The sequence below is a fragment of the Achromobacter sp. ES-001 genome, assembly GCF_019448355.1.
GTDB classification, from domain to species: domain Bacteria; phylum Pseudomonadota; class Gammaproteobacteria; order Burkholderiales; family Burkholderiaceae_B; genus Achromobacter; species Achromobacter spanius_B.
Window position 1 is genome coordinate 627,877 of the sequence record NZ_CP079940.1, and the last position, 459,862, is coordinate 1,087,738.

Below are 459,862 nucleotides of genomic sequence, written 5' to 3' on the forward strand. Positions count from 1 at the left end.
CCCTCGGGCACCTTGGTCGACGTGCTGTGCGGACAGCCCGAACAAAAATACGGCCGGCGGCGCATGCCGTCGGCGTCGTTCGACAGCGCCGACTGGCAATCGAACGCGGCCAGGTCCGTGCCCAGCGGCAGGCCGGCGCTGCGCGACAGCCACGCCGCCAGCGGCCGCGCCAGCAGCGACGGGCGCAACTGGCCCGCCGACGGCACCACCGTTTCGCCGTCCAGGCCTTTCTTGCCGATGACGCTCGGGCGGTCCGGCAGGTTGAACAGCAGATCCTTGATCTGGCTTTCGACCACGGCGCCTTTTTCTTCGATCACCAGGATGTGCGACAGCCCGCGTGCAAACTCCAGCAGCCGTTCACCGTCCATCGGCCAGGTCAGGCCCGGCTTGTAGATGCGCACGGGCGCGTTGGCGGTGACGGTGTCCACGCCCAGGCGCGCCAGCGCTTCCATGGTGTCCAGATGCGCCTTGCCGACGGTGACGATGCCCACGGTGGCGCGCGGCGCCGGACAGGTCAGGCGGTCAATGCTGTGGCGGCGCGCGAAGGCGGCCACCGCTTTCATGCGCAGATTCATGCGCGCTTCCACGGCCAGCGACAGGAAGTCGCGCGCGGAATACTCCAGCGACTCGGGCGGCATGTCGGGGTTGGACGGCATGTCGTAGTGCTGCACGGCGGCGGGGGTGAACGAGTGCCCGCTTTCGATGGTTTCGGACACCGCCTTGAATGCGACCCACGTGCCGGAATAGCGCGACAGCGCCCAGCCCCATAGCGCAAAGGTCTCGTACTCGTCGATCGACGTCGGATGCACGATCGGCATTTGCCAGCCGATCAACGACGCTTCGCTGGCGTGCGGAATCGAGGACGACACGGCGGTGTGGTCATCGCCCACCACCACCAGCACGCCGCCGTTGCGCGATGCGCCGGCCGCATTGCCGTGATGCAGCGCATCGCCCGCGCGGTCCACGCCCGGGCCTTTGCCGTACCACATGGCGAATACGCCATCGACGTTGCGGTCGGCGCGTACGCCGGCCTGCTGCGTCCCCATGACGGCGGTGGCGGCCATGTCTTCGTTGATGCCGGGCAGGAACGAGATCTTGCTGGCGTCCAGCGCCTTCTTCGCCTTCCACATGGCCATGTCCACACCGCCCAATGGCGATCCGCGGTAGCCCGACACAAAGCCCGCCGTGTTCAGCCCGCGTTCACGGTCGACCCGTGCCTGCGTCAGCATGATTCGCACCAGCGCCTGCGTTCCCGTCAGGAAGATGCGGCCGGACTCCCGCGTAAGGTTGTCGGCAAGCTGGTAATCAAGGTCCAGCTGGGGTTCGGGGGCGGGAGTGCCGTCCATAGTGAATGCTCCTGGTATTTCGCACCATGATAGGTTCGCGAGGCATCCGATTTATTGCGTTTTTGGATCGTGCTATCCCTATAATTCGCAATGAACATTTCGTGTTCGACAAAAACCAGGAGACAAAGCGATGGACAAGACCGATATCGGCATCCTCAAGGCCTTGCAGGAGGACGGCCGGGCTTCGGCGCAGCAGCTGTCCGACAAGGTAGGGCTATCGGCCGCGCCGGTGTGGCGGCGGGTCAAGGCGATGGAAGCCAGCGGGGTGATCCAGGGCTATAGCGCGCAGGTGGACCGCAGCAAGGTGGGCCTGGGCTGCATGTTTGCGCAGATCAGCCTGGAGCGGCATTCGTCGAACACGGTTGAACACTTCGAACGCTCGGTGCGCGACGCGCCCGAAATCCTGGAGTGCTACGCGGTCACCGGCGATTCGGACTTCCTGTTGAAAATCCTGGTGGAAAGCCCCGAGGCCTACGACCGTTTCCTGCATCGCTTCCTGTTCAACATGCCGGGCATTCGCCAGACGCGCACCATCGTGGCGCTGCGCGAGATCAAGCACGAACAGCGGCTGCCGTTGTGACCCAGGCCGATCGCAGCGCCCTCTATATATAGAGAGCGTGGAAAGAGCAGCCGTGGACACGCGCGCGGTGTCGCTTGAAACCAACGCATTCGTGCGCGTTCCATGGCTAAACCAGCGGCTTTGCGACGCCGACTGTTGCGCAATTGCACACCGCGCGGATCGTCGTTGATTCTTCCCCAGCGGCTCTTTAGAGTGCGTGATGTTTGCTGCGCGAGGGACGTGCCGGTGTGATCGGCGCGGCGCGTCGACAGACGTGTTGAGGAAGTCATGAGCAGTGTGTATTTGCGTTCGGCCGGCATCGCCTGCGCCGTTCTTATCCTGGCCGGGTGCGTCGCCAGGAAGCCCGCCGTCATTACCGAGGCGCAGCCCGCGGACCCGCCCAAGGCGGTGGCCTGTGTGCCGGCCAAAAGCGGCGACCCCATGATTGGGACCTGGCTGTCGAACACGCGCCCGCGCGATGTCAGCGGCGAATTGCAATCGCTGATCGTGTTGTCCGCCGATGGCTCGATGGCCTATGAGTCTTTGCTCAAGATCGGGCGCAAGTCGCGCCCGGCCCTGCGCGAGACCGGTTGCTGGACGGTGGCCGACAACGTCTACACGATGCAGACCACCAAGTCCGCCGGCGAGCCCGTGGATGCCAACGACCCCATTTACCTGAACCGCTATCGCGTCGAAAAAGTCGAGCACGCCAAATTGACGCTGCGCGAACTCAAGAGCGGCGGCCAGGTGGTCACCGCGCGCCGCATGCCGCAGGGCTATCGCCTGCCGTATTGAGCGTTGCGCGGGGAGGGCGCGTGCCGGCGCTGCGCCAGAACAAGGCCGCGCCTGACGCACCGTTGCGCGGGGCGGACACTGCGTTCGCCCACCGCGCCAAGATGGCCGGGCTGCGGTAAGGTGCGGGCTTCGACTTTTGCCTAGCCGCCGGTTCCCCATGCCCGCCATGTCCTCTGAAGCACGCGCCATCGCACTGCTTGCCCTGGCCGCCTTTGTCAGCGCCAGCGCCTTTCGCATCTGTGATCCCATGCTGCCGCAGCTGGCGGCGGAATTCGGCACGACCACCGGCCAGGCCGCGCGCGCCGTGACGGCGTTTGCGGTGGCCTACGGCGTGTTGCAGATGTTCTTCGGTCCCGTGGGCGACCGCTACGGCAAGTACCGCGTGGTCAGCGTGGCCACCGTGGCCTGTGCGCTGGGCAGCGCGGGCGCCATCATGGCCGAATCCCTGGATGTGCTGGTGCTTTGCCGCGCGCTGTCCGGCGCGGCGGGGGCGGGCATCGTGCCGTTGTCGATGGCCTGGATTGGCGACAACGTACCCTACGAGCGTCGCCAGGCGACGCTGGCCCGCTTTTTGACCGGCACCATCCTGGGCATGTCCGCGGGCCAGTTGGCCGGCGGCATTTTCGCGGACACCGTGGGCTGGCGCTGGGCCTTCGCGGCCCTGGTGGTGGGCTACCTGATCGTGGGCGTGCTGCTGCACCTGGAGGTGCGGCGCCAGCGCGCGGCGGGCTTTGCGCAGGTGGACCCCAACGCCGTTCGCCAGGGTTTTATCGGGCAGGCGCGGCTGGTGCTGGGCACGCCGTGGGCGCGCATTGTGTTGGCCACGGTGTTCGTTGAGGGCCTGCTGGTCTTTGGCGCGCTGGCATTCGCGCCGTCTTACCTGCACGAACGATTCAACATTTCGTTGACGGCCGCCGGCGCGCTGGTGGCGGTGTACGCGGTGGGCGGGTTGATCTACACGGTCGTGGCCGGCCGCATACTCAAGCGTCTGGGCGAACGCGGCCTGGCGGTTGCGGGCGGTCTGGTGCTGGGCGTCGCCTTCCTGTCGTATCTGCTGGGTCCGGTCTGGATGTGGAGCCTGCTTGCCAGCGTGCTGGCGGGCTTTGGCTATTACCTGCTGCATGCCACGTTGCAAACCAACGCGACGCAGATGGTGCCTTCCGCGCGTGGCACGGCGGTGGCGTGGTTTGCGTCGTGCCTGTTCATGGGGCAGGCGGCGGGCGTGGCGTTGGCGGGGGCGGTGGTGGACGAGATTGGCGCTGCGGCGCTGTTTGGCGGCTCGGCGGTGCTGCTGCCCCTGCTGGGCGCGTTCTTCGCCCGGGCGTTGAAGGCGCGCGCGGCGATCACGAACGCGTAGGGCGGGGGGGGGCAGGGCCAATGGCAAGGCAATCGCCCGCCAATAGCCCGCCAACGGCCCGCCAATAGCAAGCCGATAGCAAGCCGATAGCAAAACGAAAAAACGGCGTTCCGAAAACTCGGAACGCCGTCTTGGGGTCAACATATCGGATTCGACCCGGATCGCCTTGGCTAAGCCGATCCGGGTTCAGCAGGTCTGTGCCGAGTCGGGCCAGCCTTGCCCGGCCCGGCTTGAAGTCCGTCCTGCTTAGATCGCAGCCAAGCGGGCCAGCACCGTCTGCTTGCCCAGCAGGGCCAGCACGGCGTCGACGGCCGGGGTTTGCGTTTGACCCGTCACCGCCACGCGCAGCGGGATCGCCAGTTGCGGCATCTTCATGCCACGGTCGGCCAGCACGGCCTTGATCAGCGCCGACAGGGCCTCGCGGGTCCAGTCGGTGTCTTGCGCGCGCTGGGCAAAGTCCGCCAACGCTTCGCGCGCGGGGGCGGTCAGGTGCTGCTCGACCAGTTCCGGCGCGGCCGGTGCGAACGGCGCGCAGAACAGCATCGCGCCATCGGCCAATTGTTCCAGCGTTTCAGCGCGGTCTTTCAGCAGGCCCATCACGCCGGGCAGGTCGATTTTTTCAGGGTGGCCGCCCCGGTTCGCCACGCGCGGCGCCACGCGTTCTGCCAGTTCCGCGTTGTCCATCTGCTTGATGTAGTGCGCGTTGACCCAGTTCAGCTTCTTCGGGTCCCATTGCGACGCGGACTTCGACAGGTGCTTGGTGTCGAACCAGGACACCAGCTGCTCGCGCGAGAACAGCTCGTCGTCGCCGTGGCTCCAGCCCAGGCGGGCCAGGTAGTTGATCATGGCCTCGGGCAGGTAGCCGTCGTTGTCATATTCCATGACGTTGACCGCGCCGTGGCGCTTGGACAGCTTTTCGCCGTCCGGGCCCAGGATCATGGGCACGTGGCCGTATTCGGGCAGCGTGGCGCCCAGCGCGCGCAGGATGTTGATCTGGCGCGGCGTGTTGTTGACGTGATCGTCACCGCGCAACACGTGCGTGATGCCCATGTCCCAGTCATCGACCACGACGCAGAAGTTGTACGTGGGCGTGCCGTCCGGGCGCGCAATGATCAGGTCGTCAAGTTCGGTGTTGTCGAAGCTGATGGTGCCTTTGACCATGTCGTTCCAGGACGTGGCGCCTTCTTGCGGGTTCTTGAAGCGCACCACCGGCTTGCGGCCTTCGGGGATGGCGGGCAGCGTCTTTCCCGGCTCGGGGCGCCACGTGCCGTCATAGCGCGGCTTGTCGCCGCGTGCGCGGGCGGCTTCGCGCATGGCTTCCACTTCTTCGGGCGAGCTGTAGCAGTGGTAGGCAGTGCCGGCGGCCAGCATCTGCGCGACCACTTCGCGATAGCGGTCCATGCGCTGCATTTGATAGAAGGGGCCTTCATCGGGCTGCATGCCCAACCACTGCATGCTGTCCAGAATGGCCTCGACCGCTTCCGGCGTGGACCGCTCGACGTCCGTGTCTTCGATGCGCAGCACGAACGTGCCTTGATGGTGGCGCGCGAACGCCCAGGAGAACAGCGCGGTGCGCGCGCCGCCCAAATGCAGAAAGCCCGTGGGCGAAGGCGCGAAGCGCGTACGAATGGGGGAGGTGGCGTTGGAAGTCATAGGTGGCAATGATAGCGGCTGCGGCGCCACAAAAGCGGCGTCAGGCTGGGTCCACATCAAGCGGACGGCGGGCTTGTCTTGTTACGATGAACGGTATTTTAGATTAGGGCGTACCCCCTATGCTGCGACACGCGCTTGCCCCCATGTTCGAACCCAGTTCGCTGGTGATCGTTGCCGACCGGCCACTGCCGGCGGCGGGCTCTCTGTCGCCCGCGCTCAAGGCGAAGACCACGGTGGTCGATTGCCAGGCGGGCGCCGCGCCGGAATTGCCCGCCGCCCTGGAAGGCCTGGCGGCGGGAGCGCGGCCTGATCTGGCCCTGGTTTGCGTGTCGCCCGCCGTGCTGCCGGAAACACTGCGCCGCCTGTCGCCGCTGGCGCCGCGCGCCGTGATCCTGTTGCCGCACGAACTGCCCGATCCGTATCCGCGCGGCACCTGGGCGTTGTGCCGCGCGTGGGCGGAAGAGAACCGCTGCGAACTGCTGGGGCCGCGCTCGTTTGGCGCGCAGCGGCCGCACGCCGGGTTGAACTTCAGCCAGCACCCGGTGCTGGCACGCGCGGGGCGCGTGGCGCTGGTGGCGCAGTCGCGCTCCATCATGGCCGCCGTCATGGACTGGGCCGAAGACGTGCACATCGGCTTTTCCACCGCCGTGTCGCTGGGCGACGAAGCGGTGGTGGGGCTGTCGAAAGTGCTGGATTACCTGGCCAGCGATCCGCGCACCGACAGCATCGTGCTGTACCTGGAAGACGTGGGGCCGGCGCGCGAATTCATGAGCGCGCTGCGCGCCGCGGCCAGCGTAAAGCCCGTCATCGTGCTCAAGGCGGGTCGGTCCGATGCCGACAGCGCCGACGCCATTTTCGACGCCGCCCTGCGCCGCGCGGGCGCGGTGCGCGTGCGCTACTTCGTGCAGCTGTTCTCGGCCGTGAAAGTGCTGGGCTATACGCGCCGCCCCAAGGGCCGGCGCGTGGCGCTGATCTCGAACGGCAGCGGGCCTCCGCAATTGGCCATGGACCTGATCGGCCCCGACGCCGCCGTGCTGCGCGCCGACCTGGCGCCCACCACCCGCCGCGCGCTGGAAGCCATGCTGGAGCCCGACGCCGCCTGCGACAACCCCGTCATTACCTACACGCCGCTGACGCCCGAACGCATCCGCGCCATTCTGGAAACGGTGCTGGACGACACGGGCGTGGATGGCGTGCTGGTGCTGCTGGCGCCTGACGCGCTGGCCGACATGCCCGCCGTGGCGCGCGAGCTGGCGCAGATTGCGCCCAGCGCGAAGAAGCCCGTCGTCACCTGCTTCATGGGCGACGCCGGCATGCGACCGCTGCGCCGCATGCTGGACGATGCGGGCACGTCGGCGTTTCGTACGCCGGAATCGGCCGCCGACGCCTTCGGCGTGCTGGCCTCGCACCACTACAACCAGCAGCTGCTGCTGCAAACGCAACCGCAAGAACCCCCCACCCACGTGCCCGACCTGGCCGCCGCGCGCGAACTCATCGCGCGCGTGCGGGCGGATTGCCGCCGTGAATTGAATACGTCCGAAATCCGGACCTTGCTTGGCCTGTTCTACGTGCCGCTGCGCGACATGCCGGTGGAGGTGGCGTCCGCCGAACCCGAATCCCGCCCCATGGCGATCCGAGTGCGGCGCGATCCGCAATTTGGCCCTGTCATCCGCTTTGGCGCGGGCGGGCCCGACGCGGTGCTGTCCGTGGCCGATCGCGGCATGGATCTGCCGCCGCTCAACGGCTTCCTGGCCCGTCAGCTGATCGAACGCAGCCGGCTGTGGCGCCGTGTGCTGGCGCCGCGTGTGGGCCACATGGCGGCCGAGTCGCTGCAACAGGCCGTGGTGCTGGTGTCTGAAATGGTGTCGGAATTGCCCGACATCGAAACGCTGGATATCGACCCCCTCTACGCCGGTGAAACCCATCTGCGCGCGGGCGGGCTGCGCATGATGCTGACCGAAACGCCGGGCTGTGAAACGCCGCAGACGTCCGGTTATCCGCATATGGCGATCCATCCGTATCCCACGCGGCTGGTGCACGTGCGCCGATTCAATGACGGCATTCCGTGGGTGTTGCGCCCCATCCGCCCGGAAGACGGCGAGGCCTTGCAGGAGTTCATTCGCGGCTTGTCCGAACGGTCGCGCTATATGCGCTTTGTGTCGATGATGCGTGAGCTGACGCCGCGCATGGTGTCGCGTTATACGCAGGTGGATTACCACCGCGAACTGGCGCTGGTGGCGGCCACGCAGGTGCCCAACCCGGCCAACCGCGGCCATCCGCGCGAAGTGATCGTGGGCTTTGCCCACTATCTGCGCAACCCGGACGGGCGCGGTGCGGAATACGCGCTGGTGATCGGCGATGATTGGCAGCGGCGCGGCCTGGGCCGCCAGCTGATGACGGCGCTGATCGACGCCGCGCGCGAGCAGGGGCTGGAATACATTGATGGCCTGGTGCTGTCGACCAACCGGCCCATGCTGGCGCTGATGACCAGCCTGGGCTTTACCAACGACGCCGACCCGGAAGACCCGACGATGCGGCGCGTGTGGCTAAGCCTGGCCTAGGCGCCGACACGGCAGCGCATCGGGTTGGCCCAGCTTGGCCCGGCTCGGCCCGGCCCGGCCTGGCTTGGTCGGGCCTGGCCGGGCCGGGCCGCCCATGATGCACCGCCTGTTGCCGGGCGTAGCCCGACGCGCCGTCGCCGTCAGGGGGTTTTTCGCACCGCCTCGGCCGGCGTCAGCCGCGCCGTTACCTCGTCCACCGACAGCACATCCCCAAAGAACAGCATCCAGCCCTGCAAGGCATGTTCGTGTTCGGCCGGCGTGACCGCCGCCAGCGCGTCGTCGACCATGATGGTGCGAAAGTCGCGCATCATCGCGTCGCGCGCGGTGGATTCGCAGCACACGTTGGTGACGGTGCCGGTGATCAGCAGCGTATCCACGCCCAGCCCGCGCAGCAGCGGTTCAAGCTCTGACGAGCCCGTCGCCATGGCGCTGTAGAAGCGCTTGACGACGCGCGGGTCGGCATCGTCCACGTGCAGGTCGGGGTGCAATTGAAACCCCGGCGAATCGCGGCGCAGCGTTTCCAGGCGCCGCTTGCTGCGTTCGGGCGTCAGCATCACCCCGTGGTGATGCGACCAGAACGCATCGGCGTTGTCCGACGCCGTCTGCACCCACACTACCGTCCCGCCCGCCGCGCGCACCGTGTCGCACAGCCGGTTGATCGGCGCGATGATGTCACGCGCCGGGGCGCATTCGCCTTGATAGCCGGGCAGGGTGAAGTACTGCTGCATGTCGATCACGACCACCGCACAGCGCGCTGCGGGCAGGGTGTCGTAGGGATGCAGGCAACCTTGCCGGGCCACGACGCGGTCTTGTACCCATTGCGGAAATTCCATGACGCCTCCTTAGCCGTAGCGCCGCGCCACGGCGGCTTCGACGCGATAGATGATCAGGTACATCACGCTGGAGATCAGCGCCAGCATGGCAATTGCCGTCATGACGATGTTCAGCTTGAACACCTGGCTGCCGTTCATGATGAGAAAACCCAGGCCGGAATCGGCCGACTGGAATTCGCCCACGATCACGCCCACCAGCGCCAGGCCGATGTTCATCTTCACGGCCGCGATCAACGTGGGCACGCTGCCCGGCAGCACTACCTTGGTCAGCACCTGCCAGCGGCTGGCGCCAAAGGTGTGGGCAAGCTTGACCTTGTTCTGGTCGATGCCGCGAAAGCCCGCGTACACGACCATGATGGTGACGAACACCGCGATAGCGACGGCCATGCCGTACACGGCGTAGTCAGACCCCAGCCACAGATAGAAGATCGGCACGAAGGCAATCTTGGGCATGGCATTGGCCACCACCAGGAAAGGGTCCAGCACCTTGTACAGGAAGTCCGACCACCACAGCGCGGCCGCCACCACGATGCCGATCGCCATGCTCAGGGTGAAGCCGACCAGCGTGGCCGACAGCGTGGTCATGATGTGCTTGGCCAGATGGCCGTTGTTCCACAGGTCGATAAAGGTGGGCCACAGCGCGCTGGGGTAGCTGGTCAGCAGCGGGTTCACGATGTGCATGCGCGGCAGGATTTCCCAGGCGCACAGGAACACGATCAGCAACAACGCCTGGCTTAGCCGGATATTGCGTTTCTTGGCGCGGTCCCGGCGCAGGTAGTCCAGGTATTTGGCGCTGGGCGCGGGTACGGCGCGCAGGGGAACGGTGTTGGCAACGGGGGAATTCATCGGTCAACCCTCCACGTGGACGTCCAGCTCATCCCAGAGCTGTTTGAAATAGGCGTTGAATTCCGGCCGCGAGCGCGCCTGGAAGGGCGTGGGACGCGCACCGTCGCCGTAGTGGATGCGGTACTGGCTTTTCAGCCGGCCGGGGCGGCGCGACAGCACGATGACGCGATCCGTCATGGCGATGGCTTCACCGATATCGTGGGTGACCAGCACCACCGTCTTGCCCTCGCGCCGCAGGATGTCCACGACTTCGTCCGAGATGGCCAGGCGTGTCTGCGAATCCAGCGCCGAGAACGGCTCGTCCAGCAAAATCACGTCCGGTTCGGTGACCAGCGTGCGCGCCAGCGCGGCGCGTTGTCGCATGCCGCCCGACAGCTGTCGCGGCGTGTGCGTCAGGAAAGCGCCCAGCCCGCACTTTTCAAGAATGTGCACGGCGCGCGCCTCGCTGCGCGCGTCGCGCCGGCCTTGGATCTCGGCGCCCAGCATCACGTTGTCCAGGATGGTGCGCCATTCAAACAGATAGTCCTGCTGCAACATGTAGCCGATGCGCGGGTTCGGCTTGGTCACGCTTTGGCCATCGACCATGACGGCGCCCGATGTGGGCGGAATCAGGCCCGCAATCAACGACAGCAAGGTGCTTTTGCCGCATCCGCTTTGGCCGATCAGGCTGACGAATTCGCCCGGCGCCAGCGAGAACGACACGTTCGACAGCGCCTCGGTTTCGCCATCGGTCGTGAAGTACGACAGGCAGACGTCGCGCAGCTCGATTTTTGCCGGGGCGGTGGCCGGCTTCAGGCTATGGATGGCGGCTCCCATTACTGCACCTTGTTGGCAAAGTCGGCCACCACCACGTCCTCGTATTTCACGCGGGCGGAGTCCTTCATGACGGCGCTGGCGATCAGCATGTCCTGCAACTTGTTCATGGCCTCGGCGGTGACCAGTGGCGACGTCTTCCAGATCTGGTATTGCTTGTAGCGCTCGATGGCTTCCGTGACGGCGCCCTGGTCCATGCCCGGGAAGAACGTCATGATCTGCGGCGCCAGCGTTGCGGCCGGCGTGTCCTTCACGTACTTCTCGGCGCGCGCCACCACATTGGTCCAGGCCTGGATGACCTTGGGGTGGTCGCGGATGTATTTGTCGGTAGCGGTGAAGACGGTGTAGTCCACCTGGCCGACTTCATGGCCCACCGACGCGACGATGTACCCCTTGCCGTTGCGCACCAGCTCGCCGGCCTCGGGCTCCAGGAAGATGCCGTATTCACCCTGGCCCGCCATCCAGGCGCCCGCACGCGCCGGGATGCCGATGTTGTTCAGCAGCTTGACGTCTTTTTGCGGATCCAGGCCATGCTTGCGCAACGCGGTTTCCAGGAACACGATGGGGTTCGAGCCGGGTCGAAACCCGATGACTTCCTTGCCCTTGAGCATCGACCAGTCAAACTTGTCGACCGGCTTGCGCGCCAGCAGGAAGAAGCCATCGGTGGCGGTCAGCCCGGCAAAGATCTTCGGTTTGACCGGCGATTCGCTGTTCTGCACATAGATGGAAGCCTCGGGCCCGATCAGCACAATGTCCGCGCTGCCCGACAGCAAGGCGGTCATGCCCTTGTCGGTTCCCTGCGAGGTTTTCATGGACACGTCCAGTCCGGCGTCCTTGAAGTATCCCTGTGACAGGGCCACGTACTTGGGCACGTAAAGCACGGATCGCACCACTTCTTCGTAGCGCACCTTCACGGGGGGATTCAGGGCTTGGGCCTGGGCGGCCAAGGGAGCAAACAGCGCAAGCAGCGCCGCGCCCGCCAGGCGGGGAAGTGGCATGGATTTCACGGGACTTTCTCCTGCGTCTTATATGGCACGCCGAAACCCGGCGCAGCATGGCCAATGGGGTTGAATCGACAGCAACAACAGGGAAGCCCGAACACCAGCAGCCCGGGCCGATAAGGCATGGATCGAATACTATATTCAAGCAGCGAGCGTAGACAAGCTTTTTGGGATTGGCGTTTTTCTCTATGGACGAGCGCCGGCGAAGCCCGGAAAATTCAGGGCTTGAATACCACTTGGTATACCGAAGGGGTTTTTGCCGGATTGTCGGCAGGGGGCTGGAGCCGGCTTGCCTGGGGCAATGCCCAGGCCACGGCGGCGTGCCGCAAGCGGGTCCCGGCAGCCGGCAAGATCAGGCGCGGCGGGGCGGCAAGCCCGGCGCGCGCCTGAACATCACCGCTGCTTCAGGCAAGCACGCTATTCAAGAACGCCGAGATATCGCGGACTTCTTCGGCGCATACCGAATGCGGCATTGGGTACGTGTGCCAGCGCACGTCATAGCCCAGGCGCTTCAATTCCGTCACCGACGCCTCGGCGCGCGCCAGCGACACAACCGGGTCGTGCAGGCCATGCGCCATGAAGATCGGCGTGGCGTGGTTGGCGCTGTGGCGTTCGGCTTCGGCGGTGTTCAGCAGCGGCAGATAGCCCGACAGCGCCATCATGCCCGCCAGCTTTTCGGTCAGCCGCAAGCCGGTGTGCAAGGTCATCGCGCTGCCTTGCGAGAAGCCCGCCAGCACGATGTTCGACGTCGGGATGCCGCGCGCGTTTTCACGCGCGATCAGCTTGTGGATGGCGGCTTCGGAAGCGCGGATGCCCTTGGCGTCTTCCACACGGACCAGGTCCATGACCAAAATGTCATACCAGGACCGCATCGACATGCCGTTGTTGATCGTCACGCGCTGCACCGGCGCGTTCGGAAACACAAAGCGCACGCCCAGCCCTGCGGGCAGGTCCAGTTCCGGCACGATGGGGGCGAAGTCGTTGCCATCCGCGCCCAAGCCGTGCAGCCAGATGACGGCGTGCGTGGGGTTGGGGGCGGTTTCGATCTCGATGCAGTCGAGCAGGTCGTTGGAAGCGTTCATGGACGGCCGAAAAAAATCAAAAGGGGGAATCAGAGCGTCAAGGTCTTCAAGGCCTGGAACAGCGCGCGATAGTGCTTCTTTTGCGGCTCCTGGCCTTGCAGCAGCGAGGCATTGCCCAGCTTTTCCTTGCGCGCGGCGCGGATCAGCGTGCGCAATTGCTGCGCATCCGCTTGTGGGTTGTTCGCCAGCAGCTTGGTCAACGTGTCGTCGTCGTCCAGCAGGCGGTCGCGCAGGGCTTCCAGCCGGTGCATGGCGGCGGTTTCTTCGCGCGAGCCGTTTTCCCACACATCCAGCTGGGCGCGGATCTCGTCGGCGGGCGCGTCGCGCATCAGCTTGCCCACAAAGTGGATCTGCCGGCGGCGGCCTTCGCGGCCCGTCGTGCGCTGCGCCGTGCGGATTGCCTCATAGAGGCGCTCGGCCAGCGGCAATTGCTTGAGGCGGTCGGGGGACAGTTCGATCAGCTGTTTGCCCAGGTCCAGCAAGGCGTGCATTTCACGCTTGACCTGGGACTTGCTGGGACGGTCGTAGCCGTTCTCGTCGTAACCGTCGTCGACGGATTCTTCTTCAGTATGGGAATTCATGGAAAACTGCGCAATGACAGACTTGGCTATGATAACCGTCTCTGCAAATTGGACAGCAATGGTTAAAACCTCCTCATCCTTGCCGCTGGCGGCGAATCACGCGCGTTTTTCCGAACTCGTTGAGCAAACCCTCGCCTACGCGCGCCAGATTGGCGCTTCGGACGCGGCGGCGGAAGTCTCGGAAAGCCTGGGGCTGTCGGTCTCGGTCCGCAAGAACGACATCGAAACCGTTGAGCAGACACGCGATCGCTCGCTGGACCTGACGGTCTACGCCGGCCAAAGCCGCGGGTCGGCCTCGACGTCCGACTTCTCTGAAGCCGCCCTGCGCCAGACGGTCGAAGCCGCCTGGCACATCGCCCGCCACACCGCCGCCGATCCGGCCGCCGGCCTGCCCGACGCCGACCAACTGGCCACGGAATTCCCCGATCTGGACCTGCACCACGCCTGGACGGTGTCCACCGAGGAAGCCGCCGAACTCGCCTTGCGCGCCGAACGCGCGGCGCGTGACGTCGATCCGCGCATCACGAATACCGATGGCGCCACCGTGGGCACCTACGAAGGCCAGTTCGTCATGGGCAACAGCCGTGGCTTTATGGGCGGCTACCCGTATTCGCGCCACAGCCTGTCCGTGGCGCCTATCGCCGGCCGGGGCAACGGCATGCAGCGCGACTACTGGTACACGTCCGAACGCGATCCGGCCAACCTGGCATCGCCCGAAGCCATCGGCCGCTACGCCGCCGAACGCACGTTGTCGCGCCTGTCGGCCCGCCGCATTCGCACCGGCAAGTTCCCGGTCCTGTTCGAAGCGCCCCTGGCGCTGGGCCTGGTCGGCGCGCTGACGCAAGCCGTCAACGGCGGGGCGCTGTATCGCAAGGCCAGCTTTCTGCTGGACGCGCTGGGCAAGCCCATTTTCCCCAAGCACATCAACCTGACCGAAGATCCGCACATTCCCGGCGCGATGGGCAGTTCGCCGTTTGACGACGAAGGCGTGCGCACCCGCCGCCGCAACGTCGTGTCGGCCGGCGTGCTGGAAGGCTACTTCCTGTCCAGCTACACCGCGCGCAAGTTGGGCATGGCCACCACCGGCAACGCCGGCGGCTCGCACAACCTGGTGTTCAGTTCCACGCTGACCAAGCGCGGCGACGATTTCGAAGCCATGCTCAAGAAGATGGGCACGGGCTTCCTGGTCACCGAGCTGATCGGTCAGGGCGTCAACTACGTCACCGGCGATTACTCGCGCGGTGCGTTTGGCTACTGGGTGGAAAACGGCAAGATCCAGCACGCGGTGCAGGAAATCACCATCGCCGGCAATCTGGCCGACATGTTCCAGCAGATCGTTGCGGTGGGCGCGGACACCATTTCGCGGGGCACGAAGACTACCGGCTCGATCCTGATCGAGCAAATGGCCATCGCCGGCACCTGAGCCATGAGCGCGCTCGCGGGCGCGCTCATCCATCCTGCCGAATGCATTGGGATGGGGGCCGCGCGGCTGGGGAATTCCTCTAGCGCCCGGCACGGCCTCACCGTGTAATATCCGGCGGGTATTGCTCGACGTACCCCGAAGCTGCTGAGGAGCATTGCGATGCAACGACGTTCATTCTTGAAGCATGCCGGACTGGGCGCCGTTGCAACCGGCGCCGCCGTCAGCGCGCCTGCGTTCGCGCAAGACATGCCGTCCTTGAGCTGGCGCCTTGCCTCTGCATTTCCCAGCGCGCTGGACTTGCGCATCGGCGCGGGCGAACAGTTTTGCAAGTTCGTCACGGAATCCACCGGCGGCAAGTTCAATATCCGTCATTTCCCGGAAGGGGAAATCGTACCGGCTGCCGACCTGCTTGAAGCCGTCTCCACCAACAAGGTGGAATGCGGACACGGCTCGTCGCGCGCCTATCACGCCAAGAACCCCGCCTTTTGCTTCGATGCCGCCGTGCCCTTCGGGCTGACCGCGCGCCAGATGAACGCGTGGATGAGCGAGGGCGACGGCCTGCGCCTGACCCGCGAACTGTTCAAACCCGAAAAGATCATCAACTTCCCGCTGGGCAATACCGGCGCCCAGATGGGCGGCTGGTACACGCGGGAAATCAAGCGCCAGGCTGACCTGAAAGACCTGAAGATGCGCGTCTCCGGCCTTGGCGCCGACGTGCTGGCCCGGCTGGGCGTAGCGCCGCAGCCGGTCACCCAGGTGCCGCTTGCCGAGGCCTTCGACAAAGAAGGGCTGCAAGCCATCGCGGGGGCGGGCGCCTATGACGACGCCAAGCTGGGCTTCAATAAAGTAGCTAAGTATTACTACGGACCCGGCTGGTGGGTGCCCGGCGAGCAGCTGTCGCTATATATCAATGACGACGCCTGGAACAAGCTGCCCAAGCATTACCAGTCCATCGTGCAGGCTGCCGCCTTGGCCGCTCATGTGTCGCTGACCGCCCGCTACGACGCGCGCAACCCCTCAGCGCTGGCGCAACTGGCGGCAAGCGGCGTGCAAGTGCGCGCTTTTCCGCGATCCATCATGGACGTGGCATTCGAGGCCACGCAGCAGGTCTACAAGGACTTGTCGGCCAAAGACCCGAAATTCAAGGCAATACACGACAGTTACATGGGCTTTCGCGACAGCGAAATGCCGTGGTTCCGCCTGACCGAAAACGCTTACGGCCAGTACGTGGCCGTGGCGTTGTCGGGACGGTAGAAGGAGGGCGCCGGACGCCGAATGGCATTCGGTGCAAAGTAGGGTTTTTGCTAGTAATAGCGCATTTTTTACAAAAAAATGGGCGGTTTTCGGGCTTTTCTCGAACCACATTCGAGTTTCGGCCTGATACAAAGGAGTAATATCCCGGGTCTTGACGCGCAATCATGGCGCCTTTAGGCGGCATATGACGTCAATCCGGCGGGATTACACCAGCCCGGATTACCAATATTCCGAGACAGACTTTAAGGTGGTATCAACCATGCAATCCAAGACCAAGAAGCTGCTGGCTGCGCTGATCGCCGCTGGTATCGTCCCGGCTGCGCACGCGGCTGACATCAAGCTGGGCGTGGCAGAAGCCCTGTCCGGCGGCGCCGCCCAGTACGGCGTGTCGATCCGTAATGGTTTCCAGCTTGCCGCTGATGAAATCAACGCTGCGGGTGGCATCAACGGCAACAAGCTGGTGCTGGTTGTCGAAGACGAACAAGGCAAGAAAGAAGAAGCCATCAACGTCTTCAAGAAACTGATTTTCAAAGACAACGTCCTGATGGTCTTTGGCCCGACGCTGTCCAACTCGGCCCAAGCCGCTGACCCGATCGCGCAAGCGGCCAAGACGGTCGCCTTCGGCACGTCCAACACCGCCGATGGCATCACCTCCATCGGCAACTACGTGTTCCGCAACTCGGTCACCGAAGCCGACGTGCTGCCGGCCACGATTTCCACCGTCAAGGCAAAGACCGGCCTGAAGAACGTGGCCGTGCTTTACGGTAACGACGACGTCTTCACCAAGAGCGGCTACGACAACTTCAAGAAGGCGCTGGAAGACCAGAAGATCCCGGTCACCACGACCGAAACGTTCGCCAAGGGCGACGTGGACTTCAAGGCCCAGCTGACCAAGATCAAGGGCACCAACCCCGACGCCATCGTGCTGTCCGCACTGCTGGCCGAAGGCGCCCCTATCATGGTGCAGGCGCGCCAACTGGGCCTGAACGTGCCCGTCATCGGCGGCAACGGCATGAACTCGGTCAAGATTTTCGACCTGGCCCCTGGCGGCGCATCGAACAATCTGTGGATCGGCAGCCCGTGGTCGATCGAGAACAAGGCCCCCGAGAACGTTAAGTTCATCGACGCCTACAAGGCCAAGTTCAACGGTTCGCCGGACCAGTTCGCGGCTCAGTCGTATGACGCCATGTACATCGTGGCCCAGGCACTGAAGAACACCAAGATCACCGGCGAATTGCCCAAGGACCGTGCCGCGCTGCGCGACGCGCTGCCGTCCGTGACCTGGACCGGCGCCACCGGCGCGTTCAAGTTCCGCCAAGCCAACGACCGCGCCGGCAAGCCCGCCGGCTACGACGCCGACCAGGCGCCGATCGTCAGCGTGACCAAGGACGGCAAGTACGTCATCGAAAAGTAAGCGCTACGCATCCCCGCGCGGGGGGATGCGCCTTGCGGCCAGCCCACAGGCTGGCCGCAAGGCGCTTTTTATCGCAGGGCCGTCCCAATAAAAGCCATGCCGTCTTCGCGGGCGGCGTCAGGCCATGCAGTGGGCGCTGCATGGGGCCCTCATAGATCTGGAAAGTCCCATCATGTTCGAACAACAATTCGTCAATGCCTTGTCGCTGGGCTGTGTGTATGCACTGTTCGCGCTGGGCTTCACGCTGATCTTCGGCGTGCTCGGGGTGATCAACCTGGCGCATGGCGCCGTCTTCATGGTTGGCGCCTACGCGGCACTGTTCGTGGTTCAGCAATTCGGCCTGCCCTTGTGGGCGGCGCTGATGGTCGCGTTCTTTGTGGCCGGCTTCACCGGGGTCATCATCGATTACCTGGTCCTCAAGCCGCTGCGCAAGCGCAACGCACCCCACTTGATCCCCATGATCGCCACGATTGGCGTGGGCATCATCCTGAATAACGGCGCCCAGAGCATCTTTGGCGCCAGCAACCTGCGCTTTCCGCACGGTACCGTGCCCGAGGAAGTGATCGAGGTCGCCGGCCTGCATCTGACCGTGATCGAGCTGGGCATCATCTTCCTGTCGTTCGCGTTGATGGCCGTGCTGATGTACGTCATGCGCCGCACGCAGTTCGGCCGCGCGCTGCGCGCCATCGCCGAATCGCCCAAGGCCGCGTGGCTGCTTGGCATCAACGTTGAAAAGCTGTTCGTCACGACCTCGTTCGCCGCCGCCGCCCTGGGTGGCGTGGCCGGCGTGCTGATCGGCCTGTATTCGAACGCGCTGTTCCCGCTGATGGGCCAGCCGATGCTGCACAAGGGCATCGCGGTCATCATCCTGGGCGGCATGGGCGACATACGCGGCGCCATGCTGGGCGGTCTGTTCCTGGGATTCGCCGAGGTGCTGTCGGTGGCCTACATCGGCTCCACCATGCGCGACGCGGTGGCTTTCGGCCTGCTGTTCCTGATCCTGCTGGTGCGCCCGCAAGGTCTGTTCGGCAAAGTGGTTCAACGCAAGGCTTAAAGAATGAGCGGATTCGAAAACTTCTGGGCCATTTACGGCAACCTGGTGCTTACGCTGGGCACCAACGCATTGCTGGCCCTCTCCATCTGGCTGACCCTGGCCTGCGGCATGCTGGCCATGGCCAACGCCGCCTTCATGGGCATCGGGGCGTACACCGCCGCGCTGCTCACCATGAACTACGACGCGCCGTTCTCGGTTGCGCTGGCCGGGGGCATGGCCGCGCCCGCGCTGGTGGCGGCGTTGATCGGTTTGCCAACCTTGCGCCTGTCCGGGGTCTACCTGGCCATGGCCACGCTGGGCTTTGGCGAAGTGGTGCGCGTCACCATCCTGAACACCGAATCCATCACGGGCGGCGCGCTGGGGCTGAACGGCATCCCGCAGCTGACGCAGTGGTGGCATGTGGTGCTGGCGGTCGTCATCGTGCTGTTCGTGCTGTGGCGCGTGCGCGCCTCCAAGATCGGACGCTCGTTCGACGCCATTCGTGGCGACGAAACGGCGGCCGGCTTGATGGGCATCGACGTGCGCGCCAACAAGATGCTGGCCTTCGTGGCCGGCGCGATGATCGCGGGTCTGGCCGGCGCCCTGAACGCGCACCTGACCTTCTTCATCGGTCCCAATGAATACGGTTTCGACCGTGGCGTTGAAATCCTGACCATGGCCATCCTGGGCGGCATCGGCGGTTTGGCCGGTCCCGTGCTGGGCAGCTTCATCATTACCGTGTTGCCCGAGCTGCTGCGCGGTTTTGCGGATCTGCGCCTGGTCGCCAACGGAGTGATTCTGGTGGTGATTGTGTTGTTCCTGCCGCAAGGCATCTGGGATCCGGCGCGCTTCAAGCGCTGGATGCGTCAAGGCCGGGGCGGCCAGGGGGGCAAGCGCCATGCTTGAGCTTTCTTCCGTCTCCAAGAGCTTCGGCGGCCTGCATGTGCTGCATGACGTCAACCTGTCGGTGCCCGAGGGTTCCATCTTCGGTTTGATCGGCCCGAACGGCGCCGGCAAGACCACGGTGTTCAACCTGATCACCGGCCTGTTGCCGCCCAGCGGCGGCACCATCACGTTCAACGGCCAAAGCGTCCTGTCCAAGAAGCCGCACAGCATCACGCGCATGGGCATCGCCCGCACGTTCCAGAATATTCGTCTCTTCAAAGAGATGACGCTGCTGGAAAACGTGGTGGTGGGCGCCTATCGGCACATGAACTACGGCTTTCCCAGCCTGCTGCTGGGCCTGCCGGGTTACCGCGAGCACGAAAAACGTGCCCGCGAGCGCGCGCACGAATTGCTGACGTGGATGCGCCTGGATCACAAGGCAAACGATCTGGCCGACAACCTGTCCTACGGCGAACAGCGCCGCCTGGAGCTGGCGCGCGCGCTGGCCACCGAGCCCAAGCTGTTGCTGCTGGACGAGCCGGTCGCCGGCATGAATACCGGCGAACGCGCCGAGCTCATGCGCGAGATCCTGGCCATTCGGGATCGCGGCTACACCATCCTGATGATCGAACACGACATGCGCTTCGTCATGGGCCTGTGCGAACGCATCGCGGTGCTGAACTTTGGCAAGATCATCGCTTGCGGCGGCCCCGACGAAATCCGCAACAACGAGCAGGTCATCGAGGCCTATCTGGGCCGCGAAGACGACGAAGACACCGAACAAGTGGAGGCCGCCAAATGAGTCGCCGGGCTGCTCCCAAGATGAATACCGTAGCGCGTTGCGCGGAGGCTGCACAATGAGCGCAATGCTTGAAGTCCGCGGACTCGAAGTCAACTACGGCCACATCGAAGCCGTGCGCGGCATCGACCTGGACCTGAACGCCAACGAGATCACCGCCCTGGTCGGCGCCAACGGCGCCGGCAAGTCCACCACGCTGCTGGCGCTGTCGGGCCTGTTGCCCAAGGCGCGCGGCCGCGTCCTGTTCGAAGGCGAAGACATCACCAACCTGGCGCCGCACCAACTGGTGGCGCGCGGGATCGTGCAGGTCCCGGAAGGCCGCGCCATCCTGACCACCATGACGGTGCTGGAAAACCTGGAGTTGGGCGCGTATCGCCGTGGCCTGAAGAACGTGGCTTCCGACCTGGAATACGTGTTCAACCTGTTTCCGCGCCTGAAGGAACGGATCACGGGCATCGCCGGCAACCTGTCGGGTGGCGAACAACAGATGCTGGCGATTGGCCGGGCCCTGATGGCCAAGCCGCGCCTGCTGCTGCTGGACGAGCCGTCCATGGGCCTGGCGCCGATCGTCGTGCAGGAAATTTTCCGTTCGCTGCGCGCCATCAACGCCGATGGGCTGACCCTGTTCCTGGTGGAGCAGAACGTGCGTCAGGCGCTGAAGATCGCGCAAAGCGGGTATGTGCTGGAAAACGGCGCCATGGCGCTGACCGGCACGGGCCGCGAACTGCTGGGCCACCCGCGCGTGCTGGAAGCCTACCTGGGCGCCTGATCGCGCCGGGCTCTGGCCGGCCCGGGTGCTAGCGATTTGTCCCCGGATTTGTCTGTGCGCTGGCTGCAACGTTGCTTGCGGCCAGCCGCCACCTGACTTCTTTTCGCTTGCCCAATCTTTGAGCAGCCGTGTTAGAATTTCAGGCTTTCCCTCATTTTGACTATTGCACGGGCGGGTAATAACGCTTAGGCGGGACGTCGATAAAGGCAAAACCCCGAACCGAATCCTTGGGTTGCGGTTCATCAGGTTTTTGGTTTTTGCCCAGTTGGGGAAAGAACACTGGCTAGACGTTCTAGTCAGCAAGAACTTTTTATTCTTAGGAACCATCATGAAGACCTTTGTGGCCAAGCCGCATGAAGTCCAACGTGACTGGTTTGTGATCGACGCCAAGGGCAAAGTCCTCGGTCGTGTGGCCAGCGAAGTCGCACGTCGTCTGCGTGGCAAGCACAAACCTGAATTCACGCCGCACGTTGATACTGGCGATTACATCGTCATCATCAACGCTTCCGATATCGTCGTTACCGGTACCAAGGCGAAGGACAAGAAGTACTTCCGCCACACCACGTACCCGGGCGGTATCCGCGAAACGAACTTCGAGAAAATGCAAGAGCGTTTTCCCGGTCGCGCCATTCAGAAGGCCGTCAAGGGCATGCTGCCCAAGGGTCCTCTGGGCTACGCCATGATCAAGAAGCTGAAGGTCTATGCTGGTGCCGAGCACCCGCACACCGCCCAGCAGCCCAAGACGCTGGATATCTAAGGAAACGCCATGATCGGTAACTGGAATTACGGAACCGGCCGTCGCAAAACTTCGGTGGCTCGCGTTTTCATCAAGAAGGGCACGGGTAAGATCGTTGTCAACGGCAAGCCCGTTGACGATTTCTTCGCCCGCGAAACTGGTCGCATGATCGTGCGCCAACCGCTGGAACTGACCGGCCACCTGGAATCGTTTGACATCAAAGTCAACGTCCACGGCGGCGGCGAAACCGGCCAGGCTGGCGCAGTCCGTCACGGCATCACGCGTGCCCTGATCGACTACGACGCGACCCTGAAGCCCGCACTGTCGCAAGCTGGCTTTGTGACCCGCGATGCCCGTGAAGTCGAACGTAAGAAGGTCGGCTTCCGCAAGGCACGTCGTCGCAAGCAGTTCAGCAAGCGTTAATGTTGCTGCAAAAAACCCGCTTCGGCGGGTTTTTTGTTTTTGGGCATTGATGGCGGGTGGGTGTCCGATTTGTCCCGCCCGCCTTCTGCAACGCGGAACTCCGCGCCGCCTTTTTCGGTCGGATGAGTCCAGATCGTTCCACGCGATGCTCGCGTCGGCGCAACCCTGTATTCTCCGGGCGATACAATCTGTTTTCGTCCTACGAAGAGTTCATACCTATCATGGCCCAAGCATCGAATACCCGTATCAAGGTTGGTATTGTCGGCGGCACCGGATACACCGGCGTCGAGCTGCTGCGCTTGCTGTCGCAGCATCCCAATGTGGAATTGACCGCCATCACGTCCCGCAAGGAAGACGGCTTGCCGGTCGCTGATATGTATCCGAACCTGCGCGGTCGCGTGAATCTGGCCTTCTCCGCACCGGAAAAGGCGTCGCTGACCGAATGCGACGTGGTGTTTTTCGCGACCCCGCACGGGGTGGCGATGGCGCAAGCGCAAGAGCTGCTGGCCGCCGGAACCCGCATCATCGATCTGGCAGCGGACTTCCGCCTGCAGGACATCCCGACGTTCGAACGTTGGTACAAAATCCCCCACACGTGCCCCGAAATTCTGGCTGAAGCCCAGTACGGCCTGGTTGAGCTGAACCGCGAAGCCATCGCCAAGGCGCGCGTGATCGGCAACCCCGGCTGCTACCCGACCACCGTGCTGCTGGGTCTGGCCCCGTTGCTGGAAGGCGGCAAGGCCCTGGTCGACACGCAATCCCTGATCGCCGACTGCAAGTCGGGCGTGTCGGGCGCCGGGCGCAAGGCCGAGGTTGGCTCGCTGTTTTCCGAAGCGTCCGACAACTTCAAGGCGTACGGCGTGTCGGGCCACCGTCACCACCCGGAAATTTCGTCGCAGCTGGAAAAGATCTCCGGTGGCAAGGTCGGTCTGACTTTCGTGCCGCATCTGGTGCCGATGATCCGTGGCATGTTCTCGACGTTGTACGCGCGCATCCTGCCCGAAGCGCGCGACACGGACTTCCAGGCCCTGTTCGAAGAGCGTTACGCCAACGAGCCTTTTGTTGACGTCATGCCCGCCGGCAGCCTGCCCGAGACCCGGTCGGTGCGCGCGTCCAACAACCTGCGCATCGCCCTTAGCCGCCCCGACAACGGTGACCTGCTGATCGTCATGGTCGTGCAGGACAACCTGGTCAAGGGCGCTGCCGGCCAGGCCGTGCAGAACATGAACCTGATGTTCGGGTTTACCGAATCCACGGGCCTGGATCAGGTGGCAATCCTGCCTTGAGGCTTTGCACGGGCCGGCGGCGCAAGTGGCCGGCCCTGCGCGCTTTATGCCCGTCGACGCCCCGTCCTCCCACTCGCCATCCCGCCCAGCAGGCGGGATGCTGCGCATCGTTGCCGGGCTGCTGATCGGCGTGCTGCTGGGAGGCGCCGTCGGTTACGGCTATGCGCTGCGGCAGGCTCGTCCGCCGGACGCCTTGGTGATCAGTACACAACAGGCCGAGGCGCAGGCAGAGGCCATGCGCCAGCAAAACGCGCAGCTGCGCTACACGCAAAGCCAGCTGGATACGGCGGACGGCGAACTCGTCATCGAGCGGTCGGCCCGTCAAGAGCTTGAAACGCAGTTGCGCGTCGCCCAGGCCGAGGTCGGGCGGGTGCGCGACCAGTTGGCGTTCTACGAACAATTATTGCCTGCGGGCCCGGAAGGGTCGGTGGATATCCGGGGCGTGCAGATCGACCGTGAAGGCGGCGGCCTGCGCTACAAAGTGTTGTTGATGCGCAGCGGCCGCAATGGCGGCACGCCGTTTGCGGGCGCGTTGCGGTTTCAAGCCACGGGCGTGCTCAAGGGCGAAACCGTTACTGTCGACCTGGCGCCGATGCAGGTCAAGGCCGAGACCGGCCCGGTAACTACTACAGGCGAAACCACCACGGCCGCCTCGCTGGCATTGCAGTTCGATCAGTACCAACGCAGCCAGGGCATCCTGGCCGTACCCGAGGGATTTGTCCCCGAAAGCGTGACCGTCAGCGTCCTGGAAGGCGAAACCGTCCGCGCGTCGCGAAGTGTCAAACTGGAACTTTGAGTCTAGTCAAGCCCTGCGCTATAGTGACACTATGCGAGCGCCGTTGCCGCTCACCGAAATATGGCCGACCCGGCCAGGAGTGAACCATGAATGCAGTAACCGAAACCGTCGATCTTCAGGCCGCCCCGCCTGTGCCCTTGGTCTTTACCGACTCGGCTGCCGCCAAAGTGAAGGATTTGTTGGCCGAAGAAGGCAACCCTGACCTGAAGCTGCGCGTCTTTGTCCAAGGTGGCGGCTGTTCGGGTTTCCAGTACGGCTTCACGTTTGACGAAGTCGTCAACGAAGACGACACCGTGCTGGACAAGGCCGGCGTCCAACTGCTGGTTGACCCGATGAGCTTCCAATACCTGGTCGGTGCCGAAATCGACTACAAGGAAGACTTGGAAGGCGCGCAATTCGTCATCCGCAATCCCAACGCCAGCACCACGTGCGGCTGCGGTTCCTCGTTCTCGGTGTAATAACCCTGGCAGGAAAGTAAAAGCCCTTCGGCACGCCGAAGGGCTTTTTGCATTGCAGTGATTGGGCGATCAGGCCGGATACAGCGCCCCCAGAATACGCGGCCCGCGTGCACCTGTCACGGCGGGATGCCCGGCCGGCCGCCGCTGCACGAACGCCTGCGCCAGCCACGCAAAGGCCAATGCCTCGACCTGTTGTGCCGGCACGCCCAGCGCGTCGGTTGGCTGTACGGGCCGTTGCAGGCAGTACGCCAGCTCTTGCATCAGGCCCGCGTTGCGCGCGCCTCCTCCGCATACGAAGACGTCCTGCGTGCCCGCCGCCGCGGCATCGATGGCGTTTGCCACGGTGCGGGCGGTCAAGCGTTGCAGCGTGGCCTGCACGTCCTGGGGCGCGGGCTTTGGGCCGTCAAAGGCCGCCAGACGATCATCAAGCCATTGCAGGTTGAACAGGTCGCGCCCGGTGGACTTGGGCGCGGGCAGCGCAAACCACGGTTCGCTGGCGATCAACTGTTCCAGCAGCGGCGCCACCACCTGGCCGGTGGCGGCCCAGCGGCCGTCTGCGTCGTACGGCTGGCCCAGGTGACGCTGGCACCAGGCGTCCAGGAACACGTTCGCGGGGCCGGTATCGAAGCCACGCACGGGCTGGCCCGGAACAAGCAGGGTGACGTTGGCGATACCGCCCAGGTTGAGGACGGCACGGCCATGCGGCGCGCCGAAGATCGCCGCGTGAAAGGGCGGCACCAACGGCGCGCCCTGGCCCCCGGCGGCCACATCGCGGCTGCGAAAATCCGCTACGACGTCGATCCCGGTCAGTTCAGCAAGCAGCGCGGGCGCATTCAATTGCACCGTATATCCGCTATCGGGTCGGTGCCTGACGGTCTGGCCGTGCGCGCCGATGGCGATCACGTCGGTGGCATCCGCTGCGGCGTCCTGAAGCAGGGCGGAAACCGCTTGCGCATACAAGCGGGCAAGCGCGTTGGCGGCCAAGGCGGCGCGAGCCAGCTCATCGTTGCCGGAAACGTTCAGCGCCAAGAGCTCGCGCCGCAGGTTTTCCGGCATGGGCAGGCTGGCGCTGGCCAGCACCTGCGGGGCCTGGGAGTCGCCCAGGCGCACCAGCACGCCGTCCACGCCGTCGACGCTTGTGCCGGACATCAAGCCGATATAAAGCCCCTGGTGTGCGGGCGATGCGGTTGAAGTGGAGTTCACGGGCGCCTCGATAAAAAGAAAAAGGCGGCCGGCAGAGTTTGCGCGGGCCGCCTTTCTGGACGTTTGCGGATCTGGCCGCCTAGCGGCTGGCCACGTTGGTCAGCGCGTCGGGCAGTGTCTGCTGGAATTGCGTCAGCAGTTGGATCTGTTGCTTGTAGGGCGCCACGGCATTGTTGAATGCACGGACTTCCGCCGGTTCCAGGGCACGAGCAACGGGCAGGTCCACCGCCAGTGGGTCGATCGGCTGGTTGTCCACGCGGAACTCGTAGTGCAGGTGCGGGCCGGTGGCCCAGCCGGTGGAACCGACATAGCCCAGCAGTTGCCCCTGCGAGATCTTGGCGCCCTTGGTAATGCCTTCGGCGATGCGGCTCTGGTGCGCGTACAGCGTCGAATACTTGCCGTGGTGCTTCACGATGACGACGTTGCCGTAACCGTTCTGCCAGCCCGAGAACTCGACCGTGCCATCCGCCGTGGAGTGGATCGGCGTGCCCGAAGGCGCCGCGTAGTCCACGCCCTTGTGACCCGTCCACGTTTTGTGGATGGGATGCATGCGCATGCCGAAGGTCGAGCTGATACGGCTGAACTTCAACGCGGTGCGCAGGAACGCACCACGCAGGCTGGTGCCGTCGAAGTCGTAGTACGAACCGGATTTTTCGTCAGGGCTGAACCAGACGGCGTTGTAGGTCTTGCCGCCGTTGATGAATTCCAGAGCCAGCACGCGGCCCGCGCCGGCATAGCGGCCGTCGTGCGAGCGGACTTCGTAGACCACACGGAACTGGTCGCCTTGGCGCAGGTCTCGCAGGAAGTCGATCTTGGCGCTGAGGATGTCGGCCATCTGCATGGTGACCGAGTCCGGAATGCCGGCGGAGTCGGTCGCGCCAAAGAGCGACGACTTGATCGTGCCCACGGCAACGCGCGTCTGGCGCTCGGTGCTTTCGGTGACTTCCTCGGCCTTGTAGGTGTCGCCGGCAGGGGCGACGTGCAGCATGCGCGTGACGACCTGGCCGTCGGTCTCGTTGCCCGGCGTGTGGATGTAACGCAGCCAGATCAGGTTGCCCTGTTCGTCTGTGGCGGCTTGCACCGAGCGGCCCGGGTACAGCTTGTAGATGCTGCGGGCGCTGGGGTCATGCGTCAGGAACGTTTGCAGGCTGGGCGCGTCCAGCTCCAGGCGCTGCAACACCGCGGCCAGCGTGTCGCCGGAGCGAATGCGGGTTTCGCTGATGTACGGCGCGGCGCTGGGCGTGCTGACTTCGACCTGCTCGGCTGTCAGCGGCAGAACGCTCTGGATGATGCGGGACGGGGGGAGTTCGGAGCGGTCGGGTTGCTGCACCATGCCCAGGGCGGCGGCGCCGGCAAACAGACCAATAGCGGTGACGAGAACAGTGCGACGGAAAAGTCCCGAGCGATGCGGCTTGGGCTCAACGGGCGCAAACAGGGCAGCAACTTTGCGCTTGATGCTACTCGCCAGTTCGTGGAGGCCACGATTCATCGTGAAGATACCCTCTCAGGTGGCATGAGCTCGCAGGGTGCGTGACACGAACGGCCCCCGCGCGCCACGATATCCGGGGCAAGGGCTGGCGCGGGGCGCATCTTGTGAACAACGGGTGGTAGACCGAACCACAACTGCGTATATATGGCAGTTGCGTATGATTGGGCGGTATCCTAGCTGATTCGGCTAGAATTTTCGATAGTTTTCGTCACTTTTTACACCTTTTTGTCGGCTGAAGCCGCTTTGGTCCCCCTGCCATGTCTCCCTCTGAAGCCCCTATCACTCCTGAAGTCGAAGCTGATCTGCGTATAGCCAAGCGCGGTTGCGACGAACTGCTGGTTGAATCCGAATTCGCGCGCAAGCTGGCAAAGAGCCGCGCCACCGGTGTGCCGCTGCGCATCAAATTGGGGCTGGACCCCACCGCGCCCGACATCCATCTGGGCCACACGGTGGTGCTGAACAAGATGCGCCAGTTGCAGGACCTTGGCCACAACGTCATCTTCCTGATCGGCGATTTCACCTCGACCATCGGCGACCCCAGCGGCCGCAACAGCACCCGCCCGCCGCTCACGCGCGAGCAGATCGAGTCCAACGCCAAGACGTATTACGCGCAGGCCAGCCTGGTGCTGGACCCGGCGCGTACCGAGATCCGCTACAACTCCGAATGGTGCGATCCGCTGGGTGCTCGGGGCATGATCCAGCTGGCGTCCCGTTATACGGTTGCCCGCATGATGGAACGCGAGGATTTCACCAAGCGCTTCAAGGGTGGCATCCCGATTTCGGTGCACGAATTCCTGTATCCGTTGATGCAGGGCTATGACTCCGTGGCGCTGAAGTCCGATCTGGAGCTGGGGGGCACCGATCAGAAATTCAACTTGCTGGTCGGGCGCGAGCTGCAAAAGGAATACGGCCAGGAGCCCCAGTGCATTTTGACGATGCCGCTGCTGGTCGGTACCGACGGCGTCGAGAAAATGTCCAAGTCCAAGGGCAACTACATCGGTATTTCAGAGTCGCCCGATTCGATGTTCGGCAAGCTGATGTCCATTTCGGACACGCTGATGTGGCGCTACTTCGAACTGCTGTCGTTCCGCTCGCTGGAAGACATCGCTGCCCTCAAGCAAGAGACGGATGGCGGCCGCAACCCGCGTGATGCCAAAGTCATGCTGGCTCAGGAAATCATCACGCGCTTTCATTCGGCCAAGGCGGCGGACGACGCGCTGGCCTCGTTCGAGGCGCGCTTCCGTGACGGCGCCATCCCCGAAGACATGCCCGAAGTGAATATCGGCGGCGCGCCCGTCGGCATCCTGAAGCTGCTGCGCGAGGCCGGCCTGGTCGCATCCGGTTCCGAGGCGCAGCGCAATGTCGAGCAGGGCGGGGTGCGTGTCAATGGCGATCGGGTGGAAGATAAATCGTTGCAATTGCCGGCGGGCACCTACGTGGTGCAAGTGGGCAAGCGCAAGTTCGCGCGTGTTAACTTGAACCCATGATTGCGAAGTTTTGATACGCTGAGGGTACGGACGAAGGCTGGTACGCCTTTGCGGCATTTCAAGGAGCACGACATGAAACTTTCGAGTTTGTCTTTTTCCGATCACGAGTCGATTCCCGAGCGTTATGCGTTCGGCAAAGTCGATGCGCAATCGCACGTCGCGCTGGCAGACAACCACAACCCGCAGTTTTCGTGGGACGACGTCCCAGCGGGAACGCAGTCGTTTGCGTTGATCTGCCATGATCCGGACGTGCCGTCGCAGCCCGATGACGTCAACCAGGAAGGCCGCGAAGTGCCCGCCGACCTGCCCCGCGTTGATTTCTTCCATTGGGTGCTGGTGGACCTGCCGGCGGATCTTCGCGAAATCGACGAAGGCGCGTTCTCCAATGGGATCACGCCGCGCGGAAAAGGCGGCCCGCTGGCGCCGATGGACGCCCGCCAGGGCATCAACTCGTATTCGTCCTGGTTTGCCAACGACCACGACATGAGCGGTGACTACTTCGGCTACGACGGCCCGTGCCCGCCCTGGAACGATTCCATCGTCCACCGCTACGTGTTCACGCTGTATGCGCTGGACGTCCAGAGCCTGAACCTGAACGGTTCATTCACTGGCGAAGACGCGCTGCGCGCCATGCAAAAGCACGTGCTGGCGCAGGCTTCGGTCACGGGCACCTACACGCTGAACCCGCGGCTGGCGCCTAAACAGATCGGCGCAACGTCAGCGACCTGACGCCGTTGCAAAAACCAAAAGGGCCGCCGTTGAGTGCGGCCCTTTTTTTATGCGGCGCCTTGCATGAATCTTGTTCAAGTCGGTATGAGCGCGATTTCCCGCCGTCAGCCTGTGCCGTGGTTTTCGCGCCCGTCGGCCGAAAATTGCCTGCCTTCGGCGCATTTTGGCGGCAATTGATTCTGGTTGACGCGGTAAACTACGCAAATTCTTCGGGTTTACCCACCCGACACTGCTTTCTCCTCTCTTACCGCCTCAGGAATCCCCCGTCATGTTTGACCGCAACCTTACCTTGTCCAAGGCTGACCCGGACGTTTGGGCCGCCATCCAGAAGGAAGACGTTCGCCAAGAGCAGCACATCGAGCTGATCGCTTCGGAGAACTACGCCAGCCCGGCCGTCATGGAAGCCCAAGGCACGCAGCTCACGAACAAGTACGCCGAAGGCTACCCGGGCAAGCGTTACTACGGCGGTTGCGAATACGTGGATGTGGTCGAGCAACTGGCTATCGACCGCCTGAAGCAGATTTTTGGCGCTGAAGCCGCCAACGTACAACCGAACTCGGGCTCGCAAGCGAACCAGGGCGTGTACATGGCCGTGCTCAAGCCGGGCGACACCGTGCTGGGCATGAGCCTGGCTGAAGGCGGCCACCTGACGCACGGCGCCTCGGTCAACGCTTCCGGCAAGCTGTACAACTTCATCTCGTACGGCCTGGACGAAAACGAAGTCCTGAACTACGCGCAAGTCGAGCAGCTGGCCAAGGAACACAAGCCCAAGCTGATCGTGGCTGGCGCGTCGGCATACGCCCTGCACATCGACTTCGAACGCATGGCCCGCATCGCCCGCGAAAACGGCGCGCTGTTCATGGTCGACATCGCCCACTACGCGGGTCTGGTCGCCGGCGGCGCCTATCCCAATCCGGTTCCCCATGCCGACTTCGTCACGTCGACCACGCACAAGTCGCTGCGCGGCCCGCGCGGTGGCGTCATCATGATGAAGGCCGAGCACGAGAAGATCATCAATTCGGCCATCTTCCCCGGCATTCAAGGCGGCCCGCTGATGCACGTCATCGCCGGCAAGGCAGTGGCCTTCAAGGAAGCGCTGGAACCCGGCTTCAAGGACTACGCGCAACAAGTGGTCAAGAACGCCAAGGTGCTGGCCGACACGCTGGTCAAGCGCGGATTGCGCATCGTGTCCGGCCGTACGGAAAGCCACGTCATGTTGGTTGACCTGCGCTCCAAAGGCATCACCGGCAAGGAAGCGGAAGCCGTGCTGGGCCAGGCCCACATCACGGTCAACAAGAACGCCATCCCGAACGACCCGGAAAAGCCCTTCGTGACCAGCGGCATCCGCCTGGGCACCCCGGCCATGACCACGCGCGGTTTCACTGAAGCCGACGCCGAACTCACCGCCAACCTGATCGCCGACGTGCTGGACAACCCGCGCGACGAAGCCAACATCGCCGCCGTGCGTGCCCGGGTCAACGAGTTGACCTCGCGCCTGCCCGTGTACGGCAAGCGTTAAGCCATACGCGGTAAGCAATCAGCCTGCGCGGTTCGCCGCGCGGGCGACGGATAAAGGGACGGCCCCGCAAGGCGCCGTCCCTTTGCTTTGCGCGGCACTGCGGTATCCTCGCGCCATTCAGCGAAAATATTAGGGACAAATTAATCCCTGTCGGCGCTTCCCATGGGCGCGTCGTTACAATATGCTCAAATTTTGCCATTCGTGCCTATAGGGAACACACATGCGGTGTCCATTTTGCGGCAATGCCGAAACGCAGGTCGTCGACAGCCGGGTGTCGGAAGAGGGCGACGCCATCCGTCGCCGCCGCCGTTGCCTGTCCTGTGACAAGCGATTCACCACCTACGAACGGGTGGAACTTGCCATGCCTTCCATCGTGAAGCGCAATGGCAGCCGCAGCGACTACGATCCCGTCAAGCTGCGCGCCAGCCTGAGCCTGGCCCTGCGCAAGCGACCCGTCAGTACTGAAGACGTGGACGCCGCGGTCGCACGCATCGAAGAGCAATTGCTGGCCAGCGGGCTACGCGAAGTGCCGTCGGAACATATCGGCGAGCTGGTCATGAACGAGCTGCGCAAGCTGGATAAGGTGGCGTACGTTCGCTTTGCCTCGGTCTACAAAAGCTTCGAGGACATCGGCGAATTCGTCGAGGCCATCCGTGAAATGCAGGGGCCACTGCTGCCAGGCAAGTTGCGCAAGGAATAAGTCGACGCTGGCAGAGGCCGGCGTTGTCGGGCGGTGGCGATATGACGGTGAAATAGCGGCGCTTCGGCGCCGCTATTTCATGGGCGCCGAACGCGCCAGGCTGGGGGATTGGGGCTGAAACTTGCGCCAGACGCGGCGCATGTGCTGGGCAGATCCGAACCCGGATTTTTCGGCCACGCGCTCCAGGTCCAGCCGGGTTTCACGCAGCAAGTCGCGCGCCAGCGCCACCCGGATCTGGTACAGGTAGTCCATCGGCGTGCAACCGGCGTGCTCACGGAACAGCCGAGTAAGGTGCCGAGGGCTGGTGTGCGCCTGGTCCGCCAACGATTGCGCGGACCATGGCGCGGCGGGATCGCGAACCACCGCGTCCTGCACGCGATGCACGGTGGGGTGCATGTGGCTGCGGTGTTCCAGCCATGGCGACAGCGCGGTATCGGTGCCCGCGCGGCGCTGGTAGACGACCATCTCGCGCGCGACTTCGCTGGCCACGCGCGGCCCGCAGTGACGCGCGACCATATGCAGCGCCAGGTCGATGCCGGCGGTGATGCCCGCGCTGCTGACCAGGTTGCCGTCTTCGATGAAGATGCGGTTGTCATGCACGCGGGCGCTGGGATCAATACTGCTCAGTTGCGCCAGGCATGAGTGGTGGGTGGTGCAGTCGCGCTGGCGGGTCAGCCCCGCCGAGGCCGCAAACAGCGCGCCCGCGCACACCGTCATCAGCGTGAAGCCGTCGGCGGGATGGCGAACGGCCAGCCATTTGATGATGGCGTGCGCGTCGGGGTCCTCCAGGCGGGTGTGTTGGCCGACCACGCCCGAAATAATGACCAGCGCATTGGCCGGCAGCGCCGCCGGCAGTGGCCGGATGCGGGCCAGATGCAAGCCTGCAATCCCGCTTTCCACTTCCGGTGAGGGTCCGCAAAAGTGCTGTTCGAACGTACCCGGGCACAGCTTGTTGGCCACGCGGAACGCTTCCGCCGGCCCCGCCAGGTCCAGGAGAACAATGCCGCGCGGTAGAACGAAATACACCGGAATCATGGGTGCCCGGCCTCGTTTCAGCCCGCCAGCGCGTCCGCTGCCCGCGCAATGCGCGCGAAGCGGACGTTCAGTACCAGTTCGGTATGGTCGCGAATCTCGGCCGGGCTGTAATGCTTGCCCGAAGGGCTTTGCATCGCGAAGGTCAGCGTGGCGTCCGTCGGAAACACCACTTTGAAACCCGCATCGCTGGCATGGCGCGAGGTGGTTTCGCAGCATTGTTCAGTGCGGATGCCGCTGACGATGACGCCTCCCACCCCGTTTTCACGCAACCAATCGTGCAGCGTTGCGCCGTTGGCATCAACCGCAAACAGCGACGAATGCACAGTTTTGTGGAAAACGGCCGTGGGCGAAATGCGGAGCTCGGCAAGCGTTTTGACTTGTCCCGAAGCCAGCGAGAAGGGGTTGGACGCGTCGTCCGACGGGCTTTTGTGAAACACCTGCAGCACCGGAATGTCTTTGGCGCGCGCCGAATCGATCAGGCCCTGGAGCTGCGTCACGAACGCGGGGTACTCGGTTTCGTCCCAAAACGGACGTTGCCGAAAAGACTCTTGGACGTCGATGACGATCAGTGCTTGTTTCATGGTCCGGCCTCCAGGCCTAGGGTTTTTGAGGGGGTAGCGGTATTATGCGACGCCTTGCAGCGCCCGGCGAGCCATTCCCGGGCCAGTTATCGGCCCAAAACGGACATTCCTGTTGCGAGGTCCCTGGCAGCAGCTTACCCCTATCCGCGGCCTGCCGGAACGACCGCATGCGCGTCGCCGGACATACAATTCCGCCATGACACACCCAAGCGAATCCGACGATATTTCCTGGATGCGCCGCGCCCTGGCGCTGGCCGAAAGCGTGCTTTACACCACCGCGCCGAACCCGCGCGTAGGCTGCGTCATCGTGCGCGATGGGCAAGTGCTGGGAGAGGGCGCCACACAGCCTCCAGGCGGCCCTCATGCCGAAATCGGCGCGTTGCGTGACGCCAAGGCGCGTGGCCACGACGTAACAGGCGCCACGATCTACGTCACGCTTGAGCCCTGCAGCCATTTCGGGCGCACACCGCCTTGTGTTGACGCCGTGCTGGCGGCCCGGCCGGCGCGCGTGGTCGTCGCCATCGGCGACCCCAACCCGCTGGTCAACGGACAGGGGCTGGCGCGCTTGCGCGCCGCCGGCATCCAGGTGACGACGGGCGTGTGCGTTCAAGAAGCGCTTGCGTTGAATGCCGGTTTTATTTCGCGCATGAGCCACGGCTTGCCCTGGGTGTGGATGAAGATGGCGGCGTCGCTGGATGGGCGCAGCGCGCTGCATAACGGGATGTCGCAATGGATTACCGGGCCGCAAGCCCGGGCGGATGGCCACCGGTGGCGCGCACGCAGCTGCGTCGTGCTGACCGGGATGGGCACCGTGTTGAAAGACAATCCGCTGCTGAACGTGCGCGACGTCGACACACCGCGCCAGCCGCGCAAAGCCGTCGTTGATGGCCAATTTGCCATTCCCGAAGATGCCCGCCTGTTCGATGGGGGGCCAGTGATTCTGTTCACCGCGCGCGAAGATGCCGCCAAGGCCTCACGGCTGGCCGACAAGAACGCGCGCGTCATCCACATGCCGGGGGCCGTGCCGGGTCGCGTGGACCTTGGCGGCATGATGCGCTGGTTCGCGCAAGCAGAGTTCAACGAAGTGCACGTCGAGGCCGGTGCCGGCCTGAGCGGCGCGTTGGTCGGCGCGGGCTGCGTCGACGAATTGCTGTTGTATCTGGCGCCTGTCCTGCTTGGCGACGCGGCGGGCATGGTCCGTTTGCCCATGCTTGAGCACTTGGATGCCGCGCACCGCTACGAATTTATCGACAGCGTCATGGTGGGCGCGGACCTGCGTTTGCGTGCTCGCGTGCAAGCCACTTGGCGCGAGCTGATGCAGCGCGTGGCGTTGCCGACGTCGGTTTGATGCGGTCTTGGTTTGAACATCGTCGCACGTTCAAGGCAAGGTGCTAGCACTCGTCACAGGCGGCTGCCAATCGCGTTTTTCACGACGCATTGACGATGCTTTGCGTCGTGTCCGGCACGGCAATTGCGGCAAAGTTTGCGACTGTTTGCTCGCTCCTTTGCTTGCTGAAAACCCGCATTACGATTTTGATCATTACGCCAAATGAATTGCCACAAAACCGTCAATTGGCTTTAGCATAGACACATGACTTGGCGCTTCCTGCCTGCGGCCATCACCGCAAAGTGCTATGCGCCCACGTCACCACGGATTCCCGTGCCGCAGTATCGGCGCTGTTTCATAACCGACCGGCACGCTGCTGAATGAAGCGCAACGCGCTCTTCAGAACGTTCGCCGCCATCGCATGGCGGACGCATCGAGCTACTGCTCGAATCATAAGAATCCACCGGGATATCGCTCATCCCTTCAAATCATTGCCGTCCATTTCATGTGCGGTCGCACCACGCATGGCTGCCATAGCAATATGCTGAAGATGAGCGAGTTAACTTATTCACGTAAGTTGCATTCCCTGACGGAACTTGTGTCAGGCGCTTGCAGCCTAACTGGAAAGGGTCCGACCGTGCTTCATGGTTGATGTGTGGCGAAAGCAACATAACAACTGGCCGAAAACGCCAAACGCGAGATTGACTGGTAAAGCGTCGGCACTTAGGCACAATGGGGACACGTAGGCGTAGTGAATTTTTCGCGTGTTGTAGGAGGTTTCCGTGCAAAACATCGTCGAAGGCTTCAAGTCGCAGTATGCAAGAGAGCAGGAGTCAGAGCTTTCTCTTGAGGAGTATCTGAACCTCGCCAAACGTGATCCCATGGCGTATGCCAGCCCCGCTGAGCGCATGCTGGCGGCGATCGGCGAACCCGAAGTCGTGGATACGCGCAACGACCCACGTCTTTCCCGTTTGTTTTCCAACCGGACCATCCGGCGCTATCCGGCGTTTCAGGAGTTCTACGGCATGGAGGACGTGATCGGTCAGATCGTCGCGTTCTTCAAACACGCCGCGCAAGGGCTGGAAGAGCGCAAGCAAATCCTCTATCTGCTGGGCCCCGTCGGTGGCGGTAAGTCGTCCATCGCCGAACGTCTGAAGGCCCTGATGGAAAGCTATCCCATCTATGCCCTGAAGGGTTCCCCCGTCAATGAATCGCCGCTGGGCTTGTTCCATCCGGAACGCTTTGGCGACACGCTTGAAAAGGAATACGGCATTCCGCGCCGGTACCTGACGGGCATCATGTCGCCGTGGGCGGTCAAGCGGCTGAAGGAGTTCGACGGCGACATCTCGCAATTCCGTGTCGTGCGCTTGAACCCGTCGGTGTTGCGTCAAGTGGCCATCGCCAAGACCGAACCGGGCGACGAAAACAACCAGGACATTTCCTCGCTGGTCGGCAAGGTCGACATCCGCAAGCTGGATCGACATTCGCAAGACGACCCGGACGCTTACAGCTACTCCGGCGGCTTGTGCCTGGCGAACCAGGGGCTGTTGGAATTCGTGGAAATGTTCAAGGCCCCGATCAAGATGCTGCACCCGCTGCTGACGGCCACGCAGGAAGGCAACTTCAAGGGCACCGAAGGCTTTTCCGCGATTCCGTTCAACGGCACGATCCTGGCGCACTCGAACGAATCGGAATGGCAGACCTTCCGCAACAACAAGCACAACGAAGCGTTCCTTGATCGTATCTATATCGTCAAGGTGCCGTACTGCTTGCAGGTGTCTGAAGAAGTCCGCATCTACGAAAAGCTGTTGCATCACAGCTCGTTGTCGGCCGCACCGTGCGCGCCGGGAACGCTGGATATGATGGCCCAGTTCTCGGTGCTGACGCGTCTGAAGGAACCTGAAAACTCCAGCATCTATTCCAAGTTGCGCGTCTATGACGGCGAAAGCCTGAAAGACGTGGACCCCAAGGCCAAGGCGCTGCAAGAGTACAAGGACTACGCGGGCACCGATGAAGGCATGAATGGCGTGTCGACGCGTTTCGCGTACAAGATCCTGTCCAGCGTCTTCAACTACGACCAGACCGAGGTAGCGGCCAACCCCGTGCATCTGATGTATGTGCTTGAGCAACGCATCGGGCGCGAAGACTATCCGGAAGAAATTCGCCGTCGCTATCTTGAATTCATCAAGGGGTTCCTGGCGCCGCGTTATGCGGAATTCATCGGCAAGGAAATTCAGACCGCCTATCTTGAGTCGTATTCGGAGTATGGCCAGAACATCTTTGACCGCTACGTCACGTTTGCCGACTGCTGGATTCAGGACGAAGAATTCCGTGATCCGGAAACGGGCGAAAGCTTCGATCGCAGCGCGTTGAACGACGAGCTGGAAAAGATCGAGAAGCCGGCAGGTATTGCGAACCCGAAGGACTTCCGCAACGAGATCGTGAACTTCGTGCTGCGGGCGCGCGCCAATAACAATGGCCGCAACCCGACCTGGACCAGCTATGAAAAGCTGCGCGAAGTGATCGAGAAGAAGATGTTCTCGAATACGGAAGATCTGCTGCCGGTGATTTCGTTCAACGCCAAGGCTTCGGCCGAGGACAAAACGAAACACCAGAGCTTTGTGGATCGCATGGTGGAAAAGGGCTACACGGAAAAGCAGGTCAGGCTGCTGTGCGAGTGGTACCTCCGAGTGAGGAAGTCTTCCTGAGCGAGGTGAATCATGAATTCACTGATCGATCGCCGTCTTAACGGGCGCAATAAAAGCGCCGTCAACCGCGAGCGTTTTTTGCGGCGCTACAAGGACCAGATCCGCAAGGCGGTTCACGGGATGATCCGTGACCGCTCCATTCAGGATATGGATCAAGGCGGAGAGATCAACCTGCCCGCCCGGGATATTTCCGAGCCGACTTTCCGGCACGGATCGGGCGGTGACCGCGAAATGGTCCACCCTGGCAATCGCGAGTTTGCCAAGGGTGACACCATCGACCGGCCGCAGGGAGGCCAAGGCGAGGGCGGGTCCGAGCCGGGCGAAGGGGAATCGGTCGACCAATTCACCTTCAGCCTGTCACGGGCCGAGTTTCTGAATCTGTTCTTCGAGGACCTGGAACTGCCGCATCTGGCGCGCAACCAGTTGGGCGAAGTCAGCCAAAAGAAGTGGCAGCGCGCGGGCTACACCACGACCGGTTCGCCCAGCATGTTGAGCATCAGCCGTACGCTCAAGTCATCGCTGGCCCGCCGGGTTTCACTGAACGTAAAGGCCCGCGCCGATCTCGAAGACGCGGAAAAGGCCTTGGCCGATGCACGCGCGGCGGGTGCGCCCGCCGCGACGATCCGCACGCTGGAGCAGGACGTCGAAGATTGCCGCGAGCGCCTCGCCCGTGTGCCGTTCCTGGATGACCTTGACCTGCGCTACCGCAATCGCGTGTCCGTGGCCATCCCGATGGCGCGCGCGGTCATGTTCTGCCTGATGGACGTGTCCGGTTCCATGGACGAAGGCAAGAAGGACCTGGCCAAGCGCTTCTTCACCCTGCTGTATCTGTTCCTGTCGCGCAAGTACGAACACGTGGACCTGGTTTTCATCCGCCACACCGACAACGCCGAGGAAGTCGATGAGCAGACTTTCTTCTACGACCCCAAGAGCGGCGGCACCATTGTGTTGTCGGCATTGGAGCTGATGCGCGAGATTCTGGAAAAGCGCTATCCGCCTTCGGCGTGGAACGTGTACGCGGCGCAAGCCAGTGACGGCGATTCGTTTGGCGCCGACGCGGGTAAAAGCGCGCGCTTCCTGGCGGAACACTTGCTGCCGTCGACACGGTATTTCGCCTATATCGAAATTCCCGACTCGCAAGAGGCTCGCAAGAGCAGCCTGTGGGCCGAGTATGAACAGAAGCTGGAGCCGCATTTCGTTATGCGGCGCATCTGCGATCGCGGCGAAATCTTTCCCGTGTTCCATGACCTGTTCAAGAAGGAAACCGCATGAATGCCATCGTGGGTGCTCTCGTGGAGCCGAAATCGGCCGGCGGGGCTCGGCCGATTTCCCAAGGTTCCGAATGGACGTTCGAACTGATCCAGTCCTATGACGACGCGATTTCCAAGGTCGCGGCCGAGTACGGCCTGGATACGTATCCGAACCAGATCGAGGTGATTACCTCGGAACAAATGCTGGACGCCTATGCGTCGGCCGGCCTGCCCATCGGCTATCCGCACTGGTCGTACGGCAAGGAATTCATCCGCAACGAGCAATACTATCGGCGCGGCATGCAGGGCCTGGCTTACGAAATCGTCATCAACTCCAACCCCTGCATCTCGTACCTCATGGAAGAAAACTCCATGACGATGCAGGCGCTGGTGATTGCGCACGCCTGCTACGGCCACAACTCGTTCTTCAAGGGCAATTACCTGTTCCGGCAATGGACCGACGCCGATGGCGTGCTGGACTATCTGGTGTTCGCGCGCAAGTATGTGATGTCGTGTGAAGACCGCTACGGCATTGACGCCGTCGAGGCGCTGCTGGATTCCTGCCACGCGCTGTCCCACCACGGGGTTGATCGCTACAAGCGTCCGGCGCCCATGTCGCTGAAGGAAGAGGCCGCGCGCCAAGCCGAGCGCAAGGAACATGCGCGGCTGCAATACAACGACCTGTGGCGCACCTTGCCTCGCTTGGAAACGGACAAGGACACGCGCACGGAAACGCCCGCGTTCCCCCCCGAGCCCGAAGAGAACTTGCTGTACTTCATTGAGAAGTACTCGCCCAAGCTGGCGCCGTGGCAGAAAGAGCTGGTGCGTATCGTGCGCAAGATCGCCCAGTACTTCTACCCGCAGACGCAGACCAAGGTCATGAACGAAGGGTGGGCCACGTTCTGGCACTACACCATCCTGAACCGCTTGCATGAAAAAGGACTGGTCAACGACGGCTTCATGATGGAGTTTCTGCAAAGCCATACCAACGTGGTCAGCCAGCGCGGCTTTGATGAGCGCGGTTATGGCGGCATCAACCCGTACGCGCTGGGCTTTGCCATGATGACGGACATCCGCCGCATCTGCGAAGCCCCTACCGATGAGGACCGCCGGTGGTTCCCCGACATCGCGGGCGGCGACTGGCAAAAAACGTTGGACTTCGCCATGCGCAACTTCAAGGACGAGTCCTTCATTTCGCAATACCTGTCGCCGCGCCTGATCCGGGAGTTCCGCTTCTTTGCCATCTCGGATCATCAAGCCAACCCGAAGCTGGAAGTGGCTGCCATCCACAACGACGAAGGCTATCGCGACATCCGCCGGCTGTTGGCCGCGCAGCACAATCGCGACAACCAGGTGCCCGATATCCAGGTGGTTCGCTTCAATCGCGATTCGGACCGTTCCTTGGTGCTGCGGCATTTGAAAAGCCGTGGCCGTCCCTTGGCCGGGGATGACGCCGAGCAGGTGATGAAGCATCTGGCGCGCCTGTGGGGCTTCAAGGTCCGCCTTGAAGAGACCGAGCCGGACGGCACCGTCAGCTCATATCGCGAACAGGAACCGCCCGCCGCGCACTAAGGGCCGGGACGCACCACGGCGAACGTGTGGTGCGTCCCTGTTTCCTCCCTGGCTTGCCTCGTTACTTCGAAACCTGCTAGAATCGCGGATTCGCAATTTTCGCAGCGTCTTTTTGGCTGCCGAAAAGTGTCGATTAGGACAGGTGGCCGAGCGGTTGAAGGCGCACGCCTGGAAAGCGTGTATACGTCAAAAGCGTATCGGGGGTTCGAATCCCCCTCTGTCCGCCAAGAATACTGATGGCAAGGCAATTGCCCTCCACGTTGTACCGATCCGATCGGTGCGCATGAAATACATAAGGCCCTCGACTTCGATGAAGTCGGGGGCCTTTTTGTATTGCGGGCGGCTGTGCGGCTACAGGTAGCGCAACGTGAACGTCACCGAACCATCAAGCGGGATTTCCTTGGACGTCGGCAAAGCTGCGGTTCTGTTCAGCACGGGTATCACCGCCAGGCTCACGGACGCGGTCGTGATTGGCATGACGGAGGCGTCTTTGCCGAATGAGTACTCATCCGTGGGATTTAAGTTGATGGTGTCCACGGCCGATTGAACCGGCCAGCTTGGCGCCCCACTTGGACGGGATAGAACCATGGACGTGCTCAGGAAGGGCGGAACGCCATCAACAACAGTGGCCTGGGGGCGCACCAGCAGTACGACGGCGCCGATCTTGACATCATCGATACGGCCCAGCCCCCAAGCATGGGGTGCGCCGTTCACCGGGTTTTGATAAGGCCAGGGCATGCCGGCGGCGCTGGCTTCCTGATGCGTGATAGCACTGTCCGGACGGTTTTCATGGACCGTGAACGCGACGCGCGTCGGGCCGCCACAAACGATTTCCAAGCGGGGGCGTTCTTCGGGCAGCAACGTGCCGTTGTGGTTCAGGCTTTGGAACGGCAACGTCCCGAAATCGATGGCACCCCCTCCGCCAACCCCCAGATTGCAAGCTGGCGGAGTGAGTTGACCGGCGATGACCAGGTTCGCTTGGCCGGTCGCGGCATGCGTGCTGCTTGCAGCGGCCAGGGCCAAGCAGGCGAAAAGACGTGGCGCGGTTGTCATCCTGTCAGCAAACATGGTCAGGATCGTGCGTATGCCACCGGAACGTACTCACAGGTAACGCAAAGTGAACGTGATCGACCCATCCAACGGAATTTCGTTCGCGGACGGCAAGGTCGCCGGTTGGGCGATCATGGGCGTGAGCCCCATTGTCAATTGCGCGTTCGTGATCGGTACGGCGGGGCCGCCAATCGGGCCGAACGAGTATTCGAGGTCAGGGCTGAGGTTCAGGGAGTAATGCGACGACGCCAACGACCAGCTACTGCTGCCCGTGGGGCGTGCAAGGACCTTCTGCGCACCGGCCGTGGTCAGCAGCACGCCATCGACCGTGGTGGTAGCGGGGGTGATCAGTCCGATCAAGGCGCCGGTCTTGATTTTTTGGCCGTCCGCAAAGCCCAGGCCCCAGGAATACTTGCTGCCGTTTTCGGGGTTTTGGTACGGCCAGTTCAGGTTGGGGGCCTCCTGGATCGTGATGCCCGAGCCTGCCCGGTTATCCAGCGCGACAACGCTGACGCGCGTGGGCCCGCCGCAGTTGATCTGCAGGGCGGTGTCTTTGCTGCCCAGGTTCGTGCCATTGTTGTCCAAGGCGTTGAACGCGATGACGTCAAAGTCCAGCGTTGCGTTGCCGCCGAAATGAGCATTGCATGCCGGTGGCATGAGTTTGCCCGTCACATTGAGGTCACTATTGCCAGCAGCGTGCGATGCGGCAGCCAGCGTGGCAAAGGCCACGCCGACGAAGAATTGGTTTTTCATGATGAACGTTCCTGATGTGAACAAATGCCGTCCACGGAAGACAGCGAGCGAGCTGGCCCTGGCGTTATGCAACGGCAGCGGCGCTGTGCGGCCGTTGAAGGCCGCACAGCCAGACGCCGCGCTTGTTATAAGGGCTTGTTCGATTGCGACAGGGCGCCACAGCGCGCCCTATGCAATGCGTTTACAGGTAGACCAGCGAGATCGTGGCGCTGCCATTCAGGTCAATGGCAGTGCTGGTCGGCAGAGCGGCAGCGCGGTTGATCGTCGGGGTGACGGTAAGCGAGCCGGTTACCGAAGCGACCGCTGCCGGCGTGGCGCCGGCGCCCGGCGAACCCAGGAAGAACGCATAGGTGTAATTGGGGCTGATGAACTGCCGCTGTATGGCTTCGGCAAGCCAAGTGCGCTTGTCCGCGCTGTAGAGGACGGTGGCCTTGGTGTCGTCGGCTTGGACGTCGCCTTCCTTGAAACCGAACATGTAGCCGCCGATAGGAATCTGCGTGTCGTCGGCGCCGGCAACGGAACCAAGGCCGAAGATGAACGGGTCGTTGATGGTGGCGTTGGTTGAGCCCCACGCATTGACGTTCAACGAGGCCTTCAGAACTTTGCTGCTGGCGCGGTTGTCTACAACGTGCAGGCCCACGCGCGTCTTGCCGTTGCAGGTGATGTTCAGGCCGATGGTCTTGGAATCCAGTTTGGTGCCGTCGTGAGCGAGTGAGTTGAACGCGTGCTCACCGAAGTTCAGTATTCCCCCGCCAGCCAGTTCAAGGTTGCACGAAGGCGGGGTGATGCGGCCGATGATTGTCAGGTCCGCGGTGGGAGCAGCTTGAGCCGAGGCGGCGATCAAAAAGCTTGCGGCGAGAAGGCAACGCAGGGCGGGCAGAGGGCGTACCGAGTGATTCATGACTATCCAATTTCTGGTGGGACAAAGGAATCACTCTAGGAGACAGATGCCTTTTAGGATATAGGCATGAGCCTAATCTTCATTACAGTTGCGTAAACGGCTGCGTTACTATTTGTCCACGTTGGTTTTTCGCTCAACGAGAATCAGTGGAAAATCTGGGCTCTACCGGGGAATTCCATATTGTCTGCCTCCCATTTCTATCCGTTGCGCATCGCAATCCTGGATGATCATCCGGTAGTGCGGGCTGGCATGTCCGCCTACCTCTCGCAGAACCGGGACATTTTTGTCATCGGTGAGTTCGAGACCAGTCGCGACATGATTCGGGCGCTTGCGGCCCAGCCCGTCGACGTGCTGTTGATCGACTATTCGCTGGGCCCGGCCGAGGTCGACGGCATTTCGCTGATCAAGATGCTGCGCATCAAGTTTCCCGACGCGCGCATCTTGGTGTTTTCCGCGCTCTACGACCCCGCAACCGTTGCGTTGGCCTTGCGTTCCGGTGCGCACGGCTTTGTGGGCAAGGGCGGACGCGAAGAGGAAATCGTGCTGGCGCTGCGCAAGGTGGCGGCGGGCGGCATCTACTGCGATCCCCAGATGACGTATCTGCTGTCTGGCGCAAGCACCGAACAGACCGAGCCCTTGGCGGGCGCCACGCCTTCGGACGACACAAGCTTGTCCGCATCGACGAGCGGCCTGCTGGATGGCGCATCGTTGTCGGGTCGCGAACGTGAGGTGATTCGCTGCTTGCTCGCGGGCATGACCATTTCCGACATTGCGATCAAGTTTGGGCGCAGCCCCAAAACCATCAGCGCGCAAAAAGGCACGGCCTATCGCAAACTGGGCGTCACCACGGACAACGGCTTGTTCAAGCTGTGCGGGCTTTTGTAAGTCCAACGCTCACCGCCATGGACGGCGAACGGCCCCTGCTATCGATCCACCAATTCAAGCTGTAAGGTCGCCGACCATTCCGTCTGGTCCGCGACGCGTATGTCGGCATCGCTTACTTCCGGGTTCAACGCGATCTGGGCGGTAAGACTGCGTCCGGCGCGGCCGTTCTCCAGCATCACGATGTCGCCGGGCCGCAGGGCGATGCGGGGCTGAGCGCCATGGAGCGCGTCGGGGTTGATGACACGAGTTTCGTCGCCGTCAATGCGGACGTGGCTGAGCGTGACGTGCAAAGCACCGCTGCCCGCGAACTTGGCGGCGCCCTGATGTCCGGGGGCGGCGTTCAGGCGCAGTGCGATGGGGCGCTCGGTAGGGCAGTTGACGGTCAGGGGCACCACACGCGGCTCAAGCTGGTAGCGCTGGTTTCCATCCAGACTTAGCTGCCCAGCCGTGAAGCTGCCGTAGTCGACGATGGCTTGGCCGAATGACACCATGCAGCCCGCTGTCGGCGCTGCGGTTGCCCCGCGCGTCATGGACGGTGAGGGCGACGCTTGCGCCATGGCAGACGGGGCCCAGGCACCGGTCGCCAGCATCGTTGCCAGCGCCAGCGCGAGCCGGCACGATCGAATGAGACGAGTGTGGGCGGGAGTCATGGGGTCCTTTTGCGATAGGTAAGGTTGGAGGCTTTTACGGGGCGCATGTCGCACTGGCACGTTCGTACAAGGCGTTCAGGTCCGGCGTATCGGCGATGTCGAACTCGAGCGTGCATGACGCCTCTTCCGATGGCGCCACGCTGAACGGCGTAGCGCCCGCCAGCATGTCGGGCAGGAATATCTGGCCGCCGCTGCCCACCAGCGTGACGAACACGCCGTTGGCATCCAGCACGGCTGCGCCCTTGGGTACCGGCGTGCCGTCAGCGTAGGCGGCGGTCACAAGCGCGCGGCGCACCTTGACTACCGTGAAGTCCACCGCCGACACCGACCCGCGCGCCGGATCCAGGCTGTAGCGTCCGTTGATCAAGTCCACATTGCGCGCGAGCGATGCCGTGGCGACCTGGATCTGCCCGTTACGGTAGGCCGACAGCGACGGGATGACGGCCCGGCCCCAGGGGTCGGTCCACACGTTGCCGGCCGGCGTGCTCAGGCGCACGCCCGACAGGCCTCCCACGGACGCGATGGCGAACGTGTCCTGCACGCGGTAGGGCGAAAAGCTCAAGCCATGCGCGTGGCCGACCAGCCCGCCGCGAACGCGCGCGGAGTGGCTGTATCCGCCCTTGAAGCTGCTGGCCGCCAGGCTCAGTTGTGTATAGGCTGAATTGACGCCGACCGAGCCGGAATAACTCGTCTGGCCGTGCGAGCCGGAACTGGCCGCCAGGGTATAGCTGCTTTGCTCGCTGATGGCGCCACCGGTATTGACGCCGTAGCTCATGCCGTTGTCTTGCCGCTGCATCGATGCGCTGACGCTTTGCTTGCCCAAGGGCAAGCTCACGTTCAGGTACATCAGGTCGCCCTGGTTGCGGTGGCTGGAACCCATGTCACGCTCGAATGACAGCGAAACGCTGGCCCGACCGAAGCTCTTGCCCCAGCTGAAAATGCCGCGACGGGACGAATGGCCGCGCGTGCTTTGGGATTCGCTGACGTTCATGCTGAAGCCGCCCAGCTTGGATCCGCTCCAGCCCAATCCCGCGCTGAACTGCTGCTTGATGCGGTCTTCGCGAAGGTTCGGGTACCACTGCGTGCCGTTCACCGGCCTGTTGGCGTAGTCCAGCACTTCGCTGTAGCCGTCCGTGCGACGCAGCAGCGACAGGTTCGAGGACACGCCCGGCAGCACTTGCGCCGCGACCGAAATGATGTGCTGCGCGCCACTGCGTCCCGTATGGGAATTTTGCGAGAAAGTGCTCTGTACGCCGGTCTGGATGTTGCCGGGCAGCGCCAGATCCGTGCGGGCGCCGACCGAGCGATAGTCCTGCGTCAACAACAAGCCGGCCGCGACGTTGGCGCGCCTGCCCAATGCGATGCCGTATTCCGCCGCCACGACCGGCCGGGAGTCGCCACCTGCCGAGTCCGTTTGCCGCAGCATGCCCAGGCCGCCGGTGAATCCGGTGGCTGCGCCAACGCGGTCCACCTGCAACGCCGCCGCCGGCACGTAAAACACGCGCTCTTCGCCCGAGGCTTCGTGGACGACGACCTCAAGGTCTTGCGTCAACGACCGGGGCAGTACATCGGTCATGGTGAACGGGCCGGGGGGCACGATGGCGGAGGCTAGTGAAATACCGTTCTGCCGAACTTCGACGCGCGCCTGCGTGTGGGCGATGCCGCTAATGGGGGGGCCTGCGCGATCGCTGCTTTGTAGTGCGGTTTCCGGGAACAGCTGCATGCCGTTGACGGGAAGGCCGGCAAACAGCGAGCCGCGCAGATTGATTTGCCCCGCCTGAAAGGTGGTGTGCCACGTGGAAAACGTGCGTTGCGCGTAAGCATCTACGTGATTCCACGTCGACTTCCCGCCGCTATTGGAATAGCTGCTGTTGCTGCGCAGGATCCAGTCGTTCACGTTCAGGCCCAGTTCGGTATAAGCCTGCAGGTAGTTCGACCTTCCGCCGATATGGCGTGTCTGGCTGGAAAGCACGTCGTAGTTCAGGATGGCTGCGCGGCCGCCGGATTGATAGATCGTGGCGGTGTGTGATCGATTTATTGCGCCCGGGGGCGCGACGATGTCCACGGTCATGCGCTCGGGCTGTAGCGCGATGGTCGTAGTGGGCCAGGCTTGAAGAAATGAGTCCGGACAGGCGTGAGAGTCGCCGCCTTGCGCTGCGGGCACCTTCAGTTCGGCCAAGGTCAGCAATTCCGGCGTCAGGCAGAGCTTGCCGCCGGCATCGAAGGTGGCCAAGGCACGCCCGACGCCGCGCCCGTTGACGCTCAGGTGCACGGTGTGCTGCCCCGGCAGGAATTGCGGTCCGTTCTTGAAGTGCGATGCGATGGCCGGATTCAAGCCGCGCGTTTTCAGGGTTTCAAGGTCGAACCCGCCCGTACCGGATTGCGCGATGGCAGCCCGGTGCAGGCACAGCAGGAGGCTTGCGGCGACGAAGGCGCCACCGCGAGCATTGCGTAAGCGGTTGCAGAACATGAAAACCATGAGTGAGCCTGGCGCGCAACGCCCGCCAGACCCCGGTCATGGAGTCTGGCGAGCAAGGCCAAGCGGGTTGATGCCCCGTGGGGGCACGATGCGGTCAGTTCTTGATAGGCGCGTCGAAGGACGAGACTTGATAGCCGTAGACGCTGGCGGGGTACAGGCGAACGCTTGACTGCCCTGCTTGCAGGGGCGCGTCCGTGCCGACCAGTTGTAGCGTTTCACCCGGCAAGATGTAGGTCTTGGGCAGGATCAGCGCCTGGTCGGACGGCTGCACATTGACGCGTTGGTCCATGCGCACGATGTAGGGGCTGGGGTTGTGCACCGTCAGCTTGCCGTCGTGAGCGGCCCACTGCAGCGAGCGCCACGGGGCGTTGTCGTTGGGGACTTTCTTGGGCAGCGCAATCAGCGGGAGATCCTGCCGGATGGTCAGGTGGAGCTTGTTGCCCTGTTCGCCGGTTTGCGGAATGCCTTCGAAAATGGCGCGCTTCATGCGCTGCGTGTCCAGCGGCTTGTCGTGGGTAAGCAGAAAGCGAACCAGCTGCGTTTTGCCAGGAGCCACCACGGCAGCGGGCGGCGAGACCATGACCCAGTTGTCCTGGTCTTCGGCAATGTGTTCGATCATGGAGATCAGCAGCACGGGCTCGTCGCCCGTGTTCTTGATGCCGATCGTGCCTTCGCCGGTTGCTTCGTGCACCAGCACGACCGAGGTTTCAGGCTGTATGCCCATGGCAAGGGCTTGGCTGGCGGGAAAAAGGACTGCAAAAAGGGTTGCCGCGACGATTCGCGGAAAGGAATTCTTGAACATGGGGATATCGCTAAGGCATCGGCCGGAAGGGCCTGGGAAGCATTGCAGTGTAGGAACCTGATTCCTGGCTTGATATAGGCGAGCGCCTATTTCCGGATGTTCAAGTGCAGTGGGCCGGACCATTGTCGGTCCGGCCCACTTGCGCGCCGCGTGTGGCGGGCTGGCGTATCATCGGCCGCTTTGCGGCGTCACCCTTTTTGGCGTCACCCTTTCGGCGTCACCCTTTCGGCGTCACGTTTTGCGGTTCTCGTAGGACGTTTCCAGGATGTCGTCCTCAGGCGTGATGACGCCGGGTTCGCCCGGTTGCGCGACGGCGCGTCCGTCGCGCGGCATGCCCGCCACGGTCTTGCTCTGTTTCGGCATGGGCAGCGTCTCCGTGCCTTTGCGCGGGTCCGTGGGCGGACGCGGGTCTACGTCTTTGGTGTTGGTGGCGGCGTTCGGGTCAGGGGCAGTTTTCAACATGGCTCATGCTCCGCTTGCGGGCGTCCCAGGATGGCGACGCGCCTGGTTTTCTGAGTTTTATCTTAGTCGCTGCGCGCCCCGACGCGGCCGTTGAGCCTGTCACGTTTGCAAGGGGCTGTTGCAGGAGCAGAACCTTATAATTTCCGGCGATCGGGCAGTCCGCCACTTTGTACCGCTGCTTCACCGTCACCTTTTCATTGCGCGCCTTTGCACCGCGCCGGCATTTCATCGCAGTCCCGCCGGCCCGGCCCTACACGCTTAACGACCTTCACCGCCGCCCTCCTTGACCGACTCCATCGAACGCTCCGTCCATACCGAACTTGTCGCCGTGCTTGTCGCCGTGACGCATGGCGAGCCGCGTGTGTTGACGACGGATGACGCCAGCGCCTTGCCGGCCGGCCCTTTCGAGCTGTCGCATCGGTCGTTGCAGGCGGGGCTGCGCGCGTGGGTGGAAACGCAGACCCACCACCCCCTGGGTTACGTCGAGCAGCTCTACACCTTTGCCGATGGCGACCGCTCCGACGAATCCGGCGCGCGCGTCATGTCGGTCAGCTATCTGGGGCTGACGCGTGAAGCCGGCGAAACCGGCGTGGCGCAGGTGGGCTGGCAAGACTGGTATCGCTACTTTCCGTGGGAAGACCGGCGCACCGGCACGCCCGCCCTGGTCGACGAGCTGATCGTGCCGCGCCTGGCGCAGTGGTGCGCCGCCAGTGACGACGACGCCGTGCGTACACGCCGCCAGCAGCGCGTGGCCATCACCTTCGGACTGGACGGGGCCGCCTGGAACGAAGACATGGTGCTGCAGCGCTACGAATTGCTGTTCGAAGCCGGCTTGGTGCCCGAGGCCGCGCGGCGCGGCGACGGCGACTTTGCAGCCGCCATACCCGGTCAATCGATGCGCCACGATCACCGCCGCATTCTGGCGACGGGCATCGCCCGTTTGCGGGCCAAGATCAAATACCGCCCCGTGGTGTTTGAATTGATGCCGGCCGAGTTCACCCTGCTACAGCTGCAAATGGCCGTCGAGGCCCTGGCTGGGCGCGCCTTGCATAAACAGAATTTCCGTCGGCTGATCGAGCAACAGGCGCTGGTCGAAGAGACCGGCGACATGGCGACCGGTACGGCGGGCCGTCCCGCCAAGCTGTTTCGGTTCCGTCGCGACGTGCTGCTTGAACGCGCCATCGCCGGCAGCAAATTGCCTTTGTCTCGCGCGTTATGACGCTTGACAAGGGTTATGCTCGTCTCTAGCATAAGTACTGCGCATTCACTGCGCTCCTTTTTTTTAACTCACAAATACTCAAAATGAGCATTAAAGCCGAAGCGCCCTTGACCGCCTCTCGCCTGGCGGTGCCTCCCCTGCCGGATGTCATGCTTGAGCCCCTGGTGCGCGCCGCCTTGCTGGAAGACCTGGGCCGTGCCGGCGACCTGACCACCGACGCCATCGTGCCGCACGACGCCGTGGCAGAAACGCGGCTGGTATCGCGGCAAGCCGGCGTGCTGGCCGGCCTGGATCTGGCGCGTCTGGCGTTTCGCGCCATGGACCCGACCATCGAATTTCACGTTTCGCAGCGCGACGGCAGCGACCTGGCGCCAGGTACCGAAATTGCGCGCTTGCGCGGCAACGCCCGCGCCATGCTGACTGCCGAGCGCGTGGCGCTGAACTTCCTTTGCCACCTGAGCGGCGTGGCCAGCGCCACCGCCTCCATCGCGCGTGCCATTTCGGGCTACGGCGCACGCGTCACCTGCACCCGCAAGACCATGCCCGGCCTGCGCGCCGTGCAAAAGTACGCGGTGCGCGTGGGGGGCGGCAGCAATCACCGGTTCGGGCTGGACGACGCGGTGCTGATCAAGGACAACCACATCGCCCTGGCAGGCGGCGTGGCCACGGCGGTGCAGCGGGCGCGCGCGGGCGTGGGACACATGGTCAAGATCGAGCTTGAAGTCGACACGCTGGCGCAGTTGGAAGTTGCGTTGTCGCTGGGTGTGGACGTGGTGCTGCTGGACAACATGAGCCTGGATGATTTGCGGCGCGCCGTCGCCATGGCGCGTGGGCGTGCGATCACGGAAGCCTCGGGCCGCATCACGCCCGAGACCGCCGCTGCCGTAGCCGCCACGGGCGTGGACCAGATCGCCGTTGGTTGGTTGACCCACAGCGCCAAGGTGCTGGACATTGGCCTGGACGCCTGAGAGCCCGTCATGAAACGCCTGCTTCAAGCTAGCCTTGCTTTGTTGATCCTGCCGCTGGCGTCATGCGGCAATTCGCCGTCGGGCGAGGCGCCAATGGACGCGGCGTATCCCGCGCATCCGATCACCATCGTGGTTACCTTCCCGCCGGGCGGCGGCACGGACCTGCTGGCACGCCGCATCGGCGCCAGCCTGCAAACGCAGCTGGGCCAGGCCGTGGTGGTTGAAAACCGCCCAGGCGCCAGCGGCAACATCGGCGCGCGTCTCGTGGCGGAAGCACCACCCGACGGCTACACGCTGCTGATGGTGAACAGTTCGTTCGCCATCAACCCGGGCGTGTATCGCAATCTGGGCTTTTCGCCCAAGCAGGATTTCGCCGCCGTGATCAATGTGGCGTTCGTGCCATCGGTGTTTGTGGTGCCAGCGGGCTCGCCGCTGCACACGCTGGATGATGCGCTGGCAGCGGCGTTGCCGGGCAAGCCGCTACCGTTTGCCTCGTGCGGCAACGGCACGCCGCAACACCTGGCGGGCGAAATGCTGGCCCGCGCCACGGGTGCTGTGTTGCAGCAGGTACCGTACAAGGGATGCGGTCCGGCGTTGACCGACGTGGCGGCGGGGCAGGTGGCGATGGGTGTCGTTACAGCGTCCAGCGCGGCGCCCTTGATTGCCGCCGGCAAGCTGCGCGCATTGGCGGTGACCTCTCCCAAGCGTTCACGGCTGATGCCGACGGTGCCGACGGTTGCCGAGCAGGGCGTTGCGGGCTACGCGCTGGATCAGTGGCATGGTCTGTTGGCCCCGGCGGCCACGCCGCGTGCCGTCATCGAAAAGTTGAACGCAGCGGTGGCAAAAATCGTCAGCCAGCCCGATACCCAGGCTTCGCTGCGGGAACAGGGCTTCACGCCCGCCAGCAGCACGTCGCGCGAATTCCAGTCGATGATCCATGCGGATATCGACCGGTACACGGCGCTGACGGCATCAATCGGCTTGCGGGCGGACTGAGGGAGCACTGACGGTGGACTGAGCGGCGCATTAAGCCCGCTCAGGCCACCGCGCTCTTGGCGTGCTGTTCCAGCTTTTCCTTCAAGCCGGGTTCCAGCTTGAGCTGCCGCGCCAGCTCGTCCAGATAGGCGCGTTCCATATAGCTTTCTTCATCGACGACAAGCAGGCTGGCCAGATACATTTCGGCGGCCATCTCGGGTGTTTTGGCTGACTGGGCCACAGCCGCGGGGTCCAGCGGCCGCGACAATTCCGTTTCCAGCCACTGGCGGTCTTGCGCGTCGGATGACAGCTTGGCCAGCTCCGTTTCCAGCAGGCCGCGCTCTTCGGGCCCGATGTGGCCGTCGGCCTTGGCGGCGCCGATCATGGCAGTCAAAACGGCGTTGCTGTGCTGCTCGGCCTCGGGCGCGGGCAGACGGTCCAGGGTTTGAGGCGGCGCGGCCTGGGCGCCACCGGCCTGGTTACGCTGCCAGTCGCCATAAGCGCGGTAGGCCAGCGCGCCCAGCGCCGCCATGCCGCCGTACATCGCGACCTTGCCGCCGATCTTGCGTGCCTTCTTGCTACCCATCAACAGTCCCAACGCGCCAGCGCCCAGCGCGCCGCCGCCCAGGCCGGTCAGGAACGAGCCCTTGCCGCCGGCGGCGCCGCCCGTCGCGCCTTGCACGCGATTGGTGGCATCAGCCAGCAGGCCTTGGCCCGATTGCAGCAGTTGATCAAGAAGTTGTCTGGCGCTCATGCGGCCCCCTTTTATGTCGATACAGTCGGTGCGTTCAGTTCGTGAACGCGGATAGGGATATCCGACCGCCGCATGGGCAATAAGTTCAGCTTGTTGTCAGCCGTCAAAATCTGTCGTCGGATGCTACAACGTCAGCTTCAGGCGCCCACCACGGGCGCCTATCCCAAGAGACCCTAGCCATGAGCATCCGCGTCCATCAGAATGCGCCCGACATCCTGCAATTCACCGCCACGGCCGAAGGCCACGCCCTGCCGGTGGCGATGCCCAAGCCGCAGGGCGATGGACCTGATCCGCATGATTATTTCGACACCGCGCTGGGCGGCTGCAAGGCGTTGACGCTGATGGTCTACGCGCAGCGCAAGGGCTTGCCGCTGACGTCGGTGGATGTGGAAGTGGTGCGTGATGCCAGCGAAGAGCGCAAGGGCGTCTATCGCTTGACGGCAAAGCTGACGCTCAATGGCGAGCTGTCGGACGCCCACATCGATGAATTGCTGGCAGTGGCCGAAAAGTGCCCGATTCACAAGCTGATGACAGCGGTGGACGTGCAGGTGTCCACGCTGGTGGTGCGCGCGGCCTGATACGGCGGGTTGATACGGCGTCCTGATACTGCGGGCCGATACGGCGGCCGAGCGGCCATCTTGCCGCCCGCCCGCCCGCCGCAAGATCAGTCTTCCATGCCCGGAACGACGGTCGAGAAGCCGGCGTCCACGTGGGTGATCTCGCCCGTGACGCCCGCCGCCAGATCCGACAGCATGAATGCCGCCACGTTGCCCACGTCGTCGATGGTGACGTTGCGGCGCAGCGGCGCTTGCGCTTCCACGAACTTGAGGATGGCCGAGAAGTCCTTGATGCCACTGGCGGCCAGCGTCTTGATGGGGCCGGCCGAAATGCCGTTGGCGCGGATGCCGCGCGGGCCCAGCGCCGTGGCCAGGTAGCGCACGCTGGCTTCCAGCGACGCCTTGGCCAGGCCCATGGTGTTGTAGTTGGGGACCACGCGTTCGGCGCCCAGGTAAGTCAGGGTCAGCACCGAGCCGTTGCGGCCTTCCATCAGGGGCAGGGCGGCCTTGGCCATGGCGGCGAAGCTGTAGGCCGAAATGTCATGGGCGATGCGAAAGCCCTCGCGCGACAGGCCGTCCAGGAAGTTGCCGGCGATGGCTTCGCGCGGGGCAAAGCCGATCGAGTGCACCAAGCCGTCCAGGCCGTCCCAGTGCTTGCCCAGTTCGGCGAAGGCGCCTTCGATCTGGCTGTCTTCGGCCACGTCGCAAGGCAGCACGATCTTGCTGCCGAATTCGGCGGCAAATTCAACGACGCGTTCCTTGAAGCGGTCGCCCACATAGGTGAACGCCAGCTCGGCGCCTTGCTGATGACAGGCGCGCGCAATGCCGTAGGCGATGGATCGGTTTGATAGCACCCCGGTGACGAGAATGCGCTTGCCGGCGAGAAAGCCCATGATGGTTCCTTTGATTTTTTCCTGCTGAAAGACCGCCCATTTTAAGGAGTTTGGCGGCGTCGCGTACTTGTAAAAACGGCGCCGTTACCGGGCGCCGTTTTTGGGGGCTGCAAGCTGGGATCAGCCGCGGGCGTTCGTGCCCGGCACGCGCAAGGCGGTACCGACCTTGAGCGCGCTGCCCTTCAGGTTGTTCAGCGCACGCAGGGCGTCCACCGATGTGCCGTACTGCTTGGCCAGCGAGAACAGCGTGTCGCCCGGGCGGACCTTGTGCGTGCGCACATTGGGCCGGGCGCTGGCTACGCGGGCGGCGGGTGCCGGGGCGGCACGGCCACGCGGCGCGGCGGCCTTGGTGTCGGTGGGGGCCTGTTCCAGCGCGCCCACGGGGGCGGCCAGGGATGCCAGTTGCACGCCACCGGTGCCGGGCTCGCCGGGCACCAGCAGCGCCTGGCCCGAGGCCGACTTCTGGCGCGAGCCGATGTCGTTGGTTTCACGCAGCTTGGCCTCGGTCACGCCGAAACGCTTGGCGATGGACGCGTAGGACTCACCACGGCGCGAATGGTAGATCTTCCAGGCGGACAGGTCGCCCTTGTAGTTCGTCAGGTTCGCGTTGAAGATTTCGACGCGGTCGGCCGGCAGCAACAGCGTGGGGCCGTGGTCGCCACGGATGACCGGGCGGTTGAACGACGGATTCAATGCCTTGAATTCGTCCAGCGGCATTTCGGCCAGCTTGGCGGCGATTTCAAGATCGATGTCGCTGTTCTTTTGCACCGTCACGAAGTAGGGCGTGTTGCCCACCGGGGGCAGCGCCACCGCGTAGCGTTGCGGGTCGGCAATGATGTTCTTGATGGCCTGCAACTTGGGCACGTAGTTGCGGGTTTCGTCGGGCATGTTCAGGGACAGGTAGTCCGTGTTCAGGCCGGCCGCTTCGTTCTTGGCCATGGCGCGTTGCACCGAGCCTTCGCCCCAGTTGTAGGACGCCAGGGCCAGATACCAGTCGCCCTGCATCTCGAACAGCTTTTCAAGATAGTCCAGCGCGGCGTTGGTCGACGCGATGGGGTCGCGGCGTTCGTCGCGCCACCAATCCTGCTTCAAGTTGAAGTGCGTGCCGGTGGCCGGCACGAACTGCCACAGGCCGGAAGCCTGGGCGCGCGACAGGGCAGTGGGGTTGTAGGCGCTTTCCACGAAGGGCAGCAGCGCCAGTTCGGTGGGCAGGCCACGGCGGTTGATTTCGTCGACGATGAAGTACAGGTACTTGCCCGCGCGCTCGGCCATGCGCTGAACCGCCTCGGGGTGGGACGCGTAATAGTCGGTCCACTGCTGCGAGAGGTCGGTATTCAGGTTGGGGATGGCGAAACCGCGGCGGATGCGGTCCCAGGCGTCGCTGGGCGGGTTGGTCAGGTCAACCGTTCTGGACGTATCCCGGGCGATGTAACGCCCTTGGGAATTGGTGGTGAGGTTCTTGCTATCGGGGGCTTTCGTTCCTGCGCAACCGGCGAGGACTGCCAACATGAGCGGCAGAAGGAGTCGGGATAGATTCATCAGGCGGTCACTTGAAATCGTTCTTCCATTCACGCAGGGAGGCAAACACCTCTACCGGCGTAGGTTGATTGTTTCCGGCCCAGTTGGATGCGGCACGGATCACGTCCACTTGCTGCGTACGCAAAAACGGGTTCGTCGCGCGTTCCTGACCGATTGTCGACGGAAGCGTGGGAAGACCTTCTGCTCGTAATTGCTGGGCTCGCTGATACCACTGATGCAGGGTGCGATTGGCGGGATCCACAGCCAATGCCCAGCGCAAGTTGGCTAGAGTGTACTCGTGCGCGCAAAAAACCTGTGTATCTGGCGGTAAAACGGAAAATTTTTCCAAGGAATCATGCATTTGCGCGGGAGTTCCCTCGAAAAGCCGGCCGCAGCCGCCCGCAAACAGGGTGTCGCCACAGAACAGGACCGGTTCTATCCCGGCTGCCCGGCCCGTGTACGCGATGTGCCCGGCGGTGTGTCCCGGCACATCCAGCACCGTCAGATCCAGGTCCAGTTCGGGCAGCGTCACCCGGTCACCCTCGGCCAGGGGAACATCGCAGCGCGGCAATGTTTCGCGGGCCGGACCGTATACGGTAAGGTCCGCCATGCGTGACAATTCAAGTACACCGCCCACATGGTCGCCATGATGGTGCGTGAGTAGAATGGCGCGCAGCCTCAAGCCTTCCTGCTCAAGCCATCGCAGCACCGGACCCGCTTCGCCCGGGTCCACCACGGCGGCATTTTCGCCATGGACGATGGCCCAGATGTAGTTGTCGGTGAAGGCGGGTAGAGGCAAGACCGCGGCATGTTGCTCGCGGCCGCCTGCGGGGGCGGTCAAGGCTTGCATGAGATTCGAAGGAATAGAACGTGGCAGAAGAAACACCGCCGATTGTAGAACTGGCCGAATGGTTCCAGACGCCACCGGGGCAGTACGCCCTGGCCTGGGAACGGGCCCAGTTCGACGCGGCTGTCGCGGATGTGTTTGGCTATTATGCCTGGCAGGTCGGCCTGGCCGACATGAACCTGCTGCGCGCCAACCGCATGCCCTTCAAGGGCTATGTGGGCACCGAGACCCCGTCGCCCGAAAGTACCGCCGCCTGGCAGTCGCGCGTGGTGCTGGCCGAACCCGAGGCCTTGCCGTTCGAATCGCAAAGCGTCGATCTTCTGATCCTGCCGCATGCGTTTGAATGTACACAGGACCCGCACAACGTGCTGCGCGAAGTGGAACGCGTGCTGGTGCCGGAAGGCCGGGTCGTCATTTCGGGCTTTAACCCCTGGAGCATGTGGGGCGCGCGCACGCGCATGCCCGGCATGGAGCCCTGGCTGCCGCAGCCGCCGTCGGCCCAGGTGTCGCTGGCGCGTTTGAAAGACTGGTTCAAGCTGTTGTCCCTGGAAGTCGACGACAGCCATTTCGGCTGCTATGCACCGGCTTGCCGCAGCGAAAAGTGGCTGCAACGCTGGGGCTTTCTGGAATCCGCGGGCGCACGCTGGTGGAGCCTGGGCGGCGCGGTGTATATGGTGTCGGCCGTGAAACGCGTGGCCGGCATGCGTATCATCGGCCCGGCCTGGAAAACCAAGCCCAAGCGGGCGCGCGCCGCCTCGGTGGTGGTCAACCGCCAGGCGGACGACGGCTTCGACCCTTCCTGAGAGCGGGCGGCGGCCGTTTTACATTGCACGAACAAGGATTTCAAAGCAGCACCATGCAGGACAACAAAGCGATCGATCAGAAAGTGGACATGTGGACGGACGGGGCCTGCAAGGGCAACCCCGGCCCGGGCGGTTGGGGCGTATTGCTGCGCGCCGGCGGCCACGAAAAAACCCTGCATGGCGGCGAGCTGCAAACCACCAATAACCGCATGGAACTGATGGCGGTCATCGAGGGCCTGCGGGCGCTCAAGCGCACCTGCGTCGTCACCATCCACACGGACTCGCAGTACGTGATGAAGGGCATGACGGAATGGCTGGTGAACTGGAAGCGGCGCGGCTGGATGACGGCCGAGAAAAAGCCGGTCAAGAACGCCGAGCTCTGGCAGGCGCTGGATGAGCAGGTGCAGCGGCATCAGGTGTCGTGGCGCTGGGTGCGTGGCCACAACGGCGACGAAGGCAACGAACGCGCCGACCAATTGGCCAATCTGGGCGTGGATCTGGCCCGCCGGGCCTGACCGCGTCCGCTGACGGCATCGGGATATACCCTGAAATCCGCCTTGTGAGGCGGATTTAGTCGTTTCATCCGGCGTCTGGATTGTTCCAGTATGTAAATTCGGGTGCTACAGTGCCTTCCCCCATTCCAGTTCCCGCGGCGCCGTCCAGGTGGGGAATACGGTGCGCGCCGCACCACCGCCACATACGCGCATGAAAAAAGCTGTACTGCTGACCGCCGTCGCGGCCGGGTTGGCCGCGGGGGCCGCATTGGGCGTGTTCGTGCCGCGCTGGCTCCCGCCCGGCGCCTCGCCCACCGTCCAGGCGACCGCCAAGCCGGCCGCTGCGCCGGCCGCGCCCGTTCGGGTCGAGGTCGCTTCCGTTAAAGAAATTCCGTTTGCCCGGGGCCTGTCCGCCGTGGGCAGCCTGCGTTCGGACGAGTCCGTCGTGCTGCGGCCCGAGGTGGTGGGCCGGATCCAGGCGATTGAATTCAAGGAAGGCCAGCCGGTGGCCCGGGGCCAGGTGCTGATCCGGCTGGATGATTCCGTGCCGCGCGCCGAGCTGGCGCAGGCCCGAGCCAACTTGACGCTGGCGCAAAGCCATTACCGGCGCGCCGTGGAATTGCAGGGCAAGGGCTTCGTCAGCCAGCAGGCGCGCGACGAGTCCGCCAGCACGCTGAAGGTGCAGGAAGCCGCCGTGGCGCTGGCGCAGGCAAGGCTGGACAAGATGACGATATCGGCGCCGTTCGCCGGCATCGTCGGGCTGCGCAGCGTGTCCGTGGGCGACTACGTCAACCAGGGGCAGGACCTGGCGCCGCTGGAAGCCATCGACCCCTTGAAGGTGGACTTTCGCGTGCCCGAAATGTACTTGAGCAAAGTGGGCGTGGGCCAGCAACTGACGCTGCGCCTGGACGCGCTGCCCGGCCAGGAACGGCAAGGGCAGGTGTATGCCGTCAGCCCGCTGGTCGACGCGGGCGGCCGGTCCATCCTGCTGCGCGCCACCGTCGCCAACAAAGACGCCTTGCTGCGGCCAGGCATGTTCGCCCGCGTGCAGCTGCTGTTCAACCAGGACAAGGCGCTGGTCGCACCGGAAGCGGCGTTGTCGCCATCGGGCGAAACACAGTACGTTTACCGGGTCAAGGATGGCCGCGCCGAGAAGCGCGAAGTGACCATCGGCGAGCGCCGCGAAGGCCGCGTCGAAATCCTGACCGGCGTTGCGGTGGGCGATCAACTGGTGGTGGCGGGCATACAGCGCGTCACGGACGGCGGCGCGGTGAACGTCGTGGGCAGCGGCTCGTGAGCCCGGCCACCTACTCTTTTTAGCGGTGACGCAATGCGTATCTCGGAAACCTGCATCAAGCGGCCGGTGTTTGCGTCGGTTCTGTCGCTGATCATCGTCCTGATCGGCCTGATCTCTTATTCGCGGCTGACGGTGCGCGAATATCCCAAGATCGACGAGCCGATCGTGTCGGTGGACACCACCTACAAGGGCGCCTCGCCCGAGGTGATTGAATCGCAGGTGACCAAGCCGCTGGAGGACCAGCTGGCGGGCATCGAAGGCGTGGACGTGATGACTTCGCGCAGCCGGTCCGAGCGCAGCCTGATCAACATCAAGTTCAACCTGTCGCGCAACCCGGATGCGGCGGCGGCCGAAGTGCGCGACAAGGTATCGCGCGCGCGCCGCTTCCTGCCGGATGAAATCGACGAGCCCATCATCGGCAAGGTCGAGGCCGATTCGCAGCCCATCATCTATATCGCGGTGGAATCGGGTTCGTACTCGGCGATCCAGACGTCCGACTACATCAACCGCTACATCAAGACGCGCCTGTCCGTGCTGCCCGGCGCGGCCGAGGTGCGGGTGTTTGGCGAACGCCTGCCGTCCATGCGCATCTATGTGGACCGTGACAAGCTCGCCGCCTACGGCCTGACCGTGCAAGAGGTGGAGGCCGCGCTGCGCAGCCAGAACGTCGAGATCCCGGCCGGCCGCATCGAGTCGCGCGCGCGTGAATTCTCGGTGGTGTCGTCCACCGACCTGCAAACGCCCGCGCAGTTCGAAGACGTGATCGTGGCCAACGTGAAAGGCTATCCGGTCCGGTTGCGCGACGTCTCCAAGGTCGAGATCGGCGCGGCCAGTGACCGGGTGCTGTCGCGCTTTAACGGCAAGCCGGCCATCAACATCGGCGTGACGCGGCAATCCACGGCCAACCCGCTGGAACTGTCCAAGGCGGCGCGCCACGAGGTCGAACGCCTGAACGAAACCTTGCCGGCGGGCATGAAGCTGACCATCGCGTACGACTCGTCGGTGTTCATCGAACGGTCGATCGATTCGGTTTTCCACACCATCGGCGAAGCCATCATCCTGGTGGTGCTGGTGATCTTCTTTTTCCTGCGCAATCTGCGCGCCAGCATCATTCCCATCGTCACCATCCCCGTGTCGCTGGTGGGCGCCTGCGCCCTGATGTATTTCTTCGGGTTTTCGATCAACACGCTGACCTTGCTGGCCATGGTGCTGGCCATCGGCCTGGTGGTGGACGACGCCATCGTGGTGCTGGAGAACATTTATCGGCACATCGAAGAAGGCATGCCGCGCAAGGAAGCGGCGTTGCGGGGCTCCAAGGAAATCGGCTTCGCGGTGGTGGCCATGACGATGACGCTGGTCACCGTGTACGCGCCGCTGGCCTTTGCCACGGGCCGCACGGGGCGCCTGTTCATTGAGTTCGCGCTGGCCCTGGCCGGTGCGGTGCTGGTGTCGGGCTTCGTGGCGCTGACGCTGACGCCGATGATGTGCTCGGTGCTGCTGCGCCATCAAAGCAGCCACAGCCGCTGGTACAACCTGATCGAAGGCTGGCTCAACGGCATGAGCAACGGCTACCGCCGCCTGTTGGGGGCGTCGTTGCGTCACCGCTGGCTGGTGGTGATGATCGGCGTGGCGGTGGCGTTGGGCAGCGGCGTGTTGTTCAAGGTGGTCAAAAGCGAATTGGCGCCCATCGAGGATCGCGGCGTGGTGTTCGGCATCGTAAGCTCGCCGGAAGGCGCCACGTTGAACTACACGCTGGACAGCATGCTGGGCATCGAAAAATTCTATTCAGAAATTTCGGAAGCCAGCGGCAGCCAGGTCACGGTGGGCTTTCCAACCGTGACGGACGGCACGGCAATCCTGCGCCTGAAACCTTGGGAAGAGCGCGACCGCAAGCAGCAGGCCATCACGCAGCAGTTGCAGCCGCAATTCGCCTCGCTGCCCGGCGTGCGGGCGTTTCCGACGAACCCCCCATCGCTGGGGCAGTCCGCGCGCTCGAAGCCGGTGGAATTCATCATCATGAGCCAGGCGTCGTACGCCGAGCTGGCCCGCCTGACCGATGTCTTCCTGACGGAACTGCGCAAGTATCCGGGCCTGTTGAACCTGGACACGGACCTGCGCCTGAACACGCCCGAACTGCGTGTGCGCGTTGACCGCGACAAGATGGCGGACGTGGGCGCCAACGTGGACACCGTGGGGCGCACGCTGGAAACGATGCTGGGCGGGCGTCAGGTCACGCGTTACAAGGATGAGGGCGAGCAGTACGACGTGATCGTGCAGGTCACCCCGCGCGACCGCGCCACGCCCACGGATATTTCCGGCATCTATGTGCGTGCCCGCGATGGCAGCATGGTGCAGCTGGACAATTTGCTGGGCGTGCACGAAGGCGTGTCGCCGCAATCGCTGAACCACTTCAACCGCTTGCGCGCCGTCAAGATCGACGCGGCGGTCGCGCCCGGCTATGCGCTGGGCGAGGTCCTGACGCACATGCATCAGGTGGCGCGAGACGTCCTGCCCAATACGACCATCACCGATCTGGACGGGCAATCGCGCGAATTCCGCGATTCGTCCGGCAGCATCTATCTGGTGTTCGGCATGGCGCTGGCCTTCATCTACCTGGTGCTGGCGGCGCAGTTCGAAAGCTGGCGTAACCCGTTCATCATCATGCTGTCGGTGCCGCTGTCGATGACGGGCGCGTTGCTGGCGCTGTGGCTGACGGGGGGCACGTTGTCCATCTACAGCCAGATCGGCCTGATCACGCTGGTGGGGCTGATTACCAAGCACGGCATCCTGATCGTGGAATTTACCAACCAGCTGCGCGACGAGGGCCGCGAACTGTTCGCCGCCGTGACCGAGGCCAGCGTGCTGCGCTTGCGCCCCATTTTGATGACGACGGGCGCGATGGTGCTGGGCACGGTGCCGCTGGCCCTGTCCACCGGCGCGGGGGCGGAATCCCGCCAGCAGATCGGCTGGGTGCTGGTGGGCGGCCTGTTGCTGGGTACACTACTGACCTTGTTCGTCGTGCCGGTGGCCTACACGCTGATTGCCACCGCACGCAAGAAACCCGGCCATGCCGGCAGCGCAGAGCACCCTCCGGCCCATCCGCCGGGCGGTCAGACGCCGCCGGCCTCGGCCAATGCAGCGTCGGAATAAGTCATGCGCCAGATCATCTTTGACACGGAAACCACCGGACTGGACCCTGCCCAGGGTCATCGCATCGTTGAAATCGGTTGTGTGGAAATGGTCAACCGGATGTCCACCGGCAACAACCTGCACATCTACCTGAACCCGGATCGCGACAGCGACCCCGAGGCCTTGGCCGTGCACGGACTGACGACGGAATTCCTGTCCGACAAGCCGCGCTTTGCCGACGTGGCGGACGAATTCGTCAAATTCATCCAGGGCGCGGAGCTGATCGCGCACAACGCCGCGTTCGACGTGAAGTTCTTCAACGCCGAGCTGGCCAAGACGGGCCGCGGCCCGATCACCGATTACTGCGAGACGGTCACCGATTCCCTGCTGCACGCCCGGTCGCTGTTCCCCGGCAAGCGCAATTCGCTGGACGCCTTGTGCGACCGCTTCGGCATTTCCAACGCGCACCGTACGCTGCACGGCGCATTGCTTGACTCGCAGTTGCTGGCCGAAGTCTGGCTGGCCATGACGCGCGGGCAGGATGCGTTGCTGATCGACGTGGACGACAACGACGGCGCGGGCAGCGATGGGATCGTGCTGGCCAAATTCGATGCGTCGGGGCTGGTGGTCATCAAGGCTAGCGACGAAGAGCTGGCCGAACACGAGGCCTATCTGGCGGCGTTGGACAAGTCGGTGAACGGCGAATGCGTCTGGCGCAAGCTGGATGCGCCGGTGGCGGCATAAAGGCTATTGCCGACCCGGCTTGCGGCGTGCGAACTTCGACTTGCGCACGTTTTAAAAAACATGCTATTATTTCGCCTCTTTCAGGGTGGTTAGCTCAGTGGTAGAGCACTGCCTTCACACGGCAGGGGTCACAAGTTCGAAACTTGTACCACCCACCAAAGACCCTTGGAAGGCGACACGAAGGCTTGTAGATAGCATTTAGTTGTTGCTGACCTGCCAGGCGTCTTTGGCATAAAGACTGAAAGAGAAAAAAGAAAAAAGAAAGCAAAACAGGCCAACCTTAATCGGTTGGCTTTTTTGTGCCCGTCAGCTTTGTGTGTGCAGGGGTGGGTGCCGGGGCGCGCGCCGGGGTTGGACGCAGGGGTTGGACGCAGGGGGGCACGCCGGGTTTGTGGATCGTCTTTGCGGATCGCGTTTGGGGATCAAAGCTTGTTGATCTGGCGCAAAAATGCCTTTCAGCCTTGCGTGCCGATGCGTTAGCAGGCGCTTATGATGGCTTCACGGTGCCGCCTGCAAAAGAAATGCCTTTTGACGGCCTGCCGGATGCCCGAGCATAGGAGACGTCCATGCCGCCGAACACCAATACCATGTTGATCATCATCGTCACGGGCGTGGCGCTGATGCTGATCGGTTTCGGGATGCGCGATCGCAATATCGGGATGGGCTTGATGGGCCTGGGCTTGATCACCGCCATAGGCACCATCATTTACAAGGCCTACGTCACGTTTTATTAAGGCCTTCCCTGTTCAGGCCTTTACTGTTCAGGCGCTTTCTTGTTTAACCGTGCCAGCAAGGTGTCCAGCTGGTTAGCGAACGCCTTGCGGTCGGCTTGGCTGAATGACGACGGGCCTCCCGTGTCGATCCCGCTTGCCCGCAATTCTTCCATCATGTCGCGCACCGCCAGCCGTTCCCGGATGGTTTCGGGTGAATAGCGTTCGCCTCGCGGGTTCAGCGCCATCGCCCCTTTGGCCAGCACGTCGGCGGCCAGCGGGATGTCAGCGGTGATGACGAGATCGCCCGGCTCGGCGCGTTCAACGATGTGCGCGTCCGCCACGTCAAAACCGCGCGGCACCTGCACTGCGCGGATCAGCGGCGAAGGCGGCGTGGACAGTGGCTGGTTGGCGACCAGGGTCACCGGCACCTGCCAGCGCTGCGCGGCGCGGAACAAGATGTCCTTGATGACCACGGGACACGCGTCCGCATCGACCCAGATGTGCATAAACGCTTATTCGCCCAGCGCTTTTTGCAGGATTTCGGCCACGATGTCGTTCGCGGACACGCCACGTTCGGCAGCCAGCGCGCGCAGCTTGTCGGCGTGCGCCTGCGACAGCTTCAACGGAAACGGCACCAGGCCGGCCGCCTGATCCAGCTTGCGCTGCTCGCGGCGGTCGGGCGCTTGAGAAGCGACGCCGAAGCGGTCGGGGGTGGCGGATGCCTTGAGCTGGCCGGCCAGCTTCAGGGCCTGGGTTTTTTGAAGATCAAATTTATTCATGGAAATTCCTGATTAGGAGCGCAATCATAAGCGCATCCGGATCAGCGCGGTTTGGCGAGTTCCAACGCGGCCAGGCCTTCTTCGGCCCCGTCGTGCAACGGGACGGTCAGGCCGCGTCGCGCATTGGCGATCGACACCTGCGCGCCCTGCGCCGAGCCGGCCGCCAGCAAGTCCTGGCCGGTCTGGTAGACGGCGCGAACCACCATCAAGGCTTCATCCCGGGTCAGGTTTGCCGTGGTCAGCATCAGTGCGGCGGTGCCCACCGTGGCAACCGGAGCGGTTTGGTTGGGATAGGTGTCCGCGGCAATCTCCAGGGGCATCAGGGCGCTGTCGTTGCCGGTCAAGGACTTGATGGCGGCCGGGTCCAGCGGCAGCAGCTTCAAGCGCGCCTCGGTCAGCGCGTCGCGCAGTGGCGTGGCGGGCACGCCGATGACCTGTGCGGCGGCATCGACCGTCCCGGCGTTCAGCGCGGGCAAGGACGCCGCGAAAGGCGTGTCGATGACCGTGTAGTCGCGCCCCGGCTCCAGGCCATGGGCGGACAGCACCGCTTGCAACGTGGCGCGCACCGCCGAGCCCTCGGGGCCCAGCGCAATCTTCTTGCCCTTCAAGTCGCGCACGCTGCGCAACGCCGGATCATCACGCACCACGATGTGGACAAGTTCGGGATACAAGCTGCCCAGCGCGCGCAGGCCGCTGAACGGCCCCTGGTCGGCGAATGGGCCGCGACCCTCGTAAGCCAGGCGCGCGGTGTCGGCCTGCGCCAGGCCGACCACGGCGTCGCCGCTGCGCAGCAGGGCGATGTTCTCGGCGCCGCCACCGGTGATCAGCGGGGTGACGCGGATCTGCCGGGCGCGCGCCACGGCGCTCAGCGCGCGGGCAAACGCCACATATTCGCCGCGGTCTGGCCCACCCGCCAGCGGATAGCCTTGTTGCAACCGCGCCAGCCGGCCGTTGATGCGCGCCACCGAGCGTTCCAGCTCTTGCTGCACCACGTTCTGCGCGGTGCTCGATGCGCTGTAGGCCACGGAATGGGTGATCTGGTCGAGCGTGTCCAGCAACTGCCGCGTAACGGGCGGGGGCGCGCCCGTATCCAGCGACGGCGCCTCGGCGGCTTTGAAACCGGCGGGCGTAATGAGCTTCCAGGTATCGCCTTCTTTACGGTAGATAGCGCTGGCGTGCGCGACGATGCGGTCCCCGGCCTGGTTGCCGCCGGACTTCACGCCGATGATGCTGCGCGGGCCCGCGCCCAGCAATGTCACCAGCGAGGCCGCGCCGGGCTGGTCCCAGGCGCCCAGGGTCATATCCCGGCCCAAGGTCAATTCCACGTCGTAATACACCACGCGTCGGCTTTCACCGGCGGGGGCCGTGCTGTCGCTGGCTGAACCCCTGCGCTTGAGATCGGTGATGCGGAACAGGCCCTGGCCGTACGTGGTGGCCAGGGCGGTGTCGACGTCCGTGCGCAGCGCGTCGGCGTCGGGGGCGCGGCCGCAGGCGGCCAGCAGCAGGCAGAACGCGATCAGTACCAGGCGTTTGAACATGGTCACATCCCCCCTACGAAGGGCAAGGAGATCAGCGACGTCAGCACGATCACGTTCAGGATGTCGACCAGGAACGCGCCGGTGACCGGCACCACGATGAAGGCTTCCGGCGCGGGTCCGTGACGGCGCGTCAGCGCCTGCATGTTGGCGATGGCGGTGGCGGTGGCGCCCAGGCCAAAGCCGCAGAACGCCGCCGACATGATGGCCGCCTCGTAGTCGCGCTTGAGCAACCGGAACACCACCCAGGCAGCGTACAGCGCGCAGAACAGGGTTTGCACGACCAGCATCAAGGCCAGCGGGCCGGCCAGGCGGGCCACGCTGGACAGGTCCAGCGTCATCATCGTCATGCCCAGGAACAGCGACAAGGAAATCGTTCCGATGATTTCGGTGGCCCGGTCGTCCAGCTTCAGCCCCAGGCGCGCGCCGCCGTTGCGGATCAGCACACCGGTGGCCAGGCACCACAAGAAATTGGGCAGGCTCACGGGCGCGCCCTCGACCAGCATGGCCAGGTAGCCGCCGACGACCAGGCAGACGAAGGCGGCGGTCATCGACACAATGAACGAACCGGCGGTGGGCGGTTCGGCGGGTTCGGCAAGGTCGGGCGCGACCTGGCCGTCGCCGGCCTTGTGGTCCAGACTGCCTTGCAGTTTGTGCCGGCGCATGAGCCATTCCGCGACGGGGCCGCCGACCACGCCGCCCAGCACCAGGCCCAAGGTGGCGGATGTCATGGCCAACGCCATGACATCCTGGATGTTGTTGAAGTCGGCAAAGCGCGTGGCATAGGCCGCGCCGGTTCCGTGCCCGCCCACCAGCGTGATGGTGCCGCCCAGCAGGCCCATCAGCGGGTGCATATCAAGCAGCCAGGCCATGCCCAGCCCGACGGCGTTTTGCAGAATCAAGAAGGGAATCAGCGCCAACAGGAACGCGATCAGCCGGGGGCCGCCCTTGGCCAGCAGTTTCAGATTGGCGGTCAGCCCGATAGAGCCGAAGAACAGCAGCAGCAGCGTCGGCCGGATGCTGGTTTCCAGCGAGACCGAGACGCCGCCCCAGTTCGCCAGCGCATACGCCAGGATCGCGAACAACAGGCCGCCAACAATAGGGTCGGGGATGCTGTATCGGCGCAGGATGCCGATACGGGTGGTAAGCACGCGGCCGATGACCAGCACCAGGCAGCAGGCAAGCAAAGATTGAACGGGCGAAAGGGAAATCATAAGAACCTTCGCGCCCCGGCAGGGCGCAGCAAGTCGGACTATCGGAACCGTTGCCGCCACATCGTTCGGGATTGCGGCCCTATATTACGACCGCGAATTGGCGATGTATAGGAAAGCGGCAACTCGCGGGGCCAGTCGTGCAAGGCCCTCGCAAATAAGGGGCTACAGCAAGGGGCTACAGCAAGGGGCTACAGCGGGAAGTCGCGCGTCATGTAGCGGGCGTCGGGGCCGTAGCCCGCCAACTTGTCGGCCAGATCGCGCGTGCCGTCCATGGCGGACACCGGCCGATAGCCGTGGCGCAGCCAATAGCCCACCGCGGACTGCAATGAAACCAGACTGGCGCGACGCAAGCCGCTTTGCATTGCGCGCGCAGCGCCCGTTTGCAGCAGGGACTGGGCCACGCCATGCCCTTGCGCGCGCGGGACCACGGCGCAGTCGTGCACGAACCAGTGTTTGGCCGGCGAAGGCAATGCTGTCAACGCCACGCCCAGCGCCGGGGGCAGCCCGGCATCCCAGGGATACGAAACCAGGTAACCCAGCAGGGTGCTGCTGTCAGGCGCGGACGCCACCCAGCAATGATCAGGCGCAAGCTGCAAGCGGTTTAAGAAGAACTCCGCGCTTTCAAGCAGGAAGTCGGGGTAGGCCAGGGTCTGGGCATCCAAGATGCCGTCCACGTCGCTGGCCAGCATAGGGCGGACTCGGTATTGCATGACTACCTGTAGGGACAAAACAGCCGCGCATTTTACCGATGCGGGAAGAAACGTCGGTTCAATGGGGTCAGGAAATAGGGGTCGGATAAAGACCGGTTGGTCAAAAACCGGTGCGCGCGAAGTGACGGAAGAGGGAACTGCGGGGGCGTTCCTGCCTCGGCGCCGTGTCGCAGGCATTTCATGAAAATTCGACGAGACGCTACGCATACTGCCGGTCATAGCATTCCCGTATTCCCAGCCCTTTCGTCTTATGCACATCCAATACCGGCCCGATCCGATTCCTTCGCAAGTGCTGGCCAAAACGTATCCTCTGGAAGCGCTTTGGTCCGGCAAGGCTGCCGTGGTGCCTTACGACGCCTGCGTGACGTGCGTCATCCCGTGCCTGAACGAAGCCGAAAACCTGCGCGTCTTGTTGCCGCTGTTGCGCAGCCGTTTGCAGGCGCTGTGCACGCGCTGGGAAATCATCGTGGCCGACGATGGCAGCACGGACGGCACGGAATCATTGATGGGCGAATGGACTCAGCACGAGGGTTTTCGCTACGTCCAGCTATCCCGCAATTTCGGCAAGGAAGCCGCGCTTAGCGCAGGGCTGGAAGCGGCCACCGGCGACGCGGTGATCTGCCTGGACGCCGACCTGCAACACCCGCCGGCGTTGATCGAACAGATGCTGGCACGCTGGGCGGCAGGCGCCGAAATGGTTTATGCCGTGCGCGAAACGCGTCAAGACGAATCGTGGTTGAAGCGATCTGGCGCACGGTGGTTCTACAAGCTGCTGAGCAGCGCGCGCGGCGTGGATGTGCCGGCGCATGCAGGCGACTTCCGCCTGATGGACCGTGGCGTGGTCGATGCGCTGAACGCATTGCCCGAGCGCACGCGCTTCATGAAGGGTTTGTACGCCTGGGTCGGTTTCAAGGGCGAAGCGTTGCCCTACACGCCGGACGAACGCATGCATGGCAATAGCCGCTTCAGCGGGCTGCGCCTGTTCCGTCTGGCCTTGGATGGTTTGACCGCCTTCACGACCTGGCCGCTGCGTTTGGTCAGCCTGGTTGGCGTGGCGTTCGCGTTGGTGGCGATGTCTTACGCCGCTTATCTGGTGGGCGATTATCTGCTGTCGGGCAATCCCGTGTCTGGCTGGACCACCATCGTCACCGCCGTGCTGTTCTTTGCCGGCGTGAACCTGATTTCGTTGGGTGTGGTGGGCGAATACGTTGCCCGCATCTTTGACGAAGTCAAAGGCCGGCCGCTGTACGTGGTGCGCCGCCGCCAAGGGCGGCCCGCCGACAGCGGCGCGCGGCCCCTCTGATTCTTGCGCCGCCGCGCAGCGCGCGGGCACCCGCCAATGCCTTGCATTGCATCGCAACCATTACGCGGTGGGCTTGCGAAACGCCCACAGACGGCTCGCGATGAACGTGGCGAACGCCAGCCCGATCAAGATCAATGCCAGCAACACGTCGTAGCGGATGCTGGTGGTGTGCAGCAGCAGCGCGTAGGCCGATTCGTTGATGAAAAAGCCCGCCGCTGAAATGAAAAAGAAACGGCGGATCGCTATGGTCCAGGGTATTTGGGCATGTCTGAACGTAAGCCGATAGTGGCCGGCAAAAGATACAACGAAGGCGACCAGCCAGCCGATCAGGTTGGCGGCCAGCGGGGGCAGGGCGAAGGCTTCGACGCAGCCGACAGCCACCGCCCAATGGGTGGCGGCAGCCGCGCATCCGACGGCGACAAACAGGCTGATCTGACGAAGCAAGGCGCGCATGAGTGCCCAAGTGGAATGGAACTGCGAGGAAATGCAATGAGCAAACGAGTCATAGTCTGCGGCGACGATTTTGGCATGAATGCCGACATCGATGAAGGCATGATTGCGTTGGCCGACATGGGGCGCATCAGCGCTGTCAGCTGCTTGTCGCTTGGCCCGACGTTTGCCGCCAACGCTCGCCGGCTTGGCGCGCGCAACGTGGATATCGGCTTGCATGTGAACCTGTCCGAGTCGCTGGGCGCGGATGCCGAACCGATGCCGTCCTTGAGCAAGCTCATCATCAGCGCGTACACAGGGCGACTGGACGCGGCCTGGGTGCAAACGCAATTGAACCGCCAGTTCGACGCCTTTGAAGCCGCCCTGGGGCGCGCGCCCGACTATATCGACGGCCATCAACACGTGCACCAGTTGCCGGGCGTGCGCGATCAAGTGCTGGCGCAACTGAAGCGGCGCTTTGGCGAACAACGCCCGTGGCTGCGTCAGACGGCGCCGGGCATGCTTAGCGGCATCCCCATGAAGGAAGCGATCAAGGCGCGCATCATCGGCGCGTTGGGGGCGGCAGCGCTGGCGCGTCAGGCAAGCCGCGACGGCCTGCGCACCAATCGCCGGCTGCTGGGCGTGTATGGATTCGACGGCGGCAAGCGGCGCTATGCCGGCCTGCTGCAGAACTGGCTGTTCAACGCGCGCGATGGGGATCTGCTGATGTGCCATCCCGCAATGAATAGCCAAGAGGGCAGTGCCATGTCGCGCCAACGGCGCGCTGAATTCGACGTGTTGGCCAGCCCCAAACTCGGTGATTGGATGAACGCCAACGGCGTGCGCATTTCACGTCTGCCCACGCACTGATCGCTACGCCGCGCGGGCATCATGCCGGCGTGTTGTCTGCCCGGGTCAGGCTTTCCAGCAACCATGCCCCCGCCGGCCCCAGCGCGCGGCGGGTCGACCACACGGCGTCAACGCGTATGTGGCGCGGCCAGCCGGGCACCGTCAGTTCCACCAATTGGTCGCGGCCAAAACGCTGAATCATCCAGCGAGGCAGTTCGGTCCAGCCGAACCCCAGGCTGGCCATTTCCAGCAGCATCAGATAGCCGGGCGCGGACCACGTTGCGTGGGGCGGCGCCGTGTCCTTGTCGTCCAGTTCGTAAGTGCTGAGCCGCAATTCGCGGTGCGTCTTGAGCTCGTCGTTGCTGACGGCGGGACGGTCTGCTAGCGGGTGGCCGCGACCCACGCACAGCACGATTTCCGATCGTTCCGGCAGCGTCGCATGCGCCACGTCCGGGGGGTAGTCGTCTTGCGCCGCCATCAGGCCCAGGTGCGCGCGGCCTTGCTGCACCAACGCCACCACGTCTTCATACTCCGCAATCAGGCATTCGAAGCGCAGTGCGGGGTAGCGCTGGTCGATCTGGCTGAGCATGTTCTCAAAGGTCTTGGACTGGAACGTGTCCGACAGCACCACGGTCAGCCGGGGCTCAAGCCCGTCGGCCAACTGATTGGCGCTGCGGTTGAAGCGATCGTTCGCGGCCAGCACCTGCAAGGCCTGGCCCAGCAGCACCTGACCTGCTTCGGTCAGCGCGGGTTGCCGCTGGCTGCGGTTGAACAGCGTGACGTTAAGGTCTACTTCCAGGTTGGCGATGGTTTCGCTGATGGTGGACTGGCTCTTGCCCAGTTTGCGGGCAGCGGCCGAAAACGAGCCTTCAGAGGCAACCTGGGCGAACGCGGCCAGGGATTCAAGAGAGTGGCGCATGAATTATCGGGAATTCCGATGGATAGTATCTTTATCGTAACGGAAATGTCGTGGAAAATCGCTTCCATTCTGACAAACCGACCGCAGGCGGGTCATGCAAGCCACTCACACCCCTCCCCAAAAAACGCAAGTCACCAAAACGCTCAAAGAGCGTTTTTTTCACGCCTTCCTGTTTGAAATCCTGGCCATCGGCCTGTGCGCGCCGGCCGCTGCCTGGGCCATGGGCAAATCCCTGTTCGAAATGGGCGTGCTCACCGCCGTCATCGCCTGGGTCGCGCTGGTCTGGAACATGATTTACAACGCCGGCTTCGACCGCCTGCAAAACCGCCTGGGCTTCGTGCGCAACATGCGCATGCGCGTGGTGCACGCGTTTGGATTTGAGCTGGGCCTGATCCTGATCGTGATTCCGTTGGCGGCCTGGTGGCTGGACATCAGCCTTTGGGAAGCCTTTGTGCTGGATATCGCGTTGGTGCTGTTCTATCTGCCCTACGCGTTTCTGTACAACCTGGCCTATGACCGGTCCCGTCCGCGCGTCATGGCGTGGCTGGGACGCGGCAAGGCGCAAGCCGCGCCGGCCGACGCCGCCGGTATCGCTCCGGCCGTGGCGCCGGCGGGGGCTGCCGCCGTTACGCGTCAATCACCTTGCGCGTGAACATTTCCAGGTAGTCCATCAACGAATCGGCGCCCTTGATGGCGTCGGCTTCGTTGCCGGTGGCAATGCCTTGCGCCATCAGCATGTGGCGGCGCGCGCCTTCCGCGATGTCGCCTTCGTGCTGATAGGCGTACCAAAAGCGCCGGCACTGGATGATCAGCGGTTCGACCGCATTCACGGCAGACACATTACGGCAAGCCAGATGACAGACGTGGTCCAGCAATTGGTCCGCGTGCATGTAGTCGTCAAGGTTGCCGCCTTCCGAGGCGCGAATCATCTGCGCGGCGCATTCCACGATCTGGGTGCGCTGCGCGGGCGTGGCGCGGCGGGCGGCGCTGGCGGCGATCAATTGTTCCAGCGCGCGGCGCGTCTGGATCAGATCCATGTGGTCGGCCAGCTGGATCATCGATACGCGCAAGCCACGCCGGGGCTCCTGGCGGATCAGGCCAGCCGCCACCATGCGCAGCAATGCTTCGCGCAGGGGCGTGCGCCCCAGGCCGGTTTTCTCGACAAGTTCCGCTTCCACGACCGCGCTGCCAGGCTGCAATTGCAAGGTGGCGATCATGCTTTCGATCTGGTCGTAGGCGACGTCCGCGGCGCGCCGTTTGGGTTCTGCTCCTGCCATCAATTATTGTTTTCCTTCGTTTTGCGCCACTGCGTGTACGCCAGCCATTCGCCGACGAACCCGCGTCGGAAGAACGACACGCACAACACGAAAATCAGCCCGATGACGATGGTGACAACATCGCCCAGGGTGGCAAGATAGTTCTGCAGGCTGACCACCAGCGTAGCGCCCACGACAGGGCCCCACACCGTGCCGATGCCGCCCAGCAGCGTCATCAGCAGTACTTCGGTGGAGGTGGCCAGCGACACGTCGTTCAGGGCCACCAATTGCAGCACCAGCGCCTTCAGGGAGCCGGCCAGGCCGGCAACCGACGCGGACAGCACGAAGGCCAGCAGCTTGCACCGATCCGTATCGTAACCTAGCGAAATGGCGCGCGGCGCGTTGTCCCGAATGGTCTTGAGCACCTGCCCGAAGGGCGAATGAATCACCCGGTAGACGAACAGAAAGCCCAGCACGAACACGCCCAGCGCGAAGTAATACATGTTGGTGTCTACGCTCAGGTCGACCAGCCCCAGGAACTTACCGCGCGGAATGCCCTGCATGCCGTCCTCGCCGCGCGTCCAGCCGACCTGCACCGCCATGAAGTACGCCACCTGCGACAGCGCCAGCGTGATCATCGCGAAATAGATGCCGGTGCGGCGGATGGCCAGCCAGCCTATCGCATACCCGATGGCGGCCGCCATGGCCACGCCGCACACAATGGCAAGCTCGGGCGGCAGGCCGCGTGCGCCGAACAGGATCATCATTTCCCCCGCCGCGTAGCCGGCCCAGCCAAAAAACGCGGCGTGGCCGAAAGACACCAGGCCGGTAAACCCGGTCAGCAGGTTGAAGGCCAGCGCAAACAGCGCAAAGCACAACACCTTCATGACGAACACCGGGTACACGACCTGGGGGAAGAACGGCACCAGCAGCGCGGGCACCAGCAGCAAGGCCAGGATGCGAATGGAAAACGGAATGCGCGACACCTTATTTCTCCTTGCCGAACAAGCCAGCGGGGCGCATCAACAGCACGACGGCCATCACGATGAACACGACAACGGTGGACGCTTCGGGATAGAACACCTTGGTCAGCCCTTCCAGCAGCCCGAGCGCCAGGCCGGTGACGATGGCGCCCATGATGGAACCCAGCCCCCCGATCACCACCACGGCGAACACGATGTTCAGCAGGTTGGACCCCATCAACGGGTTGATCTGCATGACGGGCGCGGCCAGCACGCCCGCCACGCCGGCCAGCGCCACGCCGAAGCCGTACGTCAGCGTGATCATCACCGGAACATTGACGCCGAACGCCTGTAGCAGCTTCGGGTTTTCGGTGCCGGCGCGCAGCATGGCGCCAAGGCGGGTGCGCTCGAACAGGTACCAGGTCGCGATGCACAGCGTCAGCGACGCCACCACCACAAAACCTCGGTACGCCGGCAAGAACATGAAGCCCAGGTCGAAGCCGCCTTGCAGGATCTCGGGCGGCTCATAGCCCACTCCGGAAATGCCGTAGAAGTAACGGAAGCCCCCTTCCATCATCAGCGCGATACCGAAGGTCAGCAGCAGCCCATACAGGTGGTCCAGGTGGTACAGCCGCTTGAGCAGTGTCTTTTCGATCAGGACGCCCACCGCGCCCACCACCAGGGGCGCCAGGATCAGCGCGGCCCAGAAGTTGACCTGCACGCCGGGGCCCAGCAATTGCGGCAGCTGCGTGAAGCCGATCCACGCCAGGAACGCCGCCATCATGAACTGCGCGCCGTGCGTGAAGTTGACGATGTTGAGCAGGCCGAAAATGATGGCTAGCCCCATGCTGAGAATGGCGTAGAAGCAGCCGTTGATCAGCCCGACCAGCAACTGGGCCAACAGGGCGGGGAGCGAGATGTCGAACATGGCGCGGGCTTAGGACTTGTTCAGCGGGCAGGCGGCCTGGGGCTTGGGGAACACGTCCTCGCCCTTGAGTACCGACTTCACGTTGTAGTAGTCCCACGGGGCCTTGGACTGCGCGGGCGTTTTCACCTGCAAGAGCAGCATGTCGTGCACCAGTGCGCCGTCCGCGCGCAGGTGGCCGTTGCGGATCACGGCGTCGTTGATGGTCATCTCGCGCAGCTTGGCCATCACGGCGGGCGCGTCGTCGGTGCCGGCGGCTTCGATCGCCTTCAGGTAAGACAGCGTGGCGGAATACACGCCGGCCTGCGAGGCGGTCGGCATCTTCTTGGCTTTTTCGAAGAACTTCTTGGCCCATGCGCGCGAGGCGTCGTCATAGTCCCAGTAGAACGCTTCGGTCAGGTACATGCCCTGCGCCTTGGGCAGGCCCATGCTGTGTACGTCCGAGATATACGTCAGCAACGGCGCCACGATCTGCTTCTTGTTGATGCCGAATTCGTTCGCTTGCTTGACGGCGTTGACCGTGTCGTTGCCCGCGTTGGCCAGCGCGATCACGTCGGCCTTCGATGCCTGGGCTTTGAGCAGGAACGATGAAAAGTCGTTGCCGGGGAAGGGGTGGCGCGACACGCCCACGACCGTTCCGCCGTTTTCCTTGATGACTTCCGTTGCGTCCTTTTCCAGCGAATGGCCAAACGTGTAATCGGCCGTGATGAAGTACCAGGTCTTCTTGCCTTCTTGCACCAGCGCGCGCGCGGTGCCGGCGGCAAGCGCGTATGTGTTGGTGGTCCATTGCGCATTCAGCGGCGAACATTTTTCGCCCAGGATGGCGGTGGACAGGCCCGCCGAGGGCATCGTCACGCGGTTTTTCTGCTTGGCGATTTCCATCACGGCCAGCGCGGTGGATGCGGTGGGAAAGTCGGTGATCATGTCGACCTTGCCCTGGTCAAACCACTCGCGCGCCAAGTTGGCGGCGACGTCGGGCTTGTTCTGGTGGTCTGCCGCCACCACTTCCACCGGTTTGCCCAGCACCTTGTTGCCCATCTCTTCGGCGGCCAGGCGCGCGGCGATCACCGAGCCATTACCGGCCAGGTCGGAATACACGCCGGACAGGTCGGTCAGCACACCCACCTTGACGACGTCGTCGCTGATCTTTGCCTGCGCGTGGGCGGCGCCGGCGACACCCAGGGTTAGCAACGCTGCTGCAATTCGGTTCAATTTCATCTGACTACGCTCCGTGTAGGAAGGGGCACTGCGGTCGGAAGGAATACGGAAAAACCAATACGGCAAAACTTCAAATGCCCAGCAAGGTGTTCAGCTTGTCCTGCGATTGCTGGACGTCGGCACGGTCGATCACGGCAACCACCTGGCCATGTTCGATGACGTAATGGCGGTCGGCCAGGTGCTGGGCGAAGCGGAAATTCTGTTCGACCAGCACGGTGGTGTAGCCGCGCTCTTTCAATTGCCGGATCACGCGGCCCAGCGACTGCACGATCACAGGCGCCAGTCCTTCGGTGATTTCGTCCAGCAACAGCAGGCGAGCACCGGAGCGCAGGATGCGCGCCATCGCCAGCATCTGCTGTTCGCCGCCTGACAGCCGCGTGCCGGGGCTTTGCGCACGCTCTTTCAGGTTGGGGAACATCGTGTAGATCTCTTCCACCGACATGCCGTCCGGCCCCACCGAGGGCAGCAGCATGAGGTTTTCCTCCGCGGTCAGTGACGCGTAGATGCCGCGCTCCTCAGGGCAATAACCGATGCCCCGGCGCGCGATCTTGTGAGTGGGCATGCCCACCGTTTCCTGGCCTTGCACCTTGATCGAGCCGCTGCGGCGGCCCACCAGGCCAAGGATGGCTTTCAGCGTCGAGCTGCGGCCCGCGCCGTTGCGGCCCAGCAGCGTCACGCATTCGCCGGGCTTCACGTCCAGGTCGATGCCATGCAGGATGTGCGATTCGCCATACCAGGCGTGCAGGTTGCGGATTTCAAGCAGGTTGCCGGACCCGCCGGCGTGGGCGTTATTCATCGTCGGCTCCCATGTAGGCCTCGCGCACCGCCGGGTTCATCGATACGGTGGCGTAGGGGCCTTCCGCCAGGATCTCGCCCCGTTGCAAGACGGTGATGGTGTCGGAGATGTCCGCCACCACTTTCATGTTGTGTTCGACCATCAGGATGGTGCGTCCCGCGGATACCTGCTTGATCAGGTGCTTGATGCGGTCCACGTCTTCGTGGCCCATGCCTTGCGTGGGTTCGTCCAGCAGCAGCAACTCGGGTTCAAGCGCGAGCGTGGTGGCGATTTCCAGGGTGCGCTTGCGGCCATACGGCAAGTCGCCCGCGGGCACCTCCAGATGCGTGCGCAGGCCGACCTGGTCCAGCAGTTCCTCGACGCGGTGGTGCAGGCTTTCCAGCGTGCGTTCCGACCGCCAGAAGCAGTAGTCCACGCCCAGCTTGCGCTGCAAGGCAACGCGCACGTTCTCGCGCACCGACAGCTGCGGAAATACGGCCGATATCTGGAACGATCGGACGATGCCCCGGCGCGCCGTCTGGGCGGGGCGCTCTGCCGTGATGTCGACGCCGTCGTACAGGATTTCGCCGCGCGTGGGGATGTGGAACTTGGTCAGCAAGTTGAAAAACGTGGTCTTGCCCGCCCCGTTCGGGCCGATCAGCGCATGGATGGCGCCGCGCCGCACGCTCAGGTCGACGTTATTGACTGCCACGAAGCCGCGGAATTCCTTGGTCAGGCCACGGGTCTGAAGGATGATGTCGCTTTGCATGGTGTCCGATGAGCGTGCGTGGAGGCGGCCCCGGAACACCGCGCCGCGCGGCCTTCCGGGGATGGTGCCGCGGGCGGGTGGGGTGGCTTACGTCGACTGGTAGGCTTTGGGGCGCTTGGCTATCGCGGCCTGGATGATGGCGGTGCAGCGCTCGCGTTCCGCGCCGACCAGGGGCAGGCGCGGCTTGCGCACATGCTCGTTGCCGACGCCGGCCAGCGTTTCGGCCAGCTTGATGTTCTGCACCAGCTTGGTGGAAACGTCCAGGTGCAACAGCGGCGTGAACCATTGATACAGCGCCAACGCCTCTTGCCACTTGCCAGCTTTCATCAGGTCATACAGCGCCACGGTTTCGCGGGGGAATGCGGTCACCAAACCGGCCAGCAGCCCGTCTGCGCCCAGCGCCAGCGCCTCGAACGACAGGTCGTCCACGCCGATGAACAGCTGATAGCGCGTGCCCAGCGCATTGCGCAGGTCGGTCAGGCGGCGGATGTCGTCGCTGCTTTCCTTGATGGCGACCAGCCAGGGGCAGTCGGCCAGCTCGACCATGTGCTCGGGCTTCAGATCCACGCGGTAAGCAACCGGGTTGTTGTAGATCATGCAGGGCTTTTGCGCGGCTTCGGCCATGGTGCGGATGCTTTGCATCGCCTCGCGCGCGTCGGCGACGTAGATCAGCGAAGGCATCAGCATGAAACCGTCCACGCCGAGTTCGACTGCTGCCTTGATAAATCGCACCGCTTCGCGGGTGCTGGTCTCGGACACGTTGGCCAGCACGGGAATGCGGCCCGCGCTGACTTCGACAGCGCAGCGCGTGACTTGGAGCTTTTCTTCCAGGGTAAGGGTGCTGGCTTCGCCCAGCGAGCCGCAGGTGACCAGACCGTGAACCCCGTTGTCGATCAAGAAGCCGAAATGCTTGCGCATGGCTTCGAAATCCAGCGATTCGTCGGCGTGGAACTTACTGGTTACGGCAGGATATACGCCCTGCCAACGCACGTTACTCAACTGGCTTCTCCTGAAGATGCCGTCGCTTCAAGGGGGAGCGGCGAACAGGAGAAAGTCTAATATCCGTTAAATATATTTAGTAGATATTTTTATATGGGAGTTTCCCGATAGCGGGTTTTCCCGGCGCGCGTCAGCCCGATTTACGGGAGTAGGCGCGCGACGCGTCCTGCATGAAGGTTTTGACGGCTGCGTCGTATTGCGGGCCACTGCGGAAGGCGCCTGAGTGCGAAGCCCCTTCGATCTTGACCAGGCGCTTTAACTCGGGCGCCACGTTGCGCGCGGCGGCGAAGAGTTCGTCGCTCATGGTGTGCGGCACGACACGGTCGGCGGTGCCGTGCATGAACAGCATCGGCGTGTGCAACTGCGCCAGCTTCTGCACGGAATCGAAGGGCTGCGTGACCAGCAGCCCCGCGCCCGGGACCTTGCCCCAACGCAACGTGCCCAACATGGCGCCGATGCTGGTGAAGCTGGATTCCACGATCAGCCCCGCAAAGTCAGGTTGCTCGGGGCGCGCCGCCAGGTCGATGGCGATGGCGCCGCCCAGGCTATGGCCGTAGACGAAGCGGCGGGCGGGATCGGGTTGCAGACGGGCCAGTTCTTTCAAGCCGGCCATGGCGTCTTCCAGCGCGCTTTCTTCCGACGGCAGGCGGGGGGTGGACGCGCCAAAGCCGCGATAGTCGATGGCCAGCACGGAATAGCCCATGCGGGTCCAGCCATCGATGCGAAAGGCGCTGCCGTTCAGATTCCAGCGCGCGCCGTGCAGATACAGCACGGTAGGCGCGCCCGCGCTGGGGCTTTGCCAATACCAGGTGCGAATCTTGTCGCCATTGGCCAGCGCCAGGTCGTAGACCTTGGTGCCGGCGGCCGGTTCGCGCCACCAGGTCTGGGGCTCGGACTGCGGTGAAAAGATCGTCTGGCGTTGCCAGGAATCCAGCTGCGAGCAGCCGACCACGCTGGCGGCGGCCAGCACGGCGGCAATGAACAATCGGCGGGGGGAAAAGCGGGGCAGGGCGGGCATGGACGATATGACCCTGTCGGGCCGGCTGGGTTCCGCCGTCAGCATACTCCTGGACGTGTCGCGCCCGTCAATGAGAGGCTGCCGGCCGCCATCCCTGGCCGCGCCTGCTGTCGGGGCGGCCTCGGCTTAATGCATCAAATCCAGTGCCACCGGATACAAGGACGCCACCAGCAGCAGCGCCATGCCGACGTTGAACGCGCGTACGGCCCAGGGCTTGTGCAGCACGCGGCGCAGCGCCGTGCCGAAGGTCACCCACACGCCGATGCTGGGCAGGTTGACCACGCCGCACACCACGGTGGCGATGACCAGGTTGGCAAAGAATCCGTTCTGAGGCGTGTAGGTGGCCACGACGCCCACCGCCATCACCCAGGCCTTGGGGTTGACCCATTGGAACGCGGCGGCTTGCAGGAACGTGAACGGTTTGCCGCGCGCTTCGCCATCTTCCATGTCGCCGGAATTGGCGATCTTCCAGGCCAGATACAGCAGGTAGGCCGCGCCGGCATATTTCAGCACCGTGTACAGCGCGGGTACCTGCTGGAACACCGACCCCAGGCCCACGCCCACCAGGAAGATCATCAAAGTGAACCCCAGGTTCACGCCCAGTAAATGCGGCAGGCTGCGGCGGAATCCAAAGTTCAGCCCCGACGAGGCCAGCATTACGTTGTTGGGCCCCGGCGTTATCGAGCTGACCAGCGCGAACAGCGCCAGCGGCCCCAACAGCGACGCGGAAGCCAGGGGCACGTCCGCCCAGTGGGTTGGGAACAGAGTCATTTTTTGGTCCTTACGATGGCGCGGCGTCCGCCGGCGATAACGGCGATCACGGTGGCGGCGAACACGAACGTCGACGCCTCCACGGATTCACCAAACAACAATGCGGCCGCCACGACAGTCAGGAACGGTTGCAACAACTGGACTTGTCCCACGCGGGCGATGCCGCCCACGGCCAAGCCGCGATACCACGCGAAGAACCCTAAAAACATAGATCCGAACGCCAGATACGCGCAAGCGGACACCACGGCCGCGCTGGGCCAGTGGGCCTGCGCCGCCATCCAGCCTACGGGCGCTACCACCACCGGCGCGCTGATCGCCAGCGCCCAGCAGATGGTGCGCGATCCGCCCAGCGTACGCGCCGCGCGGCCGCCTTCGGCGTAACCCATGCCGCCCAGCACCACGGCAACCAGTAGCCACAGATAGCCGGTGGTCAACGTGCCGTTGCCCTGGCGCAGCGCATACACCGTGACCAGGGCCGCGCCGGCCGTGGCCCAGGCCCAGAAGGCGGCTGACGGCCGCTCGCCACTGCGCAATGCGGCAAATGCGGCGGTCGACAGCGGCAGCAATCCATTGAACACCGCGCCCTGTGCGGACGGCACGGTCTGCATCGCCAGCGACGAGGCCAGCGGCCACCCCACCACAATGCCCAACGCCGCCAGGATGACGCCCGGCCATTCCTGCCGCGTCGGCCGTCGGCTACGCGTGATCCACAGCAGGGCCACTGCCGGTACGGCCGCCACCAACGCGCGCCCCAGGCCCACCAGCAGCGGCGCCAGTTCCGCGACGGCCAGCCGCGTCATGGGCAGCGTCAACGAAAAGACCAGTACACCCAGGAACCCGTAGCCATAGCCTTCCCAGACAGGGGGTGGCGCGGCGGGCGCCGTCTGGGCCGAGGGGTAAAGCGCGGATCGGGACATGATGGTTGCCAAAAAATTCTGAAAGGAACGGAAGAGTGGTTGCGGGCCATTCGTATTGCTGTCACTCTACGCATAGTTATCGGTACAGTACCGGTACACTTTTGCATATCACTTTAATCACTGGCCTGGTCCAAATCCCATGACAGTTGCTCCGCCTCCCCCTCCTGCCTCTTCCCTGCCCTGGATGCCAGTGCGTCAGGCCGACGCCTCGTTGGTCACGCAACTGGCCGATGGCCTGGCCCGCCGTATCGATGAACAGGGCCTGCGCCCGGGCACGCGCTTGCCTTCCATCCGCAAAATGGCCGAACAGTCGGGCGTCAGCCGCTTCACCGTGGTGGAAGCCTATGACCGCCTGGTCGCGCGCGGGCTGGTGCAGTCGCGACGCGGCGCGGGCTTCTTTGTGCGCGCACGCAGCGGCCCGCTGGCGGCGGTGGCCGCAGCGCCGGCCACGTCGCTGGCGCCGCCCGCGCGTATCGACATCGCCTGGTTATTGCGCAGCATGTTCCGCGAAACCAGTTCGCTGGGCATGCCGGGCGGGGCCGGTTTGCTGCCGGCTGACTGGCTGGACCCTGACATGGTGGCCGGCGCGGTGCGCGCGGTAGGTCGATCGGTGCGCGCGAATCTGGTCAGCTACGGGCACCCGCAAGGGTTCGCCCCGCTGCGCCAGCAGATCGCGGCGTCGCTGCAGAATGACGGCGTGCCCGCGCACCCCGAGCTGAATTTGCTGACCACGAACGGCGTCACCCACGGCCTGGACCTGATCGCTCGGCACTTCGTCAAACCGGGCGACACCGTATTGGTGGAAGACCCCGCGTGGTTCGTCATCTTTGGGCGCCTGGCGGCGTTTGGCGCGCGCCTGATCGGCGTGCCGCGCGGGCCGGACGGCCCCGACATCGCGCAACTGGAACAGCTTGCCGCCGAGCACAAGCCCAAGCTGTTCATCATCAACAGCGCCGTGCACAACCCCACCGGCCACACGCTGTCGGCCGGCTTGGCCTACGACATCCTGCGCATCGCCGAACGGCACGATTTCGTCATCGTCGAAGACGACACCTACGGCGAGCTGCATCCCGGCGGCGCGATGAAGCTGGCGGTGCTGGACCGGCTGAACCGCGTCATCCTGGTCAGCGGCTATTCCAAGATGCTGGCGGCCAGCCTGCGCGTCGGCTATGTGGCCGCCAACCCCGACATCCTGCAAAAGCTGGCCGACCTGAAAATGCTGGCCGGCCTGACGTCGCCGGAACTGGGTGAACGCGTGATCCACCGGGTGCTGATGGAAGGGCAATACCGCCGCCACATCGAGCGCGTGCGCGCCCGCGTGGACGAGGCTCGCCAGCGCTGCCTGAAAACGCTCTTGAAACTGGGCCTGACGGTGCCGCACGAACCGAACGCGGGCATGTTCGTCTGGGCCGATTGCGGCCGCGATAGCGAGGTGCTGGCGCGTGAAGCGGCTGACCAGGGGATGCTGCTGGCGCCGGGCACGCTGTTTTCACCGTCCCAGGCGCCGTCCACGATGCTGCGCTTTTCGGTGTCCATCGCGGACGACCGCCGGATCTGGACCCAATTGGAAAAACTGTTCGCTCAAAACGGCTCCTACAATCAATAATAGGCAGCTATCTATCTGAAGGAACCGCCATGCCCGCACCCATCAAACCCCTGACCGGCAATTTTGCCGTTGCGCCGCAGCTCGGCCCTGACGACATGGCCGATGTCGCAGCCGCCGGCTACAAAAGCGTCATCATCAACCGCCCCGATTTCGAAGGCGGCCCCGATCAGCCCACCGCCGCCGACGTCTCCAAGGCCGCCGAAGCGGCCGGCCTGAAGATCGAATATCAGCCCGTGGTCGGCAGCGCCATGACGGTGTCCGACGTGGTCCGATTCGCCGAATTGCTCAAGACGCTGCCCGGTCCCGTGCTGGCCTACTGCCGCACCGGTACGCGCTGCACCAACTTGTACGCCGCCGCGCAGCAGCTGGGCAGCTGAACCCAAGCTTGACGTGCATCAATGTCGCCGGGTTCCGTTGATGTGAACCAGGCGGCTTTTCCAGTAGCATAAAGATTCCTCTCAAACAGGAGCAGGCAAGATGTTCAAGAAGATCCTGATTCCCACCGACGGTTCGCCGCTGTCGGCCCAAGCCGCCAACGCGGGCATTTCGTTCGCCCGTTCGGTTGGCGCCGAAGTCGTCGCGCTGTACGTGACTCAGCCGTTCGCTGCCACCATCGGTTTCGACGGCATGGCCGCTGCGTACGCCATTACCGACGAAGACTACGAGAAGGCATCGGCCGAGCAAGCCGACAAGTACCTCAAGCAGATCACCGACCGCGCCGACACCGCCGGCGTCAAGTCCGAGGCGCGCGCCGTCTCCAACTTCAACGTTGCCGACGGCATCGTGCAAGCGGCGACCGACGCCGGTTGCGACCTGATCTTCATTGGCAGCCACGGCCGCAGCGGCCTGTCGCGCCTGCTGCTGGGCAGTGTCACGGCCAAGGTGCTGTCGCTGGCCACCACCGCCGTGCTGGTGTACCGCGTCAAGGAAGAAAAGAAGTAAGCGCGTAGCAGATAGCGCGCGCTTGATTCTCGCCGCCGCGTCCTGCGCGGCGCACCGAAGCCCCTCTACTACCCGAGGGGCTTTTTTTGTGCACGCAGGCAACGAAGGCGGGGCCGCGATGAGCGGGTGTCCCCGGACGAATCGTGAATCCTTATCGCGCGTAGTGGCAAAGCTTGAAAGTTGACGCGCCGCGCGTAATATTTACGCATCAGCGCGGGCGCGGTTACGCATTACCCCTACGAAACGCGGCATGGCGCCCGCCGCGGCAGCGCCCGGTCGGGCTTGCCGTACTGCCCAGTGGTTCCCTGCAAGGAAGAGGCCATGACCCGCAAGACGCGTATCGAGCTTTACCGCAATATCGGCATCAGCGCCCATATCGACGCGGGCAAAACGACGACCACCGAGCGCATCCTCTTCTATACCGGCATCACGCACAAAATCGGCGAAGTCCATGACGGCGCCGCCGTGATGGACTGGATGGAACAAGAGCAGGAACGCGGCATCACCATCACATCGGCTGCCACCACCGCCTTCTGGAAGGGCATGGCCGGCAATTATCCCGAACACCGCATCAACATCATCGACACGCCGGGCCACGTGGACTTCACCATCGAGGTGGAACGGTCCATGCGCGTGCTGGACGGCGCCGTCATGGTTTATGACGCAGTGGGCGGCGTGCAGCCGCAGTCGGAAACGGTCTGGCGTCAGGCCAACAAGTACAAGGTGCCGCGCCTGGCCTTCGTGAACAAGATGGATCGCGTGGGCGCGGATTTCCTGCGCGTGCAACGCCAGATCGCCGAACGCCTGAAAGGCGATGCGGTGCCGATCCAGCTGCCCGTGGGCGCCGAAGACCACTTCGAAGGCGTGATCGACCTGGTCAAGATGAAGGCCATCATCTGGGACGACGCCAGCCAGGGCGTGAAGTTCCAGTACGAAGACATCCCGCAAGCCATGCAGGCCGAGGCGCAGAAGTGGCACGACAAGATGGTCGAGAAGGCGGCCGAGGCCAATGAGACGCTGCTTGAAAAATACCTGTCCGGCGAGACCCTGACCGAAGAGGAAATCAAGCAAGGCCTGCGCGCGCGCACCATCGCCAACGAAATCGTGCCCATGCTCTGTGGCAGTGCCTTCAAGAACAAGGGCGTGCAGGCCATGCTGGACGCCGTGATCGACTACATGCCGTCGCCGGTGGATGTGCCCGCCATCAAGGGGCACGACGAGCGCGACCGTGAAATTGAACGCCATCCGGCTGATAACGAGCCGTTCTCGGCGCTGGCCTTCAAGATCATGACGGACCCGTTCGTCGGCCAACTGGTGTTCTTCCGCGTGTATTCGGGCGTGGTGAAGTCGGGCGACTCGGTCTACAACCCCATCAAGGGCAAGAAAGAACGCCTGGGCCGCATCTTGCAGATGCACGCCAACGAGCGGCGCGAAATCACCGAGGTGTACGCCGGCGACATCGCGGCGGCGGTGGGCATCAAGGACGTGACCACGGGCGACACGCTTAGCGATCCGGCCCACATCATCGTGCTGGAACGCATGGTCTTTCCCGAACCCGTGATTTCGCAGGCGGTGGAACCCAAGACCAAGGCCGACCAGGAAAAGATGGGCATCGCCCTGAACCGGCTGGCGCAGGAGGATCCGTCGTTTCGCGTGCGCACCGACGAAGAATCTGGCCAGACCATCATTTCGGGCATGGGCGAACTGCACCTGGAAATTCTGGTTGATCGCATGAAACGCGAGTTCAATGTGGAAGCCACCGTGGGCAAGCCGCAGGTGGCTTACCGCGAAACCATCCGCAAGGCCTGCAACGAAGTCGAAGGCAAGTTCGTCAAGCAGTCGGGCGGGCGCGGCCAGTACGGCCACGTGGTGTTGAAGCTTGAACCGCAGGAACCCGGCAAGGGCTACGAGTTTGTCGACGCCATCAAGGGCGGCGTGGTGCCGCGCGAATTCATCCCGGCGGTCGACAAGGGCATCCGCGAATCGCTCAATGCCGGCGTGCTGGCGGGCTACCCCGTCGTGGACGTCAAGGCAACGCTGTTCTTCGGGTCGTACCACGACGTGGACTCGAACGAGAACGCGTTCAAGATGGCGGGCTCGATGGCGTTCAAGGAAGGCATGCGCCGTGCGGACCCGGTGCTGCTGGAACCCATGATGCAGGTCGAGGTGGAGACGCCCGAGGACTTCACCGGCAACGTGATGGGCGATCTGTCCTCGCGGCGCGGCATGGTGCAGGGCATGGAAGACATCGCGGGCGGGGGCGGCAAGGTGGTGCGCGCCGAGGTCCCGCTGGCCGAGATGTTTGGGTATTCCACGTCGTTGCGTTCGCTGACGCAGGGGCGAGCCACCTACACGATGGAGTTCAAGCACTACGCCGAAGCACCGCGCCAGGTAGCGCAGGAGATCATCGCGGCCCAGGGCGCCGGCCGCTGACGCGGACGGGGCGACGCGCGCAGGGGCGTGGCGCGCGCCCGGGGCGTTGGTTTTGCGCTGGCCAAACCAGGCCGGCGCGAACGGCTGCCGCTTTCAGCCGCCGATGAATTCCTGAATGGCGTTGTTGAACACGCGCGGGTTGCCCAGGTTCATGCCATGGGACGAGCCCACCACCGTTACGCGGTGCGCGTGCGGCAGCCATTCGGACAAGGCGTCCAGGACAGCCGGATAGGGGGCGGGGCTTAACGCCCCACCGATCAGCAGCGTGGGCATCTTCAGGGTGCCGATCTGCTGTGGCGTCAGCGCTTCCGGCCTTTCGTCGGCCTGGCCAAACAGCGTGCCGACGTTGTCGCGCACCATCTCCTTGAACCACGGCACCATGCGCTGCCACGTGTTCGGCCCCGTTACCGTGTCCACGAACAGGGCCAGCCCTTCTTCGACGTCGCCTTGGCGGATCAGCGCCAATGCGCGTTGGCGAAAGCCGCCGCGCGCATCGTCGCCGCCGGGCAGGGGCAAGCCGGGGTCGGCCAGCGTCAGGCTGCGCACCGCGTCGGGCATGGCCAATGCCGCTTCCAGCGCGACGCGGCCGCCGCGCGAATGGCCCACCAGATGGGCGGGGCCGCCCGCCACGGTGTCGATAAATTCCAGCACGTCGGCGGCGTGTTGCTCAATCGAAAAGCCGTCGCCTTCACCGTCCCAGCTTTCCGGCCAATAGCGGCGCAGACATACCGCCAGCACGCGAAACGAGTTGCCCAGCGGTGCCATTTGCGACTTCCAGTAGCGGCAGTCGGACAGCGACCCGTGCACCAGCACCAGCGGCACGCCGCTGCCGTACTCGGTGTAGGACATGGCGTAGCCGCCGATCAAGGCGGTTTGCAGCGGAAGAACGGGTTCGGAACGCATGAGGGGCATAAACGGAAAAGCCAGGTCCGCATTCTAGCGTGGGCCGTGGCAAGGTTCCGCGCCAACGTCCGGCTACGCCCTGGAACGCCCGTGCACGCCCCGCGGGCGCCGCTGATAAACTCGTCATCGGCATTGAACAAGGCAGCGTCCGCAGCGCTGCCGCCCGTCTTTCATGGAGTACGCACGATGTCCCCCGAATCGCTTGCCGCGTTGCCCGAATCCGCCCAGCGTGTTGCCCGCCTGTTATTGGAAATCGGCCATGACAAGCCGGTGGTGGTCCTGCCGCAATCCGGCAGGACGTCGGCCGAGGCGGCGCAGGGCCTGGGTTGCGAGGTGGCGCAGATTGCCAAGTCCATCATTTTCCGACGCGCGTCCGACAACGCGCCGGTGCTGGTCATCGCCAGCGGCGCCAATCGCGTGGACGAAGCGAAGGTGGCCGAACAGGTCGGCGCGTTGGCCAAGGCCGATGCCAAGTTCGTTCGCGACATGACGGGCTACGCCATTGGCGGCGTGTGCCCCATCGGGCATGCCGTCAAGCCGGTCATGCTGCTGGACGCGGATTTATTCAATTACGACAGCCTCTGGGCCGCCGCCGGCCACCCGCACGCCGTCTTCAACCTGACGCCCAAGCAGCTCGCCGACATGACGGGCGCGCCGGTGGTCGACGTCGCCCAACGCGCCTGAGCGCGCCTGAACGCGTCCACGGCGGGCTAACGGGGGCGTTCGTTAAGCCCGTCGATCAGCACCTGGCGTAGCCCGCGCGAACACGCTTCGACACGGCCTTGCACGCCATACACCGCCGCCAGGGATTCGGGCGTGATCACGTCGGCAGGCGCGCCTTGCGCGTGCAGTCGTCCGTGCTGGATCATCACCGCGCGATCTGCGTGCTGCAAAGCCACGTTCAGGTCGTGCAGCACGATAACGCTGATCAGCCCGTGTTCCTGGGTTTCTTGTTTGAGCAGCCGCATCACGTGAAACTGGTAATTCAGGTCCAGCGCGGACAGGGGCTCGTCCAACAGCAGTACGCGCGGCTGGCGGATCAGCGCTTGCGCCAATCCCACCAGTTGCTTCTGCCCACCCGACAGCGCGTCCAGGTAATGCAGCGCAAGGTGGGCTATGCCCAGCCGCGCCAGCAGGCGGTCGATATCCGACAATTGCAGCGGCGGCGCCAGGGCGTCGCGGCTGGCCCTGGCCGCCACCAGCACCGATTCAAACACCCGCAGGTGCACGGCGGCCGGCAGGCTTTGCGGCAGATACACCATGTGGCGGGCGCGTTCGCCCACGCCCAGGCGGGTCATGTCCTGGCCATCCAGCATGACGCTGCCGCCGCGAGTGCGAACCAGCCCTGCCAATGCCTTGAGCAGGGTGGACTTGCCGCTGCCGTTCGGCCCGAGCAGGGCGGTGACTTCGCCCGCCACCAGCGACGGGATGGACAGCCCATGCAGGACGTCCTCGCGGCTATAGCCCGCGTTCAGATCGTGTACGTCCAGGGCGGCTTGCCGCGTCATGGCAGTTGTCGGCGCAACACGACCGCCACGAAAAAAGGAATGCCGACCAGCGCCGTCACAATGCCAACCGGCACGACGACGCCTGGCATCAGGTTTTTGGAAACGACGGAAGCCAGCGACAGAATCAGCCCGCCCACCAGCGCGCTGCCGGGCAGGTAAAAGCGGTGATCTTCGCCGAACAGCCGGCGTGCGATGTGCGGCGCGACCAGGCCGATGAAACCAATGGTGCCCACGAATGCCACCGCCAGCGCAGACAGCAGGCTGACACGCGCCAGCGCGGCAACCCGGACGCGGCGTACGTCCACGCCAAAGCTGGCCGCGCGATCTTCACCTAGCCGCAGCGCCGTCAGTTTCCACGACTGGCGCATTGCCAGGGGCATGGCCACGGCGACGGCCAGGGCCAGCACGCCGGCCGTTGTCCAGTTGGAGCGGGACAGGCTGCCCATGGTCCAGAAGACCAGGCTTTGCAGGGCCTCGGCGCTGGCCAGGAATTGCACCAGCGACACCAGGGCGTTGAACGAGAACACCATGGCGATGCCGAACAGCACCACCCCCGAGGTGTTCATGCCGCTCCAGCGCGCCACGACGTCCAGCAACAAAGCCGCAAACATCGCAAACAGAAAAGCGTTGCCGGCGATCAGCCAGGCGTCCGGAATGCCGGGCACGCCAAGCTGCAACACGATGGCCAGCGACGCGCCGAACGCCGCGGCAGACGAGACGCCCAGCGTGAAAGGGCTGGCCAGCGGGTTGTTCAAGATGGTCTGCATTTCGGCCCCGGCCAAACCCAGCGCCATGCCGACCAGCGCGGCCATCAGCGCGGAGGGCAGGCGTATGTCCCAGACAATGACGCGTACCGTCGCATCCGCCGACGCGGGCGTGGTCAGGGTCAGCCATAGCTCGCGCCATGGCAGGCCCGACGGGCCGATGGTGAAGTCAATCAGCAGCGCAATGAAAATCGCCGCCAGCAGCAGGGCGATAAGCCCCGCGCGGCGGCGCACGATGCGCCGATAGGCGCTGACCGCGCTTGCGGCGTTTGGCATTACTGCAGCAGTTGGAGGCGGCTCTTGGCCGTGCTGGCGGCTTGGGCGTTGGGGTAGTCGCGCACGATGCGTTGCAAGGTGGCCTTGGCGCCCGCGCGGTTGTTCAGTTCGATCTGACCGCCCGCGATGATGAGCAAGGCGTCAGGGGCGCGCGCGTTGTCGGGCGACTTCTGGACCATGGCGGTCAACTGTTCGATGGCGCCCTTGAAGTCTTTCATGCCGTAGCGGCTGCTTCCCAGGTAGAACTGCGCGCTGGGGGCCAGTTGGCTGTTCGGGTACAGGGCTGTGAAAGCGGCCAGCGATTCGGCGGCTTCCTTGTATTGGCCCTTGCGGAACAGGTCCATGGCGCCGTCATAGGCGGCTTGTTCCTGCGGATCGCCGGCGGCGGTGCCCGGCGGGTTGGTGCCGCTGGGGGCACCCGGCTTGGCGCTGGGCTGCTGGCGCGACACCAATTCGAGCTGGTCGCGCAACTGCGCGACTTCTTGCTGCAGGGATTGAATCTGATCAGCCAGTTGCAGCTTGGCCCGTTGGCTTTGCTCGTTCTGCTGCTGCACCTGCTGGCGCAAATCCAGGATGGCCTTGCGGGCCTCATCGTCGGAAAAAGCGTGGGCGGGCGCCGCCAATGCCGCAAGCACAAGGCCGGAGGCCACAATCAGAGGACGCAGGGACAGAACTTTATCGCGCATGAATATTCCCGGGTATAAAAACAAACGTCGGGACGGCCGGCTGACCGTCCCGACGCGTGGTAGGGCTCTTTGACTTAAGCGAAAAGCTTAACGCAGATAGTTGATATCGGCGCGGCGGTTTTCAGCAAAGTCGGCTTCCGACGTACCCGTCGACTTCGGCTTTTCTTTGCCGAAGCTGATGGTTTCGATCTGGTTGTCGCTGACGCCCAGCAGGGTCATCATGCGACGCACGGCGTCTGCACGACGCTGGCCCAGGGCCAGGTTGTACTCAGCACCGCCGCGTTCGTCGGTGTTGCCTTCGATCTTGACCTTCTGCTGCTGGTGCGAAGCCAGGTAGCGGGCGTGGGTTTCGACCAAGCCGCGGTACTGGTCCGACACGGTGTAGCTGTCGAAATCAAAGTACACCGAGCGCTGTTGCGCCAGGATGCTTTGGGGGTTAAAGGGATCAAGGATTTGGCCAGAGGCCGAAGATCCTTGGCCAGCGCCTCCGCCCTGACCCGCTTTATCGTCGAGAGGGACGGAGCTGCAAGCTGCCAGAGTGGCAGCCAGAGCGGCAATGGTCAGGCTTTTGGCAATGCGCGACTTCATGATAGTTCCTTTGCAAAGAGAGTCACACGTGTTATCGGGTAAATGGGCCCCAAGTCGGTTCACGTATTTCCCCGTTCAGTACCGAAAGCGTCTGCCGTACGCGGCCATCGCTCGAAACACCCGCAAGTACGCTACGTCCATTTTGGATGGCGGCGTAAAGGACTTGCATGCCATTCGGCGCGAAACTTGGCGACTGATCGTCACGACCATCAGTGATCAAGGATTCGGAGCCTGAGGACAGGTTCAACGACGCGATTCGAAACGCGCCGTCGCGTCTTGCAACGTAAAGCAGCGTCGATCCATCGGGGGAAATTCGGGGTGATATGTTGTAACCACCATTAAACGTGAGGCGGCGAGCTTCGCCACCTGTCGAGCCGGTCTGATAGATTTGCGGCCCGCCGCTGCGGTCACTCGTAAAGATAATGGAAGCACCGTCTGGCGTAAAGGTCGGTTCAGTGTCAATCCCGGGAGAACGCGTAACTCGCGTGGGATTGGCGCCATCCGACGCTCCAACGATGTAAATTTGCGACAAACCATCGCGCGTCAGGGCCACGGCCAGCTTGGAGCCGTCGGGCGACCAAGCGGGTGCGCTGTTGTTGCCCTTGAAGTTCGCAACCGGTACGCGGGCGCTGGTAGCCAGCGTGTGCACGTAAACAACGGGCTTGCCGGACTCGAAGCTCACGTAGGCCAGCTTGGATCCGTCGGGCGACCACGAGGGCGAAATGATGGGCTCGCGCGAGCGCAGCGCAACTTGCGGGTTTTGCCCGTCGGCGTCGGCCACTTGCAGTTCGTAGGTGGCACCCTTCTTCAGCACGTAGGCGATGCGGGTCGAGAACACGCCGCGAACGCCGGTGATCTTTTCGTAGATGCGGTCAGCGATCTGGTGAGCGACGCGGCGCAGTTCCTGCTCCGTGCCCGAAAATGCCACGCCATCCAGCTGACCTTTCTTGACCGTATCGGCCAGGCGGTAGCGGACGTCGTAGCGGCCATCGGCGCCACGGGTGATGCTGCCATATGCCAGGAAGTCGGCGCCTTTGCCGCGCCAGTCGTCATGGGCGATGGGGGAATCAACATTCAAGCCGGAGCCCGCGGCGTTGATCAGGCGGAACTGGCCCGTGCGGGTCAGGTCGGCGCGAATCACTTCGGCCAGGGCGCGGCCGTGGGTGTCGTCAACGGCAAAGTCGGCGATCGCTACCGGATATTGCGTGGCGCCGGTGCCGGAAATATCGACACGCAGTTGCGCATGGGCGGGCTTGGCGGCCATCAGGCACAGCGCAAGCATCAGCAAACCGAGCCCATACGATCGCCAGAGAGCGAGGAGGGAACCTCGTCGGCTATAAGCGGGAGTCATATTCATCAATCTCCTGTCAATCATACATTTTGTGCACTACGTCAATGAACTTGTCGTAGCCGCCCGTGGAGGGCTTGGGGAAGGGGTTGCAGCGGCGGATACCGGTTTCGACCGCGCGGTCGAATGCCGGGTTGCCCGAAGAATCGGTCAGGGTCACGCCGTTAACCTTCCCGTCAGTGCCTAACTGTACCCGGTATTGTGCGGTCGGATTGGCCGAGCCGTTGCGCGGCGGGGGCTGGTAAGCCACGCCGGGAAGGATGCAGGCGCGGACCTTGGCGGCGTAGCCATTGTCGCGTCCGCCGCCCGCCTGGTTGCGGTCTGCCGTGCCGCCGGGAATGCCGGCAGCGCCCAGCGCGTCGTTGCGGAATGCATCCTTAAGCGCCTTGTCGGCAGCTGCCTTCTTGGCGGCGGCGGCTTTCTCGGCAGCGGCCTTTTCGGCAGCGGCTTTGTCAGCGGCCGCCTTTTCGGCAGCAGCCTTGTCGGCAGCAGCCTTTTCAGCGGCAGCCTTCTTGGCGGCGTCTTCCTTGGCCTTTTTCTCGGCGGCAGCCTTGTCGGCAGCGGCCTTTTCAGCAGCTTTCTCGGCAGCGGCCTTGTCGGCCGCGGCCTTTTCAGCGGCCGCCTTCTCGGCAGCGGCCTTCTCAGCCGCCTGGCGTTCTTGCTCCAGGCGCTTCTTTTCTTTCAGTTCTGCCTGCTTGCGCTCTTCTTCAAGGCGCGCCTTTTCCTTGGCCTCAGCAGCCTGCTTTGCCTTTTCTTCCTGCTCGCGCTTTTTCTTGGCTTCCTGGATGGCGATCTCGGGATCGACTTCCTCGGTCTTGGGCTGAGCCGCGGGCTCGGGCTTCGGAGGAGGGGGAGGCGGGGGAGGGGGCGGCGGCTCGGGCGCCTTTTCGGGCTCGGGCTTGGGCTCGGGTTTAGGCTGCGGCTTGGGCTGTTCGGGTTGCGGCGTGGGCGGCGGGGCGACGGGCGAATTGCCGTCGGCCCAGAGCTGGACTTCGACGGGGCCGGGGGCCTCCGTGCGCCAGTTCACGCCAAAAATCAGGGCGACGAGCAGCAGCAAGTGCACCGCCACGGCCAGAATGAGCGCATTCCGGTTGTCGTTGTTGGGCGGGGTGGCCGGTGGGCCGCTGCGGTGTCGAATAATGGGTGGCGTCATGGGCGTTGCATGCCGGCAAAGCCGGCGGAAGGCGGCGCGTTAGCGTTTTTTCGCGGATGCGGGCTGGGACGTGCCTGCGGCGGACTGGTCCACCAGCAAGCCCAGGCGGGTGATGCCGTTGGTGCGTAGCTCGTCCATCACCTTGACGACCGTCTCATAGGGCACCTTGCCGTCGGCGGCGATCACCACCGGCGTTTCCGCGGTAATACGCGAACGCACCTGCGCCACGAGCTCGGGGCGGGCGATGTCTTGCATCGTTGCGCCGGGCTCGCGCATGCGCAGCGCGATCTTGCCGTCTTCAGAGATCTGCACTTCCAGCGGCTTGACCGGCACATCCGAGGCCGCGCCAACCGAAGGCAGCTGGATCAGCCCGGGCGTGATCAGCGGAGCGGTCACCATGAAGATGACCAGCAGCACCAGCATCACGTCGATGTACGGCACCACGTTGATGTCGGCCTTCATGCGGCGGCCGGACCTGCCGCGTGAGCTTACCGAGGGCATTAGCGCACCTGCCGTTGCAGAATGTTCAGGAATTCGTCGACGAAGCTATCGAAACGGATCGAGATGCGGTCGATGTCGTTCGTGAAGCGGTTGTAGGCGACCACGGCGGGAATGGCGGCAAACAGGCCGATGGCGGTGGCGATCAGCGCTTCGGCGATGCCGGGAGCCACCGAAGCCAGCGTGGCTTGCTGCATGTTCGACAGGCCGATGAAGGCGTGCATGATGCCCCAGACCGTACCCAACAGGCCGATGTAAGGCGACACCGAACCGGCCGAGGCCAGGAAGTTCAGGTGCGATTCCAGCGCGTCCATTTCGCGCTGGTAGGCGGCGCGCATGGCGCGGCGCGGGCCGTCCAGCAATGCGGTGGCGTCGCCGGCCGAATTGCCGCGGCGCGCTTTCAGGAATTCGGTCATGCCGGCATCGAAGATGCGGGCCAGGGCGCCTTGTTCGTCGCGGCGCGACGCCACGGCCTGTTGCAGCATGGACAAGTCACCGCCCGACCAGAAGTCGTCTTCAAAACGGCGGGTTTGGGTATGGGCCCGCTTGATGGCAAGGCGCTTGGCGAAAATGTACGTCCAGGACATGATCGAAATGCCCAACAGCATCAACATGATCAGCTGGACCGGCACGCTGGCGTGCGAAATCAGCGAAAGCAACGACATGTCGTTGGTGACTTGCATGGTTATTCCTGAATGAATTCCAGTTTTGCGCGAACGGCGGCTGGCAACTCTGCCGGCCGCATGTGAATGGCGTCGACACAGCAGACTTGGATGTTGCCTTCGGCAAGCAGTTCCCCGTCGCGTTCCGCGCGCTGCGCGAAGTGTATCGAAGCGCGGCCGAGTTTGGTGATTCGGCTGCGTATGGTAAGCAAATCGTCCAGTTTGGCCGGTTTCCGGTAGGACATGTCCAAGGAGCGGACAACGAATAAGCGTTGTTCGTCAACGGCCAGCCCGGACTGGTTGACTCCCAGGGCGCGCAGCCACTCCGTGCGGGCGCGCTCCAGGAATTTCAAGTAGTTGGCGTAGAAAACCACCCCGCCCGCATCCGTGTCTTCGTAATAGACACGGACTTGCAGCAGGGATTCGTTGGACTTCGGATCGGTCACGGTGCGGGTAGGCAATGAAGCGGGTCGGGACGCGGTAAAGTCCGTATCTACTATAGGGTTTAAAGGGTGTCGAGTTTCGTCAGCACCGCTTCAAGCGCGGACTCTACCGGAATCTTGGCAGCTTCGGTTTCCCGACGCGCTTGCAATTCCACCACACCATCGTTCAAGCCGCGTTCTCCAACTGTTACACGCAGCGGTGCGCCGATCAATTCCCACTCGGCGAACATGACGCCGGGCCGAGCATCGCGGTCATCAAGAATGACGTCCACGCCGCGCGCCAGCAGGGATTCATAGAGCTTCTGCGCGGTGTCACGCACCGTTTCACTTTTGCCCCAGCCCACCGGGCAGATAACCACTTCAAAAGGCGCGATCGCGCGGGGCCAGATGATGCCGCGCGCGTCATGGTTTTGCTCGATGGCAGCACCCACGATGCGGGTCACGCCGATGCCGTAGCAGCCCATTTCCAGCACCGCCGGCTTGCCGGTCTCGTCCAGGAACGTGGCCTTCAAGGCTTCGGAGTACTTCTTGCCCAGGTAGAAGACGTGGCCCACTTCGATGCCGCGCTGGATGGACAGCGTGCCCTTGCCGTCCGGCGACGGGTCGCCCGCGACGACGTTGCGCAGGTCGGCCACCAGTTCGGGCTCGGGCAGGTCGCGACCCCAGTTCACGCCCTGGATGTGGAAATCTTCTTTATTGGCGCCGCAGACGAAATCGGCCATGTTGGCGACCGTGCGGTCGGCGATCACGTGCACCGGCTTGGCCGTCTTGACGGGGCCAAGGTAGCCCGGCTTGCAGCCGAAGTACTCGACGATTTCGCTTTCCGTGGCAAAGCGGAAGCCCGCCAGGCCGGGCAGCTTGCCCGCCTTGATTTCATTCAGTTCGTGGTCGCCGCGCAAGAGCAGCAGCCAGATGTCGACGCGGCCCTTGTCGCCGTCGGTGGCAAGCACGATCGATTTGATCGTCTTGTCCAGCGGCAGCCCCAACAGCTTGGCCACGTCTTCGCACTTGGCCGCGCCCGGCGTTGCCACGTCGGCCATGGCTTGCGTGGCCGCACCCCGGGTGGGGTACAGCGACACGGCTTCGGCCAGTTCGATGTTGGCGGCGTAGTCGGTTTCGGCGTTGTAGACCAGCAGGTCTTCACCGGTGTCGGCAATGACCTGGAATTCGTGGCTGCGCGTGCCGCCGATGGAGCCGGTATCGGCAGCCACGGCGCGGAATTGCAGGCCCAGGCGGCCGAAGATACGCATGTACGCGGCGTACATGGTGTCGTAGCTCTTGAGCGCGCCGGCTTCGTCGCGATCAAACGAATAGGCGTCCTTCATCGTGAATTCGCGGCCACGCATCAGCCCGAAGCGCGGACGGCGTTCGTCGCGGAACTTGGTCTGGATGTGATAGAAATTCAGCGGCAGCTGGCGATAGCTGTGAATTTCATTGCGCGCGATGTCGGTGATGACTTCCTCGGACGTAGGCTGCAGCACGAAATCGCGCTGGTGCCGATCCTTGATGCGCAGCAGCTCGGCGCCGTATTGCTCCCAGCGGCCCGATTCCTGCCAGAGTTCGGCGGGTTGCACCACCGGCATCAGCAGCTCGATGGCGCCCGACGCGTTCATTTCTTCCCGGACGATCGCCTCGACCTTGCGGATGATCTTCAGCCCGAGGGGCATGTAAGTGTAGATGCCGCCCGCGAGCTTGCGGATCATCCCGGCCCGGGTCATCAGCTGGTGGCTGGCGACTTCGGCTTCGGAAGGGGCTTCTTTGAGGGTGTTGATGTGGTAGTTGGATGCGCGCATGTTTAAAGGTGGCAGCAGATACGTATAATCGACTGTAATTGTATTGAATTCGGTGGGGGTGGCCCATGCTTGACCGCGAAGGCTACCGCCCCAATGTCGGCATCATTCTCGTCAACAGTCGAAACGAGGTCTTTTGGGGCAAGCGTATCAGGGAACATGCATGGCAGTTCCCCCAGGGCGGCATCAAATATGGCGAAAGCCCGGTGCAGGCCATGTATCGCGAACTCCATGAAGAGGTGGGCTTGAAGCCCGAGCATGTCCGTATTTTGGGGCGTACACGCGATTGGTTACGTTATAACGTGCCCGATCACTTCGTCCGGCGTGAGTGGCGTGGCCACTATAAAGGACAAAAACAGATTTGGTTCTTGTTGCGCCTGGTGGGACGTGACAGCGATGTGTGCTTGCGCGCGACGCAGCATCCGGAATTCGATGCCTGGCGCTGGAGCCAGTATTGGGTGCCCCTGGACGCTGTCATCGAGTTCAAGCGCGACGTCTATACCCAGGCGTTGAACGAGTTGTCGGCGATCCTCTTTCGGCGTCATCACGAAACCCGCTATCTGCGCCAACGCGTGCACGGACAGCGGGCAGCAGAGAATTTGCCCGAAGGAACGGACGGTCATGCGCATATTGTTGGTTGAAGACGAACGGGACATGGCGTCCTGGTTGATGCGCGCGCTGGCCCAAAGCGGGTTTGTGCCGGACCACGCGGCAGATGCCCGCACCGCCGAAGCCTTCATGGCGGGCACGGAATATGACGCCATCGTCATGGACCTGCGCCTGCCCGACAAGCACGGTCTGGTCGTCCTGCGCGAAATGCGCAACCGCGACGACCGCACGCCGGTCTTGCTGCTTACCGCCCAAGGTGCGCTGCAAGACCGGGTGCGCGGGCTGAATCTTGGCGCGGACGATTTCCTGACCAAGCCCTTTGCCCTGGAAGAACTGGAAGCGCGGCTGACCGCCCTGGTGCGTCGCAGCCGCGGCCGCCAACATCCCCGCCTGCAATGCGGCTCGCTGTCCTACGACAGTGAAAGCCGCGCGTTCACATTGGACGGCTCCCTGCTGTTCCTGACCCCGCGCGAACATGCCGCCCTGGCGGCATTGCTGACCCGCAGTGGCTACCCCGTGGACAAATCCCAGCTATTCGGCAAGGTCTTCACGCACGATAGCGAAGCCAATCCGGACGCCATCGAGGTCGTGCTGCACCGGCTGCGTAAGAAACTGGCCGGCAGCGACGTCCGTATCGTCACCGTTCGCGGCTTGGGCTACATGCTGGAAAGCGTGGCCAGCGAGTCCACGGAAACCTAAGTGAGCCTGCGGATCCCCGGGTTGCCGCGTGTGGGCATCCGCGCGCTGCTTATCATCTTGCTGCTGCCCGGCGTGGTGGTGCTGTTGGTCATCGACAGCCTGAACGACTACCGCACATTGTCCGAGATCACCAACGAAGCCTATGACAGCGCGCTGGTCGAGCCCGCGCGCGTGCTTGAAAGCAGCTTGGAATTCACCCCGGACGGCAATCTGCAAGTGGCCACGCCGCTGTACGCGCAAGTCATGCTGGAATCCCGGGCGGGCCTGCGCAAGTACTTCCGCATCGAACAGATGGACCCGCCCGTGCCCGATGGCTCGCCCGTGCCCACCGAGCAGGGCAAGACCCTGTTGGGCATGCCGGAAATGCCGCGGCCTCCAAGCTGGCCCCGCTCTAACGGCCAACCTATTTTCTACGACGGCGTCTACCGTAACGATCCGGTCCGGGTCGTGGCGGTGGTGCGTGACCTGTACTACCAGGGCCTGCATCGGCAAGTGATGGTGGTGGTGGCCGAAAGCACGGGCAAACGGATCGAAGCCGAGAACAACGCGCGTCGCCAGGAAATCTTGCGCGACGCCCGCATGCTGGCGCTGGTGGTGGTGCTGGTGTGGTGGGGCGTGTCATGGGCGCTCAAGCCCTTGCGGCGCCTGCGTGCCGACATCCGCAACCGGCGGCCCGATGACCTGACACCGCTGGACGCCTCTCGTGTACCCAGCGAAGTGGCGCCGCTGGTCGACGCCGTCAATCACCACATCGCCCGATACCGTCGTGTGCTGGACGAACAATCGCATTTTCTGGCCGATGCCTCGCATCAGCTGCGCACGCCGTTGGCCATCATGTTGACCCAGGCGCAATACGCGCTTCGTGAACGCGACCCCGCCCGTACGCGCGAAGGGCTGCGCGCCATTGTTGACCAGTTGGGCCGCACCCGACGCTTGACCGAGCAGCTGCTGTCGCTGGCGCATGCCAACCAGGCGGAACCCCTGCCGCGCCAACTGCTCGACATGAATGCGGTGTCACGCGAAGTGGTGCTGCAATACCTGCCCTTGGCGCACGAAAAGCAGCAGGACCTGGGCTGGGTGCAGGCGGGTTCCGAAGAAGGGCAGGAGACGTCCGCCCCAGTGTCGGGCAACGAAGCCGAGCTGCATGAAGCGCTGTCCAACCTGGTGCACAACGCCATCAACTACGCGCCCGCGGGCGCTCGCATCACGGTGTCGGTCAGCCGCCTTGAAAGCCGCGCCGAGGTCTCGGTGTCGGACAACGGGCCGGGCCTGGACCCGGTGCTGCGCAGCCGCGCCTTTGCGCGATTTGAGCGGGTCGGCACGGACAAGCCGGTGGCGTCATCGGGGTCCGGGCTGGGTCTGGCGATTGCGCGGGCCTATGCCCGCCGCAACGATGGCGACATCGAACTGCGGGACGGCGAGCGCAACGCTCAGGGCGGCGTCGGGCTGGCATCGGTGTTGTGGCTACCGTTGGCGCCGACGGTTTCGCAGTACCCGCGTCCGCTTGATGTGGACTTGAAAGGCGAGCAATAAGCCTTACCGCCTGCCGCCGCCTGCCCCCCGCTGGCTACCGCCTTTCAAATTTTTTTCTTGTTTCCCCCTTTCCCTAGTTGCCGCTCCTCAGGGATAACCCCCGAATTCAGGAAGGCGACAGCGCACAGAAAGCGAATTAGCAGCTTCCCTCCGTAATCTGCGCTCCGGTTCGTTGTAAAGGGCCGGGCGAGGCTCGTGTCGAGCGGCGCATCAAGGGCCGGCACGGTCCTGCACCGGAAGGAGGAAGCAAGTGCAAAAAAATATCAACAGAAAGGACTACTACGGCGGCGCGCTGATGGTCCTGATCGGGTTGGGGGCGATATACGGCGGCACCGACTATCACATCGGTTCGCTGAGCCACATGGGACCCGGGTTTTTCCCCGCCGCATTGGGTGGCCTGCTGGCGTTGACCGGTGTGCTGATCGCGATATCCGCGCGCTCGGGCGATGCCACGCCGCCCGCGCCGGGCGACGGCCACGCACATGGTTTGCCGGACATGCGCGGCAGCGCCTGCATCCTGCTCGGCATCCTGGCGTTCCTGCTGCTGGGCCACTACGGCGGCCTGCTGCCGGCCACCTTCGCCATCGTATTCATCTCGGCGTTGGGTGATCGCAAGAACACCATCAAGCAAGCAATTCTGTTGTCGGTCGCCATGTCCGCGATCGCGGTCGTCGTTTTCTGGTGGGCGCTGCAATTGCAGCTGCCGCTGTTTCGTTGGGGTTGAAGCGCCATGATCTCTCAATCTTTGATGGACCTTTGGTACGGCTTCGGCGTTGCGTTCCAGTGGCACAACCTGATGTGGTCGTTCTTTGGCGTGCTGGTCGGAAACCTGATCGGCGTGTTGCCCGGCATGGGCGCCTTGTCGGCGATCTCGATCCTGTTGCCGCTGACCTACGTCATGCAGCCCGTGCCCGCCATTCTGATGCTGGCCGGTATCTTCTACGGATCGCAATATGGTGGCGCCATCGGCGCGATTCTGCTCAACCTGCCTTCGCACCCGCCGCACGCGGTCACCTGCCTTGACGGCTACCCCCTGACCAAACAAGGCAAGGGAGGGACCGCGCTGGGCATCACGATGATCTGTTCGTTTTTCGCGGCCTCGGTCGGCATCATCGTCATGATCTTCGCGTCGCCCTTGCTGGTGGAAGTGGCCTTCAAGTTCGGCCCGACCGAGATCTTCTCGATCATGCTGCTGGGCTTGCTGGCGGGTGCGACGATGTCGCGCGGCTCGCCGCTGAAGGGCGTGGCGATGACGCTGTTCGGCCTGATGTGCGGCGTGGTCGGCACGGATGTGAACACCGGTACCATCCGCTTCTCGTTCGGCCTGCTGGACTTGTCCGACGGCCTGGAACTGGTCGCGATTTCGATGGGCCTGTTCGGCGTGGCCGACTTCCTGATGAGCGTCAATCGCATGACCATCATCGGTAGCGGCGCCAAGCTGCGCATTCGCGACATGCGGCCGTCCAAGCAGGAATTGAAGACGGCTTTCTGGCCGATGGTTCGTGGTACGGCGGTGGGTACGCTGTTTGGCGCCATGCCGGGCACGGGTCCCACCATCACCACCTTCGTCGCCTATGCGCTGGAACGCAAGATCTCGAAGACGCCCGAAAAGTTCGGCACCGGCATGATCGCCGGCGTGGCGTCGCCGGAAGCGTCGTCGCACTCGAAGACGCAGGTCGACTTCATTCCCACGATGAGCCTGGGCATTCCCGGCGACGCGGTGATGGCGTTGATTCTGGGCGCCTTGCTGATCCAGGGCATCCAGCCGGGTCCGCAGCTGATCACCGAGCATCCGGACATTTTCTGGGGCCTGATCGCCAGCTTCTGGGTGGGTAACGTGCTGCTGATGGTGCTGAACGTGCCGCTGATCGGCGTGTGGGTCAAGTTGCTGCAAGTGCCGTACCGCTATCTGTTCCCGTCCGCGCTGTTCTTCATTGCAGTGGGCGTGTTCAGCACGCAAAACAGTCTCTTCCAGATTTGGGAAGTGCTGGCCTTCGGCGTGATCGGCGCGATCTTGATGACGCTGGAATTCTCGGTGGCGCCCATCCTGCTGGGCTTCGTGCTGGGCCCCATGGTGGAAGAGAATTTCCGCCGTGCCCTGCTGCTGTCGCGCGGGGATCTGATGGTGTTCGTGCAACGCCCGATCAGCGCGTGGTTCATCGCCGCCAGCGCCTTGCTGATCCTGCTGCAAGTGTGGGCGTTCGCGCGCCGTGGCAAGGGCAAGGACAAGACCAAACCGGAAGTGCCGCAAACGGTTTAAGCGGCGCTTGCATCCGTACAACGACGGCCCGGCTTCATGCCGGGCCGTTTGATTTGTGTGACGCCATCCTGCATGCTTGCGGTTTCCGAAACGCCTTGCAGAGCCGCCAACATGCATATTCTTTTCGCTTGCCCTCACCACGATCCCGACGTTTGGGTGCCGCCTTTGGAAGCCGCGATGCCCGGGTGCCGCATCTCGGTGTGGAATCCCGATGGCCCGCCGTCAGGCGCCGAAGTGGCGCTGGTCTGGCGTCCTCCGGCAGAGCTTTTCAAGCACGAGACGGGCATCACGACGCTGTTCAATCTGGGGGCGGGCGTAGACGCTCTGTTGAAGATGCCCGAGATTCCCGAGCACGTGCGTATCGTGCGCCTGGAAGACGCCGGCATGTCGGTGCAGATGGCCGAATATGCGTTGTACGCGCTGCTGCGCGTGTCGCGTGATTTCCGGGCGTTTGACGAAGCGCAGGCCCGTCAGCATTGGGACACGCGTGAAGGCACCGCACAGTCGGATTGGCCGGTGGGCGTGTTGGGGCTGGGTCAGGTGGGCGCGCGTGTGGCGCAAACCCTGGCGGAATTTGGCTACCCGGTGGCCGGCTGGTCGCGGTCGCCGCGCGAGATTGCCGGCGTCGAATCGTTTGCCGGCGAAGCCGCGCTGCCGGCCTTCCTGGCCCGCACGCGCTTTCTGGTCAATGTGTTGCCACTGACGCCCGACACGCGCGGCATCCTCAACCGCGAGACGCTGTCGCAATTGCTGCCCGAGGCGCACCTGGTCAACGTCGGCCGTGGCGAGCATCTGGTTGAAGAGGATCTGGTGCAGATGCTTGAAGAAGGCGAGATCGCCGGCGCGACGCTTGACGTTTTTCACACCGAGCCGCTGCCCCGCGATCATCCTTTCTGGCGCGACCCGCGCGTGCACGTCACGCCGCACATCGCGGCCCGTACGTTGCGCGACGAAAGCATCGAGCAGATTGCGGGCAAGGTCGCTCAACTGATGCGCGGCGAAGCCATCACCGGCGTGGTCGAGCGCACGCGCGGCTACTGAGTCGCGGGCGTCACGGCTTTTTCCAGCCGCTGGTACATCGAAGGCAGGCGTTGCGACAGGAAATCCAACAGCGTCCGGACGGCGGGCATCATGCCCCGCCGCGATGGATAGATGCAATGGACGATGCCCTCCGGCGATTGCCATTGCGGCAGCACCGGCACCAACTGGCCACGGCGCAGCTGTTCTTGCGTGGCGATAGACGGCAAGAGTGCAATGCCACGCCCACGCACGGCTGCTTCGGTCAGCACAATGAAGTCGTTGCACGATAGCTGCGGCTTCAGCTCGATCTGCACTTCTTCGCCCTTGTCATTGCGCAGCGGCCATCGCACTTCGTTCTGCGGGTCGGAAAAGCTCAACGTGGTGTGCGAGGCCAGATCTTGCGGTGTGTCCGGGCTGCCCCGGCGCTGCAAGTAGCCGGGGCTGGCCACCAGCGTGCCGCGCGCCGTGCCCAGATGGCGCACGACCAGCTCGGCGTCGGTGTCCAGCTTGGTTCGGACTCGCAACGCCAGGTCCACGCCTTCTCGGATCAGGTCAACCCGCCGGTTCGTTACCAGCAACTGCACGGAAATTGCCGGCCACGCATCCAGGAATTCGGGCAACAGCGGCGCCAGCACGTCCTGCGCAATCGACACCGGGCAACTTACGATGACGGGGCCGGCCGGTTCCGCTTGCAGTTGGCGCATGGCGTCGTCGGCGGCGCGCGCGGACGCCGCCATTTCACGGCAGTAGTGCAGATACCGTTCCCCGGCGGAAGTCAGCCGCAGGCGTCGTGTCGTGCGTTGCAGCAGGCGTACGCCCAGGCTTTCCTCCAAATGCGAAATCCGCCTGGATAGGCGGGATTTGGGAATGTCCAACGCGCGGGCGGCGGCGCTGAATCCGCCCTGCTCAACGACTTGGGAAAAGTAATAGAGGTCGTTTAGATCTTGCATGATTGTTCTATTCCTGGAACGAACAGTTCATCATATCCCGGTTTATGCGAATAATGAACCGGTCTACAGTGACGCCATGCATTCGGGATCTGCGACCGCCACCCGGCGCCCAGCCCCAGTCCGGATTTCCCTTTGAACCGGATGTGGCGCTGTCAGATTCCGACGCCCGCCCCTGGCGGGCCAACTGGAGAAATTCGCTATGAAGACCCTTGTTATCCTTTCCTCGATCCTCGGCAACCGTTCGCACAGCAAGGAATTGGCTGACCACCTGATCGCCCGCCTGAAGGCCGCCAACCCCGCCGCCAGCGTGAAAGTTCGCGACATCGGCGCACAACCGATTCCGTACTTTGACGGCAACACGGCCGGTGCGTTGTTCACGCCCGCCGATGCCCGCACCGTGGAACAGCAACGCATCGTTGAGTTGAGCGATTCGCTGGTCGCGGAACTGATGGAAGCCGACCGCATCGTGTTCGCCGTGCCCGTGTACAACTTTAATTTGCCGGCGCAGTTCAAGAGCTACCTGGACTACGTGGCCCGCGCTGGCGTCACGTTCCGTTATACGCCCGAAGGCGTGCCGGAAGGCCTCGTCAAGGGTAAGCAGGTGTTCGTGTTGACGGCCCGCGGCGGCAAGGCCGAAGGCACGCCGTCCGACACGATGACGCCGTACCTGCGCCAGATGCTGGGTTTCCTGGGCATGGACGCCGTGACGTTCATCGCGGCCGAAGGCATGGCGATGGGCGAAGTGGCAGCCTTGGAAGGGGTGACCTTGGCCAAGCAGCGCATCGATGCACTGGTCCTGGATTCGGCACCGGCGGGCGTGGCAGCCTGATCGCGGGATGCAGGCAGTCACGGGTGTCGTGATGTTGTGATGCCATGATGTAGAAACAAAAGGCGAGCCAACCGGCTCGCCTTTTTTGTCGCCGCGTTCCGGCGACGTTACCCGCGCAACGCTCAGTCGCGCAGGCGCTTCACCAGGCTGGAAGTATCCCAACGACCCCCGCCCATTTTTTGGACGTCGCCATAAAACTGGTCCACCAATGCCGTCACCGGCACACGGGCGCCGTTGTTGCGGGCCTCGGCCAGCACCAACCCCAAGTCCTTGCGCATCCAGTCGACCGCGAATCCGAATTCGAATTTGTCGTCGACCATGGTGCCGCCCCGGTTCTCCATCTGCCAGCTTTGCGCGGCGCCCTTGCTGATCACGTCCAGCACCAGCTTCATGTCCAGATCGGCAGCCTGGCCAAACGCCACGGCTTCGGACAAGCCCTGCACGATGCCCGCAATGCAGATCTGGTTGACCATCTTGGCCAATTGGCCAGAGCCCGGGGGGCCTACCAACGTGACCGCGCGGCCGAAGCTCTGCGCCACCGGCTTGATGGCGTCGAACACCGCGGCTTCGCCGCCGCACATGATGGTCAGAACGCCGTTGACGGCGCCGGCCTGTCCGCCCGAGACAGGCGCGTCCACGAAGTTCAGGCCCAGATCCTTGGCCTGTGCGTAGAGCTCGCGGGCAACGTCGGCTGACGCGGTGGTGTGATCGACGAACACGGCGCCCGGCGCCATGCCCGCAAAAGCGCCGTCAGGCCCCAGGACCACACTGCGCAGGTCGTCGTCATTGCCCACGCAGGCAAACACGATTTGTGCGCCGGCCACGGCTTCACGTGGCGTGGCTGCGTGGCCGCCGCCGAATTCAGCGGCCCAGGCTTGCGCCTTGGCGGGCGTGCGGTTGTACACCGTCACGGTGTGGCCCGCGCGGGCCAGGTGGCCAGCCATGGGCAGACCCATGACGCCCAGGCCGAGAAAAGCGACTTTCTGGGCTACGACCGCGTCGTAGCTCTTGGTACCGATCGTTGCCATGCAGGAAACTCCGCTCTATGTGAGTAAGGTCTGTCCGAGGACACTAACCTTAACGCAATCAAAAGCCGGCGGCGAGTCCATCGCGTCGGCTATCGCTGGCGCTGACATAGCCATCAACGGCAGGATCCCCCAGCCGCCAGATGAACTGACCGGATCCGAAGTCCATGTAAGGGTCGTCCACGCTTTCCAGCACGTGGCCACGCGCGCGCAGGCCTTGCGCCACCGCGGTCGACAGAGTGGGTTCGGCGTCGATGGTCAGCCCGTGGTTCCACTTCCAGCGCGGTGCGTCGCAGGCGGCTTGCGGCTGCTGGCCGTAGTCCAGCATGCGCACCAGCGTCTGCACCTGCCCCTGCGGCTGCATGTTGCCGCCCATGACGCCAAAGCTCATTACCGGCGCGCCGTCCCGCATCAGAAACGCCGGAATGATGGTGTGAAAAGGGCGCTTACCGCCGGCCACCACATTCGGGTGCTCTGGGCGGGTGCTGAAGCAGTGCCCGCGATTTTGCAGGCTGACGCCGGTGCCAGGCACCACCACTCCCGAACCGAAGCCCATATAGTTCGATTGAATGAAGCTGACCATCATGCCGCTCTTGTCGGCGGTGGTCAGGTACACCGTGCCGCCTTGCGGTGCATGGCCGGACAGGAAGTCCTGGGCCGCGTTTCGACTGATCAGGCGTGCGCGTTCAGCCAGGTAATCGGGCCGCAGCATTTGCTCGGGCGTCATGCGCATGTGGCGGGAGTCCGCGACATGGGCATAAACGTCGGCGAACGCCAGCTTCATGGCTTCGATCAGCAGATGCTGGGTGTCGGGATGATCGACAGGGCGCGCGGCCAGGTCGAAATTCTGCAAGATACCCAGCGCGATCAGGGCCGCGATGCCTTGGCCGTTGGGGGGAATCTGGTGCAGTGTATGGCCACGGTACGGCTGGCTGATGGGCGCTACCCATTCGGGCGAATAATCGCGCAGGTCCGCTAAGGTCAGCCCCGCGTCGTGCGCCTGCGCGTGTGCGACCAGCTTGTGCGCGGTTTCGCCTTCGTAGAAATCGCGCCCGCCTGTTGCGGCAATGCGCTTGAGGGTAGCGGCGGCGCCCGCCAACACGAAATGTTCGCCCACGTGGGGAACCCGGCCGCGCGGCAGGAAATGGTCGGCAAAGCCCGGTTGGGGCTGTAGCAGGTCAGCTTGCGCCGCCCATTTTTCGTGCACGACGGGAGACACGGCGTAACCGCGCTCGGCGTATTCGATGGCGGGGCCCAACACCTCGGCGAACGGCAGCTTGCCCAACTTTTCATGCAAGGCGGCCCAGCCGGCCACGCATCCGGGCACGGTGACGCTGTCCCAGCCGCGCATGGGAATCGCCCCTTGGTGCTTGCGCCGAAAATAATCCACATTCCAGGCGCTGGGGGCGGGGCCGGAGGCATTCAGGCCATGAAGCTTGGCGCCGTCCCAGATGACGGCGAAGCAGTCGGAACCCAGGCCGTTGCTGACTGGTTCGGTCAGGGTGAGGGTCGCGGCGGTGGCGATGGCCGCGTCAACGGCATTGCCGCCCTGGGCCAGGATGCGCAAGCCCGCCTGCGCCGCCAGTGGCTGCGACGTGGCGACGACGTTGCGGGCGAAAACGGGAATGCGGGTGGTGGGATAGGGGTTGTTCCAGTCGAAATTCATGCCGAATCATCGCGTGGGGTAAACCCGTACTTTACCGTAGCGGCTTCCCGAATCCGGCGGGGCGTAGTCCTGCGTAGCCTTTGGCAGCTTTCGCCAGGTCAGCCCAATAAAAAAACCCCTGGGACAAGCCCAGGGGTTTGGATCGCGCCGACACCGCCGCGCAAGGCGGCGGGTTCGCGTCTTACTCTTCTTCGACGAAGGTCTCTTCGCGCTTCTTGCGGATGGCGGGCAGGGCCACCAGGATCACCAGGAAGGCGGCCACGGCCAGCAGGGATGCCGACAGCGGACGCGTCACGAAGGTGCTGAAATCGCCACGCGACAGCAGCAATGCACGGCGGAAGTTTTCTTCCATCATGGGGCCCAGAACCAGGCCCAGCAGCAGCGGTGCGCCTTCGCACTTCAGCTTCGACCAGACGTAGCCGATGACACCGAAGATAGCCGTTGTGAAGATGTCGAACGAGTTGTAGTTCAACGAATACACACCGATCGTGCAGAACACCAGAATCGCCGGGAACAGGATGCGGTAGGGCACCTTCAGCAGCTTGACCCACAGGCCGATCAGCGGCAGGTTCAGCACCACCAGCATCAGGTTGCCGATCCACATCGAAGCGATCAGGCCCCAGAACAGCTCCGGGTGGCTCGTCATGACTTGCGGGCCGGGCTGGATGTTGTGAATCGTCATTGCGCCGACCATCAGCGCCATCACGGCATTACCCGGGATACCCAGCGTCAGCAACGGGATGAACGAGGTCTGGGCTGCGGCATTGTTCGCCGATTCCGGGCCTGCCAGGCCGGCCGGGTGGCCCTTGCCGAAGCGTTCCGGATTCTTCGAGATCTTCTTTTCCAGGGTGTAGGAAGCGAAGGACGACAGCACGGCGCCACCGCCGGGCAAGATACCCAGGGCCGAACCCAGGGCCGTACCGCGCAGCACTGCCGGGTACGATTCCTTGAATTCCTGCTTGTTCGGGTACAGCGAGCCGATCTTGTCGGTGATGTCGACGCGGTTTTCCTTCTGCTCCAGGTTGGTCATGATTTCGGCAAAGCCGAACACACCCATGGCCACGATGGCGAAGTCGATACCGTCTTGCAGTTCGGGGATGCCGAAGTCGAAGCGGGCAACGCCCGAGTTGACGTCGGTGCCGACCATGCCCAACAGCAGGCCCAGGATGATCATCGAGATCGCCTTGGGCAGCGAGCCGGAAGCCAGCACCACGGCGCCGACCAGACCCAGGCACATCAGCGAGAAGTACTCGGCGGGGCCGAACTTGAAGGCCACTTCAGCCAGCGGGGGCGCGAAGGCGGCCAACAGCAGCGTGGCCACGCAACCGGCAAAGAACGAGCCCAGTGCAGCGATAGCCAAGGCGGCACCGGCACGGCCGTTACGGGCCATCTGGTGGCCGTCCAGCACGGTCACCACCGCGGACGTTTCCCCTGGCAGCGCCACAAGAATCGCCGTGGTCGAACCGCCGTATTGCGCGCCGTAATAGATGCCTGCAAGCATGATCAGGCCGGCAATCGGGGGCAACACATACGTGATCGGCAGCAGCATCGCGATGGTCGGGACCGGGCCAATACCGGGCAACACGCCAATCAGCGTACCCAGAATGCAGCCCAGCAGTGCATAGGCCAGGTTCTCGGGCGTGAACGCCACCGAGAAGCCCAACATCAGGTTGTCAAACAATTCCATGACCGGTTGCTCCTTAGTTCATGCCCAGAAAGGACGGCCACAGCGGGAAGATCAGCCCCAGCCCCTTGACGAATGCCAGATACGAGAACACCACCAGGAAGATCGCGTTGGCGACGGCGACCTTCAAGCTGAACTCATGGCTGGCCAGGCTGCTGACGACAACCAGGATGAATACCGAAAGGTAGATGCCCAGCGGCTTCAGGATGAAGCCGTACAAGACGACCGAACCCACGACGAGAAAAACGATGCGCCAGTCGAACTTGTCGACGTGCGTTTCCTGCGCTTTCTTGGAAAGCGAGCCAAGCAGCACGATGGCGCCCAGCAAAGCCAGAACAATGCCTAGCCAGAAAGGAAAGTACCCTGGACCCATTCGGGCAGCAGTACCCATTTGGTAGCTGCTGGCCTGCCAGGCAAATCCCAGTCCAAGGGCGATGAACATCACCCCAGACCAGAAGTCCTGTCGATTGCGTAGCTGCATGATTGGTTGGCTCCTGTTTACAGCATGTAGATAAAAAAGTTTGTAGCCGGAGGGGACTCGCCGAAAGGCGAGTGACAGGCACAAAAAAGGCACTTCAGGGTGCCATTAGTTATTCTGAAAGCGACGGCGTGGTTTCTTGAAAGGGCGAATGGTAATGGACGCCTGCCACGCTGCAAACCCTGTAAGGTCCGTGAAAGGCTGGGGTTTTCCCTAGAATTCGGGAACTCCCGACCCCGAGATGTAACGGCGCGGGAAGATTGAGGACTTTTTGAAAGCTAAGTGAAAGTTTATAGAAAGAAATGCGAAAGCCGGATCGGCCGGATGCGGGGATTTTGGAGGAGGGGACTTTTCTTCTTGGGCCGGAATCGGTTAGCCTCGCGCCGCCGACATCACAACCGTAATTCCTACCGAATATTGCCGGGTTTCTCACCTTGCGTGAAGAGGCCCGGTCTACCTCAGGATGGTTTACGATAGCGCCCATGCTGCAAGATCTAGACCAACTCGCCGCCCGAATCGGGCAACTGGTGCAACGCACCCGCCAACTCCACGCAGAGCGTGATGCGTTGCGCCTACGCTTGAACGACTTCGAAGCTGAACAGCGTGTGCTGAAGCAGCGCGCCGCCGAGCGCGAGGCTGACATCGTCACGTTGAAAACCAAGCTTCAGGATCACGACGGCGCCGTCACCGCAATGCTCGAGCAAGCCCAGCAGGCGGAAGTTGCCCTGCGCGAGCAGCTTGCCCGCGAATCCGCCGAACGCCAAGCGCTTGAGTCGCGCTTCGCCGCCCGCGAATCCGAACTGCAAGGCACCTTGCAATCTCGCGACAACGAACTACAGCGCTTGCGCGTGGCCGCCGCTTCGGCCCGCGAGCGCATTGACGCCGTGCTGGCCCGCCTGCCGGGCGCACCGTCTGGAGAGCAACACTGATGGAACGCGTAGACGTAACCATATTAGGACGCGACTATTCACTGGCTTGCTCTGCTGAAGAGAAGCCCACGTTGATGGCCGCCGTGCGTCATGTCGACCAGTTGATGCTGCGCATCCAGGGAACCGGCAAGATTTCCAGCAACGAACGCATTGCCGTCATGGCCGCTTTGCAAGTCGCCGGCGAGCTGCTTGCGATGAAAGCGCCCGATGGTCCTCTAGGGGGTTTGGCGGTTGGCGACTTCAAGCGTAGAATTGAGGACATGAACGCAGTACTCGATGACGCCTTGTCGGGTCAGGAAAAACTGCTCTAACGTTCATAAAGCGGTATTCAAGAATTTTCAGTTTGTCCCTGCCGTGTCCGTGACTAGGCCATACATTCTCTGAACCTATGTCTTTTGGCATATTGGTTGCGGGAGTGCAGAGCTGGAGTGATTGTCTCTCGTAGACGAACCCGACGCTCTTCGGAACGCGACCACCTTGAACCTCAGGGTTCGAGATGCCGGCCTTGACGGCACAGGCGGGGCATCTATCCCAGCGGGCCTGCCAACAGCGCAGGTCCGCGTCGGGTGCCAAAAATCCCCCAAGTTCTTCCCCTCTGTCCTCTTTCCTAGGACCCGTCCATGTTCAAACACCCTGTTTTTTCGCTGACGAAACTCGGCGCAGCGTGCGCAGCCGTGGCCGCCATCGCCGCCGTGCAACCGGCATACGCACAAGCGCAAGGTGCCGTGGCGCCCGCGGCAGCGGAATCGTCCACGAATCGTTCTCCCGAAATGACGCTGCAAGCCGCGGCCTCATCCGAGGTCAAGCAGGACACCGTTCGCATTTCTTTGACTGCTGAAGTCGATGCCCCCGATCAGCCTGCGGCGGGCAAGAAGCTGACGGCCATCCTGGATGACGTCGTCAAGCGCGCGCGTGACACCAAGGGCGTTGACGTCCGCACGGGCGGTTTCAACGTGTGGCCGAACACGAACAGCAAGGGCAAGATCAGTTCTTGGCGTGGCCAGGGCGAAGTGGTGCTGGAGTCCAGGGACTTCGACGCGGCAGCCGCGTTGGCGTCCAAGCTATCGGACAAGACCGCCATCTCCAACATCGCGTTTTCGCTGTCGCGTGAAGCGCGCGAGGCCGAAGAACGCAAGCTGCTGAAAGAAGCGGCGCAGGCGTTCAAGGATCGCGCCCTGGCCGCGGCAAACGCGTTCGGCTTTTCTGGCTATCGCCTGTCCAAGCTCGAGCTTGGTGGTTCGGGTGGCCCGGTACCGATGCCGCGCATGTTGGGCGCGGCCGCCATGGCTAAAGACGCTTCCGGCGGCTTCAGCCCGGACGTCCCGCTGGAAGCGGGAGACGTCACGGTCAGCGTCGCTGTTAACGGGACGATCGTTTTGCAGTAAGGGTGAACATGATGGCGCCCAAGGCGACCATCGGCACGGACAGCCACTGTCCCATGCTTAAGCCCCCCGCGAGCAGGCCAAGAAAGTTGTCCGGCTCGCGGGTGAATTCCACCAGGAAGCGGAACGTTCCGTAGCCCATCAGGAACAGCCCGCTAACCTGGCCCAGCGGGCGCGGCTTGCTGGAAAACCACCACAGCAATGCAAACAGCACGATGCCTTCCAGGCCCAGCTCATACAGTTGGGACGGATGGCGCGCCAGCCCGTCGCCGCTGTCCGGGAACACCATGGCCCACGGCACATCGGTCGGACGACCCCAAAGCTCGCCATTGATGAAGTTGCCCAGTCGGCCAAAACCCAGGCCCAGCGGGATCAGCGGCGCGATGAAATCACTGATGGCGAAAAACGGCAGCTTCTTCTTGCGGGCGAACAGCAGCATGACGACGATCACGCCTATCAGCCCGCCGTGAAACGACATGCCGCCCTGCCATAGATAGGCGACTTCCAGCGGATGCGCCAAATAGTACGCAGGCTTGTAGAACAGCACATAGCCAAGCCGGCCACCCAGCACCACGCCCAGCACGCTGTAAAAAATCAGGTCTTCAAGGTCGCGCATGTTCAGCGACGTGGTGTGGCCGCTTGTGATGCGCCGACGCCCAAGCACATACACCAGGGCGAAACCCGCCAGATACATCAGCCCGTACCAATGAATGGCCAGCGGCCCGATCTGCAGGGCTACGGGATCGAATTTTGGATATTGCAGCATGTTCTGCCCGACACAATAAAGTTGAATGATAATAACCGGCGAGCACTGAAGATTCGCATGCGTGCAAGCGAGCCAGCTCCCCGGGTGCGTTCGCCATGTCCGCGCCCCGACGGCCGACAGGAGAGACAGACCATGCCGAACAATGAACGTTCCCGCCACATCACCCATGGCGTCGCGCGCGCGCCCAACCGCGCCATGTACTACGCGCTGGGCTACAAGGAAGCCGACTTCGACAACCCCATGATCGGCGTGGCTAACGGCCATTCCACGATCACGCCGTGCAACAGCGGCCTGCAAAGGTTGGCGGACGCGGCCATCGATGCCATCCGCGCATCCAGCGCGAATCCCCAGGTGTTCGGCACGCCCACCATATCCGATGGCATGTCGATGGGCACTGAGGGCATGAAGTATTCACTGGTGTCGCGCGAGGTTATCGCTGACTGCATCGAGACCGCTGCGCAAGGCCAGTGGATGGATGGCGTGGTGGTCATCGGCGGCTGCGACAAGAACATGCCGGGCGGCATGATCGCCCTGGCGCGCACGAACGTGCCCGGCATCTACGTCTATGGCGGCACCATCAAGCCCGGCCATTACAAAGGCAACGACCTGACCATCGTGTCCGTGTTTGAGGCAGTGGGCGAATACACCATGGGGCGCATGCCCGAAGCCGACTTCAAGCAAATCGAAAAATGCGCGATACCTGGCTCGGGTTCCTGTGGCGGCATGTACACCGCCAACACCATGAGCTCTGCCTTCGAAGCCATGGGCATGAGCCTGCCGTATTCCAGCACGATGGCCAACGAGGACGACGAGAAAGTCGTGTCGGCCGCCGAGTCGGCGCGTGTCCTGGTCGATGCGGTGCGGCGCAATCTTCGACCGCGCGACATCATTACGCGCGAATCCATTGAAAACGCCGTGTCCGTCATCATGGCCACTGGCGGCTCGACCAATGCCGTGTTGCACTTCCTGGCTATTGCCCATGCCGCCGAGGTGCCGTGGACCATCGACGACTTCGAAAGGATCCGCAAGCGTGTTCCCGTTCTGTGCGACCTGAAGCCGTCGGGCAAATACGTCGCCACCGATCTGCATCGCGCGGGCGGCATTCCGCAGGTCATGAAGCTGCTGCTTAATGCCGGCCTCTTGCATGGCGACTGCATTACCATCACCGGCAAGACCATCGCAGAGACGCTGGCGGATGTGCCCGATACACCACGCGCGGATCAGGACGTCATCATGCCGCTGGGCCGCGCGCTGTATCCGCAGGGGCATCTGGCGATTCTCAAGGGCAATTTGTCGCCGGAAGGCTGTGTGGCCAAGATCACGGGGCTGAAAAATCCCGTCATGACCGGCCCGGCACGCGTCTTCGATTCCGAGGATGACGCGATGACGGCCATCATGGCGCGGCAGATCAAGGATGGTGACGTCGTTGTCATCCGCTATGAAGGTCCCAAGGGTGGGCCCGGCATGCGCGAAATGTTGGCGCCTACGTCTGCGCTAGTGGGGCAGGGCCTGGGCGAAACGGTCGGGCTCATCACCGATGGCCGTTTTTCCGGCGGCACGTGGGGCATGGTGGTCGGCCACGTCGCGCCTGAAGCCTTCGTTGGCGGCCCGATCGCCCTGATCCAGGAAGGCGATTCGGTTACCATCGATGCCCACAAACTGCTGCTGCAGTTGAACATCAGCGACGAAGACCTGGCGGCTCGTCGCCAGGCCTGGGTCCAGCCCAAGCCGCGTTATACACGCGGTGTGCTTGCCAAATTCGGCAAGCTCGCCAGCACCGCGAGCCGTGGGGCAGTTACCGATGCATTTGAAGATTAGTCTGTGGGTGGCCGCCGCCTGCGTGTTGAGCGCGGGCGCGGTCCAGGCACAAACCACCGGCCTGGATTTGGCCAAAAGCAAGGCCTGTATGGCCTGCCATCAAGTAGAAGCCAAGCGCGTGGGGCCTCCGCTGAAGAGCGTGGCGGAACGTTATGCCGGGCAGGGCGACGCCATGGTGGATTACCTGGCGGGCAAGATTCGCGGTGGCGGTCGTGGCGCGTGGGGCGCGGTTCCCATGCCTGCCCAAACGCATGTCAGCCAGGAAGACGCCCGCCTGCTGGCCGAATGGATATTGTCGCTGGCGCCCGCCAAGCAGTAGTCTTAATCTTTACGTCCCGCGCACGATGCGCGGGGGCGCGGCCCACGAACGGGTCGCCTATAAGAGAGGAATCGTCATGGCAGAACAACCTTCCCCCGGCAACGAGGTCGCCGTCCTTGGCGGCGGCTGCTTCTGGTGCGTCGAAGCGGTCTTCGCTGATCTGCGTGGAGTCAAAAGCGTCTTGCCCGGCTACAGCGGCGGGCACGTCGACAACCCCAGCTACGAGCAAGTGTGCGGCAAAGAGACCGGGCATATCGAAGTGGCCCGAATCGAATTCGACCCGTCGGAGTTGTCGTTCAGCGATTTGCTGCGCGTGTTTTTCGCTACCCACGATCCCACCACGCCGGGGCGCCAGGGCAATGACATTGGCCCGCAGTACGAGTCGGCCATCTTCTGGCAGAACGAGTCGCAGCGCGAGCAGGCCGAAGCGGTCATCGCCGAGGTGGAGGCGCAGCAGGTGTATGACGCGCCCATTGTCACCAAGCTGCTGCCGCCGGCCCGGTTCTGGCAAGCCGAGGACTACCACAGCAATTACTTTGCTTTGCATCCCGAACAAGGCTATTGCCAGTTCGTGATCGCGCCCAAGGTCGCGAAGTTCCGCAAGCAATTCCAGGATCGCCTGAAGCGCTGAGCCCATCTTCGCCGGTGCCCGCGCGTGTGCCGCGGGCAAAAAAAACCTCACCATTTGGTGAGGCTTCAAAGCCGGCGCCGCTGCATGAGCACCGCGCGCCGGCAGGGGAAGCGATTACTCGACGTTCTTCACAACGCCGCGGCGCATCTGGTCCAGCTCGATCGATTCGAACAAGGCCTTGAAATTGCCTTCGCCGAATCCGTCGTTGCCCTTGCGCTGAATGATCTCAAAGAAGATCGGCCCGATCTGGTTTTCCGTGAAGATCTGCAGCAGCAGGCCACCACCCGGCGCGCCGTCCAACAAGATGCGGTTTTTCTGCAGGCGGGCAACGTCTTCGCCGTGGTTGGGCAGGCGGCGGTCCAGCAGCTCGTAGTACGTTTCCGGCGTATCCAGAAACACGACGCCCGACTCGCGCAGCGCCTCAATGGTGCTGTAGATGTCATCCGTGGCCATCGCGATATGCTGGATGCCTTCGCCGCGGTACAGGTCCAGGTACTCCTGGATCTGTCCTTTCTCTTCCGTGCCTTCTTCGTTGATCGGAATGCGGATGTTGCCGCAAGGCGAAGTCATGGCCTTCGACTTCACGCCCGTCACCTTGCCTTCGATATCGAAGTAGCGCACTTCGCGGAAATTGAACAGGCGCTCGTAGAACTCCGACCACTCGGCCATGCGGCCCTTGTGCACGTTGTGCGTCAGGTGATCCACCAGCGTCAGGCCCGCGCCGCGATGGTTCAGGTCGGCCTGCGCATTGTCCGGGTCCACGGGCACGAAGTCCACGTCATAGATGCTGATGTCGCCAATACCGCCGTGGCCTTCCTTGCCGGTCCAGCGGTCAACCAGGTAAATCAGCGAATCGCCGATGCCCTTGATGGCGGGAATGTTCAATTCCATCGGACCACTGTGCGAGTCGAAGCCCCACGCACCCAGCTCCAAGGCGCGCTTGTATGCCGCATTGGCGTCTTGCACGCGAAAACCGATCGCACAGATCGACGGACCGTGCAGTCGCGCGAAGCGTTGTGCAAAGGAATCCGGCTCGGCGTTGATCAGGAAGTTGACGCCGCCCTGGCGATACAGCGTGACATCCTTGTGGCGGTGCTTGGCGATGGCTTTGAAGCCAAGCAGCTCGAACACCTTGCGCAACGCGGCGGGGTCCGGCGCGGCGTACTCAATGAACTCGAACCCGGCGGTGCCCATTGGGTTGTCCCACGGTTGGAATGCGCTGCTCATATGTCTGCTCCCTTGCATCATTTTTCAGGACGACTTGTTCTTCAAGTCTAGAACGAGATTGTAGGTAGGATCGACGGGCAGACAATTGCAAAGATGGCTTCGAAGCCCCTGTCTTCGGCAATAATATTGCTGCAATGGAAAACTTCGGGGCAATAAATGTCTGATATCGAGCTTGACAGGACAGATCTCAGGATCCTGGCCGAACTGCAGCGCGACGGTCGCTTAAGCAACCAGGAACTGGCTGACCGCGTTTCCTTATCCCCCAGCCCATGCTTGAGACGGGTCCGACGGCTGGAAGAAAAGGGCTTCATCAAAAAGTACGTCGCCCTGATCGATGCCGAGAAGGTCGGGCTGGGGCTGTTGGCATACGTGAACATACGCTTGAACAAGCACAGCGGTTCCAGTCACGCACCAATGAGCGACTTCGCACGGGACGTACAGCTGTGGCCAGAGGTAGTCGAGTGCTATGCGATGTCTGGCGATATGGACTACCTTCTCCGGATACAGGTAGCCGACCTGGCGCATTTTTCACGCTTCGCGATGGACACGCTGATGCGCCACCCGGCAGTCATCGATATGCGTTCTTTCTTTGCGCTTCAGCAAATCAAGGAAACGACGGAGCTTCGTCTGTAGGCGCGTCTTTGATGCCTCTCTATATATAGACGCCTTATATATAGAGGCTTCGTCTGTAGACATAGAGGGGCGCTCCCCGTGGGCCTGCACTAGGTGCCCTCCGTACGGTTCCGAAGATATGGCTCCTGACGGCCTCAAAGAGGGTGCGTCCCTTTAAAAGTTCATTTTTCTGCAAAACGGGTGTCAACTTGGCCGGAACGCCAAAAATTCCGTGCTATAGTCTCGCTCCTTCGCAGTTCAGACATTTTTGAACGGCGAAGCCAAGCAGTACGACGGGCTCCGGCCTACCGCCAAGCAGCCAGCGATGGCAGCCAAGCGGGATTGCAAGGAATGGTGCAAATCAGGCAAAAGCCAGTTGCACAGTCTGCAAAAATCGTGCTATAGTCTTGGGCTTGGCTGGTGATGACGAGCAAGGGTTTACCCGGATCGAAATCGCAAGCCACCTGAGTAGTAACCGACCTCTGGTTTCCAGAGTCGCCCTGGCGAAAGCCGGTGGCGGGGTTGCAAGATAGGATGCAAATTAGGCAAGAGCCGGTTGCATAATCTGCAAAAGTCGTGTTATAGTTTCAGGCTTGGCAGTTGCCGAAAACTTAGGGTTTACCCGAATGGGTGGTTCTGATGTTTCGATAGCTGCTAAAGAGAGCAGACCTGGAGAGGTCGCAGGCAAGAAAGCGGTGGCGCGAAAGCGAACGAAGCTGACTTGACAAGCGATAAAAACTTCTTCATAATCTCGCCTCTCTGCTGCTGAAAACAGCAAGCGATGCAAGGCAAAAGCCGCGCAGCGCGGGCAGAATCAGCAGGTAGCAGTAAGCAGTTTGTAGTACCGAATTTGCAGTACCGCTCTTTAACAATTAAACAACCGATAAGTGTGGGCGCTTGATGCGATGCACTGTGATTTAAGTCCGGGGTTAAACCTTGACTTGCTTCACAAGCACAATGAAATCAAGTGCTCACTAGAAGTGAAGTACCTTAGACGTCAAGTTTAAGAACATACCTCACTTCCTTTGAGTAGCGACGTATGACCTGGTTCGGATTTATTCGGACCAAGAATACGAAACAAATACAGAGATTAAACTGAAGAGTTTGATCCTGGCTCAGATTGAACGCTAGCGGGATGCCTTACACATGCAAGTCGAACGGCAGCACGGACTTCGGTCTGGTGGCGAGTGGCGAACGGGTGAGTAATGTATCGGAACGTGCCTAGTAGCGGGGGATAACTACGCGAAAGCGTAGCTAATACCGCATACGCCCTACGGGGGAAAGCAGGGGATCGCAAGACCTTGCACTATTAGAGCGGCCGATATCGGATTAGCTAGTTGGTGGGGTAACGGCTCACCAAGGCGACGATCCGTAGCTGGTTTGAGAGGACGACCAGCCACACTGGGACTGAGACACGGCCCAGACTCCTACGGGAGGCAGCAGTGGGGAATTTTGGACAATGGGGGAAACCCTGATCCAGCCATCCCGCGTGTGCGATGAAGGCCTTCGGGTTGTAAAGCACTTTTGGCAGGAAAGAAACGTCATGGGCTAATACCCCGTGAAACTGACGGTACCTGCAGAATAAGCACCGGCTAACTACGTGCCAGCAGCCGCGGTAATACGTAGGGTGCAAGCGTTAATCGGAATTACTGGGCGTAAAGCGTGCGCAGGCGGTTCGGAAAGAAAGATGTGAAATCCCAGAGCTTAACTTTGGAACTGCATTTTTAACTACCGAGCTAGAGTGTGTCAGAGGGAGGTGGAATTCCGCGTGTAGCAGTGAAATGCGTAGATATGCGGAGGAACACCGATGGCGAAGGCAGCCTCCTGGGATAACACTGACGCTCATGCACGAAAGCGTGGGGAGCAAACAGGATTAGATACCCTGGTAGTCCACGCCCTAAACGATGTCAACTAGCTGTTGGGGCCTTCGGGCCTTGGTAGCGCAGCTAACGCGTGAAGTTGACCGCCTGGGGAGTACGGTCGCAAGATTAAAACTCAAAGGAATTGACGGGGACCCGCACAAGCGGTGGATGATGTGGATTAATTCGATGCAACGCGAAAAACCTTACCTACCCTTGACATGTCTGGAATTCCGAAGAGATTTGGAAGTGCTCGCAAGAGAACCGGAACACAGGTGCTGCATGGCTGTCGTCAGCTCGTGTCGTGAGATGTTGGGTTAAGTCCCGCAACGAGCGCAACCCTTGTCATTAGTTGCTACGAAAGGGCACTCTAATGAGACTGCCGGTGACAAACCGGAGGAAGGTGGGGATGACGTCAAGTCCTCATGGCCCTTATGGGTAGGGCTTCACACGTCATACAATGGTCGGGACAGAGGGTCGCCAACCCGCGAGGGGGAGCCAATCCCAGAAACCCGATCGTAGTCCGGATCGCAGTCTGCAACTCGACTGCGTGAAGTCGGAATCGCTAGTAATCGCGGATCAGCATGTCGCGGTGAATACGTTCCCGGGTCTTGTACACACCGCCCGTCACACCATGGGAGTGGGTTTTACCAGAAGTAGTTAGCCTAACCGTAAGGGGGGCGATTACCACGGTAGGATTCATGACTGGGGTGAAGTCGTAACAAGGTAGCCGTATCGGAAGGTGCGGCTGGATCACCTCCTTTCAGAGCTTAAGTGCTCGTGTTAAGCGTCCACTCTTATCGGTTGTTTTTTGTAGCTGGGGTCAATCTTGTTTGGGCCCCGCGTAGAAGCTAACGCATAGCGCTGCTTGCAGCGCTATGCGTTGGGTTTTACTCAACAGCTATATCGTTCTTTAACAATCTGGAAGAAGCACAACGAAATGTACTTATTAAGTACTCGGCGCAAGCTGAAGAAAATAAGTACGGGTTGTGATTGCATTATTTTGTTCCAAGTTCTCAAGACTGGGGTGAATAACCTCAGACTGCTTTGAAACTTATGAACGGCACAAACGCTAATACTCAGGTCCTATAGCCTACAGCGTTATAGGATCAAGCGACTAAGTGCATATGGTGGATGCCTTGGCGATCACAGGCGATGAAGGACGTAGTAGCCTGCGAAAAGCTACGGGGAGCTGGCAAACAAGCTTTGATCCGTAGATGTCCGAATGGGGAAACCCACTGCAGCAATGCAGTATCCCTAGCTGAATACATAGGCTAGTGGAAGCGAACCGGGTGAACTGAAACATCTCAGTAGCTCGAGGAAAAGAAATCAACCGAGATTCCGAAAGTAGTGGCGAGCGAAATCGGAAGAGCCTTTACGTTTTAGCATGCAAGATAGTCGAACGGAATGGAAAGTCCGGCCGTAGCAGGTGATAGCCCTGTAGATGAAATCTTGTGTGTGGAACTAAGCGTAAGACAAGTAGGGCGGGACACGTGAAATCCTGTTTGAAGATGGGGGGACCATCCTCCAAGGCTAAATACTCGTGATCGACCGATAGTGAACCAGTACCGTGAGGGAAAGGCGAAAAGAACCCCGGAAGGGGAGTGAAATAGATCCTGAAACCGTATGCATACAAACAGTAGGAGCCTCCTTGTGGGGTGACTGCGTACCTTTTGTATAATGGGTCAGCGACTTACATTCAGTGGCAAGGTTAACCGAATAGGGAAGCCGTAGCGAAAGCGAGTCCGAATAGGGCGATTCAGTCGCTGGGTGTAGACCCGAAACCAGATGATCTATCCATGGCCAGGTTGAAGGCACGGTAACACGTGCTGGAGGACCGAACCCACTAATGTTGAAAAATTAGGGGATGAGCTGTGGATAGGGGTGAAAGGCTAAACAAATCTGGAAATAGCTGGTTCTCTCCGAAAACTATTTAGGTAGTGCCTCAAGTATTACTGCGGGGGGTAGAGCACTGTTATAGCTAGGGGGTCATGGCGACTTACCAAACTATGGCAAACTCCGAATACCCGCAAGTACAGCTTGGGAGACAGAGCACCGGGTGCTAACGTCCGGACTCAAGAGGGAAACAACCCAGACCGCCAGCTAAGGTCCCGAATTATCGCTAAGTGGGAAACGAAGTGGGAAGGCATAGACAGTCAGGAGGTTGGCTTAGAAGCAGCCATCCTTTAAAGAAAGCGTAATAGCTCACTGATCGAGTCGTCCTGCGCGGAAGATGTAACGGGGCTAAGCGATAAACCGAAGCTGCGGGTGTGCACTTTTAGTGCACGCGGTAGGAGAGCGTTCTGTAAGCCTGCGAAGGTGGCTTGTAAAGGCTGCTGGAGGTATCAGAAGTGCGAATGCTGACATGAGTAGCGATAAAGGGGGTGAAAAGCCCCCTCGCCGTAAGTCCAAGGTTTCCTGCGCAACGTTCATCGGCGCAGGGTGAGTCGGCCCCTAAGGCGAGGCAGAGATGCGTAGCTGATGGGAAACTGGTTAATATTCCAGTACCGTCGTACAGTGCGATGGGGGGACGGATCGCGGAAGATCATCAGGGTGTTGGATGTCCCTGTTGCTGTATCGAAGATGGCGCTTAGGCAAATCCGGGCGCGTAAATCAAGGGTATGGCACGAGCGAGCATTGCTTGCGAAGTGATTGGAAGTGGTTCCAAGAAAAGCCTCTAAGCTTCAGCTGTACGAGACCGTACCGCAAACCGACACAGGTGGACGGGATGAATATTCCAAGGCGCTTGAGAGAACTCAGGAGAAGGAACTCGGCAAATTGATACCGTAACTTCGGGAGAAGGTATACCCCGGTAGTGTGAAGCGCCTGCGCGCTTAGCATGATGGGGTCGCAGAGAATCGGTGGCTGCGACTGTTTATTAAAAACACAGCACTCTGCAAAGACGAAAGTCGACGTATAGGGTGTGACGCCTGCCCGGTGCCGGAAGGTTAAGTGATGGGGTGCAAGCTCTTGATCGAAGCCCCGGTAAACGGCGGCCGTAACTATAACGGTCCTAAGGTAGCGAAATTCCTTGTCGGGTAAGTTCCGACCTGCACGAATGGCGTAACGATGGCCACACTGTCTCCTCCTGAGACTCAGCGAAGTTGAAGTGTTTGTGATGATGCAATCTACCCGCGGCTAGACGGAAAGACCCCATGAACCTTTACTGTAGCTTTGCATTGATCTGTGAACCGGCCTGTGTAGGATAGGTGGGAGGCTTTGAAGCGTGGTCGCTAGATCACGTGGAGCCATCCTTGAAATACCACCCTGGTTTGTTTGCGGTTCTAACCTTGGTCCGTTATCCGGATCGGGGACAGTGCATGGTGGGCAGTTTGACTGGGGCGGTCTCCTCCCAAAGTGTAACGGAGGAGTTCGAAGGTACGCTAGGTACGGTCGGAAATCGTGCTGATAGTGCAATGGCATAAGCGTGCTTGACTGTGAGACTGACAAGTCGAACAGGTGCGAAAGCAGGACATAGTGATCCGGTGGTTCTGAATGGAAGGGCCATCGCTCAACGGATAAAAGGTACTCTGGGGATAACAGGCTGATACCGCCCAAGAGTTCATATCGACGGCGGTGTTTGGCACCTCGATGTCGGCTCATCTCATCCTGGGGCTGTAGCCGGTCCCAAGGGTATGGCTGTTCGCCATTTAAAGAGGTACGTGAGCTGGGTTTAAAACGTCGTGAGACAGTTTGGTCCCTATCTGCCGTGGGCGTTGGATACTTGACGGAGCCTGCTCCTAGTACGAGAGGACCGGAGTGGACGTACCTCTGGTGTACCGGTTGTCATGCCAATGGCATTGCCGGGTAGCTAAGTACGGAAGAGATAACCGCTGAAGGCATCTAAGCGGGAAACTCGTCTGAAGATTAGGTATCCCGGGGACTTGATCCCCCTAAAGAGTCGTTCGAGACCAGGACGTTGATAGGTCGGGTGTGGAAGCGCAGTAATGCGTTAAGCTAACCGATACTAATTGCTCGTGAGGCTTGATCCTATAACACTGATGGTTATTGACCTGGTGATATAGCGTTCCAAGTGTCGTTCAATACAAAATCTGGCTGCACCGTCAGCAGCCAGCCAACACCAATTACGACCCCCCTGTGCATGATCATCGAGCTAGCCTCTGATCATCCACACGTTGTGTTTCTTCCAAGATTGGAGCCGTTGCGTTAACCCGCAACCGCTCAACCAGTTACGCCTGACGACCATAGCAAGGTGGTACCACTCCTTCCCATCCCGAACAGGACAGTGAAACGCCTTCGCGCCGATGATAGTGGACGGACGTCTGTGAAAGTAGGTCATCGTCAGGCTTTTATTGCGCAAAACCCCACAGGTAATCCTGTGGGGTTTTGTTTTCTATATAAGTGAGAAGCTATATTTCTCGCCGCTGTAAGATGAAGAAATTCAGAAAACAGCAGCGTGCAAGACGGTGCAAAATAGGCAAGAGCCAGTTGCATAACTTGTAGAAAAGATGTTATAGTGGCGAGCTTGGCTGCTGCCGAAAGTTCAGGGTAACTGCCCCGATATTTCGACAGCTGCTAAAAGAGAGGAGCTGGCGGAAACGCTGGTGAGAGGCCTGAAGGCTACGTAAGCCAGGCAGTGCAACAGATGATCCGCTCCAAGCGAACAGATGTGACACTGGTTTGACAAGCGATAAAAAACCCTTCATAATCTCGTTTCTCTGCTGCTGAAAACAGCAAGCGACGCAAGGCAAAAGCCGCGCAGCGCGGGCAGGATCAGCAGGTAGCAGTAAGCAGTTTGTAGTACCGAATTTGCAGTACCGCTCTTTAACAATTAAACAACCGATAAGTGTGGGCGCTTGATGCGATGCACTGTGATTTAAGTCCGGGGTTAAACCTTGACTTGCTTCACAAGCACAATGAAATCAAGTGCTCACTAGAAGTGAAGTACCTTAGACGTCAAGTTTAAGAACATACCTCACTTCCTTTGAGTAGCGACGTATGACCTGGTTCGGATTTATTCGGACCAAGAATACGAAACAAATACAGAGATTAAACTGAAGAGTTTGATCCTGGCTCAGATTGAACGCTAGCGGGATGCCTTACACATGCAAGTCGAACGGCAGCACGGACTTCGGTCTGGTGGCGAGTGGCGAACGGGTGAGTAATGTATCGGAACGTGCCTAGTAGCGGGGGATAACTACGCGAAAGCGTAGCTAATACCGCATACGCCCTACGGGGGAAAGCAGGGGATCGCAAGACCTTGCACTATTAGAGCGGCCGATATCGGATTAGCTAGTTGGTGGGGTAACGGCTCACCAAGGCGACGATCCGTAGCTGGTTTGAGAGGACGACCAGCCACACTGGGACTGAGACACGGCCCAGACTCCTACGGGAGGCAGCAGTGGGGAATTTTGGACAATGGGGGAAACCCTGATCCAGCCATCCCGCGTGTGCGATGAAGGCCTTCGGGTTGTAAAGCACTTTTGGCAGGAAAGAAACGTCATGGGCTAATACCCCGTGAAACTGACGGTACCTGCAGAATAAGCACCGGCTAACTACGTGCCAGCAGCCGCGGTAATACGTAGGGTGCAAGCGTTAATCGGAATTACTGGGCGTAAAGCGTGCGCAGGCGGTTCGGAAAGAAAGATGTGAAATCCCAGAGCTTAACTTTGGAACTGCATTTTTAACTACCGAGCTAGAGTGTGTCAGAGGGAGGTGGAATTCCGCGTGTAGCAGTGAAATGCGTAGATATGCGGAGGAACACCGATGGCGAAGGCAGCCTCCTGGGATAACACTGACGCTCATGCACGAAAGCGTGGGGAGCAAACAGGATTAGATACCCTGGTAGTCCACGCCCTAAACGATGTCAACTAGCTGTTGGGGCCTTCGGGCCTTGGTAGCGCAGCTAACGCGTGAAGTTGACCGCCTGGGGAGTACGGTCGCAAGATTAAAACTCAAAGGAATTGACGGGGACCCGCACAAGCGGTGGATGATGTGGATTAATTCGATGCAACGCGAAAAACCTTACCTACCCTTGACATGTCTGGAATTCCGAAGAGATTTGGAAGTGCTCGCAAGAGAACCGGAACACAGGTGCTGCATGGCTGTCGTCAGCTCGTGTCGTGAGATGTTGGGTTAAGTCCCGCAACGAGCGCAACCCTTGTCATTAGTTGCTACGAAAGGGCACTCTAATGAGACTGCCGGTGACAAACCGGAGGAAGGTGGGGATGACGTCAAGTCCTCATGGCCCTTATGGGTAGGGCTTCACACGTCATACAATGGTCGGGACAGAGGGTCGCCAACCCGCGAGGGGGAGCCAATCCCAGAAACCCGATCGTAGTCCGGATCGCAGTCTGCAACTCGACTGCGTGAAGTCGGAATCGCTAGTAATCGCGGATCAGCATGTCGCGGTGAATACGTTCCCGGGTCTTGTACACACCGCCCGTCACACCATGGGAGTGGGTTTTACCAGAAGTAGTTAGCCTAACCGTAAGGGGGGCGATTACCACGGTAGGATTCATGACTGGGGTGAAGTCGTAACAAGGTAGCCGTATCGGAAGGTGCGGCTGGATCACCTCCTTTCAGAGCTTAAGTGCTCGTGTTAAGCGTCCACTCTTATCGGTTGTTTGATATAGCTGGGATCAGTTGTAGGCTTGGGTCGAGGGAATCTTCCCTGGGTCTTCAGCTACCTGACTACTGATCCGAGAAGGTTTTGGGTCTGTAGCTCAGTTGGTTAGAGCACCGTCTTGATAAGGCGGGGGTCGTTGGTTCGAATCCAACCAGACCCACCAAGTATTCTGCCATGCAGGATATGGGGGTGTAGCTCAGCTGGGAGAGCGCCTGCTTTGCAAGCAGGATGTCATCGGTTCGATCCCGTTCACCTCCACCATTGATTCTCATAATCGCCCCGGTGGTGATGTAGAGGCTAACTCATAGCGCTGTTGTCAGCGTTATGAGTTAGGTTTTACCTAACAGCTATATTCGTTCTTTAACAATCTGGAAGAAGCACAACGAAATGTACTTATTAAGTACTCGGCGCAAGTCGAAGAAAATAAGTACGGGTTGTGATTGCATTATTTTGTTCCAAGTTCTCAAGACTGGGGTGAATAACCTCAGACTGCTTTGAAACTTATGAACGGCACAAACGCTAATACTCAGGTCCTATAGCCTACAGCGTTATAGGATCAAGCGACTAAGTGCATATGGTGGATGCCTTGGCGATCACAGGCGATGAAGGACGTAGTAGCCTGCGAAAAGCTACGGGGAGCTGGCAAACAAGCTTTGATCCGTAGATGTCCGAATGGGGAAACCCACTGCAGCAATGCAGTATCCCTAGCTGAATACATAGGCTAGTGGAAGCGAACCGGGTGAACTGAAACATCTCAGTAGCTCGAGGAAAAGAAATCAACCGAGATTCCGAAAGTAGTGGCGAGCGAAATCGGAAGAGCCTTTACGTTTTAGCATGCAAGATAGTCGAACGGAATGGAAAGTCCGGCCGTAGCAGGTGATAGCCCTGTAGATGAAATCTTGTGTGTGGAACTAAGCGTAAGACAAGTAGGGCGGGACACGTGAAATCCTGTTTGAAGATGGGGGGACCATCCTCCAAGGCTAAATACTCGTGATCGACCGATAGTGAACCAGTACCGTGAGGGAAAGGCGAAAAGAACCCCGGAAGGGGAGTGAAATAGATCCTGAAACCGTATGCATACAAACAGTAGGAGCCTCCTTGTGGGGTGACTGCGTACCTTTTGTATAATGGGTCAGCGACTTACATTCAGTGGCAAGGTTAACCGAATAGGGAAGCCGTAGCGAAAGCGAGTCCGAATAGGGCGATTCAGTCGCTGGGTGTAGACCCGAAACCAGATGATCTATCCATGGCCAGGTTGAAGGCACGGTAACACGTGCTGGAGGACCGAACCCACTAATGTTGAAAAATTAGGGGATGAGCTGTGGATAGGGGTGAAAGGCTAAACAAATCTGGAAATAGCTGGTTCTCTCCGAAAACTATTTAGGTAGTGCCTCAAGTATTACTGCGGGGGGTAGAGCACTGTTATAGCTAGGGGGTCATGGCGACTTACCAAACTATGGCAAACTCCGAATACCCGCAAGTACAGCTTGGGAGACAGAGCACCGGGTGCTAACGTCCGGACTCAAGAGGGAAACAACCCAGACCGCCAGCTAAGGTCCCGAATTATCGCTAAGTGGGAAACGAAGTGGGAAGGCATAGACAGTCAGGAGGTTGGCTTAGAAGCAGCCATCCTTTAAAGAAAGCGTAATAGCTCACTGATCGAGTCGTCCTGCGCGGAAGATGTAACGGGGCTAAGCGATAAACCGAAGCTGCGGGTGTGCACTTTTAGTGCACGCGGTAGGAGAGCGTTCTGTAAGCCTGCGAAGGTGGCTTGTAAAGGCTGCTGGAGGTATCAGAAGTGCGAATGCTGACATGAGTAGCGATAAAGGGGGTGAAAAGCCCCCTCGCCGTAAGTCCAAGGTTTCCTGCGCAACGTTCATCGGCGCAGGGTGAGTCGGCCCCTAAGGCGAGGCAGAGATGCGTAGCTGATGGGAAACTGGTTAATATTCCAGTACCGTCGTACAGTGCGATGGGGGGACGGATCGCGGAAGATCATCAGGGTGTTGGATGTCCCTGTTGCTGTATCGAAGATGGCGCTTAGGCAAATCCGGGCGCGTAAATCAAGGGTATGGCACGAGCGAGCATTGCTTGCGAAGTGATTGGAAGTGGTTCCAAGAAAAGCCTCTAAGCTTCAGCTGTACGAGACCGTACCGCAAACCGACACAGGTGGACGGGATGAATATTCCAAGGCGCTTGAGAGAACTCAGGAGAAGGAACTCGGCAAATTGATACCGTAACTTCGGGAGAAGGTATACCCCGGTAGTGTGAAGCGCCTGCGCGCTTAGCATGATGGGGTCGCAGAGAATCGGTGGCTGCGACTGTTTATTAAAAACACAGCACTCTGCAAAGACGAAAGTCGACGTATAGGGTGTGACGCCTGCCCGGTGCCGGAAGGTTAAGTGATGGGGTGCAAGCTCTTGATCGAAGCCCCGGTAAACGGCGGCCGTAACTATAACGGTCCTAAGGTAGCGAAATTCCTTGTCGGGTAAGTTCCGACCTGCACGAATGGCGTAACGATGGCCACACTGTCTCCTCCTGAGACTCAGCGAAGTTGAAGTGTTTGTGATGATGCAATCTACCCGCGGCTAGACGGAAAGACCCCATGAACCTTTACTGTAGCTTTGCATTGATCTGTGAACCGGCCTGTGTAGGATAGGTGGGAGGCTTTGAAGCGTGGTCGCTAGATCACGTGGAGCCATCCTTGAAATACCACCCTGGTTTGTTTGCGGTTCTAACCTTGGTCCGTTATCCGGATCGGGGACAGTGCATGGTGGGCAGTTTGACTGGGGCGGTCTCCTCCCAAAGTGTAACGGAGGAGTTCGAAGGTACGCTAGGTACGGTCGGAAATCGTGCTGATAGTGCAATGGCATAAGCGTGCTTGACTGTGAGACTGACAAGTCGAACAGGTGCGAAAGCAGGACATAGTGATCCGGTGGTTCTGAATGGAAGGGCCATCGCTCAACGGATAAAAGGTACTCTGGGGATAACAGGCTGATACCGCCCAAGAGTTCATATCGACGGCGGTGTTTGGCACCTCGATGTCGGCTCATCTCATCCTGGGGCTGTAGCCGGTCCCAAGGGTATGGCTGTTCGCCATTTAAAGAGGTACGTGAGCTGGGTTTAAAACGTCGTGAGACAGTTTGGTCCCTATCTGCCGTGGGCGTTGGATACTTGACGGAGCCTGCTCCTAGTACGAGAGGACCGGAGTGGACGTACCTCTGGTGTACCGGTTGTCATGCCAATGGCATTGCCGGGTAGCTAAGTACGGAAGAGATAACCGCTGAAGGCATCTAAGCGGGAAACTCGTCTGAAGATTAGGTATCCCGGGGACTTGATCCCCCTAAAGAGTCGTTCGAGACCAGGACGTTGATAGGTCGGGTGTGGAAGCGCAGTAATGCGTTAAGCTAACCGATACTAATTGCTCGTGAGGCTTGATCCTATAACACTGATGGTTATTGACCTGGTGATATAGCGTTCCAAGTGTCGTTCAATACAAAATCTGGCTGCACCGTCAGCAGCCAGCCAACACCAATTACGACCCCCTGTGCATGATCATCGAGCGAGCCTCTGATCATTCACACGTTGTGTTTCTTCCAAGATTGGAGCCGTTGCGCTAACCCGCAGCCGCTCAACCAGTTACGCCTGACGACCATAGCAAGGTGGTACCACTCCTTCCCATCCCGAACAGGACAGTGAAACGCCTTCGCGCCGATGATAGTGGACGGACGTCTGTGAAAGTAGGTCATCGTCAGGCTTTTATTGCGCAAAACCCCACAGGTAATCCTGTGGGGTTTTGTTTTTGTATAAGTGAGAACGCCGTCAAGCGTGATGACAGCTACTAGGCGTCACATCACGAATGTGATTAGATGTTCATGCAGTGCCAGGCAGTACACAAAGATTCGAGAGGTTGACGCTCAAGGCAACCACTCAAGCAGTTACGCTTGACGACCATAGCAAGGTGGTACCACTCCTTCCCATCCCGAACAGGACAGTGAAACGCCTTCGCGCCGATGATAGTGGACGGACGTCTGTGAAAGTAGGTCATCGTCAAGCTCTTATCCCTCAAAGCCCCGCCGTTCACGGTGGGGCTTTGTCTTTGGCGATAACAGTTCGAACTCAGGCTCAAAATGAGCTCGCAAATGAACGTCCAATTGATGCCGCAACGGCGCTATCAATCACGCTGCAAGCCGCGCCAATGCTGAATGTGCCGAAATAACAACGCCCGTGGATGGGTGGGTATTGTGCGGTAAGATTGTCCGAGTCAATTCGTTGGAGCGTTATCGTGAGTGATCCCCAGACCCCCGTGCCCGGCACAACGTTGGACCTGCGCACGCTGACCCATGTGGCATACGGTTTATTCGCCCTGGGATTTCTGACAAGTGGAATTCTGGGCATTGCGACATTGGCGGCCGTGGTGCTGATGTACCTGAAACGCTCTGACGCCGCCGGCACGGTTTACGCTGGCCACTTCGATTGGATGTTGCGTACGTTCTGGTGGGCGATGCTGTGGCTGGCGATCAGCGCCATCGCGGTGTACATCTTCATCGGCTGGATCAGCTTGATCGCGACGGTCGTGTGGGTGCTGTATCGCTTGATCAAAGGCTGGCTGGCGCTGTTGGAAGGCAGCTCACCGACTCCCTACGCCTGATTGGGAAAAAGCGTCTTGTAGGTGCTTAGAAGGCCGGCAGAGATGCCGGCTTTTTTACGTCCACGAATTGGCTGTGATCGCGATGCCCTCGCAAAGACGCGTCGCGCGGAGACAGGCGTTAAGCGCGTCCCGACGCAGGGGCTTGGACGCACACACGAGCAGACACAACGTCGCGTCAAATGGGGCGCAAACAGGGCGATCCGAAAGTGCTGGGGCGGTATGGGGATTGAGCTTCGCCGCATCCACAGAACGTGGATTTGGGATGGTGCGCCGAAGATGGCGCAGCTGAACAGAGGGTTGGCTAGCCCGGCGAAAAGCCAGGGCGTCGCGACAATCCAGGAGGCAGGGACGTACGGGGTACGCCCTTTGCCTGCTTACTTCAGATGTGCGTTGACCAGTTTGGTCAGTTCGAACATCGTGACCTGATCTTTGCCAAAGATCGGGCGCAGCTTGGCATCGGCGTTGATGTTGCGCTTGTTGCTGGCATCTTGCAGGTTGTGCTTCTTGATGTATTCCCAGATCTTCTTGGTGACCTCGGTACGCGGCACGGCTTCCGAGCCGATGACAGCGGCCAACTCGGCGCTGGGGGTCAGGGGCTTCATGAATGCAGCGTTCGGCTTGCGCGCGGTCGCGGGTTTGGAGGTTGTGGCCATAATGCGGCGCTCCTTCTCTGGCTGTTGGAAAAATTGTCCTGCGGCCGGAGCATAACGTGTCTCTCTGGTAAAGACAAAGGCATTTATCCTCTGTAGCAACTAAAATATACGCACCGTCCCCTCTATCACGCCATTCTGTAACCTCCTATGTACGCACGATCTGCCTTGGAATCAATTCGACTTTTTCATGACGAGTTGACTGCGCTGCGACGCGATTTGCATGCCCACCCCGAACTGGGTTTCGAAGAGGTGCGAACCTCCGGGATCGTCGCCGGCGCGTTGGAAGCGTTGGGCATCGAAGTGCATCGGGGGATAGGCAAGACGGGCGTGGTCGGCGTGATACGTGGCCGCCGCTGCGACAGCGGCCGCATGATCGGGCTGCGCGCGGACATGGACGCCTTGCCGATGACCGAGGACAACGACTTCGGCCATAAGTCCACCAAACCTGGCTTGATGCACGGATGCGGTCATGACGGGCACACGGCGGTGCTGATCGGTGCCGCCAAATACCTGGCTCAGACGCGCAATTTTGACGGTACGGCGGTCTTGATTTTCCAACCCGCCGAGGAAGGCCGAGGTGGTGCGCGCGCGATGCTGGAGGATGGCCTTTTCGACACGTTTCCGTGTGATGCCATCTATGCCCTGCACAACTGGCCCGGCTTGCGGCCAGGTACCATCGGCATCAACCCTGGGCCGATGATGGCGGCGGCAGATCGTTTTGAGATCCAGATCACCGGGCGCGGCGGCCATGGCGCGCATCCTTATCAAACCATTGATCCGGTAACCATCGCCGGCCAGATCATCACGGCGCTCCAGACGATCGTATCGCGCAACGTGAACCCGCTGGATTCCGCCGTGGTGTCGATCGGGTCGATGCAGGCGGGCCATCCCGGCGCCATGAGCGTCATCCCGCGCGAAGCCAAGTTGGTGGGCACTGTGCGTACGTTTCGCAAGTCGGTCCAGGAAATGGTCGAGACTCGCATGCGAGAGCTGGTCACCGCAATCGCCAACGCGTTCGGCGGGACCGCTGAACTGATCTACGAACGCATCTATCCCGCCACCTTGAACACGCCGCAGCATGCGAACCTGGTGGCCGACATCGCCACCGAGATGATCGGCAAAGAAAACGTGGTGCGCGATCTGGTGCCGTCGATGGGCTCCGAAGATTTCTCGTTCATGTTGCAGAGCAAGCCAGGTGCATACTTCCGCCTGGGCCAAGGCGGCGCCGAGTCGGGCTGCGTGCTGCACAACTCTCATTTTGATTTCAACGATGCGGTCATTCCCCTGGGCAGCGCGATGTTCGCCGCGCTGGCAGAACGGGGCATGCCGCTGGCAGATTAAGAAGCCTCTTCCATGTCTACTCAAAGCACGACTCAGCTTACTATCACCCGCCCTGATGATTGGCACCTGCATCTGCGCGATGGCGCGGCGCTGGAAGCCGTGGTGGCCGACACCGCGCGCCAGTTTGCGCGAGCCATCATCATGCCGAATCTGAAGCCGCCGGTGACCACCACCGAGCAGGCGCTGGCGTACCGGGATCGCATCCTTCAAGCGTTGCGCAAGGCGGGTGGCAACGCCGACGCGTTCACTCCGCTGATGACGCTTTATCTGACGGACAACACCTCAGCCGAAGAGATCCGCAACGCGCATGCATCCGGTCAGGTCTACGCGGTGAAGCTCTATCCCGCAGGTGCGACGACCAACTCGGACGCCGGCGTGACTGACTTGTTGGGCAAGTGCACGCAGGCCCTGGAAGCATTGGAAAAATGCGGAATGCCGCTGCTCGTGCACGGCGAGGTGACGGATCCTGCTATCGACGTATTCGACCGCGAAGCCATTTTTGTCGAACGCGTCATGAAACCCTTGCGCCGCGCATTCCCGGCCTTGAAGGTCGTGTTCGAACACATCACGACGAAAGAAGGCGCCGAATATGTGCGTGATGCTGAAGGGCCGACGGCCGCGACGATCACCCCTCAGCACATGCTCTACAACCGCAACGCGATCTTCCAAGGTGGCGTGCGCCCGCATTGGTATTGCCTGCCAATCCTGAAGCGCGAAACGCACCGCCTTGCCCTGGTCGAGGCCGCCACCAGCGGCAGCCCCCGGTTTTTCCTGGGCACGGATAGCGCGCCGCACGCCCGCGGCTTGAAGGAACACGCCTGCGGCTGTGCGGGTTGCTACACCGCGCTGCACGCGATGGAGCTGTATGCGACCGCGTTTGATGCCGTGGGCAAGCTGGACAAGCTGGAAGGCTTTGCAAGCTTCCATGGTCCCGATTTTTATGGTCTGCCGCGCAATACCGGCACGCTGACGCTGGTGCGCGAAACGTATCAGGTGCCCGAAGAACTGGCATTCGGCAACACGACGCTGGTGCCGTTGGCGGCGGGCGAGGCGCTGGCTTGGCGCGCTCACGCTTGAGCGGCACGGGGCGCGCTCGGGCGCGGCCACTAACGTGAATCGGGGTGATTGGCATGTTGCCGATCACCCCGATTTTTTGCTGTGTCGCGGGCGGTCAATAGGCCGATATAGATGTGCCTATATATAGATGACCAAAATATAAGCTGCCGAAAAAAGGCGTGCCGGCGTTTTACAGCGTGCCGTCGCGGCGTGCTTCCAGCAATTCCCAACGCGCGAACTTTTCTTCAAGCTCGCCTTCCAGCTTGGCCAGTTCGCCGTTGATGCGCTCGACTTCCGCCGGCGCGTCGCGGTAGAGGCTGCCGTCCGCCAACTTGCCGGCCAGTTCCGCCTGCTGCGCCTCCAGCGCGGCGATGGCATCGGGAAGGCCTTCAAGCTCGCGCAAGTCCCATGCATTGATCTTGCTGGCCTTGGCCGGCTTGGCACGGGCCACTTTGGCGCGCGCGGCGCTTTCGTCAGCAGGCTTGGCGGTGGCTTCCACATCGGCTTCCACTGCGGCAGGCGCGGGCCGCTGCGCCACCCATTCATCGTATCCGCCGACGTAATCGCGCCAGTGTCCGTCGCCTTCGTAGGCGATGGTCTGCGTGACAACGTTGTTCAAAAACGCCCGGTCGTGGCTGACCAGCAGCACGGTGCCGGCATATTCCTGCAACAGCTCTTCCAGGAGCTCAAGCGTTTCGATGTCCAGGTCGTTGGTGGGTTCGTCCAGCACCAGCACGTTGGCAGGGCGGGCGAACAGGCGCGCCAACAGCAAGCGGGCGCGTTCGCCGCCGGACAGGCTGCGCACGGGCGAGCCGGCGCGGGCGGGCGAGAACAGGAAGTCGCCCAGATAAGTCATCACGTGTTTGCGGGTGCCGCCGATTTCAACCCATTCGCTGCCCGGGCTGATGATGTCCACCAGCGACGCGTTTTCATCCAGCTGCGCGCGCATCTGGTCGAAATACGCGACGGCCACATTGGTACCCATTCGCGTCGTGCCGCTGTCGGGCTGCATCTCGCCCAGGATGAGCTTGAGCAGCGTGGTCTTGCCGGCGCCGTTGGGCCCGATGATGCCGATGCGGTCGCCGCGCAGGATGGTGGTGGAGTAGTCGTTCACGACCACCTTGTCGCCGAAGGTCTTGCCGACATGCTCAAGCTCGGCAACCAGCTTGCCCGAACGTTGGCCTTCAGCCAATGCCAACGAGACGTCGCCAATACGTTCACGACGTTCAGCGCGCTGGACCCGCAGGCTTTCCAGGCGGCGCACGCGGCCTTCATTGCGCGTACGGCGGGCCTCGACACCCTTGCGGATCCAGACTTCTTCCTGCGCAAGCAGCTTGTCGAAGCGGGCCTGTTCCAGGCGTTCCGATTCCAGCCATTGGGCCTTGCGTTCCTGCCACTGCGAGAAGTTGCCGGGAAAGCTCAGCAGGCGGCCGCGGTCCAGTTCGACGATGCGGGTGGTGACGGCGTCCAGAAAGCGCCGGTCGTGGGTGATGATGACGGCGGCGCCGCGCCAGCCGCGGAGCATCTCTTCCAGCCAGGCAATGCCTTCGAAGTCCAGATGGTTGGTGGGTTCGTCCAGCAGCAGAAGGTCGGGTTCTTCAACCAGGGCGCGCGCCAGGGCGACGCGCTTGCGCGTGCCGCCCGACAAGCCCGCGATCTGCACGTCAGCGGGCAAGCCCAGCTTTTCCAGCATGGCGCGCACGCGAGAAGGGCGTTGCCAGTCTTCATGGTCGCCTTCCACGTTGCAGACCACGTCGAACACCGTGGCGTTTTCGTCCAGCTCGGGTTCCTGTTCGACGGTGGCCACGCGCAATCCCGAGCTGCGGGCGATGTCGCCGTCGTCGGGCAGCGTGCGGCCGTCCAACAGCCTGAGCAGCGACGACTTGCCGGCGCCATTGCGGCCAATCAGGCCGATGCGCTCGCCGGCCTGAATGGCGAAGTCGGCATGGTCCAGCAACGGGTGGTGGCCATAGGCCAGCTGAATGTCGGTCAGGGTGATGAGGGTAGCGAGGGCCATGTAGTCGGTCTTTTCTGCGGCTTCTAAGCGGATCAACGCGTATTGTCGCAGGAACCTCGGCAAGCCGTTGAATGGGCCAAGACCGGGGCGTGTCGGGGACAGTGCCGCTACCTGTAATAGAATACGAACCGCAAGACGGGTCGGGCGATCGCGGTGGATGCGAATCCATCGAGGAAGGTCCGGACTCCACAGGGCAGGATAACGGCTAACGGCCGTCCGGCCGCGTCCTCGGGCGCGGTTGAGGAATAGGGCCACAGAGACGAGACTGGGAAGCGGGCGCGCTTTGCGCGCACAGGTACGGCCATCTCCGTATCGCGTCGTTCGGCAACGAATGGCGGCGTCTCAGGGTGAAACGCGGCAACCTCTATCCGGAGCAACATCAAATAGGCATGCGTGCGGCCCTCGGGTCGCGAAGGGCGGCTCCGTCCAAGCATGCGGGTAGATGGCTAGAGCGGCTCAGCAATGATCCGCGCAGAGGAATGATCGTCCGCCAGGGCAACCTGGTGTACAGAATCCGGCCTATAGACCCGTCTTGCATCGAATATTCCCACTCGCGCGGCGCCGGGCATCAATGCCTGGCCGCGCGGCATGCGCCGGCGATTTTTTCCCGGCGCCAAAATGGGGCGTTCGGCGGGAAGCCTCGCCAACCGGTGCAAAGGGCGCGGCGTAAAACAATGCAAAGGCATCGTTAGCCGCTACTTCTGACGAAGGACTTTTAGTGTGTGCCGCAACCTCCTGATAAATCAGGAGGTTTTTCTTTTTGCGGTTTTACATATTGGCCTAAGTCCTTGTTGTGATTGAAAAAATTGCAACCACTCGCTTGACCGCCCCATTGCCATACCGTAGAGTGGGAAATAGTAGGAAATTGTGCAATTAAGTGGGGTAAAAGTGGTGTTTCAGGGAAGCAGCGCACTCACGCTGGATGCGAAGGGGCGGATCTCGATTCCGACCCGGCATCGTGACGCGCTCATGTCGCAGGCCGATGGCCGGCTGACCCTGACCCGCCACCCTGACGGCTGCTTGCTGGTGTACCCGCGGCCTGAATGGGAAAAGAAGCGCGAGCAGATCGCCGCTTTTCCCATGACGGCTCGTGCGTTGCAGCGGCTGTTGCTGGGCAACGCTCAGGATGTCGAACTGGATGGCTCCGGCCGGGTCCTGATCGCTCCTGAACTGCGCAACGCTTCCGGTATGACGCGCGATGTGATGCTGCTCGGTCTGGGCGCGCACTTCGAGCTGTGGGACGCCGCTACTCTGGCCAGCCGCGAGGCGGAAGACTTGGCCAAGGGTATGCCGGATGTGTTGAACCAGTTTTCGTTCTGAAAAATTTTATGGAATTCGAACATCGGCCCGTTCTGCTGGAGCCGACGGTGGACGCACTACTGCTGCCAGACTTTGGCGGCAAAGGCGCGACACGGTCGCACTCCCAGGCCGAGCCGGATACGGCTACGCGGGCGGAATGCGGCGTGTTTGTCGACGGCACTTTCGGCCGCGGCGGGCACAGTCGCGAACTGCTTGGGCGCTTGGGCAAGTCCGCGCGGTTGGTGGTGTTCGACAAGGACCCCGAGGCGATCGCGGTAGCCAATGCGTTGGCGGCTGCGGACCCGCGGGTCACGGTAGTACATGGCGGCTTTGCCACCATGGCAGAAGAATTGCAGCAGCTCGGCATCGACAAGGTCGATGGCGTGATGCTGGATCTGGGCGTGTCGTCGCCTCAGATCGATGACGCCGAGCGCGGCTTCTCGTTCATGCGAGACGGCCCGCTCGATATGCGGATGGACACCACTCGTGGTCCCACGGTGGCGGAATGGCTGGCGCAAGCCAGTGTGGATGAGATGCGGGAGGTCATAGCGGATTATGGCGAAGAACGGTTTGCTTTTCAGGTTGCAAAGGCGATTGCTGCTCGCCGCGCAACAAGGCCGCTGTGCACCACGCTCGAGCTTGCCGAGTGCGTCGCCAGCGCCGTCCGCACGCGCGAAAAGGGGCAGCATCCGGCCACACGCACCTTTCAAGCTTTACGGATTTACATCAATCGGGAACTCGAAGAGCTCGCGCGCACCCTCGCGGCAGCTCTAGACCTGCTCGCCCCGGGAGGGAGGTTGGCGGTGATCAGCTTTCATTCGCTTGAAGACCGCATGGTCAAGCAGTGCATCGTGGCGGCGGCTCGGCCGGCCGCCGCGCATGCACGCCTGCCGCTGCGCGAAAGCGAGATGCCCCAGCCTATCCTCCGTTCACTGGGAAGGGTCCAGGCCGAAGACGACGAAGTCTCCGGCAATGCCCGCGCCCGCTCTGCCGTCTTGCGGGTTGCCGAACGCACCGAAACACCGCTGCCCCCCGAGGGCGGTTTTGCGTTTGTGAAGATCGGCTCCTTGCCTGGCAGCGAGCTGGCTCCGCCGCCTCGCCGCGGTGGCAAAGGGGGGCGGCGCTGATGGGTCGTGTCAACCTGATCGTTGCGGCGCTACTGATGCTGTCGGCCATTTCCCTGGTCACCAGCCGGTATCAGTCGCGCCAGCTTTTTGTTGAGCTGGGACGCGATCAGGCGCAGGCGCGCGACCTGGAAACCAACTGGCGCCGCTTGCAGCTTGAGCGCGCCGAGCTCGCCCGCAATGCGCGGGTGGACGCCATTGCACGCGACGCCCTGAAGATGATCTCCATCGTCCCGGACCGTACGCTGTATGTAAATCAGGCGTCCGGCGCTGCCACCGGAGGCGCGCAATGAAACGCGTTCCCTTCTTCGATAACCCTGTATTGCGCGGGCAACTGCCCACGTGGCGCGCGCGCCTGGTGCTGATACTGCTGTTTGGCGGTTTCACGGTGCTGGCCGGGCGCGCCTTGTTCTTGCAGGGTTTGTCGACGGAGTTCCTGCAGCAGCAGGGCGAACGCCGCTACGAACGCACGCTGACGCTGGCCGCCACGCGCGGCAAGATCATGGACCGCAACGGCGCGGTGCTGGCCTCCAGTGTGCCGGCGCGCGCCATCTGGGCAATCCCGGAAGACGCCAAGCAAGGCACGCCCGCGCAAATGGATGCGCTGGCCAAGTTGCTGGAAACGCCCGTGGCCGACCTGCGCCATCGCCTGGTCGACGAAGACAAGAATTTCGTCTACTTGAAGCGCCAGGTCGCAATGGACGTGGCCGACAAGATCAAGCAGCTGAACATGCCGGGCATTCATCAGCAGCCCGAAACGCGCCGCTACTATCCCGACGGCGACGTCATGGCCCATGTGGTTGGTTTCAACAGCGTTGAAGATCAGGGCCAGGAAGGGGTTGAGCTCACGTTCAACCAGCAATTGCAGGGCCGCCCAGGCAGCCGCCGCGTCATCAAGGACCGGCTGGGCCGCGTTATCGAGGACGTGCAGGCCGTGACGTTGCCCGTTGATGGCCGCGACCTGCGCCTGTCGATCGATACCCGCTTGCAGTACCTGGTATTCAAGGAATTAAAGGACGCCATGGAAAAGCACCAGGCCAAGGGCGCTACCGCCGTGGTCGTGGACGTGCATACCGGCGAAATCCTGGCGTTGGCTAACGTGCCGACGTTTGACCCGAACAAGCGTGAAACCTTTCATGGTTCCAAGCTGCGCAACCAGGCCATTACCGATACGTTCGAACCCGGTTCGATCATGAAGCCGTTCACGGCCGCCTTGGCGCTGGACCTGGGCCGCATCACGACGTCGACCCTGTTCGAAACGGGCAACGGCCGCTTCACCTATCAAGGCAGCACGATCAGCGACGTCAGCCGCAACGGCACGCTGGACGTTGCCGGGGTGTTGCGCAAGTCCAGCAACATCGGCATGACCATGATTTCCGAGAAGCTGGAATCCCGCGAGATGTGGGACCGCTTCACCGAATTAGGCTTGGGCCAGGCCCCTCAAGTGGGATTCCCCGGCGCAGCGCCCGGCCGTTTGCGTCCCTGGGACCGTTGGCGCCTGATCGAAAAGGCCACCATGGCCTACGGCTACGGCCTGTCCGTGTCGCTGCTGCAAGTGGCGCGCGCTTACACCGTCTTCGCCCGTAACGGCGACATGGTGTCGCTGACGCTGGTCAAGCGCGACAGCGACCCGACCAGCGTCAAGATCTACACGCCCAAGACCACCGCCATGGTGCGCGCGATGCTCGAAGCCGCCGCCGGCCCCGAAGGCACCAAGGCAGCCCAGGTGCAGGGCTATCGCGTGGCCGGCAAGAGCGGCACCGCTCGCAAGATCGTCGACGGCAAATACAGCATGCAGCGCTATCGCAGCTCGTACGTGGGTTTTGCGCCAGTGTCCGATCCGAAGATCGTCGTGGCCGTGTCCATCGACGAGCCCACGGTTGGCGGTTATTACGGCGGCGCCATCGCCGCGCCGGTGTTCTCCCACATCGTGGGCGGAAGCCTCCGGTTGATGGGGGTGCGGCCCGACGCGCCTTTCGAATCCACGATTGTTGCTGGTCTCAAGGAGCCAGGCAGATGAGCGCCAATGGCTTCCTCTCTACCCCTGTCGCCACGGTTGCTGAAACCGTGGCGTGGTTGCATGCGCGCGTCTCGTTGACGGCGCATCTGAAACTGGACTCGCGCGATATCGAGCCGGGCGACGTGTTCGTTGCCTGCCCGGGCCTGACCAGCGACGGACGTCTCTATATAGATAAGGCATTGGCGCTTGGCGCCAGCGCCGTCTTGTTCGACGCGCCCGCCACCGAAGCGCTTCAGAACGCCGCGTCGGGCACGCCGATGCTGCCGGTGACGGGGCTGCGCGCCTTGCTGGGCGAATTGGCCGACACCTGGTACGGCCGCCCGTCGGCCGCGCTGGCCGTGGTGGCCGTGACGGGCACCAACGGCAAGACCTCGTCGGTGCAATGGATTGCGCACGCGCTCAGCCGCAACGACAAGCCTTGCGGCACCATCGGTACCTTGGGCGCCGTGCTGCCGGACGGCCGCACGCTGGGCGGCGACCTGACCACGCCCGACGTCCTGACCGTGCACCGCACGCTGGCCGCGATGCGCGATGCCGGCGCCCAGGCCGTGGCCATGGAAGCGTCGTCAATTGGTATCGAGCAAGGCCGCCTGGACGGTGTGCGCGTGGCGCTGGCCGCCTTCACCAACCTGACGCGCGACCATCTTGACTATCACGGCACGATGGAACGCTACGAAGCCGCCAAGGCGCGTTTGTTCCAATGGCCTGGCTTGACCGCCGCCGTCGTCAATGCCGACGACGAAGCCGGTCGCCGCCTGCTGGCAAGCCTGCCGCAAGGCATGGCCACGATGGGCTACAGCCTGAGCGATTCGCCCGACATCCCCGCTGCGATGCGCGCGCGGGATTTGCAGGCCACATCGCAGGGCCAGATCTTTACGTTGGTGTCCCCGCACGGCGAGGCCCAGATCGTGACGCGCCTGCTGGGCGCGCACAACGTGTCGAACCTGCTGTTGGTGGCCGGCGTGCTGTACAAGCTGGGCCTGCCGTTTGCACAGATCGCGCGCGAATTGGCCGCGACGGACCCGGTTGACGGGCGCTTGCAGACCGTGGAGCCGATAGCGGTGTCGCCCCAGTCTTCCGCTGGCCGGGGCGCGCTGGTGGTGGTGGACTACGCGCACACGCCGGATGCCTTGTCGCGCGCATTGACCGCGCTGCGCCCCGTGGCCGTCGCCCGGTCCGGCCGCTTGATCTGCCTGTTTGGTTGCGGCGGCGAGCGCGATCCGGGCAAGCGCCCGGAAATGGGCCGTATCGCCGCGCAGCTGGCTGACCGCGTTGTGGTGTCCAGCGACAATCCGCGCACCGAATCCCCGCAAGCCATCGTCGACCAGATCCTGGCCGGCATCCCGGACGCGGCGCACGCCGACGCCCAGGTTGATCGCGCGCGCGCCATCATGCAGACCATCTGGTCCGCCTCGCCAGACGATGTCGTGCTGCTGGCGGGCAAGGGCCATGAAACGTACCAGGACGTCGGCGGCGAAAAACTGCCCTTTGATGACCGCGAGTGGGCGCGCCTGTCGCTGCTGCTGCCGCAGGTCAAGGGCGTGTCCACGGATACCCGCCGCATCGGCTCGGGCGAGTTGTTCGTGGCGCTGGTCGGCGAGAACTTCGACGCGCATAACTATCTGGACCAGGCCGAAGGCCGCGGCGCCTGCGCGGCCGTCGTGGCGCACGCGGTGCCCGACGCCCGGCTGCCGCAATTGGTGCTGGGCGATACTCGCATTGCGCTGATGCGCGTCGGTGCCGCGTGGCGCGCGCAGTTCACGCTGCCCGTGGTGGCGGTGACCGGCAGCAACGGCAAGACGACCACCAAGGAAATGATCTCGGCGATGTTGGCCGAATGGCAGGGCGAGTCGGGCCGTTTGGCCACCGCCGGCAATTTGAACAACGACATCGGCGTGCCGCTGACGCTGCTGCGCCTGCGCGCCGAGCATCGCGCCGCGGTGTTTGAACTGGGCATGAACCACCCGGGCGAAATCGCACAGTTGGCCGACATGGCCGCGCCCACGGTCGCGCTGGTGACCAACGCACAGCGCGAACACCAGGAATTCATGCACACCGTGGAAGCGGTGGCGCACGAAAACGGCGCTGCCATCGCTGCGTTGCCGGATGACGGCGTTGCCGTGTATCCCGGCGACGAACCCTATTGCGCCATTTGGGACGCGCTGGCCGAACCGCGCCGCGTGTTGCGCTTCGGCTTGCAGCCCGGGCTGGACGTCTACGCCGAGCAGATCCTTGCCGATGTGGGCTCGACCCGTTGCCGCGTTGTGACGCCGGTGGGCGTTGCGGACCTGGTCTTGCCCGTGCCCGGCTTGCACAACCTGCGCAATGCGCTGGCCGCCATCGCCAGCGCCATCGCGGCAGGCGCGCCGCTGGACGTTGCCGTGCGCGCGCTGGCGGGCTTTGCGCCGGTGGCCGGCCGCATGCAGCACAAACAATTAAGCGACGGAACGTTGCTGATCGATGACACCTACAATGCCAACCCCGATTCGGTTCGCGTGGCCATCGACGTGCTGGCGCGAATCGCCGGCACGCGTGTCCTGGTGTTGGGCGACATGGGTGAAATCGGGGACAACGGCCCCGCCTTGCACGCCGAGGCGGGCCACTATGCGCGCGAGCAAGGGCTTGACGCGTTGATCACGCTGGGCGATGCCAGCCGGGCGGCCGCGGCCGCATACGGACCCGGCGCGCAAGCGTGCACATCGGTAGACGAAGTGGTGGCCGCCTTGCGCGGCTTGCGCCCGTCCAGCGTATTGATAAAGGGATCGCGCTTTATGCGCATGGAGCGGGTAGTGAAGGCTTTTTCCACGAACGACGAACAGACGGCCAAGGCGCAGGGAGAGCAGCATGCTGCTTGAGCTAGCCCGTCTGCTTTCCGATGATGTGCGCGCCCTGGGCGTGTTCGAATACATCACGTTGCGCGCCGTGCTGGCGTGCGCGACGGCGTTGCTGATCGGCCTGGTGGCCGGTCCGCGTGTGATTCGCAAGTTGACCGAAATGAAGATCGGCCAGGCCGTGCGCGCCTATGGCCCGGAAACGCATCTGGTCAAGACCGGCACCCCCACGATGGGCGGCGTGCTGATCCTGATTTCCATCGCCATCAGCACCTTGCTGTGGGCCGACTGGACCAACCGCTTCGTGTGGGTGGTGCTGCTTGTCACGTTCGGCTTCGGCTGGATCGGCTGGATGGACGACTACCGCAAGGTTGTCTATCGCGATCCCGAAGGCATGCCCGCGCGCCAAAAATTCTTCTGGCAGGCCACCATCGGCATGGTGGCCGCGGTGTACCTGGCGTTTGCCGTGTCGGCGCCCGCCAACACCGACCTGTGGCCCTTGTTCAAGGCCTGGGTGGGTAGCGGCTTCACGATGTCGCTGCCCACGCGTGCCGACTTGATCGTGCCGTTCTTCAAGTCCGTCAGCTATCCGCTGGGCGTGCTGGGGTTCGTGGCGCTGACCTGGGCCGTGATTGTCGGCACCAGCAATGCCGTGAACCTGACTGACGGCCTGGATGGCCTGGCCATCATGCCCACCGTGATGGTGGGCAGCGCGCTGGGCATCTTCGCCTACGTGGTCGGGCGCGTCGACTATTCCAAATACCTGCTGTTCCCCTACATACCCGGTGCGTCCGAACTCATGGTGCTGTGCGCGGCGATAGGGGGCGCGGGACTCGCCTTTTTATGGTTCAACGCGTATCCGGCCCAGGTCTTCATGGGCGACGTCGGCGCGCTTGCCCTGGGCGGCGCGCTGGGCACCATCGCGGTCATCGTGCGCCAGGAAATCGTGCTGTTCATCATGGGCGGCGTGTTCGTGGTGGAAACGCTCTCGGTGATGATCCAGGTGACGTGGTTCAAGTACACCAAGCGACGTTATGGAACAGGTCGACGCATATTCCGCATGGCCCCGCTGCATCATCACTTTGAAGTGGGCGGCTGGAAAGAAACCCAGGTGGTCGTGCGTTTCTGGATCATCAGCATGATGCTGGTGCTGATTGGCCTCTCAACCCTGAAGTTGCGATGAATACGATGGAAACCTCCCGCGCTGACGCGCCGCTTGTCCTGATCCTCGGATTGGGCGAGACGGGTGTCGCCGCCGCACGCTGGTGCGCCCGCCTGGGCGCCCGCTTGCGTGTGGCCGACACGCGCGCTGAACCGGGTGGCCTTGCCGCGCTGCAAGAGGCGCTGGCGCAAAGTGATGTGCAGTACCAGCTGGGATGCGATGCGTCGTTTGATCCGGCGCTGCTGGATGGCGTGACGCAAATCGTCCTCAGCCCCGGCCTGGCGCCCACGCAAGTACCCGCCGCCGATCTGCTGCGCGAGGCCGAGGCCCGCGGCATCGAGGTGGTTGGTGAAATCGAACTCTTTGCCCGCGCGTTGGCCGATCTGGCCGAAACGCGCGAATACCGTCCGCGCCTGTTGACCGTAACCGGCACCAACGGCAAGACCACCGTTACTGCTCTGACGCGCGACTTGATCGACGCCAGCGGCCTGTCGGTGGTGGCCGCCGGAAACATCAGTCCGGCCGCGCTGACCGCGCTGATGGACGCGCTGGACAACGATGCGCTGCCGCAGGTGTGGGTGCTGGAGCTGTCCAGCTTCCAACTGGAAACGACGCGCTCGCTGATGGCCGACGCCGCCGTCGTGCTGAACGTAACGCAAGACCACCTGGACTGGCATGGCGGCATGGAATCCTACGCCGCTGCCAAGGCCCGCATTCTGAAGATGGCGCGTATCGCCATCGTCAACCGTGATGACCCGCTTACCGTGGCCATGGTGCCCACCGTGAACGCGCTAAACGTGCGCAGCTTTGGCCGCGACATGCCCGAGCTGGTCGGCGACATGGGTCTTGAACTCGGGCAGGGCGTGGCTTGGCTGGTTGCCTGCGAGCCCAGCGATTTCGACGAACCCGCACCGCCCACGCGCCGCAAGAAAGACGCGCCCGAACCCGTGCGTGCCAATGGCCGCAAAAGCCGCCTGATGCCCGTGGATGCGTTGCGCATTCGGGGCATCCACAACGCCTTGAACGCGCTGGCCGCCTTGCAACTGGCCCGCTGCCTGGACCTGGGCTGGGGCGCCATGCTGCGTACCCTGCGCGAATACGCGGGCGAACCGCATCGCGCATCTTTCGTGCGTCAGATCGACGGTGTGGACTACATCAACGACAGCAAGGGCACCAACGTCGGTGCCACGGTGGCCGCGCTGGAAGGCCTGGGCCAACCAGTCGTGCTGATCGCCGGCGGGCAAGGCAAGGGCCAGGACTTTTCTCCGCTGATTCCCGTGGTGTCGCGCCATGCGCGCGCCGTCATGCTGATCGGCGTGGACGGCCCCGAGATCGGCCGTGTGCTGGCGCCCACCGGTGTCAACTGCATCACTGTTGATTCGCTGCATGCCGCCGTGCGCGGCGCGGCTGAATTGGCGCAGCCGGGCGACGCCGTGTTGCTGTCGCCCGCTTGCGCCAGCCTGGACATGTTCCGCAATTATCCGCACCGTGGGCAAGTGTTCATGGAAGAGGTCGAAGACCTGGCCCGCGATCGCGGAGAAGTGGCATGAGCCTGATCGCCGATCTCACCGCCAGCGTCAATGCCGTACGGCCCGGCCGTACCAAGATGCGCAACTTCGATCTGCCGCTGGTCATCGCGGCGTCGACCTTGTTGCTGCTGGGCTTGCTGATGGTGTATTCGGCGTCGATCGCGCTGGCCGATGGCCCGCGCTATGCGTCCTATGGCCGCTACTACTTCGTGATCCGCCATGGCCTGTTCGTCAGCGCCGGCCTGGTTGCGGGCGCGGTCGTTCTGGCCATCCCGATTCGGGTCTGGCAGCGCATGGCGGTGCCGCTGTTCGTGGTGGCGATGGTGCTGCTGGTAGCAGTGCTGATCCCCGGCATCGGCCGCGAAGTCAACGGCGCGCACCGCTGGATCCCGCTGGGTCCGCTGAATTTCCAGCCGTCTGAATTGATGAAGCTGGCGGCCCTGCTTTACGCCGCCGACTACACGGTGCGCAAGCAGGAACACATGCAGGCGTTTGCGCGCGGCTTTCTGCCGATGGCGTTTGCGCTGGCGGGCGTGGGCATGCTGCTGCTGCTTGAGCCCGACCTGGGCGCCTTCATGGTGATCGTGGCCATTGCCATCGGCATCCTGTTTTTGGGCGGCATCAACGGCAAGTACTTCAGCAGCCTGTTGGGCGTGCTGGTCAGCACCTTCCTGATGTTGATCTGGCTGTCGCCGTGGCGCCGTGCGCGTTTGTTCGCGTACCTGGACCCCTGGAACGAAGACAACGCCTACGGCAGCGCCTATCAGCTGTCGCACTCGTTGATTGCCCTGGGCCGTGGCGAATGGCTGGGCGTGGGTCTGGGCGCCAGTGTTGAAAAACTGCATTACCTGCCCGAAGCGCACACCGACTTCCTGATGGCGGTAGTGGGCGAAGAGCTGGGCTTTGCCGGCGTCATGCTGGTGATCACGCTGTTCGCCATCATCGTCTACCGCGGTTTCGATATCGGACGCCAGGCCATCGCCATGGAACGCACGTTCGCGGGTCTGGTGGCGCATGGCGTGGCGATGTGGTTCGGCGTGCAGTCCTTCATCAACATGGGCGTGTGCCTGGGCTTGCTGCCCACCAAGGGCCTGACCTTGCCGCTGATGAGCTACGGCGGTTCGGGCGTGGTGATGAATCTGTGCGCACTGGCCATGCTGATCCGGGTCGACGTGGAAAATCGCGTGATGATGCGTGGGGGACGGGTATGACCGCCGCGCGCACCATCCTGATCATGGCCGGCGGCACCGGCGGCCACATCATGCCCGGCCTGGCCGTGGCTGATGTGCTGCGCGCGCGTGGCTGGCGCGTGATGTGGTTGGGCAACCCCGACAAGATGGAAGGCAAGCTCGTGCCGCCGCGCGGTATTGAACTGGTGCCGCTGCGCTTTCAAGGCGTGCGTGGCAAGGGCGCGTCCGCGCTGCTGAAACTGCCGTTCCTGCTGCTGCGCGCCTTTGCGCAAGCCTGGTCGCGTCTGGCGGACGTGCGTCCCGACGTGGTGCTGGGCATGGGCGGCTACGTGGCGTTCCCCGGGGGCGTGATCGCGGCCCTGCGCGGCACGCCGCTGGTGGTGCACGAACAGAATGCCGTTGCCGGCACCGCGAACAAGTGCCTGGCAAAGATGTCGCGCCGCGTGCTCAGCGGGTTCCCGGGCGTGCTGCCCAAGGGCGAGGCGATGGGCAACCCGGTGCGCGCCGACCTGTGCGCATTGCCCGACCCGGCCGTGCGTTACGCCAGCCGCTCCGGTCGGCTGCGCCTGCTTGTGGTGGGCGGAAGCCTGGGCGCGCAGGCGCTGAACATTGCCGTGCCGCAGGCGCTGGCGCGCTTGCCGCAAGAGCGCCGCCCGGTCGTTGTCCATCAGGCCGGCGAACAACATTTACCCGCGCTGCAACAAGCCTACGCCCAGGCGGGCGTGCAGGCCGACTGCCGCGCGTTCATCGAAGACATGGCGGGCGCCATGGGCGATGCCGACCTGCTGATCTGCCGCGCGGGCGCCATGACGGTGTCCGAAGTGGCTGCCGCGGGCGTCGCCGCCCTGTTCGTGCCACTGCCGCATGCCATCGATGACCACCAGACCGCCAATGCGCGCTTTTTGAGCGATGCAGAGGCCGCTTGGCTACAGCCACAATCCGCCCTGACGCCCGAGTGGCTGGCGGACTGGCTGGCCCAGCGTTCCCGACAAGAACTCCAGGCCGTCGCAGGCCGTGCGCGCGCGCATGCGCAGCCGGAAGCCGCGGCCCATATCGCCGATGTCTGCGAACAAGCAGCGGGGCGTTCATCATGAAACACAGAATTCAACATATCCATTTCGTGGGCATCGGCGGCTCGGGCATGAGCGGCATTGCCGAGGTCCTGCTCAACCTGGGCTACACGATCAGCGGTTCCGACCTGAACGAATCGGCGGTCACGCGCCGTCTGGCCGGTCTGGGCGTGAAGATCGCCATCGGCCATGTGGCCAGCAACGTCACTGGCGCGGCCGCCATCGTCACGTCCACCGCGGTGGCGGGCGACAACCCCGAGGTCATCGCTGCGCGCGCTGCGCGTATCCCGGTGGTGCCGCGCGCCATCATGCTGGCCGAGCTGATGCGCCTGAAGCGCGGCATCGCCGTGGCGGGCACGCATGGCAAGACCACCACCACCAGCCTGGTCGCCAGCGTGCTTGCCGCCGGCGACCTGGACCCCACCTTCGTGATCGGTGGCCGCTTGAATTCGGCCGGCGCCAACGCGCGGTTGGGGCAGGGCGACTACATCGTTGTCGAAGCGGATGAGTCCGACGCGTCGTTCCTGAATCTGCTGCCGGTGATGGCCATCGTGACCAACATCGACGCCGACCACATGGACACCTATGGGCACGATGTGGCGCGCCTGAAAAGCGCGTTCATCGAATTCACGCAGCGACTGCCGTTCTACGGCAGCGCCGTGCTGTGCTCGGATGACGCCAATGTGCGCGAGATCATGCCCTTCGTGTCGCGCCCGATCACCACCTACGGCTTGAACGAAGACGCGCAGGTGCGCGCTTATGAAGTGCAGCCGTCCGGCACGCGCATGCGCTTTAACGTGCAGCGCACGCATCGCGACACGCTGCTGCCGCCGTTGCAGGTGGAACTGAACCTGCCAGGCCTGCATAACGTGCGCAACGCGCTGGCCGCGATTGCCGTCGCAACCGAGCTGGGCGTGTCCGATGACGCCATCCGCGATTCGCTGGCCGCCTTCAAGGGCGTGGGCCGCCGTTTCACCCAGACGGGCGAATTTCCGGTGCCGGCCAGCCATGGCGGCGGCACCTTCACGGTGATTGATGACTACGGCCATCACCCCGTGGAAATGGCCGCCACGCTGGCCGCCGCGCGCGGCGCCTGGCCCGATCGCCGCATCGTGCTGGCCTTTCAGCCGCACCGCTACACGCGTACGCGGGATTGCTTTGAAGATTTTGTACGGGTGCTGGGCACGGCCGACGCCGTGTTGCTGACCGAGGTCTACGCCGCCGGCGAGCCGCCGCTGGTGGCCGCCGACGGCCGTGCGCTGTCGCGCGCGTTGCGGGTGGCGGGCAAGGTCGAGCCAGTGTTCGTCGAAGACGTGGCTGAACTGCCGCAGGCTGTGGTCGACTTCGTGCGCAACGGCGACGTCGTGATCGTGATGGGAGCGGGTTCGATCAGCAAGGTCCCCGCCCAAGTAGGAGAACTGGCATGAGCGCGCAATTCGGCAAAGTGGGTGTGTTGTACGGCGGACGCTCCGCTGAACGCGACGTGTCGCTGATGTCTGGCAAGGGCGTGCAGCAGGCGCTGGCCAGCGCCGGCGTGGACGCGCACCTGTTCGACACGGGCGAGCGCAGCCTGGCTGAGCTGGCCGCCGAAGGTTTTGACCGTGTCTTCATCGCGCTGCATGGCCGCTACGGCGAAGACGGCACGATCCAGGGCGCGCTGGAATTGCTGGGCATTCCGTACACGGGCAGCGGCCCGATGGCATCCGCCCTGGCCATGGACAAGACCATGACCAAGCGCGTGTGGCTGCAAAACGGCCTGCCCACGCCCGAATTCGAAGTGTTGGACGCCGACACGGAACTTCGCCTGGTGCCGGACCGTCTGAGCCTGCCGCTGATCGTCAAGCCGCCGCATGAAGGGTCGACCGTGGGCATCACCAAGGTCGTGGGCTATTCCGACATGAAAGAAGCCTATGCCGCCGCCGCGCGTTTTGACAGCGAGGTGCTGGCCGAACAATTCATCACCGGCCGCGAGCTGACGGTGGCAGTGCTTGGTTCGGGCAAGGGCGCGCGCGCGCTGCCCGTCATCGAGATCGCCGCACCCGGTGGCAACTACGACTACGAACACAAGTATTTCTCGGACGACACGCAGTACTTCTGCCCGGCAACGCTGCCGGACGGCGTGGCTGAAGAAGTCGCCGCAATTGCCGTTAAGGCCTATCAGGCGCTGGGCTGCGAAGGCTGGGGCCGCGCCGACTTCATCCTCGACCGCGACAACCGGCCGTGGCTGCTTGAAATGAATACCTCGCCTGGCATGACCAGCCATTCTTTGGTGCCGATGGCCGCGAAGGCCGTAGGGATCAGCTACGCCGAACTCTGCGTGGCGATTTTGTCCGAGGCCTCGTGCAAAGTGCACAGCGCCCCGCGTAACGCTTGACCTGGATAATCCGTGTGGAACGACGCTCGCACTACCAACCTGATCGCCAACACGCTAGCCGTGCTGGCGGTTTGCGCCATGCTGATCGCGGGCGTGGTCTGGGTAGCGCAACGCCCGTTCTTCACGCTGACGGCCATCGAGCTGGAATCGATGCCGGACACCGAATTGCACTACGTGTCGCCGCAAGCGGTGCGCTCGGCCATCGCGGGTCGCTTCAAGGGCAACTTCTTCACGGTGGACCTGGACGACGCGCGCGAGATCTTCGAATCCGTGCCGTGGGTACGCCATGCCACCGTGCGCCGCATCTGGCCCAACGTGCTGCGCGTGCGGATCGAGGAACAGCAGCCCTTGGCGCTGTGGAACGAAAACCAGATGATCAACACCTGGGGCGAAGCGTTCACGGCCAACACGGGCGAGGTGGACGACGAAACCGTGCTGCCGCAGTTCTCGGGCCCCGAGGGCACGGAATCGCTGGTGGTGCAGCGCTACGCCGAATTGGCGCGGTGGTTCGCGCCGCTGGACATGCATGTCAAACAGTTGGAGCTGAGCCCGCGCTATGCCTGGCGGGTGGTGCTGTCCAACGGCATGCTGCTGGACCTGGGCCGCGACCCGGGCGCCGACGCGCCGGACCCGCATGGCCTGCCCGGCGCCTTGCCGTTCGCGGCTCGTATTCAACGCTTTGTGCAGGCGTGGCCCGTCGTGTCGGGGCGCCTGGAAGGGCGCACCATCACGCAGGCCGACCTGCGCTATCCGAATGGTTTCGCCCTGGCGCTGGCTCCGTTGCCCGCGTCGGAAACCAAATCCAAATCCACACCGAAACCTCCCAAGAAACGCTAACGCCATGACCCGTGACATCAAGGACCTTATCGTCGCCCTCGATATCGGCACCAGCAAGGTGGTGGCTGTGGTGGCTGAAATTTTGCCCGAAGGGCGATTCGAAGTGCTCGGCCTTGGCCAGCACGAATCGCGCGGCATGCGCAAGGGCGTGGTCGTCAACATCGAGACCACTGTGAATTCCATTCAGCGCGCGCTTGAAGAAGCCGAGCTGATGGCAGATTGCAAGATTCGCGACGTCTACACCGGCATTGCCGGCAGCCATATCCGCAGCTTCAATTCCAGCGGCATGGTCGCTGTGAAGGACAAAGAAGTCACCGCCACCGACGTTGCCCGCGTCATCGAGACCGCCAAGGCGGTGAACATCCCCACCGACCAGCAAGTGCTGCATGTGCTGACCCAGGAGTTCATCGTTGATGGCCAGGAAGACATCCGCGAGCCCATCGGCATGAGCGGCCTGCGCCTGGAAGTGCGCGTGCACATCGTGACGGGCGCGGTCAGCGCCGCGCAGAACATCGTCAAGTGCGTGCGCCGCTGCGGCCTGGAAGTGCAGGACCTGATCCTGCAACCGCTGGCCTCGAGCCTGGCCGTGCTGACGGCCGACGAAAAAGAACTGGGCGTCGTGCTGGTGGACATCGGCGGCGGCACCACCGATGTCGCCATCTTCACCGGCGGCGCCATTCGCCACACCGCGGTGTTGCCGATTGCCGGCGACCAGATCACCAACGACATCGCGGCCATGCTGCGCACGCCGACGCCGGACGCCGAAGAGATCAAGCTGCGCTACGGCGTGGCCAAGCAGGTGCTGGCCAGCCCGGACGAATCCGTCGAAGTGCCCGGCCTGGGCGATCGCGGCCCGCGCCAGGTCAAGCGCCAGGCATTGGGCGCCGTGATCGAGCCGCGCGTCGAAGAACTGTTCACGCTGGTGCAGCAGGTGGTGCGCGATTCCGGCTACGAAGATCTGCTGGCTTCGGGCGTTGTCCTGACCGGTGGGTCGGCGCAGTTGCCCGGCATGATCGAACTGGCCGAGGACGTGTTCCTCAAGCCGGTGCGTGTGGCGGTACCCGAATACGAAGGAAGCTTGGCCGACGTGATGCGCAACCCGCGCTTCTCGACGGTCATGGGTTTGTTGCAGGAAGCACGGATGCAGCGTGTGCGAGGTCGCAAGGTCGCCGCTCAGACAGGCAATTTCAAAAGCCTGCTAGCGCGCATGAAGGAATGGTTCATGAATTAAAGAGGAAGGGGCAGGTTGGGGCCTGCTCCTTGGAACGCGTCGCGGCAGTATCGCGGGGCGGACCAGAAAGGGGAGGCGTCTCAAACCCGTCGCGGACCATAGCAGTCGGCATCGGCTTTGAGGCGATTCACAAAATATAGGTTGTTGGGGAATTTTTGTGATTTGCAAAATCGGACTTGTGAGGGAGTCATCATGATGAACTTTGAGATGCTTGAGAACAACACCAAAGGGACCGTAATCAAGGTCGTTGGTGTGGGCGGTGCGGGCGGCAATGCCGTCGCGCACATGATTCGCAGCGGCGTGCACGGCGTGGATTTCATCTGCGCCAACACCGATGCGCAAGCGCTGGCGGCAACCAATGCCCCGGTGCAGATTCGCTTGGGCCGTACCGGCCTGGGCGCGGGCGCCAAGCCCGAGCAAGGACGTGCGTCGGCTGAAACCGCGCGCGAGGAGATCCGTGCTGCGCTGAACGGCGCTCACATGGTCTTCATCACCGCCGGCATGGGCGGTGGCACCGGCACCGGCGCGGGTCCGGTCGTGGCCGAAGTGGCAAAGGAACTGGGCATCCTGACCGTTGGCGTGGTCACCAAGCCTTTCACGTTTGAAGGCAACAAGCGCCTGAAGATGGCCGAGGACGGCATTGCCGAACTGGCCAAGCACGTGCATTCGCTCATCGTGGTCCTCAACGAGAACCTCTATGAACTGATGGACGAGGACGCGACGCAGGAAGACTGCTTCCGTTCGGCCGACGATATCCTGCACAACGCTTGCGCGGGCATCGCCGAAATCATCAACGTCGAAGGTAACGTCAACGTCGACTTCGAAGACGTCAAGACGATCATGGGTGAGCAGGGCCAGGCCATGATGGGCACGGCATCGGCATCGGGCGCGGACCGCGCACGCGTCGCCGCCGAGCACGCCATTGCATGCCCGTTGTTGGAAGGCGTGGACTTGAACGGCGCGCGTGGCGTGCTGGTCAACATCACCGCCAGCCGCTCGCTGAAGATGCGCGAAACGCGCGAAATCATGGAAACGATCCGCAGCTACGCTTCGGACGACGCGACCGTGATCTTCGGTACGGCCTACGACGAATCCATGGGTGAAAACCTGCGCGTGACCGTGGTTGCAACCGGCCTGGGCCGTGCGCAAGCGCGTCCGCAACTGGTGCAAAGCACGGCTGAAGTGCTGCGTACCGGTACCGACAACATGCCCATGGGCACGATGCCGGCTGGTCAAGGTGGCGATTACCGCAATCTGGATATGCCGTCTGTCATGCGCAACCCGCGCAGCCAGGCGTCGGCCCAGGTGCGTGCGTTGGAAAGCTCGGGCATGGATCATTTCGACATCCCGGCATTCCTGCGCAAGCAGGCGGATTAAACGAAAGAGCCGACTACAGGCTCTGAATCGCAACTCCCTCATCTCCGGCTCGCTTGTCCCCGCGGGCGAGCCGGAGGCGGAGCGGTCCGTGTTTCCCTTGCACGGTTCTATAAAGGGACGGAAGTATCGGTCGATCCGGGTTGCTTGATGGCGCCAAGGATCGGACAGCGTTACAATACGTCAGTTACGCCGGCAATCTGTACTCTTCGTGCCGGCTTCCTGGCTCTAATACCCAAGCATCATGTTCCGACAGCGCAGCATTCAGAATCTCGTCCGCACGACAGGCGTCGGCGTCCACTCCGGACGGCGGGTAGAGCTCACCCTGCGTCCGGCACAGCCCAATACGGGCATTGTTTTCCACCGTGTTGATTTGCCCGAAGTCGTGGACCTGCCTGCTCAGGCCACCGGCGTGGGCGACACGCGCATGGCGTCCGTCCTGCAACAGGGCAACGTCCGCGTATCCACGGTAGAGCACCTGATGTCGGCTTTGGCCGGCCTGGGTATCGACAACCTGCATATCGACCTCACTGCCGAAGAAGTCCCCATCATGGACGGCAGTGCGGCAACCTTTGTTTATCTGTTGCGCTCGGCGGGCATCGTCGAGCAGAACGCGCCCAAGCAGTTCATCCGCGTCAAAAAGACGGTGGAAGTGCGCGAAGGCGAAGGCCGCAACGAAAAATGGGCACGGCTGGAACCGCACGAAGGCTACGCATTGGCCTTCTCGATCGACTTCCGCCACCCCGCCATTGATTCCACCGCCAATTTTGCCGAGATCGATTTCGCCACGCATTCGTACGTGCGTGAAATTGCCCGCGCGCGCACGTTCGGTTTCGTCAATGAAGTGGAAGCGCTGCGCTCGATGGGCCTGGCCCGTGGCGGCAGCCTGGACAACGCTATCGTCATGGATGAATACCGGGTGCTGAACAGCGACGGGCTGCGCTATGACGATGAATTCGTGAAGCACAAGATCCTGGACGCCATCGGCGACCTGTATCTGTTGGGCAAGCCCCTGGTGGCCCGCTACGTGGCGTGCAAGTCGGGCCACGGCCTGAACAATCAGTTGGCCCGTGCGCTGCTCGCGCAGCAAGATGCCTGGGAACTGATCACCTATGAATCGCAGGCTGAAGCGCCGCAAGCCTTCCGCCACGAATGGAAGCTGGCGTAACGCCGGGTTCCTGACGGGATGCGGGCGGGGGCGCGATGCCCCGATTTCGTCCGTTTACCGCCTTGTCCGACCAATGGGCGGGGCCGGTCATCATCCCCTGATGCAACAGTCGCCATCCGGCTGCAAACCATCGTCGTAGTCCGACAAGAACTTGGTTTCGCTTCGTTTCCATGCGCCGTGCGCGCCGGACAAAGCCGGATAGCTTCAGCTACTCTTGTGATGCCTCAAGAGCTTGGCAACCGCGTCGGCCAACGGGCCGGGGCGCAGTTTTTCGTGCAGCGTCTCGAACGCGCCCAAGGCGGTATTGCCCAGGGGTTGCGCCTCTTTGGGGGGGCGTGGCTGACGGGCGCCGGGCTTCGGTAACCCCGCTTGTACCTTGACGGCAATTTCGTTAAGGTTCCAGCCTTGATCGGCCAGGGCACGCGCCACGCGCGGCGCCAACTGACGCATCTTGGCTGCGTGCGCGGCACTGGGCACCACAAGATGCAGGCACTGGTTTTCCAGTTTGCCCACCTGGCAGACGGCACCTAGCGGGGCGGGCAGAACCGCCGCCACCGCATACTGAATTTGCAAGTGCTTGCGGGCAGTCGCCAAGACTCCGGCGCCCCGCATGTCATGACCCAGCCATCCCAGAGCGGTATTTTCTTTCCGCCGGCTGGAACTGGAACGTTGACGGTATGAAGTGGGTCTATTCATCCCGGCTCTAGAGAATTAGGAAGCAATCTTGAAAATCGTGATTATGCACGCCCGCGACGGGCGGGACGGGCATTTCACCCTGGGTGGCGCGCGGCTGGCGTTGCTGCTTGGGGCCGCTCTGATGACAGCCGCCATCTTTGGCGCCGCGCTACAGCGCTACCTTACTCCCATCCTGCCGGCGGTACACACCGTGGGCTGGCCGCTGGCACAACAGCCGGGTCGCGATACCGATTTCCTGCGTGGAAACATGAACCTGCTGGCCGCCAAGGTAGGCGCCCTTCAAGCCAAGTTGGTCAGCATCGACGGCTTGGGCCAGCGCGTGGCCAAGGTGGCGGGCGTGGCGTACACCGACCCGGAACTAGCCAAGCAACTGGCCGTGGCGCAGCCCGAAGCGCTGACCCAGCCGGAAGCGACCCAGGTCATGGATGACCTGTTCACTGACCACCCGCCGCCCAGCGCGGCGTCCGCCGAAGCGCTGGGCCGCCAGCTGGACGAAATCCAGGCGCGGCTGGCGCAGCAATCCGACAACCTGAAGCTGCTGGACGCGGCGCTGACCAAGCGGTCGGCCGACCAGGCCCGCATGCCCACGGCGATGCCCATCACCGATTATCCCTATCTGAGTTCCTCCTACGGCTGGCGCCGCAATCCGGTGACGGGTCGCACCGCCATGCACGAAGGCCTGGACTTCGCGGCGCCTTCGGGCACCCCGATCCTGGCCGCTTCCGGCGGCGTGGTGCTGGAAGCCAAGTTCCAGCCCGGCTTTGGCAATATGGTCGAAATCGACCATGGCGACGGCCTGATCACGCGCTACGCGCATGCGTCGTCGCTGATGGTCAAGCAGGGGCAACTGGTGGAACGCGGCCAGCAAGTGGCTCGCGTGGGCAGTTCCGGCCGTTCGACCGGCCCGCATCTGCACTTTGAGGTCCGCCTTGCCGGACAACCGCTGGACCCCCGTTTGTTCCTGGGATCGCAGCAGAACGCGCCGCCCGCCGTGGCCCAGGCCGCCGCGACTGAACCTGCGGCGCGCTGACCGGTCAAACCGGTCATCTTCAGCACTCTGGCCATAGGGCCAGGCTATTACGCGCCAGGTGCGTTAAACTGGTTCGTTTCCCAGCGGACCCCCGCTCAACCAATAAATCAAAGTCACGGGAGGCGCTGCCCTTGCCCTTTGCAGGCGCGGCGTGGCTCGTGCGGCCGACATACGCATGGTTTCTCTGCTCAAAAAACTCATAGGTAGCCGCAACGACCGGCTGCTTAAGCAGTATCGCAAGCTGGTAACCCAGATCAATGGGCTCGAGCCCAAGATTTCCGCGCTTTCCGATGCGGAGCTGGCGGCCAAAACTGACGAATTCCGATCCCGATACGCCCAAGGTACGTCGCTTGACGACCTGCTGCCCGAAGCTTTCGCCGTCGTGCGCGAAGCCGGCAAGCGCGTGTTCGGGATGCGCCATTTCGACTCTCAGTTGCTGGGCGGCATCGCGCTGCACAGCGGCAAGATTGCCGAAATGCGCACGGGGGAAGGCAAAACGCTGATGGCGACGTTGCCCGTTTACCTGAATGCATGCGCCGGCAAGGGCGTGCACGTGGTGACGGTGAACGACTATCTTGCCCGCCGTGACGCGGAATGGATGGGGCGCCTGTACCACTTCCTGGGCATGACCACGGGCGTGGTGGTGCCGCAGCAGCCTAACGAAGAGAAAAAGGCCGCCTACGCCGCCGACATCACTTACGGCACCAATAACGAATTCGGCTTCGACTACCTGCGCGACAACATGGAATACCGTGTTGAGGACCGCCGCCAGCGCGTGCTGTTCTACGCCATCGTCGACGAAGTGGACTCGATCCTGATCGACGAAGCCCGTACGCCGCTGATCATTTCGGGCCAGGCCGAGGATCACACCGAGCTCTACATCCGCATGAACGCGGTGCCGCCGCTGCTCAAGCGCATGGCCAGCGAGCCCAAGCCGCAAGAGCCGGAACCCGAAGGCGATTACTGGGTCGACGAAAAAAGCCAGCAGGTTTACCTGTCGGAAGCCGGTCACGAGAATGCCGAGGCCATTTTGGCCCGCCTGGGCATCCTGCCGGAAGGCGAATCGCTGTACGACCCGCGCCACATTGCCCTGATGCACCACCTGATGGTGGCCTTGCGCGCCAACAACCTGTTCTTCCGCGATCAGCAATACGTGGTGCAGGACGGCGAAGTGGTGATCGTCGACGAATTCACGGGCCGCCTGATGGTGGGCCGCCGTTGGTCCGATGGCCTGCACCAGGCCGTTGAAGCCAAGGAAGGCGTGAAGATCCAGCACGAGAACCAGACGCTGGCATCCATCACGTTCCAGAACTACTTCCGCATGTACGAAAAGCTGTCCGGCATGACCGGTACGGCCGATACGGAAGCGTACGAATTCCAGGAAATCTACGGGCTTGAAACGGTCATCATCCCGACCAACAAGCCGATGATCCGCAAGGACCAGAACGATCAGGTCTTCAAGACCGATCCGGAAAAGTACAACGCGATCCTCGAAGACATCCGCGACTGCCACGAGCGCGGCCAGCCCGTGCTGGTGGGCACGACCAGCATTGAAAACTCCGAGCTGCTGTCGGGCCTGCTGAAAAAGGCCAAGCTGCCGCACGAAGTGCTGAACGCCAAGCAGCACGCCCGCGAAGCCGAGATCGTTGCCGAAGCCGGCAAGCCGGGTCACATCACCATCGCCACCAACATGGCCGGTCGGGGTACCGACATCGTGCTGGGCGGCAGTGTGGACAAGCAGGTCGACCTGATCCGCGCCGACGAATCGCTGTCGGAAGCCGAAAAGAATGCGCGCATCGAGAAGATCCGCGCTGAATGGAAGCCGCTGAACGAGCAGGTCAAGGCCGCTGGCGGCCTGCGCATCATCGGCACCGAGCGCCACGAATCGCGCCGTATCGACAACCAGCTGCGTGGCCGCGCCGGCCGCCAGGGTGACCCGGGTTCGTCCCGTTTCTACCTGTCGCTGGAAGACTCGCTGATGCGCATCTTCGCGGGCGACCGCGTGCGCGCCATCATGGAACGCCTGAAGCTGCCCGAGGGCGAGCCCATCGAGGCGGGCATGGTGACGCGTTCGATCGAAACCGCGCAGCGCAAGGTGGAAGGCCGCAACTTCGACATCCGCAAGCAATTGCTGGAATACGACGACGTTGCCAACGACCAGCGCAAGGTGCTGTATTCGCAGCGTAACGACGTGCTGGAAGCCGCCAGCGTCAGCGCCACGGTGAACAACCTGCGCGATGCCGCCGTGGTCGAACTGTTCAACACGTACGTGCCGCCGGAATCGGTCGAAGACCAGTGGGACGTCCCCGGCCTGCAAAAGGCGCTGGAAGCCGACTGGCACTTGCACCTTCCGCTGACGGAAATGCTGGAGAAAGAATCCAACCTGACCGACGAAGACCTGCGCGAACGCGTGGTGGCCGCGGCGCGCGATGCGTACCAGGCCAAGGTTGACCAGGTGGGCGTTGAATCGTGGTCGCAGTTTGAACGTTCGATCATGCTGCAATCGATCGACACGCACTGGCGCGAACACTTGTCGTCGCTGGACTACCTGCGCCAGGGCATCCATCTGCGCGGTTACGCGCAGAAGAACCCCAAGCAGGAATACAAGCGCGAAGCCTTCGAACTGTTCTCGGGCATGCTGGATCGCATTCGCGACGACGTCGTGCGCGTGTTGATGACGGTGCGCGTGCAGTCGTCCGAGCAGGTCGAGCAAGCCGAAGCGGAAGCGGCGCAATCGCACGTGCAAAACGTGCAATACCACCACTCCGACTACGACGAGGCACTGGCCCAGACGGAATCGGACGACAGCGCGCAGCCCGTGCGCAACGCGCTGCCCAAGGTCGGCCGCAACGACCCGTGCCCGTGCGGCAGCGGCAAGAAGTACAAGCAGTGCCACGGCAAGCTGGTCTGATCAGGGGATAACGCCATGCTGCATTCTGTCGGCCGCACCGAATTCGACCACGCCGTCGTGATGGTGCGCGACCGGCTGGATGCGCTGGCGCCGCACTTTGAACGCCAGGGCTTTCACCTGAGCGACAAGGCGGTGCATAACCTGGGGTCCTGCAATCGCCTGATCGTGCTGGAAGGCACGTATGTGGAATTGCTGGGATGGCCGCCGGGGGCGCCGCCCGCCCGCAAGGAAATCGCGGATTCGCCGTTCGGGCTGGAGGCACTGGTGTTTCGCACCTATGACGCCGACGCCACCTACGAACGGCTCAAGGCCGCCGGGTTCGCCGTGAACCCTGTGCAAGAACTGACCCGCCCGGCGATGCTGGACGGCCAGGAAGTGCAGGCCAAATTCCATACCGTGCGTTTTGCCGAGCAGCCCTTGCCCGGCATCCGCATGTATTTCTGCCGACATCTGACGCCGGAATGCGTGTGGTCGCCGGCATTGATGGCGCATCCTAATGGCGCGCGCAGCCTGATTCGCATCGACGCGCGCGCGGCGGATGCGCAAGCGGTGGCCGAGCGCCTGGCGCGGGTGGCGGACGTATCCGCCGAAGCTGCTTCGGGCGGCTGGGACGTACCGCTGGCCAATCTGCGCATTCACGTTCAGCAAGACGCGGCAGCGGTAACGCCCGTGTTGTCCACGCTGACGCTGGAAAACCGCGACGGCGCCCACTACACGCTGGACACCGGCCTGTAGCTTCCCGACGGGCGTGTCGGTCGCGCCGCGCCCGTTTTCTGACTTCCACACTTGTGATCCCCGGCTGCATTTTTCGCAGCCGTGTCGCGTTGCGTCCCTTTTTGGCTTCGCGGCGCCCGGACCCGCCTCTTGCGGGCAAACCCTGCTTGCAAGGCAAAGTGTATGCACTTTAGTATGCACTTCATCCCGCCGCATTTCCCCACCCCGATCTCCTCTATTTGCCAGCCGGATTCCGCTCCATGACGCAGTCGCCCACCGTCCATCGTCCCGCTGCCCGCACCTCCGCGGGCCAGGCCGAGCTGTACGGCGCGGTCAAGGCGATGGCGGTGCGCTTTGATTTCAAGCCCGGCGAACGCATCAACGAAGTTGAGCTGGCGCGCCGTTTGAACGTCAGCCGTACGCCGCTGCGGGAAGTGCTGAACCAGTTGATGGTTGAGGGCTTTCTGACCCGCTCGGTCAACCGCGGATTTATCGCCCGCTTGCTGGACGCCAAGCAGATTCACAGCCTGTACGAATACCGCGCGGTGCTGGAAGCGGGCATCGTGCGCGCCGCGTGCGAGCGTGCCAGCGATGAAGAACTGGCCCAGTTGCGGGCATTCGTCGAGCGGTCGCGCGATGTGCCGGAAGACAGCGACGCCACCCGCTTGCTGGAACTGGACGAAGCGTTTCACCTGCATCTGGCGGGGCTGTCGCGCAATGAAGAATTCGTGCGGGCCCTGGAAAGCGTCAATGCCCGGATTCACTTCGTGCGCTGGATCGATATGCAGCAGGGCCGGCGCAGCCACACGCAGGGCGAACACCTGCGCATCGTGCAGGCGCTGGAACAGCGCGACATGGATGCGCTGCCCGCGCTGATGGGCGCACATATCGGGCGCCGCCTGGATCAGATTACCGACGTGATACGCACAGGCTTTTCTACGATTTACATGCGGGACCAGGCCGAACCCGCCACGGTAGCGCCGGCCAACACCACAACAGCAGGGGAAAAATAATGAATCACACAATGAAGCGGATCCTGGCGGGCTTATGCACGCTGGCTGCCGCCGGGGGCGCCATGGTGGCCGCACCCGTCGCCGCCGAAGAACGGCCGTTGATCCTGGTGGTGCCGTACCCGCCGGGCGGCAGCACCGACATCCTGGCGCGCATCTTGCAGCCGCGTCTGTCGCAGCAACTGGGGGGGCGCGCGGTCGTGGTTGAAAACCGCCCCGGCGCGGCCAGCCAGATCGCCACCGCTTTCGTGGCGCGCGCCGAACCCGATGGCAATACGTTGCTGGTCAGCTTCGACAATCACGGCATCAACCCGGCCGTGAAGCCCAAGCTGCCCTACGACACCTTCAAGGACTTTGTTGCCATCTCGCAGACCGTGCGTTTTCCGCTGGTCATCGGCGCCAATCCCAATGTGCCCGGCAATAACCTGAAAGAGTTCCTGGCCGCAGCGGCGAAGGAATCGCCCAACAAATTCAACTACGCGTCCACCGGCGTGGGTTCGCTGAACCATCTGGCGCCCGAAGAACTCAAGCGCCTGTCGAAGGTTGAACTGCTGCATGTGCCGTATGGCGGCGGCGGCCCGGCCATCCAGGCCGTGGTGGGCGGGCAGGCCAATATGACGTGGCTGAGCTTTGCGGCGCTGCGCGGGCAGATCCAGGGCGGCAAGATCAAGCCCCTGGCCGTGGCCGGCGAAAAGCGCCTGCCTGAATTGCCCAACGTGCCGACGGTGATCGAATCGGGCTTTCCGGGCTTTGTCGCGTATTCCTGGAGCGGCATGTTCGCCCCGAAGGGCACGCCCGACGCGACCGTGAAAAAGCTGACGGCCGACTTCAAGGCGGTGCTGGCTGACCCGGACATCAAGAAGAAGGTGACGGAAGCGGGCTTCGAAATCGTGGCGTCGAACGGCCCCGAACTGGACGCCTACGTGAAGTCGGAATACGACCGCTGGAGCGCCTTCATCAAGAGCAGCAACATCAATCTGGATAACTGAGCGGCGGTAAACCGGGCGGCGCGCCGCCCGGTCCCGTCCGCGATACTCGTGGAGATGACATGGAAAATTTGACCGGCGCCGAAGCCACGGTGCGGATGCTGCAACACAACGGTGTCAAACATATTTTTGGCCTGTGCGGCGACACCAGCCTGCCGTTCTACGACGCGCTGTACCGCCTGGATCACGGCATGCAGCACATCCTGACGCGCGACGAACGTAGCGCGGGCTACATGGCCGACGCCTATGCGCGCGTGACCGGCAAGGTCGGCGTGTGTGAAGGCCCCAGCGGTGGCGGCGCCACCTACCTGTTGCCTGGTTTGGTCGAGGCCAATGAATCGTCGATTCCGGTGTTGGGCATTACGTCCGACGTCGCGGTGGGCTCGCGCGGCAAGTATCCGTTGACGGAACTTGACCAGGAAGCGCTGTACCGCCCGCTGACAAAGTGGAACCGCACGATCGACCGCGCCGACCAGATCCCCGGCATGGTGCGCGCGGCGTTCCGCGCCATGACGACCGGCAAGCCCGGCGCGGCGCACCTGTGCTTTCCGTATGACGTGATGAAGCAGCAAGTGGACGCTTCCGACATCTGGGCGCAGCCCGAACACGGCCGCTTCCCGGCCATGCGCGTGGCGCCGGACCCCGCGGACGTGGCGCGTGCCGCGCAGCGCCTGGTGGGCGCGCGGTCGCCCGTCATCATCTGCGGTGGCGGTGTGGTCATCGCCGGCGCCAGCGGCGCGTTGCAGGAATTGGCCGAAGCGCTGAAGGCCGCCGTGTGCGTGACCGTGAGCGGGCAGGGCAGCCTGGCCGACACGCATCCCCTGAACGCGGGCGTGGTCGGCTCCAACGGCGGCGTGATGGCCACGCGCGACGTGGTCGCCGCAGCCGACGTGGTGCTGTTCGTGGGCTGCCGGGCCGGGTCCACGTCCACGGAACACTGGCGCTTCCCGAACCGCGACGTGCCGATCCTGCACATCGACGTCGATCCGATGGTGATCGGCGCCAACTACCTGACCGAAGTGGGCCTGGTGGGCGACGCCAAGCTGGCGTTGGAGGCCCTGGGCGCCGAAGTAGAGGCGCGTCTGGCGCACCGCAATTCGGACGCCGTGGATGGCGCCGTGCTGGCCGGCCGCGCCAAGGCCGCGCGTCGGGCGCAGTTGGAGCCGTTGGCCAACAGCCTCGAGGCCCCGATTCGCCCCGAGCGCGTCGTGCAATCGCTGAACCGGCTGCTGCCCGACGATGCCGTGGTGTGCGCGGACCCGGGCACGCCGTGCCCGTACTTTTCGGCGTACTACGACGTGTCGCGCCCCGGCCGGCATTTCATTACCAACCGCGCACATGGCGCGCTGGGCTTCTCGATGTCGGCCGCGCTGGGTGCGTGGGTGGGCCGCCCGCAGTCCAAGTGCGTATCGGTCATGGGCGACGGCAGCTTCGGCTTTACCGTTGGCGAACTGGAAACCATCGTCCGCCACAAGGCGCCGTTGCTGATGATCGTGTTTTCCAATTCCGTCTACGGCTGGATCAAGGCCAGCCAGAAGGCCGGCTACGACGAGCGCTACTACAGCGTGGACTTCAACCGCACCGACCATGCCCGCATTGCCGAAGCCTATGGCGTGAAGGCATGGCGCGTCGAAGATCCCGCCAAGCTGGACGCCGCCATCAAGGCCGCCATGGAACATGACGGCCCGGCGCTGATCGACGTGGTGGCGCAGCCCTTGCAGGACGCGGCCGCGCCGGTCAGCCAGTGGATGGGCTGATCGCGCCTGATCGCGCAGCGGTACCCAGGGCCCTTCGGGGCCCTTTTTTTTGCCTGCGCGCACTGCCGCTGGTCCTATACTGATCCGCTTTGGCGCGGCGACGCCGCGCGGTCTGCAACACATCAACGGGGAATCGGGCATGGATCTGGGGATCAGTGGCAAGACGGCTTTGGTGTTTGGTGGCAGCCGCGGCATGGGGCGCGCGTGCGCCTTGCAGCTGGCGCGCGAGGGCGTGGCGGTGACAATCGCGGCACGCAACCCGCAGACGCTTGAGCAGGCAGCCGCCGAGATCTCGAAGGAAACCGGCATCGGCGTGGGCTGGGTGTCGGCCGACTTGACTCAGGCAACTGGCCGCGATGCGGCGCTGGCGGCGTGCCCGCATCCGGACATCCTCGTCAATAACGCCGACGGCCCGCTGCCCGGCGATTTTCGTGATTGGTCCCGGGACGATTGGATCGCGGCGCTGGACGCCATGATGCTAGGCCCCATCGACATGATCCGGCGCGTGGTGGACGGCATGGTCGAGCGCCGTTTTGGCCGCATCGTCAATATCGTGTCGCGCAGCGTCAAGGCGCCGCATGCGGAACTTGGCCTGTCCAACGGGGCGCGTTCGGGGCTGATCGGTTTCGTGGGTGGCCTGGCGCGCCAGACCGTGCGGCACAACGTCACCATCAACAACCTGCTGCCCGGCGCCTTCGCGACCGATGCACAGATTCGCCACATCCAGGGCATGCTGGACGAGGCGGGCGGCAAGACGTTCGAGCAACTGTGGGACGAACGCGCGCGCAGCAACCCGGCAGGGCGTTACGGGCAGCCCGAGGAAGTGGGCGCGCTGTGCGCGTATCTGTGCTCGGCGCAGGCCGGCTATATGACCGCACAAAGCGTGCTGATCGACGGCGGCGGCTACCCCGGCACGTACTAGGCGCAAGCCGGGCCTCGCGCTGGACGCGCGCGGGACTAACAGGCAAGATTGGCACCCATGCCGTTCGAGAAAAAGCCCATGGACCAGACCGACATCAAGATATTGGGGTTGCTGCAAAAGGACGCCACGTGCTCGGTCGCGGAAATCGCCGAACAGGTGAATCTGTCGGTCACACCATGCTGGCGGCGAATTCAGAAGCTCAAGGACGACGGGGTCATTGCGCGCAACGCCATCTTGCTGGACCCGCGCGCGCTGGGGTTGAACCTGACCGTTTTTGTCTCGATCAAGACCAGCCAGCACAACGAAAAATGGACGCAAAGCCTGATCAACGCAGTCATGGCGTTGCCCAATGTCGTTGAATTTCACCGCATGGCGGGCGACATCGACTACCTGCTCAAGGTTGTGGTCGAGGACATGGCGGCGTATGACCGCTTCTACCGCCGGCTGATCGGCGCCGTGGACTTGCTGGACGTCAGCGCCAGCTTCTCGATGGAAATCATCAAAAGCACCACCGAATTACCGCTGGACGCGGTGTAGCAACGCGCCGCGCAAATTTTTTTCATTGCGGGCAGTTGAGGCGGATGCAAATTTCTTTCGGCGCGTTGCAAAACGCCTATCTCGCAATTCTTTTGCGCGGCCGTCGGCGTAGGATATCGCTCATTCCCTGCTGGGGAATGAATCGGGATATCAGAGGACCCTATGTCGTTCGCAGTACCCGCCGGCTGTGCCGGTCTGGAAAAAACGCGGCAAGCGCTATCGGTGGACGACCTGTTGGCCGGCTGGAACGGCGTCGACGACTTGTGGGTGTTCGCCTACGGTTCCCTGATCTGGCATCCCGGCTTTGCGTGGCGCGAACGCCGCCTGGCAACCGTGCGCGGCTATCACCGGTCCTTGTGCCTGTGGTCGCGCGATCATCGTGGTTCTCCTGACAACCCGGGGCTGGTGTTCGGCTTGAACCGGGGCGGTTGCTGCCGGGGCGTGGCGTATCAAATCGCCGCCGCCGATGTGCCCGACGTGTTCCAGGCGCTGTGGCGCCGCGAGATGGTGACGGGCGCCTATACGCCCCGCTGGCTGACCTGCCACACCGAATCCGCGCCGGTGCGCGGGCTGGTATTCCTGCTGAATCGCGCCTGCGACGAATATGCCGCCGATCTTTGCGACGATCGCCTGATCGCGTCCGTGCGCAGCGCCGTGGGGCACTCGGGGCCTTGCCTGGATTACGTGGTGGAAACCGAACGCGCGTTGCGCGCCCACGGGATCGACGACTGGCGGCTGGGCGATCTGGTGCGCAGGCTGGGCCAGGCGTTTTAAGCTTGCGCGTGGCGCCCTAGAAGTGCCAGCGCCCGAACATATACAGCACGTTGCCCGCGCCGGACGCGCCGGGGATATAGGTCGCGTAGAACATCGCGTCTTTGTAGCCCGCGCCCACCAGCGGCAGGATGCCCGGAAACGGCACGTAGCCCATGATGTCGTGCCGCGCGGTCAGGAAGACGGTGTAGCCCGCGCCCAACCGGAAGTTCTCGCTGACCTGTCCGATTTTCAGGAAGCCATAGCCCGCAATGGGCTCGACCTTGCTGTGCGAATCCAGAAACGCCATGGCGTACAGGCCCTGCCAGTCGCCGTCTTCGTCGTAGATGCTGCGGCCATAGCCGCCGCCCCATGCCAGCTCGTTGAAGCTGTCGATTTTTTCTTTGCTGTACGTGGCGCGGTTGTGCCAGGCGTAGCCGGAAACGTAGAGGTCGTGGCCGCCTTCGGTCCAGATCTGGTCCAGGCGATTGCAAGCGGATTGCGCCCACGAGGGCAGGCTTTCACAGGCCTGCGCGGCGGCGGTGAAAGTCGAGAGCAGCAGACAGAGGATCGCTGCCCGAAATTTGGCGTTCATTGCGGGTAAACAGGGGTAAAGATGACAATTCGATGACTGTACATGTAGTCATCGCTGCATCCCTGTCAGATGGCTGTCATGCATCGGCGTGCGTAGCCACCGCCCCAGGAAGGGGGCGGCACACCAGCGCAAAAACAAGAATTTTCTGTGGTGGCCGAGCTACAGCAAGAAGATCGTGGCCAAGCCCAGAAAGATGAAGAAGCCCAATGAATCGGTGGCGAACGTCAGCAGGACCGACGACCCCATTGCAGGGTCCTTGCCGAACCGCGCGCGCACCATCGGCACCAGCACGCCCACCGATGCACCGACCAGCATGTTGCAGATCATCGCCGCCATCATCACCAGCGCGATCGACAGCGAATGCGAGATGACCCAGGCGAACAGCGCCGCCACCAGGCTGCCGCACAGGCCGACCAGCAACGTCACGAAAAGCTCACGCTTGACCAGCTGCCACAGGTTGCGCCCGGTGATCCGGCCCATGGCCAGCGCCCGGATGATCAGCGTCATGGTCTGGTTGCCCGAGTTGCCGCCGATACCCGCAACGATCGACATCAAAAACGCCAGGATCACGATCTGGCTGACCGTGCCTTCGAATTGTGAGGCCACGAAAGACGCCGTGGCGGCGGTACAGAGGTTGAACAGCAGCCAGGGCGCGCGGTTGCGCAGCGCGGTCGTGACGGGCGCGAAGATGTCTTCTTCTTGCAGACCGGCACGCGACAGCGCTTGTTCTTGCGAGTCTTCACGCATCACGTCCACGACGTCCGCAATGGTGACGCGGCCGATCAGGCGGCCCTGGTCGTCCATCACCGGCGCGGACACCAGGTCGTAGCGTTCGAACGCGCCGGCGGCGTCGGCGTCGGAATCCAGCGGGTTCAGCGCCAGAAAGTCCGAGTTCATGACGGCGCGCACTTCGGTCTCGGGTTCGCTGACCAACAGGCGCGACAAGGGCAGAATGCCTTGCAGCTTGTCCTGGCGGTCCACGACGAAGATCTGGTCGGTGTGATCGGGCAGCTCGTGCAGGCGGCGCAGGTAGCGCAGCACCACTTCCAGCGTGACGTCCTCGCGCACACGGACCATTTCGAAGTCCATGATCGCGCCCACGCTGTCTTCCGGATAGCCCATGGCTTCCAGCAGCTGCGCACGTTCTTCTTCGGTCAGGCCCTTTTGCACTTCGGCCACCACGTCGGGCGGCAGGTCGGGCGCCAGGTCCGCCAACTCGTCGGCGTCCATGTTGCCGGTGGCGGCAACCAGGTCCTGGCGGTCCATCGCTTCGATCAGCGATTCGCGCACCCAGTCTTCGACTTCCAGCAGCACGTCGGCGTCGTGCTCGGGGCTGACCAGCTTCCAGATGGCCTGGCGTTCGTCCTTGGGCAGCGATTCCAGGATGAAGGCGATGTCGGCCGGGTGCAGGCCGTCAAGCAGCGTCTTGAGTTCGGCTTCGTGCTGGCGGTGGACCAGGTCTTCGACCAGCGGCGCCTTGGCATCGCCTTCTTCCTGGCGATGCACCAGGTCGGCCACCAACTGCTGGCGGCGCAGGCGTTCCTGCACTTCGGCCAGGGCGGTCTGGGCGTCTTCCGGGTCGAGGCGGCGGGGCGTCGCGGGCGGTTTCTGCGCGGCGGCGGACTGCGTCATGCGTTACGGCTCAAAGAGAAGGTAGGGGGCGGCTGCGCCGCGCTTCGTCGGTGGCGACGTAGGTCAGCGTGGCCTCGGTGACCTTGACGACTTCAGCGTCCAGGCGTTGGCGCTGCGCGTAGACCTCGACGGACACGGTGACCGAAGTGGTGCCGGTCTTGACGATGGCCGCGTAAAAGCTGAGCAGGTCGCCCACGAAGACGGGCTCTTTGAACTGGAAGGCGTTGACGGCCACGGTGGCGACCCGGCCGGCGGCGCGGCGCGCGGCGGGAATCGAGCCGGCGATGTCCACCTGGGCCATGATCCATCCGCCAAAAACGTCCCCGTGGATATTTGCGTCGGCCGGCATCGGCATGACGCGCAATACCGCGTCGCGATTGGCGGGCAAAGTCGTAAACGGGGTTTTCGGGCTGGAGGTCATGCGGCCGACTCCAATGCATGGGAACCAGCCGATTATGCAGGAAAAACGAGACAGCGGCGTGCGCGGCGCAGGCCGTCGCGGCGCTTTGCCGCGACGGCCTGAAAATCAGGTCGCCAACTTCACGATGCCGTAGCCGCCAACCAACAGCCAGGCATACAGAATGAGCCCTAGGGCCATTACGCGGGGGCCCGCCTTCTTGATCTGGGCAAAGCGCGTTTCGATGCCCAGCGCGGTCATGGCCATGGTCAGCGCAAAGATGTCCAGGCGGCGGATGGCGGCGATGGCGTCGGCGGGGATGATGTTCAGCGAATTGATGATGGCCAGCACCAGGAAGCCGACGGCGAACCACGGAATGGGCAGCTTGCCGCCCTTGGCCTGGCCGCCCGACTGGCTGGCCGCGCTGCGCAGATACATGCCCAACACCAGCAGCACCGGCACCAGCAGCGCCACGCGGGTCATCTTGACGATGGTGGCGACTTCGGTGGTGGCCGGGTCGATATTGCTGGCCGCGCCCACCACTTGCGCCACTTCGTGGATGGTGCCCCCGATATAGATGCCCAGCGCCTGCGTGTCCAGGCCGAGCCAGCCCGCGTGATAAAGAATCGGATACAGGAACATGGAGAGCGTGCCGAAAAGCACGACCGTGGCCACGGCTACCGCGCTTTTGTGGGGCGCCGCCCGCAGCGTGGGTTCGAACGCCAGCACCGCCGCCGCGCCGCAAATGGCGCTGCCGGCGGCGGTCAGCATGGCGGTGTCGCGGTCCAGGCCTAGCAGGCGCTGCCCCACGACCGTGCCAATTACCAACGTGCCCAGCACTACCGCGACCGACACGGCCAGGCCGGGCAGGCCCACGGCGGCGATCTGCTGGATGCTGATGTTCAATCCGTAGAACGCCACGGCGATGCGCAACAGGCGGCGCGCGGTGAAGTTCACGCCCACGCCCCAGTCCGCCGGCATGGTGCCGCGCAGGAAATTGCCATACAGCATGCCGCAGACGATGCCCACGACCAGCGGCGAAAAGCCCAGCTGGCGAATGGCGGGCAAGTCCGCCAGTTGCATCACGGCAGCCGCCATCAGGCCGACGAACAACACGCCATTGAGCTTGTCGCGCCAGGGCGTGGCGGTGGCTGTGGGGGCGGCGGTTGCGGCGGGTGCCGCCGAGGCGGGCAGGGGAACGGCGGTGCTGGAAGAGGTGCTCATGACGGGCCTTTGCGGCATATCTAAATAACTAGACGAAATATTAAGTCGCGGGTCGTTATTTGAAAAATCTTCAATTTTGATATGTAATATCGGAAATTCTGATAATAAGCACCGCAATCCATGACCCCTGACCAGCTCCTCACATTCGCCTGCGTGGCCGATACCGGCAACATCAGCCGCGCGGCGCAGGTGCTGAATTTGTCTCAGCCGGCCGTATCCGGGCAGTTGCGTGCGCTACAAGATTGGTTTGGCGAACCGCTGTACCGGCGCAGCGGCCATGGCATTGCGCTGACCGAGGCCGGCGAGCGTCTGGCCGAACAGGCACGGCAGCTGCGGCAGGTGTACCGGCAGGCGCAGGCCGTGCGCGAATCGTGGCGCGGGCTGGAAACGGGTGCGTTGCGGCTGGGCGCCAGCACCACGCCCGCCAGCTATCTGCTGCCCCGGCTGGTGGCCGACTTCCGTTCCGCCTTTCCGGCGGTCAGCCTGCATCTGTCAGATGGCAACACCCGCGAAATCGTCGAGCGCTTGCCCGCGCTGGACCTGGCTTTTATTGAAGGCGACGTGCCCTCGGGGCTGCCCGCCGACACGGCGGTGCACGCGTGGCGTCAGGACGAAGTGGTGGCGATCGTGCGCGCCGACCACGCGCTGGCGTCCAAGGGCGCGGTGACCTTGCGTGATCTGGCGGCGTCCGCCCTGGTCATGCGCGAGCCCGGTTCGGGCGTGCGTCGGCTGGTCGAGCGCGCCTTTGCCGATGCCGGCCTGGCGCCGTCGGTGGGGCTGGAATTGGCGGGGGTGGAAGGGGTGAAGCAGGCGGTGCGGGCGGGGCTGGGCGTGGGCTTTGTGTCCGTCATGTCGATGCGGCATGAAGACGGCGCCCTGGCGGCGCTGCGCTTGTTGCCCCGGCCGTTGACGCGCACCCTGAGCATCCTGGTGCCGCATGCGGATGCGGCCGCCCGCGCCGCTGAACGCTTTCTGGCGATGTGCCTGGCGGTCGGGGCGGCGGACGGCGGGTAGCGGTCAGGCTTTGGCCAGGCGCTTCAAGGCCAGCTGGACCCAATACGTGCCGCCCAGCGGCAGCAGTTCGTCGTTGAAGTCGTAGCTGCCGTTATGCAGCATGCAGGGGCCCAGGCCGTGGCCGCTGTCGCGGTGTTCTCCCGTGCCATTGCCGATCCAGACGTAGCAGCCCGGCAGTTCCTGGAGCATGAACGCAAAGTCTTCCGCGCCCATCGTGGGCTGCACGTGGTCGTTGACGTTGGCCTCGCCCACGATGTCGCGCAGCACCTCGGCGCAGAACGCGGCCTCTTCGGCGTGGTTGATGGTGGGCGGGTAGTTGCGCTGGAACGTGAACTCCACCTCGCAATCCATGGCGGCGCAGGTGTGGCGCGTGATCTCTTCCATACGGCGTTCGATCAGGTCCAGCACGTCCAGCGTGAACGTGCGCACGGTGCCGCGCAGTTCAGCGTGGTTGGGCACGACGTTGTCGGCGCTGCCGGCATGGATCTGCGTAATGCTGAGCACCGCGGCGTCCAGCGGATTGCGGTTGCGCGTGATGATGGTCTGCAACGACTGCGCCAACTGCACAGCGGCCATGACCGGGTCGATGCCCAGGTTGGGCATGCCGGCGTGGGTGCCCTTGCCTTTGACGACAATCGAAAACTCGTTGCTGGACGCCATGATGGGGCCGGGCGTCAAGCCGAATTGGCCGGGCTTCATGCCGGGCCAGTTGTGCATGCCGAACACGGCTTCCATGGGGAAACGCTTGAACAGGCCGTCGTCGATCATGCGCTTGGCGCCGCCGCCGCCTTCTTCGGCCGGCTGGAAAATCACATAGACGGTGCCGGCGTAATCGCGGTGTTGCGCCAGGTATTGCGCGGCGGCCAGCAGCATCGCGGTGTGGCCGTCATGACCGCAGGCGTGCATCTTGCCGTCGTTCTTGCTGGCGTGCGCAAAACTGTTCACTTCTTGCATGGGCAGCGCGTCCATGTCGGCGCGCAGGCCCACTGCGCGATCGCCGGGCTGGTTGCCGCGGATGATGCCGACCACGCCCGTGCCGCCCAAGCCACGGTCGACCTCGATGCCCCATTCTTCAAGCTTGGCCGCCACCACGTCGGCGGTGCGGAATTCTTCGAAAGCCAGTTCGGGATGCGCGTGGATGTCGCGGCGGATCTTCGAAATATCCTGGTGCCAGGCGACGATGGGTTCGAGCAGTTTCATGGGGAAAGGTGGGGCGAAAAAAGGGAACGCAACAAGGTTATCATCATTCAAAAATCTATTTAATGGAGACAAACACCATGACGCGTCCGTGGCTTGCCCATTACCCGCAGGGGGTGCCGGCAGAGATCTCCACCGAGGGTTATTCCTCGCTGGCCGACCTGCTCGACCGCGCTTGCAAACAGTACGCCACGCGCATCGCCTGCACGGCGATGGGCAGCGATATCACCTATGCGCAGCTGGATCGGCATGCGCGCGCCTTCGCCGGATGGTTGCAAAACCTGGGCCTGGAAAAGGGCGCCCGCGTGGCGCTGATGATGCCGAACGTGCCGGCCTACCTGGTCGGCATGCTGGGCACGCTGCGCGCGGGCATGGTCGTGGTGAACGTGAACCCGCTGTACACAGCCGACGAACTGGAACGCCAGTTGCAAGACAGCGGCGCGTCCGTGATCCTGATCCTGGAAAACTTTGCCCACACCTTGCAGGGCGTGAAGAATCGCGGTCGGCTCAAACATATTGTCGTGACGGGGCCGGGCGACCTGCTGGGTGGGCTGAAGGCGCCGCTGGTCAACTTCGTGGCCCGCCATATCAAGAAGATCGTTCCCGCCTGGAACATCGATGGCGCGCAGTCCTTGCCCAAGGTCTTGGCCGCCGGCGCCAACCTGCCATTCACGCCGCCCGCGCTGACGATGGATGACGTGGCGGTGTTGCAGTACACGGGCGGCACCACGGGCGTACCCAAGGGCGCGATGCTGTCGCACCGCAACCTGACGGCCAACGTGCTTCAAACCGAAGCGGTCGCGCAGCCCGTCGTGCACGATCTGGCAAATTCCCAGCTCACCATCATCAGCGCGCTGCCGCTGTATCACGTGTTTGCGATGACGGTTTGCGGCTTGTATGGCTTGCATGCGGGCATGCGCAACGTGCTGATCATCAACCCGCGCGACCAGCCTTCGCTGATTGCGGCCTGGCGCAAGGTGCCGATCAATCTGTTCCCGGGCGTCAACACTTTGTTCAATGCGCTGGCCCACAACGCCGACTTTGCCAAGCTGGATTTTTCGGCCCTGCGCTTGACGCTGGGCGGCGGCATGGCCGTGCAGCAACCGGTGGCCGAACGCTGGCTGAAGATCACGGGCCGCCCTTTGATTGAAGGCTATGGCTTGTCGGAAACGTCGCCGGTGGCGACGGTGAACCCCACCAACGCCACGGCGTATTCCGGTTCGATCGGCCTGCCGTTGCCGTCCACCGATGTGGCCATTCTTGATGATGCGGGTCACGAAGTGCCGCTGGGCGAACGCGGCGAAGTGGGCATACGCGGGCCGCAGGTGATGCTGGGCTATTGGCAAAAGCCCGAAGAAACGCAGCAATCGATGACGGCCGACGGGTTCTTTCGCACGGGCGACATCGGCATCATGGACGATAAGGGTTATACGCGCATCGTGGACCGCAAAAAGGACATGATCGCGGTGTCCGGATTCAAGGTCTATCCGAACGAGGTCGAGGCCGTGGTGGCGCAGATGCCGGGCGTGCTTGAATGCGCGGCCATCGGCGTGCCGGACGAACACTCCGGAGAATCGGTGAAGGTGTTCGTGGTGAAGAGCGACCCGTCGTTGACCGAGGCGCAGGTGCAGGACTGGTGCCGCGAAAAGCTCACGGGGTACAAGCGACCGCGCTTCGTGGAATTCCGCGACGAATTGCCCAAGAGCAACGTGGGCAAGATCCTGCGCCGCGAATTGCGGCCCGACGCGTCTTCATCCGCACCCGCCGCGTCGCCATCTGGCGCCAACCCGGGCGCAAACACAGGCGCGACCGCTCGCTAGACGGTTGCCGGCCCGTTGTCCAGATGCGGCGCAATCATGTCGTGCAGGGCGCGTTCGATGGCGGGGTTGCCCGCCACGACGCGTCCACCGATAGGCCAGGGATCCAGCTTGTGCATGTCTGAACACGTGCCGCCCGCTTCGCGCAGGATCAGCGTGCCGGCGGCCACGTCCCACGGCGCCAGCCCCATCTCCCAATACCCGTCGTAGCGGCCGCAAGCCGTCCATGCCAGGTCCAGCGCGGCCGCGCCCATGCGCCGCACGCCGCGCGCGCGCTTGATGGCGTCGTTCAGCATGGGCATGTATTGGTCGGCAAAGGAAAAGTCGCGGAACGGAAAGCCGGTGGCCAGCACGGAATCTTCGATGGTCTGCGTGCGCGAACACTTGATGCGGCGGCCGTTCAACCAGGCGCCGATGCCGTACACGGCGGTAAACAGTTCTTCGCGATTCGGGTCGTACACCACGCCAATAACGGGCGTGTCTTCGGCAAGCGTTTCGGTGGCTGATACCGCCGTGCCCGCGTGCGCGATCAGCGCGATGGAAACGGCGTAGTGGGGAATGTCGTGCAGGAAGTTGGTGGTGCCATCAAGCGGGTCGATGTACCAGGTGGCGCTGCCTTGCGGCTTGCCGCCCGTCTCTTCGGCCACGATGCCGAACTTGGGCGTACGCTCGCGCAGTTCCTGAATAATGACGGCCTCGGCTTCGCGGTCCGCCTGCGAGACGAGATCGTTGCGCGCCTTGCGGTCGATCACGAGATCGGCGCGATGATGCGCGTAGGATTGCAAGATGGCCGCGCCGCCATGCGCTGCGGTAACTGCCGCATCGATCGCGGCGCACAGGTCGATGGGCTGGGCCAGTGAGCGGGGCTGATCATAGGTGTCCATGCAAACCAGTGTAAGCCCATGATTGCGTCAAACCCGCGGCAGCCGCGCGAAAGCCGGGCGCCGCGTGGCGTCCATCCAACGTCTGCGCGGCGGCCCGTCGATAATTCGCGTTTGTCACAACTCTGTTCATTCTTTCGAAAACCCCCATGTCCGCGCCTTACGTTCCCCTGACCCCCGCAGTGATCGAATTCGACGCCGACGGCAAGCTGTACAGCGCCGTGTACGGCGACGTCTATCACCCGCACCCCGGATCGGTGGGCCAGGCCGAACACGTGTTCCTGCGTGGTAACGGGCTGCCGGCGCGCTGGCGTGGACGCGACGCATTTACCGTTTGCGAGACCGGTTTCGGCCTGGGACTCAATTTTCTGGCGCTGTGGCACGCCTGGCGGCAAGATCCCCAGCGGCCTGCCGCGCTGCATGTGGTGTCGATAGAGGGGCATCCCTTTACCCGCGATGACCTTGCCGCCTTGTTGGCTCGCTACGCCGCCACGCCACTGGCCGAGTTGGCGCAGCGCCTGGTGGACCAATGGCCCGCGCTGCTGCCGGGGCTGCATCGGCTCGAATTCGAGAACGGCGCGGTGACGTTGACGCTGGGCTTTGGCGATGCCGGGGTGATTGCACCGCGCCTGTCGGCGCGCGTGGACGCCTTCTTCCTGGACGGCTTCGCGCCAGAGCGCAATCCGGGCATGTGGTCCGCGCCATTGCTGCGCGATCTGGCGCAACTGGCCGCGCCTGGCGCCACGGTAGCCACCTGGGCATGCAGCGGCGAGCTGCGGCAGGCCCTGCAGGACGCGGGTTTTGACGTGCGGCGCACGCCCGGCTATGGCGGCAAATGGCATATGACCGAGGGCATCGCCCGCGCGCCGGGCCAGGTAGCCGCCGCCATCGCCGGGCCGGTGGCCGTCAAGCATGCCGTAGTGATCGGCGCTGGGCTGGCGGGGGCCGGCATCGCGCAGTCGCTGGCCGGGCGCGGTTGGCGTGTAACGGTGCTGGATGCGGCCCGGGCGCTGGGCAAGCCCGCGCATGCGGGCCATGTGGCCGCCGCCCTGACGCCCGTGGTGGCACGCGACGACAATGCACGCGCACGCCTGTCCCGCGCCGGAAGCCAACGCGCGCAGGCCCGCTGGCAAGGGCTGGGCGGCGATGCCGCGCCCCGGGTTTGCGGTACGGTCCAGGTTGAACGCGACGCCGGCAAATCCGCCGCGCTGGCCGGCACATTGCAAACCTTGACGTTCCCGCCCGATTGGGTGCGGGTGGTCGACCGTGACGAAGCCAGCGCCTTGGCCGGCCTGCCGGTGGCCCGGGGCGGCGTGTACTTCGGACAAGGCATGCTGGTTCAGCCCAACCGTCTTATCGACGCGTTGCTGCAAACGCCCGGCGTCGGCGTTGTGCCCGGCAACGCGGCCCGTGTCGAGGCGTCGGGGCAGGGCTGGCGCGTCTTGGACGCCCAGGGCAAAGAATTGGCGCAGGCGCAAACCGTCATCCTGGCCAACGCCTTTGGTGCGCAAGCGGTATTGAAGCAAAGCGGTTTGCTGGACCCTCTGCCGCGCGTGGCGCAGATGCACGCGCTGGCGGGCGAAGTCACGCTGGTGCCCGCTGCGGCGCTTGACGGCGGTCCGCGCTGCATTGTGGGGGGCGAAGGCTATCTGCTGCCGGATGTGGGTGCAGGTTGCGTGGTCGGCAGCACTTACGAACACGGCGCGGCCCAAGCCTTGGTCACCGAGCCGGGCCAGCGCACCACCTTGGCCAAGGCGGCGGGGCTGCTGGGCGGCCACTTTCCGGGTTTTGAGGCCTTGGTGCCCGGGTCGCTGGCGGGGTGGGCGGGCTGGCGCGCCGTGTTGCCTGGGCGGCTGCCCGCCGTGGGGGAATTGCGGCACGCGCCCGGGCTTTGGATAGCCGTGGGCTATGCGTCGCGGGGCTTGTCGTGGTCGGCGCTGATGGGCGATGTGATCGCGGCACGCCTGAGCGGCGAGCCGGATGTGCTGGAAACCGATCTGGCCCAACTTATTTCACCAAGGTGAAAAAAAGTTCGGTCTCTGGCAGGGGCCGGAGCCAGGTGGCGTAGAATTGCGGTAATTGCCAGGATTTGGCGCCAAATAGACCGTAATGGGCCTGATGTTGGCGTTTCGGCGGCGCGCGGCTCTAGGCCGAGATGCGTTGGCCGAGGGCTTTACGACCCCTTTTTAAGGATGAGAAACCCATCCAGAAGAGGGACCGAGTTTATTTCAAAGCTCAAATCCGTCAAAATAGCGTCTTTTGATGGTTTTTGGCTTAAGCCGGGGGATGCTCTGTGCCGCCCAAGTTCGACTTTGCCCATACTACCCAGCTCGACAACATCGAGCTGCTGACGTCCCGCCCCAGTCGTTTTGATTTCGACGCGGGCGATGGGTTGCACCTGGTAGTCGAGGCGCATGCGCCTGGTGTTTTTCGCCTGCGCTGCGGCGAGGCGAACCACCTGAACGATGACAAGCCCGGCGCGCGTGCGCGCGCCGTGGCCGAGATGCTGCTCGCGCGCCAAGAGGCCGTGGGCGAAGCCACCATTGCCCCGCGCGATGGCGGCGATGGCTGGCGCATCACCCAGGGCGACGTCGCCCTGGAGATCCAGTCCAACCCCGTGCGCGTTGCGATTTATCGCAACGACGAACGGGTATTCGAGTCGGAAGTCTCGGCGCATACGCCCGCATTCGGGCATAACGCGCTGGACAAGGAAGACGACGCAGTCTGGACGGCGGGGTTCACCTTGCTGGCCGACGAGCGTGTCTTTGGCCTGGGCGAAACCCCGGGCGACTTGAACCGCCGCGAAGAATCCGTTGTCTCTGACGACCCCGAGCATCGCGCCTTGCCATTGGCATGGAGCCCGCGCGGCTGGGGCGTCTACGTCAACACGATGCGTCGCGTGGAACATGCCGTGGGCGTCGCGCCGGCGGATTCCGCCTACGTGCTGACCGTTGACGATGCCGTGCTGGACGTGTTCCTGTTCGCCGGCGAGCCCGCCGAAATCCTGAACCAATACACCGCGCTGACCGGCCGTGCCGGCCAGCCCGTGTTGTGGGCCATGGGCGCGTGGCTGGCCCAGGCTGCCGGTGAAATGCCTACGCAGACGGTCGCCCTGGTGGCGCGCATGCGCGAAAACCAGATTCCGGTGGACGCCGTCACATTGGCGCAGCCGGTGGCGTGGGGCTTCCAGTCCGACAAGGCGGTTTTCGAATGGGACGCCCAGCGCTTCCCTGACGCCAAGCAGATGCTGGCGCTTTTCCATAAGCACAACGTGCATGTCGCGGCCTCCGGTTTCCCCGGCGTGCTCAAGAGCAGCCCGTTGTTCGAGGAACTGGAAGATCGCGGCTGGCTGCTGGCCAAGGAAGACGGCGCCGCGCAGGTGTTCGACGGCATCGCCGCCACCTCCGGTCAGCCCTTCGGCCTGCTGGACCTGACCTATCGCGACATCTACAACCTGTGGGTCGAGCGTCATCGCCAGCTGATCGACGACGGCCTGGACGCGCCCGCTTGCGACGCCCAGATCGCCATCCCCGATGGCGTGACGGCACGCAATGGCGAAACGGGCCCCGCGTTGCGCACGATGTACCCGCTGCTGGTGCGCCGCGCATTGTTCGATGCCGTGGCCGGCCTGAAAGTGCCGCCCGAAGGCGTCGTGCCCAGTTCTGACCTGTTCCCCGCCGCGCAGCGCCTGCCGTGGCAGGTGGGGCCGCAGGCGGAAAACTCCTGGGATGGCCTGCGCCATACCTTGCGCACCGCCTTGTCGATCGGCGCCAGCGGCCTGCCCGTGCAGGTCCATGGCATTGGTTCGGCCTCGCGCGATCGCGCCGGCATGACGTCCGAACTGTATTTGCGCTGGTTGACCGTGGGAGTGTTCTCGGCCAACTTCTCGTTCCAGGGCGTGGAAGGCCTGATGCCTTGGGACTTCGACGAAGACACCCTGGCGCAAGCCCGCACCTGGATGCAATGGCGTTATCGCCTGGTTCCCTATGTGCTGGGCGCCATCGAGGATTCCGCCCGCACCGGTTTGCCGGTGCAGCGTTCCATGGCGCTGTCGTTCCCGAACGACCCGCACGCCCACGAATGGGATCTGCAATACCTGCTGGGCCCGGCCCTGCTGGTGGCGCCGGTTACCGAACCGGGCAAGCAGGTGCGCGTGTATCTGCCCAAGGGCGAAGCCTGGTGGGATCTGAACACCGGCCATCGCTACGAAGGCGGCACCACCTGGACGATCGACTGCGAGCTGGGCCAGTTCCCGGTTTTTGGCCGTGAAGGGCACATGCTCTGTCTGGGGCCCGCCGCGCAGCATACGGGCGAATTCAATTCGGCCCGTATCCTGGACGAAGTCTGGATGTTCGGCATGCCGGTGCACAACCCGGTTGTCATGCGCAACAAGATCCGCGTGATGCAGATGCAGGGCTCCAGCTACATCAAGGGGCTGGAAGGGCTGCGTATTTCGCCGTCCGAAGGCCTTGAGGTCAAGCGCCGGGGGGCGGAAGTCCGCATTTCGCGCGCACGCTGATATCGGCGCGGCCGGCTCCCCGGTCATCGTCATAAAAGGGGCAGTCAGGAAGGCTTTCCTTCCTGACTGCCCTTTACGCGTTTTGCCGTGTCCGTATCGCGACCCTTCCTGCGGTGACGCGGGCCAATGAATCGCGGGCGCGCTACGGCGCGTCATATTACTTATAGTTATTAAAAATGAAAAAAACGGTCGTTCTCTTCAGAAGAGAAAAGATACAAAATCGCTTGCCATGATTCACATCGAGAACCTATCCAAGACCTATGCCACGCCGCATGGACAATTCCAGGCGCTGCGAGGCATCAACCTGCACATTGAGCAGGGCGAGGTCTTCGGCATCATCGGCCCCAGCGGGGCCGGTAAAAGCACGCTGGTCCAGTGCATCAACCTGCTTGAGCGCCCGAACGAAGGCACGATTGCCATCGGCGGACAGCAACTTACCGGATTGAACGAGGCGCAGCTGCGTGGTCAGCGCCGTCGTATTGGCATGGTGTTCCAGGGCTTTAACCTGCTGTCGCGCCGCACGGTGTACGGCAACGTTGCGCTGCCGCTGGAAATCGCCGGCGTGGCCAAGGCCGAGATCCCGGCCCGCGTCGAGCGCTTGTTGGCGCTGGTGGGCCTGGAGCATCTGCGTGACCGTTATCCCAGCCAGATCAGCGGCGGCCAGAAGCAGCGCGTCGGTATCGCGCGCGCCTTGGCCAATAACCCCGACGTGCTGCTCAGCGATGAAGCCACGTCCGCGCTGGACCCGGAAACCACGCACAACATCCTGGCGCTGCTGCGCGACATCAACCGCAAGACGGGCGTGACGGTCGTGATGATCACGCACCAGATGGAAGTAGTGCGCGAAGTGTGCGACCGGGTGGCCGTGCTGTCGCAAGGTGAAGTGGTGGAAATCGGCAGCACGCGCGAAGTGTTCGCGCAGCCGCGCCATGACGTCACGCGCGGCATGGTGTCGGCCGCTACCGCGTCCGACCTGACCGACGCCACCTTGGCCGCCGTGAAAGAACGCATCGCCGCGCTGGCCGCCGCGCAGCCCGGCCAGGCCGTGCGATTGTTGCGCCTGTCTCTGACCGGCACGGATTCGTCGGGCTCGTTCCTGACCGATCTATCCAAGCAGTTTTCGCTGGACGTGGGCCTGGTGCAGGCCCGCGTTGAAGACATCCAGGGTGTGGCCGTGGGCACGATGTTCGTGCTGGCCCAAGGCACGCCCGCCGCGGTCAAGGACGCGATTGCCGCGTTGACCGCCCGTGACATTACCGTTGAAGAAATAGCTCATGAGTCCGCAACTGATCGACCTGCTTATTACGTCGCTGCTTGACACCTTGTTGATGGTGGGCGTGGCCAGCGCGATAGCGGTGGTCATCGGCATTCCGCTGGGCGTGACGCTGACCGTCACCGCGCGCGGCAACATGCTGGAGAACCAGCCGGTGAACCACGTGTTGGGCGCCATCATCAACGCCACGCGTTCGGTGCCCTTTGTGATCCTGATGGTCGCCATCATTCCGTTCACGCGGCTGGTGGCGCAGACGTCCATCGGCACCACCGCCGCGATCGTGCCGCTGTCGGTGGCCGCGATTCCGTTCATGGCCCGCATCGCTGAAAACGCCATGCGCGAAGTGGACCCGGGCCTGATCACGGCGGCGCGCGCCATGGGCGCATCGCCGATGCAGATCATCCTGAAGGTGCTGCTGCCCGAGGCCTTGCCCGGCCTGATCGCCGCCACCATCGTCACCGTGGTCAGCCTGATCGGCTATTCGGCAATGGCCGGCGCCATTGGTGGCGGTGGCCTGGGCGACCTGGCCATTCGCTACGGCTACCAGCGTTTTCAATCCGACGTCATGGCCGCGGTCGTGATCGTGCTGATCGTGTTGGTGCAGGCGATTCAAAGCCTGGGCGACCGTTTCGTGCGCCGCATGTCGCATCGCTGAACGCGACATCGCTTCACTCTTGCTTCAATCTTCTTTCTACTTCCGTTACTCGGGATATCGCAACATGAGCATCAAGGTTTTGAAGTCGCTGGCTGCATTCGCGCTTGGCGCCGCCGTATTCGCCCAGCCCGCGCTGGCACAGGACAAGCCGTTGAAGGTTGGCGTCACCGCCGGCCCGCACGCGCAGATCTTTGATGTGGTCAAGGCCGAAGCCGCCAAGCAAGGGCTGAACATCCAGATCATCGAATTCACCGACTACGTGCAGCCCAACGTGGCACTGGCCGCGGGCGACCTGGATGTGAACAGCTACCAGCATCAGCCCTATCTGGACAACGCCAACGCCGACCGCGGCTACAAGCTGGTCAGCATCGCCAAGACGGTGATTTTCCCGATCGGCATCTACAGCAAGAAGATCAAGTCGCTGGCCGAACTGAAAGACGGCGCGCGCATTGCGCTGCCGAACGACCCGACCAACGGTGGTCGTGCCCTGTTGCTGCTGCAAGCCAATGGCTTGATCAAGCTGCGTCCGGAAGCGGGCCTGAAGGCGACCCCGATCGACGTCGTGGAAAACAAGAAGAAGCTGCGCTTCATCGAACTGGACGCCGCCCAATTGCCGCGTTCGCTGGACGACACCGACGCGTCGGCCATCAACACCAACTTCGCGCTGGAAGCCGGCCTGAACCCGACCAAGGACGCCATCGCCCAGGAATCGCCGGATTCGCCTTACGCCAACGTGCTGGTCGTGCGTGAAAAGGACAAGGACCGCGCCGAATTCGCCAAGCTGGTCAGCATCTATCACAGCCCGGCGGTGAAGCAGTTCATCGAGACCAAGTACAAGGGCGCCGTGGTGGCCGCCTGGTAATCCAGGACGCCGCACCGCTCGAAAACGGCCGCCGCAAGCGGCCGTTTTTTATGGACGCACGGATGGCTTGAGCGGAACGGGGCGTCATTATTTTGACAAGTCCGAAGAAATCCGCCATAATTTCTGGCTTCGGTCGGGCTGATAGCTCAGTCGGTAGAGCAGCGGACTTTTAATCCGTTGGTCGCGAGTTCGAGTCTCGCTCAGCCCACCACAGAACACCGCAAGACCCGCAATGAAAAAAACGCCGCTATCACTAGCGGCGTTTTTTTTCGTCTGCGGGTCGGAGGCGCTTCCTGGAACCTCTTTTTGGGGGGGGATTGCTTGGATCTGCCTTTACGAACGGACGGCAAGAACGGACGGCAAGAACGGGGCGACCAATAACGAGGCGACCAATAACGAGGCGACCAATAACGGGGTGACCAATAACGGCGCCCAAGAAGGGCATCCAGGACCGCCGGCCAAGACCGGCATCCAGGACCGCCGCGCAAAGCCGGCGTCCAAGGCGGCATCCAAGAACGGGCTCCCTGAGCCCGCTCCCGGACTTTCCTTCTTAGAACCGAACCGCCAACTTCAGCACACCCGACTGCTGGCGGTTGCCGCCGCCGAACTGCGCGTCGTAGGCCACGCCCGCCGTGGTGTTCCGGGCGATGGCCATTTCAGCGCCCAAGCCCACCACTGCCGCGTCACGCGCGATGGGAACGCCTGTCACCGAGAACGTGCTGCCGCCTTCAAACGCCAATTCCTGCTTGGGGCTCACATCGCCCATCGCATGGCGCCAGCCCAGCGTTGCGGTCAGTCGACCCGGCGCGCGGTTGGATGCGAAATCCCACGAACCGCGCAGGCCCAGCGTGGTGCTGGTCACGTCGTCCGTGTTGCCCGAACCGTGCAATGCCGCCGTGCCGCCCGTCTCTTTGAAATCACGCGTGCGCAGCTGGTTCCACGCCAAGCCGGCGTAGGGCTCGATGCTGGTCGTGTCGCTCATCGGCAGCTTGTAGCCCAGTTCGGTGAACAGCTGCGTCGACGACGCGTGGTAAGACGATTCCAGTCGTTGATTCAGGCTGCCGGCCGCCACGTTGCGCTTGGCGTCGATGTCGTGCCACGTGTACGCAGCACCCGCCATGAACCGGATGGCGCCCGGGCCTGCGCTGAAATTGCGTCCGCCGAACAACGATGCCGTGTAGCTGTCGACGTTAGTGCGCGACGATACGTCAGCCATCGAGTTGTGGCTGCCGATGTAGCCCAGCGCGCCGCCCATCCGCCATCCATTGCCCACCTCGCCATCGGCGCCGAAGAAGAACCCGCCGGCCGACTGGTTGACGCTGGACGCGTTGCCGTCACCCTTGAACGTGCTCCAGTTGCCGAACGCCTGCGCCCATACGGGGTACGCACCGCTTTGCGGTAGCGCGTTGGACGAGGGTGATCCCAGTTGCGCCGTGGGCCGGCCCGCCATCGCGGGTGCGTCCAGGTTGGCGCGCAGGTGCGAAAGGGGCAGGGTGCGCACGGCATCCGACTGGCTTTGCAGGATGCTGGTGGTGCTGGCGTACGCTTCGCCCGACAGCATCGCCAGGGCCGCTCGCGCTTGGCCCGGCGTCATGGCCAGCACCGCGTTGGTTACCTGGCTGGCGGCCGTGGCTTTGCCGGGTGTGCTGCCACTGGCGACGACCGTGGAACCGGGGGTAGTCGGCGTGGCGCCGTTGCCGGTGGCAGGGGGCGTCGTCGATGCGGAGGGGGTGGAGGTGGAGGCCGAAGTGCCGCCGGTTGCGGTCGACGCGTTGCCGGTGGACGTCGAGCCGGTGCCTGCCGACGCCGATCCATTACCCGTGGCCGTTGATCCATTGCCTGCCGGCGCCGAGCCATTACCCGCCGACGCGGATCCGTTGCCGCCCGCGGCCGGTGCTTCCTGGTCCAGTGCGCCGCCCACGCTGTTTTCGTTGCCCGTGTTGCCCACGCTGCCGATCGGCACGTCGTTGCGCGTCAGCGTCATGAAGGCGTTCTTGGCGTCGTAGCTCAGGGTGGGCGTCAGGAACGCATAGCCGCTGGACGCGCCCGTGAACCGGCCCTGGATGCCGCCATCCGCCGTCAGGATGTTGTACGTTGTGCGCGGCGCGTAGTTGCCGTCCGGGCCCACATGCGCGACGCTGCCGTCCAGGTAGGCAACGCCGGTGACGTGGATGCGGTCGCTGGCGCTGCTGGCCGGGTCGGCGTGCACGCGATAGATCGTGTCCTGGCCAAAGTTCAGGTTGCCGTTGATGGTCAGCGTGCCGATGGGCGATCCATCATTGCCCGGCGACACCACGGCGGTCGGGTAAAGCGTGGTGCTGCCCAATTGGCCCACCCCGGCCAGCACGACTTCGCGGCCGATATCCACGGGGCCGTTCAACTTGCCGTCGATTTCCAGCGCACCGTCCGCGATCAGGATGGGGCCGGTCAGGCCGCTGCTGTCGGCGGTCAGGATGACCGAGCCCGGGCCGGTCTTGACGAAGCCCTGTGTGCCCTGCAAGGGGTTGTCGATAATGTCGACGAACTGGCCCGAGGCATAGGTGCCATCGCCCACGACGATCGCCGGCGGGTTGCCGCCGTTGCCCACCAGCGTGATGGGCGCGCCTTGCAGGCGGTAGCGGTCGGTAGCGAACTGGATGCCCGACACGCGGACAGGGCCCGCGCCGCCGTCCACGGTAACCGTGCCGGCCGCGCCCGTGAAAATCGCGTAGCCGCCATCCGGCAGCGCGCCCGTGGCGTTGCCGGGGCTGTTCCAGTTGGTGCTTGCGGCGCTCCAGGTGCCGTTGCCGCCACCCGCGCGCGTGGCGGATGCCGCGCCGTTGCCGTTCCACAGATTGGTCGTGCTGGGGCCCAGGATAAGGTTGATCTGCTTATCGCCCGTCAGCGACTGGATGGTGGCCCCGGGCGCCGAGTCGCCGGTGACGCTGCCCAGCGTCAGCCCGTTGCCCGACAAGCTGCCGCCGTACGACAGGATGCGGTAATAGCCCGCGTTCACGCCCAAGGTATTCACCGTGACGTTCAGCGTCGTGTTGTTGATGGCGGCGTCGCCACGGACCGTGATGTTGTCGCCCGTGCCGGGTTGGGTGATGGGCAGGCCCGCGTAGCCGGTCTCGAAGGCAAACACGCTGTTGTTCATCGACAGGTTGCCGTTGACGACCAGGTTGCCGTTGGAAACGCCCGTTGGCGTGCCGACTTCGTAGCCGGGGGCAACCCGCGCGCCGGAGACGTTCAAGTCACCATTGACGGTGCCGAAGCCCGCCACCGTGCCATTCGATGATGCGTTGACGTTGCCGCCCAGCGTGACGCCCGCGCCACCGCCATTGCCACCGATAACCAGCGTACCGCCGTTGACGTCCACGCCCCCGGCGTAATTGGCCGAGCCATCGAACACTTGCGTATTACCGGGCGAAACCGTCAAGTCGGCGGCCATGACGCCGCCGCAGTAAGTTGTACCCAGCGCCAGTGTCGCCGTCAGCCACTTCTTCGTGCCGTATATCAAAACTGCGTCCTTTGTCTCGATTAATAATCCACGGCACAAACATTGCTGGATTGTTTTAAACGTATTTCTACGTAACAGGCCAATATGTGTGGACCGAATGGGTTAACGAAAAAAAGGACGCAATTTATACCAGTTCTTTTATATAACAAAACGCCTGCAAACAGATACCATCCATTCTGAAATCGCAGGCGCGGCGGATACCAACCGCAGTATTAATAAATGGCCCGCAGATACCATCCTGTTATATAAAATGCGAAGTTTGAAACACTAATTATTATTGAACGACAAAACAAAACGCGCCGGTCAGTATCTCCATGTCATATGCAGTGACCCCGCGTTTTCACGGTTACCACCGCCGAACTGGCCGCTGTAGGTCAAACCAATCGTCGCGTTTTTGGTGACGGCGGTTTCGACGCCCAACTCGGCCAGCGCGGCATTGCGTGCGATGGGCGCGCCCGCCACGGTAAAGGCTTGTCCGCCATCAAAAGACATCACGGATTGGGGCTGCACATCGCCAAAAGCATGTCGCCACCCCAACGTTGCCTGGAGGCGGCCTTCGGTTTGGCCCACCGTAAAGTTCGTCAGTGCGCGCAAGCCCAGCGTGCTGCTGGTCTGCGTGGTGCTGTCGCTTTCCCCGCGCAGCGCGGCTGAACCGCCTGATTCCGAGAAGCCGCGGGTGCGCGTGTCGCTCCATGCCAGGCCGGCAAAGGGCTCGATGCTGACGTGATCCGAAACGGGCAGGGCGTAGCCCAGTTCCGTGAACAATTGCGTCGTGCTGGCGCCATAATCGGCCGTCAGCTTTTGCGAAGCACCTGCCACGTTGGCGTGACGTTCGGTGGATATGTCGTGCCAGGTGTACGATGTGCCCAGCATCAGATTCAACTTGCCCGGCCCCATCTCAAACACTTTGCCGCCGAACACGGCCGCGCTGTACCCGGCGACGTCGGCTTTGGACGAGCGGTCGTCAACGCGTATGTCGGCGTCGGTAAAGCCCAGCGCGCCTCCCAGGCGCCAGCCGCCGCCCAGGGCATGGTCCACGCCGGCGAAGACGCCGCCGGTCTTCTGGCGGACTTGGCCGGCATCGCTGTTGCCTTTCAAGGTTTGCCAGTTGCCGATCACTTCGGCCCAGGCGGGCTGCGCGTTTGACGAAGGCAAGGCGGACGATAAGGGCGTGCCGCCGGCTTGCGCGGTGGGGGCGCCCGGCCGCATGCCGGCGCCCATATTGGCGCGCAGATAGGCCAGCGGCACGGTGCGCACCGTGTTGTTAAAGCCAGTCAGGCTGGAGGTCACGCTGGCGTGCGCTTCGCCGGACAGGCTGTTGAACGCGGCGCTGGTGGCGCCTTCCGGCAGCGTCAGGATGTAGTCGTGCAGCGGGTTGCCGGCGGGCAGGCTGTCCAGCGCGTTAGCCACGGCACGTTGGTTGCCGCTTTGCGCCGCGTCGGCGAAGGCGATGGGGCGGGTCGGCGTTTCCGGGGTGCCGGGCGTACCCGGGTCCACGGGCACCTGCTTGCGGCCAAGCTGCATCACGACGTTCTGGGCGTCGTAATGCAACGCCGGGTCCAGAAAAGCGTAGTTGGACGACAAGGAGTCGAACCGCCCGTTGATCGTGCCGGCGCTAAGAATGGTGTATTCGCGCTGCGTCTGGAACCCGCCATCCGGGCCGATATGGACGGCGGACCCCGCCAGATTCGCCGTGCCGCTGACCACTACGCGGCTGCTTGCCGACGATTGCGAATCCGCCATCACCTGGTAGACCGATCCTGGCGAGAATGTCAGGTCGCCCGCTACGGTCAGCGCGCCGCCAAGCTTGCCGGGCGACAGAATGGCGCCGCTTTGCAGCGTGGTCGTGCCAACCTGCCCGACCCCGCGCAATGACGCGCCGCCGGCTACGTTCAACGTGCCGCCCAGGATGCCGTTCACCGTCAGGGCGCCGCCTTGCACATGGGTCTGCCCGCTGAAGGCGCTGGAATCGCCCGTGAAGATGGTCGTGCCCGCCAGCACGTCGATCGTGCCCATTCCCGGTGACAAGGAATTGATTGCGGGGGCAAAGACATAATCCGTGCCGGTGTGGTTGAAGACCAGCTTGCCGGTCCCATTGCCAAAGCGCACGCCCAGCGCCGCCTGCACCACGCCGGGAGCCGTGGCGGCATCGCCGGCGGCGGCGCCGATATTCAGGGTGCCGGTCGAGCCGGTAGCGTCACCGATCCGGACGCGGTTAGCCGTTTCCAGCATGGCACCGTTGGACAGGCTGACGGTGCCTTTGCCCTGATAGCCCACCAGGAATGCGCTGGTCGTTCTGACCTTGGTTTGCGGGCCGTCGGCGACGACGGTGCCCTCGCTTGCCGCGCTGTATCCCGCCACGATCTGAAACGTGTCGACCAGCGCGCCGTCCGTTGCCGTCAGTTCGCCTTTCGATCCTGCATCCATGCCGATGGCGACCATATCGTTCACCGACGAGAACCGGCTGCCAACGCCGGACACAGCCAGTTTGCCGACACCGCCGGCATATGAGCCCAAATAGGTTCGGGTGGCCGATGTGGCCGACGCGCCGCCGGTGATGGTGACGGTGCCCGTGCCGCGCGCGCCGATCGTCATGCTGCCGCTGGTCTGTAATGAGGCGCCGGCGCCGAGGATCTCGACGGTACCCACCGAGCCCGCGCTATTGGCGACCAGCAAGGAGGAACCCTGCGCCGTGCCGTGATCCGAAATTCGCAACACGCTGGCGCCGCTGTCGCTGACGGTAATCTGCCCCGCCTGCAACGCGCTGCCCACGCCCGAAATATTCAGCGTGCCGTGGGACGTGGCGTGCGCGCCCAGCGACACGGTGTTGGCCGTGACGGCCTTGCCGCCCGCGGTAATGTTCAACGTGCCCGCGCCATATAAACCGAGGGTTAAAAAGGTGGCGTTCCATTGCGAACCGGTGCCGCTGATGGTGGCCGTACCAGATTCCAGCTCGGACGTGCCGGCCGTAAAGCCATTATTCGAATTGCCCACGATGGCACTGTCGCTGGTTAACGTCCCGCCATTGATCAACGTCAACGATGGGCCGCCGATTGCGCCCAGAAACAATATGCCCGCCTGTCCAACGCTGTTGTTGATAACCGGTGCGTTGGGCGCCACGCTATTGATGAATAAATAACCGGCGGCACCAGGAAGCGTCGCGGTGGACCAGTTTTGCGCGTCTTGCCAATCGCTGTTCTGCGTGCCGGTCCACGTGATGTTCTGGGCCAGCGCGGGCGTCGCGGCCAGCAGGCTTAACGACCACGCGCCGCTCAGGCCAAGTGATTGCAGGGCAAGACAAATCGCCCGTTTTTTCATTTCGTAGTAAGGCATTTTTGCTTTTCGGTAATGAGATGGGCGACGGCAAAACGGCGCACGCTTAATACTGGGTACTAAACGCGGGAGGGCCATTTCACAGACGAAGGGAAAGCGGACGGGCTGGCACGTTCGATAATGTCGACAAAAAACAAAAACGCGTCAGGCGTGCAGCTTTTAATAATCAGCCCAACAGTGTTTTGCAACGTGCGCAGGCGATCTTACGGATAGCTGACAGCTTCAAAGCCCTAAGGAAGGCCGATATAAGCGTCCATATATCCCAATGCCATGCGTCCCTGGAATACGTGTTGCGTCAGGATGGCGTGCGCGCCGATGCGCCCGACAGCAAGTGCAGACTCAGGCCGCAACTGCGTGCCCGTTCGGACAGCGCTTCGCTTTGCGTCAACGCCCGCCGGCTTTCTTCCAGCAGCACGTCCAGCTGTTCTTCCAGCGTGGCCGCCATGACCCAGGCGCGTTCCGAAAAGCGTTCCGAGAATTGGTCGACGCAGCGCTTGCAGATGGCTGCACCGTTTTTTTCCAGCAACGGCGCGCCCTGGGCCAGCGTTGAATGGCAGAAAATACAGGCAAGGGCGCGATTCATTTTGGCGGGCGGCTCGTTGTGGTGGGGGCAAGGCGCCGCGTGGATAACGGCGCCTACGCCTTTAACAACGGCCACAGGCCGGCAAGTCTTAAACCGGAAAACGGCTTAGGGAAAAAATACTCATACAAATGGATGGGGTGGCGGGGCAATATCGGCCATTTGCATGAGGCGGCGGTCATTGCCTCAGTGCGCGTGGGCGTGACGTAACGCAACCGCCTGCGGCGTGACGTCGATAATGGTTTCAGCCGGCACCTTGAAAAACGCGGCCGTAGCGGCCAGACGCTTCGCCTGGTCTTCCAGCGACGACGCGGCAGCGGCGGCTTGCTCGACCAATGCGGCGTTTTGCTGCGTCACGTCGTCCATTTGCGTAACCGCGCGGTTGATCTGGTCGATACCTTGCGATTGCTCCGTCGACGCTTCCGTGATTTCCGCCATGATCTGCGTAACGCGCTGCACGGACGACACGATTTCCTGCATGGTCTCACCGGCCTGGCGCACCTGTTCGGCGCCGCTGTCCACGTTGGTGGTGGACTGTTCGATCAGGTCCTTGACCTCGCGCGCGGCTTGCGCGCTGCGTTGCGCCAGCGACCGCACTTCGCCCGCCACTACCGCAAAGCCCTTGCCTTGCTCGCCGGCCCGGGCCGCTTCCACGGCAGCGTTCAGCGCCAGGATATTGGTCTGGAACGCGATGCCGTCAATGACCGAAACGATCTCGGCGATGCGGCGCGAGCTATCCGAAATGCGCGACATGGTTTCCACCACCTGGTGCACCGCTTCGCCACCGCGCATCGCCACCCCGCGGCTTTCCGCCGCCAGCGCGTTGGCCTGGTGGGCGTGTTCGGTGTTCTGCTTGACCGCCGTGGCCAGCTCTTCCATGCTGGCGGCCGTTTCTTCCAGCGACGCAGCCTGCTCTTCCGTGCGGGAAGACAAATTGGTATTGCCCGACGCGATCTCGGCCGCGCCCGTGTTGATTTCGTTCACGCTGCGGCGCACTTCGGCCACGGTGCGCGTCAGGCTTTCCTGCATGCGCTTCAGGGCCGAGAACAACACGCCGATCTCGTTGTCGGCCCCGGTGTGGACGCGCTGCGTCAGGTCGCCCGAGGCGATGCGGTCAAAGTGCACCGCGGCCTCTTTCAACGGAGACAGCACCTGGCGGCTGATGAAGCGCCAGCAACCGATGGCAAGAATCAACGCCAGGCTCAACATGACGATGGCGGCGGTTTCGGCTTGGAGATAGCGGCGGTCCGACGCGTCGTTGATCTCCACGGCGCGCCGCTCCGTGTGGGACAGGATGGCGCCAAGCCGTTCTTCGAATCGCGCGTCCGCAACGCGGGCCTCGGCCACCGCCGCGACGTAGCCTTCGGCGGATTGCTTTTGCAGCGCATCGCCCAGCGCGTCGATGCTGCGGACATAGGCGTCGAATACGCCGTCCATGTCCGCCGTCATTTTGCGGGCGGCGTCCGTCAGCTTGGGCACCGTCTGGAATACGGCATAGCGTTTGCGCGCGCTGGCCAGGAACTTGCCCGCCTGCTCGACGCTGGCCTGCGCCTGAGCGGTGCGTCCGGCCTGCACGTCCAGATAGGCGGCCACCAGCGTGATGCGGGTGCGCAATAGCAGGACTTGCGTCTCGTAAAGCGGGCGGGTCTGCTCGGTAGACACCAGATTGAGGTTGTCGACCGCTTCATCGGCCACCTTGGCGAATGACCAGCCCATGCCGGTGGCGGCGGCCAGCGCCAGGACGAACAGCGTAAGGACGGACAACAGCCCGGTCCGAATTTTCAGGTTCTTAAACATGCGCGAGACTCCAGCAAGGGCGGTCGGCGCAAAGCCGCCGCCAAGATCAAGTGATAAACCCGCGTCGACTGTAAATTTAGATTACAACTTTAACAATTGATCATTTCTCAGCGCCCCGTTGTCGTTTCGGCAACGCAGCTGGCGGCGGCGCGCCCGTGACTAGAACAACCCTTCGGTGTCGCTGCGCAGATACCGCAAAAACCGCTGGGCCGCGTCGGGCAGCGGGCGCGATACGTGGGTCTGGATCTGGATCTGGCCGCCGTTCAGCAGCGCGTCTTGAACGGGCCGGCAAACCAATGTGCCGGCCGTCAGCTGGGCGGCGGCGGTCAGGCGGGCGCACAAGGTCACCGCGTTGCCCGTCAGCACATAGTGGTAGACCGCATCGGGGTGGTTGGAGGTGAAAGCGGGCGACAGGGTGGTGTTGTACAGGCTTGAGGCCATGTCCAGCAGCCGGCGCAACGCGCTGCCGCCTTCGGGCAGCGCCAGCGGATAGGCCGACAGCTGCGTCAAATGCAACGAGCCATGGGCGGCCAGCGGATGGCCGGGGCGCATCACGGCCACGATCTCGGCCGGCCGCGCACAGATGACGGCAATGTCCTTTTCGGCCGCGTGGCTGTACGTGACGCCGATGTCGGCCTGGGCCGAGCGCACTCTTTCAGTGACCAGCCCGGCGTCCAGCACGGTCAGGTTAAAGCGCACCGACGGATGCTCCGTCTGGAACGCCGCGAATTTGGGCGGCAGCGCGCGCGCCGCAATGCCATGGGCGCCGGCGATCTTCACGGTTTGCGTGTATCGCCCGTTCTGGCCGCCGATTTCGGCATACGTGCGTGCGGCATCGGCTTCCACGCGCCGTGCATGGTCCGCCAGGATGCGGCCCACCTCGGTCACGCGCATGCCTTTTGGATGGCGTTCAAACAACTGGTTTTGCAGGCGCTGTTCCAGCCCCGCGATCTGCCGGCTGACCGCCGAGCTGACAACGTTCAGCCGCGCGGCGGCGCCATTGACGGACCCGGTGTCGACGACGGTAAGAAAATAACGAAGCGCGGTGCTATCGAAGTGGAATCGCTTCATTGACGTGGATGCCGTAAATCTCAATGTCGAGTCCAAGCGGTTGGCAGCCGCAAAAATGGCGCGCGGGGCGGATGGCATCGGAAACGGCCGTCGCGCGCAAGTCCCGGCGGGCAGGGACCAGCGGAAGTGCCAAAGACGGAATTTATGCCAGCAACGCCTTTTGCCACAATCGCAAAATAATCAATATTGCATTCGAATTTCGGCAACCTCGGCGTTTTTGTGCAGCGCCCGAAATGCAAAACGCGCCCGAAGGCGCGCAGGTACTACCGCGATACACACAAATTCAATCCACGACGAATCCACTGGGGCCGCTGTGGCCAAGCAGTTCTCGCGCGCATTGCAGGGCTTCGGCGCTGGTGGCCACCGCCAGGAACGGCATGCCGAACGCGCGCGCCATTTTCTCGCCGCGTTGGCGGATGCGGTTTAGCGCATCAGGTTCCCGTTCAACCGCAATAAAGGCGCGGCAACGTGCTTTCAAGCGCTGCATATTGCGCGTCTGCCAATCGATCATCGCCTTGCGGTCGTCGTGGCCGGCTTCCATACGCATGTCTGGCATGACCATGACGAAGCTTTGCGGGTTGTCCACCAGCATTTCCATCTCGCGTATCCAGCTGGCCGAATAACCGTCGGGGGCGCCGCCGTGTTTGGCGGTCACGATGGGAAAGCGCGATAGATCGTGAAAGAAAAAATGATCGCGGTTCATTCGAATTCTCCTTGGGCGAGCGGCGCGGCGGCTTTGCAGCCGCAACTGCCGTAGAGCACCAGGCTGTAGGAGTCCAGCAGGAAACCGCTGCGCTTGGCAATCTTGCGCACCAGTTGCGCCATGGCGGGATCGCTGGATTCCAGGATCTGTCCGCAGTGCTTGCAAACCAGATGGTCGTGGTGCCCTTTGTCGTTAAGCTCGAACACGGTGTTGTGCGCGTCGAGCTGAGTGCGTTTGAGCAGGCCGGCGTCTTCAAGTTGCGTGATCACGCGATACACCGTGGCTAGGCCGATGCTGCTGCGGTCCGAGATCAGATTGCGGTAAATGTCGGCCGCGCTCATGTGTTGATCGGCGTGCTGATAAAACAGATCAAGAATCTTCAGACGCGGGAAGGTGGCTTTAATGCCGGCGTCGCGCAGCCGCGTAGTGTCCATCGTTTTCTCCTTCGGGGGGCTGATGCCCGACTGATGAGAATGATGTACATTTTCAACTTCGCCCGCTAACGGGAACCCGTCAACCTGTAGCTCAAAGTTGCCAACCATGCTTCACATGGCCATCGCCAACGCGCGCCCCGATACGCTGCTGACATCGTTCAGCGTGCAAGGGCGGCGCGAGTCCAAGGGCATCGCCGTGCCCTTGCACGTGCATGACGAAGGCATGCTGACGCTGGTGCACGAAGGCCTGGTGGTGGTTCAGGCCGGCTCGCAGGTCTGGACGGTGATGCCGGGCAGCCTGGGCTGGATTCCCCCCGGCACGCCGCACGGCGCCCGCTGGTTCGGCGATGCCCGCGGCACGTTCCTCTACGTGCGGCCAGACGTTTGCCACCGGTTGCCGGCGCACTGCCGGTCATGGCCGTCATCGAAACTTATCGAAGCCTTGGTTGACCGGTTCAGCGGCAGCCAGCCGGGCGAAATTTCCGGCGCCTACCAGGCTCAGCTGTTTGACGTGCTGTTGCACGAACTGGACTCGCGCGCGCATACGCCGCAACTGCTGCCGATGCCCGTTGACCCGCGTCTGCAAGACCTGGCCAACACGCTGCTGGATACGCCTGACGACATGGCGGGCATCGATGAATGGGCGCAGCGGCTGAACATGTCGTCGCGCACCTTGATGCGCAGGTTCCGGCAAGAGACCGGCGTCACGCTGGGGCAGTGGCGGCAGCAGGCGCGCTTGCTGCGCGCACTTGAAATGCTGTGCCGGGGCGGCTCGGTAACGCAGGCGGCCTTGTCGGTGGGCTACGAAAGCACCAGCGCCTTCATCGGCAGTTTCCGGGCGGCTTTCGGCATGACGCCCACGCGTTATCTGGCGGGGCTGCAACCGCATTGACCGTGCGGCGGGCGCGTGGCTACGCCGCGGCCGGTTGATCCGGGTGCATCGGGCCTTGCGGGTCGTTTTCCGCATCGGGGCGGGGCGCAACGGGCGCCAGCCCCAGGCCTGCGCGCAGGCGCTGGCAGTCCGGGTTCGGCGACCCATCGGGCATCCAGATATCGAATTCCCGGCAGGGCGTGGGGCGGTCTTCGTAGATGGCGCAGTGGATGCCGGGCTTGCCCAGTTCGCCACGCAGTGAAATGCAGCGGCCGCCTCCCATTTCGGTGCCCTTCATGCAGGCACGCAGCGGGCTCATCTGCGTGACCAATTCCACCGGCACGTGGCCGCCGTTTTCGCCCGCCAGCTCGCCGCAATAGAACGACACCCGAAAGTGCGAGCAACAGGCGCCGCAGTCCAGGCAAGGGTTGGCATCGGCCTTGTCACCGGCCAGGATGGCGGGCGACACGAACGTCAGAACAGCGGTCTCTAGCAGCGACATGAGAGAGGGGAGAAGTTTGGCAAGCCTGCCCAACCGCGGGATGGACGCAAAACGGGCTTGCTGTTGGTGCAAGCCCGTTTGGGATCCGGGGCGCGCGCGGACAGGGCCGGCACGGGATCAGCGCGCAAATAGTAGCTGGATTCAGACTGCGGCTGCTACGACTTTTTTCGGGGACGTTGCTGCGTTAGCATCGATACCTGACCGCAGCCTGGAGCTTTGCCTTGAACGCCAAAAACGACTTCCCCGACGGCCTTGCCCGTTGCGGCTGGGTGGATACATCCGCCGAGTACATGGCCTATCACGACACCGAGTGGGGGCGCCCGCAAGGGGATGATCGCGCGCTGTTCGAACAGCTTTGCCTTGAAGGATTTCAGTCCGGCCTCAGCTGGCGCACCATCCTGAACAAGCGCGCGGCGTTTCGTCGCGCCTTCGCCGAGTTCGACCCCGCCCGCGTCGCGAAGTTTGGCGAGAAAGACATCCAGGCGCTGTTGGCCGATGCCGGCATCGTGCGCCATCGGGGCAAGATTGAAGCCGTGATCAACAACGCGGCGCGCGCGTTGGAAATGATCGATCGGGAAAGGTCCCTGGCCGCGTTCTTCTGGCGCTTTGAAGCGCCCGACGGGTCGCCATCGACGCTGGGCGCGTCAACGTCAGAGCAATCCATCGCGCTGTCCAAGGCATTGAAAAAGCTGGGCTGGAAGTTCGTCGGGCCCACCACTGTCTACGCCTTCATGCAATCGGTGGGCATGGTCAACGACCACACCCCCGACTGCCATTGCCATGCGCCCAGCAACAAGGCGCGCAAGGGGTTCCTGCGCCCGCGCTGATCAGCGCGTGGCGCGTGGATCAGCGCTTGGCGGCGTCCACCGGCGTGGCCGCCGTTTCGGGCGTCAGCCCGGGCAGGCTGTAACGGCCTTCGCGATACGCCCAGCTGGGCCATAGCGCGTGGGCCAGCGCTTCGGTGGCCAGTTCGGGGTTCAGGGCAACGGGCGCGTAGTCTTCCGGCGCGGTGTAGCGGTACTGCACCGGCGTTTTGTTGGGCGCCAGCACCAGCAAGTCGTTTTCCTTCAGATACCCGTACGTGTTGTCGTACTGCATGATGGCGCGGCCCGGTGTGCTGCGCGTCAGGTCGTGGCCGATCATCGGGTGTTCGGTGTCCACGCCGATCAGCGACAGCAAGGTGGGCGGCAGGTCGATCTGGCTGATCAGGCGGTCGTCGCGGCGTGCCTCGACGCCGGCGCCCAGGATCACGGCGGGAATATGGAAGTGGCGCACCGGCACCAGGCTGGCGCCGAACACGCGCGAATCGTGGTCGGCCGCCACCAGGAACACGGTGTTCTCCCAGTATGGCGACGCCTTGGCGCGTTCAAAGAAGCGGCCCAGCGCCCAGTCCGCATAGCGCACCGTGTTCTCCACGGTGGCGGGGTTGCCTTCCGTCTGGATGCGGCCGGCGGGGTATTCCCAAGGGGTGTGGTTCGATACGCTGAACGCCAGCGTGAAGGTGGGCTTGTCGCCGTCTTCGCGCAGCAGGCGGTCAAGCTGATTGAACATGTCTTCGTCCGACGCACCCCAGGTGCCCACGAACGCGGGGTCGACGAAGTCGGCGCGGTCAACGATCTGCTTGAAGCCGTTGCCCAGGAAAAAGCCCTTCATATTGTCAAAGTGCGATTCGCCGCCGTAGATGAAGCGCGAATGGTAGCCATGGCGGCCCAGCAGGTCAGCCAGCGAGAAAAAGCCGCGCTGCGAACGGGGCAGCTTCAATACGGCCTGGGCAGGCGTGGGCAAAAAGCCCGTCACCACGGCTTCCAGCCCGCGCACCGAGCGCGTGCCGGTGGCATAGGCGCGCGTAAACGCCCAGGCTTCGCGCGCCAGCGCATCCAATTCCGGCGTCAGGTTGGCGCCGCCCAAGCCCGCGCTGTATTGCGCGCCCAGGCTCTCTTCAAGAATGATCACCAGGTTCAGCGGCCGCGCCGTCTTGCGCGTGGCGGGTTGGCGATGCAGGCTGGGGTAGTCGGGGTTGGCGGGCGGATTGGGCAGGCCGGCTTGCGCCAGCACCAGATCGTGCATCTGGTCATCGTCCATGCCGCCGTACACCGCCGAGGCCGACTTTTCGTTCTTCATGCTGTAGACGGCGTAGAACACGTTGTAGAGCGAATTGAGCGCCAGCGTGTTCAGCATGCCGTCCGAGCAATAGGCCACCGAAGACGGGTTGATCGGGCGATGGCCCAGCGTGCCGCGTATGGCCAGGATGACCACCGCCAGGATCACCACGCTGGCAATCGGCATCTGCCACCAGGTCAGCGCCGCGTCGGCCTGGGCGTGTCCGAACAGGGCGTACGCGCCCCAGCCGATCAGCGCCAGGGCGGCAAAGGCGCCCACCAGCACGAGCTTGTAGCCGCGCCACAGCATGCCCGAGACTTCGCGCGGGTGCTTCAGGTATTCAACGAACAGGCGGTTGGGCCGGGAGTCGTATTCCAGGATGAAGGGCGGCGAGGCCACTTCCAGAAAGGCCAGCAGCATGAAGGCCACCAGGTACCAATATCCGGCAAGCGAGGCGGCAATCGGAAAGTGGCCAAAGAAAGGCGACAGCACCGCCGGCAGCGCGGCCAGCACGGCGATCTGATGCGCGTCGATGCGCAAACCGCCCAGCAACAAGGGGACCAGGCCACCGGCATTGCGCACGCGCTGCCACTGCCAGGCGGCCAGCGCCAAGCGGCTCAACGTCAGCAGCGCAAATGCCGCCACTACGAAAATCAGGGTTGAATGCCGCATTGGGCCTCCAGGTTGTTCTGCATCCGGCCCGGTGGGCCGAAACCAATCTTGCGGGCATTGGATCAGGGACCGCGTAGAAAATTCAGCGAATCCGCGCGCCCGACCACGCCGGTCACCGCTTCGGCTATTTCGCTTTGTAACGGCCCTTATTGTGCTTCACCTTTACCGGGCACGCCGCATGCTGCGTCAGGCAAGGCGACGACCGCCATGTCGGCCGGTACGCAGCGCCGCCGCTTGGAAAGATCCGCACACATTATGGGGCCGGCAAGCTTAACCCTTGCCCCGGGCCGCGATACCCTTGTTGGTAAATGGGGTCGGCGGTGACGGGCCGGCCATAACGCCAAGGATGAACGCCATGACGCGAACAAGAAAAATAGCGATCGGGATTGTAGGGGCTCTGGCCTTGATCGTGCTGGTATTGGCGGTGGTGATCGCCACCTTTGACTGGAACCGCGCCAAGCCCATGATCAACGAACGCGCCAGCGCCGCCATCGGCAGGCCGTTCGCCATCAATGGCGATCTCAGCGTCAAGTGGCAGCGTGAACGGGACGAGGGCGGTTGGCGGGCCTGGGTGCCGTGGCCGCATGTGGTCGCCAACGATATTTCGATCGGCAATGCGCCCTGGGCCAAGGCCCCGAACTTCGCCACGCTCAAGCGCGGCGAGTTCAGCCTGGCGCTGTTGCCATTGCTGCGCCAGCGCGTCGTCATTCGCAGAATCCAGCTGACCGAGCCCGCCGCCGATCTGCAACGGCTGGCCGATGGCCGCGCCAACTGGGTGTTCACGCTGCCTGAATCCGGCGAGCCGTCGCCGTGGGTGCTGGACATCAACGAGATCGGTTTCGACAAGGGCCGCGTCGGTTTCGTCGACGAGACGCTTAAAGCCGACCTGACGGTGCTGGTCGATCCGCTGGGCAAGCCCGTCCCGTTCGCCGACGTGGCGGGCGCCGCCGTCGCGCCACAGGACGGCCAGGCCCCGGCGCCGCGCGACTATGTCTTCGGCTGGAAGGTTGACGGCAAATACAAAGGTCTGGACACCAAAGGCGAAGGCAAGGTCGGCGGCATGTTGGCCCTGCAAGATCCCAAGCAACCCTTTCCGGTCCAGGCGGATGTCGCCGTGGGCGGCACCAAGGCGTCGATCACCGGCACCGTGACCGACCCCGCCAACCTGGGCGCGCTGGACTTGCGCCTGAAGCTGGCCGGCGCATCGATGGCGCAGTTGTACCCGCTGACGGGCGTGACCTTGCCGGATACGCCGCCGTATTCCACGGATGGGCATTTGGTGGCCAAGCTGCAAAACCCGGGCGGCGCCGTGTTTGACTACAAGGACTTCAACGGCAAGGTCGGCAATAGCGACTTGCATGGCGACATCACCTTTGCCCTGGGGGCGCCGCGGCCCAAGCTGACGGGCAAGTTGTCGTCCAAGCAATTGCGCATGGTCGACCTGGGGCCGTTGATCGGGGTGCCGGCAGACGGCACCGCCGCCGCACCCGCCGACAAGACGAAGGACGCGCCGGCCAAGCCCAAGGGCGGCAAGGTGCTGCCCACGCAGGCGTTTCGCACCGACCGCTGGCGCGACATGGATGCCGACGTGTCGCTGGACGCCGGCCGCATCATCCACGACAGCAAGCTGCCCTTGTCAGACCTGTCGGTGCACGTGGTCTTGCAGGACGGCAAGCTGACGCTGGACCCCTTCAAGTTCGGTATTGCGGGGGGCAACATCAACGGCACCATCAATCTGGACGGCGCCCACGAGGCCATGGCCGGGCGCGTGGACCTGCATGCGCGCCGCCTGCGGCTCAAGCAGCTGTTCCCCGCCACGGAAGCCATGCAGAAGACGCTGGGCGAACTGAACGGGGATCTTGCCGTCAGCGGCACCGGCAATTCCGTGGGGGCGCTGCTGGGCACGTCCACCGGCGACATCAAAATGCTGGTCAACGACGGCGTCATCAGCCGCAGCCTGATGGAGATCGCCGGCCTGAATGTGGGCAACTACGTGGTGTCCAAGCTGTTTGGCGACGACGAGGTAAAGATCAATTGCGGCGCCGCCGACCTGGCCATGAAAAACGGCGTGATGACGCCGCGCGTCTTTGTTTTCGACACTGAAAACGCGCTGATCAGCATCACCGGCACGGCCGATTTCAAGAACGAAAAAATCGATATGGACGTCACGCCCGACAGCAAGGGCTTCCGCATCTTTTCGCTGCGTTCGCCCTTGTACGTGCGCGGTACGTTCGGCGACCCCGATGTGGGCGTGCACGTGGGCCCGCTGGCCGCGCGCGGCGCGGGCATGGTGGCGCTCGGCGTGTTGCTGACCCCGGCCGCCGGCCTGCTGGCCTTGATCGCGCCCAGCACCAACGACGAAAACGCGTGCGGGCCGTTGCTGGAACAGATGCGCAAGCCGCCGACCGCGCCGGCGCAGAAGGGGAAGTAGGTCGGTAAGGATGGCGGCCCTCGGCTAATGGGCCACCGTGCCGCCGTGCCGCCGCCGTGCCGCCGCGCCGCCACCTGCGGCATCGCTACTTCGGCGACACGCGCCGGGCACCTTCCGGTTCGGCGTCATCCGCCACGCACACGGCGTTGCGGCCGTTGTTCTTCGCGTAATAAAGCGCCTTGTCCGCCCGCCGGTAGACCGCTTCCAGCGTGGCGCCGTGTTCGGGATAGCGAGCCACGCCCACCGACACCGTCAGCGGCGACCCGATGGAATCCGGCGGCTGCCGCGAGGCGATCTGCTGCCGCAGCCGTTCGGCGGCAGCCGCCGCGGAATGCAGCGAGGCGCCCGGCATCAGCACCACGAATTCTTCGCCACCCGCGCGCGCCAGGGTGTCGCCCACCCGCGAGCCTTCGCCCATGACGGCTGCCAACGCCTGCAAGGCCCGGTCGCCCGCCGTGTGCCCATAGCGGTCATTGATGGTCTTGAAGTGGTCGATGTCGATGGCCAGCAGCGCCACGGGCGATTCGCCCGCTTGCAAGAGCGCCATGGCCTCGTCCAGGCCGCGCCGGTTCAGCAGCCCCGTCAACGTGTCGGTGGTGCTTTCACGGCGCAGGTCGCGAATCTTGTGATGGATCGACGCCAAGCCGATGATGAGCGCGCGCTTGAGCTGCGCCGCCTCGAAATACCACGACCGCACGTCGCGGATACGGTCGGCGGAATCCGGGTCTTCCATGCGCTTGGCGATGCCCGCCAGTTCGCCCAGCGGCCGGGCAATCCAGCCCGACAGTACCCAGATCGTGATGATGGACAACAGCAGCAAGGGCAGGGTATTGCGCGCGGTGGCCATGAGCAGGTCGCTCAAGGGTTGCAGGGTGCCCGCGACCGGCCGCTGCGCGACGATGCTCCAGCCGGTGCTGGGCACGGGGGCGTAACCCGCAAGCATGTCGCGGCCTTGCTGATCGGTAAACCGCATTTCACCCGTTTCACCCCGCCGAGCCGCGGCCAATGCGTCGATGTCCGGCGCCTTGTGGCCCAGCAGGCTGCGATCCGGGTGATAGATCAGCGTGCCGTTGCGATCCATCACGTACACGAAGGAATCATCGCGATAGAAATGCTTGTCCAGCAGGCGATCCAGCGCGTTGTCCTCGTGCAGGTACAGCGTGCCGGCGATGTACCCCAGGTAACGGTAATCACGCGAGAAAATCGGATGCGAATACAGAATCAGCCAGCGGTTGTTGCTGGCCTGATAGGGTTCGCTGATATTCGGCTGCTGCGTGCGGATGGCATTGCGCGACGGCTCGCTGGTCAGTTGCTGGCCCAGCAGTTGCGGATACGCCGACGATGCCGCAATGACCTTGCCCGTCGGCGAGACCACGACGGTGGAATTGAACTGCCCCATCTGCGCTTGCTGGCGCCGCGTTTCTTCGACCATCAAGCCGGGGCGCGCTTCCATGTCGGTCAGCACGTCGGCGCTATACGCCAGATAACGCCGCACGTCCGCCAGGAACAGGTCGGTGGTGACGGCAAGCTTGGACGCGTAGACGCGGTTGACCTCAAGCGCGTTGTGCAGCAGCAGGTCGCGCTGCACCAGGTAGCTGGCGTGCAATCCGCCGGCCAGCACCAAAACGACCGACAGCAGGCAGATCCAAAGGATAAGGCGCCGAAGGTCGATGCGGAACATGGTCGCGGCCGTCAGGAACGGGCGTGGCCCGGAGGCACGCCTGAAGGCGGCCGGCTGCCCGTCAGGGCGTCCCAGGCGCACATGGCTTGCCGAGCCACTGATTGCAAAGTCTTGCGGCTGGCGCCGTCGCGCGCCTGGATCGACATGCCGTGCAACACGGTCGTGTAGAACGCCGCCAGCGCTTTCACGTCGGTGCCGGCAGGCAGTTCGCCGTCGGCAACGCCGGCGGCAAGGCGGGTCTGAATCCGGGCCTGCATCTCACGCCGGCTATCGCAGAGGAATTCGCCAACGCTGGCGTGGTTGACGCTGCCGGACGGCGCGCCCAATACGATCATGCAGCCGGGCGGCGTGCCCGGCGCGGTGAAGCGTTCGGCTGCTGCCATCAGCATGGCTTGAACGCCTTCACGCGCTGTCGCGCCGCCTTGCAATGCGCGCCGCGATCCCCCGCCGGCGGTCTCACGGTATAGCTCGACGGCTTCACGAAACAGGTCTTCCTTGGAGCCGAACGCGCCATAAAGGCTGGGCGAGTTAATGCCCATCGCTTCCGTGAGTTCGGACAGCGATGCTGCTTCATATCCCTTCGACCAGAAAACTTCCATTGCCTTTTGCAAGGCCTGGGCCCGGTCAAAGCTCCGGGGGCGCCCACGTTCTGCCATGGCGGGATTTTACCTGCGACGCCTATTTTGTGTTGATCGATAAAAAATTTGTTGACGCCGCAAATATTTCGCGGCGATGATATTTGTATCGATCACTACAAATAAGGATGAAACATGGGCAACTTGAACGGAAAGGTCGCATTCGTGACAGGCGGCAGTCGTGGCATCGGCGCGGCCATCGTGCGCCGGCTGGCCGCCGAGGGCGCGCACGTCGCCTTCACCTACGTCAGCCCTTCCTCGGCTGACGCAGCCAAGGCACTGGCAACGGAATTGACCACCGGCGCACGCCAGGTGCGCGCCATCCAGGCCGATGCGGAAGATGCGCTGGCCGTCAGGCAGGCCGTGGAAGAAGCGATCAAGCTGCTTGGACCGGTGGACGTGCTGGTCAACAACGCGGGCATTTTCGTCACCGGCGTCATCGGCGACACCAGCCTTGAGGAATACGAACGCACGATGAACATCAACGTGCGCGCTCCGTTCGTGGCCATCCGCACCGCGCAGGCATCCATGCCGGACGGCGGCCGCATCATCAACATCGGCAGTTGCCTGTCCCAACGCGCCGGCCGCCCCGGCGTGGCGCTGTACGCGGCCAGCAAGACCGCGCTGATCGGGCTCAGCCAAGGCCTGGCCCGCGACCTGGGCGCACGCGGCATCACCGTCAACGTCGTGCACCCCGGCCCGATCGACACCGACATGAACCCGGCGAACGGCGACCACGCGGCCGACCTCGTCGCCGTGCTGTCGCTGCCGCACTATGGCGAACCGCGCGACATCGCGGGCATGGTGGCCTTCCTGGCCGGCCCGGAAGGGCGTTACATCACGGGCGCCAGCCTGTCGGTGGACGGCGGCTACGCAGCCTGACGCAGCGGGTGTGAAAGTTTTTTCGCACCCGACTTGCACAAACAAAAAAACCTACATATAATCTTGCTTCTTCGCACTACACACATAGCGAAACGCAGTCAGCAGCAAGGCCATCAACAGATAGCCGCGCGGTTGAAAACGAATCGAAATGCGTGCATTGCAGGGCTGTTAGCTCAGTTGGTAGAGCAGCGGACTCTTAATCCGTAGGTCGAGTGTTCGAGCCACTCACAGCCCACCAGAATTTTTGGTCGTACCCGGGAAACTTGGTGCACCAGGCAAAAAAAGCCCACCGCATGCGGTGGGCTTTTTGCTTTCCGGCCTTTTGCTTTGCGCGATTCCGACGGGACAGGGATACCTACCCCCGGCCCGTCATTGCATTGCACGCCTCACCCAAACTCCAACTGATAAAAACTCTGGCTCGCGATCAGCGTCGCGCCGCAGGACGTGCGCATGCCTTCCAGCGCGGTCATGCGGTCGGAGCTGACGTTGTGCACGCCTTCGACGATGGTGTGCGTGTCGCCGCATTTGGGGCAGGTGACGCGGTCGCCGACGCGGGCCATGGGTTGGCCGAAGATGATGACGGTTTCATCGCCGGTCACGACGACGCCGCCGTGCGACGTCTTGTCGCCTTTGCGGATGACGGGGCGTTGGGACATGGCGCGAGATATCTGTTTACAGATACGTGCCGTCCGGCGCGCGCCGGGCAGGGCCGACCACGAACGTGCCGTCGGGCGCCATGCGCACGGGGCCGCCGCCGCCTTTGTAGCTGCCGTCCGGCGCGCGTTGCGGGGTGCCTGCCACGTACGTGCCGTCGGGGGCGCGGGTGATGGGGCCTTCGCCGCCGACATAGGTGCCGTCGGGCGCTCGGCGCGGGGTGCCGGCAATGAAGTGCCCGTCGGGCAACATGCGGATGGATTTCGTCGTCATGGACGCTCCTTGGGTAGGAGCCGAAATCATAACGATGCATCGTGATGCGCCTTGTAATAGGACGTGTCATCTTTGAACGTTATGCGTAAGCGAATGTGGGATCATTTCCGCCATTCCCGCCGCTGGCAGCGTTGTCTTCGCCTTTGGGCCCTGACGCCGCCAGCCCCGCTACCGCCTTCCAGAACTATGACCGACATCAACGCCTTGTTGCTTCCAATACCCGGCGATGCGCCCTGCGGCGTGGACCTGGTGTTCTCGCCTGAATTCGACGCCATACGCGAAGCGCGTCGGCACGACGATCCGCAGCTGGACCAAGGCGACTGGATCATTGATTTGAAAGAGGCCGACTGGCCGGAAGTGGCGCGCATCTGTTCCGAGGCGCTGCGCAACCGTAGCAAGGACATACGCATTGCGTCGTGGCTGGCGGAAGCGTGGGCCAAGACGCGCGGCTTTGCGGGCTTGCGCGACGGTTATCTGTTGATCGACGGCCTGTGCCAGAACTATTGGGATGGCCTGCACCCCGTGCCCGAGGATGGCGACGTGCAGCAACGCGTGGGCAACCTGGCGTGGCTGCTGTCGCGGTCGCAGCAACTGATTGGTGAGATTCCGCTGACGCAGGCGGACGGCGCGCGTTATGGCGCGGTGCTCTGGGAGGCCGCCAGCCAGTTGGCTAACGCCGTCAAGCGCACGCCGGACAACGCCAACGAGCTGACCCGGGGCAAGCTCACGCTAGACCGCTTTGATGCGGCGCGGCGCGATACGCCGCCGTCGTTCTATTCCGAATTGGACGGCCAGCTGGAAGGTTGCGCGCAGGCGTTGGCGCAGCTGGAACGCACGCTGGACGAGCGGCTGGGCGACGAAAGCCCGGCGTTTTCGAGGGTGCGCGAGGCGCTGCGCAACGTGACCGAATTGGTCCACCGCTTTGCGCGCGACGCTGGTTTGCTGGTGCGCGCCGATATGGCGCCGACCTTGCCACAGCCGCCCTTGGCGCCCGCCGTTCCCACCCGTGTGGAGCCGACCTTGCCCGCCGACGATTCCTTCCCTGCCGCCGGTGCGCCGGTCGGCATCCCCGCGACGCCCGCCGTGCGTGGTCCGATCCAGACGCGCGAGCAGGCGTTGGCGCAGCTGCGCGAGGTGGCTGATTTTTTCCGCCGCACCGAGCCGCACAGCCCGGTAGCCTACCTGGCCGACAAAGCGGCCAGCTGGGGCGAGATGTCGCTGCACCTGTGGCTGCGCACGGTGGTCAAGAACGACGAGACCCTGTCGGGCCTGGAAGAACTGCTGGGCATCAAGAAGGCCGGCGAGAACGGCTAAGCGCCAACCGCCAGCCTTATCGTGCCGCGCGGAATTCGATGCGTCGGTTCTTGGCCCGCCCCTCGGCCGTGGCGTTGGTCGCGACCGGTTGATCCGGGCCCGCGCCCATCGCCTCGAAGCGCGACACCGGCAAGCCCTTGTCCACCAGATAATCCCGCACCGCATCCGCGCGCGCCTGGCTCAGCGCCAGGTTGGTGCTGCGGCTGCCTGAACTGTCGGTGTGGCCGATGATCTGGATCTTGTCGGCACGCAGTTTGGGCACCGCATCCGCCACGCGGTCCAGCAACTCGCGGCCGCGTGCCGTCAGCCGCGTGCTGCCCGTTTCGAATTCCACAACGCGGTTGCTCAGCAGGTTGTCCAGCACATCCTGTTCGTCCTTGCCAGCCGATACGCGCAGGCCGTTGACGATCTTGTACGTGGGGTTCAGCGACGTGGCGAAGGTGCTGGCGATCTGTTGCCGCGACGCTTCGTTGTCCACCTCGCCGCGCAAGCGGATCTGCGTGCCGTCGATCTCCAGCTGACCCCGGTTGATTTGCTTGAGCGGGGTGTCCAGCAGCTTGCTGACGTGTTGCGACCAGTTCGCCGGCGCGACCACGCCGCCCACGTCGATGCGATCAATCACGTTGCCCACGCCATAGACCTTCTGCAAGCGCGCCAGCACGTCGGCCTTGGTGGCCTCGTCGGGCACCGCGCCGCTGGCCACCACCTGGCCGGGTTGGGGGATGACGTTGGCCGGCACCACCGTTGCGGCATCCTGGGCATGGGCCGCGCACGACAGCGTGGCGGCCAGGGCAAGAATAAGCGTGCGCATGCGCTAGGCTCCGATGAAAACTTCGCGGAACGTTTCCAGCGCCTGGCGCAAGGAAAGCCGCGGTTGATCCAGATAGCTCGACAGCTTGGCCAGCCCGTGGCTGGCGCTGACATGGTCGCGCACCCACGGCGCGCCCTCCAGCACGATGTAGTGCTGCGATAAGGTCTGCGGCGTGGACAACAGGCTGGCCAGCGTCTGCGGCGATGCGCCCCGAAAGCCCACCACCAGCCGATGCTTGCCCGCCACCCTGCCGATGAACATGGCGATTTCAAAGTCGGCGCGCGTCAGGAAGGGCGCGATCAGCGTCATCCAATACGTGGCCACCAGGTTGATGTAGAGCGGGTCGTCCGGCAGCGGCAACGCCAGCCCCGTGTCCAGCTGCGACGAGCCGCTGGACATCACGGGTGCAAGCAGGATGCCCAGCGCCAGCACGATGTCGTGCATGCTGGCCGCGTGGCCGTTGTTGCGCAGCATGGCCTCTACGCGTTCGATTGTTTGCAGGTCGATGAAGGCATCGAAGCCGTCGTCGGCCGCCGTGCGGATCTCGCCTTCCAGGTCGTTCAGCGTTTGCAGCGCCGGGGCGGGGTCGCCGTCCTGCATCAGCTGCGCGGCGGCCGCGCCCATGCGGTTCCACATGCGGCTGAACGCCAGCGGGCTGCGCGCGATGAAATCCAGCGGACGCGCTACCTCTACCGACGTCGCGCTGATGAACGGAAAGCGCCGCCCTGACTGGTCGCGGCTGGGTTGCAGGTGGCCGGCAATGGCCAGCTTGCCGCGCGAGCCCAAGACCGCGAAGGGCACGGGCTGCGCCTCGTCGTACAGCGTCTTCCAGTGCGGGTCTTGCGCCAGGATCTCCATGGTGTTCGCCACCCACGCATCCAGCGTCGACATCAGCTGGGGGTGCGAGGTGTTCTTCACGAAATCACCGCGAGACGGGATTTTGCCGAAGTAGGCCGTACGGAACATGGGGGACTGCGGATGGCTCATTGCTGCGCTCCGGCAGGCGTCGGGGCGACGGGGGGTTGAGAGGACGCGCCCACCACCGAGGCGGGAAGGCGCAGGTTGCGCAGCCCTTGGCTGCCGGGTTCGGTGCCGCCCGCGCTGGCGGCTTGCGCGTTGCTGATGATGCGCAGCTTGACCGGCACGGTGATGTTCGACTTGGTCCAGCTCATGTCGAAGCTGCCGTCGGGGTTGGGCTTGCGCTGCGATCCGGAGATCAGCCGTTCCAGGCCAAAGCGGCCCGGCTCGTTGATGACCTCGACCACGGTGCCGTCAAACGCGGTGGCCGTGATGCGCGCGCCCGGTGCGCCCTGCGCATTGGGCCACACGAAGTTGACCCACTGCGGCGGCGTATTGCGATAGCGCAGTTGCTGGCCGTCGATCTCGATGGTGTATTCCGTGACGCCGCCCGCCGGCTTGGGTTGGATCTGGAACAGCGTCTGCGGCTGCGACGCCGCGCCCGAGCCTGCCGCCCCGCCCGCCAGCGGGGCCACCCACTGTGCAAAGTTGGCAGTGAACGAGGGCTGCAAATCTATGCCCATGTCGCCCCAGGTGCGCGCCGTCAGGATGTCGCCGCGCCGCACGGTCAGCGGCCCCAGCGTGTCGTTCACGTACTTGGCGATGCTGCCTTGCGGGCCGAACACCTGGCCGATTTCTTCGCCGCTGGCCTCGATGCCTGCCTTGGTCGAGAACGGATACTTGTCGGCCAGGCCTTGGCTGAAGGGCTGATAGACCTGCGCGTTCCACACCTTGTTCAGCTCGGTCTGGGCCGGTTGCATGGCCACGGCATAGCCCTGGATCAGCGGGCGCACCAGCAGCGGGCGCAGCGTCTCGCGTTGCGCGGGCGTCAGGCCGGCCAGCATCTGCTCATCAACCAGCTTCAGCGCATCGGCAAGCTCCGAGTCCTTGCCTTCCAGCGTCTGGCGCATCAGCAGCAAGGCGCCGGGGCCCGGGTCGCCCTGGTTGTTGATCAGGTTAAAGCGCGTGCGGATCTTCGACAGCGCCGTCATGTAGTTGCCCATCAGCGACTGGTTGTCGCGCGTGACCACCAATCGGGCTACGTCCGAGAACTCGCGGCCCACCGGCCCCATTGGAATCTGTTCGCCGTTGGCCGCCGTCTGCGCCTGCGCGGGCTTGGGCTGGCCCTGGCGCAGGATCACGCGCTTGAACCACGCCACCACACCCGTCTGCGCCTGCGAAATGCCCGTGTTGATCAGTGACGGGTTGTCCCACGACGTTTGCTCGTAGGTGGTGTTGATCAGCTTGACCAGCGGCGAATTCTGCGGATCGCCCAGGCGGTTCATGCCGTGCACCGCTTGCTCAAAGCTGTTGAACGGCTTGATCGTGACCCCGCGCAGCATCTTCTGCCATTCCTGCGCGTACTCGGTCTTGTACATCGTGGCCAGGCTTTTCTGGATTTGTTCCGGGCTGCCTTCCAGCGTGAGATCGTCGCGCGCGTTCACGCCCAGCACCCAGTCGCTGGTCTGCACTTCGCGCCGCGCGGCCTCGCCGATGGCGGGCTCGATGTATTGCTCCCACGCTTCGCGGGTGAAGGTGCCGGGCACGGCGTAGCTGCCCGCCACCACGGCGGCGTCGGCTTCGCCCATGATGCGCGCCACGGTCATTGCCGGGAAGCGCGTGGCGGCACGCGCCTTCAGCGTGGAATAGGCGCGTTCGCGCGCCGGCATGCCCTGCATCACGCTGCGCAGATTGCCGCGCGTGCGTTCCACCAACGCCAGATTGGTCTCGATCTGCGGCCAATCGGCATCGGCGGCGCGCGCCACGTAAAACGAAATCAGCCGCTCCGCGCTGCGGATCAACTGGTCGCGCGGCATGGCGCCGCGATTGGTTTCCAGCCAGCCGCGCCAAAAGCGTGTGATCTGATCCGACAGGTGGGTCGGGTCCACGTGCTCGCGGTTGGCCATCATCAGGTACGTCTTGAGCGCGTTGTACGCGTCGTCCACGTTGGTGGGCGAGGCGTCCTGGAACAAGGTGTCGCCGGCACTGGCGCGCGCCGGCTGTCCCTGTGCCTGGGCAGACGCCTGGGTGGATACCGGCGTGGCCGTCGCGCCGGATGCCGCGGCCTTCGACGTATCCACGCGGCCCAGATACTCTTCCAGGCTGGCCTTCACCGGCACCAGCATGAACTGGCGCAGGCCGTTGTAGTACTCGGCCAGCAGGCGTTCGCGCAGCACATCGCCCTGGTACAGCCCCAGGCCCAACGACAGGGGGCGGCTGGACGAATAGCGGTCCAGCTGTTCGATGCGGTCTTGCAGGATCTCCATCGCTTCCAGACGGCTTTGCAGATCGGTGCGTTCGCTTTGCAGGCGCACCACCTTGTCCAGATCCGCCTGCACGTTGGTGGCCAACTGGCGGTTGCCCAGGTACGACCAGCTCCAGCCGCCCAGCACCAGGCCCAGCGCCAGCACCAGGCCGAAGAAGGTCAGGTAACGCATGCGGACTTTGTTCGGGCTGGCGTGTTGGCGCACCAGCTTCTTGTCGGCAAAGATCACGTTGGAAAACAGGTCGCGCAGGAACAGGCCGTTGTGCGATGCCGTGTTGGGCGCCGCGCCGCGCGTGGATGGGCGCAGGCTGAAGCGCTCGGCCAGCTTCTCTGTCGAGGTGCTGCGCGAGGCGCCTTCCTGCAGGGCGCTGGTGAAGTAAAAGCCGCGAAACACCGGCTTGTACTGGAACGGATTGGTCTCGAACAAGGTCGACAGAAACGTGCGCAGCGCGGGTTTGATCGCCGCGAATTCCGGCGGAAAAGTCAGCAGGCCCGGGGGCAGGGCGCCGCTGCGTCGCAGCGAAATCTGCGCCGTGCCCATTTCCTTCAGGCCTTCATACAGCTCGTCAAAACGCTCGTCGAATTGCGTCAGCACGTCGCGGCTTTCGTCCGCGCCATACGGCAGCGTGGCGCCCCACACGCGGTCGCGCTCGCGCGGGTCGGCATCCGCAAAAAACTCCGAGAAGCCAGCGATCAGATCCGCCTTCGTGAAAATCACATACACCGGCGCAAACACCTCCAGCCGGTCGGTCAGTTCCTGCACGCGCTGGCGCAGGTTCTTGGCCAGGTTGATGGCAAATTCCGGGCCGGAATCGGTCAGCTCGCTGATGCTGGCCGCCACGATGATGCCGTTGATCGGCGCCTTCGGGCGATGGCGCTTGAGCAGGTCCAGAAAACTCATCCATTCGTTGCGGTCTTCTTCGTGCACCGAATAGCGGCCCGCCGTGTCCAGCAGGATGCCTTCCGTCGTGAAGAACCAATCGCAGTTGCGCGTGCCGCCCACGCCGCGCACGGCCGCGCCGTTCTTGTCCGCAAACGGAAATTGCAGGCCCGAATTGATGACCGCGCTGCTCTTGCCGGCCGCCGGGTTGCCGATGACGATGTACCAGGGCAGTTCGTACAGGGCTTCGTTGCCCGACGTCTGGCCGATCTTTGACGTCTTGATCGTGCGCACCGCCTGCGTCAGCCGTTGGCGCAAGGCGTCGATGTCGTTGCGGTTGGCGGCGGGGCTGGACACGGCGCCTGTTTGCACCTGTTGCTCAAGCATGTCGCCCAGCTGCTGGTTGGCGCGCCGCGTGCGGCGGCGCCGCCACAGCTGCACGCACAGCCACAGCAACAGCAGTACGCCCAGCGCGGTGCCGGCCCATATCAGCCCGATCTGCATGGTGTCCGCGAACAGGAACAGGAAGACGATCAGCGCGATCAACCCGATCACCATGAAGGTGCGCGGGTTGGCGAACACGCGCGCGCCCCAGTAGCGAATATCGCTCATGGAACTGGAAAGAGAAGATAGGAATCCTGAGGGGCTACGCATGGTTTTCGCTGTTATTTTCCGAGTCAGGCGGTAGTGCCGGCGGCCGGTCGATAGACCAGGGACGCGCAGCGCAATGCGGGGTCTTGCAGGGTAAGGGTCAGTACCGGGTGTTCGGCCTGCATACAGGCTTCACCGGCGATGGCCAAGGTCAGCAACGAGGCGGCCACGCCGGTGTGGCCACAGGCCACGCCCACCGCGTGGCAATCCTTGCTGGCATCCAGGTGTTCAAACAATTGCGACGTCACGCCCAGGGCTTCCAACGGACGGCTGCCGCGATGATCGGCGTCGCTGACCACGTGCACGACGGTGTCTGGCGCAACGGCCGCGCGCTGCAACAGGTCGCGCGCCAGTTCGGCCAGCGCGGGCTCAGGCAACGCGCCCCGTGCATCCGCGGGCTTCTGGCGTTGGATCATGGGTGACAGGGCGACGCGCAGGTCGGTGGATGCAAAGGAGGGGGCCGTCGCAGCCGCGTTCGATGCGGTCGGCCCTGCGTCGGCCACACCCGCCTGGGTATCCACCAGGTTCAATAGCAAGCCGGCAGCGGCCTCGCCCGGCACGCGGCCGTGCGGATTGGCGTGCGTCAGCAGCGTGGCGTCCGCGTCCCATTGCGCTACCTGATCCTGATCGATGTAGCCGTCACCGGCCAGCACGATGCGCCACGTTGGCGCGGCCTTGGTGTCGACGGGCAGCGACGCCAATTCACGCAGCAGTGTCTCGGTGGCCATCACGTCATGCGCGATGTGTTCCGTGACGCTGACGCGGCGATCGGGCCAGACGCCCGCTGCCGCCAGCACTTCGGCGCGCGCGCGCTCACGCGCGGGCTGCGACCAGCTTGCGGGCAGCAGGAGGTCAAAGCGCAGTAACGGCCAGTCTTCGTCGCGCGCCGGCACATCCAGTTCGGTGACGCGGCGATGCGCTTGGTCGGTCAATGTGGCCGCGACATCGACCAGCAAGGCCGTTGCGCGCAGACCCGCCGTGGCCAACGCGTCGGCGGGCGCGCCGCGCTCGCGTGCGGCGGCGTACAGCTCAACGTCGTCCAGCTGCGGCACGCGCGCCGCGAAAACGGGAAAGCCCTGCAAGGTCTTCAGTTCGGGATCCAGCTCGGGGCGCCGTTGTTCGATCAACGCCTCGGCAATCGATGCTGCGTCCGGCCCGGCCCCCGCGCGCGCCGCGAATGCAACGACGCGCAGTTCGGCCCGCGCCGCCGGCGCCGCCTCGGCAGCGGGGGCCGATGCCACGGGTTGCGGCTTGGGCGCACGCGCCGCGCGCACGATGCGCGCGCCCAGCCACAGCGCGCCCAACAGCGCCAGCGGCAGCGCAAACAAATACAGCCCGATGTCCACGCCGGTCGGCAGCGTGCGCGACTCTTGCCACCAGATGATGACGGCCAGCCACACCACCGCGAACAGCGCCAGAACCAGCAAGCCTTTTTTCAGCAAACGTGCCATGTGCGCCCGGTCAGAGGAATGAAGTTGTTGTTATCGGGGCGCCGGCGCGCGCCTTGCAATGCGTCGCTGTTCATTTCGCCGTGTCTCCCGCGCGCTGCATGGCGCCGGGCCGACGCAGCTCTACGTGACCGAAGTCCATCATCTTCCAGCGGCCGCCCCAGGTCAGGCCGACCAGCTCGGCGGTCTGGCCGAACAGCTCGTAGCCACGCATGGCCCACGGGTCTTTTTCCGAAATGACGATCTTGCCGTCGCGATAGAACGCGCTGTCGGCGGCCAGGCCATATTGGTGATAGCTCTGGAACGCACCCGCGTTGGTCACGTGCGTGCCCATGCCCGCCAATTCTTCCTGGCGCTGCGGGCTGCGATAGCCCTCGATCAGCGCCATTTCGTAGCCGTGCTGCTCGCGCATGATGCGATAAGCCAGCAGCAGACGCTGGCGGAAATCCGCATCCAGCAGGTCCCAATTGCGGCTTGCGCCACCCAGCTTCGGCCGCACCAATTCCACCTCGCGCGTAGTGAACGCGTCGGGCGGCAAGGGGGCTGGCGGGGCCAGCCTTTCGCCTTCCAGCAAGGCCTGAATCCGGCGGTCCGGGCCCGTCATCTGAGGGCTGTAAATGAATGTGTGATTGTGTCGCATGACGAAAGCAAAAAGTGACGGCAGCAACACAATTGCAAGGCCGATTGCCACTTGCCAGCGATGCCGCGCCACCCATCCCGCCGACGTTTTCACCCCGCTGTGCAAGGCCCCGGCCGTGCCACCCACCGCACCGCCCGCCTGGCTTGCGCCACGCGTTGCGCCGCGCGCCACGCCCTGTGCGCACGCGCGCAAACCCCGCACCGCGCCTTGGCGAAGTGCAGGGAAAAACAGGAGAGCGGAAACGCCCACCGCCAGCAAAAAATACAGGGGCAGTAGCAGTAACAAGATCGGTCCCTCATGCGGAAGGCGTCATCTTTTGTTCTATTCGCGTGGGAGGCAAGCGATCCGGCGTTGCAAACCGCGTCGGACCCTTAGAAATCGTAACAAGAATCGATGTTCCAAATGAGGTGTTCGGGTATTCTCGACGGGCTTGGTTACAGGGGGGCTGCACACGCCTCCTGCTGACACGGGAACCCGCATGGCAGAAGACGAAAAAGAAGCTCGCCCTACGATGACCGCGCCGAGTCTGCTCAGCGGTTCCACAGCCGCGCGAGGCGAGGCCGAGTCCACACGAATACTGGCGGCGCTGGAAGGGCGCGCGCCTGAAGCCGAGGTCAAACACCTGGCCGCGCGGCGCGACCCGCGCGCGCGGCGCTGGCTGGCGCTGGCGTTGCTGCTGGCGTTGTTGGCCGGTGGCATCACGTGGTTCATCCACGAGGACCCCACGGGCGCGATGCAGGCCCAGGCGCCGGGTGCGGCGGGATTGAGCGCGGATGCTTCGCAGGCGAATCGGCCCGCGTCGCCAGCGGCATCGGGCGCTACGCCCGCGGCCACGCGCGCGCCGCAGGCCAACGCGACGCAAGAGGCGTCCGACAAGCCGCCCGCGGTAGCCGCCATCATCGATGAATCGCCGCCCGCGCGCGATGCGGATGTGGGGCGTGGTGAACCGGAACCATCGCGCGAGCCGACCAACCCGCTGTCGGTGCTGGCGATGACGCCGCCGGCCACCGCCGCCCCTGCCGCCACCGCGCCCGGTCCCACGCGCCAGGCGGCGGAACAACGCGCGCGCGAAGCCGTAGTCCCGCACGGCAATGCGCCGCGCGCCGTTAAGCCCGCCGCAGCACCGCGCAAGGCCGCACAGCCTTCCGACACCGACGCGGCGCTGTTGTCCGCGCTGATGAATTACGGCCTGCCGCCCGCGTCTCCGCCCGGTACGCGCGTCTATAAATCCGATGGCATTTTCATGCGCGAGATGCCGGGCTCGCCGTTGTCCGAACGCTTGAAGGAATGCCGCAAACTCAGTTTTTTTGAAGGCGAACAATGCCGCCTGCGCGTGTGCGCCGGCCAATGGGGCACGGCCGCTGAATGCCCCACGCCGCAAGCCAACGTCGAACCCTGAATGCGCAACGCCCCACTCCGGCTTTTATCGCCCCTGTCCCCCCGCGAGGTTTTTGCTCCATGGCTGTGAACGCAAGCAACGGCGGTGCCAGCGCCCCATCCCGGCTGTATCGCCTGGATGGCGAGGGCGCGATCGCGTCCCTGCAAGTGGAAGGCTGGGTGGCGCGTGAAGGCCTGTCTGACTTGAGCGAAGCGCGCATCGTCGCGCTGGCCGACGACGCTTCGCTGGATCTTAACGACATGGTGTCGCGGCCCGCCACGCTGTGGGCCACGCGCGCCGACGGCAGCGAGATTGGCCGCAGCGGCGTCGTGCGTGCCGCCGAGATGCTGGGTGGCAACGCGGGCAAGGCGCGCTATCGCATCACGCTGGCGCCCTGGCTATGGCTGGCCACGCAGCGGCGCGCCAGCCGCATCTATGAAAACCAGCCCGTGCTGGAGATCGTGCGGCATGTGCTGGACAGCTACGAGGGCTACACCTACAAGCTTGCCGACGACGTCGAGCGCCACCTTGCTGACCTGCCCACGCGGCCTTACACCACGCAGTATCGCGAAACCGACTACGCCTTTCTGTCGCGCCTGCTGGCGGAATCCGGCCTAGGCTGGACCACCGTCGAGGACAAGGCGGCGCCTTCGCGCCATGCCGTGCTGATCTTTGCCGACAGCCGCACGTTGCCCGAAGACGAAGAGTCCTCGGGCGGCGGCGTGCGCTTTCAACGCGCGCATGCCACCGAGACGCGCGACGGCGTGCAGGCCCTGGCGCGCAGGCAGCGGCGCGCGGTGGAACGCGTCACCGTTCTAGGCTGGCACGACAGCGGCAAGCACGCCATCACGGGCCAGGCGCTGGCCGGCCCAGCCAGCGGGTCCGACGACGAAACCGCCGGGCTGGAATGGTTTGAGCCCCTGGGCCACGGCGGCCTGTTGAGCCAGGCGCACGCGCAGTTTCAGGCCACGCTGTTGATGCAGGCCGCGCAGGCTCGCGCCGAAACGTTCATCGGACGTGGCAACGTGCGCACGTTCCGGTCGGGCACACGCTTCACGCTGCAAGACATGTCGCCGTTAGGGCCCAAGGGCGAGGCCGGCTTCGAACCCGTGTTCGCGTTGGACCGTATTGAACACGTCGGCGTCAACAACCTGCCGGGCCAGGCCGACGCCAACTTGTCCGGCCAGATGGGCGCGCTGGACGACTTCCTGTGCTTTGACGACGACGAAGACGCCGCATTGAATAGCGACGCAGACATTCAGCGTGCCAATCACGACGACCCGGCCGACGACGATTCCGCCTACCCGCCAGACGACGCATTGATCGGCGTCGGCCGGCCTGACGCCGCCGTGCTGGCGCAGGCGCATGAAGTGGGCTACGCCAACCGCTTTTGCGCCGTGCGTTGCGACCGCCCCTGGCGCGCCTTGCCGGCCGCCGCGCGCGGTGCCCGATTGGCTGGCGCGCCGTCCGCCGTGGGGGTGCACACGGCGATTGTCACCAACGCCGAAGGGGCCACCGAGGCCAGCGGCGAAGACGAAATCCACCGCAACGCGCGGGGCGACGTGCGCGTGCGCTTTCACTGGCAGGCCGACGGCCAGGGCCTGGCGAAAAGCCGTTGGGCACGCGTGGCGCAGCGCCAGGCGGGCGCGGGCATGGGCATGAGCTTCGTGCCGCGTATCGGGCAGGAAGTGCTGGTGCGCTTCCTGGACGAAGACATCGACCAGCCCCTGGTCGTCGGTGCGCTCTACAACGGGCGCGGCGAAGGCGGCATACCGGCTACGCCAGGCGGCAAGGCCGGCGAACCCATGAACACCGAGGTGTACGCGGCCGCCCTCGACGGCAAGCCCAGCGCGCAGGCCAACCTGGCCAGCGGCAATGCACCCGCCTGGCACGGCGCGGCGGCAGGCGACGAACAGCATCGCAATGCGGCCGCGTTAAGCGGCTTCAAGAGCAAGGAATTTGGCGGCGACGGCTACAACCAGATCGTCTTCGACGACAGCGACGGCCAGCTGCGCATGCAGATCAAGTCCACGCAGTCGGCCAGCGAACTGAACCTGGGCCATCTGATCCACCAGGCTGGCAACTATCGCGGCAACGTGCGCGGCGTGGGCGCGGAATTGCGCACCGATGCGTTTGGTGCGCTGCGGGGCGGCGCGGGCGTGTTGCTGACCACCTACACGGCCGGCGGCGGCGAACCGGCAGGCGACGCGGCGGCGCCCCTGGCGCTGGCCGGGCAGGCCGACATCATGGCGCAGTCGTTTGACGGCGTGATCGGCGCGCATCAGGGCGTGCGCCTGGCTTCGGCACGCGGCACCACGTCAGCAGGCGCCAGCCGACTGGACGGTGAACGCGCGCCCCTGGCCGCGATGACGCGCGCCGTCTCCGGCACCGTAGACGGCCAGGCGATCAGCGGCGCGGCAGGCGATGCCTCTGCCAAGCACACGGAAGTGGTCGACGGCAAGGTCCCGCACCTGACCGACCCGCTGGTGCTGATGGCGGGCCGCGCGGGGCTGACGCAAGCGGCCGGACGCAACGTGCAGATATCGGCCGGCGAACTGGTGCACTGGTCATCGGGGCTGGACCACAACCTGGCCGTCATCGGCTCGCTGCGCGTGCATACCGGCCAGGCGCTGGGCATCGTGGCCGGCGTGCAGAAGGGCGGCGCCGAATCCGGCCTGGACCTGATCGCCGGCACGGGCGAAGTCGACGTGATGTCGCAGCATGACGTGCTGACCGTGCAGGCGCAGCAGGACCTGCGCATGGTCAGCGCCAACGCCGGCATCGAATACGCATCGCCCAAGCGCATCCGCATTGCCAACGCGGCGGGTGCCAGCATCGTCATCGAAGGCGGCAACATCACCGTCACCGCGCCCGGCCGTATCGACGTCAAGACCGGCAACAAACAGTTCGCCGGCCCCACCCAGATGCCGTATCCCTTTCCGCAGTTCACGGTATGCAAAAGCTGCGTGCTGGACGCCCAGGACAGCGTGCAATCCATTACCGAAAAGGCGTGACGGCGATGGCTTATTCCTGGCAGCAGGCGCTGCTTTCCACCTTTGCGCAATTGCCGCACCACCGCGGGCCGTATGGCGAAGCCGCGCGCGCGTATGTGATCGTGGATTTTCGGGGCCACCCCGATCTGCTGGCACGCGTCAGTGCCACCGAAGACCTGAGTTTTGGCTCGATCTGGGCGCAAACCGGGCTGGACATTTATGGCGACGTGGCGCCACTGCTGATCGAAGTGGACGGCGCATCGCAAGGCGTGCTGCGCGGGCCGCGTCGGCCTGATTTCAGCACGCCGCTCGTGCGCGTGTTGAACGCTCTGCACGAACGCAGCGGGGGCCGCTACGCAATGATGAGCTTCGCCTCCGCCGTGCCCCTGGAAAAGCTGATCGCGCATTTCGGACGGTTTTGCGACTACGCCTTGCCCGACGATACCGAGTTCTTCCTGCACTGGTACGACACGCGCATCCTGGCGCGCGCCCTGCAAGTCTGGACCGCCGAACAACGCACCCGCTTCGCCTCGCCGCTGATCACGTTGCGCTACGCGCTGCGCGATGGCTCGCAGGCCGAGCTGTCGGGCACCGGCAGGCTGCCCACAGACGCGCCCGACGGCATCCAACGCTTCACGCCCGAGCAACACCAGATGCTGTTCGACCTGGACTACCCCGACAAACTCGCGGTGCAACTACGCCGCTTGTATCCCGGTCTGCTGCCGGGCGACCCGGATCAGGACGCGCTGGTGCCGCAAGTGCAAGTGCAGTTGGAACGCGCGCGCGCACACGGCGTGGCGGGCGACAAGGACATGTTCGACTATGTGGCGTGGGGCGTATCGATATCCCCGCGCTTTGATGAGCATCCGCTGATTCGTGCGGGCTTGCAGGAGTATCAGCCCGGTGACGACGGCGCGCTGGCAAAGGCGCTGGCGGGCGTGCCGGACGCGGTGTGGGACGAGGTGCAGGCCTTGCATTGGGCTGGTCAGGATGGGCCTTCAGGAGAGATGAATGCGTAAGGGATTGATCGCCGCGCTGTTGTGGCTGGGCATGCTGGCGGGTTGCAATAGCGAGCCGGTCTACCAAGGCGTCAGTTTCATCGCCTATAACTACACGCCGTGGAATATCCGCAGCATCAGCGTCAAGGACAAGGGCGAAGGCGTGGCGTCGACGATGCAGGTCAGCCCGGGCGGCGGCGAGGGCTCGGTTACCTGCTGCTTCACGCTCAAGGGCACCGATTTCACCGTGGACTGGCGCGGCGTCGACGCCGAGCTGCTGCGCAAGCATTTGCACGATGGCAAGGCCGACTCGCTCTATTTCGATCGGCAGGGCGCCATCAAATTTCCGGCCGCCGAGATCCCGGCGGGCGAGGGTCCGCTGTATCTGGAGCTGCACATCTATCCCGACGAACACATGGAGCTGGCGCTAAGCCGCAAGCTCCTGGGCCGGACGCGGATTCCCATTGTCGATACCGTGGACTGGCTATGGCGCGAGCATCGCGCATCGCTTGGCGCTTACCGCAGTGACGCCGAACTGCTGCGCGCGACCGCGAAGGCGTTGCAGCCGGCATGGAAAAAATACCGTATCGAAGACAAGCAAGACCTGCGCCAGTACATGCTGCTGTACTTCACGGTGGCGTCGAACTTCGATTCGGATCCACAGGTGAAGGCGATCCTGGACAAGCCGGGGCGCGCGCCGGGCGATTTCGCCCGGGACGTCGCGGCGTTGCCGCCGGCAAAGCTGGAGCAGATCAAAGCCATGGGCACCCCGCCGGGAGATAAGCATGTCTGACGCGCAATCCAGTGACTTGCCGCCGGAGAACCGTACGCCGGCATCGGTGCTGAAGGCAATGGCCCAGAACGAGGCGGCGTACCCCAAGGACGACTGCAATGAATGCGGTGCGGTCCTGCGGATGGGGTTCTTTTTTGACGGCTTCGGCCGTAGCCGCGACGAAGATGCGAAGCACCCCACGTACTATTCGAACATCTGCCGCTTGTGGGAAGCGCACTATGTCCAGAGCGATCCCGGCCGCCCTGAAAAGCACCACTGGTTTCGGTTTTATTACTCGGGCCTGGGCACGGATCTGAATGCCGATGCGGAAAACGACGACATGATTTATGCCGCCGCGAAGGCGGGCATGAAAGCGGCGAGCAACGCGCAAAAGGCGATATCGGCCAACGTCGGCAATGTCTTGCGCACGGACGAGATTCCGAACCATAAGCTCACCGGGCGCCTGACGGCGGCGGTGAAGAAGTCGCTGCGTGAGTCCTCGTATCAGCCGATGGTCAAGGCATATAAGGACGTCGTGAAAGACGTGCGGACGTTGCCCGAAAAGGCGGTCCGGATCTGGAATGCGTGGGACCCCGAGCGCGTGGTGAACCGTGCGCGCGCCACCATTCGAGGCTTCTGGGCCGGCTTCAAGAAAAATCCCCTGAAGGTCGCGTGGACGGCCGGCAAGGAAGCCGCCAAGTCAACCATGATGGAAACGGTGCCGATCATCCGCGATCAGGAAACGGTGGCCTACCTGATGGGCACGGGCGTAGACGTGCGCGTGGACTCGGCATTGCGCCAGTTCAAGGCGGCCTATGACGCCGTGAGCGAAGGGCAGAATGTGCGCCGCATTGAAATCACCGTGTTCGGCGCGGACCGGGGCGGGGTGGTCGCACGCCAGTTCGTCAATGATCTGGTCAAGAAGTACCGCCGCCGTCACGATGCGGACCTGGCGGTGATTGGCGACCGAACGAAGAACAAGTCAGATGCCGATATCCAGATCCGCTTCATGGGCTTGCTGGATTCGGTCGCGTCCATCATGGACGAAAACACGTTCCTGGGCTTTTTGCCCGTCACTGACCTTATCAAGCAGACGCACAAGGACAGGACGTTGACGGTGCCGGCCGCCGTGCAGGCGTGCGTGCATTTCGCGGCCGCGCATGAGCTGCGCCGAAATCAGCGCATGGACAGCCTGGAAAAGACGCGCGGCCTCCAGTATCTGTATCCCGGGTCCAGTGGCGACGTGACGGGCGTCAGTCCGCCCGGGTCGCTGAATGCGCGGGTCGAGCTGTCGCGCGTGGCGCTGCGCGACATGATGAACCAGGCCCTGTCGCACGGCGCGGCCTTTCACAGCATGGAAAGGCTGGCCGACCTGAAGCCCGATACCTATTTGCAATTTTCGCTGTCCGAACCAATTGTGGATGGCAGCACGAAGAACCAGATTCTGGATCTGGTCAAAGCGTATCGCGAGGTCGTCAAGTACGAGCCGGGCATAGACTTCATGCCGCATATGGAGGCATTCCTGCGCTGGCTGGCCGTGCGTTACCAGGACCCCACGTTCCGCGCCGAGCTGTCGGACCCGGCCGAGGCGTGGATCAAGGACCGGGACTACTTCACGCCGGAACAGGAATACAACCAAGAACTGCGGCGCGTGTCGGCATTGCCCGCCGAGGAACGCAACAAGCCGGAGAATACGGCCCGCCTGCGCGAGCTGGAGGCGCTTAAGAATGAGCGTTGGGAACGCGCCTCGGCAAGCCGTGGCGAATTGCCTCCGCAACGTTTCAAGCCGCTGTGGGAACGCCTGGAAGAGGAATACAAGAGCCTGGAGCACGCGGAACAGCAGGATGCCGATACCGCGCAGCGCCGCGCGGACCTGGAGCGTAATAGCCCGCAGGTGTTGCGCGCGATGGAGTTGATGGACAAGGACATGCGCGACCGCGAGAACATGCGCAATGAACTGATCAAGCGCGGCGGCGGCACGCCGGAAAAGGCCGCCGACCCCCTGGCCGACATCAAGGCCGAGCGCGCGGTTCAGCAACGCCTGCTGACCGCCTGGCGCGAGGCGCGCGACGGCAAAACGCAGCTGCCCCCGAAGGTCATGACCTTGTTCGACTGGCTGGTGCACGACGCCATGTTGAGCAGTTGGCCCGATCACCTGTTGGCCAGCACCACGATGTACTTCCGCGTCCGCGACAAGGATGTATTCGCCAAGACCGACGCCAAGGCCGAAATGGCGCAGCGCGCCAAGGACATGCGCAACGCGGAAAAGGTCGAGGCCCAGGCTGCCCGGGCAGAGCAGAACATTCAACAGATGACACCGGCGCGGCCGTGACGCGACGAATGAAGGACGTGCGTGGCGCCTTCGATGCCGCTTACGTCTTGCCCGCTTCGACCGCTATCGTCACCGTATTCGACTTCACGTTCTCTGCCTCGATATACACCTCGTAGGTCGCGGGCGTGGCGGGCAGATGCAGGACGCCCGCCATATCCGTGGTGAAGCGGGTTTCCACGGTCATGCCGGGCGGCAGCGGAATCTTGGGCGGGGCCGCGCCTTCGCTGGGGTCCACCGACACATTGGGCAGCTTGGGCCGCACGTAGTTGAACGCGATGCCGCGATAGACCTTGCCGGTGCGCGTATCCACCGCCACGAAACGCGGTAGCTGCGGCTCGTCTACCACGGGCAGGATGCCGCGCGCGCAGATGGGAATGGTCAGCGTGCTGCCGTCGCGGATCGTCACGCGGGTGGGCGCGGCGATGCGCATCTGCGCGTCGTAGCCTTGCAGCGGCGGCATGCAGGCGTGTTCTTTTTGCGAGTGCGAGGGCACCGAGGCAAAGGTGGCGGGTTCAATCCAATCGGTCGTCATGATGGGCATGTCGGTTCGGGCATGTCGGTTATCTGGAAAAGGCCGGCGTCAGAACGCCGTCCAGCCTTCGGAGCAGTCGACCTTGCGCACGGCCTTGCTGCAACTGGGGCAGAAATGAATGTTCGCGCAGGTGATGCCGTACATCACGCACTGCCCGATTTCCTCGTTGTACTCGCCATTCTGGTCGGGCAGGCCGTAATAGCAGTGCCCCCCCGCGTTGTAGTAGAAGTGCGGCGGCGGGTCCAGCTTTGAATCGTCGGCCGACTCGTCCTGGTTGCGCAGGCCGGGCCAGTCGGGGCCGCTGGGCACCATGCCCAGCAAGTGGCCCATTTCGTGGGCCAGGGTTTCGGTCAGGTAGGCCTGCGAGTTGGGTTCGTAGGGGTCCAGCGTCGAGACGAACAGCAGGTTGGTGCCCGTGATGGCAAGGCCGGCGTAGCTGGCGGCCACGGTGTTGAACTGGATGTTCAGCATGCCGGTCAGCGGCGTGGGCGATATGCGGGTCAGGTCCACGGACACCGACCAGACCGACCCATTGCTTTCGCGGATGGGGGTGATCAGGTGGCGCGGAATCGGAATCGACCGTTCGGCGCCGGAGGCGTCCGTGTGGATGTAGCGCGCGTGCACCAGCCAGTCGTCGCTGGCATCGAATTCGTACCAGAGGCTGGAGCGGCTGCGGTCGTCGTTGACGATGGGTACCGTCATGACGCGTCCACCGGGGCCGGCGGGCACCGGCAGCCGCATGTCGCCGCTGACGCCCGGCGCGGCCAGTCGGTCAACGTGGCAAACGACCAGCGTATAGGGTTCGCGCTGCTTGCCAGGGGAAGGGGCATAGACCGCGCGCACGGCATTCATGATGGCTTGCTGCGACTCGACGGTGTCGGCGGCGTCAACCGCCGAGCGGCCCCGGAATTGCAGGCGCGGAAGCTGGATCATGTCGATGCCGTGCAGCGCGAATTCCGCGGTGACGGGCGTGACGTCGGCCAGGTGGCCGGCCGGATGCGCGCTCATGCACATGACCTCCTGGATGTACAGGCGGCGCACGGTTTCAACGCGTTCGGTTTTGATCAATTGCCCGCGTTCGTCGCGCACTTCGAACAGGTACAGGTTCAGGCCGGCAGCCGGCAGCGTGATGTCGTCGACGATGCGGGTGCCGTCGGCGTTGGTGACATAGCTGCGCGGGTTGCTGTGCGGTTCCTGATAGCTGGCGCGGCGGCCACGTTCGCGCGCGGAGTACGGAATGTTGGCGGGGTCGGCCTTCACGGTGATGGTGAAGCGGTGCTGGCCGGGGCGATTGAATTCCACGTGGATGCGCGGGCGGTTCGATTGCCGTTCGGTGGTGGTCAGCGCGCTGCCGTCGTTCCAGCGTTCGGCCACCTGTTCCAGGTTCACGTATTGCAGGCGCGCGCCGTCCTGGCGGGCGCGGTAGGTGGACACGCCGGGCACCGCGCGGCCGGAGCCGCCGGCGGGCGGCGTGCCGCCAGGCAGGTTGGTGCCCTGGGTGCGCGCCACGGGTCCCAGGCCGACCGAGTCCAGCACGTCGCGCGCGATCTGCGGCAGCGGGGACTCGGCCACGCCGGGTATCTTCATCAGCACCTCGGCCACCTTGGGCAGCGTCTCGGTGGCCAAGGTGGGCGATTGCAGGATGGCGCCGATCACGCTGGGCACCGACGACGATGACAGGCCCGGCATGCTGAGGATGGCGCCTGCCACCGACGGGATGTTGGCTTGCTTGACGTCGGGCAACGTAAACAGCGTGTCAACGGCGGAACTCAAGGCCGCCATGCGGTCGCCGCCAGCGTTCAGCGCCTGCGTCATGACCGGCACAATGGCCGCGCCCACGTTGGCGCTGACGCCGCCCGCCGCGAAGGTGGATGCGCTGGACAGCGCGGTGGACGCGGCGCTGGCCTGTTGCGCAAAGGTCGCCAGCCCGCCGCCGGCCGCAACGGCGCCGATGCCCACTGCGCCGGAACTGCCGGCGCTGGAAGCAGCCGCGGACGCGCCCGCACCCGCGCCGGCTGTGGCGGACAGATCGGTGGCGCGGGTGGCCGGCGTGCTGTCGGACATGCCCGCCGCGCGCGCGGTGGCGCTACCCAGGTTTGCATCCGGCGTGGCAGGCGCAGCGGTGGCCGCCGTGCTGGCTGGGGCGGGTGACGTTGCGGCGGGGGCTTTGCCCAACGGCGCGCTGCCAGCGGGCGAAGCCGATGTGGGAGGGGACGCGCCGTTGGCCGAGGCGGCGCTGCCCGTCGTCGTCGCGCCGCCCGATGCGCCGCCAGCCGTTGTCGTCGCGCCGCCAGATGGGCCGCCGGCCGTTGTTGTCGCGCCGCCGGATGGGCCGCCGGCTGTTGTTGTCGCGCCGCCCGATGGGCCGCCGGCCGCATGGGCTGGCGCGCTGGTGGAAGTGCCGGCGCTGGCGCTGGAAGCAGCGTCCGCCGAGGGGGCGGCCGAGGGGGTCGCCGGTGCACCAGCCGCAGTAGCTGCATTCGCGGTACCGCCGACGGTGCCGGTCGAGCTAGCGTCCGCTGCGGAGGGCGCCGTGTTGACGCCCGCGCCTGCCGACGCCGCGGAGCCGGACTCGCTTCCCGCGACGCTGGCGACGGACGAGTCCCCGGCGGCGGTCGTCGCGGTGACGCTTGCCGGGGTTGCTCCGGCCGCGCTTGTCGCTACGTCAGGTGGGGCTGCGGCAGGCGCGGCGGCGGAGGTCGCAGCGCTGCCGGCGGAGCCCGTCGCGGCGCTGGTCGCTGCCGTAGTCGAGCCAGCCGCGCTGCCGCCGGAGCCTCCCAGGCCCGCTGCCGCGCCTGCGCCGATGCCGCCTGCGCCTGCGCCGATCCCGCCAACGCCGGATGTCGCGCTGGCCCCCGCTGATGAGGGGTTGCTGGGGAAGGTCAAGCCGCCTTCACCCGAGCCGCCCGGCAGGCCCGCGCCCTGCGGCAGGGGGCTTTGCGAGGCAGGGACGAAGCCAGGCGTTTGCGTGGGGATGCCGGCGGCCACGGCAGCGCCGTCGCCAGACAGGCCGCCCGTCGTCGGCAGGGGGTCGCTGGATGCGGTCAACGCGCCGCCATCCGGGGCTGCAACGCCAGCGGCATGGGCGGAGACGTTTGCAGAGACGTCGGCGGGGACATTAGCGGAGACGTTAGCGGGAACCTCAACGGGCATACCAGCGGGGACGTTAGCGGGAACCTCAACGGGCATACCAGCGGAGACGTTAGCGGGAACCTCAACGGGCATACCAGCGGAGACGTTAACGGGAACCTCAGCGGACATACCAGCGGGGATACCGGCGGAGATGTCGGCGGAAGGGCCCGTTGCCGAACCTGCGTGGCCGGTGCTCGTTAATTGCGCAAGCTGGTCGCCTTGCGTCACGGTCCCGGCAGAGGACGGCGATGCGCCGTTCACGGCGCCGGGCCAGCTGAATCCGTGCAAGGCGCCAGAGGACTGCGGAACGACGGTGGCCAGCGTAGCCGGGTCAGACAGCGCGCCGCCAGCAACGGCTGCCGAAGATGCTGCGGCTGCCGTATTGCCGGCCGCGTTTGCGGCGCCGGCCAGCAGCGTGCCCGCGCTGGCGGTCACGGTCGCGAGCAGCGTAGCGTTCGGCAAAGTCGACGTGTCGCGCGTGTCGCGTGGGTGCGCGGATGCTGTGACTGAGGCCGCGCCTTGTTGGCCGGGAGACACGGACGCAGCGAAAGAGGGCGACGATTGCGTCCCCACTGCGGCGGGCGCGGAGGCGGGCGCGGAAGTGGGCGACGATTGCGTTGTGGCCGCAGCGGTCGCGAAGCTGGGCGATGGCTGCGTTGTTGCGGCGGCCGATGTCTCGTCGACCTGCTTCCGCCGGTCGGCGTCGGCGCTTGTCTGGGCGAAGTGGGTGTCGGGCGCGCCGGACCCCGGCGCGACGTGGGTGTCAGGGCTGGACGGCGTCGACGGCGCACGTCCGTGGCCCTGGGCGTTTGCCGTCCCGGCTATCGTCGCGGTCGATCCCGCAGCAAGCGAGGCTGCGGAACTGGCGGATGTGTCAGCGGGCCGGTCGTCAACGGCATGGCCTTGCCTAGGCTCCTGCACGCGCAGCGTGGGGGCCGCGCCAATCGTTGCGGCCACAGTGGTCAACAAGCCGATGCCATGGTTCGTCGCCGAACCTGCCGTAAAGGTTGCCGCGCCGGACCCCGGCGGCAGATCCGTCGTCAGCGGCGAAGCTCCGTCCGCCGCCGTGGCCGACGCGCGGGCGGCGGTTGCGGCCACCGAAGCAGCTCCGGAACCCGCCAGCGCGCCGACTTGCGATGCTGCGTGGGCGGATGCTGCCGCTAAGGTCGCGGGGGGAGTGGATGCGCTGTTGAAAGATGCCGCGTTAGAAGGGGCGGCGTTAGGTGCGGCGACGTGAGACGAGTCGACGTGAGAAGAGTCGACGTGAGAAGAGGCTGCGTTATAGGCGTCGCCAGAGGAGACTGCCCCGCTGTAGGCCGCGTTCACGGAGTTCTCGGAGGTCTCGGCGGTCGAGGCGGTCATGCCGAGGTCCGTCGCGATGGATGGTGGCGACGACGTGGCGGCGCCGGTGAAGTCGCCGGCTGCCGGTCCGGCTTGCACTGACGCGGCCGACACAACGTCGCCCGGCAACGCGATGCTTTCCGTGGACGCCGAGACGAGAGCCGCCGAAGCCGGCGACACGGCCGCGTCCGCCGTGGGAGATACGAAAGTGTCTGAAGCGCCTGCAACCGCGGACGAGTCGAATGAAGGCGTCGTCGACGCTACCGAAGCGGCGAATGACGAAGCACCGGTAGCCGCCCCAGCCGCCGCAATCGAGGCGGCGCTAGAAGACGCGCCGCCCGATATGACCGCGGACGCACTCGCAGCCGTAATCGAAGGCGTGGCCGACGCAGCACCGACAGCAGCGAACGAAGGCGCGACCGTCGACGCACCGGCAGCGGCGATCGAAGGCGCGACGGTAGACGCACCGGCAGCAGCGAACGAAGGCGCGACCGTCGACGCACCGGCAGCAGCAATCGAAGGCGCGACCGTCGACGCACCAGCAGCGGTAATCGAAGGCGCGACCGTGGATGCGCTTGCGACGGCAATCGAAGGGGCGGCCGACGACCCGGCCGCATCGGCAACAGAAGGCGCCCCAGTGTTCGCGATCAGGGATTCACTGGCGGGCGCATCGGGTGTTGCGACAGCAGACGGGGCCGACGTCGCAACGGACGAGGTACCGGTTGCGTTGACGGTTGCCGTACCTGTGGCGGAAGCGCTCGACACGGGTGCGCCCGTGCCGGCAGTTGGCGGGGCAGACGCTACGACGCCAGCGTGACCGGAGGCGCTGGTCGCGCCGCCTGCGTCGGCGGTCGCGGTAGGGTTCGCTGCCGTCGACGCTGCACCTGTCGTTGGCGGGGGCGCGACCGACACGCTGCTGTTTGCGACCGGCGCTGCGCCAGCGCCAGCACTAGCACTAGCACCAGCACTAGCACTAGCACCAGCACTAGCACTAGCACCAGCGCTAGCACTAGCACTAGCACTAGCACCAGCGCTAGCACCAGCACCAACACCAGCGCTAGCACCCGCTACAGCTCCACCGCCAACACCAGCACCAGCCCCAGCCCCAGCCCCGTCGGACGATGCCAATGCGTCAGGCGATGCGCTCGCACCCGCAGGCGAGGGCGCACCGGAGGGATTCGCAGCCGAACTCGCGGCAGATGCTTGTGGCGCAGACGCTGTACCGGCAGTTGCCGCGCTTGGCGTACCAGTGGCCGCCGGCGTGGCGCTTGCCACGGACGTTGCTCCAGCCCCCGATCCCACCCCCGCGAACGTCGCCGCTCCAGAAATCATTCCCGACGCGCCTTCCGGCGCGACGGCAGCCAGCATGTCGGTCGCAGCGGGCAACGCCGCCGAAGGGTTCTTGATGAAGGCCGCCGCTTGCGACACGGTGCCCGCCGCCGACGCGGCGGAATCGATCATGCCGCTGGCGCCCGGGGCCACCGAACCCAGCATGCCGGAGGCGGCGGGCAGCGCCGACATGGGGTTTGCGACCATGGCCTTTGCCTGCGCGACCATGCCTTGCGCCTGCGAGACCATGCCCATCGTGTTCTTGGCGGTGTTCAGCAGCCCGCCCATCGCGGGGCTGGCGTTGCCCAGCAGGCCCGGGGCGGCGGACAGCGCGCCCATCGGGTTCTTGGCCAGCCCGGCCAGCGTGTTGGCCTGGCCGGCAAGCTGCGACAGTTTGGAGGCGGCGCCTGCCGCCGTCTGGCCCAGGCTGGCCAGGCCGCTGGGCATGGCATCGCCCAGTGCCCCCAGCCCGGTGCCGGCGCCGGCTCCCGCCGCGCCGCCGAAACCGGCCATCAGTCCGGACGCGGCCTTCTTGACGGCGGACGCCGTGGCGCCGTCCTTGTGCACCAGCTCGGCGCTGACGATCAGCGGATCGTCGACCGTGGTGCTGGGCAAGGCCGGCAAGTTGGCCGCGTCACTGGCCGGGCCCACGAAATTGTGCGTGGCGCCCTTGACCGAGAACAGGCCCGGCCCCTTGAACACAATGTCGGCCCCATCCAGCGTCACGCTGCCGCCCGCGGCTTGCAGGGTTACGCGCTGGTTGCCCAGGATTTCGATGCCTTCGGCCGACGACGTTACGGTGATGTCCTGGCCCGCCAGCGCTTCCAGGATGTCGGTATGCGCGTGCAGCGACACAGGCGCTTGCGCCGAGATCGCCCGGATAGGGCCCTGCTGCGCGAACACGCTGGCCGAGCGCGCGGACACCGCCGAATACGTCTGCTGCGCGGAGACGTGCGCGTCCGATTGCGCGGTGGCGTGCAGGTGCTTGCCCGCATGCAGCACGGCGCTGGCCGGCGTGGCCAGGTTCAGGGAATTGGGGGAATCGATCAGCAGGTGCGGGCCGTTGATGCGTTCGACGGCGGCCGAGTCCGTGCGCTGGCCGTTGGCGGCCTTGCCGGCGGCCTGGCCGTTGATTTGGGCCGGATAGCGTCCGTCCTGTTCCGGGTCCAGTGCGGCAAGCAATTCGTCATAGCCGTCGGCCGCCGCCATCGTGCGCGCCTGATGCTGGCCGGCGCTGTCGTTCAATCGGCGCGAGGCGTCTTGCGCGCCGCGCAGCAGCAGCAAGGCTTCCTGCGCGTCCGCCTGCGTGGACTTGGCCTGTTCGCGGGCGGTGGACGACACCAGCATGCCCTGGCCCGACCGCACGACCGTCCACGCGTCCGAGCGCAGTTCAAAGCCCGTGCCGCGCCATTGGCCGCGGTTGGCGTCGTCCAGGTCCTGTTCGACCAGATGGCCCAGGCCCAGCTGCGTGGCGGCGGTCGAGCTGGCCAGCCGCGTGCGCAACTTGCCGCGCGTGTCGTCAAACACCCACTGGTTGCGGCCCGCACCGTCCAGGCCGTGGCTATGCCAGCCGCTCAATACGCCGGCGTGATTCGCTTCGGCGTTCTCGCCAGCGGACCAGGGCGGCAGGTCCGCGTCGTTGTATAGCTGGCCGGCAACCACCGGCCTGTCGATATCGCCATCGATAAATTCCACGATGACTTCGGTGCCGCCACGGGGCAGATGATGCGCGCCCCAGTTGGGGCCCGCTTGCGCGCTGGCCACGCGCAGCCACGTGCCCGAGCGGTCGTCGCCCGGCGCGTTGCCGCTGGCGTCGCCGTGCGTCTTGTGCGGCAGGCCACCCGTGACGGGCTTGTCGCCGCGCTGCCAGGGAAACTGCACCTTCACGCGCAGGTCGCGGTCGGACGTGATGGGGGCGTCGCCGGCGCTGACCACCACCGCCGCCAGGCCTTCCGGCGCGGTCGGGCGCGGGCGCCACGCGGGCATCAGCGCGGCCGCCTCTGGCTGGGCCGTGAATCGGTTCCGATAGGTGCCGCGTTCCATGTCGGCACTGCTTGCCACCTGGGGGGCCTGTGCCCCCAGGTTGTTGGTGGCTTCGTGCACCACCTCCAGCACCACGTAACGGTTGCCGCCCAGCTCGTCCACCGCCTGCCCGCCGCCGCCCTCGGCATAGCGTTCGTGCTGCGTCATGGCGAACAAGCGGCCGGGGGCCAGCGACCGCGCCGTGCCCGCGCCTTCGAAGCGGACGATGCGCGATTCGTGGGCGCGCAACGAACGGGCGGCGCTTTGTTCGGCGGCCTCGTCGTCGGCGTAACGGCCGTGGCCGGCGTAGTCGTAATCCTCAAGCACCGGCAGGGCTTCCACCTGCACTGGCGAGCGGCTTTGCGCGGCATGCGCGGTCAGCGTGCGTTCGTTCCAGGCGGCGCGCGCCACGGCGTTCGGGCGCACGGATTGGGCCGCTGAAAAATGCGTGATGCTGTCGCGCGTTTCAGTGGCGTCGCTGCGATGGAAACGCAGGGGCGAGGCCGGGTCTTCGGGCCGCGCCGCGCCCGCATCGAAGATCACGACGCGATGGCGCGCTCCGCCGCCGGCCGCCTGGCCGTCGTCCTGTTGGTGCTCGAAGCGATACGACAGGCCCGCCTCGGCCAGGATGCGCTGCACGAATTGCAGATCCGATTCGCGGTACTGCGTGCAAGCCGCGCGCGCGGGCAATGCCTCGCTGACGTCGAACGCAAAGGCCGCCTGGGGATAATCCGCAAAGATGTCGCTGACGATGTCCTGCACGGACTGGTCTTGGTAGATGAAGCTGTCGCGGCGCAGTGCCAGCGCGGCCATCCACGGCGCGGCGTGCAAGCGGTAGCGGGCCAGACCGCCATCGGCGCCCAGCGCGTCCACGCCTTCGACCACGGCATGCCAGCGGCGCATCGACCCATCCGCCTGCAACAGGCTGACGGTGATCTCCTTGCCCAGCAAGCCGCTCACATCCAGCTCGGCGCTGGCGGCCAGGCAGTCCAGCGTCAACGCGAACAGGCGCGACACGCCTTCGCGCAGCGTCATCTGCTCGGGCACCAATTCAGCGTCCAGCGGCGTGCTGACGCGCAGCATGCGCGCCTGTTGCGACAAGGTGGCGATGTTCATCGACGAGTAGGCCGAGGCGCTTGACGGGTTCGAAGGCGTAGTGTTCATGGCAACGAAATGGTCAGGTGCGCGGCGCGCGGACCCAGCTTGACGATGTCGTGGTACGGCGCCATCGCCGTCTGCATTTCCGAATTCAAAAAGTGGCCCATGCCCAGGAATGCCAACAGGCCCAGCAGCGCAAACACCGCCATGATCGACCACAGCGGCACGTCGCGCTTGAGCGTGTGGGCGATCTTGTCGGGCAGTTGCCAATGCGGCGCAAAACCGGTGCGCTTGCCGCGCAGCAGGGCAATCTCATCACCCAGGCGCGCGGTCAGGTAGCCCAGCTTTTCCTGGCCTTCGATCAGGTACTTGCCCTGGAAACCCAGCAGCAGGCACATGTAGTAGATCTCAAGCGATTGCAGGCGCGGCGCGCCTTGCGCACGCAGGTCTTCCAGCCGCGCAAAAAAGTTCTCGCCCGCCAGCTGCTCGCCGAACAGCGTCAGTTGCAGCGGCTGCAACATCCACGCGTCACGAATCGCGAAGCCGGAATTCAACACGGTTTCATCGACGGCGGCGCAAAAGGCGTACTTGGTGGCGTAGACGTCTTCGGCTGGAATATCCAGCTTCTTGGCGGCGCGTTCGTAGTCCGCCAGAAACTGCTGCACGCGCGCCGAGAAGGCCGCGGCGTCGGTCGGTTCCTGGCCGCTCTTGACCAGGAACAGCATCAGGAAGCCGTCGTACAGCAGGTCCAGCAATGACTTGGCGGGGCGGCTGGCATGGAAGTCGGCGGCGCGCTGAGGCAGCGTCGCGCCGGACATCAGGGAAGGGGCGTCGGCGGTCATGGCAGGGTTCCTGTCAGCGGGTGACGGCGATCAAATCCAACTTCAGTTCGGGAATGCCCGCGGGGGCGTAGATGGCAATGCTGCGTGCTTGCAGCATGCGGTCATAGAGCGAGCCGCGCGTCTGTAGCGCGAAATAGACCGCGCCCGGTTTCACGGGCACGGCGGGCGGCACCTGCGGCGTATAGGTCAGCGGCACGCCCGGCATGGCGGACAGCACCAGCTTGTCGACGTCTTCGGGGGCGCCCACCTTGAAGCGCATCGGCACGCTTTCCGACAGCTCGCGGGCCGGCATGGCGGCTTGCACCGACAGATACAGCGAGGTGGTCTCGTCCAGCTTTTCGGAATCCAGGCGGCCCATGTGGAACGACGGGCGCAGCTCTTCCAGCACGATGGAAAAGTAGCGCGTCGAGATCACCGTTTCCAGCAGGTCGCGCAAGATTTCGTCCATGCGGGCAAACGCCGGGCCGGGCGCGTCGTGGCGGTACACGGGCAGGTCGGCCAGCGTGTGCACCTTCGAGAACGTCATCAGCGCGCCCGCCAGCCGCAACAGTTCCTGGAACAGGCGTTCGGGATGCAGCTGCGGGTGGTGGAACAAGTGCGACAGCGTGGCGTAGGCTTCGTTGGCCGTGTGCAGCAGCCAGAACGACGCAACATCTCCCGAGCGGAATTCAATGATGTTCTTGCTGGGCTCGCGATGAAACCCGTACAGCGCATTGACCTTGGCTTGCAGCGCGTCCAGCAGCCGGCGCAGCTGTTCGTGCAGCGCGCCCGAAGCCGTCAACGACAGGCTGGGGGCGATGAACGAATTGTCCAGCTCGTAACCCGCGCTGGCCGTGCGGCGCACGCGCGCCACCGGAATCGCCAGCAGTTCGTCGCGCGGTTCGAATTCGGAAATCAACCGCACGTCCTTGCGCAGGAATGTCAGCTCGGCCGTGGTGGCGCCGGTGTACAGATCGGGCGCGGGGGCATTGTCGTGCGTGTAGCGGGTATCGAAATTGCCGGCGCTCTGGCCGTCGCGATAATTGCCGCCAATCGCCTTGAGCGGATGGATGGCCAGGTAGAACACCGCTTCGCTCACGCCGTCCAGCGCGGTCAGCGCGACGGGCGGGGGCAGCTCGTCGCCATGCGGCGCGTTGTAGAGCTCGCCGTCGGGAAACACGGCCGTCATTTCAATGGCGCGCAGCATGCCGTTGGCCAGTGCCGACGCATCGAAACGCGCGGATCGCAGCCCCCACGCATAAGGATGCAGCGCGCGGGCCATCTCGGCCAAGCGGTCCTCGTGATACGCGTCCTGCCGCTGAAAATGTTGCGGCCGGAGGAACAGGCCCTCGCCCCACAGGACTTTGGCTGAATAACTCAAGTTGGCGCTCCTTGTCTTTCTATCTCTATATATAGAAGGCGGGCAATCGCGCAGTGCGCGTCAACCAGGACACTGCACGCCGGACAGGCGCGCGGGGTCGTAGCTGGGTATGCCTGCCGGCAACGTGGGTTTGCCCGTGGCCACCGTCAGCGCGCAAGCGTGCGCGCCCAGGACGATGCCACTGTCTTTCACGTCGTCGACTTTGAATACGTACTTCCAACGCATCGGCGCCGGCGCATAGAACAGGCCGGCGACCGCGATGTACTCCGCTTGCTTGGGGACTTTTTCAACGCTCTCAACGCGCTGTCCTGGCGTGAGCGTGAGCTCGCGTGAACCCAGCACGGTTTCCCCCAGCGTGGCTTTCTCTTGCGCAGTGTCTATCAATTGCGTGAGTGGCGCACGTTGGAATTGCTCAGGATTCTTCAGGTAGTATATTTTTGTAACGACGGCCATCGCTTGCCCCGCGCCGGCGTTCAAATTTTCTCCCGCATGAATCGCTAATTTCACTTCCACCGGCGCGTTTTCCTGCTTTTTCAGGCCCGCCATCTCCATCGCATTCCCGGTCAAACCAGCCACCGCTCCGATGGCCGAAACCGCTGCACATCCAGTGATGGCGGTGCTTGCCAGCGTGCAAGCCGCCGCTGCGAACAAACGTGATAAATGGATATGTTTGGACATGGCCCTTTATACCGGAAGTGTGTGAAGCAATACAGATCGCGGCACGTTGCGTGCAGTTTCGACGCAAGTAACATGAAGTCACGCGCTGTAGCGCCGCACTAACAAAAGGTTGTTGAAATACGGCCCCTAGTTACAACCCCTGCTAGGTGCTTAAAACATGCCCTTTTCCCGCCTCGTCGTAGTCGCCGGCGTCGTCGCTTTGATGGCCGGTTGTGCGTCGGTAAAACCGCAGTCGGAAGCGGAATACAAACAGTCCATGGCCGCCGCTGAAAAGACGCTGGCGCAGAAGGGCGCGGAGCAGGCCGTCGCGCAATTCGAAGAGATCGCCCAACGCAATCCGTCGCAGGGCGCACCGTGGTCCTACATCGCGAAAATTCGTTTCGACGAACAGAAATATGGCCAGGCCATCGTGGCCGCCGATGAAACGTTAAGCCGCGATCCGGACGACTTCGTGGCCAAGACGGTGCGCGCCGTGGGCGGGCTGCGCGTGGCGATGCAATCACTGGCCGACCTGCGTGCCGACGCGTTGCTGGCCGGCAATGCCCGCGCCGACGCCGTGGCGCTGGCCGCCTCGATGCGCGAAACGTTGGGCCAGGACGTATTGTTCCCGGAAGGCCGCCGCCCGCCGCCGCGCCCGCGTCAGCCGCGCAAGGTGGAACCGACCGCGCCCGCAGCCGGTACGCCCGCTGCCGGTACGCCCGCAGCCGGTACGCCCGCAGCCGGTATGCCCGCCGGCATGCCTGGTTCGCAAGCCGCATCGTCTGGCGCCGCGCCCGCTGCACAACCCGCCGCGCAGCCCGGCCGCCAGCCCGCTACGCAAACTCCTTCTACTTCGCCCGCCCAGCAGCCCAACCGCGCGCCGAATCCGTTCGGCGACCTGCTTACCAAGTAACCGCCTCATCGTGCGCCGCGCCATGCGGCTTACGGCTGACCGATAGACACGATCCTTTGCACGGAGCCTTCCATGGCCAAGAAAGAAAGCGTTCAGAAACGACTGCAGAAAGTCCGTCCGCCGCGCGTTCAGCTCACGTATGACGTTGAGAAGGGCGACGCCATCGAACAGAAGGAACTTCCGTTCGTGGTCGGTGTGGTGGGGGATTTCAGCGCGCAGTCCGAAGCCGAACTGCCGCGTTTGAAAGACCGCAAATTCGTCAACATCGACGTCGACAATTTCGACGACGTGATGCGCGGCCTGGAACCGCGCGCCGCCTACCGCGTCAAGAACAGCCTGACCGAAGAAGGCGGCACGTTCGGTGTGGACCTGAAGTTCCGCTCCATCGAGGACTTCCGCCCGGAAGCCGTCGTGCAACAGGTGGACCCGCTGCGCGAACTGCTCGATATCCGCACCAAGCTGGCCGACCTGCGCAACAAGCTTGCCGGCAACGACAAGCTGGAAGACCTGCTGGGCGAAGTGCTGACCAGCACCGAAAAACTGCAACAGCTGACCAGCGAGACCGACAAGGGAGGCCGCAATGAGTAATTCCGCCGCCGCACAGAACAGCGCCACCGCCGCCGCATCGGCCGACAGCCAAAGCGGCCTGCTGGATCAGATCGTCGAGCAAAGCCGCGTGGCCAAGTCCACCGCCGAACACGACCGCGCCAAGGACATCATCGGCGAGCTGGTGCGCGAAGTGATGAAGGGCACCGTGGTCGTCTCCGACAACCTGTCGGCCATGCTGGACGCACGCGTCGCCGAGCTTGACCGCCTGATCTCGGCGCAGCTTAGCGAAGTGATGCACGCCCCGGAATTCCAGAAGCTGGAAAGCACCTGGCGCGGCCTGCACTACCTGTGCCAAGAGACCGACACCAGCCCGATGCTGAAGATCAAGGTCTTGAACACCACCAAGCGCGATCTGGTTCGCGACTTCCAGACTGCGATCGACTTCGATCAGAGCCTGATGTTCAAGAAGGTCTACGAAGAAGAGTTCGGCACCTTCGGCGGCGCGCCGTTTGGCGCCTTGCTGGGCAACTTCGAAATCACGCGCCAGCCCGAGGACATGTACTTCATCGAGCAGATGTCGCACGTGGCCGCCGCTTCGCACGCACCGTTCATCGCGTCGGCCTCGCCCGAGCTGCTGGGCCTGGACAGCTTTGCCGACCTGGGCCGCCCGCGCGACCTGGCCAAGGTGTTCGACACGGTGGAATACACCAAGTGGCGCAGCTTCCGCGATTCGGAAGATTCGCGTTACGTCGGCCTGACCATGCCGCGCTTTCTGGGCCGCTTGCCGTACGACCCCGTGGAAGGCACCACCGTCGAAGGCTTCAACTTTGTTGAAGACGTGGACGGCACCGACCATTCCAAGTACCTGTGGTGCAACGCCGCCTGGGCGTTCGGTGCGCGCCTGACGGCCGCGTTCGCGGACTTTGGCTGGTGCGCCGCCATCCGTGGCGTCGAGGGCGGTGGCCTGGTCGAGAACCTGCCGACGCACACCTTCAAGACGGACGACGGCGAAATCGCGCTGAAGTGCCCGACGGAAATCGCCATTACCGACCGCCGCGAAAAAGAACTGAGCGACCAGGGCCTGATCCCGCTGGTGCATTGCAAGAACTCGGACTACGCCGCCTTCTTCGGCGCGCAGTCGGTGCAGAAGGCAAAGAAATACAACACGGACAGCGCCAACGCCAACGCGGTGTTGTCGGCGCAGCTGCAATACATCTTCTCGGTATCGCGCGTGGCGCATTACCTGAAGGCGATGATGCGCGACAAGATCGGCAGCTTTGCGTCGGCGCAGTCCGTAGAGAGTTTCCTGAATCGTTGGGTGTCGCAGTACGTGCTGCTGGACGACAACGCGACGCAGGAACAAAAAGCGCAGTTTCCGCTGCGCGAAGCCTCGGTGCAAGTGGCCGAGGTTCCTGGACGTCCTGGCGTCTTCCGGGCCGTGGCGTTTTTGCGGCCGCATTTCCAGCTTGACGAACTCTCGATCTCGTTGCGCCTGGTTGCCGAATTGCCGGCGCAGGCTCAGAAATCCTGATCGTCGTTGCACTGACAACTCATCCATTCAAAGAGGTTTACAACAATGAAGGACATCTACGTCAAGTTCGGCAATCCGGCGCTCAAGGGCGAATCGCAAGACAAGGACCACCCGGATTGGATCGAAGTCAGCTCGTGGCGTCACGAGATCATTCAGCCGCGTTCCGCTACCGCCTCGACCTCGGGTGGCCATACCGCCGAACGTACCGAACATGGCGAAATGGTCTTTACCAAGGACCTGGACGTGGTCAGCCCGCTGCTGTATCAGCACGCCTCGGGCGGCACGACCTTTGACGAAGTCACCATCGACTTCCTGCGTGCCGACGGCGAAGGCAATCGCGTCAAGTACCTGGAAATCAAGCTCAAGTACGTGATCATCGCGCGCGTTGCGCCCGAAGTGGTTGCCGAAGGCCTGCCGCACGAATCGTTCTCGCTGAAGTACGCCGCCGTGCAGTGGAAGTACACGCAGCAGAAGGTGGGCGGCAACCAGGGCGGTAACGCCCAGGGCGCCTGGAGCCTGACCAAGAACGACAAGACCTACTCGGTCTGATCGCAGCCGGGCACGCAAAGACCGCGGCCCGAGCCGGGTCGCCGTCTTTTTTTATGTGAGGCCCCATGAAAGGTTTCGAGCCGAGCCTGTTCGACAAGCTGTTCGAAGGCGAGGGGCAATCGCCCTACGCGCTTCGGCGCCTGTCGATCGAGGAAATGAAGGAAACGGTGGCGCGCGACATCGAGGCGCTGCTGAACACCCGCATGGTGTTCACCGAGGAAGACCTGCGGCGTTATCCGAATTGCCAGCGTTCGTTGCTGACCTACGGGCTGTCGGATTTCTCCGGGCTGAGCCTGGCCAGCCACTACGACCGCGAGTTCATCTGCCGTTCGCTGGAGCAGGCGATTGCGCGGCACGAGCCTCGGCTGACTCACGTTCGGGTGATGTTGCAGGTGGATAGCCGCGCGACGTCGGTGCTGTATTTTGCGATTACGGCCATGTTGGACGTGGGCCCGGCCCACGAGCCCGTGACGTTTGACGCCACCTTGCAGCCGTCGACGTTGCAGTACTCCGTGACCCGTGGTTGGGCCAAGACGCCTGCCACAGTCTGAAGAATGAATCTGTAGTGCAGGTGCGGCTTGCGCGCTGGAAAGGAAGACAACAATGGAAGAATTGCTGCCTTATTACGAGCGCGAACTTGGGTTTTTGCGGACGTCGTCACGCGACTTCGCGCAGCAGTATCCGAAGATCGCCGCGCGGCTGGGCTTGTCGGGCGAAACCTGCGAAGACCCGCACGTAGAACGCATGATCGAATCGTTCGCCTTGTTGAGCGCGCGCATCAACAAGAAGCTGGACGACGACTACCCCGAATTCACCGAAGCGCTGTTCGAGGTGATGTACCCGCATTATCTGCGGCCGTTTCCTTCGTGCAGCGTGGCGCAGTTTGACCTGGGCGGGGCCGGTGCGCAGTTGTCCGCCGCCGTGCGCGTGGCGCGCGGCACGGAACTGAAATCGCATCCGGTGCGCGGCGTATCGTGCCGCTTTCGCACCGCGTACGACGTAACGCTGGCGCCCATCGAAGTGCAGCGCGCGGGTTATTTTTCCAGCGCCAACGCGCCGGCCACGGCCAAGCTGCCGGCGGGCGTGACGGGGCGCTTTGCCGTCACGCTGGGATGCCAAGGCGAAAATCAGCATTTCGGCATGCCGGGGCTGGACAAGCTGCGCGTGTATCTGCACGGCGAACCGTCCTTCGTGGCGGCGCTGCGCGACGCGCTGTTCCTGCGCACGGCGGCGGCTTATGTCGAGCTGCAACCCGGGCGCTGGGACCGTCTGCCCACGATTCCGCTGGCCCAGGTGGGGCTGGCCGAAGAGGACGCGCTGATCGACTTTCCGGCCAGTTCGCATCCGGCCTATCGTCTGCTGGCCGAGTATTTTGTTTTCTCGGAAAAATTCAACTTTGTCGATATCGACCTGGCGGCACTGCGCCCCTACCTGGGCACCGTGCGCCAGTTCACGCTGCATCTGCCGGTGGCGGGCGTGCGCGCCGATTCCAATACCGCGCGCCTGCTGGAATCGATTACGGCGGACAACCTGCGGCTGGGTTGCACGCCCGTAGTGAACCTGTTCACGCAGCGGGCCGACCCGATCCGCGTGACGCACGCATCGGCCTCGTACCCGGTGGTGGCCGACGCCCGCCGCGCCTACGGCTACGAGGTCTATTCGATTGACCGGGTGCGCCAGGTGCGGCAGAACGCGCAGGGCGATGCCGTGGTGGATTTCAGGCCCTTCTATTCGCTGCACCATGGCGAATCGCCCGAGACGGCGGGGCATTACTGGACGATGCGCCGCGACGCCGCGATGGCGCAACGCAGCCCTGGCTACGAAACCGAAATATCGATTGTGGATATCGATTTCGACCCGTCCATTCCTCAAACCGAAACGCTGAGCCTGGACCTGACCTGCACCAATCGCGACCTGCCTGCGCAGATTGCGGTGGGGCAGTCGGGCGGTGACCTGTTCATGGAAGGCGGCACGGTGGCGCGCGCGATTCGCATGCTGCGCCGCCCCACCAACAGCCATCGCTTCCAGCAAGGGCGCGCGGCGCATTGGCGCTTGATTTCGCATCTGGCGCTGAACCATTTGTCGCTGGTGCAAAGCGGCTTGCCCGCGCTGAAGGAAACGTTGCGCCTGTACGACCTGTCCGGCTCGGCGGTGGCCGCGCGTCAGATCGAAGGGCTGGTCGGGCTGGACTACAAACCCGCCACGCACTGGATGCCGGGCGAGCCGTTCGCCACCTTCGTGCGCGGCATTGAAATCCGCCTGACCGTCAACGAAGACCACTTCGTGGGCACCAGCCTGCACACCTTCGTGGCCGTCATCAACCGATTCTTCGGCCTGTACGTGCACGCCAACAGCTTCGTGCAGTTGGTGGTGCTGTCGCGCCGTGGCGCAGAGGAACTTCTACGATGCCCCCCATGCAACGGCGACGCCATACTAGCGTGATGGATGCGCTGCTGGCAGAGCCGCAGCGCTTCAAGTTTTTCCAGGCGGTGCGTCTGCTTGAACAGTGCTTTGCGCGCCAGGAGCGCGGCGGCACGCGGCATACGGTGCCGGTGCACCTGCGCTTTCCGAACGCGCCGGGCCTGGGCTTTCCGCCCAGCGAAATCGTCGACGCCGTGGCCTATGACAAGAATGGCGAGGTGCTGGCCGACGAAGCCGCGCGCCGGGCCGCGGTGTCGGAAGGGCGGCTGGGCCGCGTGGATGTGACGCCCGCGTTCTTCGGGCTGCTGGGCGCGCAGGGCGCGTTGCCGCTGCATTATTCCGAAATGCTGGCCACCCGCGAAAGCCTGCGGCGCGACCGGGGCGCGCGTGCCTTCTTCGATATTTTCTCCAATCGCGCCGCGGCGCTGTTCTATGCGGCCTGGAAGAAATACCGCATGCCGTTGCGGCACGAAGCCGAACAAGATCACCACTACCTGCCGTTGCTGCTGGCGCTGGGCGGTATCGGCCATCCGGCGCTGCGCGACCGCTTGCACAACGGCGCCGGCCGCGTGTTCGACGAATCCGTGGCGCACTACGCCGCGGCCGCGCGCCAGCGGCCCGTGTCCGCGCCGTTCTTGCAGCGCGTGTTGCAGGACTACTTCGGGGTGCCGCTGCGCGTGGAGCAGTTCGTGGGCCGTTGGTACGACGTGCCGCCGCAGAACCGCACGCAGCTGGGCCGGCCCGGCGCGGTGTTGGGCGTGTCGGCGCTGGCGGGCGATCGCATCTGGCAGCGCGACCTGCGGATCCGCCTGTGGATCGGCCCGCTGTCGCGCCAGGCCTTTGCCGACTTTCTGCCGGGCGGCGAGCGCGCCCAGGCGCTGGAAAAACTGCTGACCATGTTTGGCGGCATGACCTTCGAATACGAAGTGCGCCTGGTGCTGGCGCGCGACAGCATCGGGCCCAGCCAATTGGGCGGGGACGGCGATGTGCGGCTGGGGTGGAATTCCTTCCTGTCCACCGAGCCGGCCACGCGCGACCGCGACGACGCCAGCTACGAACTGCACACGATTCACTGATCCATCGACGTAGAAAAACAAATCCATGGCCACACCGCTGAAAACCCTGATCGGGAAGCTGAACCAGACCTGCCGCCAGGCCGCCGAACGCGCGGCCAGCCTGTGCATGGCGCAGGGCCATTACGAGGTGGACCTGGAACACCTGTTCCTGGCGCTGCTGGAAAAGCCCGCCAGCGATCTGGCCATGATTGCGCGCCGCTGCCACATTCCCACGGATGCGCTGGAAGCCGACCTGAAGGCCGAGATCGGCCGTTTCAAGAACGGCAATACGCGCACGCCGGTGTTCTCGGCACATCTGCCCAAACTGTTTGAACACGCCTGGCTGATTGCCTCGCTGGACACGCAGACGACGCGCATTCGCTCGGGGCATCTGCTCTTGGCCTTGTTGACCGAACCCGATCTGGCACAGTTGGCGCGGCGCGGTTCGCCCTTGTTTGAATCGTTCCGCCTGGACGCGTTGAAGCATGACTTCGCGGCGCTGACCGAGGGCTCGGAAGAGGCGGGGCAGGCGGTGGGCTTTGCCGACGGCGCGCCGGCCCAGGGCGACGCCGCGCAGCCCGCGCCGGGCTTGTCGGCATCGCCCGCACTGGACCAGTACACGACCAACCTGACCGAACGCGCGCGGGACGGCAAGATCGACCCGGTGATCGGGCGCGATGCCGAGATCCGCCAGATGATCGACATCCTGACGCGGCGGCGGCAGAACAACCCCATCCTGACCGGCGAGGCCGGCGTGGGCAAGACGGCCGTGGTGGAAGGCCTGGCGCTGCGCATCGTGGCGGGCGATGTGCCGCCCGCGCTGGCCGACGTGACGCTGCGCGTGCTGGACATGGGCTTGTTGCAGGCCGGCGCCAGCGTCAAGGGCGAATTCGAGAACCGGTTGAAGAACGTGATCGACGAGGTCAAGAAAAGCCCGTCGCCCATCATCCTGTTCATTGACGAGGCGCACACGATGATCGGCGCGGGCGGACAGGCGGGCCAGAACGACGCCGCCAACCTGCTCAAGCCGGCGCTGGCGCGTGGCGAATTGCGCACGATCGCCGCCACGACGTGGAGCGAATACAAAAAGTACTTCGAAAAAGACGCGGCATTGGCCCGGCGCTTCCAGGTTGTGAAGGTCGAGGAACCGGACGAGGCCCTGGCCGCATCGATGCTGCGCGGCATGGCGCCGCTGATGGAGCGGCATTTTGGCGTGCGCATCCTGGACGAGGCGATCAGCGCGGCGGCGCGCTTGTCGCACCGCTACATCACCGGCAGGCAGTTGCCCGACAAGGCGGTCAGCGTGCTGGATACGGCCTGCGCGCGCGTGGCCCTGGGCCGCAGCGCAACGCCCGCATTGATCGACGATGCGCGTCACCGGCTGACGCGGCTGCGCACCGAACAGGCCGCGCTGCGCCGCGAGGCCGCCACCGGCACGCCGCAATCGCGCCTGGCCGAACTGGAACAGGAAATCGCCACGGTGCAGCAGACGCTGACGGACGCCGAGGCGCGCCATCAGGCGGAAACCGGCCTGGTGGAACGCATCCATGCGCTGCGCGCCGAACTGGAAGCGCAAGGCCAAGAGGACGCTACGCAAGCCACCACCGCGCCTTCCGCCTCGCGCCGCAAGGCGGCCGCGCCGGCCTTGACGCCGGAACAGCAGCGCCTGGCCGGCCTGATGGACGAGCTGCGGGCGCTGCAAGGCGAACAGCCGCTGGTGCCCGCGTGCGTGGATGCGCAGATCGTGGCCGAGATTATTTCGGCCTGGACCGGCATCCCGCTGGGCCGCATGGTCAACGACGAAATTCGCACGGTGCTGCAATTGCAGCCCATGCTGGCCGAACGCGTGATCGGCCAGGACCACGCGCTACATGCCATCGCGCAACGCGTGCGCACGGCGCGCGCCGGGCTGGAAGACCCGGACAAGCCCAAGGGCGTGTTCCTGTTCGTCGGCCCGTCGGGCGTGGGCAAGACCGAAACGGCGCTGGCGCTGGCCGACATCCTGTATGGCGGCGAGCGCAAGCTGATCACCATCAACATGAGCGAATACCAGGAAGCCCACAGCATTTCGGGCTTGAAGGGATCGCCACCGGGCTACGTGGGCTACGGCGAAGGCGGTGTGCTGACCGAAGCCGTGCGGCGCCAACCCTACAGCGTGGTGCTGCTGGATGAAATCGAAAAGGCGCACCCGGACGTGCTGGAGATGTTCTTCCAGGTGTTCGACAAGGGCGTGATGGACGACGCCGAAGGCCGCGAAATCGACTTCCGCAACACGCTCATCATCCTGACCTCGAACGTCGGGTCCAGCACCATCATGCAGGCCTGCCTGAACAAGCCCGCCGAAGAACGCCCCACGCCGGACCAGCTGACCGAGCTGCTGGCGCCGCAACTGTACAAGGCGTTCAAGCCCGCCTTCCTGGGCCGCATGAAGACCATTCCGTACTTCCCGGTGGATGACGACGCGCTGGCGCACATCATCGGCCTGAAGCTGGCGCGCATCGCGCGACGCGTGCAGGCCACGCACCGCGCGGCGTTCGAATGGGACGAGGCCCTGGTCGAGGCCGTGCTGGCGCGCTGCACCGAGGTGGACACCGGTGCGCGCAACGTGGACCACATTCTGAACGGCGCGCTGCTGCCCGAAATTGCCGAGCAGGTGCTTGGGCGCATGGCGCAAGGCGAAGCCATTGCCAAGATCCGCGTGGGCGCGGGCAAGAACGGCGACTTCCGTTTTCGCATGAGCTGATCGGGAGACGCCGACTATGCCCCGAGAAACTGTCGCCGCCTCCGCAAGTTCGCTTGCCGCAAGCCCGCTTGCCGCAGCCTTTACCCAAGCGGATCGGTTGCTGGACCTGAGCACGCCGCTGGGGCCGGACAAGCTGCTGGCCGAACGCCTGCACGGCTCCGAGCAGTTGAGCGACGGTGGCTTTGCCTTGCAAGTGGATGCGCTGTCCGACGATGCGCACATCGCGTTGAAAACGCTGATCGGCCAACCGGTGCAGCTGACATTGCAAACCGCCTTGGGCCGCGACGAGCGCCGCGTCTGGTGCGGGCTGGTGTCCGAGGCGCGCTTCGAAGGCGCCAACGGCGGCTTTGCCCGCTACCGGCTGCGCATTGAACCGTGGCTGGCGCTGCTGCGCCAGCGGCGCGATAGCTATGCCTTCCAGGACCAGTCCGTGATCGACATCGTGGACAGCGTGTTCGGCGACTACAGCGGGCAAGGCGCGGTGGCCGCGCAATGGCGCTGGGAATTGAAAGACCGCGACGTCTACGCCAAGCGCAGCCTGACCATCCAATACCGAGAAACCGATTACGCCTTCGTCGAACGGCTGCTGGCCGAGGAAGGGTTGTTCTACTGGGTCGAGCACGAGGCGGGCGACGGCGAGCCGGGCACGCATACCGTCGTCATTGCCGACCACAATGGCGCCTTCAAAAGCGGCCCGCAAGACAGCGTGAAGTTCCAACGCGCCGACGCCACCGAAACCGAGGACACGATCCAGGCGTGGCGCAAGCGACGTGCGTGGCGCACCAATGCGCTGCGACTGGCCACCTGGGACTACCGCGCCATGCAGGCCCGCCAGGTCAGCGCGCAGGTGGATGACAAGGTGCCGAACACGCTGGAGCTGGCCGATGCCGATTACCCCGGCCAATACCTGTTCGAAGACGGCAACCAGGGTGACCGCCTGGCGCACAACGCGCTGGCCGCGCAGCGCGTGGGGCAGTCGCTGTACGAGGGCGCGGGCACGGTGCGCACGCTGGCGCCGGGCTTGCGCTTTACGCTGACGGGGCACTGGGCACCCTCGCAAGGCGAAGGCAGCGATTTCGTGGTGATGCGTATCGAGCACGAGGCGCGCAACAACTTTGACGAAAGCCTGGGGCAAGCGGTGGCGGCGGCCTTGGGCGCGGGTGGAACCGCGGCCACGCCAGCCGATGGCAATTCCGAAGCTGACTTCTATCGCAACCGCTTCGACGCCATTGCCGCCACGCTGGAATACCGGCCCCGCACGCGCGACGGCCATGGCGCGCGGCTGCATCCCCGGCCCACGGTGCACGGCGCGCAAACGGCCTTGGTGGTGGGCGCCAAGGACCCGGTCCATACCGACCGCGATCACCGCATCAAGATACAGTTTCATTGGCAGCGCGGCAGCGCGTCCAGCAATCGGCAGACGCACCCGGCGGGCGACGATAACGCCCCGGCGGCGGACTCGCTGGGCACCTGGGTGCGCGTGGCCGAACCCGTGGCGGGGTCGGACTGGGGCGGACACTTCATTCCGCGCCTGGGCCAGGAAGTGCTGGTGCAGTTTTTGCACGGCGACATCGACCGCCCCGTTGTGGTGGGCGCTTTATATAACGGCGCGGGCGCGGAGAACGCGGCCAACAATCAGGTGCAGGGCGGCGCGGCCAAGGCCACGGGCAATGCGCCCGCATGGTTCGCGGGCACGCAGGACGGCCATGCGCACAACGTGGTGATGTCGGGCTTCAAGACGCAGGCGCTGGCGCAAAGCGGCCAGGGCATGGGCGGCTACAACCAGCTGGTGCAGGACGACACACCGGGGCAGTCGCGGTTGATGGCTTCGACCACGCAGGCGGACGCCCGGCTGAGCCTGGGCCACCTGAAGCAGCAGCGCGACAACGAACGGCTGTCGGACCTGGGCCATGGCGCCGAGCTGGCCACCAGCGAGGCGCTGGCCCTGCGCGCCGGTGAAGGTTTGCTGATCAGCGCCGACAAGCGCGAAGGGGCAGCGGGCGGCTTGCTGGATAGCGGAGAAGCCATCACCCAGATGGAAAAATCCATCGAGCAGGCCGGTGAATTGTCCAAGGCAGCGGCGCGCCAGGAAGCCGCGTTGCCCGGCGATGCGGACAAGACGCGCGCGCTGGATGAGCTGGACGCGGTGCGCAAGATCATCGAAGGCACGCAGGCCGAGCAGGACGTGAACGTGCCGGCCTACACGCAGCCGCACATCCAGGTCAGCGCGCCCAAGGGCATTGGCCAATACACGCCGCACAACGCCTATACGGTGGCGGGCACCACGCTGTGCCAGGTGGCGCCGGACGTGAACTGGGCGGCGGGCGCGAATCTGGCGGTGTGCGTCGCGCAAGGCGTGGTGTTGTTCACCAAGGGCTTGGGCGGCAGCGGCCGGGCGGTGCAGGAACAAGGCATCCGGCTGCACGCGGCCGGCGGCAAGCTGCGCCTGCAAAGCCAGAAGGCGCGCATGCGGCTGATCGCCGAGAAGGCGGTAACGCTGGTGTCCGCGCAGGGGGCTGTGGATGTGACGGCATCGAAAAAGGTGCTTGCCACGGCGGCGGGGGCCTACATGCGTATCGAGGGCGGCGGCATTCAGTTGCACGCGCCCGGCAAGGTCGAGTTGAAGGCGGGTGTGCACAACTGGGTCGGCCCACAAAGCGGGGCGGGACCGTCGCAACCGCCGCAAGGCGAACTGGAAGGCTGCGCCGCCGCGCTGGAAGACGCGGCAGGCAGCGGGGCGTTGGCGGCATGACGACCGTTGCGAAACAACCGGCCGCCGCGCCTGGGCAATCACGTGTCGCGGCGACCCCGTCCGGGGACGCGCGTCGGGACGCCACGCCGCCCGCCCACGCGCGCGCTGACGCCGCCGTCGAACAGGCCATTGCCGGGCTGCGCGCCGTGCTGGACGCACGCCCCAGCCGCCGCGTGCTGCTGCTGTGCGATTCCACGCTGGCCGATCCGCTGGCGGACGACATCGCCCAAGCCGGGTTGCAGCGGCGGTCGGTGGACCTGCTTTCGCAAGGCGCGTCCGCACCGCCCCTGTACCTGGCCGAAGTGCCGGACGAGATCGCCGATGAACGGCTGGTCAATGCCAGCATTCGATTGGCGGTCGACGAAGCCATGCAGCCCGCGCCCGCGGTCAAGCGCGCGCGGTCGATGGCGGCGTGGCTGGCCACGGACTTGCCGCTGGCCGAAGTGGCGCAGCGGCTGATCTTGCGCGCGCGGTTGCGCGATGCCCAGGGTCGCATGCGCATCCTTCGGTTCTGGGACCCGCGCACGACGCAATTCCAAAGCGAGCTGTATGCGGGCTGCGCGCCCGCGTCATGGATCGCGGGCGCAACCTGGATGAGCATTGACGGTTTCGCGCGCTGGCAGGCGTTGCCGGACACGGCCGGCCCAATGCAGACGGCCACGCCCGATTGGCCCCGGCTGGCGCGGCTGGGCCAGGTGAACGCGGTGCTGCAACGCTTGAACGCGGGCGGCCTGGCTGTTGGCCCGGCGGCGCTGGAGCCGATACGCCGTGCGCTGGATGCAGCGGCCGACTGCGGCATCAAAGACGACGAAGACGCCGCCCTGTTCGCGGCCTGGCGCGTGCGCCTGGATGCGCCGCTGGAACGTGCGCCGTCGTTCGCCGCGCTGCTGCGCGAGGTGCAGGAAGAGGGCGGCCGTCTGCGCAGCGCGGTCGAAGACATGGACGATGAGGATTGGTGGATGTTTGCGCGGCAGGCGCAGGCCCCGGAGGATCGACAAGCATGACGACTGACTACGACGCGCTTCCCTGCAAGGGCAAGTTTTGCGGCCGGCCGGGTTTGCCGATCCTGCCGATGCGGATCGGCTACGTGCCGGGCGGCAAAAACGATTTGCCCAACGGCGTGTACGCGGATGCCGAGCTGCATTACGAAACCATGCGCCAGGGCGCCTACATGCTGCGCGCCATCACCGCCGGCTATGTGTACGTGTGGGACCCGCGCCGCAGCTACGGTTGGCGCGCGTTTGCCGCCACGGCCACCGGCCAGATGAAAGAGGTGCCGGTGGACGACGACAACCGTCCGTCCGAGCAGCCTACGTTCACCTGCACGCGCGAAGGGCATGGCCTGGAATCCGCCTTGATCAACGTGGAAGCGCCGGCCAATGCGTCGCGGCCGGTGTGGGTCGGCTATTCGCGGGTGTGGTGGACGCGCGATATCCGCCGCGAACTCACGCGCAACGAACGCTGGCGCAGCAAGATCATGGTCGAGCTGGATGCGCGCGCCGTCTGGGGCGGTGGGCATCCCAAGCCCGACACCGGCTACCGCGTGACGGCGGATGGCGCCAACCTGGCCGCGCATTCGGTTGAATTCCGCGATGCCGCCGGCGCCGCGACGCTGTTCAACAACACGCTGAGTCCGGCCGTGTCCACCTTCGGCGGCAAGGCCGGCGCGATGGCGGAAAAGATGCGGCAGATGTCGTCCAAGGGTGGCGTGGTGCTGGCGCTGCGCGACCCCGTCGGCTTGCTGGCGGACATCTCAACCTGGCGCAACAAGCGCATGGGGGAACTGGCCGAACACCATCTGGACCCGACGCGGCTGCGCGAAGTGGGCGTGGCGCAGATCATCCAGGGGCTGGAAAAGCAGATGGACGCGTCGGGCGATGAGATCAAGCGGATGCACCAGCGCATCAACATGAGCAAGGTCACCAAGACCATCCGCGAGAACCGCGCCAGCATCGACCGCATGAAGGACCTGATCGAGGGCGCGGGCAAGGATTGGGCGTGGTGGTATGGCCGCGAAGCGTTCTGGATGACGCTGAAAGCGTACTCGCCCAACGACGCGGCGGCGGGCGCGCGGCTGGAAGAGGACCTTGCGCTGTGCGTGGACGGCGCGGGCGCGGTCCACAGCGAACACAAGGCCATCGACGAATCGCTGAAGGAAGACGACAGGGACGGGCTGTACGAGGCCATCTGGCGCGGCCTGGCCTCGAACGACGGCGAGCTGCTGGCCTTCCTGCAAAAAGAAGCGCGCGGCAAGTTGGCCAAGCAGGTGTCCACCGTGCGCAAGATGATCAAGAGCTATAACGACTGGCTCAAGGAGCGCCGGACAAAAGGCCTGCCGACGCCGACGCGCGCGGCCACCACGGCCATCGGCCGGTTCATGGCGACGCAGCTGTTGCGGCTGACGCTGGCGCGCGACCCCATCGCGGAACGGGTGGCGGCGCGCGTACAGATGACGATGGCGGCGCGCATGAACACCGTGTTGGTGGTGCGCAGCCACACCACCACGGTGCCGCGCATGATCGCGGATATGCACAACATCATCTGGGATTCCAAGAACCCGTCGTTGGCGATCACGGCGGGGGGCGGCGTCACCGCAACCCAGCACATGAGTTCGGGCTGGATCGGCACGCAATCCGAGGCTTCGCGGCCGGTTACCGTCAACTACGTGATTCCCGAAGAAGTCGATGCGCAGCTGAATGCGGCGCCGACGGGGCGGCCACGGCCGACGCCCACGGCAGCGCCGCCGTTGGGCCTGCCCGCGCCACCGCCGATGCTGGCGTTGCCCGCGCCTACGATGTCGCCGATGGCGGGGCTGATCAAGTACGCCAAGTCGCGCGACGCACGGTTCGCGGGCGCGACGGGGGTGATGGCGCTGGTGGCGATTTACACGTCGGTGTCGGATCTGAACGCCGCGCAAGCCCTTGGCGATGCGAAAAAAGAACGCAAGGCCTGGTTCGGCATCACCACGGGCGTGCTGGGGGTGGGCAGCGTGGCGATTGAAGTCACGACGGGCGCAATTGGCGCCCGGGTTGGCGCGAACACTGCGTTCACGATGAACCTGCGGCTGAACTTGCGGCTGGCCACGTTCCGCACGGCGGGCGCGGTGTTCGCCACCGCCGCGACGTTCGTGGACAGCGCCAACAACGCCATGAACGCCAAGGACCAGTACGACGTGCACAACTATGAAGCGGGCGGGGCCTATGCCACGTCGTCCGCGTTCTTGTTGATGTCCAGCCTGACCGGCGTGGCCACGGCGGTGATCGCCGTGGGCGGCGCGTTCAGCACGGCCGGCGTGGCGGCGGGCGCGGGCGGTTTCGGCGGGGCGATGGTCGGTTTGACCAGCGGCGGCACGGTGCTGCTGGGCATTCCGGTGTGGGGCTGGATCGCGCTGGGGTTGTGCCTGCTGGTGGCCGGTCTGTACTTCAAGTTCTGGGGCGACAGCGCGACCGAAAGCGAGCTGGAGGTCTGGTATACGCGCTGCTGCATGCGCGCGGAAGAATTCGAAGGCGTGCAAGGCCGCGAGTTGTATCCGACCCGCGAAGAAGAGCTGGAAGATTTCAACACCGCGGTGTTCGGCGTGCGCGTGACGCTGCAATGGTATGGCTTCTGGAGCGGCGAAGTGGCGGGCCGCGACCGGCTGCTGCTGGAAGTGACCATGCCCGGCTACACGCAAAGCAGCGACTACGCGTACTGCCTGAAACTGGGCGGCGCCGGCGTGACGGCCGTGGTGTCCAGCCGGGGCTCGCCCCGCGCGCAGGACCCGGAACTGCAACCGCGCGCGCCCTCGCAGGCGCAGATGGTGGCGGGTCGGCCCGACCCCCGGACGTGGATGGACAAGGTTGATGATTATGTGGACGGCCTGAGCGCGCGGCCGGGCTGGGCCGACATCTGGCGCTGGGTTCGCAAGGACCGTAGCCAGGCTATCGAATTCACGGGCAAACCGTGGGAAGATTCGGTGCAGTTCCAGGTTCACAATGGCTACGCGACGCTGCGCACCGAGGTGCTGGTGGACGACGACATCTTCACCGAAGCGTTTTTGAAGATCGAGTTCTGGCCCGACCCGGAACGCATGCCGGAAGTGCGCGCGTTGCCGGTGGGCAGCGATGGCACCAATCTCGTGAAAGCAAAAAATTGACAGGGTTCAAGCATGCAGAGCAATGAAGGCATCCAGGCCGCCGTATATACGCGCTGGCACCAGCTGTCGGTGCCCTTGGGGTTTGCGCTGGCCGCCGGCAGCTTCATGCTGATCGTCTTTAACCGGGGGCCGATGGTCATGGCGATTGTGCTGGCCGTGCTGGGTTTGCTGGTGCCGCCGCTGATTGCCTTTCGTGGCTTTCCCACCCGCAATGCCGTCAAGGTCACGCCCGATGGCCTGGAGTTTTCGCGGCGCGGGCCGATTGCGTTTGCCGATCTGAAAAGCTGGGGCACGGACGATTATCTGAAACTGATCCGCCCGGGCTTGCCCACCCTGCTGGTCAGCCCGGTTGACCTGCCCAGCCGCGAGCGGTTGCTGCGTGACTTCGAGCAGGCCTTGAACGCCTGGCAACAGCGCCAGCCCGCCGGCGCCGAGCGCGCGCGTCGCACGCACTTCTATGGTTCCGCCGGTGGCCGCGTGGTGGGCGGGTTCATCACCGCGGTGGGCGTGGCGGCGGCAGCGCTGGCCATGAACCTGCGCGAACCGTCGATCTCGTTGGCAATCGTGGGGGGGCTGGGCGCACTGTTCGGCCTGACGATGCTGCTGGGCAGGCGCGGCTGAAAGCGCCGCCTGGGGCAGTACAAAATGTTGCTTGTCGCCCCGCATCCCCTTGCTAGCATGGTTCAGCCGGAATCACCCGGCAGAACGATGCAATAGTTGGAGGTTGCCATGAACTCAAGAACAATGATCAACCGGATGGCCGTGGTGGCGGCGGCAGGGGCGCTGCTGGCGGGCTGTGCAACGCAACAGCAAACCAATACCGCGGTCGGTACGGGCGCGGGCGCGGCGGTGGGCGCCGGCATCGGCGCGTTGATCGGCCACGGCAAGGGCGCGGCAATCGGCGCCGGCATTGGCGCCGTGGCGGGCGGGCTGGTCGGCTACAACTGGAAGGTGGTCAAGGAAGATGTGCAGCAGTCCGGCGCATCCTCGTTGGGCATCGACGTGGTCGAAATGCCCGATGGCAGTCTCAAGGTCAACATCCCCAGCGGCGTGTCGTTCGACACGGACAAGACGCAGCTCAAGCCGGCCCTGCTGCCGGTGCTGGACAGCGTGGCCCGTTCGCTGAACCAGCATCCCGAATTGCGCACCAAGGTGGTCGGCCATACCGACAGCACCGGCGCGCTGGCGCATAACCAGACGCTATCGATCAACCGCGCCAAGAGTGTGACGGACTACCTGGCCAAGCAAGGCGTGGCGTCCGGACGCATGGCGGTGGAAGGGCGCGGCCCCAGCGACCCGATCGGCGACAATGCGACCGCCGAAGGGCGCGCGCTGAATCGGCGCGTGGAAATCTACTTGTACGCCGTCAAGCAATAAGGTCCGTCTCATGAGCATGCTTCCCCCCGCCCGTATCGGCACCGATACCGCCGTGGCCGCGCTGACCGGTTGGCAGGCCGCGGCCACGCGCGACGCCATTGAAAAGCGCTACCGCTTTCCGAACTTCAACGCGGCTTTCGGGTTCATGGCGCGCGTGGCCATGTTCGCGGAAAAGCTGAACCACCACCCGGAATGGACCAACGTCTATAACCGGGTGGACGTGACGCTGACCACGCATGACGCGGGCGGAGTGACCGAGCTGGACGTGCGCATGGCGCAGTTCATGGACGAGGCGGCTACGCAGATGGGCGCCACGGCGCCGAAGTCGGACGCCTAGCCGTCGCTGTCCGCTGCCGCGTCTTCGCGCGCTTGCAGATGCTCGATCAGGCGATCGAGCATCTGGCCCAGCGCGCGCTGTTCGTCGGCATCCAGGCAGCCGAATATTTCGTCGTTACGGCGCGCGATCAAATCAATGATGCGTTGATATTGCGCCATGCCCTCGGGCGTGGGCGTGAGCACCACGCCGCGCCCATCCGAGGCCGACAACGTTTTTTCCACCAAACCGCGTTCCACCAATGCCTGCGCCGACCGGCTGGCCTGGCCTTTGTTCAGGTTGGCCGCGCGCGCCAGGTCATTGACGGACAGCGGCGCATAGCGCCCGATGGCAGCCAGGCAGCGCGCTTCGCCCAGGGGAATGCCGCAGTCTTCCAGGTAGGCGCGATTCGTGTCCCGGTCCGTGATCTTGTTGAGCACGTGCAGGCGATACGTCAGGAATCGTTCCAGGGCAGGCGGTTTCACGTCGGGCGGGCGGTGGTGGTGGTTGTGGCGGGGGCGGCGGGATAGTTTGCCACAGCGGCCTGGTCCAGGCTGGCGCTTTCGGCCTGCGCCAGCAGCGCCAGCGCCGTGTCCGCGTCGGGCTGGCGGGACAGCAGCGACAAGCCCAATATCGAAAGAAACAGCGGCGCCTGGGATTCGCCCACGCGCGTCAGCGCTTGCGCCATGGCGGTGTACACCTGGTCTAGATCGTCGTTGTTCATGCTTGGCCTTCCTGGGTTGCGGACTGGGCGATCGAAGGATAGTAGGGCGCCAGCGCGGCGCGTAGCTGCTGGGCGTCGGGCGCGGACCAACGGCCCAGCACATAGCCGTCCGGGCGGATCAGCGTGACCAGGCCGTCGGCGGCGCCATGGCGCTGGCGCAGCTGCCCATGCGCGTCGTCCAGACAGCCAGAGCCCGAGCCCGAGCCCGAGCCCGATCCCGCCCCGGCGCCCACCTGCACGATCTGCAAGGGGTGCGGCGCGCTTTGCGTGGCCGTGGCCAGGGCATTCAATTCGCGGGCCAGCGACGCGTCGGGCGATACCGCCAGCAGCACGAAGCCCCGGCCGAAACTCTGGCTCAAGTAGCGGACAGCCGGGCCGTCTTGCAGCTGCGCATCGGGCACGGGTTGGCCGGGGGCGGCGGCGGGGCCGGCTTGCGGCGCGCCGTCGTGCAGGTTCAAGGGCGAGGCGTCGTACGAAATAGGCGCGGACTGCCGGGGGTTGATCAGCGGGCGCACCGCCTCGTCCACCAACGCCAGCCGCAACGCGGCTTCGCGCATCAAGCGAAAGCCGAAGTCCGGCGGCGCCATGAATTCCGTGCTCTTGGCGCCATAAGCCAGGTTCTGGCGGGTGGCGTGCACGCGTTCGATGCTGTAGCTGTCCAGCAGGCTGTCCGGGGCCTGGCCCTTCAAGACCCAGGCCAGTTTCCAGGCCAGGTTGCCGGCATCGTCCAGGCCGGAGTTCAGGCCGCGCACGCCAAAGATGGGCACCAGGTGGCCGGCGTCACCGGCAAACAATACGCGTCCGTGGCGGTACTGCGCCAGCGTCAGGCACTTGGCGTTGTAGACCGAAATCCACAGGGCTTTCCACGGCGCGGTTTCGCCGATCATGTCCAGATGGCTTTGCACGCGCGGCAAGACGTTTTCCGGTTTGACGGCTTCGTCGGGGTCTTCGTCGTCGCGAATCTGGTAGTCCACGCGCCACACGTTGCCGGGCTGGCGGTGCATCAGCAGGGTGGAACCGGGGTTGGACGGCGGGTCGAACCAGGCCAGGCGTTCAACGGGGCGGGTCGATGCCTGTTCGATGTCGACGATGACGTAGCGGCCTTCGTACTGCATGCCTTCCAGCTTCAGCCCCATGGCCTCGCGCACGGTGCTGCGGCCGCCGTCGCAGGCAATCAACCAGTCGGCGCGCACGGTCTGGCGCGAGCCGTCGGTGTCGATCTGGACCGTAACGCCATCGGCGTCGGCGTGCAGGCCGGCAACGCGGGCCGACCACTGCAATGCGGCCAGATCGGGGTGGCGCTGCATGGCCTGATGCGCGTATTCCTCCACCGAGTATTGCTGGATGTTGACCATGGGCGCGTAGCGCTGCAAGGGGTCGTGCGGCATCTGGAAGTGCAGCACTTCGCGGTCGCGGTAGTAGCTGCGCCCGCCCGTCCAGGCCAGGCCGGTTTCCATCAGCGGCTTGTCCGCGCCCACCCAGCCCAGAATTTCCTGCGAGCGGCGGGATATGCAGATGGCGCGGCTGCCACGGCAATAGTCGTCGTCTGCCTCGACCGTGAGCGAGGCGATGCCGTACTCGGCCAGCAGGGCGGCCAGCGTCAGGCCGACCGGGCCTCCGCCGGCAATCAACACGGGTACATGCGCGGGTAGCGGCATCTTGTCTCCAGGATATTTGGTTGTTTGCGCAACTATATTCTTCATAAGTTGCGCGCGCAACTACTTTGATGGGACGTAAAAAAACCCGCCGGATCGAATCGGGCGGGTTTCTCGAAAAGGGCGCGGCGCGCTTAGTTGCGCACGCTTAGTTGCGCACGCTTAGTTGCGCACGTTATAGATGCGCATCGCCTGCTGCTTCTGGTTGGCGTCCATGACGCGCAGCACTACCACCCGGGCGTTGAAGCCGTCAGGCAGCTTCAACTGGCCCAGCGCGTAGTCGTAGCGGTCGACATTCAGCGTGGGGCCTTCCGGGGTGACGGTTGCGGCGCGGCCATTGGAATAGCTGCCTTCGATGCTGAACGTCAGCGTGCCCTTGAACGGCGCGCCGGTGCGCTCTTCGCGCATTACCAGAACCTGGTAGTCAAGCTGGCCGGGAGCGCGCTTGAACGTGGCCGAGCGGATGCCCAGGTTGCCGCCGCGCGGGTCCGGCGGCATGGCGTCCTGGAACAGGACCAGTTCTTTGTTCAGCGTATCGATCTTGGCGCGGGCATCGGCCAGGTCGGTGGTCAGCTTTTCGTGGCCGGACTTATTGGCGTCGCGCTGTTGGGTGGCTTCTTCCAGCTGGGTTTGCAGGCGCTGGCGTTCCAGGTTGGACGCGCTCAGCTCGCTATGCAGGGACTCGGACTGCTCGACGGTCAGGCGTTGCGGGCCGTAGTTCGTTTGCAGGAAGAGCACGCCGCCCGCACCCAGGGCAATTCCCACCAGCAGCAGGACAAGCCAGCGCGGCAGGCGCCGCGTGCGTTGACCGGGTTGGTACACGGAGGGCTTGAATACAGCCCGTTGCGATCTTCCAAACATCCCCATTCCTAGAAAACTTCCTGTGTATGTGCTTGTTCGCGCGGGTGCCCGCGCGCGCCAAAGCGTCAGAGAATACCCCGTTAGCCGGGGCGGTTGGGTGCGCGGACAAGCCTGGTTGCGCACCTTGATATTGTGAAATATGTGAGCGTCAGCGTGCTGCTGCGAGGAGCTCCGCGTCCAGATCGGCAAGCCGTTGCGGGGTGCCGACATCGACCCAGCGGCCGTCGTGGCGTGCGCCGCGCGCCAGGTTTTTGGCCATTGCCTGCCGTAGCAGGGGCGCCAGGGGCGCCGCCGTGCCGCGCTGGACATCCGCGAACAACGAGGGATGGTAGACGCCGATGCCTGCGTAGGTCAAACGCGGCTCGCCGTCGGCATGCAGGACGCCATCGGGCGATAGCCGGAAATCACCGGTCGGGTGCTGCACGGGGTTGTCGACCATCAACAAGCCCACGCCACCATCGGGCACATTGGCCGCCAGGGACGGCGCCAGCGCGGGGTCCCAGTCGCACCAGACGTCGCCGTTCACAACCAGGAACGGCGCATCGCCCAGCAGGGCAAGCGCCTGGGCGATGCCGCCGGCGGTTTCCAGCGCGGTGCTTTCGGCTGAATACCGAATCCGCACGCCGAAAGCACCGCCATCGCCCAGCGCGCGTTCGATCTCGTGGCCCAGCCAGGCATGGTTGATGACGATCTGGCGGATGCCCGCCGCCGCCAGCCGTTCCAAATGCCAGACGATCAGGGGCTTGCCGCCGACCGCCAGCAGGGGCTTGGGCAGCCGATCGGTCAGCGGGCGCATGCGTTCGCCGCGGCCCGCGGCAAGAATCATGGCTTGCATCAAAAGGTGTATCCGACGCTGACCTGGCGGTCGTCCAGTTGGTCGAGCAGGCGCAGAAGGGGCGTGAAAACGCCGTAGCGCTGGGCCACCTGACGGACGTAGCCGTTCATGCGCGGCATGTGGGCCAGGTAATGCGCCTTGCCGTCGCGGTGGTTCAGGCGGGCGAATACGCCCATGATGCGCAGGTTGCGTTGCAGGCCCATCCATTCGTAGGCGCGATGGAATTCGGCAAAGTCGGCGTCCACGGGCAGGCCCGCCGCGCGCGCCATTTCCCAATAGCGGATGGCCCAGTCCAGCTGCTGCGGTTCCTCCCAGGTGGTGCGGGCGTCGGTAACCAATGAGGCCAGGTCATAGGTGATGGGACCCACCAGCGCGTCCTGGAAATCGATGACGCCGGGGTTGGGACCGTACTGCGGCTGGTCGCACACCATCAGGTTGGGCGAATGGAAGTCGCGATGCACCAGTACCTGCGCCTGGCCGCCGTTGCTGGTCGACAGCAGGGCGAAGATCTTTTCCAGGGCGTTGGCGGTCTTGTCGTCCAGCGTGACGCCGTGGTGCTTGTTGACGTACCACTCGGGGAATAGCTTGAGCTCGTCGGCCAGCCGGTTGGTGTCGTACGTGGCCAGGCCGCGGGTGGACGCCTGTTGCAAGCGCACCAGCGCGGCCAGTGCCTCGCGGTACAGCGTTTGCAGTTCGCTATCGGAAATGCCGGCCTGGATGCGCTGATAGTAGGTTTGCTCACCCAGGTCGGACAGCAGCAGCAGGCCCTGGTCCAGGTCCTGTTCCAGCACCTGGGGCACGTTCAGCCCGGCTTCGGCCAGCAGTTGGCCCACGTGCAGGAAGGGGCGGCAGTCTTCGTGCGCCGGCGGCGCGTCCATGACAATCAGGGTGCGCTCGCCGGCGTCCAAACGGAAATAACGGCGAAAACTGGCGTCGGCGGAGGCCGGGCGCAGCGTGTCCACGGCCAGGTTCAAGGCTTTGGGCAGGCTTTCCAGCCAGTTGCGGATCTGCACCAGGCGGGGGTCGTGATCGTTTTTCAAGGAAGATCCGTGTCAGAAGGGCAATATTGCTGAAATTTGCATTCGGCGCACATAAGGCTGGGCGTATGGCGCGGCTTCTCTATAATACCGGCTCGTTTACACCAGCATCGGCCGTTCTCCGCCGCCAATGCCAGGTTTTCCCATCGTCAAAAAGGGCTGTTTTCACTCGTGCGCAAGGTTCGGTGGTTGATCCTCTCTGCTGTCAGCGTGGCCGCCGGAGCCGTCCAGGCTCAAGGCAGCCAAGGTTCGACTCCCGCGGCGTCCGCAGCAACCGCGACCTCCGCGGCCCCCGTGTTGCGTACGTCGCCGGGTCTGCGCATTCACCGCCTGCCCGATGAAAGCATCCCCGCGTACCTGGAAGCCGACAGCATCGAGGGCGACCCCGATTCCGACCTGACCCTGAACGGCAGCGCGCAAGTGCGCCGCATTGATGGCGTCATCAAGGGCGACCGCATCAACTACCGCAAGGACACCGGCGAAGTCGATGTCCAGGGCAGTGCGCGCATGATGCGCGACGGCACCTTGGTGACCGGCCCCAACGCCAAGTTCAATGTCGACAAATATTCAGGCCAGGTCGAAAAGCCCAACTTCTGGATGGGCGCCACCGGCGGCTTCGCCGTTGCCGAACACGCCGACATCTTCAGCAAGTCGCAGATGCGGCTGCATACGGTCACGTACAGCGGCTGCTCGTGCGAAACGCCGTCCTGGTACATCAAGGCCAACACCGTCGACATCGATTTCGACGAAAACGAAGGCGTGGCGCGCAACGGCGTGCTGTATTTCAAGGACGTGCCGATCCTGGCGTCGCCCTACATGACCTTCCCGGTCAAGAAAGAACGCAAGTCGGGCTTCCTGATGCCGACGTACGGCACCACCAGCCAGGGCGGCTTCGACATTTCGCTGCCGTACTACCTGAACCTGGCGCCCAACTATGACATGACGGTCCAGCCGCGCTACTTTTCCAAGCGCGGCATGCAGCTGGGCGGCGAATTCCGCTACCTGGGCTCGTCCTATCTGGGCACCCTGGACGGCACCTACCTGCCTAACGACAACGTCACCAGCGAAGACCGCTGGATGTACTGGTGGCGCCACCAGCAGACGTTCTCGCACGGCTTCTACGCCGACTGGGACATCGCCAAGGTTTCTGACGACGACTACTTCCGCGACATCTCGCAGCTGGGCCTGAACCAGGCGTCGACCACCTACCTGCCGCAGCGCGGTCGAGTGGGCTGGGCCTCCAACTACTGGAGCACGTACGCACAGGTCTACAAGTACCAGACGCTGCAGGATCCGGACGCGCCGCTGGTGCCGCCGTACGACAAGGAACCCGAGTTGTACCTGCGCGGTGCGCGCTATGACTGGGGCGGTTTCGACGTTGACTGGACGTCTACCGCCGTGCGTTTCCGCCGTCCCGATTTCGGCTCGACCGTTCGCTACCCTGACGGCGACCGCTTGCAGTCCTACCCGACGGTGTCGTACCCCATCGTGCGCCCGGGCTGGTTCATCATCCCCAAGGCGGGCGTGAACTACACCCAGTACCAGACCAAATGGTATGGCGTGGATGCGCTGGGCCTGAACGGCGGTTCGGCCGACGGCCTGCCGCGTTCGCAATCGCGCACCGTGCCGATCATGTCGCTGGACGCCGGCCTGATCTTCGAACGCGACACGTCGCTGTTCGGCAAGGCGTCCACGCAAACGCTCGAACCGCGCCTGTACTACCTGCGCGTGCCGTACCGCGACCAGTCCAAGATGCCGGTCTACGACACGTCGCTGGCCGACTTCAGCTTCTCGCAGGCCTTCGAAGAAAACATCTACACCGGCGGCTGGGACCGTATCTCGAACGCCAACCAGCTGACGGCCGCCTTGACCACGCGCTGGCTGGACGCCAATACCGGCTTCGAGCGCATGTCGCTGGCCGTGGCGCAGCGCCTGTATTTTGAAGATCAAAAGGTCACGCTGCCGGGTGAAACGCCGCGTGAAAACGTGCGGTCCGACTTCCTGGTGGGCGCCAGCGCGGCGCTGACCGACACGCTGAGCACCGACGTGGCCGCTCAGTACAATCCTTACCAGAACCAGTGGTCGCGCGGCTTGGTCAGCGCACGCTGGTCGCCGCAGCGCCTGACCACGGTGGCGCTGTCGTATCGTTATCAGCGCGATCCGCAACCGGGCGTTCAGTATCAGCCCCAGGGCCAGAACCAGGTCAGCCTGGCGTTGCAATGGCCGTTCAACAAGCGTTGGTACGGCGTGGGTCGCGTGGATTATTCCTTGCGCTCCGGGCCGTCCAGCACGGTGGCCAACACGACGGAATCTCCCCGTGTCACGCAGGCCATCGCCGGCGTCGAGTACAAGGGCGATTGCTGCTGGGTGGGCCGCGTGGTCTACCAGCGCTATGCTGTATCGGCAACGGACGCGAACTCCGCTGTGTTCTTCCAGCTTGAGCTGACCGGTCTGGGTTCCCTGGGAACCGACCCGATGAACCTGCTGAACAGAAGTATCCCCGGCTACACCAGCATTACACCGCCCGTGCCGGCTGGGACCACATTTGAAAGGTATGAATGATGCGTAGGTTGCACTCTTTGCGCCGCCTGTCCGGCAGTGCGCTGTTGTTGGCCTTATGCGCCGGCCTTCCCGCCGCGCACGCGGCCGAGCCAACAGGCCGGGCCGCGAACAATGGCGCCAAGGCCGCGCCCGCCGCTCAGAAAACCACGCCAGCGCCCAAGGGCGAGCAGTTCGTGGACGGCATCGCGGCCGTGGTCGACAAGGACGTGATCACGTTGCGCGAACTGCGCGACGCGTCCATCCGCATTTCGACCGAGCTGAAATCGCGCGGCATCCAGGTGCCCGACGACCAGACCTTGCAGCATCAAGTGTTGCAGCGCCTGATCATGGAACGCGTGCAACGCCACGAAGCCGACCGGCTTGGCATTCGCGTGGACGATGCCCAGGTGGACCAGGCCATCCAGACCATCGCGGCGCGCAACAAGATCAGCGTGGCGCAACTGCGCGGCGAAATCGAAAAGTCAGGCACCAATTGGGATGCCTACCGCAAGTCGCTGCGTGACGAGATCCGCACGGATCGCTTGCGCCAGCGCGCGGTGGATTCCACCATCGTCATTTCCGACACCGAGGTCGACGCGTTCCTGAAGGACCAGCGCCGCAACCCGGCGTTTGGCGCCGCGCCGCAAGCGCAGCAGCAGCCACAACCGCAGGCGCAGCCCGAGCCCGCGCCCGAGCAGGCCGCCGCGCCTTCCGGGCCGATGCTGTACGCGCTGGCCCAGATTCTGGTGCGCGTGCCGGAAGGCTCCACCCCGGAACAGCTGGCGGTGCTGCGCAAGAAGGCCGAAGACATCCTGGCGCGCGCCAAGCGCGGCGACGATTTCGCCAGCCTGGCGGCAGCATCGTCGGATGGCCCCGAAGCCTTGCAAGGCGGCGTGATGGGCGTGCGTCCGCTGGACGGCTGGCCCGACCTGTTCGTCAAGGCCATCGGCAATCTGCAAAAGGGCCAGGTCAGCAACCTGATCCAAAGCGGCAACGGCTTCCACATCATCAAGGTGATGGACCGCGGCACGGCCCAGCCGGCGCCTGGCCGCACCGCGCGCACGCCGGCCCCCACGCCGGCACCGCAGCCCGCCGCGCGTCCGCAAGCGCCCGCGCAGCAAGGCCCGACCAAGGTCATGCAGACCCGCGCGCGCCACATCCTGATCAAGACGTCCACCGTCATGAGCGACGAAACCGCGCGCCAGCGCCTGGAACAGGTGCGCCAGCGCCTGGTGTCGGGCGGCGCCAAGTTTGAAGACATGGCGCGTCAGTATTCGCAGGACGCCACCGCGCCGCAGGGCGGCGAACTGGGATGGCTGAACCCGGGTGAAACCGTGCCGCCGTTCGAAGCCGCCATGAACGCGCTGAAGCCGGGCGAAATCAGCCCGCCGATCCAGTCGCCCTTTGGCTGGCACCTGATTGAAGTCGAAGAACGCCGCGAACACGACGCCACCGACGACCTGGCCCGCATGAAGGCGCGCCAGATTCTGTTCGAGCGTCGCGCCCAGCCTGCTTTTGAAGACTGGCTGGAGCAATTGCGTGCTCAGGCTTACGTCGACAACCGGCTTGAAAAGCAGCAAAAGATCCAGCAGAACAACCGCTAAACGCATTACGGGCTTTTCATGTCTCAACACCAGGCGCGCAAGCGCTTCGGCCAGAACTTCCTGACCGACGAAAGCGTCGTCGAGTCCATCGTCCGGGCGGTTGGCCCCGCCCGTGACGATGCCGTGGTCGAAATCGGCCCAGGGTTATCTGCCTTGACCCGGCCGCTGCTAGAGCGTCTGGACCATCTCACCGCCGTGGAAATCGACCGCGACCTGGCCGCGCGCCTGCGCAAGCAGTTTGATGCGTCGCGCCTGACCGTGGTCGAAGCCGACGCGTTGACGGTGGATTTCTCGCAATTCGGTAGCGCGCTGCGCGTGGTGGGCAATCTGCCCTACAACATTTCCAGCCCGCTGCTGTTCCATCTGATGACGTGGGCCGACCACATCCGCGACCAGCATTTCATGTTGCAGCGCGAGGTCATCGACCGCATGGTGGCGCAAGCGGGCTCCGGCGATTTCAGCCGCTTGTCCGTGATGTTGCAGTCGCGCTATCGCATGCACAAGCTGTTCGATGTGCCGCCCGAAGCGTTCGATCCGCCGCCCAAGGTGGTGTCGGCCATTGTGCGCATGGTGCCGCTGCCGGCCGACCGCCTGCAACCGGTCAGCGTGCGTGCCTTTGAAACCGTGGTGGCGCGCGCCTTTTCGCAGCGCCGCAAGATGCTGCGTCGCGTGTTGGCCGACTGGGCGCCGCAAGTGCCCTGGGAAGCGCTGGACATTGCGCCGACCGCGCGCGCCGAGGATATTTCGGTGGACCGGTATATCCGCCTGTCGGATGCGCTGGTGGCAGCGGGCCTGCTTCAATAAGCGCAAAGCGCGCAGCGCTTCAAGCGGGCGTGGCGCGTGTCACGCAATGCAAGCGTGGCGCATGCCACGCTATCCGCGCCAGGCGCATCACAACATCCGTTTTTGCGCGGCCATCCATAGCTGCATGACGTCGCGCGCACGCTCGGCAAGCAGCTTTTCCGCGTCGGCCAGTGCTTGTTGCAACGTGATGGGACCGGGCGCCAAACTAAAGGCGGCGCTGATGCCGCCGGCGTGCAGCGCTTCGTAGCCCTCACCCAACGACCCCGCCAGCGCCACCACCGGCACGCCGGCCTGCTGCGCGATCTTGGCCACGCCCGCCGGGGTTTTGCCGCGCAGCGTTTGCGCGTCCATGCGGCCTTCGCCGGTGAACACCAGCGTGGCGCCTTCGATGGCGTCGGCCAGGCCGCCAAGCTCGGCCACAATTTCCACGCCCGGGCGAAAGTGCGCCTGTAAGAACGCCTTGGCCGCAAAGCCCAGGCCACCCGCCGCGCCCGCGCCGGGTTCGTTGCGATGGTCCACGCCCAGGTGGCGCGCGCACACATCGGCAAAATTGGACAGCATCTGGTCCAGCGCCAATACCTGTTCCGGCGTGGCGCCTTTTTGCGGCCCGAACACGTGCGATGCGCCATGCGGGCCGCACAGCGGATTGTCGACGTCTGACGCGATATCGATGTGGATCCTGGCCAGGCGCGGATCCAGTCCGCGCGTGTCGATGGCGGCCAACTTGCCCAGCGCGCCGCCACCGGGCGGCAGGCTGTTGCCGCCCGCGTCCAGCAGGCGCACGCCCAGCGCCGTCAGCATGCCGGCGCCCGCGTCGTTGGTGGCGGACCCGCCCAAGCCCAGGATGATGCGCGTGGCGCCCGCGTTCACGGCCGCCAGCATCAGCTCGCCCACGCCGTGGCTGCTGGCGCGCATCGGGTCACGCTTGGACGGCGAGATCAGTTCCAGCCCCGCCGCGGCCGCCATTTCGATCACGGCCGTGCCGTCTTCCAGCAGGCCCCACACGGCATCGACCTTGTAGCCCAGCGCGTCGTTCACCGTCAGCTGCTGTTCCTTGCCGCCGGTGGCGGCCAGCACGGCTTCGACCGTGCCTTCGCCGCCGTCGGCCATGGGCACGCATATCGTGTGGGCGCCGGGGCAGGCGGCTTTCACGCCGCGCGCAATGGCCGCCGCCGCGTCGGGGGCGGACACGCTTTCCTTGAAGGAGTCGGGAGCAATGACGATTTTCACGGGTTGGGGTCGCCTCGTAATCGGTGGGAGTCAGGGCTGGAGTAACCGCTGGAATAACTGCTGGAGCAAGGGCCATGATACCCGCGCCGACGCAGGCGGCGTACCATAGCGCTTTCGTTGTTTTTGCGAGAGTGGACCGTCATGCCTGTATTGCGCCGCACCAAAATTGTTGCCACCTTGGGGCCTTCGACTTCGACGCCCGAACGCATTGAAGCGCTGATCCGCGCCGGCCTTGACGTGGCCCGTTTGAACTTCTCGCACGGCAGCGCGGACGACCACCGCGACCGCGCGCGCCTGGTGCGCGACATTGCCGCCAAGCAGGGCCGTTTCGTCGCCATCATGGGCGACCTGCAAGGCCCCAAGATCCGTATCGCGCGCTTCACCGACAAGCTGGTGCAACTGCACGTCGGCCAGCCATTCACGCTGTCGCGCGTGCATCCCAAGGATGCGGGCACGGCCAGCATCGTCGGCATCGATTACCCGGAACTGGTCACGGATTGCCGCGTGGGCGACGAACTGCTGCTGGACGATGGCCGTGTCGTGCTGGTGGTGGACCGCGTCGAAGGCGATGAAGTCCACACCACCGTTACGGTGGGCGGCCCGCTGTCGAACAACAAGGGCATCAACCGCCGTGGCGGCGGCTTGTCCGCGCCCAGCCTTACCGACAAGGACCGCGTCGACATCAAGCTGGCGGCCGAAATGGAACTGGATTACGTGGCCGTGTCGTTCCCGCGCTATGGCAGCGACATCGACGAAGCCCGCGCCCTGTTGGCCGAGGCCGGCAGCCAGGCATGGATCATCGCCAAGATCGAACGCGCCGAAGCCGTGGCCGACGACGAAGCGCTGGACTCGCTGATTCGCGCCAGCGATGGCGTGATGGTGGCGCGCGGCGACCTGGGCGTGGAAGTGGGCGACGCCGAACTCGTCGGCATCCAGAAGCGCATCATCCAGCACGCGCGCACGCTGAATAAGGTGGTCATCACCGCGACGCAGATGATGGAATCCATGATCTCCAGCCCCATGCCCACGCGCGCCGAAGTGTCGGACGTGGCCAACGCGGTGCTGGACTACACCGACGCCGTGATGCTGTCGGCGGAAAGCGCCTCGGGCCAGTATCCCGTTGAAACCGTGCAAGCCATGGCGCGCGTTTGCCTGGGCGCGGAAAAGCACCCGACGTCCACGGTGTCGCATCACCGCATGGGCGAGACCTTCACGCGCTGCGATGAAACCATTGCGCTGGCGGCCATGTACGCGGCCAACCACTTTCCGGGTGTCAAGGCCATCATCGCCTTGACCGAGAGCGGGCACACGCCGCTGATCATGTCGCGCATTCGTTCGGGCGTGCCGATCTACTGCTACAGCCCGCACAGCCTGACGCAGAACCGCGTGGCGATGTTCCGGGGCGTCTACACCATTCCGTTCGCGCCGTCGGACTACGAACCGGCCGAACTCAGCGAGGCCGCCATCGACGAACTGCGCAAGCGCAACCTGGTCAAGACGGGCGACTGGGTCATCCTGACCAAGGGCGATTTCTACCGCGACAGCGGCGGCACCAACGGCATGAAGATCCTGCTGGTGGATTGATTCGGGCTGGTGGGGCCGCGACCCGGCCCCGCACGCCCGGGCCGGCTTTCAGCCAAAGAACCAGTAGCACACGCCGATGGCGGCCATCACGCCGGCCGCATCGGCGACCAGCGCGCAGCCCACCGCGTGGCGCGCGCGTAATATCCCCACCGACCCGAAGTACACCGCCAGCACGTAGAAGGTGGTTTCGGTGCTGCCCTGCATCACGGCCGACAGCAGGGCGGGGAAGCTGTCCACGCCGAAATGCGTCATGGTTTCCAGCATCATCGCGCGCGCCGCGCTGCCGGAAAACGGCTTGACCAGCGCGGTCGGCAGCGCGTCGACAAAGCGCGTGTCCCACCCGGCTTGCAGCGCCAGCCAGCGGATGCCGTCCAGCAGAAAATCCAGCGCGCCCGATGCGCGCAGCACCCCCACCGCGCACAGCATGGCCACCAGATACGGCAGCAGGCTCTTGGCAATGTCGAAGCCTTCCTTGGCGCCCTCGATGAACGTTTCGTAGACCGGCACCTTTTTCCAGGCGCCCACGACCATGAACGCCAGCAGGATGCCGAACAGCGCCAGGTTGCCCATCACGGACGATAACGATGCGATGGCCGCGGCCGACATGCCGGCCAGCAGCGCCATGAAGCCGCCCATGAGCAAGGCCGCGCCGCCCAGCCACAGCATCACCACCGGGTCGGTCAGCCGCAGGCGCTGGCACACGGCCACGGCCAGAAAGCCCGCCAACGTGGACGCGCTGGTTGCCAGCAGGATGGGCAGGAATACCAGCGTGGGGTCGGCCGCGCCCTGCTGCGCGCGGAACATGAACAGCGTGACGGGCAGCAGCGTCAGCGATGACGCGTTCAGCACCAGGAACAGGATCTGCGCGTTGCTGGCGGTTTCAGGCGTGGGATTCAGGGATTGCAGTTCGCGCATGGCGCGCAGGCCGATGGGGGTGGCGGCGTTGTCCAGCCCCAGACCGTTGGCCGCGAAGTTCAGCGTGATCAGACCGATGGCGGGGTGATTGCGCGGCACGCCGGGCATCAGGCGGGCGAACAGCGGCCCCAGCAGGCGCGCCAGCTTTTCCACCAGCCCGGCGGCTTCGGCGATGCGCAGGAAGCCCAGCCACAAGGTCAGCGTGCCGAACAGCAGCACCATCACTTCGACCGACACGCGCGCCATGTCGAACAGGCTGGCCACCATCAGGCGAAAGACGTCGGGGTCTCCAATGGCCAGCCAGCGGTACAGCGCGGCGGCGGCGGCGGTCAGGAAGAAGCCCAGCCAGAGTTTGTTCAGCATGCGTGACGATGCCCGGACAGCGGTTGATTGCGCACCAGCGCGGGGACGCTCATTGTCGCAGAGTCAGCCCTGGCCAGCTTGGCCGCGCGGCGCCAATTCTGGTACTTTGGGCCGAACCGCCCTAGGGCCATAACAGTGAGGGACACTCATGGATTTCAATGCCTGGCGCCGTCGCCGCATCTCGGAACCCGCGTACCGCTGGGCGCGCAACGCCTTGCCCCCCATGTCGGCCACCGAGCGCGAGGCCATCGAGGCCGGAGACACCTGGTGGGACGCCGACCTGTTCACCGGCAACCCCAACTGGCGCAAGCTGCTGGACGTGCCCGCCGCCACCCTCACCCCCGAAGAGCAGGCGTTTATCGATGGCCCGGTGGCGCAGCTGTGCGGCATGCTGGACGAATGGGACATCACCTGGAACCGGCGCGATCTGCCACCGCAGGTCTGGAGCTTTCTGAAATCGCAGCGCTTTTTCGGCATGATCATTCCGCGGCGCTATGGCGGGCTGGGCTTTTCCCCGTACGCGCATTCCGAAGTGGTGCGCCGCATATCGGCCTATTCCATCACGGCGGGCGTGACCGTCATGGTGCCCAATTCACTGGGCCCCGGCGAACTGCTGATGCAGTTCGGCACGCCCGCGCAGCGTGATTACTGGTTGCCGCGCCTGGCCGATGGCCGCGAGGTGCCGTGCTTCGGGCTGACCAGCCCCGAGGCGGGCTCGGATGCCGCGTCCATGGTGGACACCGGCGTCGTCTGCCGCCAGGTGGTCGATGGCCGCGAACTGATCGGTATCCGGCTCAACTGGCACAAGCGCTACATCACGCTGGGGCCGGTGGCCACGGTGTTGGGGCTGGCGTTCAAGATGTCAGACCCCGACGGCATTCTGGGCGGCCCGGCAGACATCGGCATTTCGGTGGCGCTGGTGCCCACCGAGGCGCCGGGCGTGGAAATTGGCCGACGCCATCTGCCGGCCATGCAGGTGTTTCAGAACGGCCCGAACAAAGGGCGCGATGTGTTCGTGCCGCTGGATGCGCTGATCGGCGGCGAGGCCCGCGCCGGCCAGGGCTGGAAGATGCTGATGAGCGCGTTGGCCGCCGGGCGCGGCATTTCGCTGCCGTCGCTGTCGGCCGCCGCCGCCGTCATGTGCGCGCACACCACCGGCATGTACGCGCGGGTGCGTGAGCAGTTCGGCATCCCCATCGGCAAGTTCGAAGGCGTGCAGGAACAGCTGGCCCGGCTGGCGGGCAACGCCTATCTGGTTGAGGCGGCGCGCCGCCTGACCTGCGCCGCGCTGAACCAGGATGTAAAGCCGGCCGTCGTGTCCGGCATCATGAAATACCACGCCACCGAGCGCATGCGCGATTCGGTCAACGCCGCGATGGACGTGCACGCGGGCCGCGCGGTCATCGACGGCCCCAGCAACTACCTGGGCGCGCTGTACCGCGCGGTGCCCATCGCCATCACGGTCGAAGGCGCCAACATCCTGACGCGCAACCTCATCATCTTCGGGCAGGGCGCCATCCGCGCGCATCCCTATCTGATGCCCGAAATGCTGGCGCTGGCCAACCCCGACGAAGAACGCGGTATCGAGGTGTTCCATGACGTGTTCTGGCGCCATCTGCGGCACGCCGGCAAGAACACGCTGCGTGCGATCGGGCGCGCCTGGTCGGGCGCCTTGCTGGCGCCGTCGCCGGTGTCCGGCCCCACGGCCGGGCATTACCGGCGGCTGGGACGCTATGCGTCCGGCTTTGCGCTGTTGGCCGACGCCACGTTGGCGCAATTGGGTGGCGGGCTGAAGCGGCGCGAAATGATCTCGGCGCGGCTGGGCGATGTGTTGTCGCAGCTTTACCTGCTGTCGGCGGTGCTCAAGCGTTGGGAAGACGAAGGCCGCAAGCACGACGATCTGCCGCTGGTGCATTGGTGCATGGAACAGGGCTACGCCAGCATCGAGAAAAGCCTGGATGACGTACTGCGCAACCTGCCGGGCCGCGTGCTGGCGTGGGGCCTGCGCGCCGCCATCCTGCCGTGGCGCCTGGCACGCGGGCCGAACGACGCCTTGACGCGCGCCTGCGCCGACCTGCTGTTGAAGCCATCACCCACGCATGACCGGCTGGCGGCCGATCTGCATCGCGAGCCGGGCAGCGGCGCGGGGGCTGGCGTACTGCTGGGCGGCGGCCGCGCGGGTATCGACCCCTTGGCGGATCTGACCCGCGCCTTCGCGCTGGTTGAAGCGGTGCAGCCCATCCGCGACCGCCTGCGCCAGTCGAACGTGCGCAATTGGCGCCAGGCGCATCAGCTGGGCGCCATCACGGACGCCCAGGCCGCGCAGCTGGAGGCGGCGGACGCGATGGTGTCCAAGGTCTTGCAGGTGGATGACTTTGCGCCGCAAGAGCTGTCGCCCCAGGCGGCAAGCCCTGATTCGACGTCCGCTTCCGACCAGGCCCCGGAACCCGACGCTTAGTCGTCGGCGTTCGGATCCATGCCCGGAAACAGGACTTCAGTGAAGCCGAACTTCGTGAAATCCTGAATGCGCGACGGGTACAGGCGGCCGATCAGGTGGTCGCATTCGTGCTGCACCACGCGGGCATGAAAGCCTTCGGCTTCGCGCTCGATCAACTGGCCATACGGGTCGCGGCCGCTGTAGCGGATGTGGCGATAGCGCGGCACCAGCCCGCGCAGGCCGGGCACCGACAGGCAGCCTTCCCAGCCGTCTTCCATCTCGTCCGACAGCGGCGTGATGACCGGGTTGCACAAGATGGTCTGCGGCACGGGGGGCGCGTCGGGATAGCGGTCGTTGCGGTCAAAGCCGAAGATCACCAATTGCAGGTCCACGCCGATCTGCGGCGCCGCCAGCCCCACGCCTTGCGCGGCCGCCATGGTTTCAAACATGTCGTCGATCAGGGCGTGCAGCTCGGGCGTGTCGAATGTATCGACGGGTGGGGCCGCGCGCAGCAGGCGCGGGTCGCCCATTTTCAGGATGGGGTGGATCATGGCGGTACGCGTCAGTCCTGACGGCCTTTCTTCTGGATGAACTCGATCTTGTAGCCGTCCGGGTCTTCCACAAAGGCGATCACGGTCTTGCCGTGCTTCATCGGACCGGCTTCGCGGGTGACCTTGCCGCCGCGTTCCTTGACCTTGTCACAGGCTTCGTAGGCGTTGTCCACTTCCAGCGCGATGTGGCCGTAGCCGTTGCCCAGGTCGTACTTTTCGGTGTCCCAGTTGTGGGTCAGTTCGATGACCGCGCCTTCGGATTCGTCTTGATAACCCACGAAGGCCAGCGTGAACTTGCCTTCCGGGTAGTCGTTGCGGCGCAGCACGCGCATGCCGAGCACGTTGGTGTAGAAATCGATGGATTTATCAAGGTTGCCGACTCGCAGCATGGTGTGGAGCATACGCATGGAGATCTTCCTTAGGCGATGAGGGGTTGTGGCAGGAACCCGGGGTTGCCCGAGTGTTGCCGCGTAATGCCGATGTCGCGCAGTGCGCCGCCCATGGCGGCGACCGCCTGCCGCATCTGGTCCGCGCCAAAGGCGCCGATGCAGCCGACCCGGAACGTGGGTTGTTCGGTGTTGAAGAAATTACTGAGCACGTAGCCGCGCGCCTTCAGGGCGTCCACGAACAATTGCAGATGCCAGTTCGGGGAATCCGGCGCATGCACGTTGACGACGATGGGGCCTTGCAGATCGCGCGACAGGTAGGGCGTCAGGCCCAGTTCGCTGACGCCATCATAAAGCGTGCGCATGTTGGCCGTGTAACGCGCCAGCCGCGCCTCGCGGCCTTCCTGGCGGTACAGGTCCAGCGCCACGGCCAGCGCCGCCAGCGTGGGTGCGGGCGGCGTGAAGCGCGGGCCGGCATTGGGCGCCAGCGTGTGTTGATAGATGTCGGCCAGGTCCAGCGACCAGCTGCCCGCGTTGCCGCGCGCGGCCTCCAGGCGGTCGCGGCGGGCCACGACGAACGCGGCGCCGGGCAGCCCTTCCAGGCATTTATTGGCCGTCAGCACCACGGCATCCACGGCGGGCAGGGAGGAGACATCCAGCGGCAACGCCCCGAAGGCGGATACCGCGTCGACGATGACGCGGCGGCCCAGCGCGTGGGCAATGCGCGCCAACGCCGGCACGTCGTGGCAGATGCCGCTGCCCGTTTCACTATAGACCAGCGCCAGGTGCGTCAGCGTGGGGTCTTGTTCCAGCGCGGCGGCCACGGCGGCCGGGTCCAGGCGTTCGGTGGCGCCCACCGCCAGCGGCACGGCGATGCGTCCGGCGTCGCTGGCCAACTTTTGCAGGCGCGCCGCGTACGCGCCGGTGGACGGCGCCAGCAGGCGGCCGCCGGGCGGCACGAAGGTGCGCACGGCGGCTTCCACCGCAAAGTGGCCGCAGCCGGGCAGCGCCATTGCCACGTGCTCGTCGGCCGAGCCCTGGGCCACCTGCAAGACGCCGTCGCAGACCTGTCGGTAGGCTGCGCGGAAATCGTTGTCCCACGGCGCGTAGTCTTGCGCCATGGCGGCCTTCACCCGCGCGTCGGTCGTGACCGGGCCAGGAATCAGCAGCAACATTGTCTTGTCTCCAGTGCGCCTCAGAACTGAGGCAGCGAAGCGGGGTCGTGGCGCCGCAGGACGTTCTTGGCGTCTTCGAAGTCGGGAAGGATCTGGCCGACTTCGCGCCAGAAGTCCTGACTGTGGTTCATCTCGCGCAGATGCGCAAGCTCGTGCGCGATGACGTAGTCGATGATGCCGGGCGCGAAATGGATCAGGCGCCAGTTCAGCATGATGTTGCCGTCGCTGGTGCAGGAGCCCCAGCGCGTGGCGGCGGACGACAGCCGCCAGCGGCGGATCTTCAAGCCGCTGATTTGCAGGAAATGCGCCAGCCGCGCGCCGAACCAGGCGCCCGCGCGCTGCTGTAGCCAGGCTTGCGCGGCGTCGCGGATGCGGCTTTGGTCGGCCGTGGACGGCAGCGCCAGCCACAGCGTGTCGCCGTCCTCGGGCGCGTCGGCATCGCCCGACAGGCGCGACTGGCGGCTGTCGCCGCCTACGCCGATCAGGATGCGCTTGCCCAGGTAAGGCAGTTCGCCGCCCGCCTGCCAGCGCGTGTGCGCCATGGCCAGCTGCTGCTTGCGGGCGTGCCATTCGCGCAGCTTGGTGACGATCCAGCGCGCTTTCTCGCGGACCGCGTCGTCGATCTGCGTCAGCGTGACCCAGCTGGGCGCGGTGACCCGCAGGCCGTCGTCGGTGATGACAAAGCCAATGCTGCGCCGGCGCGAACGCAGCAGCACGAAGCCGATGGGCTGTTGGTCGGTGGGAATTTCGCGCCAGCGCGCGCCGGGCGGCAGCGGGTCGGGGCAGGGCGTGGGCACGCGCGAGGCGGCATTGGGCGACAGCGTCAGCAGCGGCTCGCCCTTGCCGGCATCGCCTTGAGAGGCGTCGGGGAACAAGTTCACCGGTGTGACAGGCTGGGGCTGGGGCTGGGGCTGCTGAGGCTGCGGTTCAAGCCTGGGCTGCGGCCGCGGCTTCGGCGTGGCGATCAGCGGCGACGCGCCGTGGGGCGCGTCGTGTTCTTGCATGTCGAACAAGAGTTCGAGCTGATCAGTGCTGGGCATACCTTTCAGGATTCAGACGCCGCATTTCCCCTTCGATCCATTCCTGAACCTTCTGGTTCAGTTCGTCGGGGGAGAGTCCTTTGGATTCTATCGCGGGACCGATCGACAGGGTGACCAGGCCGGGATATTTGACGAAAGCGTTGCGCCGCCAGCACTCGCCGGCGTTGTGCGCCACCGGAATAACCACCGCGCCGGTGCGCGAGGCCAGCAGCGCTCCGCCCATCTTGAAGCGCGCCGTCTTGCCCGGCGGCACGCGCGTGCCCTCGGGAAACAGCAGCGGCCAGCGGCCTTCGTCCATGCGCGTCTGGCCCTGCTTGACCACTTGGTCGAAGGCGTCGCGGCCCTTCGAGCGGTCAATGGCAATCATGCGCAGCAGCGCCAGGCCCCAGCCGAAGAACGGCACCATGTGCAGTTCTTTCTTGTAGACGAAGCACACTTCGCGCGGCATGTGCGCGGGAAAGAACAGCGTTTCCCAGGCCGACTGGTGCTTGGACAGGATCACCGCCGGGCCGTCGGGCAGGTTTTCCCAGCCCTTGACCTGCCAGCGGATACCGCAGAACACCTTGGCGCCCCAGATGGCCAGGCGCGGCCAGCCCACCGTCAGCTTGTAGCGCCAATGCAGCGGCAGCGGCGCCCACAGGATGCACAGGAACGCGTAGGGAATGACCGTGATGGCCAGGAACAGGAAATACAGCAGCGAACGTAGCCGGGCCATTGAATCAATTGTCCTGAAGCAGAATGTCGACCACGGCCGACAGGTCTTCGCAGACCCGGGTGTTCTCGGGCAGGCCGCCCTTGGCCAGCGTCTTCTTGCCGTTGCCGGTGTGCACCAACCACGGCGCGCAGCCCACGGCCGCCGACGCTTGCAGATCGCGCAGCGAATCGCCCACCGCCGGCACGCCGGCCAGGCTGATGTCGTAGCGATGGCCGATCTGTTCGAACAGGCCCGGGCGCGGCTTGCGGCAGGTGCAGTTGTCATCCGGCCCGTGCGGGCACAGGAACACGGCGTCGATCGTGCCGCCCACGGCGGCCAGTTCGCGCCGCATCTTGGTGTGGATGGCGGTCAGCGTGTCCATGTCGAACAGGCCGCGCGCCAGGCCCGACTGGTTGCTGGCCACCACCACTTTCCAGTCGGCCTGCGTCAGCCGCGCAATGGCTTGCAGGCTGCCGGGCAGGGCGATCCATTCGTCGGGATTCTTGACGAACGCATCGCTGTCCTGATTGATGACGCCGTCGCGGTCTAGGATGATCAGTTTCACTGTGCCAGCCTGGAAATGTCGGCCACCTGGTTCATCAGGCCATGCAGCTGGCTCAACAACGCCAGCCGGTTGGCGCGCACGGCCGGGTCTTCGGCCATGACCATGACGTCGGCAAAGAAGGCGTCCACCGGTTCGCGGGCTTGCGCCAGCGTGGACAGGCTGCCGGCAAAGTCGCCGGCGGCCAACTGGGCTTCGGCTTGCGGGCGCAGCGTGGCGACCGTGGCGGCCAAGGCCTTTTCAGCCGGCTCCACCAGCGCGGCGTCGTTCACCGAACCGATCTCGCCTTCAGCCTTTTTCAGCAGGTTGCCGATACGCTTGTTGGCGGCGGCCAGGCTGGCGGCTTCGGGCAGTTGCGCGAATGCGGCGGCGGCGCGCACGCGTTCGGCCACCTGATGCAGCGGGGGCGTCAGCGCAATCACGGCTTCCACCGCGTTGCGGTCGAAGTCGTTGATGAGCTGGTTGCGATAGCGCTCGTAGATGAAGGTGCGCACTTCGGCCAGCGTGTCGGCGGGAATCTTCCCGGCGGGGAAGGTGCCGGCGGCCAGGGTCAACAGGCCGTCGAGCGACAGCGGGCCGTCCTGGCTGACCTTCAGCCAGCCGCCGGCCGCCAGTTGTTCAAACGCGCTGATCAGGCCCAGCGCCGCGCGGCGCAGGCCGAAGGGGTCGCGCTCGCCCGTGGGCGCCAGGCCGATGGCCCAGATGCCGACCATCGTTTCCACGCGCTCGGCGATGAACAGCGTGGCGGCGGTCAGCGTGTCTTGCGTGACGGGGGCGTCGTAGCGGTTGCGGTATTGCGTGCGCAGCGCTTGCACGACGCTGTCCGGCTCACCGTCGCCGGCTGCGTAGTAAGCGCCCATGATGCCTTGCAGCTCGGGGAATTCGCCCACCATGTTCGAACCCAGGTCGGCCTTGGCCAGCATGGCGGCGCGGTCAGCGGCGGCAACGTCGCCGCCCAGCTGTTCGGCCACGCCGCGCGCGATGGCGCGCACGCGTTCGACGCGTTCAAGCTGGGTGCCCAGCTTGTTGTGATAAACGATGGAACCCAGCTGCTCCACGCGCGAAGCCAGCGGCGTCTTGCGATCGGTTTCGAAGAAGAACTGCGCGTCGGCCAGGCGCGGGCGGACCACGCGCTGGTTGCCTTCGACGATATTCACCGGGTTGTCCGTGTGCATGTTGCTCACGATCAGGAAGCGGTGCGTCAGGCGGCCGGTGGCCGGGTCGAACAGCGGGAAGTACTTCTGGTTCAGCCGCATGGTCAGGATCAGGCATTCCTGCGGCACTTGCAGGAACTGCTCTTCAAACTGGCCCACGTAGACGGTGGGGTGTTCGACCAGCGCCGTCACTTCGTCCAGCAGCGCGGCCACTTCCGGGTCATCGCCCAGCGTGGCCGACAGGCGGCCGGCGTGGTCCAGCAACTGACGCTGGATCTCATCGCGGCGGCCTTCGAAGGACGCCACGACGCGGCCTTTTTCCGCCAGCGTGGCGGCGTAGGAATCGGCATCGGCAAACGAGACCGGACCGGCGGACATGAAGCGGTGGCCCAGCGTGTCGCGGCCGGCCTGCATGCCTAGCGTGGACACGGGCACCACGTCGGCGCCGAACAGGGCGACCAGGCCATGCGCCGGGCGCACGAACTTGACGGTGGTGACGCCGTCGGCCAGCTGATAGCGCATCACCTTGGGAATCGGCAGGCTGTTCAACGCCGTGTCGATGCCTTCCTGCAAACCGGCAGCCAGCGACGAACCGGTGGCGGTGCCGCGGGCAACCAGGTAGTCCTGCTTGCCGTCGGACTCGCGGTCCAGCGTGGACAGGTCTATGTTCTCCAGGCCCTTGGCGGCCAGCTTCTTTTGCAGTGCGGGCGTGGCCTTGCCGTCTTCGGTCAGGCCGATCTTGGCGGGCATCAGCTTTTCGGCATAGGGCTGGTCGGGCGCCTGCGCCAGCACGGCGGACAGGTGCACGGCCAGCCGGCGCGGCGTGGAATACGCGGTCACGGCGCAGCCTTCGGCCAACAGGCCGTGGCGTTCCAGCGTGGCGCGCACGCCTTCGGCAAAGGCCTGGCCCAGCTTTTGCAGGGCCTTGGGCGGCAGTTCTTCGGTCAGCAGTTCGACCAGCAGAGGGCGGATGTTCGTCGTCATTTATGCTGCCTCCCCGGCGGCCTGGTTGCGGCGCAGCATGGGAAAGCCCAGTCGTTCGCGGGAATCGAAATAAGCCTGCGCGACGGCGCGCGACAGGTTGCGGATGCGGCCGATGTAGGCGGCGCGCTCGGTCACGCTGATCGCGCCGCGCGCGTCCAGCATGTTGAAGGTGTGCGCGGCTTTCAGCGCGGCCTCGTAGGCCGGCAGCGCCAGGGGCACTTCCATCAGGCGCTTGGCCTCGGCTTCGTAGTCGTTGAAGTGCGCAAACAGCATGTCGGCCGACGAGTGCTCGAAGTTGTAGGTCGACTGCTCGACCTCGTTCTGGTGGAACACGTCGCGGTACAGCACGCGGTTGCCGTTGGCGCCTTCGGTCCAGACCAGGTCGTAGACGCTTTGCACGTCTTGCAGGTACATGGCCAGGCGTTCCAGGCCGTAGGTGATTTCACCGGTGGTGGGGGTGCAATCCAGCCCGCCCACCTGCTGGAAGTACGTGAATTGCGTGACTTCCATGCCGTTCAGCCAGACCTCCCAGCCCAGGCCCCAGGCGCCCAGCGTGGGGTTTTCCCAGTCGTCTTCCACAAAGCGGATGTCGTGTTGGGTGGGGTCGATGCCCAGCGCCTTCAGCGAACCGATGTACAGGTCAAGGATGTCGGGCGGCGCGGGCTTGAGCACCACCTGGTACTGGTAATAGTGCTGGAGACGATTGGGGTTTTCGCCGTAGCGGCCATCCTTGGGGCGGCGCGAGGGCTGTACGTAGGCGGCGCGCCACGGCTCCGGGCCGATCGCGCGCAGGAACGTGGCCGTGTGCGAGGTACCGGCGCCGACTTCCATGTCGTAGGGTTGCAGCAGGGCGCAACCCTGCTTGTCCCAGTATTCCTGGAGCGTAAGGATGATTTGCTGAAAGGTGAGCATAGGATTCTTGGAATTCGACCGCCGGGCAAGGCCTGCCGTGGGCGTGGGAAACCGGGCATTTTAACTGGCCCGGGGCCGTCCCGTTTGGCGGGCGCCGCCGCGCGGTTACATCTATGTCCTGGTGGCATCCCCCGGGCGGGCCAGGTGTGCCCCTGGCGGACGCTTGGGGGCGGCCTCGCTGCGCCTGCAAACCAATGGTCGTATGATTCCGGGTTACGTCCCAAGTCTTATATAAAACCCGGAACCCGATTCCGAGAAATCCCGGAAGGAGCAGTCCTATGTCAGACCTGATCACGGTGGAAGTCACCGACGGCATCCAGATCATCACGATCAACCGCCCCGAAGCCAAGAACGCCATCAACCTGGAAACCGCCCAGGCCATGGCCGCCGCGCTGGACCAGCTGGACAGCCGCGACGACATCCGCATCGGCATCCTGACGGGTGGCGGCGGCACGTTCTCGTCGGGCATGGACTTGAAGGCATTCGCCAAATCCGGGCAGCGCCCCTACGTTGAAGGCCGTGGTTTTGCCGGCCTGAACGAACGCCCGCCCAAGAAGCCGCTGATCGCCGCCGTGGAAGGCTACGCGCTGGCCGGTGGCTGCGAAATGGCCTTGGCTTCCGACCTGATCGTGGCCGCCAACAACGCCAAATTCGGCCTGCCGGAAGTCAAGCGCGGCCTGGTGGCAGGCGCCGGCGGCATGCTGCGCCTGCCGCGCCGCCTGCCGTACCACATCGCCATGGAAGTGATCTTGACGGGCGAAATGCTGACGGCTGAACGCGCTTACTCGTTCGGCCTGGTCAACCGCCTGACCGAGCCGGGCGGCGCATTGGCCGGCGCGCTGGAACTGGCGCGCGCCATTGTTGAAAACGGCCCGCTGGCCGTGCAGACCGCCAAGAGCATCGTGTCGCAGGCCGTTGATTGGGAACAGGACGGCATGTTCGACCGCCAACGCCCGTTGATCGCCCATATCTTTTCGTCGGCCGACGCCAAGGAAGGCGCGACCGCTTTCGCTGAAAAGCGCAAGCCGGTCTGGCAAGGCAAGTAATGAGTATCTCCGGCCGCCTTTCAAGGCGGCCGGGCAACAATAACGATCTGTGCTCCCTTGTGGTTAGCTTCACCCGCCAGCCGCGTTTTCAATATCCAGTTTTCCATCTAGACCCGCAAATCGCCATGTCCGTCATCATTAAAGAAGAAGACTTCATCCAGTCGATAGCCGATGGCATTCAGTTCATCAGCTACTACCATCCCGTCGACTACATCCGCCATCTGGCCCGCGCGTACGAGCGCGAGGAAAGCCCCGCCGCGCGTGACGCGATGGCGCAGATCCTGACCAATTCCCGCATGTGCGCCGAAGGCAAGCGTCCGCTGTGCCAGGACACCGGCATCGTCAACGTCTTCCTGAAGATCGGCATGAGCGTGCGCTTTGACACCAAGCGCACCTTGCAGGAACTGTGCGACGAAGGCGTGCGCCGTGGCTACCTGAACCCGGACAATCCGCTGCGCGCCTCCGTGCTGGACGACCCGCTGTTCGCCCGCAAGAACACGCGCGACAACACGCCCTGTATCCTGCACGTCGAACTGGTCCAGGGCGACAAGGTCGACGTGCAGATCGCTTCTAAGGGCGGCGGTTCTGAAAACAAATCCAAGTTCGCCATGCTCAATCCCAGCGACTCGCTGGTGGACTGGGTGCTGAAAACCGTCCCGACGATGGGCGCCGGCTGGTGTCCGCCGGGCATGCTGGGCATCGGCGTTGGCGGCACCGCTGAAAAGGCCATGCTGATGGCCAAGCAGTCGTTGATGGAAGACATCGACATGTACGAACTGCTGGCCCGTGGCCCGCAGAACAAGCTGGAAGAACTGCGTATCGAGCTGTACGAAAAGGTCAACGCGCTGGGTATCGGCGCGCAGGGCCTGGGCGGCCTGACGACCGTGCTGGACGTCAAGATCAGCACCTTCCCCACGCACGCCGCGTCCAAGCCGGTTGCCATGATCCCGAACTGCGCCGCCACGCGTCACGCGCACTTTGAACTGGACGGCACGGGCCCCGCGCGCCTGGACCCGCCGTCGCTGTCCGAATGGCCCGAAGTGCATTGGGCGCCGGACTACAACAAGTCCAAGCAAGTCGACCTGAACACGCTGACCAAGGAAGAAGTGGCCAGCTGGAAGCCGGGTCAGACGCTGCTGCTGTCGGGCAAGATGCTGACCGGCCGCGACGCCGCGCACAAGCGCATCCAGGACATGCTGGCCAAGGGCGAGCCGCTGCCGGTGGACTTCACCAACCGCGTGATCTATTACGTGGGTCCGGTGGATCCGGTGGGCGATGAAGTGGTCGGCCCCGCCGGTCCCACCACCGCCACGCGCATGGACAAGTTCACCGACATGATGCTTGAGAAGACGGGCCTGATCTCGATGATCGGCAAGTCCGAACGTGGCCCGGTCGCCATCGAAGCCATCAAGAAGCACGGCTCGGCCTACCTGATGGCCGTGGGCGGCGCGGCCTACCTGGTGTCCAAGGCCATTCGCGGCGCCAAGGTGCTGGGCTTTGCCGACCTGGGCATGGAAGCCATCTACGAATTCGACGTGAAGGACATGCCGGTGACCGTGGCGGTGGACGCCAAGGGCACGTCGGTCCACACGACGGGTCCGAAGGAATGGCAGGCCAAGATCGGGAAGATCCCGGTTGCGGTGGCGTAATCCACGCAGCGTTGCGCGCTGACATAAAAACGGCCGCTGAGAAATCAGCGGCCGTTTTTTTTGACGCGGCGTGGCATGGCGCCTAGGCGCCGCGCGTGCCCTTCGTGAACGCCGCTATCGCGTCCGGCGATTTGCCCAGCACCTCGCGCAGCACTTCCTCCGTGTGTTCGCCCAGCAGCGGTGGCGCGCGCCGATACACCACCGGCGACCCCGAAAAGCGCAACGGGCTTGCCGTCACCGGCGCCACGCCGCCCAAGGGATGCGGCATGTCCCGACGCAACTGCCGGGCCTGCGCCTGCGGGTGCGCAAAGGCCTGCGCAATATTATTGATTGGGCCGCATGGCACGCCCACCGCTTCCAGTTTGGCAATCCAGTCGTCGCGGCGGCCTTCCTGCATGATCGCCGTCAGGATGCCGATCAGTGTTTCGCGGTTCGTCACGCGCAACCGGTTCGTGGCAAAGCGCGGGTCGTCGCCCAATTCCGGCACGCCGATGGCGCGGCAGTACGCGCGGTACTGCGATTCATTGCCCGTGGCCACGATCAGGTGGCCGTCGCTGGCGGCGAACACCTGATACGGCACCACGTTCTGGTGGGCGTTGCCCGCGCGGGTGGGGGCCACGCCAGAGTTGAAGTAGTTGGAATTCTGGTTTGCCAACAATGCCACGTGGCTGTCCAACAGGGCGATGTCCAGATGCTGCCCCAAGCCGCTGCGATGCCGTTCCTGCAAGGCCGCCAGAATCGCTACGGTGGCGTACATGCCGGTGACGATGTCTGTCACCGCCACGCCCGCCTTCTGCGGGCCGCCGCCGGGCAAGTCGTCGCGTTCGCCGGTGATGCTCATCAGCCCGCCCATGCCCTGGATCATGAAGTCGTAGCCGGGGCGCTGTGCAAAGGGTCCGTCCTGCCCAAAGCCCGTGACCGAGCAGTAGATCAGGCGCGGGTTGACGGCCTTCAGGCTGTCGTAGTCCAGCCCGTATTTGGCCAGGCCGCCCACCTTGAAGTTCTCGACCAGGATGTCGCTGACAGCGGCCAGCTCGCGGATCAGCGCCGCGCCTTCGGGCGTGGCCATGTCCGCTTCCACCGAACGCTTGTTGCGGTTGGCGCTGAGGTAATAGGCGGACTCGCTGGTGTCCTGGCCGTCGCCATCCTTCAGGTACGGCGGCCCCCAGGCGCGTGTGTCGTCGCCCACGCGCGGGCGTTCGATCTTGATGACGTCGGCGCCCAGGTCGGCCAGGTTCTGCGTGCACCAGGGGCCGGCCAGGATGCGCGACAGGTCCAGCACGCGGATGCCGTCCAGCGCGGGCGCGCGCGTCATGATTGCACCGTCGCGGTACCGTGGCTCATCACCACGACGTTGCGTTCGCGCGAGCGCGCCAGGAACTGGATCTGCCCGTCCGGCAGCCGCCAGATGTCGCATTGCAGCGTTTCACCGGGATACACCGGCGCCGAGAAGCGCGTGTTCAGACTGGTCAGCCGCGATGCGTCGTAGTCGCAGCAGCTTTTCACGATCGCGTGCGCCACCACGCCATACGAGCACAGCCCATGCAGGATGGGGCGCGGATACCCGGCCTGGCGCGCGACCTCGGGGTCGACATGCAGCGGATTGGGGTCGGCGTTCAAGCGATACAACAGTGCGGCATTGGGGGCGATGCGCATTTCGCAGCGCAGGGTCGGGTCGCCGTCCGGCGCGGCGGGCAGGGGCTCCGGGCTGGCATCGCCCTGGCCAAAGCCGCCGTCGCCCCGGCAGAAGGTGCTTTGCCGCAAGGTGGCCAGGCAGGCGCCGTCCTCGCCGTGCAGCGTGCGTTCGGTGATGACGATGGCGCCTTTGTCCGCGCCCTTGTCGATCACATGCGTGTTGCGGCTGCGGCTGGTGACCTGGCCCGCCGGCGGCAGCGGCGCGTGCACGGTCAAGCGTTGTTCGCCGTGCACCACCTTGACCCAGTCGATGCTGCTGCGCGCATCGCGCACCCAGAAGCCCGGGTACGCCAGCACGACGCCCATCGTGGGAAATGCTTGCAGGTCTTCTTCGTACACGTAGCGCAGCTGCCGGGTGTCCTCGGGGTCCTGGCCCAAGCCGATGCCCAGCGCGTACAGCATGGTGTCTTTGTGGTCGTAGCGCTGACGGACCTCGTCAAAGCGCCAGTTCTTTACGGTCGCGTAATCCAGCGGCATGGCGGTCTCAGATGGGGTCCCAGTCGATCACGTCGGGCGAACGCTCCAACGCGTAGAAGTGCTTGCGCATGGCAGGCACGGCAATGTCGGCGATGCGTTCGGGCGTCCAGCCTTCGCTGTGATGCACCGTGCGCAGTGGGCGCGGCTGGCTGATCAACATGATTTCGTTGGCGCGCACCGCGAAGATCTGCGCGGTGATTTCGCTCGCCGCGTCGCTGGCCAGAAACACGGCCATCGGCGCGACCTTGCCCGCTTCCATCTTCTTCAATTTTTCGACGCGCGCTTTCTCTTCGTCGGTTTCCGCCGGAATGGAACTGGTCATGCGGCTCCAGGCAAAGGGCGCAATGCAGTTCGAACGCACGTTGTAGCGCGCCATGTCCAGCGCGATGGATTTGGACAGCGCCACGATGCCCAGCTTCGCGGCCGCGTAGTTGGCCTGGCCGAAGTTGCCGATCAGGCCCGAGGTGGATGTCATGTGCACGAACGCGCCCGATTCCTGCTCGCGGAAATACGGCGCGGCCGCGCGGCTCATGAAGAACGAACCGTTCAGGTGCACGTCGATCACCTGGCGCCATTCCTCTTCGCTCATCTTGTGGAAAACCCGGTCGCGCAGATTGCCCGCGTTGTTGACGACGGCATCGATGCGTCCGAACGCGTCGATGGCCGTCTGAACGACGCGGCTGGCGCTGTCGTACGCCGCCACGCTGTCGGTGTTGGCCACCGCCTGTCCGCCTGCCGCCGTGATTTCGCGCACGACTGCTTGTGCGGGGCCTTCGCCGCCGCCTTCGCCGGTCAGCGACACGCCGATGTCGTTCACCACTACCTTGGCGCCCGCCTCGGCCATCGCCAGCGCAATGCTGCGCCCGATGCCTCCGCCCGCGCCGGTGACGACCACTACCTTTCCGGAAACGATGCCGCTCATTGCCCTGACTCCTTTGCTGCGGCGCACGCGCCGTCGATGGAAAACAGTTCCGCATCAACCGGTCTGGTTCATGGGAATGCCCCATGGTAGATTCGTGGCGGCATTCGAAGAATTCAAAATTAGAAATGCCCCCCTTCTGCGTGGTGGAACATGAGACATGATCTGACGGACCTGCGTTTGTTCTTGAACGTGGGCGAAACCCTCAACCTGACCCGGGCCGCGGAACGCACGTTCCTGTCCTTGCCGGCGGCAAGCGCCCGGGTCAAGCACATGGAAGAAGCCTTCAAGGCGCGCCTGTTGGTGCGGCTGGCCACGGGCGTGGCGCTGACGCCGGCGGGCGAGGTGCTGCTCAAGCACGCCAATGCCGTCTTTCGACAGCTGGAATGCCTGAACGCCGATCTGCAACCCTATGCCAGTGGCCTGAAAGGGCGCTTGCGCCTGCTGGCCAACACCACGGCCACCAATTCGTTCCTGGCCGATGCCTTGTCCACGTTCCTGGCGGAAAACCCTGACGTGGACGTCGAGCTCGAAGAGAAAATTTCTGGCGACATTGTCATCGCCATCCGCGCGGGCGCGGGTGACCTGGGGCTGGTGGCCGGCAATATCGACGTGGAAGGCCTGGATGTCACGCCCTTGTTTCGCGACGAGCTCACCGTGGTGACGTCGCTGGACCATCCGCTGGCCGCCTCCCAGTCCGCGCACTTCGCGGACCTGGTCGACGCCTACCAGTTCGTGGGCATCCACCCCGACAGCGCCATCCAGACCTTTCTGGAAGACATTGCCAGCGGCCTGGGCAAGCGCCTGTGCCAGCGCGTGCACGTGGGCAGCTTCGAAGCGGTGTGCCGCATGGTCGAGGCGGGCGCGGGCATTGCCGTGGTGCCACGCGCCTGCGCCGCGCGCTACAGCCGCCCCGATGCGCTGCACGTGCTGAAGCTGGAAGACGCCTGGGCACTGCGCGACCGCTTGCTGTGCCGCCAGCGCGGCCGCGACCTGCCCAGCTTTGCCGAGTGCTTCATCGAACACGTGCAACGCGCGGCGCGCGGCCAGTCGGCGTAAGCCGGCCCTCGTGCGTATGTCGTAGGCGCGACGGGACTTAGGGAATTCCTGTCCGATGACCGAACAATGCTGCGGGTACGAAAGAGGGGCTTTTGAAAATGTGTAGCGGCGAATCCCGGCTCTCGGAAAATAATAAAAAAGCGTGAGGCGACCCACGCGAAGAAAAAAGAGCGGCGGGCGGCAGCATCTAACGCCTGATCGCGAACAACACCGAGACCCAGGAGACCGCAGTGATTGATCCTCAACGCCGCCGCGTCATCGCGGGGCTGGGCGCCGCGTGCGCCTCGGCCGTGCTGCCCACTTTGTTTTCATCGCCCGCACGCGCCGCCACCTGGCCCGGCCATGCCGTGACCTTCATCGTGCCGTTTCCGGCGGGCGGGCCGGTGGATACCACCGCGCGCTTCACCACGCAGCCGCTGGGGCAGATGTGGTCGGTGCCCACCGTGGTGGACAACAAGTCGGGGGCGGGCGGCATCGTCGGCGCGCAGTTCGCGGCCAAGGCCGAGCCCGATGGCTACAACTTCTTTTTCGCATCCATCCATCACGCGGTGCTGCCCAGCCTGCGCAACAACCTGACGTACGACATCACCACCGATTTCGTGCCGGTCGGGATGGCCGCGGTGTTTCCCATCGTGCTGGTGGTGAACGCATCGCTGCCGGTGAACTCCGTCAGCGAATTGATCGCTTACGCCAAGAAGAACCCGGGCAAGCTGTCGTTCGGGTCGTCCGGCACGGGCGGCGGCACGCACCTGGCGGGAGAATTGTTCAATGCCATGGCCGGCATCCGCATCCAGCACGTGCCCTATCGCGGCAGCGCGCCGGCCATGCAGGATTTGCTGGGCGGACAGGTGCAGGTGATGTTCGCCGATGGCCCGTCCGCCGTGCCGCACCTGAAGGGCGGCAAGGTCCGCGCGCTGGGCGTGGGCAACCCCACGCGTTCCAGCATGCTGCCCGACGTGCCCACCATCGCCGAGTCGGGCCTGCCCGGCTACGAGGCCTATTCCTGGAGCGGCGTGATGGCCCCCAAGGGCACGCCGCCCGACATCGTCAAGCGCATCAATGCCGACATGGTCAAGGTGCTGTCCGACCCGGCCACGGCCAAGAGCTTGATCGCGGCGGGCGCCGAGCCCAAGCCCGGCACGCCCGAACAGTTCGGCGCCTTCGTGCGCGACGAGATCGTGAAATGGCGCGACCTGATCAAGACGGCGAATATCAAGCTGGAATAAGGCAGATGAGATAGAGCAGATGAAATAAGGCAGACCGCATCGGGCAGATTGATGAATCCGGATAGGGGCTTCGGGTTGCGCTGCCGCATTTCAGATTTGTTCTATATCTGTTTGGCGTGAGGTCGGCTAGGCTCCCGGCAGGAAATCCTTACGGACTCTGCCATGCCCAGCCAGTCGACGTTCCGTTTCACCTTTGAGCCTGTCAAGGCAAGTGCGATCGGCGTTGCCTTCGACGTTGTCGAGTTCACGCTGGACGAAGCGCTGTCGGAAACGTATCGCTTGACGCTGTGGCTATCCAGCACGGCATCCGCCATGGATATCGGCGCCATGCTGGACGAAGCGGCCTTGTTCACCATCTGGCATGGTGCGCAAGCCGCGCGCCACGTACACGGCATCGTCACTGAATTTGAACAAGCCGCTACCGGCTTTCGCCGTACCCGCTATCGGGCAGTGGTCGAACCGTCATTGGCGCGCGCCGCCCTATGTGCCTGCTGCCGATCAACCCCTTGTTTGGGTCGCCCGACCACCCACTGGTCATGGCGCCCAGCCGCAAGTACATGCTGCTGGCGGCCAAGCGCCTGGCCATGCTGGTGAATATGATTCGCGCCTATCGCCATCCTGGCGGCAAGACCACCGGCGAAAACGACACGATCAACGTGGTCGGGCACAGCCAGGGCACGCTGATCACCCTGCTGGCCAACGCCTTGCTCAAGGACGAAGGCAAGCGCCCCGTGGATGCGGTCATCATGATGAACCCGCCATACAGCCTGCTGGAGTCTCGCTTCGAGCGCATGGAGATGTCCGAAGCGCAGCAGACCACCAAGGCGCGCGTGACAACGCTTGCGAATATCGTCGGCTTCATCGGCGCAAATCCCAACCCGGTGCCCACCTTCGCTCAGATGGCCGACCCCTCAAGCCCGTCCTGCATCGGTGGATTGCGTTGGAATGGCTTGCAATGCCAGACCACGCTGGAGGGCAAAGACGTTGCCTTTTCCGAGCGTGACAATCGCGGCCGCGTGTTCCTCTATTTCTCTCCCGAGGACAAGACCGTCGGCATGCGCAATGTGCAGGGTATCGGCTGGCAAGGCGTTGCCGACACCTTGACTTACCAGGCCCTGCCTGCGCACAAGCCAAGGACGATGGTGGATTTCGTGCCCACGATGGTGGGCAACATGGCGAAGCAGTGGGTGGGTGATATTTACGGCCCCGGATTGTCCGCACTGGGTGGCCATTTTCATCAACGCGTATTCACCATGCGAGCGCGGGACGGCGAGAGCCAACCCATTGGTTTGAGGCCAACGCAGGACTACGTCTTGCGCCGACAGCATGAAAGCACCTGGGAGGGTTCGGGCATGGGCCTGCCGCAGCGATGGGCGGCCAACGCCGACTTCGCGCCTGGCCAGTCGGTGCCCATCAATGCGCCAGCCCTGCCGCAGCCGTTTCTGGCGGACTTCAGGTCGGGCGGCGTGGTAATGGCCGAGCAGGCATCGGCGGGTATTGCACCGGTACACGCGCCGGATGATCCGATTGATGCATCGATTGCCATTACGAACAAGGGAATACGTGTGGCGGGTACCCGCGTGGTGACCTTACCGGAAAGCGCCGGACAGGTCCCGCAAACCTATAGCTCCCGCAGTGCAAGCATGGCGTATGCGCCATTGCTTGAAGCCGAACTCACGGGTTTGAACGACCCGCTGCGCAACCCGTACACCGCACCGGAAAACAACGATTGGGCAGCGGACTGGCACCGGATTACCGGGGTCGACCACGTGGGCGGGCGCCGCTTTAACGTGACATATCAGGAAAGCCCGAACGAGGCGCGTCGGCGAAGAATGGACGCGGGGGCGGACGAGCAAAGCCCGATCTCCTTTCATTCATCAATCCCCGCGAATTCGATGCATAGCCAACGCGCGATGGCGTACGACCTGGCGATAGGGCAGGCACGCAGTATTGATGATGAGCCGTTCTATGCGTATTTGTGTCGGGTGGCGGATTGGAGGATGGCTTGGGTGGAGTTCGATGTGGAACCAAACGCTAGCAAAGAGAACGACGCGGCACTGCCGGACGAGGCAACCTTGGATTACTACAGAAACGAAAGCTCCGAGAATCTCGAACTCATCAATGCTACCGACCTCTATCGAAGTCGGCGAGTTGCGGTCTATGACGAAGATGGGAAGTTGTTGACTAGGGGAGGAGGCAGCTTGCCTGCCTCGATCCATCAAACGAAGTTACCCACCTTGGTGTCTACGCAGACCCGAAAGGACAGAGATGCTGGCCGCGATCTCACGGCTGGGGACGGGGAACCGGGATGAAGTTCATATCTTGCGCTATGGCCTTTTTGTTGGCTGCTACGTTTCAGCAAGAGGTACGCGCCGACACCGAAAGTTCAAGGGAGTCCTCCGAGTGGAAGGGCGTGGCTTGCGAATTGCCCCCAGCGCCTGATGCGTGGATTCCCGTTGACCCCATTCCGCAAGCCCCCGGAGTTGTGATGCCTATTTTCGCTGCGCCCTCCTCGTCCCCACGCCTGGAGACGTTGGACATCATCCGCGTTGGCTTGAGCTTGGACGTCTATCGACAAGGTCAGGTGTGGGCACAACTGCTACAACAGAACTCTTCACAATCCGACGCATTGCAGGTCGGGACCGCGTTGCAGATGGACCCTGCGTTCTATCCAACCATAGCGGAAGATAAGGACATGGCCTGGGCGCAGCGTAAGGCCAACGCATTGGAGTTGGCGCTGCGCGGCTTTCCTGAACGTTGGGCCATTCCCACCTTGACGGTTGTGCGCGATTACGACCCGACGGTGCCCCGACTGCGCTTTTCTCCAGAAAGAGCGTCTATTTCCCTCAACGGGATGGCCGACCGAACGATGGGGCCTGCGGGATTGCATTGGCATCGAAGTAAGCCGCTCAGACCCGGCGTTATTTGCAACAGTACGCCGGAAGAGTTCGTGGAGTATCTGTTCAGTGTCTTCGAAAAGAACCCCGATATGCCCGCGCTGCTGGTTTATGCCGTCGACGGCTTCGGCATGTTCTATGCAATGGGCAGTCGCAACGACAAGCGCAAGGGTGTGGCGACTGGCCCCCGCCAACCCGGCGAGCTGACAGACGCCGTCACCGCCATCGTCTTTGCCCGGCCCGAGCGGCTGGACTGGTTGCGCGGCTTTGCTAAATACACCAAACCGCACAAGAACGACATTGACCCCGCCTTCACCGGCTGGCGCCGCAACCCGCCATATTCCTTTCAACCCAGTCCCTGGTTCCCTCAACCCATCACCGAACGCGGCTTCCAGCAATGGGACCGCCTGACGCCGTTGGCGCGGCTGCACCGCCCAGTCGAAGTGTCGCTGCAATCCGACGGCATCCCCCTGAAAGGCGAGGCTCGCCATGCGGCAATCGCAAACGCCTGGACGCAGGCCGTGACGCCTCTGGCCCACGCGCCCTCCCGCATGTTTTACGACGCAGGCTTGAACCGTTCCGCCCTGGCCGATCTGCTTCCCGCTTTACAGATGGCCGACAGCTCGCTCGACCTGCTGGCTTCGGACCAAAGCTACGACCTGACGCAACGCCTGGGCGACACGGGTGCGGCGTCTCCCTTTGTGGGAATTGCGCTAGCCACCATGGCCAGCTATCTGAACGCCGACACCAGCGCCATCGTCCCGCTGCGCCGTGACGACCGGGTAACGGTGATCACCATCAGTTCGCCGACGCCGGGCCAGAAGCCGGCCAACGATCCCTTCGGCGTGAAGCTGCGCCCGCAAACCCGTACCTTGAGCGAAGCGCCGTCACCGGAGTTTCTGCAACGGTTTGCGGAACTGACGCAAGAAAGCGCGCGTAACGCCCCGCCACCCGCTCGGTATGTGGACCCGGAGAAAATTGCGGCCGAGCAGCGCCTGCTGGATCAGTTCATCGCTGGCGGGCCGAGTATGGATTTGTTGGGGGAGTCGGAGAAGTGATGCCGCCGCTACACGCTAGCCCGCTACCGCCACCAACGCCGCGCGCGCGCTGAGATATTCGGCTTCCAGCTGATCCACCAGCGTCGCGATGGACAGGATTTCTTGCGCCGACCCTACCCCCTGGCCGGCGCTCCAGACATCCTTCCACGCCTTGGGCCGCGAGTTCTTGTCCATGTTGGCGGGCGGCGACTCGCCATTGCGCGATAAGGCCACCGGGTCCAGGCCCGCCGCCAGAATGCTGGCCGACAGGTAGTTCGCGGGCACGCCAGAAAAGTAAGGCGTGTACGTCACGTCGGCTGCTTGCGCTTGCAGCACCATCTCGCGGTAGGCGTCGTTTGCCAGCGATTCCTGCGTGGCGATGAAGCGCGTGCCCATGTAGGCGAAGTCGCAGCCCAGCACCTGCGCGGCCAGCACGTCCTTGCCATGGCTGATACAGCCCGATAGCGCCAAAGGGCCGTCGTAGAACGCACGGATTTCGTTGACCAGCGCAATCGGATTGACCTGGCCCGCGTGGCCGCCTGCGCCCGCCGCTACCAGGATCAAGCCGTCCACGCCCGCCTCCAACGCGCGCTTGGCATGCCGCACGTTGGTGACGTCGTGATAGACCAGCCCGCCGTAAGGGTGCACTGCCCGCACCACCGCTTCGGGCGCGTGCAGCGACGTGATAATGAGCGGCACGCGGCGTTCGGCGCAGATCGCCAGGTCGCCCTGCCAGCGCGGGTTGCTGGGGTGGATGATCAGGTTCACGCCGTAGGGCGCCACCTTGACGTGCGGATGGGCGCGGCGTTTGGCGGCCAGCCCGTCTTCAATGCGGGTGATCCAGTCTTGCAACTGTTCTTGCGGACGAGCGTTCAGGGAGGGAAAGGTGCCGATGATGCCGGCCGCGCATTGCGCCACGACCAGCTCGGGCCCAGAGACCAGAAACATGGGGGCGCCGATGATCGGCAGGCGGGTCTGGGCGCGTAGCGCAAGCGGGGCGGGCATCAGTGGGCTCCGGTAAGGGTCAGTTGGCCTGGATGTTGGCGCTTTGGATAACGTCCGACCACAAGGCGTACTCGCGGTCGATGCGGGATTGCAGGGCGGCGGAGTCGCCCGTGTTGATGGTGTAGCCGCCTTCGGTCATGGCTTTGCGGAACGCGGGGTCTTTGGACACGTCTTGCAGCGCGCGGGTCAGGCGGGCCGAAACGGCGTCGGGCAACTTCTTGGGGCCGACCAGCGCGTACCAGCCCACCACCTCGTAGTCCTTCATGCCGGCTTCGATCATGGTGGGCACGTCGGGCAGTTCGGGGTTACGGGTCTTGGACGTGACGGCCAGCGCGCGGGCCTTGCCGCTTTTGATGAACGGGATCGCGGTGCTGGTGATGTCGAACATGAAGGTCACCTTGCCGCTGATCACGTCCATCATGGCGGGCGAGTTGCCGCGATACGGCACGTGCAGCATCGACGCATCGGCCTGCTTTTTAAGCAGTTCGGCCGACAAGTGGTTGGACGCGCCGATGCCGGCGGATCCGAACGACACGGCGTCGGGGTGCGAGCGCGCGTAGCTGACCAGCTCGCCCACGTTCTTGGCGGGAATCTGCGGGCCGATCAACAGCACGTTGGCGTAATCGACCACCAGGCCGATCAATGAGAAGTCGTGGCGCGGGTCGAACAGCGTGCTGCGCTGGACCAGCGGCGACATGGTCAGCGTGGGGCTGGCGGCAAAGCCCAGCAGGTAGCCGTCGGGCGTGGCCTTGGCGGTGGCGTCAGAGGCGATCATGCCGCTGGCGCCCGCGCGGTTTTCCACGACGACGGTCTGGCCCAGCTTGTCGCCCAGGTATTTGGCAAAGACGCGGGCTGTGGTGTCCACGGGGCCGCCGGGCGCGTAGCCCACCAGCAGGCGGATGGGGCGGTCGGGGTACGTCTGCGCGCCGGCGCTGGACGCCATGGCGAAGGCGGCCGTGGCGGCGGCCACGGCAAAAAGGGTCTTGAGTTTCACGCTGTTGTCTCCTTGTGTATAGGTGGCCGGTCGTGGAGCGGAACAGCGGGTCCGCGCCTACGCCAGCCTTTCTTTCAGCGGTTGCTTGAGGATCTTGCCGCTGACGGTCGTGGGAATCGTGTCGATGGAAATGATGCGCGCGGGTCGCTTGTACGGCGCCAGCTGGGCGCGCAGGTGCAACATCAAGAGGTCGGTGTCGACGCGTGCACCCGGTAGCGGTTCGACGAACGCGATCACTTCTTCGTTCTGGTCGGCCGTGTTGCGACCGACCACGGCGGACAGGCGCACGCCCGGAAACGCGTTGATCACCGATTCCACTTCGATGGGATAGACGTTGAAGCCCGAGCGGATGATCAAGTCCTTGGAGCGGCCGGCGATGAACAACGCGCCGCTGTCGTCCACATAACCGATGTCGCCGGTGTTGAGCCAGCCGCCGGGCAGCAGCGCTTGCTCGGTCTGTTCGGGATTGCGGTAGTAGCCCAGCATGACGCCGGGGCCTCGGATCAGGATGTCGCCGCGTTGGCCGGGTTTCGGCGCGCCCGCGTCGGGGCTGCCCAGGCGCATTTCCACGCCGTCTACCGCGTAGCCGGCTGAGCAGTCATCGCGCGGCTCATCGATGCGCGTGATGAACATGGAGCCCGCGTATTCGGTGATGCCGTAGCCGTGATGCATCGCCACGCCAAAGTAGCGTTCGGCGTCGCGTTTCAATGTGGGGTCCAGCGCCGCGCCGCCGGTGTACAGATAGCGCAGGGCGGGGGCGCGCAGCTCGGCGCGCGGTGGCGCCACGGCCATCATGCGGCTGAACATGGTGGGCACGCCTTGCAGGATGCTGACGCCGGGATGCGCCAGCGCCTTGAAGGCGTCGTCGGCGTCGAAGCGGCTGCGCAGCACCAGGCTGGCGCCCGCGTGCACCGTGGCCATCAGCACCGTGGCGATGCCGAAGATGTGCGACATGGGCAACGCCGCGTAGCCGATGTCGTGCGGTGTCAAGCGCCGCGACGCTGCTGACACGCGCGCAAAATGCAGCAGGCCGCGATGCGGCACCAGCACGCCCTTGGGCGCGCCCGTGGTGCCCGACGTATAGATGACGGTGGCCACTTCCGAGGCCAGCGCATCGGTTTCAGCAGCGGTGGGCGTGGCGGCGCGCGCGGCCTGCACGCCCGGCCCCCACACGGCAGGGTCCGCATCCACCGCGCGGGCGTCAGCGGCATGCGCGGCGGCGGCGGACGACACGCCGGTGGTGTACAGCAGCAGTTCAGGCTGCGCGTGCTGGCGGATGTTGTCCACTTCGCGGCCGGACAGCCTCGCGTTCACGCCCACCGGCCACGCGCCCACCACGCCGCATCCGAACAGCGCGGCGATCATCGCGGTGCAGTTTTCCCCCACCATCAGCACACGATGGCCGGGCTGCACGCCTTGCCCGCGCAGCCAGTCGGCCACGGCCTGTACACGCTGCCATAGCTGCGCATAGGTGACGGTGCCGCCGCCTTCTTCGTACAGCACGATGGCGTCGGGTTGCCGGCGCGCTTGCCGGGCCAGCAGGTCATGGATGCGGGTAAGGGTTTCTGCTTGAGACATCGAAGGTGGCGTGTCAGTCAAAGTGCGGGTGAATCGATCAAAGCCGGGATCAAAGCCGGGATCACAGCGTGGCCTGGGTGCCCAGGATGGCGGTGGACTGGCTGGACAGCGTGCCGCCGTTGCCGTGCACCAGCGCCAGCTGCGCGTCGGCCACCTGCCTGTCGCCGCATTCCCCACGCAATTGCCGCACGGCTTCAATCATGATGAAGACGCCGTACATGCCGGGATGCACGCAGCACAAACCGCCGCCATTGGTGTTGACGGGCAGCCTGCCGCCCGGCGCAATCGCGCCGTCCGCGATGAAGTCCTTGGATTCGCCCTTGGCGCAAAAGCCCAGGTCCTCCAGGAACAGCAAAGTGTTGATGGTGAAGGCGTCGTAGAGTTCGACCACGTCGATATCGCGCGGCGACACGCCGGCCATGTCGAAGGCCTGCTTGCCCGACTGCGCGGCGGCCGTCACCGTCAGGTCGTGCATGGACGAGATCTGCCGGTTCCACACGGCGGTGGCGTTGCCCAGTACGTAGACAGGTGGACGCGGCAAGTCGCGCGCGCGGTCGGCGCGCACCAGCACAAAAGCGCCCGCCCCGTCGGTGACCAGGCAGCAGTCGCGCACGCTCAAGGGGTCGGACACCATGCGCGCCGACAGAATTTCATCCAGCGTCGTGGGTTGGCGCAGCTGCGCCTCGGGGTTCAACTGTGCCCATTGGTTGGCCGCCAACGCCACCTGCGCCAGATGCTCGCGGCGCGTGCCGTACTGGTGCATGTGGCGCGCCGCCGCCAGCGCGTATGACGACAGCGGGCTGAGCGGGTCGTAAGGGGTTTCATAGGGTTGCGGGTCGAACTGCTTGCGCACGCGGCCCACTTCGGCGCGGCTCAGGGTCGACGTGCGCTGCGTGCTGCCATAGCAGACCAGCACGGCGTTGCACTGGCCGGACGCCAGCGCGTGCATGGCCGGCAACAGGTGCGCGACGAAGCTGGAGCCGCCCAGCATGGTGCTGTCGATGAAGGTGGGGCGGATGCCCAGGTGTTCGATCACCGGCATGGCCCACATCGGCGCGGCCACGCTGGCGGTGCAGATGCCGTCAATGTCGCGCAGGGTCAGGCCCGCGTCGGCCACGGCGCGCTGCGCCGCCTGCACCAGGATTTCCATTTCGGTAAAGCCGTTGGCCTGTCCCAGGCCCGCATGGCCGACGCCGGCCACGGCCACCGCGCCGCGCAAATCGTTAAGCGTCATGCCGCCTCCTGCTTAGCGTCAAAGATCACCAGGCCGTGGCCATCCTGTTGAATCACACGGGCGCGCACGGCCATGCCGATGCGCACGTCGGCCGGCGCAACGCCTTCAACGCGGCTCATCATGCGCACGCCTTCGTGCAGGTCGATCAGCGCCACGTTGTAGTCGCCGCCCGCCTCGGGCTTGCGGCGCACAACGGTGGTGGAATAAACGGTGCCGCGTCCGTCGGCCGGCGTGAAGGCCAGCTTGTCCGCGCCGCAATGCGGGCAGACCATGCGGGGATAGAACACCGCGCGGTCGCAACCGCCACAGTGCTGGATAAGAAAGCGGCCCTGGTCGAGCGCCTGGCGGTACTGCGCCTCGACGCCCTGCGACACGCCTTCCTTGTGATCGGAAACAGTCATGGTGCGATGGGATTCCAGTGGATGACGGCTGCTAGTGTCGGTACTGCGCCAAGGTTCTGCCATTCTTCATTGCTGAAGCAGGCCTTTTGCGAAGCGGTAGTGGGCCGCTCGCGCCGTCCACGGTGTTGCCCTACATCCAGCGCGAAGCCGGTCTTCGGAAGAGGCAGATTGTGGGGCTGCCCGCGCCATGGCTAGATACCGGGCAAAGGAGGTAGACCATGAACCTGACCTGGACGCCGCAAGAGCGCCAATTCCGCGACGAGGTGCGCGCGTTTGCCGCCACCCGCCTGCCCGCCGACATCCGAGACAAGGTGTTGCGCCATCAGCGGCTGGAACGCGACGACTACGTGCGCTGGCACAACATCCTGGCGGACCAGGGCTGGGGCGCGCCGAACTGGCCGGTAGAGCACGGCGGCACCGGCTGGAACGCCTTGCAGCGCCTGATCTTCGAGGTGGAATGCTTCAAGGCTGGCGCGCCGCGCCTGCTGCCGTTCGGCTTGTCGATGATCGGCCCCGTGCTGATGAAATACGGCAGCGCGCAACAACAATCGCGCTTTTTGCCGCGCATCCCTCGGGTGCAGGATTGGTGGTGCCAGGGCTATTCCGAACCGGGTTCGGGGTCGGACCTGGCGTCGCTGAAAACACGCGCCGTGCGCGATGGCGATGATTACGTTGTCAACGGTCAGAAAACCTGGACCACGCTGGCGCAATACGCCGACTGGATGTTCTGCCTGGCCCGCACCGACCCCGACGCGCGCGCGCAACGCGGCATCTCGATGCTGCTGCTGGACATGCGCGCGCCGGGCGTGACGGTGCGCCCCATCCGCACGCTGGACGGCGGCCACGACGTCAATGAAGTCTGGCTGGAAGACGTGCGCGTACCGGTGGAAAACCTGGTGGGCGAAGAGAACCAGGGTTGGACCTACGCCAAGTACCTGTTGGGCCACGAGCGCACCGGCATCGCCGGGCTGGGCCATTGCCATCGCGAGCTGGGCATCTTGAAACACATGGCGGCGCAAGCGCAATCGCGCGGCAAGCCCTTGCTGGCCGACAGCCGTTTTCGCGACCGTATCTCGCGCATTGAAGTCGACATGATGGCGCTGGAAATGTTGTTGCTGCGCGTAGCGTCCAGCAACGACGGCACGCCCGGCCCCGAGGCCTCGGTGCTGAAGATTCGCGGGTCTGAGATCCAGCAGGATCTGGCCATGCTGCAAATGGAAGTGGCGGGGCCGGACGCCTGGCCCTACGACCCGGATTGGCTGCTGGCCGACCACGACGATCACGGGCCGGGCCCGGCGATGGCCGCGGCGTCGGGCGCGGGCTATGCCGATATGCGCAAGACGTCCATCTACGGCGGCACGACCGAAGTGCAGAAGGGCATCATCGCCCGCCTGGTGCTGGGCCTGTAGGCCCGCCGCGCCATCCGACAGGAAGACACGCATGGATTTCATCTATACCGAAGAACAGCGCATGCTGGCCGACAGCCTGCGCCGCCTGGTGGACCAGGCATGGACATTTCCCCAACGCCGCGCGCGCCAGGCCACCGGCACGGTGGACGCCCGCGCCTGGGCCGCGCTGGCCGAACTGGGCGTGCTGGGCCTGACCATTTCGCAGGACTTCGGCGGCTTTGGCGAAGTGCCGGCCAGCCTGCTGCCCGTGCACGTGGAACTGGGACGCGCGCTGGTGTCAGAACCCGTCATTCCCAGCGCGGTCATGGGCGCGGCATTGCTGGACGCGTGCGGCGACGCGGCGCGTGGCCGCTGGTTGCCGGGCATAGCCTCGGGCGAGACGATCGTTACCGTGGCCTATCAAGAACCCGGCCGTCGCTACGACACGCAGCCGCGCGAATGCCGCGCGGCCAAGACTGCCCAGGGCTGGCGGCTGGATGGCGCCAAGCATCTGGTGTGGCACGGCGCGGCGGCCAAAGCGTGGCTGGTCAGCGCATTGGGCGCCGAGGGCCAGACGGTGTTGCTGGCCGTGCCGTCGGACGTTGCCGGCGTGCGCGTCACCGACACGCCCACGCTGGACGGCGCGCGCTGCGCCCGGCTGGATTTCGACGCGGTGGGCCTACCCGCCGATGCCTTGCTGGCCGAAGGCGCGCAGGCCGACGACGCCCTGGCCCAGGCGTTGCAGTGGGGCACGGCGGCGCTGTGTGCGCACGCAGCGGGCGCGATCGACCGGCTGCTGGAAATCACCGTTGATTATCTGAAGACGCGCAAGCAATTCGGTCAGTCGCTGGCCTCGTTCCAGGCGCTGCAACACCGATTGGCCGAGATGCTGGTGGCCAAGGAACTGGCTTTGTCGATGGCGTATGTGGCCGTGGCCGCGCTGACCGAACCCGATGCCGTGCAGCGCCGCCGCATGATCGCGTCGGCCAAGCTGGAAGCCGCGCGCGCCGGGCGCCAGGTGGCGCAGATGGCGGTGCAGTTGCACGGCGGCATGGGCATGACCGACGAGCTGGAAGTGGGCGATTATTTCAAGCGGCTGACCATAGTGGATCCGTTGCTGGGCGACACGGCCGAACAACTGGCGGTGCTGGAGGAAGTGGCGATGTTGGAGGAGCAGGCATGAGCGCAACGCACGACAACGCAGCCGACGGCTACACGCAGATCCGCTTCACGGTGGAAGACGGCGTGGGCGTCATTACCCTGAACCGGCCGGACCGGCTCAACAGCTTTACGGAAGTCATGCACGGCGAACTGGCGCGCGCGCTGGATGTGATGGAGTCGCACGCCGGCCTGCGCGGCCTGGTCATCACCGGCGCGGGGCGGGGCTTTTGCGCGGGGCAGGATCTGAGCGAGCGCAAGCCCTCCGAGGACGGCTCGCGGCGCGACCTGAGCCTGATGCTGGAAAAGTGCTATCGCCCGTTGATCACCCGTTTGCGCGCGCTGCCGGTGCCGGTAGTGTGCGTGATGAACGGCGTGGCGGCGGGCGCGGGCGCCAGCCTGGTGCTGGCCTGCGACGTGGTGTTTGCCGCGCAGTCGGCCCGCTTTGTGCAGGCGTTCAGCAAGATCGGCCTGTTGCCGGATGCGGGCGGCACATGGTTTTTGCCCCGGCTGGTGGGCTCGGCGCGCGCGATGGGCGCGGCATTGTTTGGCGAGGCCGTCAGCGCCACCGAGGCCGCCGCGTGGGGGCTGATCTGGCGTGTCGTGCCTGACGACGCGGTGGTCGCCACCGTGTCGGACGTCACCGCCACATTGGCCGCCGGGCCAACGCGGGCCTACGCGGCTACCAAGGCGGCGCTGCACGCGTCCAGCGGCAATACGCTGGCCCAGCAGTTCGATCTGGAATGCCAGTTGCAGCGCGAGCTTGGCTACACCGACGACTACCTGGAAGGCATGCGCGCCTTTGCCGAAAAGCGGCCGCCCGCGTTCACCGGGACCTGAGCGACCGGTGCTTGCCTCGCGCCCTGAAGGTCAAGGCGCGCGGGGTACCTGGATCTGTTCGATCAGGTCACGCGCGCAGCCGGGCAGGGCGTCGATGTCGCGCACCAGCAGCTTACGTTCACGCACCACCCAGGGTTCATCCAGCTCTACCACGCGCAACTTGGTGTCGGCGCCATAGCGGCGCGCGGCGGAATCGGGAATCACGCCGATGCCCACGCCCGCCTGCACCATGCGGCAAATGGAATCGAAGCTGTACAGCTGGATGCGTTGCGGCAGGCGCTGGCCGCTGCGTTCCAGCTGGTCACGCAAGAAGGCCACCAGCGTGGAGCCTTCGTGCATGGTGATGAACGGGTAGCGCACGGCGTCCACCAGCTTGACCTTGTCCTGGTCTTGCAGCGGATGGCCGTTGGGCACCACCAGCACCAGCCGGTCGGTGCTGAAGTGGATGGCTTGCAGCTCGGGCGCATCGACCGGGCCGGCCACGATGCCCAGGTCGGTGGTGCCGTCCAGCACGCCGCGCACGATGTCGCGCGTCAGGCGTTCTTGCAGGTCCACCGTGACGCCCGGGTGCCCCGACAGGAACTGCGCCAGGATGTCGGGCATGAATTCGGTCACGGCCGTGGTGTTGGCAAAGATGCGGATGTGCCCGGCATCGCCGTCGGATTGCTCTTGGAAGTCGTGCTTCAGGTGGTCCACCTGCCGCATGATGACGCGGGCATGTTGCAGCAGTTTCTGCCCGGCGGGCGTGATTTCCACCCCACGGCTGTCGCGGTACAGCAGGCGGGAATTGAGCTGGTTCTCCAGCGCCTTGATCCGCACGCTGACGGCGGCCAGGGACAGATGCGCTCGTTTCGCGGCCTGGGTCAGGCTGGGGGATTCGGCGATGTGGATGAACAGGCGTAGGTCGGCTAGGTCGAAGTGCATGGGCCATATATTACGGCGCGCCGCGCCGGGCCTGGGCGTGGGCTGTCGATTCAGGCGCCGCAAACCCCGCCTTGAGGAAAAACGAATTCACAACGGGGACGGCTTGCGGGCATCCTTGACGCTTACCAACAATCCCACCGAACAACCCCACCAAAGGATATGGGCATGACTTCTACAGACCCGGCAGCCTGGATCGGCAGCGGCGAACGCAAGCCGGACGCCATGGACCCCGGCCACGCCGCGCGCATCGCGGCCACCCTGGGCGGTCAGGCGCCGGGCGTGGGCGAGGCCCTGCCGCCCTTGTGGCAATGGGCGTTTTTCATCAGCACGGTGGGCATGGACGGGTTGGGGACGGATGGGCACCCCGCGCGCGGCGGCTTCTTGCCGCCGGCACAGGACCGTAACCGCATGTGGGCGGGCGGCCGGGTGCAATGGCATCAGCCTTTGAAGGTGGGCGTGCCGGCCGAACGGGTGTCCAAGGTGCTCAAGGTGGAAGAGAAGGCGGGCCGCACCGGCGCGCTGCTCTTCGTCACCGTGCGCCATGAATACCATCAGGCCGGCGACATCGTCATCGAAGAAGAGCAGGACATCGTCTACCGCCAGCCGTCGCCGCCCAAGCTGTCGGGCAGCGAGCCCGCGCCCCAGGCGCAATGGCGCGACACCGTCAACCCCACGTCGGTGCTGCTGTTCCGCTATTCGGCGGTGACCTTCAACGGCCATCGCATCCATTACGACCACCCCTATGTCACGGACGTGGAAGGGTATCCGGGCCTGGTCGTGCACGGCCCCCTGATTGCCACCGAGATGGTTGCCGCCTTTACGCGCGCCCATCCCCGAGCTCGCCCTACGCACCTGAGCTACCGCGGCCTGCGTCCGCTGATTTCGCCTACGCCCTTCCAGGTGGCCGGCCGCTTGACCGAGCCGGGCGTCGCCCAGCTGTGGGCCGAGCAGGACGGCACGCTGGCCCATCAAGCCGAACTGAGGTTTACCGAATGAGCACACAGGCATCCCGCCCGTTGGACGGCATTACCGTCGTCAGCCTGGAACACGCCATCGCCGCACCCTTTTGCACCCGTCAACTGGCGGACATGGGCGCGCGCGTCATCAAGATCGAACGGCCCGGCAGCGGCGATTTCGCGCGCGGCTACGACGAACGCGTGCGTGGCCTGTCTTCGCATTTCGTCTGGACCAACCGGTCCAAGGAAAGCCTGACGCTGGACCTGAAGCGCGACGAGGCGGGCGGCATCATGGAACGCCTGCTGGAATCGGCCGACGTGCTGGTGCAAAACCTGGCGCCCGGCGCGGCGGCCCGGCTGGGGCTGTCGTTCGAGGCCCTCCATGCGCGCTATCCGCGCCTGATCGTCTGCGATATTTCCGGTTATGGCGAGGGCGGCCCGTATCAGGACAAGAAGGCGTATGACCTGCTGATCCAAAGCGAAAGCGGCTTTCTGTCGGTCACGGGCACTAAGGACGATCCGGTCAAGGCCGGGTGTTCCATCGCCGATATCGCGGCCGGCATGTACGCGTATTCGGCCATCCTGAACGCCTTGTTGCTGCGCCAGAAAACCGGCCTGGGCAGCCGCCTGGACGTGTCCATGCTGGAAAGCATGGTCGAGTGGATGGGCTTTCCGATGTACTACGCGTTCGAAGGCGCCAAGCCGCCCGTGCGCGCGGGGGCGGCGCATGCGTCGATCTATCCCTATGGCCCGTTTCCGGTGGGCGATGGCTCGACCATCATGCTGGGCCTGCAAAACGAACGCGAATGGCGGGTGTTCTGCGCGCAGGTGCTGCGCCAGCCCACGCTGGCGGAAGACGCGCGCTTTATCTCGAATTCGCAGCGCACCGCCAACCGCGACGCGTTGCGCGACCTGATCGTGGCGGCGTTTGCCGATCTGTCGATCGAACAGGTCACACAGCGGCTGGAAGATGCCCAGATCGCCAACGCCCGCGTCAATGACATGGCCGGCGTGTGGGCGCACCCGCAATTGCAGGCGCGCGCGCGCTGGAGCCAGGTCGACAGCCCGGCCGGCATGCTGCCCGCGCTGTTGCCGCCCGCCAGCAGCAGCGCATTCGCGCCGCGCATGGCCGCCGTGCCCGCCGTGGGCGAAAACACGGATGCGGTGCTAGCATCGCTGGGATACGCGCCCGATCAGGTGGCGCAATTGCATGCTTCGGAGGTCGTGTGACGCATTCCGTCGTTCGTAGCGCCCTGTTCGTGCCGGCGTCGCGCGCCGAGCGCATCCCCAAAGCGCTGGCCGCCGGGGCCGACACCGTTATCGTGGACCTGGAAGACGCTGTCGAGCATCTGGCCAAGGCGTCTGCCCGCGAGGCGCTGTGCGACTTCCTGGGGACGCATCACGACGCCCGCCTGTGGGTGCGCATCAACGACGCGTCCACGTCCTGGCACGACGATGACCTGAAAGCCTGCCGTGGCCGGCCCAACATCGCGGGCATCCTGCTGCCCAAGGCAGAAACACTGGCGCAGGTGCGGCACGTGGCGCAAACCGGTCTGCCCGTCATCCCCCTGATTGAAACCGCGCGCGGGCTGCTGAACGCGTCCGAAGTCGCGGCCACGCCCGGCGTGGCGCGGCTGGCGTTCGGCAGCCTGGACTACGCGCTGGACATGGGCCTGACCCCCGACACCCCCGGCGCCGAAACCGTGCTGGATCAGGCGCGCGTGCAGGTATTGCTGCACAACCGCGCCGCCGGGCTCGCGCCCGCGTTGGACGGCGTGTTTCCCGGCGTGCAGGACACGGCCGGGCTGGCCGCCGCGGCGGCGCGCGCGCAGCAGATGGGCTTTGGCGGCATGCTGTGCATCCACCCGGCGCAGGTGCCGGTGATTCACGCGGCCTTCGTGCCCGCGCGCGAAGAACTGGCCTGGGCGCGGCGCGTGGTGGCTGCACATCGCGAGACGGCGGCGGGCACCTTCATGCTGGACGGCAAGATGGTGGACGCGCCCGTGATCGCGCGCGCGCGGCTGGTGTTGGCGCAGGCCGGGGAACAGGCCCCCCCATGAGCCATGCGCTGTTCATCGGGCATACCTACATCGACGTCACCGTATTGGCCGACGAATGGCCCACCGGCGACGAAAAAAGCGTGGCGCGTGACTACGCCGTGTCCTTCGGCGGCAACGCCGTCACGGCGGCGTTTGCTTGCGGCAAGCTGGGCACGCCGCCCGACCTGATCTGTTCTTTGGCACCCGATTGGCTGGGCCACATGTACACCGACATGGCCGCCGCGCACGGCATCACGCTGCATGCGCGGCATGTGCGCCGGTCATCGTTGTCGTTCATCATGCCCAACCACGGCAAGCGCGCCATCGTGCGCGCGCGCGACGTGCAGTACCTGAATGATTTCCCCCGGCTGGATGTCGGCGCGTATCGCGCATTGCACCTGGACGGGCATCAGCCGGATGCCGCGCTGCACTATGCGCGCGCGTGCCGGCAGGCGGGCGTGCTGACGTCGCTGGACGGCGGCGGCGTGCGCGAGAACACCGACGAGCTGCTGCGCCATATCGACGTGGCCGTGTGCGCCGAGCGCATGTGCGAACAGCTGGAGCTGAGCCCAGCCCGGCTGCTGGACCTGCTGAAGGCGCGCGGCTGCCGCATCGGCGCCGTCACGATGGGCGAGCGCGGCATGCTTTGGTATGACGAAACGGGGCGCGTCGACACCTTGCCATCGCTGGATGTGCCGGGCGAACGCATCGTGGATACCTCGGGCGCGGGCGACGTGTTTCACGGCGCCTATGTGTGGTCGTATTTGAACCGGCCGGAACTGCCCTGGTTGGAACACTTCACCTTTGCGCGCGCGGCGTCGGCGCACAAGATCCAGCACTTGGGCAACGAGGCCGGGTTGCCGCAAGTGGAAGACGTGGAACGCGCGATGATGGCGTTTGCGCCTAAAGCGTAGGCGCGGGGGCGGTCGGCGGGGGCAGGCGCCAGGGGTGGCATCGGGGCAGGCATCCGGGCAGCCATCGAGCCCAAGCTTGCAGGCTGCCTGCCCGATCAATCCGGCAAGCGTTCGATCGCCTGATCGCGGATCTGGGCGACCCACGTCGAAATCGGCCGGCCATTCACCAGCATGTCCGGCGCCAGGTCGTGCAGCGGCAGCAGCACGAACGCGCGTTGATGCATGCGCGGATGCGGCAGGGTCAGCCGTTCGTGATCCAGCAACACGTCGCCGTATGTCAACAGATCAAGATCCAGCGTGCGTGGGGCGTTCTTGTAAGGGCGCAGCCGCCCGTGCTGGTTTTCCAGCGCCTGTAGCGCATCCAGCAATGCCAACGGCGGCAGCCGGGTGTCCAGCGCCGCCACCGCATTGACGAAGTCGGGGCCGGCGGCGTCCACCGGCGCGCTGCGGTAGAACGGCGACGCCGTCACGGCGTCGATGCCGTCCGTGGCCTGCAATTGGGCCAGCACGCGGCGCAAGGTGGCCGCGCTGTCGCCCAGATTGGCGCCCAGGCCGATATAGGCGCGGACCAAAGCGGGCGACACGGTTTACTCGGGGGTGGCCGGGCCGCGCGACGGCGAACGGCGCGGACGCCGGCGCTTGCGCGTGCCGGTCGACGCAGCGGGGCCGCCCATGCCGCCCATGCCGCCATCGCCCGCCTCGCGCGGCAGGCGCGCCACTTCTTCGATCATGTCGGCGCGCGTCACGTCGTCGGCATTGGCCAGGTCCATCCACCACTGTGCCAACACACTGTCGAATTCGCCGGCAGCGGCGCGCAATTGCAGGAAATCGCAGGCGGCGCGGAAGCGCGGTTGTTCGATCATGCGGAAAATCGTCTTGCCCATGCGGCGCTCGAAACGCGGCTGCATGAACCAGATCTCGCGCATGTCGGACGAGAAGCGACGCTGGATGGCCAGCTTTTCCGTCTGTTCGTCCAGCACCGAATCGGCGGCCTGGGACAGCGCGGGTATGGTGTGCTCGCCCTGCGCGCGCAACTGCTTCCAGCGCACATCCACCTGCTGCCACAGCAGCGCGGCAAACAGGAAGCTGGGGCTGACGGTCTTGCCGGCGCGCACGCGGGCGTCGGTGCGTTCCAGCGCCAGCTCCACGAAGTGTTCGCCGCCGGGCTGCTCCAGCACCACGTCCAGCAAGGGCAGCAGGCCGTTGTGCAGGCCGTCGGCGCGCAGCTGGCGCAGGCAGTCCATGGCGTGGCCGCAGGTCAACAGCTTGAGCATTTCGTCGAACAGGCGCGAGGCCGGCACGTTTTCGATGAGCTCGGCCATGGTGCTGATGGGCTCGCGCGTGGCGGGGTCGATCGTGCCGTTGAGCTTGGCGGCGAAACGCACGGCGCGCAGCATGCGCACCGGGTCTTCGCGGTAACGCTTGACCGGGTCGCCAATGATGCGGACCTGGCGTTTTTTCAGGTCGGCCACACCGTTGTGGTAGTCGATGACTTCCTCGGTGTGCGGGTCGTAGTACAGCGCGTTCATGGTGAAGTCGCGGCGCTTGGCGTCTTCTTCTTGTGACCCGAACACGTTGTCGCGCAGGATGCGGCCGTGCTCATCGGTTTCCTGCTCTTCGGACGCCGGGGCGCGGAAGGTGGAGGTTTCGATGATTTCCTGGCCAAACACCACGTGCACCAGCTGAAAGCGGCGGCCGATGATGCGCGCGCGGCGGAACAGCGGGCGGATCTGTTCGGGCGTGGCGTTGGTGGCCACGTCGAAATCCTTGGGTTCCAGTCCGACGATCAGGTCACGCACCGCGCCGCCCACGATATAGCCTTCGTAGCCGTGCTGGCGCAAGACTTCGCAGACCTTGATGGCGTGGCGAGAAACGTTACGGCGATCAATGCCGTGCTTGTCGCGCCCAATGCGCAACGGCCCCCGGGGTGCCGGCGCGAACAAGCGGCCGACGAATTTTTTTATGGTTTCAGTGATCATTAGGACTTCGAGTCTTCCATGTGGTCGAACAAGTCGATCACTTGCCAGCCACGGTCCTTTGCGATGGTGCGCAAGGTCGGGCTGGGGTTGGCGGCGATCGGACGGGTCACCTTTTCCAGCAGAGGCACATCATTGACCGAATCGCTATAGAAAAACGATTCGGGGAAATCCGCAAGCGCCAATCCCAGATTGGACAGCCATTCGTTCACGCGCACAACCTTGCCTTCCTTGAAACTGGGCGTGCCCAGGATGCGGCCGGTATAGCGCCCGCGCAGGTATTCGGCGTCGGTGGCGACCAGGTAGGGCACGCCGAAGGCGCGCGCGATGGGGGCGGTGACAAAGCTGTTGGTGGCCGTGACGATGGCGCACAGGTCGCCGGCGTCCAGGTGGGATTGCACCAGCGCGCGCGCGTCGGCCGTGATGGACGGGCGGATGACTTCGCGCATGAATTCTTCGTGCCAGTCGGCCAGGTCGAACGGCGAATGCGCCGCCAGCAGGCCCAGCATGAATTCGGCGGCCTGTTCGGCGGTGAGTTCACCGCGGTTGTAGCGGTCCATCAGGTCGTCGTTCTGGCGACGGGCCTGGACGGGGTCTCCCGCGCGGCCGGTGCGGGCCAGGTAGTCGGCCCATTGATAGTCGCTGTCCAGCGGCAACAGGGTGTGGTCCAGGTCGAACAGGGCGAGACGTCGGGATGTCATGTGCGTTGCGAATCAGGATCTGCGAGCATGGCGCGCAGCAATGGCAGGGTGATGGGACGGCCGGTGGCCAGGGAATAGCGGTCAAGCGCGTCGATCAACGCGGCCAGTTTGCGGATGTCGCGTTCGTGATGAATCAGCATCCAGTTGATGATTTCGGGCGCCAGGTGCATGCCGCGTTCGGCGGCCTGCGCGGACAGCGCGGCCAGCTTGTCGGCGTCGGACAGCGGGTCCAGGCGAAACACCAGGTCCCAGCCCAGGCGGGTGCGCAGGTCTTCGCGCAGCGGCATGGACAGCGGGGCGCGGTCGCCGGCCAGCGCCAGCGCAAACGCGCGGCCCGTGGCGGCGGATTCACGCCAGCGGTTGTACAGCGCGAACAAGGCGGCCTGGCGGCTGTCGTCCATGCGGTGCACGTCGTCAACCGCCACGAATTTGGGCATGGGCGATTTGGAATCGGCTTCGGCCAGGCGGCGCAGCATGGTTTCGCCCTTGGCCGGATCAACGAAGACGGCGTCCGGCCGCGCGGTCAGGGCGCGCAGCAGGTGAGTGCGGCCGCAGCCCGCGGCGCCCCATATATACAGCGCGCGACCCGGATTGAGCGCGCGCACGGCCGCCAGCGCTTCCCCGTTGGGGCCGGCGATATAGTTGTTCAGCGATGGCGCTGGCGCGGGAAGAACGTCGAGCAGCAGCTGGCGGTTCATGAGAGGTTATCAATCAGGCTTGTTCGGTACTTCCAATGCCCTGCGCGGTACGTCTGCGCAAGGCTCGCTGCGGCGCGATGGGCATGCCGGTGTTGCCGGAAAAGCCAAAAAACGGTGATACACGGGGCCGATTCGGGTAATGCCCGCCAGAAACTGGCAAAATCCAACCCGGCCAACCCAACACTTTAAACCACCTGGGGGGATGGTGTCGCGCTCAAGGGCTTTGCCAGGCTTGGGTTTGCGCCCTTTTTGCCCCCCGGCCAGCCCGTCTCGCCCCCGCCGCTTTCGCGGCGCCCGGCCAGTCCGAACCCTGCACAGGCCCGCAACATCGTAAAATGCGGGGCGTTCCACCAAATTCCCAGCAATTGTTACATACCCCACGGCATTTCTCATGACGAATCAACCTAAAGCCCCCTTGACCTACCGCGATGCCGGTGTCGACATCGACGCAGGCGACGCCCTGGTCGACCGTATCAAACCCCTCGCCGCGCGCACCATGCGCCCCGGGGTGCTGGCCGGTATCGGCGGCTTTGGCGCGCTGTTCGAAGTGCCCAAGAAGTACAACGAGCCCGTGCTGGTGTCGGGTACCGACGGCGTGGGCACCAAGCTGCGCCTGGCGTTCGAATGGAACCGCCACGACACCGTGGGCATCGACCTGGTCGCCATGAGCGTCAACGACATCCTGGTGCAGGGCGCCGAGCCCCTGTTCTTCCTGGACTACTTTGCCTGCGGCAAGCTTTCGGTGGACACGGCGGCGTCGGTGGTGGGCGGCATTGCCAAGGGCTGCGAATTGTCGGGCTGCGCGCTGATCGGCGGTGAAACCGCTGAAATGCCGGGCATGTACCCGGACGGCGAATATGATCTGGCCGGCTTTGCGGTGGGCGCGGTGGAAAAGTCCGCGATCATCGACGGCAAGTCGATCAAGCCGGGCGACGTGGTGCTGGGCCTGGCCTCCAGCGGCGTGCACTCCAACGGTTTTTCGCTGGTGCGCAAGATCATCGAACGCGCCGGCGCCAAGCCGACCGACGACTTCCACGGCCAGCCGCTGGTTGACGTGGTGATGGCGCCCACGCGCATCTACGTCAAGCAAGTCCTGGCCGCGCTGGCCAAGCACGGCACCGACATCAAGGGCCTGGCCCACATCACCGGCGGCGGCCTTCTGGACAACGTGCCGCGCATCCTGCAAGCCGGCCTGTCGGCCAAGCTGCATCGCGACGGCTGGGAAATGCCCAAGCTGTTCCAGTGGCTGCAAGAGCAGGGCGGCGTTGAAGACACGGAAATGCACCGCGTCTTCAACTGCGGCATCGGCATGGTGCTGGTGGTGGATGCGGCCCAGGCCGACGCCATCGCCGCGACCTTGCGCGAGCAAGGTGAAACGGTCAACAAGATCGGCGAAATCGTCGCGCAGACCGAAGGCATGGCGCAAACCTTCGTGGTGTAAGCCCGACTGGTTTCGCTTCGCGTGCATGAGCATGAAATAACCCGCCGTTGGCGGGTTTTTTCATGGGCGGGCCCGAAGCAGCTACTCGTGCTGCCGCCGGCGTTTCGCCGCGTTTCGCCACGTTTTGCCACGCGCGAGGCGCGACTTGGCCAAGCATCATTCTGCTACAAGCGCTTGCCCGCCAGCGCCAGCGCCACGGCGTCGATGGTTTGCGCCACCGCGTCGCTGGCCAGGCAGTCGACGATGACGCGGTCGGGCTGGGCGCGCAGCCAGGTGATCTGGCGCTTGGCTAGTTGGCGCGTGGCGGCAATGCCCTGTTCACGCGCGGTGGGCAGGTCGACCTCGCCGTCCAGATGCGCCCACATCTGCCGATAGCCCACGCAGCGCACGGACGGCAGGCCCGGATGCAGATCGGGCCGGGCGCGTAGCGCGCGCACTTCGTCCAGCAGGCCGTTGGCCAGCATGGCGTCAAAGCGCTGTTCGATGCGCGCGTGCAACGCGGCGCGCTCCGACGGTTCAAGGCTGATGGTCAGGTAGTGGTTGGCGTCGTCGTCGGGCTTTTGCTGGCCGCGCGACAGCAATGCGGACATCGGCTGGCCCGCCAACTGGCAGATTTCCAGCGCGCGCTGGATGCGCTGGCTGTCATTGGGCGCCAGGCGCGCCGCCGTGATGGGATCTTGCCGCGCCAGTTCGGCATGCAGCGCGGGCCAGCCCTGGATGGCGGCGCGCGCTTCGATTTCGGCGCGCAAGGCGGGGTCCGCCTGAGGCAGGTCGTCCAGCCCATCGCGCAGGGCCTTGTAGTACATCATCGTGCCGCCGGCCAGCAGCGGAATGCGCCCGCGCGCACGGATCTCGTCGATCAATCGCAGCGCATCGGCGCGAAACTCGGCGGCCGAATACGACTGCGCGGGGTCCAGGATGTCCAGCAGGTGCTGCGGTACGTGGGCCTGTTCCTCGGGCGAGGGCTTGGCGGTGCCGATGTCCATGCCTCGGTAGATGGTGGCCGAATCGACGTTGACGATTTCCATCGGCCAGCGCTCGGCCAGGGCCAGGGTGGACGCGCTTTTGCCGGCGGCCGTGGGGCCGGCCAGGCAAATCACCAGCGGAGTATCGGGGGGCAGGGAAGAGGGCAAACTTATTGTCCGCGCAGAAAGAGCTTGTCCAGGTCGGACACCGACCATTGCACCCAGGTCGGGCGGCCGTGGTTGCACTGGTCGGCGCGCTCGGTGGCTTCCATCTGGCGCAGCAGCCCGTTCATTTCTTCGATGGTCAACCTGCGGTTGGCGCGCACCGATCCGTGGCACGCCATGGTGGACAGCAGTTCGTTGCGTTGTTCGGTCAACAGGCGCGATACGCCCACGGCACCAAGGTCACGCAACACCGCGCGCGCCAGCGTTTCGATATCGCCACGCGCCAGGATGGCGGGCACCGAGCGCACGGCGATGGACGTGGGGCCGGACGGGCGCATCTCGAAACCCAGCTCGCTGAGCTGCTCTTCAAATTCCTCGATCAGCGCCACGTCTTTTTCCTGGGCGTGGAACACCACCGGCACCAGCAGGTCCTGGCGCGGCAGGCTGCGCGCGTCCAACGCCTGCTTAAGCTGTTCGTAGACGACGCGCTCGTGCGCGGCGTGCATGTCCACCAGCACCATGCCCCGGCGGTTCTGCGCCAGGATGTAGATGCCGTGCAGTTGCGCCAGCGCCATGCCCAGCGGATGTTCCTCGTCCATGGGCAGGGAGGGCGCGGGCCGGGGCTCGCTGACCGGCGTGACCTTGGCGGCCGTGTCGTCGTTCAGGGGGCGATACAGGGATTGCCAGTCGGCGGCGGGGATGCCGGCAGGCTCGCTATGCAGGCGGAACGGCACCTGGGTGTGAGCGCGTTGCGGCGCGGGCGACGGGCGCAGGCCGTAGGCGGCGTTCTGGCCGGTGTAGCCGGGGCGTAGGGCGTTCGGCGCGGTACCGGAGGCACCGTGGCCGTCCTGAGTGCGTGCGTGGGCGGAGGCGGCGTCGGCGACAGTGTGACCGGCATCGGCGCCGGCGCCGGCGCCGAAGCCCGACCCAGAAGCCAAGCTCGATCCAGAACCCGATCCGGAAACTGAACCGGCCCCCAAGCCCGAGCCGGAACCCAAGCCCGAGCCGGCCGCCAAGCCAGAGCCGGACCCCAAGCCAGAACCCGAACCCAAGCCAGAACCGGAGCCCCCTGCCGCCGTGGCCGACGCCACGGTCTCAAAGCCGCCGTCTTCCTCCTGCTCCTGCCGCGAAGGCGTGACGGCGGACGAGCCGCCCGTCTGCGCCAGCGTCTGGCCCACGGCGTGCGACACAAAACGGTGCACCGCGCCGCTATCGCGGAAGCGGACTTCGTGTTTGGCCGGGTGTACGTTCACGTCCACGGCGGCCGGGTCTATGTCCAGGAACAGCACGTACGCGGGTTGGCGGTCGCCGTGCAGCACGTCGGCGTAGGCGGCGCGCAGCGCGTGGCTGACCGTGCGGTCGCGCACGTAGCGGCCGTTTACGTAAAGGTATTGGCGGTCGGCGCGGGCGCGGGCGGCGGTCGGGCGGGTGATCATCCCGGCCAAGCTCACCGTGCCGACCGAGTGCGACAGCAGCAGCCCGTGCTCGGCGAATTCCGCGCCCAGCACGTCGCGGATGCGCTGGGGCGGCTCGGCCGGCAACCATTGCCGCTGCGCGCGATCATGGTGGAACAGGCGGAACGCAATCTGCGGATGCGCCAGCGCGATGCGTTCCATCGCGTCAACGCAATGGCCGAATTCGGTGGCCTCGGACCGCAGGAATTTGCGCCGCGCCGGCACGGCGTCGAACAGCTGCCGCACGTCCACGGTGGTGCCCGGTGGGCCGGAAGCGGGGCTGACCTGCATGCTGCCCGCATCGATCTGCCAGGCATGCTCGCCGTCGCGGGTGCGCGAAATGATGGTCACCTGGGCCACCGAGGCAATCGACGCCAGGGCCTCGCCCCGAAACCCCATCGACGCTACCGATTCCAGCTCGTTCAGCGAGCGGATCTTGCTGGTGGCGTGGCGCGCCAGCGCCAGCGGCAGCTCGTCGGGCGGAATGCCGCCGCCGTCGTCCGTGACGGCAATGCGGCGGATGCCGCCGCCTTCCAGGCGCACTTCAATGGCGCGGCCGCCCGCATCGATGGCGTTCTCAAGTATTTCCTTGAGCACGGAGGCGGGCCGCTCGATGACTTCGCCAGCGGCAATCTGGCTGATCAACAGGTCGGGAAGCGCAAGAATGGAACGGCGTTCTGTCATTAGGCTTAAGTCTGATGGTGCTGTGTGGACGATTTTAGCGTCATGGGCCGGTGGGCTATAGTCGCGAAGGTTTAACCTTCCTTCCGACTTCCAGGCCGCTGAATGCTCGAATTTTTCAATATGGTCCTCCACATCGACAAGACGCTGGGCGTCTGGGTCGCGCAATATGGCGTGTGGGTGTACCTGGTGCTGTTCCTGATCGTATTCGCCGAGACCGGCTTGGTCGTGTTGCCGTTCCTGCCCGGCGATTCCCTGCTGTTCATCGCGGGCGCATTCGGCGCCACGGGGCATATCGACCCGGTGTTGATGGCCGTGCTGCTGATCGTGGCCGCCATTTCCGGAAACACGCTGAACTACATGATAGGGCGCTACATCGGCCCGCGTGTGTTCTCCATGAACTTGCGCTTTCTGGACCGGGGCGCGCTGATGCGCACGCACGCGTTCTATGAAAAGCACGGCGGCAAGACGATCGTCATGTCGCGCTTCATTCCCGTTGTGCGCACGTTCGCGCCCTTCGTGGCGGGCGTGGCCGATATGTCGATGTCGCGCTTCCAGATGTTCAACATCCTGGGCGCCCTGTTCTGGGTGATCAGCCTGGTGGCGGCCGGTTATTTCTTCGGCAACATCCCGCTGGTACGCGAACACCTGAACACCATCGTCCTGCTGGGCCTGGCCGCCGCCATCGTGCCCGTGGTGGGCGCGGGCGTGTTCAAGCTCATCAAGTCACGCCGGGCGTAACAGCCCAAGGGCCACCCCGCGCAACGCTGCGCGGGGTCGAAAAAAGGGCGATGCGCCATCAAGCGCATCGCCCTTTTTTTATCCCGACCGTTGTTGCGGTTGTTGGGGGTTACGCCGGCGGGTTCAGCTGACGTCGCCCAGACGCGCCAGCGGCGGGTTGGCCGTGAAGTAGCGTTGAATGCCGGTCATCATGGCTTGCGCCAGTTTGTCCTGGTGCGAATTGCTGCGCAACAGGGCTTCTTCCTGCGGGTTGCTGATGAAGGCGGTTTCGACCAGTACCGAAGGGATGTCCGGCGCTTTCAGCACGGCAAAGCCGGCCTGCTCGACGCTGTTCTTGTGCAGGCGGTTGATCTTCTTGATTTCGTCCAGGAAGGCGTTGCCCACCTTGAGCGAATCGTTGATCTGCGCGGTGGTGGACAAGTCCAGCAGCACCTTGGCCACCTGACGGTCGTGGCTGCCCAGGTTGACGCCGCCGATCAAGTCGGCCGCGTTTTCCTTGTCGGCCATCCAGCGCGCCTGCGCGCTGGACGCGCCACGTTGCGATAGCGCGAACACCGACGAGCCGTTGGCCGACGGCTTGACCCAGGCATCGGCGTGGATCGAGATGAACAGGTCGGCATGCACGCGGCGGGCCTTTTGCACGCGGACATGCAGCGGCACGAAATAATCGTCGTCGCGGGTCAGGTAGGCGCGCATGTAGGGCTGGCTGTCGATCAGCGCTTTCAGGCGCCGGGCGATGCGCAGCACCACGTCTTTTTCGCGCAGGCCGCTGCTGCCGATGGCGCCGGGATCTTCGCCGCCGTGGCCGGGATCAAGCGCGATGGTCAGCATGCGCTGCTTGCCACGGCCGGCGGTGGCCGGGGGCGACTTGGGCGCGGTGGGCAGGGGCGGGGCCGGCTGCTGGCCGCGCACGCGCGGCGGCTCGGGCGGGTCGGCCCGCGTAACCGGGTTGCGCTGGATGTCTTCCAGGATGCGCGCCAGGGGGTCGTCGACGTCGGGGCCGCTTTTGTTCAGGATCGCCACCAGCGGGTCCTGGGCGATCTTCGGGTACAGGTCCAGCACCAGGCGGTACTGGTAGTCGGCCACGGGCTTGAGCGTGAACACCTGCGGCGCCACGGGCTGCTTCAGGTCGAACACCAGCCGCACCACGTTCGGGCGGTTCTGCGCCACGCGCAGGCTTTGGATATAGGGGTCGTCGGGGCGAACCTTGGAGACGAGGTCGTTCAAGGCCGCGCTAAGGGTCAGTCCCTCGATATCGACCACCAGCCGGTGGGGATTTTCAAGCGTGAATTGTTCCGCCTTCAGCTCGCTATCGAGCTCCAGCGTGACCCGGGTGTATTCGTCGGCCGGCCAGGTACGTACGGCCAGGATCGTTGCCGCCTGCGCCAGACGCGGCAGGACCGGCAAGACGAGCAGAGTGGCGGCGACGCTGATCAGGCGTCGTCGGGTGGCGCCTGCCGAGGGAAGGGCGCCGTCTTTGGCGGGGGGACAATCGCGTTCAACCATGTTTGTCCTCGTGCGGTGTACGCGGTCAGGGTGGCGTCGCGGCCCTCATCGGCATAAGCCAGGGAAATCAGCAAGTCGGGCGGGGGCAAAAGGCCCTCGGCCCGCTCCGGCCATTCGATCAAAACCACCGCGTCTTCACGCAGTAAATCCCGAAATCCTGCGTCCAACCATTCGCGCGAATCACTAAATCTATAAAAATCAAGATGATAGAAGTATAAGTTAGAAACTTTATAGGATTCAAGCAGCGCGTAGCTGGGACTTTTGATTCGGCCGGTGATGCCGCATTCGCGCAACAGGGCGCGGGTGAAGGCCGTTTTGCCCGCGCCAAGGTCGCCTTGCAGGTGTATGCAGGCGCCGGCGGGCTTGGTCTGTCCCCCGGAAACCAACGGGGCAAGCTGCCGCGCCAGCGATTCCGTGGCGGCTTCGTCGGGCAGGTGCAAGGTCAGGCTGCAAAGAGGGGCGGACATGGCGCGGGGCGAGTGGTAAAAAACGGTGAAGGGATTTCGGATTTCCGCAATTATAGGAATGCGGGTTTCTGCTAATCTATTTAGTGATTTTCATTCTCAATAAGTCGCTTGCGGCCGACGCCGCGCTTTGCGACTGTCAGCCGCCACGGAGTTGTACGCGCCATGAAGACCCGCATCGAAAAAGACACGTTTGGGCCGATCGAAGTCCCCGAGGATCACCTCTGGGGCGCCCAAACGCAACGTTCGCTGCATTTTTTCGCGATTTCCACGGAAAAGATGCCTGTCCCGCTGGTCAACGCCATGGCGCGCCTGAAGCGCGCGGCCGCCAAGGTCAATGCCGAACTTGGTGAGCTGGACCCGAAGATCGCCGACGGCATCATTCGCGCGGCCGACGAAGTCATCGCCGGCAAGTGGCCCAACGAATTTCCGCTGTCGGTCTGGCAGACGGGGTCCGGCACGCAAAGCAACATGAACATGAATGAAGTGCTGGCCAATCGCGCGTCGGAACTGCTGGGCGGCGTGCGTGGCGAAGAGCGCAAGGTGCACCCGAACGACCATGTCAACCGCGGCCAGTCGTCCAACGATACGTTTCCGACCGCCATGCACGTGGCCGCGGCCGTCGAAGTCGAACATCATCTGCTGCCCTCGCTGAAGCAGTTGCGCGCCACGCTGGCCGAGAAAAGCGCCGCCTTCTACGACATCGTCAAGATCGGCCGCACGCATTTGCAGGACGCCACGCCCTTGACGCTGGGCCAGGAACTGTCCGGCTATGTGGCGCAGCTGGATCTGGCTGAACAGCAGATCCGCGCCACGCTGCCCGGCCTGCATCAGTTGGCCATTGGCGGCACGGCGGTGGGCACGGGCCTGAACGCGCATCCCGAATTCAGCGCCAAGGTGTCGGCCGATCTGGCGCATGCCACCGGCACGGCCTTTGTGTCGGCGCCCAACAAATTCCAGGCACTGGCCTCGCACGAGGCCTTGCTGTTCGCGCACGGCGCGTTGAAGTCGCTGGCGGCCGGGCTGATGAAGATTGCCAACGACGTGCGCTGGCTGTCCAGCGGCCCGCGTTCGGGCCTGGGCGAAATCAGCATTCCGGAAAATGAGCCGGGCAGCTCGATCATGCCGGGCAAGGTCAACCCCACGCAGTGCGAAGCCGTCACCATGCTGGCCGCGCAGGTCTTGGGCAACGACGTCGCCATCAATATCGGCGGCGCCAGCGGCAACTTCGAACTGAACGTGTTCAAGCCGCTGGTGATCCACAACTTCCTGCAATCGGTGCGCCTGCTGACGGACGGCATGGCCAGCTTCAACGCGCATTGCGCGGCCGGCATCGAACCCAACCACGAGCGCATCGCTGAACTGGTCGACCGGTCACTGATGCTGGTGACGGCGCTGAACCCGCACATCGGTTACGACAAGGCCGCGCAGATTGCCAAGAAGGCGCACAAGGAAGGCTTGTCGCTGAAGGAGTCGGCGCTGGCGCTGGGTTACGTGACCGAAGCGCAGTTTGCCGAATGGGTGGTGCCCGGGTCCATGACCAACGCGCACAAGTCGTAAACGTCTGGGGACAGGGCTCAAGCACAGGGCCAAGCCCAAGCCCAGGCCCAAGCCCAAGCCCAAGCCCAAGCCCAAGCCCAAGCCCAAGCCCAAGCCCAAGCCCAAGCCCAAGCCCAGCCCAAGCCCAACAAGGCTGCCGACCCGGCAGCCTTTTTTTCGTCGGATCAGGGCTGCCCGGCCAGCAGCAGCCACATCGGTATCGTCACCGCCGAGAACAGCGTGCCCAGCGATATCAGCACCGCCACCATGCGCCCGTCACCCCCCATGCGCATGGCCAGTACATAAGCGGCCGAGGCCGTCGGCAGGGCCGCGAACAGCAGCAGCATGCGCGCTTCCAGCGGCGGCAGGCCCAGCAACATCGCCACGCCCAGCGCCACGGCGGGCAGGGCGACCAGTTTCACGGCCAGCATCCAGGCGATCAACGTGCCGTAACCCTTGCCGCCTTCCCAGGCCAGGCTGGCGCCTACGCAAATAATCCCCAGCGCCAGCGCCGCCGCGCCCAGCCGCCCCAGCACCGTGTCGACGGGGCTGGGCAGGTGCAGGCCCGCCAGGTTGCAGGCAAGCCCAACCAGCGTGGACACGACCAGGGGGTTGCGCGCCAGCTCGCGCAGCAGATTGCCGCCGTTGTGGCGCGCCAGGCCATAGACCGCGGCCACATTGGCCATGGGCACGGCAAAGCCGACGATCAGCGCCATCACCGTCTGGCCCTGCGTGCCGGCAAGGCTTGCCGACAGCGCCAGGCCGATATACGTGTTGAAGCGGTACCCGCACTGGGCCGACGACGCCAGCCCCACCGACGACGGCCGCAACACCCAGCCGGCCAGCCACGCCATCGCCACGCCGGCCACCACCACCGCCGCCGTGGCCTGTAGCAACATGGCCGCGTTGCCCGCGGTGATGGGCGTGCGCAGAATGGATTGGAACAGCAGCGCGGGGAACAGGACGAAGTAGACGAGACGCTCGGTGCCCGCAAAAAACTCGCGCGAAAAACCCAGCTTGTGACGCAGCGCCCAACCGAGCGCGACCAGCATGAAATCAGGGAAAACCAGGAAGGCGACCGACATGAGGAAAGGGTGTTTTAACAGCGCGTTGACCGGGGATCGGCACGCTATGCGGGTGTAAGCATTTGCTGCTATTCTCCGTCATTCTGGCGGGCGCGTCTGCCACAAGCACCTTATAAAAGCAGCGCCACACACGCTGCACAGAAGCAATGCGCTCCCACCGTTATCTGCTGGCCCGTCCACAGGCGGAGACCATCTCAAAACGGTCCGTTTACATACGGGCTCGCACTCTTGGAGGAAACACACCTATGAATAAAGTTCGCTCCCTGGCCGTTGCTATCGCTTTGGCTACCGGCGCCGCCGGCACGCTTGGCGCCTCCGTCGCGCATGCCGCCGACAAGTACCCCAGCAAGCCTATCCGCGTGATCGTTCCGTTCGCGCCCGGCGGTTCCACCGACATCATCGCGCGCCTCGTGACGCAACGCATGAGCCAGGAACTTGGCCAGCCGATGGTCGTGGAAAACAAGGGTGGCGCGGGTGGCGCCATCGGTGCCTCTGAAGCCGCGCGCGCCGATGCCGACGGCTACACGCTGTCGATCGCCACGGTCTCGACCATGGCCGTCAACCCGGCCTGCCGTCCGAAGGACCTGCCGTACGACCCGATCAAGGACTTCCAGCCGGTCACCAACTTCGCCAACACGGCAAACGTGGTTGCCGTGAATCCGAAGTTCCCCGCCAAGGACTTCAAGGGCTTCATCGAAGAACTGAAGAAGAACCCCGGCAAGTACTCGTATGGCAGCTCGGGCACGTGCGGCGTGCTGCACTTGATGGGCGAATCGTTCAAGATGGCCACGGGCACCGACATCGTGCACGTGCCGTACAAGGGTTCGGGCCCGGCCGTGGCCGACGCCGTCGGCGGCCAGATCGAAATCCTGTTCGACAACCTGCCGTCCTCGATGCCGCAGATCCAGGCGGGCAAGCTGAACGCCATGGCCATCGCCTGGCCCGAGCAGATTCCCGCCGTCAAGGGCGTGCCCACGTTCAAGGAAGCCGGCTTCCCAGTGCTGAACCAGCCGGTCTGGTACGGCCTGCTGGCCCCCAAGGGCACGCCGATGGAGGTCGTGAACAAGCTGCGTGACGCTGCCGTCGTGGCCTTGAAGGACCCGAAGGTCATCAAGGCGCTGGACGATCAGGGCTCGGCGCCCTCGGGCAACACGCCTGAAGAGTTCGCCAAGGAAATCAAAGAGCAGTTCGATTGGGCTCAAGACGTGGTGAAGAAGCAGAACATCAAGCTGGATTGATGCGGCTTGGGGCTGGCCGACAAGCCGGTTCCTGATGCTGAAATGAAGACGGGCGCCCTGACGGGCGCCCGTTTTTTTTATGCCGTGCAGTGATGCCGGCACGACGGCGACACGACGGCGACACGACGGCGGCCGAATGCGCGCGCGGCCAGTCTTGCAACGTCGGCCCAGCTGCTTCAGCTACTCCATTTACCCGAACTACCCCGCCACATCCAAGGACGCCACGCGGGCGGCGCAGGCCGCGCGCAGCCGCTCGATCAGGTCAGCATGCAGCGCCGACAAAGGGTCCTGGTTGCGCACCATGATGCTGATCGGCACGCGCAGCGCGGGCTCCAGGCGGCGCAGGCTCATGCCGGGACGCAACATGGCCTGCGCGGTGATGGCGTCGACAATGGCGTCGCCGCAACCCGCGTCCACCAGCGCGCAGGCCACGTAATGCGTTTGCACCTGGATGGAGACCTGCGGCGCCAGCCCCTGTGCGTCCAGCGCCATTTGCAGCAACGCGCCGGACGCATCGCCCGCATCCAGCACGATCAGCGTTTCACCGGTGGGATCGGCCAGTTCGGCCAGGCGCATGGGCCCCGTGGCCGGCCGACGGCTCAGGTGCACAAGCTCGGTGTGGCCCAGGCCGGTGCGCGTCAGGCCGGGATAGTCGTTGGTGTCGAAGGTAATGGCCAGGTCCAGCTCGCGCGTGAGCAGGCCTTGCACGAGCTCCGCACTGTGATGCGTGTGGATGTCGAACGTGATGCCGGGCTGCGCGTCGCGGCTGTCGCGCACCACGCCGGGCAGCAGGCCCAGGCCCAGCGCGGGGGCGCAGCCCAGGCGCAAATGCCCATGCGGCCGGTCGCGCAGGTTGGCGACCAGCCGGCGCACGCTGTTCAGGTCCTGGTTCAGCCGCGCGACCTCGGGCGTCAGGATCTCGGCTTCTCGCGTGGCCACCAACCGGCCTTTGACACGATCAAACAGCTTGAAGCCCAGCTGCGCCTCGGCGTGCGCCAGCAGCTTGCTGGCGGCCGGCTGCGAGATATGCAGCGCGGCGGCCGCCTCGGTCAGGGAACCGGTACGACGGATCGCTTCGAAGATTTCGATGTGGCGCAGGCGCATGGCAGGACAGGATAGGGGACCGGAACCGCGATTCTAAGCGGTTGACGGCGCGCGACCCGCTGGCAGATCATCATGGACGCCTGCCGGACACCCGGCGCCACCCTGGAGCTCACCATGCGCGCTTGCCGCCACGCCGCCGCCATCTTGCTTGCCGCCACCCTGACGGCCAGCATGGCCCCCGTCCCGGCCGCCTGGGCCCGCACGCCGGCCACCGAAGACATCAACCCCGAAGCCGCCAGCGGCGCCAAGGCGCGCGAACTGGTTCGCGCCAAGCATTACATGATGGTGTCGGCCAACCCGCTGGCTACCGAGGCGGGCGAGGCCATGCTGCGCAAGGGTGGCTCGGTGATCGACGCCGCCATCGCGACGCAGCTGGTGCTGAACCTGGTCGAGCCCCAATCGTCCGGTATCGGCGGCGGCGCCTTCATCGTGTGGTATTCGGCCAAGTCCGGGCGCATCCAGACCATCGACAGCCGCGAAACCGCGCCCGCCGCCGCGCGCCCCGACCGTTTCCTGGACGCCGACGGCAAGCCGCTGCCGTTTGCGCAGGCCGTCAACAATGGCATGTCGGTGGGGGTGCCGGGCTTGTTGCGCGGCCTGGAACTGGCCCACAAAGAAGCGGGCGTGCTGCCCTGGGCCGACCTGTTCCAGCCCGCCATCGACCTGGCTGAACAGGGCTTTGCCGTGTCGCCCCGCCTGCACACGCTGCTGGCCGGCAACAAGGCCCTGCCCACGCAGGCCGCCGCCGCTGCGTATTTCTACGCGCCCGACGGCGCGCCCTGGCCGGTAGGCCATGTGCTGAAAAATCCCGAATTCGCGCGCACGCTGCGCGCCGTGGCCAAGCAGGGCGCCGATGCGTTCTACCAGGGTGACATCGCGCGCGATATCGTGGCCGCCGTGCACGGCCACGCCAAACCGGGCGACCTGACGCTGGCGGACCTGGCCAACTACCGCGCCAAGACGCGCGACCCGGTGTGCGGGCCGTACCGCGGCTACCAGTTGTGCGGCATGGCGCCGCCCAGCAGCGGCGGCATCGCGGTGTTGCAGATGTTGGGCGAGCTGGAACAGTATCCGGTCGCCACCTACACGCCCGGTTCCGTGCAGGCCGTGCATTATTTTTCCGAGGCGGGCCGGCTGGCCTTTGCCGACCGCGACTTCTACGTGGCCGATCCAGACTTCGTCAACGTGCCGGTGCGCGCGCTGCTGGACCCGGCCTACCTGCGCGCGCGCGGTGCGTTGATTCAGCCCGACCGCAGCATGAAGGTGGCCCTGCCCGGCGACCCCGAAGGCAAGCTGCTGACCCTGGGCCGCGACAACGCGCTGGAAGTGCCGTCCACCAGCCACCTGGTCGCGGTGGACGCCAAGGGCAACGCGCTGTCCATGACGACCACCATCGAAAGCGAGTTCGGCAGCAAGATCTTCGTGCGCGGTTTTTTGCTGAACAACGAAATGACGGATTTTTCTTCGTCGTTCAAGGACCCCGAAGGCCGGCTCGTGGCCAACCGCGTCGAAGCGGGCAAACGGCCGCGCAGCTCGATGGCGCCCATGATCGTGCTGCGTGACGGCAAGCCCTTCATGCTGGTGGGATCGCCCGGCGGCAGCGCCATCATCAACTATGTGGCCAAGACCATCGTGGGCGTGCTGGATTGGGGGCTGGACATGCAGGCCGCCATCGCGCTGCCCAACATGGGTAGCCGCAACAAGGAAACCGAACTGGAAAAGGGGACCGCGCTGGAGGCGCTGGCGCCCGCGCTGGAAGCCATGGGGCATCCGGTGCGCATCACGGAATTTCCCAGCGGGATACACGGCATCGTGATCGATGCGCAGGGCTTGCAAGGGGGCGCGGACCCGCGCCGCGAAGGGCTGGCCAAGGGCGGTTGAAACCGCGCAAGGCGGGAGCAAGGCGGGGCGCGATGCGCACCCGCCCATTTCGGGCAAGGCCCATGCCTTGCCGCCCCGCCAGATCGACGCTGTGACGTCCGATCAAGCGGTCCCGCGACCCCGCAATGCCGCCTCAATCCAGCGAGGCCGGGTCGATCTCCATGCGCGCTTCCTTGCGGTGCGCCACGTACGTCACGCCCCACATCACCACGCCCAGCAGCAGCAACCAGCCCGCCACCTGATATTGGATGACGTCGCGCCCGGTCAGCGGGGTCACCATGAACAAGCACGCCGCCGCGCCCAGCCACGGCACGATGCGATTGATCGTGAAGTGCTGATGCTTGACCTTGTCGCGGCGCAGGACCAGCACCGCCACGTTGACGAAGGCGAACACGCCCAGCAACAGCAGCGCCGTGGTGCCGCCCAGCGCGCGGATGGCTTCGGAGTCGGCCAGCGACACCAGGATGATCAGGCCGAAGGCCAGCACGGTCGTGAACAGAATGGCCGTCCACGGCGTCTGGTTCTTGCGATGCACGTGCGCCAGAAAGGCCGGCAGCACGCCCTGGCGCGACATGCCGTACAGGAGGCGGCTGGCCATCATCATATTGATCAGCGCCGAATTCGCCACGGCAAACATCGAGATGATCGGCATGATGTATTCCACCGGCAGGCCCGGGGCGGCGCGCTTGACCACCAGCACCAGCGGCGTCGAGCTCTTGGCCAGTTCGCCCACCGGCACCAGCGCCACCGCGCAGATCGACACCAGCACGTAGATCACGGCCGTAATGCCCAGCCCCGTCAACATCACCTTCGGAAAAATGCGGCTGGGCTCGTGCGTTTCCTCGGCCATGTTGACCGAGTCCTCGAACCCGACCATCGCGAAGAACGCCAACGCGGTAGCCGACGTCACGGCCAGGAACACGCTTTTATCTTCGGGCGTGTCGAACGCCACCACGCGCGAGAAATCCGCTTGCCCGCCGGCGATGGCATAAAAGCCCAGCAGGATCACCATCAGCAGGCCCGACAGCTCGATCAGCGTCAGCACCACGTTTGCCTTCACGCTTTCGGCCGCGCCGCGCAGGTTCACCAGCATCACCAGCAGCATGAAGCCCAGCGCGCCGAACGTGATCCACGTCTTCTCGGCCTTGATGCCGAACGCGGCGAACAGGTTCGCGGCGAACGCCTGGGACGCCGTGGCCGCCGATGTCAGCCCCGAACACATGACGGTGAAGCAGACGATGAAGGTCAAAAAGTGCACGCCGAACGCCTTGTGCACATACAGCGCCGCGCCTGCTGCCTTGGGGTACTTGGTGACCAGTTCCAGGTAGGACAGCGCGGTCAGCAGCGCGATGGCAAAGGCCACCAGGAAGGGCAGCCAGGCCGCGCCGCCAACTTCGGCGGCGACCTGGCCGGTCAATGCATAAACGCCTGTGCCCAGGATGTCGCCAACAATGAACAGCAACAGCAGCTTGGGGCCCATCACGCGCTTGAGCGGCGCGTTTTCCGATTGCGATGGGGCTTTTACATCGGTTGTAGCCATCTTCTTTTTCTCCTCTTTCTTTGACTCGCGGGAGGCGACCCGAAAAGTCTAAGGGGAGGACGTAGCAGCCGTTGCTACAGCGGTGCAACGAAATGTCTTAGTTGTTGGTATTCGTTGATGGCGCCTCTTGCAGCGCGGGCGGCAGCTTGCGCAAGGTGGCGGGCGTGCGCGACAGCTTGATGGGCGAGCCCACCCCCTTGTAGTCGCCCTGTTCCACCACCATGCCGCGATGGCGCGTGTGCGGGTGCGCCAGCGCCTCGTCCACCGTCTGCACCGCCGCGGCGGGCACGCCCGCGCGCAGCAGGCGGTCGGCCAATGGCGCGGCGTGTTGCGGCGCCAGCAGGTCGGACAAGGCGTCGCGCAAGGCCTGGCGGTTTTGCAGGCGATCGGCGTTGGTGGCAAAGCGCGGGTCGGTGGCAAGTGTCGGCGCGTCCAGCACCTGCGCCATCAATGCAAACTGCCGGTTGTTGCCCACGGCCAGGAAGATCGGGCCGCTGGCGGTGGGCAGCGTTTCGTAAGGCGCGATGTTCGGATGCGCGTTGCCACTGCGCTTGGGCACCTTGCCGCTGTAGAAAAAATTGGCGGCGTGCGGATGCAACAGCGACAGCGCGCAGTCGTACAAAGTGATGTCCAGGAACTGGCCCAGGCCGCTGCGATGGCGTTCGTTCAGCGCCAGCAGGATGGCGACGGCGGCGTTCAAGCCAGTCACCATGTCCACCACCGGCAAGCCCACGCGCGTGGCGTCGCCGTCGGCTTCGCCGTTCACGCTCATCAGGCCGCACATGGCTTGCGCGCAGGCGTCGTAGCCCGGCAAGCCGCCCAACGGGCCATCGGCGCCGAACCCGCTGACGCGGCAATGCACCAGCTTGGGAAACGCTTGGCTTAACGTGTCAAACCCCAAGCCCCATTTTTCCAACGTGCCGGGCTTGAAGTTCTCGACCAGCACGTCCGCGTCGGCCAGCAGATGGCGCAGCAGTTCCTGGCCCGCCGGTTGCGACAGGTCCAGCGTCATGCCTTCCTTGTTGCGGTTCACGCCGATGAAGTACGAAGCCGTGTCGCCCAGGAAAGGCGGCCCCCAGCCGCGCGTTTCATCACCGCCCGGCGGTTCGATCTTCAACACGTCGGCGCCGTGGTCGGCCAGGATCTGCGTGCAATACGGGCCGCCCAGCACGCGCGACAGGTCGATGACTTTGCAGCCGGCAAGCGCGCCGGCGTTCGGTAGGGTAGGGGCCATGGGTGGTCTGCTTCAGTCGATGGAAACGTTGGCGCTCTTGATCAGCTCGCGCCACTTGGGGACTTCGGTGGTGATGAACGCGGCCAGGCCTTGCGGCGTCTGGTCCTGCGCGGCAACGATGCCTTGCGAACGCAGCGTCTGTTCGATGGCCGGGTCCGACAGCGCCGTCTTGAACGCGCGGTTCAAGGTATCGACCACATCGGCCGGCGTACCCTTGGGCGCCACGATGCCGAAGAAGACGCTGACGTCGTAGCCCGTCAGTCCTTGCTCGGACAAGGTGGGCAGGTCGGGCAATGCGTCAGAGCGTTGCGCGCTGGCCAGGCCGATGGCGCGCAGCTTGCCGGCCTTGATGTAAGGCAGCGCGGTCAGGATGTCGGTGAATGACATCGATACCTGCCCGCCCAGCAGATCGTTCAGCGCCGGGCCGGTGCCCTTGTACGGGATGTGCATGATCTTGGTGCCGGCCATCTGGTTGAACAGAATGCCGGCCAGATGCGATGACGCGCCGTTGCCCGACGAGGCGTAGCTGAGCTTGTCCGGATTCTGCTTGGCGTAAGCAATGAGCTCTTTGGCGTTGTTGACCGGCACCGACGGGTTCACGACCAGGATGTTGGGCAGGTGGCCCAGGCGGATGATCGGCGCGAAGCTGGTCTCGGGGTTGTAGCCCTGCTTCTTGTAAAGGCTGACGTTGATGGCCAGCGGGCCGGACGTGCCGAACAGGATCGTGTAGCCGTCGGGCTTGGCCGACGCCACGTATTCCGAGCCGATGTTGCCGCCCGCGCCGCTGCGGTTTTCGACGATGACGTTCTGCTTGAGCGGTTCACGCAGTTTTTCGGCCAGGCGGCGCGCCATGGCGTCGGTGGGTCCGCCCGGCGGGAAGGGCACGATCAACGTGATGGGTTTGGCGCTGGGGTAAGCATCGGCCGCCAGCGCGGGCGCGGCGGGCGCCACGGTGGTGGCCACGGCCAGCAGCAAGGGGGCAAATAGGCGTTTCATGGTGGTGTCTCCTGTGAGGGGGGCGCGCCGGCTGTGCCGCCGGCGTCGCGGATTACAGCGCGTACTGCAAGATGGCCTGGCAGGCGGCGCTTTCGTTGGGGGGAATGGCGTAGGGGTCGCGCGGCGCCAGGCGGTGCAACAGCACCTGGTCGGCCAGTTGCGCACGGCTTTGCATGCCCGCGTCCGTGGCTTCCCAGCGCAAGGCGGCCATGGACACGGCGTGGTAAAGCAGCGACGCCGCCTGGCGGGCCAGTTCGGCGTGGTCGCCCATGGCGGCGTGCTCGGCCAGCGCAAAGGTCTTGGCCAGCGCGTCGGCCTGCAACGCGGCCAGCGCGGGCGGGCAGGGCGCGCCGTCTGCCAGCAGCTGGTCGATATGGGCGCGCAGCGCGGGCAGTGAATTTTCTTTCTTGATGGCGCGCAGCACGTCCAGCGCGACGATGTTGCTGGTGCCTTCCCAGATGGATCCCAGATGCGCGTCGCGCACCAGGCGCGGCTCGGTCCATTCTTCGATATAGCCGCAGCCGCCGCGCACTTCCATCGCGTCGCCCGTCACCTTGCGCGCGTCGCGGCAGGCGCGGAACTTGATCAGCGGGGTCAGGATGCGCGCCAACGCCGGGTCGGCCATGCCTTGGTCGGCGTCGGCCAGCGCGCGCGCCGTCTGGAACATGACGCTGCGCGCCTGCTCGGCCCAGACCGTCATCTTGACCAGTTGGCGTTGCATCAGCGGCATGTCGATCAGGCGCTTGCCGAAGGCGCGGCGCTGCTGCGATACGAAGATCGCTTCGGTCACCGCGCGGCGCATCAGCCCGGCCGCGCGCATGCCGTTGGACAAGCGCGAGTTATTGATCATGTCGGCCATGTGCTTGAAGCCCCGGCCGCGCTCGCCCACCAGCCAGGCCACGGCGCCTTCCAGCCGGATTTCGCCGCTGGCCATGGACCGCGTACCCAGCTTGTCTTTCAGACGCAGGATGCGGTAGTGGTTGTGGCTGCCGTCGGCCAAGTCGCGCGGCAACAGGAACAGCGAGACGCCTTTCAGGCCGGGCGCGGTTTCGCTGCGCGCCAGCACCATCGCAAAACCCGCGTCGGGATTCGAGCAGAACCACTTGTCGCCGTGGATGCGCCAGCTGCCGTCCGCTTGCAGGTCGGCGGTGACTTCGGTGGCGCTGACGTCCGAGCCCGCGCCTTGTTCCGTCATGAACATGGCGCCTTGGCGCAACGCATCGAAATCCTGCGTGGTCACTTGCGGCAGCACGCGTTGCACCAGCGCCGGGTCGCCGAACTTGCGCAGCGTGCGCGCCAGCGAATCGGTCATGCTGACCGGGCAGCACAGGCCGAATTCCGCTTGCACGAACAAATGGCTCAACGCGTACTTGGCGGCGGCCGGCATGGGTTCGGGCCAGCCCAGCACGCCGCCGCGATGCGACAGCGCGGCCAAGCCGAATTCGCTGTACGCCAGCCGTTCCAGTTCCACATAGGCGGGGTGCTTGTCCACCCGCGATTCGTCGGCCCCGGCCCGGCTGCGTACCGACAGCGTGGGCGGATGCTTGTCCGCCGTGGCGGCCAGTTCGTCCATCACGCCTCCGGCTAGGCCGCCCAGGCGTTCCAGGTGGGGCAGCAGGTGGGCGTGCAGCGGTGCGGGCAGGTAGCGCCGGCTGAGCGCGGCGGCGTAGGGGTCGGCGGTGAACAGGTTCAGCCCGCGTGAATCCGGCACCGGGGTGGAGGCGGCGGAAGTGGCAACGGAAGGATTGGGGCGGGCGGGGGCGTCCATGGCGGCATCCTGCGAAAAATCGGGAAGATGGCCGATGTTGCGCGGGTAGATTAATCTATGCAAATACCGTTTTGGTGTAGAACAATCCATAAAAAATATAGATAGGGGGAGACCATGGATCTGGACCCGCGCCTGTTGCGCTACTTCATCGCGGTGGCCGAAGAGCGCCATTTCAGCCGTGCCGCCACCCGCCTGCATATCTCGCAGCCGCCGCTCAGCTACGCCATCCGTCAGTTGGAAGACAACGTGGGCGCGCGCCTGCTTGCCCGCACCAGCCGCCATGTGGAACTGACCGACGCCGGCCACGTGTTGTATCGCGAGGCGCTGACGTTGCTCCGGCAGGCCGAGGAAGTGCGCACACTGGTGCAGCGGGTGGACGCGGGCTTGCGCGGCCGGCTGCGCATCGGCTTCGTCGGGTCGATGCTGTATCGCGGCCTGCCGGTGCTGCTGAACGCCATGCGCGCCGAACTGCCCGACGTGGAGCACGTGCTGACCGAGCTGAACTCGCACGAGCAGATCGAAGCCGTGCGGCGGGGGGAACAGGACCTGGGGTTCATCCATGCCAACCCGGTGCCCGAAGAGGTGCTGGCGCGCGACCTGATCGCCGAACCTTTTGTGGTGTGCCTGCCGGATTCTCACCCGCTGGCCGCGCGCGCGTCGTTGCGGCTGGCCGATCTGGCGGGCGATGACTTCGTCTTCTTCGCCCGCGCGGCCTCACCCAGCTATTACGAAACCGTGTTGTCGATGTGCGTGGCGGCCGGCTTCATGCCGGTGGTCCGCCACGAAGTGCGGCATTGGCTTAGCGTGGCGTCGCTGGTGTCGCAGGGGCTGGGCGTGTCGATCGTGCCGTCCTGCCTGTCGCGCAGCGGGCTGGCCGGCACGCGCTTCATTGCGTTCGAACACGCGGCGCGCTCGGTCAGCCAGGTGATCTGGCAAGCCGGCGCGCAGTCGCCTTTGCAGCATCGGGCCATGGCGCTGGTGACGCGCCAGTTTCCGCCGGCCACGCCGGCGGTGGCCCAGCAGGCGGATTGACGATCAGCGGAACACGACGGTTTTGTTGCGGTTCAGCAGGATGCGGTGTTCGACATGGCTGCGCACCGCGCGCGACAGCACCAGCGATTCAATATCGCTGCCCACTTGCGTCAGGTCGGCCGCCGTCATGGTGTGGTCCACGCGTTCGATGTCCTGGTCGATGATGGGGCCTTCGTCCAGGTCCGACGTCACGTAATGAGCGGTGGCGCCGATGATCTTCACGCCGCGAGCGTGCGCCTGGTGATACGGGCGCGCGCCCTTGAAGCTGGGCAGGAAGCTGTGGTGGATGTTGATGGCGCGGCCGTTCAGCGCGCGGCACATATCCGCCGACAGGATCTGCATGTAGCGGGCCAGAACCACCAGGTCGGTGTTGGACTGGTCGGCAATCTGCAATACCCGCTTTTCCTGCTCGGCCTTCGTGTCGGCCGTGACGGGCAGGTAATGGAACGGGATGCCGTAGGACGCCGCCAGGCTGGCGTAGTCGTTGTGGTTGGACACGATGGCCGCCACTTCGGCGTGCAAATGCCCGCTATGCACGCGAAACAGCAGGTCGTTCAGGCAATGGCCCTGCTTGCTGACCATGATCAACAGGCGCTGCTTGCGGCGCGCGTCATGCAGCTTCAGGTCCATGCCGTAGTCCGCCGACAGCGTATCCAGGCGGCCGCGCAGGTCGTCGGGGTTCACGGCCACAGGCAGGTCGAAGTGCACGCGCAGGAAGAACTGGCCCGTTTCCTCGTCGCCGAATTGCTGCGAATCCAGGATGTTGCAACCCAATTCGAACAACAGGCCGCTGACGCGGTAGACGATGCCGGTGCGGTCAGGGCAGGACAGGGTCAGGATGTAGTCGTTGTGCTGCATGGTGCGGGAATAGGCCGAGGTAAGGAGAAGAGGGGATGGGCGGAATCAGGCGCTCAGGCGCGCCAGGGTTTCTTCCGCCAGGGCCAGGCTGGAGGTCAGCCCGGGAGATTCAATGCCGAACAGGTTCACCAGCCCGGGCACGCCATGCACGGCGGGGCCGGCAATGACGAAGTCGGCGGCGGGTTCGTGCGGGCCCGAGATCTTGGGCCGGATGCCGGTGTAGCCGGGCGCCAGCGCATGGTCCGGCAGCGCTGGCCAGTAGCTGCGCACCGCGTCGTAGAACACGTCGGCGCGCGCCGGGTCCAGTGTGTAGTCTTCGGTGCCGATCCATTCGGTATCGGGTCCGAACTTGGCCTGGCCGCCCATGTCCAGCGTCAGGTGCACGCCCAGGCCGGCGTGTTGCGGCACGGGGTAGATCAGGCGCGTGAAGGGCGCGCGGCCGGCCAGCGTGAAGTAGCTGCCCTTGCACAGGTAATCGGTCGGGATGGTGGCGGGCGGCACGCCGTCGATGCGGCGGGCCAGCGCGGGCGCTTGCAGCCCGGCTGAATTGATCAGCACGTTACAGGTCAGCGTCATGGCTTCGTCGCCGCCGAATTGCAGTTCGAACCCGCCTTCGGGGCGCACGCGGCCGGACACCAGTGGCGTGTGAAAGACACACTGCGCGCCAGCATTTTCGGCGTCGCCCTGGAATGACAGCATCAGGGCATGGCTGTCGACGATGCCGGTGGATGGCGACACCAGCGCGGCGGTGCATTGCAGCGCGGGCTCCAGGCGCATGGCTTCTTCGCCGGAAATGAACTGCAAATCGTCCACGCCGTTGGCGCGCGCGCGCTGGGCGATGCCCTCAAGCTGGGCCGCCTGATCGCGGTCGGTGGCCACGATCAGCTTGCCCAGGCGCTTGTGCGGCACGCCGCGTTCGGCGCAGTACGCGTACAGCAGGTGCTTGCCGCGCACGCACAGGCGCGCCTTCAGGCTGCCCGCCGGGTAATAGATACCGGCGTGGATCACTTCGGAATTGCGCGAGCTGGTGCCGGTGCCGATGGCTTCGGTGGCTTCGGTCACCAGCACTTCCCGGCCGGCTTGCGCCAGCGCGCGGGCCACGGCCAGCCCCACCACGCCCGCGCCGATGACGACGCAATCTACGTCCACGCTCATGGCGTCTTCCTTTCGGACCGGCTGCCCGCGGGCGTCAGGTCAAAGCCGCCGGCGTGAAACACCAGCGGCGGTTCGTTGCTGTGGCCGCAGCGTTCCACTTCGCCCACCATGATGATGTGGTCGCCTTCTTCGTAGCGGCTGCGGTTGCGGCATTCGAACCAGGCGGCGCAATGGCCGTCCAGCATCGGGGTGCCGCCTGGCGCGTAATGCACCGTCAGGCCGGCGTAGCGGTCGGGCGTCTTGCCCGTGGCGAAGCGGCGCGCCAGCGCGATCTGCTCGGCGCTCAGGACGTTGACCACGTAGCGCTCGCACTGTTCGAACGCCGCCAGCGAGGACGACGAGCGCGACAGGCTCCACAGGATCAGCGGCGGGTTCAGCGACACCGAGTTGAACGAGCTGACCGTCAGGCCGATGGGGGCGCCATCAAGCCCGGCGGCCGTCACGACCGTGACGCCGGTGGCGTAGCGGCCCAGCGCGGTGCGGAAAAAAGCGGCGTCAAAATCAGGGGAGGAGGCGGGCATGCAATCGGTAATTGGGCGGGCGCGCAAACGCGCCCGACATCAGGGCGACAGGCGTTCGATCTTCCAGGCCGGGCCGTCCGCGACGTAGCGCAGGCGGTCGTGCAGGCGCGACGGCCTGCCTTGCCAGAATTCGATGGCGGTGGGCTTCAAGCGGTAACCGCCCCAGTGCGGCGGACGCGGCGGCTGCTCGCCGAAGCGTTCGCGGAATTCCTTTTCACGGGCTTCCAGCGCTTCACGGGTAATGGGCTGGCTCTGGGGCGAAGCCCAGGCGCCGATGCGCGAACCGGCGGGGCGGCTGTGATAGTAGGCGTCCGACTCTTCGGGCGCCACTTTTTCCACCACGCCCTCAATCCGGACCTGGCGTTCCAGGGGCTGCCAGAAAAACAGCAGGCTGGCGCGCGGCTCGGCCAACAGGTCTTGCCCCTTGCGGGACTCGTAGTTGGTGAAGAACGTGAAGCCGCGTTCGTCAAAGCCCTTGATGAGGACGATGCGGGCGCTGGGCTGGCCGCTTGCGTCGACCGTGGCCAACGTCATCGCGTTGGGCTCGGGCACCTTGGCGGCCAGGGCTTCGTCGAACCAGCGGGTAAATTGCTCGAACGGCGAGGCGGCGGCCTGGTTTTCCAACAGGACGTTCTTTTCGTAGCTTTGACGCAGATCGGAGACGGACATGAGGATGGGGATTCAGGGTGGATAACAGGGAGTTTATACCGCCCGCACCACCACCCGCCCTTTGACCCCGCGCAGACCTCGGGGATGTTTCCGGCCCGGGGTGTGGCCGGGCAACGCTACACACCCCGTTCCCGCCCGATTCAGGCGCCTTCGGGCAGCCTGTGTCCGTCTTCTTCCAGCAGCCGCGCAATGGCGTCCAGCCGGGCATCGTGGATGCCGGCCGCCCGCAGCGCCTGGGCCGTCTGCACCACGTAATCGGTGCAGGGGCCGTAGCGGCCGGCCGCCCGGCGCACGATGGCCAGCAGTTCGTCCTGGGGCAGCGCGCGGATGTACGCGGGGTTGTCGCGGTTCATGATGAACACCAGCGCGCGCACGGTGCCGGCGTCGGTGGTGCAGTTGATCCAGCGGGGCAGGTAGGCGCCGGTGGACATCTCGCGTTCCCACAAGGCGGGGAAATACGTGGGCACCTGGTCGCCGGCCAAGCGGTAGACGACGCCGCGGCAGGAGCCGCCCCGGTCCAGCCCGAACACCAGCCCCGGGCATTCCGGCGTGCCCCGGTTGACCCGCGACCACAGGCACAGCGCCCGGTGGTGGCCGCGCAAGGTCGCCAGCCGGCGCTCCATGAAGTCAAAGTCCGGGCGCCAGATCAGCGACCCGTACCCATATACCCAGACGTCGTCTCCCGCCTGCCAATGGCGCAGCGCGTCGTCCAGCGAGGCCTGTCTTTCTTCGGGCGTCCACAGGCGAAAAGGCAAGCTGGCGCCGGCGACGCCGGGGGCGGAGGGAGGGGACTGCGTGTTCACTTAAGGCTTCCGGTCAGACTCGAGCGGGGGATTTCGATTGGCCCACCCGCCCGCCATCAGGGCCAGCGAATAGGCCCAGAACAGGGGGGCAACGCCAATTACCGCACCCAGCGCGCCGAAGGTCAACGGCAGGGACACCTGAGAACCGTTGATCAGCGCCATGCGCAGGCCCACGGCTTCGGCCGCGCGGCCGGGCGGGGAATGCTGGTGCAAGAGCGACAGCATACTCGGTTGGCAACAGCCCAGCGCCAGCCCAAGTATGAAAGACAGCACGATCAACACGGTAACGTCGGTGAACAGCGGGTAAAGCATGAAGTCGATGGCGGCGGTGGCCATGGCCACGCGCACCAGCGTCCAGGACCGCACCCGGCGCATGATCAGCGGCAATACCAGCCGGATCACGAACGTTGCCGCCGCAAACGACGCCAGGATGACGCCGATGGTGGTGGCGGACAGCCCGATCGCCACGCCAAAGATCGGCACCACGAACAGATGCGTGTCCCAGGCGCCCGACAGAATCGTGTTCACCATCAGGATGCGGCGCAGGGCCGGCACCGCCAGCAGTTCGGTCACGCGGCGGCGCTGGGCCTCTTTGGCGCCGGACAGCTGCGAGTCCACCGCTTTCAGTTGGTGGCGCAGGTAATAAAGGCCGATGCCGGACAGGATGGGGCCCAGGGCCAGCAGGCCGAAGGCGGTTCGCGTGCCCAGGTTGTCGATGGCCAGACCCGCGATCAGCGGCCCCGAAAAGCCGGAGCCGGCCAAGGCCAGCGACATGAAAGAGAAGTTGCGCAGCCGCTGCGCCGGCTCGGCGTGGCCCAGCAGGTCTTGCGTGGCGACTTGGTGCAGCATGAAACCGATGCCAATACAGCAGGACGCCACGAGCAAGGCCGTCTGTGTCTGAAAGATAAAGGGCAAAGCGGTGCCGATGGCGACCAAAGACGTGCCAATGACCAGCGGGCGCACGATGCCCACGCGGTCCACCCAGCGGCCCGCGCGCACCGAGAACAGCATCGGCAGCACGGCAAACACCGCGACCAGGGTGCCGACCTTGAACGTGGACAGGCCCATTTGCAGCGCGGTCAGCGACACAGTGATCCGGCCGCCCGTCAGCGCCACGTGATTCATCATCGCCAACAGACACAGCAGCACCGCCCCGGAAAATTCCGGGGAACCAGAGGGCGAGGAGGGGGATCTGTTGGAGGTAGGCACGGCGTTAACTGCAATCATTCTGTGCGGATCGTCGGGCTATGTCGAGGCGCGGGTTTTTTGCGGCGCGGCAAAATGTTTCAGACGGCGCGAACAAGATAGCGGCCATCTAGCGGCCAAGTCGCGGCCTTACGCAACAAGAGGCGGCACGTTGGCGGCACGATCCCGGCAGGCGCAGGACGGCGGTTTCGTGCATGCGCCATTGCCGTTGTATCGTTCACGCAACGGAACAATCGTTCTTGCCGGCGTCCCGGCCGAAACCCGCTTTACGGTTTTTCACCGTTTCGCCGCAATCGGTCATCGCCACGCACCCTCGCCCCGTTTAGGATGGCGGCCCGACGTTGCGCGACTGCGCGGCGTTGCGAGGGCGTGGCGCTGCGATGGCGTGGCGTTACGTTACGGCCGCCTTGCCGGTCACTCATTCTCAGGTGCAATGAAAAAGTCCCGCAGTAAGTTCAAGCGTTACGCGTTGATCGCCGTCGTCGTCCTGTTGGGGGGGCTGGCGGTGCGCGCCATGTTCTTCTCGGCCCCGCCGCCGCCCACCTTCGCCGTCGCCGAGGTCACCCGTGCCAACCTGGAAGACAGCGTGCTGGCCAGCGGCACGCTGGACGCCATTGAGCGCGTCAGCGTCGGTGCGCAGGCGACCGGCCAGCTCAAGTCCCTGAAAGTGCAGCTGGGTGACCGCGTCAAGAAAGGGCAGCTGGTCGCCGAGATCGACGACCTGACCCAGCAGAACGATCTGCGCAACGCCGAGGCCGCCCTTCAGACCCGGCGCGCCGAGCGGGCCGCCAAGGTCGCCATGCTGAAGCAGGCGGAACTGGCCTTCAAGCGCCAACGCCAGATGCTGGCCGCCGACGCCAGTTCGCGCGAAGCCTACGAATCCGCCGAGGCCACGCTGGGCGTGACCCGCGCCGAGATCGCCTCGCTGGATGCGCAGATCGCGCAGGCCGAGATCCAGGTGGACACGGCCAAGGTCAACCTGGGCTACACCCGCATCGTCTCGCCCATCGACGGCATGGTCGTGGCCGTGGTGACCAAGGAAGGGCAGACGGTCAACGCCATCCAAAGCGCGCCCACCATCATCAAGGTGGCCCAGGTGGACACCATGACGATCAAGGCGCAGATTTCCGAAGCGGACGTCACCCGCGTCAAACCCGGGCTGCCCGTGTACTTCACGATTCTTGGCGAGCCCGACCAGCGCTATCACGCGACCTTGCGCGCCGTGGAACCCGCGCCCGACTCCATCCAGAAAGACGACGCCACCACGTCGCTGACCGCATCCAGCGGCAGCTCGACTACCGCCGCCGTCTACTACAACGGCCTGTTCGATGTGCCCAACCCCGACGAAAAACTGCGCATCTCGATGACCACGCAGGTCTTCATCGTGCTGGGCGAGGCGCGCGACGCCGTCGTGGTGCCGGCCTCGGCGCTGGGCAAGCGGGGCGAGGACGGCCGCTATGCCGTGCGCGTCGTCCTGAAGGACAACAAGACCGAGGTGCGCCACGTCAAGATCGGCATGAACAACAACGTGCAGGCGCAGGTGCTGGAAGGGCTGGAGGTAGGCGAGCGGGTCGTGTCGGCGGATTCCGCCCCGGCCGCCGCTGCCGCGCCGGGGGCCTGACATGAGCGGTCCGCTGATTGCGTTGTCCGGCGTACGGCGTGAATTTCCCGCCGGCGACCAGACCATCGCCGTCTTAAAAGACGTCAACCTGACCATCGAAGCCGGCGAGATGGTCGCCATCGTGGGGGCGTCCGGCTCGGGCAAGTCCACGCTGATGAACATCCTGGGCTGCCTGGACCGCCCGACCCGGGGCGACTACCGCGTGGGCGGCCGCAGCACGGGCGAGCTGGGTCCGGACGAGCTTGCCGAACTGCGCCGTGAGCATTTCGGCTTTATCTTCCAGCGCTATCACCTGCTGTCGGACCTGACTGCGCAGGGCAACGTCGAAATGCCCGCCGTGTATGCCGGCAAGCGCCGCGAGGCCCGCATGGACCGCGCCGAACAACTGCTGGCGCGGCTGGGCCTGGCCGACCGGTCCGAGCACCGGCCCGGCCAATTGTCCGGCGGCCAGCAGCAGCGCGTGAGCATTGCGCGCGCACTGATGAACGGTGGCGACATCATCCTGGCCGACGAGCCCACCGGCGCGCTGGACACGCACACCGGGCAGGAAGTGCTGCGCATTCTGGAAGAGCTGAATGCGGCCGGGCACACCATCATCATCGTCACGCACGACATGAATGTGGCGCGCCACGCGCAGCGCATCATCGAGATCAGCGACGGCGAAATCGTGGCGGACAAGCGCAACCCCGACGCCCCGCGCCGGGACGCCGCGCGCGATGCCCCGCCCGAACTGCCCAGGCGGCCCGCGTGGCAGGCCTACCTGGACCGCTGCGGCGAAGCCCTGCGCATGGCGCTGCTGTCCATGAACGCGCACCGCCTGCGCACCTCGTTGACCATGCTGGGCATCATCATCGGCATTGCCGCCGTGGTGTCGGTGGTGGCGCTGGGTGAAGGGTCGCGGCGCAAGATCCTGGAAGACATCAGCGCCATCGGCACCAACACGGTGGAAGTCTTTCCGGGCAAGGACTTTGGCGACGAAAAGGCCGTCAACATCCGCACGCTGGTCGCGGCGGACGCCGACGCCCTGGCGCGCGAGCCCTATGTGGACAGCGTCACGCCCGAGGTCGCCACCAGCAATACGCTGCGCTATCGCAACGTGTCGGTGAACGGCTCGATCCAGGGCGTGGGCGAACAGTATTTCCGCGTGCGCGCCATCAAGCTGGCGCAAGGCAAGTTCTTCGACGAGACCAGCGTGGTGCGCCGCGCCCAGGAAGTGGTGATCGACGAAGGCACGCGGCGCGCGCTGTTCGGCTCGCACACCGAGCCCATCGGGCAGGTGGTGTTCCTGGGGTCCATGCCCGCGCGCGTGATCGGCGTGACCGCCAAGAAAGACTCGGTGTTCGGCAACAACGAATCGCTGAACGTCTGGATTCCCTACACCACGGCGTTATCCCGCGTGCTGGGGCAGCAGCATCTGAAAAGCATCACGGTGCGCGTCAGCGACGCCACGCCGCCGGCCGCCGCCGAGAAATCCATCGAACGCCTGCTGATGCGCCGCCACGTGGTGAAGGATTTCTTCGTGTTCAACACGGACGCCATCCGCAAGACCATCGAGCGCACCACGGCGACGATGACGCTGCTGGTGTCGCTGATTGCGTTGATTTCGCTGATGGTGGGTGGCATCGGGGTGATGAACATCATGCTGGTGTCCGTTACCGAACGCACGCGCGAGATCGGCGTGCGCATGGCGGTGGGCGCGCGGCGCAGCGACATCATGCAGCAGTTCCTGATTGAGGCCGTGCTGGTCTGCCTGATCGGCGGCGCGGTGGGCATCCTGCTGTCGCTGGCGTTGGGCGTGCTGGTGTCCAAGGCCACGGGCGGCTCGTTCCAGATGATTTATTCCACGGCATCGATGGTGGCGGCATTTACGTGCTCGACGCTGATCGGTGTGCTTTTTGGCTATTTGCCGGCGCGCAACGCGGCGCGCCTGGATCCCGTCGAGGCCTTGGCCCGGGAATGAGGACGATGAAAGCGGTTTCCCTGATTTGCAAACCCGTCGCGCTGGCGCTGCTTGTTGCGCTGGGCGGATGCGGCAGCCTGCTGCGCAGTGACTACGAACCCCCCATGACCCAGACGCCCGCCGCCTGGACCCATGGCGGTTCGGAAAACCTGCATGCGCCCCTGGCCCAGGGCGGCCAGTGGTGGCGCAACTTCAACGACCCGGTGCTCAATGGCCTGATCGACGCCGTGCTGGCGCGCAACAACGATCTGGCGGCCGCCGCGATCCGTGTGCGCCGCGCGCAATACCAGGCCGGCTTGACCGAAGACCAGCTGATGCCGCAACTGGGTGGCGACGCCAGCGTGACGCGCAACCGCAACCTGTACGGCGACCGCATCATCACCCGCAACAACCAGGCCCAGCTGACGGTCAGCTACGAAGTGGACCTGTGGGGCAAGCTGTCGCGCCAGCGCGATGCGGCCCAGTGGGAAGCACTGGCCACCGAGCAAGACCGCCAGTCCGCCGCTTTGTCGCTGGTGGGCACTACCGCCACGCTGTATTGGCAGACGGCATTCATCAACCAGCGCATCGCCAGCAGCGAGGAAAGCATCGCCTACGCGCGCCGCACGCAGGACCTGGTGCGCGCGCAGTACGCAGCGGGCGGCGCGTCGGCGCTGGAGCTGGCCGAAGCCGAACAGACCGTGGCCAGCCAGCAGGCGGCCCACACGCTGCTGGTGCAGCAGCGCGTGGAATACACCAACGCGCTGGCCATCCTGTTTGACGGCCCGCCCGACCGCAGCATGGCCAACCCGCTGCGCCTGCCGCCGTACCCGTTGCCCGAGGCGCGCGTCGGCGTGCCCGCCGATTTGCTGGGCCGTCGCCCCGACCTGCGCGCCGCCGAACTGCGCCTGCGCGAGGCGCTGGCCACCGTGGACGCCACCCGCGCCAGCTTCTATCCGCCCGTGACGCTGACGGGGTCGGTGGGCAGCGCCAGCCCCACGCTGTCGAACGTGCTGCAAAACCCCGTCGCCGCCCTGGGCGTGGGCTTGACGCTGCCGTTCCTGCAATGGAACCAGATGCAGCTGAACATCAAGATATCCAAGGCCGACTACGAAGAACGCGTCGTCAATTTCCGGCAGACGCTGTATCAGGCCATGGCGGATGTTGAAAACGCCTTGTCGAACCGGACGCAACTGAGCTTGCAGGCCGAGCAGCTGGCGGTGTCGCTGCGCGCGGCGCGCGATGCCGAACGCCTGTACGAAGTGCGGTATCGGGCAGGGGCGGTGTCGCTCAAGGATTGGCTGGACGCACAGGAGAAGCGCCGCAGCGCCGAGATCGCGCGCGACGAAAACGGCTTGAACCGCCTGGTGAACCAGGTGACGGTGTACCGGGCGCTGGGCGGGGATGATCAGGCGCAGACTGAGGCGCAGACCCAGGCGCAGACCCAGGCTCAGGTTCAGACTCAGGCCCGGCCCTTGCCCTAAAATAGCCGCCATGGACTTTCCCGACCCCACCCCAGCCCCCGCCGCCGACCTGGACCGCCGTTTCGGCGGCCTTTCCCGTTTGTACGGCCCGCAAGCGCCCGCGCACTTGCAGCGCGCGCACGTGGCCGTGGCCGGCTTGGGCGGCGTCGGGTCGTGGACGGTTGAGGCGCTGGCGCGTTGCGGCGTGGGCGCGTTGACGTTGATCGACCTGGATCACATCGCCGAATCCAACGTCAATCGGCAACTGCACGCGCTGACGTCCACGTTGGGCAAGTCCAAGGTGGATGCGATGGCCGAGCGGGTGCTGGAGATCAACCCCGAATGCCGCGTGACCCGGGTGGATGACTTCGTGTCGCCCGAGAACGTGGCCGAGGTGCTGCCCGGCCCCTACACCGTCATCATCGATTGCACCGACCAGGCAGCCGCCAAGATCGCAATGATCCTGCACGCGCGCGCATTGGGCGTGCCGATGCTGCTGTGCGGCGGCGCGGGCGGCAAGACCGATCCGCTGGCGTTGCGGGCAGGGGACTTGTCGGCGGCGGTGAACGACGCCTTGTTGTCCAAGCTGCGCAACAAGCTGCGCCGCGAACACGGGTTTCCGCGCGCGTCCGACCAGCACGGCAAGGCGCTCAAGCGCGTGCCCAAGATGGGCGTGCATGCGCTGTGGTTCGACCAGCCGGCCATTCTGCCCGACGCCTGGACGCGCCCCACTGAAGGCGAGGACGATGTCGGCGCCGCCGGCCAGGCGACCGCCCCGCAAGGCTTGTCCTGCGCGGGCTACGGCTCGGTGGTGACGGTGACGGCGGCCATGGGCATGGCAGCGGCCAACGAAGCGTTGCGCATGGCGATCTGAACGCGGCGTTACAGCGCCACGAACACCATTCCGTCTTCGATCCTGACCGGATAGGTCGCCACGTTGTCGCGCAAGGGCGAACACAGCGCCCGGCCGTCGCGCACATCGAAACGCCCCTGGTGCAGCGGGCATTCAATTTCATGGCCGGTTAAAAAACCGTCGCACAGACGGGCGTTGCCGTGCGTACAGAGGTTGTCCGTGGCGTAGACCTGGCCGTCCACGCCGTACAGCGCAATTTCGCGGTCGCCCGCCTGCACGGCAATCACGTCGTCTTCGGGCACATCGGCATGGGCGATGGCCCGTATCCATTGGGTGGTCATCGTCATGGCGGTGATCCTGGCTAGGCTAGATGGGGTAGATCAGCGAATTGGGCACCAGCTCGCTGTCGAAGATGCACAAGCGCGATTCGAACTTCATGCCGTCGGGCGTGTTGCGCACCACGTCCAGGTAGCGGCCCACGTTGAATACCGTGGTCAGCTGATTGGGCTTGGTGCGAAAGACGGCGTAGTTGGCTTCGGATTCGATGCGGTCGCCCTGGACCGACAGCACGCGCGGCGCTCCGACCACGTGGCGCTGGTAATACGGGTCGTGGAAGATCGTTTCGGTGGCGCCGTAAATGCGGTCTTTCAGCATGCCGCGGCTTTCGAACGCCATGGTGGCCAGCGGGTAGCCGCGTTCATGGTTTTCGCGGGGCAGCACCTTGTAGATGCAGTCTTCCAGGAAAAAGTCGGACCACTTGTCCCATTGCTCTGCGTCCAGCGCGGCGGCGTAGTCGGTGTACAGGCAGGTCAGCCGGTAATAAAGCGGAAAGTCCAGCATCGTCATGCCTCCATCACGCGGCGCCAATACGCGTACATGCCGCGTATCAACGTTTCAGTGACCATGTGGTCGGTGTTCTCGGCCGTCTTGCCGCCCAATTCGGCCACGCTGCGGTGCCACGGCTTCTGTTGAAAACCCGATTGCGAAAATTCGATCACTTCGCCGTCATCCGCCGACACGAAGCCGGCCGGGCCAAACAGGTTTGACTGGCGCAGCCGCCGTTGCGTCATCTCGGGCGTGTCATCGGCAAAGCCGAAGTGCGTCCAGACGAAGTCGAAGGCGTCGTGGCCCACGGGCTGGATGTGGCGAGTGGATAGCGAATTGACCTGCTGCTGGATGATGACGCTGGGAAACAGCGTCATCAGCACGGCGGTGGGGCCGTTCCACCAGGGCTCCGGCACGATGTCCAGGAAGCGGTCATCGTTCAGCGACATCTGTTCCTTGAAGCTGGACACGCCGCTGGTCACGCTACCCTTGCCGCCCTGGCCGCGCGTGGAAATCATGGCGGCGTGGCGAAAATGGCGGTCCATCTTCAGTTCTGAGCGATTGTCCGCGCGCCACAGGCCAAAGGTGACGAACCAGGTGTGCAGCAGGCCCGGGTGGTAGGGGTCTTTGATGTTTTCCTGCATCAGCTTCCAGTTGCCGGGGATGCGCTGGCGGCTGTAGCCGTGGATAAGCAGCTGGCGGCCGTCGAACACGCGGTCGAAGTAATGCAGGATGTCCGGGCCCAGATAGTCTTCGAGCGGTTCGGCGTCGTGGTCGAACGAGGCGAACACGACGCCGTTGCGACAGGCCACCGCCAGCTTGGTCAGGCTATGGTCCTCGGTTTTGAAGTCGGGCGGCATGCCGCCGTTGACCTTGCCGTCCTGCTTGACGCCGCGCCGGAACGGCACGCCGATCAGGTTGCCTTGCAGGTCGTAGTTCCACTGGTGATACGGGCAGACGAATTCGGTGCGGTTGCCGGAACGTTCGCGGCAGAACTGCACGCCACGGTGGGCGCATACGTTTTCCACCACGCGGACCTGGCCGTCGTTGTCGCGCAGCAGGATGACGGAACGTTCGCCGACGGCGGTGCGCTTGAAGTCGCCGGGGGTGGGGATTTCGGCTTCCAGGCCGACATAGCACCAGTGCGCCTGGTAGAAAAAACGTTCCAGCTCGCGTTGGTGCAGGGCGGCGTCGGTGTAGACGCCGAACGGAATGCGGTGGGAACCGTCGTCCGGCCAGGGCGGGTCGATGGGCATGGCTTGTCTCCGAGTCGTTGTCGCGGCTTTTATCGCTGCGTTTATCGCTGCTTTTATCGGTCCATGTTCCGCCACGCGCAGAAATAAATAAATAGAATCTGGTCAATAGAACGCATCACCAGAATCAATATTGGTGGAGACAAGCGCATGAACCTGAAAGACGTGGACCTGAACCTGCTGGTCGTCTTCAACGAACTGCACAGGCATGGCCGGGTATCCGCCGCCGCGCACAGCCTGGGCATCTCGCAGCCCGGCGTCAGCAACGCGCTGACCCGTCTGCGCAAGCTGCTGGGCGATGAGCTGTTCCTGCGTACGTCGCGCGGCATGGTGCCCACGCCCTATGCGGAGGCGCTGGCCCAGCCCATCGCGGACGCGCTGGCGGCGCTGCATGGCACGCTGAACACGCGCGCCGTGTTCGACCCCGCAAGCAGCGAACGGGCCTTCGTGATTGGCGTGAACGATGTGGGCGAAACCTATTTCCTGCCACGCCTGATGCGGGCGCTGGACGCCGCCGCCCCGGGCGTCACCATCCGCACGGTGCGCACCACGTCGATCGACGTGCGTGACGAAATGGAGCGCGGCCGCATCGATGTGGCGATGGGTTTCCTGCCCGGCCTGCAAAGCGGTTTTTTCCAGCGCAAGCTGTTCAGCCAGCCTTACGTGTGCATTTTCCGGCGCGACCATCCGCTGGCGCATTCGGGCGTGTCAGCCAAACAGTTCCGCGCGGCCGAGCACGTGGCCATCGTGTCCGAAGGCACCGGGCATGGCGTGGTGGACGAGGTGATCGCACGTGCCGGCATCCAGCGCCGCTTGCGGTTGACGGTGCCGCACTTCATTGCGGTGGGGCCGGTGTTGCAGGCCACCGACATGATCGCGGTGGTGCCGCAGCGCTTTGCCGATTGCGCCTGTGCGCCCTTCGGGCTGGCGACGGCGCCCTGTCCGGTGAAGATTCCGGAGTCGGTCATCAATGTGTTCTGGCACGCGCGCAACCATCGCGATCCCGCCAATCAGTGGCTGCGGCAGGTGGTGGTGGAGCAGTTTGCCGAGCCGGACGGGCGGGTCAGGCTTCCCGCAGGGTGACGTTGAACCAGCCGCGCAGCGCGTTCGACAGCCGGATTTCGTCGGCGGCATGCAGGTCGGCCAGCGTCAGCACGCGTTCGCGCACGTTGGCCGTATCCAGCAGTTCGCCGCGCTGCACGCCGGGCAGGCAGCCGCTGTCCACCGGGGGCGTATACCAGCGGCCGTCCAGGCGCAGGTATACGTTGCTGCGGCTGCCTTCGCACAGTTCGCCGCGTTCGTTCAGATAGAGCAGGTCAAAGATGTGCGGATGCGCCGGCAGCCATTCGATGGTCTTGGTGTACCAGGGGCGGTGCGTGGTTTTGTAGCGCAGCAGCGGTTCGGTCGAGCGCAGCGTCTCGGGCGCCAGCATCACTTCCTGCACGGCGGGCAGGGGCGGCAGCATGGCGGTCTGGATCTGGCGGCTGCCGTCGCGGGCCACCAGCAACCGCAGCCGATGCGCGCCCGGGGTCACCAGGCTGGTGGCGGCGATCATGATGTCGCCTTCAACGGCGCGCCCGGCCCAGACATAACCCAGGTCCTTGCAGGACGCCTCCAGCCGCTTCAGGTGGCGGTCCAGCAAGGGCACGCGCTGTTCGGCATCAACCAGGATGGTCTCGATCAATTCGGGTTGCATGGGTCGCTCCTGGTCGTGGCGGGTGTGGCCGGGCTCTATGCTACTACCGCCGTCGCCGGAAGTTCCAGCGCGGCATCAGGCCCGCAGGATCCGGGCTTTCCAATGGCACTCCTGCCATTCCTCGGCGGGGTCCGAATCGTGCACGATGCCGCCGCCCACGCTGTAGACGCCGTGGCCGGCGTCATCCAGCACCAGGGTGCGGATCGCCACGTTCAACGAAAAATCGCCATCCGGCGCCAGCCAGCCCACGCTGCCGCAATACAGCCCACGCGGGCCGGTTTCCATCTGGCGGATGCGGCGCATGGCCGCGACCTTGGGGGCACCGGTGATCGAACCGCAGGGGAACAGCGCGCGCAGCACGGCTTCCAGGGTGGCGTCGGGCGCCTGTGCCGACACGGTGGACGTCATGGTCCAGACGGTGGGATAGCGCTCCAGCGAGAACAACGCGTCGACCTTGACCGAGCCCGGCTGGGCCAGGCGACCCAGGTCGTTGCGCAGCAGGTCCACGATCATCAGGTTTTCGGCGCGGTTTTTCTCGCTGGCCAGCAGGGCCTGCCCCAGCCGCGTGTCTTCCCCGGCATCGGCATGGCGTGGCGCGGTGCCCTTCATGGGGCGGGTCGTCAGCCGCGAGCCGTCTCGCCGTACGAAAAGCTCGGGCGAAAACGACAGCACCGTGCGCGCGCCGTCCTGGATAAAGGCGGCGTGGGCGACCGGGTTGCGGGCGGCGATGCGCCGGTAAAGCGTGGCCGCATCGCCCTGGACTTGCACGTCCAGCGGCTGGGTGTAGTTGACTTGGTATAGCTCGCCGTCTTCGATCAGGCCTCGGATGGCGTTGATCTGGCGCACGTAGTCGGCCTCCGTCATGCGCGGCGCGGGCAGGGTGATGGCGGAGTTGGCGCTTGCCGCATCGGCGCCTGCCGCGTCGGGCGCGTCCCACGGCGCTTCGTCGACCTTGCGTTCGAACACCAGCGCGGTCAGGCGCGGGCGGCCGTCGTCTTGGGGAGGCGTCCAAGGGCCGGTCGGCGCCGCCCGCGAGGCTTCCGGCAGCAGCCATTCGCCCAATTCGTAGTCCAGCAACAGGGCCACCCAGCGGCCCTGCTGCCGGGTGGCCTCGATGGCCGTCAGCGCCGGGCCGACCTCGGCGGCGGTGCGTGCCTCGATCCGGGAGCAAAAGCCCTCGAACTTCAGTGCGCGACCGGCCAGCCGGTCTTCAAAACGACAATGCATGCTTGCTACGGATGTTGATGAGCCAGGAATTCCGTCAGGACGCGTCCCGTGTGGGAATGGTCGGCCAGGGTCATCACATGTTCCGGCGAGCCTTCGGCAACCAGCTGCCCGCCACCCGTGCCGCCTTCGGGGCCCAGGTCCAGCAGCCAGTCGGCTTCGGCGATGACGTCCAGATTATGCTCGATCACGACCACCGTATTGCCGGCTTCCACCAGGCGATGCAGCACGTGGATCAACTTTTCAACGTCGGCCATCGACAGGCCCACCGTGGGCTCGTCCAGCACGTACAGCGTGTGCGGGATGCGCGAGGCGCGGCCGGTCTTGATCAGCCCGTCGGTCAGGCGCGCCTTGGATAGCTCGGTCACCAGCTTGATGCGCTGGGCCTCGCCGCCCGACAGCGTGGGCGACGGCTGGCCCAGCGTCAAATAACCCAGGCCCACGTCCTGCATCAATTGCAGCGGGCGATGGATCTTCGGGTGCGCGGCAAAGTAGCCGATGGCGTCGTCCACTTCCATGGACAGCAGCTCGCCGGCGTTCTTGCCGCGCATCTGCACGCTGAGCGTGTCGCTGTTGAAGCGCGCGCCGTTGCAGGCGTCGCACGGCACTTTGACGTCGGGCAGGAAGTTCATTTCGATGGTGCGCATGCCCTGGCCTTCGCAAATGGGGCAGCGGCCATCGCCGGTGTTGAACGAGAAGCGCGCCGCCGTCCAGCCGCGCATGCGGGCTTCGCGGGTGTCGGCGAACTGCTTGCGCACGTCGTCCCAGAAGCCCACATAGGTGGCCGGGCACGAGCGCGGCGTCTTGCCGATGGGGGTCTGGTCCACTTCCAGTACGCGGTCGATGGCTTCCCAGCCCTTGATGCTTTCGCAGCCCGCCCAGCCCGGGGCCTTGCCCTGCGACACGGCTTGCGTCAGGTTGTCCAGCAGCACTTCGCGCGCCAGCGTGGATTTGCCGGACCCGGACACCCCGGTCACCACGCTCAGCCGGCCCACCGGAATCTTGGCGTCCACGCTGCGCAGGTTATGCAGGCGCGCGCCTCGGATTTCGATCATGGGTGTGTCCGCTTCCACCGGACGGCGGCCTTGCAGCGGATGCGCCAGCGGCGTCTTCAGGTAGCGGCCGGTGATGGATTCCGGCGCGTTCATGACGTCTTCCACGGTGCCTTGCGCCACGACCCGACCGCCACGGATGCCCGCGCCGGGTCCGATGTCGATCACGTGCGAGGCGCGGCGGATGGTGTCGTCGTCATGTTCCACCACCACCAGCGTGTTGCCGTTGCCTTCCAGGCGCGCCAGCGCGTCCAGCAGGATGCGGTTGTCACGCGGATGCAGGCCGATGGTGGGCTCGTCCAGCACGTAGCAAACACCTTGCAGGTTGGAACCCAGCTGCGCGGCCAGGCGGATGCGCTGCGCTTCGCCGCCGGACAGCGTGGGCGCGGCGCGGTCCAGCGCCAGGTAGTTCAGGCCCACTTCCTGCATGAAGTTCAGGCGGCCGCGAATTTCGGTCAGGATGTCGCGGGCGATCTCGCCTTCGCGGCCACGCGCCACCAGTCCGGTAAAGAAGGTGTGCGCGTCGGACACCGGCAGCGACGCCAGTTCGGCAATGGACTTGTCGCGCCAGCGCACGGCGCGCGCCACGCGGTTCAGGCGCTGCCCGTCGCACTGCGTGCACGCCTTGGCCTCGCCTTCGTACCAGGCGTTCCAGGCGGTTTCCTCGCCCGTCTGCTCTTCGTCAAAGCCCTGCAATTGCAGGCCCGTGCCGTAGCAGCCCGTGCACCAGCCATGCTTGGAGTTGTACGAGAACAGGCGCGGATCGGGTTCCGGGAAGCTGGTGCCGCAAGAGGGGCACGCGCGCTTGACCGAAAAATGCTGCTGCTGCAATTCGCTGTTCAGCGCTTCGTGCAGCTTGTTCACCGGCCATACCACCGACATCACGCCCTGGCCGTTTTCCAGCGCGCTTTTGACGGCGGCGCGCAGGTCGGCCTCGTTGGCCGGATCCACCACCACGTCCGCCACGGGCAGTTCGATGGTGTGTTCCTTGTAGCGGTCCAGACGCGGCCACGGGGCCACGGGGATGAACTCGCCGTCCACGCGCAGGTGCGAATGGCCCTTCGAACCGGCCCACTTGGCAAGGTCCGTGTAATAACCCTTGCGCGCGGTGACCAGCGGGGCCAGCAGCCCGATGTGCACGCCCTTGTGGTCGCGCAGCAGGCGCGCCACGATCTGGTCCGTGTTCTGCGGTTCAACGGCCACGTTGCAATCCGGGCAGTACTGCGTGCCCAGCTTCACATAGAGCAGGCGCAGGAAATGGTGGATTTCCGTCATCGTGGCCACGGTGGACTTGCGCCCGCCACGGCTGGTGCGCTGTTCGATGGCCACGGTGGGCGGAATGCCGAAGATGGCGTCCACGTCGGGCTTGCCGGCCGGCTGCACGATGGCGCGGGCGTAGGCGTTCAGCGATTCCAGGTAGCGGCGCTGGCCTTCGTTGAACAGGATGTCGAACGCCAGCGTCGACTTGCCCGAGCCCGACACGCCCGTGATCACGGTGAATTTATCGTGCGGGATTTCAACGCTGATGTTCTTCAGGTTGTGCTCGCGCGCGTTGCGGATCTCGATGGCCATGTTGCCTTGGCGACGCGCGCGCATCACGGACTGCAATGGCGTGCCTTCGCCGGCGCCGGGGCCGGCGGCATCGGTGGCCACGTCCGCGCCGTTGTAGACGGCGGTGGGCTCGGCGATGCGCGCGGTCAGGCCGGCTTGCTCGACTTCCTGCGCGTCGATGTCGCTGGTGACCACCACGTCGGCCGGCAGGATGCTGACTTCGTAGTCACGCAGCGCCGCGCCGGTATGCGACTTGGGGTTGTCCATCAGGTCTTGCGGGGTGCCCACGCCGATCAGCAGGCCGCCGGCGTCGCCGCCTTCGGGGCCCAGGTCGATCAGCCAGTCGGCCGCGCGGATCACGTCCAGATTGTGTTCGATGACCAGCAGCGTGTGGCCGGCGGCCAGCAGCTTGCGGAACGCGCGCATCAGACGTGCCACGTCGTCAAAGTGCAGGCCGGTGGTGGGCTCGTCGAACAGGAACAGGCTGCCCTTCTTGGCAACCTTGGCGGTGGAAATGCCGCTGCGCGCGGCTTCGGCCAGGTGGCCGGCCAGCTTCAGGCGCTGCGCCTCGCCACCGGACAGCGTGGGCACGGGTTGCCCCAGGCGCACGTATTCCAGGCCCACGTCGGCCAGCGGCGCCAGGCCGGTCTGCACGTCGCGCAGGCCCTTGAAGAAGTCCAGCGCTTCGCTGACCGTCATGGCCAGCACTTCGTCGATGGACGCGCTTTTGCCCAGGTGTTCGACACGCACTTCCAGCACTTCGGGGCGGAAACGCTTGCCGTCGCAGTCGGGGCAACGCAGGTAGACGTCGGACAGGAACTGCATTTCGACGTGCTCGAAGCCGGTGCCGCCGCAGGTGGGGCAGCGGCCGTCGCCACCGTTGAAGCTGAACGTGCCGGCCGTGTAGGCGCGTTCGCGCGCGAGCGGGGCCTGGGCAAACAGCTTGCGGATGGCGTCAAAGGCCCCCACGTAGCTGGCGGGGTTGGACCGCGCCGTCTTGCCGATGGGCGTCTGGTCCACCATGACCACGTCGGCGATCTGCTCGGCGCCCAACAGGCGGTCGAACGCGCCGGGCGTTTCCGACGGCTTGCCCTTTTGCTTCAGCAGCGCGGGGTACAGCACGTCTTGCACCAGCGTGGATTTGCCCGAACCGGACACGCCGGTCACGCAGACCAGCCGACCCAGCGGCAGTTCGACGGACACGTTTTTCAGATTGTGCGCGTTGACGCCTTCGAGCAGCAGGCGCGGCGTGTTGGCTGCCACCGGCATGGGGCGCGGGGCTTCCACGCGCTGGCGTCCGCCCAGGTAGTTGCCCGTCAGCGTGTCGGCCGCGCGCAGTTGCTTGGGCGTGCCGTCAAAAACGATGTAGCCGCCGCGTTCGCCGGGGCCGGGGCCGATGTCGATGATGCGATCGGCGGCCACCATGACCTGCGGGTCGTGTTCCACCACCACCAGCGTGTTGCCGGCGTTGCGCAAGCGGTGCATGACTTCGACCACGCGGTGCATGTCGCGCGGGTGCAGGCCGATGGACGGCTCGTCCAGCACGAACAGCGTGTTCACCAGCGAGGTGCCCAGCGCGGTGGTCAGGTTGATGCGCTGCACTTCGCCGCCCGACAGCGTGCGGCTCTGGCGGTCCAGCGTCAGGTAGCCCAGGCCCACGTCGCACAGGAACTTCAGGCGCGCGCGCACCTCGGTCATCAAGAGGTCGGTGGCTGCATCCAGCGCGCCCGAGAAAGACAGCCCGTCAAAGAAGCGCCGTACCCGTTCGATGGGCAACAGCATCACGTCATGGATCGACAGGCCGCCGATGTTGTTCAGCTGATCGCGCGACCAGTTGGCGGCGACCGGCATGAAGCGTTGATAGCGGCCGTCTTCGGGCGGCAGCACGGTGTCGGCTTCTTCCTTGGTGCCCAGGCGCCACAGCAGCGCATCCGGTTTCAGGCGCGCGCCGTTGCAGGTGGGGCAGGGCGTGTAGCTGCGGTACTTGGACAGCAGCACGCGCACGTGCATCTTGTACGCCTTGGTTTCCAGCCAGTCGAAAAAGCGCTGCACGCCGTACCACTGGTGCTTCCAGGCATCGTTGCCGCCCTTCCAGTCGGGCGTGCCGTACAGCACCCAGTGCTTGTGTTCTTCGCTAAGGCTTTTCCAGGGCACGCCCAGCGGCACGCCCGCGCGGGGGGCGTACTTTTGCAGCTCGTCCTGGCATTCCTTGTAGGACGGCGTGGTCCAGGGCTTGATGGCGCCTTCCATCAGGGTCTTGTTTTCGTCGGGGATGACCAGGCCGAAGTCGATGCCGATCACGCGGCCAAAGCCCCGGCACGCCTCGCAGGCGCCCAGCGGGGAATTGAACGAGAAGCTGCTGGGCAGCGGGTCGGTGTATTCGATGTTGCAGTCGGCGCAGTGCAGGCGGTCGCTGTATTTCCAGATGTCCGCGTTTTCACCCTCGGCGTTCATGACGTAGACGGCCAGGTGCCCGGCGCCCATGCGCAGTGCCGTGTCCAGCGCTTCCATCACGCGTTCGCGTTCGGTGCCGGCGAAGCGGAAGCGGTCTTGGATAACGTGCAGGATGCGGCGTTCTTCGCCGGCGTCCTTGGCGGCCTTGCCCTTCTTGGCGCCTTTGGCCGGCTTGGCCACGGTGGCGCGCGGCACCGCCGTTTCTTCGGCGTGCACGCGGGTGTAGCCCTGCTGCTCAAGAAAGCCGCGCACTTCGTCTTCGGTGAAGTTGGCGGGCACGGCAATGGGAAAAGTCACCACCAGGCGCGGGTCGCCGGCCACGGCGGCGCGTTCGGCCAGCGAGTGATAGACGGATTCGGGCGTGTCGCGCCGGACCAGCTTGCCGCAGCCCCGGCAGTACAGCCGCGCGCCGCGCGCAAACAGCAGTTTCAGGTGGTCGTTCAGTTCGGTCATCGTGCCGACCGTGCTGCGCGAGCTGCGCACCGGGTTGGTCTGATCGATGGCGATTGCGGGCAAAATGCCCTCGATGCGGTCTACCTGGGGCTTGTCCATGCGGTCCAGGAACTGGCGCGCGTAGGGCGAGAAGGTTTCCACGTAGCGCCGTTGGCCCTCGGCGTACAGGGTGTCGAAAGCCAGCGAACTTTTGCCGGACCCCGACACGCCGGTCACAACGACCAATTCGCCGGTGGCGAGGGTCAGGTCCAGGTTTTTAAGGTTGTTCTGGCGTGCGCCAACGATGCGGATTTGGGAGCTCATGGACGGTATCGTAGCCTGAGGAAGCCGCCTGCCCGAGCGATAACCCATCGCTGGTTCCAAGCGCGGCGATATGGAATAATTGCCTATATTGTGATGCGGTTGTCCACACTGTGGACACCACCAGGCGGTCTAGCTGTACAAATAAACAGTATCGCAGATTCGTCTGAAATCCGCGCTGCCTGCATTTCGAATCTGTGGCGTTCTTAGGACTTCTTCGAATTTCTGGGTTGAAGGTCTACGCCGTTCCATGTGCCGTCCCAGGACGGCGCATGGGTCTTATCTGGGGACGTTCTTGTCGGAAACCAAGGTCGCGGGCGCTGCCGCGTTCGGGAAATTCATGGCCGTGCTGCAAGCCGTTGCCGATGCGCCAGAGCCGCCCACGGCCGCCGCGCTGGCGCGCGTTTGCGGCTATCCCCGCCCCACCGTCTACCGTATCGTGGCGGCCCTGGCCGAGCAGGGCATGGTGGCCGAAACGGGCGGCGCCTATCGGCTGGGCACGCGGCTGATATCGCTGGCCAGCCGGGCGTGGTCGCGGTTCGACCTGCGCGCCGCCCTGGCGCCCGACCTGCAAGCCCTGCGCGATGCCACCGGCGAAACGGTCCATCTGGCCGTGCCGGCGGGCCACGAAATGATCTATATCGACAAACTGGAAAGCCCCGGGCCCGTCCGCATGGTGTCGCGCGTGGGCGCGTCCGTGGCGCTGCATTCCAGCGCGGTGGGCAAGGCCTATCTTGCCGCGCTGGACGAGGCGGCCCGCGAACAGCTGCTGCGCGGGCTGCCCCTGCCGGCGCGCATGCCGGGCACCGTCACCAGCTTGCCGGCGCTGCGCGCCGTGCTGGACGAAGCCCGAGGCCGGGGCTACGCCATGGACGACGAAGAAAATGAAGCCGGTATCGTCTGCTATGGCGTGGCGCTGTGCGACGCGGCCGGCCGGCCGGTGGCGGGCGTTAGCGTCAGCACGCTGCTGTTCCGGCGCCAGGACGATCCCCAAACCGCTTATATCGACCCCTTGCTGCGGCTGCGCGATGCCGCCGTGGCCAAACTTGCCGTGTTGCCGGTGTCCACCGGCGGCGCCTGACCGTCAGCCTCAGAGGAATCCCATGACCGCATCCGCTCCCCTCGCGTCCAAGCTATCCGCCTTGCTGGCGGCCCGGGTCGTGCCCGTGCTGCGCTATACCGACGCCGCCACCGCCGCCTATGCCGCCGAAGTGGCGGTGGCGGCCGGTTGCCGCACCCTGGAATTGACCTGGACGATTCCCGGCGTGACCGACCTGGTGCGCGCGCTGCGCGACAAGCACGGTCCCAGCCTGCTGCTGGGCGTGGGCACCGTGCTGGACGAAACCCAGGCGCGCGAGGCGCTGGTGGCGGGCGCCGATTTCCTGGTGTCGCCGGGCCTGGCCACCGATATCGTCGACATGGCCCATGCCGCCGACGCCCTGTGCCTGTTGGGCGCCTTTACCCCCACCGAAGTACTGGCCGCGCGGCGCGCGGGCGTGGATGTGGTGAAGGTTTTTCCGGCGGATACCGGCGGCCCCAAGCACCTGGCCGCCCTGAAATCCGTGTTTCCCGACACCATCTTCTGCCCCACGGGCGGCGTCACGCAGGAAAACATGGGCGCGTATTTCGCGGCCGGGGCCGGCTTGGTCGGCATCGGCAGCAACCTTTATGACAAGGCCGCCTTCGCCGCGCGCGATACGGCGGCTCTGGTCGCGCAGATCACTCGCACCCTGGAGGCGTCCCATGGCTGACGTGGACTTCGACATCGTCGCGCTGGGCGAGCCGCTGATCGAACTGAACCAGACCCACAAGGGCCAGCTTCAATACCTGCAAGGCTTTGGCGGCGATACCTCCAACGCAGCCATCGCGGCGGCCCGGCAAGGCGCGCGCTGCGCCTATCTGACCCGGGTGGGCAACGACGCCTTCGGCGCGCAGTTCCTGGACCTGTGGCAGGCAGAAGGCGTGGACACGTCCGGCGTGCAGCGCGACGACGACGCGCACACGGGCCTGTATTTCGTGCAGCATGGGCCCGACGGCCATGCGTTCAGCTACCTGCGCCGGGGCTCAGCCGCCAGCCTGATGACGCCGGCCCTGCTGGACAGCGGGCTGATCGAACGCAGCCGCTTCCTGCATGTGTCGGGCATCAGCATGGCAATCAGCACCAGCGCCTGCGACACGGTGTTTGCCGCCATGCAACGGGCCAGGGCGGCGGGCACCCAGATCAGCCTGGATTCCAACTTGCGCCTGCGCTTGTGGCCCGTGGACCGCGCCCGCGCCATCCTGCGCGAAACGATGCGGCAGGCCGATCTGTTCCTGCCCAGCATGGACGACATGCAGCACCTGACCGGCAATGACGACCCCGAACGTACGCTGGACTGGATCCGCGACGGCGGCGCCGCAGGCGTGGTCGTGCTGAAACTGGGCAAGGACGGTTCCATCATCGACGACGGCAAGACACGCACGCCGATGGCCGCCCTGCGCGTGGACGCCGTGGACGCCACCGGGGCGGGCGACTGCTTTGCCGGCAGCTTGCTGGCCCGGCGCTGCCAGGGCGACAGCTGGGAAGAGGCCGTGCGCTATGCCAACGCGGCGGCGGCGCTGTCCACCCTGGGCTATGGCGCGGTGGACCCGCTGCCGCGTGCCGAACAGGTTCGGGAACGCCTGGCGTTGCTGGCGGGGCAGGGCGCCGCGGGGTCGAAGTAGGCCTGGGGCGAGGGAGCCCGGGAGCGGGGGCGGAGGCGGTCAATGCCGCCTGGATCAATTCAGGGACGGGTCCCCGTCGCGCCGCCATGCGCCCCAAATACCCGCCATTGGCGTCGGCAGGAAATTTCAGGCTAAAATGCCAAGTTATCCGAATTTTTTCCGCCAGCCTGATATCCGGTTGTGCGGTGACTTTTTTCCGCAAATTCAACAGGAGAATCAACATGGCTGAACGCAAACGCGTGCGTCGTAACACCCTGGAACGCCGTTGCCTGGGCAAGGCCTTCAAGCGCTTGTTCGTCAAGTCGCCCAAGGGTGTTTTCAAGATGCTGGAAAAGATCAAGCGCGTCTAATCGACGTTCTGGATCTGAAAAATCCCCGCAGGGCTTCGTGCCTTGCGGGGATTTTTTTATGCCGGGGCCGGGCCAAGCTTGGGCTTGATGAAATCCATGAACGCGCGCGTCTTGGCCGGTTGGATGCTTGACGGGTACACCGCGTAGATCGAGATCGGGTCCACTGACCAGCCCGGCAGCACGCGGCGCAGCGAGTTGCGCTTGATGATCGGGTCCAGCGCCAGGCAGTTGGGCATGCGGGTGATGGCCAGGTCCAGGCCGGCAAGCGTGCCCGCGATGCTCATGTTGTTGGCCGCCAGATGGCCGCTGACCGGCACCACTTCGCTGACCGTGCCGTCGTGCAGCGTCCAGTGCGAATGCGCGTCGTCGATCGTGGTTCGCAGGCACTGGTGTTGCGTCAATTCGCCCGGTGTCCGGGGTTCGCCATGGCGTTGCAGGTAGCGCTCGGACGCATACAGGTAGTTGTCCAGGGACACCAGCTCCTGCACCACGGCGCCAACCGGGCGGCCGGCGTCGCCGCCATTGCCGTTACCGTTCCCGTTGCCATGGCCGACGTCCAGCGTCGTCGGCGAAATATCCCCATCGCGGCCAAACCGCAGCACCACGTCAAACGGCGTGCCTTGCGCGTCGGACGCCGTCATCATGCTCAGGTCAAATTCGCATTCGACGTCGGGGTACTGGTCGGTGAAGTCCTTGATGGTTTCGGGCAGCAGCCACATCGCCAGGCTGTACGGCATCGACACCCGCAGGTTGCCCGACGGGCCGCCGGACAGCGACAGCAACTGCTCGTGCGCCAGCCGGGCCTCGTCGATCAGGCCCTGGCAGCGGCGCATGTAGGCGGCGCCCGCTTCGGTCAGGTCCAGCCGCCGGGTGTTGCGGTTGATCAGCCGCAGGCCGATCGCGCGTTCCAGTTCGTTGATACGCCGCGACAGCGTGGACGTAGGCATGTCCAGCGCGCGCGCGGCCATGCTGAAGCTCTTGCGCTTGGCGACCTCTACAAACAAGGCAATGTCATTGAGCTGGACGGTCGAAGCTTCCATAGGCGTTCCGGATTTGGCCGCACGAGTTTACGCCACTCGCGCACCGCAGCGCTTGGTCAAAAGATCGCGATAAATCCGCCAACGCCGCGCCACAGCTGCGCGATATTGCCTAAAAATCGCATGGGTTGACAGATTTGATTGCAAATTTGAATGCCGTGGCATCGGTTCACGTTGGCATATCCCCTACACTTCAGGCGAAAACAGACAGACCAAGACCGCAGCGGTGGCACGGAGATCGCAAAGGGGCATAGCAGGCATGACCGATACACCAACGTTTTTCACCGTTCTAACGCCCACCTACAACCGGGCGGGTACGCTGCACCGGGTGTACGAATCGCTTTCCCGGCAGACATTCAGGGACTTCGAATGGGTCGTGGTGGACGACGGCTCCACCGACAACACCCACGAATCCATCCTGGACTGGCAGACGCGCGCGGATTTTCCCATCCGCTACATCTGGCAGAACAACCAGCACAAGAAAACCGCCTTCAATCGGGGCGTGCGCGAAGCCAACGGCCAGATGATCGTCGGCCTGGACAGCGACGACGAGATGCCGCCCGACGCACTGGCCATCTTCAAGGAAGCCTGGGAAGCCATCCCGCCCGCGCGCCGCGATTCCTATGTGGCCGTGACCGGGCTGTGCGCGCGGCCCGACGGCAGCATCGTCGGCGACCGCTATCCGCAAGACGTGTTCGACAGCACCGCCGTGGACGTGTACTTCCGCTATCGCATCAAGGGCGAGAAGTTCGGCTGTATGCGCACCGACATCCTGCGCAAATATCCCTTTCCGGAAGACGTGGCCGGCTTCGTGCCGGAAAGCCTGGTGTGGTGGGCGATTGCGCGCGCGGGCTATCTCAGCCGCTTCATCAACCGCGTGGTGCGCACGTACCACGACACCCCGGGCGGCTTGTCCCAAGGTGCGGTGTCGGTCAGCAACAACGCCCAGGGCCTGTACCTGCTGGCCTGGGACATGCTGCAACATCATCTGGAATTCTTCCGCTACCGCCCGCGCGAATTCATCATGGCGGCCGCGCGCTACACGCGCTTTCGGCTGCACCTGAAGCATTCGGGCGTGCCCACGGCAGTGGGCGCCTATCGGCTGACCAACCCCATGGCAACCTTCATGGTCGCGGCGATGTGGCCGGTGGGCTATGCGCTGTACCGGCGGGATCGGCGGCGCGGCGTGGCCTAGACCGCCGAGGGGACGGCGGGCGCGGCAGGCGCGGACGCGCCATGCCCCAGGCCCAAATACACCTCGACCACGCGCGGGTCCACCGCCACCTCGGCGGCAGGCCCTTCCAGCGTGACGGCGCCCGTTTCCAGCACGTAGGCGTAGTCGGCCACTTGCAGCGCCGCGCGGGCGTTCTGTTCGATCAGCAGGATCGACACGCCCATCTCGCGCAGCCGCGCCACGATCTTGAACACTTCACGCACGATGCGCGGCGCCAGCCCCAGGCTGGGTTCGTCCAGCATCAGCAGGCGCGGCTTGGCCATCAACGCGCGTCCCACGGCCAGCATCTGGCGTTCACCACCCGACAGCGTGCCGGCCAGTTGCGCATGGCGTTCCTTCAGTCGCGGGAACAGCTCGTAAACTTCCGCCAGCGTTTTGTCCTGGTCGCGCAAGCCCGTGCGAAAACGGTGGAAGCCGCCCAGCATCAGGTTGTCGTGCACCGTCATTTCAGAAAACAGCTCGCGCTTTTCGGGCACCAGGTTCATCCCGGCCGCCACCATTTCCTCGATCTCGGCATGCTCCTGCGGTTTCCCGCCGAACACGATCTGGCCCGTGGAGGGCAGCACGCCCATGATGGCCGACAGCAAGGTGGTCTTGCCCGCGCCGTTGGGGCCGATCACGGTCACGATCTGGCCTTCGCCCACCGTCAGGCTCACGCCCGAGACCGCTTCGACCTTGTCGTACGCCACGCGCAAGTCGCGCACTTCCAGCAGATTCGTGCTCATCATTCCACTCCGCCCAGATAGGCCTCAAGCACCGCGGGGTTGTGCTGGATCTCGGCCGGCAAGCCCTCGGCGATTTTTTCGCCGAAGTCCATGACCACCACGCGATCCACCAAGCCCATCACGAAATCCATGTCGTGCTCGACCAGCAAGATGGCCATGCCTTCCGAACGCAGCTTCTTCAGCAGCTCGGCCAGTTCGCATTTTTCCTGATAGCGCAGCCCCGCCGCCGGCTCGTCCAGCAGCAGGATGCAAGGGTCCGACGCCAGCGCCCGCGCGATTTCCAGAATGCGCTGTTGCCCCAAGGCCAGCGATCCGGCTTCGTCGTGCAGGTGCTTGCCCAGCCCCACGCGTTCGACCTGCCGCGCGGCCTCGGCCAGCAGGCGCGCTTCCTCGGCCCGGTCCAGGCGCCAGGCGGCCGGCAGCACGCCACGATGGCCGCGCAGGTGCGCGCCGATCGCCACGTTTTCCAGCACGCTCATGCGGCCCAACAGGCGCACATGCTGGAACGTGCGAGACAAACCCAGGCGCGCGATCTTGCGCGCACCGGCGCCCGCCACCGATTGCCCCAGCAGCGTGACCTGGCCCGAGGTGGGCGTGTCCACGCCCGAAATCTGGTTGAACATCGTGCTCTTGCCCGCGCCGTTGGGGCCGATCAACGCCAGGATCTCACCGGCGCGTATCTCCAGGTTCATGGCGTTGTTGGCGACCAGGCCGCCGAACTTGCGCGTCACGTCCACCGCCTTCAACACCACCTCGCCGCGCGCCGGCATGGGCTTGCGCGGCAGGGGCTCGGCGTTCATGTCCACGCGGCGCACCGCTTTCTTCACGCGGATCCAGCGCGTCAGCACCGGCCACAGGCCGCTGCGGGCGCGGTGCAGCAACAGCACCATGCCGAAGCCGAACACGATGACTTCAAAGTTGCCCGTCTGCCCCAACACCTTGGGCAACCAGTCTTGCAACCATTGCTTGGCCACCGTAAACACGCCGGCGCCCACCAGCGCGCCCCAGACCTGGCCCGCGCCGCCGATCACCGTCATGAACAGATATTCGATACCCATTTGCAGGCCGAACGGATTCGGGTTCACAAAGCGCTGCATGTGCGCGTACAGCCAGCCGGACGCGCAGGCCTGCAAGGCCGCGATGATGAAGATCACCATGCGCGAGCGCGCCGTGTTCACGCCCATGGATTCGGCCATCACGCGGCCGCCCTTGAGCGCGCGGATGGCGCGGCCTTCGCGCGAATCCAGGAGGTTCTGCGTGGACCAGACGGCCACCATCAGAAACGCCCAGATCAGGTAATAGATGCTGCCGCCCTGGTTCAGCGTCCAGCCGAACAGGTTGATGGCCGGGATGTCTGGGATGCCGGTATGGCCGCCCAACCCTTCCACCGAGCCGAACGCAAAGTACAGCGACAGGCCCCAGGCGATGGTGCCCAGCGGCAGAAAGTGGCCCGACAGCTTCAGCGTGATCGCGCCCAGCAGGTAGGCGATGACCAGCGTCAGCAACAAGCCGGCCAGCAGCGTCAACCAGGGCGATGCGCCCAGCCAGGCCAGCCACGACGGCAGCGTGTCGGCGCGGGTGGTCAGCAGCGCCGTGGTGTAGGCGCCCACGCCCACGAAGGCCGCCTGGCCGAAGCTGGTCAGGCCGCCCACGCCGGTCAGCAGCACCAGGCCCAGCGCTACCAGCGCGTACAGGCCGATGTAGTTCAGCAGCGTGATATAGAACGGCGGCAGGGCCAGCGGCCCCAGCGCCAGCAGCGCCAGGAACGCGACGAGGATGATGCGGGGGTTCATTCGTCTTCTTCCTCGACGTGATGGCTTTTCAACGAGCGCCAGAGCAGCACGGGAATGATCAGCGTGAACACGATGATTTCCTTGTACGCGCTGGCCCAGAACGACGAGAACGCTTCGATCAGCCCGACCAGCACCGCGCCGGCCGCCGCCAAGGGGTAGCTGACCAGGCCGCCGATGATGGCGCCCACGAAGCCCTTCAGGCTGACCATGAAGCCGGAATCGAAATACATGGTGGTGATGGGGGCGATGAGTATGCCCGACACCGTGCCGATCAATGCGGCAAGAAAAAACGTGGCGCGCCCGGCGAAGATGGGCGAAATGCCCATCAGCCGCGCGCCCAGCCGGTTGAACGCCGCGGCGCGCAGCGCCTTGCCGTACATCGACCGTTCAAAGAACTGGTACAGCACCACGATCAGCACCGCCGACACCGCCACCACCCAAAGCGCCTGGCTATTGACGTTGATGGGACCCAGCGCCAGGCTGGCGTCGGAAAAAGGCGCGGTGCGCGCGCCCTCGGCGCCGAACGCCAGCAGGCCCAGGCCCACCAGCGCCAGGTGCACGGCAATGGACACGATCAGCAGCACCAGCGTGGACGCCGAGGCAATCGGCTGATAGAACAGCCGATACAGCTGCGGCCCCATCGGCACCACCAGCAGCAGCGTCAACAACGCCTGCACGGCCATCGGCAGCTGCGCCAGCGGCAGTTGGTACAACAGCCCCGCCAGGATCAGCGGGTAGATCGCCTTGGCCGCGATGCGCCAAAGCCCGCGCGAGCGGCCCGGGCGCTTGGCCCGCGCCATCAGGTCGGCCACGGCTTCAGCCAGCGCGAAGGCCAGCAGCAGCCACACCAGCAGCACGGGCTTGCCGGCCTGGATGGCCGCCATGGTCAGCGCGCCGAAGGCGACGAACTCGCCCTGGGGGATGAACAGCACGCGGGTAACGGTAAAGACCAGCAGGATCGACAACGCCAACAACGCATAGATCGCGCCGTTGGTGATGCCGTCCTGCCCGAGTATCAAGGCGATCTGAGCATTCATGCGAAAAGGTCCAAGCCGTTACTTCACCAGCGTCCAGTTGCCGTCCTTGACGGTGATGAGCTCGCGGCCGCGATCATCGAAACCGCTGTGGTCGGCGGCGCTCATGTTGTAGACGCCTTGCGTGCCCACCAGCTCCTTGGTCTGTTCCAGCGCGTCGCGCAAGGCGCTGCGGAATTCCTTGGTGCCCGGCTTGCCGGCCTTCTCGGCAATCGGCACGGCCTTTTCCAGCAGCAGCCCGGCGTCGTAGACGTTGGCGCCGAAGGTGGCGGGCTTGGAACCGTTCAGCTTTTCGTACGCGGCGATGTAGTCGGTGGCGACTTTCTTGGACGGGTTGCTGTCCGGCATTTCCGGCAGCACCAGCATCAGGCTGGCGGCCAGCACCGTGCCTTCAACCTTCTTGCCGCCCAGTTTCAGGAAGTCGGGCAGCGCCGCGCCGTGGGTCTGGTAGAACTTACCCTTGTAGCCCTGATCGAACAGCGTCGTCTGCGGCAGCACGCTGGCGGCGCCGGGGGCGGCCACCAGCACGGCGTCCGGCTTGGCGGCCAGGATCTTCAAGGCTTGGCCCGTGACCGAGCTGTCAAAGCGCAGATAGCGCTCGTTGGCAATGATCTTGATGCCTTTCTCGGTGGCCAGGCCCGAGAAAACCTTGTACCAATTCTCGCCATACGGATCGTTCAGGCCGATGAAGCCCACCGTCTTGATGCCGGTCTTGGCCATGTGGTCGACCAGCGCGCGCGCGATGATGTCGTCGTTCTGCGTGGTCTTGAACACCCACTTCTTCTGCTCGTTCATGGGCAGCACCACGGCCGCCGTGCCCACCGGCGCCAGCATCGGCACGCCGGCCTCGGCGGCGAACTGGATCACGCCCATGGCGTTGGGCGAACCCGACGGGCCGATCAACGCGTCCACGTTCTGTTCCGAAATCAGCTTCTTGAACGCCGTCACCGAGTTGGTGGAATCGCTGGCGTCGTCCAGCGAGACATATTCCACGGTCAGGTCGCCGATTTTCTTGGGCAGCAGCGGCACGGTGTTCTTCTGCGGAATGCCGACCAGTGCGGTCGGGCCGGTGGAAGACGTGACGACGCCCACTTTCATTTGCGCCAACGCGGGCAGCGCGAACAGGGCAGCAACGGCGGCGGCCGCGGCCAGGGGGAGTTTCTTCGACAGCATGGCAAAACCTCCGGATAGGGAGCAGGGTGGGGGTGCAGCTGAAAAGCGGAGAAAACGGGAACAGCGAAAATCTTGGGAATCGCGAGAATTACTTGTTGCTTAAAATTTCTAACCTGCAAGGATCAGCACTGTAGACGGGCTCTTGGTGCTTACCTATCCGTCAAAACCCGAAGCATGCATGGCGCAACGTCCGCTAGATGGTGATGGAACTGACGCTGGCGCCGCCGCAGACGAACAGCGTCTGGCCGGTTACGAAGCTGTTGGCGGGGTCGGCAAAGAACATCACCGCGCGCGCCACGTCGTCGGAGCGGCCCAGGCGCTTGACCGGAATGCCGTTGGCCAGCTGCTTTTCCCGTTCGCTGCCGGGTTTGATCACTTCGTAGAACATGTCCGTCTGGATCGGGCCGGGGGCCACCACGTTCACCGTGATGCCATGGGGCGCCAGTTCCAGCGACCAGGTGCGCGCCATGCCCACCATGCCGGCCTTGGTGGCCGAATAGGCGGTGCGCGTGGGCAGGCCCAGCGCGCCACGGGACGACATCATCACGATGCGGCCGAAATGGCGTTCCTGCATGCCGGGCAGCGCCGCCTGCACCAGGCTGATCGCGGCGCCCAGGTGAATCTGCGTCAGGCCGTGCAGTTCTTCCTGCGTGACTTGCGGCAGCAAGTTGGGCCAGATCACGCCCGCGTTGTGGATAACGTGGCTGATCGGAAAGCGGGACGCGGCCTCCTGGCCGGCCTGCGCGGTGGCGTCCGCATCCAGCAAGTCCACCTGCATGTTGTGCAGACGCGGGTGCGTAAAGTCCGCCGCGCGGCGCGCCATTGAAATCACTTCATAGCCGGCGTCCAGCATGCTGCGGCAGATCTCGGCGCCTATGCCGGCGCTGCCGCCGGTGACCAGCGCTACGTATTGTTGTGTCATGCGTGTCCTTGGTTGGGTTGCCGTATAGGCCAGGTCCGGCGGGGCTCAGGCGCGGGGCGCCAGCGCCAGCACGCGCAGCGGGCTGCCCGAGCCGCTGCGGATCTTCAGCGGGGCCGAGAAAATCACGGCGCCGGTGGGCGGCAACTGGTCCAGGTTGGTCAGGCACTGCAAGCCGTAGCGGTTATTGCCGTGCATGTAGTAGTGGCAGGGGTAGGGCGGGTTCAAGTGATGAGCCTGGCCGGCGTCGGTGCCCACCGATTCCGTGCCGAAGCCGTGCACATCGCGTTCCTTGATCAGCCACGGCACCACGTCGGCGTCCGGGCCGGGCGAATGCGCGCCGTCTTCCTGCATGTTCAGGTATTCGACGGGCTTGGCGCGCTTGGACCAATCGGTGCGCATCAGCACCCACGACCGCGCGGGGATGCGGCCGTGCTTTTCCTCCCAGGCCTTGACGAAGTCGATGGTCAGCAGAAAGTCGGGGTTGTCGCGGGCCTCGGCGGAACAGTCGATCACGCACGCGCTGGCGATGAAGGCGTCGATGGGAATCGTGTCGACCGTGTTGTCGGGCTGGTCCTTGCCCGATACCCAGTGGGCGGGCGCGTCGAAGTGCGTGCCCGTGTGCTCGGAACACGAAAAATTGTTCCAATACCAAGCCGGGCCGCGCTCGTCATAGCGCGAGATTTCTTCCATGCGGAACGGCCACGCCTGGCCGAATTCCGGCGGCAGGACGATGGTGGGAAATTCCGGCGTCAGCGTCTCGGTCAAGTCCACCAGGCCGATGCGGCCGGTGACAAGTTCCGTCATGAATTGGGCAAGAATGTTCTGGCTCATGCTGCGGCTCCTGGGGGTGGGCGCGTCGCTTGCGCGATGCGCCGGAGGGAATCTGGGGTGTTGTCTTGGGCAGTGGCGTGGCGGGCGCGGTCAGGCGCCCAGCTCGCGTTCCAGCCCCTTGGGGTTGTCGGCCAGGCGTGCGCGGAATTCCTGCGCCACGTCGCCCACATACACGTCTTCCACGCCGTCCTTCAGCGCGCGCACGATGGCGGCGGCGATGGCGGCGGGGGCCACGCGCGGCGGCGGCGTGTGCTGTTCCCATTCGTGGTCGACGGGGCCGGGAAACACGTTCACCACCCGCACGCCGGCGCCGCGCATTTCCGCGCGCAGGCATTGCGTCAGCGACAAGGCGGCGGCCTTCGATGCCGACCACATGCCGCGCGACGGCAGGTTCATGTGCGCGTAGATGGACAGCACGTTGACCCAGGCGGTGGCGTTGTTGACGCCGTCGGCGGCGCGGCTGCACAGGGCAGGGCCGAAACTTTGGGCCAGGCGCATCAGCCCCAGCACGTTCACGTCCATGGCGTCGCGCGCGGTGTTTACGTCCTTGCGATGGAGCAGGCCGCCTTCGCGTTCCAGATCGGCCGTGTTCACCAGGATTTCCACCTTGCCGCCGATGGACGCCGCCAGGCGGTCGACGGAATCGGAATCCGTCACGTCCAGGGCAACCGACTGCACGCGCGGGTCGGCAACCAGCGCGTCAAAGGCGGCGTCGCGCTTCCATGCCTGCGCATCGCCCAGGAACACCGTGGGGCAGCCCGCGTCCAGCAAGGCCCGCGCCACGGCCTGGCCCACCGCCGACTTGCCGTCGGTGACCAGCGCGCGGCGGAACTTCGGGTCGCACGAGGTCTCGCGCAGGGTCTTGTCGTCTTCCATGTTGGGCGTATTCCTTTCAGGCAGGGCGATCATCACGGCTTGGCCGCTGCGGTCCAGCTTCAGCGCCAGCCGCACGCGGGCGCCGTCGGCGCAGTCCTGGTGCACGTGCGCCACGACGGAGGGGCCGGCGTCCATCACCACCGTGCCCACGCGCCACGGCAGGCGTTCGCGGAAGTACAGGTCGTTGCTGTGATGCAGCGTGGTGCTGACCAGCAACGTGCCGTTGGGGTCGGCAGGACGCCAGGGCAGGTGTTCGGACAGGCAGTGGCCGCAGACTTCGCGCGGCGGATACTGCACCGCGCCGCAATCGGCGCAGGTCTGCAAATCGAAGCGGCCTTCGGCAGCGGCGGCCGTCAGGCCCAGCGCCGCGCGGCTGCGCGAGCCGGGCGGCAAGGTGGGCTGGCGGGTGCGCGCAACCGGATTCTTCCGGGGCGGCTTGGCTAGCGGCTCGGTCATGCGTCGCTCCTTGCCAGGATGGCCGCGGCGGTGCACAGGCCGCGGTCGTAATTGATCATGCCGAAACCGCTGACCATGCCAACGCGCGCGTCGGCCACTTGCGTGCCGCCCGCCGTGCCGGTCAATTGGCGCAGCGCTTCGACCATGCCCAGGTAGCCGCCCGCCGCGCCCGCCTGACCCACCGACAGCTGGCCGCCGTTGGTGTTGAAGGGGAAGCTGCCGTCCACGGTGAAGGTGTGGGCGCGGACGAATTCCGGCGCGTCGCCCTTGTTGCAAAAGCCCAGGTCTTCGATCTGCATCAGGTTGATGACGGGGTAGTCGTCATAGGCTTGCAGGAAGTCCATGTCGGCCGGCGTGGCGTTGGCCTGGCCGTACAGTTCGTCCACGTCCATGGTCCAGCCGCCGCGCGTCTGGATGGGGTCTTCGATCCAGGCGTTGTGGCGTTCGATGGTGGACAGGATGCGGGCATAGGGCAGGTTCAAGGCGCGGGCCTGGTCTTCACGCATGACGAGGAAGGCGTCGGCGCCCGCGCAGGGCATCACGCAGTCGAACAGATGGATGGGGTCGGTAATGACGCGCGCGTCCAGATACTGTTGCAGGCTCAGCGGCTTTTTCATCAGCGCGTGCGGGTAGCGCAAGGCGTTGTCGCGCTGCGCCACGCACAGCTTGCCGAAATCCTCGCGCGTGGCGCCGGTGGTGCGCATGTAATGCGCCGTCAGCAGCGCGAAGCTGGCGTTGGGGCCGCCCGCGCCATAGGGGTAGACGGCGTCTTGCGCAAAGCGCGAGAACTGGCTGACGGTATTGCGAAACGAGTCCACGTGGTTGGTGTCGCCCGCGATGCAGGCGACGATGTTCGCGTCGCCCGCCTGCACCGCGCGGGCCGCGCGGCGCAGCGCGGCCACGCCGCTGGCGCCGCCCATGGGGATGTGGTCCAGCCAGCGCGGGCTCATGCCCAGGTGCTGGACCAGGCCGACGGCGGTGTCCGGCGCCAGCGTGAAGCTGGACACGCACAGGCCGTCCACGTCCTGCTTGGCCACGCCGGATTGCCGGATCAGCGCGCCCAGCGTGCGGCCCAGCCACCAGTGGGCGGCATGCGTGGAATAACGTTCGTACGGGATGGTGACGGGAAGGGCCGCCACGATGCCGTCATAGCCCAGGCGGCTCATTGGGCAGACTCCTGGCGGTCGGGCGCCTGGCGCTTTTTCATGGCGTTGGTGTCGATGCAGCGCGCCGTGCCGGGCAAGGTCGGCGCCAGCGTTTTCATTTCGCCGCGCTGGATCTTGTTGGTGGTGGTCAGCGGCAGGCTGTCCACAAAGGCCACATAGCCGGGCGCTTTGTAATAGGCCAGCTGTTGCAGGCACCACTGCACGATATCGCGCGCGGCCTCGGCCATGGCGGCGTCGTCGGCGGGCAGGGCTTCGGGCACGACGCAGGCCAGCACTTCGTCGCCGCGCACCGGGTCGGGCACGGCGGCCACGGCCACCGCCTTGACCAGCGGATGCTGCATCAGCACGCTTTCCACTTCCACGGCCGAGATGTTTTCGCCGCTGCGGCGGATCACGTTTTTCTTGCGATCCACGAAGCGCAGCGCGCCGTCGGCTTCGCGGCGCACGATGTCGCCCGTATGGAACCAGCCGTCTTGCCAGGCATCGTCGGTGGCGGCCTCGTCTTTCAGGTAGCCGGCGAAGAAGCCGTAGCGCGGGTCGTCGCCGGCGTGCCGCACCAGCAGTTCGCCGTGTTCGCCCACGGCGGCGGGCTGGCCCGCGTCCGTCACGATGCGCACCTGCACGTCGTCTTCTTCGCGGCCAAAGCTGCTGGTGCCGACGTGGCGCGGTTCGTGGTTGGCGATGATGACGGCGCCCGCGCCGGTTTCGGTCATGGCCCAGGCTTCCAGCAAGGGAAAGCCGAAGCGCGCTTCAAACGGCGCATGCAGCTTGCGGTCCACGCCCGCGCCAAAGCCGAAGCGGATGGCGGGTTGCAGGTCGCGGTCGGACGGCGGCGCCTTCATCAGTATGGCGGGCATCACGCCCAGGTAATGCAGCACGGTGGCGCCGGCCTCGCGCACGCTGTCCCACCACGTCTTGGGGTGGAAGCGGTCTAGCGGAATCAGGCAGCCGCCGGTCAGCACCATGGCCATGGCGGAATACGCCATGGCGTTCATGTGCACCAGCGGCAGCGGCGTCAGCATGCGTTCCTGGCCGGGGCGCAGCGTTGCCAGCCCGCCGATGCGCGCATACCAGCCGCCCGCGTGCAGGAAATAGCGGTTGGGCAGGATGCAACCCTTGGGGCGGCCGGTCGTGCCGGACGTGTACAGCAGGGCGCATTCCGTCAGCTCGGTAGGCGCGGTGTCGGCCAGCGGCGCGGTGAAGGGCGCGGGCGGCGGTGCATCGTCGGGGCCCATCACACGCAAGGGGCGGCCCGCGCGTTCGGCGGCGGCCAGCAAATCGGCGTGGCGGGTGGGCAGGGCAACGGCCAGGGCGATCTCGGAATGGCCGGTCAGGTATTCGAGTTCGGCCGCGCGCAGGTCCGGGTTGATCGGCACCACCGACACGCCCAGCGCGTTCAAGGCGAACCAATGCAGGAAGAAGGCGGGGCGATTTTCCAGCAGCAGCCCCACGCGGTGGCCGTGGCCGTAGCCCGCCGCCGCATAGGCGGCGCGCAGCGTTTCGATGGCGTCGGCCGCGCGGCCATACGACAGTTCGCCGGCGTCTATGCCATAGACCTGGGCCGTTTCCGGCAGGATGCACAGGAAGGGCTGCGCGCGGTAGCGCGAAGCGGTGTCGACAAATGCCTGGTGGACGGTGGTGCTCACAAGCCGCTCCTACATGAACAGTTGGATGTTGCCGAAGGCGGCGTCGCAGTTGACCAGGTCAACGCGCTTCAAACGGATGCGCAGCGCGCCGTCCTGTTCCACCAGGTGGTGCGTGGCCCAGCCGGCGTACAGCGTCTGCAAGTCCTGGCGCGTTTCAACATAGTGAAAGGCGGTACGCACCACATGGCGGCCTTCTTCAGGCGCGGCGTCGGGGTGGCCGTGTTCGACGGTGGGCGCTTGCAGCAGGTGATGGCAGCGGCTTTTAGGCTGCTGCGAAAACGTGCGCTGGCCCGCCAAGCGCTCCACGCGCACGCGCAGCAGCAGCTTGTCTTCGTACATCAGGGACGCGTGCAGCTTCGGGTCCGTCTGGCCGTGCGCCAGCGGCATCCAGTAGTAGCCGTCTTCGGTGTACAGGTTCAGCCAGTCTTCGAAGCGCAGCTCGTCCAGCAGGCGCGCTTCGGCGTAGACAAAGTCGATCAACTCGCGGTCGCTTGCGCTCATACCGACTCCGATCCGGTCATGTAGCGGCCCCATGCGCGGTATTGGTTGCGCATCTGCCATTCGTTGGTGCCGTTGGTGGTGACGTTCTTCTGGCCGGCTTCGTCGGGCGTATACAGCCGGCCCACATTGACCCAGTCGCGCGCGCGGGAATTCAGGCCGTCTTGGGCGCGTTCGTACATTTCCAGGTCGTCATGGCCGACAACGGAGGTGGGCGCGTTGATCAGCCGGTTGTACATCAGCGTGCGCTCCAGCAGCAGGTCGGGCGCGCCGACCAGGCGGAACGTCCACGATTCCACCAGCGTGCGGTCGGCGGCAAGGGGCTTGAAGATGCGCAGCGTCTGGATCGGGCCCTTCACCATGATGTTGGGGAAGTACACGGTGTTGTGGCGCACGTCGCCCAGGATCTGTTTGGCGCGTTCCTCGCCGTAGGCGGCCACCATGGATTCCCAATAGCCCGGCACGCCGGAGTACGACGCGTGGATCGAGTCCGACACGCCGGTGTGCCCGTGGCCGTTTTCCCAGACGCGAATGCCCATGTTTTCAAAGAACTCGTACGGCGAGATAAAGGGCGCGAACAGTTCCACCGCCATCGGCTTGGGCGTGCCTTCCGGCGCCTGCTCCCAGACTTTTACCGCCGTGCCCGCCGACGATTCGTGCGCCACCATCGGGTGGCAGGTATCGGTCTGGTTATCGACCAGCATCTTCCAGTTGCAGCGGTGCATGTAGCGCAGCACGCCACCGGCCACTTCCAACCGGCCCTCGGGCGAGCGGTCCACCATGTTGTCCAGCGTGGACAAGGAATCGCCGAAGAAATCCTCGAACGACTGGCCTTCCGGATTCAGGCGGCAGAACACAAAGCCGCGATGGTTCTTGACGTCTTTGACGGCGGCCATGCCCTGGCTGGCTTCGCAGTTTTCCAGGCCGGTGTTCTCGTAGCCTTTCTTCAGGGGGATCGACAGCAGGCTGCCGTCCGTCTTGAATGTCCAGGCGTGGTACGGACAGCGAAAGAACTTGCCGGTGTTGCCGCAGGCGTCGCCAGCCACCATCGTGCCTTTGTGCGGGCAGCGGTTGTGCAGCACGCGCACGGTCTTGTCGCTGTGGCGCACCATCACCACGGGCTGGTTGCCGACGGTGGTGGTGATGTAGTCGCCGTTGTTGGGCACCTGGCTGTCGTGGCCGACGTAGACCCAGGTGTTGGCGTACAGGCGTTCCATTTCCAGGTCGAATAATTCCTGGTCGATGAACAGGTCCTTGTGTACTTCCGTGTCGCGCACCAGGGCGCGGATGGCGTCGGGGTTGTCGCGGTATTTGGCCATGGTCGCTTCCTTGTCGTCGGGGCGGCAGCGTTACAGGTCCAGCACCAGGCGGGCGGATTTCGCGCGCGAGATACAGATCTGGATGATCTTGCCGCTGGCCTTCTCGGTGTCCGAGAGGTAGTAGTCGCGATGATCGGGCTCGCCTTCCAGCACCGTTGCCTGACACACGCCGCATTCGCCGCGCTTGCAGTCGTACATCGGGTCGCAGCCTTCTTCTTCCATGACGTCGACGATGGTCTTGTCGGCGGGAATGGTCAGCGTGCGGCCGGACTGGCGCAGCTCGACTTCAAACGCCTGGTCGCCGGCTTGCGCGGCGGCGGTGACGAACAGTTCGAAGTGAACGTGGGCATCGGGCCAGTGGCGGGCCCTGGCGCCGGCAATCACGGCATCGATCAAGCCCTTGGGGCCGCACACGTACAGGTGCTGGCGCGGGTTGGAAGCGGCCAGCAGCGCTTGCAGGTCGAAGCGGCAGGCGGGGTCGTCGTCCGCGTGCACGGTCAGGCTGCTGCCTGCCAGCGCTTCCAGTTCGGGCAGGAAGGCCAGTTGATCCTTGCTGCGGCCACAGTAGTGCAGATGAAAGTCGCGCCCAGCGGCTTTGAGCGCGGCGGCCATGGACGCCACCGGCGTAATGCCAATGCCACCCGCGATCAGCACCACGGGTTCGTCGCCTGCCGGAGATTCATGCAGCGGAAAATCGTTCTTGGGGCCTTCGACACTAAGCGTGTCGCCTTCGGCCAGCGCATGCATGTGGCGCGAGCCGCCCTGGCTGGTTTCTTCCAGCCGTACGCCCAGCCGGTATTCGGTGGGCTGCGCGAACTGGCCGGCGTCGGGCGTCAGCTGCACCAGCGAATAGCAGCGCGGTTCATGCACACCGGGCACGGTGACCTTCAGATGCGCGCCGGGGCCGAAGGCGGGCAGCGGCCCGGCATCTTCGCGCGCCAGCCGGAAGGAACGGATCAACGGCGATTCTTGCCGGACTTCCCGGACGATCAGTTTCAGTGTCTGCACGGCGTTTGTCTCTTTCGGTATTCCGGTATTCCGGTATTCGGGTAGCGGGATCAGGCCGCCAGCTTTTCGGCCAGCTTCTCGGCCATCTGGCGTTCCATCGGGGCGCAGCTTTCGTTGGCCAGCGCGGTCTCGCGCAGCGTGCGCAGCGTCTCGGCCGCATCGGGGCGGCCCACCAGCTGTGCCGCCGCCGCGATCAGCTGGCGATACTTGCCGCCGCCGCGCACGTGCGTATCGCTATAACCCTTGACCAGGCGCCGGCAATTAACGGTTTCAACGGCCAGGGCGTAGTCCTGCGGCGCCAGCCGGGCAATCAGGTCCAGCCATTGCCGCAAGCCTTCCGATTCGATTTGATGGCGCAACGTACGGCGGCGAAAGCGGCGCATGCCGGCCAGCGAATACAGCATCAGGAAGCCGCCCAGCGTGCCGCTTTGCATCAAGCGGCCTTTGCCCAGGCGGCGTTCCACAAAGCCGCCGAAGGCCTTGGACCCTTCCAGCCAGCGGCCCATGCGCGTGGGCATCGTGCCGCAGATTTCTTCCAGGCGCGGGTGCATGTAGTCGGTCGTCATCACCAGTTGGTCCGGCCGTGCACCCACTTCGTTTCGCACCCGTTCAAAGCGGGTGCCGCGCGTTTTCAGGTCGGCCACGCGGATCACGTCGTCGTAGGCCATGGCGGTGGCGACGTAGCGCGCGGCGGCACAGGTCAGCGCCCAGCCTTGGGCATCGCCGCCGTGTTGGGCGTCCAGGTCGCGTAGCGCCTTCATATGGCGCAGATAGTCGGCGGCGTAGGCGGCGTCCTGGAATTCAAGCTGGCGGCGCACGCCGGCCGTCAGCATGGGCTGCGCACAGGCGGGGAAGTCGCGCTTGATGGTGTCCAGCAGCGCCTGCGTCTTCGGGCTGGCGGCGCGTTCGGGCACGTCGGGCACGGGGCGCGTCAGGTCGATGGCGGCGGGTTGGGCGGGCGCGGCATGGGCGGCGTCAAAGCCCAGCGCAAAGGCGCGCAGGCTGGCGTCCACGCCCAGGCCTGCACGCCGCACGGTGGCCTCGTAGTCGTCGCGCGTGAAGGGCAGGGCGCCGCTGCCGGCCACCGCGCCAAACAGGCTGGCGCTGATGACGCTGCCGGCGCGGTCGGCCAGGTCTTGCAGGTCGAAGCACAGGAAGCGCTTGGCGGCGGCGCGGCCGGCTTCCAGCACTTTGTTGGGGTCGGCAATGCCGTTGCCGGGCGCGGACTTTTCGCTGACGGCGTAGCTGCGGTGCGACGAGGACAGCAACACCGTGCGTTCCGGCGTGACCAGGCCACGCTGGATGGCGCGGCCGCCTTCCATCAGTTCGGCGGCAACGACCAGATCCACGTCGCCGGGGGTGGGCATCAAGGCCAACGCGGGCGGGCGTCCGGCGCGCGCCACGTCCGCTTCGGGCAGCAGTTCCAGGTAGTAGATGGTGGCGCCGGTGCGCTGCGCCACGCCGGGCACCGATGTGGTTTGCGCCCACCAGCCGGCGTGCTCGGCCATGTCGACGATCCAGTCGGCCAGGACGCCGCCGCCCTGGCCGCCCATGGCCAGGATGGCGATCTTGATGGGGTTGCCTTGCTGCATTGCCGGCGGGTTCATGAAGGGCTAGTCCTTACAGGGCGTATTGGGCCAGCCGCGCGGCGCGGCGGCGTTGTAGGAAACCGATCACGGCGCCGCGCATGCGTGCCAGGAAGCGGTCGGTGCCGGTGGGGTTGTGCACGATATCGGCGCGATAGAAAGACGGGCACAGCACGGCGGCATGGGCCACTTCGCCGCAGTTGCCGCAGCCCACGCAGCTGCTTTCCACGTGCGCTACCGGGTCTTCCTTCAAGGGGTCGCCGCTGTCCTTGATGGACAGCGATGGGCAGCCGGACAGCCGGATACAGGCGTGGTCGCCGGTGCACACGTCGGGGTCCACGCCAAAGCGTTCCTTGACTACGCGGCGGCCTTCCTTGACGGCCTTGTTGAATAGCGGCTTGATGCGGCGCTGCTTGTTCAGCATGCATTCGGACTGCGCGATGATGACCTTCGGACCCTTGATGTCGGTGGTCAGCGCTTCTTCGATGGTGGCGCGCACCTTGGCCACGTCGTAGGTGCGGTCCAGCGTGCGCACCCACTTCACGCCCACGCCGCGCACGGCATGATCGATGGGGTTGTTGGTGGAGCGATCGGGGTTGTCGGCACGCGACGACAAAATGTCCTGCCCGCCGGTCGCCGACGCATAGAAGTTGTCGACGATGACGATGACGCCGTCGTACTTGTTGAATACCGCGTTGCCGATGCCGGACGACAAGCCGTTATGCCAGAAGCCGCCGTCGCCCATGATGGAAATGGGGCGCTTGGCGGCGGGCACATTGAACGCCGCCGCGCTGGAGGCGCCCAGGCCGTAGCCCATGGTGGTGGCGCCCAGGTTGAAGGGCGGCAGGATGGAGAAAAGGTGGCAGCCGATGTCGCAGGAAATGTGATGTTGCCCCAGCTTTTCCTGGGCCAGCGTCAGCGCGGAAAAGATCGGGCGTTCGGGGCAGCCCGTACAGAAGCCGGCAGGGCGCGGCGGCACCACCGAGGCCAGCCCGTCCACCTGCTTGTGGAAGGTGATTGGTTGCTCGACGCGCTTTGCGGCAGGCTTCGGACGCGCGACTTCGGTGATTTCAAGTTGGCTGCTGGGGGCTTGGGCTTGGGCCTGGGCCACCGCATCCACCGCCACCGCCGCATGCGTCTGTAGCGATTCAGGACGATGGCGCTTCAAGAATTCGCGCACGCCGTCGCGCATCACTTGCGTGGTGTATTCGCCCGCCATCGGCAACACGTCCTTGCCGGACAGGTGCGTGTCGATACCCGCCTTGCGCAGCACGGCGTGCAGGTTCTGTTCGATGTAGTCCGGCTGGCCTTCTTCCAGCAGCAGCACCGCGCGCTTGCCCCGGCAGAATTCCGTGACTTCGTCTTCGATGACGGGGTAGGTCACGTTCATGACGTAAAGCGGAATGCGGCTGTTGCCGAAGTTATCGGCCAGGCCCAGCAGTTGCAGCGAGCGGATGACGCCGTTGTACAGGCCGCCTTGCAGGATCAGGCCGATATCGTCCTGGTCGCCGTCAAAGTGCTCGTTCAGCTTGTGTTCTTTGATATAGCGGATGGCGGCGGGCCAGCGGTCCTTGATTTTTTCCTGCTCGTGCAGGAAGGACGCGGGCGGCAGCACGATGCGGCTGGTGTCGCGCGCCGGGCTTTCCAACGCCTGCGCCAGCGAAAACGCGGGCCGCTTATTTTCCTTGGCAATGAAGCGGCCATGCACGTGGCAACCCCGGATGCGCAGTTGCAGCATCACCGGCGTCTTGCTGGCTTCCGACAATTCAAAGCCGTCTTCCACGGCCTTGACCATGCTTTCCAGGTTGGGGCGCGGGTCCAGCAGCCAGATCTGCGACTTCATGGCGAACGCGTGCGAGCGTTCCTGCATGATGGATGAGCCTTCGCCGTAGTCTTCGCCCACGATGACCAGCGCACCGCCCGTCACGCCGCCCGATGCCAGGTTGGCCAGCGCATCCGACGCCACGTTGGTGCCCACGGTGGACTTCCACGTGACCGCGCCGCGTATCGGGTACATGACGGACGCCGCCAGGGTCGCGGCGGCGGTGGCTTCCGAGGCGCTGGCCTCGAAGTGCACGCCCAGTTCTTGCAGGATGTCGTTGGCGTCGGCCAGCACATCCATCAAATGCGAAATGGGCGAACCCTGATAGCCCGCCACATAGCCCACACCCGATTGCAGCAAGGCTTTGGTGACGGCAAGAATGCCCTCGCCGCGAAATTCTTCGCCGGCGCCGATGCGCAACTGCTGGACTTCTTTCTTGAAAGACCTTTCAGCCATCTCGAACTCCTGGTGGGGCCGGATGACCGGTCCTCAAGCCTTGCTGCCGTGCAGCATCGTCGTGCCACGAAATTGTCGTCTGAAAAATACTTTAGGAGTCAACGTTTTAGCTGTCAACAAAAAAGATGAAATTTCATGGAAATCAAAAAATATCACGCTAAAACAAGGATGTATATACTGGTTGTTCTCTAGCTTCATGGCGGGTTTTCGGCCCCGCCATGGTGCAAAAACGGGTTGCGATTCGGGGTATACCCTGTGCTGCGCAACAGCATTGCCGTGCATCATGGCGCGCGTTTGCGCCGTCGTGGTGCAATGCGTTTTTTCGGCCGTCGGCCATTCATGAATTCCGGTGCGTGGGAGCAAAGCAACATGCGGTTGGACAAGCAGCGGGACACACAACTGACGGGGCGCGGCACTTCAGGGCCGCGTTTCGTTGACGGCTATCTGGCATACCTGCTGGCGCAGGCCAGCCAGCGCATCTCGGCCGAATTCCATATGCAGGTCAAGGCGGCCGGGCTATCGGTGACCGAATGGCGGGTGCTGGCCAGCCTGGAAGGCAGCCCCGGCGAAACCATCGGCACGCTGGCCGTGCTGGCCATCACCAAGCAACCCACGCTAAGCAAGGTGGTGCAGCGGATGGAGGCCGAGGGGCTGGTGGCGCGCACCGGCGTGCGGGCCGACCGCCGCCAGACGCGCGTGTGCATCACCACCAAGGGCACCCACCTGATCGCGGGCCTGTGCGAACAGGCGTTGCAACATCAAAAAGCCGTGCTGGCGCCGTTTGGCGAAGAAAAGGCGGCGCTGCTGATCGACATGCTGGAAGTGTTGATGACCGAGCACGTGCCGCTGGAACTGCCGATCGACGCCGAGGAATAAGTGCGCGGTGATTCGGGCGGTGATTCGGGCGGTGATTCGGGCGGTGATGGCGGACGTTGCATCCGCGCACTCGAACATTGTTCGACCCGACAATTTTGTTACATGCTTATACGTCCCTTAATAGATCTCCCTCTGTGAAAAGGGGCCACGGTACGCATAAACCCTGAATTGACTGGGGTCTTACGCGTAGGCACACTCGGCGCCGGTATTCAGACTAATGTCAGGAGTTAACCCCTATGCGCCGCACTTTGATTGCTATCGCGATCGCCGCCGCCGTGGCTGTGCCCTCGATCGGGCAGGCCAAGACTTTCCGTTGGGCCGCCCAAGGCGACATCCTTACGTTCGACCCGCACTCGCAAAACGAGGGCATGACGATCGCCGCCAACAGCTACATCTACGAGCCGCTGGTGGACTACGACAAGACGTTCAAGGTGGTGCCGCGCCTGGCCACGGAATGGGAACAGGTGTCGCCGACGCTGTATCGCTTCAAGCTGCGCCGCGGGGTGAAGTTCCATGACGGCGCGGCCTTCACCGCCGACGACGCGGTGTTCTCGATTCACCGCGCCATGGCGCCCACGTCGAACTACAAGGCCTACACGACCGGCATCAAGGAAGCGCGCAAGATCGACGACCTGACCATCGAGATCGAAACGTCGGCGCCCAACCCGGTGCTGCTGCGCCAGCTGACCAACGTGTTCATCATGAACAAGGCCTGGTCCGAAAAGAACAACATCGCCAAGCCGCAGGACTACGTCAACAAAGAAGAGACCTTTGGCGCGCGCAACACCAACGGCACCGGCCCCTACAAGCTGAAGACGCGCGAAGTGGACGTGCGCACCGTCTTTGAAGAAAACAAGGACTGGTGGAACAAGGCCGGCAAGGTCGGCAACGTGACCGAGGTGGTGTTTACGCCCATCAAGCAGAACGCCACGCGCACCGCCGCGTTGCTGTCCGGCGAAATCGACTTCGTGCTGGACCCCGCCGCGCAGGATCTGGAGCGCTTGCGCCAGGCGCAGAAGGTGGTCGAAGGCAACGAATACCGCACCATTTACCTGGGCCTGGACCAGAAGCGTCCGGAATTGCAGTACTCGAACATCAAGGGCAAGAACCCGTTCCAGGACATCCGCGTTCGCGAAGCGCTGTACCGCGCCATCGACGTGGACGCCATCAAGCGCGCCGTGATGCGCGGCCTGTCCGCGCCCACCGGCACGATGATCGCGCCGCAGGTGCATGGCTGGGCGGAATCGGTGCACAAGCGCGTGCCCTACGACCCCGAAAAGTCGCGCGCGTTGCTCAAGGAAGCTGGCTACGACGGCACCTTGAACTTCACGCTGGACTGCCCCAACAACCGCTACATCAACGACGAAGCCATCTGCCAGGCCGTGGTCGGCATGTGGGCCAAGGTGGGTGTGAAGGCCACGATGAACGCCATGCCGCGTTCCACGTACTTCCCCAAGGTGCAGTCGTTCGACACCAGCGCCTACCTGTTCGGCTGGGGCGTGCCCACGTTCGACGCCATGTACTCGTTGCAGAACCTGATCCGCACCAAGGGCGAGGGCGCGGACGGCATGTACAACCTGGGCGGCTACAGCAACAAGGAACTTGACGTCATCATCGACCGCATCAAGACCGAGACCGATCCCGCCAAGCGCGACGCCGACATCATCACCGTGCTGCAAGGGCACGCCAAGGACTTCGGCCACATCCCGCTGCATGACCAGGTCATCCCCTGGGCGATGCGCAAGAACGTCACGGTTATCCACCGTGCCGATAATCGCCTTGTTGCCGACTGGGTCAAGGTTGACTGATCCCGGCTAACCAGACGGCGCGGCGCCCACCCGGCGCGCGCCGTCTGTTTTTGGTTGTTCCCCTATGTTTGCTTTCATACTGCGCCGCCTGTTGCAGGCCGTAGCGGTGATGCTCACCGTCGCGCTACTGGCCTTTGTGCTTTTCCAATACGTCGGCGACCCTGTCACCATCATGCTGGGGCAGGACGCCACCGATGCCGAGCGCGTCGAACTGCGTGAACGCCTGGGCCTGAACGAGCCCGCCATCGTTCAATTCGGCCATTTCGTGGCCAACGCCGCGCAGGGCAATTTCGGCATTTCGCTGCGCCAGAGCGAACCCGTTTCCACTTTGCTCAAGTCCCGCCTGCCGGCCACGCTGGAGCTGTCCATGGTGGCCGCCTTGCTGGCGCTGGTGGTGGGCGTGCCGCTGGGCGTGTACACCGCGCTCAAGCGCAACAGCCTGGTTTCGCAGCTGCTGCTGGCCGGTTCCTTGCTGGGCGTGTCGCTGCCCACCTTCCTGATCGGCATCCTGCTGATCCTGGTGTTCTCGGTGCAGCTGGGCTGGCTGCCCAGCTACGGGCGGGGCGATACCGTCGCCGTAGGCTGGTGGACGTCGGGGCTGTTCACCGCCACCGGCTGGAAGCACCTGATCCTGCCGTCCATCACCTTGTCGTTGTTCCAGATGACGTTGGTGCTGCGCCTGGTGCGTTCTGAAATGCTGGAAGTGCTGCGGTCCGACTACATCAAGTTCGCCCGCGCACGGGGGCTGAAGCGCCGCGCCATTCACTTCGGCCACGCGCTGAAGAACACGATGGTGCCCGTCATCACGATCACCGGCTTGCAACTGGGCGGCATCATCGCGTTTGCCATCGTCACGGAAACCGTATTCCAGTGGCCGGGCATGGGCCTGCTGTTCATCCAGGCGGTGCAATTTGCCGACGTGCCCGTGATGGCCGCGTACCTGTGCCTGATCGCGCTGGTGTTCGTGGTGATCAACCTGGTGGTCGATCTGCTTTATTTCGTCGTCGACCCGCGCTTGCGTTCCGGGATGACTCGCGCCGGGGGGGCTCACTGATGCGCGCCGCACTCAAACGTTGGTGGGACAGCGACATTGCCTGGGCCTGGCGCCGCGCGCCCGTGGCCATCATTGCGACGCTGTTGCTGGCGACGCTGCTGATCGGCTCGTTCGGCGCCGGCTGGGTCGCGCCGCACAACCCGTTCGATCTGACTACGGTAGAACTGCTGGACGCCTTGCTGCCGCCCGCCTGGGAAGCCAACGGCCAGGCCACCTACCTGCTGGGTACCGACAGCCAGGGCCGCGACCTGTATTCCGCCATCCTCTACGGCACGCGCGTGTCGCTGTTGATCGGGCTGGCGTCGGTGCTGCTGTCGATGTTGATCGGTATCGTGCTGGGGCTGATTTCCGGCTACGCGGGTGGGCGCATCGATGCGTTCATCATGCGGGTGGCCGACGTGCAGCTGTCGTTCCCGGCGATTCTGATCGCGCTGTTGATCGATGGCGTGGCGCGTGCCGCCGTGCCGCGCGAGATGCACGAGCTGATCGCGTTCCCCGTGCTGATCGGCGCCATCGCGCTGGCCGGCTGGCCGCAGTACGCACGCACCGTGCGCGGGTCCACGCTGGTGGAGAAAAACCGCGAATACGTGCAGGCGGCGCGCGTGATCGGCGTGGCCTCGCCCGTCATCATGTTCCGCCACGTGCTGCCCAATGTGCTGGGGCCGGTGCTGGTGCTGGCCACGGTGCACCTGGCCACCGCCATCATCACCGAGGCGACCTTGTCGTTCCTGGGGGTGGGCGTGCCGCCGACCGCGCCGTCGCTGGGCACGCTGATCCGCATCGGCAACGATTTCCTGTTTTCCGGCGAATGGTGGATCACCATTTTCCCGGGCGCGGCGCTGGTGCTGCTGGTGCTGTCGGTCAACCTGCTGGGTGACTGGCTGCGCGATGCGCTCAACCCGCGGCTGAATTGAGGTAACCATGAGCGCACTTCTGGAAGTCCGCAATCTGCGCGTGGAATTTCCCACGCGCCGCGGCACGCTACGCGCCCTGGACGACGTGTCCTTTTCCATCCAGGCCGGCGAAGTGCTGGGCGTGGTGGGCGAATCGGGCGCCGGCAAATCGCTGACCGGCGCCTCCATCATCGGCCTGCTGGAACCGCCGGGCCGTATCGCGGCGGGCGAAATCCTGCTGGCGGGCCGCCGCATCGACAACCTGCCCGACGAGCAGATGCGCCGCGTGCGCGGCCGCGAAATCGGCGCGGTGTTCCAGGACCCCTTGACGTCGCTGAACCCGCTGTACACGGTGGGCCGGCAGTTGGCGGAAACCATCGTCACGCATCTGGACATGACGTGGTCGCAGGCGCGCAACCGCGCGGTGGAATTGCTGGCGTCCACCGGCATCCCGGCCGCGCGTGAACGCATCGACCACTATCCGCACCAGTTCTCGGGCGGCATGCGGCAACGCGTGGTCATCGCGCTGGCGCTGGCGGCCGAGCCCAAGCTGGTGGTGGCCGATGAGCCCACCACGGCGCTGGATGTGTCCATCCAGGCGCAGATCATCGAACTGCTGAAACGCCTGTGCCGCGACCACGGCACGGCGGTCATGCTGATCACGCACGACATGGGCGTCATCGCCGAAACCGCCGACCGCGTGGCGGTGATGTACGCGGGCCGCGTGGCCGAGATCGGGCCGGTGGCCGACGTGATCCACAAGCCGCGCCATCCCTATACGGCGGGGTTGATGGGGTCCATCCCGTCAATGGACGGGCACACGGAACGGCTGGTGCAGATCGACGGCAGCATGCCGCGCCTGAACGCCATTCCGCCGGGCTGCGCGTTCAATCCGCGTTGCGGCCAGCGCCTGCCGCGCTGCGCGACCGAGCGCCCCGAATTACTGCCGGCGGGCACGTCCCGCGCGGCCTGTTGGTTGCATGACGACAAAGCGATGGTGGCCGCATGAACGCGCCCTTGGTGGAAGTAAAGGATGCCGCGCGCTGGTTCGACGTGTCGCCGCCGTGGCTGGAACGCAAGCTGGCGGGCAAGCCGCGTGTGATGCTGCGCGCCGTGGACGGTGTGTCGTTCGACATTGCACGCGGTGAAACGCTGGCGCTGGTGGGCGAATCGGGCTGTGGAAAATCCACGGTCGCGCGCATGCTGGTGGGCTTGTACGGACTGACGCGTGGCGACATCCGTTTCGACGGCCAGCCGCTGTCACGCATGTCGGAGAAGGGTGGCCGCAATCTGCGCAAGCGCTTGCAGATGATTTTTCAGGACCCGTACGCCAGCCTGAACCCGCGTTGGCGCGTGGGCCGCATCATCGCCGAACCCATGCTGACGCACACAACCATGACGCCCGCCGAACGTGTGGCGCGCGTCAGTGAATTGCTGTTGCAGGTGGGGCTGGACCCGGCTGATCAGGGGCGTTATCCGCATCAGTTTTCGGGCGGGCAGCGTCAACGCATCTCGATTGCGCGGGCGCTGGCGGTGAACCCGGAATTCCTGGTGTGCGACGAACCGACGTCCGCGCTTGACGTATCGGTGCAGGCGCAGGTGTTGAACCTGATGAAGGACCTGCAACGCAAGCTGGGGCTGACCTATCTGTTCATTTCGCACAACCTGGCGGTGGTGCACCATGTGGCCGACCGGGTGGGCGTGATGTACCTGGGCCGGATGGTGGAAGTGGCGCCGCGCGATGAACTGTTTGCGCGGCCCAGGCATCCGTACACGCGGATGCTGCTTGAAGCGATTCCGGATATCAACGGGGCGGGCAAGCCGCGCACGGCGGTGGCCGGCGAAGTGCCCAATCCGCTGAACCCGCCACCAGGATGCACGTTTCATCCGCGCTGCCCGCACGCCAATGACCGCTGCCGGGCCGAAGCGCCGGTTGCCATGTTGACTGGGGTTTCCGTGGTGGCCTGCCATGCGGTAGAGGAAGGGCGCGCCTGAGGAAGGATGCGCCCGAACGATAAGGGCGGGCTGCAATGGCGCCCAAGCCGTCACGGGCCGGACCCGACCCCGCCCGGTATCAATGGCGGGGTTCGTGGACCGAGTCGTACGGCGTGTCGTCGTCCTCATCGTCCTCGTCCTCGTCTTCGTCCTCTGCGTCGGCCGTGCTCGGGTCCGCTTGCGGTTCTTCGGTCAGCGCAAAGGGCAGGACGTCTTCCAGGTTGTCGGACCACGCGGATTCTTCGCCGTCGTGGTCCAGCTTGATGAAGCGTTCGCCTTCGTTCAGCGAAATCTGCACGGCCCACAGGTACAGGCAGTCGTAGGTGTCGTCATCGGCATGCGGCAGCCCGCCGCGATTGCCCAGCAGGCGCGAGCCCGCGCCGCCCATCTGGACGTGAGTCTGCTCATCGTCCGCTTCCGCGCCTTCGTCCATCGGCACGCCATAGGTGACCCACTCGGTGCCTTCGTCGCCCAGGATGACTTCGGCCAGCACCGGCTTGCCCAGATACGCGCTGAGGGCGTCGGCGGTCTTGGCCAGCATGTCCAGCTCGGACGTGCTGAAGTGGGTGACGGAGGCTGGGGGAGTGGCTGAGGCGGACATGAAGAGGGTTCCTGGGCGCGATGAAGCCGCGACGGCACGGCAAAATACGTAAAGTCAGGCGCTATTGTCGCGCGATCGGCGCTGCGTTGCATCAGGCGCTTGGATGACGCGGCGTTACAAGGCTGTCAGGCCCGCGCGGGCCGGCGGCTCAATGCCTTGCCGGCGTCCTGTTTTCAGCCTTTGTTCCACCGGCAATGCCCGACCTGCGGCCGTATCCCGATGGCGTACCGCGGCAACGGCACACCGTCATTCGGACAGGCCCTACACTTGCGCCCTGTTCTTATATTCCTCTTTCGCATCACCCATCCATGTCGCGATCCGACCCTTCCGCCGTTCCCGCCCGCTACCTGCTGTTTCCGCTGTTGGCTGCCCTGATCTGGTCCGTCAACATGATCGTCACGAAGATGGCCGCCGGCGTGATCTCGCCCGCCGTCATCGGCTTTTACCGCTGGGCGCTGGCCGGCGCCGTGCTGACGCCGTTCGCATTGCGAGGCGTGTGGACGCAACGCCGCCTGATCCTGCCGTACCTGCCCAAGTTCGCCGTGCTGGGCGGCTTGGGCATGGCGCTGTACCAAGGGCTGGCCTATGTGGCCGCGTCCAGCACCACCGCCACCAATATGGGCATCATCACCGCCATGATCCCGCTCTTGACCATTGCGGTGGGTACGGTGGTGCTGCGCCAGCGGCCCACGCTGATGGCGATGCTGGGCGGCGTGGTGTCGCTGGCCGGTCTGGCCCTGCTGATCGGCGAAGGCGACCCCGCGCGGCTGCTGTCCGTGGGCGCCAACCCGGGTGACCTGCTGATGGGCATGGCCGCGCTGGCCTATGCGCTGTATGGCGTGCTGCTGCGTCGCTGGGGCTTGCCGGTGGGCCCGTGGGTGTCGCTGTACGTGCAGATTGGTTTTGGGGTGCTGTTCCAGTTGCCGGCATTCCTGATGGCCGCGCCGTCGCCGCTGAATGCCGACAACGTGCCCCTGGTGCTGTACGCCGCGATATTTCCGTCCCTGTTTGCGCCTTTCCTGTGGATGCAGGGGGTCAAGCACCTGGGCCCGAACCGGGCCAGCATTTTCCTGAACCTGATGCCGGTGGGCACGGTGGCCATCGCTTCGGTGTTCCTGGACGAAAAGCCGCATCTGTTCCATATCGTGGGCGGCTTGCTGGCGCTGGCCGGGGTCATGCTGGCGCAGATGCGTACGCTGCGCCTGGGGGCACGGCGAGGGTAGAGGGGCGACGAAGGGGGGCGGTGACCGGGCCAGCGACCCGGGCAGCGACCCGGACAGCGACCCGGACAGTGACCCGGGCAGTGACCCGGGCAGTGACCCGGGCAGTGACAGGGACGGAGAACCGGGGCGGAGAACGGGGGGGTAACCCCGACGTTCCCCCGCTGACGCACGCCTGTCAGGGTTCCGGCCTACAATGGACGGTTCATCAGCTTTCTTTCCCTATACGAGCCCATGGCCCAATACGTCTACACCATGAATCGCGTCGGCAAGATCGTGCCGCCCAAGCGGCAGATCCTGCGTGACATCTCGCTTTCGTTTTTTCCTGGCGCCAAGATCGGCGTGCTGGGCCTGAACGGCTCGGGCAAGTCGACGCTGCTGAAGATCATGGCGGGCGTCGATAAAGAGATCGAAGGCGAAGCCATTCCCATGCCGGGCCTGAACATCGGCTATCTGCCGCAGGAACCGCAACTGAACCCCGAGCACACGGTGCGCCAATCGGTCGAAGAGGGCCTGGGCGCCGTCGTCACCGCCAAGAAGCGCCTGGACGAGGTCTACGCCGCCTACGCCGAGCCGGACGCCGACTTCGACGCGCTGGCCGCTGAACAGGCCGACCTCGAAGCCATCATCGCCGCCGCCGCCTCCAGCGGTTCGGACGACATCGAACACCAGATGGAAATCGCCGCCGACGCCTTGCGCCTGCCGCCCTGGGACGCCATCGTCGGCAACCTGTCCGGGGGTGAAAAGCGCCGCGTGGCCCTGTGCCGCCTGCTGCTGTCCAAGCCCGACATGCTGCTGCTGGACGAACCCACCAACCACTTGGACGCCGAAAGCGTGGAATGGCTGGAGCAATTCCTGCACAAGTTCCCCGGCACCGTCGTCGGCGTGACCCACGATCGCTACTTCCTGGACAACGCCGCCGAATGGATCCTGGAACTGGATCGCGGCTACGGCATCCCCTGGAAGGGCAACTACAGCTCGTGGCTTGAGCAAAAAGAAGACCGCCTGAAGCAGGAAGAGTCCTCGGAATCGGCCCGCCAGAAGACCATCAAGAAAGAACTGGAATGGGTGCGCCAGAACCCGAAGGGCCGTCAGGCCAAGGCCAAGGCTCGACTGGCCCGCTTCGAAGAACTGTCATCCTACGAATACCAGAAGCGCAACGAAACCCAGGAAATCTTCATTCCCGTGGGCGAGCGCCTGGGCAACGAGGTCATCGAATTCAACAACGTCAGCAAGGCGTATGGCGATCGCCTGTTGATCGATAACCTGAGCTTCAAGATCCCGCCGGGCGCCATCGTCGGCATCATCGGCGCCAACGGCGCCGGTAAGTCCACGCTGTTCCGCATGATCGCGGGCCGCGAGCAACCGGATTCGGGCGAAGTCACCATCGGCCAAACCGTCAAGCTGGCCTACGTGGACCAGTCGCGCGATGCGCTGGAAGACAAAAAGACGGTGTTCGATGCGGTGGCCGACGGCGCCGACATCCTGACCGTGGGCAAGTTCGAAATGTCGTCGCGCGCCTATCTGGGCCGCTTCAACTTCAAGGGCGGCGACCAGAACAAGGTCGTGGGCCAGCTGTCCGGCGGCGAACGCGGCCGCCTGCACATGGCCAAGACGCTGATCGCCGGCGGCAACGTGCTGCTGCTTGACGAACCGTCCAACGACCTTGACGTTGAAACGCTGCGCGCGCTGGAAGATGCCTTGCTGGAGTTCCCCGGCAGCGTCATGGTCATCAGCCACGATCGCTGGTTCCTGGACCGCATCGCCACGCACATCCTGGCCTTTGAAGGCGATTCGCAAGTGGTGTTCTTCGATGGCAACTACCAAGAGTACGAAGCCGACAAGAAGCGCCGCCTGGGCGAAGAAGGCGCCAAGCCCAAGCGCCTGCGCTACAAGGCATTGAAGTAAGTGCTGAAGTAAGTGCTGAATTAGCAATCAGCTTGTTCAGTCCAAGAATCCCGGCCCACGCGCCGGGATTTTTTTCGCGGCGATGAAATCAAAATTGCGTCGTGCGTCCAGTGCCTTGCTGTGGACCGAAGACAAGCGTCTGTGCTCCGGCGTCAAGACGCTGAACCTGTCCGGTCGGGTCGCCGCTATATCATTAGGCAACACGCGCGCGCTTCGGCTGCGCCGCGTTGCGGTTCCCCTCTATTCCGTTGCCGGCTTTCCGGAGATTCCCAATGCTGCTGCAAGCCTCCGATTCCACGTTCCTCATCGTCGACATGCAGGGCCGATTGATGCCCGTCATTCACGACAATGAGGCCGTGCTGCACACCACGCACAAGCTCGCACAGGCCGCGCGCTTGCTTGATGTGCCGGTCATCGCCACCGAGCATCACAGCAAGATGCTGGGCGTCACCGTGGACCCGTTGCGCGGCATCGTGCAGTCCACTTTTCAGAAGATGCACTTTTCTTCCACGCGTGAACCGGGCTTTGAAGCGTGGCTGCCGGCCGCGCGCAAGACCATTCTGGTGGCCGGTTGCGAGGCGCATATCTGCGTGCTGCAAACCGTGATCGGCCTGGCCGACATGGGCTATCACGCGGTGCTCGTGTCGGACGCGGCGGGCTCGCGCAAGCCATCGGACCACCACGCCGCGCTGCGCCGCGCGCGGGCACATGGCGCGGATATCGTCACATCGGAAATGGCGATATTCGAATGGATGCAAACTTGCGAACATCCCCGTTTTCGCGAGGTGTTACGTCTCGTCAAATAGCCGACGCGCCCTGCAACATCGTCCCTGGGGCGCGCAATTATTCTCTCGCTGTTTGACACAATTCCTGGGCAAACCTAACACCACACGTGCGGATATTTTGAGATCCTGAAGTTTCTAAACCCATATGGGGATCGCGCGCTCGCGTCAGGTCCATGGTGCGGCCCCGGGGATAAGAATAGGAGCCTCATCATGAAAATCGCATCTCTTTCCAAAATCTGTGTCGCACTCGCAATGACCGCCGCCATGGCAGGCTGCTCGTCCTGGGATGGCATGAGCCATCGTCAAAAGAGCACGGTGGGCGGGGCCGCTTTGGGCGGCGTCGCAGGCGCCGTCATCACCAACGGCGGGGTCCTGGGTACGGTGGGTGGAGCGGCGATCGGCGGCGTGATCGGCGATCAGGTCGGCAAGCACTAAACGCTGCCCAGCAGCAAAAAGCCCGGCATTGCCGGGCTTTTTTTTGGCCGTGACCAAGATGCGATTCGCGCCGGCAAACCGGCGCGACCGCCGCATCACGTTTCGTTCTGCGGCATCTCGATCTTCACTTCCAACACTTCCAGCGTGTCCTGGCGTTCCAGGTGCACCTTGATGTCTTCGGGGTTGATCTTCACGTACTTTGAAATCACGGCGATAAGTTCCTGCTGCAGCTGCGGCAGGTAGTCGGGCGAGTCGCCGCGGCCCCGCTCGTGGGCCAGGATGATCTGCAACCGTTCCTTGGCGACGGACGCGGAAGTTTTCTTTTGACCAAGCAGAAACGACAGGAAGGACATTGCTTACTTGCCTCCGAACAGGCGTTTCAGGAAACCGGGCTTTTCGTAATCGGTAAAGCGCAGGGCCTTGTCTTCGCCAAGGTAACGGGCCACGACGTCCTTGTACGCTTCGGAGACGTCGGTCTCTTTCAGGTGGATCGCCGGCAGGCCTTGGTTGGAGGCTTGCAGCACGGCTTCCGATTCGGGAATGACACCGATCAGCTTGATGCGCAGAATGTCTTCGATATCGCCCAGCGACAGCATCTCGCCGTCGACCACGCGCTTGGGGTTGTAGCGCGTGAGCAGCAGGAATTCCTTGACGGGTTCACCGCCGTCCACCGCGCGCTTGGACTTGGCCGCCAGGATGCCCAGGATGCGATCGGAATCGCGTACCGACGAGACTTCCGGGTTCGTCACGACCAATGCGTCGTCGGCGAAATAAGCGGCCATCAGCGCGCCCGTTTCAATACCGGCCGGCGAGTCGCAGACGATGTATTCGAAGCCCATTTCCTTCAGGTCGTTGATGACCTTTTCCACGCCTTCCTGCGTCAGCGCGTCTTTGTCGCGCGTTTGCGAGGCGGGCAGGATGAACAGGTTTTCAAGCTGCTTGTCCTTGATCAGCGCCTGGTTGAGGGTGGCTTCGCCCTGAATCACGTTGACGAAGTCGTACACCACGCGACGCTCGCAGCCCATGATGAGGTCGAGATTGCGCAGGCCGACATCGAAGTCGATGACAGCGGTCTTGTGGCCCCGCATCGCGAGGCCCGCGGAAAAACTGGCGCTCGTCGTGGTTTTACCCACGCCGCCTTTGCCGGAAGTCACCACAACAATGCGTGTCATGACGATCAAACCCTTATGTTCGAATAAATCGCGTTATCGTAAAGCAAAAAGCCCATGTAAGGCTTCTTACAGAATGTGTTGAGACCTGAGGTTCCGGACGATGTGCGTGGCGTGCGCGCACGCCGCCTTGCCATCGTCCGATCAGCTTTTCAGGGCCTCGATCCGCAGCGTGTCGCCATCCAGGCGAACCAGCGCCGGCTGGTTTTGCAACGTGCGGTCAAGCTTGTCTTCCACCACGCGGTACACGCCGGCCACGGCCAGCAGTTCCGCGTCCAGATGCGTCGTGAATATGCGCGCCGAGGTATCGCCGCGCGCGCCCGCCATGGCCTTGCCGCGCAAGGGTCCGTAGACGTGCACATTGCCGTCGGCGATGACTTCGGCACCCTGGCTGACCATGCCGATCACGACCAGGTCCGTGTGGCGCGCGTACACGCGCTGGCCCGATCGCAGCGGCTTGGTGATGACCAGCGCCGATGCCGAATGCGGCGCGGCCTGCGTGGGGGTGGGGGCAGAGGTGGTGTTGCTGGCTTCGCGCGCGGGCATCGGCTCGGCGGACGTGGGCTTGGCGGGCGTGTCAGCCGCAGCGCTATCCGTGGCAGCGTTATCCGTGGCTGCGCTATCCGCCGCCGAGGTATCCGTGGGGGCGGGCGCGGTTTCAACGGCCGCGGCCGGCACCGACGGCACGGGCGTCGACACATCATTGGGCGGCGCGGTGTCCACCACGGGGGCAGGGCGCGCGGGCGGGGTGGAAAGCTCAACCGGTGCCAGGCCGGCGTCGCGCGCGGCCTTCAGGTTGGCGCCTTCGGCGACCACGCCGATGGCGGGCAGGTTGTGCGCGCGCAGCGCGGCAACCAGCGCCGGCCAGTCGATGGCGTCTTCGACGCGGCTGGCGTCGATGACCACGGGTTCGTTTTCAAAAAAGCTGCCGGCATCCGCCATGCGCTTGGCCAGCGCGGCGGCGAGGCGTTCGGGGTCCGCGCTGTGCAGAACCACGCGAATGGCATAAAGGGTGGCGCTTTTGAAGTCCAGGGCTAGCGATTCAGTATTCATCTTGATTGTGGCTGGCGGTCCGGGCGCCAGGAAAACGGCGCGCGTAACCGGCTGCGGGATGTCGGGCATGATAACCCGCGCCGGGGTGGGGTGCGCAGGGGGGAAGACGAAAGAACAAGGCGCCCGAAGGCGCCTTTTTCCGTGTTACGCACGCGTGGCGGCGTGGCGCGGCGGCTTAGCCTTGCGCCCAGGAATCGCGCAGGGTCACGATGCGGTTGAGCACCGGCGCGTCAGGCGTGGATTCCTTCAGGTCGGCCGTGAAATAACCCAGGCGTTCGAACTGCCAGGTGGCGCCTGGCGTGGCGACGGTGCCGGGTTCCAGCCAGGCCGTGACGGTCTGTTTGGAGTTCGGGTTCAGGCAGGTCAGGAAGTCCTTGTCGCCACCGTCGGGACGCGCATCGGCGAACAGGCGGTCGTACAGGTGGATCTGGGCGGGCACCGCGTGGGCCGCGCTGACCCAGGTGATGTTGCCCTTGACCTTGACGCTGTCCGCGCCCGGCGTGCCGCTTTTGGTCTCGGGCAGGTATTCGGCCTGCACTTCGACGATTTCGCCGGCTTCGTTCTTGGTGAAGCCGGTGCAGCGCACGACGTAGCCGTACTTCAGGCGCACGGTGTTGCCCGGGAACAGGCGGAAGTACTTCTTGGGCGCTTCCTCGCGGAAGTCGTCGCGTTCGATCCACAGTTCGCGCGACAGCGGGAATTCGCGCACGCCGGCTTCCGGGTCGTGCGGGTTGCGCGGCGCGGTGCAGGGTTCGGACTGGCCTTCGGGGTAGTTCGTGATGACCAGCTTGATCGGGTCCAGCACGGCCACCGAGCGGGCCGCGATGGGGTCGAGGTCGTCGCGCACGGCTTGCTCAAGCAGGCTGTAATCAATGCGCGAATCGGACTTGGACACGGCGGTGCGGTCGCAGAACAGGCGGATCGAGGCCGGCGTGTAGCCACGGCGGCGCAGGCCGAAGATGGTCGGCATGCGCGGGTCGTCCCAGCCGTCGACGTGGCCTTCGCGCACCAGTTGCAACAGCTTGCGCTTGCTGGTGACGACGTAGCTCAGGTTCAGGCGGGCGAATTCATATTGGTGCGGCAGCGGCTGGGCCAGCTTGCCCAGTTCGGCCAGGCGCGTCAGGATCCAGTCGTAGAACGGACGCTGGTCTTCGAATTCCAGCGTGCAGACGCTGTGCGTGATGCCTTCCAGCGCGTCCTCCACCGGATGCGCCCAGCTGTACATGGGGTAGATGCACCACTGGTTGCCCGTGCGGTGGTGGGTGGCGTGGCGCACGCGGTACATGACCGGATCGCGCAAATTGATGTTGGGCGAAGCCATGTTGATCTTGGCGCGCAGCACCAGGCTGCCGTCGGGATGCTTGCCGTCGCGCATCTCGCGCAGCAGGGCGATCGATTCAGCGGCGGGGCGGTTGCGCCACGGCGAATCGGTGCCCGGCTCGGTCAGCGTGCCACGGTTGGCGCGGATTTCCTCGGGGCTTTGCTCGTCGACATAGGCATGGCCGGCTTCGACCAGGGCTTCGGCGAATTCGTACATATAGCCGAAGTAGTCGCTGGCGAAGTACAGGTTTTCCTTGCCATCGGCGGCCTTCCAGTCAAAGCCCAGCCAGCGCACGGCTTCGATGATGGCGTCGACGTATTCCTGGTCTTCCTTTTCCGGGTTGGTGTCGTCAAAGCGCAGATGACAGACACCGCCGAAGTCGCGCGCCAGGCCGAAGTTCACGCAGATGCTCTTGGCGTGACCGATGTGCAGGTAGCCGTTGGGCTCCGGCGGAAAGCGCGTGCGGATGCGGGCCGGGTCCGGGTCGCCCTGTTCCTGCACGGCGGCCGGGCCAGGCTTGCCCGCCCAGCGTTTGCCCTGGAAGCGGTTGGCTTCGAGGTCGTCCTGGACGATGTTGAGCAGGAAATTGGATGCAGCAGGGGTCGGCGTCGTGGCGGAGGTCATTCTTGAAAGAATAGGAAAAAGCGGCGACAAAGCGTCAATTTTGCCACGTTCCGCAACAAGGGCCTTTTTGAACCCTCTGCAACCGGTTTCAAACTGTCCCCACAGCCTTGTAACTGGCTCTACACTACGGGCCATCATGGATATATCCACCCTTTCCCTGGCCCGTGCGCAGTTCGTGGCCAGCCTGAGCTTTCTGGCGCTTTTCCTGGCGGTTTCCCTGGCGCTTGCCTGGGTGCTTCTGTTTTTTAAAGTGCGCGCCCGCTGGTCCGGCCGCCCCGGCTGGACTGCCGCCTATCGGTTCTGGGTGCGCATTTTTGCGCTGGCCTTCGTCCTGACATTGGCGGCCAGCGTGCCCGTGCTGATCCAGATAGGCAGCCTGTGGGCGGGCCTGATGGACAAGATCGGCAACGTGGCCGGCCCGCTGCTGGGCTACGGCATCCTGTCGGTATTCATCCTGAAATCCTGCTTCCTGGGCGTCATGCTGTTCGGGCAGCGCCGGGTGTCCGACGGCGCCCATACCCTGGCCGTGCTCATGGTGGCCGTGGGCCAGTTGGTGGCGGTGTTCTGGGTGCTGGCCTTGCAGTCATGGATGCAGACACCCGACGGCGCGATCCTGGTCGATGGCCGCTACCAGGTCTACGACTGGGTGGCCGTGGTGCTGAACCCGTCGTTGGGCTGGCGCATGGCCGTGGTGGCGGTGGGCGCGGCGCTGGCTGCCTCATTCCTGATGATGGGGGTGACGGCATTGCAGGCGCTGCGCCGTCCGCTGGGCGATGGCGAACGCAACGCCTTCAAGACCGCGCTGGTCATCGCCGTGCTGGCCGCGATCCTTCAAATTCCCGTGGCCACCGGTGCGGGCCAGATGGTGGCCAAGCTGCAACCGGCCAAGGCCGCCGCCGCCGCCGGCTTCTGGGAAAGCGGCGCCGAACCTCAGCTGGTGCTGTTTGGCTGGCCGGATGCGCGCGCCCACACCAACGTGTCCGACATCACCATTCACAATGCCGGTGGCCGCTGGCTGCATCGCAACGCCGACGGCACCTACCGGGGCCTGGACAAGTATTCCGGCATGTTGCCGCCGGTGGCCTTGACGTTCTGGTCGCTGCGGGTGGCGGTGGCGGCGGGGCTGTTGATGCTGGCGGTGGCGTGCGTGACGTTCCTGTGGACGTTCCGGCGCGGGCTGGACCCATCGACGCTGCCCGTGTGGTGGCAGCGCGTGCTGTGCGGCATGATGTTTTCGGGCGGAATCGCCGTGGTGGCCACTTGGTGGGTGTCGATCATCGGCCTGCAACCTTTCGTGGTGAACGGCACCATCACGCAATCCGAAGTGCTGGGGCAGATGCCGTCCAGCACGGTGCTCTACGGGCTGATGGGCTATGGCCTGCTGTATGCCCTGCTGCTGGCCGCGTTCACGGGCATGCTGTTTCACGCCGCCCGCTATGGGGTGGTGCCGGTACGTAAATTGGGCGGAGGCTCGCCATGATCGCCATGCTGGCCGCATCGCAGGGGCTCAGCCCCGAAGACCCTTCTTTCTGGATGCCGTTGGCCTTCATGGGCCTGTTGTTCGTGGTGATTGCCGCGGGCATGGTCCTTGACGGCTTCGATCTGGGCGTGGGCATCCTGCTGCAACTGGCGCCCGAACACGAGCGCGGCCGCATGATGTCGCTGTTGAGCCCGTGGCGCGATGCCAACGAATTCTGGTTGCTGCTGGGCATGGGGCTGTTCGCCTCGGCATTCCCGTTTGCGTGGGGGGCGGTGCTGGGCAAGCTGTACGGGCCGTTGACGTTCATGGTGCTGGGCGTGGTGCTGCGCAGCGTGTCGTTTGAATTCCGCATCCGCGCGCGCAACGAAATGAAGCCGCGCTGGATCTTCGGCTTTTGGGCGGGCTCCCTCATCACGGCGTTCGGGCAGGGCATGCTGCTGGGGCGCATCGCCACGGGCTATCAGTCCGATGCGGGCTACGGCTGGTTCGCCATGTTCGTCGGCCTGTGCGCGGTAGCCGCCTATGTGCTGCTGGGTGCATCGTGGTTGGTCATGCGCGTGGACGGCGATTTGCAACGCCGCGCCGCCTATTGGGCGCGCCACGCCATCCGCTGGACGGCGGTGGGCATGGTGGCCATTGCCGTGACGCTGGGCCTGGCCAATGCCGGCATCTTCTACAAATGGAGCAACATCGCGCACCTGAGCCTGGCCGCCACGGTGTGGGTGCTGATGCTGGCAGGCTACGTGGCGGCCGAAATGCTGCTGACGCGCCTGCCCGGCCGCGCCGACCGCTTCAGCTGGTTGCCCTTCGTGCTGTGCGTGGCGCTGTTCCTGCTGATGTTGAGCGGCTTGGCCTACAGCCTGTTCCCGTACCTGATCCTGGACGACATGACGCTGTGGGATGGCGCGGGCGCGCTGGGGTCGATGCGCCTGGTCATGGCGGGCGCGGTCGTGGGCATTCCGGTGGTGTTGGTGTTCAACATCCTGGCGTACCGGTCGGTGTTCGGTAAAGAACGCCCGCCGGTGCCGCTGTTGCCGCCGCCGTCGTATTGAAGCTTGAGGCGTGGGGCGCGGGGCGGGGCGCCGGAAAAAGGAACGCCCCCCAGGGGCGGGCCCTTACAGCACCGGCTTGGCCACGCGTTGCAGGATTTCTTCGCCGTAGGCTTCCAGCTTGCGCGCGCCCACGCCGCTGATGTGGCTAAGGGCGTCCATGGACTCTGGCTGCGCCAGGGCAATTTCACGCAGCGTGGCGTCATGGAAAATGACATAGGCCGGCACGCCGTGGCTCTTGGCCACTTCGCCGCGCCAGGCGCGCAGGGCTTCGAACACGGGTTGCAGTTCGGCCGGCAGGTCGATGGCCGCTGCCTTGGGCCGCCCGCTGCTGGTCTTGCCCGACCGCGTCTTCTTTTCGGATTCGCGGCGCAGCATCAGCTGGCGTTCGCCCTTGAGCACCGCGCGGCTGCCTTCGGTCAGGGCCAGGGTGCCGAAGCCTTCGTTGTCCACCGTCAACAAGCCTTGCGCCAGCAGCTGGCGCAGCACGCCGCGCCACGCGGTATCGCTAAGGTCTTCGCCCACGCCGAACACGCTTAGCGTTTCATGGCCGTGCTGCTTGGTGCGGTCGGTGACCTTGCCACGCAGAATGTCGATGATGTGGCCCGCGCCATAGCGCTGGCCGCGTTCTTTCCACAAGCGGTAAACGGCGGACAGCACTTTCTGCGCGGCCACCGTGCCGTCCCAGGCTTGCGGCGGTTCCAGGCAGACGTCGCAGTTGCCGCAGGCGGTAATGTGCTGGCCAAAGTACGCCAGCAGCCGCACGCGCCGGCATTCCACCGTTTCGCACAGACCCAGCATCGCGTCCAGCTGTTGACCCAACCGACGGCGATAGGATTCGTCGCCGGGGGATTCATCGATCATGCGGCGCTGTTGCACCACGTCTTGCAGGCCGTAAGCCAGCCACGCCGTGGCGGGCAGCCCATCACGGCCGGCCCGGCCGGTTTCCTGGTAGTAGCCTTCAACCGACTTGGGCAGGTCGATGTGCGCCACAAAACGCACGTCAGGCTTGTCGATGCCCATGCCGAAGGCAATGGTGGCCACCATGACCACGCCGTCTTCGCGCAGGAACCGGGACTGATTGGCGGCGCGCACCTGCGGGCTGAGCCCCGCGTGATACGGCATGGCGTCAATGCCCTGGTTGCACAGGAATTCGGCGGTTTCCTCGACCCGCGCCCGCGACAGGCCGTACACCACGCCGGACTCGCCCTGGTGTTCCGTGCGGATCATTTCCAGCAGCTGTTTGCGCACTTCGTTCTTTTCAACGATGCGGTAGCGGATGTTGGGGCGGTCGAAGCTGGACACGAAGTGCCGGGCGTCGTCCAGCGACAGGCGTTGGGCGATCTCGGTCCGGGTCTCGGCCGTGGCCGTGGCCGTCAGCGCGATGCGTGGCACATCGGGCCAGCGCTCGTGCAGCATGGACAGGCCCAGGTATTCTGGCCGGAAATCATGGCCCCACTGCGACACGCAATGCGCTTCGTCGATAGCGAACAGGGCGATGCGGCCGCGTTCCAGCAGTTGCAGGCAGCGGTCGGTCAGCAGCCGTTCGGGGGCGACGTAAAGCAGATCCAGCTCGCCGGCCAGAAACGCCTGTTCGACGTCGCGGGCCACGCGCCAGTCCTGCGTGGAGTTCAGGAACGCGGCGCGCACGCCCAATTCGGTCAGGGCGTCGACCTGGTCCTGCATCAGCGCAATCAGGGGCGACACGACAATGCCGGTGCCTTCACGCACCAGCGACGGAATCTGGTAACAGAGCGATTTCCCTCCGCCCGTGGGCATCAGGACCAGCGCGTCGCCGCCGTCGATCACTTGTTCGACAATGGCTTGCTGGTCGCCGCGGAAGGATTCGTAACCGAAAACGCGCTGTAGTACGCCCAGGGCGCGCGCGTCAGACATGGGGGTAGGCCGGAAGCATCATGGCAGGGATTTTAAGCCGCAATTTCCGGGCGCCTGTTTCAGGGGGATATTTCCGTCCGGCTTGCGGCCTGCTACCAGCTCAGCCACGTGCCGCGCATGAAGGTGTCCACCGGCATGCTCAGGTTGGCCCGCCATTCATAGTTGCCCGACACGATGTCGCGGTCGGCGCCCACGGCCAGCTTGACCTTGGGCGCGACGAACATGCTGTGGGTCAGCCCCACGCGCTGCTCGGCAAGCACCGAGCCTTCGTGCAGGCCCGAATAGGTGCCGCTGAAGGTGCCCCAGCCCTGGATCGGCACACCGGCCGACAGCGTGTTGCGCGATTGCGGGGCCGCGGCCACGCCGCCGGAGTAATTGGACAGGTCGCCAAAGCCTGCGCCGATCTGCTCGTTCGTGTAGCCCAGGTTGACGGCGTCCGCGACCTCGACGTTGTAGCCGAAGCGGTAGCGCCAGGCGTTGGACGCGTCGAACGAACTTTGCGTGGCGCCGGCCTGGAAGGTGCCGTATTCACCAGCGGCATAGGTGGTGCCCATGCCGCGCGTGGTCAGCGACGGGGCGCTTTGCATCTGGCCTTCGACGGTCAGCGCGGGCGTCAGGCCGTAGCGCACGCTGCCCATTCCGACCGACGCGCCATAGTCCACCGCGCCTGAGCTGGCGGCGGGGTCCATGCGGTTGAGCTTGCCCACCGACGACGAATAGCCAAAGCTGCCCTCTGGCACGGTGGCGGCCGACCCGGCCCAATTGGCGATCTGCAAGCCGCCCACCGGGGCGGTGCTGCCCCAGGCGGGGGCGTTGGCGTTGATGTTGCCCACCGTCAGCGACGGGCCGGCGGTGTTGCGGTAGACCCAATTGCGGTCGCCGCCGTAACGCAGGCCGTCCTGGCCACTGACCGATGAAAACCACGGGCGAGTCGGGCGCGACACGCCCGAAATCACCACGACGGGGATGCGGGGTATGTCACTTTCTTCCAGCGCGAAGGAATAGTCCGGCACGCCGCTGTCCGACGTGCCGCTGTCGTCCGGCGCATTGCCGTCGGCCGCGCCCGCAACCTGATCGTCGCAAGCCAGCGCGCCGCCCTCCATGCCTTGCGACAAGCCCGTATTCAAACCGGGAATTGCTTCGTCGCCGCTGTCCTCGGTGCCTTGCACGCTGGTGTCCAAGGCCGGCTCGGCGGCCCGCAAGCCGCAGGGCGGCGGGCCCAGGGGCACGGCACGCGATTCGATCGACGGCGCCGGACGCACGGGGATCGGCTGTACCGGGGACAGTACGCCGATGCCGCGTGCCACAAGCACCGGCGCGCCCTGGGCGGGCATCGAATTGGGAAGGGGGGACGCAGCCAGCGTGTCGGCAAGCGCGGTAGCCAGCGGGCAGCACATTCCCGCCGTCAGCGCCGCATGCAACAGCCGTCTGCGCCAGTTTGCAGGGGCGACCATAAAAACAGTGTAGAAAGGGGACGCCGCGGTAGCTGTAAACGATTTTTAGTAAACCGGACCAGCGGCAAGGCAAGCACGTATTTTACGGCCAGTGGGCCGGTGCGGAAAAGGGTCCGGAACGGGTTTTGCGGACGGCCAAGCACCTGCAAACCCGCCGCCGATCACGCGCCGACCGCCCGTGGAGCTGCTGCCGGAGCGTTTCCAGACACCTGCCGTACATCATGCAACAGGTGTATTTCAGTTGATTTCCTGCCCCTTGCGGCTTGGCGCGCCGCGCCGCACTATGGCATCCATGGACAATCCTCATACCAAGCTGCTGGTCGTGGACGACGACCCGGCCCTAAGACAATTGCTGGCCGACTACCTGAATCGGCACGGCTACGACACCTTGCTGGCGCCGGACGCCACCGATCTGTCGTCGCGCATTACCCGCTACGCGCCCGACTTGCTCGTGCTTGACCGCATGCTGCCCGGCGGCGATGGCGCCGACGCCTGCCGCCGCCTGCGCGAGCAAGGCGAGGACATCCCCGTCATTCTGCTGACCGCGCGCGACGAGGCGGTGGACCGCATCATCGGCCTGGAAGCCGGCGCCGACGATTATGTCGGCAAGCCCTTCGACCCGCGCGAACTGCTGGCCCGCATTGAAGCCGTGCTGCGTCGCAAGCGCGGCCCGTCCGCGCTGACCAAAGACGCGCCGGTCACGTTCGGCCCGTTCCTGTTCGACCCGTCCACCCGCCAGTTGTCCCGTGACGGCACCGTCGTCAAGCTGACCGGCGGCGAAATCAACCTGCTGGAAGCGCTGGTGCGCAACGCGGGCAAGCCGTTGTCGCGCGAACGCCTGCTGGCGCTGGCGCGCGATGATGACGCGGGCGAACGCAACGACCGCGCCATCGACATCGCCATCCTGCGCCTGCGCCGCGTCATTGAAGACGACCCCAAGCAACCGCGCTGGATCCAGACCGTCTGGGGCATCGGCTACCGGTTTTCCCCCTGATGCGTTTTCCCGCCCGCTTCCTGGTGCCGCGCTCGTTGCGGGCGCGCCTGATCCTGCTGATCCTGGGCGCTGTGCTGTTGACGCAAGCGGCCACGCTGGTGACGGTGTCGTACTTCCGTCACAAGTTCATGGAAGACGTGGCCATCGGCTATATCGTCACCACGATCCGCACGCTGCGCGCGGCGCTGTCCGAGGTGCCCGCCGAGGACCGCGCCGATTTCGTGCGCACCGCGTCGCAGAACCAGTGGCGACTGTGGTCGCGCGTGTTGCCGGCCGAAGCCAAGCTTCAGCGTTTCAACGGCCGCCGTCCGCCGCCGCCGCCACGTGCCGCGCCACGTCCGCCACCGCCTTCCGACGCCCGACCCGACACCCGGCCCGATTCGCGACCCGACTCCCGGCCCGGCGAATCACCGCCTCCGCCGCCGTCTGACGGGCGTGGCGTCGAGCCCGGCGACTCGCGCAGCGCCCAGCAGCGCGAGGCCGACCACGCCGCCCATGAAGAGCGCATGAAGCGCTACCAGCCCGAACCCGACGACATCCGTCGCGACCTGCGCGTGCTGGTGCAGTTGCTGAATGAACGGCTCAATGACGGCACGCGCGTGGCGCTGTCGCGCGGCCCCACGCCCGAGATCTTCATTTCGCTGGCGCCCAATTCCGCCAGCGAAGACGTACCCCGCCTGCGCGAATGGCTGGTCATTCCGCTGGAACGGCTGGACCCGCCCGTTGCCACGCCGTTCATCGCGGCCTGGCTGGGCGGATTGGGCCTGTTGCTGCTGTTGGCCGTGGGCTTTTCGTGGCACATCACGCGCCCCATCACGCGCTTGGCCGATGCGGCCGACCAGCTTGCCGCCGGGCAGCCGCAGCGCGTGGAACCATCCGGCCCGCACGAAACCCGCGCGCTGGGCGAACGCTTCAACGCCATGCTGGACGCCCTGGCCGAGTCCGACTCCGTGCGCCGCACGCTGCTGTCCGGCCTGCCGCATGACCTGAAGGGGCCGTTGTCGCGCATGTGGCTGCGCATTGAAATGGCCGACGATTCCAAGCTGAAGGAAGGCTTGCGCACCGACCTGCAAGACATGCAGCACATGGTCGACCAGTTCATCGGTTTTGTGCGCGGCACGGACCCGGCCGCCTACCGCTATGCACCCATCGTGCTGTCCGACTGGCTGGTCGAACGCGTGGGCGCGTGGCAGGGGGCGGGCACCGATATCCATCTGGCGTCCGTGGACGACGATGCGCCGCTGGTGGTGCAGGCCGACGCGGTGGCGCTGGGCCGCCTGTTGGATAACCTGATCGGCAATGCGCTCAATCATGGCGCGCCGCCGGTCAATGTCAGCCTGCGCCGCGAAGACCGCGAGGCCGTGCTGGACGTGTCGGACCATGGCCCCGGCATCGTGCCGGAACGCCGCCAGGAGGCGCTGCGCCCCTTCAGCCGCCTGGACGACGCGCGTACCCGCACGGGCAGCGTGGGGTTGGGGCTGGCGCTGGCCGAGGCGATTGCGCGCGCGCACGGCGGGTCCCTGGAACTGCGCCAGGCGGAATCCGGCGGGCTGTGCGTACGGGTGAAGCTGCCGTTGTCGGAAAACGGCTGACGCGGGTGGGGGCCAGCTAGTCGCCCCCACCACGGCCCGCACCCGCCGACTCGCCATACGGTACGATGCATCCTGCTTCGTCCCTTGTCGTTTTTCGCACCATGGCCATTCAGTCCGATTCCCTTTCCTCTCGTCCCGACGCCCCTCGTATCGTGGCGCCGCAGCCGGTGTCGCCCAACGAGGAATCGATCGAGCGCGCCTTGCGGCCCAAGGCCCTTCAGGAATACGTCGGCCAGCAGCGCGCCCGCGAACAGCTTGAAATCTTCATCGCGGCCGCGCGCAAGCGCGGCGAGGCGCTGGACCACGTGCTGCTGTTCGGCCCCCCGGGCCTGGGCAAGACCACGCTGGCCCACATCATTGCGCATGAAATGGGCGTGCAGCTGCGCCAGACGTCCGGCCCCGTGCTGGAACGCCCCGGCGACCTGGCGGCATTGCTGACCAACCTGGAAAAGAACGATGTGCTGTTCATCGACGAGATCCACCGCCTGTCGCCCGTGGTCGAGGAAATTCTCTACCCGGCGCTGGAAGACTTCCAGATCGACATCCTGATCGGTGAAGGCCCGGCCGCGCGCAGCGTCAAGCTGGACCTGCAACCGTTCACGCTGGTGGGCGCCACCACGCGAGCGGGCATGTTGACCAACCCGCTGCGTGATCGTTTTGGCATCGTGTCGCGGCTTGAGTTCTACAACGCCACGGACCTGGGCCACATCGTGACCCGCAGCGCGGGTTTGCTGAACGCCGTCATCACGCCCGACGGCGCGGCGGAAGTGGCACGCCGTGCGCGCGGCACGCCCCGCATCGCCAACCGCCTGCTGCGCCGCGTGCGCGACTACGCCGAGGTCAAGGCCAGCGGCACCATCGACGCCGACGTCGCGGGCCGCGCGCTGGCCATGCTGGAAGTGGACCCCCAAGGCCTGGACTTGATGGACCGCAAGCTGCTTGAAGCCATCATCCACAAGTTCGATGGCGGCCCGGTCGGCGTGGACAGCCTGGCCGCCGCGATCGGCGAAGAACGCGACACCATCGAAGACGTGATCGAGCCTTACCTGATCCAGCACGGCTACCTGCAACGCACGCCGCGCGGGCGCACCGCCACGCTGTCCACCTGGCGCCATCTGGGCCTGGCGCCACCGGCGGGCGCGGCCACCGGCAGCGGCGACCTGTTCAACAAATAGGCTAGTCGCCTCGGCGGGCGGCGCAATCGGCGTGACGGGTTTATGATCCTGGGGTTTTTCGACATTCCCGCGATCAAAGGACCAGATTTCCATGCTGCCCGAACTGCCTACCTATGATGACGTCGTACGCGCCAGCGAGCGCCTGGCCGGCAACGCCCACCGCACGCCCGTCCTGACCTCGGCCACGGCCGACGCGATCAGCGGCGCGTCGATCTTCTTCAAGTGCGAGAATTTGCAGCGCATGGGCGCGTTCAAGTTTCGCGGCGGCTACAACGCCATCGCGCGCCTGACGCCGGAGCAGCGCGCGGCGGGCGTGGTGACGTTTTCGTCGGGCAATCACGCGCAGGCCATCGCGCTGGCTTCCAAGCTGCAAGGCGTGTCGGCCACGATCATCATGCCGCTGGACGCCCCCGCGGCCAAGCGCGCCGCCACGGAAGGCTACGGCGGCAAGATCGTCACCTACGATCGCTACACCGAAGACCGCGAGCAGATCGCGCTGCGCATCCAGGCCGAAACCGGGGCCACGCTGATCCCGCCTTACGACCACGAAGACGTGATCACGGGGCAGGGCACGGCGGCCAAGGAGTTGTTCGAGGAAGTGGGTGAACTGGACTATCTGTTCGTCTGCCTGGGCGGCGGCGGCTTGTTGTCGGGATCGGCCCTGTCGGCGTTTGCGCTAAGCCCGCGTTGCTTGGTGTACGGCGTTGAGCCGGAAGCGGGCAATGACGGCCAGCAGTCGCTGCGCAAGGGTGAAATCGTCCGGATTCCCGCGCCCAAGACGCTGGCTGACGGCGCCGCCACCACGCACCTTGGCAATCTGACGTTCCCGCTGATCCAGAAGTATGTGCGCGATATCGTCACCGTCACGGACGCGCAGTTGGTCACCACCATGAAGTTCTTTGCCGAACGCATGAAGATGGTGGTGGAACCCACGGGCTGCCTGGCCGCCGCGGCGGTCATGCAAAACGTGGTGCCGGTAAGCGGCGCGCGGGTCGGTGTCATCATCAGCGGTGGCAATGTCGACCTTCCGGTCTACTCCCGGCTGCTGGCGTCCTGACGCGGAAGTGGCGGCCCGTCCCCGGGCCGTCGATGCGTGCTTGCGGTTGTTGCCCGTGCAGGGCAGAATCGGGTCTCGATCCTGACTCGAACAGGGGCTGCGGCATGCGTATCCTTGTCATCGGCGGCACCGGTTTCATCGGCCGTCACCTGATTGCCCGACTTTCCGCCGACCTGCACCAGATCATCGTGCCCACCCGCCTGTTGGCGCGCGGCAGCGAACTGCAAGTCCTTCCGACCACCACGCTGATCCAGACCGACATCCATGACGATGCCGTGCTGGACCGCCTGGTGCGGGGTTGCGACGCGGTGGTCAATCTTGTCGGCATCTTGCACGGCAACGTCGGCCGGCCTTATGGTTCGGCGTTCGCGCGGGCGCACGTGCATCTGCCGCAACGCATTGCGCGGGCGTGCCAACGTCACGGGGTTCGGCGCCTGCTGCACATGAGCGCGCTGGGGGCGGATTCCCAGGGCGACAGCATGTACCAGCGCTCCAAGGGCGACGGCGAGGCCGCCGTCAAAAGCGAATTCCCATCCGCCAACGATACGGGATGGACGATCTTCCGGCCCTCGGTCATCTTCGGCCCGGACGACAACTTCACGAATATGTTTGCGTCGCTGGCGCGCTGGCTGCCGGTCTTGCCGCTGGCGGGCGCCAACGCGCGCATGCAGCCGGTGTATGTGGGCGACGTGGTGGTGGCCATGGCCAACGCGCTGGGCGATTCCCAGACCTGTGGCAAAACCTATGAACTGGGCGGCCCGCAGGTTTACACGCTGGGTGAAATTGCGCGGCTGTGCGCCGCCTGGAGCGGCCATCCGCGCCCGGTGGTACCGGTGCCGATGGGCGTGGGGCGCATCCAGGCGCGCCTGTTTGAGTGCATGCCCGGCGAACCCTTGATGTCGCGCGACAACCTGGATTCCCTGCGCCGCGATAACGTCTGCGTGGGGCCGATGGCGCCTGAATTGCGCGTGGTGCCGACCGGCCTGGAAGCCGTGGCGCCACGCTACCTACAGCGGGCGCCTTAGCGCGCCAACGCCTTCAATGCCTGCTTGATGCCGTCGGACACGCCCACGCCTTCGGGCAGGGTCTTGAGCGCCGACAGCGATTCCTTCTCTGAATAACCCAGCGCCAGCAGGGCGTTCAAAATGTCCGACTGGTTATCCGGCGTGGCGTGCGACGACGCCCCGATATCCGCCCCCAGCTTGCCGCGCATTTCCAGCAACAGGCGTTCCGCCGTTTTTTTGCCGATGCCGGGCACGCGCGTCAGGCGGCCCGATTCCTGCAAGGTAATGGCCTGCGCCAGGTCGGCCACCGACATCCCCGACAACACCGACAGCGCCGTGCGCGCACCAATGCCGCTGACCTTGATCAGCTGGCGAAACGCGCTGCGTTCGCCGGCGGTGCCGAAGCCATACAGGATGTGCGCGTCTTCACGCACGGTCAGGTGTGTATAAAGCGTGACGCGCGCGCCGGTCTCCGGCAGCGAATACAGCGTGCTCATGGACACGTCGATGTCATACCCCACGCCGCCCACGTCCACACAGATGGTGGGAGGCAGCTTTTCAATCAGGGTTCCGGTAATGCGTCCGATCATGGTGATGATGGCCTGGTAGCAATGGCGCGCGCGGAATGCGCGGCGAATGCGGGCATTCTATACGCCCGGGCAGGCGGTGCGCTGCGGGCTCAGCCGATCAGGCGGCCATTGCGCAGGCGCGTCTTGCCGCCCATGCGCAGCGCCGTGCCCAGCCGTTCCAGCTTGTCCTGCAAGGGGCCGACGTGGGCATGACAGATGGCGCAGGCCAGCGCGTCGGCGGAGTCGGGCGCGGGCACGCCGTCCAGCGACAGCAGGTGCTGCACCATCATCTGCACCTGCTCCTTGGCGGCGCGGCCGGTGCCGACCACGGCTTTCTTGATCTGCAAGGCCGTGTATTCATGCACCGCCAGCGAACTGTCGGCCAGCGCGCACAACGCGGCGCCACGGGCCTGGCCCAGCAGCAGGGTAGACGCGGGGTTGGTGTTCAGGAAAACGATTTCAAGCGCCGCGACATCGGGTCGCGTGTCGCGCGCGACCTCGCGCAGATTGTCCAGGATGACTTTCAGGCGCTCGGCCAGCGTCAGCGCCGGCGGGACCACGATGGTCCCGCTGGCGACATAGCGCAGCCGCGAGCCCTCGGCATCGATCACACCGAAGCCGGTGCGGCGCAAGCCGGGATCGATGCCCAGGACGCGCATCAGTGGCGGAAGTGGCGGGTGCCGGTCAGCACCATGGCGATGCCGTGCTCGTCGGCAGCGGCGATGACTTCATCGTCACGCATGCTGCCGCCCGGCTGGATGACGCAGGTTGCGCCCGCCGCCACCACCACGTCCAGGCCGTCGCGGAACGGGAAGAACGCGTCCGACGCCACGGCCGAGCCTTGCAGCGTCAGGCCGGCGTTTTCTGCCTTGATCGACGCAATGCGGGCCGAGTCGATGCGGCTCATCTGGCCGGCGCCCACGCCCAGCGTCATGCCGCCGCCCACGAACACGATGGCGTTGGACTTGACGTACTTGGCGACCTTCCAGGCGAAAGCCAGGTCGTTCATTTCCTGTTCGGTGGGCTGGCGCTTGCTGACCACCTTGAGCGCATCGCGCGGCACGTTGTAGGCGTCCGGGGTCTGCACCAGCCAGCCGCCGCCCACGCGCTTGATGTCGAAGGCGTTCTGGCCCACGCCCATCGGCACTTCCAGCACGCGCACGTTCTTCTTGGCGGCCAGGATGGCCAGCGCGGCGCCGTCGTAGGCGGGTGCCAGCAGCACTTCCATGAACTGGCCGCTGACGGCTTCGGCCGTGGCCGCGTCCACCGGACGGTTAAAGGCGATGATGCCGCCGAAGGCCGACGTCGGGTCGGTCTTGAAGGCTTGCTGGTAGGCGCCCAGCGTGTCGGCCGCCACGGCCACACCGCACGGGTTGGCGTGCTTGACGATGACGCAGGCGGGCACATCGAAGCTGCGCGCGCATTCCCATGCCGCGTCGGCATCGGCGATGTTGTTGTAGGACAGTTCCTTGCCCTGCAATTGGCGGTAGTTGCCCAGCAGCCCGGCCGGACGCTGCGCGTCGACGTAGAACGCGGCGGTCTGGTGGGGGTTTTCGCCGTAGCGCAGCGCCTGTTCCTGCTTGACCTGCAAGGTCAGCGTGCCGGGCCATTCGTTACGGGCGGGCACCGCTTCCTGGGCCGGTTCGGCTTCGGTCAGGCTGGTCAGGTAGGCGGCGATGGCGCCGTCGTAGGCCGCCGTGTGGGCGTAGACCTTCGAGGCCAGCGCCAGGCGCAGGCCGTAGGACGTGCTGCCGCTCTTGTCCATTTCGGCCAGTACGCGGGAGTAGTCGATCGGGTCGATCACGACCGTCACGCCGCCCGCTTCGGTGCCGTGGTTCTTGGCTGCCGCGCGCAGCATCGCCGGGCCGCCGATGTCGATGTTCTCGACGGCGTCCGCGAACGTGCAATCGGGCTTGGCCACGGTTTCACGGAACGGATACAGGTTCACCACCAGCATGTCGATGCGGTCGATGCCCGCCGCCTTGATGGTGTCCATGTGCTCGGCGCTGTCGCGACGGGCCAGCAGGCCGCCGTGAATCTTGGGGTGCAGCGTCTTGACGCGGCCATCCAGGATTTCCGGCGAACCCGTGTGGGCGGCCACTTCGGTGACGGTCAGGCCGGAGTCGGCCAGCAGCTTGGCGGTGCCGCCGGTCGACAGCAGGCGCACGCCACGCGCGGCCAAAGCGCGGGCAAATTCAACGATGCCGGTCTTGTCGGACACCGAAAGCAGGGCGGTTTCGATTTTCATGGTGGGGGACGGGAGTCGGGCGGTGGGCCTTTCTCGTTCAGGTCGGGATGGGAATCTGCGAAGGAAAGGACGGTGCCCGCCGGGGGGGCCGTCCTTCTTGAAAAAGCTATACCTGGATATTGTGCGCCAGCAACTTCTTGCGCAGGGTGTTGCGGGTGATGCCCAGCATTTCGGATGCGCGCGACTGGTTGCCGCCCGACCGCTCCAGCGCCACTTCAAGCACCGGGCGTTCCACGCAGCGCATCACCATGTCCCACATATCGTGGGGCTCGGATTCACCCAAGTCTTCGAAATAGCGCTCCAGGCTGGCGCGCACGCATTCTTCCAGGACATCTTTCTTGCTCATTTGAGTACAGATATTTTTATGTTGGTGTTGAGGCGGTTATGCCGCCAGCAGGGCTTCTGCGACCGGCGCCGGATGGGGCTCTCCGTCGCGCGAGAGGGTATCGAACCAATCCGACACCGCCCGCCACTGGTCGCGGGTATTGTCGATCAGGTTCATGTGGGCGCAGAACGAATCCGCCCCCGGCAGGCCGTCCAGATACCAGCCAATATGCTTGCGCGCCGTGCGTACGCCGGTGTGCTCGCCATAAAACCGGTAATGGTCGTCGAGATGTTCAAGCAACAGCTCGCGCATTTCCCCATAGGAGGGAGGGGCCAGTGACTCGCCCGTGCGCAAATAGTGATCGATTTCGCGGAAGATCCAGGGACGGCCTTGTGCCGCCCGGCCAATCATGACCGCGTCGGCGCCAGTGTAATCCAGGACGTGCTTGGCTTTTTCAGGCGAGTCGATATCCCCGTTTGCGATCACGGGGATGGTCAGCTCGGCCTTGACGGCGCGGATAGTGTCATATTCCGCCTCGCCCGTATAGAGGTCGGCGCGGGTGCGGCCGTGCAGCGTCAGCGCCGCGATGCCGGCATTTTCGGCCAGCTTGGCCACCCGCAGCGCGTTGCGGCTGTCGCGGTCCCAGCCGGTGCGGGTCTTCAGCGTGACCGGCACGCCCAGCGGCGCGCAGGCCGAGACCACGGCGTCCAGGATGCGGACGATCAGGTCTTCGTGGCGCAGCAGCGCGGACCCGGACGCCACGTTGCACACCTTCTTGACCGGGCAGCCCATGTTGATGTCGATAATGCGCGCGCCCTTGCCGGCGTTGAAGACGGCGGCCTCGGCCATCATGGCCGGGTCGGCGCCCGCGATCTGGACCGAAATAGGGGCGATCTCGCCATCATGATTCAGCCGCCGGGACGTCTTGACGCTATCCCATAGCTTGGGGTTGCTGGCGGCCATCTCGGACACGGCGTAGCCCGCCCCCAACTTCTTGCAAAGTTGTCGGAACGGACGGTCCGTCACGCCCGCCATGGGCGCGACAAGAACGTTGTTGGGAAGGGTCCATTGGCCTATGCGCATGGTCACATTTTAACCGGCTCGAATCGGACCCCTGTTTTCAGAGGCCGACAGCTTGGTAACAAGCGGCGCGGTTCAGGCGCGAAAGCCCTGCAACAAGTGCTGGGCCAGGGGGGCGCGCAGGGGCGAAGCCAGGTCCATGCCCAGCAAGGCCAGTCCACAGGCGTGCTCGACGGGCGCCAGCCCCGTGGCGAACACGCGCGGCATCAAATCGGTCAGGCCGGCGGTGATGAAACGGTCGACCTGCCGCGCCTGTGCGAATTCCGTCAGGCGCGCGGTGGGGCTGGATTCCGGCTGCGCCAGCCAGCCGGCCAGCGTCTGCGCCAGGCGGGCGGCGTCGCGCAGGCCCAGGTTCAGGCCCTGGCCGGCCACGGGGTGCAGCGTCTGCGCGGCGTTGCCGATGGCCACCACGCGCCCTTGCACCTGGGCGCGCCGGGCGGCCAGCGCCAGCGGGAAGACGTGGCGCGGGGATTGGCTCGACAGCCGGCCCAGGCGGTCGCCAAAAGCTTGCGTCAGCGCTGCAGAGAACGCAGCGTTGTCCATCGCGGCCAGTTCGTTGGCGCGTTCGGGGGCGCTGCACCAGACCACCGAGTACGCATCGGGCGTTTGCGGATGGGGCAACAGGGCCAGCGGCCCTTCTGCGGTAAAGCGTTCCCAGGCCCAACCCCGGCGCGGCAGCGTGGCGTGGGCCGTCGTCAGCACGGCATGCTGGCCGTAATCGCGGCGCAGGTCCGTGGCGCCGGCACCGTCGGACTGCACGGCCACCCGGCACAGCAGGGTGTTGTCGCCCTGCGCGATGCGCACGCCGTCGGCGTCCTGGCGTTCGACCTGCGCGGCGGGGCCGGACAGCACGGTGACGCCGCAGGCGGCCACGCGTTCGTCCAGCTTGGCGTGCAAGCCGGCATAGGCCACCACGCTGCCCAGCTGCGGCACGTTGAAATCGGTGTTCTGAATGACCGTGCGACCCAGCCGGCCGCGCTGCGACACATGGATGTTGCGTATGTCGGCCGAGCGATCCGGCCACGCCAGCAACGACTCCAGCAACACGCGGCTGCCGTGGTTCATGGCAAGCACGCGCGGATCGGCGGCGGGAATGGTGGCGGCGGGGCTGGTAGCGGCGGGAATGGTAGCGGCGGGAATGGTAGCGGCGGGCGATCCCGCGGCGGGCGACCCCGCGGCGGGCGACCCCGCGGCGGGCGGACCCGCAGTGCTCGGCGCGGCGGGGGCCGCTGCCGGAACGCTGCCCGCCAGCAGGGCGATGCGCGACGGGTCCGGCGCGACGCGCGCCAGCATCAGGGCCAGTACGCGGCCCACGGGGCCGGCACCAAGAATCGCGATATCGAAGGCGGATGCAGTCATGCCGGGATTTTAACCGTCCACTACAATCCGGCACAGCCAGCGCGGCGGGCCGCGCGTAACCCTTCCCGGTTGATCGACATGACGCAGGTTCAGGCTTCTTCTTCGGTGTCCGCTGCATCGGTTAGCGCCACTGCATCCGCCACCGCCCGCCGCCCGCGCGGCAAGGTCGCCGTGGGGCTGCTGGCCTGCCTGTTCGGCGCGTTTGGCGCGCATTGGTGGTACCTGGGCCGCCGCTACGCCTGGGCGGTAACGTTGCTGGCCGTCGTCAGCCTGTTCTGCGCGTTTCGCTTCTACCCCGTCTGGTACGACAACCCGGCCTTCTTCCTGTTGTTCATCCCGATGATCGACGGCTTCATTGAAAGCGCCGTGTTCTCGCTGATGTCCGACGAAAAATTCGACCGGTGCTACAACCCCGACCTGGGGCGGCCCACGTCCACGGGCTGGGGCCCGGTGCTGGTGGCGCTGCTGGCCTGCCTGGTGGGTTCGGTGGTGTCGATGTTCGCCATCGCGATGGTGGTGGTCTACGTCTGGGTCGCCATGGGCTGGCTGGACGGGCTGGTGCTGTAGCGCGGGATGCTGTCCGCCGCAGCGCTCATTGCTGCCCACGGCCTGCTGCGCTTTCCGCCCCCGCCCGGCGGCCCTATTCGCGCATCAACGCTTCGATTTCGGATGCCTGCACCGGCACCCCGCGCGTGATCAATTCGCAGCCTTCATCGGTAACCAGCGCATCGTCCTCGGTGCGGATGCCGATGTTCCAGTAGCTTTCCGGCACATCGTCCGAGGGGCGCACGTAGATGCCGGGTTCGATCGTCAGCATCATGCCCCGTTCCAGCGTGCGCCACGGCCGGTCGCCGGAGGGCTGGGCGGGGCCGGGTTGCCGATAATCGCCCACGTCGTGCACGTCCAGCCCCAGCCAATGGCCGGTGCGGTGCATGTAAAAGCGGCTGTAGTCGCCCGATTCCAGCACGCCGTCCAGGGACCCCTTCAGCAGCTTCAAGTCGATCATGCCCTGTGCCAGCACGCGCAACGCGGCGTCGTGGCCGTCGTTGAAGGTGCGCCCGGGCGCGGTGGCCGCCGCCGCGGCTTCTTGCGCGGCCACGGTCAGGTCGTACAGCGCGCGCTGCGGGCCGCTGTAGCGCCCGTTGACGGGAAAGGTCCGAGTGATGTCGCTGGCGTAGCTGTCGACTTCGCAGCCCGCGTCGATCAGCACCAGGTCGCCGTCGCGCAGCACGGCTTCACCTGCCGGGTAATGCAGCACGCAGGCGTTGGCGCCCGCCGCAACGATGCTGTTGTAGGCCACGGCCTGGGCGCCGTGGCGGCGAAATTCATAGAGCAGTTCCGCTTCCAGTTCGTATTCGTGCATGCCGGGTCGGGCCACGCGCATGGCGCGGGCGTGCGCGCCGGCCGATATTTTGGCGGCGCGCCGCATGCTGGCGATTTCAGAGGCGTCCTTGATCAGCCGCATTTCCGCCAGCAACGGTCGAATGTCTTGTTGCCGACTGGGCGGCGCATGCCCGGCCCGCCCCGCATCACGCGCGGCGGACAGCCAGCGATGCAGGCGGCCGTCGCGATGCTTGTCGCCGGCCAGGGGCGCATACAGCGTGGGGTGGTCCAGCATCAGCTTTGGTATCAGTTCGTCCAGCGCATCGATCGGGTGCGCGTCGTCAAAGCCGAAGTAATCGGCGGCCGCTTCGGGGCCGAACCGCTTGCCTTCCCATATTTCATGTTCGACATGGCGCGGCCGGCAAAACAACAGCGCGCGATCCGTGGCGCCCGCGATCAGTACCAGCCAGGCTGCCGGCTCGGTGAAACCGGTCAGGTAGAAAAAGTCGCTGTCGTGGCGGTAAGGGAACTCGGCGTCGCGGTTGCGGATCGCCTCGGGGGCGGTCGGCAAGATGGCGATGCCGCCGCCGTCGGCGCGCATCCGTTCCATCAAGCGTTGGCGGCGGGCGGCAAAGGGAGCGATGTCGGCGGGAGGCAGGCTCATGGCGGGCAGGGGCGCGAGCCCCGCGAAAGGTGAGGGATGCGGCTTACTTTACCCCGCTATCGCGCGCGCGCAACAGCAGAAAGCCAACCGGCGCGGTCCAGGCGAATTTGACTGGACGGCGCGATTTGCGCTGCTACAATCGCGGCTCTGTCATTGGGGAGTAGCCATCCTTTGCCCCCAAAGGAGTTAGCGTCAACAGACTTGGTGGTTCAGTGCCGCGTAGCGGTTGCTAGAACTCCATGGCGCTAACGGTTTCCATGCAAGCGGCCCGCCCGCCGCATGGATCAGCCAGGCGAGACCTTTGGCCGCGTAGCGTTCACCCTAGCCGGGCGAGCCGTTGCGTCGCGCCAATTGGTTTCTGCTCGTCCGGCTGCGTTCATATGTTGCTCACCCTGTTCCTGTTTTTCCTGTCCGCGGCAGTGATTTATTTCGCCTGCGAATTCTTCGTCAATGGCGTTGAATGGGTCGGACACCGCTTCCACCTGGGCGCTACCGCTACCGGCACCGTGCTGGCGGCCTTTGGCACGGCCTTGCCCGAAAGCGCGGTCACTTTCATGGCCGTCGTGTTCGGCGACACCCCTGAACAGAAAGACATCGGCGTCGGCGCAGCCATGGGCGGCCCGCTGGTGCTGGCGACCCTGGCGTACGCCGTGGTGGGCATCGCGCTGTGGCGCGCCCGCCGTGGAGGCCAGCCGGAAAAAGCCAACTGTATCAACGCGGACCAGCGCCGGCTGGCCCGCGACCAGGCCTGGTTCATGGGCATTTTCGTTTTCAAGGTGGGGCTGGGCCTGCTGGCCTTTGCCTGGAAGCCCTGGCTGGGCATTCTGTTCCTGGCCACTTACGGCATGTACGTCAAACGCGAACTTAGCCATGACGAAGAACGGGCCGATTCCGAAGACCTCGAACCGCTCAAGCTGCGGCCCCGCGACACCGACCCGTCGATGTTCTGGGCGGCGATGCAAACCGTGCTGGCGCTGGTGGTGATTGCCGGTGCATCGCACGTGTTCGTCAACCAGATCGAGCTGCTGGGCGTCGCCATGGGCGCGTCCCCGCACGTGGCCGCCTTGTTGCTGGCGCCCGTGGCCACTGAGCTGCCTGAAATCATGAATGCGCTGATCTGGGTCCGGCAGGGCAAGGAACGGTTGGCGCTGGCGAATATTTCGGGCGCCATGATGATCCAGGCCACCATACCCAGCGCGCTCGGTATTTTCATGACGCCGTGGCTGCTGGATGCGCCCTTGCTGGCGGCGGGCCTGTTCACGATGCTGTCGATCGGCCTGTTGTGGCTGCGCTTTCGCCGCTCGGTCATGAGCGTGCCCGCGTTGTCGGCGGTGGGCGGTTTTTATGCCCTGTTCGCGGCCTATCTGGGCTGGCATTTCTACGCCTGACAGCAGCTGGCCTGTACGGAAAACATGGCGCACGGCCTGCCAGGCCCGCGCCGCTTTTCTTTTTTGCATCAGTTGCGTCGTTGCACCGCAAAAACCTTGTCCATCAGTGGAAACCCGCGTAAAATCCGTCCGTTATCCATCCCAGGAGCAGTCTTCGTGAATACCGATTCCGGCGAAAGTAGTCGATCTTGCATCGACATCGCTGTCTGACAGGAAACACGCAGAGCTCCATCTGCCGCATCCTGTCATACAGGTTGCGGCGTATCCCAAGCCCAGGGTTCCACCCCGGGCAATAGCGCAAGCCTTCGGCTTGCCGGGAAATTCCCCAACGTAAACCGCCAGAACCGCCGCTAGTCGCAGCGTCAGCGTTCGTGCACGTCTTTTGTGCGCGTTTGCCATGCGCTGCGTCCGGCTGCACGCGTACTCGCGATCACGCTCCCCATTTTCGCAATGGAGGTCGTTATGCGTTTCTTCGACTTGTTCCTACGCCGCGCCGGCGTAGACCGTGCCACCGCCCTGGGCCGCCGTCGCGGCACGTCGCGTTTGACGGTCATTTGCCCGCGCGACGAACTGGGCGCCTTGCGCAAACAGATCTGCCTGGACTTCAGCGCCGCCGGCCTGGATGTCTCGCAAGTGCAGGTCGACCAAGGCCGCGACCCCAACCTGGCATCGGCTTGCATCACCGTCAATTGCCCGCCCGAACTGCGTGCTGAATTGATGTCGCAAGCACGCCGCCTCAGCGCCAACCCCGCCGTGCGCCACGTGCATTTCGGCGCGCAAGCCGCCGCAATGGCTGCGTAACGCCCACTTGTCCCAGGAGAGATCATGCCTAGTGCCTTAGACCCCGACCCTCGATTGCGCCAAGTGCATGGCGCCGGCATGCCTGTCTGACCTGTCTTCTCGCCTGCGAGCCGACCGGCCGGACAGACTTCCGGTTCCGACGGACTCCGCAGCATTGAATCCCCGGCCTTACCGCGTCCCACTGACGAACGCGTCCACGGCGCCGGTTTCGATTCCCAGCTAGCTCCCTTTCCGTTTTTTGCACTCCGGCGCGATTCACCGCGATCCGGACACCGGCAACATTGCCCCGGTGCCTGCGCACGCCCGCATGGGCGGACCCACGGCTTTCCATCATGGCCGTGGCCCGTTCCTGCCCGCGTGGCCGGCGCCTGGGCGGGAAAGCCGTGTCTCCGACAAGAAATCCAAGAAAAACCGGAGCACTCCGATGTTTACCTTCCTGAAATCCTTCTTTTCGTCGGCCGCCGGCCGCCGCCGCGCAGGCCGTCACTTCCGCCGCACCCCCATTCTTGAACAGGGCGCTCAAACCGCCGTTGCGTCGACGCCGTCGGAGGCATCGCGGCGCGCCAACCGCCGCATGCTGGAGCAATCCCGCATGGGGCTGGACGCCTTGTTCACGCAGTTGGCCAGTGGCCGTGGCGGCTTGACGCAAGCCCAGGCTGACGCTGCCCGCGAACGCCACGGCGCCAACGAAGTCGACCACGAAAAGCCGCTGTCCTGGTATTCGCACCTGTGGCTGTCGTACCGCAACCCGTTCAATCTGCTGCTGACGGCGCTGGCCGGCCTGTCCTGGCTGACCGACGTGCGGATGGCCGAGGCCGACGACAAGTCGTGGACAGCCGTGGCCATCATCGGCTCCATGGTGGTGATTTCCACTGTGCTGCGCTTTGCCCAGGAACTGCGCTCGAACCGCGCGGCCGAAGCGCTGAAAGCCATGGTACAGAACACCGCTACCGTGCTGCGCGCGGACGTGCTGACGCCGGATGCCGCCAACGGCCGGCGCGTGTTCGGCGCCCCGTTGCACGACTCGGGCTCGTACCAGCTGGAAGTGCCGCTGGCTGAACTGGTGCCCGGCGACGTGGTGCTGCTTTCGGCCGGCGACATGATCCCCGCCGACTGCCGCATCCTGAACGCCAAGGACCTGTTCATCGCCCAGGCCGCCTTGACGGGCGAATCCCTGCCCGTTGAAAAGCACGCCGTCCAGCGCGAGGAAACCGACAACTCGCTAGAGCTGGAAAACATGGCTTTCATGGGCACCAACGTGGTCAGCGGATCGGGCAGCGCGCTGGTCATCGCCACCGGCGCCAATACCTACTTTGGTCAGCTGGCCGGCCGGGTCACGCAGGAAAGCCGCGCCCCGACGCAGTTTCAGCAAGGCATCAACCGTGTCAGCTGGGTGTTGATCCGCTTCATGCTGGTCATGGCTCCCATCGTCTTCGTCATCAATGGCGTCACCAAGGGCGATTGGCTGGAAGCCTTGCTGTTCGCGCTGGCAATCGCCGTGGGCCTGACGCCGGAAATGCTGCCGATGATCGTTACCGCCACGCTGGCCAAGGGCGCGTTGCGCATGTCGCGCCGCAAGGTCGTCGTCAAGCGCCTGGACGCGATCCAGAACCTGGGCGCGATGAACGTGCTGTGCACCGACAAGACGGGCACGCTGACGCAAGACCGCATCGTGCTGGAACGCCACACCGACGTGTACGGATCCAGCAGCGACGATGTGTTGGCCTATGCCTACCTGAACAGCTACTACCAGACCGGCCTGAAGAACCTGCTGGATGTGGCGGTGTTGCAGCATGCCGAGGTCAAGCGCAGCCTGAACCTGGCCACCAAGTACCGCAAGGTCGATGAGATTCCTTTTGATTTTTCGCGGCGGCGGATGTCCGTTGTCGTCAACGAAACGGAAAACGGCCGTGACCATCACGAGTTGATCTGCAAAGGCGCGCTGGAAGAAATGCTGACGGCGTGCACGGGCTTGCGCGTGGGCGATTCGGTATTTCCGCTGACCGACGCGCGGCGCGCGGATATCCGGCGCGTCACGGCCGAGCTGAACCGCGACGGGCTGCGCGTCATCGCGGTGGGCGTCAAGGAAATGCCGCCCACGCAACTGGCCTATGGCGTGGCCGACGAGTCCGACCTGGTGCTGGTGGGGTACATCGCCTTCCTGGATCCTCCCAAGGAATCGACCGGCCCGGCGCTGGCCGCGCTGAAGGCGTCCGGCATCGAGGTCAAGGTGTTGACCGGAGACGTGGAACTGGTCACGCAGAAAGTCTGCCGCGAGGTCGATTTCGAGGTGCGCGGCGTGTATCTGGGCGCGCAGATTGAAGCCATGGACGATGCGGAACTGGCGGTGGCGGTGCGCCAGGCCAACGTGTTTGCCCGGCTGACGCCCGCGCACAAGGAACGCATCGTGCGCAGCCTGCGTGCACAAGGCGATACGGTGGGGTTCATGGGCGACGGCATCAACGACGCCCCGGCCCTGCGCGCGGCCGACGTCGGTATTTCCGTGGATTCCGCGGTGGATATCTCGAAGGAAGCCGCCGACATCATCTTGCTGGAAAAGAGCCTGATGGTGCTGGAGGATGGCGTGATCGAAGGCCGCAAGACCTTTTGCAACATGCTCAAGTACCTGAAGATGACGGCCAGCTCGAACTTCGGCAATGTGTTCTCGGTGCTGGTCGCCAGCGCCTTCCTGCCGTTCCTGCCGATGCTGCCCATTCACCTGCTGCTGCAGAATTTGATGTACGACGTATCGCAAACGGCAATTCCCTTCGACAATGTCGACGAAGAACTGCTGAAGAAGCCGCAGCAATGGGATGCGGACGGACTGGGCCGCTTCATGGTGTTCTTCGGCCCGATCAGCTCGCTGTTCGATATCGCGCTGTTCGGCATCATGTGGTTTGTGTTCCATGCCAATGCGCCGGAGCATCAGACGCTGTTCCAGTCCGGCTGGTTCGTTGAGGGCTTGCTGTCGCAGACGCTGATCGTGCACATGATCCGGACGCGCCGCATTCCTTTCCTGCAAAGCCGGGCGTCCTGGCCGTTGATGGCGATGACGGCAATGGTGGTGGTGCTGGGCCTGATGCTGCCGTTCTCGCCGCTGGCCGAGTACTTCCAGCTGCAAGCGTTGCCATGGGGCTATTTCCCCTGGCTGGTGGGGGTGTTGCTGAGCTACTGCGTGCTGACGCAGTTGCTCAAGGGCATTTGGGTACGTCGTTACGGCTGGCAATAAGGCCGCAATAAGGTCACATCTGGCGGGGCGGGCAAAGGTGCTCGCCCTGATAGGAGAAAGCATGAAAAAGGCATTCTGCGCGGTCGTCATGGTCGGTGGGCTGATTTTGTCGCCCGTGCTGGCCACGGCCGCCGCCGTCGAAGACTTCGGCCTGCACCTGTACGGGGTCGTCGATGCCGGGGTAGCGGTGACCAGCGTGTCCGGCCAAGGCAGCCACGCCGGCGTGCTGAACGGCGGGCTGACGGATTCACTTTGGGGGTTGTCGGGCACCGACGATCTGGGCGGCGGCTGGCGCAGCCGCTTCGGCCTTGAAAGCGGCTTCGACCCGTCCAGCGGCCAGCTGGAAGACGAGGGCCGCCTGTTCAACTACGCGGCCTGGGTCGGCCTGGGCAACGATACCTATGGCGAGGTGCGCCTGGGGCGCCAGCGCACCATCGGCCAGACGTTCGGCAACGCGCTGGAAATTGCGTCCTGGAAGGACATGGGCATGGGCGCCACGTTCAAGGCCTCGGACAACTTCCAGTTCAGCAATATGGTGAACGTGACGTCGGCGGACTGGAACGGCTTCCAGCTAGGCGCGGGCTACTCGTTCGATGCCGGCGACCAGAATCGGTTTCGGTCCAACCAGAACACCCGCGCGGTCAGCGCCGGGCTGAAGTATGAAAGCGGACCACTGCTGGCCGTGGCCACGTGGGATCAATTGCAGCTGGCCGGTTCCGATTCGGCAGCAGGGGCCAAGCGGCCCCGCGCCGTGCAATTGGGCGCGGCTTACGACTTTGAAGTGCTGAAACTGTCACTGGCGTGGTCGCGGCAACAAAACGGCTATGTCGGCCTGGACGGCGGCGACCCCGACAACCTGGGCCAGGGCCTGGGTCCGGCCCCGTTTGTCCAGGGCGGCACCATCAATGCCTGGCTGGTGGGCGCCAGCGTGCCGTTCGGCCCGGGCACCGTGCTGGTGCAGTGGTCCCTGGCGCGACCCGACTGGCAGTGGGACAACGGCATGACGGCGCGCAAGGCGCAGGTGGCGACCCTGGGTTATACCTATGCCTTGTCACCACGCACGACGCTATACGGCTTTGCCGGGTACGCGTCCAACTACACGCTGGACGACCAGTTCGACCCCGCCCATTCCCACACCACGCGCGTCGGAGCGGGCGTTTCGCATCACTTCTGATCCTGCCGGCCCACCGGACCACGGGCCGGCGCGGTCTACTACAATCAGCCCACAGGCCGGCGCGCGCCGCCGGCCCCGTCTTTCCCGATGTCTTTCGGATGGCCCGCATGGATAGTCTTGAATGGCTCATACCCTGGGAGTTCTCTCCCACGTTGGTCGCCTCCTTCGTGGTGGCGATCGTGCTGTTCGTGCGCGGGCAACGCGTCCACCATGTAACCGGCGCGCGTCGCTTTTTCTTTTGGCTGGGGCTGGTGCTGCTGTATCTGTCGATGCATACGCGCGTCGACTACTACGCCGAACGGATGTTCTTCATCCACCGCATCCAGCATCTGGTGCTACACCATTTGGGTCCGCTGCTGGTGATGGCGGCATTTCCGGGCCAGGTCATGCGCGCCGGGCTGCCGATGTCCTGGCGCATCCGGCTGCGTGACTTTCTGCGCACGCGTAGCGGGCGGGTCACCGTTGCCGTACTGACCAACAAGATTTTCGTGCCGACGCTGTTCGTCTTCCTGGTGCTGGTCTGGCTGATTCCGTCCGTGCAGTTCTATTCCATGCTGGACTGGCGCCTGTATCGCCTGATGAACTGGTCCGTGGTGATCAGCGGCTTCATGTACTGGAACCTGATCCTGGACCGCCGCCCCGCGCCGCCCGCGGCCATGACGCCGGGCGGACGCGTGATTTCTCCGGTGCTGACCATGCTGCCGCAGATGGTGGCGGGCGCCGTCATCGCCTTCACTGAAAGCGATATCTATCCGTTGTTTGAGCTCTGTGGCCGCGCCATCGCCATGTCGGCGCAAACAGACCAGACCATCGGCGGCCTCACGATGTGGATTCCGGCTGCCTTGGTCGAGGTGATCGGCTTGATGGTGGCCTTGGGCACCTTGATGCGCTTGTCCGCCAAGGGGCGGCTGCGCAAGGTGGACCGCGATGCGCGCGCCCGGGCCAAGGCCCGTGCGGCGCTATCCGCCTGAACGTGGTTCAGGCGGGCCGGGGCTTATTCCGGCACCAGTCCGTGATACTTCTTGCCCAGCGCCACGGTGGCCTGGAACATCCCCGCCTTGTTGCCGCAGTCGTAGCGCACGCCGTCAAAGCGGTGCGCGAACACGGCGCGCTCGCGCATCAGCGAGGCGATGCCGTCCGTCAGCTGGATTTCGTTGCCCGCGCCCATCTTGGTTGAACGCAGGTGGTCAAAAATGGCGGCTTCCAGCACGTAGCGGCCCACGACGGCCAGCGTCGACGGGGCGGCATCGGGCTCGGGCTTTTCCACAATATGCGTGACGCGCTCCGTGCGCGGATCCAGGTTCGCTTCGCCGGCGCGCGTGGCCACGATGCCGTACTTGCGGGTATCGGCGCGGGGCACATCCTGCACGCCCAACACGCTGGCGTTCTGGGCCACGGCCACATCCACCAATTGCTTCATGGCCGGCGTGTCGGCGTCGATCAGGTCATCGGCCAGCAATACGGCAAAGGGTTCGTCGCCCACGGCGGGGGCGGCCGACAACACGGCGTGGCCCAGGCCCAGCGGCGCGGATTGGCGGATGTAGAGGCAATTGACATGCGCGGGTAGAATGCCCCGCACCATGGCAAGCAGCTCGTGCTTGGCTTTGCTTTCCAGGTCGGATTCAAGTTCCGGGGCCGAGTCGAAGTGGTCTTCGATGGCGCGCTTGTTGCGGCCCGTCACGAAGATCAGATCGGTGATGCCGGCGGCGACCGCTTCTTCAACGGCGTATTGAATCAATGGCTTATCGACCACGGGCAGCATTTCCTTGGGCATCGCCTTGGTGGCGGGCAGGAAGCGGGTGCCCATGCCGGCGACAGGGAAAACGGCTTTACGGACGGGACGCATTGAGACCTCGTTGGGAGTATCGATGAAACATTTTAAGCTCATCGCTATCATAGGCTTATGAACCGCAGGAACATGCCATCCATTTGCGCTATTGCGAAACGAAGCGCGATTCTCGCCCTGAGCGCCGCGTTGATCGCCCCCTCCCTTCCCGTTGCCGCCTGGGCGCAACCGGTGGGTCTGCCAACCATGGGGGCCGCATCCGCCGCCGAGCTCTCGCCCATGCTGGAACGCAGCCTGGGCGAGGCCATCATGTCGCAAGGCCGGCGTGACCCGACTTATGTCGACGACCCCGAGCTCAGCCAATATCTGACCACCATGGGCCGCAAGCTGGCGGCCTTTGCGCCGGGGGCCGTGCCCGACGTCGAAATGTTTGGCGTGCGCGACCCCGAAATCAACGCTTTTGCGATGCCGGGCGGATTTATCGGCGTCAATACCGGCCTGATCGTGTCCTCGGGCAGCGAATCGGAACTGGCCGCCGTCCTGGCGCACGAAATCGGCCACGTCGTGCAGCGCCACATCGCGCGCGGCATGACGCAGCAGAACCAGAACGGCATGGTGATGCTGGCCAGCCTGGCCGGCGCGTTGCTGGCCGCGCTGGCCGGTGGCGGCGGCAACCTGGCGATGGGCGTGGCGGCGTTTGGCCAGGCCGCCGCCATCAATCGACAGCTGGGCTTTTCACGCGATGCGGAACGCGAGGCCGACCGGGCCGGTTTCCAGATGCTGACCAAGGCGGGGTACGACGCCGAGGGCATGTCCCAGATGTTCTCGCGGCTGATGAATGCGTCGCGCCTGAACGAAGGGGCCGGCGGCGGTTCATGGGCCAGCACCCACCCTTTGTCCATCGAACGGATGTCCGATGTCCAGAACCGGGTGCGGTCATTGCCGGCTTCGCGCCATATCGACAGCGACGATTTTTGGTACGTGCGCGCCAAGATGCGCGTGGTGCAGGGGCGCGACGCCGTCAGCCTGCGCTCGGCCGGGCAGCAATTGCAGGACGAGGCGCAAGCGCTGTCAGGGGTGCGGCAGTCGGCCGCCTATTACGGGCTGGCCCTGCAAGCGTTCCAGCGCAACAACCTGGCTGAGGCCGACCGGTACTGGAACCTGGCCACCGCAAATGGGCGCAATTCCGCGCAACTGGCCAAGCTTAGCGTCGACATTGCGCTGGCGCGCAAGGACACCGCCCGCGCCGTGGAGTTGGCGCAGGCCGCCGCCAAGCGCTGGCCGGACCAGCGGGCGCTGGGTATCGGCTATGCGCAGGCGCTGCAAAGCAACGGCCGCCATGCCGAGGCGCAGGATTATCTGCGCGCCAAGATCAAGCAATGGGGCAGCGACGAACCCAGCCTGTATCAGATGCTGGCGCAAAGCGAAGAGCGCAACGGCAAGCCCGTGCAGGCGCGCCGAGACCTGGCGCGGTTTTATGTCATGACCGGAGCGTTCGCCGCCGCCGAGTCGCAGCTACAGCAGGCGCGCGGCCTGTCGACCGACTTCTACGAGCAATCGCAGATCGACGTGCAGATCAAGGAAGTCAAAGACAAGCTGGCCGAAGAACGACAGCTGCTGGAACGCTTCAAATCGGGCTGATGGCGGGCGGCATGGCCTTAATGGCCGGAGTCATCCGGCCGCCGCTTGTGCCAGCGGCCAACTACTGCCGCGCTTACCGCTACAGCTACAGGCCCGTTTCGAAGAAGCGGCCCAGCCGCTGGGGCAGCCAGTTCAGGTGTGCGGGAAATGCGCCGGTCGGAAAGCCGGCATGGCCGCCGTCGCTGGGCTGGTGCAACAAGATGGTTGGCGAGCAGTCTTCCGGCTTGGGCAGCGATGCCGCCGGAATGAAGGGGTCGTTGCGGGCGTTGAGCACCAGCGTGGGCACCGAGATCTTGGGCAGCCACGGCTTGCTGGACGCGCGCGTCCAGTAGTCCAGCGCATTGCGAAACCCGTGCATCGGCGCGGTGTAGGTGTCGTCGAATTCGCGCAGGTCGTGCGCATGCGCGATACGCATCACGTCGATCGCGCCAGGAAAACGGTGCGCCTTTTCCAATACCTTGTGCTTGAGCGTCTTCAGGAAATGCGCGGTGTATACGCGCCGGTTGAAGATGCCGGTGGACAGGGTCTTGCCGCAGGCGACCAGGTCCAGCGGCACGGAAACGCCTGCCGCGGCGGTCAGCCAGGTGGTGTCTTCCTGGTGTTCACCCAGGTATTTCAATAGCGCATTGCCGCCCAGCGACACGCCCACCGCATGCCAGCGCGCATGCGGAATGCGGTCGCGCACGGTCTTGAGCAGGAAGCCGACTTCAGCGGAATCACCCGAGTAATACGCGCGTGCCAAGCGGTTGGGCACGCCCGAACAACCCCGAAAATGCGCGATGACGACGATCCAGCCGCGCGCGCGGAAATAATGAGCAACGGACTGGGCGTAGCGGCTGTTGCTGCCGCCTTCCAGGCCATGGAACAGGATCAGCGCGGGGGTGTCGGGCGTTTGCGGCAGCGACTGCCAATCGGGTGCCGTCATCCATCGCGCCGCGGCGGTCTTGCCATTGGCAACCGGCCCCTGTCCGCTGACAGGCGCACCGTCGGCAGCCTTGTGCGGAAACAGGCCGGGTCCGGTCCAGTCGAAGTCCACGAAATCGGTGTCGGGCGTGTCCACCCGGTCGCGCACGAAGGCGATTCGGTGGTATTGCGCGAACAAGGACGCGTAGACCGTCTGGCTGTCGCCTCCGGGTAACCAGGAGGGGACGGGGCATGGAGACGAGTCAAGACGAGCAGCGGCCAACTAAAAATCCACCCGATTCAATGCAGCATGTCGGGTACGTCGTGCAAGTCGAGCACCCCGGCTTCCGTGGGCGCCGACGACGAATGATGCATGACCATGCGCCATCCGGTTGGACCCTTGTGGTAGATGTTCGTGGCGTAGCAGTTTGCAAACTGCGTGCCTTCGCGCGTGCGCACCGCCACCTGTTCAACCAGCACGTGCACCGCGCACATCATGCTGAGCATGACCAGCGGGCGCAGCGGACGGACATGCAGCGGCCCGTTGGACAGCACCTGCTGCCAGGAGTCGTGCACCGCCGAGTGGCCGACAATGCGCAGGCCCCCGGGGTGGATGCAGACGACTTCTTCGTCGTCGGCCCACACCTGCATCAGGCGGACGCAGTCCCCCTGTTCCAGGGCTTCGTAGAACGCGTGTTCGGCTTCTTCGGGGGTGGCAAACATAGGGCTGCGGTAACCGTGGCGTTGGGCGTCGAAGGCGGCTGGCTTAGTGGTGGCCGTGCAGCACCGTGCCGGCCTTCAGGCGATATTGCGCGCCGCAGTAGGCGCAGCTTGCAGAGCCGGTACGGGCCACGTCAAGGAAGACGCGCGGGTGCATGCTCCACAGCGGCGCCTTCGGGCCGGGACAGAAAACGGGCAGGTCTTCAGCGCCGACTTCAATGACTTCGTGAGCGTTCGGGACGGCGGCCGGGGCAGCGGTCATGGATCTTCCTGAATAAAAAAACCGATAAACGGCGGGTTGGGCAATGTGCGGCCGGTATTGAACCCACCGCGCGAATCACAACTGACTTAGCCAGTGATGGTACTTCGGGACGCGGCCATTCACCATGGCCGATTTTGCGCCGCGCCAGGCCCGACCAGCCAAGAATTTTCAGGCGCGTATTGTATCAAGCGACGAGGTTACAATACCGGCCTATTCGCGCACCGGCGTGGTGCCATTCGGCCCACGCAATCCGTAAGAGTTCCCATGTCGTCCTGTCCGAACCGCCAGGGGCCAGCCGTTGTCCTCTGAATCCGCGCTTTCTGAATCCGAAGATCCCGGCGCGGTGCGCCAGCAACGCCTGAACGCCTTTCGCGCCGGCGTGCACGCTATCGTGCCTGCGTTGATCGCCACGGCAACCTGGGGCTTGGTGACGGGGGTGGCGATGGTCAAGTCGGGGCTGACCGAATCCATGGCGTTGGCCATGACGCTCTTGCTGTACGCGGGCTCGGCTCAGTTGACGTCATTGCCGCTGATCGCCACGGGCGCACCGCTGTGGCTGATCTTCGCCGCCGGCTTTGTCGTGAACCTGCGCTTTCTGATTTTCGGCGCGGCCTTGCAGCCGTATTTCCGGCATCTGTCCTGGCCCAAGCGTTTGGGGCTGGGCTACTTCACCACCGATATGGGCTTCGTGCTGTTCATGCCGCGCTACGGCGATTCGGCCGAACGCGGCACGCGCGATCAACTCTGGTTCTTCCTGGGCACCATCGTGCCGGGGTGGCTGGTGTGGCAATCGTCTTCCATCGTCGGCATTTACCTGGGCACCATGGTGCCCACCGGCTGGTCGCTGGATTTTGCGGCGGTGCTGGCCCTGCTGGCGATTACCGTGCCGCTGGCCAATTCCAAGCCGATGCTGGTGTCCATGCTGGCCGCCGGCGTGGTGGCCTGGACGGGGCAGGTGCTGCCATTGCGGCTGGGCTTGGCCGCGGCCGTCATCGCGGGCGTCGTGGCCGGCATGTGGGCCGAACGATTCTTCAAGGCGCGTCCATGACCCTCTGGCCCTCCGAGATCTACGTCTATTCGGCGATCCTGTTGCTGGCCCTGTGCAGCGTCCTGACGCGCGCCGGCTTCATGCTTTTCGGCGATTACATTCCTTTGCCCGATGGCGTGCGGCGCGCGTTGCGCTATGCGCCCGCCGCCGCGCTGACCGCCATCGTTGTGCCGGACCTCTTGCCTTGGAAGGCGGGCTTGGGGCCGGTGTTCGATTACAAGCTGGTGGCCGGTCTGGTCGCCATCCTGGTTTTTCTCCGCACCCGTAGCGCGGTGCTGGTGATCGTGGTCGGCATGCTGGTCTTGTGGGGGCTGCGCTGGCTGGCCGGCTGATGTTCGGCTTTCGATCATGATTAGTCCATCTGGTGGACAGTCTAAACCGGCTGGAAGCGGGCGTGCCCGTTGTCTGGCGGTGTTGCCGTACCCGTCTGAAACCACTCTTTGATGTTGTGGTAGGGCGCCTGCGCTAAAATCCACGTTATCCACAGCAATCCGGGCCTGGTACTGCCCTCATAAGTATCGAATCCCGAATGCGCCCGCTGGCCTGCAAGGCAGGGTGCCGATTGCCCGCGAAGCCGAATCCGCTTCGCGGCGATTTGCGTGCCGTCGCGATGCGACCACGCGTATTCAGATTGCCCCGATGCATATGTAGTGCAGTGCATGTAGCACTCTCGTTTTGTTCTTTTTCACTGGTCCCGGTATCTGCCAAACCCTGATGACTGAATCCACTCAATCCGTAGCACCCCCCGCCGACGCGCCCGCGCCGACGTTTGCCGATTTTGGACTGCACCCGCTGCTGCTCCAGTCCATCGCCGAAACCGGCTACACCATTCCGACGCCCATTCAGGCGCAAGCCATCCCCGTCGTGGTGGAAGGGCGCGACGTCATGGGCGCCGCCCAGACCGGCACCGGCAAGACGGCCGCGTTCACCGTGCCCATCCTGCACCGCCTGATGCCGCTGGCTAACACCAGCGCCTCGCCCGCGCGCCACCCGGTGCGCGCGCTGATCCTCACGCCCACGCGCGAGCTGGCCGACCAGGTGTTCGAAAGCGTCAAGCGCTACAGCAAGCAAACGCCCCTGCGTTCCGCCGTGGTGTTCGGTGGCGTGGATATCGGTCCGCAAAAAGAAGCGCTGCGTCGCGGCTGCGAAATCCTGGTGGCCACGCCCGGCCGCCTGCTGGACCACGTCGAACAAAAGAACGTGAACCTGAGCCAGGTCGGCATCCTGGTGCTGGACGAAGCGGACCGCATGCTGGACATGGGCTTTCTGCCCGACCTGGAACGCATCATCCGCCTGCTGCCCGCGCAGCGTCAGGGCCTGCTGTTTTCGGCCACGTTCAGCAACGAAATCCGCAAACTGGGCCGTTCGTACCTGAACCAGCCGGTCGAGATCGAAGTCGCGGCGCGCAATGCCACTGCCACCACCATCACGCAGATCGCCTACAAGATGTCCAGCGACGCCAAGCGCGCCGCCGTCGTGCATCTGGTGAAGTCGCGCGGCCTGAAGCAGGTGATCGTGTTTTCGAACACCAAGATCGGCACGGCCCGGCTGGCCCGCGAACTTGAACGCGATGGCGTCAAGGCCGAATCGATTCACGGCGACAAGACCCAAGCCGACCGCATGAAGGCGCTGGAAGCCTTCAAGGCCGGCGACCTGGAAGTGCTGGTGGCCACCGACGTGGCCGCGCGCGGCCTGGACGTGGCCGGCGTGCCTTGCGTCATCAACTATGACCTGCCGTACAACGCCGAAGACTACGTGCACCGCATTGGCCGGACCGGCCGCGCGGGCGCATCGGGCGAAGCCATTGCGCTGTTCACGCCGGATGAAGAACGCTTCCTGCTCGACATCGAAAAGCTGATCAAGCGCGAAGTGCCGCGCGGTACGCTGGACTTGCCGGCCGACGCCGTGGCGCGCAGCCATCGCCGCAGCGAAGACCGCCCGTCGTCCTCTTCCTCGTCCTCGCGCGAGGGGCGTGAATCAAGCCGTGAAGGAAGCCGTGGCGACCGCGGTGGCCGTTCATCCGATCGCCGCTCGGGCTACACGTCAGGCGGCTCGCGCCAACCGGTGGATGATTTCTTCCTGAAGCCCTACGAGCCCTCGGCGTCGTCTTCGTCCGAGCAAGAGCCCGCGCCCAAGAACGACAGCGGTTCGTCGTCGCCCAAGCGCCAGGTGGCAGTGTTGCTGGGCGGCTCGCGCAAGAACTGATCGCCGCCCCGCGCCGCATAAAAAAACCCGCAACGCCGTTTGGCCTTGCGGGTTTTTTTGTCGGTGCCGGGAATCAGGCGGCTAGCAGTTTTGGCAGATCGGGTAATTCGGAACTGACTGCCGGGCTGTTCGCGTCCACGCTTTCAATCAAGCGTTCCAGATGGCCGATGTGCGGCAACATGGGGCCATAGAACACCACGCGCGACCCGATTTGCACCAGCAGAGTCGGGAAGTTCTCGACATCGATATCGCCCAGCAGTTCGGCATGGTCTTCGATGTCTATCCAGGCGAACACGTGCTGCGGCAGGGCGTCTGCCAACGCTTCAAGCTTGGGCTTGTACTGTTCGCAGGTGTCGCACCAGGCCGCGCAGAAGCAGGCGATGAGCCAGGTGTCGGGGGTTGCGCTTAGCCGCGCGCGCAAGGCGGCCAGGTCAGAGCCGGGTACGAGTAGAGACATGTGAGCAGATCGGGGCGTGTTTGACTATCATACCCGGGATGTCCACCCCCCTTTTTCAAGCTCTTATGACCGCTTTACGCCCCGATACCGCCGCGCCCGGCAATGGCCGATTCTCTGGCGCCGGCACGGGCGCCGTCAGCGTTGGCCAGGCGTTCAAGCGCGCGCTGGTGTCGCAATGCCATCCGACGATGCTGTTCGCGGTGCTGCTGCCATTCCTGATTGCGCTGGTTGGCGCGTTCCTGTTGCTGTATCTGTTCTGGACGCCATTGACCGACTGGCTGCGCGCCGAGGTGTCCCACTGGGACATGGTGAATCGCGCCGACGAATGGATGATCGCAATGGGCCTGTTTTCGCTCAAGATCTATCTCATCCCCGTCATTGCCGCCGCCATTTTGCTGCCCGTGTCCGGCATCCTGGGCCTGGCCATTGCCGCTGTTTTCGTGATGCCGCTGGTGCTGCGCCACGTGGGGCAGCGCGAATATGCCAGCGTGACGCCGCAGGGCAAGTTCTCGACGGCGGTCAGCGTATGGAACGCCATCTGGGTATCGGCCGCCTTCGCCGCCGGCTGGGTGCTGACGCTGCCCTTGTGGCTGGTGCCGCCCATGGCGATCATCCTGTCGATCTTCTGGTGGGCCTTTGCTTTTTCGCGGATGATGCGCGTGGACGCCATCGTGGAACACGCCAGCCCCGAAGAACGCAAGCTGATCCTGGAACGCAACAACGGCGGCTTCTGGACCATCGGGCTTATTTGTTCACTGCTGAACTTGCTGCCGCCCGCCTGGATTATCCTGCCGGTGTTTTCGGCGCTGGTCTACGCGCACTACGGCCTGGAAGCGCTTCGGCGTTTGCGCCAGGATCGTGTCATCGAAGCCTGACCGGCATTTAACCCTTACCGTTTTGGAACTGGACATGGCCGCAGAATCCGCCGCCCGTCGCATCGGTCTTATCATCGTTGGCGACGAAATCCTCTCGGGCCGCCGTCAGGACAAGCATTTTTCAAAGGTCGTCGAGCTCCTCAGTGCTCGCGGCATGCAACTGGGTTGGGCCGAATTCCTGCCCGACGACCGCGACACACTGGTGGCGGCCTACAAGCGCAGCTTCGCCACGGGCGACGTCGTGTTCTCCTGCGGCGGCATCGGCGGCACGCCTGATGACCACACCCGCCAAGCCGCCGCTGCCGCGCTGGGCTTGCCATTGGCGCTGCACCCGGAGGCCGAGCAGGCGATTGCGCTGCGCACCGCCGAAATGGCGGCCAAGGGGCAGGGCACGGCCGACATGAGCGCGCCCGAAAACCAGCAGCGCCTGCAAATGGGCGTGTTTCCGCAAGGCTGCGAGATCGTTCCCAACCCGTACAACCGCATCCCGGGCTTCTTCATCCACGACCACACCTTCGTACCCGGCTTTCCCGTGATGGCCTGGCCGATGCTGGAATGGACCCTGGACACGCGCTATCGTGCGCTGCAACATGTGCGCGCCCATGTCGAGCATTCTTTCCTGGTGTTCAGCATGCCCGAATCGCGCATTACGCCGGCTATGGTCAGCGTGGAAAGCCGCTGGCCCGACGTGCGCGCCTTCAGCCTGCCCAGCGTGGGCGAAGCGGGCGGAACGCCCCATATTGAGCTGGGCGTCAAAGGGGAACCGGCGGCCGCCGCCGAGGCGCTGGAGTTCCTGCGCGCCGAGGTGCTGCGCCTGGGCGGAAAGCTTGCGCCGCCCGCCGCGGCTTGATCTCGTCGCAAAAAAGCCATTGCAAAATGGCGTCTTAAATTTCACAATACGGGAAAGAACTGTTTGCTGCGTTGCCGCAAGGCCGGTCTTTTACGGCGTTGCGGCGCGAGCCTACCTCCCCCTATGCCCCGTCTGACGACACCCCGCACTCCCCTGGACGCCGAGACCGAAGGTGCGTCCGGCCACCCCATCGCCATTCAGGTCATCGAGCGAGCCATGCGCCTGCTCGACGCCCTGGCCGCGCAGCAGGACCCGGTCACCCTCAAAGAATTGTCGGCCACCACCGGCCTGCATGCCTCGACCGCGCACCGCATCCTGAACGACCTGGTCGTGGGACGCTACGTTGAACGCGTGGACAACGGCCTGTATCAGCTGGGCATGCGCCTGCTGGAATTGGGGTCGCTGGTGAAAGGGCGGCTGAACGTTCGCGAAGCGGCCATTTCCGCCATGCGGTCCCTGCACAAGCTAACGGGGCAGACCATCAACCTGTCGGTCCAGCAGGGCGACGAAATCGTCTATATCGACCGCGCCTGGAGCGAGCGCTCGGGCATGCAGGTGGTGCGTGCCATTGGCGGCCGTGCCCCGCTGCACCTGACCTCGACCGGCAAGCTGTTCCTGTCCACCGGCGATGCGCGCCAAGTGCGCGCGTACGCGCTGCGCACCGGCCTGGCCGGCCATACGCGCAACAGCCTGACCGACCTGGATCGCCTGGAACGTGAACTGGCGTTGGTGCGGCGCCATGGGTACGCCCGCGACAACGAAGAACTGGAACTGGGCGTGCGTTGCATCGCAGCCGGCATTTTTGACGATACCGGCAAGCTGGTGGCGGGGCTGTCCATCTCGGCCCCGGCCGAACGCTTGCAGGACGACTGGATTCGCGCGCTGGTCGATACCGCCGCCAGCATTTCCGAGGCGCTGGGCTACGAACCCTCGGTGTCCACCGGGTTCAACGGCTTGGGCATGGCGGCGGAAGCCTTGCGGCCCTGAGCAGTCCGCGCCCGCGCCGGTCCGGACCATGAAAAAAGCCCCTTTCGGGGCTTTTTTACCATTCAGCCAGGGTCGGCCGTCAGCGTCAGCTTATTGCTGCTCGACGCCTGCCTTCTTGAACAGCTCGGCCCATTGCGGAACCTGTTGCTTGACCTTGGCCTCAAGTGCCTGCGGGTTGGCTTCGGCCGTCAGCACCGTGGCACCAAGCTGCTTCATGCGTTCCTGGAACTTCGGGTCGGCCAGGCCGGCCTGCAGGCTCTTGATCAGCTTGTCCACCACCGGCTTGGGCGTGCCCTTGGGCACCCACATCCCGTGCCAGATGCCCACTTCGAAACCCTTGTAGCCGGATTCGTCCATGGTCGGCAGCTTGTCCAGCGTGGGCACGCGCTTCAGGCTGGTCACGGCATAGGCCTTGACCTTGCCGCTTTCGATCTGCTGCGTCGTGTTGGTGGTCTGGTCGCACAGCAGGTCGACCTGCTTGCCCAGCAAATCGTTCATGGCGGGCGCGGTGCCCTTGTACGGAATCGTCAGCAGCTGGACGCCCAGCGCTTCCACCAGCATGGTGCCGCACAGGTGGCTGGCCGCGCCGATGCCGGCGTTGGCCAGCGAGACCTTGTCCTTGTTCTGTTTGACGTATTCGGCCAGTTCCTTGATGTTGTTCGGCGGGAAGTCCGAACGCGCGATGATGGTCATGGGCACGTCGACCACCAGGCCGATGGGCTCGAAGCTCTTGTACGGGTCGTAGCCGGGGTTCTTGTACAGGGACGGCGCCGTGGAGAAGCCGGCGTGCATCAGCAGAATGGAATAGCCATCGGGCTGGGCGCGCGCAACCTGCGTGGTGCCGATGGTGCCGCCGGCACCGCCCTTGTTCTCAACCACGACCGTCTGTCCCAGGCTCGGCCGCATGGCTTCGGCCAGCGATCGGGCGACGTTGTCGGTCGGGCCGCCTGCGGCGAACGGCACCACCATATTGATGGGGCGTTCCGGAAATTCCGCTTGGGCGGCGCCAGCCGCGAACATGGCGCTGGCCGCGAGCAGGGCCGTAAGCGTGCGGGGAATAAAGGTCATGAAGTCTCCAATTGCAGGGTTTTGCTTGCTGCGATTTAGTTTTTGGCCGCTGACTTATGGATTGTTTTTTCTGTCATCAGCGTGAAAGCAGTTTAGAAAAGAATTGATACGCCGTCATGTCGGGTTTTTCCCGAAGCAGGGCAAAACCTTGTTCTGGATCAATGGCGTGCACGCGGCTGCACCGTTAAAGTGCAAATACTTGTTGCGTTGCACAAAAACTGCTTGACAGCAATTTGTGGCAGTCTAGAATGTGAATTGTGCAGTGCATCAAACGGGCCGGCGGTAGCTTGTAGTACCAGTTTCCGCGCACGTTCCTATTTCTCGTCGCAGACACCAATCCTTCTTGCCGGAAAGCTTCCGGCTACCCCTAAAGGAGCATTCTATGAGCGCAATTCCGCAGCAAGTCCTGGATCGCCAAAAGGCAAGCATCAACACTTTTGTGGCTGCCCAGTCCGCCGTTTTCGCCGGCTTTGAAAAGCTGGTTGAGCTGAACATGAAGGTTGTGCGCGCCACGCTGGATGAAGTCGCCCAGAAGTCGCAACAAGCCTCTGAAGTCAAGGATCCGCAGGAAGCCGCCGCGTTTGCGTCGGGCCTGCTGCAGCCGGGCGCTGAAAAGGCCATGGCTTACACCAAGCACGTGTACGACATTGTTGCCGGCGTGCAGGGCAGCCTGGTCAAGCTGACCGAAGAGCAAATCGCTGAAAGCCAGCAGCAACTGAGCGAAGCCGTCGACCAACTGTCGAAGAACGCTCCGGCTGGTTCGGAAAGCGCCGTTGCCCTGATCAAGTCCTCGCTGGCCACCGCGACCAGCGCCTACGACTCCGTGACCAAGGCTGCCAAGCAGGCCGCTGAAGTCGCCGAATCGAACCTGAATGCCGCCGCCAACGCGACCTTCAAGGCTGCGACGGATGCTGCCGACGCCGCCACCAAGGTTGCCAGCCGTAGCCGTCGCACCGCCTGAGTCCTGGCGCGCGATGCTGCGCAAATCGCAGTAATGTAGTACTGTTGAGTGACAGAGCAGAGCTGGAATTAGGGCCACCCACCGGGTGGCCCCTTTTTTTTGTCCCGCATCTTGCGCTGCGCGCCGCGAGCGTGGGGAGGCAGCGTTCAGCGCTTTGCCGTAGCCCGCACGCATTCGGCCACCAGGGCGGGGCCCCGGTAGATCAAGCCCGTATACAACTGCACGGCGTCCGCGCCGGCGTCCATCTTTTCGCGGGCCTGTGCGCCCGACAACACCCCGCCCACTCCGATAATCGCCAGGCTGTTGCCCAGCTGAGCCTTCAGGCGGCGAATCACTTTCAATGACAGCTCGTGCACCGGCGCGCCCGACAGGCCGCCGGCCTCTTCGGCATGCGCCTGACCGGTGACCGCATCGCGCGACAGCGTGGTGTTGGTGGCGATGACGCCGTCAATGCCATGGCGGGGCAGCGTGTCGGCGATGGCGTCGATCTGTTCTTCGGTCAGGTCGGGGGCGATCTTTACCGCCATGGGCACGCGGCGCTGGTGCTGGTCTTCCAGCGCACGGCGCTTGTCGGCCAGTTGCGCCAACAAGGCAGAGAGCTCGTCCCCGCTTTGCAGCGCGCGCAAATTCTTGGTGTTGGGCGACGAAATATTCACCGTCACGTAATCGGCATGCGGGTACACGCCCTCCAGCCCGATCAGGTAGTCATCAGCGGCGCGCTCGATCGGCGTGTCCGCGTTCTTTCCGATATTCAGGCCCAGGATGCCGCCTTGCTTGCGCCACTGGCTGCGCTGCACGTTCGCCAGGAACGCGGGCAGGCCCTGGTTGTTGAAGCCCAGCCGGTTGATCAGCGCGTTGGCGCGCGGCAAGCGGAACATGCGCGGCTTGGGGTTGCCGGGTTGCGCGCGAGGCGTCACGGTGCCGACTTCAATGAAACCAAAGCCCAGGTTACCCAGCGCGTCGATATAGGCGCCGTTCTTGTCCAGGCCCGCCGCCAGCCCGATGGGGTTGGCCAGCCGCATGCCCATCAGCGTGCTAGGCGCCGAGGGCTGCGCACGCATCAGCTTGCGCGTCGCGCCGCATTCATAGGCGCGTTGCAGGCCCGACAGCGTGACTTCGTGGGCGGTTTCCGCGTCCATGGCAAAAAGCGCCGGGCGGGCCAGGGGGTAGGCGTGGAAGAGGATAGACATGGGGCGGAATTGTAGAGCCAATTTCGCCGCGCTTGCCGCAATCGGGCCGCGCACCGTACGGCACGATCAAAGGGACAGGTAGTCCTGATTCCGCCATTCCCCGTCGACAAGAAACTGCGCGGGTTGGAAGCTGGACTTGTAAGACATCTTGCGGCTTTCGGCGATCCAGTAGCCCAGGTACAGCCACGGCAGGTTCAACGTGCGGCACTGCTCGATCTGCCACAGGATGCTGTAGGTGCCCAGGCTGCCCTCGATATCGGGGTCGTAAAAGGTATAGACCGACGACAGCCCGTCATCCAGCACGTCGATGATGGACACCATCATCAGCACACCGTCCGCGTCGCGAAATTCAACCAGCCGCGTGTTGACCCGGCTGGTCAGCAGAAACTGCGCATATTGCGTGCGGCTGTCCTCGTCCATGCCGCCGCCCGGATGCCGGCCTTGCTGGTAGCGCGTATACAGCCGGTAGTGCTCGGGCGACCACGCCAATTCCGCAACGAACGACTGCAACGATTGGTGATCGCGCCACGCCCGCCGCTGGCTGCGGTTGGGGGCAAAGCCCGACGTGTCGACACGCACCGGCACGCAGGCATGGCAGTTGTCGCAATGGGGACGGTACGTGAACAGACCGCTACGGCGAAAGCCCTGTTCGACCAGTTGGGAATAGGTGCCCGCGTTGATCAGATGCCCGGGCGCGGCAACCTGCGACCGCGCCTGGCGGCCCGGCAGGTAGCTGCACGGGTAAGGCGCGGTTGCATAGAACTGCAGCGTGGAGAAGGGAAGTTCTTTGAGCTGGCTCATGGGGAAGTGCGCATCGCGCGGTACGTCCGCGACGCGATGGCTACATATTAACGCTTAAGTGGCGTTGCATCGGACGCTGAATCCCGCGTCGGTTCCGCTGCCTGGTGGGATGTGGAACGGGTCGCGGGCAACAGGCGGCCCAGGCTGTCCAGCGTGCCCGGCGCCCAGAAAATCGGAGGCTGGGCGGTAGCCCGGCGTACATGTTGCAGGAACTGCGCGCGCGGTATCGGGCGTGCGCCCAGGCTGGCCAGATGCTGGGTCTGCTGCTGGCAATCGATGCGCTCGACGCCTTGCGCGGCCAGGTAGCGAACCAGGTACGCCAGCGCGATCTTCGACGCGTTAGGGGCGAGCGTAAACATGGATTCGCCAAAGAACATGCGCCCCAGGCTGATGCCGTACAGGCCACCGGCGAGCTCGCCATCGATCCAGGTTTCGATGCTGTGCACGTAGCCCGCCCGGTGCCATTCGGCATACGCCTGCTGCATGGCGGCGGTGATCCAGGTGCCCGGTTGGCCGTCACGCGGCGCGGCGCATTGCGCCATGACCCTCGAAAACACCGTGTCGACACGCACTTGCACGCGCGGCTGGGCGTCGATTTCCTGCGCTGCGATCTGCCGCAGCAGCTTACGCAGCGAATGGGACGGCGAAAAATCCTTGGTGGCCAGCACCATGCGCGGGTCGGGGCTCCACCACAGCACGGGCTCGCCTTCGGAATACCAGGGAAAGATGCCGTTCGAGTAAGCCTGGATCAGCCTGTCCATCGACAGGTTCGCGCCCGCCGCAAGCAGGCCGTCGGGTTCCGTCAGCGCATATTCCGCTGGCGGAAACGGGGTGTCGACGGCAAGCCAGGGCAGCTTCAACGGTGCGATTCTAGGGTGTAGTGATGGGGCACGAACGCGCCTTGGCGTCGGTCGTCGAAGTAGTGTTGCAAGGTCGTTACCACCGTGCGAAACGCCAGGTCGTCCCAGGGAATGTCGGCTTCGTCGTACCAGCGGGCTTCCAGGCTTTCGGGGCCGGGGTCCAGTTCGGGGCCTAGCGCCTGGGCCAGATAGAACACGTGCACCTGGTCGATCTGCGGCAGGTCGATCATGGTGTAGAGCTCGCCAAGCTGAATGCGCGCGCCGGACTCTTCCAGCGTTTCGCGGGCCGCGCCTTGTGCCGTGCTTTCGCCCAATTCCATGAAACCCGCCGGCAGCGTCCAGGTGTTGTAGCGCGGTTCGATCGCACGGCGGCAGAGCAGTACGCGGTTTTCCCACACGGGCACCGTGCCAACCACCAACCGCGGGTTCTGGTAGTGGATCGCGCCGCAGTGATCGCAGACGTCGCGCTCACGGTTGTCGCCTTCCGGCACCCGGCGGGTGATGGGCGTGGCGCACTGGCTGCAAAAAAGCGAACGGCGGGGGGCGGGGAAGTATTCGATGGACGGTTTCGCGGTCATGGGTAGGATTCTAACGGCTGCGGCGCGCCGTGGCGCGTCCCCCTGGGGTGGCCGGCGCAATGCCGCCAAACCGCTCTTCAAGATGCTCGACAAAAGAGCGGACCTTGGGCGACAGGAAGCGGCGATGCGGATAGATGGCGTACATGGAGATGGGTGTGTGCGCATAGTCGGCCAGCAAGGCCACCAGGCGCCCCGCGCGAATGTCGTCGCCGACCAGGAATTCGGGTTGCAGGATAACGCCGTGGCCCGCCAGCGCCGCCGTGCGCAGTACATCGCCGTTATTGGCGCGCAGCGCTGCGTTCACCCGCACCAGATGCGTCACGCCGTCCTTCTCGAAATGCCATTCATTGCCGGTGCTGGCGTAGGAATAGTGCAGGCAGCGATGCTGCTTCAAGTCTTCCGGGGTGGTCGGCGTGCCGTGCTGCTTCAGGTAGGCCGGCGCCGCGCAGACCAGCAACTGCTGAGGCGCCAGCGGGCGCGCAACCAACGATGAATCCTGAAGCGGACCGATGCGCACCGCCACGTCGTAGCCGTCCTCGACCAGATCCACCACGCGGTCGTTCAGGTCCAGGTCGATGATGACGTCGGGATAACGTTGCAGGTATTCGGCAATGGCGGGGCCCAGGTGCAGGATGCCGAACGACACGGGCGCGCTGACGCGCAAACGGCCGCTGGGGCGCTGGCCTTCGGCCTGTAGCGACAGCTCCAGGTCGGCCACTTCCGCCAGGATCGGCCGGACGCGCTCGTAGAAGGCGCGCCCCGCGTCCGTCATGCTGAGTTTGCGGGTGGTGCGGTTCAACAGGCGCACGCCGTACTTCTGTTCCAGGTAGGCGATCTGCCGCGTCACGACCGAACGCGCCTGGCCCATCTTGTCGGCGGCTGCCGCGAACGAGCCAAGCTCGACGACCTTGGCGTAGGTCTGCATGGCGGTGTGAGTGTCCAAGATTGTTTCCTATCGGGGAACAATAATTTGCAATTCTGCCTATTTATCTTTGTTTTTGGAATCGTAAGAATGGCGGCCTGATGCATCGTCCGGTCTTGGACGATCCGCGCTACCCAGAAGGATTTGCCATGATCGATACCCGTACCGCTCCCTATGCCGCGCTGTTGCTGCGCGTGGCGCTTGGCGTCATGTTCCTGGCCCATGGCCTGACCAAGCTGCTGGTCTTCACGCTGCCCGGCACCGCCCAGTTCTTCGCCAAGATCGGCTTTGCCGGCTGGCTGGCCTATCCGGTCACGTTCTTTGAAGTGGGCGCGGGCGTGCTGCTTATCCTGGGCATCGTGCCGCGCTGGGTGGCGGCCATCGCGGTGGTGCAGTTGTTCGTGGCGTCGACCGTGCACTTTGGCAATGGCTGGGGCTTTGGCAACGCGGGCGGCGGCTGGGAATATCCCATCTTCCTGACCGTGGCGGCCGCCGCGCTGATGCTGCTGGGCGATGGCAAATTTGCCCTGGTCAAAAGCGGCCGGGGCTGATTCCCGCAACGCCTTGTGTTGCCAGTAGCCGCCCCGTGTTGCCCCGCCGCAGTTCTGGCGCTACGCGGCCGGATTTGGCTCGAAGCCCAGGCGGCGCGCCACCTCCTGCCGCGTGATCGCGCGCAGCGGCGCGGGGGCGTAGACGCCCGGCCATGACACGGTGATCTCAGCGTCAGGCGCCAAGCTTGCCAGGGCGTCCAGGACCGGCGCGCCGTCTCCGGTCGACAGTTTTTCCAGCAGGGCGGGCAGATCACGGTCCAGCACTAGTCCGGCGCCCGCCGGCGTGGACGCATATAGCTGGCCGCCATCGTCCAGCCACCAGGCGCTGACGACGTCGACCGCCGCATCCGTGTGCGTGCGCAACCCGTGATTGTCGTCGTTCAGGCGCAGCACGAAGGGCGCGCCATCCAGCCGCACGAACACGCGTTGCGGGCCGTTCTGGAAAAACCAGCGGCCCGCGTCATCGTGTTCATAATTCCGATTCATGAAATCCAGGATCTGGGCATTGGTGATGGATTCGCCCGGCCCGCCTTGCGCAGCCTGCCCCTGCGGATGCAGTCGCCAACGCCCACGCCCGTCCAGCGACAGCCAGCCATACACGGCCGGCACGTTGGGCCAGCGGGCAATGGCGTCCTTCACCGATTGATCCATGTTCAGGGCCGGATGATGATTGAAGGCGGGGTGATGACGATGGCAGGCGCGGGCATCGGCATCACGACCTGCGGCGCGGCGTAATAGCCTTCGCGATAGTCATCGCGGCACTTGCGCTTTTCCTGATATTCGCCGTTGCGCTTCCATTTGCGCTCGACCTTGCACGCGCCATCCCAGTACTTTTCTTTGTACTCACGCCCATGGCGATGATGATGGCGGTCGGAGTCGGCTTCGGCCGCTATCGGCGCCAACGTCAACATCGCGGCGGCGGACAGGGCAAGCACGGGGGAACGAGCGCGAAAATTCAGAATGCGGTGCATAGTGTCGACGTCAATGGAAAACGGCGTCACCTTAGCAATCATTCGATTGTCAGCGCGTAGGGATGCGTAACGAGATGCTGGGGGGAGGGGGGGAAAGATGCTGGAGGCGCAAGCCGGAATCGAACCGACGTACACGGATTTGCAATCCGCTGCATAACCACTCTGCCATTGCGCCAGCACTTGCAAGAAAAAAGGAAGCGCGGTGTTGGCCGATGCTTCCTTCTTGTATTTGGAGCGGGAAACGAGTCATGCACTAGAGCGCTAAGTCTCTGTTTCCCAATCACTTTCTCCACTGTGGTGATCAGCGAAGAACTCAATTATAGCCTTGTTTTTCGCCCTCGGCAACAAAGTTCATCCAACCACTTCCACCAGCGTCCAAGGATGATCCATCCACCCGTCGTTACGCCTGATGCGTCCAGCTGCTGAGCGGGTTCGCTATCGAACTCCAACTTGCGACGATCATGACTTGCGCTCGCTCCGCAGGCAGCGCGGGGTGGTGTCGCGTGGACTACCTGGCACCTGGACGGCTGTAGGACACAACCGCCGGCATCGGAACACCGCAAGTACTCATCTTTACATCGCTGCGGCTAACTTCGCCGGAGCGCAACGCGGCGCCAGTGTAGTGGCAGCCAGCCTCAACGAAGGCGTGCAGCAATCCGGTTCATCTGCTCGATCTCCGCGCGCTGGCCATCGGAAATCGCTTGGCATAGGTTGACGAGTTCCGGATCTGAGAGCTGCGCCTCGCGGCACATGAGGATCGCTCCCGAATGGTGCGGGACCATAGACGCGATGAACTGTCGATCGCCGATTCCGGTTTGAGCACGGGTAGCGGCAAAAGAACCGAGTGTGAGAACGGCAAACAAGCCGTACAGCACGAGATTGAGCCGCCGGTTTGGAAACATGCCGGGCATTGTCGCTAGCATGAAGATGCCCATTGGCGCCCACATAGTGACCGCCATGTAGAGCATGTTGAGATTGTTTCTGAAGTCCCTGGCGCCGTCGATCATGCTGAACATTACGAAGTACATGACGACGAGGCCCAACACCATGTTCACCCAGAACTTGGCGTATGGTCGGCCGTGCTTACCCATCTGACCGGATGTGTGATGTTGATGTTCATGGGAATGTTCAGCCATCTCCGTCTCCTATGTGCTGGGGCAACCTGGCAGGGTCACTGGTACTGCGGCAGATACTTTGTCGATATATCAGCATGTGGAGCGATGCATCACTAACCGCTGATTTCCAGTCCCCAACTGGACGTAGGGGCGTCGAACGCTTCAACTCGCTGGTCTTGAACCGTCTGGATATCAGACCATACCAAATCGGTCTTGATGGGCTTTGCGCCACCTATGACGCTGGTACCGTGAGCGCCAATATCGAGCTTGCGTCCTCATCGCTCGATGGGCCGGCAACTGATCGATTCTTGCATATCAAGCAAGACAAGGCCACCTGCGGCGGACGCCAATGGCCTCCTCCGCCTTCGCTTAGGGCATCGCCTCAAGCGTCCGTCGCAGGCCATAACGACACAACAGCCCTTGGGCAAGAAAGGAGCCGGTGATGTAGCGCACCCGAAAGGAGACGAAGACATGCACAAGGACATTTCAACATCAAAGGTGTTCTATCGTCCCATCGAGGCGGCCATCCGATGGGCTGGGTTGCTGCGGTATCTCCCGATGATCCTGGCCACGATCGCGTCACCGCGTGTCCTGCCTCGGTCGCTGAACTGCCCTCGATGGAATGAGTGCCGGCTGCACTCGGAACGTATCTATGACGGCATCCTCAACGGAGAGCTGCCCTACGGCAAGAACGGGATCACGCTCAATGATCCGAACCTGCTCAATTCTCTGGATCTGACTGTTCGCCATGTCGATCTAAAACGCTGGATGCGCACCCACTATCCCGAGCACCGGCCAGGATTTCTGTTCAGCCGTGGCGAACGCATGGCGCATCCTTTCATCACCATGGAAACAGGACAGGCGATCCTCGTGGAGCGGCTGGCCCTTCAGGCCGCGCTTGAACAAGCCCGACGTGAGATGCGAGAACTGCAGGAGCAGCACGACACGCTACTCAAGCAATCCTCGGTGCTGTTGGCATCCAAGCAATGCGAGATCAGCGAACGGGCGGAAACGACCTATCTCAACATCATTGGAGGGATGTTGACGCTGATGCTGAGCCAGTCGCCTTCAGGCGTGCCCTATTCCAGCTTCAAAACGCAGGAGGCCCTTGTCTCTGCATTGGTCGCCCACTACGGCGGCACCATGGGCATCACTGAGCGCACCTTAAACGGAAAGTTCGCCAACGCTAAGAGGTACGTTCGTAGCGCAAGCGCATGAGGTTATCCAGCTTGTATGTGCAATCGCGGAGATTGCATTTGCAATGTCTTTCCGCAGCCAGGTCTATTGAATAGAGGTCACGCCAACAAACGCCACCGAGCGTTCAGGAGTGACCGCCATGTCGCAGACCCCTGTACTCCCGCCGAACGAGCGCCGCATCCTGCGGCTCGATGAAGTCGAAGCGAAGTCCGGCTTCAAACGCGCCCACATCTACAACCTGATGAAGAAGCGCCAGTTCCCTCAGGCGCTGCGCCTGGGCGTGCGCGCTGTCGGCTGGGATTCGATCGAAATCGACCAGTGGATCGCCGAGCGCCTCAACCACCGGACCTGACCCGCTCTCCCGCGGACTTCCCATTCCCAGCCGGAGAGCGCCATGCAGGTCGTGTCCATCATTTCAACGAAGGGCGGCGTCGGCAAGACCACGACGGCCGCCAACCTGGGCGGGCTCGCCGCGGACGCGGGCCTGCGCGTGCTGCTGCTCGATCTCGACGTGCAGCCCACCTTGTCCTCCTACTACGAACTGACCCAGCGCGCGCCGGGCGGCATCTATGAGCTGTTGGCCTTCAACGAGCGCGACCTTGGCCAGCTCGTGTCCCGCACGATCATCGCGGGCCTGGACCTGGTGCTGTCCGACGACCACCGGGGCGAGCTGAACACGTTGTTGCTGCATGCGCCGGATGGCCGCCTGCGGTTGCGGCATCTGCTGCCAGCACTTGCTCCCCTCTACGACCTGGTGCTGATCGACACCCAGGGCGCGCGTTCCGTGCTGCTGGAGATGGCGGTGCTCGCCTCCGATCTCGCGCTGTCGCCCGTCACGCCGGAGATCCTCGCGGCACGCGAGCTGCGGCGCGGCACCATGCAGTTGCTCGAAGACATTGCGCCGTACCGGCACCTGGGCATCGAACCGCCGCCGCTGCACTTGCTCATCAACCGCGTCCACCCGGTGTCCGCCAACGCACGGCTGATCCAGCAGGCCTTGCGCGACCTGTTCCAGGACAGCGCCGGCATCCGCGTGCTCGCCACCGACGTGCCGGCCATAGAAGCGTATCCACGTGCCGCAACGCGCGGCCTGCCGGTGCATCGGGTCGAGCACCGCCAGCCGCCCGGCAGAGTCGCCCCTGCCGCGCTCGACACGATGCGCGCGCTCGCCAGCGAGTTGTTCCCGCAATGGCAGGACCGACTGGCTCAAGTATCCGGCCGCCCGCAGCGACCTCTTGATCCTGGGAGGCCCCATGGCGAACGCACATGAGCTGGCCCGCGGCCACAAGCGGCTGCGCGCCCTGATCGAGTTCGCGGTCGGTGAGGGCTGGCACGTCAAGCGCACGCCGGGCGGGCACCTCAAGTTCACCAAGGCCGGCTGCGCGGCGATCTACACGAGTTCGACAGCGAGTGACCACCGGGCCGAATTGAACGCCCGTGCGCAGATCCGCCGCGCCGAGCGAGAGGCCCGCATGGCGCCGGCCGGCGGTCGTGGGGACTGCGAGGGGTGCGGCCATGGCTGACATGACCTCGCAGGACATGGCAGGCAAGCTGCTCGCGGCCGGCTTCGAGCGCAGCGGCCCAGCGGCTACGGCCTTGAGCGACCCGATCGCGGACACGCCCATGGTCGTGACGCTGGACCAGTTGCGGCCCTACGACCATGACCCGCGCATGAAGCGCAACCCGGCTTACGAGGAAATCAAGGCATCCATCCGCGAGCGCGGCCTGGACGCGGCGCCGGCCATCACGCGCAGGCCCGGCGAGGACCACTACATCATCCGCAACGGCGGCAACACGCGACTGGCGATCCTGCGCGAACTCTGGTCGGAGACCAAGGAAGAACGCTTCTTCCGCATATCGTGCCTGTTCCGACCATGGCCGGAGCGCGGTGAAATCGTCGCGCTGACCGGGCATCTTGCCGAGAACGAACTGCGCGGCGGCCTCACGTTCATCGAGCGCGCGCTCGGCGTCGAGAAAGCACGGGAGTTCTACGAGCAGGAGAGCGGCGCCGCCCTGAGCCAGTCGGAACTGGCCCGCCGCCTGGCGGCCGATGGCTTCCCCGTCCAGCGGTCGCACATCACCCGCATGGCCGACGCGGTGCGCTACCTGCTGCCCGCCATTCCCACTGTGCTCTATGGCGGCCTGGGGCGCCACCAGGTCGAGCGGCTGTCGGTCATGCGCACGGCCTGCAAACGCACCTGGGAGCACTACGCCAAGGACCGTTCGCTGCCGCTGGACTTCGACAGTTTCTTTCAGGAGGTGCTGGCGCAGTTCGACACGCAGGGCGACGAGTTCGCGCCGCAGCGCGTGCAAGACGAGCTGATCGGCCAGATGTCCGAGCTGCTGGGCATCGGCTACGACGTGCTGGCGCTGGACCTGACCGAATCGGAAAGCCGCCACCGGGCGCTGGTCAGTGACCCGACGCCACCTGCGGCGCAGCCGGCGTTGCCTTCGCCCACCGCCGGCACGCCGACTCCGCCGGGCGCAGCATCGTCCATCGCCACGCCTGCAGCGGCGGCCGGTCCTCCACCCGCCAGCCCTCCGGCGTCCGAGCCCACCTTGCGCCACGACGACACGGCGGTTGGCGAAGCGGCCACGGGAAGCCAGCCGGCCGCACCGGGCGATCTGCTTCGCGAGCACATCGTCTCGCCAGCACCGACGACAGAACGGCTCCAATCGATCCAGCGCATGGTCGCCGACCAGTTGGGCGATGCGCTGCCGCCCGACTTCTCGGCGAGCGTGCTGCAGTCCATCCCGGTGCAACTCGGCGGACTCTATCCGATCTCCGACGTCTGGTACATCGACGCCGGCCTGGACACGCCCGATCGGCTGCGCATCCACATCGCGCAGTTCGCGCGCGAGATCGCCGGGGAGGCAGGCCTGGACGAGTGCATCGAGGATCGCGCCGATGGCATCGGGTTTGCGTGCCGCGCCCGCGGCCAAGCCCCGTCGCCGCTCGGCCGCGCGGTGCTGACGCTGCTCACTTCCCTGACGGGTCAGCCCGTCGCCGAAGCGGGCCTGGACGGCGCGCAGCTCGCCGCCGACCTGCCGACCCTGTTGCACGGCCAGAGCCAAGGCCATGGCAGCGGCGCAAGGCGCTTGAGCGACACGGCGTTGGTCAAGCTCTTTCGGCTGCTGCGCCTCGCCCGGCGTCTGCTGGACCTGGAAGCCGGCACCACGGCGCCCGGGACGTGAGCGAGGGAGGCCGCATGTCCACATCGCATCCGCTCAACCAGGCCGTGATTGCCCAGGCGCTGTATGACCTTCGCAACGGCCAACTGCGCCGCTGCAAGGCCATGGGCTTCGGCGAGGCCGAGCTGGATGCGCTCAAGCACCCCGCGCTGATCAGCGTGCTGGCCAACGCCAGCGTCTCGTGGTGCTCGGTCACGGTCAACCGCGAAGTGCTGCAGCGCCTGCTCAACCAGGCACAGGACGTGGAGAAGGAAATCGCCACGGTCGATCGCATGCTGCGGCTGGGGGCCAGCACGGAGATGGTCAGCCGCTTCTATGGCCTGACCCATCAGGAAGTCGCCCTGCGGCGGGAGATCCTCGGCCTGCCCAAGCGCAAGGGGCGCCACCCCGTCCTGGACGAGACCCAGGACACCGAACTGTGGCGGCAATGGAAAGCCGTGACCAGCAGCAGGAACGTCGATCTGGAGGACGAGACCTCGATTCTCGATGCGGCCATGGACCTGGCCGAGGGCATGTCGCTGCCGCTCTCGGTGGTCTGGGCCGCGATCAGGAACTGGGTCGATCAGGGATTGGGCTAGGCCATGGCCGTGGACGACACCGCCCCACGAGCCCAGCGCCCTGGCCCCATCGCACTCGCCGACCTGTTCGACGCTGCGCTGAAGGACCTCGCGCCCAAGTCCAGCTCTGGCGCTCCCGCGTCCCTGCCTGCTCCAACGCCCACGCCTCCTACGTCCGGCGACGCCTTCCTGTTCAGTGGCAATCGGCACGGGAGCGTGCCGCGGCGGCTGTTCCTCGACCGCCGCCTGACACCGCTGGAGCGCAACGCCTGGCAGGTGTTCCGATTGATGCTCAACGACGATGGCGTCACGGCATTTCCCACCTATGAGCAGTTGCGCCCCTGGCTGGCGTCGATGCCCTGCGCAGGCCAGGCCTCCCATGAGACCGTGGCGCGGGCGCTGACGCTGCTGCGCCTGACGCGCTGGCTGAGCCTCGTGCGACGACGGCGCGACCCCAAGACCGGTCGCATCCTCGGCAACCTCTACGTCCTGCACGACGAACCGCTGACGCCGTTCGAGGCGATGCAACTCGACGCCGACTACCTGGCCCTGGTCAGCCAGTCGCTGGGGCATTCGGCCAAGGCCGTCCAGGTGGTGGGACTCAACACCCTCCAGGAGATCGCGGACGACCCGATGCTGTCCGGACGCACCTTGCCGTCGCGGCTGCAAGTGCTCGCCGAGCGCCTGGCCGACCAGGGCATCACCGCCTCCGAAAGTTATCCACAGGAGGATGCGGTCCACGATTCCGAAGAAGGGCCCGCGAGCCTTCTTCGGAATGGCGATCGCCCATCTTCGGAATCCGAAGCAGGGCCGAAACCCGCGCCAGACGGCGCTCTTCGGAATTCGAAGCAGGACCGTACAGTACGTAGTAGTCATATTGATGAAGTACGTACTACCGCGCAGGCGCGTGCGCTGGGCGACCTGCAATGGCCCAAGCGCTTCGCGGAACTGAAGGCGGAACAGCAGGCCGGAGCCAAGATGGCGTTGCAGCAGGTGGACGCTGCCCTGCGGCAGGCCGTGCTGGACGAATGGGCCGCACGGTGCGGCAAGCATGGCATCCGCAACCCCGCCGGTTATCTGTTCGGCATCATCCAGCGCGCCATGCGCGGCGAGTTCAATGCCTGGGCCAAGCAGACCGGCCCGGCACCGCCAACACCATCGGCGGCGCGAGCGCCACCAACCGAGCCGCCGCGCAACGTCGTGCCGCCCGAGGTGGCCCGGCAGCACATCGAGCGCCTGCGCGATCTGCTGCGCAAATCCTGAGCACAGGGCTTGTCAAAGCCGTGAAGTAGATCTCCATGGCGGTCGGCAGAAACGGTCCCCTGGGGACGGCTGTGCGGTGAAGCGCCGGGCGACGGCGCGACATGCTGCGCAAAACCTGAGTAGAGCGCATGCAAGACCATGAAGCAGACCTCCATGGCGCTCAACGGAACGGTCCCCTGGGGACGGCTGCGCGGCGAAGGATCGTGTCGAACGGCAGCGCGACGTGCGGTGCAGCACGCATACCGTCAACAACCGAGGACGGGAACGCCGATGTGAGTGCCCATCTGCGGAGCGGTCCCCAGGGGACCGTTGCGCGCTGCGCCGCCAGCGCGCACAGAACCGGGGGTCGGCTCATTTCGGTTTGTTGACTGACTGCCTTCCGCTGCATGCGGATGCTGGCGGCTCCCTGTCCACCAGCGAGCGATCACCATGGCAACCAGCAACGAACCATTGCAACTCAACCTCGGCTCCCTGCGCAGCGCGATGTCGCTGACGCTGCACACCCACCACGCCTCGCGCATCTGGCATGGCCGCGCCGCCGCCGAGGGGCGACCGGGCATCGTCGGCCTGAACGGCTACATCGCCGTCATGAACAAGATGAAGCGCGGCTCGGAGCAGGACGACCCATACAGCGACTGGTGGATGCTTCGCATCGAAGACAAGCTCGACCAGACCAGGACCACGCTGCAGACGCTGCGCGACCAGGTGGACCAGGCCCTGGCCGGCGTGCCCGCCGCGTTGACCCTGGGCGAGAACCTCAACGTGCAGCCCGTCAAGCTTCCGCTGTTCGTCAATGCGCAGTTGGGCTTTGCCGCCGTCTATCTCCTGGCCGACTACGACGACATCGCGCGCAAGCTGATCCTCGCCCACCACACCGCGCTGATCGATCGCTCGACGTTGGAGCGCTGGCTCAACGAAGGTGCCCACGCGCTGCGCAGCCTGTTCAGCCTGGCCCAGCAATACCGCTACTCGGGCTGCACCCGCGACGACTTCGCGGCCAAGAACGCCGCAGCTCGGGCAGCATTGGAGAAGTTCGGCGAACTGCCGCAGGACGTGCTCGAAGGCATGCGCCGCTCGAAGTTTGCGCCGCCCGTCGTGCGCCGTGGTCTGCAACAGCGTGGTGATAGCGCTGCCGCAGCCGCATCTCCCACCGACGAAGGCGCTGCCGCCGATTCGGCCGAGGCCAAGTCCACAGCCGCCGGCGAGGACGAACCGGCATGAGCGACCCGAACCGCGAACCGCGCTACTTCCGTCGTCTGGAACAGCCAGCCTTCATGCGGCTGGAACACGCGGCCTCTCTAAAAGGCCTTTTAAAGCCTTTTAAAGGTAAAGGGGACTTCGAGGCCTGGGCCAGCCAGTGCTTCGCCATGCGCGACGAGTTGATTGCCCTGGCGCAGCGACAGGTGCTGCCACAGGCGTGCGGGCATCCCTTCCACCTGCTTCCCGTCGAGCTGGCCCAGCAGACCACTGGCGCAGGCACGACCTTTCTTCGCTGGCGCAAGCACGATCGATCGGCCATGGGCGTGGCGTTGTGGCAGGAGCTGATGGCGAGCCCCAGCACGCCGGTCAACCTGCTGCACGACCTGCACGAGATCGAACTGCAGCGCGTCATGCTGAACATGCAGATCAGCCTGCTGCACACCCTGGGCAGGCAAGCACAGGAATGCGCCAGCAAGGCCGCGCAGGCGGACAACACCTACCTGCGCCGGCTCGCGTCCGTTCCTGCCGCAGTGCGCGATCGGTGATTGCGCCTGCCATCCGAGCACGCGCCCGAGCCCAACGAGGCACGGGTATTTCAACCACCACGGAGATTCCAACATGAGCACACAATTCATCGGCGAGGGCAACATCGGATCGCCTCCCGAGTACCGCGAATTCCCCAATGGCAACGACGATCCTCGCCGGTTGCTCCGGCTGAACGTGTACTTCGACAACCCCGTCCCCACCAAGGGCGGCGAGTTCGAGGACCGCGGCGGCTTCTGGGCGCCGGTGGAACTCTGGCACCACGACGCCGACCGCTGGCAGCAGCTCTACCAGAAGGGCATGCGGGTGCTGGTCGTCGGCCGCATGGAGCGCGACCCCTGGACGGACAACGAAGATCAGCCGCGTGAGACTTGGCAGGTCAACGCGCGCAGTGTCGGCATCCTGCCGTACCGCATCGAGTCTGTGGCCCTCAGCCCGAAGCCACAGGAGGCAGAGCCGAAGCCCCAGGCCACCCAGGAATCGACGGCGCCGAAAGAGACCAAGCGCAGGAAGTGATCGGGCATGGAGGGCGGCTGCCGCAGTGCTTCGCCGCCCTCCATGCGCTGCGAATTATCCCCAGGGGATAGCTCCACCAACGTCCACCGAGTTCCACGCGCGCTCCCGGAAATCGCGGCTCTCGGCCCGCACACTTCCGGCCACGCACCTTCCCCGCACTCGCCATTTCATCGGCGTGAAAGCGGTCGCTGCCGCATGCGGCTTGTTTGCTGCTGCCAGGGGCTGCGCTCGGCATCCTCGATCCCAGCAACTCCATGAACAACAGGAATCGGGATGGACGGATATGCGGCTGTTCTTGTGCGAGAAACCCTCCCAGGGCAAAGACATTGGCCGGATTCTCGGCGCCACGCAGCGCGGTGAAGGCTGCCTCAACGGTTCCGGCGTCACGGTCACCTGGTGCATCGGCCATCTCGTGGAGGCGGCGCCGCCCGAGGCCTACGACGAGCAGCTCAAACGATGGTCCGTTGAGCAGTTGCCCATCATTCCCCAGCACTGGCGGGTCGAGGTCAAACCGAAGACCGCCACGCAATTCAAGGTCGTCAAGGCGCTCTTGGCGAAGGCGACTCACCTGGTTATCGCCACCGATGCCGACCGCGAGGGCGAATTGATCGCCCGCGAGATCGTGGAGCTTTGCGGCTACCGCGGCCCCATCGAACGCCTGTGGCTGTCGGCGCTCAACGATGCGTCCATTCGGGCGGCACTGGGCCAGCTGCGGCCTTCGGCCGAGACGCTTTCGATGTACCACTCGGCGCTGGCGCGCTCCCGTGCGGATTGGCTCGTGGGCATGAACCTGAGCCGGCTGTTCACGGTGCTGGGGCGACAGGCGGGTTACGACGGCGTGCTGTCGGTCGGCCGCGTACAGACCCCGACGCTCAAGCTCGTTGTGGACCGCGACCGCGAGATCGCGCGCTTCGTGTCCGTACCATACTGGGCCATCGCCGTGTCCCTGTTCGCAGGCGGTTCGACTTTCGCCGCGCAATGGGTTCCACCCGATGCGTGCACCGACGACGCAGGCCGCTGCCTGCGGCAGCCGGTCGCACAGCAGACCATGCAGCAGATCCGCGCTGCGGGCAGTGCCCACGTCGTGTCGGTGGAGACTGAGCGTGTCCGCGAAGGCCCGCCGCTGCCGTTCGACCTGGGCACCTTGCAGGAAGTGTGTTCCAAGCAGCTTGGGCTGGACGTGCAGGAAACCTTGGAGATTGCCCAAGCCCTGTACGAGACGCACAAGGCCACGACGTACCCCCGCTCGGACTCCGGCTACCTGCCCGAGAGCATGTTTGCCGAAGTGCCCACCGTTCTCGACAGCCTGCTCAAGACCGATCCCTCGCTGCGCTCGATCATGGGCCAGCTCGACCGCTCGCAGCGCTCGCGCGCCTGGAACGATGGCAAGGTCACGGCGCACCACGGCATCATCCCGACGCTCGAACCGGCGAAGCTCTCCGCCATGAGCGAGAAGGAACTGGCCGTGTACAGGCTCATCCGGTCGCATTACCTGGCGCAGTTCCTCCCTCACCACGAGTTCGACCGCACTGTGGCCAAGTTTTCGTGCGGGGGGCAGAACCTGGCGGCCACGGGCAAGCAGGTTGTCATCCCGGGTTGGCGCCAGGTGCTCGCCGAGCCGCAGGCCGAAGACGGTGATGGCGAGGGCGATACTGCGGTCCGCGCCCAGGTGCTGCCCGCGCTGCCGAAACTGTATGAGGGCCTGGCATGCCAGGTGGCCGACGTCGATCTCAAGGCACTCAAGACGCTGCCGCCCAAACCGTACACGCAAGGCGAGTTGGTCAAGTCCATGAAAGGCGTCGCCAAGCTGGTGTCCGATCCCCGCCTGAAGCAGAAGCTCAAGGATACGGTTGGCATCGGCACCGAAGCGACGCGGGCCAACATCATCGGCGGCCTGATCGCTCGCGGCTACCTCGTGAAGAAGGGGCGCGCCATCCGCGCCTCGGATGCGGCTTTCACTTTGATCGATGCCGTGCCTGCGGCGATTGCCGACCCTGGCACCACCGCCGTCTGGGAACAGGCGCTCGACATGATCGAGGCCGGACAGCTCACCCTGGACGTGTTCATCGGCAAGCAGGCCGCGTGGATTTCGCAGTTGATTGCGCAGTACGGCAGCGCCTCCCTGTCCATCAAGGTTCCCCAAGGGCCGGCATGCCCGCAGTGCGGCGCACCCACGCGCCAGCGCAGCGGCAAGAGCGGCCCGTTCTGGTCGTGCAGCCGCTACCCGGACTGCAAAGGCACGCTGCCAGTCGAATCCGGCAGCTCCAAGCGCGGCGCCTCGCGCCCGCGCCGTAGCGGCCGCAAAGGCTCCTGACCGCCCCCGTTCCCCGTGAGCCGTGCCCGCCTTCGGCGGCGTGGCCCCTGTCCCGCACTCCGCCGCATGCCCTGCGGGACGCCCAGCGCGCAACGCCTTCTTGATCCGTGTGCGCGTCCCGCCCAGCCGTCCCCGGCCGCGGGACCTGAAGGTAGCTTCTCTGCGAGCCGCACCACGCGCGTTCTGTTGATCTGCGTTTCTTCCGCCCTCTGCGAAGGGTCTCCCGGTGGCTTGCCAGGCTGCACGAGCCACCGGGAGACCCTTCGTGGTCAGCGGTAATCGGTGCCGGTGCCCGCCGGTGCAAAAACGGGCTCCCTTTGTGCGCGGATGTGCGCCAGACGATGCCGGCCCCAGCCACGACATGGGCCGGGTGTGATTGCTTGATGAGCAGATGGTTCTAGCGACGACCGGGCCTGCCAATCAGCCCACGGGTGGTTCCTCTTTTCTCCCGAGCCGAAGGCCGTTGGGCCTTCGGCGCCATTCTCCTGCCCATCAACGTCCCGGCCCGGCCATTGGCCTGGGCCACACGAACAGGAGAGACGACATGCACCCTCAACCTTGCGCACCGCTGCTGTACGGCAGACGGAGGTCGAGAACGGCATGCCCGCCTATCGCGCGGCCATCGCCAATGGTACGCTCGGCTGCAGCCGAGGCCGTAGCCCAAAGGCTGGACTACCTCTTTTGCAGAGGTAAACCTCGGGATGAACTGGGCGAAAACATGCCTTATGTGCCCGCCTTACGGCGAGCTGTTTCCGATGCTTCGCGCAGGATTTCCCGCCCCCCATTCGCTGCGATTGCGGCCACGATGACGCCCAGCACCAGATCCGGGATGTTCGACCCGAACCCCATCACCAGCACCCCGGACAGCACAATCGCACCATTGACGATGGAGTCGTTGCTGGTAAAGATCGCTGACGCCTTGAAGTTCACATCTTCCCCGCGATGGCGGCGCAGTAGTCTGAGGCACACTAGGTTCAAAGCCGCGTTCAGCGCGGCCATGGCCATCATGGCTGGGCCGACAGGCTCTTCCCCTCCAGCGAAGCGGCGTAGGACTTCCAACAGCAGCAGCGCGGCCAGGCCGATTAGCAAGAAACCCGACAAGCGGGCCGCGCCCACCTTGACCGTTGCCGCACGACCGACGGCATACAGGCTAACCGCATAGACCGACGCATCGGCGAGGTTGTCCAACCCGGCGCCCATCAGCGCCGTAGAGCCAGCCCAGATGCCAAGGGCAATGCCGGCGGCGGACTGCGTCAGGTTGATCAGCAACACAGTCAGAAGAATCTTTCGGTCCTTCGCATCGCTCGCATCTAGGCGGCCCAACTCGTCGTTTTCGTGATTTCTGTGGTTTTCAGCCATGCATTGTTCCTTCCAAATCGATGGATGCTGAAGCCTGTAGCGGCTGGAGAGTCAAGGCGCAGATGCAACGAACTTGCCACAGGGTCTTCCCGGACGCCCTTGACTCTACCGTAGCTAGAAGGTTTTCCAATCCAGTCAGAGCTTTAGGACAGAACAGATGAGCACCAATGCGCCCCCTTCATTGCGACTGTCATCCGGTATGGCTGCTATCCACTGATCCGTGGCGCCACTGCGGTTGTGCTCTTCGGCGAGCTCGCGACCGGCCGGCCGTCTTTTCCGACGGAGCTACTCACAGTGATCGTCGCGCTCGCTTGTGCCGCCTTGCTAGAGGGCGGGCGGCCTTTCCACTCCCCGTTGAGCCAGTAGCGGCGTTCCAAGCTGTGGTTGGCCGTCGGCGCATGGCTCGGCTTCTTGGTCGTGCATCTGGCCTTCCAGCACTCCAATCTGGGATACCGGGTCGGGCCGTTGGGATTGTTGATCGGGGTGGCTGAAGCCCATCGCTGGCATCACAAGCGTGAGCACGAAGACGCCCAAGTCAACTACGGCGATTTCTGGATGCCCGGGGGCCACTTGTTCAGCGCTTTCCGGTCGCAAAAGCACACGCTGGGCGCCAAAGAGTGACACTCAAGAAAGATGGACTTTCCAATGGACTACGGCCCGCAGCTTGTCTATCCCTTCCGGAGCCGGCCAGCAGCGGCAAACGCTTGCGCTGCTGGCTATACGATCTTGCCCACGTCGCATTCTTGCGCGAGTCGGGCCTTGCGGCTTCTTGCGAAGCGATCGCGAGTTGCGTGGCGTGCCCATGAGTCGGGCCGCGTCGTGGCGCACTGCTACCTTGGCCTGCACCTGCACCTGCGCAGCCACGCCGCGATGCTCGGTCTGGCCTGGAGAACCCGTAAGGTGGCGGAGATTGCGGCGCGCAGGTCGTCCGGCTCGCGCTGGCTCCTGTGGGCCACGCCCTCGGTCGCACGCCGTCTCAAAACGTCAGAACCGCGCGCTTTCGCATGATGGAGCGCGGCACGTGGCTCTCAGAACTGGACCCGATCACTTCCAGCACCGATGACACGCTCGAGCTTCAGGCGGGCTCGGCCAAGCTGTTGAGAATGCCGCACTCGCGCGAGGTTCGGGCGCTATCGCAGGAGCGTCGCAGATCCATTAACTCGCGCTCCAAGGCGCGCAATTCCTTCATCTTGGTCCGCACTTGCGCGATATGAGCGTCGACCAGCGCGTTCACCTCGCCGCAGCCCAACTCTGGCCGATCCCGTAAGTTCAGCAGTTGACGGATCTCATCCAGCGTCATGTCCTTCGCCCGGCAGCGGCGGATGAACAGCAAGCGCTGCAAATGGACTTCGTCATAGAGCCTGAAGTTGCCCTCGCTACGTGCAGGCTCGGGCAGCAAGCCTTCTGACTCGTAAAAGCGCACGGTCTGCACCAAGCAATCTGCCTTCTTGCCCAGTTCACCGATCCGCATCATGGTTGCTTCCTATAAAAAAACTTGACTCTATATCTACTAGAGGTTTTCTAATGATGGCATCCGGGGAAAACCTTGTCAATGAAGAGCGATCTATGAACAAAGAACCTTCCAGCCCATGCGCCTGCTCCGGCGGCAATGGCCAACAGACGGCGTGCGCCAGTGAGCAGGCCAGCACTGAAACCACCGTTTTCCACGTGAGCAACATGGATTGCCGCAATGAGGAAGCACTGGTGCGGCGAACGCTGGAGGGCATGCCCGGTGTCGAGCGGCTCCTGTTCGATCTTCCGCAGCGTTTGTTGACCATTTCGCACCGCGAAGTCTCGGCCGATGCCTTGGAGCAAGCGCTGAATTCGGTGGGCATGAAGGCTCAGGCTGTCCGAGACGCCGCCGTGTCGACCACCTACCGCATCGAGAACATGGACTGCCCGAGCGAGGAGAAACTCATCCGCTCGCACCTCGGGGCAGTCGAGGGAATTCAGGACCTCGACTTCGACCTCGCTGAGCGCACCCTGTCGGTGAAACACCTCGCTCAGGCACGCGCGCAGATGGAGCAGGTCCTGGCCTCGATCGGCATGCGCGCCAAGGAGCAGACCTTCGGCCACACGGGGCCGATCGAAGCCGCGGCTGTGATCCCATCCTCGGCCCTGCAGCAGCAACCAACCGCTGCCGTTTCCGCGCCGCCGATCGGCGAGCGGGTGACGTACCGGATCGAGAACATGGATTGCCCGACGGAAGAAGCGCTGATCCGCGACCGGCTGGGCAAGCTGCCGGGTGTGACCGCGCTCGACTTCAATCTGATGCAGCGTGTGCTGGGAGTCCAGCACACGCTGGCGACCTCAGCGCCGATCGAGAAGGCGCTTGCTTCCATTGGAATGCAGGCTGCGCGGCAGGACATGCAGACAGCCACCACGGTACTTCGCATCGCGAAGATGGACTGTCCGACCGAGGAAAGTCTGATCCGCGGCAAGCTGCAAGGCATGCCGGGCGTGCAGGGAATGGATTTCAACCTGATGCAGCGCACGCTCACGGTTCGGCACACACCCGACGCGATCAAGCCGGCAGTCGAAGCCATCGAATCGCTGGGCATGGAAGCCGAGGTCCAGAGGACTGATGAGCCGCGCGATGCCCCGGTGGCCGCGCACAAGACCAATTGGTGGCCGATGGCGGTTTCGGGCGTTGCGGCGGTGGCCGCCGAAGGCGTGTACTGGGTCAACGACGGCAATCATTGGGCCGTGATCGTGCTGGCACTGGTTTCGATCTTCACCGGCGGCCTCAGCACCTACAAGAAGGGCTGGATCGCGCTGAAGAACCTCAACCTGAACATGAACGCCCTGATGGCCATCGCGGTCACCGGCGGCATGGCGATCGGCCACTGGCCGGAGGCCGCCATGGTCATGTTCCTGTTCGCGTTGGCGGAAGTGATCGAGGCGAAGTCGCTGGACCGCGCCCGCAACGCCATTCGGGGGCTGATGGACTTGGCGCCCGAGACCGCGACCGTGCGGCAGGCCGATGGCTCATGGACAGAGCTGCCGGCCAAGGAGGTCGCAAAGGGCGCGGTGGTCCGCGTGCGTCCTGGCGAGCGCATCGCACTGGACGGCCTGATCACCTCGGGTCGATCGGCCATCAACCAGGCGCCCATCACCGGCGAGAGCCTGCCCGTCGAGAAGGCCGAAGGTGACCAGGTCTTCGCCGGAACCATCAATGAGACCGGCTCTTTCGAATACAAGGTGACCGCAGGCGCCAGCGACTCGACGCTCGCGCGCATCATCCATGCCGTGGAGTCCGCGCAGGGCAGCCGTGCGCCCACGCAGCGCTTCGTCGACCAGTTCGCCCGCGTCTACACGCCGGCGGTGTTCGCGGTGTCCGTGCTGGTTGCCGTCGTGCCGCCGCTCGCCTTCGGCGGCGCATGGTTTGACTGGGTCTACAAGGCCCTGGTACTGCTGGTGATCGCCTGCCCCTGCGCTCTGGTCATCTCCACGCCGGTCACCATCGTCAGCGGCTTGGCCGCTGCCGCCCGACGCGGCATCCTGATCAAGGGTGGCGTCTACCTGGAGGGCGGGCGCAAGCTCAAGGCGTTGGCCCTGGACAAGACCGGCACACTCACACATGGCAAGCCCGAGCAGACCGACTTCGTGCCGCTGATCGGCGAGGCGCAGGAAGTTGCCGCCTGGGCCGCAAGCCTCGCGGCACGCTCGGACCATCCTGTGTCTCAGGCCATCGCCCGCAAGGCGAACCGTGACGGCATCGCGCTGCACGAGGTCGACGACTTCGCGGCGCTGCCTGGCCGCGGCGTGCGCGGCCGCGTCGCCGGGCGCATGTTGCACATGGGCAACCACAGGCTCGCCCAGGAGCTGGGCCTGAGCGAAGCGACGCTCCAGGCTCGGCTGGAGACCCTGGAGCGCCAAGGCAAGACAGCGATCCTGCTGATGGACGATGCGACCGTGCTCGGCATTTTTGCAGTGGCCGACACCGTGAAGGAAACCAGCCGTGAGGCGGTGGCCGACCTGCAGGCGCTGGGTGTGCGCACGCTGATGCTGACGGGGGACAACCAGCACACGGCCGCGGCCATCGCTGCCCAGGTCGGAATCTCTGAAGCCCGTGGTGACCAACTGCCCGAAGACAAGCTCAAGACCATCGAAAGCCTGGTCGGCGGCGAGGGCCAGGTGGGCATGGTGGGCGACGGCATCAACGATTCGCCCGCGCTCGCCCGTGCCGACATCGGCTTCGCCATGGGCGCGGCCGGCACCGACACCGCGATCGAAACAGCCGACGTCGCCCTGATGGACGACGACCTGCGCAAGATCCCCGCCTTCATCCGGCTGTCGCGTAGCACTGCGGCGATCCTCACGCAGAACATCGTTCTGGCCCTTGGCATCAAGGCGGTGTTCCTTGCGTTGACGTTCACAGGGCATGCCACCATGTGGATGGCTGTGTTCGCTGACATGGGGGCAAGTCTTTTGGTTGTCGTCAATGGGCTGCGCCTCCTGAAGTTCAAGGCGGCATGAACAATGGATGAACCATCTCTTCGCAAGACGCAGTGGTACTCACTCGCGATCGTTATATTCGCCGGCGATCAGGCAGCTAAGAGCTACATTGACGCGACAACTCCCTTGGGTTGGTCGCACGAGGTGGCGTCATTCTTCAACCTAGTTCACGCTCTCAATCCCGGCGCGGCGTTCAGCTTCCTTGCTGGCGCGGGCGGCTGGCAGCGGTGGTTTTTTCTGGCGATCGCGTTCGCAATATCGGCATGGCTCGCATGGCTGCTCTCCCGGCCGCTGCGCAAAACGGAAGGCCTTTCGTACAGCCTCATTCTGGGCGGCGCATTGGGCAACGCGTTCGACCGCGCCACGCGCGGGCACGTTATCGACTACATCGACTTTCACCTGCACGGCTGGCACTGGCCCGCCTTCAACATCGCTGACATGGCCATCGTGGGCGGGGCGATCGCGCTGGTGGCCCAGTCGTTCATGAGCGTGGAGAACCCGGCCGCCACAAAGGAGTCCCAGTGACATTGGGACGATCCGGAAATTCGCAATGCACACGGTGCAGGACACCAATCTGAAGAGAACGGCCCCCAGCATGAGCGGCCGCGGCTTGGCCCTCATGCTAGCGCCCACCGCCGCTTTTGCTGCAACGCCCTGTTGCGATGGCGGCGATTGCTGCAACGACGTCGCAATGCCTTGCTGTGAATAAACAGCACGCAAGCCAGTTGACCTGGCAATTATGAAAGTCCATCACGGCGATGCTGGCCTTTTTCGTTCCAATGAGCCGTCACGGAGAGGTGATGATGAAGCTATGCCGGGATCCTGCAAGCTTTAGGACGGTCTTCTTTACCGCATAGCGATATGCTGATGTCACCCGTTCGCCTCGCCTGGCAAGTACAAGTAGTTCGTCGCGGTTTTCTGGCCGTGTCCGCCCGCTTCGCTGGCCCTTTTGCCCCAAACAAGCGCAATCATGCCTGCGTTACCACCAAAGTTCGCCCCCGCCAGTTGCTGTTCCTAAAGGGCATCAAGCTCAACGCCATCGCCGACCGGCCAGCGTATTTCGCATCGCTGCGTGCCCGTCGGGGCCAGCCCATCGTCATCCTCGCAGAGCTGGGACCGGACGAGGCATTCGCCCTGTGGAAGCAGCATGTACTGGGCGACAGGCCTCGCTGACCCAGTTTCGCCTCATCCTCCTGACAGCCCCGCACTTATTGCGGGGCTTTCTTTTTTCCGCGTTCGCCAATCGGGGCTGTTGCAAATGCCGATTTCCGGCTGACGCGGCTCGCCTCGCGCATGAAGCTGCCCGCATGTGTCGCTGATTCGTCAGCACCATGCCAGCAGCCAGAGTTTCCAGGCTGCCGCGGATTCTTTCCGCGCTACCCGCCAGTCCGCCATCGCATCGAGTCTGCGGACGCGCGTCACCCGTGACGCCGATGCTTTTTTCTCAACCGCGTGCGGGAGCTGCCATCCCGTGAGGGACGAGGCCCCGCTTTTTCCAAGGAGCCCGTCCACGTCCCAGCAAGCCTCTTTCGGCCAGTTGGCCTTGATCCATTGCGGCAAGTTCCTGCCGCTCGAAATCCTGCATAGCGCCGCCGGCCACTACATCGGCACGCGCGATACAGAAGGTCCCGTTTCGCGGGAATCCTGCCAGTACTTCCGCAGCTATGCCGCGGCTCAACGTGCCCTCGAAAGAGGCGGCGGGTCCCAGCTCGCCACACCCTGATCCAACTGGAGGAACCACGTCATGAACCAGCTTTTGCCCCAGGAAGTCGTCGATCAGATCATGCGGGAAGAGCAGCATTTCGCCGCCGCGCCCCAAGCCTTCTTCGAGGTCTGGAAGCGCGGCGTCGAGATCGCAGGCCCGCAATGGTTTGGCGACGGCACGCGCGAAGGCCTGAACCAGGCAAAGAGCAAGTGGGATCTGCGTCCCGACATGCTGCGTGCCAACGACGCACTCGGCGTCCTGAGCAGCGGGGAACGCATGTTCCTGTCCGCCATGTTCAGCTTCTACAACGCGCGCGAGGGCGGTGCCATGCTCAAGCGCTGCCACTTCCAAGGACTGTCGGACTTCGATGGTCTCGATCTGCAACGCCGCAAGGTCATCGCCGATCTGTTGGTGAACTACAGCGGTTGGTGAGCCGGTCTGCGGCATACCACCGTCTTTTTGTTCACTGCCCATGAGGGACATGCGTCCACGCGGCCATGTCCCTCGATTTTTCTTCCGTCAGCCTGCGCCGATTGGCCCAAAGCCCTCGATCAGTGCCGCCTGACGCTTTTTCCACTTTCAACCCACCGGGGTTCAATTCCCGGTGGCGGGAATTGGCTCCATTATTCAATCTGGAGAAATTCCATGACCCAGAATCCCAATCCCTTTGTACGCGGCTACTGGAATCTGAGAGTCGTCCGAACGCTGTGCATCTGCTACGGGGACGGAAGCCCGCATGTCTGGCGATCCATCCACACGAGCCAAGCGCATCTTTCCGACAACGACCTGATCTCATCGCCTTGCATCGTCACCAGCGACTTCGCGTTGATCAAAAGCGGCACTGACGCCATCAGCGACGAGCTGATTGCTGAATGTGATGCTGTTGAAGGCATCAACGGCGAAGGCGTGGTGGGCGCCGTGGTCTATGCCATCCATGGCGACGACCTCGACGGCCGCCCGGTCCATGTCGGTGATACCTATTCGGCCGAAGCCGCGCGAGACGTGGTGCAGCGGTTGAGTTTCGAGACCGGCTATTACAGCCGGTGCTGGGAAGTCAGCAGCGCGCACATCTGCCAGGAAACCGGCCAGTACCTCGCCAACCTGGCAGACCTCGCCACGCCGGAGGCTTTTCTGTTCATCGCCTTTCGGGTTCCGTACAGCCCGGCGATTGGCGTCAAGCTGATCTCCACGCCCTGGACAGACAAGAACCTGGAATATGCCGAGGGCATCAGTGCTGAGCAGCTTCGACAGGAGCACCGCGACAAGGGCATGCCTGACGACCTGGCGAACATCCTTGAACTGGCCGGCCAGGCAGATGTGCGCATCCTCATCCTCGATGCCGACGCACCCGCGCTACTGGGCTTGCCACTGGCCGAGACCTAGCAGACACGCGACGCGCAAGCCTTCCCCTTTATCCCCCATATGCCAGCCCGCCTCCCACCAGGAGCCGGGCTGGTTCAATTCCATAGGAGCAATCTCATGTTCCCCGATCTCATCTTGCCCACGCCCGACTTCGAGAATCAGCTTGGAGCCTGCGTCAACGCCATGAGCCAGGACGACGCCATCGGCCAGATCCTGGTGTTCGAGCGCATGAGCGGTACGCTGCACATGCGCCATATCGACAGCGCCGATCTGGTGGACACCGACATTGACGACTACGAAATGGTCGTCTTCGACGGTGGCAACACAAGCGGCGACACGTGGAAACACGTGTTCTTTCCGCGTCAGCGCGAGCACTACTTCGTGTACCAAGCCTGATTCCTCCAGCCCCTTTCGAGGGGCTTTTTCTTGCCCGCAGCACAGGAAAACGGTTGTGGTGCGGTGCCGTTTCCTGCGGGCAGGCAGACCGCCCCAGGGCCATGCTTGCCCCATGTTCGTCGGCGTTGCCGGCACATGCCCAGGCAGTCGAGACCTTCGAGGCTGCAAGCGCGGGAAACCGTGCTGGTCGTTTCTTCCTACGGACCTACCGCGTCCATCCACGCCACCCACAAGGGACCTCTCCCTTGCGGGCGGGGAATCCCTTGTTTTTCCTCAAGGAGTTTCCCCATGGATCGTTCCCTCATCAAATCCATGATGCCTTCGCTGGTCGCAGGCCATGTGCCCCGCAACGTGCGGTCGTTCAAGTACCGCGTGTTCGATGATCAGCCGCTGTCCTCAACGCTGGGCTTCGCCATCGACCCCCAACCCTTCGACGGCAAGGTGGTCGCCGCGACCGACGATGCCATCGTCGTCAAGCTCAAGCCTTCCGAGTTCGCGGTGCTCGATCCCAGCCTGGTGACCACGGTTCCTGCCGAAGGCGCCAAGGTGCATGTCCAACCCTATGCCCGTCGTCGCTTCGACGGACTGCGCGCGGACACGCCGGAGGTCATCACCGAGGAGACTTCGGACGGCACGCCGTACACCATCACGAGGCACATCCTCGGCTCGGCGCCGGCCAAGCTGCCCATTCCCACGCCGCAGTGCATGGAGTTGGGCCAGCTCATCGAGCAGTTGGAGGAGATGCCGGCCCCCGATCGCTTCCGGCGCATCACCCACATGCTGGTGGATGCCGGTGCCCGCGACTTCACCTGGGTCGATCCCACGCCCTCCAAGATCATCGAGACCCCGCCGGCGATCAGCTTCACGGTCTCGACCGCGAAGTTCGAGGGCCGGGTGACGATCCTCTACGACCGCGGCGGAGACACCTACGTGGTGGAACTGCACCGTCAGAACGGTGAATCGGTCGAACTGGTCGATCGGCACGACGAGGTGTATTTCGACATGCTCGGCGAAGTGCTGGAGAGGCTCATCGACGACGGGCGCTGGCGCCAGATCGACGTGAGCATCCTCGACGCGAAAGCGGCCCGCAAGCGCCAGGCCGTCCCGGCATGACGCCCCGCAGCGAAACCGGGCGGTCCTGCGGCTGACCCGAGGCATCCGCCACGGCGTTCCAGCCGTTCCGGCCGCGTGCACTACAGGCCCTTCATCCCATCGGATGGAGGCCTTTCTCATTCTTCCACACAGGAGATTTCATCCATGTCACTGCGATTCAAAGGCGCTGACCTGCGCCCCGTGCTGACCGAAGCCATCGCCAATCAGGGGTCGTCTCAGAAAACGGAAAAAAATCGTACGCTAAGAGCCGAAGTGGGCCCTTTAGCAGCAATGCAAAGCTGCGATCAACGGGCAGGAAACATTGCCATGGTGCGCGTTGCACTCTCTCACTAGCGTCGACAGGGCCTCTTCCATCCGCGTGAGGTCCGCCATGCGTGCGCGCACATCGGCCAGCCGGTGAGCAGCCAGTTCGGCCGCCTCGCTGCAATGGGTGCCGTCCTCCAGTTTCAGGAGCTGGCCGACTTCATCCAGGCTGAATCCCAGGCGCTGGGCTGACTTCACGAACTTCACCCGCGCCACGTCCGCCTGCCCGTAGCGGCGGATGCGACCGTAGGGCCGCTCCGGCTGGGGTAGCAAGCCCTTGAGCTGATAGAAGCGGATCGTCTCCACGTTGACCCGGGCTGCCTTGGCGAAGGCCCCGATGGTCAGATTCTCTTGAGCGTTCTCCATGGCGCTTGACTCCGTAGTTGACTACGGAAGTAACGTTACAGCATCAAGCGAAGTCCCGGAAGGAGAACCTTATGTCGGAACCCAAGAACGGCCGCGGCGCACTGGCGACCGGCGGCGTCGCGGCCGTCCTCGCCTCGGCCTGCTGCCTCGGCCCCCTTGTCCTGGTCGCGCTCGGCTTCTCTAGCGCGTGGATCGGCAACCTGACCGTGCTGGAGCCGTATCGGCCGATCTTCATCGGCGCAGCGCTCATCGCGCTGTTCTTCGCCTGGCGCAGCATCTTCCGACCAGCCCATGCCTGCAAGCCCGGCGACGTTTGCGCCGTGCCCCAAGTGCGGACTGCCTACAAGGTGATCTTCTGGATCGTGGCCGCCCTGGTTCTGGTTGCCCTCGCGTTTCCCTACGTCCTGCCGCTGTTCTACTGAAAGGAGATCACCATGAAGAAACTCACCACCCTCACCACCCTCACCACCCTCACCACCCTCATCGCCCTGGCCGCCGCTCTAAGCGCGCCCGCCTGGGCTGCCACCAAGACCGTCACCCTGTCGGTGCCCGGCATGACCTGCGCCGCGTGCCCGATCACGGTCAAGACGGCTCTGTCCAAGGTCGCCGGCGTCGAGAAGGCCGAAGTCAGCTTCGAGAAGCGGGAGGCCGTCGTCACCTTCGACGAGGCCAAGACCAATGCCGACGCCTTGACCAAGGCCACCGCAAACGCGGGTTACCCGTCCAGCGTCAAGCAGTGAGGGCGTAATCATGGCCGAGGCGATCACCCTCCACATCGAAGGCATGACCTGCACGTCGTGCGCCGAGCACGTCCAGCAGGCTTTGACGAACGTGCCCGGCGTGCGCGCGGCCTCGGTGTCCTATCCGCAGCGGCAGGCCGAAATCGAGGCGGATGCAGGCGTGAGCGTGGCCCCGCTGGTTGCCGCAGTGGCCACGCTCGGCTATCGCGCACGGCTTACCGACACGCCGAACAAGCCTGCCGGCCTGCTAGACAAGGCGCTGGGCTGGCTCGGTGGCGAAACGAAGCATGTTGGCGGTGAACAAGCGCTGCACGTGGCTGTGATAGGCAGCGGCGGCGCGGCGATGGCGGCTGCCTTGAAGGCCGTGGAGCAAGGCGCCCGCGTCACGCTGATCGAGCGCGGCACCATCGGCGGCACCTGCGTCAATGTCGGCTGCGTGCCGTCCAAGATCATGATCCGCGCCGCGCACATCGTCCACCTGCGCCGCGAAAGCCCGTTCGATGCTGGCCTGCCGGCCGCAGCGCCCGCTGTACTGCGCGAGCGGCTGCTGGCCCAGCAACAAGGCCGCGTCGAGGAGCTGCGCCATGCCAAGTACGAAGGCATCCTGGCAAGCACTCCGGCCATCACCGTGCTGCGCGGCGAGGCCCGGTTCAGGGACACGCGCACGCTGACCGTGGCGACCGCTGACGGCGGCACGCACGAGGTGAACTTCGACCGCTGCCTGATTGCCACCGGCGCGAGCCCGGCGCTTCCGCCAATCCCGGGCCTTGCGGACACACCCCACTGGACCTCCACCGAGGCGCTGGAAAGCAGCTCGCTCCCCGAGCGGCTGGCCGTGATTGGTTCCTCCGTGGTGGCGGTCGAGTTGGCGCAAGCCTTCGCCCGGCTGGGCAGCCAGGTCACGATCCTGGCGCGCAGCACGCTGTTCTTCCGAGAAGACCCGGCCATCGGGGAAGCCGTAACAGACGCCTTCCGCGCCGAGGGCATCGAGGTGCTGGACCACACCCAGGCGAGCCACGTTGCCTATGCGGGCGGGGAATTCGTGCTCACCACCGGGCAGGGGGAAGTGCGCGCCGACAAGCTGCTGGTCGCCACCGGTCGCGCGCCGAACACGCGCAGCCTGAACCTTGAAGCGGCAGGCGTCGAAGTCAATGCGCAGGGAGCCATCGTCATCGACCGCGCCATGCGCACGAGCGCACCGCACATCTTTGCTGCCGGCGACTGCACCGACCAGCCGCAGTTCGTCTATGTGGCGGCGGCGGCCGGCACGCGCGCCGCGATCAACATGACCGGCGGCGACGCGGCGCTGGACCTGACGGCGATGCCGGCGGTGGTGTTCACCGATCCGCAGGTGGCGACCGTGGGCTACAGCGAGGCGGAAGCGCACCACGACGGCATCGAGACCGACAGCCGGCTGCTGACGCTCGACAACGTGCCGAGGGCGCTCGCCAACTTCGACACGCGCGGCTTCATCAAGCTGGTGGCGGAAGCTGGCTCAGGGCGGCTGATCGGCGTACAGGCGGTCGCGCCGGAAGCGGGCGAACTGATCCAGACGGCCGCGCTGGCGATCCGCCACCGGATGACCGTGCAGGAGCTGGCCGACCAGTTGTTCCCCTACCTGACCATGGTCGAGGGACTGAAGCTCGCGGCGCAGACCTTCAACAAGGACGTGAAGCAACTGTCCTGTTGCGCCGGATGAGGAAAAGGGAGGTGTTCGATGAACGCCTACAGCCGCGCCAACCGCCGCATCTACGCGGCCTTGTCCGATCCCCTGTCGGCCACCCACCGGCACCGCCTCGACGATCTGCTCAAGCGCCACGACAACGGCAAGACGACCTGGCTGGCCTGGCTGCGCCAGTCGCCCGTCAAGCCGAACTCGCGCCACATACTCGAACACATCGAGCGCCTCAAAGCCTGGCAGGCGCTCGACCTGCCTTCCGGCATCGAGCGGTCGGTGCACCAGAACCGCCTGCTCAAGATCGCCCGCGAAGGCGGCCAGATGACGCCCGCCGATCTGGCCAAGTTCGAGGCACAGCGCCGCTACGCGACCCTGGTGCGCTCGCCATCGAGGGCATGGCCACCGTCACCGACGAAATCATCGACCTGCACGACCGCATCCTGGGCAAGCTGTTCAACGCTGCCAAGCACAAGCATCAGCAGCAGTTCCAGGCGTCCGGCAAGGCGATCAACGCCAAGGTGCGGCTGGCCACCTCGATCAAGCAGGGCACGGTGACGGCCTCGCTGATGCTCAGGAAACTCGGCAGCTACCCGCGCCAGAACGGCCTGGCCGTGGCGCTGCGCGAGCTGGGCCGCATCGAGCGAACGCTGTTCATCCTGGACTGGCTGCAAAGCGTCGAGCTGCGCCGCCGCGTGCATGCCGGACTGAACAAGGGCGAAGCCCGCAACGCGCTAGCCCGCGCCGTGTTCTTCAACCGGCTGGGCGAAATCCGCGACCGCAGTTTCGAGCAGCAGCGCTACCGGGCCAGCGGCCTCAACCTGGTGACGGCGGCCATAGTGTTGTGGAACACGGTCTATCTGGAACGGGCCTCAAACGCCTTACGCGGTCACGGCCAGACTGTCGATGACGCCCTGTTGCAGTACCTGTCGCCGCTGGGCTGGGAGCACATCAACCTGACCGGCGATTACCTCTGGCGCAGCAGCGCCAAGATCGGCGCGGGCAAGTTCAGGCCGCTACGACCGCTGCAACCGGCTTAGCGTACGATTTTTTCCGTTTTCTGAGACGTCCCCAATCAGTGCCGCATTGTCCTGGTCAAGGATCAGGGCGTGTACTTCCTCGCCGAGCGTGGGGAGCGTCGCCCGGATGGGCGCCAGGCACTGCTCGCCTACGCCGTCGGATGCAACCCGGACACCGACCCGTTCGATGACTGGTGGCACCTCGCCGGCCGCGAGCTGGGCGGCGATGACTTCGCGGAGTATTTCGACCCGAAGGACGGCCTGTTCACGCGCCTCCAGCACTCGGCGGACGATCTCGTGCTTTCCGCCACCGCCACGCACCTGTCCTTAGCAGTGGTGCCTCCCGCCTGACGCGGCAACCGCCTCGCAGCCCCCGCATCGGGGGCCTTCTTTTGTTCGCACCGCCGCCATCGCCGCGCGTGCGCGTTTGTCTCCAGCCGCCGAGGCACGCCCCGCCGGCCACAACGCCGGCATGCCACCGGAGACAACCGCATGAACACGCCATCGACCTCGCCGAGGCTGCACCTCCTACCGGTGTCGCTGCGCACGGCCAATGCATTCGTTCTGTCGCACCATCGCCACCACCGCCCGGTCCAGGGCGCGAAGTTCGCCCTGGCCGTCACGCTGAGCGACAGCGACCTGATCCACGGCGTGGCCATTGTCGGCCGCCCGGTCGCGCGGCACCTGGACGCTGGAAGTCACGCGGCTGTGCACCGACGGCACACCCAGCGCCTGCAGCAAGCTCTACGGCGCGGCCTGGCAGGCGGCAAGGGCGCTGGGCTACATACGCCTGCTCACCTACACCATGCCCGACGAAGGTGGCGCCAGCCTGCGCGCCGCCGGCTGGCGGCTGATCGGCGCGCGCGGTGGCGGCGCCTGGAGCCGTCCCGGCCGTCCGCGCGCCGATACCCCCGAGCACCTGCGCGGCGCCAAGTGCCTGTGACAGGCGCCGGGTGGCGCGGACAAAGGGAAGCGCCCGGGTGCCGATTGATTGCTGCCGCGCGCGCGAGGCCCCGCCATGCTGGCCCCATGCCTGCTGACGTCGTCAGCGACATGCCAGGCAACCATCGGTCTTCGAGGTTGCGGCGCAGTTCCCACTGCGTGACCGAGCCAGCTCGCACCGCATCCTTCCGCGAGCGGCCACCAGCCTCTGGTGGCGGATGCTTTCGCCTTATCAACCCACCGCGGGGTCACGCACCTTCCCCGCATGCGTGGGCCGGTGTGTCTCCGCTTCATCCCAATGGAGATTCACCATGAACACCACGTCCAACGAGAAATCGTATTTCGACCTCCACACCTCGGGCATCGGCTACATCCAGCGTGTCCGTGAAGTGCCCGTCCGGGGCGGCCGCCGTGCGCAGCCTTTCCTGGCATGCACCATCGCCGCGCTGGTCGGCCCCGCCCGGGACCCCAGCTACCGCTACTTCGACGTCAAGGTCTCGGGTGCCGAGGCCAAGAAGCTCGTTCAGCGCTACATCGGCGTTGACGATCCCAAGCAGCGCCCGCTGGTGCGCTTTCGCCTCGGTGACCTGTGGGGCGATGTGTACATCCGCGACAAGGGTGAGCAGAAGGGTCAGGCCGCCGCGTCCCTCAAGGCGCGACTGCTCAAGGCCGAACTGATCGACCGGGCCGAACTGGCTTCGATCGAGCAGCACGAGTTGATCACCCGCGGCATCGGCTATCTCAATCGTGTGAAGGACGTCACCCCAAAAGCTGGCGACTCGTTCCTCTCTTGCACCGTCGCGGCACTGGCCGGGCCTGTCGATGAACCGGAGTATCGGTACTTCGACACCATCGTCGCCACCCCGGAAGCCGAGCACCTGGTTCGCCGGTGCGTTCAGGCCATCGAGGGTGACCGCAAGGTGCTGATCGCCTTCCGTCTGAACGACATGAAGATCGATCCGTACATCCGCACCAAGGGTGAGCACGCCGGGGAACCGGCCGCCAGCCTGGAATCGACGCTGGTCCACATCGGTCTCATCAAGATCGACGGCACCCAGGTCTATCCGACGAGCCAGGCGCAAGCCGAGGCGCCGCCGGCCGAAGACGCATCCGCGTCCGAAGCCGACGATGCCATCGACACGGCCACCGAGCCCGCCGAGCGCGAGCCCGAGGCGCAAGTCCAGGAGCAGGAGCCGGCATTGGCTGCTTCGTTCTGATCCGGCACGGCCTCTCACGGGGCCTTGTCGCTTTTCCTCCCCACGTACGCCGCGTCCCCAGGACGCGTGCTTGCGCATTTCATCCCCCGAGTTCCGCGTGGTCTCACGGCCACGCGGTTGTCGAATTTCTCAAAGGAGATCAGCCATGTCTCTGGTATCCCGCTTTGCTCCGCAATCCCCGATCCTGCGCTCTGATCGCCCACTCTCGGACGACCGCATTCGTGCCGTCGTTCCGTCGATCTTCGC

The 459,862-nt window shown here is 64.6% G+C and carries 396 protein-coding genes, 7 tRNA genes, 7 rRNA genes, 2 other RNA genes, 3 pseudogenes and 1 riboswitch (2 of these 416 running past the window's edge); of the genes and pseudogenes, 227 read left to right on the plus strand and 188 right to left on the minus strand.

Going from position 1 to position 459,862, the window contains the following annotated elements:
- Window positions 1–1,346: the beginning of an indolepyruvate ferredoxin oxidoreductase family protein gene (locus KYT87_RS02720; protein ID WP_219991660.1), read on the minus strand. Its footprint begins 2,161 nt before the window's first position; only the first 1,346 of its 3,507 coding nucleotides appear in the window; its start codon is at window positions 1,344–1,346; its stop codon lies beyond the left edge, outside the window.
- A gap of 130 nt (window positions 1,347–1,476) precedes the next feature.
- Here KYT87_RS02720 and KYT87_RS02725 point away from each other — a divergent pair, with 130 nt between their 5' ends.
- The 3 genes from KYT87_RS02725 (at window position 1,477) to KYT87_RS02735 (ending at window position 4,057) form a co-directional block, all read left to right on the plus strand.
- Window positions 1,477–1,926, plus strand: coding sequence for an Lrp/AsnC family transcriptional regulator (locus tag KYT87_RS02725; RefSeq protein ID WP_046806515.1), 450 nt, complete (start codon window positions 1,477–1,479; stop codon window positions 1,924–1,926).
- 267 nt (window positions 1,927–2,193) lie between these two features.
- Window positions 2,194–2,700: a hypothetical protein gene (locus tag KYT87_RS02730; protein ID WP_046806514.1), complete on the plus strand. Its 507-nt coding sequence runs from the start codon at window positions 2,194–2,196 to the stop codon at window positions 2,698–2,700.
- Window positions 2,701–2,857: 157 nt separating this feature from the next.
- Window positions 2,858–4,057 carry an MFS transporter gene (locus KYT87_RS02735; protein ID WP_120153744.1) on the plus strand — a complete coding sequence of 400 codons (1,200 nt, stop codon included), beginning with the start codon at window positions 2,858–2,860 and terminating at the stop codon, window positions 4,055–4,057.
- 246 nt (window positions 4,058–4,303) lie between these two features.
- On the opposite strand, the gene gltX is transcribed toward KYT87_RS02735, so the two are convergent.
- Window positions 4,304–5,710 (minus strand): glutamate--tRNA ligase, encoded by a 1,407-nt coding sequence (gene gltX / locus KYT87_RS02740; protein WP_046806093.1) that lies wholly within the window; start codon window positions 5,708–5,710, stop codon window positions 4,304–4,306.
- 119 nt (window positions 5,711–5,829) lie between these two features.
- On the opposite strand from gltX, the gene KYT87_RS02745 reads away from it, so the two are divergent.
- Window positions 5,830–8,271 (plus strand): GNAT family N-acetyltransferase, encoded by a 2,442-nt coding sequence (locus KYT87_RS02745; RefSeq protein ID WP_219991661.1) that lies wholly within the window; start codon window positions 5,830–5,832, stop codon window positions 8,269–8,271.
- A 140-nt stretch (window positions 8,272–8,411) separates the two neighbouring features.
- Here the strand turns inward: KYT87_RS02745 and KYT87_RS02750 are convergent, their stop codons facing one another.
- From KYT87_RS02750 to yjgA, 6 genes are all read right to left on the minus strand, one after another.
- Window positions 8,412–9,104, minus strand: a complete 693-nt coding sequence (locus KYT87_RS02750; protein WP_219991662.1) for an isochorismatase family cysteine hydrolase — start codon at window positions 9,102–9,104, stop codon at window positions 8,412–8,414.
- Window positions 9,105–9,113: 9 nt separating this feature from the next.
- Window positions 9,114–9,950 carry an ABC transporter permease gene (locus tag KYT87_RS02755; protein ID WP_046806096.1) on the minus strand — a complete coding sequence of 279 codons (837 nt, stop codon included), beginning with the start codon at window positions 9,948–9,950 and terminating at the stop codon, window positions 9,114–9,116.
- A gap of 3 nt (window positions 9,951–9,953) precedes the next feature.
- On the minus strand, window positions 9,954–10,766 hold the full coding sequence (locus tag KYT87_RS02760) for an ABC transporter ATP-binding protein (protein WP_219991663.1): 813 nt from the start codon (window positions 10,764–10,766) through the stop codon (window positions 9,954–9,956).
- Window positions 10,766–11,761: an ABC transporter substrate-binding protein gene (locus KYT87_RS02765; protein ID WP_370638768.1), complete on the minus strand. Its 996-nt coding sequence runs from the start codon at window positions 11,759–11,761 to the stop codon at window positions 10,766–10,768. The genes KYT87_RS02760 and KYT87_RS02765 overlap by 1 nt, the downstream gene beginning before the upstream one ends.
- Before the next feature lie 407 nt (window positions 11,762–12,168).
- Entirely contained in the window at window positions 12,169–12,846 is a 678-nt protein-coding gene (locus KYT87_RS02770; RefSeq protein ID WP_219991665.1) for an alpha/beta hydrolase, read from the minus strand.
- Between the two features lie 29 nt (window positions 12,847–12,875).
- Window positions 12,876–13,427: a ribosome biogenesis factor YjgA gene (gene yjgA, locus KYT87_RS02775; RefSeq protein ID WP_046806100.1), complete on the minus strand. Its 552-nt coding sequence runs from the start codon at window positions 13,425–13,427 to the stop codon at window positions 12,876–12,878.
- Between the two features lie 58 nt (window positions 13,428–13,485).
- Between yjgA and pmbA the strand changes: the two genes are divergently transcribed.
- The 12 genes from pmbA to erpA all read left to right on the plus strand — a co-directional run bounded on the left by pmbA (window position 13,486) and on the right by erpA (window position 24,703).
- Window positions 13,486–14,850 carry a metalloprotease PmbA gene (gene pmbA / locus KYT87_RS02780; RefSeq protein WP_046806101.1) on the plus strand — a complete coding sequence of 455 codons (1,365 nt, stop codon included), beginning with the start codon at window positions 13,486–13,488 and terminating at the stop codon, window positions 14,848–14,850.
- A 159-nt stretch (window positions 14,851–15,009) separates the two neighbouring features.
- Window positions 15,010–16,104, plus strand: a complete 1,095-nt coding sequence (locus tag KYT87_RS02785) for a TRAP transporter substrate-binding protein (RefSeq protein WP_219991666.1) — start codon at window positions 15,010–15,012, stop codon at window positions 16,102–16,104.
- A 259-nt stretch (window positions 16,105–16,363) separates the two neighbouring features.
- Window positions 16,364–17,518: an ABC transporter substrate-binding protein gene (locus KYT87_RS02790; RefSeq protein ID WP_006226687.1), complete on the plus strand. Its 1,155-nt coding sequence runs from the start codon at window positions 16,364–16,366 to the stop codon at window positions 17,516–17,518.
- 172 nt (window positions 17,519–17,690) lie between these two features.
- On the plus strand, window positions 17,691–18,572 hold the full coding sequence (locus tag KYT87_RS02795; RefSeq protein ID WP_046806103.1) for a branched-chain amino acid ABC transporter permease: 882 nt from the start codon (window positions 17,691–17,693) through the stop codon (window positions 18,570–18,572).
- 3 nt (window positions 18,573–18,575) lie between these two features.
- The gene (locus KYT87_RS02800) at window positions 18,576–19,457 is read left to right on the plus strand and encodes a branched-chain amino acid ABC transporter permease (RefSeq protein WP_046806104.1); all 882 of its coding nucleotides are present in this window, start codon (window positions 18,576–18,578) and stop codon (window positions 19,455–19,457) included.
- Complete coding sequence (locus KYT87_RS02805; RefSeq protein WP_046806105.1) at window positions 19,450–20,238, plus strand: ABC transporter ATP-binding protein; 789 nt, start codon at window positions 19,450–19,452, stop codon at window positions 20,236–20,238. Before KYT87_RS02800 ends, KYT87_RS02805 begins: the two co-directional genes overlap by 8 nt.
- Window positions 20,239–20,293: 55 nt before the next feature.
- Window positions 20,294–21,004, plus strand: a complete 711-nt coding sequence (locus KYT87_RS02810) for an ABC transporter ATP-binding protein (RefSeq protein ID WP_046806106.1) — start codon at window positions 20,294–20,296, stop codon at window positions 21,002–21,004.
- Between the two features lie 328 nt (window positions 21,005–21,332).
- Complete coding sequence (gene rplM / locus KYT87_RS02815) at window positions 21,333–21,761, plus strand: 50S ribosomal protein L13 (protein ID WP_006217309.1); 429 nt, start codon at window positions 21,333–21,335, stop codon at window positions 21,759–21,761.
- A 9-nt stretch (window positions 21,762–21,770) separates the two neighbouring features.
- The gene (gene rpsI, locus KYT87_RS02820; protein WP_006217310.1) at window positions 21,771–22,163 is read left to right on the plus strand and encodes a 30S ribosomal protein S9; all 393 of its coding nucleotides are present in this window, start codon (window positions 21,771–21,773) and stop codon (window positions 22,161–22,163) included.
- A gap of 221 nt (window positions 22,164–22,384) precedes the next feature.
- A complete protein-coding gene (argC, locus tag KYT87_RS02825; protein WP_046806107.1) occupies window positions 22,385–23,449 on the plus strand; it encodes an N-acetyl-gamma-glutamyl-phosphate reductase in 1,065 nt (354 codons plus the stop codon).
- A 46-nt stretch (window positions 23,450–23,495) separates the two neighbouring features.
- A complete protein-coding gene (locus KYT87_RS02830; RefSeq protein ID WP_370638745.1) occupies window positions 23,496–24,245 on the plus strand; it encodes a DUF6776 family protein in 750 nt (249 codons plus the stop codon).
- A gap of 86 nt (window positions 24,246–24,331) precedes the next feature.
- Complete coding sequence (gene erpA / locus KYT87_RS02835) at window positions 24,332–24,703, plus strand: iron-sulfur cluster insertion protein ErpA (protein WP_006217313.1); 372 nt, start codon at window positions 24,332–24,334, stop codon at window positions 24,701–24,703.
- Window positions 24,704–24,772: 69 nt separating this feature from the next.
- Here erpA and KYT87_RS02840 read toward each other — a convergent pair whose 3' ends face one another.
- Both KYT87_RS02840 and KYT87_RS02845 read right to left on the minus strand, forming a co-directional pair.
- A complete protein-coding gene (locus KYT87_RS02840) occupies window positions 24,773–25,852 on the minus strand; it encodes an anhydro-N-acetylmuramic acid kinase (RefSeq protein WP_255594144.1) in 1,080 nt (359 codons plus the stop codon).
- Between the two features lie 133 nt (window positions 25,853–25,985).
- Window positions 25,986–27,395, minus strand: coding sequence for a peptidoglycan DD-metalloendopeptidase family protein (locus KYT87_RS02845; RefSeq protein WP_046806109.1), 1,410 nt, complete (start codon window positions 27,393–27,395; stop codon window positions 25,986–25,988).
- A gap of 257 nt (window positions 27,396–27,652) precedes the next feature.
- Here KYT87_RS02845 and tyrS point away from each other — a divergent pair, with 257 nt between their 5' ends.
- The 4 genes from tyrS to nrdR all read left to right on the plus strand — a co-directional run bounded on the left by tyrS (window position 27,653) and on the right by nrdR (window position 31,830).
- Window positions 27,653–28,882 carry a tyrosine--tRNA ligase gene (gene tyrS / locus KYT87_RS02850; protein WP_120153768.1) on the plus strand — a complete coding sequence of 410 codons (1,230 nt, stop codon included), beginning with the start codon at window positions 27,653–27,655 and terminating at the stop codon, window positions 28,880–28,882.
- A gap of 72 nt (window positions 28,883–28,954) precedes the next feature.
- A complete protein-coding gene (locus KYT87_RS02855) occupies window positions 28,955–29,611 on the plus strand; it encodes a YbhB/YbcL family Raf kinase inhibitor-like protein (protein ID WP_104145164.1) in 657 nt (218 codons plus the stop codon).
- A gap of 268 nt (window positions 29,612–29,879) precedes the next feature.
- A complete protein-coding gene (gene glyA, locus KYT87_RS02860; RefSeq protein WP_046806112.1) occupies window positions 29,880–31,130 on the plus strand; it encodes a serine hydroxymethyltransferase in 1,251 nt (416 codons plus the stop codon).
- 220 nt (window positions 31,131–31,350) lie between these two features.
- Entirely contained in the window at window positions 31,351–31,830 is a 480-nt protein-coding gene (gene nrdR, locus KYT87_RS02865; protein WP_046806113.1) for a transcriptional regulator NrdR, read from the plus strand.
- A gap of 72 nt (window positions 31,831–31,902) precedes the next feature.
- On the opposite strand, the gene KYT87_RS02870 is transcribed toward nrdR, so the two are convergent.
- Both KYT87_RS02870 and KYT87_RS02875 read right to left on the minus strand, forming a co-directional pair.
- Complete coding sequence (locus KYT87_RS02870) at window positions 31,903–32,865, minus strand: GlxA family transcriptional regulator (protein WP_219991668.1); 963 nt, start codon at window positions 32,863–32,865, stop codon at window positions 31,903–31,905.
- Between the two features lie 17 nt (window positions 32,866–32,882).
- Entirely contained in the window at window positions 32,883–33,446 is a 564-nt protein-coding gene (locus KYT87_RS02875; RefSeq protein ID WP_219991669.1) for an isochorismatase family protein, read from the minus strand.
- A gap of 232 nt (window positions 33,447–33,678) precedes the next feature.
- Between KYT87_RS02875 and ribD the strand changes: the two genes are divergently transcribed.
- From ribD to KYT87_RS02900, 5 genes are all read left to right on the plus strand, one after another.
- Window positions 33,679–34,794: a bifunctional diaminohydroxyphosphoribosylaminopyrimidine deaminase/5-amino-6-(5-phosphoribosylamino)uracil reductase RibD gene (gene ribD, locus KYT87_RS02880; protein WP_219992586.1), complete on the plus strand. Its 1,116-nt coding sequence runs from the start codon at window positions 33,679–33,681 to the stop codon at window positions 34,792–34,794.
- 770 nt (window positions 34,795–35,564) lie between these two features.
- Window positions 35,565–37,481 (plus strand): PrkA family serine protein kinase, encoded by a 1,917-nt coding sequence (locus KYT87_RS02885; RefSeq protein WP_370512763.1) that lies wholly within the window; start codon window positions 35,565–35,567, stop codon window positions 37,479–37,481.
- Window positions 37,482–37,493: 12 nt separating this feature from the next.
- On the plus strand, window positions 37,494–38,753 hold the full coding sequence (locus tag KYT87_RS02890) for a YeaH/YhbH family protein (protein WP_046806118.1): 1,260 nt from the start codon (window positions 37,494–37,496) through the stop codon (window positions 38,751–38,753).
- On the plus strand, window positions 38,750–40,303 hold the full coding sequence (locus tag KYT87_RS02895; protein WP_046806119.1) for a SpoVR family protein: 1,554 nt from the start codon (window positions 38,750–38,752) through the stop codon (window positions 40,301–40,303). Before KYT87_RS02890 ends, KYT87_RS02895 begins: the two co-directional genes overlap by 4 nt.
- A gap of 136 nt (window positions 40,304–40,439) precedes the next feature.
- Window positions 40,440–40,530 (plus strand) — tRNA-Ser (locus KYT87_RS02900).
- 124 nt (window positions 40,531–40,654) lie between these two features.
- Here KYT87_RS02900 and KYT87_RS02905 read toward each other — a convergent pair.
- The 3 genes from KYT87_RS02905 to KYT87_RS02915 all read right to left on the minus strand — a co-directional run bounded on the left by KYT87_RS02905 (window position 40,655) and on the right by KYT87_RS02915 (window position 43,007).
- The gene (locus KYT87_RS02905; protein ID WP_219991670.1) at window positions 40,655–41,371 is read right to left on the minus strand and encodes a DUF1120 domain-containing protein; all 717 of its coding nucleotides are present in this window, start codon (window positions 41,369–41,371) and stop codon (window positions 40,655–40,657) included.
- A 33-nt stretch (window positions 41,372–41,404) separates the two neighbouring features.
- Window positions 41,405–42,106 (minus strand): DUF1120 domain-containing protein, encoded by a 702-nt coding sequence (locus KYT87_RS02910; RefSeq protein WP_046806120.1) that lies wholly within the window; start codon window positions 42,104–42,106, stop codon window positions 41,405–41,407.
- 181 nt (window positions 42,107–42,287) lie between these two features.
- Window positions 42,288–43,007, minus strand: a complete 720-nt coding sequence (locus KYT87_RS02915; RefSeq protein ID WP_052946066.1) for a DUF1120 domain-containing protein — start codon at window positions 43,005–43,007, stop codon at window positions 42,288–42,290.
- A gap of 249 nt (window positions 43,008–43,256) precedes the next feature.
- On the opposite strand from KYT87_RS02915, the gene KYT87_RS02920 reads away from it, so the two are divergent.
- On the plus strand, window positions 43,257–43,892 hold the full coding sequence (locus KYT87_RS02920; RefSeq protein WP_255593851.1) for a response regulator transcription factor: 636 nt from the start codon (window positions 43,257–43,259) through the stop codon (window positions 43,890–43,892).
- 38 nt (window positions 43,893–43,930) lie between these two features.
- On the opposite strand, the gene KYT87_RS02925 is transcribed toward KYT87_RS02920, so the two are convergent.
- The 4 genes from KYT87_RS02925 to KYT87_RS02940 all read right to left on the minus strand — a co-directional run bounded on the left by KYT87_RS02925 (window position 43,931) and on the right by KYT87_RS02940 (window position 48,285).
- Window positions 43,931–44,383: a hypothetical protein gene (locus tag KYT87_RS02925; protein WP_219991671.1), complete on the minus strand. Its 453-nt coding sequence runs from the start codon at window positions 44,381–44,383 to the stop codon at window positions 43,931–43,933.
- Between the two features lie 193 nt (window positions 44,384–44,576).
- Window positions 44,577–47,021 carry a fimbria/pilus outer membrane usher protein gene (locus KYT87_RS02930; RefSeq protein WP_219991672.1) on the minus strand — a complete coding sequence of 815 codons (2,445 nt, stop codon included), beginning with the start codon at window positions 47,019–47,021 and terminating at the stop codon, window positions 44,577–44,579.
- Window positions 47,022–47,115: 94 nt separating this feature from the next.
- A complete protein-coding gene (locus KYT87_RS02935; RefSeq protein WP_370638746.1) occupies window positions 47,116–47,946 on the minus strand; it encodes a fimbria/pilus chaperone family protein in 831 nt (276 codons plus the stop codon).
- Between the two features lie 108 nt (window positions 47,947–48,054).
- Window positions 48,055–48,285 carry a hypothetical protein gene (locus KYT87_RS02940; RefSeq protein ID WP_219991674.1) on the minus strand — a complete coding sequence of 77 codons (231 nt, stop codon included), beginning with the start codon at window positions 48,283–48,285 and terminating at the stop codon, window positions 48,055–48,057.
- Window positions 48,286–48,568: 283 nt separating this feature from the next.
- Between KYT87_RS02940 and KYT87_RS02945 the strand changes: the two genes are divergently transcribed.
- The 3 genes from KYT87_RS02945 to KYT87_RS02955 all read left to right on the plus strand — a co-directional run bounded on the left by KYT87_RS02945 (window position 48,569) and on the right by KYT87_RS02955 (window position 51,468).
- Complete coding sequence (locus tag KYT87_RS02945; RefSeq protein ID WP_219991675.1) at window positions 48,569–49,504, plus strand: hypothetical protein; 936 nt, start codon at window positions 48,569–48,571, stop codon at window positions 49,502–49,504.
- A gap of 83 nt (window positions 49,505–49,587) precedes the next feature.
- Window positions 49,588–50,472, plus strand: coding sequence for a carboxylating nicotinate-nucleotide diphosphorylase (nadC, locus tag KYT87_RS02950; protein WP_219991676.1), 885 nt, complete (start codon window positions 49,588–49,590; stop codon window positions 50,470–50,472).
- A 9-nt stretch (window positions 50,473–50,481) separates the two neighbouring features.
- Window positions 50,482–51,468 (plus strand): tripartite tricarboxylate transporter substrate binding protein, encoded by a 987-nt coding sequence (locus KYT87_RS02955; RefSeq protein WP_219991677.1) that lies wholly within the window; start codon window positions 50,482–50,484, stop codon window positions 51,466–51,468.
- 40 nt (window positions 51,469–51,508) lie between these two features.
- Here the strand turns inward: KYT87_RS02955 and KYT87_RS02960 are convergent, their stop codons facing one another.
- On the minus strand, window positions 51,509–52,201 hold the full coding sequence (locus tag KYT87_RS02960; RefSeq protein ID WP_046806128.1) for a tellurite resistance TerB family protein: 693 nt from the start codon (window positions 52,199–52,201) through the stop codon (window positions 51,509–51,511).
- Window positions 52,202–52,380: 179 nt separating this feature from the next.
- Between KYT87_RS02960 and KYT87_RS02965 the strand changes: the two genes are divergently transcribed.
- Entirely contained in the window at window positions 52,381–52,779 is a 399-nt protein-coding gene (locus KYT87_RS02965) for an OsmC family protein (RefSeq protein ID WP_046806129.1), read from the plus strand.
- A gap of 86 nt (window positions 52,780–52,865) precedes the next feature.
- Here the strand turns inward: KYT87_RS02965 and fabI are convergent, their stop codons facing one another.
- The 3 genes from fabI to gloB form a co-directional block, all read right to left on the minus strand.
- Window positions 52,866–53,651, minus strand: coding sequence for an enoyl-ACP reductase FabI (gene fabI, locus KYT87_RS02970; protein WP_046806130.1), 786 nt, complete (start codon window positions 53,649–53,651; stop codon window positions 52,866–52,868).
- A gap of 120 nt (window positions 53,652–53,771) precedes the next feature.
- Window positions 53,772–55,190: a transglycosylase SLT domain-containing protein gene (locus KYT87_RS02975; RefSeq protein ID WP_046806131.1), complete on the minus strand. Its 1,419-nt coding sequence runs from the start codon at window positions 55,188–55,190 to the stop codon at window positions 53,772–53,774.
- Window positions 55,191–55,197: 7 nt separating this feature from the next.
- On the minus strand, window positions 55,198–56,019 hold the full coding sequence (gene gloB / locus KYT87_RS02980) for a hydroxyacylglutathione hydrolase (RefSeq protein ID WP_219991678.1): 822 nt from the start codon (window positions 56,017–56,019) through the stop codon (window positions 55,198–55,200).
- Between the two features lie 20 nt (window positions 56,020–56,039).
- Here gloB and KYT87_RS02985 point away from each other — a divergent pair, with 20 nt between their 5' ends.
- The 7 genes from KYT87_RS02985 to KYT87_RS03015 all read left to right on the plus strand — a co-directional run bounded on the left by KYT87_RS02985 (window position 56,040) and on the right by KYT87_RS03015 (window position 63,217).
- A complete protein-coding gene (locus KYT87_RS02985; RefSeq protein WP_046806133.1) occupies window positions 56,040–56,819 on the plus strand; it encodes a class I SAM-dependent methyltransferase in 780 nt (259 codons plus the stop codon).
- Between the two features lie 53 nt (window positions 56,820–56,872).
- Window positions 56,873–57,334 (plus strand): ribonuclease HI, encoded by a 462-nt coding sequence (gene rnhA, locus KYT87_RS02990; protein WP_046806169.1) that lies wholly within the window; start codon window positions 56,873–56,875, stop codon window positions 57,332–57,334.
- 190 nt (window positions 57,335–57,524) lie between these two features.
- Window positions 57,525–58,610: an efflux RND transporter periplasmic adaptor subunit gene (locus KYT87_RS02995; protein ID WP_219991679.1), complete on the plus strand. Its 1,086-nt coding sequence runs from the start codon at window positions 57,525–57,527 to the stop codon at window positions 58,608–58,610.
- 33 nt (window positions 58,611–58,643) lie between these two features.
- Window positions 58,644–61,760 carry an efflux RND transporter permease subunit gene (locus KYT87_RS03000; protein WP_046806135.1) on the plus strand — a complete coding sequence of 1,039 codons (3,117 nt, stop codon included), beginning with the start codon at window positions 58,644–58,646 and terminating at the stop codon, window positions 61,758–61,760.
- A 3-nt stretch (window positions 61,761–61,763) separates the two neighbouring features.
- Window positions 61,764–62,483 carry a DNA polymerase III subunit epsilon gene (dnaQ, locus tag KYT87_RS03005; protein ID WP_046806136.1) on the plus strand — a complete coding sequence of 240 codons (720 nt, stop codon included), beginning with the start codon at window positions 61,764–61,766 and terminating at the stop codon, window positions 62,481–62,483.
- An 83-nt stretch (window positions 62,484–62,566) separates the two neighbouring features.
- Window positions 62,567–62,641, plus strand: a tRNA-Val gene (locus tag KYT87_RS03010).
- A 408-nt stretch (window positions 62,642–63,049) separates the two neighbouring features.
- Window positions 63,050–63,217, plus strand: coding sequence for a hypothetical protein (locus KYT87_RS03015; RefSeq protein ID WP_046806137.1), 168 nt, complete (start codon window positions 63,050–63,052; stop codon window positions 63,215–63,217).
- Between the two features lie 20 nt (window positions 63,218–63,237).
- On the opposite strand, the gene KYT87_RS03020 is transcribed toward KYT87_RS03015, so the two are convergent.
- The 5 genes from KYT87_RS03020 to KYT87_RS03040 all read right to left on the minus strand — a co-directional run bounded on the left by KYT87_RS03020 (window position 63,238) and on the right by KYT87_RS03040 (window position 67,413).
- Window positions 63,238–63,702: a YaiI/YqxD family protein gene (locus tag KYT87_RS03020; RefSeq protein ID WP_104145145.1), complete on the minus strand. Its 465-nt coding sequence runs from the start codon at window positions 63,700–63,702 to the stop codon at window positions 63,238–63,240.
- A gap of 6 nt (window positions 63,703–63,708) precedes the next feature.
- Window positions 63,709–63,975, minus strand: a complete 267-nt coding sequence (locus KYT87_RS03025; protein WP_104145144.1) for a hypothetical protein — start codon at window positions 63,973–63,975, stop codon at window positions 63,709–63,711.
- Between the two features lie 41 nt (window positions 63,976–64,016).
- The gene (locus tag KYT87_RS03030; protein WP_046806140.1) at window positions 64,017–65,519 is read right to left on the minus strand and encodes a TAXI family TRAP transporter solute-binding subunit; all 1,503 of its coding nucleotides are present in this window, start codon (window positions 65,517–65,519) and stop codon (window positions 64,017–64,019) included.
- A complete protein-coding gene (gene gltS, locus KYT87_RS03035; RefSeq protein WP_104145142.1) occupies window positions 65,516–66,724 on the minus strand; it encodes a sodium/glutamate symporter in 1,209 nt (402 codons plus the stop codon). The genes KYT87_RS03030 and gltS overlap by 4 nt, the downstream gene beginning before the upstream one ends.
- A 188-nt stretch (window positions 66,725–66,912) precedes the next feature.
- A complete protein-coding gene (locus KYT87_RS03040; RefSeq protein ID WP_219991680.1) occupies window positions 66,913–67,413 on the minus strand; it encodes an N-acetyltransferase in 501 nt (166 codons plus the stop codon).
- 271 nt (window positions 67,414–67,684) lie between these two features.
- On the opposite strand from KYT87_RS03040, the gene KYT87_RS03045 reads away from it, so the two are divergent.
- Entirely contained in the window at window positions 67,685–68,737 is a 1,053-nt protein-coding gene (locus KYT87_RS03045; protein WP_046806143.1) for a glycosyltransferase family 2 protein, read from the plus strand.
- Window positions 68,738–68,797: 60 nt separating this feature from the next.
- On the opposite strand, the gene KYT87_RS03050 is transcribed toward KYT87_RS03045, so the two are convergent.
- Window positions 68,798–69,190 (minus strand): GtrA family protein, encoded by a 393-nt coding sequence (locus KYT87_RS03050; protein ID WP_082134564.1) that lies wholly within the window; start codon window positions 69,188–69,190, stop codon window positions 68,798–68,800.
- A 36-nt stretch (window positions 69,191–69,226) separates the two neighbouring features.
- On the opposite strand from KYT87_RS03050, the gene KYT87_RS03055 reads away from it, so the two are divergent.
- Window positions 69,227–70,036 (plus strand): ChbG/HpnK family deacetylase, encoded by an 810-nt coding sequence (locus tag KYT87_RS03055; protein ID WP_052946068.1) that lies wholly within the window; start codon window positions 69,227–69,229, stop codon window positions 70,034–70,036.
- Between the two features lie 19 nt (window positions 70,037–70,055).
- Here KYT87_RS03055 and KYT87_RS03060 read toward each other — a convergent pair whose 3' ends face one another.
- Window positions 70,056–70,934 (minus strand): LysR family transcriptional regulator, encoded by an 879-nt coding sequence (locus KYT87_RS03060; protein ID WP_104145140.1) that lies wholly within the window; start codon window positions 70,932–70,934, stop codon window positions 70,056–70,058.
- Between the two features lie 94 nt (window positions 70,935–71,028).
- Between KYT87_RS03060 and KYT87_RS03065 the strand changes: the two genes are divergently transcribed.
- Window positions 71,029–71,586, plus strand: a complete 558-nt coding sequence (locus KYT87_RS03065; RefSeq protein ID WP_219991681.1) for a multidrug/biocide efflux PACE transporter — start codon at window positions 71,029–71,031, stop codon at window positions 71,584–71,586.
- On the opposite strand, the gene KYT87_RS03070 is transcribed toward KYT87_RS03065, so the two are convergent.
- From KYT87_RS03070 to KYT87_RS03115, 10 genes are all read right to left on the minus strand, one after another.
- Window positions 71,561–72,211, minus strand: coding sequence for a GntR family transcriptional regulator (locus KYT87_RS03070; RefSeq protein WP_046806146.1), 651 nt, complete (start codon window positions 72,209–72,211; stop codon window positions 71,561–71,563). The genes KYT87_RS03065 and KYT87_RS03070 overlap by 26 nt on opposite strands.
- The gene (locus tag KYT87_RS03075) at window positions 72,211–73,176 is read right to left on the minus strand and encodes a branched-chain amino acid ABC transporter permease (RefSeq protein ID WP_052946069.1); all 966 of its coding nucleotides are present in this window, start codon (window positions 73,174–73,176) and stop codon (window positions 72,211–72,213) included. The genes KYT87_RS03070 and KYT87_RS03075 overlap by 1 nt, the downstream gene beginning before the upstream one ends.
- A 1-nt stretch (window position 73,177) precedes the next feature.
- Complete coding sequence (locus tag KYT87_RS03080; RefSeq protein ID WP_104145139.1) at window positions 73,178–74,080, minus strand: branched-chain amino acid ABC transporter permease; 903 nt, start codon at window positions 74,078–74,080, stop codon at window positions 73,178–73,180.
- A gap of 9 nt (window positions 74,081–74,089) precedes the next feature.
- Entirely contained in the window at window positions 74,090–75,295 is a 1,206-nt protein-coding gene (locus tag KYT87_RS03085; RefSeq protein WP_104145138.1) for an ABC transporter substrate-binding protein, read from the minus strand.
- Window positions 75,296–75,365: 70 nt separating this feature from the next.
- Window positions 75,366–76,091, minus strand: a complete 726-nt coding sequence (locus tag KYT87_RS03090; protein ID WP_104145137.1) for an ABC transporter ATP-binding protein — start codon at window positions 76,089–76,091, stop codon at window positions 75,366–75,368.
- The gene (locus tag KYT87_RS03095) at window positions 76,084–76,839 is read right to left on the minus strand and encodes an ABC transporter ATP-binding protein (RefSeq protein WP_046806150.1); all 756 of its coding nucleotides are present in this window, start codon (window positions 76,837–76,839) and stop codon (window positions 76,084–76,086) included. Before KYT87_RS03095 ends, KYT87_RS03090 begins: the two co-directional genes overlap by 8 nt.
- Window positions 76,840–76,926: 87 nt before the next feature.
- A complete protein-coding gene (locus tag KYT87_RS03100) occupies window positions 76,927–77,838 on the minus strand; it encodes a dihydrodipicolinate synthase family protein (RefSeq protein ID WP_046806151.1) in 912 nt (303 codons plus the stop codon).
- 130 nt (window positions 77,839–77,968) lie between these two features.
- Window positions 77,969–78,856, minus strand: a complete 888-nt coding sequence (locus KYT87_RS03105) for an alpha/beta hydrolase (RefSeq protein WP_046806172.1) — start codon at window positions 78,854–78,856, stop codon at window positions 77,969–77,971.
- Window positions 78,857–78,982: 126 nt separating this feature from the next.
- Complete coding sequence (locus tag KYT87_RS03110; RefSeq protein WP_046806152.1) at window positions 78,983–79,627, minus strand: LysE family translocator; 645 nt, start codon at window positions 79,625–79,627, stop codon at window positions 78,983–78,985.
- Window positions 79,624–80,544, minus strand: coding sequence for a DMT family transporter (locus tag KYT87_RS03115; protein ID WP_219991682.1), 921 nt, complete (start codon window positions 80,542–80,544; stop codon window positions 79,624–79,626). The genes KYT87_RS03110 and KYT87_RS03115 overlap by 4 nt, the downstream gene beginning before the upstream one ends.
- A 190-nt stretch (window positions 80,545–80,734) precedes the next feature.
- Between KYT87_RS03115 and KYT87_RS03120 the strand changes: the two genes are divergently transcribed.
- The 4 genes from KYT87_RS03120 (at window position 80,735) to fusA (ending at window position 85,525) form a co-directional block, all read left to right on the plus strand.
- Window positions 80,735–82,150: a PLP-dependent aminotransferase family protein gene (locus tag KYT87_RS03120; RefSeq protein WP_255593857.1), complete on the plus strand. Its 1,416-nt coding sequence runs from the start codon at window positions 80,735–80,737 to the stop codon at window positions 82,148–82,150.
- Window positions 82,151–82,179: 29 nt separating this feature from the next.
- Complete coding sequence (locus KYT87_RS03125) at window positions 82,180–82,527, plus strand: TIGR01244 family sulfur transferase (protein ID WP_219991684.1); 348 nt, start codon at window positions 82,180–82,182, stop codon at window positions 82,525–82,527.
- 100 nt (window positions 82,528–82,627) lie between these two features.
- Window positions 82,628–83,092 (plus strand): universal stress protein, encoded by a 465-nt coding sequence (locus KYT87_RS03130; RefSeq protein ID WP_046806156.1) that lies wholly within the window; start codon window positions 82,628–82,630, stop codon window positions 83,090–83,092.
- 321 nt (window positions 83,093–83,413) lie between these two features.
- Window positions 83,414–85,525 carry an elongation factor G gene (fusA, locus tag KYT87_RS03135; RefSeq protein ID WP_046806157.1) on the plus strand — a complete coding sequence of 704 codons (2,112 nt, stop codon included), beginning with the start codon at window positions 83,414–83,416 and terminating at the stop codon, window positions 85,523–85,525.
- A gap of 93 nt (window positions 85,526–85,618) precedes the next feature.
- On the opposite strand, the gene KYT87_RS03140 is transcribed toward fusA, so the two are convergent.
- Entirely contained in the window at window positions 85,619–86,428 is an 810-nt protein-coding gene (locus KYT87_RS03140) for an alpha/beta fold hydrolase (RefSeq protein WP_046806158.1), read from the minus strand.
- A 186-nt stretch (window positions 86,429–86,614) separates the two neighbouring features.
- On the opposite strand from KYT87_RS03140, the gene KYT87_RS03145 reads away from it, so the two are divergent.
- Window positions 86,615–87,112 carry a YbaK/EbsC family protein gene (locus KYT87_RS03145; RefSeq protein ID WP_046806159.1) on the plus strand — a complete coding sequence of 166 codons (498 nt, stop codon included), beginning with the start codon at window positions 86,615–86,617 and terminating at the stop codon, window positions 87,110–87,112.
- A gap of 26 nt (window positions 87,113–87,138) precedes the next feature.
- Here KYT87_RS03145 and KYT87_RS03150 read toward each other — a convergent pair whose 3' ends face one another.
- The 10 genes from KYT87_RS03150 to KYT87_RS03195 all read right to left on the minus strand — a co-directional run bounded on the left by KYT87_RS03150 (window position 87,139) and on the right by KYT87_RS03195 (window position 96,147).
- Complete coding sequence (locus KYT87_RS03150; RefSeq protein WP_219991685.1) at window positions 87,139–87,936, minus strand: ABC transporter ATP-binding protein; 798 nt, start codon at window positions 87,934–87,936, stop codon at window positions 87,139–87,141.
- Window positions 87,933–88,976 (minus strand): iron ABC transporter permease, encoded by a 1,044-nt coding sequence (locus tag KYT87_RS03155; RefSeq protein WP_104145134.1) that lies wholly within the window; start codon window positions 88,974–88,976, stop codon window positions 87,933–87,935. The genes KYT87_RS03150 and KYT87_RS03155 overlap by 4 nt, the downstream gene beginning before the upstream one ends.
- A complete protein-coding gene (gene ybgF, locus KYT87_RS03160; protein ID WP_046806162.1) occupies window positions 88,976–89,662 on the minus strand; it encodes a tol-pal system protein YbgF in 687 nt (228 codons plus the stop codon). Before ybgF ends, KYT87_RS03155 begins: the two co-directional genes overlap by 1 nt.
- A gap of 87 nt (window positions 89,663–89,749) precedes the next feature.
- Window positions 89,750–90,250 (minus strand): peptidoglycan-associated lipoprotein Pal, encoded by a 501-nt coding sequence (gene pal, locus KYT87_RS03165; protein WP_006217420.1) that lies wholly within the window; start codon window positions 90,248–90,250, stop codon window positions 89,750–89,752.
- A gap of 31 nt (window positions 90,251–90,281) precedes the next feature.
- The gene (gene tolB, locus KYT87_RS03170; protein WP_046806173.1) at window positions 90,282–91,601 is read right to left on the minus strand and encodes a Tol-Pal system beta propeller repeat protein TolB; all 1,320 of its coding nucleotides are present in this window, start codon (window positions 91,599–91,601) and stop codon (window positions 90,282–90,284) included.
- A 16-nt stretch (window positions 91,602–91,617) separates the two neighbouring features.
- Window positions 91,618–92,751 carry a cell envelope integrity protein TolA gene (tolA, locus tag KYT87_RS03175; protein ID WP_219991686.1) on the minus strand — a complete coding sequence of 378 codons (1,134 nt, stop codon included), beginning with the start codon at window positions 92,749–92,751 and terminating at the stop codon, window positions 91,618–91,620.
- A gap of 39 nt (window positions 92,752–92,790) precedes the next feature.
- Entirely contained in the window at window positions 92,791–93,252 is a 462-nt protein-coding gene (locus KYT87_RS03180; RefSeq protein WP_039882755.1) for an ExbD/TolR family protein, read from the minus strand.
- Window positions 93,252–93,932, minus strand: a complete 681-nt coding sequence (tolQ, locus tag KYT87_RS03185; protein WP_046807611.1) for a protein TolQ — start codon at window positions 93,930–93,932, stop codon at window positions 93,252–93,254. Before tolQ ends, KYT87_RS03180 begins: the two co-directional genes overlap by 1 nt.
- A 2-nt stretch (window positions 93,933–93,934) precedes the next feature.
- Window positions 93,935–94,357: a tol-pal system-associated acyl-CoA thioesterase gene (gene ybgC / locus KYT87_RS03190; RefSeq protein WP_046807629.1), complete on the minus strand. Its 423-nt coding sequence runs from the start codon at window positions 94,355–94,357 to the stop codon at window positions 93,935–93,937.
- Between the two features lie 59 nt (window positions 94,358–94,416).
- Window positions 94,417–96,147 carry a proline--tRNA ligase gene (locus tag KYT87_RS03195; protein WP_046807612.1) on the minus strand — a complete coding sequence of 577 codons (1,731 nt, stop codon included), beginning with the start codon at window positions 96,145–96,147 and terminating at the stop codon, window positions 94,417–94,419.
- 65 nt (window positions 96,148–96,212) lie between these two features.
- On the opposite strand from KYT87_RS03195, the gene KYT87_RS03200 reads away from it, so the two are divergent.
- From KYT87_RS03200 to KYT87_RS03225, 6 genes are all read left to right on the plus strand, one after another.
- A complete protein-coding gene (locus KYT87_RS03200; RefSeq protein ID WP_006217428.1) occupies window positions 96,213–96,785 on the plus strand; it encodes an RNA pyrophosphohydrolase in 573 nt (190 codons plus the stop codon).
- A complete protein-coding gene (locus KYT87_RS03205; RefSeq protein WP_046807613.1) occupies window positions 96,766–97,452 on the plus strand; it encodes a response regulator in 687 nt (228 codons plus the stop codon). The genes KYT87_RS03200 and KYT87_RS03205 overlap by 20 nt, the downstream gene beginning before the upstream one ends.
- A gap of 30 nt (window positions 97,453–97,482) precedes the next feature.
- Window positions 97,483–98,985, plus strand: coding sequence for a sensor histidine kinase (locus tag KYT87_RS03210; RefSeq protein ID WP_219992588.1), 1,503 nt, complete (start codon window positions 97,483–97,485; stop codon window positions 98,983–98,985).
- Between the two features lie 295 nt (window positions 98,986–99,280).
- Entirely contained in the window at window positions 99,281–99,709 is a 429-nt protein-coding gene (locus KYT87_RS03215; RefSeq protein WP_046807631.1) for a tripartite tricarboxylate transporter TctB family protein, read from the plus strand.
- A 6-nt stretch (window positions 99,710–99,715) separates the two neighbouring features.
- Window positions 99,716–101,245, plus strand: coding sequence for a tripartite tricarboxylate transporter permease (locus KYT87_RS03220; protein WP_046807614.1), 1,530 nt, complete (start codon window positions 99,716–99,718; stop codon window positions 101,243–101,245).
- 111 nt (window positions 101,246–101,356) lie between these two features.
- On the plus strand, window positions 101,357–102,286 hold the full coding sequence (locus KYT87_RS03225; RefSeq protein ID WP_219991687.1) for a glyoxylate/hydroxypyruvate reductase A: 930 nt from the start codon (window positions 101,357–101,359) through the stop codon (window positions 102,284–102,286).
- On the opposite strand, the gene KYT87_RS03230 is transcribed toward KYT87_RS03225, so the two are convergent.
- Window positions 102,280–103,215, minus strand: coding sequence for a LysR family transcriptional regulator (locus KYT87_RS03230; protein ID WP_046807616.1), 936 nt, complete (start codon window positions 103,213–103,215; stop codon window positions 102,280–102,282). The genes KYT87_RS03225 and KYT87_RS03230 overlap by 7 nt on opposite strands.
- A gap of 199 nt (window positions 103,216–103,414) precedes the next feature.
- On the opposite strand from KYT87_RS03230, the gene KYT87_RS03235 reads away from it, so the two are divergent.
- Complete coding sequence (locus tag KYT87_RS03235) at window positions 103,415–104,044, plus strand: FMN-dependent NADH-azoreductase (protein WP_219991688.1); 630 nt, start codon at window positions 103,415–103,417, stop codon at window positions 104,042–104,044.
- A 122-nt stretch (window positions 104,045–104,166) separates the two neighbouring features.
- Here the strand turns inward: KYT87_RS03235 and KYT87_RS03240 are convergent, their stop codons facing one another.
- From KYT87_RS03240 to KYT87_RS03255, 4 genes are all read right to left on the minus strand, one after another.
- Window positions 104,167–105,072 (minus strand): NAD(P)-dependent oxidoreductase, encoded by a 906-nt coding sequence (locus KYT87_RS03240; RefSeq protein WP_120153808.1) that lies wholly within the window; start codon window positions 105,070–105,072, stop codon window positions 104,167–104,169.
- 58 nt (window positions 105,073–105,130) lie between these two features.
- Window positions 105,131–106,735 (minus strand): gamma-glutamyltransferase family protein, encoded by a 1,605-nt coding sequence (locus tag KYT87_RS03245; RefSeq protein WP_219991689.1) that lies wholly within the window; start codon window positions 106,733–106,735, stop codon window positions 105,131–105,133.
- A 181-nt stretch (window positions 106,736–106,916) separates the two neighbouring features.
- The gene (locus KYT87_RS03250) at window positions 106,917–108,422 is read right to left on the minus strand and encodes a tripartite tricarboxylate transporter permease (RefSeq protein ID WP_046807620.1); all 1,506 of its coding nucleotides are present in this window, start codon (window positions 108,420–108,422) and stop codon (window positions 106,917–106,919) included.
- Between the two features lie 13 nt (window positions 108,423–108,435).
- On the minus strand, window positions 108,436–108,900 hold the full coding sequence (locus KYT87_RS03255) for a tripartite tricarboxylate transporter TctB family protein (protein ID WP_046807621.1): 465 nt from the start codon (window positions 108,898–108,900) through the stop codon (window positions 108,436–108,438).
- Between the two features lie 479 nt (window positions 108,901–109,379).
- On the opposite strand from KYT87_RS03255, the gene KYT87_RS03260 reads away from it, so the two are divergent.
- From KYT87_RS03260 to KYT87_RS03275, 4 genes are all read left to right on the plus strand, one after another.
- Complete coding sequence (locus KYT87_RS03260) at window positions 109,380–109,826, plus strand: hypothetical protein (protein WP_046807622.1); 447 nt, start codon at window positions 109,380–109,382, stop codon at window positions 109,824–109,826.
- The gene (locus KYT87_RS03265) at window positions 109,826–110,137 is read left to right on the plus strand and encodes a cell division protein ZapA (protein WP_006217444.1); all 312 of its coding nucleotides are present in this window, start codon (window positions 109,826–109,828) and stop codon (window positions 110,135–110,137) included. Before KYT87_RS03260 ends, KYT87_RS03265 begins: the two co-directional genes overlap by 1 nt.
- Before the next feature lie 32 nt (window positions 110,138–110,169).
- Window positions 110,170–110,354, plus strand: a non-coding RNA gene (gene ssrS / locus KYT87_RS03270) — 6S RNA.
- A gap of 92 nt (window positions 110,355–110,446) precedes the next feature.
- Window positions 110,447–111,211, plus strand: a complete 765-nt coding sequence (locus KYT87_RS03275; RefSeq protein WP_104145123.1) for an SIMPL domain-containing protein — start codon at window positions 110,447–110,449, stop codon at window positions 111,209–111,211.
- On the opposite strand, the gene lgt is transcribed toward KYT87_RS03275, so the two are convergent.
- A complete protein-coding gene (lgt, locus tag KYT87_RS03280; protein WP_046807624.1) occupies window positions 111,186–111,974 on the minus strand; it encodes a prolipoprotein diacylglyceryl transferase in 789 nt (262 codons plus the stop codon). The genes KYT87_RS03275 and lgt overlap by 26 nt on opposite strands.
- Before the next feature lie 132 nt (window positions 111,975–112,106).
- On the opposite strand from lgt, the gene ilvD reads away from it, so the two are divergent.
- From ilvD to msrA, 3 genes are all read left to right on the plus strand, one after another.
- Window positions 112,107–113,792 (plus strand): dihydroxy-acid dehydratase, encoded by a 1,686-nt coding sequence (gene ilvD, locus KYT87_RS03285; protein WP_219991690.1) that lies wholly within the window; start codon window positions 112,107–112,109, stop codon window positions 113,790–113,792.
- Complete coding sequence (locus tag KYT87_RS03290; RefSeq protein ID WP_046807626.1) at window positions 113,776–114,111, plus strand: c-type cytochrome; 336 nt, start codon at window positions 113,776–113,778, stop codon at window positions 114,109–114,111. Before ilvD ends, KYT87_RS03290 begins: the two co-directional genes overlap by 17 nt.
- A 76-nt stretch (window positions 114,112–114,187) precedes the next feature.
- Window positions 114,188–114,742: a peptide-methionine (S)-S-oxide reductase MsrA gene (gene msrA, locus KYT87_RS03295; RefSeq protein ID WP_046807627.1), complete on the plus strand. Its 555-nt coding sequence runs from the start codon at window positions 114,188–114,190 to the stop codon at window positions 114,740–114,742.
- A 114-nt stretch (window positions 114,743–114,856) separates the two neighbouring features.
- Here the strand turns inward: msrA and hppD are convergent, their stop codons facing one another.
- Window positions 114,857–115,969, minus strand: a complete 1,113-nt coding sequence (gene hppD, locus KYT87_RS03300; RefSeq protein WP_046807628.1) for a 4-hydroxyphenylpyruvate dioxygenase — start codon at window positions 115,967–115,969, stop codon at window positions 114,857–114,859.
- Between the two features lie 156 nt (window positions 115,970–116,125).
- Between hppD and KYT87_RS03305 the strand changes: the two genes are divergently transcribed.
- From KYT87_RS03305 to KYT87_RS03355, 11 genes are all read left to right on the plus strand, one after another.
- Window positions 116,126–116,602: an Lrp/AsnC family transcriptional regulator gene (locus KYT87_RS03305; RefSeq protein WP_006221896.1), complete on the plus strand. Its 477-nt coding sequence runs from the start codon at window positions 116,126–116,128 to the stop codon at window positions 116,600–116,602.
- Window positions 116,603–117,673: 1,071 nt separating this feature from the next.
- Window positions 117,674–119,204, plus strand: a 16S ribosomal RNA gene (locus tag KYT87_RS03310).
- A 343-nt stretch (window positions 119,205–119,547) separates the two neighbouring features.
- Window positions 119,548–122,432: ribosomal RNA gene (locus KYT87_RS03315) — 23S ribosomal RNA — on the plus strand.
- A 203-nt stretch (window positions 122,433–122,635) separates the two neighbouring features.
- Window positions 122,636–122,748 (plus strand): 5S ribosomal RNA (gene rrf, locus KYT87_RS03320).
- Between the two features lie 704 nt (window positions 122,749–123,452).
- Window positions 123,453–124,983, plus strand: a 16S ribosomal RNA gene (locus tag KYT87_RS03325).
- Between the two features lie 132 nt (window positions 124,984–125,115).
- Window positions 125,116–125,192, plus strand: a tRNA-Ile gene (locus tag KYT87_RS03330).
- A 22-nt stretch (window positions 125,193–125,214) separates the two neighbouring features.
- Window positions 125,215–125,290: transfer RNA gene (locus KYT87_RS03335), tRNA-Ala, on the plus strand.
- A gap of 293 nt (window positions 125,291–125,583) precedes the next feature.
- A 23S ribosomal RNA gene (locus KYT87_RS03340) occupies window positions 125,584–128,468 on the plus strand.
- Between the two features lie 202 nt (window positions 128,469–128,670).
- A 5S ribosomal RNA gene (gene rrf / locus KYT87_RS03345) occupies window positions 128,671–128,783 on the plus strand.
- Between the two features lie 186 nt (window positions 128,784–128,969).
- Window positions 128,970–129,082: ribosomal RNA gene (rrf, locus tag KYT87_RS03350) — 5S ribosomal RNA — on the plus strand.
- The 16S, 23S and 5S rRNA genes sit together here with 2 tRNA genes alongside, the layout of an rRNA operon.
- A 175-nt stretch (window positions 129,083–129,257) precedes the next feature.
- Window positions 129,258–129,677: a membrane protein gene (locus KYT87_RS03355; protein WP_046804327.1), complete on the plus strand. Its 420-nt coding sequence runs from the start codon at window positions 129,258–129,260 to the stop codon at window positions 129,675–129,677.
- A gap of 374 nt (window positions 129,678–130,051) precedes the next feature.
- On the opposite strand, the gene KYT87_RS03360 is transcribed toward KYT87_RS03355, so the two are convergent.
- Window positions 130,052–130,330: an SWIB/MDM2 domain-containing protein gene (locus KYT87_RS03360; RefSeq protein WP_006217453.1), complete on the minus strand. Its 279-nt coding sequence runs from the start codon at window positions 130,328–130,330 to the stop codon at window positions 130,052–130,054.
- A 147-nt stretch (window positions 130,331–130,477) separates the two neighbouring features.
- On the opposite strand from KYT87_RS03360, the gene KYT87_RS03365 reads away from it, so the two are divergent.
- Both KYT87_RS03365 and pyrC read left to right on the plus strand, forming a co-directional pair.
- Complete coding sequence (locus tag KYT87_RS03365; protein WP_046804326.1) at window positions 130,478–131,671, plus strand: M20 aminoacylase family protein; 1,194 nt, start codon at window positions 130,478–130,480, stop codon at window positions 131,669–131,671.
- Window positions 131,672–131,683: 12 nt separating this feature from the next.
- A complete protein-coding gene (gene pyrC / locus KYT87_RS03370; protein WP_104143376.1) occupies window positions 131,684–132,748 on the plus strand; it encodes a dihydroorotase in 1,065 nt (354 codons plus the stop codon).
- 169 nt (window positions 132,749–132,917) lie between these two features.
- Here the strand turns inward: pyrC and KYT87_RS03375 are convergent, their stop codons facing one another.
- Window positions 132,918–134,744 (minus strand): ATP-binding cassette domain-containing protein, encoded by a 1,827-nt coding sequence (locus KYT87_RS03375; protein ID WP_219991691.1) that lies wholly within the window; start codon window positions 134,742–134,744, stop codon window positions 132,918–132,920.
- A 132-nt stretch (window positions 134,745–134,876) separates the two neighbouring features.
- Here KYT87_RS03375 and rnpB point away from each other — a divergent pair.
- The 16 genes from rnpB to lpxC all read left to right on the plus strand — a co-directional run bounded on the left by rnpB (window position 134,877) and on the right by lpxC (window position 153,953).
- Window positions 134,877–135,282, plus strand: an RNA gene (gene rnpB, locus KYT87_RS03380) — RNase P RNA component class A.
- Window positions 135,283–135,635: 353 nt separating this feature from the next.
- A complete protein-coding gene (gene mraZ / locus KYT87_RS03385) occupies window positions 135,636–136,064 on the plus strand; it encodes a division/cell wall cluster transcriptional repressor MraZ (protein WP_006226256.1) in 429 nt (142 codons plus the stop codon).
- Between the two features lie 8 nt (window positions 136,065–136,072).
- A complete protein-coding gene (rsmH, locus tag KYT87_RS03390; protein WP_219991692.1) occupies window positions 136,073–137,170 on the plus strand; it encodes a 16S rRNA (cytosine(1402)-N(4))-methyltransferase RsmH in 1,098 nt (365 codons plus the stop codon).
- Window positions 137,170–137,460 carry a cell division protein FtsL gene (gene ftsL / locus KYT87_RS03395; RefSeq protein ID WP_219991693.1) on the plus strand — a complete coding sequence of 97 codons (291 nt, stop codon included), beginning with the start codon at window positions 137,170–137,172 and terminating at the stop codon, window positions 137,458–137,460. The genes rsmH and ftsL overlap by 1 nt, the downstream gene beginning before the upstream one ends.
- Window positions 137,457–139,187 (plus strand): penicillin-binding protein 2, encoded by a 1,731-nt coding sequence (locus KYT87_RS03400; RefSeq protein ID WP_046804322.1) that lies wholly within the window; start codon window positions 137,457–137,459, stop codon window positions 139,185–139,187. The genes ftsL and KYT87_RS03400 overlap by 4 nt, the downstream gene beginning before the upstream one ends.
- Window positions 139,184–142,042, plus strand: coding sequence for a bifunctional UDP-N-acetylmuramoyl-L-alanyl-D-glutamate--2,6-diaminopimelate ligase MurE/UDP-N-acetylmuramoyl-tripeptide--D-alanyl-D-alanine ligase MurF (murF, locus tag KYT87_RS03405; RefSeq protein ID WP_219991694.1), 2,859 nt, complete (start codon window positions 139,184–139,186; stop codon window positions 142,040–142,042). Before KYT87_RS03400 ends, murF begins: the two co-directional genes overlap by 4 nt.
- The gene (mraY, locus tag KYT87_RS03410) at window positions 142,032–143,201 is read left to right on the plus strand and encodes a phospho-N-acetylmuramoyl-pentapeptide-transferase (RefSeq protein WP_046804320.1); all 1,170 of its coding nucleotides are present in this window, start codon (window positions 142,032–142,034) and stop codon (window positions 143,199–143,201) included. The genes murF and mraY overlap by 11 nt, the downstream gene beginning before the upstream one ends.
- Window positions 143,198–144,730 carry a UDP-N-acetylmuramoyl-L-alanine--D-glutamate ligase gene (murD, locus tag KYT87_RS03415; protein ID WP_219991695.1) on the plus strand — a complete coding sequence of 511 codons (1,533 nt, stop codon included), beginning with the start codon at window positions 143,198–143,200 and terminating at the stop codon, window positions 144,728–144,730. Before mraY ends, murD begins: the two co-directional genes overlap by 4 nt.
- Complete coding sequence (gene ftsW / locus KYT87_RS03420) at window positions 144,727–145,920, plus strand: putative lipid II flippase FtsW (protein WP_046804318.1); 1,194 nt, start codon at window positions 144,727–144,729, stop codon at window positions 145,918–145,920. The genes murD and ftsW overlap by 4 nt, the downstream gene beginning before the upstream one ends.
- Window positions 145,917–146,993, plus strand: a complete 1,077-nt coding sequence (gene murG / locus KYT87_RS03425) for an undecaprenyldiphospho-muramoylpentapeptide beta-N-acetylglucosaminyltransferase (RefSeq protein WP_219991696.1) — start codon at window positions 145,917–145,919, stop codon at window positions 146,991–146,993. The genes ftsW and murG overlap by 4 nt, the downstream gene beginning before the upstream one ends.
- Complete coding sequence (murC, locus tag KYT87_RS03430) at window positions 146,990–148,396, plus strand: UDP-N-acetylmuramate--L-alanine ligase (protein WP_046804316.1); 1,407 nt, start codon at window positions 146,990–146,992, stop codon at window positions 148,394–148,396. Before murG ends, murC begins: the two co-directional genes overlap by 4 nt.
- Window positions 148,393–149,343, plus strand: coding sequence for a D-alanine--D-alanine ligase (locus KYT87_RS03435; RefSeq protein ID WP_219991697.1), 951 nt, complete (start codon window positions 148,393–148,395; stop codon window positions 149,341–149,343). Before murC ends, KYT87_RS03435 begins: the two co-directional genes overlap by 4 nt.
- Window positions 149,344–149,355: 12 nt before the next feature.
- A complete protein-coding gene (locus KYT87_RS03440; protein WP_046804314.1) occupies window positions 149,356–150,180 on the plus strand; it encodes a cell division protein FtsQ/DivIB in 825 nt (274 codons plus the stop codon).
- 4 nt (window positions 150,181–150,184) lie between these two features.
- Entirely contained in the window at window positions 150,185–151,411 is a 1,227-nt protein-coding gene (gene ftsA, locus KYT87_RS03445; RefSeq protein ID WP_006217473.1) for a cell division protein FtsA, read from the plus strand.
- 192 nt (window positions 151,412–151,603) lie between these two features.
- Entirely contained in the window at window positions 151,604–152,788 is a 1,185-nt protein-coding gene (gene ftsZ / locus KYT87_RS03450; protein WP_046804312.1) for a cell division protein FtsZ, read from the plus strand.
- A gap of 241 nt (window positions 152,789–153,029) precedes the next feature.
- On the plus strand, window positions 153,030–153,953 hold the full coding sequence (lpxC, locus tag KYT87_RS03455; RefSeq protein ID WP_046804311.1) for a UDP-3-O-acyl-N-acetylglucosamine deacetylase: 924 nt from the start codon (window positions 153,030–153,032) through the stop codon (window positions 153,951–153,953).
- Between the two features lie 204 nt (window positions 153,954–154,157).
- On the opposite strand, the gene KYT87_RS03460 is transcribed toward lpxC, so the two are convergent.
- The gene (locus tag KYT87_RS03460) at window positions 154,158–154,565 is read right to left on the minus strand and encodes a DciA family protein (protein WP_006217476.1); all 408 of its coding nucleotides are present in this window, start codon (window positions 154,563–154,565) and stop codon (window positions 154,158–154,160) included.
- A gap of 127 nt (window positions 154,566–154,692) precedes the next feature.
- Between KYT87_RS03460 and KYT87_RS03465 the strand changes: the two genes are divergently transcribed.
- The 9 genes from KYT87_RS03465 to KYT87_RS03505 all read left to right on the plus strand — a co-directional run bounded on the left by KYT87_RS03465 (window position 154,693) and on the right by KYT87_RS03505 (window position 165,290).
- Entirely contained in the window at window positions 154,693–155,679 is a 987-nt protein-coding gene (locus tag KYT87_RS03465) for a M23 family metallopeptidase (protein WP_046804346.1), read from the plus strand.
- A 175-nt stretch (window positions 155,680–155,854) separates the two neighbouring features.
- Entirely contained in the window at window positions 155,855–158,590 is a 2,736-nt protein-coding gene (gene secA / locus KYT87_RS03470) for a preprotein translocase subunit SecA (protein WP_046804309.1), read from the plus strand.
- Between the two features lie 15 nt (window positions 158,591–158,605).
- Window positions 158,606–159,325 carry a VOC family protein gene (locus tag KYT87_RS03475; RefSeq protein WP_046804308.1) on the plus strand — a complete coding sequence of 240 codons (720 nt, stop codon included), beginning with the start codon at window positions 158,606–158,608 and terminating at the stop codon, window positions 159,323–159,325.
- Between the two features lie 239 nt (window positions 159,326–159,564).
- Window positions 159,565–160,317, plus strand: a complete 753-nt coding sequence (locus tag KYT87_RS03480) for a GntR family transcriptional regulator (protein WP_219991698.1) — start codon at window positions 159,565–159,567, stop codon at window positions 160,315–160,317.
- Between the two features lie 11 nt (window positions 160,318–160,328).
- A complete protein-coding gene (locus KYT87_RS03485; protein ID WP_370638747.1) occupies window positions 160,329–161,303 on the plus strand; it encodes a tripartite tricarboxylate transporter substrate binding protein in 975 nt (324 codons plus the stop codon).
- A 59-nt stretch (window positions 161,304–161,362) separates the two neighbouring features.
- On the plus strand, window positions 161,363–163,057 hold the full coding sequence (locus KYT87_RS03490; protein WP_219991699.1) for a thiamine pyrophosphate-binding protein: 1,695 nt from the start codon (window positions 161,363–161,365) through the stop codon (window positions 163,055–163,057).
- A 139-nt stretch (window positions 163,058–163,196) separates the two neighbouring features.
- Complete coding sequence (locus tag KYT87_RS03495) at window positions 163,197–163,979, plus strand: SDR family oxidoreductase (protein ID WP_046804304.1); 783 nt, start codon at window positions 163,197–163,199, stop codon at window positions 163,977–163,979.
- Window positions 163,980–164,057: 78 nt separating this feature from the next.
- On the plus strand, window positions 164,058–164,516 hold the full coding sequence (locus tag KYT87_RS03500) for an Lrp/AsnC family transcriptional regulator (RefSeq protein ID WP_046804345.1): 459 nt from the start codon (window positions 164,058–164,060) through the stop codon (window positions 164,514–164,516).
- Between the two features lie 162 nt (window positions 164,517–164,678).
- Window positions 164,679–165,290, plus strand: coding sequence for a gamma-glutamylcyclotransferase (locus KYT87_RS03505; RefSeq protein WP_046804303.1), 612 nt, complete (start codon window positions 164,679–164,681; stop codon window positions 165,288–165,290).
- Window positions 165,291–165,306: 16 nt separating this feature from the next.
- On the opposite strand, the gene pagP is transcribed toward KYT87_RS03505, so the two are convergent.
- The 4 genes from pagP to KYT87_RS03525 all read right to left on the minus strand — a co-directional run bounded on the left by pagP (window position 165,307) and on the right by KYT87_RS03525 (window position 169,114).
- Entirely contained in the window at window positions 165,307–165,861 is a 555-nt protein-coding gene (gene pagP, locus KYT87_RS03510; protein WP_104143389.1) for a lipid IV(A) palmitoyltransferase PagP, read from the minus strand.
- 159 nt (window positions 165,862–166,020) lie between these two features.
- The gene (gene mgtE / locus KYT87_RS03515; protein WP_046804301.1) at window positions 166,021–167,493 is read right to left on the minus strand and encodes a magnesium transporter; all 1,473 of its coding nucleotides are present in this window, start codon (window positions 167,491–167,493) and stop codon (window positions 166,021–166,023) included.
- A gap of 10 nt (window positions 167,494–167,503) precedes the next feature.
- Window positions 167,504–167,914, minus strand: coding sequence for an acyl-CoA thioesterase (locus KYT87_RS03520; protein WP_046804300.1), 411 nt, complete (start codon window positions 167,912–167,914; stop codon window positions 167,504–167,506).
- 105 nt (window positions 167,915–168,019) lie between these two features.
- Window positions 168,020–169,114, minus strand: a complete 1,095-nt coding sequence (locus KYT87_RS03525; RefSeq protein ID WP_219991700.1) for a YeiH family protein — start codon at window positions 169,112–169,114, stop codon at window positions 168,020–168,022.
- Window positions 169,115–169,234: 120 nt separating this feature from the next.
- Between KYT87_RS03525 and KYT87_RS03530 the strand changes: the two genes are divergently transcribed.
- Window positions 169,235–170,128: a LysR family transcriptional regulator gene (locus KYT87_RS03530; protein WP_046804298.1), complete on the plus strand. Its 894-nt coding sequence runs from the start codon at window positions 169,235–169,237 to the stop codon at window positions 170,126–170,128.
- A 3-nt stretch (window positions 170,129–170,131) separates the two neighbouring features.
- On the opposite strand, the gene KYT87_RS03535 is transcribed toward KYT87_RS03530, so the two are convergent.
- A complete protein-coding gene (locus KYT87_RS03535) occupies window positions 170,132–171,328 on the minus strand; it encodes a M20 aminoacylase family protein (protein ID WP_104143391.1) in 1,197 nt (398 codons plus the stop codon).
- Window positions 171,329–171,405: 77 nt separating this feature from the next.
- Here KYT87_RS03535 and KYT87_RS03540 point away from each other — a divergent pair, with 77 nt between their 5' ends.
- Window positions 171,406–173,145, plus strand: coding sequence for an AMP-binding protein (locus KYT87_RS03540; protein WP_219991701.1), 1,740 nt, complete (start codon window positions 171,406–171,408; stop codon window positions 173,143–173,145).
- Here the strand turns inward: KYT87_RS03540 and KYT87_RS03545 are convergent.
- Window positions 173,142–174,026, minus strand: coding sequence for an inositol monophosphatase family protein (locus tag KYT87_RS03545; protein ID WP_104143392.1), 885 nt, complete (start codon window positions 174,024–174,026; stop codon window positions 173,142–173,144). The genes KYT87_RS03540 and KYT87_RS03545 overlap by 4 nt on opposite strands.
- Before the next feature lie 146 nt (window positions 174,027–174,172).
- Between KYT87_RS03545 and mnmC the strand changes: the two genes are divergently transcribed.
- The 6 genes from mnmC to KYT87_RS03575 all read left to right on the plus strand — a co-directional run bounded on the left by mnmC (window position 174,173) and on the right by KYT87_RS03575 (window position 181,543).
- The gene (gene mnmC, locus KYT87_RS03550; protein ID WP_219991702.1) at window positions 174,173–176,047 is read left to right on the plus strand and encodes an FAD-dependent 5-carboxymethylaminomethyl-2-thiouridine(34) oxidoreductase MnmC; all 1,875 of its coding nucleotides are present in this window, start codon (window positions 174,173–174,175) and stop codon (window positions 176,045–176,047) included.
- A gap of 269 nt (window positions 176,048–176,316) precedes the next feature.
- The gene (locus KYT87_RS03555) at window positions 176,317–178,542 is read left to right on the plus strand and encodes a TIM-barrel domain-containing protein (RefSeq protein ID WP_219991703.1); all 2,226 of its coding nucleotides are present in this window, start codon (window positions 176,317–176,319) and stop codon (window positions 178,540–178,542) included.
- 229 nt (window positions 178,543–178,771) lie between these two features.
- Window positions 178,772–179,860, plus strand: coding sequence for a methionine ABC transporter ATP-binding protein (locus KYT87_RS03560; RefSeq protein WP_046804292.1), 1,089 nt, complete (start codon window positions 178,772–178,774; stop codon window positions 179,858–179,860).
- Window positions 179,817–180,470, plus strand: coding sequence for a methionine ABC transporter permease (locus KYT87_RS03565; RefSeq protein WP_006226291.1), 654 nt, complete (start codon window positions 179,817–179,819; stop codon window positions 180,468–180,470). Before KYT87_RS03560 ends, KYT87_RS03565 begins: the two co-directional genes overlap by 44 nt.
- 64 nt (window positions 180,471–180,534) lie before the next feature.
- Window positions 180,535–181,332, plus strand: coding sequence for a MetQ/NlpA family ABC transporter substrate-binding protein (locus KYT87_RS03570; RefSeq protein WP_104143395.1), 798 nt, complete (start codon window positions 180,535–180,537; stop codon window positions 181,330–181,332).
- Between the two features lie 135 nt (window positions 181,333–181,467).
- A tRNA-Lys gene (locus KYT87_RS03575) sits at window positions 181,468–181,543 on the plus strand.
- Between the two features lie 339 nt (window positions 181,544–181,882).
- On the opposite strand, the gene KYT87_RS03580 is transcribed toward KYT87_RS03575, so the two are convergent.
- The 7 genes from KYT87_RS03580 to KYT87_RS03610 form a co-directional block, all read right to left on the minus strand.
- Window positions 181,883–184,831 (minus strand): autotransporter outer membrane beta-barrel domain-containing protein, encoded by a 2,949-nt coding sequence (locus KYT87_RS03580; protein WP_219991704.1) that lies wholly within the window; start codon window positions 184,829–184,831, stop codon window positions 181,883–181,885.
- A 303-nt stretch (window positions 184,832–185,134) separates the two neighbouring features.
- Window positions 185,135–188,164: an autotransporter outer membrane beta-barrel domain-containing protein gene (locus KYT87_RS03585; protein ID WP_219991705.1), complete on the minus strand. Its 3,030-nt coding sequence runs from the start codon at window positions 188,162–188,164 to the stop codon at window positions 185,135–185,137.
- A 295-nt stretch (window positions 188,165–188,459) separates the two neighbouring features.
- Window positions 188,460–188,747, minus strand: coding sequence for a ClpX C4-type zinc finger protein (locus KYT87_RS03590; RefSeq protein ID WP_046804235.1), 288 nt, complete (start codon window positions 188,745–188,747; stop codon window positions 188,460–188,462).
- A gap of 183 nt (window positions 188,748–188,930) precedes the next feature.
- Window positions 188,931–190,541 carry a methyl-accepting chemotaxis protein gene (locus KYT87_RS03595; protein ID WP_046804234.1) on the minus strand — a complete coding sequence of 537 codons (1,611 nt, stop codon included), beginning with the start codon at window positions 190,539–190,541 and terminating at the stop codon, window positions 188,931–188,933.
- Between the two features lie 159 nt (window positions 190,542–190,700).
- Window positions 190,701–191,612, minus strand: coding sequence for a LysR family transcriptional regulator (locus KYT87_RS03600; RefSeq protein ID WP_120153849.1), 912 nt, complete (start codon window positions 191,610–191,612; stop codon window positions 190,701–190,703).
- Window positions 191,613–191,895: 283 nt separating this feature from the next.
- Window positions 191,896–192,315, minus strand: a complete 420-nt coding sequence (locus KYT87_RS03605) for a hypothetical protein (protein WP_046804232.1) — start codon at window positions 192,313–192,315, stop codon at window positions 191,896–191,898.
- A complete protein-coding gene (locus tag KYT87_RS03610) occupies window positions 192,312–192,749 on the minus strand; it encodes a Fur family transcriptional regulator (protein ID WP_046804231.1) in 438 nt (145 codons plus the stop codon). Before KYT87_RS03610 ends, KYT87_RS03605 begins: the two co-directional genes overlap by 4 nt.
- Before the next feature lie 106 nt (window positions 192,750–192,855).
- Here KYT87_RS03610 and KYT87_RS03615 point away from each other — a divergent pair, with 106 nt between their 5' ends.
- Window positions 192,856–193,641, plus strand: a complete 786-nt coding sequence (locus tag KYT87_RS03615; RefSeq protein WP_082134428.1) for an AraC family transcriptional regulator — start codon at window positions 192,856–192,858, stop codon at window positions 193,639–193,641.
- Window positions 193,642–193,660: 19 nt separating this feature from the next.
- Here KYT87_RS03615 and KYT87_RS03620 read toward each other — a convergent pair whose 3' ends face one another.
- Complete coding sequence (locus KYT87_RS03620; RefSeq protein ID WP_046804230.1) at window positions 193,661–194,122, minus strand: YkgJ family cysteine cluster protein; 462 nt, start codon at window positions 194,120–194,122, stop codon at window positions 193,661–193,663.
- Window positions 194,123–194,343: 221 nt separating this feature from the next.
- Between KYT87_RS03620 and KYT87_RS03625 the strand changes: the two genes are divergently transcribed.
- A complete protein-coding gene (locus KYT87_RS03625) occupies window positions 194,344–194,949 on the plus strand; it encodes a DNA-3-methyladenine glycosylase I (RefSeq protein ID WP_219991706.1) in 606 nt (201 codons plus the stop codon).
- A 19-nt stretch (window positions 194,950–194,968) separates the two neighbouring features.
- On the opposite strand, the gene KYT87_RS03630 is transcribed toward KYT87_RS03625, so the two are convergent.
- Entirely contained in the window at window positions 194,969–196,894 is a 1,926-nt protein-coding gene (locus tag KYT87_RS03630; protein ID WP_120153853.1) for an LTA synthase family protein, read from the minus strand.
- A 355-nt stretch (window positions 196,895–197,249) separates the two neighbouring features.
- On the opposite strand from KYT87_RS03630, the gene KYT87_RS03635 reads away from it, so the two are divergent.
- The gene (locus KYT87_RS03635) at window positions 197,250–199,325 is read left to right on the plus strand and encodes an AsmA family protein (protein ID WP_219991707.1); all 2,076 of its coding nucleotides are present in this window, start codon (window positions 197,250–197,252) and stop codon (window positions 199,323–199,325) included.
- Between the two features lie 85 nt (window positions 199,326–199,410).
- Here KYT87_RS03635 and KYT87_RS03640 read toward each other — a convergent pair whose 3' ends face one another.
- Complete coding sequence (locus tag KYT87_RS03640; protein WP_219991708.1) at window positions 199,411–201,006, minus strand: sensor domain-containing diguanylate cyclase; 1,596 nt, start codon at window positions 201,004–201,006, stop codon at window positions 199,411–199,413.
- 11 nt (window positions 201,007–201,017) lie between these two features.
- Window positions 201,018–201,662 (minus strand): TetR/AcrR family transcriptional regulator, encoded by a 645-nt coding sequence (locus KYT87_RS03645; RefSeq protein WP_219991709.1) that lies wholly within the window; start codon window positions 201,660–201,662, stop codon window positions 201,018–201,020.
- Between the two features lie 114 nt (window positions 201,663–201,776).
- Between KYT87_RS03645 and KYT87_RS03650 the strand changes: the two genes are divergently transcribed.
- Both KYT87_RS03650 and KYT87_RS03655 read left to right on the plus strand, forming a co-directional pair.
- Complete coding sequence (locus KYT87_RS03650; RefSeq protein ID WP_046804225.1) at window positions 201,777–202,523, plus strand: SDR family NAD(P)-dependent oxidoreductase; 747 nt, start codon at window positions 201,777–201,779, stop codon at window positions 202,521–202,523.
- Window positions 202,524–202,685: 162 nt separating this feature from the next.
- Window positions 202,686–202,761, plus strand: a tRNA-Lys gene (locus KYT87_RS03655).
- Between the two features lie 148 nt (window positions 202,762–202,909).
- Here the strand turns inward: KYT87_RS03655 and KYT87_RS03660 are convergent.
- On the minus strand, window positions 202,910–203,179 hold the full coding sequence (locus KYT87_RS03660) for a PAAR domain-containing protein (protein ID WP_046804224.1): 270 nt from the start codon (window positions 203,177–203,179) through the stop codon (window positions 202,910–202,912).
- A 16-nt stretch (window positions 203,180–203,195) separates the two neighbouring features.
- Window positions 203,196–203,450 (minus strand): hypothetical protein, encoded by a 255-nt coding sequence (locus tag KYT87_RS03665; protein ID WP_104143413.1) that lies wholly within the window; start codon window positions 203,448–203,450, stop codon window positions 203,196–203,198.
- Window positions 203,451–203,636: 186 nt separating this feature from the next.
- On the opposite strand from KYT87_RS03665, the gene tssA reads away from it, so the two are divergent.
- Window positions 203,637–204,764, plus strand: a complete 1,128-nt coding sequence (tssA, locus tag KYT87_RS03670; RefSeq protein WP_219991710.1) for a type VI secretion system protein TssA — start codon at window positions 203,637–203,639, stop codon at window positions 204,762–204,764.
- Between the two features lie 16 nt (window positions 204,765–204,780).
- Here the strand turns inward: tssA and KYT87_RS03675 are convergent, their stop codons facing one another.
- From KYT87_RS03675 to KYT87_RS03695, 5 genes are all read right to left on the minus strand, one after another.
- Complete coding sequence (locus KYT87_RS03675) at window positions 204,781–205,575, minus strand: OmpA family protein (RefSeq protein WP_046804221.1); 795 nt, start codon at window positions 205,573–205,575, stop codon at window positions 204,781–204,783.
- Window positions 205,576–205,578: 3 nt separating this feature from the next.
- Window positions 205,579–206,562 carry a type VI secretion system-associated protein TagF gene (tagF, locus tag KYT87_RS03680; RefSeq protein ID WP_104143416.1) on the minus strand — a complete coding sequence of 328 codons (984 nt, stop codon included), beginning with the start codon at window positions 206,560–206,562 and terminating at the stop codon, window positions 205,579–205,581.
- A complete protein-coding gene (gene tssM / locus KYT87_RS03685) occupies window positions 206,559–210,350 on the minus strand; it encodes a type VI secretion system membrane subunit TssM (protein ID WP_255593871.1) in 3,792 nt (1,263 codons plus the stop codon). The genes tagF and tssM overlap by 4 nt, the downstream gene beginning before the upstream one ends.
- A 65-nt stretch (window positions 210,351–210,415) precedes the next feature.
- Window positions 210,416–211,840 carry a hypothetical protein gene (locus KYT87_RS03690; protein WP_219991712.1) on the minus strand — a complete coding sequence of 475 codons (1,425 nt, stop codon included), beginning with the start codon at window positions 211,838–211,840 and terminating at the stop codon, window positions 210,416–210,418.
- Between the two features lie 70 nt (window positions 211,841–211,910).
- A complete protein-coding gene (locus KYT87_RS03695; RefSeq protein WP_370512753.1) occupies window positions 211,911–212,762 on the minus strand; it encodes a M15 family metallopeptidase in 852 nt (283 codons plus the stop codon).
- Between the two features lie 193 nt (window positions 212,763–212,955).
- Here KYT87_RS03695 and KYT87_RS03700 point away from each other — a divergent pair, with 193 nt between their 5' ends.
- From KYT87_RS03700 to KYT87_RS03720, 5 genes are read left to right on the plus strand one after another with little or no spacing between them, the layout of a single operon-like run.
- Window positions 212,956–213,876, plus strand: a complete 921-nt coding sequence (locus KYT87_RS03700; RefSeq protein WP_219991713.1) for a hypothetical protein — start codon at window positions 212,956–212,958, stop codon at window positions 213,874–213,876.
- A gap of 59 nt (window positions 213,877–213,935) precedes the next feature.
- On the plus strand, window positions 213,936–216,869 hold the full coding sequence (locus KYT87_RS03705; RefSeq protein WP_219991714.1) for a type VI secretion system Vgr family protein: 2,934 nt from the start codon (window positions 213,936–213,938) through the stop codon (window positions 216,867–216,869).
- A gap of 5 nt (window positions 216,870–216,874) precedes the next feature.
- Window positions 216,875–217,867, plus strand: coding sequence for a DUF4123 domain-containing protein (locus tag KYT87_RS03710; protein ID WP_219991715.1), 993 nt, complete (start codon window positions 216,875–216,877; stop codon window positions 217,865–217,867).
- The gene (locus tag KYT87_RS03715; protein WP_219991716.1) at window positions 217,860–218,639 is read left to right on the plus strand and encodes a DUF3304 domain-containing protein; all 780 of its coding nucleotides are present in this window, start codon (window positions 217,860–217,862) and stop codon (window positions 218,637–218,639) included. Before KYT87_RS03710 ends, KYT87_RS03715 begins: the two co-directional genes overlap by 8 nt.
- Window positions 218,632–220,950 carry a DUF2235 domain-containing protein gene (locus KYT87_RS03720; protein ID WP_219991717.1) on the plus strand — a complete coding sequence of 773 codons (2,319 nt, stop codon included), beginning with the start codon at window positions 218,632–218,634 and terminating at the stop codon, window positions 220,948–220,950. Before KYT87_RS03715 ends, KYT87_RS03720 begins: the two co-directional genes overlap by 8 nt.
- 40 nt (window positions 220,951–220,990) lie before the next feature.
- Here the strand turns inward: KYT87_RS03720 and KYT87_RS03725 are convergent, their stop codons facing one another.
- The 5 genes from KYT87_RS03725 to tssJ are packed head-to-tail and all read right to left on the minus strand — an operon-like array spanning window position 220,991 to window position 233,284.
- Window positions 220,991–221,491, minus strand: coding sequence for a hypothetical protein (locus KYT87_RS03725; protein WP_104143428.1), 501 nt, complete (start codon window positions 221,489–221,491; stop codon window positions 220,991–220,993).
- A 39-nt stretch (window positions 221,492–221,530) separates the two neighbouring features.
- Window positions 221,531–230,470 (minus strand): type VI secretion system tip protein TssI/VgrG, encoded by an 8,940-nt coding sequence (tssI, locus tag KYT87_RS03730; protein ID WP_219991718.1) that lies wholly within the window; start codon window positions 230,468–230,470, stop codon window positions 221,531–221,533.
- Window positions 230,467–231,246: a type IVB secretion system protein IcmH/DotU gene (gene icmH / locus KYT87_RS03735; RefSeq protein WP_052946138.1), complete on the minus strand. Its 780-nt coding sequence runs from the start codon at window positions 231,244–231,246 to the stop codon at window positions 230,467–230,469. Before icmH ends, tssI begins: the two co-directional genes overlap by 4 nt.
- Window positions 231,247–231,259: 13 nt before the next feature.
- A complete protein-coding gene (gene tssK / locus KYT87_RS03740; protein WP_046807645.1) occupies window positions 231,260–232,606 on the minus strand; it encodes a type VI secretion system baseplate subunit TssK in 1,347 nt (448 codons plus the stop codon).
- A gap of 60 nt (window positions 232,607–232,666) precedes the next feature.
- The gene (tssJ, locus tag KYT87_RS03745) at window positions 232,667–233,284 is read right to left on the minus strand and encodes a type VI secretion system lipoprotein TssJ (protein WP_104143431.1); all 618 of its coding nucleotides are present in this window, start codon (window positions 233,282–233,284) and stop codon (window positions 232,667–232,669) included.
- A gap of 157 nt (window positions 233,285–233,441) precedes the next feature.
- Between tssJ and KYT87_RS03750 the strand changes: the two genes are divergently transcribed.
- From KYT87_RS03750 to KYT87_RS03815, 14 genes are all read left to right on the plus strand, one after another.
- A complete protein-coding gene (locus KYT87_RS03750; RefSeq protein WP_255593873.1) occupies window positions 233,442–234,176 on the plus strand; it encodes a M48 family metallopeptidase in 735 nt (244 codons plus the stop codon).
- Window positions 234,177–234,248: 72 nt separating this feature from the next.
- Complete coding sequence (gene tssB / locus KYT87_RS03755) at window positions 234,249–234,764, plus strand: type VI secretion system contractile sheath small subunit (RefSeq protein ID WP_006226593.1); 516 nt, start codon at window positions 234,249–234,251, stop codon at window positions 234,762–234,764.
- Entirely contained in the window at window positions 234,757–236,256 is a 1,500-nt protein-coding gene (gene tssC / locus KYT87_RS03760) for a type VI secretion system contractile sheath large subunit (protein ID WP_046807642.1), read from the plus strand. Before tssB ends, tssC begins: the two co-directional genes overlap by 8 nt.
- A gap of 45 nt (window positions 236,257–236,301) precedes the next feature.
- A complete protein-coding gene (locus tag KYT87_RS03765) occupies window positions 236,302–236,805 on the plus strand; it encodes an Hcp family type VI secretion system effector (protein WP_006226591.1) in 504 nt (167 codons plus the stop codon).
- Between the two features lie 65 nt (window positions 236,806–236,870).
- A complete protein-coding gene (gene tssE, locus KYT87_RS03770) occupies window positions 236,871–237,356 on the plus strand; it encodes a type VI secretion system baseplate subunit TssE (RefSeq protein ID WP_046807641.1) in 486 nt (161 codons plus the stop codon).
- A gap of 52 nt (window positions 237,357–237,408) precedes the next feature.
- Window positions 237,409–239,247: a type VI secretion system baseplate subunit TssF gene (gene tssF, locus KYT87_RS03775; RefSeq protein ID WP_104143432.1), complete on the plus strand. Its 1,839-nt coding sequence runs from the start codon at window positions 237,409–237,411 to the stop codon at window positions 239,245–239,247.
- Complete coding sequence (tssG, locus tag KYT87_RS03780) at window positions 239,211–240,302, plus strand: type VI secretion system baseplate subunit TssG (protein WP_046807639.1); 1,092 nt, start codon at window positions 239,211–239,213, stop codon at window positions 240,300–240,302. The genes tssF and tssG overlap by 37 nt, the downstream gene beginning before the upstream one ends.
- A 25-nt stretch (window positions 240,303–240,327) precedes the next feature.
- Window positions 240,328–243,024: a type VI secretion system ATPase TssH gene (gene tssH, locus KYT87_RS03785; protein WP_046807638.1), complete on the plus strand. Its 2,697-nt coding sequence runs from the start codon at window positions 240,328–240,330 to the stop codon at window positions 243,022–243,024.
- Between the two features lie 16 nt (window positions 243,025–243,040).
- Window positions 243,041–245,776 (plus strand): type VI secretion system Vgr family protein, encoded by a 2,736-nt coding sequence (locus KYT87_RS03790; RefSeq protein WP_219991719.1) that lies wholly within the window; start codon window positions 243,041–243,043, stop codon window positions 245,774–245,776.
- On the plus strand, window positions 245,773–246,780 hold the full coding sequence (locus KYT87_RS03795; RefSeq protein WP_255593876.1) for a DUF4123 domain-containing protein: 1,008 nt from the start codon (window positions 245,773–245,775) through the stop codon (window positions 246,778–246,780). The genes KYT87_RS03790 and KYT87_RS03795 overlap by 4 nt, the downstream gene beginning before the upstream one ends.
- A complete protein-coding gene (locus tag KYT87_RS03800; protein WP_219991720.1) occupies window positions 246,777–249,911 on the plus strand; it encodes a T6SS effector BTH_I2691 family protein in 3,135 nt (1,044 codons plus the stop codon). The genes KYT87_RS03795 and KYT87_RS03800 overlap by 4 nt, the downstream gene beginning before the upstream one ends.
- 12 nt (window positions 249,912–249,923) lie before the next feature.
- Window positions 249,924–250,532, plus strand: coding sequence for a hypothetical protein (locus KYT87_RS03805; protein WP_046807635.1), 609 nt, complete (start codon window positions 249,924–249,926; stop codon window positions 250,530–250,532).
- A gap of 108 nt (window positions 250,533–250,640) precedes the next feature.
- A complete protein-coding gene (locus tag KYT87_RS03810; protein WP_046807634.1) occupies window positions 250,641–251,288 on the plus strand; it encodes an OmpA family protein in 648 nt (215 codons plus the stop codon).
- Between the two features lie 10 nt (window positions 251,289–251,298).
- Entirely contained in the window at window positions 251,299–251,625 is a 327-nt protein-coding gene (locus KYT87_RS03815) for a 4a-hydroxytetrahydrobiopterin dehydratase (protein WP_046807633.1), read from the plus strand.
- Here the strand turns inward: KYT87_RS03815 and KYT87_RS03820 are convergent.
- From KYT87_RS03820 to KYT87_RS03845, 6 genes are all read right to left on the minus strand, one after another.
- Window positions 251,622–252,086, minus strand: coding sequence for a MarR family winged helix-turn-helix transcriptional regulator (locus KYT87_RS03820; RefSeq protein WP_120153891.1), 465 nt, complete (start codon window positions 252,084–252,086; stop codon window positions 251,622–251,624). The genes KYT87_RS03815 and KYT87_RS03820 overlap by 4 nt on opposite strands.
- Window positions 252,083–252,325, minus strand: a complete 243-nt coding sequence (locus tag KYT87_RS03825) for a hypothetical protein (RefSeq protein ID WP_219991721.1) — start codon at window positions 252,323–252,325, stop codon at window positions 252,083–252,085. Before KYT87_RS03825 ends, KYT87_RS03820 begins: the two co-directional genes overlap by 4 nt.
- Window positions 252,322–253,983 (minus strand): FAD-dependent monooxygenase, encoded by a 1,662-nt coding sequence (locus tag KYT87_RS03830; RefSeq protein WP_219991722.1) that lies wholly within the window; start codon window positions 253,981–253,983, stop codon window positions 252,322–252,324. The genes KYT87_RS03825 and KYT87_RS03830 overlap by 4 nt, the downstream gene beginning before the upstream one ends.
- A gap of 159 nt (window positions 253,984–254,142) precedes the next feature.
- Window positions 254,143–254,841: a DUF6776 family protein gene (locus KYT87_RS03835; RefSeq protein ID WP_046806505.1), complete on the minus strand. Its 699-nt coding sequence runs from the start codon at window positions 254,839–254,841 to the stop codon at window positions 254,143–254,145.
- A gap of 148 nt (window positions 254,842–254,989) precedes the next feature.
- Window positions 254,990–255,676 (minus strand): N-acetylmuramate alpha-1-phosphate uridylyltransferase MurU, encoded by a 687-nt coding sequence (murU, locus tag KYT87_RS03840; protein WP_219991723.1) that lies wholly within the window; start codon window positions 255,674–255,676, stop codon window positions 254,990–254,992.
- Entirely contained in the window at window positions 255,676–256,716 is a 1,041-nt protein-coding gene (locus KYT87_RS03845) for an aminoglycoside phosphotransferase family protein (protein WP_046806503.1), read from the minus strand. Before KYT87_RS03845 ends, murU begins: the two co-directional genes overlap by 1 nt.
- Window positions 256,717–256,884: 168 nt before the next feature.
- On the opposite strand from KYT87_RS03845, the gene KYT87_RS03850 reads away from it, so the two are divergent.
- The 3 genes from KYT87_RS03850 to rsmA are packed head-to-tail and all read left to right on the plus strand — an operon-like array spanning window position 256,885 to window position 261,662.
- Entirely contained in the window at window positions 256,885–259,275 is a 2,391-nt protein-coding gene (locus KYT87_RS03850) for an LPS-assembly protein LptD (RefSeq protein ID WP_120153901.1), read from the plus strand.
- The gene (locus KYT87_RS03855) at window positions 259,272–260,858 is read left to right on the plus strand and encodes a peptidylprolyl isomerase (RefSeq protein WP_046806501.1); all 1,587 of its coding nucleotides are present in this window, start codon (window positions 259,272–259,274) and stop codon (window positions 260,856–260,858) included. The genes KYT87_RS03850 and KYT87_RS03855 overlap by 4 nt, the downstream gene beginning before the upstream one ends.
- 18 nt (window positions 260,859–260,876) lie before the next feature.
- Window positions 260,877–261,662, plus strand: a complete 786-nt coding sequence (gene rsmA, locus KYT87_RS03860) for a 16S rRNA (adenine(1518)-N(6)/adenine(1519)-N(6))-dimethyltransferase RsmA (protein ID WP_046806500.1) — start codon at window positions 260,877–260,879, stop codon at window positions 261,660–261,662.
- An 87-nt stretch (window positions 261,663–261,749) separates the two neighbouring features.
- On the opposite strand, the gene KYT87_RS03865 is transcribed toward rsmA, so the two are convergent.
- Window positions 261,750–262,892: a glycerate kinase gene (locus KYT87_RS03865; protein ID WP_046806499.1), complete on the minus strand. Its 1,143-nt coding sequence runs from the start codon at window positions 262,890–262,892 to the stop codon at window positions 261,750–261,752.
- A gap of 141 nt (window positions 262,893–263,033) precedes the next feature.
- Here KYT87_RS03865 and pyk point away from each other — a divergent pair, with 141 nt between their 5' ends.
- Window positions 263,034–264,476, plus strand: a complete 1,443-nt coding sequence (gene pyk / locus KYT87_RS03870) for a pyruvate kinase (protein ID WP_046806498.1) — start codon at window positions 263,034–263,036, stop codon at window positions 264,474–264,476.
- Between the two features lie 48 nt (window positions 264,477–264,524).
- On the opposite strand, the gene KYT87_RS03875 is transcribed toward pyk, so the two are convergent.
- On the minus strand, window positions 264,525–265,754 hold the full coding sequence (locus KYT87_RS03875; protein WP_219991724.1) for a nucleoside recognition domain-containing protein: 1,230 nt from the start codon (window positions 265,752–265,754) through the stop codon (window positions 264,525–264,527).
- Window positions 265,755–265,902: 148 nt separating this feature from the next.
- Here KYT87_RS03875 and KYT87_RS03880 point away from each other — a divergent pair, with 148 nt between their 5' ends.
- On the plus strand, window positions 265,903–268,212 hold the full coding sequence (locus KYT87_RS03880) for an acyl-CoA dehydrogenase (protein ID WP_219991725.1): 2,310 nt from the start codon (window positions 265,903–265,905) through the stop codon (window positions 268,210–268,212).
- Here the strand turns inward: KYT87_RS03880 and def are convergent.
- Genes def through glyQ form a run of 8 tightly spaced genes read right to left on the minus strand, consistent with a single transcriptional unit; the run spans window position 268,209 to window position 275,649 of the window.
- Window positions 268,209–268,742 carry a peptide deformylase gene (gene def / locus KYT87_RS03885; RefSeq protein WP_219991726.1) on the minus strand — a complete coding sequence of 178 codons (534 nt, stop codon included), beginning with the start codon at window positions 268,740–268,742 and terminating at the stop codon, window positions 268,209–268,211. The two genes, KYT87_RS03880 and def, sit on opposite strands and share 4 nt — an antisense overlap.
- 11 nt (window positions 268,743–268,753) lie before the next feature.
- Window positions 268,754–269,149, minus strand: coding sequence for a lactoylglutathione lyase (gloA, locus tag KYT87_RS03890; protein WP_046806494.1), 396 nt, complete (start codon window positions 269,147–269,149; stop codon window positions 268,754–268,756).
- Window positions 269,150–269,160: 11 nt separating this feature from the next.
- Window positions 269,161–270,303, minus strand: coding sequence for a 2-aminoethylphosphonate--pyruvate transaminase (locus tag KYT87_RS03895; RefSeq protein ID WP_219991727.1), 1,143 nt, complete (start codon window positions 270,301–270,303; stop codon window positions 269,161–269,163).
- Between the two features lie 20 nt (window positions 270,304–270,323).
- Window positions 270,324–271,343, minus strand: coding sequence for a M48 family metallopeptidase (locus KYT87_RS03900; protein ID WP_219991728.1), 1,020 nt, complete (start codon window positions 271,341–271,343; stop codon window positions 270,324–270,326).
- Window positions 271,330–272,058, minus strand: a complete 729-nt coding sequence (locus tag KYT87_RS03905; RefSeq protein ID WP_046806492.1) for a 1-acyl-sn-glycerol-3-phosphate acyltransferase — start codon at window positions 272,056–272,058, stop codon at window positions 271,330–271,332. Before KYT87_RS03905 ends, KYT87_RS03900 begins: the two co-directional genes overlap by 14 nt.
- Window positions 272,059–272,062: 4 nt before the next feature.
- A complete protein-coding gene (gene gmhB / locus KYT87_RS03910) occupies window positions 272,063–272,602 on the minus strand; it encodes a D-glycero-beta-D-manno-heptose 1,7-bisphosphate 7-phosphatase (protein WP_046806491.1) in 540 nt (179 codons plus the stop codon).
- Complete coding sequence (gene glyS / locus KYT87_RS03915; RefSeq protein ID WP_219991729.1) at window positions 272,599–274,737, minus strand: glycine--tRNA ligase subunit beta; 2,139 nt, start codon at window positions 274,735–274,737, stop codon at window positions 272,599–272,601. The genes gmhB and glyS overlap by 4 nt, the downstream gene beginning before the upstream one ends.
- Window positions 274,738–275,649, minus strand: coding sequence for a glycine--tRNA ligase subunit alpha (glyQ, locus tag KYT87_RS03920; protein ID WP_046806489.1), 912 nt, complete (start codon window positions 275,647–275,649; stop codon window positions 274,738–274,740).
- A 278-nt stretch (window positions 275,650–275,927) separates the two neighbouring features.
- Here glyQ and KYT87_RS03925 point away from each other — a divergent pair, with 278 nt between their 5' ends.
- The gene (locus KYT87_RS03925) at window positions 275,928–276,695 is read left to right on the plus strand and encodes a crotonase/enoyl-CoA hydratase family protein (RefSeq protein ID WP_046806488.1); all 768 of its coding nucleotides are present in this window, start codon (window positions 275,928–275,930) and stop codon (window positions 276,693–276,695) included.
- Between the two features lie 125 nt (window positions 276,696–276,820).
- On the plus strand, window positions 276,821–278,344 hold the full coding sequence (locus tag KYT87_RS03930) for a fumarate hydratase (RefSeq protein ID WP_006217560.1): 1,524 nt from the start codon (window positions 276,821–276,823) through the stop codon (window positions 278,342–278,344).
- Between the two features lie 82 nt (window positions 278,345–278,426).
- Here the strand turns inward: KYT87_RS03930 and KYT87_RS03935 are convergent, their stop codons facing one another.
- Genes KYT87_RS03935 through KYT87_RS03945 form a run of 3 tightly spaced genes read right to left on the minus strand, consistent with a single transcriptional unit; the run spans window position 278,427 to window position 281,438 of the window.
- Window positions 278,427–279,659: a CaiB/BaiF CoA-transferase family protein gene (locus tag KYT87_RS03935; RefSeq protein WP_219991730.1), complete on the minus strand. Its 1,233-nt coding sequence runs from the start codon at window positions 279,657–279,659 to the stop codon at window positions 278,427–278,429.
- Complete coding sequence (locus tag KYT87_RS03940; RefSeq protein WP_046806486.1) at window positions 279,656–280,516, minus strand: MaoC/PaaZ C-terminal domain-containing protein; 861 nt, start codon at window positions 280,514–280,516, stop codon at window positions 279,656–279,658. The genes KYT87_RS03935 and KYT87_RS03940 overlap by 4 nt, the downstream gene beginning before the upstream one ends.
- Before the next feature lie 7 nt (window positions 280,517–280,523).
- Complete coding sequence (locus tag KYT87_RS03945; protein WP_046806485.1) at window positions 280,524–281,438, minus strand: SDR family NAD(P)-dependent oxidoreductase; 915 nt, start codon at window positions 281,436–281,438, stop codon at window positions 280,524–280,526.
- Window positions 281,439–281,588: 150 nt separating this feature from the next.
- On the opposite strand from KYT87_RS03945, the gene KYT87_RS03950 reads away from it, so the two are divergent.
- The 5 genes from KYT87_RS03950 to KYT87_RS03970 all read left to right on the plus strand — a co-directional run bounded on the left by KYT87_RS03950 (window position 281,589) and on the right by KYT87_RS03970 (window position 287,675).
- Window positions 281,589–282,494, plus strand: a complete 906-nt coding sequence (locus tag KYT87_RS03950; RefSeq protein WP_046806484.1) for a LysR family transcriptional regulator — start codon at window positions 281,589–281,591, stop codon at window positions 282,492–282,494.
- Window positions 282,495–282,724: 230 nt separating this feature from the next.
- Window positions 282,725–283,720 (plus strand): tripartite tricarboxylate transporter substrate binding protein, encoded by a 996-nt coding sequence (locus KYT87_RS03955; protein WP_104143457.1) that lies wholly within the window; start codon window positions 282,725–282,727, stop codon window positions 283,718–283,720.
- A 162-nt stretch (window positions 283,721–283,882) separates the two neighbouring features.
- Window positions 283,883–284,314, plus strand: a complete 432-nt coding sequence (locus KYT87_RS03960; protein ID WP_219991731.1) for a contractile injection system protein, VgrG/Pvc8 family — start codon at window positions 283,883–283,885, stop codon at window positions 284,312–284,314.
- Entirely contained in the window at window positions 284,278–286,032 is a 1,755-nt protein-coding gene (locus tag KYT87_RS03965; RefSeq protein ID WP_219991732.1) for a DUF3274 domain-containing protein, read from the plus strand. Before KYT87_RS03960 ends, KYT87_RS03965 begins: the two co-directional genes overlap by 37 nt.
- Window positions 286,033–286,253: 221 nt before the next feature.
- The gene (locus KYT87_RS03970) at window positions 286,254–287,675 is read left to right on the plus strand and encodes a DUF2875 family protein (RefSeq protein ID WP_219991733.1); all 1,422 of its coding nucleotides are present in this window, start codon (window positions 286,254–286,256) and stop codon (window positions 287,673–287,675) included.
- A 15-nt stretch (window positions 287,676–287,690) separates the two neighbouring features.
- Here the strand turns inward: KYT87_RS03970 and KYT87_RS03975 are convergent, their stop codons facing one another.
- The 5 genes from KYT87_RS03975 to KYT87_RS03995 form a co-directional block, all read right to left on the minus strand.
- Complete coding sequence (locus tag KYT87_RS03975) at window positions 287,691–288,659, minus strand: nitronate monooxygenase family protein (RefSeq protein WP_219991734.1); 969 nt, start codon at window positions 288,657–288,659, stop codon at window positions 287,691–287,693.
- 19 nt (window positions 288,660–288,678) lie between these two features.
- Window positions 288,679–289,653: a tripartite tricarboxylate transporter substrate binding protein gene (locus tag KYT87_RS03980; RefSeq protein ID WP_046806480.1), complete on the minus strand. Its 975-nt coding sequence runs from the start codon at window positions 289,651–289,653 to the stop codon at window positions 288,679–288,681.
- A 57-nt stretch (window positions 289,654–289,710) separates the two neighbouring features.
- Window positions 289,711–291,231: a class I adenylate-forming enzyme family protein gene (locus tag KYT87_RS03985; protein WP_219991735.1), complete on the minus strand. Its 1,521-nt coding sequence runs from the start codon at window positions 291,229–291,231 to the stop codon at window positions 289,711–289,713.
- Between the two features lie 61 nt (window positions 291,232–291,292).
- Window positions 291,293–292,465, minus strand: a complete 1,173-nt coding sequence (locus KYT87_RS03990; RefSeq protein ID WP_046806478.1) for a thiolase — start codon at window positions 292,463–292,465, stop codon at window positions 291,293–291,295.
- Window positions 292,462–292,866, minus strand: a complete 405-nt coding sequence (locus KYT87_RS03995; RefSeq protein WP_219991736.1) for a Zn-ribbon domain-containing OB-fold protein — start codon at window positions 292,864–292,866, stop codon at window positions 292,462–292,464. Before KYT87_RS03995 ends, KYT87_RS03990 begins: the two co-directional genes overlap by 4 nt.
- 218 nt (window positions 292,867–293,084) lie before the next feature.
- Here KYT87_RS03995 and KYT87_RS04000 point away from each other — a divergent pair, with 218 nt between their 5' ends.
- The 3 genes from KYT87_RS04000 to paaG are packed head-to-tail and all read left to right on the plus strand — an operon-like array spanning window position 293,085 to window position 296,252.
- On the plus strand, window positions 293,085–294,275 hold the full coding sequence (locus KYT87_RS04000; protein WP_219991737.1) for an acyl-CoA dehydrogenase family protein: 1,191 nt from the start codon (window positions 293,085–293,087) through the stop codon (window positions 294,273–294,275).
- A 31-nt stretch (window positions 294,276–294,306) separates the two neighbouring features.
- Complete coding sequence (locus KYT87_RS04005) at window positions 294,307–295,437, plus strand: acyl-CoA dehydrogenase family protein (RefSeq protein WP_219991738.1); 1,131 nt, start codon at window positions 294,307–294,309, stop codon at window positions 295,435–295,437.
- Window positions 295,434–296,252, plus strand: a complete 819-nt coding sequence (paaG, locus tag KYT87_RS04010) for a 2-(1,2-epoxy-1,2-dihydrophenyl)acetyl-CoA isomerase PaaG (RefSeq protein WP_219991739.1) — start codon at window positions 295,434–295,436, stop codon at window positions 296,250–296,252. The genes KYT87_RS04005 and paaG overlap by 4 nt, the downstream gene beginning before the upstream one ends.
- 30 nt (window positions 296,253–296,282) lie before the next feature.
- Here paaG and KYT87_RS04015 read toward each other — a convergent pair whose 3' ends face one another.
- Window positions 296,283–297,176, minus strand: a complete 894-nt coding sequence (locus tag KYT87_RS04015) for a LysR family transcriptional regulator (protein WP_104143472.1) — start codon at window positions 297,174–297,176, stop codon at window positions 296,283–296,285.
- 165 nt (window positions 297,177–297,341) lie between these two features.
- Between KYT87_RS04015 and KYT87_RS04020 the strand changes: the two genes are divergently transcribed.
- Genes KYT87_RS04020 through KYT87_RS04035 form a run of 4 tightly spaced genes read left to right on the plus strand, consistent with a single transcriptional unit; the run spans window position 297,342 to window position 301,085 of the window.
- Window positions 297,342–298,172, plus strand: coding sequence for a MaoC family dehydratase N-terminal domain-containing protein (locus tag KYT87_RS04020; protein WP_046806472.1), 831 nt, complete (start codon window positions 297,342–297,344; stop codon window positions 298,170–298,172).
- A complete protein-coding gene (locus tag KYT87_RS04025) occupies window positions 298,169–299,362 on the plus strand; it encodes a CaiB/BaiF CoA-transferase family protein (RefSeq protein WP_104143475.1) in 1,194 nt (397 codons plus the stop codon). The genes KYT87_RS04020 and KYT87_RS04025 overlap by 4 nt, the downstream gene beginning before the upstream one ends.
- Window positions 299,359–300,192, plus strand: a complete 834-nt coding sequence (locus KYT87_RS04030) for a CoA ester lyase (RefSeq protein WP_219991740.1) — start codon at window positions 299,359–299,361, stop codon at window positions 300,190–300,192. The genes KYT87_RS04025 and KYT87_RS04030 overlap by 4 nt, the downstream gene beginning before the upstream one ends.
- The gene (locus KYT87_RS04035) at window positions 300,189–301,085 is read left to right on the plus strand and encodes a sugar kinase (protein WP_046806469.1); all 897 of its coding nucleotides are present in this window, start codon (window positions 300,189–300,191) and stop codon (window positions 301,083–301,085) included. The genes KYT87_RS04030 and KYT87_RS04035 overlap by 4 nt, the downstream gene beginning before the upstream one ends.
- A gap of 95 nt (window positions 301,086–301,180) precedes the next feature.
- On the opposite strand, the gene KYT87_RS04040 is transcribed toward KYT87_RS04035, so the two are convergent.
- Genes KYT87_RS04040 through hda form a run of 4 tightly spaced genes read right to left on the minus strand, consistent with a single transcriptional unit; the run spans window position 301,181 to window position 304,460 of the window.
- Window positions 301,181–301,669 (minus strand): 2-amino-4-hydroxy-6-hydroxymethyldihydropteridine diphosphokinase, encoded by a 489-nt coding sequence (locus KYT87_RS04040; protein WP_219991741.1) that lies wholly within the window; start codon window positions 301,667–301,669, stop codon window positions 301,181–301,183.
- Window positions 301,670–301,672: 3 nt separating this feature from the next.
- Window positions 301,673–303,064 carry a polynucleotide adenylyltransferase PcnB gene (gene pcnB / locus KYT87_RS04045; protein WP_104143481.1) on the minus strand — a complete coding sequence of 464 codons (1,392 nt, stop codon included), beginning with the start codon at window positions 303,062–303,064 and terminating at the stop codon, window positions 301,673–301,675.
- The gene (locus tag KYT87_RS04050) at window positions 303,064–303,762 is read right to left on the minus strand and encodes an HAD family phosphatase (RefSeq protein ID WP_120153950.1); all 699 of its coding nucleotides are present in this window, start codon (window positions 303,760–303,762) and stop codon (window positions 303,064–303,066) included. The genes pcnB and KYT87_RS04050 overlap by 1 nt, the downstream gene beginning before the upstream one ends.
- Window positions 303,759–304,460, minus strand: coding sequence for a DnaA regulatory inactivator Hda (gene hda / locus KYT87_RS04055; RefSeq protein ID WP_046806465.1), 702 nt, complete (start codon window positions 304,458–304,460; stop codon window positions 303,759–303,761). Before hda ends, KYT87_RS04050 begins: the two co-directional genes overlap by 4 nt.
- A 391-nt stretch (window positions 304,461–304,851) precedes the next feature.
- On the opposite strand from hda, the gene purM reads away from it, so the two are divergent.
- Entirely contained in the window at window positions 304,852–305,901 is a 1,050-nt protein-coding gene (gene purM / locus KYT87_RS04060) for a phosphoribosylformylglycinamidine cyclo-ligase (RefSeq protein WP_046806464.1), read from the plus strand.
- A gap of 164 nt (window positions 305,902–306,065) precedes the next feature.
- Here the strand turns inward: purM and miaA are convergent, their stop codons facing one another.
- Both miaA and mutL read right to left on the minus strand, forming a co-directional pair.
- Entirely contained in the window at window positions 306,066–307,034 is a 969-nt protein-coding gene (gene miaA / locus KYT87_RS04065; RefSeq protein ID WP_219991742.1) for a tRNA (adenosine(37)-N6)-dimethylallyltransferase MiaA, read from the minus strand.
- Between the two features lie 2 nt (window positions 307,035–307,036).
- Window positions 307,037–309,169 (minus strand): DNA mismatch repair endonuclease MutL, encoded by a 2,133-nt coding sequence (mutL, locus tag KYT87_RS04070; RefSeq protein WP_219991743.1) that lies wholly within the window; start codon window positions 309,167–309,169, stop codon window positions 307,037–307,039.
- A gap of 102 nt (window positions 309,170–309,271) precedes the next feature.
- On the opposite strand from mutL, the gene KYT87_RS04075 reads away from it, so the two are divergent.
- On the plus strand, window positions 309,272–309,907 hold the full coding sequence (locus KYT87_RS04075) for a VTT domain-containing protein (RefSeq protein WP_082134590.1): 636 nt from the start codon (window positions 309,272–309,274) through the stop codon (window positions 309,905–309,907).
- A 123-nt stretch (window positions 309,908–310,030) separates the two neighbouring features.
- Here KYT87_RS04075 and KYT87_RS04080 read toward each other — a convergent pair whose 3' ends face one another.
- Entirely contained in the window at window positions 310,031–311,413 is a 1,383-nt protein-coding gene (locus tag KYT87_RS04080; protein WP_046806461.1) for an N-acetylmuramoyl-L-alanine amidase, read from the minus strand.
- Window positions 311,341–311,880 (minus strand): tRNA (adenosine(37)-N6)-threonylcarbamoyltransferase complex ATPase subunit type 1 TsaE, encoded by a 540-nt coding sequence (gene tsaE, locus KYT87_RS04085; RefSeq protein ID WP_046806460.1) that lies wholly within the window; start codon window positions 311,878–311,880, stop codon window positions 311,341–311,343. The genes KYT87_RS04080 and tsaE overlap by 73 nt, the downstream gene beginning before the upstream one ends.
- A gap of 162 nt (window positions 311,881–312,042) precedes the next feature.
- Between tsaE and fumC the strand changes: the two genes are divergently transcribed.
- The gene (fumC, locus tag KYT87_RS04090; protein ID WP_104143485.1) at window positions 312,043–313,437 is read left to right on the plus strand and encodes a class II fumarate hydratase; all 1,395 of its coding nucleotides are present in this window, start codon (window positions 312,043–312,045) and stop codon (window positions 313,435–313,437) included.
- Between the two features lie 164 nt (window positions 313,438–313,601).
- Here fumC and KYT87_RS04095 read toward each other — a convergent pair whose 3' ends face one another.
- Entirely contained in the window at window positions 313,602–314,501 is a 900-nt protein-coding gene (locus KYT87_RS04095; protein WP_143215487.1) for an AEC family transporter, read from the minus strand.
- Between the two features lie 245 nt (window positions 314,502–314,746).
- Between KYT87_RS04095 and KYT87_RS04100 the strand changes: the two genes are divergently transcribed.
- The gene (locus KYT87_RS04100) at window positions 314,747–315,739 is read left to right on the plus strand and encodes a tripartite tricarboxylate transporter substrate binding protein BugE (RefSeq protein WP_046806457.1); all 993 of its coding nucleotides are present in this window, start codon (window positions 314,747–314,749) and stop codon (window positions 315,737–315,739) included.
- A gap of 198 nt (window positions 315,740–315,937) precedes the next feature.
- Here the strand turns inward: KYT87_RS04100 and KYT87_RS04105 are convergent, their stop codons facing one another.
- The gene (locus KYT87_RS04105) at window positions 315,938–316,843 is read right to left on the minus strand and encodes a LysR family transcriptional regulator (RefSeq protein ID WP_104143488.1); all 906 of its coding nucleotides are present in this window, start codon (window positions 316,841–316,843) and stop codon (window positions 315,938–315,940) included.
- Between the two features lie 114 nt (window positions 316,844–316,957).
- Between KYT87_RS04105 and ggt the strand changes: the two genes are divergently transcribed.
- Window positions 316,958–318,724, plus strand: a complete 1,767-nt coding sequence (ggt, locus tag KYT87_RS04110) for a gamma-glutamyltransferase (protein ID WP_219992591.1) — start codon at window positions 316,958–316,960, stop codon at window positions 318,722–318,724.
- A 133-nt stretch (window positions 318,725–318,857) separates the two neighbouring features.
- Here ggt and KYT87_RS04115 read toward each other — a convergent pair whose 3' ends face one another.
- The 4 genes from KYT87_RS04115 to KYT87_RS04130 form a co-directional block, all read right to left on the minus strand.
- Entirely contained in the window at window positions 318,858–320,264 is a 1,407-nt protein-coding gene (locus KYT87_RS04115; protein WP_104143491.1) for an APC family permease, read from the minus strand.
- A 97-nt stretch (window positions 320,265–320,361) separates the two neighbouring features.
- Entirely contained in the window at window positions 320,362–321,498 is a 1,137-nt protein-coding gene (locus KYT87_RS04120; RefSeq protein ID WP_219991744.1) for a CaiB/BaiF CoA-transferase family protein, read from the minus strand.
- A gap of 12 nt (window positions 321,499–321,510) precedes the next feature.
- A complete protein-coding gene (locus KYT87_RS04125) occupies window positions 321,511–322,494 on the minus strand; it encodes a tripartite tricarboxylate transporter substrate binding protein (RefSeq protein ID WP_104143494.1) in 984 nt (327 codons plus the stop codon).
- Between the two features lie 52 nt (window positions 322,495–322,546).
- Complete coding sequence (locus tag KYT87_RS04130; RefSeq protein WP_219991745.1) at window positions 322,547–324,262, minus strand: acyl-CoA dehydrogenase family protein; 1,716 nt, start codon at window positions 324,260–324,262, stop codon at window positions 322,547–322,549.
- 114 nt (window positions 324,263–324,376) lie between these two features.
- On the opposite strand from KYT87_RS04130, the gene KYT87_RS04135 reads away from it, so the two are divergent.
- The gene (locus KYT87_RS04135; RefSeq protein WP_046807879.1) at window positions 324,377–325,294 is read left to right on the plus strand and encodes a LysR family transcriptional regulator; all 918 of its coding nucleotides are present in this window, start codon (window positions 324,377–324,379) and stop codon (window positions 325,292–325,294) included.
- 3 nt (window positions 325,295–325,297) lie between these two features.
- On the opposite strand, the gene purU is transcribed toward KYT87_RS04135, so the two are convergent.
- From purU to KYT87_RS04165, 6 genes are all read right to left on the minus strand, one after another.
- Complete coding sequence (gene purU / locus KYT87_RS04140; RefSeq protein WP_219991746.1) at window positions 325,298–326,152, minus strand: formyltetrahydrofolate deformylase; 855 nt, start codon at window positions 326,150–326,152, stop codon at window positions 325,298–325,300.
- Between the two features lie 45 nt (window positions 326,153–326,197).
- On the minus strand, window positions 326,198–327,307 hold the full coding sequence (locus KYT87_RS04145; protein WP_046807881.1) for an NAD(P)/FAD-dependent oxidoreductase: 1,110 nt from the start codon (window positions 327,305–327,307) through the stop codon (window positions 326,198–326,200).
- Window positions 327,304–327,828, minus strand: a complete 525-nt coding sequence (locus KYT87_RS04150) for a flavin reductase family protein (protein ID WP_046807882.1) — start codon at window positions 327,826–327,828, stop codon at window positions 327,304–327,306. The genes KYT87_RS04145 and KYT87_RS04150 overlap by 4 nt, the downstream gene beginning before the upstream one ends.
- Before the next feature lie 39 nt (window positions 327,829–327,867).
- A complete protein-coding gene (gene pdxH, locus KYT87_RS04155; RefSeq protein ID WP_046807883.1) occupies window positions 327,868–328,497 on the minus strand; it encodes a pyridoxamine 5'-phosphate oxidase in 630 nt (209 codons plus the stop codon).
- A gap of 140 nt (window positions 328,498–328,637) precedes the next feature.
- Window positions 328,638–329,300, minus strand: a complete 663-nt coding sequence (locus KYT87_RS04160) for a gamma-glutamylcyclotransferase (RefSeq protein ID WP_219991747.1) — start codon at window positions 329,298–329,300, stop codon at window positions 328,638–328,640.
- Complete coding sequence (locus tag KYT87_RS04165) at window positions 329,301–330,527, minus strand: MFS transporter (protein ID WP_370638748.1); 1,227 nt, start codon at window positions 330,525–330,527, stop codon at window positions 329,301–329,303.
- 412 nt (window positions 330,528–330,939) lie between these two features.
- Between KYT87_RS04165 and KYT87_RS04170 the strand changes: the two genes are divergently transcribed.
- The 4 genes from KYT87_RS04170 to KYT87_RS04185 are packed head-to-tail and all read left to right on the plus strand — an operon-like array spanning window position 330,940 to window position 336,403.
- Complete coding sequence (locus KYT87_RS04170) at window positions 330,940–332,127, plus strand: efflux RND transporter periplasmic adaptor subunit (protein WP_104143499.1); 1,188 nt, start codon at window positions 330,940–330,942, stop codon at window positions 332,125–332,127.
- Window position 332,128: 1 nt separating this feature from the next.
- Window positions 332,129–334,087, plus strand: coding sequence for a MacB family efflux pump subunit (locus KYT87_RS04175; RefSeq protein WP_104143501.1), 1,959 nt, complete (start codon window positions 332,129–332,131; stop codon window positions 334,085–334,087).
- Window positions 334,088–334,092: 5 nt separating this feature from the next.
- Window positions 334,093–335,550, plus strand: coding sequence for an efflux transporter outer membrane subunit (locus KYT87_RS04180; protein WP_255593888.1), 1,458 nt, complete (start codon window positions 334,093–334,095; stop codon window positions 335,548–335,550).
- A 10-nt stretch (window positions 335,551–335,560) separates the two neighbouring features.
- Complete coding sequence (locus tag KYT87_RS04185; protein WP_104143502.1) at window positions 335,561–336,403, plus strand: ThiF family adenylyltransferase; 843 nt, start codon at window positions 335,561–335,563, stop codon at window positions 336,401–336,403.
- Between the two features lie 8 nt (window positions 336,404–336,411).
- Here the strand turns inward: KYT87_RS04185 and KYT87_RS04190 are convergent, their stop codons facing one another.
- The 3 genes from KYT87_RS04190 to KYT87_RS04200 are packed head-to-tail and all read right to left on the minus strand — an operon-like array spanning window position 336,412 to window position 338,463.
- Window positions 336,412–336,723 carry a non-heme iron oxygenase ferredoxin subunit gene (locus tag KYT87_RS04190; RefSeq protein ID WP_219992592.1) on the minus strand — a complete coding sequence of 104 codons (312 nt, stop codon included), beginning with the start codon at window positions 336,721–336,723 and terminating at the stop codon, window positions 336,412–336,414.
- Between the two features lie 25 nt (window positions 336,724–336,748).
- A complete protein-coding gene (locus KYT87_RS04195) occupies window positions 336,749–337,222 on the minus strand; it encodes an aromatic-ring-hydroxylating dioxygenase subunit beta (RefSeq protein WP_219992593.1) in 474 nt (157 codons plus the stop codon).
- Between the two features lie 2 nt (window positions 337,223–337,224).
- Window positions 337,225–338,463, minus strand: coding sequence for an aromatic ring-hydroxylating dioxygenase subunit alpha (locus KYT87_RS04200; RefSeq protein ID WP_219991749.1), 1,239 nt, complete (start codon window positions 338,461–338,463; stop codon window positions 337,225–337,227).
- A gap of 147 nt (window positions 338,464–338,610) precedes the next feature.
- On the opposite strand from KYT87_RS04200, the gene KYT87_RS04205 reads away from it, so the two are divergent.
- Window positions 338,611–339,543 (plus strand): LysR family transcriptional regulator, encoded by a 933-nt coding sequence (locus tag KYT87_RS04205; protein WP_219991750.1) that lies wholly within the window; start codon window positions 338,611–338,613, stop codon window positions 339,541–339,543.
- Here KYT87_RS04205 and KYT87_RS04210 read toward each other — a convergent pair.
- The 3 genes from KYT87_RS04210 to uvrA all read right to left on the minus strand — a co-directional run bounded on the left by KYT87_RS04210 (window position 339,524) and on the right by uvrA (window position 347,193).
- Complete coding sequence (locus KYT87_RS04210; RefSeq protein WP_046803527.1) at window positions 339,524–340,156, minus strand: aminotransferase class IV family protein; 633 nt, start codon at window positions 340,154–340,156, stop codon at window positions 339,524–339,526. The two genes, KYT87_RS04205 and KYT87_RS04210, sit on opposite strands and share 20 nt — an antisense overlap.
- A gap of 75 nt (window positions 340,157–340,231) precedes the next feature.
- Entirely contained in the window at window positions 340,232–341,383 is a 1,152-nt protein-coding gene (locus KYT87_RS04215) for an aminodeoxychorismate synthase component I (protein WP_219991751.1), read from the minus strand.
- 5 nt (window positions 341,384–341,388) lie between these two features.
- Complete coding sequence (uvrA, locus tag KYT87_RS04220) at window positions 341,389–347,193, minus strand: excinuclease ABC subunit UvrA (RefSeq protein WP_219991752.1); 5,805 nt, start codon at window positions 347,191–347,193, stop codon at window positions 341,389–341,391.
- A gap of 292 nt (window positions 347,194–347,485) precedes the next feature.
- On the opposite strand from uvrA, the gene KYT87_RS04225 reads away from it, so the two are divergent.
- The 4 genes from KYT87_RS04225 to KYT87_RS29705 all read left to right on the plus strand — a co-directional run bounded on the left by KYT87_RS04225 (window position 347,486) and on the right by KYT87_RS29705 (window position 350,243).
- Window positions 347,486–348,271, plus strand: a complete 786-nt coding sequence (locus KYT87_RS04225) for an IclR family transcriptional regulator (protein ID WP_120153967.1) — start codon at window positions 347,486–347,488, stop codon at window positions 348,269–348,271.
- A gap of 22 nt (window positions 348,272–348,293) precedes the next feature.
- Window positions 348,294–348,941 (plus strand): bifunctional 4-hydroxy-2-oxoglutarate aldolase/2-dehydro-3-deoxy-phosphogluconate aldolase, encoded by a 648-nt coding sequence (locus tag KYT87_RS04230; RefSeq protein ID WP_104143510.1) that lies wholly within the window; start codon window positions 348,294–348,296, stop codon window positions 348,939–348,941.
- Window positions 348,934–349,893 (plus strand): sugar kinase, encoded by a 960-nt coding sequence (locus KYT87_RS04235; RefSeq protein WP_046803522.1) that lies wholly within the window; start codon window positions 348,934–348,936, stop codon window positions 349,891–349,893. The genes KYT87_RS04230 and KYT87_RS04235 overlap by 8 nt, the downstream gene beginning before the upstream one ends.
- Before the next feature lie 221 nt (window positions 349,894–350,114).
- Window positions 350,115–350,243 (plus strand): hypothetical protein, encoded by a 129-nt coding sequence (locus tag KYT87_RS29705; protein ID WP_006226408.1) that lies wholly within the window; start codon window positions 350,115–350,117, stop codon window positions 350,241–350,243.
- Between the two features lie 56 nt (window positions 350,244–350,299).
- Here the strand turns inward: KYT87_RS29705 and KYT87_RS04240 are convergent, their stop codons facing one another.
- The gene (locus tag KYT87_RS04240) at window positions 350,300–351,283 is read right to left on the minus strand and encodes a LysR family transcriptional regulator (protein ID WP_120153971.1); all 984 of its coding nucleotides are present in this window, start codon (window positions 351,281–351,283) and stop codon (window positions 350,300–350,302) included.
- A gap of 256 nt (window positions 351,284–351,539) precedes the next feature.
- On the opposite strand from KYT87_RS04240, the gene KYT87_RS04245 reads away from it, so the two are divergent.
- Window positions 351,540–352,475: a glycosyltransferase family A protein gene (locus tag KYT87_RS04245; protein ID WP_046803520.1), complete on the plus strand. Its 936-nt coding sequence runs from the start codon at window positions 351,540–351,542 to the stop codon at window positions 352,473–352,475.
- On the opposite strand, the gene KYT87_RS04250 is transcribed toward KYT87_RS04245, so the two are convergent.
- The 14 genes from KYT87_RS04250 to KYT87_RS04315 form a co-directional block, all read right to left on the minus strand.
- Window positions 352,472–353,239, minus strand: coding sequence for an ABC transporter ATP-binding protein (locus tag KYT87_RS04250; protein ID WP_219991753.1), 768 nt, complete (start codon window positions 353,237–353,239; stop codon window positions 352,472–352,474). The genes KYT87_RS04245 and KYT87_RS04250 overlap by 4 nt on opposite strands.
- Entirely contained in the window at window positions 353,239–355,032 is a 1,794-nt protein-coding gene (locus tag KYT87_RS04255) for an ATP-binding cassette domain-containing protein (RefSeq protein ID WP_219991754.1), read from the minus strand. The genes KYT87_RS04250 and KYT87_RS04255 overlap by 1 nt, the downstream gene beginning before the upstream one ends.
- A complete protein-coding gene (locus KYT87_RS04260) occupies window positions 355,029–356,069 on the minus strand; it encodes a branched-chain amino acid ABC transporter permease (protein WP_046803517.1) in 1,041 nt (346 codons plus the stop codon). The genes KYT87_RS04255 and KYT87_RS04260 overlap by 4 nt, the downstream gene beginning before the upstream one ends.
- An 18-nt stretch (window positions 356,070–356,087) precedes the next feature.
- A complete protein-coding gene (locus tag KYT87_RS04265; protein WP_046803516.1) occupies window positions 356,088–357,239 on the minus strand; it encodes an ABC transporter substrate-binding protein in 1,152 nt (383 codons plus the stop codon).
- Window positions 357,240–357,432: 193 nt separating this feature from the next.
- Entirely contained in the window at window positions 357,433–358,161 is a 729-nt protein-coding gene (locus tag KYT87_RS04270; protein ID WP_219991755.1) for an SDR family NAD(P)-dependent oxidoreductase, read from the minus strand.
- A 45-nt stretch (window positions 358,162–358,206) separates the two neighbouring features.
- Window positions 358,207–358,992: a cyclase family protein gene (locus KYT87_RS04275; protein WP_046803514.1), complete on the minus strand. Its 786-nt coding sequence runs from the start codon at window positions 358,990–358,992 to the stop codon at window positions 358,207–358,209.
- Window positions 358,993–359,082: 90 nt separating this feature from the next.
- A complete protein-coding gene (locus KYT87_RS04280; RefSeq protein ID WP_219991756.1) occupies window positions 359,083–360,324 on the minus strand; it encodes an SDR family NAD(P)-dependent oxidoreductase in 1,242 nt (413 codons plus the stop codon).
- Window positions 360,321–361,490, minus strand: a complete 1,170-nt coding sequence (locus KYT87_RS04285) for a thiolase family protein (protein WP_219991757.1) — start codon at window positions 361,488–361,490, stop codon at window positions 360,321–360,323. Before KYT87_RS04285 ends, KYT87_RS04280 begins: the two co-directional genes overlap by 4 nt.
- A complete protein-coding gene (locus KYT87_RS04290) occupies window positions 361,487–363,136 on the minus strand; it encodes an AMP-binding protein (RefSeq protein ID WP_219991758.1) in 1,650 nt (549 codons plus the stop codon). Before KYT87_RS04290 ends, KYT87_RS04285 begins: the two co-directional genes overlap by 4 nt.
- Window positions 363,137–363,145: 9 nt before the next feature.
- Entirely contained in the window at window positions 363,146–363,637 is a 492-nt protein-coding gene (locus KYT87_RS04295; protein ID WP_046803510.1) for an aromatic-ring-hydroxylating dioxygenase subunit beta, read from the minus strand.
- Window positions 363,634–364,953: an aromatic ring-hydroxylating dioxygenase subunit alpha gene (locus KYT87_RS04300; protein ID WP_046803509.1), complete on the minus strand. Its 1,320-nt coding sequence runs from the start codon at window positions 364,951–364,953 to the stop codon at window positions 363,634–363,636. Before KYT87_RS04300 ends, KYT87_RS04295 begins: the two co-directional genes overlap by 4 nt.
- A 30-nt stretch (window positions 364,954–364,983) precedes the next feature.
- A complete protein-coding gene (locus KYT87_RS04305; protein ID WP_219991759.1) occupies window positions 364,984–365,961 on the minus strand; it encodes a PDR/VanB family oxidoreductase in 978 nt (325 codons plus the stop codon).
- A 50-nt stretch (window positions 365,962–366,011) separates the two neighbouring features.
- Window positions 366,012–367,568, minus strand: a complete 1,557-nt coding sequence (locus KYT87_RS04310; protein WP_219991760.1) for an indolepyruvate oxidoreductase subunit beta family protein — start codon at window positions 367,566–367,568, stop codon at window positions 366,012–366,014.
- A gap of 13 nt (window positions 367,569–367,581) precedes the next feature.
- A complete protein-coding gene (locus KYT87_RS04315) occupies window positions 367,582–369,825 on the minus strand; it encodes an indolepyruvate ferredoxin oxidoreductase subunit alpha (protein ID WP_219991761.1) in 2,244 nt (747 codons plus the stop codon).
- Between KYT87_RS04315 and KYT87_RS04320 the strand changes: the two genes are divergently transcribed.
- From KYT87_RS04320 to KYT87_RS04350, 7 genes are all read left to right on the plus strand, one after another.
- On the plus strand, window positions 369,806–370,168 hold the full coding sequence (locus KYT87_RS04320; protein WP_146073902.1) for a hypothetical protein: 363 nt from the start codon (window positions 369,806–369,808) through the stop codon (window positions 370,166–370,168). The two genes, KYT87_RS04315 and KYT87_RS04320, sit on opposite strands and share 20 nt — an antisense overlap.
- A gap of 26 nt (window positions 370,169–370,194) precedes the next feature.
- Window positions 370,195–370,701, plus strand: a complete 507-nt coding sequence (locus KYT87_RS04325; RefSeq protein WP_046803551.1) for a MarR family winged helix-turn-helix transcriptional regulator — start codon at window positions 370,195–370,197, stop codon at window positions 370,699–370,701.
- 236 nt (window positions 370,702–370,937) lie between these two features.
- A complete protein-coding gene (locus KYT87_RS04330; protein ID WP_219991762.1) occupies window positions 370,938–372,509 on the plus strand; it encodes an ABC transporter substrate-binding protein in 1,572 nt (523 codons plus the stop codon).
- A 64-nt stretch (window positions 372,510–372,573) separates the two neighbouring features.
- Complete coding sequence (locus tag KYT87_RS04335; RefSeq protein WP_046803504.1) at window positions 372,574–373,563, plus strand: ABC transporter permease; 990 nt, start codon at window positions 372,574–372,576, stop codon at window positions 373,561–373,563.
- On the plus strand, window positions 373,563–374,477 hold the full coding sequence (locus tag KYT87_RS04340; protein WP_104143527.1) for an ABC transporter permease: 915 nt from the start codon (window positions 373,563–373,565) through the stop codon (window positions 374,475–374,477). Before KYT87_RS04335 ends, KYT87_RS04340 begins: the two co-directional genes overlap by 1 nt.
- Window positions 374,478–374,484: 7 nt before the next feature.
- Window positions 374,485–375,465: an ABC transporter ATP-binding protein gene (locus KYT87_RS04345; protein WP_046803502.1), complete on the plus strand. Its 981-nt coding sequence runs from the start codon at window positions 374,485–374,487 to the stop codon at window positions 375,463–375,465.
- Entirely contained in the window at window positions 375,462–376,451 is a 990-nt protein-coding gene (locus KYT87_RS04350; protein WP_219991763.1) for an ABC transporter ATP-binding protein, read from the plus strand. The genes KYT87_RS04345 and KYT87_RS04350 overlap by 4 nt, the downstream gene beginning before the upstream one ends.
- A 79-nt stretch (window positions 376,452–376,530) precedes the next feature.
- Here the strand turns inward: KYT87_RS04350 and KYT87_RS04355 are convergent, their stop codons facing one another.
- Window positions 376,531–377,052, minus strand: a complete 522-nt coding sequence (locus KYT87_RS04355) for a hypothetical protein (RefSeq protein WP_104143530.1) — start codon at window positions 377,050–377,052, stop codon at window positions 376,531–376,533.
- A 308-nt stretch (window positions 377,053–377,360) separates the two neighbouring features.
- Here KYT87_RS04355 and KYT87_RS04360 point away from each other — a divergent pair, with 308 nt between their 5' ends.
- The 4 genes from KYT87_RS04360 (at window position 377,361) to KYT87_RS04375 (ending at window position 381,400) form a co-directional block, all read left to right on the plus strand.
- Window positions 377,361–378,275, plus strand: a complete 915-nt coding sequence (locus tag KYT87_RS04360; protein WP_219991764.1) for a DMT family transporter — start codon at window positions 377,361–377,363, stop codon at window positions 378,273–378,275.
- Between the two features lie 231 nt (window positions 378,276–378,506).
- Complete coding sequence (gene ettA, locus KYT87_RS04365; RefSeq protein WP_006217650.1) at window positions 378,507–380,180, plus strand: energy-dependent translational throttle protein EttA; 1,674 nt, start codon at window positions 378,507–378,509, stop codon at window positions 380,178–380,180.
- Window positions 380,181–380,452: 272 nt separating this feature from the next.
- On the plus strand, window positions 380,453–380,986 hold the full coding sequence (locus KYT87_RS04370) for an isochorismatase family protein (protein ID WP_046803498.1): 534 nt from the start codon (window positions 380,453–380,455) through the stop codon (window positions 380,984–380,986).
- A 189-nt stretch (window positions 380,987–381,175) separates the two neighbouring features.
- Window positions 381,176–381,400: a glycine zipper 2TM domain-containing protein gene (locus tag KYT87_RS04375; protein ID WP_039882797.1), complete on the plus strand. Its 225-nt coding sequence runs from the start codon at window positions 381,176–381,178 to the stop codon at window positions 381,398–381,400.
- A gap of 95 nt (window positions 381,401–381,495) precedes the next feature.
- Here KYT87_RS04375 and minE read toward each other — a convergent pair whose 3' ends face one another.
- The 4 genes from minE to KYT87_RS04395 all read right to left on the minus strand — a co-directional run bounded on the left by minE (window position 381,496) and on the right by KYT87_RS04395 (window position 385,567).
- The gene (gene minE / locus KYT87_RS04380; RefSeq protein ID WP_006217654.1) at window positions 381,496–381,753 is read right to left on the minus strand and encodes a cell division topological specificity factor MinE; all 258 of its coding nucleotides are present in this window, start codon (window positions 381,751–381,753) and stop codon (window positions 381,496–381,498) included.
- Window positions 381,754–381,756: 3 nt separating this feature from the next.
- Window positions 381,757–382,572 carry a septum site-determining protein MinD gene (minD, locus tag KYT87_RS04385; RefSeq protein WP_006217655.1) on the minus strand — a complete coding sequence of 272 codons (816 nt, stop codon included), beginning with the start codon at window positions 382,570–382,572 and terminating at the stop codon, window positions 381,757–381,759.
- 141 nt (window positions 382,573–382,713) lie between these two features.
- Complete coding sequence (minC, locus tag KYT87_RS04390; protein ID WP_120157388.1) at window positions 382,714–383,622, minus strand: septum site-determining protein MinC; 909 nt, start codon at window positions 383,620–383,622, stop codon at window positions 382,714–382,716.
- A 175-nt stretch (window positions 383,623–383,797) separates the two neighbouring features.
- Window positions 383,798–385,567, minus strand: a complete 1,770-nt coding sequence (locus tag KYT87_RS04395) for a glutamine--tRNA ligase/YqeY domain fusion protein (protein ID WP_219991765.1) — start codon at window positions 385,565–385,567, stop codon at window positions 383,798–383,800.
- A 136-nt stretch (window positions 385,568–385,703) separates the two neighbouring features.
- Between KYT87_RS04395 and KYT87_RS04400 the strand changes: the two genes are divergently transcribed.
- Window positions 385,704–387,047, plus strand: coding sequence for a cytochrome ubiquinol oxidase subunit I (locus KYT87_RS04400; protein WP_046803496.1), 1,344 nt, complete (start codon window positions 385,704–385,706; stop codon window positions 387,045–387,047).
- The gene (locus KYT87_RS04405) at window positions 387,044–388,099 is read left to right on the plus strand and encodes a cytochrome d ubiquinol oxidase subunit II (RefSeq protein WP_046803495.1); all 1,056 of its coding nucleotides are present in this window, start codon (window positions 387,044–387,046) and stop codon (window positions 388,097–388,099) included. The genes KYT87_RS04400 and KYT87_RS04405 overlap by 4 nt, the downstream gene beginning before the upstream one ends.
- 63 nt (window positions 388,100–388,162) lie before the next feature.
- On the opposite strand, the gene recQ is transcribed toward KYT87_RS04405, so the two are convergent.
- Together recQ and KYT87_RS04415 are read right to left on the minus strand one after the other, a co-directional pair.
- Window positions 388,163–389,992: a DNA helicase RecQ gene (recQ, locus tag KYT87_RS04410; RefSeq protein ID WP_046803494.1), complete on the minus strand. Its 1,830-nt coding sequence runs from the start codon at window positions 389,990–389,992 to the stop codon at window positions 388,163–388,165.
- A gap of 92 nt (window positions 389,993–390,084) precedes the next feature.
- Entirely contained in the window at window positions 390,085–391,446 is a 1,362-nt protein-coding gene (locus KYT87_RS04415) for a fimbrial protein (protein WP_255593896.1), read from the minus strand.
- A gap of 292 nt (window positions 391,447–391,738) precedes the next feature.
- Between KYT87_RS04415 and KYT87_RS04420 the strand changes: the two genes are divergently transcribed.
- From KYT87_RS04420 to KYT87_RS04440, 5 genes are all read left to right on the plus strand, one after another.
- Window positions 391,739–392,440 (plus strand): response regulator, encoded by a 702-nt coding sequence (locus KYT87_RS04420; RefSeq protein ID WP_039882801.1) that lies wholly within the window; start codon window positions 391,739–391,741, stop codon window positions 392,438–392,440.
- Window positions 392,440–394,032 (plus strand): ATP-binding protein, encoded by a 1,593-nt coding sequence (locus tag KYT87_RS04425; RefSeq protein WP_219991766.1) that lies wholly within the window; start codon window positions 392,440–392,442, stop codon window positions 394,030–394,032. The genes KYT87_RS04420 and KYT87_RS04425 overlap by 1 nt, the downstream gene beginning before the upstream one ends.
- A gap of 101 nt (window positions 394,033–394,133) precedes the next feature.
- On the plus strand, window positions 394,134–395,207 hold the full coding sequence (gene ruvB / locus KYT87_RS04430; RefSeq protein WP_046803491.1) for a Holliday junction branch migration DNA helicase RuvB: 1,074 nt from the start codon (window positions 394,134–394,136) through the stop codon (window positions 395,205–395,207).
- A gap of 91 nt (window positions 395,208–395,298) precedes the next feature.
- A complete protein-coding gene (locus KYT87_RS04435; RefSeq protein WP_219991767.1) occupies window positions 395,299–396,264 on the plus strand; it encodes a threo-3-hydroxy-L-aspartate ammonia-lyase in 966 nt (321 codons plus the stop codon).
- 104 nt (window positions 396,265–396,368) lie between these two features.
- Entirely contained in the window at window positions 396,369–397,289 is a 921-nt protein-coding gene (locus KYT87_RS04440) for a complex I NDUFA9 subunit family protein (protein ID WP_104143536.1), read from the plus strand.
- Here the strand turns inward: KYT87_RS04440 and ruvA are convergent.
- The 6 genes from ruvA to KYT87_RS04470 form a co-directional block, all read right to left on the minus strand.
- Window positions 397,286–397,858 carry a Holliday junction branch migration protein RuvA gene (ruvA, locus tag KYT87_RS04445; RefSeq protein WP_046803488.1) on the minus strand — a complete coding sequence of 191 codons (573 nt, stop codon included), beginning with the start codon at window positions 397,856–397,858 and terminating at the stop codon, window positions 397,286–397,288. The genes KYT87_RS04440 and ruvA overlap by 4 nt on opposite strands.
- 89 nt (window positions 397,859–397,947) lie before the next feature.
- On the minus strand, window positions 397,948–398,496 hold the full coding sequence (ruvC, locus tag KYT87_RS04450) for a crossover junction endodeoxyribonuclease RuvC (protein WP_219991768.1): 549 nt from the start codon (window positions 398,494–398,496) through the stop codon (window positions 397,948–397,950).
- Window positions 398,496–400,085, minus strand: coding sequence for a bifunctional phosphoribosylaminoimidazolecarboxamide formyltransferase/IMP cyclohydrolase (gene purH / locus KYT87_RS04455; protein WP_120154011.1), 1,590 nt, complete (start codon window positions 400,083–400,085; stop codon window positions 398,496–398,498). Before purH ends, ruvC begins: the two co-directional genes overlap by 1 nt.
- Before the next feature lie 106 nt (window positions 400,086–400,191).
- On the minus strand, window positions 400,192–400,431 hold the full coding sequence (locus tag KYT87_RS04460) for a helix-turn-helix domain-containing protein (protein ID WP_006217670.1): 240 nt from the start codon (window positions 400,429–400,431) through the stop codon (window positions 400,192–400,194).
- A gap of 36 nt (window positions 400,432–400,467) precedes the next feature.
- Window positions 400,468–401,493 (minus strand): tRNA dihydrouridine synthase DusB, encoded by a 1,026-nt coding sequence (dusB, locus tag KYT87_RS04465; RefSeq protein ID WP_046803485.1) that lies wholly within the window; start codon window positions 401,491–401,493, stop codon window positions 400,468–400,470.
- Window positions 401,494–401,565: 72 nt separating this feature from the next.
- Window positions 401,566–402,849, minus strand: coding sequence for a UbiH/UbiF/VisC/COQ6 family ubiquinone biosynthesis hydroxylase (locus tag KYT87_RS04470; RefSeq protein WP_219991769.1), 1,284 nt, complete (start codon window positions 402,847–402,849; stop codon window positions 401,566–401,568).
- 78 nt (window positions 402,850–402,927) lie between these two features.
- Here KYT87_RS04470 and KYT87_RS04475 point away from each other — a divergent pair, with 78 nt between their 5' ends.
- Window positions 402,928–403,416, plus strand: coding sequence for a hypothetical protein (locus tag KYT87_RS04475; protein ID WP_255593899.1), 489 nt, complete (start codon window positions 402,928–402,930; stop codon window positions 403,414–403,416).
- 73 nt (window positions 403,417–403,489) lie between these two features.
- Here KYT87_RS04475 and KYT87_RS04480 read toward each other — a convergent pair whose 3' ends face one another.
- Entirely contained in the window at window positions 403,490–404,836 is a 1,347-nt protein-coding gene (locus tag KYT87_RS04480) for an aminopeptidase P N-terminal domain-containing protein (protein ID WP_046803483.1), read from the minus strand.
- Window positions 404,837–404,972: 136 nt separating this feature from the next.
- Window positions 404,973–405,136, plus strand: a riboswitch (yybP-ykoY riboswitch).
- Window positions 405,137–405,216: 80 nt separating this feature from the next.
- Here KYT87_RS04480 and KYT87_RS04485 point away from each other — a divergent pair.
- From KYT87_RS04485 to KYT87_RS04505, 5 genes are all read left to right on the plus strand, one after another.
- Window positions 405,217–406,224: a sodium:calcium antiporter gene (locus tag KYT87_RS04485; RefSeq protein ID WP_046803482.1), complete on the plus strand. Its 1,008-nt coding sequence runs from the start codon at window positions 405,217–405,219 to the stop codon at window positions 406,222–406,224.
- Window positions 406,225–406,686: 462 nt separating this feature from the next.
- A complete protein-coding gene (locus KYT87_RS04490) occupies window positions 406,687–407,025 on the plus strand; it encodes a hypothetical protein (RefSeq protein WP_039882806.1) in 339 nt (112 codons plus the stop codon).
- Window positions 407,026–407,449: 424 nt separating this feature from the next.
- The gene (gene mgtA / locus KYT87_RS04495) at window positions 407,450–410,254 is read left to right on the plus strand and encodes a magnesium-translocating P-type ATPase (protein ID WP_046803481.1); all 2,805 of its coding nucleotides are present in this window, start codon (window positions 407,450–407,452) and stop codon (window positions 410,252–410,254) included.
- A 61-nt stretch (window positions 410,255–410,315) separates the two neighbouring features.
- Window positions 410,316–411,428 carry a porin gene (locus KYT87_RS04500; RefSeq protein ID WP_219991770.1) on the plus strand — a complete coding sequence of 371 codons (1,113 nt, stop codon included), beginning with the start codon at window positions 410,316–410,318 and terminating at the stop codon, window positions 411,426–411,428.
- Between the two features lie 98 nt (window positions 411,429–411,526).
- Window positions 411,527–412,399 carry a cytochrome c oxidase assembly protein gene (locus KYT87_RS04505; protein ID WP_104143544.1) on the plus strand — a complete coding sequence of 291 codons (873 nt, stop codon included), beginning with the start codon at window positions 411,527–411,529 and terminating at the stop codon, window positions 412,397–412,399.
- Window positions 412,400–412,422: 23 nt separating this feature from the next.
- Here the strand turns inward: KYT87_RS04505 and galU are convergent, their stop codons facing one another.
- Entirely contained in the window at window positions 412,423–413,274 is an 852-nt protein-coding gene (gene galU, locus KYT87_RS04510; RefSeq protein WP_046803479.1) for a UTP--glucose-1-phosphate uridylyltransferase GalU, read from the minus strand.
- 57 nt (window positions 413,275–413,331) lie between these two features.
- Here galU and KYT87_RS04515 point away from each other — a divergent pair, with 57 nt between their 5' ends.
- Window positions 413,332–414,855, plus strand: coding sequence for a M48 family metalloprotease (locus tag KYT87_RS04515; protein WP_219991771.1), 1,524 nt, complete (start codon window positions 413,332–413,334; stop codon window positions 414,853–414,855).
- 85 nt (window positions 414,856–414,940) lie between these two features.
- On the opposite strand, the gene KYT87_RS04520 is transcribed toward KYT87_RS04515, so the two are convergent.
- The 3 genes from KYT87_RS04520 to KYT87_RS04530 are packed head-to-tail and all read right to left on the minus strand — an operon-like array spanning window position 414,941 to window position 416,740.
- Complete coding sequence (locus tag KYT87_RS04520; protein ID WP_046803477.1) at window positions 414,941–416,041, minus strand: YheT family hydrolase; 1,101 nt, start codon at window positions 416,039–416,041, stop codon at window positions 414,941–414,943.
- A 17-nt stretch (window positions 416,042–416,058) separates the two neighbouring features.
- The gene (locus KYT87_RS04525; protein WP_006217685.1) at window positions 416,059–416,481 is read right to left on the minus strand and encodes a nuclear transport factor 2 family protein; all 423 of its coding nucleotides are present in this window, start codon (window positions 416,479–416,481) and stop codon (window positions 416,059–416,061) included.
- Between the two features lie 43 nt (window positions 416,482–416,524).
- A complete protein-coding gene (locus KYT87_RS04530) occupies window positions 416,525–416,740 on the minus strand; it encodes a zinc-finger domain-containing protein (RefSeq protein ID WP_006217686.1) in 216 nt (71 codons plus the stop codon).
- A gap of 298 nt (window positions 416,741–417,038) precedes the next feature.
- Between KYT87_RS04530 and KYT87_RS04535 the strand changes: the two genes are divergently transcribed.
- The 3 genes from KYT87_RS04535 to KYT87_RS04545 all read left to right on the plus strand — a co-directional run bounded on the left by KYT87_RS04535 (window position 417,039) and on the right by KYT87_RS04545 (window position 419,993).
- Window positions 417,039–417,788 (plus strand): AzlC family ABC transporter permease, encoded by a 750-nt coding sequence (locus KYT87_RS04535; RefSeq protein WP_046803476.1) that lies wholly within the window; start codon window positions 417,039–417,041, stop codon window positions 417,786–417,788.
- A complete protein-coding gene (locus KYT87_RS04540) occupies window positions 417,785–418,120 on the plus strand; it encodes an AzlD domain-containing protein (protein WP_046803475.1) in 336 nt (111 codons plus the stop codon). The genes KYT87_RS04535 and KYT87_RS04540 overlap by 4 nt, the downstream gene beginning before the upstream one ends.
- A 382-nt stretch (window positions 418,121–418,502) precedes the next feature.
- Entirely contained in the window at window positions 418,503–419,993 is a 1,491-nt protein-coding gene (locus KYT87_RS04545) for a DEAD/DEAH box helicase (RefSeq protein ID WP_104143545.1), read from the plus strand.
- A gap of 73 nt (window positions 419,994–420,066) precedes the next feature.
- Here KYT87_RS04545 and KYT87_RS04550 read toward each other — a convergent pair whose 3' ends face one another.
- Window positions 420,067–420,450 (minus strand): thioredoxin family protein, encoded by a 384-nt coding sequence (locus KYT87_RS04550; RefSeq protein WP_104143546.1) that lies wholly within the window; start codon window positions 420,448–420,450, stop codon window positions 420,067–420,069.
- Window positions 420,451–420,515: 65 nt separating this feature from the next.
- Between KYT87_RS04550 and KYT87_RS04555 the strand changes: the two genes are divergently transcribed.
- The 3 genes from KYT87_RS04555 (at window position 420,516) to KYT87_RS04565 (ending at window position 423,162) form a co-directional block, all read left to right on the plus strand.
- Entirely contained in the window at window positions 420,516–421,325 is an 810-nt protein-coding gene (locus KYT87_RS04555; RefSeq protein WP_046803473.1) for an EI24 domain-containing protein, read from the plus strand.
- 34 nt (window positions 421,326–421,359) lie between these two features.
- A complete protein-coding gene (locus KYT87_RS04560) occupies window positions 421,360–422,175 on the plus strand; it encodes a molybdopterin-binding protein (protein ID WP_046803472.1) in 816 nt (271 codons plus the stop codon).
- Window positions 422,176–422,298: 123 nt separating this feature from the next.
- Entirely contained in the window at window positions 422,299–423,162 is an 864-nt protein-coding gene (locus KYT87_RS04565) for an IclR family transcriptional regulator (protein WP_104143548.1), read from the plus strand.
- 90 nt (window positions 423,163–423,252) lie between these two features.
- Here KYT87_RS04565 and KYT87_RS04570 read toward each other — a convergent pair whose 3' ends face one another.
- Window positions 423,253–424,230 carry a tripartite tricarboxylate transporter substrate binding protein BugD gene (locus KYT87_RS04570; protein ID WP_104143549.1) on the minus strand — a complete coding sequence of 326 codons (978 nt, stop codon included), beginning with the start codon at window positions 424,228–424,230 and terminating at the stop codon, window positions 423,253–423,255.
- A gap of 382 nt (window positions 424,231–424,612) precedes the next feature.
- On the opposite strand from KYT87_RS04570, the gene KYT87_RS04575 reads away from it, so the two are divergent.
- Entirely contained in the window at window positions 424,613–425,191 is a 579-nt protein-coding gene (locus KYT87_RS04575; RefSeq protein ID WP_046803469.1) for a phasin family protein, read from the plus strand.
- 146 nt (window positions 425,192–425,337) lie between these two features.
- On the opposite strand, the gene KYT87_RS04580 is transcribed toward KYT87_RS04575, so the two are convergent.
- From KYT87_RS04580 to KYT87_RS04600, 5 genes are all read right to left on the minus strand, one after another.
- Window positions 425,338–426,381: a quinone-dependent dihydroorotate dehydrogenase gene (locus KYT87_RS04580; protein WP_219991772.1), complete on the minus strand. Its 1,044-nt coding sequence runs from the start codon at window positions 426,379–426,381 to the stop codon at window positions 425,338–425,340.
- 66 nt (window positions 426,382–426,447) lie between these two features.
- Window positions 426,448–427,182, minus strand: a complete 735-nt coding sequence (locus KYT87_RS04585) for an arginyltransferase (RefSeq protein ID WP_104143552.1) — start codon at window positions 427,180–427,182, stop codon at window positions 426,448–426,450.
- Between the two features lie 47 nt (window positions 427,183–427,229).
- A complete protein-coding gene (aat, locus tag KYT87_RS04590; protein WP_255593902.1) occupies window positions 427,230–428,042 on the minus strand; it encodes a leucyl/phenylalanyl-tRNA--protein transferase in 813 nt (270 codons plus the stop codon).
- Window positions 428,039–428,620, minus strand: coding sequence for an NUDIX hydrolase (locus tag KYT87_RS04595; protein WP_046803466.1), 582 nt, complete (start codon window positions 428,618–428,620; stop codon window positions 428,039–428,041). The genes aat and KYT87_RS04595 overlap by 4 nt, the downstream gene beginning before the upstream one ends.
- A 10-nt stretch (window positions 428,621–428,630) precedes the next feature.
- Entirely contained in the window at window positions 428,631–429,563 is a 933-nt protein-coding gene (locus KYT87_RS04600) for a LysR family transcriptional regulator (protein WP_255593904.1), read from the minus strand.
- 128 nt (window positions 429,564–429,691) lie between these two features.
- Between KYT87_RS04600 and KYT87_RS04605 the strand changes: the two genes are divergently transcribed.
- Window positions 429,692–430,093, plus strand: a complete 402-nt coding sequence (locus tag KYT87_RS04605; RefSeq protein WP_219991773.1) for a DoxX family protein — start codon at window positions 429,692–429,694, stop codon at window positions 430,091–430,093.
- A gap of 60 nt (window positions 430,094–430,153) precedes the next feature.
- On the opposite strand, the gene KYT87_RS04610 is transcribed toward KYT87_RS04605, so the two are convergent.
- From KYT87_RS04610 to KYT87_RS04625, 4 genes are all read right to left on the minus strand, one after another.
- Window positions 430,154–430,744 (minus strand): DUF2946 family protein, encoded by a 591-nt coding sequence (locus KYT87_RS04610; RefSeq protein ID WP_219991774.1) that lies wholly within the window; start codon window positions 430,742–430,744, stop codon window positions 430,154–430,156.
- Between the two features lie 2 nt (window positions 430,745–430,746).
- Window positions 430,747–431,064 (minus strand): hypothetical protein, encoded by a 318-nt coding sequence (locus KYT87_RS04615; protein ID WP_104143678.1) that lies wholly within the window; start codon window positions 431,062–431,064, stop codon window positions 430,747–430,749.
- A gap of 101 nt (window positions 431,065–431,165) precedes the next feature.
- A tRNA-Cys gene (locus KYT87_RS04620) sits at window positions 431,166–431,239 on the minus strand.
- A gap of 460 nt (window positions 431,240–431,699) precedes the next feature.
- A complete protein-coding gene (locus KYT87_RS04625) occupies window positions 431,700–432,200 on the minus strand; it encodes a DUF305 domain-containing protein (protein ID WP_003098996.1) in 501 nt (166 codons plus the stop codon).
- A gap of 450 nt (window positions 432,201–432,650) precedes the next feature.
- On the opposite strand from KYT87_RS04625, the gene KYT87_RS04630 reads away from it, so the two are divergent.
- From KYT87_RS04630 to KYT87_RS04680, 11 genes are all read left to right on the plus strand, one after another.
- Window positions 432,651–433,397, plus strand: coding sequence for a hypothetical protein (locus KYT87_RS04630; RefSeq protein WP_003098991.1), 747 nt, complete (start codon window positions 432,651–432,653; stop codon window positions 433,395–433,397).
- A 118-nt stretch (window positions 433,398–433,515) separates the two neighbouring features.
- Window positions 433,516–433,728 carry an AlpA family transcriptional regulator gene (locus tag KYT87_RS04635; protein WP_003090093.1) on the plus strand — a complete coding sequence of 71 codons (213 nt, stop codon included), beginning with the start codon at window positions 433,516–433,518 and terminating at the stop codon, window positions 433,726–433,728.
- 42 nt (window positions 433,729–433,770) lie between these two features.
- On the plus strand, window positions 433,771–434,646 hold the full coding sequence (locus KYT87_RS04640) for a ParA family protein (RefSeq protein WP_003098988.1): 876 nt from the start codon (window positions 433,771–433,773) through the stop codon (window positions 434,644–434,646).
- The gene (locus KYT87_RS04645) at window positions 434,630–434,899 is read left to right on the plus strand and encodes a hypothetical protein (protein ID WP_003050422.1); all 270 of its coding nucleotides are present in this window, start codon (window positions 434,630–434,632) and stop codon (window positions 434,897–434,899) included. Before KYT87_RS04640 ends, KYT87_RS04645 begins: the two co-directional genes overlap by 17 nt.
- Entirely contained in the window at window positions 434,892–436,571 is a 1,680-nt protein-coding gene (locus KYT87_RS04650) for a ParB family protein (RefSeq protein ID WP_003098985.1), read from the plus strand. The genes KYT87_RS04645 and KYT87_RS04650 overlap by 8 nt, the downstream gene beginning before the upstream one ends.
- 14 nt (window positions 436,572–436,585) lie before the next feature.
- Complete coding sequence (locus KYT87_RS04655; RefSeq protein WP_003090097.1) at window positions 436,586–437,146, plus strand: DUF2857 domain-containing protein; 561 nt, start codon at window positions 436,586–436,588, stop codon at window positions 437,144–437,146.
- A 3-nt stretch (window positions 437,147–437,149) separates the two neighbouring features.
- Entirely contained in the window at window positions 437,150–438,388 is a 1,239-nt protein-coding gene (locus KYT87_RS04660) for an STY4528 family pathogenicity island replication protein (protein WP_005408896.1), read from the plus strand.
- Between the two features lie 429 nt (window positions 438,389–438,817).
- Window positions 438,818–439,609, plus strand: coding sequence for a PFL_4669 family integrating conjugative element protein (locus KYT87_RS04665; protein WP_003098981.1), 792 nt, complete (start codon window positions 438,818–438,820; stop codon window positions 439,607–439,609).
- Window positions 439,606–440,133: a DUF3158 family protein gene (locus KYT87_RS04670; RefSeq protein WP_003098978.1), complete on the plus strand. Its 528-nt coding sequence runs from the start codon at window positions 439,606–439,608 to the stop codon at window positions 440,131–440,133. The genes KYT87_RS04665 and KYT87_RS04670 overlap by 4 nt, the downstream gene beginning before the upstream one ends.
- A gap of 73 nt (window positions 440,134–440,206) precedes the next feature.
- On the plus strand, window positions 440,207–440,647 hold the full coding sequence (locus tag KYT87_RS04675) for a single-stranded DNA-binding protein (protein ID WP_003098976.1): 441 nt from the start codon (window positions 440,207–440,209) through the stop codon (window positions 440,645–440,647).
- Between the two features lie 283 nt (window positions 440,648–440,930).
- Window positions 440,931–442,961 (plus strand): DNA topoisomerase III, encoded by a 2,031-nt coding sequence (locus tag KYT87_RS04680; RefSeq protein WP_003098974.1) that lies wholly within the window; start codon window positions 440,931–440,933, stop codon window positions 442,959–442,961.
- A gap of 723 nt (window positions 442,962–443,684) precedes the next feature.
- Here KYT87_RS04680 and KYT87_RS04685 read toward each other — a convergent pair.
- Window positions 443,685–444,320 carry a cation transporter gene (locus KYT87_RS04685; protein ID WP_003098972.1) on the minus strand — a complete coding sequence of 212 codons (636 nt, stop codon included), beginning with the start codon at window positions 444,318–444,320 and terminating at the stop codon, window positions 443,685–443,687.
- Window positions 444,321–444,737: 417 nt separating this feature from the next.
- On the opposite strand from KYT87_RS04685, the gene KYT87_RS29710 reads away from it, so the two are divergent.
- Both KYT87_RS29710 and KYT87_RS29715 read left to right on the plus strand, forming a co-directional pair.
- Entirely contained in the window at window positions 444,738–444,941 is a 204-nt protein-coding gene (locus KYT87_RS29710) for a hypothetical protein (RefSeq protein ID WP_023657334.1), read from the plus strand.
- Between the two features lie 24 nt (window positions 444,942–444,965).
- Window positions 444,966–445,328: a DUF3703 domain-containing protein gene (locus tag KYT87_RS29715; protein WP_196588568.1), complete on the plus strand. Its 363-nt coding sequence runs from the start codon at window positions 444,966–444,968 to the stop codon at window positions 445,326–445,328.
- A gap of 67 nt (window positions 445,329–445,395) precedes the next feature.
- Here KYT87_RS29715 and cadR read toward each other — a convergent pair whose 3' ends face one another.
- On the minus strand, window positions 445,396–445,794 hold the full coding sequence (cadR, locus tag KYT87_RS04695; RefSeq protein ID WP_003098965.1) for a Cd(II)/Pb(II)-responsive transcriptional regulator: 399 nt from the start codon (window positions 445,792–445,794) through the stop codon (window positions 445,396–445,398).
- 92 nt (window positions 445,795–445,886) lie between these two features.
- On the opposite strand from cadR, the gene KYT87_RS04700 reads away from it, so the two are divergent.
- From KYT87_RS04700 to KYT87_RS04735, 8 genes are all read left to right on the plus strand, one after another.
- The gene (locus KYT87_RS04700) at window positions 445,887–448,799 is read left to right on the plus strand and encodes a heavy metal translocating P-type ATPase (RefSeq protein WP_003098961.1); all 2,913 of its coding nucleotides are present in this window, start codon (window positions 445,887–445,889) and stop codon (window positions 448,797–448,799) included.
- Window positions 448,800–448,802: 3 nt separating this feature from the next.
- A complete protein-coding gene (lspA, locus tag KYT87_RS04705; protein ID WP_003098955.1) occupies window positions 448,803–449,303 on the plus strand; it encodes a signal peptidase II in 501 nt (166 codons plus the stop codon).
- 336 nt (window positions 449,304–449,639) lie between these two features.
- Window positions 449,640–449,951: a hypothetical protein gene (locus KYT87_RS04710; protein WP_003108988.1), complete on the plus strand. Its 312-nt coding sequence runs from the start codon at window positions 449,640–449,642 to the stop codon at window positions 449,949–449,951.
- 298 nt (window positions 449,952–450,249) lie between these two features.
- Window positions 450,250–450,501 carry a hypothetical protein gene (locus tag KYT87_RS04715; protein WP_005408894.1) on the plus strand — a complete coding sequence of 84 codons (252 nt, stop codon included), beginning with the start codon at window positions 450,250–450,252 and terminating at the stop codon, window positions 450,499–450,501.
- Between the two features lie 21 nt (window positions 450,502–450,522).
- Entirely contained in the window at window positions 450,523–450,915 is a 393-nt protein-coding gene (locus tag KYT87_RS04720) for a hypothetical protein (protein ID WP_003098949.1), read from the plus strand.
- A gap of 213 nt (window positions 450,916–451,128) precedes the next feature.
- Window positions 451,129–451,866 (plus strand): hypothetical protein, encoded by a 738-nt coding sequence (locus KYT87_RS04725; protein WP_003098947.1) that lies wholly within the window; start codon window positions 451,129–451,131, stop codon window positions 451,864–451,866.
- Between the two features lie 96 nt (window positions 451,867–451,962).
- Window positions 451,963–452,241 carry a hypothetical protein gene (locus KYT87_RS04730; RefSeq protein WP_003098943.1) on the plus strand — a complete coding sequence of 93 codons (279 nt, stop codon included), beginning with the start codon at window positions 451,963–451,965 and terminating at the stop codon, window positions 452,239–452,241.
- Window positions 452,242–452,529: 288 nt separating this feature from the next.
- Entirely contained in the window at window positions 452,530–453,354 is an 825-nt protein-coding gene (locus KYT87_RS04735) for a hypothetical protein (protein WP_003098941.1), read from the plus strand.
- A 261-nt stretch (window positions 453,355–453,615) separates the two neighbouring features.
- Here KYT87_RS04735 and merR read toward each other — a convergent pair whose 3' ends face one another.
- Window positions 453,616–454,023 (minus strand): Hg(II)-responsive transcriptional regulator, encoded by a 408-nt coding sequence (merR, locus tag KYT87_RS04740; RefSeq protein WP_003098939.1) that lies wholly within the window; start codon window positions 454,021–454,023, stop codon window positions 453,616–453,618.
- A gap of 71 nt (window positions 454,024–454,094) precedes the next feature.
- On the opposite strand from merR, the gene merT reads away from it, so the two are divergent.
- From merT to KYT87_RS04780, 8 genes and pseudogenes are all read left to right on the plus strand, one after another.
- The gene (merT, locus tag KYT87_RS04745; RefSeq protein WP_003098936.1) at window positions 454,095–454,445 is read left to right on the plus strand and encodes a mercuric ion transporter MerT; all 351 of its coding nucleotides are present in this window, start codon (window positions 454,095–454,097) and stop codon (window positions 454,443–454,445) included.
- 12 nt (window positions 454,446–454,457) lie between these two features.
- Entirely contained in the window at window positions 454,458–454,763 is a 306-nt protein-coding gene (merP, locus tag KYT87_RS04750) for a mercury resistance system periplasmic binding protein MerP (protein WP_003098934.1), read from the plus strand.
- 10 nt (window positions 454,764–454,773) lie between these two features.
- Window positions 454,774–456,462 carry a mercury(II) reductase gene (gene merA, locus KYT87_RS04755; RefSeq protein WP_003098932.1) on the plus strand — a complete coding sequence of 563 codons (1,689 nt, stop codon included), beginning with the start codon at window positions 454,774–454,776 and terminating at the stop codon, window positions 456,460–456,462.
- 9 nt (window positions 456,463–456,471) lie between these two features.
- Window positions 456,472–457,478: pseudogene (locus tag KYT87_RS04760) on the plus strand (Tn3 family transposase); the annotation flags it as partial.
- 27 nt (window positions 457,479–457,505) lie between these two features.
- A pseudogene (locus KYT87_RS04765) lies at window positions 457,506–457,808 on the plus strand (DUF3085 domain-containing protein); the annotation flags it as partial.
- 141 nt (window positions 457,809–457,949) lie between these two features.
- A pseudogene (locus KYT87_RS29720) lies at window positions 457,950–458,400 on the plus strand (XF1762 family protein).
- A 310-nt stretch (window positions 458,401–458,710) separates the two neighbouring features.
- The gene (locus KYT87_RS04775; RefSeq protein ID WP_003098919.1) at window positions 458,711–459,616 is read left to right on the plus strand and encodes a DUF3577 domain-containing protein; all 906 of its coding nucleotides are present in this window, start codon (window positions 458,711–458,713) and stop codon (window positions 459,614–459,616) included.
- A 145-nt stretch (window positions 459,617–459,761) separates the two neighbouring features.
- On the plus strand, window positions 459,762–459,862 hold the 5' portion of the coding sequence (locus tag KYT87_RS04780) for a DUF932 domain-containing protein (RefSeq protein ID WP_003098915.1). 727 nt of this gene lie beyond the right edge of the window; the window shows 101 of its 828 coding nt (coding positions 1–101); its start codon is at window positions 459,762–459,764; the stop codon falls past the right edge of the window.

Bases quoted from the DNA above. Each gene is read 5' to 3' on its own strand.
- KYT87_RS02725 (WP_046806515.1), top strand. From the start codon at position 1,477: ATGGACAAGACCGATATCGGCATCCTCAAGGCCTTGCAGGAGGACGGC.
- KYT87_RS02730 (WP_046806514.1), top strand. From the start codon at position 2,194: ATGAGCAGTGTGTATTTGCGTTCGGCCGGCATCGCCTGCGCCGTTCTT.
- KYT87_RS02735 (WP_120153744.1), top strand. From the start codon at position 2,858: ATGCCCGCCATGTCCTCTGAAGCACGCGCCATCGCACTGCTTGCCCTG.
- gltX (WP_046806093.1), bottom strand. From the start codon at position 5,710: ATGACTTCCAACGCCACCTCCCCCATTCGTACGCGCTTCGCGCCTTCG.
- KYT87_RS02745 (WP_219991661.1), top strand. From the start codon at position 5,830: ATGCTGCGACACGCGCTTGCCCCCATGTTCGAACCCAGTTCGCTGGTG.
- KYT87_RS02750 (WP_219991662.1), bottom strand. From the start codon at position 9,104: ATGGAATTTCCGCAATGGGTACAAGACCGCGTCGTGGCCCGGCAAGGT.
- KYT87_RS02755 (WP_046806096.1), bottom strand. From the start codon at position 9,950: ATGAATTCCCCCGTTGCCAACACCGTTCCCCTGCGCGCCGTACCCGCG.
- KYT87_RS02760 (WP_219991663.1), bottom strand. From the start codon at position 10,766: ATGGGAGCCGCCATCCATAGCCTGAAGCCGGCCACCGCCCCGGCAAAA.
- KYT87_RS02765 (WP_370638768.1), bottom strand. From the start codon at position 11,761: ATGCCACTTCCCCGCCTGGCGGGCGCGGCGCTGCTTGCGCTGTTTGCT.
- KYT87_RS02770 (WP_219991665.1), bottom strand. From the start codon at position 12,846: ATGAACGCTTCCAACGACCTGCTCGACTGCATCGAGATCGAAACCGCC.
- yjgA (WP_046806100.1), bottom strand. From the start codon at position 13,427: ATGAATTCCCATACTGAAGAAGAATCCGTCGACGACGGTTACGACGAG.
- pmbA (WP_046806101.1), top strand. From the start codon at position 13,486: ATGGTTAAAACCTCCTCATCCTTGCCGCTGGCGGCGAATCACGCGCGT.
- KYT87_RS02785 (WP_219991666.1), top strand. From the start codon at position 15,010: ATGCAACGACGTTCATTCTTGAAGCATGCCGGACTGGGCGCCGTTGCA.
- KYT87_RS02790 (WP_006226687.1), top strand. From the start codon at position 16,364: ATGCAATCCAAGACCAAGAAGCTGCTGGCTGCGCTGATCGCCGCTGGT.
- KYT87_RS02795 (WP_046806103.1), top strand. From the start codon at position 17,691: ATGTTCGAACAACAATTCGTCAATGCCTTGTCGCTGGGCTGTGTGTAT.
- KYT87_RS02800 (WP_046806104.1), top strand. From the start codon at position 18,576: ATGAGCGGATTCGAAAACTTCTGGGCCATTTACGGCAACCTGGTGCTT.
- KYT87_RS02805 (WP_046806105.1), top strand. From the start codon at position 19,450: ATGCTTGAGCTTTCTTCCGTCTCCAAGAGCTTCGGCGGCCTGCATGTG.
- KYT87_RS02810 (WP_046806106.1), top strand. From the start codon at position 20,294: ATGAGCGCAATGCTTGAAGTCCGCGGACTCGAAGTCAACTACGGCCAC.
- rplM (WP_006217309.1), top strand. From the start codon at position 21,333: ATGAAGACCTTTGTGGCCAAGCCGCATGAAGTCCAACGTGACTGGTTT.
- rpsI (WP_006217310.1), top strand. From the start codon at position 21,771: ATGATCGGTAACTGGAATTACGGAACCGGCCGTCGCAAAACTTCGGTG.
- argC (WP_046806107.1), top strand. From the start codon at position 22,385: ATGGCCCAAGCATCGAATACCCGTATCAAGGTTGGTATTGTCGGCGGC.
- KYT87_RS02830 (WP_370638745.1), top strand. From the start codon at position 23,496: ATGCCCGTCGACGCCCCGTCCTCCCACTCGCCATCCCGCCCAGCAGGC.
- erpA (WP_006217313.1), top strand. From the start codon at position 24,332: ATGAATGCAGTAACCGAAACCGTCGATCTTCAGGCCGCCCCGCCTGTG.
- KYT87_RS02840 (WP_255594144.1), bottom strand. From the start codon at position 25,852: ATGTCCGGCACAAGCGTCGACGGCGTGGACGGCGTGCTGGTGCGCCTG.
- KYT87_RS02845 (WP_046806109.1), bottom strand. From the start codon at position 27,395: ATGAATCGTGGCCTCCACGAACTGGCGAGTAGCATCAAGCGCAAAGTT.
- tyrS (WP_120153768.1), top strand. From the start codon at position 27,653: ATGTCTCCCTCTGAAGCCCCTATCACTCCTGAAGTCGAAGCTGATCTG.
- KYT87_RS02855 (WP_104145164.1), top strand. From the start codon at position 28,955: ATGAAACTTTCGAGTTTGTCTTTTTCCGATCACGAGTCGATTCCCGAG.
- glyA (WP_046806112.1), top strand. From the start codon at position 29,880: ATGTTTGACCGCAACCTTACCTTGTCCAAGGCTGACCCGGACGTTTGG.
- nrdR (WP_046806113.1), top strand. From the start codon at position 31,351: ATGCGGTGTCCATTTTGCGGCAATGCCGAAACGCAGGTCGTCGACAGC.
- KYT87_RS02870 (WP_219991668.1), bottom strand. From the start codon at position 32,865: ATGATTCCGGTGTATTTCGTTCTACCGCGCGGCATTGTTCTCCTGGAC.
- KYT87_RS02875 (WP_219991669.1), bottom strand. From the start codon at position 33,446: ATGAAACAAGCACTGATCGTCATCGACGTCCAAGAGTCTTTTCGGCAA.
- ribD (WP_219992586.1), top strand. From the start codon at position 33,679: ATGCGCCGCGCCCTGGCGCTGGCCGAAAGCGTGCTTTACACCACCGCG.
- KYT87_RS02890 (WP_046806118.1), top strand. From the start codon at position 37,494: ATGAATTCACTGATCGATCGCCGTCTTAACGGGCGCAATAAAAGCGCC.
- KYT87_RS02895 (WP_046806119.1), top strand. From the start codon at position 38,750: ATGAATGCCATCGTGGGTGCTCTCGTGGAGCCGAAATCGGCCGGCGGG.
- KYT87_RS02905 (WP_219991670.1), bottom strand. From the start codon at position 41,371: ATGTTTGCTGACAGGATGACAACCGCGCCACGTCTTTTCGCCTGCTTG.
- KYT87_RS02910 (WP_046806120.1), bottom strand. From the start codon at position 42,106: ATGAAAAACCAATTCTTCGTCGGCGTGGCCTTTGCCACGCTGGCTGCC.
- KYT87_RS02915 (WP_052946066.1), bottom strand. From the start codon at position 43,007: ATGAATCACTCGGTACGCCCTCTGCCCGCCCTGCGTTGCCTTCTCGCC.
- KYT87_RS02920 (WP_255593851.1), top strand. From the start codon at position 43,257: ATGTCCGCCTACCTCTCGCAGAACCGGGACATTTTTGTCATCGGTGAG.
- KYT87_RS02925 (WP_219991671.1), bottom strand. From the start codon at position 44,383: ATGGTGTCATTCGGCCAAGCCATCGTCGACTACGGCAGCTTCACGGCT.
- KYT87_RS02930 (WP_219991672.1), bottom strand. From the start codon at position 47,021: ATGGTTTTCATGTTCTGCAACCGCTTACGCAATGCTCGCGGTGGCGCC.
- KYT87_RS02935 (WP_370638746.1), bottom strand. From the start codon at position 47,946: ATGGTCCGGCCCACTGCACTTGAACATCCGGAAATAGGCGCTCGCCTA.
- KYT87_RS02940 (WP_219991674.1), bottom strand. From the start codon at position 48,285: ATGTTGAAAACTGCCCCTGACCCGAACGCCGCCACCAACACCAAAGAC.
- nadC (WP_219991676.1), top strand. From the start codon at position 49,588: ATGAGCATTAAAGCCGAAGCGCCCTTGACCGCCTCTCGCCTGGCGGTG.
- KYT87_RS02955 (WP_219991677.1), top strand. From the start codon at position 50,482: ATGAAACGCCTGCTTCAAGCTAGCCTTGCTTTGTTGATCCTGCCGCTG.
- KYT87_RS02960 (WP_046806128.1), bottom strand. From the start codon at position 52,201: ATGAGCGCCAGACAACTTCTTGATCAACTGCTGCAATCGGGCCAAGGC.
- KYT87_RS02965 (WP_046806129.1), top strand. From the start codon at position 52,381: ATGAGCATCCGCGTCCATCAGAATGCGCCCGACATCCTGCAATTCACC.
- fabI (WP_046806130.1), bottom strand. From the start codon at position 53,651: ATGGGCTTTCTCGCCGGCAAGCGCATTCTCGTCACCGGGGTGCTATCA.
- KYT87_RS02975 (WP_046806131.1), bottom strand. From the start codon at position 55,190: ATGAATCTATCCCGACTCCTTCTGCCGCTCATGTTGGCAGTCCTCGCC.
- gloB (WP_219991678.1), bottom strand. From the start codon at position 56,019: ATGCAAGCCTTGACCGCCCCCGCAGGCGGCCGCGAGCAACATGCCGCG.
- rnhA (WP_046806169.1), top strand. From the start codon at position 56,873: ATGCAGGACAACAAAGCGATCGATCAGAAAGTGGACATGTGGACGGAC.
- KYT87_RS02995 (WP_219991679.1), top strand. From the start codon at position 57,525: ATGAAAAAAGCTGTACTGCTGACCGCCGTCGCGGCCGGGTTGGCCGCG.
- KYT87_RS03000 (WP_046806135.1), top strand. From the start codon at position 58,644: ATGCGTATCTCGGAAACCTGCATCAAGCGGCCGGTGTTTGCGTCGGTT.
- dnaQ (WP_046806136.1), top strand. From the start codon at position 61,764: ATGCGCCAGATCATCTTTGACACGGAAACCACCGGACTGGACCCTGCC.
- KYT87_RS03015 (WP_046806137.1), top strand. From the start codon at position 63,050: ATGCCGCCGAACACCAATACCATGTTGATCATCATCGTCACGGGCGTG.
- KYT87_RS03020 (WP_104145145.1), bottom strand. From the start codon at position 63,702: ATGCACATCTGGGTCGATGCGGACGCGTGTCCCGTGGTCATCAAGGAC.
- KYT87_RS03025 (WP_104145144.1), bottom strand. From the start codon at position 63,975: ATGAATAAATTTGATCTTCAAAAAACCCAGGCCCTGAAGCTGGCCGGC.
- gltS (WP_104145142.1), bottom strand. From the start codon at position 66,724: ATGATTTCCCTTTCGCCCGTTCAATCTTTGCTTGCCTGCTGCCTGGTG.
- KYT87_RS03040 (WP_219991680.1), bottom strand. From the start codon at position 67,413: ATGCTGGCCAGCGACGTGGACGGCATCTTGGATGCCCAGACCCTGGCC.
- KYT87_RS03045 (WP_046806143.1), top strand. From the start codon at position 67,685: ATGCACATCCAATACCGGCCCGATCCGATTCCTTCGCAAGTGCTGGCC.
- KYT87_RS03050 (WP_082134564.1), bottom strand. From the start codon at position 69,190: ATGCGCGCCTTGCTTCGTCAGATCAGCCTGTTTGTCGCCGTCGGATGC.
- KYT87_RS03055 (WP_052946068.1), top strand. From the start codon at position 69,227: ATGAGCAAACGAGTCATAGTCTGCGGCGACGATTTTGGCATGAATGCC.
- KYT87_RS03060 (WP_104145140.1), bottom strand. From the start codon at position 70,934: ATGCGCCACTCTCTTGAATCCCTGGCCGCGTTCGCCCAGGTTGCCTCT.
- KYT87_RS03065 (WP_219991681.1), top strand. From the start codon at position 71,029: ATGCAAGCCACTCACACCCCTCCCCAAAAAACGCAAGTCACCAAAACG.
- KYT87_RS03070 (WP_046806146.1), bottom strand. From the start codon at position 72,211: ATGGCAGGAGCAGAACCCAAACGGCGCGCCGCGGACGTCGCCTACGAC.
- KYT87_RS03080 (WP_104145139.1), bottom strand. From the start codon at position 74,080: ATGTTCGACATCTCGCTCCCCGCCCTGTTGGCCCAGTTGCTGGTCGGG.
- KYT87_RS03085 (WP_104145138.1), bottom strand. From the start codon at position 75,295: ATGAAATTGAACCGAATTGCAGCAGCGTTGCTAACCCTGGGTGTCGCC.
- KYT87_RS03090 (WP_104145137.1), bottom strand. From the start codon at position 76,091: ATGAATAACGCCCACGCCGGCGGGTCCGGCAACCTGCTTGAAATCCGC.
- KYT87_RS03095 (WP_046806150.1), bottom strand. From the start codon at position 76,839: ATGCAAAGCGACATCATCCTTCAGACCCGTGGCCTGACCAAGGAATTC.
- KYT87_RS03105 (WP_046806172.1), bottom strand. From the start codon at position 78,856: ATGCCCGCCCTGCCCCGCTTTTCCCCCCGCCGATTGTTCATTGCCGCC.
- KYT87_RS03110 (WP_046806152.1), bottom strand. From the start codon at position 79,627: ATGACTCTGTTCCCAACCCACTGGGCGGACGTGCCCCTGGCTTCCGCG.
- KYT87_RS03115 (WP_219991682.1), bottom strand. From the start codon at position 80,544: ATGTCCCGATCCGCGCTTTACCCCTCGGCCCAGACGGCGCCCGCCGCG.
- KYT87_RS03125 (WP_219991684.1), top strand. From the start codon at position 82,180: ATGCCCGCACCCATCAAACCCCTGACCGGCAATTTTGCCGTTGCGCCG.
- KYT87_RS03130 (WP_046806156.1), top strand. From the start codon at position 82,628: ATGTTCAAGAAGATCCTGATTCCCACCGACGGTTCGCCGCTGTCGGCC.
- fusA (WP_046806157.1), top strand. From the start codon at position 83,414: ATGACCCGCAAGACGCGTATCGAGCTTTACCGCAATATCGGCATCAGC.
- KYT87_RS03140 (WP_046806158.1), bottom strand. From the start codon at position 86,428: ATGCGTTCCGAACCCGTTCTTCCGCTGCAAACCGCCTTGATCGGCGGC.
- KYT87_RS03145 (WP_046806159.1), top strand. From the start codon at position 86,615: ATGTCCCCCGAATCGCTTGCCGCGTTGCCCGAATCCGCCCAGCGTGTT.
- KYT87_RS03150 (WP_219991685.1), bottom strand. From the start codon at position 87,936: ATGACGCGGCAAGCCGCCCTGGACGTACACGATCTGAACGCGGGCTAT.
- KYT87_RS03155 (WP_104145134.1), bottom strand. From the start codon at position 88,976: ATGCCAAACGCCGCAAGCGCGGTCAGCGCCTATCGGCGCATCGTGCGC.
- ybgF (WP_046806162.1), bottom strand. From the start codon at position 89,662: ATGCGCGATAAAGTTCTGTCCCTGCGTCCTCTGATTGTGGCCTCCGGC.
- pal (WP_006217420.1), bottom strand. From the start codon at position 90,250: ATGAAGTCGCGCATTGCCAAAAGCCTGACCATTGCCGCTCTGGCTGCC.
- tolB (WP_046806173.1), bottom strand. From the start codon at position 91,601: ATGACTCCCGCTTATAGCCGACGAGGTTCCCTCCTCGCTCTCTGGCGA.
- tolA (WP_219991686.1), bottom strand. From the start codon at position 92,751: ATGACGCCACCCATTATTCGACACCGCAGCGGCCCACCGGCCACCCCG.
- KYT87_RS03180 (WP_039882755.1), bottom strand. From the start codon at position 93,252: ATGCCCTCGGTAAGCTCACGCGGCAGGTCCGGCCGCCGCATGAAGGCC.
- tolQ (WP_046807611.1), bottom strand. From the start codon at position 93,932: ATGCAAGTCACCAACGACATGTCGTTGCTTTCGCTGATTTCGCACGCC.
- KYT87_RS03195 (WP_046807612.1), bottom strand. From the start codon at position 96,147: ATGCGCGCATCCAACTACCACATCAACACCCTCAAAGAAGCCCCTTCC.
- KYT87_RS03200 (WP_006217428.1), top strand. From the start codon at position 96,213: ATGCTTGACCGCGAAGGCTACCGCCCCAATGTCGGCATCATTCTCGTC.
- KYT87_RS03205 (WP_046807613.1), top strand. From the start codon at position 96,766: ATGCGCATATTGTTGGTTGAAGACGAACGGGACATGGCGTCCTGGTTG.
- KYT87_RS03215 (WP_046807631.1), top strand. From the start codon at position 99,281: ATGGTCCTGATCGGGTTGGGGGCGATATACGGCGGCACCGACTATCAC.
- KYT87_RS03220 (WP_046807614.1), top strand. From the start codon at position 99,716: ATGATCTCTCAATCTTTGATGGACCTTTGGTACGGCTTCGGCGTTGCG.
- KYT87_RS03225 (WP_219991687.1), top strand. From the start codon at position 101,357: ATGCATATTCTTTTCGCTTGCCCTCACCACGATCCCGACGTTTGGGTG.
- KYT87_RS03230 (WP_046807616.1), bottom strand. From the start codon at position 103,215: ATGCAAGATCTAAACGACCTCTATTACTTTTCCCAAGTCGTTGAGCAG.
- KYT87_RS03235 (WP_219991688.1), top strand. From the start codon at position 103,415: ATGAAGACCCTTGTTATCCTTTCCTCGATCCTCGGCAACCGTTCGCAC.
- KYT87_RS03240 (WP_120153808.1), bottom strand. From the start codon at position 105,072: ATGGCAACGATCGGTACCAAGAGCTACGACGCGGTCGTAGCCCAGAAA.
- KYT87_RS03245 (WP_219991689.1), bottom strand. From the start codon at position 106,735: ATGAATTTCGACTGGAACAACCCCTATCCCACCACCCGCATTCCCGTT.
- KYT87_RS03250 (WP_046807620.1), bottom strand. From the start codon at position 108,422: ATGGAATTGTTTGACAACCTGATGTTGGGCTTCTCGGTGGCGTTCACG.
- KYT87_RS03255 (WP_046807621.1), bottom strand. From the start codon at position 108,900: ATGCAGCTACGCAATCGACAGGACTTCTGGTCTGGGGTGATGTTCATC.
- KYT87_RS03260 (WP_046807622.1), top strand. From the start codon at position 109,380: ATGCTGCAAGATCTAGACCAACTCGCCGCCCGAATCGGGCAACTGGTG.
- KYT87_RS03265 (WP_006217444.1), top strand. From the start codon at position 109,826: ATGGAACGCGTAGACGTAACCATATTAGGACGCGACTATTCACTGGCT.
- KYT87_RS03275 (WP_104145123.1), top strand. From the start codon at position 110,447: ATGTTCAAACACCCTGTTTTTTCGCTGACGAAACTCGGCGCAGCGTGC.
- lgt (WP_046807624.1), bottom strand. From the start codon at position 111,974: ATGCTGCAATATCCAAAATTCGATCCCGTAGCCCTGCAGATCGGGCCG.
- ilvD (WP_219991690.1), top strand. From the start codon at position 112,107: ATGCCGAACAATGAACGTTCCCGCCACATCACCCATGGCGTCGCGCGC.
- KYT87_RS03290 (WP_046807626.1), top strand. From the start codon at position 113,776: ATGCATTTGAAGATTAGTCTGTGGGTGGCCGCCGCCTGCGTGTTGAGC.
- msrA (WP_046807627.1), top strand. From the start codon at position 114,188: ATGGCAGAACAACCTTCCCCCGGCAACGAGGTCGCCGTCCTTGGCGGC.
- hppD (WP_046807628.1), bottom strand. From the start codon at position 115,969: ATGAGCAGCGCATTCCAACCGTGGGACAACCCAATGGGCACCGCCGGG.
- KYT87_RS03305 (WP_006221896.1), top strand. From the start codon at position 116,126: ATGTCTGATATCGAGCTTGACAGGACAGATCTCAGGATCCTGGCCGAA.
- KYT87_RS03355 (WP_046804327.1), top strand. From the start codon at position 129,258: ATGGGTGGGTATTGTGCGGTAAGATTGTCCGAGTCAATTCGTTGGAGC.
- KYT87_RS03360 (WP_006217453.1), bottom strand. From the start codon at position 130,330: ATGGCCACAACCTCCAAACCCGCGACCGCGCGCAAGCCGAACGCTGCA.
- KYT87_RS03365 (WP_046804326.1), top strand. From the start codon at position 130,478: ATGTACGCACGATCTGCCTTGGAATCAATTCGACTTTTTCATGACGAG.
- pyrC (WP_104143376.1), top strand. From the start codon at position 131,684: ATGTCTACTCAAAGCACGACTCAGCTTACTATCACCCGCCCTGATGAT.
- KYT87_RS03375 (WP_219991691.1), bottom strand. From the start codon at position 134,744: ATGGCCCTCGCTACCCTCATCACCCTGACCGACATTCAGCTGGCCTAT.
- rsmH (WP_219991692.1), top strand. From the start codon at position 136,073: ATGGAATTCGAACATCGGCCCGTTCTGCTGGAGCCGACGGTGGACGCA.
- ftsL (WP_219991693.1), top strand. From the start codon at position 137,170: ATGGGTCGTGTCAACCTGATCGTTGCGGCGCTACTGATGCTGTCGGCC.
- KYT87_RS03400 (WP_046804322.1), top strand. From the start codon at position 137,457: ATGAAACGCGTTCCCTTCTTCGATAACCCTGTATTGCGCGGGCAACTG.
- murF (WP_219991694.1), top strand. From the start codon at position 139,184: ATGAGCGCCAATGGCTTCCTCTCTACCCCTGTCGCCACGGTTGCTGAA.
- mraY (WP_046804320.1), top strand. From the start codon at position 142,032: ATGCTGCTTGAGCTAGCCCGTCTGCTTTCCGATGATGTGCGCGCCCTG.
- murD (WP_219991695.1), top strand. From the start codon at position 143,198: ATGAATACGATGGAAACCTCCCGCGCTGACGCGCCGCTTGTCCTGATC.
- ftsW (WP_046804318.1), top strand. From the start codon at position 144,727: ATGAGCCTGATCGCCGATCTCACCGCCAGCGTCAATGCCGTACGGCCC.
- murG (WP_219991696.1), top strand. From the start codon at position 145,917: ATGACCGCCGCGCGCACCATCCTGATCATGGCCGGCGGCACCGGCGGC.
- murC (WP_046804316.1), top strand. From the start codon at position 146,990: ATGAAACACAGAATTCAACATATCCATTTCGTGGGCATCGGCGGCTCG.
- KYT87_RS03435 (WP_219991697.1), top strand. From the start codon at position 148,393: ATGAGCGCGCAATTCGGCAAAGTGGGTGTGTTGTACGGCGGACGCTCC.
- ftsA (WP_006217473.1), top strand. From the start codon at position 150,185: ATGACCCGTGACATCAAGGACCTTATCGTCGCCCTCGATATCGGCACC.
- ftsZ (WP_046804312.1), top strand. From the start codon at position 151,604: ATGATGAACTTTGAGATGCTTGAGAACAACACCAAAGGGACCGTAATC.
- lpxC (WP_046804311.1), top strand. From the start codon at position 153,030: ATGTTCCGACAGCGCAGCATTCAGAATCTCGTCCGCACGACAGGCGTC.
- KYT87_RS03460 (WP_006217476.1), bottom strand. From the start codon at position 154,565: ATGCGGGGCGCCGGAGTCTTGGCGACTGCCCGCAAGCACTTGCAAATT.
- KYT87_RS03465 (WP_046804346.1), top strand. From the start codon at position 154,693: ATGCACGCCCGCGACGGGCGGGACGGGCATTTCACCCTGGGTGGCGCG.
- secA (WP_046804309.1), top strand. From the start codon at position 155,855: ATGGTTTCTCTGCTCAAAAAACTCATAGGTAGCCGCAACGACCGGCTG.
- KYT87_RS03475 (WP_046804308.1), top strand. From the start codon at position 158,606: ATGCTGCATTCTGTCGGCCGCACCGAATTCGACCACGCCGTCGTGATG.
- KYT87_RS03480 (WP_219991698.1), top strand. From the start codon at position 159,565: ATGACGCAGTCGCCCACCGTCCATCGTCCCGCTGCCCGCACCTCCGCG.
- KYT87_RS03485 (WP_370638747.1), top strand. From the start codon at position 160,329: ATGAAGCGGATCCTGGCGGGCTTATGCACGCTGGCTGCCGCCGGGGGC.
- KYT87_RS03490 (WP_219991699.1), top strand. From the start codon at position 161,363: ATGGAAAATTTGACCGGCGCCGAAGCCACGGTGCGGATGCTGCAACAC.
- KYT87_RS03495 (WP_046804304.1), top strand. From the start codon at position 163,197: ATGGATCTGGGGATCAGTGGCAAGACGGCTTTGGTGTTTGGTGGCAGC.
- KYT87_RS03500 (WP_046804345.1), top strand. From the start codon at position 164,058: ATGGACCAGACCGACATCAAGATATTGGGGTTGCTGCAAAAGGACGCC.
- KYT87_RS03505 (WP_046804303.1), top strand. From the start codon at position 164,679: ATGTCGTTCGCAGTACCCGCCGGCTGTGCCGGTCTGGAAAAAACGCGG.
- pagP (WP_104143389.1), bottom strand. From the start codon at position 165,861: ATGAACGCCAAATTTCGGGCAGCGATCCTCTGTCTGCTGCTCTCGACT.
- mgtE (WP_046804301.1), bottom strand. From the start codon at position 167,493: ATGACGCAGTCCGCCGCCGCGCAGAAACCGCCCGCGACGCCCCGCCGC.
- KYT87_RS03520 (WP_046804300.1), bottom strand. From the start codon at position 167,914: ATGACCTCCAGCCCGAAAACCCCGTTTACGACTTTGCCCGCCAATCGC.
- KYT87_RS03525 (WP_219991700.1), bottom strand. From the start codon at position 169,114: ATGAGCACCTCTTCCAGCACCGCCGTTCCCCTGCCCGCCTCGGCGGCA.
- KYT87_RS03530 (WP_046804298.1), top strand. From the start codon at position 169,235: ATGACCCCTGACCAGCTCCTCACATTCGCCTGCGTGGCCGATACCGGC.
- KYT87_RS03535 (WP_104143391.1), bottom strand. From the start codon at position 171,328: ATGAAACTGCTCGAACCCATCGTCGCCTGGCACCAGGATATTTCGAAG.
- KYT87_RS03540 (WP_219991701.1), top strand. From the start codon at position 171,406: ATGACGCGTCCGTGGCTTGCCCATTACCCGCAGGGGGTGCCGGCAGAG.
- KYT87_RS03545 (WP_104143392.1), bottom strand. From the start codon at position 174,026: ATGGACACCTATGATCAGCCCCGCTCACTGGCCCAGCCCATCGACCTG.
- mnmC (WP_219991702.1), top strand. From the start codon at position 174,173: ATGTCCGCGCCTTACGTTCCCCTGACCCCCGCAGTGATCGAATTCGAC.
- KYT87_RS03560 (WP_046804292.1), top strand. From the start codon at position 178,772: ATGATTCACATCGAGAACCTATCCAAGACCTATGCCACGCCGCATGGA.
- KYT87_RS03565 (WP_006226291.1), top strand. From the start codon at position 179,817: ATGAGTCCGCAACTGATCGACCTGCTTATTACGTCGCTGCTTGACACC.
- KYT87_RS03570 (WP_104143395.1), top strand. From the start codon at position 180,535: ATGAGCATCAAGGTTTTGAAGTCGCTGGCTGCATTCGCGCTTGGCGCC.
- KYT87_RS03585 (WP_219991705.1), bottom strand. From the start codon at position 188,164: ATGCCTTACTACGAAATGAAAAAACGGGCGATTTGTCTTGCCCTGCAA.
- KYT87_RS03590 (WP_046804235.1), bottom strand. From the start codon at position 188,747: ATGAATCGCGCCCTTGCCTGTATTTTCTGCCATTCAACGCTGGCCCAG.
- KYT87_RS03595 (WP_046804234.1), bottom strand. From the start codon at position 190,541: ATGTTTAAGAACCTGAAAATTCGGACCGGGCTGTTGTCCGTCCTTACG.
- KYT87_RS03600 (WP_120153849.1), bottom strand. From the start codon at position 191,612: ATGAAGCGATTCCACTTCGATAGCACCGCGCTTCGTTATTTTCTTACC.
- KYT87_RS03605 (WP_046804232.1), bottom strand. From the start codon at position 192,315: ATGAACCGCGATCATTTTTTCTTTCACGATCTATCGCGCTTTCCCATC.
- KYT87_RS03610 (WP_046804231.1), bottom strand. From the start codon at position 192,749: ATGGACACTACGCGGCTGCGCGACGCCGGCATTAAAGCCACCTTCCCG.
- KYT87_RS03615 (WP_082134428.1), top strand. From the start codon at position 192,856: ATGCTTCACATGGCCATCGCCAACGCGCGCCCCGATACGCTGCTGACA.
- KYT87_RS03620 (WP_046804230.1), bottom strand. From the start codon at position 194,122: ATGTCGCTGCTAGAGACCGCTGTTCTGACGTTCGTGTCGCCCGCCATC.
- KYT87_RS03630 (WP_120153853.1), bottom strand. From the start codon at position 196,894: ATGCGGCATTCAACCCTGATTTTCGTAGTGGCGGCATTTGCGCTGCTG.
- KYT87_RS03635 (WP_219991707.1), top strand. From the start codon at position 197,250: ATGACGCGAACAAGAAAAATAGCGATCGGGATTGTAGGGGCTCTGGCC.
- KYT87_RS03640 (WP_219991708.1), bottom strand. From the start codon at position 201,006: ATGTTCCGCATCGACCTTCGGCGCCTTATCCTTTGGATCTGCCTGCTG.
- KYT87_RS03645 (WP_219991709.1), bottom strand. From the start codon at position 201,662: ATGGCAGAACGTGGGCGCCCCCGGAGCTTTGACCGGGCCCAGGCCTTG.
- KYT87_RS03650 (WP_046804225.1), top strand. From the start codon at position 201,777: ATGGGCAACTTGAACGGAAAGGTCGCATTCGTGACAGGCGGCAGTCGT.
- KYT87_RS03660 (WP_046804224.1), bottom strand. From the start codon at position 203,179: ATGTCCCAACGCCCCGTCATCCGCAAAGGCGACAAGACGTCGCACGGC.
- KYT87_RS03665 (WP_104143413.1), bottom strand. From the start codon at position 203,450: ATGACGACGAAATCCATCCGCATGTTGCCCGACGGGCACTTCATTGCC.
- tssA (WP_219991710.1), top strand. From the start codon at position 203,637: ATGACCGACATCAACGCCTTGTTGCTTCCAATACCCGGCGATGCGCCC.
- KYT87_RS03675 (WP_046804221.1), bottom strand. From the start codon at position 205,575: ATGCGCACGCTTATTCTTGCCCTGGCCGCCACGCTGTCGTGCGCGGCC.
- tagF (WP_104143416.1), bottom strand. From the start codon at position 206,562: ATGAGCCATCCGCAGTCCCCCATGTTCCGTACGGCCTACTTCGGCAAA.
- tssM (WP_255593871.1), bottom strand. From the start codon at position 210,350: ATGAGCGATATTCGCTACTGGGGCGCGCGCGTGTTCGCCAACCCGCGC.
- KYT87_RS03690 (WP_219991712.1), bottom strand. From the start codon at position 211,840: ATGGCACGTTTGCTGAAAAAAGGCTTGCTGGTTCTGGCGCTGTTCGCG.
- KYT87_RS03700 (WP_219991713.1), top strand. From the start codon at position 212,956: ATGGCAGAAGACGAAAAAGAAGCTCGCCCTACGATGACCGCGCCGAGT.
- KYT87_RS03705 (WP_219991714.1), top strand. From the start codon at position 213,936: ATGGCTGTGAACGCAAGCAACGGCGGTGCCAGCGCCCCATCCCGGCTG.
- KYT87_RS03710 (WP_219991715.1), top strand. From the start codon at position 216,875: ATGGCTTATTCCTGGCAGCAGGCGCTGCTTTCCACCTTTGCGCAATTG.
- KYT87_RS03715 (WP_219991716.1), top strand. From the start codon at position 217,860: ATGCGTAAGGGATTGATCGCCGCGCTGTTGTGGCTGGGCATGCTGGCG.
- KYT87_RS03720 (WP_219991717.1), top strand. From the start codon at position 218,632: ATGTCTGACGCGCAATCCAGTGACTTGCCGCCGGAGAACCGTACGCCG.
- KYT87_RS03725 (WP_104143428.1), bottom strand. From the start codon at position 221,491: ATGCCCATCATGACGACCGATTGGATTGAACCCGCCACCTTTGCCTCG.
- tssI (WP_219991718.1), bottom strand. From the start codon at position 230,470: ATGAACACTACGCCTTCGAACCCGTCAAGCGCCTCGGCCTACTCGTCG.
- icmH (WP_052946138.1), bottom strand. From the start codon at position 231,246: ATGACCGCCGACGCCCCTTCCCTGATGTCCGGCGCGACGCTGCCTCAG.
- tssJ (WP_104143431.1), bottom strand. From the start codon at position 233,284: ATGTCCAAACATATCCATTTATCACGTTTGTTCGCAGCGGCGGCTTGC.
- KYT87_RS03750 (WP_255593873.1), top strand. From the start codon at position 233,442: ATGCCCTTTTCCCGCCTCGTCGTAGTCGCCGGCGTCGTCGCTTTGATG.
- tssB (WP_006226593.1), top strand. From the start codon at position 234,249: ATGGCCAAGAAAGAAAGCGTTCAGAAACGACTGCAGAAAGTCCGTCCG.
- tssC (WP_046807642.1), top strand. From the start codon at position 234,757: ATGAGTAATTCCGCCGCCGCACAGAACAGCGCCACCGCCGCCGCATCG.
- KYT87_RS03765 (WP_006226591.1), top strand. From the start codon at position 236,302: ATGAAGGACATCTACGTCAAGTTCGGCAATCCGGCGCTCAAGGGCGAA.
- tssE (WP_046807641.1), top strand. From the start codon at position 236,871: ATGAAAGGTTTCGAGCCGAGCCTGTTCGACAAGCTGTTCGAAGGCGAG.
- tssF (WP_104143432.1), top strand. From the start codon at position 237,409: ATGGAAGAATTGCTGCCTTATTACGAGCGCGAACTTGGGTTTTTGCGG.
- tssG (WP_046807639.1), top strand. From the start codon at position 239,211: ATGCCCCCCATGCAACGGCGACGCCATACTAGCGTGATGGATGCGCTG.
- tssH (WP_046807638.1), top strand. From the start codon at position 240,328: ATGGCCACACCGCTGAAAACCCTGATCGGGAAGCTGAACCAGACCTGC.
- KYT87_RS03790 (WP_219991719.1), top strand. From the start codon at position 243,041: ATGCCCCGAGAAACTGTCGCCGCCTCCGCAAGTTCGCTTGCCGCAAGC.
- KYT87_RS03795 (WP_255593876.1), top strand. From the start codon at position 245,773: ATGACGACCGTTGCGAAACAACCGGCCGCCGCGCCTGGGCAATCACGT.
- KYT87_RS03800 (WP_219991720.1), top strand. From the start codon at position 246,777: ATGACGACTGACTACGACGCGCTTCCCTGCAAGGGCAAGTTTTGCGGC.
- KYT87_RS03805 (WP_046807635.1), top strand. From the start codon at position 249,924: ATGCAGAGCAATGAAGGCATCCAGGCCGCCGTATATACGCGCTGGCAC.
- KYT87_RS03810 (WP_046807634.1), top strand. From the start codon at position 250,641: ATGAACTCAAGAACAATGATCAACCGGATGGCCGTGGTGGCGGCGGCA.
- KYT87_RS03815 (WP_046807633.1), top strand. From the start codon at position 251,299: ATGAGCATGCTTCCCCCCGCCCGTATCGGCACCGATACCGCCGTGGCC.
- KYT87_RS03825 (WP_219991721.1), bottom strand. From the start codon at position 252,325: ATGAACAACGACGATCTAGACCAGGTGTACACCGCCATGGCGCAAGCG.
- KYT87_RS03830 (WP_219991722.1), bottom strand. From the start codon at position 253,983: ATGCCGCTACCCGCGCATGTACCCGTGTTGATTGCCGGCGGAGGCCCG.
- KYT87_RS03835 (WP_046806505.1), bottom strand. From the start codon at position 254,841: ATGTTTGGAAGATCGCAACGGGCTGTATTCAAGCCCTCCGTGTACCAA.
- murU (WP_219991723.1), bottom strand. From the start codon at position 255,676: ATGCAAGCCATGATTCTTGCCGCGGGCCGCGGCGAACGCATGCGCCCG.
- KYT87_RS03855 (WP_046806501.1), top strand. From the start codon at position 259,272: ATGATGCGTAGGTTGCACTCTTTGCGCCGCCTGTCCGGCAGTGCGCTG.
- rsmA (WP_046806500.1), top strand. From the start codon at position 260,877: ATGTCTCAACACCAGGCGCGCAAGCGCTTCGGCCAGAACTTCCTGACC.
- pyk (WP_046806498.1), top strand. From the start codon at position 263,034: ATGCCTGTATTGCGCCGCACCAAAATTGTTGCCACCTTGGGGCCTTCG.
- KYT87_RS03875 (WP_219991724.1), bottom strand. From the start codon at position 265,754: ATGCTGAACAAACTCTGGCTGGGCTTCTTCCTGACCGCCGCCGCCGCC.
- KYT87_RS03880 (WP_219991725.1), top strand. From the start codon at position 265,903: ATGGATTTCAATGCCTGGCGCCGTCGCCGCATCTCGGAACCCGCGTAC.
- def (WP_219991726.1), bottom strand. From the start codon at position 268,742: ATGATCCACCCCATCCTGAAAATGGGCGACCCGCGCCTGCTGCGCGCG.
- gloA (WP_046806494.1), bottom strand. From the start codon at position 269,149: ATGCGTATGCTCCACACCATGCTGCGAGTCGGCAACCTTGATAAATCC.
- KYT87_RS03895 (WP_219991727.1), bottom strand. From the start codon at position 270,303: ATGTTGCTGCTGATTCCTGGCCCGGTCACGACCGACGCGCGGGTGAAG.
- KYT87_RS03900 (WP_219991728.1), bottom strand. From the start codon at position 271,343: ATGCCCAGCACTGATCAGCTCGAACTCTTGTTCGACATGCAAGAACAC.
- KYT87_RS03905 (WP_046806492.1), bottom strand. From the start codon at position 272,058: ATGGCCCGGCTACGTTCGCTGCTGTATTTCCTGTTCCTGGCCATCACG.
- glyS (WP_219991729.1), bottom strand. From the start codon at position 274,737: ATGACGACGAACATCCGCCCTCTGCTGGTCGAACTGCTGACCGAAGAA.
- glyQ (WP_046806489.1), bottom strand. From the start codon at position 275,649: ATGCTCACCTTTCAGCAAATCATCCTTACGCTCCAGGAATACTGGGAC.
- KYT87_RS03925 (WP_046806488.1), top strand. From the start codon at position 275,928: ATGTCAGACCTGATCACGGTGGAAGTCACCGACGGCATCCAGATCATC.
- KYT87_RS03930 (WP_006217560.1), top strand. From the start codon at position 276,821: ATGTCCGTCATCATTAAAGAAGAAGACTTCATCCAGTCGATAGCCGAT.
- KYT87_RS03935 (WP_219991730.1), bottom strand. From the start codon at position 279,659: ATGACGCGCGCGCCCGCGCTGGACGGCATCCGCGTGCTGGACCTGTCG.
- KYT87_RS03940 (WP_046806486.1), bottom strand. From the start codon at position 280,516: ATGCCGCTGGATTACGCGACCGTAAAGAACTGGCGCTTTGACGAGGTC.
- KYT87_RS03945 (WP_046806485.1), bottom strand. From the start codon at position 281,438: ATGAGCGGCATCGTTTCCGGAAAGGTAGTGGTCGTCACCGGCGCGGGC.
- KYT87_RS03950 (WP_046806484.1), top strand. From the start codon at position 281,589: ATGAGACATGATCTGACGGACCTGCGTTTGTTCTTGAACGTGGGCGAA.
- KYT87_RS03960 (WP_219991731.1), top strand. From the start codon at position 283,883: ATGCCCAGCCAGTCGACGTTCCGTTTCACCTTTGAGCCTGTCAAGGCA.
- KYT87_RS03965 (WP_219991732.1), top strand. From the start codon at position 284,278: ATGCTGCTGGCGGCCAAGCGCCTGGCCATGCTGGTGAATATGATTCGC.
- KYT87_RS03975 (WP_219991734.1), bottom strand. From the start codon at position 288,659: ATGCCCGCCCCGCTTGCGCTACGCGCCCAGACCCGCCTGCCGATCATC.
- KYT87_RS03985 (WP_219991735.1), bottom strand. From the start codon at position 291,231: ATGTCTCAAGCAGAAACCCTTACCCGCATCCATGACCTGCTGGCCCGG.
- KYT87_RS03990 (WP_046806478.1), bottom strand. From the start codon at position 292,465: ATGACGCTTAACGATTTGCGCGGCGCGGTGGCCGTGGCCGGCGTCGGC.
- KYT87_RS03995 (WP_219991736.1), bottom strand. From the start codon at position 292,866: ATGACTGTTTCCGATCACAAGGAAGGCGTGTCGCAGGGCGTCGAGGCG.
- KYT87_RS04000 (WP_219991737.1), top strand. From the start codon at position 293,085: ATGAACCTGACCTGGACGCCGCAAGAGCGCCAATTCCGCGACGAGGTG.
- KYT87_RS04005 (WP_219991738.1), top strand. From the start codon at position 294,307: ATGGATTTCATCTATACCGAAGAACAGCGCATGCTGGCCGACAGCCTG.
- paaG (WP_219991739.1), top strand. From the start codon at position 295,434: ATGAGCGCAACGCACGACAACGCAGCCGACGGCTACACGCAGATCCGC.
- KYT87_RS04015 (WP_104143472.1), bottom strand. From the start codon at position 297,176: ATGCACTTCGACCTAGCCGACCTACGCCTGTTCATCCACATCGCCGAA.
- KYT87_RS04020 (WP_046806472.1), top strand. From the start codon at position 297,342: ATGACTTCTACAGACCCGGCAGCCTGGATCGGCAGCGGCGAACGCAAG.
- KYT87_RS04025 (WP_104143475.1), top strand. From the start codon at position 298,169: ATGAGCACACAGGCATCCCGCCCGTTGGACGGCATTACCGTCGTCAGC.
- KYT87_RS04035 (WP_046806469.1), top strand. From the start codon at position 300,189: ATGAGCCATGCGCTGTTCATCGGGCATACCTACATCGACGTCACCGTA.
- pcnB (WP_104143481.1), bottom strand. From the start codon at position 303,064: ATGATCACTGAAACCATAAAAAAATTCGTCGGCCGCTTGTTCGCGCCG.
- KYT87_RS04050 (WP_120153950.1), bottom strand. From the start codon at position 303,762: ATGACATCCCGACGTCTCGCCCTGTTCGACCTGGACCACACCCTGTTG.
- hda (WP_046806465.1), bottom strand. From the start codon at position 304,460: ATGAACCGCCAGCTGCTGCTCGACGTTCTTCCCGCGCCAGCGCCATCG.
- purM (WP_046806464.1), top strand. From the start codon at position 304,852: ATGACGAATCAACCTAAAGCCCCCTTGACCTACCGCGATGCCGGTGTC.
- mutL (WP_219991743.1), bottom strand. From the start codon at position 309,169: ATGACAGAACGCCGTTCCATTCTTGCGCTTCCCGACCTGTTGATCAGC.
- KYT87_RS04075 (WP_082134590.1), top strand. From the start codon at position 309,272: ATGCTCGAATTTTTCAATATGGTCCTCCACATCGACAAGACGCTGGGC.
- KYT87_RS04080 (WP_046806461.1), bottom strand. From the start codon at position 311,413: ATGGTTGAACGCGATTGTCCCCCCGCCAAAGACGGCGCCCTTCCCTCG.
- tsaE (WP_046806460.1), bottom strand. From the start codon at position 311,880: ATGTCCGCCCCTCTTTGCAGCCTGACCTTGCACCTGCCCGACGAAGCC.
- fumC (WP_104143485.1), top strand. From the start codon at position 312,043: ATGAAGACCCGCATCGAAAAAGACACGTTTGGGCCGATCGAAGTCCCC.
- KYT87_RS04095 (WP_143215487.1), bottom strand. From the start codon at position 314,501: ATGTCGGTCGCCTTCCTGGTTTTCCCTGATTTCATGCTGGTCGCGCTC.
- KYT87_RS04100 (WP_046806457.1), top strand. From the start codon at position 314,747: ATGAATAAAGTTCGCTCCCTGGCCGTTGCTATCGCTTTGGCTACCGGC.
- KYT87_RS04105 (WP_104143488.1), bottom strand. From the start codon at position 316,843: ATGCGCCTGCGCCACATCGAAATCTTCGAAGCGATCCGTCGTACCGGT.
- ggt (WP_219992591.1), top strand. From the start codon at position 316,958: ATGCGCGCTTGCCGCCACGCCGCCGCCATCTTGCTTGCCGCCACCCTG.
- KYT87_RS04115 (WP_104143491.1), bottom strand. From the start codon at position 320,264: ATGGCTACAACCGATGTAAAAGCCCCATCGCAATCGGAAAACGCGCCG.
- KYT87_RS04120 (WP_219991744.1), bottom strand. From the start codon at position 321,498: ATGGCCCCTACCCTACCGAACGCCGGCGCGCTTGCCGGCTGCAAAGTC.
- KYT87_RS04125 (WP_104143494.1), bottom strand. From the start codon at position 322,494: ATGAAACGCCTATTTGCCCCCTTGCTGCTGGCCGTGGCCACCACCGTG.
- KYT87_RS04130 (WP_219991745.1), bottom strand. From the start codon at position 324,262: ATGGACGCCCCCGCCCGCCCCAATCCTTCCGTTGCCACTTCCGCCGCC.
- KYT87_RS04135 (WP_046807879.1), top strand. From the start codon at position 324,377: ATGGATCTGGACCCGCGCCTGTTGCGCTACTTCATCGCGGTGGCCGAA.
- purU (WP_219991746.1), bottom strand. From the start codon at position 326,152: ATGCAGCACAACGACTACATCCTGACCCTGTCCTGCCCTGACCGCACC.
- KYT87_RS04145 (WP_046807881.1), bottom strand. From the start codon at position 327,307: ATGAGCGTGGACGTAGATTGCGTCGTCATCGGCGCGGGCGTGGTGGGG.
- KYT87_RS04150 (WP_046807882.1), bottom strand. From the start codon at position 327,828: ATGCCCGCCTCCTCCCCTGATTTTGACGCCGCTTTTTTCCGCACCGCG.
- pdxH (WP_046807883.1), bottom strand. From the start codon at position 328,497: ATGTCCGTCTCCGATCTGCGTCAAAGCTACGAAAAGAACGTCCTGTTG.
- KYT87_RS04165 (WP_370638748.1), bottom strand. From the start codon at position 330,527: ATGATTGCAGTTAACGCCGTGCCTACCTCCAACAGATCCCCCTCCTCG.
- KYT87_RS04170 (WP_104143499.1), top strand. From the start codon at position 330,940: ATGAAAAAGTCCCGCAGTAAGTTCAAGCGTTACGCGTTGATCGCCGTC.
- KYT87_RS04175 (WP_104143501.1), top strand. From the start codon at position 332,129: ATGAGCGGTCCGCTGATTGCGTTGTCCGGCGTACGGCGTGAATTTCCC.
- KYT87_RS04180 (WP_255593888.1), top strand. From the start codon at position 334,093: ATGAAAGCGGTTTCCCTGATTTGCAAACCCGTCGCGCTGGCGCTGCTT.
- KYT87_RS04185 (WP_104143502.1), top strand. From the start codon at position 335,561: ATGGACTTTCCCGACCCCACCCCAGCCCCCGCCGCCGACCTGGACCGC.
- KYT87_RS04190 (WP_219992592.1), bottom strand. From the start codon at position 336,723: ATGACCACCCAATGGATACGGGCCATCGCCCATGCCGATGTGCCCGAA.
- KYT87_RS04195 (WP_219992593.1), bottom strand. From the start codon at position 337,222: ATGCTGGACTTTCCGCTTTATTACCGGCTGACCTGCCTGTACACCGAC.
- KYT87_RS04200 (WP_219991749.1), bottom strand. From the start codon at position 338,463: ATGCCCATCGACCCGCCCTGGCCGGACGACGGTTCCCACCGCATTCCG.
- KYT87_RS04205 (WP_219991750.1), top strand. From the start codon at position 338,611: ATGAACCTGAAAGACGTGGACCTGAACCTGCTGGTCGTCTTCAACGAA.
- KYT87_RS04210 (WP_046803527.1), bottom strand. From the start codon at position 340,156: ATGCAACCCGAATTGATCGAGACCATCCTGGTTGATGCCGAACAGCGC.
- KYT87_RS04215 (WP_219991751.1), bottom strand. From the start codon at position 341,383: ATGCATTGTCGTTTTGAAGACCGGCTGGCCGGTCGCGCACTGAAGTTC.
- uvrA (WP_219991752.1), bottom strand. From the start codon at position 347,193: ATGAGCTCCCAAATCCGCATCGTTGGCGCACGCCAGAACAACCTTAAA.
- KYT87_RS04230 (WP_104143510.1), top strand. From the start codon at position 348,294: ATGACCGCATCCGCTCCCCTCGCGTCCAAGCTATCCGCCTTGCTGGCG.
- KYT87_RS04235 (WP_046803522.1), top strand. From the start codon at position 348,934: ATGGCTGACGTGGACTTCGACATCGTCGCGCTGGGCGAGCCGCTGATC.
- KYT87_RS29705 (WP_006226408.1), top strand. From the start codon at position 350,115: ATGGCTGAACGCAAACGCGTGCGTCGTAACACCCTGGAACGCCGTTGC.
- KYT87_RS04240 (WP_120153971.1), bottom strand. From the start codon at position 351,283: ATGGAAGCTTCGACCGTCCAGCTCAATGACATTGCCTTGTTTGTAGAG.
- KYT87_RS04245 (WP_046803520.1), top strand. From the start codon at position 351,540: ATGACCGATACACCAACGTTTTTCACCGTTCTAACGCCCACCTACAAC.
- KYT87_RS04250 (WP_219991753.1), bottom strand. From the start codon at position 353,239: ATGAGCACGAATCTGCTGGAAGTGCGCGACTTGCGCGTGGCGTACGAC.
- KYT87_RS04255 (WP_219991754.1), bottom strand. From the start codon at position 355,032: ATGAACCCCCGCATCATCCTCGTCGCGTTCCTGGCGCTGCTGGCGCTG.
- KYT87_RS04260 (WP_046803517.1), bottom strand. From the start codon at position 356,069: ATGAATGCTCAGATCGCCTTGATACTCGGGCAGGACGGCATCACCAAC.
- KYT87_RS04265 (WP_046803516.1), bottom strand. From the start codon at position 357,239: ATGCTGTCGAAGAAACTCCCCCTGGCCGCGGCCGCCGCCGTTGCTGCC.
- KYT87_RS04270 (WP_219991755.1), bottom strand. From the start codon at position 358,161: ATGACACAACAATACGTAGCGCTGGTCACCGGCGGCAGCGCCGGCATA.
- KYT87_RS04275 (WP_046803514.1), bottom strand. From the start codon at position 358,992: ATGAGCCAGAACATTCTTGCCCAATTCATGACGGAACTTGTCACCGGC.
- KYT87_RS04280 (WP_219991756.1), bottom strand. From the start codon at position 360,324: ATGACCGAGCCGCTAGCCAAGCCGCCCCGGAAGAATCCGGTTGCGCGC.
- KYT87_RS04285 (WP_219991757.1), bottom strand. From the start codon at position 361,490: ATGAGCCGCCTGGGCTATGACGGCATCGTGGCGGCCCTTCCCGTCACC.
- KYT87_RS04295 (WP_046803510.1), bottom strand. From the start codon at position 363,637: ATGAGCGCAAGCGACCGCGAGTTGATCGACTTTGTCTACGCCGAAGCG.
- KYT87_RS04300 (WP_046803509.1), bottom strand. From the start codon at position 364,953: ATGGCCAAATACCGCGACAACCCCGACGCCATCCGCGCCCTGGTGCGC.
- KYT87_RS04310 (WP_219991760.1), bottom strand. From the start codon at position 367,568: ATGAACCCGCCGGCAATGCAGCAAGGCAACCCCATCAAGATCGCCATC.
- KYT87_RS04315 (WP_219991761.1), bottom strand. From the start codon at position 369,825: ATGGCTGAAAGGTCTTTCAAGAAAGAAGTCCAGCAGTTGCGCATCGGC.
- KYT87_RS04325 (WP_046803551.1), top strand. From the start codon at position 370,195: ATGCGGTTGGACAAGCAGCGGGACACACAACTGACGGGGCGCGGCACT.
- KYT87_RS04330 (WP_219991762.1), top strand. From the start codon at position 370,938: ATGCGCCGCACTTTGATTGCTATCGCGATCGCCGCCGCCGTGGCTGTG.
- KYT87_RS04335 (WP_046803504.1), top strand. From the start codon at position 372,574: ATGTTTGCTTTCATACTGCGCCGCCTGTTGCAGGCCGTAGCGGTGATG.
- KYT87_RS04340 (WP_104143527.1), top strand. From the start codon at position 373,563: ATGCGCGCCGCACTCAAACGTTGGTGGGACAGCGACATTGCCTGGGCC.
- KYT87_RS04345 (WP_046803502.1), top strand. From the start codon at position 374,485: ATGAGCGCACTTCTGGAAGTCCGCAATCTGCGCGTGGAATTTCCCACG.
- KYT87_RS04350 (WP_219991763.1), top strand. From the start codon at position 375,462: ATGAACGCGCCCTTGGTGGAAGTAAAGGATGCCGCGCGCTGGTTCGAC.
- KYT87_RS04355 (WP_104143530.1), bottom strand. From the start codon at position 377,052: ATGTCCGCCTCAGCCACTCCCCCAGCCTCCGTCACCCACTTCAGCACG.
- KYT87_RS04360 (WP_219991764.1), top strand. From the start codon at position 377,361: ATGTCGCGATCCGACCCTTCCGCCGTTCCCGCCCGCTACCTGCTGTTT.
- ettA (WP_006217650.1), top strand. From the start codon at position 378,507: ATGGCCCAATACGTCTACACCATGAATCGCGTCGGCAAGATCGTGCCG.
- KYT87_RS04370 (WP_046803498.1), top strand. From the start codon at position 380,453: ATGCTGCTGCAAGCCTCCGATTCCACGTTCCTCATCGTCGACATGCAG.
- KYT87_RS04375 (WP_039882797.1), top strand. From the start codon at position 381,176: ATGAAAATCGCATCTCTTTCCAAAATCTGTGTCGCACTCGCAATGACC.
- minE (WP_006217654.1), bottom strand. From the start codon at position 381,753: ATGTCCTTCCTGTCGTTTCTGCTTGGTCAAAAGAAAACTTCCGCGTCC.
- minD (WP_006217655.1), bottom strand. From the start codon at position 382,572: ATGACACGCATTGTTGTGGTGACTTCCGGCAAAGGCGGCGTGGGTAAA.
- minC (WP_120157388.1), bottom strand. From the start codon at position 383,622: ATGAATACTGAATCGCTAGCCCTGGACTTCAAAAGCGCCACCCTTTAT.
- KYT87_RS04395 (WP_219991765.1), bottom strand. From the start codon at position 385,567: ATGACCTCCGCCACGACGCCGACCCCTGCTGCATCCAATTTCCTGCTC.
- KYT87_RS04400 (WP_046803496.1), top strand. From the start codon at position 385,704: ATGGATATATCCACCCTTTCCCTGGCCCGTGCGCAGTTCGTGGCCAGC.
- KYT87_RS04405 (WP_046803495.1), top strand. From the start codon at position 387,044: ATGATCGCCATGCTGGCCGCATCGCAGGGGCTCAGCCCCGAAGACCCT.
- recQ (WP_046803494.1), bottom strand. From the start codon at position 389,992: ATGTCTGACGCGCGCGCCCTGGGCGTACTACAGCGCGTTTTCGGTTAC.
- KYT87_RS04415 (WP_255593896.1), bottom strand. From the start codon at position 391,446: ATGGTCGCCCCTGCAAACTGGCGCAGACGGCTGTTGCATGCGGCGCTG.
- KYT87_RS04420 (WP_039882801.1), top strand. From the start codon at position 391,739: ATGGACAATCCTCATACCAAGCTGCTGGTCGTGGACGACGACCCGGCC.
- KYT87_RS04425 (WP_219991766.1), top strand. From the start codon at position 392,440: ATGCGTTTTCCCGCCCGCTTCCTGGTGCCGCGCTCGTTGCGGGCGCGC.
- ruvB (WP_046803491.1), top strand. From the start codon at position 394,134: ATGGCCATTCAGTCCGATTCCCTTTCCTCTCGTCCCGACGCCCCTCGT.
- KYT87_RS04435 (WP_219991767.1), top strand. From the start codon at position 395,299: ATGCTGCCCGAACTGCCTACCTATGATGACGTCGTACGCGCCAGCGAG.
- KYT87_RS04440 (WP_104143536.1), top strand. From the start codon at position 396,369: ATGCGTATCCTTGTCATCGGCGGCACCGGTTTCATCGGCCGTCACCTG.
- ruvA (WP_046803488.1), bottom strand. From the start codon at position 397,858: ATGATCGGACGCATTACCGGAACCCTGATTGAAAAGCTGCCTCCCACC.
- ruvC (WP_219991768.1), bottom strand. From the start codon at position 398,496: ATGCGCGTCCTGGGCATCGATCCCGGCTTGCGCCGCACCGGCTTCGGT.
- purH (WP_120154011.1), bottom strand. From the start codon at position 400,085: ATGAAAATCGAAACCGCCCTGCTTTCGGTGTCCGACAAGACCGGCATC.
- KYT87_RS04460 (WP_006217670.1), bottom strand. From the start codon at position 400,431: ATGAGCAAGAAAGATGTCCTGGAAGAATGCGTGCGCGCCAGCCTGGAG.
- dusB (WP_046803485.1), bottom strand. From the start codon at position 401,493: ATGCGCATAGGCCAATGGACCCTTCCCAACAACGTTCTTGTCGCGCCC.
- KYT87_RS04470 (WP_219991769.1), bottom strand. From the start codon at position 402,849: ATGACTGCATCCGCCTTCGATATCGCGATTCTTGGTGCCGGCCCCGTG.
- KYT87_RS04475 (WP_255593899.1), top strand. From the start codon at position 402,928: ATGACGCAGGTTCAGGCTTCTTCTTCGGTGTCCGCTGCATCGGTTAGC.
- KYT87_RS04480 (WP_046803483.1), bottom strand. From the start codon at position 404,836: ATGAGCCTGCCTCCCGCCGACATCGCTCCCTTTGCCGCCCGCCGCCAA.
- KYT87_RS04485 (WP_046803482.1), top strand. From the start codon at position 405,217: ATGTTGCTCACCCTGTTCCTGTTTTTCCTGTCCGCGGCAGTGATTTAT.
- KYT87_RS04490 (WP_039882806.1), top strand. From the start codon at position 406,687: ATGCGTTTCTTCGACTTGTTCCTACGCCGCGCCGGCGTAGACCGTGCC.
- mgtA (WP_046803481.1), top strand. From the start codon at position 407,450: ATGTTTACCTTCCTGAAATCCTTCTTTTCGTCGGCCGCCGGCCGCCGC.
- KYT87_RS04500 (WP_219991770.1), top strand. From the start codon at position 410,316: ATGAAAAAGGCATTCTGCGCGGTCGTCATGGTCGGTGGGCTGATTTTG.
- KYT87_RS04505 (WP_104143544.1), top strand. From the start codon at position 411,527: ATGGCCCGCATGGATAGTCTTGAATGGCTCATACCCTGGGAGTTCTCT.
- galU (WP_046803479.1), bottom strand. From the start codon at position 413,274: ATGCGTCCCGTCCGTAAAGCCGTTTTCCCTGTCGCCGGCATGGGCACC.
- KYT87_RS04515 (WP_219991771.1), top strand. From the start codon at position 413,332: ATGAACCGCAGGAACATGCCATCCATTTGCGCTATTGCGAAACGAAGC.
- KYT87_RS04525 (WP_006217685.1), bottom strand. From the start codon at position 416,481: ATGTTTGCCACCCCCGAAGAAGCCGAACACGCGTTCTACGAAGCCCTG.
- KYT87_RS04530 (WP_006217686.1), bottom strand. From the start codon at position 416,740: ATGACCGCTGCCCCGGCCGCCGTCCCGAACGCTCACGAAGTCATTGAA.
- KYT87_RS04540 (WP_046803475.1), top strand. From the start codon at position 417,785: ATGACCCTCTGGCCCTCCGAGATCTACGTCTATTCGGCGATCCTGTTG.
- KYT87_RS04545 (WP_104143545.1), top strand. From the start codon at position 418,503: ATGACTGAATCCACTCAATCCGTAGCACCCCCCGCCGACGCGCCCGCG.
- KYT87_RS04550 (WP_104143546.1), bottom strand. From the start codon at position 420,450: ATGTCTCTACTCGTACCCGGCTCTGACCTGGCCGCCTTGCGCGCGCGG.
- KYT87_RS04555 (WP_046803473.1), top strand. From the start codon at position 420,516: ATGACCGCTTTACGCCCCGATACCGCCGCGCCCGGCAATGGCCGATTC.
- KYT87_RS04560 (WP_046803472.1), top strand. From the start codon at position 421,360: ATGGCCGCAGAATCCGCCGCCCGTCGCATCGGTCTTATCATCGTTGGC.
- KYT87_RS04565 (WP_104143548.1), top strand. From the start codon at position 422,299: ATGCCCCGTCTGACGACACCCCGCACTCCCCTGGACGCCGAGACCGAA.
- KYT87_RS04570 (WP_104143549.1), bottom strand. From the start codon at position 424,230: ATGACCTTTATTCCCCGCACGCTTACGGCCCTGCTCGCGGCCAGCGCC.
- KYT87_RS04575 (WP_046803469.1), top strand. From the start codon at position 424,613: ATGAGCGCAATTCCGCAGCAAGTCCTGGATCGCCAAAAGGCAAGCATC.
- KYT87_RS04580 (WP_219991772.1), bottom strand. From the start codon at position 426,381: ATGTCTATCCTCTTCCACGCCTACCCCCTGGCCCGCCCGGCGCTTTTT.
- KYT87_RS04585 (WP_104143552.1), bottom strand. From the start codon at position 427,182: ATGAGCCAGCTCAAAGAACTTCCCTTCTCCACGCTGCAGTTCTATGCA.
- KYT87_RS04595 (WP_046803466.1), bottom strand. From the start codon at position 428,620: ATGACCGCGAAACCGTCCATCGAATACTTCCCCGCCCCCCGCCGTTCG.
- KYT87_RS04605 (WP_219991773.1), top strand. From the start codon at position 429,692: ATGATCGATACCCGTACCGCTCCCTATGCCGCGCTGTTGCTGCGCGTG.
- KYT87_RS04610 (WP_219991774.1), bottom strand. From the start codon at position 430,744: ATGGATCAATCGGTGAAGGACGCCATTGCCCGCTGGCCCAACGTGCCG.
- KYT87_RS04615 (WP_104143678.1), bottom strand. From the start codon at position 431,064: ATGCACCGCATTCTGAATTTTCGCGCTCGTTCCCCCGTGCTTGCCCTG.
- KYT87_RS04625 (WP_003098996.1), bottom strand. From the start codon at position 432,200: ATGGCTGAACATTCCCATGAACATCAACATCACACATCCGGTCAGATG.
- KYT87_RS04630 (WP_003098991.1), top strand. From the start codon at position 432,651: ATGCACAAGGACATTTCAACATCAAAGGTGTTCTATCGTCCCATCGAG.
- KYT87_RS04635 (WP_003090093.1), top strand. From the start codon at position 433,516: ATGTCGCAGACCCCTGTACTCCCGCCGAACGAGCGCCGCATCCTGCGG.
- KYT87_RS04640 (WP_003098988.1), top strand. From the start codon at position 433,771: ATGCAGGTCGTGTCCATCATTTCAACGAAGGGCGGCGTCGGCAAGACC.
- KYT87_RS04645 (WP_003050422.1), top strand. From the start codon at position 434,630: ATGGCGAACGCACATGAGCTGGCCCGCGGCCACAAGCGGCTGCGCGCC.
- KYT87_RS04650 (WP_003098985.1), top strand. From the start codon at position 434,892: ATGGCTGACATGACCTCGCAGGACATGGCAGGCAAGCTGCTCGCGGCC.
- KYT87_RS04655 (WP_003090097.1), top strand. From the start codon at position 436,586: ATGTCCACATCGCATCCGCTCAACCAGGCCGTGATTGCCCAGGCGCTG.
- KYT87_RS04660 (WP_005408896.1), top strand. From the start codon at position 437,150: ATGGCCGTGGACGACACCGCCCCACGAGCCCAGCGCCCTGGCCCCATC.
- KYT87_RS04665 (WP_003098981.1), top strand. From the start codon at position 438,818: ATGGCAACCAGCAACGAACCATTGCAACTCAACCTCGGCTCCCTGCGC.
- KYT87_RS04670 (WP_003098978.1), top strand. From the start codon at position 439,606: ATGAGCGACCCGAACCGCGAACCGCGCTACTTCCGTCGTCTGGAACAG.
- KYT87_RS04675 (WP_003098976.1), top strand. From the start codon at position 440,207: ATGAGCACACAATTCATCGGCGAGGGCAACATCGGATCGCCTCCCGAG.
- KYT87_RS04680 (WP_003098974.1), top strand. From the start codon at position 440,931: ATGCGGCTGTTCTTGTGCGAGAAACCCTCCCAGGGCAAAGACATTGGC.
- KYT87_RS04685 (WP_003098972.1), bottom strand. From the start codon at position 444,320: ATGGCTGAAAACCACAGAAATCACGAAAACGACGAGTTGGGCCGCCTA.
- KYT87_RS29715 (WP_196588568.1), top strand. From the start codon at position 444,966: ATGGACTACGGCCCGCAGCTTGTCTATCCCTTCCGGAGCCGGCCAGCA.
- cadR (WP_003098965.1), bottom strand. From the start codon at position 445,794: ATGATGCGGATCGGTGAACTGGGCAAGAAGGCAGATTGCTTGGTGCAG.
- KYT87_RS04700 (WP_003098961.1), top strand. From the start codon at position 445,887: ATGAACAAAGAACCTTCCAGCCCATGCGCCTGCTCCGGCGGCAATGGC.
- lspA (WP_003098955.1), top strand. From the start codon at position 448,803: ATGGATGAACCATCTCTTCGCAAGACGCAGTGGTACTCACTCGCGATC.
- KYT87_RS04710 (WP_003108988.1), top strand. From the start codon at position 449,640: ATGCTGATGTCACCCGTTCGCCTCGCCTGGCAAGTACAAGTAGTTCGT.
- KYT87_RS04720 (WP_003098949.1), top strand. From the start codon at position 450,523: ATGAACCAGCTTTTGCCCCAGGAAGTCGTCGATCAGATCATGCGGGAA.
- KYT87_RS04725 (WP_003098947.1), top strand. From the start codon at position 451,129: ATGACCCAGAATCCCAATCCCTTTGTACGCGGCTACTGGAATCTGAGA.
- KYT87_RS04730 (WP_003098943.1), top strand. From the start codon at position 451,963: ATGTTCCCCGATCTCATCTTGCCCACGCCCGACTTCGAGAATCAGCTT.
- KYT87_RS04735 (WP_003098941.1), top strand. From the start codon at position 452,530: ATGGATCGTTCCCTCATCAAATCCATGATGCCTTCGCTGGTCGCAGGC.
- merR (WP_003098939.1), bottom strand. From the start codon at position 454,023: ATGGAGAACGCTCAAGAGAATCTGACCATCGGGGCCTTCGCCAAGGCA.
- merT (WP_003098936.1), top strand. From the start codon at position 454,095: ATGTCGGAACCCAAGAACGGCCGCGGCGCACTGGCGACCGGCGGCGTC.
- merP (WP_003098934.1), top strand. From the start codon at position 454,458: ATGAAGAAACTCACCACCCTCACCACCCTCACCACCCTCACCACCCTC.
- merA (WP_003098932.1), top strand. From the start codon at position 454,774: ATGGCCGAGGCGATCACCCTCCACATCGAAGGCATGACCTGCACGTCG.
- KYT87_RS04775 (WP_003098919.1), top strand. From the start codon at position 458,711: ATGAACACCACGTCCAACGAGAAATCGTATTTCGACCTCCACACCTCG.